The following is a 461,373-nucleotide window of genomic DNA, read 5'->3' on the forward strand; positions in this document are numbered from 1 at the left end:
TGTCTCTGTACGCGCTAACATCCTGCAGGCAGATATCGGTACTGCCCGCAAAGCGCGTGCTCTGACTCAGTTGGGCGCCGATAAACTATGGCAGCGTGTCGAGGCCGTGCGGCGTGATACTGACAGGTTAGTACAGAAACAAGGTTTTCTGAGTGCAGCTGAACGTGCAAGCTACGATCGTGAACTGGATGATGTGGCCGCAGTGCTCTGTAGATAAATTGCCGGCTTCTTGTCTGGGGGAACAGTACCAGGCAAAGTCATACGCGCGTTCAACAGCCAGGAGCCATTACAACAACAGGGCATAACAGCGGCCGGAAATGACGCTCCACCGGGCGCTCAGGATTCATGCGGCAGACCTTCCCTGTCAGCATTGTGTTGCCAGGGTTTCCTCCCGACACAGATCCTGTTCAGCATACAGATATACCTGAGGTCGCAAACAGGTATGCCTCCTGCTATACCTCACGCTGCCGGTGCATTTTTCGGGATCGGCAGATAGTGGCGTGATTTTGTTCTGCCCAGTAAATAAGCTGTTGCATCGGTACCAGAAAAGATCTTCCGAGGTTCGTCAGCGCATACTCAACGCGGGGAGGAATTTCTGCATATACTGTCCGGCTGATATAACCATCTGTTTCGAGACGTTTTAGCGTTCGGGAAAGCATTTGCCGTGAAATATCTTCAATTTCCCGATTCAGCTCATTAAACCGTATTGTACGTTCTGCCAGCGCTTCAAGAATAAGTAAACTCCACTGATCCCCTATCTGATCCAGCACATCGCGTATCGGACAGAGCTGCCCGTATTGAGTGATAATTTCATCATCGTTTTCTTTTCCCATTTTTGATATTGCCTCGTATTTGTCAGTCACTTTTCTGTGACCAGGTAAGAAAATTGTGACCTCTTGTTGAGGGCCAGAAAGCAAGGTAACCTGAATTTGTTTTACGGTCTATTTTTGTGACCTTTTTTATATCTCAACTCATTCCGAAGAGTTTTTGACAGGAGATCTCTAATGAAGAAACGTATTCAGGCCATGGTATTTATTACCGGTATGCTCATGGCCGATTCTGCCCTGACGGCTCAGACAGAAGCCGAACGTACAGATGAAGAAGCAAACCGCAGGCTGGTTATAGATTTTTATGATCGGTTTTTTAATCGTCATGAGACCAGAGAAGCAGCTAAAGTCGTGGCTGATAATTACCGTCAGCACAACCCGGAAGTACCGGACGGAAAAGCACCGTTCGTCGACTATTTCACCGGTTTTTTCAGGAGTAATCCGCAGTCGCATGCACGCATCATACGCAGTGCTGTCGATGGCGACCTGGTATGGTTGCAGGTTCATTCTGTCAATAACAATCATGATCGCGGTCAGGCTGTGCTTGACATTTTCCGGGTCAGTGAAGGAAAGATAGTGGAGCACTGGGATATTATTCAGAATGTACCGGAGCAGGCGGCCAACGATAATACAATGTTTTGATTATACGGCGGGTTGATTCAGCGCTTCCTCTTTTGATATATCTTCGGGCTTTTCTGACAAACCCGAAGATACACCGTGCCGCAACCACGTTATGTGTTAAACGATATACCGGGATTATGTTTACCGGCGTTGTTTTGTATTTGGCATAAACAGCGTAGCGAAGCCCAGCAGCGGCAGGAAAGCACACAGGCCATAAACCCACTCAATGCCGTATATATCTGCCATCTTGCCAAGACCGGCGGCGGCGAGCCCGCTGACGCCAAACATGGTGCCAAACATGATCCCGGCGACCATCCCTGCACGACCCGGAACAATTTCCTGAGCGTAAACCACCAGCGCAGAGAAAGCTGAAGAGAGGATCAGGCCGATAAAGATGGTGAACACAATTGTCCAGACCAGGCCAACGTGTGGCAGTAACAGTGAAAACGGGATAACGCCTAAAAACGAGATCCAGACCACCGCCTTACGACCGATGCGATCGCCTATCGGTCCGCCGGCAAACGTCCCGACCGCCACCGCCGCAAGAAACGCAAACAGGCAGAACTGCGCGTGCTCCAGCGGCATGCTGAAGCGGTGGACGAGATAAAACGTAAAATAGTTGCTCAGCGAAGCGATATAGGTAAATTTCGCGAACATCAGAACGCTGACCACGGCCAGCGCCTGAAAGACTTTTGCCCGGGAAAATGTCTGCAGCGGGGCGCTGCCGTGGCGCTTCATGTGCGCCTGACCGTGGCGGGCGGACCACTGGCTAAGCCGGGTCAGAATAACAATCGCGACCAGCGCGCACAGCATTAACCAGGCGACAGAGAGCTGGCCATGAGGAATAATCAGCAGCGCGGCCAGCAGAGGGCCAAACGCCGATCCTGCGTTTCCGCCAACCTGAAAAGCGGACTGCGCGGTACCAAACCGTCCTCCCGACGCCATACGGGCGATGCGCGAGGCTTCCGGATGAAAGACGGACGATCCAACGCCAATCAGCGCAGCGGCAACTAAAATGACTATAAAATTGCCGGCAACCGCGAGCAGCCCGATCCCCAGCAAGGTGACGCCCATGCCCGCAGGCAGCAGAAAGGGTCTGGGGTGTTTATCCGTATAAAGTCCGACCCAGGGCTGGAGCAGGGACGCCGTTATCTGATAGACGAGAGATATCAGGCCAATCTGCGCGTAGGTAAGCGTAAAGTTCGCTTTAAGCATGGGGTAAATCGAAGGCAGTACGGCCTGAATCATATCGTTACAGCCGTGCGCAAGCGCGGTAGCGCCTACGATACTGACAAGGAACCCCTGAGCGGGGCTGGCTGTTTCCGCGGCAGGGATCGCCGGAGAGTGTTCAGATTCTGTAGAGTGTGAAGCCATAGTCATGTCTCTTTGCGGGTGAAGGTAAGTCAGTTTTAATTATCTGTTCTTTGCTACAGTTCGCCGTATTAGCGGCATTTAACCAGTCAGGATGCCGTCAGACGGATAATCATAAATGCAGGGCTTTAATCTGAAATGCCAAACAATATAGATAAAAAGCCAGGACACGATGAGACAATCGGGTGGTCTGCGCTTGCCAAACGCTACCAGCGGGGAGATATCGCTCAGCCGCATTACCACGCTGAGGGACAGCTGCTGTATGCAACTCAGGGAGTGATGCTGGTTGAGACGGGCGATAAACACTGGGTAATTCCCCCGCAGCGGGCGCTCTGGCTCCCGGCGCTTCAGGAACATAGCTACAGCCTGCTTTCACATACCGAACTCCGCACGCTCTATTTCAGTCGCAGCCTTATTAATGCATGCAGCCGCTTTACCAAAAGTGACGCCGTCCACGTCATCACAGCGACGCCTCTGGTGAAAGAGCTGATAGCCGGACTGTTCAGCACCGGCTATCAGGCAGGCAGCCAGCGGGCAATGGCGCTGTTGTTAATGGAAATACTCAGTGAAGCAGAGCATCAAATGACCGGGCTGCCCATGCCGCAGGACGAGCGCCTGTCCCGGGTCGCCACCGAGCTGCTGGTAAACCAGCGCTGGGCAACGTCAATGAGCGACATGGCGGATCTGGCGACGATGTCAGAGCGCACCTTCTCCCGGCTTTTTATCCGTGATACCGGGTTTAGCTTCAGAAACTGGAAGCAGCGGGCGCGGATCTGCGTCTCGCTGGATCTGCTCTCAGCGGGTACGCCTGTTAAGCAGGTCGCTTATCAGCTTGAATTCTCCTGCCCGGCTGCATTTACGGCAGCATTTCGTTCAGTGCTGGGCGTCACTCCGCACAGTTTTTTGACCTGAACTTTGCGCAAGTCGGGTGCCAGCGCTTAGCCAGTTAGATCGCGGGCAGGAAACAGAAACCGGCCACGATACAGGTCTCGGTAGACTGGCATCCTGTCCTGCCCCCCTATCGTTAATTCATTGCTGCACTCCAGGCGTTGAAACCCAGAATAGCCGCTGCGTAGAGACTTATCGCAATAATACTTACGCAAGTCCCGTATGTGATAGGTTTTGCCGAATCACCAGTTCCCAGGTAGTGCGTCTCCAGCACAATAATATTTGCTGCGGGTGGCAGCAGGCAAAACAGATATAACGTTGCCGGATTATCAGCTATGAGTCTGAAGTTAAGTAATATTGCGAGGATAAACAGTAACGATATCAGCACGGCCATTACGATCGACCTGAGCAGAAAAGGCCTGACCTCCTGCAAAACATCGCTGAATGAGAACCTGATTTTCGACAGCCAGAGCCCGAGCACGGCCATACCCAGGAAACTCATCATAAATTTCGCTACGCTATAGAGGTCTGCTCCCCAGCGGTTAATGTCGTGACTGAAAGGGATCAGCGCAGCTCCAATAAATAGCGCCAGCACCGGAGGAGTCTGAACCAGTTGCAGAAGGTCAAACCGGTTCCCTGATAGCATCCCGGCCCCCACTGAATTTCCTATGATCGAGCTGCCGACGTAAGCAGCAATGATTATGGTAGCAGCATCATTACCAAACAGTGCGCTGGCAACAGGCAGCCCCAGCCACCCGATATTGAGGTAGCTGAAACAGAGACTTCTCACCGCATCGCGCATAATTCGCTGGCAAGTAATGAGCATAAACAGCATAGATACTGCTGCTGCAATGATAATGGTACTCATGCTATCAAAACGGGTAGATATATTAAAAATGATTACAACGGGGATAGCGACACGCGTCAGAATCCACGACGCCGCCGTTTTGAAATCCAGTGCAGTTTGACCTACAAGCCAGCCGGCAAACAAATAAACCAGGGGAAAGAAAATAGTCACAATGCTTCCTTTGCGTCTGCTGAGCTGAATTCTATAGCCCACTGTTTAGCCCAGGTCTCCGCACAGCGTGCGTTGAACCAAAAGGCATTGGTTGAAAATAAACTTCCTTTATTGAGCGGCCCGATGTTAAACAGGCCAGAGACCTTACGGTTGTTAACCCTGCAATGAAAAGTCAGTGGGTCAATATTAATGCCGCCGCAGGGATGTTCTTCAATTAACGACTGGCTAAGCAGGTCATTCAACAATGGCTGTGTTGTTTGACCAATATCAACCCTGCCTCCTGTTGCATCCCAAAAATGACGGAATGAAAGCGTTTCTGACCGGGTTTGTAATACATAACGGCTGTCAGTGTATTCCGGAGGAGCAAGCGCCTGATGAAACCTCACCATCCCATGAGCAGAAGCCTCGATCAGTTCACCAAACACCTCCTGAGGTACCGGATGCCGCCAGGCGGCCCACACCGCACCGTACATTTTCGTAAATCGCAGCTTTTGTTCGGATGTGAATGCGTTCCAGAGCTTGTGCATATACGGCCGTGTTGAAACCAGAACATCCTGCCAGGGCAGATCACCATTCTCCGCACGCGTAAGCAGCATGCGGAAATACTCGGTCTGCCGCTCCTCACGTAACAGCTTCATAGCAAGCCGGAATTCCCCTTTATCTCTGAGAAGGTGAAACTCTTTTCGGAGGAGGCGGGAGAATACGTTCAGCATGTCTTCACTTTCCGCAGTAGCAGACATGATATTACGCCAGGTCAGGTGAACGGGTGTATAGCGAGCACTGCTTGTCAGGCAGGTCGGAACATAACCGCTGCGCGAAAAGAGATGGATTTTTACCTGACTTTTGCCGAACGCATAGCGAAACGCATCAACAGCCGTGAGACCGCTACCGGCGATGATTAGCGGCGCAGCAGAAGACTGATCAAACTGCGTATAATGCGAAATAAAACCAGGCTTTCCGATGAACGCCGGAAAGGCGCTTTCAGATAATGCCCCCACGCACATCACAACGTTACGAGCAAAGAGTGAGTTGCCGCTGTCATCGCACAGGGAGAACAATTCGCCCTGTTTCCTGATGCTCACCACGCTGTGGTGGAATTCATCAATTTTCAGTATCCCGGTCTGCTTAACGTTACGGTAAGTCTGGCGGAGAAAATCTGAGTATCTGAGGCGCGATGGCCAGCGTTCACGGGAGTTAAAAGTGGAATGTAACCAGTGGCCAAATAGTTCCGGTTCAGTTGCGGTCACTGACATCAACCCCGGCGGGGTATTGACCTTATGCATGGCATCAGCATCACCAAAGGCTTTTCCTTTTGCAAAACTGGCAGCGGGGTTGAAAACGGCAATACGCGGCTGAGCCGTTCTGATGCTATAAATTTCATCCTGTAACTGGCTGAGTAAACATGTTCCTGTTGCCCCCAGCCCTACAACTGCAACGTCATACATGACTAATACGTCCGGTTAATCATTTGAATTGCTTATATAACAACAATCCCAGACTTAGGTAAATAAATATCAATTAATGTAAATTTATATGGATAGATAACTTAAGGTGTTGATATAAATAATAATAAAATCAAAACAGAAAGTATCAACTGTATTAATCTGCTATTTCGGAGTTTCGCATTGCGCCTTCATAGATAAACTTTAGTTCTTTGATGAGCGCTTTTGCACGACTTTACATCCAGTGATTCAACGTCATTCAGTGAGCTTTCATGATCAACATCACGCAATCAGAAGCGCCGCTAAACTGAAAAAGCAGTTTGAAGTCTTCGCTCTGGATCCTCTCAGTTAACTGAACCTTTATCCCATGCTATACCATCACAGTATACCGGCCAGAGCTGAAGATCTGGCTCGCCGGGGAGCCGGTATCAATAAGAGAGTAGTAGAGAATAATGACCGCTTTTTAATGAAAGCAGACCTTACTTTCAGCTGGTTCATTTTTTATCACTTCCCGTTTGCTGCAAAGTGAACCAGGGGCTTACCCACTGCCTTCGTGACCTTATTCACATTTTGCTTAAATAAATACCTTAACTGCCACCAGACGGCTGATAAAAGCACACTGAATGACCTGAAAGGTTATTTATTTGTTACATATATGTTATAAAAAGGTTAATGCAAATTGGTTTTTAGCCTTTTCAGAAACATAACCTATATGGAAAGCCGGATAAATTAACAATTAAATAACAAAAAATAGAGTTAATTTTAACATAAATGGATTTCGATCACATTTCGATCAGGGACGAGCGAAAAACGATATCCCCTTAAGTTAATCTCGGAACGTGGATGTAAAAGCGGTCGCCTCTCCCCCTTTGTCAGAACCTTATAAGAAAGGTAACAAAATGAAATTCAACCTCGCATTGGTCAGTGCATGTGTCGTTTCAGCCTGCATGTTATTTACAACACCTTCATTCGCCGCCAAACCTTATGATATCGCCGTCGTTGCCAAAGTTACGGGTATTCCCTGGTTTACCCGTATGGAAGTCGGCGTAAAAGAAGCAGCGCAGAAACTTGATGTCAACGCATACCAGGTGGGTGCTTCTACCCCAGACCCGGCCCAACAGGTCAAGGTCATTGAAGATTTGATCGCTAAAAAAGTCGACGCCATCATTGTGGTACCCAATGACGCTAAAGTACTGGAACTGGTGCTGAAAAAAGCCCGCGATCAGGGCATCGTGGTATTAACGCACGAATCGCCGGATCAGCAAATTGGTCAGTGGGATGTCGAAACCATCGACAGCCAGAAATATGCTCAGGCCAATATGGATGAGCTGGCAAAAGATATGGGCGGTAAAGGGGGTTACGCCATTTATGTCGGCTCTCTGACCGTGCCATTGCATAATGCGTGGGCCGATGCCGCAATTAAATATCAGAAAGAGAAGTATCCAGACATGCATGAAGTAACGTCACGTCTGCCGGTGGCCGAAAATATCGATAAGTCATACTCCACCACGCTGGATATAATGAAAACCTACCCTGACCTGAAGGGAATTATCGGTTTCGGCTCGCTCGGCCCGATCGGTGCCGGTCAGGCTATTCAGCAAAAACGCGCCAAAAATAAAATTGCGGTTGTCGGTATCGCTATGCCAGGCCAGGCGGCTCCTTACCTGATGCGCGGCGATATTAAGAAAGTTCTGCTGTGGGATCCGAAAGATGCCGGGTATGCCCTGGTGACAGTTGCCGATCAGCTGCTTCAGGGTAAAGACGTTACCAAAGATCTGAGCATCGAAAAATTAGGCAAAGCTGATGTAGATATGGATAAAAAAGTGATCCGCTTTAATAAAATTCTTGAAGTCACACCAGAGAATGCGAAATCACTGGGCTTCTGACAGGCCGTTTTAATCATTTTATTTTCCGGAGAAACATTATCTCCCGCGCCACACCAGGTAAATAGAAACAGATATGGCGTTGTATGCTGTGCTGTATCTGAATTTCTACTCAGATATTTATAACCTATATCCTGAATATCCCGGATTGGGTGAACACTAATCCAGGCAATCACATTCGTCAGTAACCTGGCGGAGTAAGTGCAGCCAAAGCCCAGCCCGAATATAACCGGTATGCTTAAGGACCTGTGATGGATATGCTCAACACGCCCCCTGCCCCTGCTGAAGCCTTTATCAGTCTTGAGAAGATCAGTAAAAAATTCCCCGGCGTATTAGCCCTGGATAATGTTAGCCTGACGCTTAATAAAGGCGAAGTACATTGTCTGGCCGGTCAGAATGGCTGTGGTAAAAGCACCATAATTAAAGTCATTTCCGGCGTCTATCAGCCGGAAAAAGGCGCGACGATTACGCTGGACGGAAAACTATTTCATACCCTGACGCCGCAGCTCTCTTCCTGGTACGGTATTCAGGTTATTTATCAGGATCTGTCCCTCTTCCCAAATCTGTCGGTAGCCGAAAATATCGCCATTAACCGTTATCTTCCGGGCGGTGATTTTTGGGTACATCGTGAGTCGATGCGCAATAAGGCTGTAGCGGCGATGCAACGCGTCGGCGTTTCTCTGGATCCGGATCGTAAAGTAGAAAAACTTTCGATCGCCGACCGTCAGTTAGTCGCAATATGCCGTGCAATCGCCGCTGATGCCACGCTGGTGATCATGGATGAACCGACGGCCTCACTGACCCGAACCGAGGTTAATGGCCTGCTGCGGGTAGTGAGCGAGCTGAAAGCCGCCGGTATCTGTGTGGTTTTTGTCAGCCACCGTCTGGATGAAGTAATGGAAGTGGCTGACCGCATCAGCGTAATGCGCGACGGCAAACTGGTCGGCACCTGGCCGGCGAGCGAACTCGACAGCAACGAGCTGGCGTTCCTGATGACCGGTCAGCGCTTTACCTACAGCCACCTGCCGCACCGGGCCCCTGCCGAAGTAACGCCGCTACTGGAGATCAGCCATCTGAGCCGCAAGAGTCAGTATCATGATATCTCGCTGTCGCTGCGCCAGGGCGAGATCGCATCGATTGTTGGTTTGCTCGGTTCAGGGCGTACGGAACTCTGTCTGAGTCTGTTTGGCATGAGTCAACCAGACAGCGGCGAGATCCGCATCAACGGTAATGCGGTGAAATTCCACTCTAACCGCGACGCTATCCGGCACGGTATTGCCTATGTGTCAGAAGACCGCCTGACGCAGGGGCTGATAATGGAGCAATCCATTTACGATAACACGCTGGTATCCATTTTCGACAAGCTGCACACCCGCGCAGGATTGATGGATCATCACAAAGCCGCTCTGGTGGTGAAAGGGCTGATCCGCGATCTGAACATTAAAGTTTCGGACAGCAGTTTACCCGTGAAGACGCTTTCCGGCGGTAATGCACAGCGTATCGCCATCGCCAAATGGGTGGCGACGCAGCCACGTATCCTGATCCTCGATTCGCCGACGGTTGGTGTGGATATTGCCAACAAAGAGGGAATTTACCGCATCGCACGCGATCTGGCGGAGTCCGGCATGGCAGTGCTGATGATTTGCGATGAGATCCCGGAAGCGTATTACAACAGCCATCGTGTGCTGGTAATGCGCAAAGGTGAACTGGTAGCGGAATTTGCGCCGCATCAGAGCAGCGAAGCGCAGATTGCGGAGGTGATTAATGGGTAATAAATCGCTCTCAAAACTGTTTTCACAGCACGAATTCTGGCTGGGATTACTGGTTCTGCTGTTGGTGATTGGTCTGAGCGTCCGCACCAGCGAATTTATGACGCTGGGTAACCTGACGGACGTCGCCACCAGCTACGCCATTCTCGGCATTCTGGCCTGCGGTCTGTTTGTGGTGCTGATCGCCGGAGGTATCGACATCTCCTTCCCGGCCGTAACCTCCATCGGCCAATACGTTATGGCGAGTTACATCATCCATCACGGTGGCAGCTTCCCACTGGCATTTGCTCTGTCGATGGGTACCGGTTTGCTACTTGGGCTGGTCAACGGTTTTCTGATTTACTGGCTGCGCGTGCCGGCCATCATCATCACCATCGCCACGCTGAACCTGTTCTACGGTTTGCTGGTGTATCTCACTAACGGCACTTGGCTGTACGGTTTCCCCGACTGGTTTATGAACGGCATTAACTGGTTTTCCTTTACCGCCGCCGACGGTTACGACTATGGCCTCACCCTGCCGCTTCTCAGCCTGCTGGGGGTGATCATCGCCACCGGGGTACTGATGAACCGGACCCGCGTGGGTCGCCAGATTTACGCAATGGGCAGCAATCGTGATGCCGCTTCGCGGCTTGGTCTGAATATTTTACGGCTGCATTTCTACGTCTACGGTTTTATGGGTTTGCTGGCGGGAATTGCTGCCGTGGTGCAGGCGCAAATCACTCAGTCAGTTGCGCCTAACTCCCTGCTCGGCTATGAGCTGACGGTCCTTGCCGCTGTAGTTTTAGGCGGTACCAGCATGACCGGCGGGCGGGGTTCGCTGACCGGCACCATACTGGGCGTGATGCTGCTGGCCTTCCTGCAGAATGGTTTGACCTTACTCAGCATTTCAGCTTACTGGCATCAGGTATTCAGCGGCGTAATCATTCTGGTCAGCATCAGCAGCACCGCGTGGAATGAAAAACACAAACTGGCAAAGGGAATCTGACATGACAACCATAAACCGACTCTTCCCCGGCGACCGCATCATCCGTTTGCAGTTACTGATTATCGTCGCCGTTGCCGTACTGTTTTCGTTCACGCTGGGCGGCAGCTTCTACAGCGTCGGCAATTTCCAGTCAATCGCTTCACAGTTACCGATTCTGGGCATGCTGGCGCTGGGGATGGGCATTACCATGCTTACCGGCGGTATCAACCTTTCGATTATTGCCGGTGCCAATGCCTGTTCGCTGGTGATGGCGGCCATTCTGGTGGCCCACCCTGACCAGCCGCACTATTTCGCACTGGCGATGCTCGCCGGACTGGCCGTAGCGGTGGTCATTGGCGTGCTCAATGGTGTACTGATCGCATATATCGGCGTTTCGCCGATTCTGGCGACGCTCGGTACTATGACACTTATCGCCGGGCTGAATATTCTGCTGACCAACGGCACAGTGCTTTCCGGTTTTCCGGCGGCCATTCAGTATCTCAGTAACGGTAGCCTGATGGGCATTCCGGTTGCGCTGCTGTTATTTCTGCTGGTAGCGCTGCTGCTGTGGGTCCTGCTGGAACATACCACGCTGGGTCGCAGCCTGTATCTGATGGGCTCCAATGAACAGGCTACGCGCTTTAGCGGTGTTAATACGCACAAAGTCACCATTGCAGTGTACGTGCTTTCGGCGCTGCTCGGATGGGGTGCAGCACTGCTGATGATGTCCAAATTTAACTCGGCAAAAGCGGGTTACGGCGATGCCTATTTACTGGTGACCATTCTGGCCTCTGTGCTCGGCGGAATTAATCCTGACGGCGGTTTTGGCCGGGTCCTCGGACTGGTGCTGGCGCTAATCGTTCTGCAAATGCTGGAGAGCGGCCTGAATCTGATGGGCGTCAGCAGTTACCTGACCATGGCGCTGTGGGGATGCGTTCTGATCCTGTTTATCGCTCTGCAAAACAGAAAATCATAAGCGAAAGCTTTCTAAAAAAAGGAAAGAACATGGCGAGTTATTTTATCGGCGTAGACGTAGGAACCGGCAGCGCCCGCGCAGGGGTTTTCGATATGAGTGGCCGTATGCTCGGTCAGGCCAGCCGTGGAATTACATTGTACCGCCCGAAAGCCGATTTTGTTGAGCAATCTTCCGACGAGATCTGGCAGGCCGTTTGTAACGCGGTAAGAGACGTAGTCAGTCAGGCGGATATTAACCCGATTCAGGTGAAAGGCATCGGTTTTGACGCGACCTGTTCGCTGGTGGTGCTGGATAAAGAGGGCAATCCCCTGACTGTCAGCCCATCAGGACGCAGTGAGCAAAATATTATTGTATGGATGGATCATCGCGCCATCACTCAGGCAGAACGCATCAATGCCACCGGCCATCGCGTACTGGAGTTTGTTGGCGGGATTATCTCGCCGGAGATGCAGACACCCAAACTGCTCTGGCTAAAACAGCACATGCCGACCACCTGGAGCAACGTCGGACATCTGTTCGACCTGCCTGATTTTCTTACCTGGCGCGCCACGCAGGACCCCACGCGCTCGTTATGTTCCACCGTCTGCAAATGGACATATATCGGTCACGAAGACCGCTGGGATCCCGGCTATTTTCGTCAGATCGGTCTGGACGATTTGCTGGAAAACAACGCATCAAAAATCGGCAGCGAAGTGAAAGCTATGGGTGAGCCGCTGGGGCATGGGCTGACACAGCGCGCTGCCGCAGAGATGGGACTGATAGCGGGTACCGCAGTCAGCGTCTCGATTATTGATGCTCACGCAGGCAGTCTTGGCATTCTTGGCGCCAGTGGTGTATCTGGCGAATCAGCGGATTTTGACAACCGCATCGCACTCATTGGCGGCACATCTACGGCGCATATGGCGATGTCGCGTAGCGCGCGCTATATCGGCGGCATCTGGGGGCCCTATTATTCGGCAATTCTGCCGGATTACTGGTTGAATGAAGGCGGACAATCCACTACCGGCGCGTTGATTGATCATGTGATTCAGTCGCACCCCTGCTATCAGGATCTGCTTAAACAGGGTAAAGACAGCGGTAAAAACATCTATGAGGTTCTCAACGGCATTCTGCGCAGCATGGCGGGCGAATCAGAGAATATTGCGTTTCTGACTAAAGACATTCATATGCTGCCCTATTTTCACGGCAATCGCTCACCGCGCGCCAACCCGACGCTGACTGGCACGCTGACGGGCCTGAAATTATCACGTACGCCGGAAGACATGGCGCTGCATTACCTCGCCACCATTCAGGCGCTGGCGCTCGGCACTCGCCACATTATTGAAACCATGAACCAGAATGGTTACTGCATTGATACTATGATGGCGTGTGGTGGCGGCATCAAAAACCCAATCTTTGTGCAGGAGCATTCCAATGCGACGGGCTGCGCGATGCTGTTGCCGGAAGAGAGTGAAGCGATGCTGCTTGGCAGCGCCATGATGGGCACCGTCGCGGCAGGCGCTTATGAATCGTTGCCAGAAGCGATGGCTGCCATGAGCCGAATTGGTAAGACCATCACGCCACAGACAAACAAAATCAAAGAGTATTACGATCGTAAGTATCGCGTCTTCCATGAGATGTATCATGACAGTATGAAATACCGGCATCTGATGCAGGGGGAAACGCAATGAATGCGGATGAAGAATTTGCCCTGGCGTGTCAGGGCTGGCAGACCTACAGTCAGGAGTTACTGGCGCTGCAGCGTCATCTCAATGCCGCGACCTGGCAGCAGCTGCTGATGCTGATCACCGGCTGCAAGGGAAAAATTGCCGTTACAGGCGTTGGCACCTCGGGCATCGCTGCCCGAAAAATCGCACACATGCTGGCATGCGTCGAGCAGCCGGCAGTGTATCTCAGCGCTACCGATGCGGCCCATGGCGACCTGGGCTTCATGCGCAGCAACGACCTGATGATCCTGATATCGCGAGGCGGCAACTCTGAAGAACTGACGCGCCTGCTGCCGACGCTTAAAACCAAAGGCGTGACGATTATTAGCGTGACGGAGAACCCGGACTCAGCCATTGCCCGCGCCGCCACGCTGGTGGTTAAAACACATATCCAGCGTGAAATTGACCCGCTTAATATGTTAGCCACTACCTCTATTGTGCTGGTGCTGGCGGTGTTTGATGCGCTGTGCGGCAACATTATGCTGCGTAACGGCTTCGATCAGAAGCGGCTGCTGAACGTTCATCCAGGTGGCAATGTTGGTAAAACGCTGCGCGAACAGGATGTGTGAACAGGAGGTTAATTGTTTTGTCTCATCTGGTCCGTCAGCCATACCCGCCAGCAGATATGCCGCGTGCGAGCGGTTATACCAACTATAAAACCGGGTAATAGCCCGGTTTGTCCCTTTTTCAGCAATCTCGCTTATAGGGTGTTACCGGCTGCGCTTTTTATCCGGAATAAACGGCCCAGCAGCGGCAGGAAAGCACACAGGCCATAAACCCACTCAATGCCGTATATATCTGCCATCTTGCCAGGACCGGCGGCGGCGAGCCCGCTGACGCCAGACATGAGCCCGGCGACCATCCCTGCACGACCCGGGACAATTTCCTAAGCGTAAACCACCAGCGCAGAGAAAACCGACGAGAGAATCAGGCCAATAAAGATGGTGAACACAATAGCCTGCAGATGAGTGTCAGCATGGGACTGCAGCCAGGCGGATATCAGGCGGCGACTTAACGAATAAGCGCCGCGCCTGCTTTTCATGACTGACACTCATCTACGCTTTTTTCCGCAACGCCATCAACGCAGGCTGCTGAAGCGCGCAACCTGTTTACTTACCGGCTTGTGACATCTGTTCGGCAGACTTCAGATGCTCTTCGACAACCGGCGTATGTGCGTCAGCCAATGCTTTAACATCGGGATCCTTAATCATTTTGGCGTCACTCTGCAGGGTCGACAGCACCATCTTGTGATCCTTCGTGCCCGCGTTAGTCATATACATCTTGTCAAATTCGGCACCGCTCTGTTTTTCCAGCTGAGCGGCCATCGTTTTGTGTTTTGCATCCGGCTCAGTCGGCAGCGTTACGCCTTTTTGCCCGGCGACCGTCTGAACTTTGGTCAGCGCAGCGCTGTGATCGTCTACCATTTTTTGCGCATACGCTTTCACTTCGCTGCTTTCCGCTTTCGTCAGCGCCATTTTGCCGGCAGCGACTTCATTGATATTGGCCTGCGCCATATCCTTCAGCGCTTTTTCATCGCTGGCGCTCAGTTTGCCGCCCGCTGCGCTCTGCCCTGCAGCACCATCCTGCACGGTGCTGGCTGGCGTCTGAGCATATACGCCAGCTGTGCTAAACATGGCGACAACTGCTGACAGAACCAGTACTCTTTTCAACGTTTTATTCTTATGCATATTATTCTCCAGAATATCGATGAGGTGGCTGACCTCTGGCTATTAACCGCAGGCAGCCTTACAGGGAAATCGGAAGTGCATTAGCCAGTATAGTCAGTGATAAAGAAAAGAGAGTTTTACCGCGCTAAATTCCGCAAGATCTATTGAGGAGAGGTCACAGCAAGCTCATTTAAAGCGAACCGTAAAAAACCAGCTCGCATTAAAAAATAAAATGATGATTTTTGAGATTGATCATAAAAACAGGCAGATTTAATATTAATGATGATCTCACTATTAATAATACCCGGCCTTTTCAGCCAGCACGCTTACTCATTCAGCAGGCTCAGGCAGCTGATAAGTCTATCATTACCGTTTTCACTCCATATCAATTTACTATCCAGCCCACTTGTGCAGGATAACGCCCTCTTCTCACCTGATTTTTTAACAGAAACTGAGACTATCTTTAAAATTTGATTTAATATATTTACAGCCGAAAATGGTCAGGTGTTTGGCTCTGGCCCCATGTTAATAAAACATATCCAGGACTTAATGCCCGCTTTTTCAGCATCGGACGTTGTTTACTGCATGCCAGATTATCTGGTGAAAAGCGAAACTTCAGGTTCACATCGTCACGTAAAAGGAGTGTTAAATGGAAATTGAGACTGCACGCCTCAGGCTGGAACCCTTTAATGACTCTCACTATGAGGGGCTCAGGGCGATGGATAATGATGCCAGCGTGATGCGTTATATCAACAAAGGGATAGTTAAAACACCGGAAGAGACCATGGAGAGTATCAGGCGTGTACAGGCGCGCTGGGATAAATATGGGTTTTCATGGTGGGCTATCAGGCAAAAGTGTTCCGGCGTTTTCGTTGGCGCAGCCTGTCTTCAGCACCTGGCAAACGTTGAAAATGCCCCCCTGGAGATTGGCTGGCGGCTTATTCCTGAACATAACGGTAAAGGCTATGCAACGGAAGCGGCTAAAGCGATCATCGATTTCGCGGTTAAACAGGTGGGTGCAACGTATTTAGTGGCTGTCGCCGATCCTGACAATATTCCCTCTCACAGAGTGATGCAGCGGTCTGGCATGACCTATAAAGCAGAAGAGCAGCATTACAATGAGATCTGCGTTGTTTATGAACTTCACGTGAGTAACCCTGGTTAGTTGTAATGAAGCGATGATACAAGATCCGCTTTGCGCCATGAGCGGACGCTCGTTCGATGAATGTAATCAGTACAACATCTTTGAGAAACAGACAGCTTCTTCTCTTCCTATGTATGGGCCATAATTATCAACACGAACATATCCTTTTCTCTCATAAAAGCTGACGGCCCGGTAGTTGATATGTCGGGTTTCCAGTTTCAGTTCTCGATATCCCATTTGTTTTGCAGACGCTTCGAGGAAAGTAAGTAATGCACTACCCACGCCAGGCTCACTTCGGTCTGAAAACATTCTTTTAAGCTCAACTATGTTTTGCGTTAATGGGCGGATTGCACCGCATCCAATCGCATCGCCATATGCATTTTTTGCCAATACCCACAATGCTTTGTCATTATTCATAGCTTCAACGGTGAAGTTGGTTTTGCCACTATCGCCAGTAATAGCTGCAAGCTCTGCAGACAGCAACTCGATTAACCGATAAGATTCTGAAGAAAATGGATCTGCTTTCTCTACTGATATCATGGCCATATCCTGCAAAGGGAGTTGAACCAGATTATAATACCCTGCTTGAAAAACCATCTTCCTGAGACAAGTGATGGAACAACAGTGATCGGTGGCTTCAATGGGGCAATGTCCATTTCGTTCTAAGCGGACATATCTGAACTGATTAATTGAACATACTAATACACGAACCTGAAACTTCACTAAGACATGCCTGAAAGGATGCTTCTTGTATGATGACGCAGCCAACTTAGTGATCAGGTCAAATTGTTAATGATTTCAATGATAGAAACCCCTGCTTCAGCTACGGCATTCAGATGTTTAAAAGGAGTTGCTATGAAGATAAGAATAGAGCTGTGCCCGCCGGACAAATGGGATTCCATGGTGGAAATTTTTACCGAGATGGAAGAGCACTATTAGGGTAAGGGTATCATTCAGGAATCACTGTTGAAGGATTACCTCCGCAATCGACTGTTCAGCCAGTTCTCCGGTACCCTGGTAATCAGGGCTCGCTACGACGCCCATATCGTTGGGATGGCGTGTTGCAGTATTCTCTACCCTTCTCCCCTGTATAGTGGCCAGCTGCATATCAAAGAGCTTTATGTCTCCCAGAAAGAGAGAGGTAAAGGCACCGGAAAATCCATAATGCGTTATATGGCGAAACTTGCTGTCAGACATGATTATCGTAGCCTCAGCTGGAATGCCGAAAAATCAAATGCCGGAGCAAACCGTTTTTATCAGTCTGTATGTGGCAGAATAAATGACAATATCGTGAATTATTCTCTTCGTGGTGACCCCCTGAGTAAACTGGCTTTCGACAGTCCGGCAGGGTGTGACGACTTCATCAGTTAAGCTCTTGCATTGATTGACTCGCCGAAAAGGAAGAAAGAAGCTGAAGAATGTTACTGACATGTCCGCTTTGTGCCAAAAGCGGACATTGGCAAGTCCGCACTGCATTATTTCGGGCGCACGGGTCAGTGCTTATCAAAAACATCGCACTGGTCAGTATCCGTCAGACATACAGGCATACCGAGTGCTTTTGACCCGGTTTCAAGAATCTAAAGGTGTTAAACCTTGCATCCAAAACCGACTGAGTTCAGTAGCAGAAATAGTGGATGCAGGCAGCAGTGGTTCAGGTTGTTCAGAAAAAATTTTCCTGGCGAATTGTCTTCCAACCAACTGTGCTGCAGATGTCTTGATATGTCTTAGTTGGTAAAAGCTTTGCAGAGCAATCTCCAGATTGTCGGTCTCCTTCAGTAAGCGAGTAAGATGCCACGCATCTTCCAGCGCCTGACATGCTCCCTGCCCGGATGTCGGCAAAGAAGCATGAGCCGCGTCTCCAATCATTAAGACATTGTCTTGATGCCAAAAAGGAAGAGGATCAATGTCATGCACGAAAATGCAATTAACTGATGCACGGTCATATGACAGCAGTACATTCTGCACAGGATCAGGCCAGTCCCGAAAACGCCGATGCAACTCATCGCACCAATGCGCCCGAAGATGTTCATTGTCAACGGGAGCCTTCCATGCTCCTGCCCAATAGCACCATCCATCATTCACCGGGACGATTCCAAAACGCTCACCTTGACCGCGATAGTCATCAATAGCATTGTTCAGCGTGCCCTCTCGTTGTCTTCCCACACCGATTACGTTCACAAAGCCATGATAATGAGGAGTGATTTTCTCCGCACACAATGCCTGGCGGACGACTGAATTCATGCGCCCGTCAGCTCCTACTACCAGATCAAACTCCTGGCTCAACTTCATTACGTCCGCTGCAGTGATTGAACAATTGAACGTGATTTCTTTTCCCAGACTTTCTAACGCACCGGCCAGTAAGCCCATCAGCTCACGCCGTAAAACTGTCACACTGGGAAAACCGCAAAGCGAGTTCACGGCTGAAATATCGAACTCAGTCTGGGGGAGGCCATGCCGATCAAACTGGCGCATCATGCATGGTGTACCACCTACTTGCATGACCTTTTTGTCCAGCCCCATCTTCTGCATGACGAACATGGCATTGGGCCACAACGTCACACCAGCTCCCATAGAAGACACGTTGCTGACACGCTCAAACAGGCTGACGTGATGGCCCTGCCTGGTTGCGAGGATAGCCAGTGCCATTCCAGCAACCCCGGCACCTACGATGGCAATTTTCTTAGTATTGGTCATCATTTCCTTCCTCTTACGAAATTTTAAGGAAATTGTAATGACCACCTAATTAGTGATAAATATGGAGTTATAGTTTTGTTAATCTCATTTTTTGGGATAATAAATGATAGAAAAAGTTGAAATACAGTGGCTGATCTGTTTTCAGGCTGTTTATGAAAAGTTGAGCTTTAAGCTCGCGGCAGAACAGCTTCAGCTGCCATCATCCAATGTCAGTCGACATGTCACTTTACTCGAACAACAACTTCATGTGCGGCTGCTGGAGCGTACAACGCGTAAGATAATTCCAACCGCAGCCGGTAAACTGCTTTATCAATCCATTACGCCGCTCACGCACGCTTTGGATCATGCGCTGGAAGAAGTATCGCTGGTTGGTGATTCGCTATCAGGCCACCTGAAGATCATTACGCCAGACCTTCCCTTCATGGCAGACATTCTCGCTGACTTCTGCATTCGGCATCCAAAGATACAGCTCAGTTGTGACACACAATTAGATCCAACAGAGGGGCTATTGGATGGATTTGATCTGGTATTACGCTTTGGACGTGGGCCACTGGAAGATTCTTGCTGGGTTGCCAGAGAAATTCTGCGCTGGCCGAGCTGTGTGGTTGCCGCCCCAGAACTTCTGGAACGTCACCCATCACCACATTCGGTTAATGAACTAGCCAAACTCCCCTGCATTACCAGTAGGTCGGTACTCCAGGGAATGCCCTGGCGATTTAAACAGAACCAGAGTGTCCAGGTTCAGTCCAGCTACAAGGTAAACAGTGGGCAGATGGCCAAGATTGCGGCATTGAAAGGACTTGGTTTCGCTATATTGCCTCTTCATGCCTGTGAGTCAGAAATTAACAACGGCTCCCTTGTTAAAATTAACTGTGATAGCGAACCAGAAGATCTGGTGCTCTACGCGCTCTACTCCGGCAGAAAATATTTACAAGTCAAAGTGAAGGCGTTTCTGGAATACCTGCAATCGGCTATCGCCTGTTTAGCTGTAAACAGTAAGGAAGAAGCATGATTGGCTAAGCAATGCAATATCCAGGGCCAGGTGATAAGAAATGCCGGCAAAACGTATTAATTCCGAAGTTTTTTTCGTATAGCTGCATAAAAACATCTCGATTTAAATGTGCCATCAGAACGTCCGCTTCTCGCTCACAGCGGACATCCAGCTCAGTCAGCCTGTCCGCTTTGTGCCAAAAGAGGACATAGTGTTCATCGGAAACAGACATGACTTGCCGGAACAATAAAAAACCGGATACGGCTGTCAGCTGTTATCCGGGTGGTTTGCTTAATATGGCGTTTTAAGGATTTTTCTTCAGGTACTGCGCCGTGGTGAGGTAATAATTACGTGCCGTTGCGTTGGCCTGCCTTTTTCCAAGCGCCGTCAGCGCCTCAGCTTTCAGCTTTCTGGCCTCAGTATTGCGCGGCTCTACAGCCAGAACGTAATCAGCCTGCTCGGCTGCCCACTGATAGTCCCCGGCGGTCAGCGATTTTTGCGCGCTGGTGAGCATGTTGTCCTTTCCTCCTGTCATTGCCAGCAGACGGGTCGCACGGTCTTTTTCAGTGAGCGGATACATATGCGTGGCATTACCGTCAAACCAGCCCGCCTGCTGTGCATAAATGCCGCGTACGGTAAAGGCCACGCTGCCATAATACTCCTGCAGATAAGGGTTTCGGGCGAGTTTATCGGGCAGCCTTACTGTCTGAACAAGTTCATCGGGAGTCATGCCCTTGGCAATACCGGACATAGTCTGGTCCCATACGCTCTTAATCCCATCCCGGTACGCTGTCAGCCCCTCTTTAACGGTTTTGGCACCGGTCACCGGCTGCATATGACCCGGAATGACATAATCCGCATTCAGCGCGAGCATTTTGTTGAGACTTTCAATCCACTTCTCTACCGGACGGGTAGGAAGACCGCGAAGAGGGGCTATATTGGGGAAGGTTTTGAGAAAGTCATCTCCGGCCAGCAGAACCTTCTTTTCAGGCAGCCAGACGGCAATGTTTTCATCAGACTCACCCGGAGTATGAATAAGCTCCATTTCCACACCTGCAATCGTCAGACTTTTCCTCTCTCCTTCAAAGGTCTGCGTGGGCGGCAGAAAACCTTCCCGCGTATGAGGAGTTGTCCGGCCATATTCCAGCTGCGTACCGGCGTTGATAAACTGCTCATCAGGCAGCGCAGTGCCAAACGCATCGCCTCCATCCCGTTTTCCCCGGCCCGTATCCGGCTTAGCGGTGACCAGCAGGCTGTGACTGATAATTTCCGGCGTGTCATTACCGGCAAATACAGATGCCCCGCCGGAGTGATCCGGATGATTATGCGTATAAATAATGGCGCGGACTGGACGGATAAGGTGATTGCCGAAAGCTTTCATAATGGCCCTGGCGTCCGCAGGATTAGCGGAAGTATCAACTATCACTGAGCCATCTTTTGCCTGTATCAGGGTGACATTTGAAGCAGAGTAACCCACGGCCACATACACACCCTGGGTTACTTCCACGACCCGTCTGCGAAAATCAGCGTTGTGTTCGCGAAGCACCTTTTCACCTGCGGTTTCTGCGTGCGCAAGTACGCCAGCCGGTGCCGTAACTGCTATCAGGGCTGAAACCATAAAGGCCGATTTTTTCAGAGCGCCCTTAAAATAGTGTCTCATTACTACCTCCGTAAGCCTGCAATCGGGTTCCCTTCTGACGCATTTTCAGAAGCGGGAGCGTCAGGCGTCGCCGTCACAGCTAAGCGCACCGGCAGCCCCGTAACCTTCAAGGTTAAGCATTTCACATGGGAAATGGTACAGTGTTGAATGACAGGCTTCCTATCAAAAATGAAAGAGATAAAATGGATTTGAATGCGGTCAGAATGTTTATCTGCGTGGTTCAGGCGGGCAGCCTGACGTCTGCTGCACAGCGCCTCGGTATGTCGCTGCCTACGCTGAGCAGGCGCATACGCGAGCTTGAGTCTCAGCTCAGCATACAGCTGTTAGAGCGGACAGCTACCGGCGTAAGGCTGACAGATGCGGGAAACCGGCTGTTTGAAGCTACTCAGCGCGGCGTGGAATCACTGCTGGAGGCTGAGCAGACGCTTATCAGCGAGCAGGCTCATCTGAAGGGACGTCTGCGGCTTTCACTGCCAACTACGTTTGTTCCCTGGTGGGGGCTGTTGTCAGAATTCCAGCGCAAATACCCTGATATTGAGCTGCACGTTACCTCAACCGAGCGAAGGCTGGACCTTACTGAAGATGGCATAGACGTGGCGCTGCGGGTCGGCGCTGTCGTACATGATAATATGGTGGCAAAGCGGATGTTGTCATATCGTCACTTACTGGTTGCCAGCCCTGACTTTGTCAGGCATTACGGCAGCCCCTCTCATCCGGCAGAACTGAGCAATTTTCCCTGCGCCGCCTGGTCAGCGCGGATTGATCAGCGGCCAGCCTGGAGTCTCGGAGAGGAAGTTGTGTTTCCGCGTACAGTTATGTCCGTTAATGATTACCGGCATCTGCTTGACTGCGCACTGGAAGGAAGTGTAATTACTGAGCTCCCGCCTTTCCTGGCTCAGGAAGCTATCAGGAATCAACGACTTATTCCGCTGTTGAGGGCGTGGCCCTTTCCTGATGTTGATATCAGCCTGATATATCCGGCACACCGGCATCCTTCTTCCCTGGTGCGTGCGTATCTTGCTTTCTGCTCTGAGCATTCCGCTCACATCACTGAAGCATGCAGCCTCTGAAATTGTGTAAAGGTAAACGTTCAAACTGCAGGATGCTGTTGCGAATCAGCAATCTCATATTGCGACATGCGATATGTCCGCTTCTCGCTCATCACGGACGTTGGCTCGCATGGTCGTGCGCTTTGTGTAACAAGCGAACGTTTAGGAATTAAGCTTCAGGCACTTTAAAAGGGATGCAAGCGACTCGACAGGACCAGCGTGGTTACTGTGTGAGCGGGTTTCATCCCAGGGCATTGCATCATCAGTGCAAAAGTCTCCTGCACATTCCATTTCAAGACTTTCATCAATTAAACCAACAGGAATCCAGACATAAGGTGAGTCTCGCAGAGTGTTAGGCACAGTTGAGCCACATACATTGCAAAAATCTGTACGGTACCCCGTTGGTTTAGACCAGGAAGCGATGCAGTCCTCCCCTTTAATCCAGCGGAACTCAATGTCTTTTACTAATGTGGCGAGATTGTGACCTACCCCACTCTGCTTTCTGCAAAGTGAGCAATGACAGCGATAAAACATTGCTGGTTTATAAGTGAGTTCAAATACAACTGTTCCACACAAACATGATCCATTCATTTCAACACCATTCCTGCAAGGCCTTTGATATTTTTGAAACATTACCATCTTTTCAGGACTGAATATGAGCGCTCATTTTGGCAATTCAATATCAACTATCAGTCGGGTAAATGTCCGCTTTTCGCTCAAAGCGGAGATGATTAAATCTGACATGCACCCATCAATGGCGAGCCATTGACACTGCATAGCCATGTACCCCATCGGCATCTTGAGGCTGTTTTTCATCGGATGACAAAGGTGCCGGAAATGCCCTTTCCGCCTGAGGATGGGTCCGGAACGTTTTGATCAGCGCAGCCAGTATCGTTTTTTAAGACACAGTCAGGTAAGGTCTGTTCGATCTCCGGGCCTTTTATGGACGCATCGTGATTCAGAAAGATTACTCAATCTCTTCAATTTCGTACTCTCTGGCGATCGCGCTGGTTTCTCTTCCCCAGACCGAAGCCCTGGTTCTTTTCTGATGGGCGTCAAAGGTAGCCTGGTTTGTAAATAGCTCTTCGACGGTCCATATCAGGGGGTCTGCTGTTTCAGTAACCTCAAATGATACGCATCCGGTTTCTTTCCTGGTCAGTTGCTTGTGTTCAGGAAGGTACTGGCGAACAAGATCCGCTTCTTCTGCACTTTTACACACTAAACGACCCGTCAGCTTAATCATTATCATCCCGTTATTTTCATGCGGTTTTATCGAGTATCCCAGCGATGAAGCTGCACCAAACCGTTGAGAAAAAGAAACCGGTCAGTATCAGCAGCGCCGCGCCGTGCTTGCCTGGTAGTCATCTCTGAGCCCTGATACGGTGGTTTGAGACTAATACGCAGGGAATCCCCTGCGGATAACCGTTATTCTGCGGCTTTAACTTCCGCGTATTTTTTATTTTCCGGGGGTAACCTGAATCAGATGGCATACATAACAGGCAGGAAAACCAGCGTAATAAGGGTTCCGGCAAAGGTTCCGCCAATCAGCGTGTAGGCCAGCGCTCCCCGGAAAACCGATGCAGCTGTTGTCTTAACAGGCGTGAAAGATTTTGTCAGGCCGTGCTGTGCCGTACCTGACAAATCAGGCTCTCAGTTAGCAGCAGAAAATGCAGGATAATTTTCAGGTGTAATAAGCTGGTAAGGCACCCAGTTAAGCGTCTCTGCCTTCTGCTTATTCAGCAATGCTTTTACCACCTGAACTGAACCGGTGGCCTGCCCTCTGGCATCCTGAAATATAGTCAGCGCCATTTTGCCGTTTTTGATGAACTGCTGACCATCAGGTGTTCCGTCAATGCCGGCAACAAGAATTTTTTCGTTCTTTGCCTGGTTCAGAGCCATGATGGCACCTATGGCCATTTCATCATTATTGGCGGCGATAGCGTCAATCGGACGCTGGTTCAGCAGCCAGCCTGAAACAACGTCTACGGCTTCATTGCGCTGCCATTTTGCCGTCTGCTTTTCAATGACTTTCATATCCTTATATTTGGCTATGACTGCTTCTGCGGCACGGGTCCGTTCGCGCGCTTCTTCATTTGACAGCGCCCCCATCAGAATAGCTACGTTACCTTTGTAATTCATTTTTTTAGCCAGGGCCTCCATCTGCATTTCGCCGCCCAGCGCCGAATCTGAACCCACATAGGCCATACCGGCAGGCAGTTTCACTTCAGGCTTACGGTTAACGAAGACCAGCGGAATACCGGCGCTTTTTGCCGCGTTTATCATCGGCAATACACCCTGGGTATCGACCGGATTCAGGATGATGGCGTCCACACCCTGATTGATAAAATCATCCACCTGCTGAATCTGCAGCGCCACATCCCCTTTTGCATCAACAAACTGTCCGTTGAGCTGGTTTGCTTTAAGCTCCTGCTGCATCCGGGTACGCAGGATAGAGACAAAATTAAGGTCAAAGTTAGCCAGCGCCACTCCCACGGTGAAAGTTTTGGCGTTCACGCTCACGCTGAGCGCCAGCGAAAACAGGCAAAGCAGAAAGTTTTTGATATTCATAATCTATTCCTGTAGGGATTAGGGTCGTTTTTTTAGGAAATAGTTACCGTCGGGTAACAGGCAAATACCCGACGGACAACGCTTACAACATAAAGTGGTCCCGGAACTGCTGAAGCGCCGTTGTGCTGTCACCGCTTGCCCAGCCCTCCAGCGCAACGGTTCCGTGATAATTCATCTCCTGCAGCGTGCGAGCGATGGCGCGATAGTTGATTTCACCTGTACCAGGCTGCTGACGACCCGGTACATCAGCCACCTGAATCTCGCCGATTGCCGGACCACAGCGCCGCAGCAGCGCGATCAGATTGCCTTCACCGATTTGTGCATGGTAGAGATCCAGATTCATTTTCAGCGCCGGGCTGCTGATCGCTTCCACCAGCGCCAGCGTATCGGCCGCAAGGGCAAACGGCGTGCCCGGATGGTCAACCGGTAAATTGAGGTTTTCGAGTGTGAATACCCGTCCGGCACGCTCACCGAGTTGCGCCACGCGCCGCAGCGTATCTGCGGCCTGCAGCCACATTGCGCCGCTCACTGTGGTTACAGGTTTAACCGGCAGACCTCGCTCATCAAGGCCGGTACCGTGCAGATTGAGTACCGGGCAGTTGAGCCGTTCAGCCACTGCCAGCGAGAGTTCAGCGCTCTGAAGCAGCTGCTGGATTTCTGCTTCATCAGTTAAATTACCGCTCAGATAGCCGGTCATTGAGGTAAAACGCGCGCCGGTCGCTGCCAGCGCCTCAATGTCCTTATTCGCCCATCCCCAGATTTCGACACCGAAACCGAGCTCGTGAATACGTTTTACGCGCTCAATAAATGACAGCTCAGGAAACACCATTTCAGCGCAGACGGAAAGCTGATAACCGGCCATCAGCGTTCTCCCAGCCTGACGGGCTGATTACGCTGAACCGACTCAATACAGGCCAGCGCAATCTCCAGCGCATTGCGTGCATCTTCACCGGTGGCACGGGGCGTCTCACCGCTGCGGATGCAGCGGGCAAACTCAGTCATTTCCGCAACGTATGCCTCCCGCAACAGGTCCGAGTCCAGACGCGATGTATCAACTTCAATACCACTGGCGGTGTAGCGTACGCAGTGATTGGCATTAATATGACCCGCCTGCAGCATGCCTTTACTGCCAAACACCTCACCGCGTACGTCATAGCCATACACCGCCTGAAAGTTAGCCTCAGCGATGGCAATAGCGCCATTATCGAAGCGAATCGTCACCACCGAGGTATCCAGCAGCCCCTTATCTTTGAAATCCGGACGCACCAGCGCATCAGCCAGCGCGTATACTTCAACTGGCTTTGCGCCGTGATTGAAATACAGCAGCGTGTCAAAGTCGTGAATAAGCGTTTCAAGGAAAATGGTCCATTGCGGGATCGGTGCCGGATCGTGCAGACCAGGATCACGCGTAACCGAGCGGCTGAGTTGAGTGGTGCCGTTCTCACCGTTTTTTACGGCTGCAATTGCCGCCGCAAACCCGGAGTCAAAGCGACGGTTGAAGCCCACCTGTAACACCACGCCTGCCTGCTTCGCCGCGGCAATCGCGCGGTCCGCCTCTTCCAGCGTAACGGCCATGGGTTTTTCACAAAAAACATGCTTACCGGCATTCGCCGCAGCAATCACCCATTCGGCATGAGTGCGTGCCGGCGCGGCGATAGCGATGGCATCAATCTCTGTATCCTGCAGAAGCGCATGCAGATCGCTGTACGCTTTGCTGACGCCCAGACGACTTGCCAGTTTTTCTGCGGCGCCCGGAAAGGGATCGGCAACGGCCGCAAGAGTGGCGCCGGGTACACGATACGCCAGGTTTTCAGCATGGAAGCTGCCCATGCGCCCTGCGCCAATTAACCCTACACGGACTGTTTGCTGGTTCATAAAGACTCCTTGTTATTTCGCTTTTGCCCACGCGGGCGAAGAAGGTTTTTGATCGTGTCGCTGCGCCTGTCCGGCGAAACGACGGGATTTGGAGAGCATCAGCGGCTCGATATGCTCAAGAGAAACACCCCGGGTTTCCGGTAAAAACCGGCGAACAAACCAGAACGCTACCAGGCATCCCACCGCGCACAACATCAGCGGGAAAGCGCCGTGGAAGTTATCCATCAGCACCCGACTGCGGTTCATCATGGGAAAGCTCTGGGTAACGATGAAATTTGCGAGATACATGGAGGCAAACGCAAAGCCCATCGCCACTGCACGGATACGGTTTGGAAAGATTTCAGAGATAAGCAGCCAGGCGCCGAGGCTCCATGACATGCCAAAAATAAGGATGAAAGCGACAAGACCCGCTATCGGCAGGAGCCCGCCCGCCTCAGTGATAAATGCCCAGGCTGTAAAGATCAGACAGAATGCACATCCGAGCGCTCCCCAGCGCAGCAGCGGCGTCCGTCCTGTGCGGTCAATGGTGCTCAGGCAAATCGCCACGCCTGCAAGAAGCGCCAGCCCAAGAAAAATACTCTGAAACAGGGAGGCCTGCGTACTTGCAGTAATATTTTGCAGCAGCGACGGTGCGTAATAGAGAAGGATGTTGATACCGGATATCTGTTGCAACACGGCAATGGCGCAACCAATCAACAGAATGTAGCGGACGCGTGCATCACGCAGGATGCTGCGCTGGCCGGGGGAGGCACTATCGTGCTGGCTGGCCGCCAGGATCTCCTGCAGCAGTCGTTCAGCATGCTGCGCATTTGACAGGCGGGTCAGCACCTCACGGGCGCGCTCTGTTTTGCCATTAAGCGCCAGCCAGCGCGGCGACTCCGGCATAAAGGGCACCAGCAGCAGGAACAGGGCGCAGGGTATTACGCCGGAGGCCAGCATCCAGCGCCAGCCTTCACTGACAATCCACTGATGCGGCATACCGCGCGCAATCAGGTAGTTAACGATATAGACCGCTACCTGTCCGCCAACCATCAGCATCTGCTGCAGGCCGAGCATGCGCCCGCGTAAATCTTTGGGTGATACCTCTGCAATGTATAAGGGCGTAATAGCCGACGCCATTCCTACCGCCAGACCGCCCAGCAGCCGCCAGACAACAAATCCGGTCAGAGAACTGGCCAGCGCTGAGCCTATTGCTGAGAACACGAAGAGGATGGCGGTCACGATTAGCGTGGATTTGCGCCCGATACGATCGGAAATAAAACCTACACCCCATGCACCAGCGATACACCCGATAATGACATTTGACACCGCCCAGCCGCTTTCCCACGGCGTTAATGCCAGATGCTCGGTCAGCGGATCGATCACGCCGGAGATTACCGAAGCGTCATAACCCAGAATCACACCGCTGAGCGAGGCAATGGAACAGATATACAAAATCAGGCGTAAATTATGTTTGCGCATAGCGGCTTAATTTCCTTCTGCAATCGGGATCATGACGTTGAATCTCCTGTTGCAAAGCCGATGCCAACAAAAACCCGCCTGATTTTGTGAGGATCCGCACAGCTATAGCTCACAAAGTGGAAACAAAATTTACATGTCAACTTAACATGTCAATAAAATGGACATTCCATTTAGCGAGGGGGATGTGCGTGAAACAGCAGCGGTTATTAAGAGATGAGAGCGATGCAATTTTCAGCCTGCCAGACAGAGCAGACGCTGATAGTTGGGACGCATTGTTATGGCAGAGCTGGCAACGTTTTATTCAGGGTGAACAACCGCCAGCGGTACGGCGTAGCATTCTGCAGTCATGGCAGCGTTCGCAACAGCGGGCTATCGATCCCTGCAGCTTTATCTATACTGCTCCGCCAGCGAGTGAGCTGAACGCCATTCTTGAACATAATGCCGAACTGATTCTGGTCGCGCGCAGTATTATGGAAAATCTGCTGGCTTATAATCCGGACGGCCATATCAACCTCACTGATGCGCAGGGCGTCACGCTGCATTATTGCGGCGCCGATCTGACCCCGGTTGGCAGCATTCTGCGCGAAGAGGTATTAGGAACTAACTGCACTGCGCGATGCCTGATCGAACAACGGCTGGTCTACGTACTGAGCGGAGAGAACTGGAAACTCGATCTGCGCAGACGCAGCCGACAGTGTGCGGCAGCACCAGTCCGCGATGCCGGCGGGCAACTGATCGGTGTGCTCACTCTCACCGCTACGCCAGATAACTTCAACGCGCATACGCTTGGTACAGTGCAGGCGGCAGCGGACGCTGTCGGGCAACAGCTGACGCTGCGCCGTCTGCTGGCAGAACAGCAGTCCATTCTGGAAACGCTGAATGAGGGGGTGATTGTCTGCGATAAGCAGGGCCATATTAAGACGCTTAACCGTTATGCACGCCAGATTTTCAGCGATCCTGACCCGCAGGATACGCCAATTGATGCTCTGCTAAAGCCGCAGGGTGGATCGCTGCTGACCATGCCTTTCTGTAATGACCGTGAACTGCAGTTTATGCCGGAAGGCGTTCCCCCCTTCTCCTGCCTGATTTCCCTGATGCCGGCACCGGATGGCGGACGCGTGTTATCTCTGCGTGAAAATCAGCGCATCCGCGCTATCACCCGCCGGATGATGGGCGTAAGTGCCAGTTACACCTTTGAGATGATCCGCGGGCACGCCCCTGGCCTGCAGCAGGCAATTCAGAAAGCGCGTACCAGCAGCCGCACTGACAGTACGGTGCTGCTCAGCGGTGAAAGCGGGACCGGCAAAGAGCTGTTTGCTCAGGCCATTCACAACGCCAGCCCGCGGCGGCAGGAGGCATTTATTGCTATCAACTGCGGCGCCCTGCCGCGCGATCTGGTACAGAGTGAACTGTTTGGTTACGCAGATGGCGCCTTTACAGGTTCACGTCGTGGTGGTTCTGCAGGCAAGTTTGAACTGGCGGACGGTGGCACTCTGTTTCTGGATGAGATCGGCGAGATGCCGCTTGAGGCACAAACCAGTCTGCTGCGCGTGCTGCAGGAGAACGAAGTTCAGCGTATCGGGGCGGCGCAGCCAGTAAAAGTCAACGTGCGGATTATTGCGGCAACACATTGCAATCTGCTCGAAGCCGCAGAGAAAGGCGCTTTCCGGCGCGATCTTTATTATCGCCTGAACGTGATCTCATTAAATATTCCACCGCTGCGTGAGCGTCGTGAAGACATTCCGGAACTCGTTAACGCATTCATTCGGGCACTGTGCGCGCGTCTGAAACGCACGCCTCCTGTGGTCATGCCTGACGCGATGACGAACCTGCAGTCCCGGGAGTGGCCAGGCAATGTGCGTGAGCTGGAAAATGTCGTCGAACGCCTGGTCAACTTATGTGAAGGTTTAGAGATTACCTGTGCAGATCTACCCGACTCGCTGCAGGAGATGACCGCCGCTTATGTGAGTGGGGAGGAGCTTTCCTCGCTACAGAATCTGGAACGCACGCACATTATTCAGGTGTTAGAAGAGCAGAAGGGAAACCTGCGTCAGTCTGCACAACAGCTCGGGATCTCCCGGACAGCGCTTTATAACAAGCTTAATGCGTGGCAGGTTGATTATCGCGCACTCAGAAAACGTCCTCACTGAGCGCAGCGAACGGGAAAATTTTCGTTTCCGTCAGGCCTGCAGGATGCATTGCAGGCCCTGAATTCATCTTTAATTGAAGCCCGGTTTTTAAATCACGCTAATCACAACTTTCCCGAATGCACCCTGTTCCAGATGTTCCAGTGCCTCCGGCAGCTGGTCGAATGAATAACTCTTATCGATAACCGGCTTTAAGTTAATCTCATCAACGGCCCTGACAAAATCCTCAAGGGCCCGACGATGCCCTACCCCAATGCCCTGCAGCGTCGGAGATTTCAGCAGAAGCAGAGCGCCGGATGCAGAAACATCGTGCGTGTCCATCATGCCAATCAGCGAGATACGACCGTGCGAAGCCACTGCGCGAACTGAATCGGCAACATTTCGCCCTCCGACCGTATCGATAACGTGATCTATTCCCCTTTCGTTGGTCAGGCGGTATACGGCCTCCACCCAGTCCTCTTTCTTCCGGTTAATGCCGTGATCCGCGCCCAGCCTGTTTGCGGCTGCAAGCTTCTCATCGCTGGATGAGGTGACAAACACCTGCGCCCCCATGGCTTTTGCAATCTGCAGTGCAAACAGCGATACGCCACCCGTCCCCTGAACCAGCACGCTTTCACCGGCGCGCAGGCCGCCACGTTCAACCAGGGCAACCCAGGCCGTCAGGCCTGCACAAACCAATGTGCTGGCTTCAGCATCAGTAAGCGTCCGGGGCGCGCGAACAAGCCACTCCTCATTCATGACCACATACTCAGCCATTACGCCCTGGAGAGCGTAGCCGAGCGAGTTGTATTCAGGGTTTTTAGCATTATTGACTGGGCGACCCTCGATCCACTCAGCATTGAAAGATGAAATAACTCGATCGCCTGCGCTGAAACGGGTAACACCTGCCCCCACTGCTTCAACCACACCCGCCATATCAGACCCTGGTGTGAGCGGCATCGTCATCTCATTACCCATTTTTCCTTCAATAATGGCGTTATCGCGGAAATTCAAAGAGAGGGCCTCTACACGGACCAGCACTTCATACGGGCCTGGCTGAGGAATATCTGTGTGCGTGAGCTTCAGGTTCTGACGCCCTGTTTTGTCCAGGCTCCAGCGTTTCATTAAGCGTTTCATTGCGACTCCTTTTGGGTTAGAACGATAGAGCATCATTCTTACATTGCCTGTGCATTGACAGTGGCGATAATATTTCCCTCTATTGATTCCTGTCAGGCGACAATATGAAAAGTGAAATGAGCGGCATTCCGGTTTTTGTGGCTGCTGCTGAATCAGCAAGTTTTTCTCAGGCTGCCGAAAAATTGCACCTCACGCGTTCGGCCGTAGCAAAAACCATCGGCCGGCTGGAGGGCAGGCTGGGCGTGACACTTTTCAGCCGCACTACCCGTCGTCAGACCCTGACGGATGAAGGCGCGCTCTACTATGAATTCTGCCGTCGGGCGCTGGATGAAATCAGAATGGCAGAGGAGATGCTGGAAGGCGGCAAACTGCAGGCAAGCGGTAAACTAAGAGTCTCCGTGCCGGTTTTGTTCGGACATTTTTGTGTGGCACCGCTTTTAGCCATGCTGGCAAAAGAGCATCCCGGGCTGGCACTGGAAATGTCTTTCAGCGATCGCCAGGTTGACCTGCCAGCAGAGGGTTTTGATATGGCTGTCAGGATTGGCATGCTGGATGACAGCAGTAGCCTGATAGCCCGCCAGCTGACCTCTCACGCCATGGTTTTATGTGCATCACCCGCATATTTACGTGAAGCGGGAGAACCTGCCTTACCGGAAGATCTGCAGCAGCATGCCGCGATTGCCTACCTCAGTGCAGGACGCATTCTTAAATGGCGTATAAAAAATAGTGATAAAGGGATTTATGAAATGACGCCATCCGCCCGGCTGATAATGGATGACATGCAGGGTATAAGAGATAGTGCCGTTGCAGGAGGAGGGATCGCCTGGCTGCCTGACTGGCTTGTGCGGGAGCAGCTTATCAATGGCAAGCTGGTACAGGTGTTAAAAAACTGCTCTTCTGAAAGACAGCCGGTCTATGCCGTATGGCCGCAAATGCCTTATCTTGCTCTTAAGGTCAGGCTGGCGGTAGATAAACTGGTGAGCGAACTGCCCGCTATGCTCTCTGGTGCTGAAGATCCGATCTGATGTTCGCTCACGCCGTCTGTATGGCTGGTTTTTGGCAGAAGCGGACGTTCATTTAGATATTAATCACAGCGCTATTACATGACCTGACCATAATACCAACGCTCTCCGGTGAACCATTCATCACGATCCTCACTCCCATAGTATTCGAGCGTAATACCCAATTCCTGCACATTAGCTGGAAGAGTGAGCCCCCACTCAGCAGCCAGGCTGCGCTCTTTAATCAAAGCGGAGGCACCATTTTCAGAACGGTCTTCAGTAATAAAGCTTTGGTAATAGGCTTCTGAACGATAGAGACAGATTTCGCTTGTAAACATATCCGGAAGGCATATAACCGCAGTAATCCGGGGGCTGTAGTTCATACCAGCAGTTGCCGTTATAAGATTTGAACAAGCACTAATCATGGCTTGCGCGCAATCTGCTTTAGTTTTAAGTGTGCTGTACTTTCCCTGAACAAGATTAATCTCTACCGGGATTTTGAAATTCCAGTAATGCTCATTTTCTGAAAACACGCTTCGTTGAGGGTTATGAAATGTATCAGCCCAACGTTTAAGAGCTTTCAAGCGGCGTGGAATATTTCTGACTTTGGTTCGATGATCTCTGTTAAGCCGTCTGCTCATGAGTATTTTAATTTTCACCCTTTCAAATGATTCAGGCTGTGTGCAGCTAATCGTTAAGCATTAATATAACTCATCTTTATCCAGTTGAAACGCCTTGTGGCCGTTTCTCGCTCATAGCGGACGTTGCTCCAGTATCAGTCCGCTTTGTACCAAAAGCGGACATTTTCTTTGAGTCTGAACGGGCAATGTTCTGCCAGTATCAAAACCGTTAAATAGTGTGTACTGCAAAGCGGTTCTCAGGCAATCCGGGGCTGACATCAGATTTAGCTTTTAGCAGTGCACCGTCATATTCAAACAGCGTAGTAAGTCCCACAGAAGCCGTGGTGCAATAGAGACGGGTAAACCCCTCACCCCCAAGTGTCGGGCAGGTGCTCTGGATTCCAGGTGAAGTCAGAATAGCGTAGGTGGTCCCATCCGGGTGGTATCGGACAACACGGTTCCCCCCATTCAGCATTCCGCAAATAGCCCATGGCATCCACGCAGGAACCATCAGGCGCACCATCACCTCCTGTTTCAGTGAACACTCGCTGATGATCGAGAGAAGGATAATCGCAGCACATTATACGGTTCTGCATGGAGTTGCAGTAATACATCGTTCCGCCGTCCGGGCTGAAACAGATACTGTTCGGGATGGCTACCTCTGGTAGAGGAAGCGTTTCAATGCTGAGCGTCACCGCGTTAAGCCTGTGAAATTTACCGATGACTTTCGCTGGAAAACCGTCATCCATTGTCCCGAAGACAAAATTACCGGCTCGGTCGCATCGCCCGTCTCCTGTACGCGTTCCCGACTCTCCCGGCGAGTCTGCTAACGGGATGAATTCACCGGTATCGATGTTACAAAAGGCCAGCCGGGAGGCCAGGGCCATCAGCAGGACGTTCTCTTTTTCAGTCAGTGCAAATGAACCAAGACGTTCAGGAAGTGCCTATCGCATGACGATACCTGTACCTTCTTCTAAAGCGAGCAACTCACTGCCTTCAATGTCAGTCCAGTAAAGCCTGCGTGTTCTTTCGCACCAGAGGGGACACTCGCCCAGCGAATTTCTGACATTGGCCGCTGATGAAAACATGTTATTTCTCCGGAAGAGATAAAATTATCATTCTGGCTGAACTGGAGGTCACGGACGCCTGCATTCGGGCATACGTCCGCAACCGGCAGTGTTGCCTTATTAATGCATAAAACGCTCAGTAAACCGATCGCCAAAAAGCATGATGGCGAGTCCAGTCAGCATGACCAGCATTCCTCCCAGCTTCGGCAACGAGACTGGCCGCCTGATCGCGCCCAGCAGGCCAAAATTGTCGATCACCTGTGAGGAAAGTAGCTGTCCGACAATTGCCAGACCGAGCAGGGCTGAAAAACCGATTTTGGGAGCGAGTACAACGTAGCTGAATAACGCACAGGCACCAATCAGTCCGCCCGCCAGACTCCATACAGGCTGCGAAGGAATAGCAGCAAGGGAGGTGAATAACCCTCCACGCAGCAGCGAGTAAATTCCAAGGCCGAACGCCCCGGCCGTAAAGGAAAACAACGCGGCGGTAACCGGATCCCCACCGAGCCCTTTTGCAAGCTGACTGTTCAACGTCGTCTGAAGAGTAATGCCCAGGCCCGCTGCAAAAGCTATTACGTAATAAATCGCGCTCATGCTGTTATTCCCTGTCAGTTTGCCTGGACCAGCGGCAGGAATTTTTCCGCAAAGATGTCTGGCTCATACCCTGCTGCCGTAAATAGCCGCTCGCGTGATTCATCAATGGCGGCGCGTAGGCGCTCACTGTCCACACCCAGCACTTTGCCGTTCTGCTTGACGATGCGCCCGCCGATCATCACGGTATCGATATTGCTGCGTTCAGTCGCATGCACCACCGTCCCGAATGCATTTCCGTTGGGATAAAGGTTAAGGTCAGCCGCGTTAATCAGAATCAAATCTGCCTGTTTGCCTGGTGCCAGGCTCCCGATTTTATCCTGCAGTCCGGCACAAACCGCGCCATCTAAAGTTGCCGACTTAAGCAGCTGCGCTGCCGGGATTGTTGTCAATGAATGCTCTGAATCACACCCGTGCTGCTTATGCATACCCATTACGCGCTGCAGATAAAACGCCACGCGCATTTCCATAAACATGTCGGTACTGTAAGATGTTTCGTTATCCACGCTCAGACCCGGTGTTATGCCATGACGCTGCGCGGCCTCAATAGCGAACATTCCGCTTTCAATGCCATAGTGCGAATCTGAGCGTGGACAGACGTTCACCCGGACACCCGCTTCCCGCAGAATTTCCCATCCCCGGTCAGGCAGCGCCGTGCAATGATTGAAAATATTGTCCGGACCCAGCAGCCCCTGCTGATGCAGCGACTCAAGTTCAGACCCCATCTCAGCCCCAAAGAACTCCGTGACAATCGGCAGCCCCAGCCTGCGGGCCTCGGCCCACAATTCCGGCTCCAGCTGCGCCATGACGGCGAGGGAGACCAGACTTTCAGGGTTGTTGGTGAAATACTTCTCCTGCAGGCGCTGCCAGTTTCCCGGCCAGTGCGCTCTATCCCATTCGCCTGCTACCGGCGCACCGGACGCATGAATAGCGCGAATACCGGCATCAAGCAGGGCCTCGACGGCGGCGTCTGAATGCGCTGCGGTACGGCTGTTGTGCGAATTATCAATCATGGTAGTGATACCCGCATCTATCGCGCCCAGCGCCGTCAGCAGGTTACCAACATAGATATCGGCAGGCCGGTAATATTTTGCGAACGAGAAATGCGTGGTATTGCTGTAGTCGTCCAGACAGGTGGCGTTGGGGTTGATGCGGCGCAGCTGACCTTCCCAGGCGTGACGATGAGAATCGACCATCCCTGGCATGGCAATCATGTTGTTGGCATCAATCACCTGCGCACCCGGCGCGTCAAGGTTTTGGCCTATAGCGGTGATCGTGGAGCCGCTGATGAGAATATCACCCCGTTCAATGTTACCGACGTTCTCGTCCATGCTCAGTATCGTCGCGCCACGAATCAGCGCAACCTTTGATTTAACATTCTGATTTTTAACAATATTTCTAATGTAACCGCTCATTGACTTGTCTCTTTCCTGATTAATGGAGAAACGATACGCCATGCTATTAACCTGAAAAAGATGCTTAAAACGTTTTCATAATTCATAATTCGCGAATAATCGGACTCACATTTATTACGGAACAGAACCATGGACAGGATTCAGGCTATGCAGGTTTTCATGCGGGTTGCTGAAGCCGGAAGTTTTGTGCGCGCGGCCGAAACACTGTCACTACCCTCATCCACCGTCACCAGCACAATTAAAAATCTTGAAAAATATCTGCAGGTTCGCCTGCTTAACCGGACGACAAGGCGGGTCAGCCTCACGCCTGAAGGCCTTCAGTATCTGGCGCAGTGCCGGGAGATCCTGTCGCTGATTGAACACACTGAGTCCAGCCTGACCGACTCCGTACGGCGCCCGCGGGGACGGCTGCGTGTTGATATGCCCGGGGGTATCGCCCATTTTATCGTTATGCCCCATTTGAAAGATTTTTACCGGCTCTATCCGGAAATCTATCTGATGATTGGGGTCAGCGACCGACAGGTCGATCTTGTTCAGGAAGGCGTGGACTGCGTTATCAGAACCGGTGAATTAACCGACTCCACGCTGGTTGCGCGTCCGCTTGGCCGGTTTCGCTGGGTGACCTGCGCCTCGCCGGACTATCTCAGGGAATACGGTATGCCTGAGACGCCGGAAGCGTTATCGCAGCACAGAGCGATCCATTATTTTTCCGGTTCCGGAAGACGCACTAATGAACTGCGCTTTACACAAGGCACGGAGGCATTCTCCGTTCAGGTCGGGGGAAATGCGGCCGTTAACGAAACGGGACTCTATATCAGATTGTGTCTGGAGGGCTTTGGGCTGGCGCAGCTTGCTGAAAATGTGATTTCGGCGGACCTGCAGCAAGGCAAACTGATTGAGGTCCTGGCGGACTGGCAGCCTCCTTCAGTGCCAGTGACGATGCTCTATCCGCATCAGCGTTTTCTCTCTCCTGTCGTGCGTGCTTTTGCTGACTGGGTCGCCGGGCTTTTTGATCATAGCGCGGCGGAAAATCGGTCTGCCCGGTAAAATATGCTCCGATAGCAGGAAGATGCCTCAGCATGATATTTAATAGCACCCACAGCAGAAGAACCTGCTGTCCCCCTGCTGTGGCAGAAATGTCAGCCCGACTGCTGCGCAGGTTCCAGGTGCGCATTTCGTCCGGCAGCCATTCCGGTGCAGGCACCTGCGACCGCGATTGCTGCGGTCATCAGTAGCGGTACCGTCCAGCCTCCGGACAGCTCCTGTACTTTACCCAGCAACAGTGGTCCCATTGCCGCCATCAGATAACCGACACTCTGTGCCATGCCTGACAGCGCGGCAGCATCACCGGCGTTTTTAGTACGTAGCCCGATGAAGGTCAGCCCCAGCATCATACTGGCGCCAGAGCCGAAGCCGAGAAGCGCCGCCCACAGCATCGCCAGATTCGGCAAATACAGGATGCCGATAAAGGACACCGCGGTTACCAGGCTGACGCCAGCAGCAGCTAATTTCTGATCGTTAAGACGGCGCAGCGTGGCGGCCAGAATCAGGCCGGGAATGGCGGTGGTCAGCTGGAGGATCCCGTGTACCTCACCAGCCTGAGCTGAGGAGAATCCACTGTCCGTAAGAATGGCTGGCAGCCAGCCGACCGCAACATAAAACGGCATCGCATTCAGGCCCATAAACAAAGTGACCTGCCAGGCCAGAGGCGAGCGCCAGACCGCAACGGTAGCCGCTTTTTTCTCCCCCACAGCTGGAAGCTGATGCGTTTCCTTCAACTGGGGCAACCATAAAAGCAGCGCCAGCAGAGGCGCAATCACCAGCATGGCTAACGCGATGTTCCAGCCCCAGCTCTGCGTCAGAGGAATAACAATGGCTGAACCAATAGCACCAGCCGCGCCCATGGTGATGGAATATGCCCCCGTCACGGAAGCCACGTTGCCGGAAAAATCGCGTTTTATTAGGCCAGGCAGAAGAACATTGCATAGGGCAATCCCGATACCTATCAATATGGTTCCGCCATAAAGCGCCCAGACACTGCCCGTGGAGCGAAGCAGAATGCCGGCTGAAATCACGGCGAGCGCACTAAAAAGGGTGCGTTCCAGACCATACTTCCTTGAGATGGAGGCGCTCAGGGGTGAAAAAGCGGCAAAAGCCAGTAAAGGTAGTGAATTAAGCAACCCAACGGCAGTAATACTTAGCCCAAAATCATGGCGAATTGACTCTAAAACGGGTGCAACAGCGGTAAAAGGAACACGCAGGTTAATGGCGATAAAGAGGATACCGGTCACAAGTATGACTGAAGACCACTTGTTCGTAGTGTGGGGCATAAACTGTGCTTTCTCTGAAAAAAAGAAAGACTTTAAAGTACACATGAGTTACAGAATACAGATAACCTGACAACATATAACTAAATCATGCCATCTCAAAAGAAACCGGTGACCTCGCCGGAAGAATTTACAGCCGATGCATTCAGTCAGGCTGCTATCGCCCTGCATGTATCTTCGTCTGGCGAGTATGCCGGGCAAAGTCCGCACGACCATCGTAAAGGCCAGCTTATTCTCTCGTGGCGCGGTGCAGTGAGCTGTGAGGTTGAAGATGCGCTGTGGCTTGTTCCACCGGGACATGCTGTCTGGGTACCGGGGGGAATCCCTCACAGCTGCCGGGTCACAAAGAATGCAGAGACCTGCTTTCTGTTTATTGAACCCGGCGCGGCAGCGATGCCGGAAACCTGCTGTACCCTGGCGATTAGTCCTCTGGTCCGCGAGCTTGTTCTGTATCTGGCAGAGCAGGAACATGCTTATTTACCTGACAGTAAAACCGCGAGGCTGGCAGCGGTGCTGCTTGAACATATACCGGACGTGCCGGTTAAAGCGCTCCATCTGCCGGTATCCGGCCATCCTAAAATCCGTGCTATGGCTGAGAGACTTTTTAAGGATCCTGATGACCGGAAGACGTTAAAAGATTGGGCTGCACACCTGGCAACCAGCGAGCGATCGCTGGCCAGGCTGATAAAAAAGGCTACAGGACTGAGCTTTGGTCGCTGGCGTCAGCAACTGCATTTAATGATTGCGCTTAGCCATCTGGCAGAAGGTCAGCCCGTGCAGCGCGTAGCCGGAACGCTGGGATACGATTCGGTCAGTGCATTTATTACGATGTTCAGGAAAGCGCTGGGTAAATCACCGACTCAATATTTTTCATCTCTAAACTAATGCAGAAAGACACCAACCGGAATTTTATAAACAACGCCAACGTCCGCTTCTCGCTCATAGCGGCCCTTCAACTCAGTCAGTTTGTCCGCTTAGTGCCAGAAGCGGACATTTTTTCTCTCAATCAGAAAGAAATGAGATGATCATCAATTTATAAAGTGCCAATTCTGCAGAAACGGGTTTTTACTATATTTTGTTTTATATATCATACGTTTTCAGAAGTGATTAATAATAAGAGTATAAACATGTGCAATGACTTACAGCGTGTGCTGATTATGGGAAATAGCGGTTCAGGCAAAAGTTGGCTTGCTGCACGTATCTCTGAATTCAAAACATTACCTGTTACAGATTTAGATACTCTTTACTGGGAACAAGATGGTTACGGGAGAGCCAGGGAAAAGACAGAAGTGATTAAAGATGTTCTTGCAATAGCAAATAAAGAACGCTGGATTATTGAGGGCGTATATGGCTGGATCGCTGATCAAGTCTCTTATTACGCTTCTCATGTCATATGGCTGACGCCTAAGCCAAGCGAATGTGTTGAAAACATTGAAGTCAGGGGGATAAGAAACAATGGATCTGTTGAAGATTATAAAGCCTTGCTGGAATGGGCTTCCTTGTATGAAATACGAACCGGGTCGAGTAGTTATGAGGGACATCTTTCTGTCTTTTCAAAAGTCAGTCCCGAGAACCAAATAAAGCTAGCTAGTCGCGAAGATATCAATCAGTTCCTCACTCAACTTTGATAATGCAGTTCATTAAACGTCCGCTTCTCGCTCATAGCGGACGTCATAAGCCTTTCTCTGTGATTCAGACCTGCCGCAGATTAAATGACGCTTAAGCATTACGGCTTTTAAGCGACGTGAAAGATACTTATCAGGCCTGCGGCCTTAAGCGGTCGCGTGTCCAGGCAGGCATCGCATTCATTTTGGGACTACAGTTACCGATGAGGTTGTCATTGACTCGTATCAGGAGGTGTATTCAGTGTTTGATCACGACGACGATCAGGAGAAACCTGTCATCGGAGAGGCAGCACTCAACCTTGCAATGGCGGGACAGGAAATCAACCAGCGAACCTTAACGGCGGAGCTGGATTTGATGGCTGATAACGCCACTAACGCGGTCAGGGCGGAGAAAATCAGAAAAGCCAGACACTGGCTTAATGGTTTTCCTCAAACTGATATGCGCGACAAGGCTGGGCTGCACTTAAAGATGAAAGCAGATCCGGACGACGACGGAAAACATCACTAACCGTTGCCCGGCCCCGGCCGGAAAACGACGAAGATAAGCCAACCTCATAACGGGCGCGTCCGACGCGTACCGGCCGGAGAAACTGTCAGGGATGACACCCGGTTGTTAACTCAGGCAACACCAGCCAGAACGGATAACAGATAAAAAATCTGCCCTGCCCCATTATAAACCTCCTGTTCTGTCAGGCCGGGGGAGGCGTTTAGTGATGATCGGAACGCGTGGCGAAGAAGACCACAGCGGCTCCGAGAGCAACAACCAGCGTATCTTCAATCAGGCCGCTTCGGGTCTGTCCGATTTTTGTTATCGCCTTTTTGCGTGCTGCAAGCGTGGCATAAGCCAGTGGCACCGCGGCAGAAATAGCCACCGCGGCCCCGGTTTTCTCTTCGCCACGAGGTGCCAGCGCGGCACCGGCAATCCCGGCACTGGCCACGCGCGCCGAAAGTCCCAGAAACACAGTGCGGTCCGGCGCTGACTTCATTTTGTCGCCATACAACTCCCCTGCCCCCATCGCTAACGCACCATATTTAAAGAGCGGCCGATCCAGCAGCAGCAGAGCGCCTGACGTATCGCGCTTCGCAAGGCGTGCCGCAGCAAGAGCCGCCATCGGCGTCATTGAACGGCAGCTGGCGACCACGCCAATCAGGGCAGAATAAACAAAACGCGTTATTTTCATTATTGATTTTCCCGATAGTGAGAGATCTATTTGCTCTTACGCTCCGCCGGGATATAAGGCGGGAACGCGCTAGTTAATAAGCACATTTACAGGAGCACATTATCTGAGTGCTGGGATCTATACTGCCAGCGGCATGCCTGCTGGAATAATCAGTATAGATGAGTGGCCGGAGCGTGCAGAAAGAAGAGAAGCGGGCGGGTGATATGGAAGCATTCAGGCATGTCAGCGTATTGCATGCCTGAATGCGGATATCGACTATCCGATCTGTCAGAACTGCCAGGAAACGCTGACGTTCATATTGCGTGGCTCACCATAGACGTAACTGTTCATATAGCTGTAGTAGTGGCGATCAAAGAGATTATCGAGGTTGGCCTGCACCGCAATCTGTTTATTCACCTGATAGCGCGCAAACAGCGAAGCCAGCGGATAGCTGCCCTGATACACCCGTACACTCTCACCGCTGGCGTTGGTCACATCCTTAAATACCCGATTCTGCCAGTTCACGCCGCCGCCAATGGTCAGGTCAGGAATAGCGGCCAGCTGATAACGGGTGAACAGCTTAAAGGAGGTCTGCGGCTGGTAACTGTTAAAGCGGCCACTTTTGTCACGCGCAACATAGCGGGTGGCACCAAATGTCAGTTGCAGATTATCAGTCACTGCACCATTCAGTTCAAACTCTGCGCCTTTACTCACGGCACCTTTAGCGGCGACATAAGCCTGCTCGCTGCCATTCAGGTAGACACCATCAAGCGCCTGACCGACATCATCCTCTTCAATACGGAATATCGCCACGGTGGCGGTGAGCAGGCCATCGTTCCAGGCAGATTTCAGCCCGGTTTCATAGCTTTTTCCGGTTACGGGTGACAGGTAGCCGCCTCGGGTATCACGATAGGTCTGCGGCAGGAAAATAGCGGTGTAACTGCCATAGGCGGACCAGGTATCGTTGATGTCATACACCAGCCCTGCATAAGGCGTGGTGTTGTTTTTAGTCACCTCTCCGCTGCTGCCGGTGGTGCTCCACTGGGTATAGCGCGCGCCAACAATCAGTGACAGCGGATCGGCCAGCGACAGACGTGCTGCGCTGTAAACGGATTTCTGCCGCACCGTGTCATTGGCGTTGCGATACCAGCCCTGCCACGCCGGCTCCGCTACATTACCGCTCCAGTGGTTATCAAAAATACCCATATCGGCTGCCGTGATCTCACGCGCTTCTGCATCGCTGAAACCATCCTGGCTATACGTTGCATTGTGCTGCCGGCTGTAACTGGCGCCCGCCATTAACAGATGCTGACGACCAGCCAGCTCAAACGGGCCGCTGGCGAAGCCATCGACAGAGTCCAGTTTACGCTTGCCGCGATCCATACTGCCGTAGCCGGTCGTACCCTCACCGCTCTCACGATCGGGATTGCCCATTACATAGAGCAGCTTATCGCTGAATGTGTTTTCGGCGTGCGTGCCGTTAATATGAACATTCCAGCCGTTATCAAAGTTATGTTCAATATCGGCAAAGACTTTACGGGAGTTAGTATTGTAGCGCGCCCAGCTGGCTGCTGAATTCAGGCTGCGATCGTAATGGGTGGTGGCATTATTACTGTAAAACATCGGCAAACCGCCCCAGGTTGGGTTGCCGGTATTGTTATCTTCGTAGTCATATCCCAGCGACACGGTGGTGCTCTCAGAGAGATCGGCATCAATGACGCCGTAGATAAACTTTTTGGTCTTCTGATAGCGATCCAGCCAGCTTTGCTGATCAGTGTAGCCACTTACAATGCGGCCACGCAGGCTGCCATCTGTGTTCAGCGGAGAAGAGAGATCGGCCACATAACGCTGCTTATCCCAGCTGCCATAGCTGGCACTCAGCGTTCCGGTAGCGATTTTGCTGTCGGCATGTTTGCGCACCATGTTGATTGAAGCAGCCGGGCTGCCCGCGCCGGTCATCAGGCCGGTTGCACCGCGCACGATCTCAATACGGTCATAAATAGCGGAGTCGGATGCCGCATCGCCATAATTCCATGCGTCGTTGACCAGAGCCGGAATACCATCAAACGTAAAGTTGCTGACTTTGAAGCCGCGCGAATAGTACTCAGAGCGTTCACTGTCGACAAGATTAGTGGATATGCCGGTAACGTTGGTTAATACATCATTAACCGACTGTAAATCCTGATCCTGCATCCGCTGCTGTGTCACCACGCTAAGAGACTGCGGTACATCGCGCGGTGTCAGCATCAGCTTAGTGCCCGCGCGGGTGGTCTGCACCGCATAGTTCTGGTTACTGAGTGCACTGTTATCGGCTGAATCAGTGCTGACGATCATCTCCTGCGTATCCTCCTCTGCCGCCCGGGCGGGAGTAAGAAGAGAATGCACGGTCAGTGCCAGTAATGAGATGCTGAAGAGGTTATTGAACCCTGATTCCCTGCTACAAAAAGCCATAAATTCTCTCTTAAACATTGGTATTAGGTTAAGCAGTGATGCGCAGTTTTTATATTTATCCGTTCAGCGCCAGGCAGGCAGAGGCCCGCCCCACCTGAGAAAGACAATGATAATCATTTGCTTTAGCAATTCTCTAAAAGATTCCATTACAAATGTAACTTTATGTAAAAATCATAAAATTCAGATAGATGGAGGGATAAAACCTGGAAATAGCTGTGATTTATGTTATGTCGATGCAGAGAAAGGCAGAGAGCAGAAGGTTATGAGCGGTGATTACAGGAAGAGTCACGGCACCATTCAGGCAGGCTATCCATAGCCTGCCGTTTGCATATAACAGACCCGCTGTTATTTATAGACGGTAGCGGTAGCTGACATCTTTGAACCCTCTTTTGCAGAGGTAATGACGTAATATTTACCGCCCAGTTCATCTGCCTTTTTAGAGAGGTCAGCTTTGGCATCTGAAGGTGCAGTCTGCTCTTTCATCGAGCTTATCTTGCCCACTTCCTGATACTGGCTGGCCTGTTCTTTAGTGATCTCCTGCGCGGCTAAAACGGAGCCAGAGGCGAGTGTTCCCAGAAACAGAGCAGCAGCGACCATTATTTTACGTTTCATACATTAGTCCTCGTGAAATAAAAAATAACCGGATATCCCTATAAACAGATAGTTCAGAATAAAAATAAAGCAACGTCATTTCAGGGGATTTTTTAATTATGCGGTCAGACAGCTTTTACCCGCAGCCGGCTGTCCGATCCGGTGATACAGGTGTGATGTCGACACTGTCACTTTCTACCTGAATACAACGGCCTGCCGGGCGATTTACGGTAGCTTGGGTGCTTCCTGCGAAGCAGGCCGCACGTTATAACCAGCGGCAGGCGGCGCCGCGCGTAAATATATTTACTGCCTTAAAACCACCCGCCTGTTTTATTATCTCAGGCAGCACTTCTACTTTTTTACGGCAGATCGCTGCATTGATATTTATTTCTGTATGACGGCCGTTGCCAGGACGATATTTATTTTTCCGGGCCGGGTAACGCTAGTGGAGCATTTCACTTTAAGGCGGCAATTGAGCGTTCATCACGAACGCTATATGCTGTTTAAACCGTTCACCCGTCGACCGAAAAGAGGTAGCTGAACGCGTCCGCTGCTCAGCAGCCTGGATTAAACTGAGTGAAGGTTTGCCTCAGGCGGATGCCTGCGATCAGAACAACCTGTTGCCTGAAGGAGAGATATGATGACCATAATGGATGCGCTGCTGGCATTCAGCTTTGCCGCGCTGTTACTGACACTGACGCCGGGCCTGGATACCGCGTTGGTATTGAGAACGGCAACGGTTGAGGGACGAAAACAGGCGGTTCACGCGGCGCTGGGTATCAGCACCGGCTGTCTGGTCTGGGGAGCCGCCGTGGCGTTCGGGCTGGGGGCGCTCATCGCAGTCTCAGAACTGGCTTACGACATTCTGAAATATTGTGGCGCGCTCTACCTGAGCTGGCTGGGCATTAACATGCTGCTGCGCCCGAGAAAGCAGCTGGCGCTGGCGGATAATACCGCTAAAAAAGGCTCAAACTGGTTTCTGAAAGGCGTGCTCGGAAACGCACTCAACCCTAAGATTGGCATTTTCTATGTCTCTTTTTTACCGCAGTTTATTCCGCAGGGTCACTCACCGGTACTCTGGACCTTTATTCTGGTCGGTATCCATATTGCGATTGGGACGAGCTGGTCGATGGCACTGATAAGCGCCACGCGCCCGCTGGCAACGATACTGCGAAAAGAGAAGGTTATTCGCTGGATGGATCGTACCACCGGCGCCATTTTTCTGGCCTTTGCGGCCCGTCTGGCCCTGAGCCGTCGCTGAACAGCACGGCTGCGGTAAACCTGCCGCTGCCGGCCTGAAACGCTGCTCAGGCCGGCAATGGCCGCCGCTTAAAACGACCAGCGAACGCCGGCATTGTAATGCCAGCCGTGCGCGCCGTTCCCGTCAACCTCTTTGCGATAATCAGTTTCGGCATAGAGTGAGACATCCCGGGTGAGCGTCGCGGTGCCGCCAAGGCCGACATCCCACATCTGACCAAACTTACCGCTGTCAAAACGCTGGCTGTCCGTGCCGTCAGCGGTGCCGGCCCGGATCTTCGCCGTTCCGCCCCAGCCGCGATAGTAGTTTGCGCGCAGATAAGGCGTGTACTGCCGCAGGCTCTCATCCTGCCACGTGCGGTCCAGCCGCGCCCCGAGCCGGCCAACGGTCTGCTCATAACGATCCCAGGAGATCCGCGTCTGGTCCCGATCGGTCAGGCTGTCCATGTCGAGACGCTGCCAGGTCAGCTGCGCCTGGGGTTCAATACGCCATCCCTGCGTCAGCTCAATGGCGTAGCCTGACTCCAGTGAAGCCGCCCAGCCGCTGCCTTCTGGCGAAGCCACCGCTTTTTGCCGCAGGATGTCAGTTTCACCACGATAGCGGTTCCATGACAGCGAGCTGTCAACATAGAGGCCGCTGCTATGCTGCCAGGTGCCATACAGCGCCACGCTGTCGCTGTCGAACGCGGTTGAGCTGTAGCCATCCACCGCGTGCGGACGAATACGCGTGTTGCCGCGCGTCCAGGCGATACCGCCGCGCAGGCTATCGTCTGCGCCATCCAGACGGATGACGTTACCGCCGAGCTGTACCGCGCTGTAGTCAAGATCAGCGTCGTAGCCGTAGTTACTCAGGCCAAGGTTGCTCTGATAGTGCAGGTTGGCTCCCAGGTAGCGCACAAACATCTCACCGCCCGCTGCATCGGGATCGCGCTGCTGGCGCAGCTCGCCCAGCCGCTTGTGCAGATCGTCGGTGATCGCCAGCGTATACAGTGCCAGGCCAACCGGCGCTGAGATATATGACGGGAGCTGCGGCGTTACCGCCCTGCGCAGGCCGGTTATGCCATTGCCTGGCTGCGGCTGACAAAGCTCGCCATCGGCGCAGACAAACGTGTTAGCCAGGCGGTAGTCGCGGAAATCATTACCGCTGCCGCTGAGCTGGCGCTCGCTGGCGGCGCTGCTGCCTGGGGAAAAACTATACAGGCTGTATTGCCACGGACCTGAAGCGACATACCCCCGCTTCAAAACAAAACTCTGCGGAGCAGCTCTGCCTGACACCTGCGCAAGCGAAACCCCCTCCGCCGGCCCGATAACTCCGTCAGCGTTGCGATCCAGCTGCGGCGCGCCGTGCAGAACATCATCAATCAGCGTCGTGCCGCTGACGTTACCGTTAACGCGCAATATATCGCTGCGGGTAGCCGCAGAGTTAAGCCGCAGCGTGCCGTTTGCCGAAGCCAGATCGCCGTTAAGCGTTAGCGAGTTACCGGCCTGGCTGCTGCCATTGGTCAAATCCAGCGTACCGGCGTTGTTCACCTGCAGCGAGGTGGCGCTACCGCCCTGCAGCAGCGGCTGAATACCCTCTCCCGCCAGCAGGGTCGAATCCGCGTCGATATTGATGGTGCTGTGCGCCAGCCGAAGGTTGTCCGTCAGCGTCCAGCGGGTGCCGGAAAAATTCAGCGTACTCCAGCCGGCGCCGATATTGGTGCCTTTTACCGGATCGTCACCGGCAAAAGATCCGCCGCGCGCCGTGATGTCGTGCAAATTGAGGGTGCTGCCCGCGCCGCCGGCCGTGGTGATGTGCCGGGTATTTTCCAGACTGATATTCTGTACGGTGGCGCGGTTATTTACGCCGCTGCCCATTGTCAGACTGCCCTTCAGCGTGCCGCCGGTGACAATCAGCGTATCCTCTCCGTTACCGGTATGCACATCGCCAGTTACCCTGCCGCCCAGCAGGACAACAACATCGCGGGCCGCGCCACCCGCCACCACCACAGTTTGCGGATTGGGTGCCGTCACGGTGCCTTCATTGATAAACACCGACGCACCGCCGCGCAAATCGATGATGGGTGCCACCAGGCTCTGTGACGTGATACTGCCCTGGTTAATCACCCGCCTGGCGGTGCGGGTCACTACGGCGGATCCGCCGTTAGCGGACTCAATGGTAATCGTTCCTGCGGTGACAACGTCTCCGGTTGTATTGGCTCGTATGGCGGTGCCCTTACCGGGCACCCTGATGGAATAGCCCTGCCCGATAAACAGATCGTTACGCGTTGCTGAACCATCTTCATTCGCAAACAGATAGCCGGTTCCGCCTTCGCCTGTGACAATCTGCGCACTCCCTTCGCCGTCAAAAGAGACGGCTGAACGGATACCGGCGCCGCGACCGGTTTCCAGCCGCACATTTTGCAGGGAAATAGCGGTAATTCCGGCACGGTTATTGATGACGCTGCCACGGCCATAAGCGCCCAGCGTGATATCGCTGGCCTGGAAAAACTGCGCGCCGTTTTCCAGCAGCACGCCGTCGGCGCGTCCGCTGGCGGTAATGGTGCTGTAGCCCTGACCATCACCCTGAACCGCCAGACCACCACTGTTGCCGACCCGCAGCGCGGCGATCCCGTCATCTACCTGCAGACGACTGCTCTCGCGCGGATAGTAGTAACCATAACCACTGCTGGCATCAATGCCGATGCCTGAAGCGATGCGCACGCTGCCAAAGTTAAGAAATGACGCGTTGTCATGCACGCGCGCCCGTACTCTCAGGGCCGGTTAAATTCACCACGCCCTGATACTGATTGAATATCGCTGAATAGTAACCCGCGTCGAAAGCGGCGATCTGCCGGCCGCGGCCGGTGATGTCAGAAGCGGCATAGACGGTTGCCTGATCGCCCGCCGCTATTACGCCGCTGGTATTGTTGCCGTTGAGTGCAATGGGGCTGGTGACAATCCCCTCACCCCGCTCATAGACGCGCAGCGCCGCAGCCCCTCTGCCGTTCACGTTATACCGGTCAGTGCGGTAGGCATAGGACGTACTGCCGGAGACCGACACGCCGGTCGTATCAGCCCCGCTCAGCGTTACCGTACCGGGCTCACGCGCATAGACATCGCCTCCGTTACTGGCCTGGTAAAGCGTTGAGCCGGCGGTACTGACGTCTGTGCTGCCTCCGCTGCTGAAAATAATACTGTCCGTGTCCGTCGCCTGATAGCCAACCTGGTTAGCATGATGAAACACCACGCGACTTGCTGCCCCGCTGTTGATAATGGCGTTCTTTTCAGCGCGGGCACCAACCACATTAGCCCCATACAGATTAATAATGCCGTTCTGGTTCAGCACCGCCTGCTCGCCGCTGGCGATCGCGCCCAGCGTTGTCTGCTGGCTACCCGATCCGCCATACACATTTAACACGCCGCGGGTGGTTATTTCTGTGGTCGGCAGGTTCTCACCGGGCGTAGTGAATCCCCCGGCGTATAAGCCGGTTCCCCCGCGCGTCACGCTGATATCGCCCTGGTTGATGACTTTCGCCCCCAGGCGCGCGAGGATCCCCACCGATCCTTCTCCCCCTGAGGTAATGCGACCGGTATTCACCAGCTGCGCCTGATTCAATGCCGCCAGCCCTACCTGTGCATCCGCCAGTCCGCTGATAGCGGCATGGCTGGTCAGCAGCGTACGGCTATCCGGCAGATAATCCGCGCTGATATTGCGGCCGCTCAGATCATATTTATACCCGTCAACCGTTGCGGCACTGGCACCTTTGCCCGTCAGGCGCAGCCGGGTAGCAGCACTGAGGGTGCCCTGTGCGCCGCCTTCAATCCGCAGGGCGCTGGCGCTGGCACCCACATTGAATGTTGCATCACGCGTCACAATATCGCTGCCCCTGCCGCTGCCCACGATGCCGGTGGCACCCGGCGCATTGAGCGAGAGCGTAGTACCGCTGGCGCTGAAGTCTGCGCCATCTGCAAAGCGAAATAGCGTACCGTCGGGGCTGGAGGTGGCGTAGCGGCCGCTGGCGGGCAGCCTGAGACGTGCGTCCGGACCACTGATGAAGAAACTGACCTGATTACGACCCTCCCCGGCGCGCGGCACCGCGCGGGCGGCCACCTCCACCCGGGCGTTTCCGTCTGCACGCACACCGATAGCCGCATCGCCCTGTAGATTGATCCGTCCGCCCAGCACGGCGCGCGCCTGACCGCCCTGTTCGCCGGTTACCCAGACGGCGGTATTCTGCGTGCCGCCGGGAAGGTCAGCATCACCTCTGACATTGATGGTGCCGGTGGACCAGGCGCTGGCGCGATGGTTCTGCGTGGCAAGAATACGCAGGCCGGTACTGTTATCACCGTTGAGATTGATTGTGCCTGCGTTGCCCACCCGCCCGTACTGCCCGGCATTCAGCACCAGCATGCCGATGTTTTCCAGCGGCTGAGGCTGTGCCCGTCCGTTGATATCGATAACGCCGTTATTCAGCGTCAGCGCAGAGGGTGCATTTTCCACGCGCATACCCACGGCACTCTGCACGCGGGAGCCGATGACAATACGGCCATTATTGATCGCGCTGCTGTTATGGCGTTGCTCAATAGCGCTGACGCCGCCGCTCAGCGTAACAGCGACATCCTGCGTTCTGTTCGTTTTGCGGTTTTGCGGCGAGCGCCCGATGGCGATGGTGCCTTGTGCCGTGTTAATAAAGTGCCCTGCAGCGCCTAACGTAACCCCTGCCGCTGAGCTGTTATTAACCACATCCGTGACGCCGACGTTGATGCTGCCGCGGTTAATTGCACTGCCCTGACCAATCCAGATCGCGCTGCTCTCCTGGCTTTCAGGCGCGTCGCCGGGGGCAAGATTAATCACGCCATTATTGGTAAAACGGCTGCCGCTTTTTACCGCAACGGCCTTACCGATATAGCCCAGCGTGCTGCGGTCGACGCCCGTGCCGCTGGCGTTATTCAGGAAGCCGGCGTTCAGCGTGCCATTGTTTATCCCGGTACTGCCTGAGAGAAGTGCCAGCGCCCTGCTCTCAGCAATCCCGCTGGCGGTAACGGCGAGCTTGCCATCAATGATAGCGGTCGCACCGTTGCTGGCCTGCATCGCCGTGCTGGCGTTGATAACCTCAAGCGCACGCCGTGCAGAAATTTTCACGCTGGCGTCACGACCATTCGCACTTAGCACCACCCGGTCGCCCGCCGGCAGCCTGACTTCATCGCGGCGGTTGCCGGCGCCGGTGCGATAAACCACGCGCCCTTCATTAAGCGAAAACGCTTTATTAAACGCGTTGCCATACTCTTCCTGCGTAATATTGTCATTCAGCAGCTGGTTAATTAACCAGTCATTATAATTTCTTAATTCCGCAAGGGAGGCTACCGTGAACGTGGTGACTCCGCCATCACGCGTGTTTACGCTGAAAGTCCCGGTATATCTCACCACGCTATCTCTGCTCAGCGTCAGTTGATTATTTGCGGGAGGTGCCTCAACGGCGGTGAACGTAATACGATTATTACTGTTCCAGTTCAGATGGCCGCGCTGTGCCGTGGTAAAAAGCTGGCTTTGTCTGGCCGCCATTGACCAGCGGTTTGTGTCCGAATCTGCAATTTTGTCAGGTCGCCCGATATTAATATTAAGCGTGCCGCGCGTAACTGTAGCGATGCGGGCATCTATATATTGCCGATCGTTTACAGCATAAAAGTCCTCTGCCTGCGTCTCTGTATTGATCTCTGGTAAATCTGTAAAGGCTAAGCTGTCATAAACGTGAAAGGATTTATAGCTGTTGTTCCCGGGATCGGGAATAACGATATTCAGATTTTGCTGCCCGACATTAATACGGGGTTGCCCCGTGAGCGTATCGGTAACGATCCGGCCCTCACGCTGTAGCTCACCCAGCGTGGTGCGGGTTACGCCACTCACGCCTGGCGTAAACTGCGGCAGCCCGGTCAGCGTCCGCACTGAACCATCACGCAAATACAATGCACCCGCTTTATAATCATTATTTTCAGGCGTATAGGGCTTTAATATCTCCGCCGATGCATTTAAAACCGGAAACATCATACCTTGTGCTGCAATAAGGGCCAGAAGTACAGGATTTAATTTAAACACGATATTTTCCTCAGCTGAGAAAAAAGCAAAACCTGAAAACAGAACACGGCTTTCAGGCATCGGCAGAGCGTATTTATTTTGGAAATGTCAGATAAAAGTAATCAATGTGCAGGCAATAACATCACGTTACTAATGCATTGTCCAGCCTGGCTTACGCTTCGTTAGCGCATAAATCAGAAATTAAGATAAAAGCCTTTCTCCTGGATTTATTTCAGCGGCGCTGAAAAATTCATTAACCATTTAGTTATTAAAAAGAATGAAAAGAATAAAAGTACCGTTTATTAACATAAAATATTAACGCGCCATTCAGAAAAATCACAGCCATACCGATTAGCCAAATGCGTAAACCAGTGAAAGCTGCGATCTGCTTTGTTGTGCGCATAACCTGTTTCAGCCACCAGGTCAGGGAGGAAGGAATCGCGATTTAATCCTGATGCCCGTCACAGATGCGAGGGCAGGCAGAAAAACTGGTAGGTGACGTCACGCCGGGCTTTTGCCTGGTACATGGCGGTGTCAGCCTGCTGAATCAGTAATTTAGCGGATAACGTCGCAGGGCGCGCCTGGCTGATGCCGATGGCGGCGCCGATGTTTACCGTCCTGCTGCTGATGCTGAAAGGGGCATTGAAGCTGGCAATCAGACGTTCAGCAAGTGCAGAGGCCTCCCGGCGATCGCGGCATCGGGCTGCCACTACAAACTCATCGCCGCCGAGTCGGGCAACCGACTCATCCGGCATCAGGCAGCTCTGCAGCCGCTCGCTTATCTGCAACAGCAGCGTATCACCTGCCGCATGGCCCATTGAATCGTTAACCGCTTTAAATCCGTTCAGATCGAGAAACAGCACCGTGACCAAATGCTGCTCCTGCTGCTGTGCGAGCAGGGCGTCAACCTGCTTAAAAAACCAGGAGCGGTTTGGCAGGCCGGTCAGCGCGTCGCGCATCGCCTGCTGCTCCAGCTGCAGCATTCTCTCTTTGTCACGGGTGATATCGCGCGATACCAGTACCGCACCGATGTTCTTTCCCGTGGAGGGATCGGTCACGCCGCAGGCTTTTGTGCCAAGCGTAATATAGTGGCCATTGCGATGACGTTTGTGCACTTCCACCACGTCCGGCTGTTCCCCCCCGGCGAAAATAGCACTCAACACCTCGGCTGCAGGCGCGCGATCGTCAGGATGCAGAAAGTCCGTCACCCGCTGGCCCAGCATCTCTTCAGCGGACCAGCCGATCATTTCGCTGTAGGAGGGTGAAATTGAGACATACCGCCCTTCGGCATCGCAGTGAGCGATAAGATCCGTGCTGTTTTCAATCAGCAAACGATATTCAGCGGACGTGCGCAGCGCCTCCTCCAGCGCCTTACGCTGTCCGGTGACATCCAGTACAAAACCGCTGTACTGCTGGTGTTGCGCTTCCGTCTGCTCGCCCGGCAATCCTGACACGATGACATGGCGCAGGGTGCCGTCCAAGCAGTTGATCGGCACCTCAATATGAAAAGGCTGTATGCGCTCCAGAGCCGCAGTCAGCAGCAGCGCAATTTTTGCATCCTCATCAGCCTGGGCGATGCTCAGCCACTCCCGTAGCGTGACGCCTTTGAGCGCAGGCATCAGGCCGGCAGGGCACTCCTGACTGGTGACACAGATCCCCAGGGCGTTGGTGGACCAAACGGCGGATAAGATAGGTTTGATCATTGTGCTCATGATAGCTGGACCTGGTTTATTCTGACGATACTCAAAGAGCATAAAACGTAGTGTGGCAGATATCCCGATTGCCTGGCTTGCTATCCTGCACGCGAGTAAGAGAACAATGAGAGTGAGAGGATCATTTTACGCCTGTCTGATTAGGCAAAACGTCGCTGTTCCTCTGATTCGATACAAAAACTGACGCAGCACAGAAGCGTTATCGGCTGACCCGCCTGCAATCTTTAATCGGTAAAGCGTTATTCCCCGCAGCGGACAGCGAAGGCCTCTTTTTACTGCAATCTGCTCCGTCCTGACCCTGTACAGATAGCACACAGAACGGGACAAAGAAAAAAACTGATGCAATCAACCATGCAATCAAGTTACGCCTTGATTATGGCTGTGATATACCTGTCTGCGTAACGTCCTGAGACAGGATTCAATATGATTACGCCGCTTTTTACGCGCTGGGCAGCCCTGCTTCAGCAGCCGACGCAACGTCCGGCCTATCTGCGCATCGCGGATTTTATTGCAGAGGGCATCAGTACAGGCGAATTGCCCTCACGCTACCGCCTGCCGCCGCTGCGTGAACTGGCTGAAACGCTGGGTCTGAATTACACCACGGTAACGCGCGGTTATGCGGAAGCGCGGCGCAGGGGCTTAATTGACTCCCGCCCCGGACTCGGCAGTTTTATTCGTGCGCGGGCATCAGCCTCTTCAGCGCTGCCTGCCAGCACTTATGAAATGACCATGAATGCGCCGACAGAGCCTGCCGGTGCCGCCGTTGAGGAAGCACTGCGCGCAGGAGCCGTCAACCTTTTTAACCAGACCGACATGCTGAGTCTGCTGCGCTATCAGGATTTTGGCGGCACGGCAGAGGATAAAGCGGCAGCGATGCGCTGGATCGGGCGCAAACTTCACGTAGAGAGCGAGGCTGATGTGCTGGTTTGTCCGGGCATTCACAGCGCTCTGATGGGCATCATGACGCTGCTGAAGCGCAGGAAAAGTGCGGTCTGTGTCAGCAGCCTGATTTACCCTGGCATGAAGGCGATTGCCAGTCACCTTGGCGTGCGGCTGCAGCCGGTGCTCTGTGACGTGCAGGGACCCGATCCGCTGGCATTTGAGGCGCTGTGTCGCAGCGGCGAGATCGGCGCATTTTATATCAACCCGACGCTGCAAAATCCGACCACGATAACGATCCCGGAAGCGCGCCGGCGGGCGCTGGCTGAGTGCTGCCAGCGCTATAACATTACGGTCATTGAAGATGATGCTTATGCGGCGCTCAGCGATGCGCCAGTGCCGGCGTTTGCCGCGCTGATACCGGAGCTGACCTGGTATCTTACCGGCCTCTCTAAGTGCTTTGGCCCCGGATTGCGGATTGCGTTTGTGAAGGGCCCGGACAGACAGATGACGCAGCTGCTTTCCGGCGTGCTGCGGGCGCTGACGGTGATGTCCAGCCCGCTCACTAATGCGCTGGCGCGGCAGTGGATCAATGACGGGACGGCAGAGCGCATGCTGATCGCTATCAGACAGGAGGCGGGCATCCGCCAGCAGATTGCAGCGGCCTGCCTGACCGGATACCCGTTTCAGGCTGACAGCGCAGGCTATCACCTCTGGCTGCCGCTGCCCGGTCTGGTCAACGCCAACGCCTCCGACATCGCGGCAAAGCTGCGTGAAAAAGGGATCAGCGCCGTCTCCGGCGCCGCGTTTTGCACCGGTAATCTTCCTGCTGACGCGCTGCGCATCTGCCTGGGCGGTTCTCAGTCGCGGCAGCAGTGTGAAGAGGGCCTGAAAATTCTGGCCGCCATGCTGGCCGATCCCATCCACTTTTCCGGTATGGCGATTTAGCAGCGTGACGCAAAAAACAGTCAGTAAAACGTTAACTCCATCATTATGGACAGATAAGGTTTAAAACATGAGTAATCAACTTAATGCGCTTCTGCAGCAGGAGCTGGACAGCATCAACCGCGCGGAAAAACGTAACGATCGACCCTATTTCGACGTGTCGTTTATCCGCCAGTATCCGGGCCTGTATGGCCTGATGTGTTTTCTGTTTGTGCTGACCATGGCACTTTTACTCTACTCCGACTCCTTCGGCACAATTGAATATGTCGTCTGCTGTGCCATTTTTGCTGTCTGTAATTTCTTTTTCTTTTTTCACGTGAATCCCTCTTACCGGGTAAAAGATATCGATAAAGGCGCATGGAAGAACTGCTATACCGGGGACTGGTACATGGAAGTTTACGTCCGCGAAGCGTTTATTCATGATCTGCTCAAGGGAGATGTACTCACCGAAAGCGAAAAAGCTACCCTGCAGGCGCAGTATGCCCGTAAAGGCCATCTTTATTTCGCCGATATTTACCGTCTGAGAACCCGGTAGTCGGCGAAACTGAAAACAGCCTGCTGGCAGGCTGCAGGCATCAGACCGGATTAATAGAGCGTCTCTTTCAGGCGACCGGGTAACGCCGCATCGTAGGCGCGGGCGTCAATATCCTGCGAAATACTGTTCAGTATGGAACCGGTGCTCGGCAGCGCCTCGCGCTTAATTTGCGTCGCCGGATCCCAGAGCCGGGAGCGAATGATGGCCCGGCTGCACTGAAAAAAGACGCTCTCAACGGTAATGATTAACACCGTTTTTGGCAGCTGATTATTCATCGCAAACCGGGCAAGCAAGGCGGGATCGACGCTGATGGTGGCGGTTCCGTTTACGCGCAGTGTTTCCCCGATACCCGGGATCAGAAACAGCAGCGCTACCCGATTATCATGCAAGATGTTGCGCAGGCTATCGATACGGTTATTGCCGCGTCTGTCCGGCAGCAAGAGCGTGCGCTCATCCTCGATATGCACAAAACCTGCCGGATCGCCTCTGGGTGAAACGTCCAGCCCATCCGGCCCGCTGGTGGCCAGCGCGACAAAAGGTGAAGCGGCGATAAAGGGACGATACGCCGGGTGAATATGATCGGTGACTTTGGTCAGCGACGGTTTCGCCACCGGGCCGTAGCACGCTTCAAGCGCGCTTAAATCGGTAATCGTATTGCTTCCATCCGCCATGCCGGATTCCTGTGTTTAACGGGCCTGCCGCTAACGTAAGGGATGCATTACGCCGGACGCAACGCGCGAATGACATATTGCTGCGCCGCCGCACAGTTTTTTCCGTTCCTGCGTATCAACATATTTTTTGCCTGATCGGGATAGCCGCAAAAACGTACGGCGCAGTTAAGAAAAATAAAAAAAAGGGCCGACGTCAGACGTCAGCCCTGATACAGCCTCAGGCGTATTACTGGCCCAGCAGTTCGCGGCGCACGATATCAGCGCCGGCGCTCAGCGCATCCAGCTTGCCGCGGGCAACCTGACGCGACAGCGGTGTCATACCGCAGTTGGTGCAGGGATAGAGCTTATCCGCATCGACAAACTGCAGCGCTTTACGCAGCGTCTCCGCTACCTGCTCCGGCGTTTCGACAGTGTTGGTCGCCACGTCAATGGCACCGACCATCACTTTTTTCCCGCGGATCAGTTCAATCAGCTCCATCGGCACGCGGGAGTTCTGACACTCCAGTGAGACGATATCGATGTTTGACTGCTGCAGGCGCGGGAAAATTTCTTCATACTGGCGCCACTCAGAACCCAGCGTTTTCTTCCAGTCAGTATTGGCTTTGATGCCGTAGCCATAGCAGATATGTACAGCGGTTTCGCACTGTAATCCCTCAATGGCACGCTCCAGCGCCGCAATACCCCAGTCATTAACCTCATCAAAGAAAACGTTGAAGGCAGGCTCGTCAAACTGGATGATATCCACGCCTGCAGCTTCCAGCTCTTTGGCTTCCTGATTGAGGATTTTGGCAAACTCCCAGGCGAGTTTTTCGCGACTCTTGTAGTGACCGTCATACAGAGTGTCGATCATTGTCATCGGGCCAGGCAGCGCCCATTTGATCGGCTGTGTGGTCAGCTGACGCAGGAATTTTGCATCATCAACAAATACAGGCCTGGTACGTGAAACTTCGCCTACCACCGACGGTACGCTCGCATCGTAGCGATTGCGGATCCGCACCGTTTCGCGCTTTTCAAAATCCACGCCGTTGAGATGCTCAATAAACGTCGTCACAAAATGCTGACGCGTCTGCTCACCATCGCTGACGATATCAATACCGGCCCGCAGCTGGTCGTCAAGGCAGAGACGCAGCGCATCGCGTTTGGCATCGGCCAGATCGTCACCCGCCGGTTTCCACGGGGACCATAATGTTTCCGGCTGCGCCAGCCATGAAGGTTTCGGTAAACTGCCAGACGTCGATGTCGGTAATAACTTTTTCACTATAGATAACCTTTTTCCATTAATCAGTGCGCAAACTCAGCAGACCATTGCTCCAGACGAGTCTGGTAAGGTTTGATAAAATGCTGTTCGGTAAATTTACCCTGCTCAACCGCCAGATGCGTACGCTCTTCACGGTCATAAACGATGCGTGTCAGTGAATAATCTTTATGTGACAGGCTCGGCTGATACTCCTGTCCGGCCGCTGAATTCGCGTTGTAGATCTCCGGACGATAAATTTTCTGAAACGTCTCCATCGTGCTGATGGTGCTGATAAGCTCCAGATCGCTGTAATCGCGCAGCAGATCGCCGGCAAAATAGAAAGCCAGCGGCGCAACGCTGCCCTGCGGCATAAAGTAGCGCGCCTGCAGGCCCATTTTGGCAAAGTAGTGATCGGTCAGCGAATCCGCGTCCTGCCGGTATTCAATCCCCAGCACCGGATGATGGTTACCGGTACGATAGTAGGTATTTTTACTGGAGACGCTCAGGCAGATAATCGGACGCTTGCTGAAACTGGCTTTATAAATATCTGAGCTGACGAAGCCTTTGAAGATCTTGCCGTGCAGATCACCGAAGTTTTTCGGCGTACTGAAACCAGCCTGGTTTTTGTTGTGCTCGGATAACACGACGCTGAAATCGTAATCGCGCACCCAGGAAGAGAAATTGTTCCCGACGACGCCTTCAAAGCGCTGCCCGCTTGTTTTATCAACGACGGTTGTCTTCAGGACTTCAATGACCGGAAACGGCTTTTCATTTCCCGCTGGATCGATATTCAGCTCAACAGAGATGATATCCAGCTCAACGGCATAACGGTCCGCTTTCGGGTTGTCCCAGTGCGCCAGCGAGTTAAAGCGGTTATCAATCATTTTCAGTGCGTTGCGCAGGTTTTCCTGACGCATTTCACCCCTTGCCAGATTAGCAAAGTTAGTCGTGATACGCGTGTTTGCAGAAGGATTATAGTTTTCGTCAAAACGAAGGCTTTTAATTGAAAAGGTAAATTCTTTGTTCATCGTAATTTCTCACCTCAATTTCTGATGTAAACCTGCTTCTCTGTCTGCCTGTACAACCGACGCTGAATGCTGATTTGATATAACCATTTCCTCAATGGGCTGACTCTTTTATGCCTTACTCCCCTGCTGAAAAAAAGTGATTAAATTTCACCGAACCTGAAGCTTTTTCATGTTGCAGCGGACAGACGCTTCATCAGGCGACTGGCTGAATTGAAATGAGGCAAAACATGAACCGGAAAGCGCATAAGCTTCTGTTTTTGATAGCATGATTTAACTGCTATGCACCTGACCAGAATGAATAAATCTCAACATCGATTTTTTCACCTACCTGAAAATATTTAAGGCACCAGCGCACAATGTCCGGTTAAAAGGGGATAGAGCGCCAGCGCTAAAGCTACAGATGTCAGAGATGAGCATTCTGCAGCGTTAGCGATCACAAATCCGCATCCGGGCCGCGCTTAATCTGTGAGCTGAACCGCAATCCCACTATCCTGCATACGACGCAGGCAGAGAGTCTGATAGTTTATTTTGTACAACAAGGTTGTATAGAGTGAAACATCAGTGATGTTATTCAATCTGAACTCTGCGAGGATACAATGACTCAATCTCTACTTAACCAGGCGCCTGTGACCGCGCTGGAGCGTGAAACGATGCGCCGGGTGATCTGGCGAATTCTGCCCTTCCTCGTCGTAAGCTATCTGGTCTCCATTATTGACCGCGGAAACATCGGCATGGCGGCTTTGCAGATGAACGAGGATTTAGGCCTGACAAAAGCGGCATTTGGCTTTGCCAGCAGCCTCTATTTTGTGGCCTATTTTCTGTTTGAGGTTCCAAGCAATCTCGCTATGCAGAAAGTAGGAGCACGGCTCTGGATCCCGCGCATTATGATCAGCTGGGGGATCGTAAGTATGTGCATGGCGCTGGTTGAAACCTCTGCCTCACTCTACGTGCTGCGTTTTTTGCTGGGTGCAGCAGAAGCGGGCTTTTTTCCCGGGGTAGTACTGTATCTGACCTGGTGGATCCCTTCCCGCTACCGTGCACGCATCATCGCCTCGTTCATGGTGGCGATCCCGCTGGCCAATTTTATCGGCTCCCCCCTGTCGGGACTGATCCTGACGCTGGATGGCTGGTTTGGCCTGCGCGGCTGGCACCTGCTGTTTATTATCGAAGGGCTGCCTGCTGTATTGCTGGGCATCGCGGCTTACTTTGTCCTGAGTAATCGCCCGCATGAGGCGCGCTGGCTGAACCACGAGCAGAAACAGTGGCTGGAAGAGACGCTGGAGAAAGAGCGCAGTGAACGCAAAAATATTGGCCACATCTCTACCTGGGAGCTGCTGAAACATCGTCAGATCTGGCTTTTTGCCCTGATCTATTCCGGCGCGTCGGCAGCCGGTACGACGCTCAGCGTCTGGTCACCGCAGCTACTGAAGTCTTTCCAGCTGGATAACCTCACGACCGGCCTGCTTAATGCCATTCCTTATGGCCTGGCTTCTGTTTTGATGATTGTCTGGGGCCGGAACTCCGATCGCACCGGCGAACGGCGCTGGCACACTGCGCTGACGTTATTCATGATTGCAGGCGGTATTGCCGCTGCCTTTATTAACCTCTCTCTGCCGGCGACCATTATTATTCTGAGTCTGATTCTGGCAGGCGCTTACTCAATGAAAGGTCCGTTCTGGGCGCTGGCGTCCGGGTGGATGAGTAGCTCTTCTGCAGCGGCCGGGCTGGCCGCGATTGGTGCTATCGCTAACCTGATTGGCGGCGGCCTGATGGTAAACGTTTACGGCATCATTAATCAGAAAACCGGCAGCCATACACTGGCGCTGCTGCCGCTTGCTGTACTCTGTCTGGCAGGAGGTATCGCTGTTGTGATCATGGGCAGAAAGATGGCACGCCACACAGAAAATAAAGCGCGCGCGACAACACACTAACAGTGGGCTTTACTGAGGGAGCCGGTGCTGCAGACCGGCGCCCTGTTATTCGCCAGCGGTTGTAATTACCTCGCCATAACGAGCGGTGCAAAACTGTGGTGAAGCCCCCAGCCGGACCGAAAGACGCGCCGCAGCATGATACATAGCGCTGGCTACGCCTTCGTTTCGGCGCGCTTCTGTGAGCCGCGATGAGGGGCCGGTCAGCGCCAGCGCGGCGACAAGCTTGTCGCTCACACCAAATACCGGCAGAGCATAGGCTGCGGTGTGCGGGTCGCGCGCACCGGAGGTATAAAGAGGCAGCAGTGGCTCTTCACTAAACAGGGGCTCGTTCAGTCCCCAGTAGCGTAAAACCTGACCAATAGCAGAGTGATCCAGCGGATAGGTTGTTCCCGGTAGCCGACTGTGGCGCAAACCCTCTGTGGCCTCCGCACGGAACAGACAGAGTCGCTGTCCGCCCTCAATGACATACCAGCTGGCGCTCTCACCCGTCTCCTGTGCCAGCTGATGCAATTCCGGCTGCACTACGCTTGCAAGATGGAATGACTGCTCATAAAGCTTTCCGAGATAAAGCAGGCGCGGTCCAAGTCCATAAGTCCCGTCGTCATGTCGCACAGCGTAGTGCATGCGTTCCAGTGAATTCATCAGGCGGTATACCGTGGTTTTATGGTAGCCCGATGCCTGCGCCAGCGCCGTCAGCGTCAGGCTGTTATCGCCCGGACGGAAACAGTCAAGCAGCGCCAGCGCCTTTTCAACCGCAATAACGCCTTCATTACCCATTGTTTTCTCCTTTTATGACGACTGCGAGTGTACCTGAATATTTGTGAGTCACCTCGTATTTACGTCACAAACTGCCGTCCGGCACTGGCTAATCTTCCGGCAAGCTCGCTATAGTAGTTTTATATTATACACTCTCATTTCACCTGGTAAAACAGCGAGGCCGTATGACTTCTCCGACACTTCCGATGATTAACCGCAATATCACCCGCGTATCTGATGAAGATACGCGTCAGGCCGCAGAGTATCAGGCGGCTATCCTTGCCGATGTTGCCGGCCGCCGCGGCACGTTGCATGGCAGAATTAAGCCGCTGGCGCCGGGTATGAGAGTTGCGGGGCCTGCAATTACCGTTGAGGTCAGACCGGGTGACAATCTGGCGATTCATGCTGCGCTGGCTATTGCACAGCCTGGTGACGTCATCGTTGTGGATGGCAAAGGTGATATCAGTTGCGCGCTGCTGGGAGAAATTATGGCCACGCAGGCCAGAGCCTCAGGTATTGCCGGTATCATCATTGATGGGGCTGTACGTGATGCCGATGCGCTTGCCAGCCAGCCTTACCCGATTTTTGCTGCCGGCCTCAATCCCTGCGGGCCCACAAAACTGCTTCCAGGCCGGGTTAACTATCCGGTCTCTATTGCAGGTGCGCAGGTGCAGGCCGGCGATCTGATTGTCGGCGATATCGATGGCGTGGTGGTGATTCCGCGAGAAAATGTAAAAAAAGTGATTGCGCTGGCGAAACAGAAACTGGCTGCCGAAACGCAGCGTATTGCAGCAATCGCGGCAGGCGATACGCGCGCGCCCTGGGTGGAGCAGGCGTTGCGCGAGGCGGGCATGCTTTCTGCAGAGGAAACGTTATGAGCAAAGCACACAATGTTGTTCTGATCACCGGCTGTGACCTGGCAGAGGAAGGCCTGCAGCTTCTGACCGGCTATCAAGTTGTTTTCGCCGGCAAACAGCCCACGGAGACGCAACTTATCGATCTCTGCCACCAGCATAATCCGGTCGCTATCCTGGTACGGTATGGGAAAATTACTGCAGCGATAATGGATGCTGCTCCGGCTTTACAGGTGATCTCAAAGCACGGCAGCGGGATTGATGTCATCGATCAAAAAGCAGCGGCGAACAGGAATATTAGCGTCTGCTCAGCGCCCGGTGCCAACGCTGCAGCGGTCGCAGAACATACGTGGGCGCTGCTGCTGGCCTGCGCTAAATCTGTTGTGCCTCTCAACGCACGTATGCACGCCGGGCACTGGGACAAATCTGTACATAAATCTTTTGAACTGGAAGGCCGTACGCTGGGTCTGGTCGGGCTGGGTGAAATCGGTCGCCGGGTGGCAAAAGCGGGCTACGCGTTTGGCATGCGCGTGCTGGCTTACGATCCTTACGCTACTTTCGTACCTGAAGGATGCGAGCAGGTAAATACGCTGGAAGCGCTTTATCAACAGGCTGACGTAGTATCTCTTCACTGCCCGCTGACTGAGGATAACCGCGCAATGATCGATGATGCTGCACTACGCTGTTTCAGACGCGGCGCCATTTTTATTAATACCGCGCGCGGCGGTCTGGTCGATGAGCCAGCGCTTGCCGCAGCGCTCGCTGACGGCAGACTGCGTGCCGCCGCGCTGGACAGCTTTTGCACAGAGCCGTTGACCGCGCCTCACTGCTGGCAGTCACTGCCGAACGTTATTCTTTCACCGCATATTGGCGGTGTCAGCGACGCCTCTTACATTAAAATGGGCACGGTCTCTGCTGCAAATATTGTCAGCGTGCTGAGTGAAACAAAACAGCGAACGCCGGCATAATGGCTTTTTAGCCCGCTCAGTCGGGCTATCTGTTCAACTATGCCGTTGAGTACCGCTGTGACTTACGGCGGTACTTAATGCAATCACTCCCTGCCTGCCGCCACGGCCCGCCATCGCCTGTATCTGCCGGAACCCGATCCTGCCGTCTGCGCGGCAGAGACGCTAAGGCGCCAGCCATCGCCCTCTCCAGCCCTGCTGCTGCTGCAGGAACTCGCAGCGCTGATGCGGCTCGCTACCGACATCAAGCGATTCAACACGCTCTATCATGACGCGTATCAGCGCAAAATTTTGCGGAGGTTCAGCGAACGAAACGGAGGCGTGTCCGCTGCGCCGCGTGTCCGGATCATCAAGGATGTCACCGGGTGAATCAGGCGAGTAAAATAGCTGCTGCGCAGCAGGCCGCAGCTTCTGCCAGACGGTACAACGCAGTTCGCGCTCATCCACGCAGACCGCCTCACCCTCAAGACGCAACTGGAAGCTGTTCTGCGCATCCCAGCCCAGCAGCGAAACTTGCGGATTATCTCTCATCTCCCGCACTTTGGCGCTGCGCACGTCAGTAGTAAACAGTAATGAAGCGGGTGTCAGGCTGAAATCGCGCAGCACTATGGTTCTGAGCTTAGGCTGCTCGTTCTCTGCCACGCTGGCCAGCTGCATCAGAGTAAAAGGTGAGCGCGCGCTCACCGCATGAGTCAGCTTTTGCCAGATTACCTGCAGATGCGCATCCAGTGAATGTGTCATAACGTCTCCTCGCTGCTGAACCGGTTAGCGTGAAACCTGCGCGTCTATCGCCTCTGAAACGGGTGTTTCTCCCGCCGTAAGTTCAATAATGACGCGGGATACGGCAGGCTGCTGAATCAGCGCCGCCAGAGTGGCTGCGACATCGGTGCGGGAAATCGTGCCATAGGCGATTGCCGGTCCGGCGCTGATTTTGCCGGTTGCCGGCTCATCTGTTAACGTGCCGGGACGCACGATAACCCAGTCAAGCGCGCTTGCGGCAAGAACAACGTCGGCCTGTTTTTTTACGCGCATATAGTTTTCGAAAGTGTCAGAAAGCTGCCTGCTGCGCCCCGCTTCCGGAAAGGCGGAGACCAGAATAAAGCGTTCAATACCGGCCTGTTGCGCGGCTGCAACAGACTTAGCCAGCCCGTCACCATCAACGGCATTAGTCATCGCCTCTCCGCCTTTCCCGCCGGCGCCAGCGGTAAAGACTACCACCCCGCATCCCTGCATCAGCCCGGTAAGCTGCTGTTCATTGAGGGCAACCAGGTCGCCTCTGACAGCCTGAATACCCTGCTGCTGCAGGCTGGCTTCCTGCTCAGCAGTACGGCACAACGCCCGTGCCGTCACGCCGGCACGGGTCAGCTGCTGACCCAGCTCACGACCAATCTTTCCGGCACCACCCACAATAAAGACATCTTTCATGCTGTTCCCCTGTCGCAAAGGCTGAAATATTTATCGCAATACGATGTAATTTAATCACTTAACTCTAGCGCAAATCTCCGGCGTTGACCGGCCCGGACGCAACCGGGATAATTTGGAAATAATCGCTTCAGAAGGGCTGAGAATGCCACCAGTAAAATCCTCTGCCGCAGCTCCCCGCGAACGCGGCAGGCCGCGCAATTTTGATATTGATGTTGCGCTTGATAGTGCGATGATAGTTTTCCGCCAGAAAGGATTTCACGCTGCCTCTATTGCCGATCTTGGTGTTGCCATGCAGCTTACTGCGGGGAGTATCTACAAAGCTTTCCAGGACAAGCGCTCACTTTTTCTGCGCGTGTTCGAGCGCTACATTGCCGTTCGCAATGCTGATTTGCGCGAACGTCTGAGCGCATTCCCTACGGGCCGCGAACGCGTTGCTGAGCTGCTCCAGTTCTATCTCGATTCCGCCAGCGAGATAGAGGGACGGCGCGGCTGTCTGGTGGTGGGCAGCACCGTGGAGCTGCAGACGCTTGATGAGGAGTTATCTCATCTGGTGCGTCAGGCCGTACTGCGCAACCGGGCTTTCCTCATGTCGCTGATTCAGCAGGGCCAAGCTGATGGCTCAATAGCAAGTCATCTTGATGCCGATACAACCGCCGGTTTACTGCTCTGTATTGCGTTTGGGATGCGCGTAGTGGGCAAAATTCAGGATGTGACTAATGGCGAAGAAACTATTAAGATGGCGCTGCGCCTGCTGGACTAACGCTGCTGCGCTATTAGGAAATACGCATTTCCTAATTCAGCTATTTTGCTGTCGTCGCGATTTTCAGTAACAGGCGTCCCTGACATATTACAAACATTAAGCAATTTTAAAAATGGATGGGGGTTATGTGCAGCAAGACGATTCAGAAGATGCGGAAGCGATGTACGCTTTACTGGGTGACGTAATTACACAGATTTTAAAACCGGGTGAAACACTTTCTTTGCAGGAAGTTATTGGCGCGTTATACCGCACAGGGTTACGAGCGGACAGCCCTGAAACGCAGCAGGCGTGCGAAAAAGTTATTCGGCTGCTGGCCAGGAAAATGAACTAATAGCGCTTCAGTGCCGATCCTTCCGCCTGTGAAATTAATAAGAGAGAATTATGTGCCAGAATCAATATCTTCCCGTAACGGATAAACTCAGTGCTGAAGAGCAGGCCAGAATATGGCAGTCTGCAGAATTTGAATTGCTGGGTGAAATGGTTAAAGAGATTTTATGTTCCGATAAAATCCTTAATCGCAAAGCGCTCTGTATCGCGCTACTTTCGCGGCTGGATCACTGTACAGACCCCAATGAAAAGACGCATTATGAGAATCTTTTTAATCTGCTTTTAGGGCGTACAGAAGCAGCCTGATAATATTCATTTACTTTATCTGTATCAGCTCGCTGCATACTCGTTTTCCTGCGGGCTATAGAGTGCGCCTCTGTGGTGTGTCCTCTCTTTAACCAAAGATATCTTAACAAACCTGTCCTTTTTTCTGCTGATGCGCCTGCCTTTATCTGCTTCTCAGGCATCAGACAGATAGCAAAATAGCCTCTCCGGCCTGGCTACACACCTCCTGCTGTTCACCGCATCAATTGCACAAAAAAATCATCAAGGTCAGACCACCACCGAAAATTATGGACTATGCTCCTCTTATAACGTGTCCAGAAAATAGGGAAATATGATGAAAAAAATGGTTGTTGCTGCCGCTGTCCTGACATCTCTTTTAGCCGTAACCGGCTGCTCGTCGAACCAGGCGATTAAAACGACTGATGGCCGCACCATTATTACCAGTGGTAAACCACAGGTAGATAGCGATACCGGGCTGGTATCGTATGAAAACGCGCAAACCGGCAAAACTGAGCAGATCAATCGTGATCAAATCACGAACATGAGTGAACTGAATAACTGATCCATCTATCAAGGAGAGTACAATGAAGAAAGTTATTTTACTTCCAGTGGCAGCAATCATTGCCCTGTCCGCCCTTACCGGCTGCACCCGTACCACCTATGCAATTCATACCAACGATGGTCGTACCATTGTCAGCGACGGTAAGCCGAAAGAAGCGGAATCAGGACTGCTGGGCTATGTTGATGCCAACGGCGTTAAACAGCAGATCAATAAAGCTGATGTGAAAGAAGTGTCTGAGATCCCACGCTCATAGTTTGTGTGACGTCAAAGATAAGCCCGCGCAGTTGCGCGGGCTTTTTTATTGCTATCAGGCCTGTTTTGGCTGGCCGTTTGATGCCGTTAAACCGCCATCAACCGGCAGGTTAGCGCCCGTGATATAGCGGGCATCGTCGCTGGCAATAAAAACAATCGCGCCCGCGATATCATCAGCTTCTCCCGCCCGGCGCAGCGGGATACGATCGTAAAAGCGTGCCAGCAGCTCCTCATCCTGTTTTGCGTTTTCCGTTAAATCGGTAAACGTAAATCCCGGACAGATAGCATTGACCCTGACGCCGTCTGAACCATAATCCATCGCCAGCGCGCGCGTGAAGTTGGTCACAGCGCCTTTGGCCGCGTTATAGACGCTCATCCCCCAGTCGCCGCCAAGTCCGGATACGGAAGAGATGTTGACAACGTTGCCTTTGGTTTTCAGCAGGGCTGGCATAAAGTAGTGCGTGCAGTAATAGACGCCATCCAGATCGGTGCCCATCAGCGTTTTCCAGTCATCAGGCGAGACCTCATGGATCTTGCCCTGAACAATACTGCCCGCATTGTTGACCAGTACATCCGCACGCCCGTAGTGCTGGTTGACCTTTTCACTAAGCTGTTTGACCTGCTCTGCATCTGAGACATCACAGGGAACGACAAGGTGTTTGCCGGCAGGCAGATCCTCTTTCACTTTCTGCAGCTTCTCTTCAGTTCTTCCCACCAGTACCACTGATGCCCCTTCAGCAGCAAAACGTTGTGCTGACGCAGCGCCGATACCTGAGCCTGCACCAGTAATAACGACAACTTTATCTGCAAACCGTGACATGATTTCTCCTTATCTGATGGAAATGACACTCCTAAGCCTGGCAAGCTCTCGCCAGTCATCAAGCGGAACGTAAGTTTTAGGATGACTCTCAACGGAGCACACGCCGGCAACAGACAACACTATTTGATTCTCATTTACAGAGCCGGAGCGGAATATGAACAGTCAGCAGGCACGCGCCACCCTGTTATTTTTTATTAATCATGCCAGTCACGCTTCTCTTAAGGCGCATATTCGTATTGGTTTGCAGCCGGTGGCGCACTTCAGGTATGAAAGCAAAACGTTCACGGTGCTGAGTCTGGTTGAAAATTCATCCGCAGAACAGGCGCTGCCTGATAAATAAGATTAAAAAGGGTGATATAAGCAGGTTAGTGAAAATATAAGTAAATTCTTAGAAAACGATTTCATTACAAACTAAAGTTATATTATTCATGGATTTAAATGATTAGCATGCTAACTATAAGTTTTATAAGTGTATTTTTTTACTAAGCGAGCCGGAAAAACTGACAAATTTCTCTATCCTTAAAGTGTTCAGTGAGAAATCCAACTAAGCACTGATCTGAGTAACTCCTACCTTGCCTCCTTGCGGAGGCATTTTTTTATCGCTTTCCCGGGCTATTGCTATCCGCTAACGTCTGGTCCGGTTATCCATTTCTGTAAACCGCTTATCACCTGCCTGAAGGGCTTACCGCCCTATTTTATGCTGGTCCGATGAGCAACACAGATTTTCATCGGGTTTACAGCTAAAACCGATTTTAAAGTGGTTTGTCATCTATAGTGTATGAGCCAGCCTTTTCTGGCAAACAACACACAGGATGCGTTTTCAGCGAGAGAAATCCTCTTCAACATTTTGTTAGCCCGCCCTGCGCGGGCTTTTTTTTTGCAGCCTTTCAGAAGAGTGAATCTGTGAAAGCCCGCAGGATTTTTATTGGCTAAAAAGCATTCGATCGAAAAATTCTGCTAGCTGATTTGGGAAATTTCAAAATATATCCGGCAAATTCTGCCGTTACGCCTACAGTAAGTGGTGAGGTTATCATGCAATCGTAAAGGAGGTTTGTTTGTCTATTCAACACGACGAGATAGGTCATGTCATTATCGGCGAAGCGGCACTCAGCCTTGCATTGAGCGAAAAAAAAATCAGCGTTCGTTCACTGATTAATGAGCTTGAATCAATGGCCAATGCGGGTGGCAGCGATGCCCGCCTTATTGAGATCTCAGAGGCCAGAAGCTGGCTGAAAAGTTTCGATAAACCCGAGCACGTTGTTCCGCACGTGCCCTATTTGCAGACACTGACAAGCCTGAACGACGAAAAGAACTGACGCCTATGGACGTAATCCGGCTCCGGCTGGAAGACGACGATAAAGATAACCTTATCGGTTACGCGCAAGCGTTTACCGGCCGGAGAAACTGTCATGGACGACACCTCCGCTCTGCTACCGCGCATCTGGACGAACGCGCAAGATATTATCTCCGGCTACACTTTTTCCTGCTATACCAGCTTATTACTCATTCAGATTGATGATCAAATCCACTCCGGTTTTCAGGGAGGTCTTTTGGAACGTACGACATCGGATAACCACATGCCAATCACTTTACCTGATACGCACTTTAATCAGATTCTGAGTCGTGAAGTGCCAAACCGGGATGATACCAGCGCTTTCCTTGCAGGCGAGACGCGCGTATTTACGCTGCCATGCTTTATTGTTCCATTTGGCTATGCGCTCTATGTCTGTCCTGAGGATAAACAATACCGGCTGGTTACAAAGGAACCGAGACCTGAAACGGTTTATGCAGTAAGGCTGGAAGAAACAGAGGATTTTACTTCGCCGTTACGCGCCTGCATTCAGATCATGGTCTGGCGCACGCGTCAGCCGCAGCATGAACAGGCAGTGCATGGCCTGGCACGTCGCTTTTTTTGTTATTTCCTGCGTACGCGTTCGATTATTGTTACCGATAGCGCTCAGACCAATGCGGCAAAAGTGATGTGGGAAAGTATGATTGCCTGGGCACTGCGCGATCGCGATCACTATGTCTATATATGGGACGGTACACGTAGCGACAGGCCGCTGATACCGGTTTCTGACTGGCACGCATTTTGTGAACACTGGATCACCTTTTGCTGGGGCAGCCAGCCTGATAGCCATCTGCTGCGCAGAGTGATCATCAGTACCCTACCCCTCGCTCCTGAAAATCCGGGGCAGTAACCTCTCCCCTTCTGCATGCGTAAAATTTACTCTGTTGATATAGAGCCACTAAGGCAGGCGCGTGCCATGCTTAACACATCAAGAGTGAAAGCAGAGCACGCCAGTCAGAGTTGCAGTTATCAGATTAAATGCAGACCCCGGGCCTGAGTAAACAGCGGGCAATTGTCCTGAAGCGTGGCTTTTGTTAACCGGGTTCAGGTTTGACCTTTGCGGTCTGACTGTGATCATTGGCTATCAGCGCGTTCTGCAGGCGGCGTGCAACGCCTGAAAAGCGCCAGCGTTAAATAACATTCAAATTTTTTAAGATTATTCTGTCTTTAACCGGTTTACACTGCGTGAACAGATGATGTTGCACGCTATCAGTACGTTACAAACCTGTATTTCAGAATCATCAAATTTTTTTTGCACCGGGGCTTAGCTGATTGTTTACAGCGTATTGTAGAAGTATTGCTGCTCATTACACTTTAAAATCATTACAAAACTATGATGAGGAGAGCGGAAGTGTTATTCCATGAAAAGGTAGTAGGTCACGTCATTATTGGCGAAGCGACACTCAATCTGGCACTGGGCGATCGGGATATCAGCGTTGAGGCTCTCATCGCAGAGCTGGGTCGCATGGCGGAGACAGAAGAGAACGATGAACGTCTGGCACAAATTGCCGATGCCAGAAGCTGGCTGAAAAATTTTGTACAGCCTGAGCGAATTCACCAGACTCAGACCGAGTGGCAGGCCCAGGCACAACGTCATGAGCAGGCAGCGTTATCGGCTAAACCGATCCGTTTTACCTCAGGTGATGATGAAGAGAGTTAGCAGAATGTCAGCGCAACCACGTTGTACACGTCTCAATGCAGAAGCTGTACAAAGAAGAAGTAAAATCTTCACTCAAAAAAATTTTGCTTAACTATCTGATATAAAAGAAAAATAACAGTGAAAATATCGCAGGCAGTAAATTAACGGCAGAAAAAGCTGTACAATTAAAAGTTAGTTGTATAACTTTACTCCTGTCAGTACAACTTACTTATATAAACGAGGCTAACTATGCGTCAGTATATGGTACAGCATCCATCATCCGCTGGTGACATCGCTAACTACTTTAACAAAGCTTCCACCCTGAGTCAGCAGGAAACGCTGGGACAGCTGGTAGTTGAAATTCTGACCTCAGGCAAAAACCTTAACCGTAAGGCGTTATGCACAAAACTGCTTGGTCGGCTTGAAGCAGCAACCAGCGCCGAAGAAGAGCAGCATTATCAGGCACTGATTGGACTGTTGTTTGATCGTTAATATTGCGTGAGCATCAGCTAGTGCATCTGACGGGCAAGCATAATTACAGCTTTGCGGCAGGCCTCACGAACATCCTGCCCTGTCGCTGTCTCACCCATGTGATGCAGTGCAGTAGTAATCTCGTGCAGAGTCAGATGCTGGTCCGGCTTAAGAAGGCGCGCCACAACCGTTCCAATAACGGCGTAGATATCTTCGGCGGCTGCGTCATTTTTCACATGACCTCCGTCCGTAGGTGGATAAGCATACAGTCTAACAGAAATTGTTCCCGGGAAACAATTTAGCGTCAGACCTCAGAAAAAGTTTGATTTAAATCAATTTTAATGCATTTTGCCGCGTGCAGGCCGCATATCAGATTCAGCCACAGTCGCTTTTTCAGACGCCTTTACCTGCATTTCACGTCTGACTTCATCGATAGCACGTAACCCGGCACGGATGCGGTGCTCATCGGTCTCTTTATCAAGACCAGCGCGCAGACGATCGAGTAAAGCGGTCCATGAAATCGCTGCATTAGCATCAAGTAAGTCAGTAACTGCCTCACCGATTAAAATTTCCGTCATCTTTTCTTCAAATTCTTTTTTCATGATGTGTCCGCCTGCAGGTTCGGGGGCGCAAAGTTTACCACAGAATTTTAGTGTGTAACCCTGTACCGCAGCGAGCCTGAGCGTTTCTCATAAATTTCACATGGTTGACGCATCAGCGCTGCCAGAAAACATCTTTTCTGGATGAAAAAAGAGCAGAACCGGAAAGAGTGTGACAAAAAAATAACCGACCGGCTTGTGATGTGCCGGTCGGTCAGACTGATATTGATACAGAAAGAGTCAGGGTTACATCGCCGCGCGATATTCCGGCCATGACACCGAAGTACCCTGCGGTGTGAAGAGCGAACCCTGAAAATCGATTACGCCTGCCGCCTCAAGCCACATCCACTCTTCCGGCTGTTCAATGCCAGAGGCGATGACGTTAATTTCGAGCGCTGAACAGCATTTGATAATAGCCTGCACGACAGCCTGCTTTGGACCACTGCGATGAACATCGCGAATAATCCCGGAAGCAATGCGCACGCGATCGGGCTGCACGTGAGTCAGCAGTGAAAGCCCGGCAGAGCCGTCCCCGAAGTTATCAATCGACAGGCTGATGCCAGCCTGTTTTAGCTGCTTAACCGCTTCGGTAAAATCATTCAGGCCCGGGATCACTTCCGTTTCGCTGACGCCCAGAATAATCTGTTCCGGCACCAGTCCGGCGTTTTTAATGGCGTCCGTGATGGTGGCAACCGCGTTCGGCACCGCAACCAGCGTCATAGGCAGAATAGTCAGATAGAGCGTCATGCCATCCGGGCAGGCTTTGCCCGCCTTCATCAGCGCCATGCGTACGGCGTTCAGATTAGCAATATACTTATCTTCACCTGCGCTCTCCGGACTATCGGAAATAGCCTCCAGTGCGGTGATCTCACGGCCAAGTGGATCCACAACCGGGCGGAAATGAATGCCGTGCTCTTCCTGAAGCGACCCCGTCATGTCGGGAATAAAATCCCATAGATCGGCAGGCAGCACTTCGAAATAGTTTTCTTTTTCCCGCGATTCAACAAACGTGCGCAGGAACTGCAGGCCCCGGTCATCATAGGTCAGCTGGAAGCGTGAAGTACCGCGATCCAGTACCGCCTGCAGTACGGTTGACTGATCATGTTCGCGCAGGTCAAACAGCTCCATTCCGGAATTACCGAAACGGCGATAAGGGGAGTAGTCACGCATAAGTTCAACCACATTATGATGACGACGGTCAGCACAGATGCGATTGTAGATCGTCAAAACACCCTCTTCAGGTCCCTCAAGGATCTGAAAGAAATGTGTACCGTTAAAAAGCAGAATACCGGTAACCTGGTGCGACGCATTCAGGAGGCTCGCTTTCTCAACCATACCCGGCAAAATTTTCACAGGCACATCCGCAGAGATGTGGCTACGGTAAATGATTGTGGTTAGCATAAATACTCCAGTTTACGTGAGTGTACCTGTCTACTGTATCAGCCGGCGGCAGCTACGTATAACCCTGTCTGAAATAATCTGGCTGAATTACTGTCAATATTAAAGCTACGTTTCCAGTAAAAACCAGCAAAAAGTGCATAAAATCGCCTTTTTTCAGAATCATACAGAAGCGCAGTAAATAAACGAAACGGGGTTGAATTGTAATCTGATGCAGGCGATTTTTTTGGCAAATTGTGTTGGTTCGCAACGATTCTCTGCCTTTTTACTGTACGAGCAGATGCGGGACGCGCCCGCATCGTCGAAAAGATTACGCCGTGTGGAAAACAGCCACCAGCTGACGCAGACGTGAGGCACGTTCTGCAAGATCGCCTGCTGAAGAGGCTGACTCTTCAACCAGCGCTGCGTTCTGCTGTGTCACCTGATCCATCTGGTTTACTGCGATATTAATTTGCGAAATCCCGCTGCTCTGCTCCTGAGAGGAGGCAGAGATATCGCGGATAAGCTGCGCTGTCTGCCCGATAGCGTCTACGCTCTGTTTCACTTTGTCACCGGCATTTCTGGCCATGACTATTCCCTCTTCAGCGTGGCTGACCGATTGCGCAATCAGCTCTTTAATCTCTTTGGCAGCAGAAGCGGAACGCTGCGCCAGCGAGCGCACTTCTGCTGCGACGACGGCAAAGCCTTTACCCGATTCCCCTGCCCTGGCTGCCTCTACTGCCGCATTGAGGGCCAGAATGTTTGTCTGGAAAGCAATACTGTCGATAACGCTGGTTATCTCTTCGATTTTCGCCGAGCTGCCCCGGATACGCCCCATAGTGTCCATCACTGACGACATCGCCTGTCCGCTAAGCGATGAAGCCTGCGTTGCCGCTTCTGCCATGGTCGTGGCGTGATGGGTATTTTCAGCATTCTGACTGATAATGGATGCCATCTGCTCCATGCTGGCGGCGGTCTCTGCCAGCGATGCGGCCTGCTCTTCAGTCCGGGCGGAGAGATTTTCATTGCCGTTTGCAATCTCTTCAGAGGATGAAGCGATCGTCAGCGCGCTCTCCTTAATATCTGAGACCAGCCCGGCAAGATGCTGCTGCATATACTGCAATGATTGCAGCAGCTGCCCCATTTCATTGCTGCCGGTGATGTTAACCGGACACGTCAGGTCGCCTGCTGCCACGCGACGGGCAGCATTAACAGCTTCTTCCACGGGACGCGTAATCGAGCGGGATATCATAACGGCAACCCAGACAGCCAGTAACGCCACCGCGAACAGTACGCCCAGCAGGCTATATTGCGCATGACGGCGCGCATCAATCTGCTGGCTCAGCATGACCGACAGCTGATCGGCACTCTGCTTTCCCAGTGTGGAAAATTGATTGATCGCCTCAGTGAATACCCGGACATATTCTGCCGGCGTGACGGTTTTAGTTTTGGATACAAAAACCGTATTGGCCAGCGCCAGTGCATCCTGCGCCTGCTGCACGGCGGTGGTATCCGCGCTGGCAAACAGCGCTTTTAACGCTGGTTCAATAGTAAAAACTTTATCCATATTATTGCTGAACTGCTCCAGCGCTACGCTGCCGTTTTGCAGCCGGAAGTCCATCTGGCTGAGCGTTGCCTCTGATGCGCCCGTGCCAGACGCAATCAGTGATGTACCGCTTGCTCTGATCTGCCCGAGGGTTTCTGTTAATAGCGGCAGCCGGTTGAAAATACTGACAATCAGCTGATAAGTATTTAAGTCGCTGTCCAGTGACAAGCCGTAAAAATCCAGGATGTCCTGATTGGCTATTAACAGTGTCTGGATCAGACTGGCGTGCTGGCTGAGACTCTCTTCCAGCGAAAGCTGTTTATTACCCAACTCTGCCTGCAGTTTTTTCCACTCGCCGTCAGCTTTATTTAAACGCGCCAGCGGTTGCGCAGCTTCCGCGTTATCGCCCAGTACAGCTACTACACCGCTATAGAGCGTATCGACCTCCTCTGCCAGCGCCACACGTGACGCACGCGCTGGATCGTCACCCGCAATAGCAATAGCGCTTTCTGCCCGATGGCGCTGTACCAGGTTAATCAGTGACAGCATCTTCTTTTCAACCGGTATGCCGGTAAGCTCAAGCTTTTTAGCATCAATGGCCTGGTTCCCGCTTTGAATAAACAGGCAGGTTGGAAATATAAACAGCCCGAGAGCAAATAAGCCCAGAAAAATAAATTTCGCTGGCAAATTAATCTTGTTAAGTATCTTTTTCATGCAATATTCCTGGTGAGCCTTAAGTGAGCAATTCTGAATAGAAATTATTCTTATTAAACGGTGCAATCTGTTCGTCCGTGAGAAAGCCACTCCGCACTCGGGCCTGTCAGTTATTACAGGCACGGTCAAAGTGAAAAAAATTATAGATTGATCAGGGTTATTTTACAGGAAGTGAATTGACGATATATTCTTGCGTAACCGCCAAAGCCAAATAGATAAAAATCATTTAATAACAATCACATACCAAAAAAAGCGTGCATGTAAAAAACACATCACTCCGTTATCTATCGGAAAAACTTATATCAGAATAAAACGTTAAAGTTTTAACCAGATTCGCCGATAAGCATATTATTTTTATAAAAAATCAAAGCTGGTAAATATCAGCCCTGACAAAGATGCTTGTCAGGGCCGGGAAAAATCAGACGCTTTAACCGTAAGCTTTCAGCAACGTTTCTGCAGCAAGTTTGCCTAACGCATTTGCAGCGTAAGGGCTGTCGCCCGTTATAACATTGCGATCGCGATGTACCGTGCCTTTAATATCTTCATTGATAATATGAAGACCCATTGCGCGCAGCTTCTCACCGAAGTACCAGGTAAGATGGCCTGGCATATACCCCATGTCCGGCGTCTGCTTATCAATGGCATCAGGGAAAGCGCAGATTTCATAGCCAGCCAGCGGATGACCGGACCCGGCCAGTGAAAGAAATGCCGCCGGGCCGTGACAGAGTGAGATCAGATAGCGGTCGTTTTCCAGCGTCCAGCGAAGCAATGTTGCCACCTCTTTACTCTCCGGTAAGCCGATCAGTGCGCCATGCCCGCCAGGAATAAACACCGCCGCGTAGTCGCTATGAGGAGAGAGGGACGCTAATACATCTGTCAGCCTGAGCGGAGAGCGGAAGGCTGACTGATAGCGCTGATAGAATTGTATTACCGTTTCATCCTGTCCGGGCATGGCCCAGTGTTCAAACTTTGCCATCTGACCAGAGAGCGTTGCAATGTCGATACCGAAGCCCGCCTGATGCAGGTGATACATCGGCAGCAGCGTTTCCACCGGATGATTGCCGGTTGAAAACAGCGTATCGTTATCCAGCGGCAGATAGCGTTCATCAGCACAAAGGACCAGAATTTTTTTGCTTCCGTCGCCGGGCGCCGGATAGTCAGCGTCCTTCAGATCGGATAGAGGAGTGGTAAACCGATCGAGCGAGTAATCGGAGGGGAAAAATGCGTCTGCCTCGGCACGATCGGCAACGGGTTTCCTGCTGAGTTCGTTCGTCATTTGTGCTTCCTCTGTAAGTAAATACAGAAAAAAGCGTAGGTGAAAAACCGGCCTGGCTCACTGAGCCAATTCTGAATGCCGCTGCGCCTGTTATGTCGCAGGTAACATCCGCGCACACAACTTATTGCCTCACAGCGGCAGACACTTCCTCAACTAATACCAGCGGACACCGCCTCACGCGGCAGGCCTGTGAGTAGGCCAGCGCGCAGACTGCGCACAGATCGCGTACGTCAGATTCATACTCATACTCCATATAGTACCGAAAGCGGCTGGTGTGAGTAGCAGTACGCCAGAAACGCTGCGGCTCCAGCAGTTCATCAAGTTGCCTGAAAGTCAGGGCTGACGGGTTGTGATACCCGACTCTAACGCGATAAGTTGTCATGCTCCGATTATTAAATGGCATACCGCTGTCTGCAACCGGACACCGGTTTTCATTTCAATAGATAAAATGTATCAGCCGCTACTTTTCCGGCTCGATCTCTTCAATTAACTCAGCATCCTGCTGACGAACGCTGCCTACCCGCGTGGTCACCGCATGCCAGCAGAATGCCTCTTCCGGCTCAGCAGCTTCATGAGCAATTTCCTGCGCGCGACGCGCAGAAGTGCTGCTGCTCAGCCATTCATGAACACCTTCTGCGGTCAGAACCAGCGGGCGGCGATCGTGGATATCGACCATGCCTTTATTACTGGCAGCGGTCACAATGACAAAGCCTTCATGCCCCTGGACATGATTAAACGGCGCCCTGCCGATGGCAGCAAAAAACAGCGGCGTCTTACGCTGGTGATAAATGAAAAACGGCTGTTTTCTCCCCTTCTCTCTTTTCCACTCGAACCAGCCATCAGCCGGCACTATCGCCCGGCCCTCTTCCCAGAGAGGCTTAAACATCCGGCCGCTTGCCGCGGTTTCGCTGCGGGCATTAATCAAAGGCTATTTATGCCACCACTCTGGCCCATATCCCCAGTAGACCGGATCCAGCTGCAGCGACTCTTCGCGCTCGCTGAGCAGTAATACCCGGGTACCAGGCGCAACGTTGTATCGCCCGATAGGCAACGGATCGTACTGGATTTCGTCCGGCGCAATACCCAGCGCCATAAAATAGTCATCTCTGCTGCTGTACTGCGCGAATCGTCCACACATATCGGCCTCCGGCTGTAAGCATAGGCCAGTTTGCCAGACCCGCGACGGCGATGGCGTTTGTGCCAGGTTACATTGACATCAATTTAATTTGATTCAATACTTGTGGCTGCCCGGACGCAGCGTGCGTTTTCCCTGCCGGCCAGCTCACTAAAATGGATTGTGAATGTGTACTGATATAAATGATCAAAGCGGTAAGCATGATGGTGCGCTTTCTGATGCGCCGGTTACCGTCGACCAGTTTCTCTGTTTTGCGCTCTACTCTGCATCGCTGGCGATGACCAAGCTCTATCAGTCCAGACTTAAACCGCTTGGGCTTACCTATCCTCAGTATCTGGTTTTACTGGCGCTGTGGGAAAAAGATGAGGTGACAGTATCGGAGGTTGGCGCGCGCGTGCGGCTGGACTCCGGCACGCTCAGCCAGTTACTGAAGAGACTTGAAGCGGCCGGTCTTATTGTGCGCAAACGTGATGCGGGTGGAGACGAACGCCGGGTACGCATTTTTCTGACGCATCAAGGGCTGCAGCTTAAAAGCAAAGCCGCCGGTGTGCCCGCCGATATGATATCGGTGATGGATACCCCCTATGAAGAGTTGCACGACCTTACCCTAAGGGTGACAGCCCTGCGGGAGAAGCTGCATCGGGCACTGCCCTGAGCGTAAATAAGACGCGTTCTGCTCAGGTATTAATCTGTGCAGAGTATGCAAGCGGCAGCCATGAATATCAGAGCAATATGCAGAGGGATAGAGCGTGAAACTCAGCGTTTTGGATAACAACAGTGCTATTCATGCCGTCATCGGACGCGCCGTTTCGTTTTTACGTAAATCCGGGCAGCCTTTGAGTACGGATAACATTCTGACGCGGCTGCGGCAGCAGGAAGGAGAGGCGCAGGATGGAATGAAAGCGATCTACGCGAGCGCTGCGCGCGCCCTGACAGCTAAAAAGCAATGAGCCATGACGGCGTGACACGTCTCAACGTTTAGTGCAAAGTCTGTTCATTTGATGCCACGTTGATCGCCGGGTGCTCTGCCCCCTGAATTTCCCGGATGGCAAAAAACAGTGAACGGGTTTTTGCTGCGCTCTTCTCTGCTGCCAGCATCTCCTGCAGTTTGCTGAGCAAAGCATCATAAGACACGGGCAACTCCTCATTGAACAGGGCCATGACCGCCTCGCCTATTACTATGTCTACCCATTCACTATCATCTGCTTTGTTCATATTTGCGGTCGCCGGGTCAGTTTACATCTGGAGAAAAGCCTTTCAATACCGCTAAAAAGATACTACAAAATTTATGTCCATTCAGAAACAATCCGTCAGTAACATCGGACCAGAGCCTTCCCCTCTCTCTAACCACATGAATAATAATACGTTAACCTGATACTTGAAATTTTTTACTGCATATATGAGAGGCTCGCTTCAGGGTAAAAAGTAAACAACTATCGGGCCTGATGTGCGTTTTACCGCTGCCTTAACGGCTGCGGCTCTGTTGCATTCGCTGCGGGCACCTTGTTTCTTACTTTATTGCGGGTAGTATATGTTTCATATACACAACATATAAGGCACAGCCATGGGCATTGTGAAAATTTCCGATCTGATGCACGAAAATCTGCGTATCGCCAGCGGCGCATTGAGCCGTTCAGTCAACGCACAGGCGGAGCACTGGATGAAAATGGGCATGCTGGCGGAACTCTATCCTGACAAAAACCACCAGGCGCTGGTCCGGCTGCTGATGCGCATAGAGCGCGACGGGGGCAGCGAGCTGGCCGCACTCTTAAACCATCCTCTCTTTCTGACTCAGGAGCAGGTATCGTGAATATTACGCTCCATAATGCCGCTGAAATTGAACAGGCGCGCGCCGCGGGTCAGGCCGCTGCTGCCGTACTGGCGATGATAGGACCTTATGTAAAGCCGGGTATCAGCACCGACGAACTGGATCGTCTCTGTCACGATTATATCGTTGATGTTTTAAACATCACGCCGGCGAATATTGGCTATCACGGCTATACCCGCACGGTCTGCACGTCAGTTAATCATGTAGTCTGCCACGGTATCCCCGGCCCGAAGCGACTGAAAGAGGGCGATATCATTAATATTGATGTCGCGGTCATCAAAGAGGGCTGGTATGGCGATACCAGTCGCATGTACTTTGTGGGCCAGCCTTCGGTTCGTGCCAGACGACTGGTGGATATCACATACGATGCCATGGTAGCGGGTATCAACGTGGTTAAACCCGGCGCCACGCTGGGCGACATCGGTGCAGCCATCCAGCGGGTAGCTGAAGGCGCAGGGTTCTCGGTTGTGCGCGAGTATTGCGGTCATGGCACCGGACGGATCTATCATGATGAACCACAGGTGCTTCATTATGGTACGCCCGGTAAAGGCCTGGCGCTGGAGCCCGGCATGATCTTCACTATTGAGCCCATGATCAACGCCGGGAAAGCAGCAACCAGCGTATTGAGTGATGGCTGGACGGTAGTGACCAAAGATCGCTCCCTCTCCGCGCAATGGGAGCATACCGTTGCCGTTACGGATAACGGCTTTGATCTTCTCACACCCTGGCCGGATGGCACCGGCAGCTACTCTCCGGTTTAGCGCGAAGTGACGCTCATTGCGTCAATCACCTCTGTCATCTGCTGAATCAGCATCTGCGCCGCGCGCGAAAGCTGCCGCGACGGCGCAGTGCATAATGCCAGCGTCAGGGGGCGCATAACGCTGTGCCGGAGCGGCACGAAGCTTAACTCACCCTGTTCAACCTCGGTCATCACATCCAGCAGGCTCAGCACACAAATACCGCTGTTCTGCGCCACCAGCGTGTGAATTAGCCGTATATCATTACAGCCGATGACATTTTCAGGCTGGAATCCCTGCCGGTGATAGAGCGCAGCGACGCGTTCATGAACAACCAGTGAGTCGCCCGGCAGAATATGCCGCTCGTGACTCAGTTCACTGAGCGAGACAGCGTCACGGGTGCTGAGCGAATGCCGGTTGTTCATCACCACGCCCATTTCCAGTTCGGCAAAAGCCAGTACATTAAGGCCGCTTTGCCCATCCGGGTCGAGGATCAGACCAAAATCGATTTCAGACTGCCGGATAAGCTGGCTGATGCGCTGGCTGTTATCAACGGTAAGCGTCAGATTCAGCCAGAGATGCGTCTGCGCCATTGCCGCTATCCGTTCAGCTATCCGACCCCGGGTCAGAGACTGCACCATTCCCAGAGTGACATTGCCGCGTTTTAGCCCCTGGATGTCATCGAACCGCTGACGCGTAACGCGAAATTCGCGCTGCCAGCGCGTGAGATCGCTGTAGAGCAGTTCCCCGGCGGTGGTCATACGCAGGCCCTCAGGGAGACGCTCAAACAGTGGCGTATTAAAGGCGGCCTCTGCCTGCAAAATTTGCCGGTTAATCGCGGAGGCCGACACGTGCAGCTTTTCTGCCGCTTTGCGCAGGCTGCCGCTGCGGGCGACTTCGGTAAAGTAGAGAGCGAAACGGGAAAATGGGCTCATTGTGCACCTGTACACTTTTTTGCAACAGCTGACTGTAATCTTAGCGATGGATCGTAACACAGAAGCGTAATAACAATGTCCTGACAAACATTATGTTTATCACGCTCTGTGAACTGATTATCAGGAGATAACTATGTCCGGTCCGACACCGCCCGCCCATTGCACTTTTGATCCCGAGGACTGGCTGCGCCTTGCGCGCCACTGGCATCCTGTTGCGCGCAGCGGCGATATCAGCAGCGCGCCGGTGAAGGCGACCCTGCTGGATGAGCAGCTGGTGCTCTACCGGATTAAGGGGGACGTTGTGGCCGCACGTGATATCTGTCCACATCGTGGCGTACCGCTGACGCTGGGTTTCCATGATGATGAGGGCATTATCTGTCCCTATCACGGCCTGCGTTTTGGGGAAAACGGCCGGTGTAACCGTATTCCGTCGAGTCCGGACCAGCCGGTGCCTGCCAAACTGCATCTGACCTCTTATGCCGTGGCGGAACGTTTTGGGCTGATCTGGGTTTGTCTGGCACCCGACAGTGAACAGCCTGCAAAACTGCCGACGATGCCGCACTGGGATGACAGCGGGTTTCAGCAAATCAACTGCCCTGGATTCGATGTCGCAGGTTTTGCCGGCCGGCAGGTAGAGGGCTTTCTGGACGTCGCGCATTTTGCCTGGGTGCATACGGATACCTTTGCCGATCCGGCTAACCAGCTGGTGCCGGCGTATAACCCGGTTGAAACCGACTACGGTTTTAGCGTGGACTACTGGAGTTCCGTCAGCAATTTTGCTGCCGGCAGCCCGCAGCAGGCGCCCGACGGCTTTGAGTGGCTGCGACGCTTTGAAATGCATCTGCCCTTTACGGCCACGCTGACCATTTTCTTCCCTGGCGACGCCCGCCTGACGATCATGAATGCGGCCTCTCCGGTTTCAGCCCGCCAGACGCGCATGTTTGCGCCTATCGCACGCAACTTTGATCTGCACATTCCTCCGGAAGAGGTGCACGCCTTTAACCTGCGCGTTTTTGAAGAGGATCGACTGATGGTGGAGACCCAGCGCCCTGAACGTCTGCCGCTGGATCTGACGCTGGAGGCGCATATTCCGGCCGATCGCAGTTCGGTGGCGTACCGGCGCGGACTGAAACGTATGGGCTTTGGTGAATTTTTTCTGGTGTAAGGGGCGGCAATGAACGAACTGATTAATGTGGTGACCGACGGCATCTGGCGTCAGGGTCGCCGTAACCTGAGCGTCAGGCTGATGGCAACAGACGGGCAATTGCTGCCCCCATGGCAGGCAGGTGCGCACATTGATGTGCATCTGCAGCCCGGAATGATCCGGCAATATTCACTGACCGGAGCGGAAAACAGACGAGACTGCTACGAAATTTGCGTGGCGCTGGAGGCTGAATCACGCGGGGGGTCGCGCTACATACATGAAACGCTGCGCCCGGGCATGCAGCTTGCTATTTCTCCACCACGTAACCTTTTCCCGCTGGTCACTGCCAGTAAAGTTATCCTGCTGGCCGCCGGCATCGGCATTACTCCGCTTTCTGCGATGGCGCAGGCGCTTGAAGCGGCGGGCCAGGCGTTTGAACTGCACTATTATCTCAGCAAGCGGGGCGATGAGGCGTTTGCAGCAATCCTGAGCCAGAATTTTGCACACGGCGTTTGTCACATCTGGTACAGCAGTGAGGGTGTCAGCGCCCGCACTCATCAGCCTGAGGGTATCGCTCGCTATCAGCCCGGCGCACATATCTATCTCTGTGGTCCGCTGCCTTTTATGTCCCATCTGCAGCTTCAGGCTGAAACCTGCGGCTGGCCTCCTGAAGCGATTCATACAGAAGCATTTAAAGCCGCTGCACCGCAGCAGGTAACTGAGCAAGGCGCAGCGTTCACCATAACCCTGGCGCGCTCGGGCAGAAGCTGGCTGGTTCCGCCGGATCGTTCCATTGCAGCCGTGCTGACTGAACAGGGTGTGGAGGTTGCGCTGTCGTGTGAAATGGGTATGTGCGGAGCCTGTCTGACGCCTGTTACTGAAGGCCAGCCGGACCATCGCGATACGGTTCAGTCTGACAAAGAAAAAGCGGCGCCCTCCCAGTGTATTGCCCTCTGCTGCTCCCGCAGCCATACCGCCAGCCTGACCATCGATCTCTGAACAGCAGGCTGCTGACCCGGCCAGCAGCCTGGCCTCTCCTGCCCCGATAAACACGCCTGCTATAACCCATCATTTTCTGACTACTGTTAGTCCTGGCTTATGTTCCGGTCCTCAATACTCTGCCACGAAAAAAATAAACGAAGCGCAAATGAATGCCTGCACTCTTTTATTGCATGGCGTAATGCTGCGCCCGGCTAATTGTCACAACTTTTCATTAAACCTTTTCAGGACGCAAAGAACGCTTTCCTTTATCAAAGTAAAATGCTAACTATTCACCTGCGTAAGATTAAGATAAAAGAATCGCTTAAAATCGATTCTTACTTAAACAAACGACCCGTCGTAAATTAAAAGTCAGGATAAATTCTGTCTTGAACATGGTAAAAACAGCGCTACATTTATTTTTGCCACAAGTCAGCATGAACAGAGAGGAAAAAATGCAGGATTCCAGCAATAACCCGGAAGAAGCTGAAAAAACCAAACCACGCCGCGGTGGTGCAGGTAACTTTGCTGCTAACAAAGAGCGCGCTGCCGAAGCAGGCCGCAAGGGCGGCCAGGTCAGTGGAGGCAACTTCAAAAACGATCCTGAACGGGCTATTGAAGCGGGCAGAAAAGGAGGAAAGATCAGCCGTCGTAAGTAAACTTATACAGAATCCGATATCTCTGCACTTCATTTAATTCCTAAGATAACACTCTCCTGACATCGTTTACGCTTCGCTTACGCGAAAGAATCGACCTGTCAGGAGAGTTATTTTTTCATTCGGAGAAGAATTTTCGATTAAAACTTGATCGATACCCTTTCCTTACCGCTTCGCTTTATTAACAAAACAAGCGCTCTATATTTTCTGGCTGATTTATAATTGGCTTTTTTATTAACCAGTAATATGACTGGATATATTTGTACAACGCACAACCCTTTGTACACTTTTATTAAAAATATAAATCCATATTACAACGCATTTAAAATAAGAAACGCCCTAACTCTATATTTATTAAAGAAAAAATTGCATTGATGATGCATCTTATCGTTGCCTGCGCAAATGGCAGGCATTTCGTCTGAGGAGGCAGCAATGAGGGATGACTGCAACCGCACGCAAAGTGCGACGCGTGCATCACCGCTGACTATAGTTAATGTTCAGCAATGATAAGGGGGCTTTATGGCGGGTGGCTGGTCGGAAGATGGCGCAGTCCAGAAACAGATTGATGCGACGGTTGATGATGCTATCGCCCGGGCGCGAAGTCATCTTAAGCAGGGTGACAGTGCACGTTTCTGCGATGAGTGTGGAGAACCCATACCCGAAGCGCGTCGCGCGGCACTGCCCGGCGTACGCTACTGTATCCAGTGTCAGTCTGAACTGGATAAGAAAGAAGCCAGCAGTAGCGGTTATAATCGCCGGGGCAGTAAAGATAGCCAGCTGCGTTAGCCTGGCGCGGAATCGTGTTAATCAGCTCCAGAGCAGAACGTCGTTACGCCCTGCCCGCTTTACCTGATAGAGGGCCTCATCCGCATGGCGCAGCCAGTCGCGCAGAGAATCGGCGCTGCTTGCCGGCGCGATACCGATGCTAACCGTGCAGTGAAAATCAGGCGCGGCAGGCAAAGCGACCTGCGCGATTTTTTCACGCAATCGCCTGGCGAGGGCCACCACGGTTTCATCACTGGCATGGTGAACAATAACGCTCAGCTCATCCCCTCCCAGACGCGCAGGTATATCCTGAATACCGACATAATTGCGCAGCAGAGCGGAAATTTCTGCCAGCAGAAAATCGCCGGCTTCATGCCCCCAGGTGTCATTGACGGCCTTGAAATGGTCCAGATCCAGCAGCAGCAGATAGCCGTTACTGTCACCGCGCCGCGTACTCAAAAACTCACTCTCCAGCCGTCGTTCAAAGAGCCGCCGATTAGGGATCTGCAGGCCCGGGTCCATCAGGGCTACGCGCTCCAGCTCGCGATTACGCTTGCGCAGCTGCCAGGTCAGGTTGTAGGAAGCGATACTCAGCGCCAGCATGTAACAGCTGGCGAGCGGCAGCGTCAGCCACACCGTCTGCGTCGTAAATGTACTCTCTAACCGTGCGCCATCGAGTATCCACACCGACAGGAAAGCCACTATGAACGCTTTAACGGCGGAGATGAGCAGCGTACTGCCTCCTGCCGCATAGCGATCTGAGGCCAGTACGGCCATGATAATCACAGAGGGCACCGGAGTAAGCGACATCAGCGCCACCCAGATCCCGCCAAAAGCGGCATCAAGCGTGAGGTTGTTACGTTCAGCGCTGGTCGGGTCTTCAGCGCGCAGTGCACGCTGACAGGCAAGCCACGGCCAGAAAAAGGCATTAACGAACAGCAAGCCGCTGTAAAACAGCTCACGCTGCATATCGAGCAGCACGGAAAGGATTGGGAAGAAACAGAGCACAGTACCGAGCTGACGCATAAAAAACATGCGCCGGACGAAACGTCTCGATCGTTTTTTCAGATGATCATCATCGGGGGTGTAATAGTTCATTCTAAGATAAATCTGATCAACAGGAACCGCAGTTTATCGGGAAAAAGGCGCAGACAGCGAATTATTTTGACGTCTTTACTTTAACGATTGAAGTTACCGTGCTTATGTAATTGTGCTGGTATACAACTGCTGTTTTTACTACCATCCTTTTAATGAAAAAATAATGTTATTTATCAAACAGATAAACCGGATAAATCTGACAGCCTGAAATAAAAACTGCATTATTCAGACTGCCAGTAAAGCCCGGCTTAAGAGATTATTTTATTTAGATGGCACTGTTTAACATGTCACCTGAAGAGTCTCTGTTGGCGATTTCAGGCTGAAATCGCTGCTAATCATAGACTTACCATTGAGTCGCTTGCATGTCGATGACAAAGCGATAGTGCACATCGCCGCGCAGCATACGCTCAAATGCCTGTTCTATGCCATCCCCGGTGATGGTTTCAATATCCGCCACAATATTATGCTGGCCGCAGAAATCGAGCATCTCCTGCGTTTCCTGTATGCTGCCGATTGAAGAGCCAGTAATGCTCAGCCTGCGGAAAACCATTGGCGTAATATCCGGCGAGGTATGTGGCCGATCCGGAATACCTACCAGTACCATACGTCCGTTGGTTTTCAGCGTAGCCAGGTAGGGATTAAGGTCATGCGGAGCTGCCACGCAGTTGATGATAATATCCAGCGAGCTCTGGCAGGCTGCCATCTCCTCCGCGTTGCGTGATACCACTACCCGACTGGCCCCCAGGCGCAGTGCATCGTCGCGCTTGGCGGCAGAGGTGGTAAACAGAGTGACCTCTGCCCCCATTGCGCTGGCCAGCTTAACCGCCATGTGTCCAAGCCCGCCCAGCCCAACCACGCCTACACGGTCGCCTGCTTTGACATTAAAATGGCGTAATGGCGACCAGACCGTAACCCCGGCGCAGAGAAGGGGTGCTACCCCGGCTGGTGGCAGATTTTGCGGAACGGCGACCACAAAGTGCTCATCGACGATGACGCTCTCAGCGTATCCTCCCCAGGTGGTGCCGCCGGTATACTTGTCGGTCCCATTATAGGTTGCGGTAAAACCCGCTTCACAATATTGCTCTTCATGCTGCTGACAGAAATGGCAGGTCCGGCAGGAATCCACCATCACGCCCACGCCAACCAGATCGCCCGGCCTGAATTTGCTGACTTCACTGCCCGCCTCCGTTACCCGGCCAACAATCTCATGTCCCGGTACCAGCGGGTAGCGGCTGACGCCCCATTCGTTACGCGCCATGTGCAGATCAGAATGGCAGACGCCACAATAGAGGATCTCAATTTTGACATCCTGATTTTGCAGCGGGCGCAGAACGACGCTATCAGACGTCAGGGGTGCGGTTGCATTATGTGCAACCAGTGCATTGATTTTCATGGTGCCTCCGGCAAAGATGGCTTAATAAGCTGAGAGGCGGCAGACTATAGTGAATGCGAAAAAAAATTAACAGTAGGCACCAAACGGTGACCTTATAAGGAGTCAGGCATGCCAGCCTGGGAAGAGGGTAAACTGGTCTTTTATGCGGACTCACCTCCGCGCAGACTGCTGGAGCTGTTCTCTGTTAAATGGAGCACAATGGTGCTGCATGCGCTTTATCACTGGCCAGATCACTGTGCCAGAACCGGCGAGCTGCAGCGCAGCCTGCAGGGCATATCGAAAAAAATGCTGTTTCAGACGCTAAAAGCGCTGGAACAGCGCGGCCTGGTTGAACGACGGGAATATGACGTTACGCCCGCTAAAGTTGATTACCGGCTCACCCCGCTGGGAATGACATTTGCCCGACCGGTGGAGGAGATGTACACGTGGGGGCTTGAGAACCAGGCCGCGCTGGATAGTATGGAGGCCAATCTGCACGCTGCCCGGCTTAAAGCTGAGTCAGAGGAGTAACAGAGCCGCCGCTGGCGGCTCTGTCAGATCAGACTTAGTTAAACGGCGTTTCCCGGGCCAGCAGGCGTGCAATGACGTTAAGTGCGCCCTCTTCATTGTTGTTCTGCGTACGATAGCGGGCGACTGCCGCAACCGACGGGGCTGCATTATCCATAGCAAAGCTGTAGCAGGCCTGTCGCAACATCTCAATATCATTTGCGCTGTCGCCAATTGCCAGCACTTCACAATCATCAATGCCCCATTTTTGCTGCAGCAGGGCAATGCCGTGCGCTTTATGACAGCCGGGAATAATCAGGTCGATAAAGCCGAATCCGCTGGAGACCGGATGCATAATGTTCTCAATTGCGCTCAGCTCATGATGCAATCTCGCCATCAGTGCCTCAACGCCTTCGTGCTCCAGATTCAGTGAGAACTTAAAGATGGTGTCGTCGATGCTGCTCAGATCGTCACGCTTTTCCAGCCGGCGATAGTGATTGCTGAGTTTATTCACCACATGTTCAGGCATAGAGGTGTGTACATAGGCGCTGTTACGACCGCAGACCACGACGCTGATGTCAGGCTCTTTCGCCAGAATAGTCAGGATCTGCTGTACCCGCTCAGGCGCCAGCTCTCCGCAAAACAGTTCCTCATTGCAGTCTGAGACCCAGGCACCGTTCTCAGCAACAAACGCGATCTCATCTTTAATATCAGGAAAATAGTGTTGCAGCTGATAGTACTGATTGCCGCTGGCAACAACAAAACGGATTCCTTTCTCTTTGAGCAGTGCGTACTGGCGGGCAAAACGCTGCTGATTATAGTGCTTGTTATCATCAAGGAAGGTGCCATCCATATCTACTGCAATCATCTTAACTGCCATTACTCTCTCCCGTATAGAATCTGCCGTCAGCCCGTCCGGCCTGTTATAGAGTATAAGCTTACTCGCGACGTGGATTAATGAGAATGTTAATAGTGACGATGTTCACTGCTTTCAGAGCTTTCTCGCTGGCAGACGCGAAGCACCTGCGCGGGTTACTGATTACAGTGAATAAGATGAGTCACCTAGTGGAAGACGACAGACGGAGAAAGGTGCCGGCGGCATAGTGAGGCCGCCGGGCTCGATCAGTTATTGTCAGGATAGCTCAGGGTAATAGCCTCATCTGGCAGATGCGTGAAGGTTTTAACCAGCTGATGATAATCGGCAACCGGATTCAGCGCGGCGAACTGCTGCGGATAGAGATCTTTCGCCAGGATTTCCATGCCGATGATATTCCACGGATGGTTATAGAAATGGTGATAGATACCATAAGCCCGGTTCTGCTTCACCGGTTCAATCTGTGCCACGCCGGTACGGTGCGTCAGGGTCTGGAAGGTTGCGGTAACCTCCTGCAGCTTAACGCCATAGCCAAACGGTAACACGTTGCTGTTAGGCCGTTTAGAACCGGTCATGATATAGACATCAGGCTTCATCGCGATGATTTTTTCCAGCGAAACAAAACCTGAGTTGCCCGGTAAAAGTGCAGAACCGATATTTTTGCCCCCTACCGCTTCGACCAGTCCGCCCCAGCCGTTATGGCTATGCGTAAAGCAGCAGTTATCGCTGTTACCGGCAATAGGCTCAATAAACACGGTGGGCTTTTTCTCAATGCCGCTGACTGCGTTCGTAATGGCCGACATTTTTTGCTGATAGAACGTCGTATAGTCCCGGGCCTGCTCTTCGCGATTAAGGATCTGCCCAAGCAGAGAGACGCTTTTAGCGGTGTTTTGCGCCGGATGCAGTTCATAGTCTACAAATACAACCGGGATGTGCAAATTCTCAAGCGTTTTGACCACACCAGACTGGATCAACGCCGGTTTTGCACGTAACTGCGCAATCATCACATCTGGTTGCTGCGCCAGCACGCTTTCAAGGTTGACCTGACCCTGATCGTTAAAGCCCATATCAACAATTTTTTCCGCCTGTGGCCAGCGTGCTTTCAGCATTTCCCAGGTTTGCGTATCCTGCTTTTTAGGCAGGTTATTCCAGGCTACAACGCGTTCGAAAGGATTATCACGATCGAGCAGCGCCAGCGTCAGTACATCACGCCCATCCTGCAAAATAATATGGCGAGGCTCTTTAGAAAACGTATGTTGCTGTCCATCCAGATCGGTAATGGTCAGTGGATAGGTGGTGGCTGACGCTGATAAAGCCACACCCAGGCTCAGCGCCACGCCGCAGATAACTTTCATTTGAACTCCCTTCGTTACTGAATAGTAATTATTATCATCTAATTTATCATAACGGGTAAAGCCGGAGCAGGCTCCGTGCGGGTGCGGTTGTAACGGAATGCGTCATTCTGCCGGGTAAAAACTCTCTTGTTACGCAAAACAGCCTGAAACAGTGGCGATTTCAGGCTGAAATTTTTAGCGTAACTCTATAAATGACAATCACTTAGGCGTGAAAATGAGGTGGCGAAAGCAAAAGAAAACCGCCCGCAGGCGTCATGGTTACTGCTCCAGATATTTAGCAAGCGTGCTGCTGATGACCTTATCCAGCTCGTCCTGAAGCTCTTTGGGCTGGCGATTAAATTCATAACTGAAGGTCCGCCCTTTGGATTTTTTCCGGGCAAAACGATCTTTGTCGGCAAAGTCCCAGAGTGACGTCGTCACGACTTTCTCTTTTCCCGACGTCTCAAGCAGTGCGTTACTGCCATTGCGCACCAGACGCAAAATGGCATTTTTCACTTCATCTTCAGCCAGGCTATCTTCAGAGGCAATCTCATCGATATCCGCGCTGATAGTCTCGACCAGCGTGGTTATGCTCTGTTGCTTCTCCTGAAGTCGTTCACACGCCTGCAGCAGCAGCTTATAGTCTGGATAGGCGAGTTCAGCATGGTTTGGAAACAGCATGATCAGTTCAGCCGGCACACTCGCCGCCTGTAAGGCGCGTGTCACTTTCGCCTGTGACAGTCCCTGTTGCTCAGCAATCTCTTTTTGCGACAGGCCACTCTGCTTTAGAGCCAGCAGGCGCAAACCTACTTCACGCAAATTATGCTCACGCGCAGTCTGAATATCCTGAGCCAGACGACGTGCTTCTTCAGCAGAGATATCCTCATCAGTCACCAGTATGCTCAGACCTGTTTTGCAGAACAGCGCAGCAGCGCGACGGCGGGATCCATCAAGTACTTCAATTCGCTCGCCGCGCTTTACCCCGATGGCGGGAAAAAACTGCTGCAGTTTAATCGTACGGATGATGTCACGCAGCGACTCTGGCGTCAGGCCAGACTGGTCACGACCATTGGTCTCCTGTACGACAAATGTCTTTGCCTCCACATCGCGCGCAGAGACGTGCTGAAGCGAGAACAACGCGCGTTTGCCGGTATTCAGCACAAACGTCTGCGTATGTTCCGCAGCAGTGTGTTCATTTTGCAGAGGTGACTGGCTGAAAGTACGGCCAATAGTAATGCGTTTTGCGCTCATCTTAACCTCAGTTCAAACGAATAAATTCAATACGGTCAAATACGGCTTTGGCAAAATCCTCCGCAGCCGATCGCGCATTTTTCAGTGCCTCACTGCTACCCACATAGGTAGAAGGGTTAGCTGAAATTACCGTATCAAACGACTCGCCGCAGCGCTCAAATCCGTCAAGCCGCGGCAGCGCAGCGTCCAGCATATCGCCACCGAAAATCTCTTTAGCCAGGCTGTGACACATCTTATGATCGGCTTTGTTGGAGAGTTTCGACATAAAGCCAATATTGCCCTGCAGCCGGCATTCAGCCCCTGACGCTTCAATAATCTCTACCAGCTCAGGCAGTCGGGTAAGGTACTTGAGCGTTGAATGGAAATCGACCTGCGCAGGCGGAACGGGCGTCATCAGCAAATCAGACGCAGCAATCGCATTTTTGAGAAACGCATCCAGATGCGGGCCGCTATCAATAAAAATGAAGTCATAATCTTTTTTGAGCTTTGCCACAACGTTTTCATACAGCACAGCGTGCACGTTCTGCCCTGGCAGATGTTCATGACAAAGCTCCTCCCAGCGTGAAGCGATAAACGCATCATCAATCGAGGCTGGCAGTACATCCACGCCCGGAATGATAGAGGGCACGATAAAGTCGCTTTTCAGCTCTTCGCCGCTGACATTCTGCAGCATCGCCTGAGCGGCAGTGGCTTCTACCAGACCCACTGAGCGTTCATGATTCAGAAACATGGTGGCCGAAGATTGCGGGTCCAGATCGATAACCAGAATACGTAAATCTTCAAACAGCAGATGCGGATGCGCCCGCAGCGCGTGTGCCAGCGAGACGGTTGAAACCGTTTTGGAGACGCCACCTTTCAGATTGCCCACGAAGAGGGTATAGGCTTCAGCGTGGCGATCGCGATATTTAGGTACGCCCCGGTGATGGTAGATATCGACAATGTTTTCAATCGACATCGCATACTTGGTGGAGCTGCCGGCGGCGCGTTTATCAAACACGTAGCCGTTTTCTTCCATCTCATTGACCGCATAATCAACGCTGGCGCGCGTCAGTTTTGGCAGTTTAGCCAGCGCGGCTTTCGCATAGACCTGATAAAACGTATTTTCTTTGAGTTCTTCTTTTTGTGCCTGAATCTGCTCGGTGAGACTCATCAGCATTCTTTCTGAGCGTTGAGCAACCTTCAGAATCTGCTTCTCATCATTAGCCATACCTGCTCCACACATGTAGGATTTATGACTTTATACTTAAATCCTGCACATAAGGCAATTACTTATCCTGTAAACCAGAATGCTTAATTATGCCTGCAGAGTGTATTGCCCGCAGCATTCACTGTAATCAGCAGCCGCTAAACGTTCACTGTAATCAGTAAACGTAAAGTTGCAGGCGCTCAGATATAAGTCGGAAGTCCAAAGATTCACTGTAATCAGTAAATGACTATGCTGTGTTCACTGCAATCAGTAAAAACTTTGCTGCAGGCTGCTGCAAAGACGCTGTATGAAGCATGCTCTGTCGCCTCAGCGAGCGGGTATCTCTCTGTACGTTCACTGTAGTCAGTAGTTAACTGTTAAAACCGAGGAGCGTCTCTCCGGCAGCATTCACTGTAATCAGCATTCTCCGGTGAATAAGCCCTCCCTGGCTGAAACGTTCACTGTAATCAGGAGAGCTACAGGGTGCGGTCGTTTAGCGTCACCGGCGCCTGGAACGTCTATACGCAGCACATTCACTGTAATCAGTAGCGGATGCCCGCTTTTACTGCAGCAGATCCGGCCATATTCACTGTAGTCAGTAATTTCCTGTTTTATCGCGGGTGGCGTTCACTGTAATCAGCAGACAGGCGCGGAGGCGGCCTGCGTCATAGCACTGGCCGTAAGAGCAGTTGCTTTCAGCTGTCATAACGCGATCTGATTATCTGCTGATTACAGTGAACAGTAGCGGCATACTGTTATTCAGTAATCTAAGCAGGGCAGGGGGTTATCAGGCATTCACTGTAATCAGTAAACACGGCCGAATTAAGCTGTATAAGTAAGTATATTAGTACTTACTATCAATATAGCCTGTATGAGAGAGATTGTGTGGCTGGTGGTTTCAGACCTGACAAACGAAGCTTACTGTTTACAGTGAACGCTACTGATTATAGTGAACAGCCGATTGCAGGAGAGTGTAAAGAGAGGCAGATGAGCGCTGCACGACTGATGCGGTACAGCGGCGTGAGAAGATGTTTTACTGATTACAGTGAATGTCATGATTAATCGTCAAATTCGATCTCATCCAGCACGTCGATGCTTTCCAGATTTCCGATACCATCAAGCTTGGGCGTCCTGCTGTGAATAATGAAAAACACTGAACGTCCGCGCTTAATCTCAGAGTAGTCGAGATAGCCTATCTCTTTCAGCTGCTCCATAGCACGCCGCACCACATGGTTCTGCGTGGTGGTTTTTGAGCCCAGATTGAGGCGCATACGCAGTCGCGCCAGCGAGATAGGGGCAGGATTAACAGGAAGGCTTTCCAGATAGGTATAAAGCGCCTGAGCAGACTCTTTACGTTTCAGGCGCGAAATGGCCCGCAGCTGAAGCAGAACCTTGTGATCAAAGTTATATAACTCAAACAGCTTGGGATCGGCCTGAATGCGCACCAGATCTTTTTCCCGATCGTAATAGGCAGATTGTACAAGGTGAGTATGATAAGCCTTGCCGTTACCTTCAAAAGAGAGCGTATTGGTTGCAATGCGCCGTAATGAGGCATCCAGGCGCCTGCGCAGGGCTGCAGAAGAGTTAGCTGACGGAATACCGCACATCTTAACGAAATCGACAAAAGGCAGCGTCACCGTGTCGCCTTTGGTTGGATAACGGGAGAAGGATTGAATAATCCCCGCCCAGGTTTTGAAATCGTTATCCATATCCAGTCTGGCACCGGTTATGGTGATCTTCTCATACCCTTCCGCTTTCACCAGCGAGAGGTTTTTCAGCTCTTTGGTCGCATCAGTGGAGGCCATAGCCCCTGATTTGCCACGAGCAGTGGATTTAAGGGTGGGAACAAACAATCCCAGACGCATCAGTGCCACAGGCTGGACGGTATTATTCTTGTTAGGATGGAGCTGAATAACTTCGCCACTGTTTTTTGTCACCGACAGAAAAGGTTCCAGTAACGCCTTGTTTTTACTCTCTTTGTCTGCCATGGCATGAGATCTTCATTTTGTGGATGAAAGGGATCGTTTTCTGACTACAGTGAACATTAGCACTGATTATAGTGAACATTCCACAGAGTATAGTGAATATAGTACTGATTACAGTGAATGGTTTACTGATTATAGTGAACACGAACACCCTTTGAGGCCTTGTGTGGTGCGGCCTGCGACGATCGGGGATCTCTTAGGATCTATCTTTGATCTCTTTATGATCTCTTATTGGGATCTGGTTTATGTATAAGTGGATAACTCAGGATCCCGCTGCAGACACTCTCTCTTAATTGCTTTCAATCAGAGAACAACTTGCTCAATATTATTCATTTTATATCAATAGTAATCGGGCGTATCGTGACAGGCCTGATCAACAGCAATGTACTGAGGAATTCTGATGACTGACCATGTGATTTCACGTAATCCTGCAACGGGTGCCATTCTCGCAACATATCCACTTCAGACCGCTGAGGAACTTGATCGCTCCCTTGCACAGAGCGCAGAAGCCGCTGAGCTGTGGCGTAATACAACGATTGAACAGCGTGTGAAGGTACTGCGCCAGCTGGGTGAACAGCTGCGTCAGCGTCAGGATGAACTGGCCATTATGGCAACACAGGAAATGGGTAAACCTGTTGCCCAGGCACGTGCAGAAGTCCTGAAATGCGCCAGCTTATGTGACTGGTATGCCGAACATGGCCCGGCCATGATTGCTGATAAACCGGCTCCGGTAGAGGGTCAGCAGGCGTGGCAGTCATTCAGACCACTGGGCGTCATACTGGCCGTGATGCCGTGGAATTTTCCTTACTGGCAGGTACTGCGTGGCGCTGTCAGCATGCTGCTTGCCGGTAATACCTATCTGTTAAAACATGCACCCAGCGTAATGGGATCGGCTTATCTTATGGCTGAACTCTTTGATGCAACAGAGCTGCCGCACGGTGCTTTTACCGTTATCAATACGGACAACGCCGGCGTTTCAGCAGCAATCAACGATCCGCGCGTTGCAGCCGTTGCAGTTACCGGAAGCGTACGCGCTGGTGCCGCTATTGCAGCACAGGCCGGTGCGGTACTTAAGAAAACAGTACTGGAGCTGGGCGGTGCCGATCCTTTCATCGTACTGGCCGACGCAGATCTTGACGCTGCTGTCGCTTCAGCCGTGGTGGGCCGTTATCAGAATACCGGACAGGTTTGCATGGCAGCCAAGCGTTTTATCATTGAAGAGAGTATCGCCGCCGAATTTGAAGCGCGTTTCAGTCAGGCCGTAGCCGCGCTGAAAATTGGCGATCCGCTTGATGAGCAGACCTTTATCGGTCCGATGGCACGCTACGATCTGCGTGATGAACTGGATACGCAGGTGCAGCAAACGCTCAAAGAGGGCGCGCGTCTGGTGCTGGGCGGTCATAAAATTGAGGGGGAAGGGAATTACTATGCCCCTACCATTCTGGCTGATGTGACGCCGGAGATGACAGCATTTCAGCAGGAAATATTTGGCCCGGTTGCGGCAATTACCACGGCGCGTGATGCAGAACACGCCCTTGCGCTGGCTAACAACAGCGATTTCGGTCTGAGTGCCACCGTCTGGAGCCGCGATGAGGCAATGACCGGCTGGCTGGCAGAGCGGCTGGAAACGGGAGCGGTGTTTATCAACGGCAACGGCGCATCCGATCCGCGCGTCGCAATTGGTGGCGTTAAAAAGAGCGGCTATGGCCGTGAGCTCTCCAGTTTTGGCGTACACGAGTTCTGCAATATCCAGACAGTATGGAAAAACCGTCGCTAACTGTCCTGAGGCGCGCAATACTGTGCGCCTCACGATTTTCAGGTAGCCAGCAACATGAAAAGTCCGGGCATTATCATCCTTGCAGCCGGGCAGGGAACACGTTTTCAGCAGGCGGGCGGAAAAGGCAATAAGCTGCTTGCCCTTTTGCCTGACAGTACCGGAACACCTCATCCTGTGCTCGGTATGACGCTGCATGCCGCACAACGCAGCGGCCTGCCGCTTCTGCTGGTAACGCGGCCTGAGTATACCGCAATACGGGCGCTGGCTGCCGCGCAGGCGATACCGGTGCTGTGTGTCAGCAGTGCAGGCAGCGGTGAGACGATTGCTGCTGCCGTCCGCGCTGTGCCGCACTGGTCTGGCTGGCTGATTCAGCCTGGCGATATGGCATGGGTTACTGCAGAAGATCATCAGCGTATCGCTGGCGCACTCTCCGAAGGGGCCTCCCAGGCCCGTTTTTGCTGGCAGGATAAACCCGGCCATCCGGTAGGCTTTACGGCAGAATATGGCCCGGCGCTTAGTGAGTTAAAAGGGGACAACGGCGCCCGCTCGCTGCTTGATCCTGCCCGCCTGCTGCGTTTGCAGGGACACGCTGGCGTGATCCGCGACGCCGATCTCCCCGTTACCGTCACGCCGCTCGCCTGCCGCAGGAAGTAGTGGCGCAGGGTGATAATTACCGCTACTCTCGCGCGGTCATATTTATGCGAACGGGTGACACACTACCCGGTTGACCGTCCCTGTTCAGAGTCATGGTACGCGGAGAGAGTGATGAGCGCAGTAGCCGATCCTTCAGTAATCCAGTCGCGGCGGGAAAGTGCCGCCATCTATCGAAAAATAACGTTAAAACTGATCCCGTTTCTCTGCCTGTGTTATCTGGCAGCCTACCTGGATCGCATTAATATTGGTTTTGCCAAGCTGCAGATGGCAAGCGACTTAGCGCTAAGCGAAACGGCGTTTGGTCTGGGTGCGGGTCTGTTTTTTGTGGGTTACATTCTGTTTGAAGTGCCAAGTAATTTGTTTCTGCAACGCACCGGCGCACGGATCTGGATCGCGCGGATCATGATCAGCTGGGGAGTGCTCTCGGCATTAACCCTGCTGGTCAAAACCCCCGGTCAGTTCTATACGATCCGCTTTTTACTGGGCGTGGCAGAAGCAGGGTTTCTGCCGGGCGTGCTCTTTTATCTGACCCGCTGGTTTCCCTCATGGCGACGCGGCCGCATTATTGCGCTGTTTATGCTGGGTCTGCCACTTTCCAGCATCATCGGCGGCCCTCTCTCTGGCTGGATCATGACGCACTTCGACAAACTGCACGGAATGCATGGCTGGCAGTGGCTGTTTCTGCTGGAGGGCCTGCCGAGTATTCTGCTGGGGCTGATGACGCTGCGACTGCTGCCGGATGGCCCGGCAGAGGCATCCTGGCTGAGCGTTCAGGAAAAACAGGTGATTGCTGATGAACTCCGCAGCGATGCGGGCGAAGCTGCTGAAGCGAAACACCGGCTGCGGGATGGTCTGCTTAATCTGCGGGTGATCATGCTGGGCGGGATCGATTTCTCCATACTGCTCAGCGCTTACGCAATGGGCTTCTGGTTACCCACGCTGCTGAAAAAAGCAGGCTCAACCGATCTCACCACGATTGGTTATCTTACGGCGATCCCGAGCCTGGCCGCCCTGGCTGGCATGCTGCTGATTGGCGCCAGCTCAGACAGGCTGCGCGAACGCCGCTGGCATATCATTGTCCCTTTTATCATCGGTGCAGCCGCAATGGCCTGCGCGCCCTTCTGGAGCAGTAATGTGGCTGTAACCGTGCTGCTGTTTTCCATTGCGCAGGCGATGATTATTGGTGCCGTGCCGGTGTTCTTCAGCCTGCCCGCAACCTTCCTGACCGGTACTGCCGCCGCCGCAGGTTTTGCGCTCGCCTGCTCAATTGCCAATATTGCAGGCCTGGTCAGTAATTCTGTTATGGGAATGGCGCTGGATATGACCGGCAGCAGCGACGGGGCGCTGTGGCTGTTTGCTGCCTGTTTATTGCTCAGCTGCCTGCTGGTGCTGGCACTGCCGGCAAAACTGGTCAATCGCTGATCGCCATAAAGCGCGCCTGTTGCGGGCGCGCTTTACTGATTACAGTGAACGTTGCGTACACGTCAGGCCAGATGCGTTTATTGAGACTCAGGCGATATCAGTTCTGCTCAGAGAGCTGTACCGCCATGGTATCGGCTTCCAGTGCTTCAAACACGTGAGGTTCATCAGCGGGATAGCAGATGTAATCGCCAGGATTCAGCTCTACCGGCGCATCGCTGGGTCCTACCCTGGCCCGCCCGCGGGCAATGATAACGTGCTCAACCGAACCAGGCGGATGCGGCTTTGAAGCGCGCGGCGCGCCTGGCTGACTGGTCACCAGATAGAGATCGCGTCGCCCGCCTGGCGGGCAGCTGGCGAGCAGAGCCGCCTGATAATCAGCCAGTTCAGCCGAAACAACCATCCCTTCACCTTTACGAATAACCTGCAGACGTTTTACCTCTGGCTCCAGCAGGCGGGCGAAAGGAATATTTAACGCGACACAGAGCGCCCAGAGGGTTTCGATACTGGGATTGCCGTTGCCCGCTTCCAGTTGTGAGAGCGTTGATTTTGCCACACCCGCACGGCGAGCCACTTCAGTCAGTGAAAGTCCGGCACGCTGCCGCTCGCGGATCAGCCCGGCGGCAATAGTATCAATCGGTGGTGTCACAGCAGCTCCTGTTCTTTTTATCGAACGATTGTTCATCTTGTAAAACAATTTCTGAACGTTCATTATACTGTCTTTACTGTTCGATATGAGATCAATATGTGATGCGTGCGGGGATTAACGTGCTTGATCGCGGCGTGATAAAAGCGATTGTTCTGGTTTGTCTGGCTGACGGCATTGTGGGCCTCTCCTATGGCTCGCTGGCCGCTGCACAGGGTTTTCCGCTCTGGGTGCCGATAGCGCTCTCTACGCTGGTGCTGGCGGGCGCTTCGGAGTTTCTGTTTATCGGCATTGTTGCCGGTGGCGGAAGCCCGCTCACTGCCGCCGCCGCCGGGCTGCTGGTCAATGCGCGCCATCTGCCGTTTGGCATCGCGGTAAAAGATCTGGTGGGGCAGGGAGGCCGCAGCCTGCTTGGCTGCCATATCATGAACGATGAAAGCGTGGTATTTGGTATCTCGCAACCGGAACTGCAGCAGCGTCGGGTTGCCTACTGGCTGTGCGGGCTCGGTATTTTTGCAATCTGGCCACTTACCGTTATCGGTGGCGCCATGATTGGTCGTTTTATCCCTGACGTTTCCGCCATCGGGCTGGATGCGGTTTTCCCGGCGATCCTGATTGCGCTGATTTTTCCGGCGCTGCGCAAGCGGCGGACACGCATTCCGGCGCTGGCCGGGACCGCACTCTCTGTCGCAGTCACGCCTTTTGTACCGGCAGGAATGCCGGTGCTGTTTTCCCTGCTGGGGTTGCTGAGCTGGCGGGAGCGTAAAGATGGACAATAGTCTGGTCATTGCCGGTATCGCGCTGCTGGCCGCCGGAACGTACGCTATCCGTTTTGCGGGATACCGCCTCGGCAGCCGGCTGCCGATGTCAGAAAAAACGCGCAATATGCTGTCAGATGCTGCCACGGTTCTGCTGCTGGCGGTGGCGGTAACAACCGCACTGTTTGAAGGAACGCACTTTGCCGGCATCGCACGGGTAGCAGGCGTTCTGTTTGCTGTTTTTCTGGCATGGCGACGGACGCCGTTGATTCTGGTTATCGTAGGAGCTGCAGCGATGACGGGATTACTGCGTTATCTGGGCGTGCCGTAACGACTTTATCTGGCTGGCAATATCCGCCTGTCACGGCTTTTGCTACCCTAACAGTATAAGGCGTCGCTCCCGGACCCCGTCAGAGAGCGACAGAGTAAGCCAGAGCAGGATTGAGGCAAAAATGGAAAAGCAGGAACGAACCGACAACCACGCAGATGAGATCGTCAACTGCGTGGTCTATCGTCATGGCGAGCGGGAAGAGCATGTCGATGTCGCAGAGATCAGCGATATCCTGAAAGAAGATAATTCGTTCGTCTGGCTCGGGTTATATCAGCCCGAACCCGCTTTTATGCAAAAGCTGCAGGAGGAGTTTGGGCTGCACGAGCTGGCGATAGAAGATGCTCTGCTGGCGCATCAGCGTCCTAAGATTGAGCAGTATGGCGAATCGGTATTTATCGTGGTTAAGACAGCGTATATGCATGAGCAGCAGCACATTACGTTTGGTGAAACGCACTTCTTTCTGGGAAAAAATTTCCTGATCACGGTACGCCACGGCTCGCGGGAAGGCTATGCGGCAATCCGGGAGAAAGCGGAAAAAAATCACGCCATGCTGTGCCAGGGACCAGGCTATGCACTCTACTGCATCCTCGATTTTATCGTGGACAACTACAGTAAAATCACGCAAACGCTCAGCGAGCGTATCGGTAATCTTGAAGATGGGATGTTCTCCACACGCTTCGATAACCATGCGCTGGAGCAGGTCTACCATCTGCGACGCCAGCTGCTGGCGCTGCGCAACGCCGCGATGCCGGTCGCTGAAATCTGTCCGCAGCTGGTTCGTTTCCATGAAGATATTATTCCAAAAAATCTGCGCGCCTATCTGCGCGATGTGCAGGATCACGCACATCACGTCATGATTGATGCAGAGGATATGCGTGAAACGCTGGCCAGTGCGATGCAGGTCAACCTCGCGCTGGTCTCTGTGCAGCAGAGTGAAGTGAATAAAAAGCTGGCGGGCTGGGGCGCCATTTTGATTGTGCCGACGATTGTATTCAGTATGTATGGCATGAACTTCTCCGACATGCCGGAGCTGCACAGCCATTTTGGTTATCCGGTGGCGCTGGGATCAACGCTGCTTATCTGCTGCATTATGTGGTGGCGGCTGAAGCGCGCGGGCTGGTTATAATGGCGCCCGCGCGTCAATGCCTGAAATTTCAGCCTGAAATCGCCAAAATTTTTATGGCTTAAAACGGGCTGGCAGTAGGGCGCAGCGTGATTTCACTGACGTCAACCTCGCCAGGCTGATCGATAGCCCAGCTGACCGCCTGCGCTATCGATTCCGGTTTAAGGGCGATAGCCCGAAAGCTGCGCATCGCCTCCCGGGCCACATCGTCAGTAATGCTGTCAGCCAGCTCAGATTCCACTACGCCTGGATTAATAACGGTAATGCGCAGAGCGGACGACTCCTGCCGTAATCCCTCAGAAATAGCGCGGACGGCAAATTTAGTGGCGCAGTAAACCGCCGCGGTGGGTGAGACCGTAAGCGCCCCGATTGACGCGATATTGATAATGTGACCCGCCTGCTGCTGCTGCATTGCGGGCAATACTGCAGCGATGCCATACAGCACGCCGCGCACATTAACATCGAGCATCTGGTCCCACTCTTCAACTTTCAGTGAAGCCATCGGAGAGAGCGGCATCACGCCCGCATTGTTAATCATCACATCGATCCGCCCATATTTTTCAATGGCCAGACGGGCTAATGCCTGTGCATCAGCGCGCTGCGTCACATCTGTCGTCAGATAATCTACCCGGGCACCCTGCTGCTGCAGCTCATCACACAACGATGCCAGACGTGTGGCCCGGCGTGCACCAAGGATCAGCCTGTGACCCTGCCTGGCCAGATAGCGGGCGATGGCTTCACCGATACCGCTGCTGGCGCCGGTCAAAATAATTACTTTCGCTTTTGTATCAGTCATCTTGTTTTCCTCGCGTGAAGTACCCTGCTATTGTTGAAAAATGCCGCAATCGTCAACAGACCTATTCACTGCGCATCTTTGCCTGATCCTCTCGCGGAGCGTGTCGCGCGCCGCGCTTTGCAACTAAGCAGGAATTCAACTATCCGGGAGAACCTGTGATGAATGATGTGCAACAGCAGATTTGCACTTTGCTTAACCAGCTGGCACGGCAGGAGGGGTATACAAAATCTCTGCTGGATAGCGTGTTATTTATGCGGGCTAATCAGCAGTGGGCGCGCACGCCGGTACTTTATGAGCCGGGCATTATCATTATCTGCCAGGGTGCCAAGCGTGCCTTTCTGGCGGATAATGTCTACCGGTATGACGCGCAACACTATCTGGTGTTGTCTGTGCCTCTGCCATTCTCAGCGGAGACTGAAGCGACGTCCGCTGAGCCGCTGCTGGGCCTGGCGATCCGTTTTGACGTTAACGTACTGGCGAAGCTCATCGCGCAGGTGCCGGCAAAGCCTGCAGGTGAAGAGAGGGCGACGGCCGCTATTATCTCCACGCCGCTGGATAGCGCACTGTTACAGAGTACGCTGGCACTGCTTCAGGTCTTACGGGATCCGCTTGAAGCGCGGATACTGGGTCCGGCCCGTGTGGAAGAGATCTGCTTTCGCATTCTGATGGGGCAGCAGGGTGCCGCTGTACGTGCCGCGCTGGCGTATCAGGGCCATTTTGGCCGCATTGCCCGGGCGCTACAGCAAATCCATGATAACTGGCAGCAGCCTATAAACGTTACGCAACTTGCCCGTGAGGCGGGCATGAGCGTGCCGCGTTTTCATCTGCATTTTAAAACCGTTACGCAGACTTCACCCATTCAGTATATTAAATCACTGCGCTTACATCGTGCACGACTGATGCTGATCCAGCAGAACCTGACCGCAGCCGGGGCAGCTGCGCGTACAGGCTACGAAAGTGATTCACAGTTCAGCCGCGAATTTAAACGCCTGTTTGGCCGCAGTCCGGCAGAGGAGGCGCGCATAATGAAGCGGGCATTTACGCTGCTGCCAGCCGAACCATACCACCTGTTTTAGCACCCTGCACGCGGGTAACGCCTGACTGAGCATTACCCCTGCCACAGAAAGAGGCCTGAACGTTTTTAAGCGAATCCCCCAGTTAAGCGTGGTATTGGCGGCTGCGTTATCCAGACTTGTGCCGATAGCGTTCCGGGAAGAGATATGAAAAGATCGCGCATCTTTAAGTGGAGCACCGCTGCCGCCTCAGGAACAGCGCATTGCGCTGCGCGCGACAGGCTTCCGGCAGCCGTGATGCAGGCTGTTGTCAGCCATGCTGCAGGCACTTTTTATCGTTCAGGCTGACCACGCTTTTTGCACTGCAGCCTCACGGCAACATATCGCCTCTGCTGCACGATACCGGAAGATCACCCCTGAGGCAGGCTACGAACTTTTCTGAAATAGAGGCTGGCAGCCATAATCTGCCTTCGCCAGTCAGTACCAGATTTTTCTGCAGATGCGCCCGGCGCTGTACCTGAACGGTCAGCGGGTGCTGATAAATCGCGCCAGATATGGTGCAGAGACAACGTTAATTTTCCCGGTGGCGGAGTAATGGAATGAGCGCGAAAGTGTGGTTAGTGGATGATGATTTGTCAGTAAGGGAGTCGCTGGGATTTCTGCTGAAAACCGTAGATTACGAGGTGGCTGACTTCGGCGATCTGGCGACGTTCGACGCCGTTGCCGGTGCAGAAGCGCTGCCGCTGCGCGGCTGTCTGCTGGTGGATGTGCGGCTGCCCGGCATCGACGGGCTTAACTGGCTGACCGAACAGCGCGCCCGTCATCCGCTGCTGCCGGTTATTCTGATGACCGCGTATGGCACGCTTGACGTCTGCCGCAGCACGTTCCAGGAGGGAGCGTTTGATATTTTTACCAAGCCGCTCGACATTGAATCGCTGCTTGCAACCCTGCATCGCGCGATGAATGAGAGCAAACAGCGTGCGGTGCAGCAGGGCTGATACGCTCTGTTATCTCGCTCAGCCCGTCGGTAACGTCTGTATTCCGCATAACGTTCTGCGCCAGATAAAGCGCCTCTGACAACTGTCAGAGGCGCTCCGGCTTCAGTTGGTTTTCTGCTGCTTAAATCCGGTGAGTACCTTTTTAGCACTCAGCAGAGAGAGCAGCGGAGCGGCTGCCATAACGGCAAAAAGCAGCCAGGCCGCAGAGGAGGCGCCAGCGATTCCCCCCGGCGCCGACAGGCCACCAGCGTTGGCGAGCATACCGGCGATGGCAGAACCCAGAGCGGTAGCAAACAGCTGAACCGTAGTGATGGAGGTGGCAGCTGCATCCTGATCGTCTGCGGGAGCCACCTGCAGGATGCGCGTCAGTAAATGGGGCCAGCCCAGCCCGATACCAAAGCCAATCAGCGCCAGTCCTGTCCCGATCAGTGTAAGTGTCTGCCCGCTGCTGCTGGCTGAGCGCGGCGTCACAATAGCCAGCAGCACCATGCCAGCCAGAACCAGCGCCGGTCCTGCAGTAATTGCGCGCTTAATGCCCCGCGTCTGCCAGCCGGAGCTCCAGATCTCCGATACCGTCCAGCCTGCGGCCATCAGCGCCGCCAGGTAGCCCGAGATCAGCGGCGTCTGTCCATGCAGGATTTGAAGAAAATAGGGCACGAAGGTTTCACTGGTCATACCGATAATGAGCAGTGCCATGGTGATATAGAGCGCCAGCAGCGGCGAGCTGAGGCGCAGCGCATTACGCGGCAGCAGGCGGGTTTCACTGATAAACTCCTGGCGGATTAACAGCAGCAGCAGAATAACCGCCGCAGATATCCCGGCGATATTCACGGCAATGTCAGAGGACATGCTCGCTGCGCTCACGGTCATAACGGCCGCAACCAGTAACAGCAGCTGCATCCAGGGGAGCTTTCCGGTGTGGGAGGCTTCTGTATTTTTGCGCGCAGGGAAAATCAGCCACACCAGCAGCATATAACTCAGCGTGACGGGGATCAGTATGCCAAACGCCATGCGCCAGGCGTCCATTTCGGCAAATATTCCCCCGGCAGCCGGGCCCAGAAGCGTCGCCACGCCCCACATGCCGGAGATCAGCGCCATCGCGCGCGGCCAGAGCTTTTCCTCAAAAACGGCATAGATCATGGCATAGCAGAGCGCGAACAGAAAACCACCGCCCAGCCCCTGTAGCGCCCGACCCGCCAGCATTACCGGCATAGCGGGCGCCAGTGCGCAGACCAGGCTGCCCGCGATAAAAAGCAGTGCCGCCACCAGATAGGCCTGTCGTGCGCCCGTCACCGCCAGCAGCCGCGCAGTCAGCGCTGAACCCAGTATGGAGGCGACGACAAACAGCGTTGTGTTCCATGCGTAGAGGTGCAGTCCGCCTATCTCCCTGATAACGGAGGGAAGCACCGTAGTGGCGATGTAAACATTAATGGCGTGCAGTGCAACGCCGCCTGAAAGTGCAATGGCAAAAAACAGGTTTTTGCCTCCCAGTAATTCACTCCAGCTTCCTTCCTGTCCTGACGACATATAAGCCTCCCGGCATGCGTTGCGTCATATGCCCCGTTGCTGAGCGCAGCGGGATCCATTACATTAATAAAACAAGACAACGCTTGGATTATTAAAGAGGGTAAAATATTTTGTCAAGCAATCGCTTGTTAAACTCGGAAGATAAAGCACAGGCAACACCAGAGCGCCTGCTTTATCTGCTGAAAACGCGCGGGCCGCTGCAGTCTGCTGAGGCGGGAGAAATGCTGGGCATGACGGCTGAAGCGGCACGCCAGCAACTCAGCAAACTTGCTTCATCAGGGCTGGTAGAGTCGTTCTCCCGCAGCAAAGGAGTAGGACGTCCGGGGCAGTTCTGGACGCTGACGCAGGCGGGCCACGGCCGGTTTCCGGATTCCCATGCGACGCTGACGGTGCAGCTGCTGGATACGGTACGGCATGCTTTTGGTGAACAGGCGATCGATCGCCTGATAGATTTGCGCGAACAGAGTAGCCGCGCCGCTTACCAGCGTGAGCTGCAGGATGCTGTCGATCTGCGGGAGCGGGTGGCGCGGCTGGCGGCACTGCGGTCGCTGGAGGGCTATATGGCAGAGTATGAGGAGCAGACCGACGGAACGCTCTTGCTGATTGAGAATCACTGTCCTATCTGCGCCGCTGCTACCGCCTGTCAGGGATTTTGCCGCGCTGAACTGATGCTGTTCAGCGAAGTGCTGGAGGCGAAAGTAGAGCGCGTTGAACATATTCTGCAGCAGGCACGACGCTGCGCCTACCGCATCACGCCATTCACAGAGCACGCGGCAGAGTAAGGCGCCTTTGATGCGCAGGAGCGGAGTGGCTCGCCGGAGGCGAGAGCCTGCTATCGGATCACAGGGATATCGGCCAGGCGAGTGGTATAACGGGGCGAGAGCATGTTGCGCTTCATCTGCCACGCCTGACTTCCTGTCGTCTGGCTGGCGAAACCGATTTTGCCTTTACCTGAACGGTTTATGGCGTCGAGAGCGGTCATCAGTGCATCCGCATTGGCACGCGGCTGCTGCTGGCTGAACATATCAAACTGCGTGCTGCCAGACTGCCAGAAGTCGCTCAGCGTCACGCCCGCTTTGGCATAGCGAAAACCGTCGCGCCAGATAGCGTTCAGCCCCTGGAGGGCAAAGGCAACGATGTCACGCGTGTCCGCCGTAGGATATTGCCAGCTGACGGGCGCGGTAGCTGAGTATCTGGGATCGTCGCCATAGCGGCCGGTCGTCACAGAGACGGTGATATGACGGCAGCGGGAGCCCTGCTGGCGCAGTTTTTCAGCAGCCCGGGTCGCATAGGCCATAACCGCCTGCTGCATTTCATCCAGCGTCGTGATGCGCTGCCCGAAAGAGCGTGAATTGACGATCTGCTGCTTTGGCGGCGGCGCATCCTCCAGTGCCAGACAGGATTCGCCGCGCAGCTCGCGTGCAATGCGCTCAACAATCACATCAAATTTTTTGCGGATCGTACTGGCCTTACTTTCTGCCAGATGCAGCCCAGTAGTGATCCCCATCTCTTCCAGACGCTGGGCAATTCGCCAGCCAATACCCCAGATATCGCCAATGCGCGTCAGCTGCAGCAATTTTTGCTGGCGCCGGGGATCGGAGAGATCGACCACGCCGTTTGTTTTCGTCCACTGCTTGGCCGCCTGATTCGCCAGTTTGGCCAGCGTTTTGGTCGGGCCAAAGCCCACGCCTATGGTCAGGCCGGTTTCCTGGCGAACGCGATCGCGCATCTGCTGACCAAAGCGCTCCAGCGGCATATAACTGCTGATGCCCGTGACATCAAGAAAGCTTTCATCGATAGAGTAGACTTCCTGCCCGGCAGCCATCTCATCGAGTATTGCCATCATCCGCGCCGACATATCGCCATAAAGCTCATAGTTAGAGCTGAAAACGTGTACTCCATTGTCACGAAAATAGCGCTCATGCTTAAACCAGGGGGCGGCCATCTTTATACCCATGCGCTTTGCTTCAGCAGAACGGGCAATCACGCAGCCATCATTATTTGATACCACGCAAACGGGTTTGCCGCGCAGATCGGGTCTGAAAATGGTTTCACAGGAGGCGTAAAAATTGTTGGCATCAGCAAGCGCAAACATAGCTATTCTCCAGCAGGTCCGGTGAAACCCTGGCCCGCGATATCATTGAGCGCATAAGCCACCACGCCCCACACCGGCAGCGGCTGATTCTCGTCGAGCAGAACGACAGCATTGGACGGCTCCAGCGACTGCAGCGCCGGAACGGGTTTCAGCAGCAACCTGCGCAGCACCAGCTCACCCTCATATTCCGCCACAATAATCTGACCGTGCCGTGGCGTCAGTGCCCGATCAACTGCCAGAACTGAGCCTTTAACAATACCCGCCTCCGGGCAGGCTGTATCACTGCGCATCAGGTAGGTGGACCAGGGCGACAGCGAGACGATATCACCCAGGTTCAGGCGCGCTTCGATAAAGTTTTGAGCCGGATTCTGAAATGCCATATGCCTGCTTTGGTGAGGATAAAAAGGGTGTGCGAGCGTCAGGCTATTATACCCGAATTGCTTAAAAAAAGCGCGGTTTACGCCGGGATCCTGCTCTGCCAGCGTGACAATGCTATGAGCGTAATTATCTCTCTTTCGACACGGTTTCCTGCAGCCAGCGGATAAAAGTTTCTGTTTTTGGCCAGCGTCTGTCTGCGCGGGTAGCGATGTAATACCGTTCGCTGCACCGCAGCGCCCGCCGGGGGAAAGGCGTTACCAGTTCGCCAGAGGCGATGCGCTGTTTTACCAGCGCCCTACGTCCCATCGCAACGCCGGCATGGTTTGTCGCTGCAGCAACCGCAAGCTCTGCCTGATCAAATTCGGCACGGCGCGCTGCCGTGATATCCACGTCAAAATGCGCTGCCCACAACAGCCACTCATTTTCTCCGGAATCGACACTCCACGCCTGACGATCGTGCAGCAGGCGACAGCTCCGAAGATTTTCCGGGCAGTCCGTCAGCCTGAATTGTGCAGCGTAGTGCGGGCTGCATACCGGAATAATATGTTCATCCATCAGCGGGTCGAGATGAAATCTGTCCGGCACGTCAGCATCAAAACAGATGGCCAGATCGGCACCCATTTTATGCAGGTCGACCGGTTCGTTTCCGGTATTAATGACGAGATCGATAGCGGGGTTTTGTTCCAGAAAAGAGGCTACCGCCGGTGCGAGCCAGGCGTGTGCAAACGACGGGCGACTGTAAACCGTAAGCCTACCGCTCGATCCCTGATTTCTGATGCCCTGAATTTCCCGGTTGAGGTAGTCGAGTGAGGTACTCATTGCATTGAAGATCCGCTCACCCTCTTCGGTCAGCAGCACCCTGCGGTGTAAACGGGTGAACAGAGAGATACCGAGTTCTCTTTCCAGCTGGCTGATACGGTGGCTGACAGCGCTGGGCGTGAGCGCCAGCGCCGCCGCCGCGCCGGCAAACGAGCCGTGGCGGGCAGCGGCTTCAAAAGTGAAAAGACGTCCCAGCTGGCTACCCTCTATTTCACGCATCTCAGAGAACACTTTTTTCATCCTTGTTGTTTAAGTTGCTGATTTGGTGGTTGGTTTATCAGACTGGCGTGTTGGTTGCAGATAAAGATTCACAACGCGTGCTCGCCTGTTGAGTTAGCTGAGCTCATGTTAAGTTGAAAAACCATCGTTTGTCACCGCGCAGCCGCGTGCCTATAAATAACGCTCTGTTTTATTTTGGTGCGTCGGGCTGAGTGAGAGTAACCATGACTGATTTAACTGAAAAACTCCGGTCTGTACCGGCGGTAAGCGACCTGATGGCGCTACGTGAAACCCTCTGGCTTAACGACCAGGTGACGACGGCAGAGAGGGGGCTTCTCCATACGGGACTGACGCGTGAAGAGGCTGAAGATGCCGAAGCCCGCCTGCGCCGTTTCGCTCCGCTGATCGCCGCCGCCTTCCCGGAAACGGCTGAAAGCGGCGGTATTATTGAGTCAGATATGGTGCCTCTACCCGCGATGCAAATGCGGCTGGAGCAGAGTGCGCCGCTGCCAGGCAGACTCTGGCTGAAAAAAGATAGTCATCTGCCCGTTTCAGGTTCCATCAAAGCGCGCGGCGGCATTTACGAAGTTCTCGCGCACGCAGAGAAGCTGGCGCTGGAGGCGGGGCTTATCACGCCAGCCGATGACTACAGCCAGCTGCTTTCTCCGGCGCACCGCCGGTTTTTCAGCCAGCACAAAATAGCGGTAGGTTCAACGGGTAACCTGGGCCTGTCGATTGGCATAATGAGTGCCCGTCTCGGGTTTCACGTTACCGTGCATATGTCGGCAGATGCGCGTCAGTGGAAGAAAGCGCTGCTGCGCAGGCACGGAGCACACGTGATTGAGTATGAGCAGGATTACGGCGTCGCCGTGGAGCAGGGCCGCAAAGCGGCGGAGTCCGATCCCGACTGCTTTTTTATTGATGATGAAAATTCACGCACGCTGTTTCTGGGCTATGCCGTTGCCGGCCTGCGCCTGCCAGAGCAGCTGAAGGAGAAAGGCATTACTGTGGATGCCTCCCATCCGCTTTTTTTGTATCTGCCCTGTGGCGTGGGTGGCGGCCCGGGAGGCGTCGCCTTTGGCCTGAAGCTGGCTTTTGGCGATAACGTCCACTGCTTTTTTGCGGAGCCAACCCATTCACCCTGTATGCTGCTGGGAATGAGCACCGGCCTGCACGATCGTATTGCGGTACAGGATATCGGTATCGACAATAAAACCGCTGCGGATGGACTGGCGGTGGGCCGCGCCTCCGGCTTTGTCGGCCGGGCGATGGCGCAGCTGATCGACGGCTGCTATACGCTCAGCGATCGCACCCTGTTTACGCTGCTTGCTATGCTGGATGAGACTGAAGGTATTCAGCTGGAACCTTCCGCGCTGGCGGGCATGCAGGGACCGCAGCGCATCGCGGCAAGCCCCGCTTATCTGGCACAGCAGGGTATCACTCCTCAGCAGCTGCAGCAGGCCACGCAGCTTGTCTGGGCGACCGGTGGCGGGATGGTGCCCGCCGATGAAATGCAGCGCTACCTCGCTAAAGCCAGGTGCTGATAAACGCATGCAGCAGGGCAGCCACGCGAGCTGCCCTGCCGCCATTACAACCCCAGCGCAGTCAGCCCCGGATGATCGTCCGGACGACGTCCCAGCGGCCAGAAAAATTTGCGTTCGCTCTCTTTGATAGGCATATCGTTGATACAGGCAAAACGGCGCTTCATCAGGCCATCGCCTTCAAACTCCCAGTTTTCATTGCCGTAAGAGCGGAACCAGTTACCTGAATCATCACGCCATTCATAGGCGTAACGGACGGCAATGCGGTTACCATCAAACGCCCAGAGCTCTTTGATAAGACGATACTCAAGCTCTTTTTTCCATTTACGGGCCAGAAACGCCTCCGCTTCTTCACGATTATGAGCAAACTCGGTGCGGTTGCGCCATTGTGTGTCCGCTGAGTAAGCCAGTGCGACTTTGGCCGCATCGCGGCTGTTCCAGCCATCTTCAGCCAGGCGTACCTTTTCGATGGCCGTTTCGCGGGTAAAAGGAGGAAGCGGCGGGCGTTGGTATGAATCAGACACGGTAAAACTCCTGTTAATTCAAATTTGATGAGTGCGCAGGCTTCAGGAAACCTGCTCCAGTAGCATTTTCGCAATATCCCGTGCATCGTCGGCCGCGCTCCCGCTCCCCATAACATAGGACGCGGTAATGGCGCCCTCAATCAGAATCAGCAGCTGTCTGGCCAGCGCCCCGGGATGCGCAACGTTCATCTCTTTGCTGAGCTCCAGGGTGTAATCCAGTAACTTCTGTTTATGGATTTTCGCTATCTGGCGAACGGTATCGTCAGGGTTGCCTGTCTCACCGGCGGTGTTGATAAATGCGCAGCCGCGGAAATCCTCTGACCCGAACCAGCTTTTGAGCGCGGTAAACATATTCAGAATGCGATCCTGCGGCGTATTGCCCTGATCGGACGCGCTTCTGAACCACGCCATCCACTGCTCATCGCGCACGCTCAGCGCGGCTGATGCCACCTCCTCCTTACTGGCGAAGTGATGATAAATACTCTTTCTGGCGACGCCTGAGGTTTTGACCAGAAGCTCCATGCCCATGGCGTGGATACCGTTCTGATAAATCAGCTGCTCAGCGCTCCTGAGAATTTTTTCCCGGGTACTGCCTGATGTTTTGTTCATGGCGTTAAGGTAGAACGATCGTTCTACCTCGTCAATGTTTTTTTAGCAGGAGGGTATTTTCAGAGCGCGAGGTAGTAATGCAATGCTGACTGAGCAGATCAAAAAGGGAGAGCCGTAAGCCGGTTCTCCCTGCAATGAATGGCTTATTGAAGCTGGCTGGAAAACGCTGCCTCAACCGGGAGGTAAGGCCTGCAAAATACGCTGCGCATCCTGTTTGCTCAGCGGATAATCGTAAAATGTCCGGTAAAATTTCTGAGTGGCGTCAATCAGATCGCGCGTTGCAAACAGCGCCGGATGCAGTTTTTTGGCAGCCCACTGGATTTGCAGTGCGACTTCAGTGCCGTAGCGATCCCAGGGAAAGACACCCGATGGGTTCTGCCACACCTGCTGCTGCTTCACGGCTTTTACGCTGGCGAACAGCGATTTGTAGTCAGAGTCAGCCAGGGGGCCCGCGCCGGCGCCGATAATAATTACATCCGGATCCCAGCGTATCACCTCCTCCGGCGAAACAGGGCGCATATTGCCATCCACTGAGACGGCGACATTCCGGCCACCCGCGAGCCTGATCCAGGTATCAATCAGGGTATTCCGGCCATCTACCTTCAGCGGATGCAGCGACTGAATATGCAGCACGCGCGGGCGTTCACTCTCCGCAAGCGCGGCCGTTTTGGCCTGAATAGCAGCAATTTGCGTATCCAGATAGCGATTATACGCCCGGGCACGCGTGGCCGCTGCCGGTGTGCCGACCACCTGAGCCGTGGTAGTAAGTGAGCGTTTCATCGAGTCAAAATCATCAAAATTCATTGCCAGTACGGAAATACCGGCCAGACGATAAGACTCTGCATCAGGATCGTTAGCGGGTACAAAAATCGCATCAACGTTGCGTGCCACCAGCGCTTCACTGTTAAAGGTTTTACCGTGCGCCTGAAGCGCCTGATTTAACGATGGCTGTACCTTAAACATCCACGGCCGGTCCGCCGGATGGTTTACGGTTGCCACAATCCGATCGCCGGCGCCCAGCGTCATAAGCAGAGAGTGGTGGGCAAACCAGGCATCGGCTATGTGCAGCACCGGCCGGCTCAATTCAATCTTATTCCCGCTGTCGTCAGTGACTGTCTGCGCCGACGCCAGAGCGCTCACGACCAGTAGCGGTAGTGCCCATTGCAGGCTTTTCATGAGTAAATATTCCTGTCAGAAGCTGAGTTACATGGAAACAAAGTAGCTTTCTTATCGGTTGCTGAAAGCGCGTTGCCTGGCAAAACATTAACGACCATCGCAGGTTGTTCATTTACGATATATACCGGCATAGCAGCGCAGTAACATTGCGTTTGTGAATTTTTATTTAACCATATCAATCACTTGAGAATGTGGTATTCAGAGAGCTGTCGAAAGGGCAAGCATCATTCCCTAGCGCTATATTGTTTAGTATATAACGAGCTATGTGAGTTAATCGACGTAAATCAAAATCTGTCCGGCGATATAGAATTATATCGACTGTGATTAAACCAGCGGTGCTTTCACAGTGTTAACGATAGCTTCAGGCGTGGATCGCATTGCCTAAACCAATACTCTAAAATGTGCCCTGAACCAAATATCTACGGAGAGAATTCAGGTGAAATCTTTTGATGAACTATTAATGGAAGCTATGGAGGCCGATACAGAGGGCTGGGGATTTGGCTGGCTGGACGGGAAAGCGACAGAGGAAAGGCCCTCCTGGGGTTACGCGAGGTTAATCGGAGAACGCTTAAGTCGGGTAACGTCAGCACTGGACATCGATACCGGTGGAGGAGAAGTATTGAATGAAGTTACCAGGTTTCCTGCATATATGGCCGCAACAGAAGCGTGGCCCCCAAACCTGGAAAAAGCCCGGCAGCACCTTTCACCCCGGGGGGTGAATATTGTTGATACTTCCGTTACCAAAAATCTTCCTTTTAGCGACCAATCTTTTGACCTGGTCACATCCAGGCATCCGGTAGCACCGGACTGGCCGGAAATATATCGGGTTCTAAAACCCGGAGGAAGCTATCTGGCACAGCATGTCGGGCCTGCATCTGCATTTGAATTGATCGAGTATTTTTTAGGACCACTTCCCAAAGAGAGAATGTACAGAGATCCTGGCAAAGAAAAAGAGGATGCTGAGAGGGCGGGTCTGAAGGTCGTGGACTTACGCACAGCACGCTGCCGGATGACGTTTTTTGATATCAGTGCCGTTGTCTGGATTTTGCGAAAATGCGTCTGGTGGGTCCCCGGCTTCTCCGTGGAGAAATACTCCAAAGAATTGCAGGCGATGGACCAGAAAATGCGCCTGGGTCAGCCATTTGTTGCGTATTCCACCCGACATTTGATCGAAGCAAAACGTTAATGCTGACCGCTTTGCGGTTGACGTCTGCTTTGTGCCAGGAGCAGATCAAATGCTTCAGGGTGTGTTCATGTCAGGCATTTTCTTCATTCTTTTTAACTGCTGCAGCATCCACCCGATGGCTTATGCGGGGTTCGTAGCCAGGATGCTATGTCTGATGTGGCAGAACTTCCCGGTCGCCCTCTTTTTGACGTCCGCCTCTCTCATAGCGGGCCCTGACTCTGCGTCACTCCGCTTTGTGCCAGGAGCGGACAGTTACAAAATCTCTGTAAGTTCAAATTCCTCAAAGACAAGCTCCATTTCTTCAGAATAAGTGCCTTCACGCTCAAAATAACGCTTATGCCCTTCATTCCAGTACTCTAGACTTAAATCACCTTCACCTTCCTTACTGGCGAGTTCACTCGTCACTTCATTGAAGCGGATAACCTGCATCCTGAGCGTTCTGATCACGCACATTGGCTGCCCGGCTCCGTTAAGAATGATATTATAACTTCCTACGCAGGGAGCTTCGCCTCGTTCATGTTCATGCTGAAAAGATGCTATCGAAGAGCATGTCGCTGTTTTACTGCCACTCAAAACCAGTTGTACGAGTTCATCAGCAAGTTCCGGGCTGTCGCCAAATTGCCATGCCAGTGCACCGGGGTAAATTTTTTTTAATTCTTCGAGCTTTGTCATTTTCAGCCTTTATTAATTTAATACGCTTAAAGAAGTTACCTATTTCCCTTCAAGTTACATGGTGACGATAAAAATTGTGCAAGCTTTTAGCCGAATCCTCTCAGGTAAGGACACAGTTTATATGAAGGTTATTGAAAGTGGCATTCGTGACGTAAAACAAGGCGAAAATGTGAAAGTCATCACGCCGGTAAACATCTATGAGTGTGAACTGGGCGATGATGTTTTTGTAGGGCCATTTGTAGAGATACAAAAGGGATGCGTTATAGGCGACAGAACCCGGGTACAGTCACACACGTTTATTTGTGAGAACGTTACCCTGGGTAAGGATTGTTTTATAGGTCATGGCGTAACCTTTGCTAACGACTTGTTTAAGAGTGGCGCTCCTGATGCTTCAGCAGAAAGCTGGATACATATCGTATTAGGTAACGCGGTAACCGTGGGGAGCGGGGCAACGATCTTAACCACGGACATTTGCAGTGGTGCGGTGATTGGTGCCGGTAGCGTGGTTACAAAGCCCGTGCTGGTAAAAGGCGTGTATGCGGGTAATCCCGCCAGACTTTTAAGAAAGCTCTAATCAGATACTCTGCAAGTTGCCAGCCTGAAATCCTGGCAATCTGAGACCGTTAAAGTCCGCTTTTCGCTCATAGCGGACTATAGGCCAACTACAGGGCTGTTTGCCATCAGATCCAGCCGGAATCCTCTGGCGACGCTTGTGACGTCTGGCGGAGCTTACTGATTCTGCCGGTTAGTGCATCAGGGTTGATGACCTGGCCCTNGACGCTTGTGACGTCTGGCGGAGCTTACTGATTCTGCCGGTTAGTGCATCAGGGTTGATGACCTGGCCCTGCCGGGGAGCCGGAAGGTACCATCAGGATGTTTATGTTTTTGACCATCAGAGGAAGAAAAGCGGAGGAGGAGCTGTCACACAGCAGCATTAAGTGAAGAAAGCAGACCGCGAGACAGCGCGTCGCAAAGAGGAAGCGCAAGCGAAGGGAAATAACCGGTACGTCAGTCGCATTTTTTCCGGGTAACACCGTAAAGGGCCAGACTTACGGGTGCAGTTAAAGTGTGAAATCGACATGCTCGCCGCCGGGCATATTGACACCGATAGTTAGCTTGCCGCCGAGCGCTTCAACATATCGTTTGAGCGTCGCGATTTTCAGATCCTCGCCGCGCCCTTCGATAGCCGCCACGGAAGGTTGCGCGATCCCCATAGCTTCTGCCTGCTGCTTCTGCGTTTTAGCCAGCGCCTCGCGAAGTTTATACAGTTGAGAATCAAGTCGCATTTCTGCAACTTTATCATTCACCTGAGTCAGTTCCTCGGGTGTCAAATCAGCCATTAGATCATCCAGCGTTTTCATTTTCCACTCCGTTTCAGTTGGTCCAGGTGTCGGTGATACTCGCTTTCAGCCGTTTCANGCCGCCGAGCGCTTCAACATATCGTTTGAGCGTCGCGATTTTCAGATCCTCGCCGCGCCCTTCGATAGCCGCCACGGAAGGTTGCGCGATCCCCATAGCTTCTGCCTGCTGCTTCTGCGTTTTAGCCAGCGCCTCGCGAAGTTTATACAGCTGAGAATCAAGTCGCATTTCTGCAACTTTATCATTCACCTGAGTCAGTTCCTCGGGTGTCAAATCAGCCATTAGATCATCCAGCGTTTTCATTTTCCACTCCGTTTCAGTTGGTCCAGGTGTCGGTGATACTCGCTTTCAGCCGTTTCAATCATGGTCTTGTAGAAACGCTTTTCATCAGCGCCTTCTTTGTTACCCGCGCAAAGGATGATGGCTTTGCGAAGAGGATCGAATACAAAGAATCCTCTTACAGGCCGGCCGTTGCTCTGTACTCTGAGCTCTNTACCCGCGCAAAGGATGATGGCTTTGCGAAGAGGATCGAATACAAAGAATCCTCTTACAGGCCGGCCGTTGCTCTGTACTCTGAGCTCTGAGCTCTTTCATGTTGGGGATTTTCGAGCCGTACAGCGTATCGACATGCGGCCGCCCGAGGTGTGGGCCTTCCTGCTTCAAAAGGTTCAGCGCGGCAATTATGTCTAACTGCATTGCTCTGTCCTGCTCTTTCAGCCATTCAGCGAACAAATCCGTGGTTTCAACAATCTACACAGGCCCACCTTTATAAATTACAATCTATATAGAATATATATTAGAGTCTATATTTTCAACGCTGTTCTGTATCTGTTTGGGCATGTGATGGTGGGCTTTACTGCTGGCGGATTCTGTTACAAATTCTGGACAGACCGGAGCCGCCTCGCTACTCGGGCCTTTAGTGTAAACCTGCAGCGTCATTACCGGCCCAGCCCTCAGCGGCTAAATCTTTCTATGGTCTGAACGCGCTGCTGCTGGCCCGCTACAGGGGTTGATCTAAAGTGTGCCATCTGGGCCGGCAAAACCGGAAAATTGCGAACCTTAGAATTTTGATGCTAATGTCCGCTTAGTGCCAGTAGCGGACGTTGGCTAACTAAGAAAGTAGCCGTGATGTGTTTTCATTAACCCTGGTTACGTTAGAATAGCCTTGTTAAAACGAGAGAACAGGAGTGAAGATGTTTGCTGATTTTGGTGTCGTGAATTTCTGGACCTACCTGCTTGGTGCGACGCTGATAGTCCTTGTGCCTGGTCCTGAAACCATGTTCGTGATTAAAACGAGCATTACCAGCGGCATCAAGCGAGGCTTCGCTGCAATATTTTCCATTCTCCTGAGCGACGTTATTCTGGTTCTGTTGGCATGGTGTGGACTTGCCGCGGTCATAAGCTCAACCCCGGCCTTATTTAACGCCATCAAATATGCAGGCGCTGCGTATCTTTTCTACCTCGGTGTCCAGACGATACGCGCTGTCTTTAAGCCAACTGTCGAAACGAGTGAGGAAAAAAAATCTTCAGCTGATGCAGGTGGGATCATTGGACGCGGAATGCTGGTTACGCTACTGAATCCAAAGACGCTGCTGTTCTATATCTCTTTCTTCGCCCAGTTCATCAATGTCCAGGCTGAACACTCCTGGATGGCATTTATCATTCTCGCCGCGGTGATGTTCGCAATTACTCTCGTTTATTTTGGCTTTCTTGTTTTCTGCGGCTCTTACCTGCTCAGCCGCCTAAAAGGCAACCGTAGGTTATCTGCCATCGGAAATGCGCTGGTAGGGATGTTCTTCATTGGATTTGCAGCAAGACTCGCAAGCGCAACTTCCTGACTGGATACCTAAACCGCCGTGAGGCGGTTTTTTTACGTTATTACTGGCATGGGACGTCCGCTTTTCGCTCAAAACGGATATCGGTCTGTTCTTTAGACCGCTATATGTCAAGCTTGACTCGATTAGCATTGATACGGAGCAAACCGCTGAACGATTGTGTGATGGGTTTGCAGAATACTTTTCCTACCAGGGCGCGCTCATCACGCATGTACTGTCTTTTTCATCGCATAGATACGGCGTAGACAGATTCATGATTGACGGCCAGAAAGTGGATGCCACCTATCTGCAGGGTGCCACGGTCCCACTGAACGTCACAGGGCTCGCCCTGTCGATTGGAAAAAGCCATAAGGGGCAGCGATTTAATATTCAGATCGGGGGCAATTGGCATAACGAAAGAACCATTCTGCATATTGCCTTCCTACTGGAGGCAATAAGTCCTGTAAAAGGCGCCATCCCTCGCTCTGAATACCTCGCCCCGCTTAGCATGCGGGGCGATGGACATAACCTTCGGTATACCGATCGGCTCTGATCGGCTGTTCATTCAGGGCAAACCGCCTTTTCCTGAGCGTGATTGATAGCCTGCTGTGTCAGTACAGCAGGCAGAGCATCCGTTTACAGTGCCATGCGCATGTCATGCCAGGCCATGCCGCCGTGATCCGAGGCAGAGGGAGCGATGTACGCATAACCAAACTTTTGATAGAACGGGATGTGGTGTGTTTTACACATGAGATGCAGGGTTTGCTTGCCCCTGTCCTGCATTGCGCGGATAAAGGCGCGCATCAATAGCCCGGCGTACCCGTTGCCCTGATAAGCCGGGTCGATCACAACAGACATGATCACCACATTAGGTGCCGCTGCATCATGGCCCACCAGCTCTTTGAACGCTTCATCAGACATCACTACATTCCAGGCGCACCCTGCATTGATAAAGCCGATAAGCTCGCCGTCCAGCTCTGCACAGAGAAAGCCTTCCGGATATTGCTGGATACGGGTAGCAATTTTATCCCGCGTGGCGGCTTCATCACCCTCATACGCTTCGCGTTCAATCGCATAACATCTGTCGAGATCCTGCGGCGAGACCGCACGGAAAATAAGTCTGTTCATGGGCTTCCTTGTTGGCTTTCTGGACGCCCTTACTGTACGCGATTAACATGATGCACATACTGCATTTTCTTCAGGACAACAATGAACCCTGTGCATCGCAAACTGCGTGGGCTGGATATGAACCTGCTGCTGGTCTTTGACGCCCTCTACCGGCATCGACGCGTCAACCTGGCGGCGGCTGAGCTGGCGCTGAGTTCATCCGCGTTAAGCCATGCCCTGTCGCGGCTCAGAGCGAGCCTTGAGGATGCGCTCTTTATTCGGGAGGGCAGCTTTATGCAGCCCACGGCCAGAGCACACGTTATGGCACCCGGCTTATCCGCCGCCCTGAATGCCCTGTCAGACACGCTCAGATCCGTGGACACGTTTTGCCCGGCCACCAGCACGCAGCGTTTTCGTTTTGCCGTGACGGATTATACCGCAGCTGTGTTTTTACCGGCGTTTATGACCCGACTCCAGCAGGCCGCGCCCAATATTTCTGTGCACATCCGCTATTCAGCCAACCCGGACTCTCTGGAAGAGCTGACATCAGGACACGTGGATTTTGCAATCGGGTTTCAGACACCTGAGACCAGACATCACAGTCAGCTGGGCGTGACGGAAGGCTTCAAAGACAGATATGTTGTGGCGGTGCATCGCGATCATCCGCGAATCAAAACAGAACTGACGCTGGCGCAGTTTTTAGCGGAGGGTCATGTGGTGGTCAATCCCTGGCATGCCCCGCTCGCCACCATCGATCAGGCACTGGCCGCCATGCATCTTCGCCGGCGCACCGTGGTTGAGCTCCCCAGCCTCTTGTCTGCCCCTGCCATTGTCGCTGGTTCAGACCTGATCGCCACGCTGCCTGAAAAGGCGCTGACCACCCTGTTCTCTTCGCCTGCGCTGGCATATTTTGACGTGCCGTTTGCGGTCTCACCCTATGTTCTGACTGCCTGCTTTCATAACAGCCATCCGGCCACGCCAGGCCACCGCTGGATGAGGGCATTTATCGCTGAAACAATGAGCGCACTCGCCCCTGTGAAGATGCAGTAATGCCATTAGTGCTATCAGCAGCATGAACCGCTCTGCCACGTTATGTGCAGTCCCGGATGTCCGTGCGCACACGTTCACTGTTTGCGCGGGCAGGCACCCTGCTTTCCGCCAGCCACAGAGATGGGGGTCGCTGGGCGTTGGCGGTTTGAAAGCTACCTCTTCCCGTCTGCAACTGGCCCGATAAGATGGCGTTTTTTTACCCGTTCAGATAAGCATGCAGGCAGGTTTCGCGCCCCTGGCACCCAGTCCCGCTATGGCGCCTGTTCTCAGCACGCGCCTTGTATCGCTTAGTAGCAGATCAGAGGGTCGGCGAGCTCCATATATGTGTCCTGGCGTTATGCCCGTCGCGCTGAGGGGTTATGAGTCTGCGCGGCGGCCCCGGCTCAATACTTATTTCCGCTTACCCTGCCCGGGGCCGCGAGGATACTTACATCAGCGGTTTGTCGAGTGTCACGATGAATATCTCACTGGCTGCGTCAGCAGGCGCCAGCGGCGCTACGCTGAGCGTCGTGTCGACCGGCTTATCGTTCACCGTAAGCACGCCTTGTGCACTGACGCGGTAATCCTTGCGCTTGATCCCTTTTACCGGGTTCTGCATCACCGTTTTCACACCAAAATCATTGTCATTGGTGACCGCCAGCGTTTTGCTGTCAATCAGCGCCAGCCCTTCTGCCTTCTCGTGCTGCCAGCCGAGTTGACGCAGATCCACTACCTGCGTTTTGGTGGCCAGCACAATGCCGCGCTGCGCAAGCTTTGCTGCATCATCGAACTCCGGATAATCACCTGTTTTGTCGAAGGCCGCCAGATCAGTTGCCTGTCTCAGATCCACGTTGTAGATAAGATTACGCAGGACGTCATGTTTATCACTGCCCTGCTCAATCAGCAGAAGGTGCTGATTGTCCAGCGCCACGATATCGCCGATTTTTGCGTCGCTGTTTTTACTGTACGCCTCGCTATCAATCGGATAGCCGTACATCGCCGTGCGTCCGGTTGCCGGATCGAAACTCACCAGTCGGATGAAACGGGCCTGCTTTTTGCTTTTACCGTTGATATCCAGCGTGCTCTGTACTGCGGCAATGATGCGGCCGTCGGGCATGCGGGTAACGCCTTCAAAGCCCCGGTTTGGCTGACGCCACTTCAGCACATTCGGCAGGCCGCCTGCGAGAGACGTTTCACCATTCAGAGCCTGCGGCCCGTGCATCGCCAGTATTTTGCCGTGCTGATCAACATGGATCAGAAACGGGCCATACTCATCGCACAGCCAGTATCCGCCTTTGCCATCCGGCGCGATGCCTTCTGTATCCAGCCCCCGGTTATCGCCCTGCAGCACAGTCAGTGTGTCGCTCAGTGCAACTTCGTTGGTTGACCCGATCACGCCCTTCTGCAGCGGCAGCCCGTTAATATTGCCGTCATCATCGTGCAGGGGCCGGGCATCGGTGGCGTCGGCTTTGCCGTTCTGCACCCGAATCGTCATCAGCATCGGGGCAAAATCCGGCGTGACAAAAATTTTCGACGCCTGCTTGCCCACATCTGGCGAATCCGCATTGGGTCCGCGATCGGTGAGGGTGACGAAGCGAAGCGTATCCCCTTCCCGGCCGGTAAAAAGCAGACCGGATCCAATTCCCACCGGCAGCCCTGCGGGAAAGGCGCTGGCGAACATCCCGCGATAGCTCACATGCGTGCCTTCAGGAAAGGTCACGCTATCGCGTTCCACTTGCGGCGGCGCTGCCTGCGTGGAGAAGGACAGAGCACACCCCATGAACAGCGCAAGACGGTTTTTTTTCATTTGATAATCATCCTGAGAGAGAGGCTGACACCCTAAGGGGTGTAAATGACAGAAAAATGATTATGAGGCACGGGTTTTGGCTTACGGGGTAAAGAGTGGCTAAGGGAAAGATCGTGACGTGCTCTGCGCTGACAACAATCCCGGCCAGTAAGGTGGCTGAGCGCATACTTTCTTTCCGGCACCGCTTAGCTGCTGAGCGGCGCATTGCGCCGCGCTTCTGACCTGTCGCAACGTGAAGCTGTACGCTCTTTGATCCCGGAGGGGCATTTCGTCAGGTCGTTTGCCGTTTAATCATATTCTGGATACCGGCACCACACCTTCCGCCATCGCCTCCGACGCGACGAACATCCTTTCTGCCGCCAGCCAGCGCTCAGGGTTGATGCAGGCACAGGTGGCCCTGAACCTCCAGCAGACAGTGGATCAGAGGCTTATGCATCAGGAAACCGGGACGCCCTGCTGTGCGTGATAACAGGCTGGCTTGTTCCGTACAGACTTTACTTCTTTCGCTCCATATAAAACACTGCCATCAGGCTTTCTTATTCGCCTGCATCGGGTTTTAACTGCACGTCAGACCGCTTTACGCCGGGAGCGAACGTCCCGGTTTCGCGAAAACATGAAGCCACTCGCTGTCAGGCCAGTGCGATCAGGTTGACCACAATGACACTTAATGCCAGACCGATCAGAATGATGCCTGAGACACGCTCCAGCCAGGGCAATATCTGCGAAAAGTATTTCAACAGGCGGGAGTTACCAATGAAGATAGCGACCAGTAAATCCCACAGCAGCACAATGCTAAACATCCAAACGCCATAGACGACCTTCAGACTTATCGCGGTCGTACCGCCAACAAGTGTGGCCAGACTGACATAAAACAGCGCGTTTTTTGGATTGAGAATCCCGGATAAAAATCCCATGCTGAACGCACGGCAGTGTGTCCATACGCCAGCAGACTCGGTATCTGAGCCTGGTTTTTTTACATTATATTCAGAAACAGAGTGTGCCCCCGCAAAGCGAATAAAAAGCACCCCTATATAGAGCAGATATGCACAACCCGTGAGCTGGAGAACCATGAAGCTGATGCTGTCAGGACGAAACAGCGTGATACCACTGAAGGCGGCAATAATGAACACCCCGTTCGCTATCGCTACTCCCAGACAGACATGTGCAGCATGACGCCAGCCGGCTCGGATGGAGGTACGCGCAACGAGAAAAAAATCCGGACCGGGTGACAGCAACGCCAGAAAATGCGCTGCCGCCACAAAAATAAATTGTTGCATCCAGGTATGACCCTCTTAAACGTTTTTAACAGGGTGCATTTCCCGGACGGGATTGTATTGAACAAAATTGCAGGGCTCAGCGTCGATAGCAGCCTGGCGTGACGCCGGTATGCGCTTTGAATACACGCAGGAAATGACTCTGATCAGCGAAACCCAGCCGGTAAGCAATATCGGCTATATCATGACCTGACTGCAGCCACCGCCGCGCCTGATTGATGCGCGCATTAAGCTGGTAGGCATGGGGTGTCATCCCGGTCTCAGCGCGAAATGCCCTGATGAACTGGAAACGACTCATGCCTGACAACGCTGCCAGCTCCGTTAAGGTCCACGCCGGCTTTTCGGTCTGCTGCATCGCTTCTATAACGTTTTTCAACGTCCGCTTTACCCCAGGCGAGATGACCGGAAAGGCGTCCGCCACACAGGTGTTATCGGTGCAGCCGGCGATAAACTCGATTAACGCCACCTGTTTATCTTCTGCACTGACCGTTGAAAACAGGGTGGTATTCAGTTCACAAAAGCGACGATACACGCCTTCATCAGCCGTCACCCGCACAGTATCGTTACCAATAAGACTGCCTGAAAACGTCTGCATGTCAGCAACCAAAGCCCTTAACCACGCGGCATCAATATGCAGCATCTGGTAGCTCCAGTGCTGATCGGGTAAAGGGTTACAGGAATGAACAGCGCCGGCTGGAATGAATACCATCATTCCCGGTTGCAGAGAGCAGGTATCTTCCGTTGCCCCTGTGAACACACTGCTGCCCGCATCAACTGCGCCCAGAGAAAAAGTCGGATGACTGTGTAGCCTGTAACAGGCGCGGCTGTGACAGGCACGACGGCTTTCTACAAAATGCATAGCCGGATCGCGCCAGAATTCTGCAAGGTTGCCGGTACCGCCGTTTTCATGTCTGTAGCTGGAATCACATGGGGGCAGAGTGAGCATACTGGTTCCGTCCTGATACCAATCATTAAGGTAATGCCTGCAACATAATGAGCCAGACACGATGCAATTGTTTTTGATACTACCTCAGGCAGGCCTTGATATACCTATTAATATGTTCGCTTTTCGCTCATGGCGGACATGGGCCTGTGCAACGTCCGCTTTGTGCCGGAAGCGGACACTGCTCATGCTATGTTAGTTTGCTGGGAGCAGGTCAAAGCTGCTATTTAGGAAGTGGGAAAATGTGTATTAAGTTAGCTGCTAACGGATACACACCTAACGAGCGTGTTGAAACCTTGAGTTCGTCAAGGGAGGCGCCTTCTTTAGGCATTCGTCCTCCCCATACAGTAACGCCCTCCGACAGATGAGGCGGCCGCTCTGAACTTTCTTCGGTAATCTCAATTGTTTCACCACTATTTAATGTAATTATTAAAGATGCAACATTCTGTGTTTCGGATGTTCCATTTTCTTTGTTAATAGTAAGTTTCATTAGCCTATCCTCCGTCATAATCATTCATGTGATTATCATACCAGGCGTTTTGTTACCTCTGACAATTATTGCAATATTGTCATGTCCGCTTTTCGCTCATAGCGGACTGTAAGCAGGTTGCTGTGACTACTTTTCCGTTTGCCATCAGACCCTAGCCGGCAGGCCCGGAACGCATCGCTAACCGGCGGAGCTTACCGGCTCTGCCGGTTAGCGCAGTAGGGCTCGACGACCCGGCAACACCGGGAAGCCGAAGGGGGCCATCAGGCTGTTCATGCCTTTGACCTTCAGGAAGGAGAAGACCGAGCAGCAGCACAGCAGCAGAACGGAGAGTAGCAGGAAGCGGAGAGAGAAGACGGTGAGACAGCTTCCCGGAAAGAGAAAGCGCAGGCGAAGGGAGATGACCGGTGCGTCAGCACCGGTTTTTCCCCGGCCCGCAGGGCCGCCCGCTTTTCAGCCGTGCCCAATGCAGGTAATAAGCCGGACGTGTTGCGCCCGGCTGAACAGGATCAGGCTTGATATGTCAGCAGCACGGGCAGCGCAAACCGGTCTGTCATTCCGCTGAAGGCGCTCATTTCACCTGCCAGAATGCTGATGTCGAGCATCACGCGCCACAGCGGTTCGCCGTGCCAATCCCACGGATCGATATGCCTGCATGACACAAATCGCTTCAGCCAGGTCAGAACCAGCAACCGCAGGTCGCTTTCATATATATCCCGGTCCTGCCACTGGGCGTACCAGCGCCCTGCCGTTTGCGGCGTATGAAACGCCAGTTCCAGCGCCGCCTGCGCCAGGCGATTCTGATAGCGTCTGCGCTTCTGCTCGCGCTAGCGAGCCTCCCGGTTGTTCGCCCTGCTGTGTCGCAGCGTGAGGCGTTTCTCCTGACGCTCAGTAAAACGGGCTGCAGTCAGGGGAAACAGCCGTGAGTCGGTATCCTGCGACAGTGGCGAGAGACAACGCTCTCCCCTGGAGGCGATCAGCATATCGAGTGCGGTCAGATAATCCCGCGCGGGTGGCGCGACACGATCACCAGGCGAGTATTCAGGCATAACCCGGCGCAGCTGGTCGGCCTTAATGGTACGCGTCCCGCAGTAATGGCGCATGAACGCGCTGGCGTAGGGGTGTGCGCCGCGTGCTGCCCTGCCCTGCAGGCGCTTTTCAACCTCGGCGACGGCCAGACTGACCGCAAGAGTATACGGGCAGGCGGGAACGAGCGATAAATGACGGGGGATCATGTTCATGGTTTTTCTCCTTGTCTTTAATGACCGCCCCGGAGGGCGGTCTGTCGCTGTCAGCCTTCGCTGCCCGTGTCGTCTGCGCTGTCATTTTCTGCTGCAGGCCGCAGAGGTTTCATCCACGCGGGCACCCAGCGGGAGTCCTTCATGACCTCTTCGGCAAACTCAGCCGCGTCGCCTTTCTTCATTTTCTCCGCGTCGCTGGCATTGCCCGTTTTGCCTGCCTCCGTCAGTGCCCCGGCAATCTGCTCTTTGCTGATGCGCTTAAAGAAACCTTCAGCGGTCGGCTGCCACCACTCCGCCAGGTCAAAGCCCAGCGCCGTTTCCAGCGTATCGAGATTGCTGGTCTGGCTGCGCCCATAGACGCGGCCCTGAAAGCAGCACACCGCCGTGGCGCTGCAGAATCCCTGCAGCTGCAGCACTTCGTCCGTGCTCCAGCCCATCAGCCAGCGGAAGTCTTGCGACCAGTTTTCAGGGAGCTTTGCCTCCCACTGCGCCTTTTGCGCCTGAAGAAACTGCCAGGCTTTTGTCTCCTCCTTCGCAACCGTTGCGGCTACCAGCGCCGTGCTTTTATCCGTGAGGCTGATTTTCATTGGGGTCCCTTCATAACTTTTATGGCTGAAGGTGCTGCGGCAAAGTGTCCAGGTGAGCATGGCAAGCGCAATTTCCGGCTCCGTGCTCAGCGCCGCCTGTACGGCCAGCGAACGCTCGCAGGACATCGAGCGGACCAGCGTCGCGGAGTAGTCTTCGGAAAGGGTCTGCAGATCGCCTTTGCTTTCGGGTTTTTCTTTTTTAGGCAGATCGGCCCGACGCTGAACCCCGCGCTGAATGAAGCAGCTGCCGCGCTCAAAGCAGATCATCGCTCCAACCTTATCCTTGTCCGCACCTGCCCAGCTGCGCTTCAGGCCCGTTTCTTCCAGGGCGGCGATCTGCTTTCTCAGCGTCACGTCCAGCGCGTCATCTTCTGAAAGCTTCAGCTGTGCCCGCAGCTCGCTCAACTCGGTGTCTTCTTCCGGCGTCAGCTCCGGGCAGCGCTCCGGCAGCAGGTGATACGTTTTTGTCACCTCGCTGCTCCAGCTCTGTAAACGGCTGTCCCTCCTGACCTCTGCCCAGGCAAACCCTTCCTCCTTTTGCACGGCTTCGGCAATCTGCTGCAGTTTCTGCAGCGTCAGCTGCTCGACCAGCACCGTGTCGATGTAGCCCTCGTCGTCGCTGCTGAACAGGTCAGCACGAATGGAGCCGCCCGCCGCGAGATAGGCATCTTTGCCAATGAAGGCGAACTTTGGAGAGTGGCTGATTGCCGTCTCAGTGGAGGTGATCAGCTTGCGAATGATTTCAGCGGAGGCATTGTAATACACCGAGGCCTGCTCCCATACTTCCAGCTGGCGTTCATGCGTGTCGGCCAGCGCCAGCGCCTGACACTGCTCAAGCGTGATGTTGTCGGCGGCCAGCTCGTCAAGGATGGCAGGAGCAAGGTCGATCAGCTTCATGCAGCGCTGAACGTGGCGCGAGCTGTAGCCCATCAGGTCACCAATTTGCGCCGGGGTTTTGCCCTCATCTGCCAGCGCCCGGAATCCGGCGATTTGCTCGGCTGGGTGCATATCCTCACGCTCGCCGTTTTCGACCATCGAGGCTGCGCGTGCCAGCTCTTCCGTCACGCGTTTGACAGGGATCAGCTGATCGGGCTGGTACACGTCTTGCGACAGCAACAGCTGCAGGGCGGTGAGACGGCGACCGCCGCAGGCTACGCCGAGCATCCCGTCAGCCATGTCATGCGCGATCAGGTTATGTAACAGCCCGACATTTTTGATAGTGCCAGCAAGCGACTCGATGCGCGACTGAACATAGACCTTACTGCGTACGTTGAGAGGGGAAACCGTCAGGCGCGAGAGTGGGATCATCTCGATGTCTACTTTTTCCAGCGCCTGCTTAACCGCCGCCGCTGACGCTTTGTCAGCTTTCGCTTTCGCCGGACGACGCGTGGTCCTTGCCTTTAAAGATGATGATTCTTTAGATTCTGAAGCCGTGGTGTTGACGTTCTGCTGTGACATGTTGTGTCTCCCGTGTGGTTTAAGTGATGTTTCTCTGAGTTCCTCGCCGTGAGGGCAGAACGGACGACCGGGCATCAGGCTGAACGCAGGGGGAAACGGCAAAGCCGCAGCCCGCAGGGACCGGGTGCAGCCGTTTAGCGCGCGACCCTTGCGTGAAGACGCCCGGGTGCCAAGTTTCCGCACGGCGAAGGGGCTCAGGGGAACAAAACACAACGCGGAAGGATGAACAGGGCACGGCCCCGGAACGGCACACCACGGTGCCGGGCCGGTCCTCAGCGGCCACGTCTTTATGTGGCCAGTGAGCGCGCCGGCGCCAGCCGGCTGCAGGGGTTGACCTGGCGGTTGCCATCAGACCCTAGCCGTCAGGCCCGGAACGCTTCGCGGTCCGGCGGAGCTTACCGGCTTTGCCGGTTAGCGCAGTAGGGCTCGACGACCCGGCAACGCCGGGGAGCCGGAGGGAGCCATAATGCTGTTGATACTAACACCCGCTGTCGGCAAGTTTTTTATGAAAATAAATGTGGTATTAAGTTGGAGCGCTGGGTGAGCCATCGATCACGACCACTTTTCTATGTTTGCAAAGTTCTATCCCCGTAATAGAGGGTAAATTCTATTACCAGGATCACATTTATGAACTCAGGTCGGTCATTAAGGAGGTTGTAAGTTGACCCTATACGAAACCCAATGTTAATTTCATTATCAGGCATTAAGCTTGTTACCGTTCGGCGGGCAAAACGTAAATGCAGTCACAGGGTACGCCCTGACTGTGCTTATGTTTTGCCCGTTTTTGTTTTTCGGAGTTGGCGATGATCATAAAACAGATACTTAATAACAATGTCGTCAGCGTTTCAGATCCCAATGGAGCTGAGTTTATCCTGACCGGACGTGGCCTTGGTTTCAACGCCAGCGCCGGTGATATGGTTGATGAAACAAAGGTCGAAAAGACGTTTCAGCTCAGTAACCATGCAGTATCCAGCCGGTTCAAAGTTCTTCTGAACGAAATTCCTGTTGATGTCATCCAGCTTACGGATGACATCATCAGCCAGGCGCAGCAGGCCCTGAGCCACACCCTTAGTGAAGCACTGTATGTTTCGCTTGCAGATCACCTGCATTTTGCGCTTCAGCGTCACCTTCAGGGTCAGGAACTCCATAACCCGCTGGAATGGGAAGTCCGCCATTTTTACAAAAAAGAGTATCTCATCGGTCGTCAGGCGCTGGCGCTAATCGCCTCGCGTACCGGGCAGCTGTTGCCAGATGCAGAGGCGTGCAGTATCGCGCTCCATATCGTTAATGCGGGCATGAATGCGCCGGATGGTCAGGTCATGGAGATGACCCGGCTGATTTTCCAGATTCAGAACATCGTTAAATACTGGTTCTCTATCAGCATTGATGAACAGAGCCTGAACTATCAGCGCTTTGTCACTCACCTGAAGTTTTTCGCGCAGCGCGTAATGCGAGGCGAGATCATTGATAACGATGACGCCGAACTTTTCAGCCAGATGCCTGAACGGTATGAAAAAACGCTCGGCTGTGTGGAGGCGATAAGCGAATTCGTGGCAAAAAACTACCGCCATAAAATGAGTAGTTCAGAGAAGTTATACCTGACGGTGCATATCGGCAACGTGGTAAGCCGTCAGAACCATTCCATTTAGGCTTGTTACTGTTAAATCAGGCAAACCCCAGAGGAAGCAAGGTGTCCGGTTAATTCCGGCAATTGTTTACGGGCTTTTATTGCCCAGATTCTGGAGAAAAATTCAGTGGATTTTAAACAAACAGCCCGCCAGATTATTCGGCATCTCGGTGGAGCCTCAAACATTAAGTCCGTCTTTCACTGCATTACCCGACTGCGTTTCAGTCTCGTGGACAATGATAAGGCAGACCGGCATGCCCTGGCTGACATTGATGGCGTAATGGGCGTCAATCTTTCAGGCGATCAGTTTCAGGTTATCATCGGCAACAAGGTCACGCAGGTGTTCAGGGCAATACAGGACGAGGTACCGGCGCTGTCTGCATCTGATAAGCCGGCCAGCGAAGATGCGGAGGTTAAAAAACGCCGCAACCCCGTGTCCCTCGTATTTGAAGTTATCTCAGGCATTTTTTCACCAATCATTCCGGCTATCGCCGGTGCAGGCATCCTGAAAGGTGTGCTGTCGCTGTTTGTCACGCTGGGCTGGGTCGCCGCGACAAATCAGACGTATCAGGTGATGGTGGCGATAAGCGATGCCGTATTTTACTTTATGCCTATGGTGCTGGCCTTCAGCGCGGGACTCAAGTTTGGGGCCAATCCTTATCTGTCCGTTGCGCTTGCCGCAACGATGTTTCATCCAACGCTGGCGACGCTTTTTCGTGCAGGCGAATCAATTTCATTTGCCGGACTGAGCATTTCGCCGGTTTCCTATGCAAACTCGGTTATTCCCATTGTGCTTTCCGTCTGGGTTCTGAGCCACGTAGAACGCTTCTTTAACCGCATTGTTCCGGCGGCGGTCAGGACGATGTTTTCTCCGCTGCTAAGCCTGATGATTGTGGCGCCGGTCATGCTCATCTTTATTGGGCCTGCCGGCATTTCTGTGGGCAATGTGCTCTCGGGCGGTATTATCTGGCTTGTTAATAACATGGGACCTTTCGCCGGCATTATCGTGGGAGGCACCCTGTCGCTGATGATTATTACCGGCATGCACTACGTGCTGGTCCCTATCATCATTAATAACATTACCCGCCTGGGTTACGATCCCATCAAGCCCATCATGTTTGCCGCTAACTTTGGCCAGGCGGGTGCGGCGTTCGGCGTATTCCTGCGATCCCGCAATAAGAAGACGAAGTCACTGGCGCTTTCCACCTCTTTTAGCGCGCTGATGGGCGTCACCGAGCCGGCCATGTATGGCATCAATATCCGGTTTAAAAAACCCTTCGCAGCCGCGTTAATCGGCGGAGCCGCCGGAGGCTGCCTGGCCATGACCATGGGAGCAAAAGCTTATGCTTATGCCCTTGCAGGGCTTTCCGGGCTCCCGTCCCTTGCCGGCGCCGGATTCGTCTGGGCGCTGGCCAGTATGGCTCTGGCCTTTGCGGTCGCGGCCGTGCTGACGGCGGTGATCGGTTTTGAAGAGAAACAGGATCAGTCAGCCTCAGACCGCACCCCGGTTGCACCCGCTCAGCCCGTATCGCCTGCTGTTCTTTCTGCTGGCACCGTTCCTGTTTCGCCAGACATCACGCTGCAGGCAGGCATCAGCCCTGTGAATGTTCATCCGTCTGAACAACTGTATGCACCCTGTTCGGGTCAGCTCATGCCACTCAGCGAGCTCAGCGATCCCGTGTTCGCGGACGAGGTATTTGGCAAAGGGATCGCTATCGTTCCTCAACGGGGAGAGCTGGTATCCCCGGTGAACGGGCGCATCGGTTCTGTTTTTGCAACCAGTCATGCCATTACGCTTGAAAGTGAGTCTGGCGCAGAGGTACTCATCCACATCGGTATTGACACGGTGAAGCTCAACGGGCGCTATTTCTCCCGACTTGTTGAGGACGGGCAGGAGGTTACCGTCGGCCAGCCTCTTATCAACTTTGATCTGGAGGCCCTGATTGCGGAGAAAGTGGACCCCAGCGTCATTGTCATTGTTACCAACACTGACAGTTATCGCGATATAGAACTGATTTCAAACGGACAGGTTGATACGCAAGATGCATTTTTAAAACTGACAACTACGGCTGCTTAAGGGGAAAAAATATGAGCTTTTCAAAGTCATTTCCGGAAAATTTTTTATGGGGTGGCGCCACCGCGGCTAACCAGCTGGAAGGCGCACATGACGTTGACGGCAAAGGCCTGTCTGCTTCAGATGTGTTTATCTTCGATAGCGAGGCGCCCAGGGAGCGCTGGCTCGATCAGTGGGCGGGTATGACGCATGCTCAGATTGCAGAGGCCCAGGACCCAAAAAGTACTAAATATTATCCCAAGCGTAAGGGAAACGATTTTTATCATCGCTATGAAGAAGATATTGCGATGTTTGCGGAGATGGGCTTTAAATGTTTTCGTATGTCGATCGCCTGGACTCGTATATTTCCACGCGGGGATGAAACAGTCCCAAACGAAGCCGGGTTGGCTTTTTATGACCGTGTGTTTGATACGCTCCGACACCATAACATTGAACCCGTGGTTTCACTGTCCCATTACGAGATGCCCCTGACTCTCGTGACGGAATATGGCGGCTGGCCAAATCGCCAGGTGATCGACTTTTACCTTCAGTTTGCCACGACCGTATTTCAACGGTACCGTCACAAAGTCAGATACTGGATGACATTTAACGAGATTAACTGCGTCAAACATCATCCTTACGTCAGCGTTGGTGTTATCGAAGAGGATCACCCTGATCTTGAACAGGCCAAATATCAGGGCGCTCACCATCAGTTTGTTGCCAGCGCGCTGGCGACAAAAGCCTGCCACGAGATTATTCCGGGATCCCAAGTCGGATGCATGATCAGCTACCAGATCCTGTATCCCCATACCTGTCATCCGGATGACCTGCAGGCCTGTGAAGAGGCTCAGCGTGTTTCCCTCTTTTTCAGCGACGTACAGGCCCGCGGTGCGTATCCGGCCTGGACTGACAGAATGTTCGCGGCAAAGGGCGTTAAGCTTAAAAAAGAACGTGGTGATGATGAAATCCTTCGACTGTATCCGGTGGACTTTGTTTCATTCAGCTACTATATGTCCAGCACTATTAGCGCTCACCCGGAAAAGCTGGAAGGGGTGCAGGGTAACCTGATTACTGGCGGGATACGTAACCCTTATCTTCCTGAAAGTGACTGGGGCTGGCAGATTGACCCAAAAGGTCTGCGTCTTGCGCTCAATCAGCTTTATGATCGCTATCAGAAACCGCTGTTCGTGGCGGAAAACGGGCTCGGCGCGCTTGATGTTCCGGATGCTGAGGGTGTTGTGCAGGATGATTACCGTATCGACTATCTACGTCTGCATATTGAGCAGATGCGGGAAGCGATCAGCGACGGTGTCAATCTGTTTGGTTATACCTGGTGGGGGCCCATCGATATGATAAGCGCCAGTACGTCGCAGATGTCCAAACGTTACGGTTTTATATACGTTGATCAGGACGATACGGGTAAAGGGACGCTTAAACGTTCGCGGAAGAAGAGCTTTAACTGGTATAAACAAGTTATCGCGTCTAACGGAAGTAACCTGGACTGATAACCTGATTCAGGAGCGCAGCGTACGGCGCTCCTGATGAAGCCGTTAAGTCCACCCTGAGAGGCTGACTACACACTCATCATTTGCCTTGTTCGTCTCACTGAATGAGCCACTATCCTGCCTGAATATCCATTTCATGCCCTGCATAATTTGATGTCCGTAAAAGCAGTGCTGGATTTATCTGCATGATACTGAACCAGTTTTGCCAGCTTCTCGCTTCAAAGCGGATAGTTCGCGGTTTTAGGCCCGCTCAGTGCCAGAGGCAGGCATTCAAAGACTTTATCATCGAATATCCCGGCCATGTATCGCATAAGCTTCTACAGTAATTTCTGTAGCCTGAAGGTGGCCTTGTATCTCAGGCATCCTCTCAGAAATGCCTGAGCAGTTCACCATCCTCACGATCATCAAGACGCTCATTACCGGCCAGAAGCGCAACACGCTGGCCTGCCCTGATCATCTTCGTGACAGGTCGCGCTATCATGACACCATTTACATTGCTGCATACGTCCGTCCGCTGTCCGTCACTGACAGAAACAATGTCAGCAATATGTTCCCCTCTGGTAACCGCGTCCCCGGGTTTCTTCCGCCAGGCCAGAATGCCGCTTACGGGAGCCAGAAGATGGCTTGCGCCTTCAAGGGGAAAAATTGTCACCCGCTCAGGCTTTTCAAAAGCTACAGGTTGCGCTGAAATAAGACCTTCACTTATCAGAAAGTCGATGATTGCCTGCGCATCCTGTTTCGCCAGTTCATCACTGACATCCGTCTGGCCGCGCAGCTCAACGGTAACGGAGAAAGGAATAGCCGCTGTTTCGAGCAGCTGCCTGTCGGAAAACCACTTCCATGCCCTAAAGATGGCTTCGTCAAACGGCTGTCCGCCAGCAAAATCCTCAACAAACACTACGCTTGCACCCAGTGCATGAGCAAGCTTGCGTGCGCGTTCGGTATGTAAGCGGTTGGTATAAAGGTGCAGAACAGCGTCAGTATCACAGTGAAGATCAAGCACCAGATCGTGCTTCAGGGCTTCGGACAGCAGCAGATGCTTCATCTGCCCCACCGTGTCCATTGGTTCAGTATCAGCCAGAGACTGCTGTATCAGCATGGCAGGATCGGTTTCGCCAGCAAGAAGTCGTTTTTCAAGAGCGAGACTGAGCTCAGGAAAGTTCCGGTTAAAGTTTTCGCCATTTGCCAGGTCGAAACGGCCTGCCCAGTAACCCAGCACGTTTTGCATCATACCAACCGGATTGGCAAGCGGAACAAGCGTAATTTTCCCCGTGATACTGCCCTGATTTTCATACTCTTTCAGCATGATGATCAGGTGTTGCATAACAAGAATGCCCGGGTGTTCATCTGCATGAAGTCCGGCCTGGATATAGGCGCTGTGCCCTTTGTCTGCCTCACCAAAAGAATAGCGGTCAAGAAAGAGGGGTTGTCCGCCTACCAGAGAGGGAAGTTCTGTACGTTTTGTTTTCATGCACTTTCCAGGCTGTTCAACAAAAAAGAAAACAGCGCGCCGGAACAAGCTGGCGCGCTCATACGCTATTTTCCGTAAATGTCGAAATCAAAATAGCGCGAGGCAATTTTCTGATAGGTGCCGTCTTTTAACATATCAGCGAGAGCTGTGTTAAAAGCGTCCTGCAAAGCTTTGTCTCCTTTTCGCAGTCCGATGCCGGTGCCAACTCCGAAAATTTCATTATCTTTTACTGCCGGTCCGGCAAATTCGTAGGATTTGCCCGCGTCCTGCTTCAGGAAACCATAGCTGCCTGCGGTTTCATCCTGAAACGCCGCGTCAAGGCGACCGGCTGTCAGATCAGAGTAAACCTGGTCCTGCGCCTGGTAGGCAACAACATTCACGCCCTTCGGCGACCAGTATCGGTTAGCGTAAACTTCCTGAATTGTGCCCTGCTGAACCCCCACGCTTTTACCCTGAAGAGACGCAAGTTCAGGCTGGATTTTACTGCCCTTCGGTGCAATCAGTCGCGCATTAGCGCTATAAAGTTTATCCGTAAAGTCTATCTCTTTGAGGCGCTTTGGCGTGATAGAGAGAGCAGCAATGATGGCATCAATTTTTCGGGCTTTCAGTGAAGGTATGAGTGCATCGAACTCGGTCTGCACAATCGTGCAGTTTGCCTTTATTCGTCTGCACAGCTCTTTTGCCAGATCAATGTCAAAACCCACCACTTCACCCTGAGCATTTTTGGATTCAAAGGGTGCATAGGCGGGTTCTGTACCCAGACGGATATTTTGAGGGACTTCAGCATGCAGGGTCTGCGTCACGCCCAGGGCCAGCAACACAGACAGTAAGATACCTCTGACTTTCATACACAGCTCCTAGTAATCAAGATGTTGTTCTAAAGCCTCGCCTGTATAGGGAGACGGAATGATCGTGCCGACAAAAAGAATTTTGTCGGCGGGCGTGTTTTACTGATTTTCCTCTGCCAGCTCGCGAATGAAGCGACTGACCAGGGTCAGACCCTGTTTCATAACTTCACTGTTATTGGCGAAGCCAATGCGCAGATATCCCTCCATATCCAGTGCTTCTCCCGGCGTAAACATGACCCCGTAACGCTCCAGCAGACGGACGCAAAATTCACGTGAGCTGAGCGGCAGATCGTATTTCAGCAGCGCCGTCGTGCCGGCGCGGGGTTTCACGTAACTTACCAGCGGTTCATTACTGACCCAGGCATCCAGCGTTTTCAGATTGTCACGTAGCATTTTCTGGTTGCGGGCCAGTATCTTGTCGCGGTTTTCCAGCGCCAGAGAGGCAAAGTAGTCATCCAGAATGCCCACGCTGACCGTGTTGTAATCCCGATGAATTTCAACTTCCTTCAGCAGTTCAACGGGACCCGCGATCCAGCCCAGACGCAGTCCGGCCAGAGAGTAGGCCTTAGACATGCTGGCCGTACTGATCCCTTTTTCATACAAATCCGCCATGGCCGCAGTATAACCGTCACCGTCCTGATCAGTGCCACGATAGACCTCATCACAGAGCAGCCAGGCACCTGCTGAACGCGCAACCTCTACAATGTCACGCATAAGCGCTTCGTCTATCAGCGCCCCGGTCGGATTGTTGGGATTGTTGATGGCAATGAGCTTCGTTTTATCGTCAATAAGGGATTTCAGCTCAGCCAGATCCGGCAGAAAGCCATTCTCTTCGCGGAGAGGTAAGATTTTTACATCAGCGCCATAACTCGCCGGAATGGAATAATGTTGCTGGTAAGTCGGCAGGACGGAAATTACCGTGTCGCCCGGTTCCACCAGCGTTTCATAAATCAGGGCATTGGCGCCGATTGCACCATGTGTAATGAGAATATTTTCTGACGACTGTTTGCTGTACTGCTCAGAAATGAGCTGACGCAGACGCTCTGAACCGGTGATATGCCCGTATGTCATTTTAATGTTCAGCATATCCTCCAGAACCTCCCGGGTTTTGCCTGTCATATCCAGCAACTGCTGCATGGTCAGGGATTCAACGCAGGTTTCGGCAAGATTATATTCGCAGCGGGTTTCCCACTCATTCATCCACTGCTCTACACCAAACGGTCTGATTTTCATCTTATTTATCCTGTTTTCTGAGATAAGACAGCACGCTGTCCGCGATGGCGACATCTTCCAGTCCCAGGCCCAGGGAGCGGAAAAACACATGTCGTTTGTAAAACGGCTTTACGGCGCCCCCGGTAACCAGTTCCGGTAAGTCTCCCCGGATATTTTCCGCGCTCCAGCTGGTTTCCCGGGCTGCAATCACCATTTCACCGGCATAAGCGGGCGTGGTTTGCCGGTAATCACAGTAAACGTCCATTTCCAGCAGCGCCTGAGGGGATATTTCGTGCGCGCCCGGTGCGTTCGTGCTGATGGATGTAATCAGGCAGGGTCGGGTTAACTGCTTCACATTGATGACAGGCGTTGCCGAAGAGGTGCACAGCATCAGAACATCCGTGTCTTTTGCCGCCTCTTCTGCGCTTCTGCAGACTCTCAGCAGCCGTTCTGGCAGTCCAGCCTCATGCGCAAATGATTCTGCTGTGTGAAAGCCGCTCCGGCTCCAGATCCGGATTTCTTTCCACTTACGCAGCGCCAGTGCATGGCGAATATGCGCCCGGGCAACAGGGCCTGTACCGATTACGGTCAGTATTTGCGCCTCCGCTGGGGCCAGCAGTTCAACAGCCAGAGCCGTCGTTGCCGCAGTGCGCTCTGTTGTCAGCAGGGAGGCATCACACAGCATTAACGGCATGCCGTCAGCGGTAGACATCAGCAGCGTCCACGCGGTAATTACCGGCTTTTGCTCCGTCACCAGGTAAGGCGAAATTTTCGCTCCGAGCAGCTGGCGGGACATGTCCACGCCGAAGTAGTTAATGAAATCCCCCTGGTTGTTGGGCAGCAACACGACCTTCTGTGCCGGCTGTACAGCCTGTCCGCGCGCCAGGCTGGTGAACACGCGGCGCATGGCCTCTCTTACGTCAATATGCTGGAGGATGTCCGCGGTCTGCTCCGCGGTAATAACGGGAATGGCGGTAGGATGCATAGGTATTCCTGTCGGGCCTGCAAAACAGCTGACATGTGATATAATGTGTACTGAAAAGTACATTATGAACAATTTGTTTACAAGATGATTTTATCAGACTGCTGCCCGAAGCCGATTAAGTGCCAGGAGGCAGGGTATGGTTTCGCCCTGCGGCCAGAGCCAGAACGCAACCCTTTAAAGCTGGCGATGCCGCCAGCTTCTGACATAACGTGATAAAGTACGGGCTTTGAAAATCAGGACAATACAAATCTGACTGAATGGCACTGCATGAGGATAAAAATGGTAAAGAAGCCCGTCCCGGAAAATGCACAACTGCGGCTGTTGAAGTCGGTTGCTGACGGTATTGCCGCGCTTTTCTTCCCCAGCGTGGAAGTCGTCATCCATGATGTTGAAGCCGGCACTGTAGCCTACATTGCTAACAACCTGTCAAAGCGCAAGCCAGGCGATGATGCCGGCCTGGACGATTTACAGCAGAATTCGCTGGCGCCGGTAACGGGTCCTTATGAAAAGCTCAACTGGGACGGAAAGAAAATGCGCTCCGTTACGATCGCAACGGGGGATGAAAAAACGCCAGGCTACCTGTTGTGCATCAACCTCAGTACAACGGTATTTGAAGAGGCCAGAAATGCCCTCGAAATGTTTCTTTCAGTCACGCGCCTTCAGCCACAACCAGAACAGCTTTTTCGGGATGACTGGCAGGAAAATATCAATACCTTTCTTCATGAATGGATACGGAGAGAAAATACCTCGCTCAGCGCGCTCACGCGAGAACAGAAAAAAAAGCTGGTTCAGAGTCTGCATCTGGAAGGCGCATTTCGCGCTAAAAATGCAGCCGATTATATTGCCGGCGTGCTGTCCCTGGGCCGCACGACTGTCTATAAATATCTTCGAGAATTCAAACAGTAATAACCACTAAAGACAGCAAATAATATTTATCCATCTTGCGATTTTTCCGGCCCATATGTAATTCTGACGCTTACTTGAATGTCCGCTTCTCGCTCTTAACTGACGTGCTCACTATTTCAATATTGATATTTTCCATTAAGAATGCGGCAGGTGAGATAAGAGCCTGCCGTACATAACAGCACCGGAACAAAATAACTGTGCTCCATCTGGGTAAATTCCATCACAAGGACGACTGCGGGAAGGGGCATCTGCATGGATGCCGCCAGAAATGCCGCGCCTCCAACAAGTGCAAAACTGGGGGCATTACCGCCAAGAAAAACAAGCTGCCATCCGGCACAAAGCAGAAGACTCAATAGCCCGCCGACCGCAAGGGCGGGTGTCAGCAGGCCGCCCTCCCCGCGCCGCCCCGCAGAACGGCCAGGATCACCAGAAGTTTCAGTCCCAGCAAAACAGCAGCGTGGCGATAATCAAGTTCATCACTGATGGCCATCTGCATCGGTCCCTTACCGTTACCCGGTAACTGAGGATAATAAAGACTCAGCACAGCGAGCACAGTAAAGGCAATCAGACAGATAACGGGCATCTGCCAGTTACTTTTGACCCCGGCGCGGGCTTTACCTGTGATAATCCGGAATTCCCATGCCGCAAGGCCCAGCAGCGGGCCCGCAATACAGGCTCAGAGTATAAGGGTGTGAGGAAGCGCAACGGACAGAAAATGATACTGCGATTCATTCCCTAGGCCGAGTGTGGCGATCCAGGCCGCGAGCGCAGAAGTGACGACGGCGGCGAATGCTTTTCCCAGCTAAAAGCGATCAGCAGAACTTCCAGACTAAACAAGGCTCCTGCCAGTGGCACATTATAGACAGCCGCCAGGCCAGCGCCTGCACCACTGGCAATCAGGATCCGGACCTCACCCTGGTTTAAACCCAACCGGCGCGCGCCCCCATTTTACGTGGGGCAACCTCACGTCCCAGTGGGGAGCCTAGCGCAACAGTCATGATCTGTAGCAGCGCATGAACGGTCGTGGTGCCCGGGGGCATTGCCCGGGAGGGCACAGAGACAGCGTCCTTGATCGAGACGCGAGGCTGACCATAACGACCCAGCAACCACCATCCGCAGCCCGCGATAACACCGCCAGTCACGATAGCTGCAATGCGTCGCACGAAGGAAGAATCACTGACGCCCTGAAGAAAAGAGACCGTACCGATAACATGCGACAGGCTGTAGCCAAACGCGTGGTGCTGCACAGCATATAAAATCAGCCCCAGCGCCATCCCTGCCAGACCTGCCGCTAGGCCTGTTGCAACAACAACAAACCTGATGAGGTAACTGACGTTTCATGCTAAATCTTTCATTTTTTCTGAATCCCTGAGTTTTCACATCGGTATAGTAACGAACGTCACCTCAATGATGTCTCACTGACGAGCCAGGCAGAGGCTATGGTAACCTCGACCTGCCCCAGGATTGGTACACCATCAGTCAGTAATGTCAGTTAGTTTTTCTTAATATTGTCCGTTTCACCAGTCCGTTAGAAATTCAGACATCAGAACTACATTATCGTCATCTTTTGACGTCTGCTTTTCGCTCCTAACGGACATCGGCCTGCGCACAGTTCGCTTTGTGCTGCATGCCCTCCCTCCTTAAATGAGTCGATGGTGATGCCAAAAAATATATTCAAAGTGGCAGCAATGCTGGCGGTTGTCGCTGTTCAGTAATCATAAAAAAGTTGTAATTTGCGTAGGTAACTTTTTTGAGCCATGCGTGGATATGATGACCAGTGGGTAATTTCGCATTGAACATGCTGGATGGATCAACATGGTAGGTTCAGGACGTGCGCAGCTGCAAAAAGTAGAAGGGTTGGAATCTGATAAAGCATGAGCGCTGGCATACAATGCTTTTGTTGCTAGCTCGTCCTGATCATTCCGGCCTTATCTATGATGGCGCTAATGGAGCTACCTTCGGGTAAGTTGGTTTTCTTGTGCAAAGATGGTCACAGCCTCGTCAACGTCATCACCCGGAGATTAGAACCACTCATCGCGATACTTCTTGAAGCATAGAAAGCACACCATGCCTGGTATTCCTTTTACTCTCTGAGGCGTACACTTTTGCTGATACCATGTTAACTATCATCCAGATTGCCGATATTGTTTGCCACTGGTAAAAGTGAGGCCATCGGCTTGCTACGTTTCAGACAGACGGATGTAGATCCCGATATGAAGCATGTTTTCATGAATGACACCGGGGAACTGTTTTTCTGCTACTCATCGCCTGAAGATATGCCTTCAACTGACTGGCAGATCATCGCGCGCTCAGGCTGACCTCTTGAGTCAAAAATTTTTCTAATCAAATGGTCTGACCACACAACTGTTTTGCTTACAGATTGTTGCCGAGGTGAACTATCACCACTGTATGAAAAAAGCGAAGCGGCAAATATTCTGAGCATAATTATTTTTTTTATTCAGAAATAATGATGGTGCAAGCCGACGCCACTACATGAAAAAAATTCACTCAGCAAACACCTGGTTTTTTTAAACAGGAGTTTTCCTAATGATTCCGGTTCTTTCTGATCAGTGATATAAACCGAAGCGGTAAAAATCATACACTTATAAATTGTGTACCATTAAAAGAGACATTTTGACCCCTTCAGGTTTAGTGTTGACAATTAATTTAGCCCCAAAAAAAGTGCTTTTTTAAATTTAATTAATGATGCTATTTTCAGTTAACGCAAATAAGTTAATGTGTTGATGGAGTTAAATAAACATCACATAGCTTTTGCGAAAGCTTTCACGCGTAAATTTACGCTGAAAGTTTCATATTCAACATGGAGGTTTTATGCACGCAGCAAGAGGATGAAGCATGTATAAGGCTATGAAATTTTATGTCAGCGACCATTTCCCGTCCGGGTTGCTTCTGCACCGCATAGATTGCCCGCAGCTGCCGTCCATTGAGGAGCGCACCTTTATCGGCAGCTGCTATACGCTGAATCAGGCGCTGACCGTAGCCGGAATACACTTTTCGGGTGTTAAGGTTTGTCCATTCTGTATTTCTAAGCCGGACGAAAAAGAAGGGCAAAATGAATATCTGGTGCTTAATACCCCGAAGAAACCTAAAAAACCTGCTGAAAAAAAGATATTCAGACCGGTGAAGCATCTGGATAACAGTTGACGGCAGGAACATTAATCATCCCGGAGCGCAGATATATTTTCCTTCAGTTTTTATATCTGCTTTAGATGACTGGTTTCATCAAGCCGCACACTCCCCTGTGAATTTGTGTGCGGCCTTTTTAGTTTTTCCGGAAATTAACTTTCCGGCCTGACAGCATACCGGGCAAACTCCACCAGCTCCTCATATTTCCAGCCGTTCGGAACGTCGACGTCGGGCGCTGATCCGTTCATTACGCTACCGTTCTCTCCCACCTTCGCGTCGGCTTTGTTCCGGCTTTTGCTGAATTCCGCCAGCGTGTTGCTGGCCTGCACTGCATCCATGACCTGTACCATGAGCACAATGAAATTGGTGCGCATCCATTTCACGGCTTTCTGTCTATATTGCCGTGTTTATGGAATCAAACTGCACCACGAAGTGCCGATCGTTTACCGGGATAAGCGCTGCCCTCCCGACTGGTGTGACTGTCAATATCCAGGCCGGAGCAATGCACCTTCAGAAACTGCAGAAATCCCTTGAGATTACCCTGCCCGCCGATGCCCATGCCGTCCCCCGGGATAAAAGCGCCCGACCTCCCTGTTTGCGCCAGGCAATATGAAAATAACAGGCACTGCGTCCGGCTGTGAGTTGCGAATGCGCATGCATAGTAGCCAGTCACCAACAGTGAAGTTCACTTTTTACGTATAGCAGACACCAGCCTGCCTTGAGTCCGTTTTGTGTCAGGATCGGACGTTTTCAACATCTGCACGCCCTAATTCGTGAAGTATAGCTTTACTGCCTAATCATAGAGATATCCAGGAATCATCAGGGTCATTTTTCAGGTCTCGGGCAGGTAAGATGCCGGAAACGGCCTTCAGGCCGCGCAGCCAGAAACTCTTATGTTAAATTGAGTGGGCTATGGCAATTTAAATCAATGACAGCATGGAGGCCGCAATGGAAAGATTTACGGTACGGCGCATCATCGAGAGCGATCTTGGCGACTTCAGAGAATTGAGGCTGGAGGCTTTACGGCTTCATCCTGACGCCTTTGGCGCATCCTACGACGAATGCAGCCATAAGCCTTTACAGTTCTTTGCCGAACAGCTGAGAGCCAGCCATGTTTTTGGTGGATACGATCACGATAATATCCTGCAGGGCATGATTGGCGTTAGCCGCAGCTCGCTCCCTAAACTGAGCCATGTTGCAAATATCTGGGGAATGTATGTTCGCTCCGGGATGAGAGGGAGTGGCCTGTCGTCTGGCCTCATGGAAGCAGCGCTGGAAGCCGCCAGTTCAGCTAAAACTGTGAAACTCTCAGTGGTTACCACTAACCGGTCTGCGTATGCGCTATATCGTACCTTCGGATTCACCGAGTGGGCAACAGATACCGCAGCACTATATGTAGACGGGATATTTTATGACGAGTTCCTCATGAGGAGAGACTCGGAGATCGGTACATAATAGTAGTTTTCTGTTAAATGTGAGTGCTAAGCAGACACAGAAGAGGAAGTGGCCGCATCATGGCTGCGGCCAGCAATTGATTACAGAGAGGATACGGCTTGCACATCGTGCTGGAAGACGTAAGGATCGGATCGCAGCTCAAATTGCTCATCGTCCGGATAGGTGACTGCAACCTGATATTGTTCGCCTGCAAATGCTTTTACGGCCTCAAGATTTTCCCAGTAAGTAGCCAGGAAGAAATGCTCCCATTCACCCTGTGTTTCTCTGCGTACATATGCCCTCAGATTTCCAGGTGTTCTTTCTGAATGCCTGACACCGGTTCTTTGCAGATGATTTGCAAAGCCCTCTGCATGCTTGAGCGGTACGCATCCGTGCCATGTTCTGACAATCATATGTCTCCCCTCATGTTGTAAAAGGATTTCAACCATAACCTGGGATCAAAGGAGGTGTGATTCGTGATCGGGTTATTCTGTTTAATGTGGTAAACCTTTCCTGTCGCCATGCTTTTGACGTCCGCTTCTCGCTCATAGCAGGCATTAATCCAGCTACGAGATTAGTCTGATCGTTGCTGAGAACCTGTCTGTTTAGCTATGGGCGCGTTGAGGTCTGGCAGAGCTAACTGGCTTTCCAGGTTAGCACAGTCCCTTTCAGCTGATACTCACCCTTGAGTCAGGGCCGTACATCGTCGGTGAGGGCAAATCCCTTGAAGACGTCCTGAACCGACAGAACTTACCGTTGCTGAAACAGCCCGTCATAGTATGACTAAACAAATGAACAGCTATTGCGTCAGGGTCTGGCAGGGTAAAAACTCAGCAACATATTTATGTGTTTCAACACGTTCTGCGCGTCCTGTCATCTGATCAATCTGGACGAACTCCATAGAACACAGGTTGCCCTTTTTGTTGAGCCGGTTACGCACTTCATACAGCGCATCTTTTTTAGGTTTGAACCAGCTTGTATTGAGAGTACAAATACCACCGTCGCTGGCAAATAGCGCTGACCGGATATCTATCCACCCTTCCGCCGGGAGAAGGCGTTCCTGATAATCCAGTGGCACATTCCCCGGTGCCGGCGTTGCTTTCCTGAAGCCCTTATCAACCACCCGGGCAGGATTGCGCTTTTCATTCTTCATATCGCGCAGGTAGCCCAGTTCAGATGAGTCTGTACACGATTTAATCTGATGCAGCGTGGTATAGTCAGTAAAACCGATCACGCGCAATTTCGCTGTCTCTCCGGTGGCATCCTGATAAAGAAGCACCCTACGCTCCTGTTTCTGAGCACAGCCCAACAGGAGGCTGCTGCATACACAACTGATTAAAATCCGTTTCACTGTCTTATCCTTGCTCATTTTATTAACATCCTATCAAACGGCTCTTTTAGGACGAATATCGGCTCAACTCACTTAGATGCACCTGAACTGATATCTATCATTATCCTGCTTAGATTACTGCAATTCTCATTCAAAAAAAAATACCTGATTTCTTTCAAGCCGACAAATCAAATGAGCAAGGTGTAAATTCCGTAATGTCAGTTGACCACACTATTCACCCTGAAATAATACCAAAGAGGAATTACAAGAATGACATCCATAAACCAATTTAATCAGCTCATCAGTATTGAGCTGCCGGTGTTGATTGCAAGCATAAAAAAGATATAATATTTCAGCTTCATTCTTGAAGGGTTTGATGTATTGACTAATGACTCAGGTTGAGGGGCTGCCCAGAGCCGGTCAAATATCGTTGAGCCCGTTGCACCTTTCACGGTTGACACACTAAAATTCTGTTGGATTAATTGCATTTCATATTAATATTTTAAAGGGAAATTAATGAAACACTTTCATATCGGCATAGTTATCAGCGTTTCCATGCTGCTCTCTGCGTGTGCCCCGGGTCCTATGGGTACGAAGCGATATCAGCCCTATTCTTCAGCAGATGCCGCAGTTATTTACACGCAGGTCAATGAAAAACATCAGGGGCTGGTTTATTTGCAGCGATACACTAAAGAAAGCGATTGCTACGAGAAAACCGAGACAATTTATATCAGCAATAATCTTCTGGACGGCGCATCGAATCGCTTGTTAGAAAGCCGAATCAAACCCAATGAATATTGGTCAATCTATGTTATAGATAACTCTCAGAGCATGCGGCGATACAGTAGTGTGGCATTTATTCCGGAAGCAGGTAAACGTTATGTAGGTGTTGATTCGCGAGGTGTTGTGGAAATACCGCAGGATCTGCCGGTGTCACAAAACGACGATCTGGATAAAATTTACGATAAGTACAAAGATCATCCGGCTAAACACTGGAATGTGCGTGAAGGGGTGTGTAAGTTCTGGTTTGCAAAAGTGATGGGTGCCTGACCCCGCCTTATCACAGTCATGACATTCATATTATGTACACGTGATGGCTCTTCAAGTGATTTGTTCAGGCGCAGATCAGCATTAACACATAAATGCCCGGTTGCACTGACCGGGTGCCCGTGAAAACACAATTGTCAGCATGCACAGCACGCAGCAGGAACAGTAGATAAATGTGAGACTGATGATATAAGAGCTAATCGCAGGCCAGTCCCGCGCGCAGATTAACATTGCTGCCTCTTCCTGCTTTTCCTGTACAGGTCAGAAAGTCTGATAAAGAACTTAAAATCTGGATTTACGAACAGTAAAGAAAAAACCTCGCGCATTAAATCTTTATAAGCGCATTCGTCACGCTTTTGTTACCTGCACTGACACTTTTTTGCCGGGAGTAGAGTGTTAGTGTCCGGATCCAGCTTGGCTCTTTATAGCTAACCGCCCGCTGGGTGCCTGCTTTTAAACGATTCAGAAATGCCTTGATTCGGCATTTTTCCACGGCATCGGGCTCAACTTTTACAAGCACTGTACAAATGTGCAATTTAGCCCGGCAATCCAGCCTGATTTTAGAAAGCACACTTGCTTCAACGCGCACAGGCATATGAAGCACCTGCCCCTGCACCCGTTTTAATTTCAGTTCTGGCGTTAGAGTCTGATTGGATCAGAGCAGCAGTGAAAACGTCAGGTCATCCATTGTCCGCTTTGTGTTAAAGCAATCATTACATAACACTAACGCTAACTGCTGTGGCATTAACAGAGTAATCTTACGTAGCAGCTTGCGATTACGGGTTACTCTTCGCTGAACAGTTTCCCACCGCGAGATTTGTTATCTCTGGGAGTCTCGTTCAGAGAAATGACAATGTACTCATCTTTCACGTCCAGGCTATTCTTAACTGCGATAAAAACTTCCTGCATGAGTTTTTCTTTTTGCTTTTTGTCACGTCCTGCCGCAAGATTAATAACGATTTCTGGCATATATTCTTCCTTAAAATGAGTTACATTTGGTTTGAAATATATCAGTTAAGCCTCAGCGAGCAATGCATATTCGCTCACCTGTTCCGGCTTTTCAATATCAATTTCCGCTGTACACTATAATGTTTAATTTCTTCGATATATTTTAGCGACGTTTGGCCGACTGATTCAGACCGTTGCGGTTCGCGCCCTTCACGTGCTGGCTGCAGGCCCTGTAGGGTTCCACAGTTTGATTCTGCTCCAGATATCTACTGCGGCAGGATGCCGCTGGCTGGAGGCTCTAGTGCAGGCCCGTACACCGCGAACGACAGGCAGTTCGCTGGCGTCGAGATGAGTCTGGTAAAGCCTGTGGATTCTTTCACACCTGAAGGGAACAAGCTCCCAGCGTATTGCGAATATCAGCTGAGATCGAAATCAAGTCATGTCATCTTGTCGAGAAAGGTCATTTTGCAATTTGAACAGATTTACCTACGTCTGTGCGTTGATAAACCTGGGTAAAGGCTCACTGCAGAAAACGTGCAGATAGCCGATCACTGAAAAGCATGATGGTAAGACCGTGCTGGGTTAATCACCAATGAAATATTTTCGCCTCTGAACCAGGGTAAAATGGTAAAAACCGCCATGTTATAAACCACGCCAACGTCTGCTTTACGTTTGATAGTGGGCATGGGTTGAGATGTGAGTCCGCTTCGTGTCAGAAGCGGAGATTGGTTGCAGATAAACGCTGCAGCAATACTTCGCCGGAAAGAATAGATCGGACCTGTCTGGTTTAGGTATTGAACAATATCTATCTGTTTTCGTTTTTTGCAAAACTGCTGTTTATACTTTTCAGCACTTCATTGATTCCTCTGCTTACAATCCGGTCCTCTCGCATAACGGCCCCAAGCGTCCGGTGAAGAGAGGGCGTCACCGAGAAAAGATCGAGCCCTGCTCTTTCCTCGATGCATGCAACGGACATTCGGGGAACAAGGCTGTAGCCAAGACCTGCCCGAACCATTCTTTTAATAGCCTCAATACTGCCAAGCTCCATAACCGGACAGGCAATATGTCCCGTCTCCCGAAACCACTGATCAATCAGGGTACGTGTCCCGCTTCCTGGTTCGAAGATAATCAGCGGCAGCGGCACCAAGGCGCCCGGAGTCCATATTTTCGTGCTCGGCTCTGATGCATCTTTTTCCATGATGACAACAAACTCTTCCGTACCCAGCGGGGTAATGCTCAGGTTTTTACCCGCGGCTGGCAGAGTTACCAGGCCAATATCTATACGGTTTTCCTCTACGCCCCGCACAATATCGGAAGTGTTACCTGTACGTACATCCACCTTCAGCAGAGGATGGGCCTGTCGCAGTTGCTGCAGTAAGGGAGGCAGCAGATGAATACAGGCCGTTGCGCCGGTGCCGACAGTAACAGTGCCGGTTATCTCATCGGAATACAGGCACACTGATTCAACTGCTGTACTGACCGCGGCGTCAATTTTCAGGCTGTGCTCAGCGAGGGTCTGTCCGGCAGAGGTGGGTCTTACTCCCCGGCTGGTTCGCTCAATAAGGCGGACCTGAAGCGCCTGTTCCAGTTGTTTTATCTGCAGGCTTACTGCCGGCTGCGACAGCCCCAGTGCTTCAGCTGCGCCGGAGAAACTGCCCCGGCTGATAACCAGTCTGAAAGTAGCCAGATGATCGAGATTCAGGTTTGCCATCCCAAAATTTTCCTTATGCTGCTGATAAGTCCTGCTGCCTGTCTGAAATGCTTCATTCGGGTTAGTCTCAGCTTCTGACGCAGAAGGAGACGTATCAATGGAAATAACCCAGGCAGATGAACGACATATTCCTGCCATCCAGAAGATTTATGCTTATCACGTATTGCATGGCACCGCCACTTTTGAAACCGAACCGCCAGATTCGACTGAAATGACAATCCGTCTGAAAAAGGTGCGGGCAGCAGGGCTGCCCTGGTTTGTGGCGGTTGAGGACGGCAAGGTCTGCGGATACTGCTACCTGTCACTCTACCGGGAACGGTGTGCCTACAGATTCACCCTGGAGGACTCTGTATATATTGCTCCCGACGCTCAGGGGCAAGGGATAGGGAAAAATTTGTTATTAAGTGCGATAGCATGGGCAGAGGCGCGTAATTTTCGCCAGCTCGTGGCCGTCGTTGGCAACAGCGAAAACACCGCCTCTCTTGCCCTGCATCGCGCGGCAGGCTTCAGCATTACAGGAACGCTCAAATCCGTGGGCTTCAAGCACGGACGCTGGCTTGATACGGTCATTATGCAGCGTACGCTTGGGCAGGGTGACAGCACACCTCCGGAGGGTACACGGTGACTGACGGGTATCTGACAGGCCGCACTGTTTTCTGCGTTGGCATGACGCAGTTTATCAACTGGGGTATCACATTCTATATGCCGGGAGTCTTCGGGGGAGCCATCATGCTGGATACAGGCTGGTCGCCGGTTGTGACATTCTCCGGGCTGACTATTGCCATGCTTGTGATGGGCCTTGTTTCGCCGCTTACGGGTGCCCTTATAGCCCGTACCGGCGGACGTACAATGATGATGGCGGGAACCTTCGCCATTATCATCGGTTGTTTTTTAATGGCTTTTACCCATTCAACAACGTCGTGGGTTGCCGTCTGGCTCCTGATGGGCGCTGGCATGCGACTAGCCCTGTATGATGCCGCATTTGCGCTACTTGTAGAAACCTCAGGCGCAGGGGCCCGTCGGGCAATTACCCTGGTCACACTGCTGGGTGGTCTCGCGTCAGTCGCGTTCTGGCCTGCTGGCGCTGCACTACTGCACTTCACTGACTGGCGGCATGCCATTATCGTTTACGGCTTTGCGGGCATTGTGAGCCTGCTTTTTCTGTCCACCATTCCGGCAGCGCATCAGCGTCAACCTCCCGTTGCCAGGCAGTCCGCTTTTCCAGCGATCGGACCAGCAGAAGACCGGAAAGCCTTCATCAGCGGCCTGTGGTACGCCACGCTCATTGCGCTGATAAGCTTTGTGTCCACCGGCGTGTCCACGCATTTTCCTCAGATACTGGCCGCTTATGGTATGCCCGCCGTGACGGGGATGTTGTGGGGCGTGGGACAGGTGAGCGCCAGACTGCTGGACGTGACTTCTGGCGCACCGACTTCAGCGATCCGTCTGAGCCTGATTACCGGCATTCTGCTGCCATTTTGCTTTCTGGCGGGCCTTGCAGGGAATATTACCCCTGTGGCTACAGCCATCTTTATTCTGAGTTACGGCGCTGTGAACGGACTGAGTACGGTGGTTAAGGCCGCCCTGCCTCTTGCGCTGTTTGATCCGCAGCAGTATGCCCGTCGAACAGGCGTACTGCTGCCGCCCGCTTTTTTCCTCGCAGCGCTCGCGCCGTCAGCTTACGCCATGCTGCTGGAGCGATATGGCGTACCCGGCACGCTGCTTTTATCAGCCATCCTTACCCTGTTCATCATGGCAATTTCCATAGTGATCGGGCGGCGCCACCCTACCCCTGCTGGACAGAACCGGAACAAGGGCATGCCAATCATTCCGGGGAACAACATTTAACGCTGACGATATTTTTTGTTCTGGAAACAGAGTTTAGGGAAGCTGCATGGATCCCAAGACCGCAGCAAATGCGTTTAGGTAAATGGGGCACCCGATCTGTCTCAGCATGTACCGGAAGCAGGTTAAGGCAGATCATGATGGTCTGCCTGCATCCTACAGTGCAGAAGCCGTACAGCAGCTATATGAAATCATCGACACATCTACTCTAAACGGTGCGCGCTGTCACGTTATCTATAACAGGGCGGCACCCAGTGCTGCCGTCATTAACATGGACGCCACGCAGATGGACGGCGGGACGTGCTACCGGACGCTGGCCGCACTTGAGCTTGAGCGTGTGAGCGACATACATACTCTGGTGCACATTAAGTCATTCTGAGCCGATCCGGACGGAGCGCTGTCAGGGGCTGGCTTTGTGAGACGGGTGACGAGGCGTGCTATCGGACGATGGGTTCTGGAAATGGAACACGTAAGCGGCATAAACACCCTGCTGCGCACCAAGACATTTTGGGCCGATCCAGATGGTGTGCAGTCAGGAGCTGGCTTTGTGGAACCGTGTTGTCTGGCAACGGCACTCTATGAGGCGATTACGACAAAGAAACATATAACGCTGGTGGGGTTATAAGCCAATGCATTATGCTCAAATCAGCCCGTGAGGCGCAGGTAATAAGGAGCCGCTTATGACCGTTATGCCCTTCTCATACAGTCCCGATACCATAGAACGCTGCTTTAAACGGATCGCCTCGCTGGAATCAGCCGGTGCGCCATGCCATATCATTTACGATGAAAAAACACGGCGTATTGCCCTGATGGAAGCCAGAACATCCAACATTGAAGGGTATTTGCGGCATAAGGTTATCGGAACGGTTCAGGTGGAGCGTGTAAGCCGCAAGGCTACGCGCTTACAGGTTACCTCATTCTGGACAGACCCCGCGCAGCCAGCGAGCCTGAAAGCAGCCTTTCGGACCGCACTGCAGGATGTTCAGGATTTTGAGCTGGTGTGGCGGTAAGACAGTAAAAAGCCTGCAGGGTCCGGGCTCATTAAACGTCAGGAGCAATACGTGATATCAGTTAAAGCAGCAGTGAAGATCGCTATGCTGGTGGTTTCAGGCACCCTCGCTGCAAGCTGCTCTGCGTTGCACCCTTCAGGCTGCCATAAGACAACAGCATTGGGCGGCTGTGGTTCCGGCACCTGGGATGACCAGGATGAATGGGGCGCGCAGGCACGGGCAATCAGGAACGTCATTAACGCTAATATTCCCGATCCGCAAAAGTGGAAAGGGAAGTATTGCCGGGTGCATCTGGAATTTAAGCAGGACGGCACGGTTACCCGCGTCAGAACCAGTGAAGGCAACAGCGCCTACTGCGAAGCGTTGAAATCAGCCGTTCGGAATGCCACTTTTCCTGCATTTAACAACCCGGCGGTATACCATGATTTTGAAAAGTCCCGCTTTGAGATGAAAGGCTAACTCTGTTCGGACATATTATTTTGAACGATTGTAGATAGCTGATGAATGACGGCCAGTGCGCGCAGATACTCTTTATCCCATAAAAGATAATCATCAATTGGCACCAGTTCAGGTAAAGGGTGCCATTTGTCCCGCCAGATATTATTCAGGCTTACGACATCAGGCAGAGAGGGAGCAACGCCGATAATCTTATCAGCTTCATGGATTGCAGATTGCAAAGCATTCTTGGTGATCGAATCGGTAAATTTCTCTCTGTTGGCGTATCACTTTTCGCGTAGCTCTGTGACAACTGCTGCGTAGTTTTCGAAGTCCCGATAGCAGTCCTTCTGTTCCGGTACGTTATTGGAATAGAGGTATCAACCAGGATAGCCATTATTCAGAAGGCTCCTGATGGCATCGGGCAATGTACTCCATATTCGGTGCCGCACCACCGAGCGAGACCAGTCTTTTAGCAGCGTGTACCCGAACAACGGTTTTCATGGCTTCATGGAAAATATCAGCGTTATCCATGTCGGGATCAGCCATTTCCAGCGCCAGCGTGTACAGCGCATCGTCAATAGTTACAGTAGCTCTCATGATTTCCTCCGTTCCTGATTCTATTATTGATGCAATTAAAATCAAAAATGCATCAATAATCAGAATCTTTGGCTGCACGCGCTACAATTGGTCAATAAAAATCGCTATAGAGCTTGTTGTGGATTTTTGCTAATCAATACTGCAAACAAATCATGCGCAACGTTCTGAGGCGGAAGCATTAACGGCTTCGCTAACAACCACTGTTGACGACTGGTAACATAGTCAATGAAGTCGGTCGTATGGCATGACCTGCGGCAGTGAGTGGTACAGCCGTAAGGGCTATTACAAGCAAAAGATTTTGCGCCCGTCTGGAAACCCGTGGGCTGAAGGCGGTTTTATGCAAAGCATGAAGCTACCAATTTCACTTAACACCCTTCTTGTCCTAACCTTACGGGCTCAGGAGCCATATCAGACAGTTCATATCAGTACTGCCGGTAATGCAGGCTTACCATGAACAGATGTTGCTGATACTGGCATAAATCATGTGTCGATTGGCATCACTGAACGCCTGCATAACGTTTTAAGCAAATTGCATCATGCCCATTCTATCGGGACACGGGCGCAAGCGGCTCAATGAGTCTTTTAAAACTTACTCAGCGGGACTGAGCTTCGCGCAGGCTAATGCAATGCGTCGCCCGGCTTCGGCTACAGTGGCATTATCTGTGGCAATTGATAACCGGAAATAAGGCGACAAGCCGTATGCACTGCCGCCAACGCCTGATACGCCATTCTCCAGCAGATAATCCAGCACGTCAGCTTCGTTTTCGATTTTCGCCCCACCGGGTCGGTAACGCCCAATCAATCCGGCACAGCGACAAAAGATAAAGAATCCGCCCTGCGGCACCTGCAATTCCAGCCCGTCAATATTCGCCAGAATAGTGGTTATCACATCACGCCGCTGCTGATAAGCCGCAATCTGTGGTGCAATAAAATCCAGTCCACCGTTCAGGGCTGCCAGCGCAGCGGCCTGACTCACTGAACTGGCACCGGAACTGATTTGCGACTGTACCACGATCATGGCGGTAATGAGCGCTTGGGGCCCGGCACCATAACCGATCCGCCAGCCAGTCATTGCATATGTTTTGGATACGCCACCCACAAGAAGACTGCGCCCCTGAAGATCAGCAGCCACATTGAGCAGGTTCTGATGTACACGGTCATCAAAGAGAATGTGCTCATAGAGGTCATCGAGCATGATCAGTATCTGTGGATGGTTGCGCAGCACAGCGGCCAGCGCCTGCAGTTCAGCAGCGGAATAAACCGCACCGCTTGGATTTCCTGGATGATTAAGCACCAGCCAGCGGGTACGCGGCGTAATACAGGTGGCCAGCTGCGCCGGCGTCAGTTTGTAGCCCTGTTCCAGATGACATTCGATAAACACCGGTGTGCCGCCGTTAAATCGCACGCTGTCCGGAAATGTTGGCCAGTAGGGAACCGGCACAATGACTTCATCGCCATCATTGAGCGTAGCGGCAAAAGCATTGAAAATGACCTGCTTGGCACCGTTAGCTACCATGATGTTGTCCACAGTGAATGACAGCCGGTTTTCCCGCTGTAGCTTCTGCTTCACTGCTTCACGCAGTGCTGGCGTACCCGGCGTCGGCGTATACTTAGTTTCACCCTCCGCAATCGCCCTGTATGCGGCTTGTTTAATGTGAGCTGGAGTATCAAAATCCGGCTCTCCGGTGGTGAGATCTAAAATATCCACCCCGGCCTTTTTCAGGTCATTGGTGCGCTGTTTTGCCGCCGCGTTGGCGGAAAGTGACACGCGCTGAACACGGTCTGACAAAGCAATCGTCATGGTCATATTCCAACACTCAAGTTAAAACCGGGAGACAAAGTCAGGCTCAGGCAGGCCGAGATTTTCACGCAGCGTGCTGAATTCATATTCTTCACGGAACAACCCGCGACGGCGCAACTCGGGGATCACCAGTTCAACAAACAGCGAAAGCTGTTCTGGCATCACAGCAGGCATGATGTTGAAACCGTCTGCGCCGCCCTCTTCAAGCCAGCGCTGTAAATCATCGGCGATGAGGTCTGCTGTCCCGATCAGTACGCGGTGCCCACGCGAACCCGCAGCAATCGCCGCCAGTTCACGCAGAGTCAGATTATCGCGATACGCCAGATCGGTGAGCAGTTTCACCCGACTCTGGTTACCTTCACCGGCAGGCACGTCCGGCACTGGGCCGTCGAGAGGAAACGCACTCAGATCCATATTAAAGCGGGTAGAGAGCTGGCGGATGCCGTTATCAATGTCCACCAGTGAATTCAGTTCACGCCAGGTTTCATGCGCTTCTTCCAGCGTGCGTCCCACAATGGGCATTACACCGGGCAAGATCAGCACGTGATCGGGATGACGTCCGGCCTCTTTCACTTGTTGTTTCTGCGCTCGATAAAACGTCTGAGCCTCTTCAAGCGTGGCGGCCGCCGTAAACACGACTTCGGCGGTGGCCGCAGCCAGTTTCTGGCCGTCAGCAGAAGACCCAGCCTCAATGATCACCGGGCGACCTTGCGGCGAACGCGTGATATTTAGCGGCCCCTGTACCTGAAAATAGTGGCCCTGATGATTAACCGGCTGAATTTTATCGTTCATGAAATACTGGCCGCTGCCACTGTCTGGCTGTACCGCGCCCTCCTGCCAGCCTTCCCACAGCTTAAACGTGACCTCAAGAAACTCATGCGCGACGGCATAGCGTTCGGCATGCGTAGGCATATCGTCACGGCTGAAATTGCGCGCAACGTCAGTAGAGAACGACGTTACCACGTTCCATGCCGCCCGGCCGCGGCTGATGTGATCGAGCGAAGAAAAGCTGCGAGCCAGATTAAACGGATCGCTGAATGTTGTTGATGCCGTGGCGGCAAGCCCGATGTGGCGCGTCTGGACAGCCAGCGCCGACAGTAAGGTCAGTGGTTCAAGCCGTGCCATGGTGGAAGGCAGCCTGTAGACGCTTGTCGCCAGGGCATCCCCCACGAAGAACATATCAAACTTGCCCTCTTCCGCTTTTTTAGCGATTTCTGCCAGCCAGTCGATGTCAGTCGGCGAACCCAGGTTTTCCGTTAAGCGCCAGCCGCTGACATGGTGTCCAAGCGGCTGCACAAACAGGCCAAGGCGTAATTGACGTTTAGCTTTTCCTGAAGATGAATCAGAACTCATGGCGTAATCCCTGAGAATAATCGTGAGCTTCGGTTTCCAACAGGGCTTTTTCGATATTTTCCGCCGCGAGTGAAAACGGTAAACGGGCGGCATTTTCAGCGGGAAATATCACTTCGCGGGCAATAGCCGCGATAAGCACTTTCCTGTCACCCTTCAGGTACGGCAGTGCCAGTGGCGCGTCATATTTACGCAGCAAAGACAGCAGCTGCAGCTCCGGCTGACCGTTACCACTTTCCATGATCGACTGCACAAGCAGCCCGAAACCGACTTTCTCACCATGCAGCCAGTCATGCAGTTCTGGCTGATGGGTGAAACGGTTATGAATGGCATGCGCCACGCCCGGCGCGGGAGTTTTATCACGCATGCTGTTAGCCATACCGGCCACCGCGATAGTGGCATCGATAACTTTCATCAATGCCGGTGTGACTTCATGGCGGACGTTATCCTGCAAGGCCTGAGCACCATATTGTTCAAAAACGTCAACCGCAAGTTTAGCCGCCTGAACCTTCAGGTTCAGCGCCAGACTGTCATCGCTTTTCTGCTGATACGGGCGAAATTCATACCATTTAGCCAGCGCATCCACGATGCCGGCTTTGAGATAACGCACATCGTTTTGCACAATCACATTCGGATCGACCAGCAGCATCAGTGGCATACGTGACAACGGCTGGCTGCGCACATGACCGCCGTACTCGTTATAAATAATGCTGACCGGCGACCAGGCGGCGCAGGTTGCGGCAACCGTGGGTAGCGTCACCAGCCCGACATTGTTCAGCAGGTTTGCCACGGCTTTAGCACAATCCAGTACCCGCCCGCCTCCAATACCGAGCACCAGCGTGGCATGTTGTTCCAGCGCGCTATTCAGATGAGTCCGTATAGCGGCATCGGTGCATTCCGTAGTGAGAAAATTGACCTGCCAGCGAATACCAGCTGCTTTCAGGCTGGTCTCAAGTTCTGGATTCACCGCCCGCCACGCTTTCGGACTGGTAATGATCGCGATATCAGAGGAATGAACGGCAAGCAGCTCACCGGCGCGCGAAAGCAGGCCGGGCTGATGATAATAAGTCTGCGGTGATTTTATGGCGAACACATCGATACCCTGTATTCCGTCTGGTTAAAAAAGAACGACCCGTGATTAAACAGGAATGTGATATGGCATATATTCAATCGTTATTAACGTCATATTATGAGGATTGAAAAAACACACAAAGCTTTATATGGGCATTCTTATTAACTTATTCTCCATAGCATATATGGATTTTTGCTATGGCTCATAAACTTCTTGCTTACTACGCTGAATAAAAGAAATGATAGTGTCAAACAGGTCTGATGTAAGGCGAGAAAATAAAAAAGGCCCCACTCCTGTACCTGACTTGCTGATTATTTAATGTATCTTTCATGGCAGTATTACATTCCTGTTAATTACACTTTTTATAAGACGAGCATAATATGTCTTCGCATCCAATAGATTTTCTTTTACCTGGTAACTATTTTGGCACACCAGGAATGCGGGACATCTGGTCAGAGTAAAATCGCCTGGCGCAGCAGACCAGGGTCGAAGTTGCGCTGGCACTGGCCGAAGGTGAACTGGGGGTGATTCCACATCAGGCCGCACTGCGCATTGCGGAGCTGGCCGATGCCAGCCAGCTGAATGTTGAGGACATTGCCGCCTCCGGCATGCGCATGAAGTACTTCCTGATGCCGGTGCTTATTGCCCTGCAACAGCGATGCGGCGACGCAGGGGAATACATTCATTACGGCGCAACCACGCAGGATATCATTGATACCGCCACTGTATTGCAGCTGGCACAAACGCTCAACGTGCTCGTGCGCGATACCATTGCCGTGGCAAATGAGCTAAAAGCGCTGGCGCGTGAGCATCGGTACACACTGATGGCGGGTCGCACGCATGGCATACAGGCGTTACCCAAGACGTTTGGCTTCAAAGTCGCCGTCTGGCTGGATGAGTTTATCCGTCATCCCGACCGTCTTACGCCTCTCAGGCCACGTCTGCTGCCCGGCAATATCAGCGGTGCGATCAGTACCTATGCTGCGCCTGGCGAAACGGGCCCGAAAGTGGAACGTCGCACGCTGGCGATGCTGAATTTCAGTACGCCTAATATTGGCTGGCAGGCAGCGCATGACCGCTTTACGGAATACGCCTTAGTGGCAATGTCGATCAGCGGCACGCCGGGTAAAATCGGCAATGCACTTTACAACCTGATGCGCACTGAAATTAATGAAGTCGGGGAGCCTTTCAGCAGCGGGAAAACCGGCTTAACCACCATGCCGCACAAACGCAATCCTGCCGCGCTCGAAGGCCTCGTCAGTCTGACACAGCCGCTGCTGCACAGCGCATCGCTGATTTATCAGTCTCTGTACGTGGAGCATGAACGCGATGCAATGAGCGGGCGCACCGAATGGATCGCCCTGCCGGAGATTTCGATTTATCGGTCTGCTCAGCTGCAAAATGCCCGGGCGATTTTCTCTGGTCTGACGGTAAACAGCGCCCGTATGCTTGCGAATCTGCACATGCAGAACGGCTTGCTGTTGTCTGAAAAAGTGATGTTTGAGGTGGGCAAAAAATTCGGAAAGCAAACCGCGCATCATCTGGTTTATGCATGCTCCATGCAGGCGGCTGAAAAATGTCTCGCTTTCAAATCTGGGCTGCTTGCACATCCGGTGCTGGCGACCTGTATCACTGAACAGGATCTTGATCACTGGCTCGATCCGGCCTATTACACCGGCTGCGCCGCACAAAAAGTTGATGACGTCATCCGCTTTGCTGAGCAGTCCGGTCATCTGATTTCAACTGAGGAATGCGAAGTATGACACACCATGTCAGGCGGCTGACCCTGGACGATAAACACGAGTATCTGACGCTAATGCTGGCCGCCTATGCGCCAATCAGGGCACTTGGGATTCAGTTTGATGCTGCCACCGCCGATCTGGCACGCGTGACACAGCACCTCGCCGATCATGCTGTATTTGCGCGCTTTGATGATCAGCGAATGGTGGCTTCCGTTACCTTGCGTTTTCCATGGGGCGCACTGCCTGGCCCCCTGGGGCTACCGCATATTGGCTGGTTTGGTACGCACCCGGCTTACGCGGGTCAGAACCTCGGCAAACAATTGCTGGGCTGGCTGGAAGACAACATTCTGGTCCGGGAACTGAAAGCGCCGGCTTATTCACTCGGCACGGCCACCAGCCATCCGTGGCTGCGCGATATGTATTTAAAACAGGGTTTTCAGCCTGTGTTTGAACGCGATCTTGGCAAAGGACATACCACCCTATACCTGAAAAAAATTCTCGACGAAGAAGGCCACACCCGCTGGCTGGAACGTTATCCCTCTACAGGAGTTTAGATGTCAGACGTTACGCAAAAGCATCAGCAACTGGCGACATTTATTCAGAATTTTCGCCACCACCTGCATCGCCATCCGGAGCTGTCCAACGAAGAGTTTAAGACCACTGCTTCTATCCGGGCGGCGCTGGAGAAGTATGAAATTCGCGTGCTGGATTTGCCGCTTAAAACAGGCCTGGTGGCAGAAATTGGCGGCATTCAGCCCGGAGAGATGGTGGTGCTGCGTGCGGATATTGATGCTCTGCCGATTGAAGAAAAATCTGGCGTGGAGTACACCTCGCAAAACCCTGGCGTCATGCACGCCTGCGGCCACGACTTTCATACTTCAGCAGCGCTTGGCGCAGCGATTTTGCTCAAAGCGCAGGAAGATACCCTGTCCGGTACGGTACGCATTCTCTTTCAGGCGGCTGAAGAAACCGGTCATGGTGCTTCGGCACTGATCGATACCGGCGCGCTTGATAAGGCTGCCGTCATTTTCGGCATTCACAACGATCCCTCTCTGCCGGTAGGTGTGCTCGGCAGCAAAGACGGCGCATTAACTGCAGGCGTGGATCGGTTCGCAATCGCTATCACAGGTACCGGCAGTCACGCTGCACGTCCACATGAGGGCAACGACCCGATTATTATCGCCGGCCAGGTGATTTCTGCGCTGCAGACCCTGATCGCCCGCAATGTTCCCTCTGCGCACAATGCGGTGGTTTCTGTCACACAGATTCACAGCGGGAGCACCTGGAACGTGATCCCGGAGTCTGCCTGGCTGGAAGGCACCGTCCGCACGTTTAATCATGACACGCGAGATCTGATTGAACGCCGTTTGCGACAGATTTTAGCGGGCATTGCGGCGGCCTTTGATACCGCTATCAGCCTGGACTGGCAGCCAGGCCCGCCGTCAGTGGTCAACACAGCGAAATGGGTGGATTTCGCGCTGGCGCTCGGTAAAGACTCTGGCTTCGATGCCCGCCGCGTGGAGGCCAGCCCGATAGGAGAAGACTTTGCGTTTTATCAGCAAAAATTGCCTGGAGCATTCATTATGATTGGATCCGGAGGCCCTCATGCTCTGCATCATCCACAGTTTCGCGTGGATGATCGTGCCCTGTTTCCGACAGCGCATTATCTGTCGCAGCTGGCGGTACAAGCGCTACGCACGCTCAGTGCTGAAACAACGATCAGAGATAAAATTGCATGACACTAACGCAATCGCTGGCGAGACTTATCGTCAGTTCGGCCCCCTGCCCCCTGGCTCATGAAGCAGCCCGTGAAGGGTTACTGGATTTTCTGGCAGTAACCCTGCCCGTTTTACGCAGCACCCTTCCTGATGAAGGACTGACGATTTTGCATCAGGTTTACCGCACTGACGATCCTCCGACCCGCGCGTTACTGCTGGGGTATGCCGGCCATGCGCTGGATTTTGACGATTTCCATCCCGACTTTCGTGGCCACCCCAGCGTGGTGATTTTGCCTGCACTTCTGGCGCTGGCCTCACAAAACGCCGATATCGATGGTGCACACTTTCTTGAAGCGTATGCGATAGGCGTGGAAATGTCCGGACGCCTCGGACTGGCCATGGGGTCTCAGCACTACATCCTGGGTTTTCATAATACCGCCACGCTCGGTACGATTGCCGCCGCGGCTGCCTGCGCGCGGCTGATGAAAAGCACTGAACAACAAACGGCCGTGGCGCTGGGTATAGCGGCGACGCAATCTGCAGGTTTGCGGACGCAATTTGGCAGTGATGTTAAACCGCTGCACGCGGGTCTGGCAGCACAGAGCGCCGTCATTGCCACCCAGCTATCGCTGGCAGGCTTTCACGGCCAGCCAGACAACGTGCTGGAGAGCTTTTTGCTGGCGTATGGTGCCGGTCAGCAGCAGCCAGAAAAGCTGACTGCAGACTGGGGAGTGCCCTGGCGGATTATCTCCCCAGGCCTTGAGCTCAAACCCTATCCTACCTGCGGAGGCACGCATAGTGCCGCCGATGCCGCACGGGCACTTCGTGAGGCGTGGCTGCAAAAGGGCAACAGCCCGGACACACTGATAGCGGCCATTAAGTGCATTGAAGTTTCTTTTCCTCCGGGGGGGGACACTGCAGCGTCGGTGCGAAAACCCGGAACCGGCGTAGAAGCCAGGTTCAGTCTGGAATACGTCATTGCAGCGTGTTTACTGCGCGGGGAACTGCGCCTGGAGGATTTCACACCGGCGCCGGTGGTCGCACATATTGCAGCGCTGGCAGAAAAAGTGGCGCGTTGCCCGGACCGCTCTGCACCGCCGGACGAGCTGAATCCGGCCGCGCGTTTTCATCAGGTCACGGTGATTTTGCATGATGGCAGCGTGCTGCAACAGCGCTTCACCCGCCAGCAAAGTCTGGCCATTCCGTTTGATTTACCGGCGAAACTGCGCGTCTGTTTGCCCGATATTACAGACGCAAATCGGGCAGAGATGGTGAGGCTGAGCAGGCTGGAAAACCACGGCAGTCTGCCGCGGTTGGTTGATATGCTCTTTGCAAAGCACCTTCACGCAGCGTCGTTACAGAACCGTTGACAGAAAATGGCGAACACGGACGTTCTCCGTCTCATCGAGTACATATTTTGCTGGTCCCGACACCACAATTTTACCCTCCTCCATAAAGACGACGTTATCTGCCACTTCCCGGGCAAAGCCGATTTCATGTGTAACAATCACCATGGTAATGCCTGAATGCGCCAGCTTTTTGATCACCTGCAACACTTCACCCACCAGTTCAGGATCAAGTGCGGAAGTGGGTTCATCAAACAACATCACCTCGGGATCCATGGCCAGCGCACGGGCAATGGCTACACGCTGCTGCTGCCCGCCGGAGAGCTGCTGCGGCCAGTCATCTTCGCGACTGGCTAACCCCACCTGCCGCAGCAACGCGCGGGCTTTACTGAGTACGTGCTCACGGTTTTGCTTCTTTACCCGCAAAGGCGCATCGGTAATGTTTTGCAAAACTGTGCGGTGCGGAAACAAATTGAATTGCTGAAATACCATGCCAGTGCGACTCCGCTGCGCGGCGATTCTGCGGCTGCTCAGTTCATACAACGCCTGCCCTTTCTGCTGGTAACCGACCAGTTCACCACCAATACGGATCGTGCCGCCATCCAGTTTCTCTAAATGGTTGATACAGCGCAGCAAGGTAGATTTGCCTGAACCGGAAGGCCCGAGGATCACAGTCACCGATCCGGCCGGAATATCGAGGCTGATGTCATCCAGAACGGTATTACCGGAGAAACGTTTGGTGACTTTGCGAAATGCAATGGCTTCACCCATGTCTGGTTTCTCCTGCACTGATAGTGGGGGTGTTTACCGCGCAGGATGCAGACGCTTTCCAGGCCTTTCGTTTTACCTTGCGGTAGCTGCTGCGGCTGAAGTGTCGTTCTACGTAATACTGAATCACAGAAAGCAGTGAGGTCAGCAGCAGGTACCATAAGGTGGCAACCAGCAGCAGTGGGATCACTTCATAGGTGCGCTGATAGATAATCTGTGCAGAGAACAGCACATCCTGTAGCGAAATCACTGAAACAACCGCAGTGGTTTTCAGCTGACCGATTACTTCATTCCCGGCCGGAGGCAGAATAGCGCGCATGGCCTGCGGCAAAATGGTGTAGAGAAATATGTGTGCCGGCCGGTAACCCAGAGCGCGTGCAGCCTCGACTTGCCCGGTGCCAACGCTCTGAATACCAGCGCGGATAATCTCTGCGGCATAAGCAGACTGGTGCATAACCAACGCAATGACAGCCGCGCTGAACGGACTGATCAGGGAATTTGCGGAGGCACGCCAGATCTCACCAAACCAAGGCAGCGTAATCGAAATATTCGGGTAAAGCGCAGCAATGTTATACCAGAGAAATAACTGAACTAGCATCGGCACACCCCGGAAAAACCAGGTATATCCCCAGCTCACAGCGACCAGTACCGGGTTAGATGACAGGCGCATCAGTGCCAGAACCGTACCGCATGCAAAGCCAGCAATCACGGAAATGGCGGTGAGTTGCAACGTCATGAGTACGCCCTGAATGATTGACGGACCGGTAAAGTTTTCACCGATCACCGCCCATTCAAAACGCGGGTTACTGATCATGGAATTGCCCATAGCCAGCAATATCAGCAGTACTATCAGCGCGCTTATCCAGCGCCCGATATATTTTTTACTGATGATTCGCAGTTCTTCTGGCTGCTGCGCGTTGGTTTCACTGCTCATCCGAAGATCTCTTCATTACGTTTTGATTCTTTGACTGCACCAAAACCGATAGACCACTTATCGAGAATTTTCTGGTAAGTGCCGTCTTTGATCAGTGAGTTCAGGGAGGCCTGAACGGCCTCTTCCAGCGCCGACTGTTTAGGGAACGCCACTGACACAGGCGCATCATTAACATGAATGGTGCCGGTCAGCGTAAGCGGTTTAACCTGACTGACCTGATACGTCAGACCTTCATACGGGCCGAAAAACATCGGTACGCGGCCGCTCACCACGGCCTGCACGCCTGAAGGACGATCGGGGAAGACGGCAATCCTGATCGGCGGTTTACCCGCATCACTGCAACCCTTACTGGCTGCTTCAAGACGCCCAATCTGCGTGGTGCCTGCGCCGGCACCGATTTCCTGCCCGCATACAGCATCAAAAGAAGTGAATGGCGCAATATTGGCGTCCTTACGCGAGATGACCCCTAAGCGCGACGCATCGTAGTAACTGACAAAATCGACCTGCTCGAGACGCTTTTTAGTAGCATTAATATTGGACAGCGCGACGTCATAACGGCCGGATTTTAATCCCGGAATAATGTTGTCGAAACCGCCGGTATCCTGCCAGCGCACCGCCACACCGAGCCTTGCTGCAACGGCATTCATGACATCAATCTCACGCCCGGCAAGGGTTTTGTTGTCTTCCTGAAAAAACGTGGTTGGGGGCGTATTCGGATTGGTGCCTGCAACGATATATCCGCGTCTGGCGATATCTGGCGGAAGCTTACTTTTCAGGGTCTTATCAGCCGTGATTTGAAAGGTGGTGGAGGACGGAACACTTTCCTCCGCAGCCCATGCAGAAGAAAGGTTACCGGCAATCAGCAACGGAAGCAGTAATTTAGATAACGTCATAAAAAGCCTTTTCCTGGTTAAAACCTGCGAATATCACAAAAGAGATCAGTTAAAAGAGACAAGGTCACCAGAGAGGGTTTTATCGTAGATAATTCAACTCCTGCCCTGTCTTATGTCTGATTCTGTGGGCAGAGACCTTTTACTGACAAATGAGAATAAGAGATAAAGATTGCGGAAAAACGGGAAAGTCACGCGCTGACTTGTTGGCATTTTTAATCCAACAGACTCTGTGGGACAAATTGCTTTTACTGAAAAAGACTACCGCTTACGTGTTTCCTGATAGCACGGCCTATTTCGGGGTAAAACACACGTTAAAATCTTCCATTGGCATTTTTTTACACTGCACTTACCGATCACGCTCTGTTGCTTTGTGGCTAAACAACACGGCAAAATTCCGTAGAGTTTCACCTGCTCTATTATTGCAATGCTGAACACAGGGCATTGTGATTTGTAATTAGTAGGGCTCAGAAATTTGATACGTGCTGTGACTGGGGTTCTGCTACGGATACTTCCGAAGTAATTACCAGAGGCAGCATGCGGGCTACCTTCCGGATGATCCAGAGCAACTAGCTAGCAAAAGATAAAAACTGATAACGCTCCTCTATCTGGTTATGAAAAAATACCGCTTAAATTTCAGGATAACAGAGGGATATGTATGTCGGCCTTTCATGACTGGCTACTTGAGATCGCAAGCGGCAATTACTTTGTGTACGTAAAACGCCTTTCTGCCAATGACACTGGCGCAACAGGAGGGCATCAGGTAGGCCTTTATATTCCTTCCAGTATCGTTGAAACGCTGTTTCCTTCTATCAACCATGCGCGCGAGCTCAATCCCTCCGTCTTTCTCACAGCACATGTCTCCTCACATGACTGCCCGGACAGCATTGCGCGGGCGATTTATTATAACAATCGCCATTTTGGTAAAACCCGAAACGAGAAAAGGATCACCCGTTGGGGAAGAGGCAGCCCCCTTCAGGATCCTGAAAATACCGGTGCCCTGACACTTCTGGCCTTCAGACTTAATGAGCAGGGCATTGATAGTCCGGATGTGGACATCTGGGTTTGTGCGAACCCGGATGAAGAAGACCTCATTGAAAGTACCATCGGTGAAGTCATCCCTGGCACGCTGATATCCGGGCCAGCCGGGCGAATTCTTGGCGGTCTGTCTCTGCAGCAAACGCCTGTTAATCGCAAGTATACTATTCCAGAGCCCTGGCAGCAGCGCTTTCCTACTGGCAATGAAATTATTGAATATGCCGCTGGCCATTATGCGAAGCACTCTGTTGATCCGGATGAGCAGCTGATAGATCGCCGGCGTGTCGAATACGATATCTTTCTGCTAGTGGAGGAACTCCACGTTCTGGATATCATCCGCAAGGGATTTGGTTCTGTGGATGAATTCATTGCACTGGCCAACTCTGTCAGTAATCGCCGTAAAGCCCGGGCCGGAAAATCACTGGAACTGCACCTTGAGCATCTCTTTATTGAGCACGGTCTGCGGCACTTTGCCACACAAGCCGTCACTGAGGGTAATAAAAAACCTGATTTCCTGTTTCCGTCCGCAGAGGCTTACCACGATGCTGAGTTTCCTGCAGAAAATCTGCGTATGCTGGCAGTAAAAACCACCTGTAAAGATCGATGGCGTCAGATACTTAATGAAGCCAACAGGATCACGCCAGTGCACCTGTTTACGCTGCAGGAAGGCGTATCACTGGCACAGTACAGGGAAATGCAGGCGGAAGGCGTCAGGCTGGTTGTACCGGCGTCATTACACAAAAAATATCCGGAAGCAGTAAGGGCAGAACTAATGACGCTGGGTGCGTTTATAGCCGAACTAACAGGGCTTTATGCAAACCTGTCGTAAATAATTTCCCGGCATACTATGCCGGGAGATAAGCTCAGATCTTTGTTGCCTTATCATCATCGGCAGATACGGCCTTCAGAATATAAGGTTCAAGCAGTCTGGCAACCGCTTCAAACACCGGCACGACGACAGAGTTACCAAACTGCCGGTAAGACTGTGTATCCGACACAGGGATGCGAAAAGGCTTGCCATCAGGCTTCTCAAAGCCCATAAGACGCGCGCACTCACGTGGCGTCAGCCTGCGTGGTCGACGAGTCTGGTTTACTTCATCTACAAAGTCTGTTTCACCCACAGCCATATCCCAGCCACGGTCTATCAGAATTTCAGATCCGTCTTTGTGATAGCGGGCAGAAAGCGTACGGGCAACGCTTTCCCTGTTTTCAGGATTAACGAGGCCAAAACCAAAACCGTTCCCTTTAGCCGCGTGCTTTTTTGCGTAGTTGTAAAGATACTCCCAGAGCTTGGGTGTCAGGATATATTTACTGTCAACCACAGGCTCCAGCAGCTCGCCAAAGGACGGGCGCTGTTCCGGGTAAAAACGACTAACATCGCGCAGAGTAAAGCCCTGATGGATATTCAGATCGCGACGGAAACCCACCAGCACGATACGTTCACGGTGCTGAGGCAGGAAATGCTTACCATCGATGACTTTAGGGTCGCTTTTACCCATATCGGCGGCATCTGCGACTTCATAACCCAGCTCGTCCAGGGTCTCCATTATGACTTTAAAGGTTTTACCCTTGTCATGGCTCTTCAGGTTTTTGACGTTTTCCAGCACAAAGACAGCCGGCTTTTTGGCGCGAATAATGCGTGCTACATCAAAGAAGAGCGTGCCCTGTGCTTCACATTCAAACCCGTGCGCCCGGCCGAGTGAATTTTTCTTACTCACGCCAGCCAGGCTGAATGGCTGACACGGGAAACCGGCCAGAAGGACATCGTGATCCGGCACGTGCTCATCAATAAAAGCATAGGCCTCAGTTTCTGGCACGTCCGGTTTGTCACTGAGTGTCACTTCACGGATATCAAGATTAAACGTGTGCGCCTGCTCATCATTGAACCAGTTCGCTTTATAGGTGCGCACCGCCTCTTTGTTCCATTCACTGGTAAACACGCACTGACCGCCGATGGCCTCAAAACCTTTTCGGATACCACCAATACCGGCAAACAGATCAACGAACCGAAAGGCGTAGTCCGGATGATGCGCAGGCGCTTCTGGCAGCATTTTTCGCAGAAGTGCTTCTTCAGTGGTTGTCAGGGACTTAGGCGGGCATTTACCATTGATCCAGCGATTGAGCGTCTCGCGACTCCACTCATTTTTACCCACTTTTCTGAGCAGCTCAGCCACGTATTTCTGGTCATATATTTCCAGAACCTGACGGATGAGCTTTGTATCATTTTCCTGACGCAGTTGTTCTTCTACTGCTGCTTTCTCAAGCAGGTCCTGTGCCAGCAACTCAAATTCAGACATAATGCCTCCATAGGGTCTTATGGGTGAAACTCTATCACTCATATGACCCAGAGGGAAAGAAATAATCTGGATATTTAAACAGTGTAATCAGGAACGGCTGCTTAACCCTCAACAGCCTGATCTTGAAAAAAGACTTTCATAAAAGTAGTAAAAACACTAAACACAAAGCTCCAGCAACCCTGTCCAAATGGGTAAGTGATGTCCATTGTTTCTTAATCGCTACTTAACGCATTGACTTTGATTGTTACCCTTCTGTGTTTAGAACGAATCCGTGTCTGACCTGTTTGTATCGCCAGCGAGAGGGTTTTACCTCTGCCTGTCCTGCGTGTAAATCTCCCGGTTGCGATCCTCCTTTATGGGTGCCTTTTCGAGTACTGCTGTTTGCAGAGGGTGTACTGAAGACTGTCAGCCTGGAATGAAATCGTCCTGCTCTGCAGAAGAACAAATGCGGTGGTGCTGATATTGTGGCAGGCAGGTTTACAGCAGAGCACTGGACAGCCAAAGCAGTCAGGCAATCAGCAACAGGGGCGGGCAGATGCAACGTTCAAAAAAATGTTACTTAACCTTGTACTTTACATGGGTTATTATTGTTCTGTGGAATATCCTCTGACACTTCCATTCCCTGTTATCTGCTATTGACTCTTTAGCCTCTGTTCCCAGAGGCTTTTTTTGTACTAAACATACACTGTTTGGCTGCCAGGCATTGCACTCAGGTCTTGCTGGTGACTCCTCACCTCTGACAAACCTTCGCGCTTGCATCGGGTAACAGGCAGGCAGTGTGACTGCCAGATGTAGAATTTACACACATAACTCCCGGCCATCGTGCATCAGTCGCATCGGCTGAGCTTACATTACATGCTGATGGGTATAATAAGATAAGGATGCGGCTACACCCACCCTTTCGCTTAAAAGCTATACCTGAACTCAGATTACAGTTATTGCGCCACCTGCCAGTTGCCCGGCTAATGTGGTTAACAGGAGCCAGTATGCCGGTAACAGTGGATCGGCTCCTGATCTGTCGAAACCTGTTACATTCGTCTTGCGTCTTGGCCAAAACGACAGATTAAGACGATCGCGACCAAAAGGAATGTTTATGACATGGCAGCATCTGCGAATTGCCAGACCCGTCAGCACACTCAGCAAAAGCTGTGAGATGTACTGCAAGGGACTGGGATTAAAGAAATTGGGCGAGTTTACGGATCACGAGGGATTCAGCGGATGCATGCTGGGACAGAGCGGGTCGTCATGGCATCTGGAGTTTACATTGTGTCATGACCATCCGGTGTTGCCCTCACCTTCTGAGGAAGATCTTCTGGTGTTATACGTCCCTGAAAACGAGCGCTGGCACGCCCTCTGTAACGATATGGATAACGCGGGCTTTATCCGCGTTACCTCCTGTAACCCCTACTGGGATCACAATGGCGTGACGTTCAGGGACAGAGATGGGTACCGGGTTGTGATTCAGAACAGTCACTGGAGCCCGGGCGGCGTTCAGCCCGAAGCAGAGACGGCTTAACATGTGAAAACCCAAGAGGGGCAGCGGTAATAAGCTGGAGTCTCTCCTTCAACCATCTGGTATTGACAGGGCATGGAGTGAGCTGGCGTTGCCGTCAATCCTGACCGGCCCTGTGTATGCAGGCTTACCACAAATGCGTCGTGCGCCACTTCTTCCCTGCGCCAGATAGCGAACCGCTATGCGCAAGGTTTCGACTAACACTGAAGCATCGTCATGTGGCCTCTGTAAAAACTCGCGTTTGATGTCGTCTCCTGGTTTTTCTGCTCTGCGGGCAGGCTGACCGGTTGCATGCTCAAGTGACGCCTAATGCGATGACACAAAGATCGTGGTTTGTTGCTCAGGCGGAACGGTGAAGTGGCGCTGCATGCGTTTACTCTCAGCCGCCGGCGGCAGACCAAAGAGACGTTTAAACTCGCGAGTAAACTGCGAGGGGCTTTCATATCCCACCGCGTAGCCTGCTTCGGCAGCAGTCACGTGCTGGCGCACCATGAGCATGCGGGCCTGATGCAGACGGACCAGTTTGACATACTGCATCGGCGGCATCCTGATAACGGCCTTGAAATGAAGATGAAACGTCAGGACACTCATGTCCGCTTTGCCTGCCAGCTGCGTCAGCGTTAACGGCTCTGCATAAGCGCGGTGAATATGCCTGACCACGTTGCCAATTTTGCTGAACTGTCCTTGCAGAGCCAGCGCGGCACGCATCACGGTGCCCTGTTCACCCGTCAGCACACGAAAGTACAGTTCACGCAGCCGGGCATGTCCGAGTATAGCGGTCTCAAGTGGGCTGTTCAGAGCGTGAAGTAACCCCAGTACAGCCTGCCTGACCGACGCATCTATCTGGCTCGACATCATACTCTGTGGCGCGGCGGGCGGCGAAAATGCCTTATGCTGGTCGATCTGCAGGATGAGTTCCGCTGCAAGCTGAAAATCCAGATGGATGTAAATTGCCAGCAAGGGATGCGTGGCGGACACATCAGTCTCCATGGTAAACGGCACAGGAACTGAAACCGCCAGGTAGTGCTGTTCATCATATAAGTAGGTCTGCTGACCAAAATAACCGCGTTTGCTTCCCTGAAGCACAATAACGATACCCGGATCATAGAGCACAGGGGTTCGGGCAAGGGGCCGATCGGCACGCAGGATCCGTACGCCGGGCAACGCCGTGAGGTTATACCCTTCCTGCGGGGCCAGGGTCTTAATCAGGTCAAGCATGCCGGACATCACTGCACCTCATAAAATCAGGCAAGGAAACGAGAAGACAGGGTCTAAAAATACGCCCGTGACGAGAATACCATGCCCTCTCAACAGTTCACGGGAGTTCATGTTATGTCATCAAAAACATTTCTGATCACAGGCGTCAGCAGCGGCTTTGGTCGTGCACTGGCACGGGAGGCCCTCCGGGCCGGGCACCGGGTTATCGGCACCGTACGCAGCCGCGAAGCATGTCAGGCATTTGAAGCACTGGATGAACAGCGTGCCACAGGTCGCCTGCTTGAAGTCACCGACGCTGAGCGTATTCACGAGGTTGTCAGAGAAGTTGAGACAACGGTAGGTCAGATTGATGTGCTGGTGAACAATGCCGGTTACGGTCATGAAGGCATTCTGGAGGAGTCATCCCTTGCCGAATTGCGTCATCAGTTTGACGTCAATGTGTTTGGCGCAGTAGCCATGATCAAAGCGGTCCTGCCGGGCATGCGCCAGCGTCGTCACGGGCATATTATCAATATAACCTCAATGGGTGGATTGATTACCCTTCCCGGTATTAGCTACTACTGCGGCAGCAAGTTTGCGCTTGAGGGCATCTCAGAGGCGCTGGGCAAAGAGCTTGCGCCTTTCGGCATACATGTGACCGCTGTGGCACCGGGTTCCTTCCGCACTGACTGGGCAGGGCGTTCAATGGTTCGTAGCACCCGTACCATTGCGGACTATGACGCGCTGTTCGGACCCATTCGGGAGGCTCGGGCGGAGAAAAGCGGAAAGCAACCCGGCGACCCGGTCAAAGCGGCAGCGGCCATACTGACGCTGATTGAGAGCCCGAACCCGCCTGCACATTTGTTATTAGGCAGTGATGCCCTGGCGCTGGTGCGACAGAAACTTGTCGCACTGAATCAGGAAATCAGTCAGTGGGAGGATCTGACGCGTTCAACCGATGACCGCACGGACACTGACGATGGGAGCAGGATGCAGTAAAGAGCGGGACCCTATGGCAGTCATGGCGTAAAGAGAGGCGTAACGCATCTTTTTATTATGTGCTGCAGCGGTGTAAACAGAGTATGCACGTACACTCCCTTTTCAAATACAGGCCGCTTTAGGGCATACAGCAAAGCAAGTTTTGCCCGTGATCAGGGCCAGACATAACAAAAAATTCATTTTATCCATATAATTTTTGGGTGTTATTATCACTGCGTGGTTTACCTCTGTAACATGTAATTCCAGTCTGAACTCCTTTGCCTCTGCCTGTAGAGGCTTTTTTTTGCCTTAAGCCATGCAGGACAAGCGATGCCTTGAGGAAATATTGCATCAACGTTCTGCCGGACACGGTTACTTGGAGGTATCAACAAATCACGTGTACAGCCAGCCCGAAATCCTGTGGATAGACAGCACGGAGTCGTATGCTGAAAAACGCTCACTCATCTGGTTACTTATCGATCAATTCTGTGCGCTGCGATAAAAAAACAGTATGTATAGTGCTGCCTGCCAGCCCCTGATGCACGTTAGATATTCCACCAGATCAAGTTTTCACTGTGCTGACCACAACGGATAGTCGCCTGGTCTCCGCATCAGCAGGGTTTTTGCCTCAGATTTTGCAGCCAGTAGCAGTCACAGTGCGTTAAACCGTAGTCGTGTAGGTTGCATCAGACGCATCAGCCAGACACCCCGGTCTGGCCGATTCCATTAACGCGAGCACTCAGGTAACCAGGTGAGGAGCTCACCTGCAGATCAGAGCCTTGTAATAAAGACCAAACCAGCTGCCGGCACTGGCCCTGCAATGTCGTTTGAACCAGGTGTATGACATGAAAATCATTACGCCGGGCGTATCAGCACTGACATGTATAGGATCCTGAAAAATCACTGTGCACGGGCTGTCTGTAAAAAACGTATCGTCACATCAGAAGAGGGATCTTGACTGCGGTATGTAAGGTCAATGACAACACGTCTTTTCTTAAGGCTCATGCAGTCAGCGCCTGCGTAATTCTGTCATCATACAAGCTAAACAGTCACTCACCGCGTTTATCCCTGTTTTCCACCAGCTCGATCCCATAATAAGATCCCTATAGAGATCCTCTAAGATCCCAAAGAGATCCCCGATCCTCTGCAGGCCGCGTCAGCTCTGCCCTGAAAGGGTGTCGCCATTGACTGTGGTATGCAACATCATGACTGAGGTATGTACTGCCATTAACTGTGGCATGCAAGTACCTTGACTACGGTATGGGTTTACCTTGACTACGGTATGCAGGTAGACTCACTGTCTGTGAACAATTGCTGGCAGGCAAAATGGCAAAGAAATCCAGTCCGTTACCGCTAAATCTCGAAGAAACCAACAAGTCCACGGGCGAGATCGTTTCACTGGATATCAACAAATCCAGCACGGTGCAGCCAGTCCCGCTGATGCGCCTGGGTCTCTTTGTTCCCACGTTGAAATCAACGAGTCGCAGCAAAACCAACCGTAAAAGCGTCACCGATGCCACCGAAGAACTGGTGCAGTTGTCTATCGCGAAAAGTGAGGGATACAACGACGTCAAAATCACCGGCTCGCGTCTGGACATGGATACCGATTTCAAAGTCTGGCTGGGTATTGTGCGTTCCATGGCTGAACACGGCGTAAAAAACAGCGCGCTTAAACTCACCTTTGTTGAGTTCATGAAAATGTGCGGGTTCGATAGCCGGCGCTCTAACCAGAAAATGCGCGATCGCATCAGCAATTCCCTGTTCAAACTGGCGTCTGTTACGTTGAAATTTCAGAACGAGACCAAGGGCTGGGTGACGCATCTGGTGAAGTCCGCCTCTTATGATGTGGTGGAGAACCTTGTCGAGATTGAGGCAGAGCCGAAGCTGTTTGAACTCTACGACATGGACAGGCGCGTGCTGCTGCGGCTAAAAGCCATCGATGCCCTGCCCCGCAAAGAGTCCGCTCAGGCACTCTACACGTTTATTGAAAGTTTGCCGCAAAACCCTGCCCCTATCTCCATGAAGCGGCTACGGGATCGGCTGAATCTGACCTCCAGCGTCTATACCCAGAATCACACGGTCAGAAAAGCCATGGAGCAGCTCAAAGAAATTGGCTATCTGGATTACACCGAGATCAAACGCGGTAATGCAGTCTATTTTGTGGTTCACCACCGCAACCCTAAACTTATTCAGCGCGCCAGATTGTCAAAGCGCGACGAAGAAGCGTTAACAGATACGCCAGCGCCCAGCGCAACGGATGAGAATTATGATGAGGTGATTAAAGCGCTGAAAACAGCCGGTATTGATCCAGTCAAACTGGCTGAAGCCCTCGCAAAATCAAAGACCTGACATCAGCTTTCACTAAAACTTGACTGCGGTATGCAATATTGACTGCGGTATGCATAGACCCCAGTGTCAGCCAGACCTGCCCTGAACGATTTATCCCTCTCCGCGTTTCTTTACTGCGGTATGCAGCGGGTATCAGTGAGGCTACTATCTTGACTGCGGTATGCGGATAACGGCAAAACGCTCCTGTATATTGACTGCGGTATGCATATTACGTTAACTGTACCCTGCACCTTGACTGCGGTATGTAACGGTTACGTACCGCAGTCAAGATGCAGACATACTCTGATGCTGTGCTCTATCGTATTATGCAGCCCTGCCTGATGGGGCCTTTTAATTGGAGCGGGTCTTAGCGCAATATTCGCCTGCGCCGCAGCAGGCCACCTGTCAGTACGCTTGTCGGTATCAACCAGCTGAATTTTCTTTTTTACTCACTGCATTTTAAGGAACAGGACACTACGTAGCCGTTTCCGGGATCATGCAGGGAAGGTTCGCGCTGTGTGCTGAAAAGCAATCGCCTGCCCTGCCTGAATGTTCAAACAGATCAACACTCTCTGAAGAGCGCATGACAGAAACGGCCTTATCAGGCATTGATCGCACACCCACAGATTTTACAGGCGGAAGAACTGCTTAATGGCACGAGTAAGTAGTGCCACGGCTTCATTCTTACCGGCGGTGTCGCTGCGTAACAGCAGAATGTGGTGGTCAGAAATGGCAGGCAGACCATCGAGGATCTGCATGCGCTCAGTGACCTTTGCCCGATCGATAACGCTCACGGCCAGACCGGCTTCCACGCAGGCATGAACCGCCTGACTGGAATGGCTCTCCAGGATAATGCGCGCGTCCCGTCCATCTGCCTCAAGTGCCGTGGTCATGGCTTTGCGATACACGCAGGGCGTATCGTAAACGGCGAGCGGCAGTGGATTGCACACAGTCAGATCGGCGTTAACCGGACCTGCCCAGACAGGGGTGGTGGTCATCAGTAGCAGGGCATCCGGAATGACCGCTTCATGCGGTTGTACCACCACCGCCATATCCAGCTTGCCGCGCGCCACCTCTTCTTTAAGCATGTCGCTGGTGCCCATTTTCAGCGCCAGTACCACGTTTGGCCAGGCGGCTGAAAACACGGGCAGAATCTCTCTGATGATCCGGGCGGCGTATTCGTCAGGCACGCCCAGCGTAAGTCGGCCGGCAAGACGGGTGCCCTGCAGCTCGGCCAGTGCTCTGTCGTGCGCGCGTAATAACTCAGCCGTTGAGGCCAGCAGGCGTTTGCCGAGCGTCGTGAGGGCCACAGACTGGTTATCGCGGTGCAGTAACCGGCCGCCCGCCACCGCTTCAAGCCGTTGAATGTGCGTGCTGACCGCGGCGGGACTTTTATAAAGGTGTTCTGCTGCCGCGCTGAATTTGCCGGTTCTTACCACAGCGTGGAACGTGCGTAACAGCTCAATGGGAAGCGTATCGGGCATGATTTCGTTTTCCTGAATCATTGCTGCAGGTTATTTTGATTTACCAGATTACACCTGCCGGTTAGCCTTTGGAAATGTGCTCAGGCGTCTCACCGGGAAAAATCATGCGTGCTCACTGGCTTTATGTTCTTCCGCTGCCGCTGCTTGAAGCGGGGTTACTGGTCTCCTGGAGTTCAGGTTTTGTCGGTGCCCGCTTCGCGATTGACTATGCGCCCGCGCTGCTGGTGGTGTTCTGGCGCTTCGCCGTGCTGACGCTGTTGCTGCTGCCTTTTGTCTGTAAAACACTGGTAAACACGCCGTTTGATACCTTACTTATCCAGGCCGGGATTGGCCTGCTGGCCATGGCAGGCTATATGGCCGGTGTGATACTGGGTATCGCGCTGGGCGTACCCGCCGGGCTCGCAGCCCTGTTCGCGGATCTGCTGCCGGTGGGAATGGCGTTGCTCTCAGCGCTGTTTCTGGACGGGCGTATTGCCTGCAGGGTCTGGCTGGGGCTGATTGTGGGATTAGCGGGCATGCTGTGGGTCATGCACAGCGTGCTGAGCCTGGGCAAGGCTCCCCTGTGGGCCTATGGGTTGCCTGTGGCTGGCATGCTCTCGCTTGCCGTGGCCACCCTGTGGCAGAAGCGCATCCCGGCTAAGCACGCCATGCCGCTGCTGCCCGGCCTCTGGGTACAGTGCTGCGTGGCCAGCGTAGTGTTTGCGATTGCCGGCAGCAGCCAGGGCAGTCTGGCTCCCCTGCCCTCGGCAGGTTTCATGCTGAGCGTGTTGTGGACGGCAACTCTGCCAACCTTTGGAGGATATGGCCTTTACTGGCTCTGCCTGCGCCGCAGCTCTGCCACACGCGTGGCTGCAGTGCTCTATCTGAGTCCGCCGCTGACGATGCTCTGGGCCTGGGCGATGTTTAACGAGCCGCTCTCTTGGCACCTGGCTGCGGGCATGGCTGTTTCCTTAGTAGGTATCTGGTTGGTGACGCGCGCGGAAACGCATACCCTGCAACATAAAACAGAGAGTACTTAACTGAATTAAATGTCTGCTAACGCCCTTTCACCGCGGGCAGAGCCTGCTAACGTCTCATGCATCTTGAAACGGACATTGAGCGAGCCGATTTATCTGTCATTTATCTGTTCAAAAACCAAACGAGTTTGTCTGATGCCTCAGCAACAGGTTAGCAAAACAGGACTCAAAACCGGGATGTTGAAAAGGTGAAATTGCTGCTGTTAAAACAGATAAAAACTGGCAGGCAATGCTGATACGCAAGAGGCAAAAACAGCTGTGCGGGCGTGGATGCACAGGCAGGCAGTATACAGCATACGATACCTCGTCGTTGCAGAGCTGGTGCCCCCTGATACAGGTTTTATGTCTGCATGCTTTCTGCTTGTGCACTTTTCGGCACGCTTTGACGGGTTTTGCAGTCAACAGACAGGCACAGACACCATGGTGTCTGCTGTTAGCCTGCGGGGCAGCCCTGCCCCGCACAGAAACTTCACAGCCCACCCAGCCCATGTTCGGCCAGCGACGTGGTGGTGTGACCGGCCACAATAATGTGATCGATCACCCGGATGTCCACCAGCGCCAGCGCCTGTGTGAGGCGAAGCGTGATGTCAATATCCGCGCGCGACGGCTCAGGCGTAAAGGAGGGATGGTTGTGACTCAGTATTACCGCCGCGGCATTGTGCAGCAGCGCCTGACGGGCCACCTCGCGGGGGGAGACCTCTGTTGAGGCCAGCGTGCCGCGAAACATCTCTTCGCATGCCAGCAGCTGATGCTGATTATTCAGAAAAGCCACCATAAACACCTCGCGCTCATACCCGGCAAGCTTATGACGAAAATAGGCCGCGGACGCCGCAGAGGAGGTGAATTTGGTCCCCGAGGGATAACGGTAATCAATGGCCAGCGCCGCTTCTGCCAGCACCTGGCTGTCGGTTGCCATAACATAGTTTCCCTGCGGGTCACGCGCGTAGAGCCGGCTGAAAAAGCGGGCACGAGAGGTGTTTTCGCAAGATGATTCTTCAGATTCCCGAGCCGGGGTGTTGAGGTGTTGCTGTGACATGTTATGTCTCCTGCTGTGCATATGATGTTTCTCCGAGTTCCGTCGCCGTGCGACAGAAACCGGCACGCAGGTACGCACCAGCAAGGGAAACGGCAAGGCCGCAGCCCAACGGGACCGGGCGCAGACGTTTAGCGTGCGGCCCTTGCGCAGTGCGGCCCGCGTGGCAGGTTTGTGCACGGCGAAAGGAGTCGGAGAATCAGCGCGGGAGATGAACAGGGCACTACCCCGGACGGAGGCTTCCACCGTCCGTCCTCAGCGGCGGCGCACGCGCCGCCAGTGCAGGCGCCGGCACTGGCCGGCTGCAGGATTAATATTGAAAGTGAAAATGAGTGATAGCGATGCAACCAGAGTCTTGCTAAGCCAGGCATGTTTGCGGAAAAACGACGCCCGGGCAACCGGGTCACCCCTTAGTCCTTGTGCCAGTTGGCTTTTCGATATGGTCTGTAGGATGAAAGAGGTAATACTATTGCAGGAGTGTCATGTCTGATTCTTATTCCTGGCGGAGACCCGCATGAGACCGATCTGCTTATGCCAGAACAATCTAGCCTGTGACGCCCGGCATCTGTGCTGCTTATGCCATTTAGCGTATGAAGCTGCTGTTCAGCAAACCGGGGTGACATTACCAATGCCGGCCGTCTGTTTAACAGCGCACTGACAGAACCTTCTCTGCCGTCGGATGGATGGTATGCCTCTGCATTGGTAACCGGTATACGTTTTAACCTTGCGACAACCGTAGCGATCGGTCTGCGGCTGCGCTTTCTGGCAAAACCACGCGTACGCGTCTTGAAGTGCGCATCGACCACTGAACAAGGCCGCAAACGTAAAATAGCTTGTGCTCACGGCCTGAAAAGCCGCAAGCCTCTGGCCATAGTCTGTTTAAACTGATCACATTCTGTATGCTCAGGTGCGGTGCACCGGGCAATATGCCTGAGGCCCCTGCTTAGCAGCTGCAACCGCTGGATAGTGCAGTCTATGTGATGGGCCTGTTGCTCAAGACGTGTAGGATCAATGGCCGTGCGGCCATCTTTATTTAACATCGTCGCAATCTCATTGAGCGTAAATCCCGCCACCTGCCCCATCGCGATAAGATCAAGTGTGCGGAGCACGCTTTCAGCGTACTGTCTTCTCAGACCACGGCGACCAATTGGACGAATTAATCCTATCTTTTCATAAAACCGCAACGTTGAGGCTGGCACACCGGCCCGCTTCGCTACGTCTCCTATATCCAGTTCTTTCATGGTTGACTTGAACCTGAGATGAAGTTGCACACTGCACAGCAGCTTACCATCTTTGATCAATGAGGCTCTGACAAATGAATTTAGAGATCGTCGCTCAGGCGACCGTAGCAGGTATCGGTGCAACGCTTACGATGGACATCTGGTCGCTGTGCCAGCGGTACCTGTTCAAGGTGCCGCCGCTGCAGTATGCGCTGGTGGGCCGCTTGTTTTTAGGGTTATTACGGGGAAAAGTCAGACACAACACCATTTTGACAACCCCTCCAATACAAGGAGAAGGACTTGCCGGCTGGGTCATTCATTATCTCACGGGCATCGCGTTTGCCTGCATACCCGTTGTACTGACAGGGACGAGCTGGTATCACGAGCCTGAAGTATTCACGGCGGTGTTTACCGCTTTCCTGACGCTGCTTGCACCGTTTATGATTCTTCAACCTGCGTTGGGTTTTGGCATCGCGGCAGCACGCACCCCGCATCCCTGGCGGGCGCGCCTCTTTAGTGCCTTGTCGCATCTGGCGTATGGGTGCGGGCTTTACATCACGGCGCTCGCGTGGGTTCACTGTGCGCACTTAAGTTAAATGGAAAACGCGGGTGTGTTGCAGACCTCACCGCAGATCGAAGCATCGGTCAGCGGTATATTTTCAAAGGGCTACTTGCAGGCTCTCTAAAAGACAGGCCAGCGAGTCTACCGGGCCTGCGTGCTGCTGGTCTGAACGGGTCTTATCCCAGGGCATGGCATCGTCGAGGCAGAAGTCGCCTGCACATGTCATGGCTATCTTTTCGTTCAGCAAGCCTACCGGGATCCAGATATAAGGCATATCGCGCAGAAGGTTCGGTACGGTTGAGCCGCATACTGTACAAAAGTCAGTGCGGTAGCCCGTGGGCCTGGACCAGGAGGCAATAGAGGTTGCCCCTTTCACCCAGCGAAACGCATGGCTGTTCACGATGGTCGCGAGATTGTAACCTGTGCCGCTCTGTTTTCGGCAAAGCGAGCAATGACAACGATAAAAACGTGCAGGGTTAGCGGTGAGTTCAAATTCGACTGTGCCACACAGGCAGGATCCATTCATTTATTATTCTTTCACTGCTGATTGAAGAGCTACACATAATCATCTCTCGGGCATCCAGACAAGCTTTCGATGAGTTCAGTTCACGAGACTTACGCTGACTGCTATTGATTATTCGCTTACGGCCAACCGCTTTATATCACAAGCGGACGTGTATCTGCGGAGTTCATGCTGAACATAGAGACTTAGGCACAAAGACAGACCCCATGCAGAACAGGGCTGCTGCAAAAAATGCTTACCCTGTATCAAACGCCCCTATCCTCTTTTTATCGGGATTGCCGGTATGCAATTTAACCTCGTACACCCGGCTACAACGCTTGTCTCTGTACACTCTCCTGCCCGCGATCGGCCCCCTGTATCTGCATTCCTCCTGCATCTGTTTTTTTGTGATAAAAAAAGCGGAGAATTGATCCTGCCCTTGAAGTAGGTAGACTGGTCTACCTACTCTCATTTCAACAGGGCTAAACATGACAGCGTTATCTGCAGACTCTGAAACCGCCTATGACAAACTGCTCGGTGCAGCGCGCGTGCTTTTTTACAACCATGGCATCAACGGCACGGGCATTGACGCCATTGTGAAAAGAGCCGGCGTGGCGAAAAAAAGCCTCTACAACAATTTTGCCTCTAAAGATGAACTGGTAGCGGCTTATCTCAGGGTACGCCATGACGAGTGGCTCTCGTTGTACGAAAACAGGCTGAACGACACCACAACGCCCCGGGAGCGGGTAATGGCAGTATTTGCGGCTTATGAAGATCATGCTGAATATGCTTATGAAAACGGTTTTCGCGGCTGCGGCCTGCTGAATGCGGCGGCAGAGTTGCCCGCCGGGGCACCGGGACGACAGGCTGTGCGCAAGCATAAAGAAGAAGTGGAAGCGATACTGTGTGCGCACCTGACAGAACTCCTGCACGGAGAAGCTGAACGCGCACGCGACATGGCACGGCATTTTGCCTTTCTGCTGGAAGGCAGCATGTCGCGGGCCGGGCTTGAAGGGAACAGTGGCTGTGTAACGCAGGCCGGTAACATGGCCAGACGGATGATGGAGGGATACTGATGCGTTCTGAACAACGCCCTGCCGGCATAGCGGGTGTGCTTATCGCTGCGGTTCTCTGGGGAACCACTGGCACAGCGGCAACCTATGCCCCGGACCTGAGCCCGCTGGCCGTGGGCGCGGTAGCCATGGGCGTGGGGGGATTGCTGCAGGGGCTTATCGCGGCCACAATGATTCTCCGTCAGCGCGTTCTGATTCGTCAGAACCGGCACTTTCTGATTACCGGCGCCGTGGCCGTGGCCATTTACCCGCTCGCGTTTTATGCTTCCATGCACTCTGCCGGCGTGACGGTGGGTACGGTGATTTCCATCGGCTCTGCACCCATTCTGTCCGCCCTGATCGAATACCGCCTTGATGGAATTCGTCTGACGCGGCAGTGGATGTGGGGCGCTGCCGTGGGTGTCACAGGCATGGGATTACTCTGTCTTGCCGAAAGCAATGGAAGCAGTACCGCTCATCCCCATGCCCTGACCGGTATCGTTCTGGGCCTGCTGGCCGGCTTTACTTATGCTTTTTACTCGTGGTCAGCACGGCGACTCATGCAGGCCGGCATAACCTCCCGTGCCGCGATGGGCGTGACCTTTGGTGCTGGCGGTCTGTTGCTTATGCCTGTGTTCCTGATAACAGGCGCCCCCCTTCTGACGGCCTGGAACAACGCTGCGGTGGGTCTGTATATGGCACTGGTGCCGATGTTTCTGGGCTACCTCTGCTATGGCTACGGGCTGGCGCGCATTCCGGCCAGTATGGCCACCACCCTCACGCTTCTGGAGCCGGTTGTTGCTGCGCTGCTGGCCGTTCTGCTTGTCGGTGAAAGGCTCCCGCCTTGGGGATGGGCAGGCGTGGGCCTGATTGTTGCATGTCTGGGTATCATCACGGTGCCAACTGAAAAGCGCACGTTCAGCCTGCGCCGGCAACGCAAGGCGACGTGCGAGATTGCCGACAGGAGAAAACCCTGACAGCACACTTTTTCTTGTCGGCTTGCGGTGCAGGCGTGGGCTGCAAAGCGTGAAATGTTATCGCCTGCCTGGCGATCATCTAACCCCCCCAGGCGAGCCTGAGATGATTATTGGTCAGACGCAATCCCTTTAGGTTTCGCTTGCGAGAGAGTCTGGATACCCGCGTTCTGAGAATACGCCCGGTTATCCTTGTCACCCATTCGGGAGAATGAAACCGGTCAAGACATTGCGCTGCCAATCTGGATTGAAAATAATTCAGATCGGCAGCGCAACGTCTGTAGATTTTCAGGCGGCAGGCCGCACTGAGCGCTTCACCGGATGCTGTTCTGTGACGCAGCAGCCGCTACGTGCCCGGATCTACCCTTTCAACTGCCGGGCGAGATAAACAGCACGTAATTCAGGAAACAGATTTACCAGGCGTGGATAAAGGCATGTGAATTTTCCACGCGCGTCATAACTTTCCTGCGCTTGGTAACCCAGAGGGCACTTAAAACGTCAGTGTAGCAATACTGCGAAGCCCGAAAACTTAGGGGAGTGTTAATCCTTTTTTTTGCCCCTAGCCAGTCGTTAGTGAATCTCTCCATGTCACAAGCCCTGCCCCAAAAACTTGCGAGAAACAGTTTAAGAAATGCAGGCACTTTTGAATGAGGCGTATACGTTTCAAAAAAGGAGTACTGAATTGTTTCTAAGTACCTAGAGGCAGGCGCTTCACAGAACACTCTGCAGCGGCAAGTGATGTCATGCCTTTTCATTGACCCCATTAAAGTACCGACGCCTTAATAAAGCTTTTCTGCATACCAGACCATTCAAAAAAAGAATGGAATATGACTCTGCCTCACCATGCCGGAATAATACGGATCCGGCCGGATACGCTAATCTCCCGCCCTGCGTAGACTCTTTTTTGATTTTTGCAAAGTTTATTTTTTCCTCCCCCTGTTGAAAACCACGCCCTCTCCGATAACCCCTGTTATGCACCTACGTATCAAAAAAATAACCAGCCTGTCCGTCTGACTGCGCGTCTGTATCACGCCCGGTTTCTGTTGGATGTTGCCGGTTTGTGTCATCAGTCAACGTGAACGGAAGCTTGTGATGAACAACATCATACCCGCGATTAATTCAATGCATGCAGCGCCTCATCAGAGTGAGGCTGGTGCTATTTATCCCTTCATCTTACCGCCAGAACAGCCTGCCATAGCAGGTCCGGCGGGGATCCGGTACGACTTCAACGACGGCGTACGGGTACTTTTGCCAGAAGGAAGCTGGCGCGTGATGATACTGGATGATGATTCCGACAATATTCTCTTCAGCTGTGAAACGGGCGCGGGCTGGGTGACCTCTGCGAAAAAATATTATGTTCGTTTCCGCATTAAAGTCTGGCGCAGTGCTGAGATACAGCCCGTGCTGGATGAAACGCTGTCACTGACCGGGCGCGACGTCCTGATCTCGTTTCCCAGTGGCACACTGGGCGACCTGCTGGGCTGGTTTCATTACGCTGAACGCTTTCGTCAGCTGCATCAGTGCCGGCTGGAGTGCGTAATGGCGCAAAACCTTATTGATCTGCTCAAAACGCAATATCCGGACATCTGCTTTTCAGCACCGGATACTGCCTCGCCTCGCCTGCCCTATGCCACCTACCGCATCGGGCTCTTCTTTGGCGGCAATACAACGCATCAGCCACTCGACTTCCGCCAGACCGGCTTTCATCGTATCGCAGGGCATATTCTGGGCGTCGACCCGCGGGAAGAGGCACCGCGCCTGAATCTCAGCGCCCCCCGCACGATTTCTGAGCCCTATGTGTGCATTGCGGTGCAGTCCACCTGTCAGGCCAAGTTCTGGAACAACGGACATGGCTGGGCCGAGGTCGTGACACACCTTAAAAATCAGGGATACCGGGTGCTCTGCATAGATCGCGAAGCGCGTACCGGGCAGGGATTTGTCTGGAATCACATCCCCTACGGCGCTGAAGACTATACCGGCAATCTGCCCCTTCAGCAGCGTGTTGACCTGCTTCGGCATGCCAGCTTTTTCATTGGTCTTGCCAGCGGTCTGTCCTGGCTTGCCTGGGCGTCACGCATTCCTGTGGTGCTGATCAGCGGCTTCAGCTTGCCTGGCGCCGAATTCTTTACCCCCTGGCGGGTGTCCAGCAGTCACGGCTGTCGCGGATGCTGGGACAGCACGCACGATACGTTTGATCATCAGGATTTTTTCTGGTGCCCCCGCCATAAGGGCACCGACAGACAGTTTGAGTGCACACGTCTTATCACAGGAAAACAGGTCTGCGGTGTGATTGACCGATTACATGCGCAGTTACAGCACGCCTGAACCCCTTTACCGCAGGGCGAGGATCCGCCCGTAAAAATTAAGAGAGAAACGGAAATGAATAAAGCATACAGAATTGTCTGGAGCGCGGCACGTCAGGCATGGATTGTGGCGTCTGAACAGGCAGGAAGTGGCGGGCGTCCGTCGTTAGCTGTTAAGCGGTCAGCGTGCGCCATGGTCATGCTGACAGGCCTGGTCTCACTGTCAGCGCAGGCTCAGGATTATGTGGGTACCACTGTCTCCGGGCCAGGGGTGTCGCAAACGCTGGTATTTGGAGACACCTCAGACAATGTGCTCTTATCCAACAATGCCCAGCAGTATGTCAGCAGTGGCGCGATAGCCACCCGAACACAGGCCACAAGCGGCGCGGATCAGACTATCTATGACGGGGGGTATGCGTCATTTACCACGGTCAGCGGGGAGAAAACGTTTCAGTATGTTCAAAGCGGCGGAAAGGCTGCCGGCACCGTTGTTAATAGTCAGGGCCGGCAGTATGTTTATGCCGGCGGCACTATAACTAATACGACATTAAATGAGGGCGGCAGTCTGATACTGACGCCAAAAACCTCTGCATCGGGCATCGTTATTATGTCGCGCGCGCGGGCAGACATTTTTGGCGCTTCCGCTGAAAATGTGATGCTCAATACCAGCGGATATCTGAGTGCAGAGGGTGGTGCCGTAGTGACCGGTATTACCCAGCAGGCAGGCGGTACACTCAGCGGCGACACCAGTGCGACGCTGTCTGGTATAAACCGCCTGGGTGAGTTTGCCATCAGCCATGGTGTAGCCCAAAACCTGGTGCTGGAAGGTAACAGCGTGTTTTCTGTGTTGTCCGCCAACAGCCTGAATAATACAACCCTGGGTTCAGGTGCCCGCACATTGGTATTGGAGGGTGGTACGGCGCATGCCACCCGCATAGCAGAGAATGCCCAGCAGATTGTTTATGCTGGCGGCCAGACAGACGGCACGCTTATAACCAGCGGTGGCCTCCAGACCATCAACGCCGGTGGCGTCGGCGCCTTTTCAACGCTCGACGGTGGGCAGGAGAAAGTTGAAGGCCTTGCAATCGGCACCTCAGTTAATCAGAACGGGACTCAGACCGTAAACGCCGGGGGTCTGGCTGCTAACACCATTCTCAACACCACGGGCATTCAGGATGTCTACGGTAAAGCTACGTCTGCGCTCGTGAATGTCGGTGCAACGCAATACGTGCAAAGCGGCGGGCAAGCCGATGCGACCACTGTGGCTGGCGGGGTGCAGTTTGTTTCTGCAGGCGGTACGGCAACACAATCTGTTATCAATGCAGGTGGTCAGCTCAATACTTACGGCAATGTCATCTCCGCTACACTTAACAGCGATGCGCAAGCCTTTATATTCAGCGGCGCAGCATCAGACTCAACCATTATCAACTCGGGTGGGTCAGAACACGTGCTTTCAGGCGGACTGAGCACGGCAGCTACTCTCAATAAAAACGGTTACCAGACCGTGGATTTCAATGGCAGAGTCGTTTCAGCCACTGTTGCAGGAGGAATGCAGCAGGTGTGGGGATCGGCGTCAGACACCACGTTACTGTCTGGTGGGGTCCAGTACGTCAATGACGGCGGCATCGCTAAAAATACCCTTATCACCAGTAATACTGCCCAGGGTGTAGGCGGCCTGGCCAGCCTCACCACGATTGAGGCACAGGGTGCGCAGTATGTGTACAGCGGAGGGCGCGCAAAGGGTACCACGGTGAAAAACAGCGGGCTCATGAACGTACAGAGCGGCGGAATGGCATCCGGCACCCTGATACAGTCCGGCGGCACGCTGTATGCCGATCAGGGTTCAATCATCACTGATGTTTTACTGGATACCGGTGCGTCGCTAAAAACCACAACAGGCGCCACACTTTCCGGTACTAACACACTGGGTGCTTTTGCGGTGAGTGCGGGTAAAGCCAGTAATGTACTGCTGGAAAACAATGGCTACCTTAATGTGGAAACGGGCGGATCATCCCTGAAAACCGTGCTGAACCGGGGAGGCTGGGAATCGGTTGGCGGACTGGCAACCGGGACAACGGTGAACAGCAGTGGTACCCAGTCTGTCCGTCAGGGCGGCATCGCCAAAAATACGCTCGTTAATTCAGGCGGCGGGCAGTATGTCGAAGGTACTGCCATCAACACCACCGTGAACGCAGGCGGTCAGCTCTGGGTCTTTGACGGCGGCACGGCCTCTCACGCACTTATCAAGCGGGATGCGCTTTTAACCGTCACCAGTGGCGGCACTGCAACGGATACCGTTGTCAGTGAAGGCGGTTTGCTGAATATTGCAGATGGCGGCGTATTGACGCTGGCAAACAATACGTTTGTGAACGATGGTATGACGACCTACGACACCAGCACCCGCGCCTCACTGAAAACCAACATTACCGGCAGCGGGCAACTCACAAAAAATGGCATAGGCACTCTCACGCTGGGTGGCCATTTTAGCCAGTCACAGGTGAATCTTAATAATGGCGCCCTGGTGATGGACGGGTTGCAGGCCAGCACCACCATCATTGCAAAATCCGGTACCACACTGTCCCTGGTCAATAACACCTCGCTCACCGGTATCATTGATCCCACAGATGTGAACATCGATAAAAGCAGTACGTGGACCATCACCGGGGATTCTCTCGTGGACGCGCTGACACATGCAGGTACGATTGTGTTCGCCCCATCTTCAGGCGCTTTTATTCCGCATACTCTGACGGCTGCAAGTCTCTCAGGCAAAGACGGCACCATTACGCTTAATACCCTGGCCGGCAACAGCCAGTCACTCACTGACAAACTGATCATCGATGGCGGCAAGGCAACAGGCCGCACCAATCTTCGGATCCTGAACCGGGGCGGACTTGGCGCGTTGACCACCGGCAACGGCATTGGGGTCGTGCAGGCAGTGAATGGCGCAACCACTGAGACAGGAGCGTTTCGCCTGAGTCAGCCTCTGGTTGCTGGCGCTTATAACTACACGCTTTACCGCAATGTCGATGAAAGCTGGTATCTGACGTCGCAGCAAATCCCGGCATCAGCTACCGATACCGGTATTAAACCCGGCACAACGCCTGGTGTCTCTCCGGTGACTACACCTGCCACGGTGAACTATCGCGATGGAATGTGGAGCTATGCAGCCCTGCCCTCACTTTCGCTTGACTACGATCGTCTGATGGCGGGCTCAGCTGACACGCGCTTCCACTATGCTGCTGACAGCCGCGTATGGGGACGTATCGAAGCAGGCCATCTGCATCATCCTGACAGCGGGCGCCTCACAGACAATAGCGTGCCGGAGAGCAGCAGCGCCTACAGTTTTGCGCAGCTCGGCGGTGACCTCTGGCAGCGTGAGGGCGCGAATGCTGACTGGAAAGCCGGTATGTACGGCGGAGTAGGCCTGATGCGCAGTGATGTCTGGCGTGACGGTGGCACACACGCGGCGGGCACCGACCGTGATACGGTCTATTCCGTCGGGACCTATCTGTCAGGCCATACGCAGAGTGGGTTACGTCTCGACGGTGTGTTACAGGCAAGTCATCACAGCCTCTCTGTCGCCTCAAACGACAGCACGCGACTTTCCACACACGGCACAGGCTGGCTTGCCTCTGCAGAAGTGGGGCAGGCATTTGCCCTCACGGATAAGTTCGCGCTAGAGCCCCAGGTGCAGTATACCGTGCAGGGTCTGAACCTGAAGGATGGGGAAGACAATGCGGCAGCGGTCAGCTGGTCAGACAGCCGTCGTCAGGCGGTTCGGGCAGGGGTGAAACTCAGCACACCACTGGATACAAAGCAGACCATAGCCTGGTGGGTGACGCCCTCTGTCATGCAGACGTTTAACGGCCACAGCGAAGTCTCAGCAGCGGTGCCGGGTGTAACCGGGTCCGAAGCGTCGTTCCGAAACACGCTGTCAGGCACTGGTGTGGGCATTAATGGCGGGGTAGATGCGCAGATCCGTCAGAACGTTACGCTGGGCGTGCAGACCGGATGGTCTGACTCGCTGCACGGCAGCGAGTCAGGTGGCTATTACGGCACAGTGAAACTGGGCGTGTCATTTCGGTAAGTCTGTACACAGTGGCTAGCTAATGACCTGCCAGCGTAGCAAACACGCTTGCATATTGGCATCCGGAAGCATCTTGCTTCCGGATGTTTATGCGTCAAGGGGGCTTGAGCAGCCATAAGATATAAATGTAACTTACGCGCGCCCATTCTTTAAATTTTCAGCTGGCACAGAAGAGAGTGGCTTGCTGTTTTCCCAACGATACTGACTCCTGCCTGACACAGCGCTAGATACTTACCTGTTATTTGTATTCCGGTCAGGCAATCCCTGCCAATATAAACCGTCAGCGCCTTCGCTTTACTTTCATTTGCAAAGACACAACAAAATCCGCGCAATTTTTAGCTATCACTCTTTTATTTAATCAAACTATAAAATAGGAATATATTTTTCATTTTTATTGCTGGAGATGCGGTTTTAGCATCAAAATTTATGAACAACTTATGTCGTGCGCGAAGCATTAATCAATACCTCGCGGTAACTAATGGTGTGGCAGACTGTTCTTTTGACCTAAATGCCAAAATCAAAGTTAATAAATTTGGAAAAAATAGTTTTAAATCAATATCTTATGGAATAAAAAGATTTCTGAAGTAAGCTCTTTCTTTTTTNTTATGACTAAATTTAGCTTTTGAAATCTTTCTTTCGAGATTTTTCGGTAAATGGTATCGTTCCCATCCAGCGGATTCAAAGAAGTTTCCGGATGTAACTACATACTTAACTCTAAAAAATCCTTAAGCGAATAATTATTCATATTATTTGAATTATCTCACTCACAGCGAAAGGCGCTCTCATGTACACAGCAAAGAAATATTATATCAGCGATCACTATCCACACGGCGTGTTATTACATTGTAGTAACTGCCCGCACTTACCAGCAATTGAGCAACGGACGTTTATTGGCAGTTGCTATACGGTGAATCAGGCGCGTACCGTTGCCAGTATGCATTTCTCAGGTGTCAGCGAATGTCCATTCTGTCTTGATGCCGCCCTGCCCTCCGTGCAAAAGGCACCGCGTACAAGTAAAGCCAGAACGGTAGTTCTGACACCGCCTAAAAGGCCTGAGCGAAAAGTACCGGAAAAAAAATACCAGCCCGTTAAACATTTAAGCACATGGCGATAATAAGATTGATTATCATTCAACTAAAGAGACAGGTAATTTCAGTAGAGTGAGAATAGAAACATGCATGCTTTTAGTTATCTTCGCCTGAAGCGAACGTTATTACGGGCAACTTAGCGTCCCCTTATAATGTTAATAAGCGATAGCACGACTGCAGAAGATCGAATGCCTAACGTTTTGTTCCTTTTTAATCCTGCAGATGTCAATTACAGACACCGAGCCCGGTCACCATCGGGCTGGATGTCTGAAAACGCCTGCAGTGGTCAACCAGAGAGTAAAGGTTTAATTCTCATGCCAGACCTGACAACCACTTAAGCACTGCCACTGTCTGCACCTGACTGAAAATGTTCACACGACAAGGCATTCCGCTTCAGGGGCACATATTGCGTAATATATGTCTTCCGCTAAGTTGATGCTTTAACACAGCCAGAATGTGTCCGGCGATGAGAAGCGCAAGCGTCATGCATGCAAGAACGTGCACCTTGTTAAAAAACGTAATGATGCTCGCATTATGCAGGGGTTGCGGCACGTGAAACATATGGAAGACATCGATAGCATGATTCATCATCAGCACGCCTGTTATCAGCACTACACTGATATTTGCATACAAAGCCAGATGTCCAAGATGCGCAATTTGCTGTTCTCGGCGGGTTAACAGACTTTCTGCCGGGCTGCCATGTTTAAAGAGGTACCATACCCGTAGTATAAAAAACGGGATAAATACTGTTGTCAGCGAAACGTTAAAAAAACCTACCCACTCTTTAACAGGCAGCGCGGGATGAAAAAATGCCACATAAAATCCGCTCAGGGTTGACCAGATTATAATGATGGCTGAGAGCCAATGTAAAATGATTTGCTGTGTGCTGTATTTCATTTTGAAAATCCGTTTTGAATTTAAAGCTCACAAACTGCTACAGGTGCGCACGCGCCCCGTACAAGCCTGCGAGAAATAGAAGTAAATAAATGTACAGTTAAGAATATGCTGTAAGCATGAACAATATGGATAAGTGGTTCGGGCTTAGCGGCAAAATCATATCCAGACACTTTTTAAATAACAGTAAGGAAATTCCTGATTATCAGCGCCTATCTGGAAACTCGCCAAAGGGCTTATTTTCAATGGTATAAATAAGCAGCATTCATTTAAACAATGAATACAAAATATTCAGCTACCTCGGAAATTGGTGGTCTGTTCTTTTGTTGAGATTTCGCCTGTTTCACACCTTGTCAGACTTTACATCATGTCTTTAGGCTTTATCTCTGGATATCAAAACGTTAAGCGCTCGGAAATGTCCGTTTGGTGGAAGGCCACCCTAAATTGAGTGCTGGTTAAAAGGCTTAATAAAAGCTATCTGCCGGAGTTAGCAACACTTTCAGATTAACCCGGTTTGTATATTCATCACTGTTTCGATGAGCTGATGCGATTGATCGATCGCCTGACTGAGATCAGGCCCGCTGACCTGATGATTGAGTGAGGGCAACAGATTTCTCAGGGTTATAACTCAACATTCTGGGGGCTTAGATTAGGTGCATAAAATAGTGTCTGTAAAGGGCTGATACGGTATAGCTTAATCTCTGAAAACCCGCGCTTGCGGGTTTTCAGGCTTAATCAGGCAAAACTGAACAGAATGAGGTTGGCAGGAAAATATCCTTGATAACGTTTCAAAGCCTGCCGAACAGCGTGACTATGCATCAATCACTTCTCGCGCCTGGCGCCTCGCATCAAACGTTGCAGTTTCCGCTCCATCTATAATCACCCTTCCGCATGTCAGGCAGTGACTTCCTCTTACGGCGAGCACAACATTTTCGAGATCATTTATATCCATGCATACATCACGTGTACCGTTTGACTGCTCCCCGCCCTAAAGGGCGGGGATTCCCACGTCAACGCAACCTACCTAAGCCGCATTACGCGGCTTTAGGGTTTACAGTCGCTCCGTGGGCTAACGCGGTCAGCCCGACCGCTTTTATATTCTTCGCGGCGTTTACGTCACGATCATGATTAGCCTCGCACTCAGGGCAGATCCACGAACGAACGTTAAGCGCCATCTTTGGCATGGTATAGCCGCAACCGCTACAGCGTTTTGAGGACGGGAAAAACTGGTCAAGGGCGACCACGGATCGCCCCGACCATTCGCCCTTATATTCAAGCTGGCGCACGAATTCACCCCAGCTTGCGTCTGCTATCGCTTTGGATAGCTTCGGGTTGCGGATCATATTCTTCACTTTCAGGGATTCGACACAAACAACCTGGTTTTCGTTAATGAGTTTGCGGGATAGCTTGTGCAGGTTATCCAGGCGGCAATCAGCAATTTTCGCGTGAATGCGGGCGACTTTGGCGCGGGCTCTGGCGCGGTTCTTTGAGCCTTTTTGTTTCCTGCTCAAACGGCGCTGTAGCAGGGCTAATCGCTTCGCATATTTAGCGGTATGGCGGGGATTGCCGGTTTTGAACCCGGTATCGGTGACGAACAAATCTTTTAAACCAACATCAATGCCGACCGTGGACGCGGTGACCGGCAGTGATACAGGTTCAAACTCGCAGAGGCACGAAACAAAGTAGCGCCCCGCTGAATCTTTGGACACGGTGACGGTAGACGGCACGGACGGCAAAGGGCGACTCCAGCGCACGTCTAAAGGCGCTTTGCTCTTTGCCATGTACAACTTGCCGTCGCGGTATTCAAACGCGGCATCCGTCAGCGTAGCGGCCTGTTTATGGCGCTTGCTTTTGAATGTCGGATACTTTGCCCGACCTGCAAAGAAGTTAGAAAAGGCGGCTTGTTGGTGGCGCAGGGCTTGCTGTAGTGGCACGCTGGAAACGTCATTGAGCCAGGCAAAATCTGGCTCTTTTTTCAGTGCGGTTAGTCGTGCGCTGGCTTGTGTATAGCCGATCTTCTCTTGCCGTTCGTAATAAGCATCGGTGCGCCAGCGCAGGATGCTGTTATAGACAAAACGCACACAACCGAACGTTTGAGCCAATAACTCAACCTGATCGGGTGTTGGATAGAATCTGTATTTATATGCGCGTTTCATGCTTTACATATTACGGCGCATTATGTAAGAAGGTCACGGAATGTTACGCAGTTACCGCGCTTATATCCCCGCCCGATTGGGCGAGGTCTTACGCGCAAATTGATAAAAACGACTCTTATTGGCATCCTGGGCATCGCATAACTCTCTCCCTAAGTAATGTCTATATAACAACAATAGCTAAGGATGTTAAGTGTGTGTAACTGATTTCTTTATTTTGCATGCCGAAACAGCATACCGTTGCTTTAAACAAACAGCATTGAAGACGCGATGACGTCATATCCTAAGATACCTTCAAATTGAGTTTAGCTGCAGATAAATCAGGTTCATCGCAAGCATAAGCAAGCTCTCTCCTTTGCCTCACGGCTAAATAAACAGGGAGTATCTGCCTTTTTCAGGTCCAAAGCTGACTTTTACTCATGATAAAATCGCCTTAAAATGTAAGAGGCAAATAATGAAATTTGACAAGCAGGATTTTTTAATCAGATTTGCAGGCAAACCTAACCGGTTGTACCACCTTTCCTTTCTGGCTTATGCAGCAGTCATTTTGTGTGGGACAGCAATGCTGGCGCTGTCAGGCCACAACAACGTAGTGTCAAAGCCATATGTATATGTGGTTTTTTTCACGGCCCTGATGCTGACATGGTTTATTGAAAAATCGTTTCGTACACAGCCGCTGGAAAAACATGTCACTGCGTTCAGGCTGGGCCTGTTTCTGTTGCTCAACGCGCTTTTTGTCATGCTGGCAGGGGGACTTGAACTGGTTGTGCTGGATCATGCCATCCTTGTTTCATCTCTGTTGTTTGTGCCGTCCATGATAATGATAATTACAGCATGTAATCATTTTATTACCTATATCAACGTGAGCTACAAGTCTGCCGTAGACTTGTCCCTGAATGATGAGCTGACAGGCCTGCCTAATCGTCGTTACCTGAATCTTATTTTCCGGGAGCTTGAAAACAAAGCCGGCACCGTGTGTGCACTGGATATCGATCACTTCAAACGCATTAACGACACCTTTGGTCATGAGACCGGCGATAAGGTCCTGACCACACTTGGACTAATCCTTAATAACTTCATCAGCAACGATGTATTCATTGCACGGTCAGGCGGCGAAGAATTCTGTCTTGTCCTCTCCGACAGGATTGATGCAGAAGTCACTATCAGAGCCATCAAGGCAGCGCTGACGGTGCCCTATAATCAGGATATCAGTATTACGATCAGCGCAGGCGTGGCCCGTAAGCGCAGAAGCGAGCCTTGCAGTGAGGCGCTGATTGCGGCAGACGATGCTCTGTACCGGGCTAAACGGGCAGGCAGAGACTGCGTAGTCACAGCTCGTTAATGCGGCTCATCCATTCGATGCCTGGGGCGCGGGCAGCACTCTCTGGCGTATGATATTTGCACATTGACATCTGCCTCTGCGCGCGAAGTCGTTGCTGTATGTTATTATTGAATTGTGAATGCGAGGCGGCAACGTGGCCAATACCAGGGCAAGCGTGAAGGCCGCCTCGCAGACCCGTGTCATGTTTGCGCTCAGTAAAGGTCACCTGATTTGTGCGTCGTGCTGAAATTGCCGCTCTTTGTTCAGCAAGAACGGCAGTGCCGGTGTAACAGGAGAGCTGGCTCACAAAACCCCTTACGCATTTCAGCGTCATGCTTATCTCCTCTCCCGCCAGAATGTGAACCCGATCATCGCAGATGCGCCAGATTCAGCGCACTGAGCAGCCAGGCTTTGAACGTATCCCGGGCAAAATGCGTTTGCTGGTGCTGAGGAAATACCAGGTAATGTCCAATGTAGTGAATTTCACTGGTGGTGCTGATGAGCGGGCACACCAGTTTACCGCTGGCAATCTCTCGCTCGGCCAGCAGTGTGGATTCCAGCACAACACCCAGCCCGTCCACGGCCGCCGCGATAGCCATAAAACTGCGATCAAAACGCAGCCCATAATGCCGGGGCGGCGTCAGATCGTTTGCCTGAAACCAGCCTTTCCACTGATAGAGCTGCACATCGCACTGGATCAGCGGCAACGCATACAAATCATCAGGTGTTTTCAACTGCGCGGCCAGCGCCGGTGAGCAAAGTGGCGTAAGTTCTTCTACTGCAAGTGGAATTTTTGCATAGGGTGACGGACGGGGCTCACCATAGACAATATCGAGATCATATGTGTCCTGCTCAAAGCGGGCGTAATCAGTGCTGGCTGAAAGCCGCAAATCAATATGCGGATGCGCCTGAATAAAGCTACCGAGTCTGGGCAGCAACCACTGATGCGCAAAGCTGGGTGCAGTGTGCACCCGTAGCGGCCGGCTCTCATCGGCAGTGATCAGCGACAGACCCTGCTGCATTTCATGAAACCCGCGCTGAACATGTTCAAGCAGTAGGGCCCCCTCTTTTGTCAGCGTGATCTCACGCGTACTGCGCACAAACAACCGGATGTTGAGCAGCATTTCCAGCTTGCGAATGGCATGGCTCACGGCGCTGGGTGACAGTTCCAGCTCTGTAGCAGCAAGACTAAACGCACCGGTCCGACCTGCCGCTTCAAACGCACGCAGCAAATTCAGAGGCGCTTTTCGCAATAGCGACATTCATGAATCCTTTTCACCTGCAGGTGTAAAAATTGATTTTGTCAGGCCTGCTGCCTGCGGCATAACCTCATGACCTCAGACAGAATTCCCGTGCTCGCTGGCCATGTGCGAAAACCCTTACCTCATTACCGGTGTAGCACAGGATGAAAACAGTGCATGCATACGTTAACACGCCGTCGGCCCGTCAGCGATTATCTGCGTCGGCCTGACTACTACAACCAGTAAGGAGAGTACATGAGCACACTGGCTGAATCTGACATAACGCTGGATGACGTTCGCCGTCAACTGGCCCGGCACGCCTGGCGTATCCGCCGCTTTGCGCTGAGGATGGGAGAAGTTCAGGGACAGGGTTATATCGGCCAGGCGCTGGGTCTGGCAGATGTTCTGGCCGTGGCCTGGTGTCATGCGTTACACATCGATCCGGCAAATCCTGAGTGGGAGGGACGCGATCGGTTTTTGCTCTCGCATGGCCATTACGCCATAGCCCTTTATGCCGCACTCATCGAAGCTGGCGTGATCCCGGAAGCCGAACTCGACACATATGGGGCTGATGACAGCCGGTTACCGATGTCCGGTATGGCTACCTATACACCAGGCATGGAGATGTCCGGCGGATCGCTGGGCCAGGGACTGAGCATCGGTGTGGGGATGGCACTGGCATTGCGTCATAAAGGCAGCAATGCCTTTGTCTATAACTCTATGTCTGACGGCGAACTTGATGAGGGCGCAACCTGGGAGGCCGCCCTGTCCGCCGCTCATCACCAGCTCAGTAATCTGATTGTGCTCGTGGATATTAATCAGCAGCAGGCAGATGGTCCGTCGCAAAAAGTGATGGGGTTCGAGCCGCTGGCAGATAAATGGCAGGCCTTTGGCTGGCATGTTCAGCGCATAAACGGCAACGATATTGCGGACGTTAAATCGGCATTTGATCGCGCGCGTGCGCTCAGGATGCCTGTACCGCGCGTGATTCTGCTGGATACGCTGATGGGCAAAGGCGTGTCGTTTCTTGAGACGCGTGAAAAAAATCATTTTATTCGGGTGGAAGCCCATGAATGGCAACAGGCTATTGCTGAGCTCGATCAGGCCTGGGAGGCATACCAATGAGCGTTGTAGAGAAAAAGCCCCGTTTAACAACCTCCGCCATGATTGCATCAATTGCCGCAGAAGGACAAAGAACTGTCACGGCTCCGTTCGGGCACGCGCTGGTGAAAGCTGCCAGGGCGCGTCCTGAAATTGTAGGGATGACAGCCGATCTCTCCAGATACACGGATCTGCATATTTTTGCTGAGGCGTATCCTGAGCGCCATTTCCAGATGGGCATGGCCGAACAGTTGCTGATGGGTGCCGCAGGTGGCATGGCCAAAGAAGGCATGATCCCGTTTGCCACAACCTATGCAGTTTTTGCCACGCGTCGTGCTTATGACTTTATTCATCAGGTCATCGCAGAAGAGCACCTGAACGTGAAAATCTGTGCCGCTCTGCCCGGCCTCACCACCGGCTATGGACCCAGTCATCAGGCCACAGAGGATATTGCGCTGATGCGCGGCATTCCCGGCCTGACCATCATTGACCCGTGTGATGCGCTGGATACGGAACAGGCAGTGGCGGCCGCCGCAGCGCATCAGGGGCCGGTATACATGCGCCTGTTGCGCGGAAAAGTGCCGCTGGTACTGGACGAGTATGACTATACGTTCACGCTGGGCAAAGCCCATTTGCTGCAGGATGGCCGCGACGTGCTGTTTATCTCCAGCGGCATCATGACTATGCGCGCGCTGGAAACGGCTAAAGCGCTGGCCCAGGACAATATTCACGCAGGCGTACTGCATGTGCCCACGATCAAGCCACTGGATACCGATACCCTTATCGCCCAGTGCCGTCGGCAGGGGCGGCTGGTTGTGATCATGGAGAATCACAGCGTTGTCGGGGGACTGGGGGAAGCAATCGCGTTGGCCCTGATCCACGCGCAGGTGATGCCGCAGTTTCGGCACATTGGCCTGCCTGATGCTTTTCTGGCAGCGGGCGCCCTGCCCACCCTGCATGACCGTTATGGCATTTCCGTCTCCGCCATCGTAAACACGGTAAAAACCTGGCTTAAGTAAGGAGCACGTCATGAGCATTATTTTTGTGGGTGTAGGCGCCATTGGATTACCTATGGCACTCCAGATTAAATCAGCCGGGCATGAGGTACTGGGAGTGGATGTGGCTGACGCCTCCCGCGAACGAGCCCGCAGACAAGGTATAGAGACAGTCGCGCATTATTCGCAGGCCGCGCGTGCAGAGACGGTAATTGTCATGGTGGCCACCCCGCAGCAGCTGGCCGCATTACTTGAAGAGGCGTTACCCACGGTTTCAGGCCAGCACTGGATCATTATGTCTACGGTGGGACCGGATGCACTTTCAGCGGCGGCGTGTCGGTTGCAGCAGGCAGGTGCCTGTGTCATTGATGCGCCCGTGACCGGCGGAACCGCGCGCGCATGTACAGGCGAGCTGGTGATTTTTGCAGCCGGTGCCGCTGCGGCGATAGGCCACGTTACCCCTGTGCTCGAGACAATGGGCACGGTAAAAATCGTGGGCAGCGAGCCGGGTGAAGGTCAGGGTATCAAAGTCATCAATCAGCATTTATGTGCCGTGCATATTGTGGCTGCGGCTGAGGCATTGCAACTCGCGCGCGCACTTAAGCTGGATCCGGCTAAGGTGCTGTCGCTGGTGGAAGGCGGCGCGGCCGGATCCTGGATGCTGTCCGACAGAGGACCCCGGATGCTCCAGGATACAGGGGTATCCATCTCCAGTGCCATTAATATTTTTGTCAAAGACAGCGGCCTTGTGGCGGAGGCCGCCCATACCTGTGGGGCGGCAGTACCGCTTCTTCAGGTCGCTCATGCCCGTTATCAGGCAGCGGCGCAGGCAGGTCTGGGGCAATGCGATGACAGTCGGGTTATTGAGACCTGGGCGCAATGATTCAGCGTCTGCGCTCAGCATAAAAACGGAGGTGAGGTATGAATACGCATATGGCATCTGCAAAACCGGACAGCAACCCGGTTAAAGTCTCGATTGCATCCATGATTGGATCAGCGGTAGAAAGCTACGATTTTTTTATCTACGGTACAGCCGCTGCAGCCTGGTTTGGTAAGATTTTTTTTCATACAGATAAACCCATCATTGGCATCATGGCAGCCTTTGCCACACTGGCGGTGGGATTTCTGATGCGCCCGGTGGGCGGGTATCTTGCCGGACATTTTGGTGACCGGTATGGCCGGAAAACCGTTTTGTTCTGGTCTCTGCTGGCGATGGGGCTCGCCACAGTACTGATTGGCGCTCTGCCCACCTATGAACAGGCCGGAATCCTGGCGCCTGTGTTACTCATTCTGTTACGTATGATTCAGGGCATCGGTTTTGGGGCAGAATGGGGAGGCGCGGTGCTGATGGCCTTTGAACATGCGCCAGCGAAAAGACGCGGTTTTTATGGGGCCGTGCCGCAGTTAGGTATTCCTCTGGGCCTGCTGCTGGCAAATGGCGCGTTCCTTTTGTCTGGTGCGCTGTTTGACGGCGACTGGGTCTGGCGTATGCCTTTTCTGATCTCGTTTGTCATGGTTGCGATAGGCATCTTTATTCGTATGAGTGTGGCGGAATCGCCTGCGTTTGAAAAAGCCAAGGCAGAAAAACAGATCGTCCGGCAGCCAGCGCTTGAAGTGATACGCCGCGACTGGCGCACTATCATGAAAATTGTGGGACTCAGGCTGGCAGAAACCGGCGGTTATTATATCACCACGAGTTTTATGCTCTCGTATGTGGTTCTCGCGGAAATAACGGATACGCGCCATATTTTGTGGGGCACGCTGGTAGGCTCTGCGCTGGGGCTGGGCAGCCACCTGTTTTACGGTGCGCTGAGTGACAGGATTGGCCGCCGGCAAGTGTTCCTGATTGGCGCATTGTTTACCATAGCTTTTGGCATTCCGATGTTTATGCTGATTAATACCGGTGCCGTTATCCTGGTGATTGTGGCGATCTCTCTTTCTCTGTTATTCAGTCATGACCCAATCTTTGCTGTGGAAGCAAGCTGGTTTTCAGAGCAATTTCCGCCTCATCTGCGTTCATCCGGCATCTCACTGGGGTACAACGCGGCATCCGTGGTGGCAGGTTTGTTGCCTTTCATTGCAACCGGGGTATACAGCATGGTGGGATGGGCAGGACCCGCAGTGATTTTTTCCCTGCTGGGTGTTTTATCAACGTGGTGTGCGCTGAAAACGCCAGAAACCGCACCGGTAAAATGTCATGAACATTTACCTCCGTCACACAAAGCCCTTAATACTCCCCACGATAAACAACCTGCTTCGTTCTGAACACAAGAGCAACAGGAGACGGCATCATAATAGCCGGAACAAATTTAAGCGCCTTGACTGGCGCTTTACTTTTTCATCAAATTTTTGGGCTGTATTCAAAACAGGCTGCTAATTTATTAGCACTGTGCACACCTTCTGCCTCGGTGGGTAAAGCCGACCTATGCTTTTGAATTTTTATCAAAATAGTTAGCTAACTGAGATTACAAAAAAAGCGTGCAGACTTTAGATCAGCCACAGTGTAAAAACTTTCCTGAGCAATCGAGTGTTAAGCACCGGAATCTGTAGATATCTTCGCACAAGGCTAACAGGTTGCGCTTTGTAAGTCATCATCCTATTGTTTTAGCTAAAAAAACTATAGCAATCAGGCTCCAGATGAACAACGAAAAGGCGGTAACAGCCGTCCATGTCAATGGACGAATAAGTTCATCGTTCACTTTATCTTTACATATAATTTTCATTTTCCTTTCCTCTTAAATTCTACCCTGCCTTATTTTAAATTTATTGTGTCAAATTCTTAGTCATCAATAAATAAGATTGGGGCGAGACATTTGTAGTCATTTGACTACAGAACTTTCTTGGTTAAAAAGGAATGATCATTGATCTTATATTTTAAAATTACATGACATTTTATGTAGTCTTTTGACGACAAAAATAATAACTTTGCCGATTTCAAATTGCGGATTATTATTTGTGTGTTTTTTTTGAACAGGTGAATTATGGCTGCATTTATTGTTGTTGATGATCATCCATTGGCTCGTATTGCCCTGCGTCTCTTACTGGAGCAAGCCGGTCATACTGTCGTCGCTGAGACAGACAGAGGTGAAGATGCAACGCATCTTGTACGCAGGTTTGCCGCAGAGGCGCTGGTCATGGATATTGATTTACCCGGTATCGATGGAATTCAGGCTATTGCATCTTTACGTGCTGAAGATATTCATATTCCGGTTATCGTGGTAAGCGGTAAGAATACGGAGCACTACGCGGCACAAAGCCTGAAAGCAGGCGCAAATGGATTTGTGAGCAAACAAAATCATCTCTCGGATTTCACCGGCGCCGTGTCTGCAGTGTTTTCAGGCTATGGGTATTTTCCACTGCACACACATCAGGCTTGTCTTAGCCAGGGACCAGACCCCGATACAGCGCGGCTAAATACGTTATCGCGGCGTGAATTTGAGGTGTTACGCTATTTCAGCAAAGGGATCGATATCAGTGGGATTGCATCGTGCATGCAAGTCAGCAATAAAACGGTCAGTACCTATAAGACCCGACTGATGCACAAGCTGAATCTGGAAAATCATCGGGATTTACTGGATTTTGCCCGGCGTCATGCGCTGGACTGATGGTGCTCTGACGGGTACCGTGTGCGGTATAGTATTGCTGTAGTGCGCCCTGGGTCGCGGCTATGTTTGCCCGCTGCCTCTGCCTGAATCCCACAAACGATACCTTCCCTGCCTCACTCGCTGGACGTCTTTAACTCAGAGACGAATGGTTTCCGGATGGCTGTCCTGTTTTATCAGTAATGATTTTTACAGGATTGTTTGGCATTGCAATACAGAGCTTTCATACAAATTGCTGAAATATTATCCGATTTAATCCCTTCTGATTGTAAGGTTAACTACCTCCATGCAGACAGGAGGAGTCATGTTTACGTTAACGGTTATAGACAGCGACAAGTGGATTGCCGCCGGCATCGCAAACTATTTCAATGCACGTCACATTCAGACCACGCTGCTTTCAGAAGGCCAGCCTCAGGATATTTTAACCATTGCTGCACGTTCAGATGTGGTTATCAGTGAAGTCTGTGCATGTGGACTGGATATGCAAGCCCTGACAGAGGTACTGATTGAACTCAGGCGCATATCGCCTCTGACACGTCTCGTTATTCTCACAGACAGTGAGGAAGCGGCGTTGCTGGGCTATCTGCAATGCGTTTTACCCGGCGTGCCTATCCTTTCAAAACGCAGTGATATGACGACATTAACGACGCATGTGTTTGGTGCTGAATGCCTTAGTCCCGTACACACTCGCATTGATAAGGAGCTTCGCGTAAGCGGCGCGCTTACGCGTCGGGAATTTGAATTACTCAGATTGCTGGCCACTCATCGCAGCCTGACTGATATCAGCACAGTGTTGAAACTGAGTATTAAAACCATCAGTCATCATCGAAAAAGCATTATGCGTAAACTTAACTGTCGCACGTGGATAGAACTGCCTCGGCAGCTGGAACGTTTAGGCTATCGCAAAACACGGGCCTGACTGCCCTGACCTGTTGGCAGTGGTATTGACTGCAGAGTTGCAGTCAGCCTTTTCTGCTCGGGGAGGTGTGATTCCCGTACTCCCCGTTTTTTTGCAAAAACGCACAGAATTTTAAAATGGAATGTCATCATCAAATGAAGATGGCTGAACGTTTTCAGTAAAAGGCGTTTCTACCCTTTCTGAAGAGTGTGAAGTGTGTGAGGGCTGATCGATATCGCCACTGGTGTCCCGCTTGTTAAGCATGTGCAAAGTGCCGGTGCTGTTTACAACGATCTCAGTTGTGTATTTATCCTGACCATTTTGATCCTGCCATTTTCTTGTACGTAACTGGCCTTCGATGTAAATAAAAGATCCCTTGCGCAAATACTGACCCGCAATTTCTCCGACTTTGCCGAACAGTACAATGCGGTGCCACTCAGTGGTTTCTTTGTGTTCACCTGTGGTTTTATCACGCCATGTGTCAGACGTTGCCAGGGTCAGGTTTGTGACGGCGTTACCGGCAGGCGTGTAACGTACCTCTGGATCATGTCCGAGATGTCCAATCAGTATGACTTTGTTAATGCCTCTGGAAGCCATTCGATATCCTCCGCGGTTTGATTACTGCTCTGTATTTAAATGAAAAATATTAAGGATTTATGAATACAGGCAATGCTTTTTTCAGCGACAGAGGGGACTATTTTGAAGCACTATGAGATCAAACAATTCATGCGTTTGTCTTTTAAGTGGTTCAGGTCAGTAATGTGAAACCGAAATGTTTTATTAAGCCTTCAGGATGAGATCTCTCTGCTATGGATACAGGAGAATTGCTACAGATAACGCCTGCGGGCGTTGCAAATTTTTTGTAGCGCCCGCAGGCGTTGAGCAAGCCGCAGGCGCGGTAGAACACGATAAAGAGCGTAAAGCGTTAAGTTATTCACAAATCCACAGGACAGATCCAATAGATCTTCCATACAGATCCTTATAGTTCCTAAAAGATCCCGGTAGGCTCAAAGCCGCGTCATCTCTGGGCTGAGCCCCGATCGTGATGTGCGCTGGCGGGAAGTTGATGTGTGCTGGCAGGAAAAAGATGTGTGCTGGCGGGCTGGCAATGTGTGCTGGTGGGAGCTATTGTGTGTGCTGGTGGGATTGGTTTATTTTTAATCCACAACAGGCACTGCTGAAGGATAAACTGAGATAACCTTATGAAGGATAAAACATTTATAGCCGATGCGCTCTATAGCGACATGGTCAGTAAAGGAAAACAACTCACTGTTAATTCCAACAACACAGTTCAGCCAGTTGCTTTGATGCGCTTAGGGGTTTTCGTTCCCAAACCGACCAAATCTCAGGGTGAGAACAACGTTGTGGATGCCTCTGAATTGTTTTCACAGCTGGAGATCGCCAAAGCCGAAGGTTATGACAATATCAACATCTCCGGACCCAGGCTGGATATGGATTGTGACTTCAAAGTCTGGATAGGCGTTATCTATGCATTCAGTAAATATGGCCTTAATTCCAATAAGATAGAGCTCAAATTTACTGAATTTGCCAAAGGTTGCGGATTCACTTCTAAACGCATTGACGCGCGCCTGCGGGGCTCAATCCATGAGTCACTGGGGAAATTACGTAATAAATCCGTGTCATTCAAACGGGGTGCAGACGTACGCGGTAGTTATCAAACAGGGCTGCTCAAAACCGGCTATTTTGACGCGGATAAAGATATCGTCAGGCTGGAAGCTGATGAAAAGCTGTGGGAATTATTCCAGCTGGATTATCGGGTTCTGCTGCAACATCATGCCATCAGGGCACTGCCTAAAAAGGAAGCTGCGCAGGCCATTTACACGTTTATCGAAAGCCTGCCTGCCAACCCTGTTCCTGTTGCGTTTGCGCGCCTTCGTGAGCGGCTTTCCCTTACCAGTTCGGTGAGTGAACAGAACCGGACGATCAAAAAAGCGCTGGATCAGTTGCAGAAAATTGGCTACCTGGAGTTTTCTCTGGTAAGGAAAGAACGGGAAAATCACCTTATTATTCATAAACGTAATCCAAAACTTAAGCCTTTGGATTTATGAAAATGTGTGCTGGGAGGATACGATCGTGCTGTATGTGCGCTGGCGGGTACGTTGCTTCCAGAGGGCCTGCAATATTCAATTTGCCTGTCGCGCCTGCTGGATTATTAAACGTAGTTTACCCGCCAGCGCACATTCAGGGAGCCGCTGCAGGTTCCCTCCTCCTCTCTTTATAATCCTGCTGCTCATTAAACCTGCCAGCGCACACCCACATACACTTATCGCGCACCAATCCCGCCAGCACACATTTATTAGATCGTTTTATCCCGTCAGCACACATCGATGAGATCTGCTTTTCCCGCCAGCACACATCGATCCAAATTTTTGCTTTCCCTCCAGCACACATCAGTACAACTCAAATCTTGCTGCTGATTAACTCGGGTAAAGATAATTCCATGTTTTCATGACGCTTTTATGAAAGCGGTGCGTAAAACGGGATATTGAAGCCCGATATCTGTATACATCATGCAGGGGGCCCAGATAGCTATAGAGCGCAACTGGATCACAAATAGTGTTCTGATCATGTGAAGATCATTGAAGTCTGGCAGGGCTGGTCTTTTGGTTTTGGCGATTTTGTAGCACCAGATGTTTGCCTGCCTGTCTACTGCTGTTGAAAATGGCCATCCGAAAGTCAAAGGCTGTGCTGCATGTCGCTATGGTATTCCTCAAGCGTGATGTAAAGCGCATGCGTGTTGAAAATCCTTACAGTTAAATGAGCTGGAAGCTCTGATAGGTTTTTAATCGCTCTGTAAGCTGATTTAACGCGCTTTAGGACCTTTTAAGCTGTAGGTATCCATTTTGATGAAAAGTCTCTCAAAGTACTCTGTACGCGGCTTAAAGCGCGACCACAGTATGCAGACTCTTTTTCTGCACATAGAGGCAACAGAAGAACAATTTATATTTGTGACCCGCTCCTTTGCTTGTGTTTACTTTTCAACGCATCACACTCAAAAAGACAAACAGCTGTGTCATGGTTTTATCCAGGTACCCATAAATATTGACTGGCTGCCATCCGGGTATTGTATGCAGAGCGGCCCCCCCTTTGACTCACTACTGAATCTTCCCGTCAGCGCACATCCCTAAACAGGTGCGGTTGACCTTTATAACAGCAGAGACAAACGCAGGACTTCATTGTGGACGTAATTGCTGAATGCCACACACAACAGGCTGGTGAAGCGCAGGCTATTGCTCTGATGATTTGCGACAACACAGAAAAATATGATCAGGCATGTTTTCATCAGCTGCCTGGGGGGACTGGAAAAGCAATCTGAACTGCGGGTACTTTAACAATAAAGCATTCTATTAACAGGCATCGGGCATCCTGACGAATTGACCATCACTGGCGTTCTGGTTGAGGAGATTTACGGGTGATATTGCTCATCAAAAATACGATAGTACATATTTTCATCAGGCATTCCGAAGCCAGTGATGCATTCAGACCTTAAGCCTGTTGCTGGCTCGTGCTCAACTTATGGTCAAGATGACAAACAGTCTCTTCTGCCCTTTCCTGCATTCATGTCTGATTACGCATCAATGTATCTGTTCTTCAGCTGTTCCGGTTTATCTGCCATGTTATACCCACCTCCTCGCAGCAAAGGTGAACGGCAAGCACGTGCTGGTGAAGATGCAGGAAATAACTTCTCTCCTGAATGAACGATGCACCAGAGCACCTCAGCAAAGAGACGCGTTGCTTTTTTAAAAACCAGCAAAGCAACAAAAAACACGCTGAACGTCAGTGCGCTGACATTGAAAAGACCAATATTAAGCTGCTAACAGCCTTTCTTTGCAAACCTGTTGTCAAAAGGCAGCTTGTTTTAATCCTTACGCGTTCACCAACTGGTCATGCGCATGCTTTGCCAGCGTGTATTGTTACAGCAGAACCGCAGTTTCCCGGGCAGCACAGGTGCATTTACAGTCCCGTAAAGTATCCGTTATTTCTGTCCCTTTATAAGCGTTGACTAATACCCGATACACCCAGTTGTCTTTTGAGAGTTCTGTACAGGAAGGGCATACAGATGGCCGAGCCTGAAGCCGCTTAAACCTGTTTTTGAGGCAGTGTAACTGCCCTGTGTTGCTGACCTGAATAGGTGCTATTTTGCACATGAGCGATGAACAGCACAGATGTGTCTTGAAGACACAATCCGCTGAGCAATGCGATTGCGCTCAGCGCCCCGCGCAAGCCCTGGTTTCGCCTACTTAGGGTTTTTGCAAATCAGGCGCAGGGAAGCGTTCAACGTAAGTTCGCATAATGAGAACAGTTTATTGGGTCCGGGTTAATGCATGAAACGTCAACCTATGCACGTCAGGCACTGGCACGTGAGCGCGGTTATGTTGAGTAGACGGTGACTCTGTCTTCATGGCTGATATCCAGTGTGGCATTTGCCGCCTCAGTAAACGCGCCTGGCTCATCATGCCCTGCCGGGCACACCTGTTTCAGGCGTTATGCCTTATAGCGGTCTCGATGTTCTTGCTTAAGCGTTAGCGCTGTCAGCATGAAAACCGGGAATTTCAGGTTGAAATAAATGACATTTGACGAGAAAAAAACAATAAGTTAAAAACAAAAACGCATGGGAACCTTCTCAAGGTTTTCTCCTTTAAAATGGCATAGCTGCGTTCAGGATTTGCAACCGCACACGCCTTTGTCAAACCATCAGAGCTGGGTATCCGGAGATAGCTGTGCGGGTCTGAAGGCAATGCGGTGTGGGCTGTGGTGTATTTGGCAGATGCACCTGCAGATGGGGGCAGCACAGTTGGCTGTACCTCGCTTCGTTCTGATGGGGTCGCACGGCCTGCAGTAACAATAGATGAGAATGATGTGGGAATTTCAGGTTGAAATAATGTGGGTTATCAGTGTTATTTCAGCAGGTTAGACTTGAAAAAGTCCGGGGAAATTCATTCTGTCACCTCAGATGAAATGACAGAATGAATTATGTGAGAGGTAATTCAGTGGGATGCCTCAGCGGCCATTTTTTCCATCACAGCCTGAACAGCTGCATCAAGTTCTGCCTGCCATGCCGCAGGAAGGCGGGAAAATTCATAGGTCACAAGGCGTTTTTCTGCATCTGTTTTTTTGCGCGCAAATTGCTTTTTATCAGCAAAACCTGCGAGTTTCTCAACAGTGATTTTTTTAGCAGATTTCGCTGCGACGGCAGCCATACTTTCATGGCGAACGGCAGTGAGTATGCGGGTTTTAAGCGCACTTTCATCGATGCTTTCAGACCCACCTGTGGGGATCTTTTCACGCACCTGAGCGGCCAGCGCCTCAGGTGTCATGCCCTTAAGATGGGCTTTTTCTGCACTCTCCAGTAATGTCTGATAATCGCTGATAGACAAATCAGCCATCGCCGGGAAAAGCGCAATCAGGGCATCCGGCACCTCGGCTGCCTGAAAAGCCCGGGTGACTTTTGCCGGCGACAGACCTTCAGCGGCGGCGATATCAGCACGCGTCATGTCTGCAGGGTACATGGTCTTTAAACGCATTCCGAGCTCACGCAGTGTGTGCTCACGGGCAGTCTGAATATCGATAGCCAGTTGGCGGGCATCAGCCAGTGTCAGCGCATCTCGCGTGATAAGCACCTCAAATGGCATCCCGCTGTAAAGGCACGCGGCGCGTCGCCGTGATCCGTCCAAGACTTCAATGCGTCCCTCTACTTCCCGGCCAATCGCAGGAAAGAACTGCTGTAATTTGATGGTTCGCGAAATGTCGCTCACAGACTCAGGCGTAAGGAATGCCTGATCCCGACCGTTGATCGCCGGATCAACATAGGTGTGTGCTTCAATATCATCGTGCAGAATTTTAGTAAGAGTGAAACGCGCTTCTGCACCCGATTTCAGGACAAAAATGCGGGCGTTTTCTGTTTCGCTCAGCATGCGGGAAAAGCTGGAATTGCCGAGCGTACGGCCCATTTTTTTCATTTCTTTCACGGCTTGCTGCTCCTGATAAATTCGATTCGCTTAAACACAGCCTGTGTAAAACGCTCGGCTTCGCGCTTAGCATTTTTCAGTGCTTCCGTACTGCCAGGATAGGATTGCGGATCGGCACTGACAATGGTGTCAAAGGTTTCGCCACACCGCTCAAAACCATCAAGGCGTGGGAGTGCCGCATCCAGAATGTAAGAGGTAAAGACATCACGTGCCAGACCGTGCGTCATCTCGTGATCCCGCTTGGAGGTCATTTTGGACATAAAGCCAATGTTTCCTTTAATACGCGGATTGATTCCCTCCTCCTCCAGCTGCTCAAGCATTTCAGGCAAACGCGTAAGATATTTCAGTGTGGAATGAAAATCGACCTGTGCCGGAGGGGTAGGCGTCAGCAGAAGATCGCTTGCCGCAATGGCATTCAGCATAAATGCATCCAGATGCGGTCCGGTGTCGACAAAGATAAAGTCGTAATCATCCCCGACCCGATCAATGATATTACGTCGCAGGACTTCTGAGGGCAGCACACCCGGGAGGTGTTCACGGACCAGATCGTTCCACTGGCTTGCCACAAAGCCGTCATCGATTGAGGCTGGAATGATATCCACACCCGGAATAATGGTTGGCTGAATGATGTGCTGGTGTAGCTGTTCTGCATCCAGATCGTTGAGCATTGCCTGCGCTGCTGTTTCCATAATGGACCCGATACTGTTGGCATGATTGAGAAACATTGTGCTGGATGCCTGCGGATCGAGATCAATGACCAGGTTGCGCAGATCGTATTGCAGCAAATCAGGATGCACGCGCAGCCCGTGAGCCAGTGTCACCGTGCTGACAGTTTTAGAGACGCCACCTTTGAGATTCACAACGAAGATTACAAAGGGCCCTTCGCCTTTGTGAATATCGCGGTACTTAGGCACATCACGATGCGCATAAATGTCTACCACGTCCTGCACGGTCAGTGCATAGGGGCGAGTGTTACCGGCTTCTTTGCGGTTAAACACATGGCCACGGGCTTCCATTTCATCAATGGCTTGCTCGACCGCGCGTCGACTGAGTTTTGGAAGGTTTGCTACGGAGTTGCGGGTAAACGTCTGGTAATACTGATCGAGTCCAAATTCGTGGCGCTTATCAATGATGTCATCGCTCATGCTGCGCAACATGGCATTGGCTCTGCGCGCCGTTTCGTCCACACCACCATAATTACTTTTCATTACTCCGCTCCGTTGGCAAATTTTGTACCAGTGTACGTGCTGAAATGTTATGTGCAACATTTTTTGCAATTCAGAAAAATATTGTACATGGCAAGAAAAGTCTGAACGCATTGTAAATGCGCATTAAGCCGTCACTGCCAGCCCTCCACTGTGAAGCGCTTTGCTTTGCGCATAGTGAAAAATTTACCCTTAAAATTTTTCCTTTAAGTAATTGAATATTATACATTTTATGTAATTATTTCAGGTTGAAATTCCCAGCCCAAAAGGTTTCTTTCATGCAGTAAACGCAGACACTGTCGGCGAAAAGTTATTGCAGCAGGTAACCACAGGAAGAAAACAGACCGCAACCAGAACTGACGCAGGCAGGATTTACGGTGTTGAAGTCTCTGATACTTTCCTGTTCTTTAGACTGGTTTCTTAGTGCGAACTATTACCCCTACCGAAAAGTTAACGCTTTGTACATGATGCACGCTCGCACAGCGCGCGACAGACAGGCTTTATAAAAGTATTCGTAGAAGGCCCTGATGACCCTATGGCAGAAAGAGTGCCAGGTAAAGCGGTTTGGTTAACCCTGTATACAGCCGTACGCATTAATTAACCGTTTCCTGAACGTGCCTGGACTGTGGCTTGCAACGGGATACACCTTAGGATCGGTATTGCTGTCTCACCTTCAACAGGCCAAACCGCAGTCGTATTGCTTTAAGCGTAATGTAACCAGGGTCAGCACATCTCCTTTTCAAAGCTCTGCCTGTGAGGTTGCCGTCTGGAGTTAATTAAAATATTTCGTGCTAATGTATGACATGGATGTGCCGACACGCTGTATCAGCTTCTGTACCTGACATAAGCACAGCTTTATGGAAATTTCTTATAAGCCTCTGACCTTAACGAGCGGTACGCCAGTATCCGATGCTTCAGAGGCACGGCTTACCGTAGAACACCTGTCTGAGCGCAACATAGGATTTGTATCAGAACACGGCGCCTTCCTGATAAACAACCTGAAATCAAACCAAAGCCGCATCAAGCAGTTTCAGGACTCACAGACTTCTCGATTGAATACGTTTAGCCCGTCGGTTTTACTGTTATTCGTGATGGTTGCATCCATTTCTTTGCCTGCCCCGTATCCGCACTGGCCCACAAATCAACATTGAGCCCCATGTCAGCCATAACCTGAGCCGGTTTACTACGGTATATTGGTCATGACGCATCCGTGTATTGCGGTCAGTGCTTATCAACCGGTGCGAAGCGTTTGCACTGCATCCGGCATCAACATCACACTCATCAGTGACATCATAAATATCCACCTTCACTGGTATAGCTGGCAGAAAGGCTCAGATGTGCATAATACAGCGCAGCCATATCCAGCATGTCCGCACACGATGCCAGCAAGCGGCGCGAGAATAATGGAGCACGCCAGTACATGTCCTAGGCAGCTTCTTTTATCAAAGAGATTACGGATTCCCCTGCTGGTCCGCGCAGCCGTCTGATTGTGACGCTTGCTTCCTGAGCCAGAGAGCAGGCCTGCCCGGTAAGCGTTTCGAAAGGTAGCCAGCCGATGGCGCCACGCTGTCTGCAGCAGAGAACTTTAACGTCAAAGTGCCTGGCAAAATCGGCTTGTCTTATAAATCTGCTGAGCGGCGCGTTGCTGCGCTGCTTTTGTCCTGTTTACCGGGCATGTATGCGCCATCGCGCAATGCTATTAACGACAGTGCGCCTCTGCGCAGGTGGTCGGTGTAGGTATGTTAGGTGGCAAAGATACAGGCGTATTTAGTGGCCTGCAGGTTGTGCCGGTTCAGAGATTAGGCAGCAACTGAATGAGCAGAACATCAAGCATGCTGGTGTCTCTTTTTAAACACATAAGGGGGAAAGCACATTACAGGCATGCCTGAAGATGTGTGCTGACTGATAACACACTGTGTCTGAGCATGACTACCTTATGGCCATGACGGTAAAAGCTCCTGACGCGTCAGTAGTCACCCGCAAAATGTCCCGATGTAACTAACATAACGGCGATGCAGTCTGACGTTTTAAGGACACAATCGTCTTTATATTCTGAAGAGCGTTTTCATTTGTCTGGTCTTTAGCATACCGGGGTGTCTGACTGAGTCTGATCGATTTGGCGTGTTACCCGGCAGCACACATGTCTCGATGTAAACACAATGCAGGACATTTGCCAGACCAGGGTTATGCAAAGCTGGATATGATCACGATTATCACATAAAACCAGTGACTGAGGGGGACACGTTGATATGGCCTGAAAGGCCGCTCTTATCAGGGTAAGTTCAGCGGTCAGTACACATTATCGGTTGTAGTATCAGNAAAAAGTACCCATGCATATTCATGCCTAACACTATGTTTTTATTGTCATTTTAGTGATTATTTCACATTGAAATTCCCGAGCCTGCAAAGCGTGCTGACTGAAAACAGTTATGGCCACGCTATATGCGGCCCGGACAGGACGTTTCTGTAATGTTATCTGACCCCATTAAGGTTGAGGTATTTTAGCTCGTGAAAATAATTGAAGTGTTGCCGGTCAGCCGCATCCCAGGGCGTTAACACACCCGCATGTCTTGGCACTAATATAAACAGTCAGCGATATCTGGTACCCCTGCCGACATCATACCGAAGCCGTTAAAAGGATGTTTCCTCACAATGCAGGTACAGCGAAGGCGTGTCAGATGTTCATCGGTTGTGCGCACATTTGAGTACAGGGCAGGGACACGTTATTTTCCCACTCCTCCATGTGTTTTTAATGAAACGTTGCTTAAAAAACGTTATCCAGAACGCTCTGCCTGCTTCCGGACATCCGGTTGTATTACTGTCAGTACAGAGACGAACGCAAAAGCTTAATACAAGCATACACATGTTCCTGAACCTTCCATATCAGCGTTCAACTTTTGACTGACTGCGATCGGCCCGTAACATCTTTAGCCAGCCCAGGTATTATAGCGCATCAATAACCCAAGCATGCTGCCCGATAGGGCAATGTTGCCCATGCGTATGTCAGACGTTGGTTTCGGCGTGCTTTCAATAAAGAGTCTGTAATTGTGTTGTCTATGTCAGAACGCAGTGCTCAGTCGCAATAAACGCGTATTCAGCCCTGCCAATCCGACGCTGCGACTGGTTGTGTCATGGCATTTGCGGTCATTGTGGCTGCAAGAATGTTCTGCCTGAGCAGCTAGTACAGCTCGTGCTTAAACCGGCTCTGAAAGGCTCCCAGCCCGGTAAACTAAATACACCGCAAACACTTTTTCTACGCACGATCACTGTACGTTAATAAAGCGGAAATCACCGTTGGTCAGGCAGCAATGTCCGAAAATGCGCGCGAATTACATCTCATAACGGGCAGGCTAAACGACATCGCGTGATAGCAATGATGCGTGCGGACAAAAACGCCTGATGACGCGTGGCAGAGAGTTAAGTAATGCAGTCTGTGTTCTCTTACTGTGCAGCTTGCCTGTTGAGAAGATAAACGAGCCTGTATAGCCTGTCAGAGCTGCTGTAAGTAGGGCAGCACACTGGGCGCTGAGCTTACTGCCAGAAATTACGGCTTTGAGACTTAACATCGAAGAACTGAAGCCAGGAAAGGATTACTTGCTGAACAGCATGCCAAGCAATTCACGAAGATGAGCGGCCTCGATTGGATCCTCTACACAGTCGAGTTTTCCAATGAGTTTCAGACACACTGAGGTGCGTGTCAGCCGACGATCCTGACGCAAAATGTCGACTGTGATTCTGCCCAGTAATTCAATCTGAGAAGGATGGGTGACCTTGCTGAAGTAGCTTGTCATTCCGATGGCAGATTCGTTAGGGGGTGAGCCCTGACACATATTATTACCTGAAGGTGTGAGTGAAGTTGTGCGCAAAGTAAACGATGTCAGAAGGTCTGTACAGCGCTCTTTTCGTCATGTTGTGTAAGTTACCAATGGTACGAATAAAACTGAAGATATTTCATAAAGATAAATGATTTTTTATTTCCGCATAAGAGTGAATTTTTCATCTGAGGCTTTTATCTCAGGCCAGATTGCATATCTTTTATCTGATGCAACGTTGTAAACATACTTTGTACAAGTTAGTCAGATTAACGATGAAAATGCTAATTCTGGTTTAGTTATAAGTCCTTGAAATACCAAATTAAGCATTTTTTGCAAAAAAAACAATATGTACATACAAATAATCGCTGTACAAGTTTTCTCAAGTTGTATAACTTTACGCTCATGCAGTAGTGCTTACATTATACACAATCAGAACAGACAATCAGAGGTTCACCATGCGTCAGAACATCGCGAACTATCCATCATCTGCACAGGATATTGCTCAGTACTTTAACAATATCTCAGCGCCCAGCCAGCAGGAAACGCTGGGCCAGGTTGTGGTGGAGATTCTACGTTCAGGTAAAAACCTAAACCGCAAAGCGATTTGCAGCAAATTATTGCGCCGCCTTGAAACTGCCACCAGCCAGCAGGAAGAGCGCCATTATCAGGTACTTATTGGACTGCTGTTTGACCGCTAAGTTCACTTATTAATGTGCCTGTGCTTGTTAAATGCGTTTCAGGATGGTCTGGACAGGCCATCAGATATCCTTGCCGGAGCAGGCGCACACCGTGAAGAAGCGATTATGCAACGAAATAATTTAGAACGGCTCACAGACATTGTTATTGGCGAGGCGGTTACAGTATTGCTAAATAATGCCGATCGCATTAATGCAAACGCGCTGGTGACCAGTCTCAAACGTATGGCTGTTACAGAATCCAATCCGGAACGACTGGCCGCCATAAAAAGCGCGCTGAAGGAAATTCAGCAGGAATTTCCGCGGACGCGCGATGATGCCTCAGCACTGGGCTCGGATGCCGGCATAGTGGCCATGAAAAAGAGTCATTAAGCAAGGAGTAGTTTCCGCCCACGCGGAAAGTGGCATGAAGCCCGCAGGATGCGGTCATCTCAGGATGGCCGTTTTTATTTCAGGTGTTTAGCCTGGCAACTCAGCCGCCTGATGCGGATTAAACGGAATCAATATGCAGCAGCAGAACACTCAGCAAACCTCTACCCTTGAAGCTGACATCATCCATCATTTTCGGCAGGCCGGCGATGCGCTCTCTGCTGAAACAGCAGTTCTGGATGCTGTCATTCGCGATATCGTGATTCATGGCAAACGTGTCACCAGCAAAACCATTATTCTGTATCTGATTGCTGAGCTGGAAAGCACAACAGATGTTGTTCATCTTGATGTGCTTCGCAATGCGCTGGAAATCGTGGTTGGCCGTACCCCTGATGATGAAGGTTTTTAACACATAACCGCTCAGTTCTGCTGTGCAGTCTGCACAGCAGAACGGGCCGCTGTGGTTTCAAACCCATCTTGAGAGGCCCATACAGAGCAACTCACCGCCGCAATCAATGTTATCGCTATCCACACTTTCATCATGTCCTCCGTCTGGTTCTGTGTTAACTGGGTAGACAAATAAGCCTGGCACGAATTTGCTGATCTGCAACAATAACAGCGGGATACAGGACGATTCTGAACGGTCAGACAGTAAACCGGATTGGCTAATCCGCTTTGCTGCATGACGAAGAAATCAACACATCGTCATCGGTCTTTTCGGCTAACGCCAGGCGTAAGCGCATTTCATTTCTGATGTGCTCAATGGCCTGCGTGCTGGCCTGCAGACGGTGCGGGTCAGCAGTGGTGTTAACTTTGATGTGCAGTTTATCCAGCAGCGCATGCCATGTCACAGTTTCGCGCGCTTCAAGCAGTTCCGTTACGGCTTCGCCAAGCACTGCTTCCATTAGTTTTTCGTCAAAAGAGCTCTTCATCACGCTATCCGGCCACAAATTTATAAAACTCCATCACAACTGTCGTGTCTGTATGGGGAAATTGCAGGCTTACCGGCTCGATTATTCAGGAGACTGTCATCCCCATCACCCTGTCCGTATCGGGAGCGAACCGTCTGTCAGTCCTGCTCTGTTTTTTCCTCATTGAGCCGATAGAGGTAGATATCATTGCGCTCCCGGTATTTAGCCGGATAAATCATGGCGCCGTTGCCATCACTGATATAGTGCATGCCAATGGGTTCAATAATGGCAAACGGCTCCGCCAGCGCAGCGCGATAACGCAGGATTTCACGCGCCATTTCTACCGCTTCAGGTGAATTGTTATCAGGGTGGCCTGCTATATATTGCAGGCGTTCGTCGCTAAGCATCATGCTCTCCTCGTTCTTTCTGACGCTTTACGGCCTTACCTACGTCCGAATCTGTTGCCATCATAGCCAAGAGCAAGACGGAAACCAAAGCCTGTATGCTTTTGTTTGCTTCACCTTTTTCAGAGACGCAACGCGTGGATAAGGTTCTGAGGAAAGCAGGGGGGCTGATGCCCGGATTTTAGGTGCAGAAATGCAGTCCGTGACAGGGAATTCAGAAACCTGCGCAGATCTCACGCGGCCTGATTCGGCAAGAATATGATAAGCGCCCTGATAACAGTTTATAGTGCAGACAGGGTTGAAAGAAAATGAACAGCGTCAGGGGAACATACCGCCGTCTGCATTATGCAGGAGTCACTGGCGAATCAGAGGGATATGAGGTGGTTTTAAAAAAGCTGATAAAAAACAAGGCATCAGGTTTGTGAGTCGTGCAGGAACAGTCTGCCGGCCGCAGCGTTACCACCGCGGCCGGCACATCACTTACGCGCTCTGCCACTCAGCTTCGACATCTGATTTGGATTTAGACAGAATGACTTTGTTGTCATCCACCTCTTTTACCCAGCTAAATGGAATGATGTGATGCTGACCACCTGCTTCCGGATCGCTTTTTGCCAGTTTGATCTTATCTTCGCCTTCAAAGTGATCAACGATACCGACGTGCTCACCGTTAACGTCAACAACCTGTGCGTGATCCAGGATTTCTGATTTGTTTACCATATTGCCTCCGTTCTGTTGATGTAAATGCAGCAGTTGTGCTGTCAGACTGCTTAAGTCTGGTCATAAATCTGCAGATTTCCAGTTATTTACAGAATGAAATATTTAAGGGGCTTTCAGGTACAACCTGCTGACGTTGTCTATGATTTGCTGTAGTCGCTGACTGACTTGCACACCAAGGCGGTCTGGGTATTTATCTCCATTACAGGAAACAACAGCATGCAGATATCACTGGAAGGGCAGGTGGCATTGGTCACGGGCGCAAGTTCAGGACTGGGTCATGCCTGTGCGGAAGCACTTGCCGCCGCAGGTGCGGCCGTTGTGATCAACTACAACAGCCAGCGGGAGCCGGCTGACGCGCTGGCCACGGCTATTCAGGCGCGGGGCGGTCGCGCCATTGCCGTGGAAGGCGACGTGTCTGATGAAAAAGCCGTAGACGCGCTGTTTGCAGAAGCACTCAACGCCTTTGGGCGTCTGGATATTCTGGTGGCTAACTCAGGGTTGCAGCGCGATGCGCCGGTGGGTGAAATGACGCTTGAAGAGTGGAACAAAGTGATTCAGGTCAATCTCACCGGTCAGTTTCTGTGTGCGCGTGCCGCACTGCGTCAGTTTCGCAAACAGGCGGCCCGTCCTGAAATCAGCCGGGCGGCGGGAAAAATTATTCACATGAGTTCCGTGCATCAGCTGATCCCCTGGGCGGGTCATGTTAACTATGCTGCATCCAAAGGCGGGGTAGACTTGCTGATGCGCAGTCTGGCACAGGAAGTGGGTGAGGAGCGTATCCGGATCAATTCTGTGGCGCCCGGTGCCATCAGAACGCCGATCAATGAAGAGGCGACGGAAGGGGATGCAGAGAAAAAGCTTCTGGAGCTGATCCCCTATGGCCGGGTAGGGGACCCGGAAGATGTGGGTAATGCAGTGGTGTGGCTGGCAAGCGATCTCTCTGACTACGTGCACGGCACGACGCTATTTATTGATGGCGGAATGAGCCTCTATCCGGGGTTCCGCGATAACGGCTGAGCCTGTTCATCAGGTATAATCGTTATCCCAAAATGTGGCCACTTCTGATCTAAGGAGTGGCACTATCAGGCCGATATAACTAACTCTCCCTTACAACCGGAAGTTAGTTATGTCGCTGAAAAAGTCCTCCCTGATTGTGTTCCTCACTATGCTGATGCTGTTCCTCGCCAGCGTTATCCTTAGCAGCTGGCTGCTGGTGCGCAGTAATGCGTCGTTAAACGCCGTTAATAAAGAAATCCGCGTGGTGCTTTCAGTGATTGATCCTATCAACCACAGCCGTACATTACGCGTGCGGGTAATGGAGTATATGGAAGCCGTCGGGGACAACGATACGGCGGTGGCGTCGCTCGACAGTGTTAAAGCCGTGGCGGTTAAAGCCGATGCGGCGTTTCAGGCATACATGGACGCCCCCCGTCTGCCCGGAGAAGCAATGAATGCTGATGCCTATAAGCAGGCCTATCTGGCCTACAGAGATAACGGTATCACTCCCCTGATTGCCGCAGCGGAAGCGCGCGATCAGGCGCGCTTCAAAGCGCAGATCCCGGTGGTGGTGGGCCTCGACAGGCAGTATGAAAAAGTGCTGGATAAGGTGCTGGCTCAGCACGAAGCGTACGCGCATCAGCTCAATGAAGATGCGCAGAGCCATTTCACCTCAGGCCTGCTGCTGCTTATTCTCTTTGGTGCGCTGTTTGTGGGTGTGATCATCGTGATTTCACTGCTGATGCACCGCTTTGTCTTGGCGCCGCTTAATGCGGCGACGCATCACTGTGACCTGATCGCCGCAGGCGAGCTTGATCGCGTTGTGCCGGCAACCGCCGCATCGCGCAGTGAAATCCAGAGCCTGATGCGATCGCTGGAGTCCATGCGCGGCGCGTTAACCACCATTATTCGTCAGGTGCGCGACTCAGCACACACGGTGTCAACGGCGTCCAGTGAAATCGCGGCCGGCAATATCGATTTGGCATCGCGAACCGAACAGCAGGCAGCAGCGCTGACAGAAACGGCGGCCAGCATGGAAGAGCTGGGCGCCACGGTTAAGCAAAATACCGATAACGTGTTTGAAGCCTGTCGCCTGACCGGGGAGGCCGTGAAGAATGCAGAAACCGGTGAAACCGTATCGCGCGACGTCATTATCTCTATGGATCTCATCAACGCCAGTTCAAGGAAAATTGAAGAGATCATCTCGGTGATTAATGGCATTGCCTTCCAGACCAATATTCTTGCGCTCAATGCTGCTGTGGAAGCGGCCCGGGCAGGTGAGCAGGGCAGAGGATTTGCGGTCGTGGCAGGTGAGGTGCGCAATCTCGCACAGCGCAGTGCGCTCGCAGCCAAAGAGATTGAAACCCTGATTGCGGAGTCTGTGTCGATTATTCACACCGGTTCAGAGCAGGTCAGCCGCACCGGTGAGGCGATGAGCGCCATCATTTCATCAGTAAGCCGCATCAATCTGCTGATGGAACATATCTCCACCGCATCCGGCGAACAGAGCCGCGGTATTGAACAGATTGAAAAAGCGGTCACGGAAATGGACGCCGTGACGCAGCAGAACTCGGCACTGGTTCAGGAGTCTGCCGCGGCGTCCGCCTCGCTGGAAGAGCAGGTGCAGTACCTGACCCGTTCGGTCTCCACCTTCCGCCTTGCCTGACACCGCCCGTCTGACCAGGCTATCTTCCGGGCAGCCATTGTGCTGCCCGGGCATCTGCCCGGAACCGTGTGATTTCCAGTTACTCTGTGCACGCGTTTTGATCGAAATCAACTTTTCTCCACACCTCAGTTTTTAAAATTCCCTGACCTTTTTGAACCCGGCCTGCAGAAAAATGTAAATTTTTCTCATGCATTGCCGATATGTCACTTGCCACCTTAGTGCATCATCGGGCGCAGCCTGATGATGCGGGTGTGCTGCGGGCAAGCGTGCGCCGCAGTTTTTCTCAGGGAGCAGTAAATAATGAAGCGTAACCCCCTTCTGGCGGCCGTTGTGGCCTCCTGTCTTGTGTTATCCGGCTGCAGCGCCATGACCACCGCCATTAAAAAGCGCAACCTTGACGTCAAAACCCAGATGAGTCAGACCGTCTGGCTTGAGCCGTCCAGTGAGAAAACCGTGTATCTGCAGGTGCGTAATACCTCAGACAAAGACATGAGCGATCTTCAGACGCTGCTGGCGCGGGATCTGCAGGCTAAAGGGTACACTGTGACCTCATCTCCGGATGCGGCGTACTACTGGATTCAGGCAAACGTGCTGAAAGCGGAAAAAATGGATCTGCGTCAGGCTCAGGGTTTCCTGTCCACAGGTTATGAGGGCGCAGTGGCCGGTGCCGCACTGGGCGCGGGTATCACCGCCTATAACAGTAATTCCGGTGGCGCGATGTTAGGCGTGGGCCTGGCGGCCGGACTGGCAGGCATGGCAGCGGATGCGCTGGTGGAAGATGTGAACTACACCATGGTGACCGATCTGCAGATTTCTGAGCGCAGCAAAAAAGCCGTGACCACCGATCACATTGCTGCCCTGCGCCAGGGCACCTCAGGCATCAAGCTGCAGACCAGCAGTGAAGAGGGTAACCGCATGAAGTACCAGACGCGTGTGGTGTCAAACGCCAACAAGGTCAACCTCAAGTTTGAAGAGGCTAAACCTGTTCTGGAAGCCCAGCTGGCAAAATCTGTCGCAGGCATCATGTAAGTATGCTGCCGCTGGCCGCCTGAACGCCAGCGGCTTCACCCTGACCGGCGCTTGCCGGTGCCTTAACTGTCCTGCATGACGATCCTCTCTGCAAGGGCCTGCAGAGTGGGGCCGATGATATCGGGCTGTTCGCCCAGATCCAGCGGCGCATTCCCGGGTCGGGTAAGCAGGGCACCTTTCCAGCCACACCCCATGGCACCAATAATATCCCAGGTATGGGTTGCAATGATTCTGAGCCGGGCGGGCTCCTGCTTAAGCTGATCGGCCACGCAGCGGTAGGCTGCCGCAGCCGGTTTAAAGCTCCTGCTGGCCTCCACGGAAAACTGCTGCTCAAAATAACGGTCCAGTCCTGATTGGGCCAGCACGCGTTTTCCTGCTTCACTGGAGGAGTTGGTGAACGTCACCATCCGGAAACCTGCTTCGGAGAGCATGTCCAGCGCGGGCTGTGCATCAGCATGCGGCGGCAGGGTAGCCATAAGGCGTTTAAAGGTATCAATCTGTGCGGCAGTCAGCGTCAGGTGGTGTATTCTGGCGACCATGTTCAGCACGGCAACCGCAAGCTCGCCAAACGGCACATAGCGATGGCTCAGCGTAAGCGTCTGTGAGTAGAGGATCTGTTCGGCAAACCACTGGCGCATTACCTGCGCATGACCAAACGTCTCCTGAAAAAAAGGGGCCAGCGAGGTTAAATCCAGCAGGGTTTCGTTAACATCAAATACCAGTACGGTATTGCGCGGGGTCACATTGGCCTCCTGAAGCACGCATTCCGGTGCAGATACAAAACAGGGGCTGGCGTTATTCACGCGCAGCCCCCAGAGCGGGTTTATTCAATGACCCATACGCTGACGCTGCCGCCGTTACAGGTAAAGGTGGCTTCACCCTGCTCATTGGTGGTCAGGGTTTCTTCACGGTTGCCCAGGAAGTCACGCCAGGTTTTGTTGGCGTAATGTTCGCCCAGCGAAAGGGTTTTCTCTCCGTTATCGCCGTTGGACATCACCACCACACAGCCCGGCTGCTCCTCTGTGCCGCTGCGGCTGAAGGCGATGCAGTTGGGATGATCAAAATAGAGGGTCTGTACGCCGTGCGCAAAGCGCTGGCGCGCGATCATGAGCTGATCGAGTTTATCTATGACCGGCATATCGACCTTGTGCATCTCGCCATCGCTGCCGGTATCTTCATACGACGCGCCGTACAGATCAGGGTAGAACACACACGGCACGCCGTTTTCACGCAACAGGATCAGGGCATACGCCAGCGGCTTGAACCAGGCTTCCACCGGCGCTTCCAGTGACTGCAGCGGTTGCGTGTCGTGGTTAGCCACAATGGTCACCGCATGGAACGGATCGGCTTCCACCAGCGTACCGGAAAAGATCTGACGCATGTCATAGCTGCTGCCCTGTTTCGAGGCCTCATGGAATTTCATGTGCAGGGGCGCGTCAAACAGCATGGTTTTGCCTTCGACCTGATGGATGTACTGCTGCAGCTTGTCGAGCTCAAAGGACCAGTATTCCGCCACGATAAACAGCGGCTGCTCTGAAACCTCCTGCACGTGCTCGATCCACTCTTTATAGAACCAGGCCGGGATGTGCTTCACGGCATCCAGACGAAACCCGTCGCACCCGGTGGTTTCCATGACCCAGCGCGCCCAGTATTTGATCTCTTCGGTGGCAGAGCGGTTGCGAAAATCGATGTTTGAGCCCATAAGATAATCAAAATTACCGAGCTCGTTATCCACCTGGTCGTTCCAGCCTTCACCGGTGTAGTCGTTGACTATCTTGAACACGCCGTCTTCATCGGGATTCTCGATATGATCCACACCGCTGAAGCATTTGTAATCCCAGACAAACTCCGAATATTTTCCGGCACGCACCGGAAAGGTGTAGCGCGTCCAGGCCTCGCACTCTACCACCTCTTCATGGATCTGCGAGCGATCCTGCTCATCCACCCGGTTAACGAGAATACGCTCTTTCTCATCCGCCCCCATTTTGTGGTTGACCACCACGTCCAGCAGTACCGCAATCTGCTGCTGCTTGAGCGCATCGATGGCCGCGTGCAGCTGGGCTTTGTCGCCATACTTGGTGGCAACCGTGCCTTTCTGGTCAAACTCACCCAGGTCAAAAAGATCATAACTGTCATAGCCCACTGAACTGCCGCCGGCGGCACCTTTATACGCAGGGGGCAGCCAGATCATGTTGATGCCAGATTCACTCATGTGTGCCGCGCGCTCTGCCAGTTCCGGCCAGAGTTTGCCACCTTCCGGGTAATACCAGTGAAATGCCTGTAGCAGGGTTGGATTTTTCATTGTCGGGCTCCGTTTATGGTCAACAGAATTATGGAGCGGGAATAGAAAAACGTGCGAATATCTAGCGGCCACCGCACGATTTGCTGCGCGGATCTAATCAGGGCCTGCGTGGTGCATTTGTCTTAAAAACAGCTCTGCCGGTTTGTGCCGCGGCTTTTAGCGGTATGCTGGCAGACCTGCTGCCTGCCTTTAAACCCGGAGCACTCATGCTACGACCGATTGTATCCTCTCTTCTTTTACTTGCTGCGTCAGGGACAGCACTGCCTGCCAGCGCAGAGACATCCGCCAGCGAGCAGACGCCGCGCATTGCAGGCTACGGCGCTGTTTTCGCCACGCCGGATGCGGCTTTTCAGCCTGACAGCACCCGGCGTTATAAGCTGGTGTTCAAAGTCAGTGACGCTGCCAGTCACCCCTCAGAGCTTAATCCCGCGCTGAATGAAGTGGCCCGCGTCATCAATCTCTATGCCCGGGCGGGCGTGCCTGCCAGTCAGGTGGAGGCCGTGGTAGCGGTGAACGGCGGCGCGACACAGGCCCTGCTGGATGAGCCGCATTACCGGAAATTGTTCAACACCGCCAACCCGAACCTGGGTCTGATCAGGGCGCTGGATGCCGCCGGGGTAAAAGTCACGCTGTGCAGTCAGGCCCTGGCCTGGCATCACTACGATCCCAGCTGGGTGGCAAGCCCCGTCATTCGTACGCCGTCGGCGCTGACGACCCTGACCACGCTGCAAAATCAGGGCTATGCCTTGCTGGATACACAGGGAGCGGCGCGCTGAGCATCTGAAGCAGCAGCGACAGCGCAATGCGGCACGCGAAAAGGCAATCAGTGTTCTGATATGGAGATAACGACATGCGTGAAGTCATAAGAAAAACCTACCCCAGGCTCGGTGAGGTTACCGCGCCTTACGTTCACGCCGTAAAGCATGGCGAAATGCTTTATATCTCAGGGCTGACAGCGTTTGGCACCCCGGCGCAGCATCAGGGTATCGCCATGCAGGCTGAAGAGATATTCCGGCAAATCCGGTACATTGCGCGCGCTGAAGGCACCGATCTTTCCGCGCTGATTAAAGTCACTATCTTCGTTACCTCTTTCAACGAAATTAGCGCATTGCGCACCGTGCTTTATCAGCACTACGGCGATCACCTACCCGCCAGTTCGCTGGTGGAGGTCAGTCGCCTGTTCTCACCGGATCTCCTCGTTGAGATCGAGGCCATTATCGGCCTGTAAACCCGCAGCCTGTGGGACGTCTGACTGACAGTTGTCTTTGCTTTTGTGCCTTCTTGCCTGAAGCTGATGCTTGCTCACTCTGCACTTGCGTTAACCGTGAGAATATTTCTTAAAGGCGGACTGATTTTACCAGATGGTCATAACATGACGATTATGCTCTGCTGGAGCATAAGATCAGGCTGGATGCGCAAGGCTGATGGCTGTGTGGACGTCTCTGCGGTGCGATGCACTACCCTGGGTAGCGTTATCAGGCAACGACTAAACGTCCTCACCGCCTGTGTTGCTTAGCTAAAACCTGAGGCGCTTTTACAGGTGCATACGGCTGTCCGAGAGTCACTTATCTCATTGAGGATACTTTCTGTCTCATTCTGAGCAATGGTCAGGCTGCTGAGATTGCCTTGTTGGGTTTTCATCATCGTCCTTTGAGTATGACAAAAGTGAAAGAAGCCAGACGCTGCCCGTATCAGCCTGCGATACCCCATGCCCTGAATCCTGTTATAACAGCCGCATAGAGGCTTATCGCCACTATGCTGATGCAGGTTCCACAGGTGATGGCTTTTGCCGAGGTGCCCGTACCGAGGTAGTGCGTCTCCAGCACGATGATATTGGCGGCAGGGGGCAGAAGGCAAAACAGATACAGGGTCGCTGGATTGTCTGTGATCAACTGAAAACTGAATGTACTGGCAAGCGCCAGTAGCAGTGAGCACACAATGGCCATCGCACCCGCTTTGAGCAGAAATGGCCTGAACGCCTGCAAGAGATCGCCAGGCGACAGCGTGATTTTTGACAGCCAGATCCCCAGTATGGCCATGCCCAGAAAGCTCATCATGAATTTTGAAACGGTGTAAAGCCCAGATCCCCAATGGCTGACGTCCTGACTGACAGGAATAAGCACTGCGCCGGCAATGAGTGCCAGGACCGGCGGCGTCTGCAGCAGTTTCAGTAAATTGAACCGGCTGCCTGATAGCATACCGGCCCCCACTGAATTTCCCACAATAGAACTGCCAACATACGCGGCAATGATAATGGCAGAGGCATCATTCCCAAACAGTGCACCTGCAACGGGCAATCCCAGCCACCCGATGTTGAGGTAGCTGAAGCAGAGGCTTTTCACAGGATCGCGCATCAGCCGCTGACAGACCATCATCACTACCAGCATACAGAGCGCGGTAGTGATAATGATGGGGCTCATGCTGTTAAAACGTGTGGAGATATTAAAAACAATGACAACGGGAATCGCGATACGCGTCAGCACCCACGACGCCCCGGTTTTGAAGTCGAGTGCAGTTTTGCCAGCCAGCCAGCCTGCAAACAGGTAAATCAGGGGGAAAAAGATGCTCACAATGTTTCCTTTGTATTCGCTGAACTGCTTGTCCTGATAAGCGTATGGCTTGTTCAGTACACCTCGGTGCGATCCCATAGCGCTGAGTGTGTTATCGTTTGCCGCACCGCACCGTAGTGAACGTGCAGGGGCTTCGCTGGTGCTCCATTCGGAAACAGAGAGTCAGGGGCGTAACAGGACTGGCCTGGGCTCGCGATGTAACCTGAGCAGTCCGCTGGCATACAAAGCACACAGGCCAAAGCAGATCTGCTATGCAGGTTCAGCGAGATAACACCTCAATCAGCTCAAACTCTTCTGCTACCAGTTCCATGCGCTCATCAAATATGCCGGTACACGCAAAAAAGCGCTGATGCTCCCGGCGCCAGTACGCGAGACTTAAATCGCCTTCGCCTTCTTTGCGCGCAAAGTCTGCCGTGACATCGCAGAAGCGCATTAATGTCAGGCATACAATGCGGATCACGCAGGTGGGTTGATTCTGCCCATCGAGAACAATGCAGTAACGGCCCGGCGCGGGGGCGTCAGCATCCTGTTCAAAGGCTGCAAGCGAGCCGCAGGTTGCTGTTTTCTTACCCTGGGCAATCAGTGCAGCCAGCGTATCGGCAAGGGCCGGTGAGTCGCCAAATGCCCAGTTTAATGCGCGCGGGTATTTTGCCTGCAGGGTAGCCAGATCGGTCATGTTTACGCCTCCTGAATATTTAGGTGTTGAGGCGCTGCATCAAAGCGATCGCCGCGTGGAGTCGGGTGTGATATCGCCAGAAATTCGGTGGCAACGTCGCTGTCATTACGCGCCTGATGCATCCTGTCCGGGGCAATCTCAATGCCTTGCCGCGCGCTGAGGGTAACCTCCTGGTCTTCCAGCGCCATGGTCAGTGTCCCCTCCAGAACAAAAAAGAACTGACGGGAAAGGGCGTGATAATGACGCACTTCAGCTGTGCCCGCGGGCATTTTTTCATGGATGATCATTAAATCCGGCCGGTTCAGCAGATACCAGCCATCGCAGTGATCCCCCCAGGTGTAGTGCTCAGCATTCTCGGTTGAAATCACTCATGCCTCCTCGTCCTGTGAGTCTGTTAATCAGGCACGTATCCGTGCCAGGTTCTGACAGTCAGAGCTGTTTTGCGTGATCGCGCAAAAACACCGACAGCACATCCTTAGGCGGCGTGACGCCGCTTGCTGATAACAGTCCGCCCACCGCACCACGATGGTAGGTACCGTGAAACAGCATGTGATGGAGCATCTCTTCAGCCTGCATTTCACCAGGTCCGCCGTCTACAAACCGAAAATGAAGGGTTTCCGCCAGGTCGGCTTCGGTCAGGGTGGCCACGTGTGCCAGATACCAGCGGGTGGTCGCGGACATCGCACGCATCAAGGTTTCAATCGCGGGCGTATCCGGGGTGTTCAGGGCGGTAAACCCATGCGGCTGACCAGTGAGGTTGGCTTTGAAAATGGTATCCACGACGAATACATGATTCATGAGGCGCACGGCCAGATGACGTTGCTCTGCAAACTTTCCGGCGTCGATGCGGGCAATCGCCTGCAGGGTCAGCTCATCTATCCATAATTTGTAACGTAAAAGGGTCGTCAGCGAACGGCTCATGATTTCATCCTGAAATGGGCAGAGCCCCATCATAGCAGCAAAAAAAACCGCCAGCGGATAAAAAAAAAGAGGAGCCAGGCTCCTCTTCTGTCATGTCATACGTTAACGCACAATGTGCAGGAAGTGCAGGTGCTTCTCGTACTGGTCGAGAATATCGTTGATGATCTGCTCCTGATTCCAGCCCATCACGTCATAGTCCTGGCCTCCTTCCTTGAGATAAACCACCGCGCGGTAGTATTTCTGCTCCTCCGCTTTGTCGCTGCCTGACATGCCTGCCAGAGCGAAGGCAGGCTGCAGGTAAGGGCGCGCACGAACTTCATAAACAAAGTTCAGCTCCTGACCCAGATCGACCTCGAACCGTACCCGGTCGTCTTCATCACCTCGGGTGTGCGACAGCGTATTTTGCTTCGCCAGCTCCTGCTCCACCATCTCCATCGCCGGGTAAATCACCTCGGTCATGAAACGTTTAACCTGGGAGCGCTTGGGAAAGTAGGCAATGTTACGCAGACGACGCTGCCACGGAATGGGGTTGCGGGCCGCCGTGGGTGCAATGGTGGCAATCTGCTTGCTGTCCCGTTTCCAGGCATCAATGCGCAGTGCCTTGAGCAATCCGTACATCGACATCAGCAGAATAATGGCGAAGGGCAGCGCACTGGCAATCGTCACCACCTGCAGCGCTTTCATCCCGCCGGCCAGTAGCAGCGTGATTGCCACCACACCCATCAGACCAGACCAGAAAATGCGCTGCCAGACCGGCGTCTGATCGGTGCCGCCAGACGCCAGCGTATCCACCACCATGGCCCCTGAATCCGCAGACGTCACAAAAAACACCACAACCATTGCCACCGCAATGCAGGACAGCACAAAGCTGAAGGGAAAATGCTCCAGGAAGTTGAACAGCGCCAGCGTCTGATCGCTCATCACCGTCTGCGCCAGATCGGTGGCGCCCTGCTGCATGATCATCCAGATTGCGCTGTTGCCAAAGAAGGTCATCCAGAGCAGCGTAAAGCCTGCCGGCACGAACAGCACGCCGGTGACAAATTCACGGATGGTGCGACCGCGTGAAACGCGGGCGATAAACATCCCCACAAACGGCGACCAGGCCAGCCACCAGCCCCAGTAAAACAGCGTCCAGCCCCCGAGCCACTTGCTTGACTTTGGCTCATAGGCGTAGAGGTTAAAGGTTTTGGTAACCAGCTCAGAGAGGTAGCCCCCGGTGTTCTCCACAAAGGATTTCAGCAGCAGCACCGTGGGTCCCAGGGTACCCACCAGAATCAAGAGCAGCACGGCCAGCCCAAGGTTAATTTCTGAGAGAATGCGAATGCCTTTATCCAGACCAGAGACCACGGAAAGGGTAGCCAGAGCAGTGATCACCACAATCAGGATCACCTGCATGGTGGCGCTCACGGGCAGGCCGAAAAGATGATTAAGACCGGCATTCACCTGCAGCACACCATACCCCAGGGAGGTCGCTACCCCCAGCACGGTGCCTATCACCGCAAAAATGTCCACGGCATGCCCCATCCAGCCATAGATGCGATCGCCGATGATAGGGTAGAGCGCAGAGCGCAGCGTTAACGGCAGTCCGTGCCGATAGCTAAAGAACGCCAGAATCAGCGCCACAATGGCATAAATCGACCAGGCGTGCAGACCCCAGTGAAAGAAGGTTATGCGCAAGGCTTCCCGCGCGGCGTCGACGGTTTCGGGTTCACCCGATGGCGGTGCCATGTAGTGCATCACCGGCTCAGCCACGCCAAAGAACATCAGGCCGATGCCCATGCCGGCAGAGAACAGCATGGCAAACCAGGAGTGGTAGCTGAAATCAGGTTCGGCGTGATCAGGACCGAGCTTGATATCGCCGTAGCGTGAGACCCCCAGATAGACGACGGTCAGCAAAATCAGGGCAACGGCCAGAATGTAAAACCAGCTGGCATTGGCGAACAGCGACGTCTGAAGGGCGGTGAGTTGTGTATCGGCCTGTTCAGGAAAGAGGGCCGCGAAGGCCACCAGGATGAAAATCAGCGCCGCAGAGGTAAAAAACACCGGGGGATTGATGTGGCTTCTTTTTTTCGGGAGGTCCGTTTCTGATGTTGGCATAGGTATCCTGCATATCGTGAATGAAGACCAAATGTAACAATCAGTATGGAAGAGTAAAAGCGATGCGCCAGCATGTGATTAAATTTTAAGCAATTTGTGTGGCGTTTTACACAAGTTTACCCGTCTGTGAGTCGCGCTAGCGCTGTCTTGTCCGCTTCTGAAGTCAATGCCTGTCTTGCACGTTCTGCCGCCTGACTGGCATGACGCTTTGCTTCAGTGGCATAGCGATGTGGCGCTATCAGGGCCAGCGCATGAAAGGCTTTTTGCAGGCGGATCTGCACTTCAATCAGACCGGCACCGTCACGCCCAATGGCGGTAAAGACATCATCAAACATATCGCTGACCTGCACAGGCTGAATAAAGAGACGTGGCCAGATGACCGGGCCTGATTGAGCAGGAACAGGTTCACCGAACAGCCTGACCGCACGGCCGATGATATCGATAGCTGTACCCGGATCGTTGACAGCGGGTGAAAGCGCGCGTGAGGCAATTTCTGAGAGCACACAGAGGCCAAAACGGGGATCCTGCTCATACGAGCGCTGTTCACCCACGGTAAAAGCACTTTGCAGATGGCCCTGCTCGTCTTCGGGAATCGGCTGCGTGCACCAGAGCAGCGGTGCGCCAGGATGCACAAAGCTGCCGGGCTGAGCTGCCAGATAGAGAGAAGCATGCTGTTGTTCAGCCCAGTCACTGAGCCGTTGCAAATCGATATGCTGCAGATAACCAATCGTCTCTGGCAGGAGCGGATGGGATTCTGCTGCTGCGGGCAGCTTACCCTGCCAGGCCGAGCCACCCATGCACGGATTCTGTAATCGTTCCGTCAGCGCCGCGCGGGTGGCCTGCTCCACACGCTGAGACGTTTCACCCAGGCTGCCAAAATTAGCGAGATGCTGGATCCAGCGCAGCAGGGTGATCACAATCATGGCGATCACCAGCAGCGTCACAAAGAACAGCACCACCCGTCCCTGTGTGCCGTAGGCGCCCATACCCAGTGCGATGATCCCCACCAGGCTGAAGAGAAACGAGCCAATAAACGTTGCGAGCACATTCTGCGTGGTACGATCTTCCATCAGCAGGCTGGTGGCCCGCGGCGTCACGCTGCTGCTCGCAGAGTTATAGGCAGTCACCATGATGTTCAGTGAAAACGTCGTCACGGCCAGCATACTGGAAGCCAGGATAGCCAGAATTTCGTCCACCGCTTCACTGCCGATCAGACCGGATACGGAGGCAGGAATAAACGGTTTGACCGCGATAGCCACCAGCGCGGTGATCACAGCCAGTACGGCAAACAGTGAGCTGCGAAACCAGAGCTGTTTGGTCAGCTGGCGTAACACCCATTGCGTTTTTGACATGGTCTTCCCTGTCATCAAAGTGGTTAACTGCGGCTCAGCAGCAGGCGCACGCCGGCCAGTGCAAAACACGCGGCCAGCACGGCATCAAGCGTGCGCTGAACGCGCTGGTAAAGGGCCACCATCACGGGCGTGGAGAACAGCAGCGCATAGCCGCCAAACACCCCCACACAAATGGCGGCACAGCCGCCGATCACGTCAGGCAGCACGCTGGCATCCGCACCGGGTGTCAGCGTAACGGACATGATAGAGACCCAGGTAAGGATAGCCTTGGGATTTAATATGTGCATGAGCACGCCCTGCCGGAACAGCTTGCCGTAGTGCACCACAGGCTGCGAAGCGGGGTCCACGCGCGGTGCCGGGCGCAGCGCTGATTTCCCGGCTTTCCACGCCAGCCAGAGCAGATAGAGTTCGCCTGCGATTTTTAGCACGATCAGCAGCTCTGCAAACGTGGCCATAAACGACAGAATGCCTCCGGCGGCCAGCAGGGCCCAGGTCATGGAGCTCACAATGACGCCGCCGGCCAGCGCCAGCGCAGCCCGCCGGCCGCTGCGCATTGCTGTCCCCATAATAGCCATGTTGCTGGGGCCAGGACTGGCGGTGGCTACAAAGTAGGTAATAAACACTAACAACAGTTCGCTGATGTGAGGCATTCAGTGGTCATCCTTGTGTGAGTCAGGCGACGTGAGATGCTGAGCGGCTGCGACAGTGGCCTGACGGCGCATCTCAATGAATGACGCCATCTGGGTGGTGGCCTGCGCTACCAGTTCAGCCGGTGCGGTGCGCGGCGTGCCACTGCTAAAGGGAGGTTGAGGATCGTATTCCATCTGCAGCTGAATCATCTGCGCCACTGCCTCACCCTGCAGGTCAGCCACGACCCTCAGTGCAAAATCAATGCCCGAGGTCACCCCTGCGCCGGTGATGCGGTTTCGGTCACGCACCACGCGCGCGCTAACCGGCTCCGCGCCCAGCAGTGCCAGCTGATCCAGCGACCCCCAGTGGGAGGTGGCCCTGTAGCCGTTGAGCAGACCCGCCGCGCCCAGCACCAGCGAGCCGGTGCAAACCGAGGTCACGAGTGAGGCCTGCGCGCTTTTTTCAAGAATAAACGCCAGTACCGCGCTGTCCGTCATCAGGGCAATCTGCCCCGGACCGCCCGGCACGCAGATCACATCCAGCGGTGGACAGGTGTCAAAGGTGGTGGTGGGCAACATCGCTAATCCCCGGTCTGAGATCACCGGCTCAGGCGTTTTCCAGATGAGATGCACCCGGGTATCTGGCGCACGGGCAAACACCTCAAAGGGGCCGGTAAGATCCAGCTGAGTGACGCCCGGAAACAGCAGTAATCCTACAGAAAGTGCAGACTCGCGCATGACAGTGTCCTTTCAGGTGTGCGATAAAACACCTTAGCGAATTTGCATACCGCGTGTATAGCGCTCCGGCAGCCCATAAGAGGAAAATCACACGAGATGAAAACCATTGGCATTCTGGGCGGCATGTCGGCCGCCTCCACCCAGACTTACTACCGGCAGCTGTGTGCCCTGACGCAGGCGCAGCTGGGCGGGCTGCACTCGCCGGAGCTGCTGATCCGCTCACTGGATTTCGCGCGCATCGAAGCGCTGCAGGCCGCAGGGCAGTGGGCGGCAGCGGGTGACATCCTCAACGCCGAGGCGCATGCGCTGGAGCGCGGTGGCGCCGCCTGTATTGTGCTCGCCACCAACACCATGCACAAGCTGGCAGAGCCGATGATGCAGGGCATCACGATCCCGCTGCTGCATATCGCAGATGCCACGGCTGCGCGCATAGTCTCGGCGGGCCTGCGCACACCGGGTCTGATTGCCACCGCGTTTACCATGGAGCAGACCTTCTATCGCGCAAGGCTTGAGGCCGCCGGCCTGCAGCCGCTGACGCCGGCGACGGCCGATCGCGCCCTGGTGCATCAGATCATCTATGGCGAACTGTGCAAAGACATCACCACGCCAGCCAGCCGCGCGGCCTTTGAGCAGGTTGCTGCACGGCTGGTGGCGCAGGGAGCCGACTCGCTGATTCTGGGCTGTACCGAGGTCGGCATGCTGCTCAATCAGGGCAATGTCTCTGTGCCGGTGTTTGACACCACGCTGATTCACTGTGAAGCCGCGCTGGCCTTTGCGTTAACGCCTTAAGCCGGGCTGCAGCACCAGCTGGATAAACGCGAGGATATCCGCCAGCGCCTGCTGATGTTTGTCGGCGGACGGGCTGATGCTCAGGCGCTCAGCATACCCATTGAGCATGGCGCTGAGCTGGCGGGTCGCCTGCGCCACATCCGTGGTGCGAAAATGTTGCAACGCCACGCCCCGCTGGATGATTCCGCCAATCAGCGCACACCAGCTCGCCATGTTCTCTTCTGCGAGCGCGGCATAGGCGGGGTTGTTTGCGGCCATCTGCCAGAGCGAGTCGTAGAGCTTCCATGAGGCGTCTGCCGCCTCGGGCAGGTAGATGTCAGCCAGCCGGCAGAGCTGCTGCTCGGGTGTCAGCCCCTCAATCTCCTGCGTAAACTGCGTGATTTCCTGCGTCATAAAGCGCTCGACCGCGGCCAGCGACAGCGCCTGCCAGTTGCTGAAGTAGTGATAGATATGACTGCGCGAGAGACCAAGCTGTTCTGTGACTTCGCGGGTCGTAACCGCAGCAATGCCTTTTTCAATAAACAGCGCCACCGCCGTGTCCAGAATACGGTGCGTTAACTCATCATTTTTTTTCTTCATCGGGGGCGTTTTGCAATCCGGGAATCTCTGCGGCACAGGGTAGCAGAAATCACCGGAACTGCCGCGTTTAACCATTGGTGTGACCGATATCAGCGATTACTGAAGTTTACGCAGGCTTCGCCGATAACCCGGGGCCATCTCAGCAGCGCACAGTCTGCCGGGAAGGTAGCTTACAGATGAGTTCTGATTGCGAACGGACCCTGCTTTTAGCCCTCTTTGACACCACCAGGATGCGCAGTGTATTGCGCGATAGCTTAAATGCAGGAAATAAAAATATGTCTTTAAAGACGATGTTCACGCGTGCTCGTTTCAACTCACACGCACAGCCCTCCGACGGCCGCTATGATTGCCAGCGTCTGCCTGCCGCACCCGGCGACATCGGTCTCTCCGCGCGTGCGTGCGGGATCCTGCTGACCTTTGTGCCGCCGGAAGCCGATTTTCATCGCGTCAGCCAGGCCTGGCAGCGCTTTAATTCTGCGTCACGCACGGTGATCACGCTCTCCTCCAACGGGGCGCTCAGCGCCAGTGGTGCGCAGAGCACCTACTGTGACGGAAACGGACAGGAAGGCAGCTGGCTCTGGCTGCCTGATACGCTGGTGGCGGAACATGAGACCCACGTGATCGACCTGCACCTGCAGGATACACACAGCGTTACCGCGCGCATCCGCGCCATTCAGCGGGATCTGGCGGCACTGCCCCTGCGTATGCCGCTGTCTGCCGATCGCACCTTTGCCATGATCTACTGCGACGGGTTGTCAGCCTCTGAAGGCTTTTTTATGCAGGCCTGGTATGACAGCGGCCGCTTTCCGTGTCTGGCCATTGGCGGCTCAGCGGGTGGTCGCGTAGCCTTTGACGGCACCTGGATTGGGGCGGGCGGACAGGTGCTGCAGGGCAAAGCCGTGGTGGTGTTCTGCCGTATGGCGGCCGGAAAATCGTTTGCACCGTTTAAAAGCCAGAATTTCACGCCGCTGGATAAAAGCTGGCTGATTGCAGAAGCGGACCCTATGACGCGCACTGTAACCTCGGTCTTTACGGCGCAGGGCCAGCAGCAGCCCTTTACGGCAGCACTCGCTGAGCAGCTGGACTGCAGTGAGTCGCAGCTGAGCACACGTCTGCAGGGGCTCACGTTTGCAGTGAAAGTAGGTGAGGCCTTTTTCATCCGCTCTGTGGCCAAAATCGAGGCCGGACGCGTGCACTTTTTTTGCGATCTGGAGTTCGGTGACCGGCTCTATCTTATGCAGGAGCGGGACTTCAAAGCGGCCACGCTGCAGGACTGGGCGACCTTTACCGCCCGCTACGGTAAACCGGCTGCCGTGATGATGAACGACTGCATTCTGCGTCGTCAGGGTAACCTGGGTGCCCTGAAGCAGGCGCATTTCTTTAAAGGCATTCCGGCGGCGGGCTTCTCAAGCTTTGGTGAGATTCTGGGCGTGCCCATCAACCAGACACTCTCCGCGCTGGTGTTTTTTAACCGCGACGTCAAAGCCATGACACAGTTTCCCGTTGAGTATGCGGGCTATGCGGCGCACTATGCGCAGCGCGCACTGCGCCGGTGGGAGGCGCTTAATGCCATTCAGACGCGGGTGCTGGAGCGAGTGGTGAGCTATCAGCAGGAGCTTGCGCCCATTGTGCAGGCGCTGCCCGCGCTGGAAGCGGCGACGCAGAGTCAGGGCGAGACGCTGAGCCTGGCCGAGAGCAGTATTCGCGCCATCAGCGCGCTGGCAAGCGACAGCCAGCAGGCGCAGAGCCAGCTGGGGGAGGGGCTTGACGATCTGGAGCGGATTTCTGACGGCATCAACGTGATCACGCACGGCATCAGTAACATCGCCTTTCAGACCAATATTCTGGCGCTGAACGCGGCGGTGGAAGCGGCACGTGCCGGCGAAGCGGGACGCGGTTTTGCGGTGGTGGCCGGCGAAGTCCGGCGGCTGGCGCACTCTTCTAAGGATCAGGCTGAAGCCACGGCCAGCAACATCAGCGATGCGGTCAGCACGATTTCGCGCATCCGCACGGTGGCAAGCCACACGGTGCAGACCGCCAGTGACATGGCCGATCGCAGTCTGCATGCGGCGGATGCCATCGCCGCCATGAGCCAGCAGACGCGCAGCGAACGGGCCGATATCTCGCAGCAGCTGCAGAGTCTGCGTACGCTTACCGCAGGCATGGATGCCATGCAGGCAGCCGTTGATGAGCTCAAGGTTCTGCAAACCCTTTCCTCTGATCGGTAACGATCGTCACCCGGGCGCAGCACGCTGCAGCGCCCGTATCATTACTTCGCAATAAAACAACTGGCGGCTCTCCCTGAGGCAGTGAGCGGCCCGTCTTTCTCAAGCATATTGAAACTCAGCGTGGTAGTGATAAGACATGTTGCACTGTGGAAAACAGGAAATCACGGTCAAAATCCGTGTTACTGATTCAACTTAACATTATCAATATTAACGCTACGTTTATTTATCGATTTTTAATTCCATCCTTTACTTTGCATATTCTTGCGATAATCGTAAGTAAATTTTTCACCATAAGAGGAAGAGAATTGAATTTTAAAGTTGAAACGTTCATTTTGTAGGAGTTGCTCTTTTAAAGATAATATGGCTTGGTTCAAGCCGCAGAGCCCTTTAGCATTCTCATTAGCTTCAATAAAAAAACTCTCCTTATCTTTTATGAGGAAATCATTTTGCCTTGGTGTCGCGTATAGGAAACATCTAGCATCAAGGCCAAGCATATTCACTGCAGAGTAAAAATCACCAAAATTCGATTTTCCAACAGGTTTGCCATCGATAGTTACTAAGGTTTTATGAACAATTGCATTTCCTAACCCCCCATTGTAAAAATAAATTCCATTTCTTTTTGTTTTACTTCTTCCATCAATGGAATAATAAGCAGTGATTTGCGGCCTAAGTGAGGTTTTATAAAACTCTCGCTGAAGCCATAACTGAGAGCATGTGACTAAACATGCAAAAGTAGCAACAATTGTAGCCGCATTTCTTTTGAAAAAACCGAGCATTATTCTATGTCCCTCAGCTATTATTCGATGAATAGGTAGGGTCAAGGAATTTTGCTGTTGAATCAATCATCATTGAAGAGCAAAGAGTTCTAAATGCTAAATAGCCTACTATTGAAAACATTACAGGCGAGGCTATATTGACAATAAGTTCCATGATGAAATCTATAATTCCTCCGTTTTTAATTATAGAGGAGGAGGTTGAGTCATATATGGTGATAAAGTAAGCATAGGATATATCACTAAGTATTTTTGTCAATAAGTACATGGCAGGAATGACTATGAGAAAGCCTATTTTTTTTGCTCTTCTTCTCCAGCCCTTCTTCCATGCGTCAGTAACAATAACACGGATTTCGCCATCTTCATCCCATAATTCCAGGGCGTTAATGTATCTTTGAACAGACAGGTAGTTTAAAATTGCTTTTTGAGGTAGCGGGTGTTTTATTAACATTTTAATGTCAGTGTAGTCCGTTCCTTTGGCTCCATAAATAGCCGAAAAAAGATACTCAATAACTAATTTGCTACTATTGGTTTTTGAAATTTCCTTGTTAAAATCTAAAACCAAAGAGCTTTTATCTTTGTTTTTATTATGTCTATAAACTAAGAAACTAATGATCCATGTAAGAACTGAAATTAATGCGGTGGTCATTATGCTAAGTGCCATTCGTGAGGTTTGTTTAATAACTGCCTACCTTACTTTATTTTGTACCACGTTGCTATCACCACTTGCCTGCAGACTACAGCACACAAAGTTGTGCTTTCTAAACGACTGTTCAGCTTATAACTGTTTTTTAAATAAATTTGTCAGTCCTGCTAGCATCATTTCCATTATCAGCGCTGCAGGCAGTGGCAATACGGCTTAGTACAAAGTGAATGGCTACGGCAGACACATCCTGTAAGGAACTTATAACGCGGATTTAACAAAACGTTTGGCATGTTGATAAACAAATGTGGACTCATAAGCTGCGCCTTTTAGCCCGGAACCACGGGTAAACCCAAGCCACGCACTATCGAGATCGAAGCCACCCTTAGAAACATCGGTATCAATAGCATAAGGATTTTCACACGGATTATCGTCACCATCGCGACTTGAATCGTCGCTAAAAGTTATTGCTGCAGTACTGATGGTGACTACCAGTTACCGGCACTCAAAGCGTCCCTACCAGGGATTTAGCGAGCGTGCCAGACCAGGTATGTTTACCGGTAGCGACCACAACCGCCAGTGCGCATCCGCTGGTAACATTAGTGCCCATCAGACAGATAGTGTTCAGTTCCAGCAGGTCAGCTTTCCGCTCTGGCGGCGGGGTGTGGTCATGCAGTTTAGGCCGTCCGTCTGCCACTACATCGGCTTTTTCCACCGGCAGGGACTCCCGGCTGAGAATCGACTGGCTCACAAAAAGGTCGCGCGCTTCCAGTAAGCGGAAATCGGCTGGCACCAGATCACCGGCTGACAGAACAATCACATCCCCTGGCACAAGTTCTTCCACGGGCAGCAGCGTCTGAACCGGGGAGACATTGTCTGATGCCCTGCGCAGCACGGTAGTGGTTATGCCTACCATGGATTTCAGCGACTGGGCCGCTCTGTTGGTACGAAACTCCTGCCAGAAGCGCAGCACACCACTCAGCGTGATCATGGTCATGATAATCACCACGCCGGTTACATCGATATCCTCGCCTTGCCGCTGCGGAAGCCACACATCCGTCACCGCGCTTACCGCCGCCAGCGCCATCAGGACATAGATGAAGGGATTATTGAATGCCTGAACAAACTGGACCAGCGCTGGCGGCGCTTTTTCATGTGCGACTTCATTAAGGCCATGCTCTTTAAGCCGTTTACCGGTTTCTTCTGTCGTCAGGCCCTGTCGGCTGCTCTTTACATGGAGCAGCGCCTGCTCGGGGTTGAGAAAAGCCGCGTGCTCAACGGCAAGCGGTGCGGCTGAATGATCCGAAGCTGACTGCGTCCGGTGTGATTTCCGGAAGAGGGTTTGCATATCAGTCATGATGTTTCTCCGTATTCGGGACAATATTAACCCTGCACCTGATTTCAGTGCATCGCGCTTATTTAATAAGTGAAGGTATTAAATTAAGGGAATATCCATGTTGCCCTCCTGGTGCGTTTTTTAATTCACCGCGAACCCGTTAACCGTTTTTGGGACTCCAGCGCACAGCAGAAATATTCTCGTGTCCCCCAATTCGGGACATAATACAATCCAGTGTTTTTCGGGGATCGGTATTGCTGATAAGCTCAGCGCGAATTTCCTGGTATCCTTTTTCCTCTGCGGAAACGGACTCCAGTCCCTGGAGCGTCAGCGTCATCTCTGCGGCAAGAGTCAATAAAAGCCGGCGAATGGCATTTTCATCCGTATCATGGCAGGTGACTTTAAGGACATACCGTTTTTCGTCTTCTGTCGCGCCCGGAAACTGATTAATACGCTGTGCGGCTTCACGCAGCAGAATATTGGCGCACAGAATAATCAGCGTGGCAGCGGCGGCATGCCAGAAGTTGCCCACGCCGCACAGCACACCTATCCCCGCAGAACACCAGAGGGTGGCAGCGGTATTCAGGCCCCGGATATTCATGCCTTCACGCATGATAACGCCGGCACCGAGAAAGCCGATCCCTGAAACAATCTGCGCTGCAATGCGGCCTGGCGAGTCCGGTGAGGCGGACACAGAGCTCAGGATGAACACAGCAGCCCCGGTTGCCACCAGCGCATTGGTACGCAGGCCCGCCATACGCTGCCGCCACTGCCGTTCTGCACCAATAAGCGCACCTAACATCATGGCGGCAAGCAGATGTGAAATATAAGGGAACATCATTTAAGTTCCTCCCTGTCCAGAAAGAATGAAACTGTGCCTGAAAAGCACACCACAGGTGTTGCCGGTTACGGCAACGTCAGTGGTAAAAGGAAGGAGGAAAAAGGGCGCTTTGAAAAATAAACATGACAACTGGCCTCACATTGCTGTGAATATATCTACAGGGAGGCAATCATCAGATATAAGAGGATTGCTGCCCGCCATGGTGGCAAGCAGCACAGAAAAAAGCGTGTCAGCTTGCCTGAAAAAATGATTTAGGGTGACTGTCCAACGTATTTCTCCTGTTTTTATGTTGCGTAAATTATAGCTGTCGCTTGATAAGAGTAAAGGCCAAATATACAGAATCAAGAAAATTTAACGTATTTTTATTAGCCTGCTAATAGCTAATTCACTACTGATTTACTGAATGCCAAAGGTCATCGCTTAATTAATTTCAGGCTATTTCGTAAAAACTTTTATTGGCTTCACGCTGGCTACCTCTGGAGGCGACCAGGCCTGTTGGCGCGCAGAGTCTTCCGGAAGCAAAAACGTGTCGGATGCCACCCACTGGCAACCGTCGCCCGCTCCCGCCTCAGAGAAACGTCAGGCGTCGTGTCAGGAGAGCGTTGCAAGGCTGGCTGTACTCATGAACGTCTTTAACTCATAGCGATTTCTGCTGTTTGTTGGGGTTCTGGCCAGGACAGGATGAGGTGCAGAGAAGCCGGTTTGCCGGACGGTGTTCTCTGTCTGCGTGCCGCGTTTCAGGTGGATGCGGGACCATTGGGGGGTCATGAGCACTCAGTCGGGTTCTGATGCGCCCTGTCCTGAGAGACAGATAGGCCATTGACTTTGAGCGGTTGCTCAAATAAGCTCACACCCGGTTTGAGCAATCGCTCAAAAAATAATGTTAAGATACGATGACTATTCTGAACACACAACACACTCAGCAGGCGCCTGCAGGTGCGGCTGCCACGCTGAAAAGGCTGGGACGGCGTCACAGCAAAAAACTCATTCTTACACTCGGGCTTGTGATTGCTGAAAACGGGCTCTATTTGCTTTATCCTTTTTTAGCGGGCTTTGCGGTGAACGCCATACTGGCAGGCAATGCCTTACATGCCGTGCTCTATGCGGTGATGGTATTTGCGATGTGGCTGATAGGGGCAGCGCGACGCAGTGTTGATACGCGTACGTTTGCGCGCATTTATGCTGAAATGGCCGTGCCCGTGATCCTGGCTCAGCGTCAGGAAAATAACCGTGCTTCCATGGTGGCGGCGCGCGTGACCTTGTCGCGAGAGTTTGTGGACTTTTTTGAGAAGCACCTGCCGGTGCTGATTACCTCTGTTGCCTCGATTGTGGGGGCGGCGAGCATGCTGCTGATCATTGAGTTCTGGTCAGGGATAGCGTGTCTGGGCATTTTAGTGTTTTTTGCGCTGTTTTTTAAACGATTCACGCGCCGAAACGAGCAGCTCTTCTTGCGCCTGAATAACCGGCTGGAAAAAGAGGTGGACATGGTGAGTGATGCTCCCGCCTCACCGCTGGTGCGGCACTACAGCGTGCTGGCACGTCTGCGCATCTGCCTCTCGGATCGGGAAGCGTTGGGGTATCTCGCCATTGGCAGCGTGGCGGCGTTGCTGTTTGGCAGCACCATTCTGGTCATGAGTCTGCGGGGGCACGTTGAGGCGGGTCATGTTTATTCTGTGATGACCTACATGTGGATGTTTGCCATGAGCCTTGACGACGCGCCTCAGCTGCTGGAAAAATATTCCCAGCTCAAAGACATCGGGCGCCGGGTTAACAGCGCACAGGTTTAGCCGGACACCAGTCCGGTGATAAAGAGACGCCGGAGGGAACAATGTGGCTCAACACGATACTGACGCGCCTGACCCCTGGGGCCCGTTCCGTGCAACGAAGGGGCCGGTCAGTTAACCGGGGGCCGCTTATCAGCCTGGCCTTCAGGCCAGTCTGTAAAGTCAATGCCTTCAGAACAGACGACACGCCCTGAACGCAGCGCCGCATCCGCAGCGCTACTGCTCGTTGATCAGACTCAGCAGGTGCAGCACGCTCCGGCTCGGATGACTGCGCCGCCAGGCAAAGGCGATATCCGTAAACAGCGTGTTGTTTTCGATTTCACAAAACCGCAGTTGCGGATGACCAATACAGCACAGCGAGGCGGGGACCAGCGCAATGCCGCAGCCGGCGGCAACCATGCCGAGTGAGGCCGCTATCTGCGGAGCCTGCTGAAAGCGCGCGGCAGACAAGCCGGCTCGCAGGCAGGTACTGACAATCAGCTCATACAGGCTGGGGGCGACCTCGCGCGGAAACATAATCAGCGCGTCATCGGCCAGCTGCGCCAGCGCCAGCGTACCCGCACCACTCAGCGCATGCCCCACAGGCAGGGCTATCATCATGCGTTCGGTTTCGATCACCCGCAGATTAAAGGCTTTGCTGCTCTCACACGGCAGCCGGATAAACGCAGCATCAAGCTGCCCGTCACGCAAATCCTGCATCAGCAGCGCCATGTTCTCTTCACGCGTAATGAGCTCCATCGCCGGGTAGCGCGTGGTAAAGCGCTCAAGCAGCGTAAACACGGATGCGCCAAAAGCCACTGAACTGGCAAACCCCAGTGACATCTGGCCGCTCATGCCGCGCGCCACGCCGCGGGCTTTCTCCAGTGCGTGATCGGCCAGCTGCACGATCTGCATGGCGTCCGGTAAAAAGGCGCTGCCCGCGTCGGTGAGCTCCACGCCCCGCGTCAGACGCCGGAGTAACGGGGTGCCTATCTCATGCTCCAGGCGCTGGATCTGCTGACTCAGCGGCGGCTGCGAGATGCCCAGCATTTCGGCGGCACGGGTAAAGTGCAGCGTCTCCGCAACGGCAACAAAATAACGTAGATGGCGCAGTTCCATATCAAAAACGTCTCAAAGTTGGCAGCTTTCGCTATTGGATTCTGTGAGCACGCTGGCTCATCCTGATATTAACACGGCTTAACTATCAGTTTGTGAGGCAGGAAATGTATGATTTTGTATCCGGTTGTTCGTGCGAGGAACAACTCACCGACACCGTCCGTAAACTGGCTACGCATTCAGCAGAAAAGGTTATCTATCAGACCTCACTGATGAGCGCGCTGCTGCACGGCGTGTACGACGGCGCCACCACCGTCGCCGCGCTCTTGGAGCGGGGCGATTTTGGACTGGGCACGTTCAATCAGCTCGATGGCGAACTGGTGGCGTTGGATCGTGAAGTTTATCAGCTCCGTGCCGACGGCAGCGCCCGTCCGGCCCATCCGGAACAGCAGTCTCCTTTCGCGGTCATGACCTTCTTCACCCCTGAATATGAGCACCACTTCAGTGAGACCGCCAGCCGGGAAGCGGTGCATCGCGTGATCGACAGCGTCATCACCTCTGATAACCACTTCTGCGCACTGCGCATCAGCGGCGAGTTTACCGCCGTGCAGACCCGCACCGTGCCCTGTCAGTGCCGGCCCTATCGCTCAATGCCCGAAGTCCTGGGCAACCAGCCTGTGTTTGCGTTTCATCAGCAGGCTGGCGAGCTCATTGGCTTTCGCACGCCACAGTATATGCAGGGCATCAACGTGGCGGGTTACCACGAGCATTTTATCACCCGCGATCGTCAGGGGGGTGGTCACATCCTCGACTACGAACTGGCCAGGGGCACGCTGACGTTCGGTGCCATCAGCAAGCTCGTGATCGACTTACCGCAGGATCGCGACTTCCTGCAGGCCAATTTAAATCCCGACAACCTGGATGAAGCTATCCGCTCCGTTGAGAGTTAATGACAGAGGTAGAGATGAAAGAGCTGAAAACCCACACAACCTGGCGCAGCGGGGCCGATCTGGTCGTGGCGCAACTGGAAGCCCAGGGCGTCAACCATGTGTTTGGCATTCCCGGCGCGAAAATCGATAAGGTGTTTGATTCGCTGGTGGACTCACGCATTGAACTGATCCCCGTGCGACACGAAGCAAATGCCGCGTTCATGGCCGCAGCGGTGGGCCGGCTCACCGGCAACGCCGGCGTCGCGCTGGTGACCTCCGGGCCTGGCTGTTCTAACCTGGTGACCGGCATGGCCACCGCCACCAGTGAGGGGGATCCGGTGGTGGCCATTGGCGGGGCGGTAAAACGCTCGGACAGTGCAAAGCAGGTGCATCAGAGCATGGACACGGTATCGATGTTCCGTCCGGTCACCAAGTTTGCGGTGGAGGTCACCGACGGGGCCGCGCTGGCCGAGTGCGTGTCGAATGCGTTTCGTCATGCTGAGAACGGGCGTGGAGGCGGGGCATTTCTTAGTCTGCCACAGGACATCGTCGATCAGCCGGTGACCGGCAGCTTGCTGCAGCATAAAGGCCGCGTCACGCTGGGCGCCGCGCCGGATGCGCTGGTGGAGGCGGTAAGCCGTGAAATCGCCCGCGCCAAAAATCCGGTGATTTTGCTGGGGCTGATGGCCAGTCAGCCGGAAAACAGCGCGGCCATTCATGCGCTGTTAAGCAAGAGTCATATTCCCGTGACCAGCACCTATCAGGCAGCCGGCGCCGTGCGTCAGGAGCATTTCTCCCGCTTTGCCGGGCGTATCGGATTGTTTAATAACCAGGCAGGGGATCGTCTGCTGCAGCAGGCCGATTTGATCATCACCATCGGCTACAGCCCGGTAGAGTATGAACCGGCCATGTGGAACAGCGGCAATGCGATACTGGTGCATATTGATGTGCTGCCGGCAGAGACCGATAACCGCTACCTGCCCGATGCCGAACTGGTCGGAGACATTGCGCAAACGGTACGCAAAATTGCCGAACGCGTGACCACGCCGTTGCAGCTCAGCCCCGCGGCTTCCGCTATTCTTGACGATCGGCAGCATCAGCGTCAGCTGCTGGCACTACAGGGCGCGAGCCTTGATCAGTTTGCCCTGCATCCGCTGCGGATTGTGCGCGCCATGCAGGACATCATCAACAGTGACGTCAGCCTCACGGTGGACATGGGCAGCTTTCATATCTGGATTGCCCGCTATCTCTACAGCTTCCGTGCCCGCCAAATCATGATTTCCAATGGACAGCAGACCATGGGGGTCGCCCTGCCGTGGGCGATCGGTGCCTGGCTGGTGGATCCCTCCCGCAAAGTGGTCTCTGTCTCAGGAGACGGCGGCTTTCTGCAGTCCAGCATGGAGCTGGAGACCGCAGTGCGGCTCAAAGCCAACATTCTGCACATTATCTGGGTGGATAACGCCTACAACATGGTGGCGATTCAGGAAGAGAAAAAGTACCAGCGCGTCTCGGGCGTGAATTTTGGTCCGGTGGACTTTAAAGCTTACGCCGAAGCCTTTGGCGCCGCGGGCTTTTCGGTGAACAGTGCTGCCGAGCTTGAACCCACACTGCGCCGCGCTATGGATGTGGAGGGCCCGGCGGTGGTGGCCGTGCCTGTTGACTACAGCGATAACCCGCTGCTGATGGGGCAATTGCACCTCAGTCAGCTGCTTTAATCACCTATAAAAGGATAACGCGATGAAAACCCGAGTGGCATTGGTGACCGGAGCCGGTCAGGGCATTGGCGCGGCGATTGCGCGGCGCCTGGCGCAGGACGGCTTTGCAGTGGCGGTCAGCGATTACAACGCGCAGACCGCGCAGCAGGTCGCTGACCAGATTGTCTCCGCCGGTGGTAATGCGATTGCGCTGCAGGCTGATGTGGCACAGCGCGAGCAGGTGTTTGGTGCGGTTGAAGAGGCACGCCAGAGGCTGGGCGGATTTGATGTGATTGTGAATAACGCCGGGGTGGCGCCTTCCACGCCGATTGCGGAGATCACCGAAGAGGTTGTGGACAAAGTCTATAACATCAACGTGAAAGGTGTAATCTGGGGCATTCAGGCCGCTGTGCAGGCGTTTGCGGCAGAGGGGCATGGGGGCAAGATTATCAATGCCTGCTCGCAGGCGGGGCACACCGGTAACCCGGAGCTCGCTGTCTACAGCTCCAGCAAATTTGCCGTGCGCGGGCTGACCCAAACTGCGGCACGCGATCTGGCCGCCGCCGGGATCACGGTTAATGCATTCTGTCCGGGCATTGTGAAAACGCCGATGTGGGAAGCGATTGATCGGCAGATTTCTGCCGCAGCAGGTCAGCCGGAGGGCTATGGCACACAGGAGTTTGCAAAACGCATCACACTGGGACGGCTCTCTGAGCCAGAGGATGTGGCGGCCTGCGTAGCCTTTCTGGCCGGTCCGGATTCTGACTACATGACCGGGCAGTCACTGCTCATCGATGGCGGGATGGTTTTCAATTAATCGCCCGCGTCCAGAGCCCGTGATGCAGCCATCACGGGCTCTGGAGCCTGATAACCGGACTCAGCGGCACAGCTCGCGCAGTTTCCACAACAGCCATGTATCCAGATCGGCATCCGTCATCGGGCGGGCATAGAAAAAGCCCTGGGCCTGATCGCAGCCATATTCCGTCAGCGTATGCACGGTTTCTGCATTCTCAACACCCTCAGCCAGCACCACATAATCAAGCTCTTTAAGCATGCTGATAATGCTGCGCGCAATAATACGCGACGCCATATCTGAAGAGAGATCGCTGATAAGAGAGCGATCAAGTTTGATCACATCCAGCGGCATGCGTCGCAGATAGCTGATGTTACTGTACCCGGTGCCAAAGTCATCCAGCGCAATATTAAATCCCCGCTGCTTCAGCCGCACCAGGCCTGCCATGGCCAGCGGACTTTCGATGATGCGTTCGGTCTCCAGGCACTCAATGCCCAGCAGCGAGGTGGGTAACCGATGCTGCTGCATCTGCTCTTCAAGCAGGGCCGCAAAGCTCTCGCGGGCAAAATCATTAAGGCTGACGTTCACCGTAATGGGCAGCTGTATACAGTGCGCGCGCAGGCGCGCCAGGCGTCCGATGGCGCGATCAATCACCCAGCGGGTCATGGCTTCGAGCAGCTCCGTCTGTTCTGCCAGCGGCACAAAGGCCACAGGCGAGAGTTCGCCATACACCGGATGACGCCAGCGGATCAGCGCTTCCAGACCAATGGGCGCGCCGGTTTGCAGACACATTTTAGGCTGATAAACCAGATAGAGTCCGCCCTCAGTACGCAGGGCCGCCGCAAATTCCTGCATCAGCGTGTCATCACGCGTGTCATACACTTTGGAGGACATGCTGTAGGTCACCGACGGCACGCCCCGGCCGATAGCGTCATGCAAGGCGCTGACGGCCCGGCGCAGGATGTCATGGGCCGTAAAAGCATCTGCAGTGAAATCCGCCTGGCCTGTGTGCGTGGTCAGCGCCACAGTCAGACTGTCATCCAGATCGGCCGTGATCCCCTCCATCCGGCCGGCAATCCACTCTGCGCTCAGGCGGCTGGTATGGCGGGTGAGCAGGGCAAAACGCCCCGTCGCCACGGTGTAGAGCAGCTCTCCCAGCGCCGGACGCAGGCGCAACGGCAACAGGGTGGCCACGTCTTTCAGCAGGCCCTCGACCGGGCCCATACCCATTGAACGCGCCAGTTCGTAGGCGCGCGGCATATCAATGCAATCAATTAACACCAGGCGCCGCGGCGTGACGTCACCGGACGCGGCGAGATATTGCAGATCGCGAAGCAGACGCTGCCGGTTAGGCAGGCCCGTCACCGGATCGGTTAAGCCGGAGGCGTGCCAGGCTTCCAGAAACGACATCACCAGCCGGGCCAGCAGCGTCAGGGTATCCAGCTGCTCTGCGTTAAAGGGATGGGGCTTGCTGTCTGTCACACAGAGCGTGCCCAGAATCAGCCCCTCCCGGTTTTTCAGCGGCACCCCAGCGTAAAACCGGATAAAAGGCTCACCTGTGACAAACCGGTGTGTGACAAAACGCGCATCCAGCCAGGTGTCCGGCACCACCATGGCCGCGTCATCATCCACCACGTAACGGCAGAGCGAGTCTTCACGCGTGGTCTGTTTGAGTGAAAAGTTGCATGCCGCCCGGATGTACTGTTCGTGATCGTCCAGGACAGAAATAAAGCAGCCCGGCATGCCCAGTACCTGGCTTGCCAGCCGGACAAATTTGTTCAGCACGTCATCGCGGCATTCATCGGCTTCACGCAGCGCGTCCAGCGCGCGATGACGCCGGTGATCGTCCGTGAGGTCAGTCAGCATAACGCCTCCCGGACAGGCTCATCAGGAGGACGGGTACGCGAAAAAAAGTCAGGAAGGGCGTGTTCATCAGGCCGCTCCTCTGGCCGTTAACAGCCGTTCAAATTCGTCAGGACTCAGGGGCTGGCTCAGCGCATGACCCTGCAGAATGTCACACTGCGCCTCATTGACCAGCGCACGCTGCGCGGGACTCTCTATACCTTCTGCCAGCACACGGAGATCAAGGCTCCGGCCCAGTGCCGCAAGCGCGCTGAACATCATGCGAATCCGGCTGCTCTCTGCCAGCTGCGCCGTCAGGGATTTATCGATTTTCAGGCCCGCGATGAAGTCATATTGCAGCAGGTTTACGGCACCCAGCGTGCGCCCGTAGTGATCGATGATAAAGCGGGCACCGGTTCTTCTGAGGGCGTGAAAACGTGCCGGCACCTCCTGAACCAGTGAGGTAAACAGGGACTCGTCCACTTCAAAATGCACAAAACTGGCGTCATTTTGCGTTAATTCGCCCAGCAGCCGGTCCAGCCGGATATCATCAAGCTGACGCGGGAAGAGATTGATACTGACATGTAAGCCGGGATAGCACCGGCGCCACTGGCTGACCTGATGCAGCGCACTGCGCAGCACCCACTCACCCAGCGTAATCGACAACGAACTTTTCATCAGCATGCCCATAAACGCATCGGGCAAGAGCAGACCGCGTACCGGATGCTGCCACCGCAACAGTGCTTCACAGCCAATAAGGTCATCGCTTTGTGCACAATATTGTGGCTGATAGAACAGCACAAACTGTTGCTGGCGCACGGCGACTTCCAGCTCTCGCTCCAGGCGACGGCGCTGCTGCTCCGCCTCCCGAAACACCGGTAAAAACTGCACGCTGCAGCCTTTACCCGCAGCTTTGGCCTGATAAAGGGCCAGATCGGCGGCCGACATAATGGCAGAGGCATCCCGTGCATGTTGCGGATACGCGGCGATCCCCACGCTTGCCCCCACGGTGACCGGCGAATCCTGATAGTTAAACGGTCGCTGTATAGCTGCGATCAGCGCCTCTGCAGTCAGCGTTGCCGCCTGACCGCTCTCTGGCAGCAGAACCACAAACTCATCCCCTCCCGGGCGGGCGGCAAGGATGGCATGCCGGCACACTGTGCGGATCTGTTCGGCGACGTGGCACAGCAGCGCATCCCCTGCGGCGTGGCCCAGCATGTCGTTGACCTCTTTGAATCCGTCCAGATCAGCCATCAGCAAGGTAAAAGGCACCGCAGCCTGCGTAAGCTGCGTGAGCTGATCCATGAATGCGCTGCGGCTGGCGAGCCGGGTCAGCATGTCCAGCGAGGCGAGCTCACACAAACGGGCCTCACTGGCATGCCGGTCAGTGACATCGCGGACAATCATGCCGACCAGCCGCTCCTGCTCCTCCTGCCAGCCTGAAAACGAGACTTCCGCCGGAAACTCCTGGCCGTTGCGTCGCAGTGCCCAGATCTGCATACGTCGCGGCGGTGACGTCACCGCCTGCTCAGCCATCATGCGCGCCAGCTCCTGACGATAATCGGTCTGAGAACGCTCAGAGACCAGGTTTGCCACGTATTCCCCCATCATCTCCTGCGCGCTATAGCCAAAAAGCCGCGTGGCAGCGGGGTTCCAGAAAATCACGCCCTGCTTGATATCAGTACAGATGATGGCATCAGAGGAGGTTGACGAAATGGCCTCCAGCCGCTGCTGGCTGCTGTGCCGTAACAGCTCCAGCCGGTGTACTTCCATGCGATCCATGACAAGCGAGGCAATCGCGGTAAGGTGCTGATGGTCAACGGCGGTGAGTGCGGGTCTGGGCTGGCTATCCACCAGGCACACCGTGCCAATACGATGTTGCTCAGGCGTAATGAGCGGAATACCTGCATAAAACCGGATGTGCGGATACCCCAGTACCAGCGGATTTTGATTAAAGCGTTTGTCCAGCAGGGTGTCTGTGACACACAGGATGTCGTCCTGCTCAAGCGTGTGATGACAAAACGCAACGTTGCGGGAAGATTCGCAAATGGTCAGGCCGTAGCGCGATTTGAAAAACTGCTTTTCGCTGTCGATAAGCGAAATAAAGGCCATGGGCACCCGGAACAGCCGGGCAGCCAGCATGGTCAGACGATCCAGCGCCTCTGAAGAGGACGTGTTCATGAGTTGATATTGTTCAAGCGCCTTAAGGCGAGCGGCTTCATTATGCTGTGCGGGCTGCATGCCAAATCCCCCTGTAAACAAATACTGTGGCCGGCGTGACACAGCAAAATTGGGGACACGATCAGTCAGACAGGGTCGCTGTCGCCGGAAGAAAGGTCCTGCAAGTAAGCTCTGGCGCGTAAGCCAGAGTGTGGGTTTCTGTGTCTGTTGTTAACAGAACAGGGTCACAGCGTGACAGCAGGAGAAGAGTGTGGTCTGGCCTGCCACCCGATTATCGGCATGTCAGACCAGAACTTCAGGCAGGTTTTATTCTTAACGGTAAGTAACTGTGTCTTATAGCGGACAGCTCAGATCACCCTCTTCACAGTGCAGTAACCCCTGGAGCTCTTTGGTACGCTGCTCGGTTTTTTGCTGCAGACATTGCGATACCAGCATGGGATGGATAGAGCCACCGCGGCTGCTGGAGGTGGTGAAATCGCAATCCGCATCGCGAAATCCGATCCAGCGCCGCTGGGCCGCTTGCAGTAACGCTTTCTGCTCGCTGTCAGTGCGCCTGAGCACCTGCTGATAGGTTTGATTGAGGGCCGCATCCGCCGTTTTGTAGGCCGTAGCTGCGCATTGGTTCATCTCAGTCTGCGTCATGGCATTATCACACGCTGCGGCAAAAGCACCCGCAGCAGGCAACATCATCAGCAGGACCACTATCCGTTTTTTCATGCTCTTCTCCTGTTCCGTGTTTCAGCGTACGCGTTTACCCTGTACGCCTGCAGCCATTACGAGGGCGGGAAATGCCCATCCATGAAGTTCACCATGGCGCCATCATGCGCATCCACATGACGAATATAGCGCATCAACGTCTCGGGTTTCTTCCAGGTTCCTTCCTGCATGATTTGGGCAGTACTGTATTTCTGGGCGGCCATATCGATAGCGGCGCCAACGCGCGTGCTGTGCCCGGACCAGCCGCGGTAGCGTTTTTTATTGGTGAGCGCATCTTTTCCCGGACCGGCTTCTTGCCAGGCGCGGACAAAAATGTCTTCCAGCGCGCGCGTGGACAGGGGCTTACTGGTGGCGGGAACAGCGCGATTAGTCCGATGCACGGGCCCGAAAATATAGGCATCCGGCTCATGGATCAGGCCCGAGCGCGTAAGCCAGGCAGTGAGGCGTTCAGAGGAGAGCTCCCCCAGTGCCTTGATCAGGCCGCCGGTCATCACAATGGTCTTTGTCCAGCCCACATCCAGCACGATGCGCCCGTCTGCTGCACGCGTGATATCCCGCACGCGCAGCCGGCTGACTTCACTGACGCGCAGCAAAGTGGCATAGGCCACATGCAAAAACGCCAAATCACGCACCTGCTGCAGCCGCTCGGAGGCACGCCAGCACGTGTCGAGTTTCAGTAAATCCGTAATACGAAACGGCACGGCCTGCCCGGCGCGCTCTCCCTGAATCACAGCAGTGCGGTTGATTTTTTTAATCGCGCGGAACACCTGCGGCGCGCTGTTAGGCGGCACCAGCCCGGCATTGCGATGCAGCATGGAAATCAGCGCGGCGTGAGTGGCAATGGTCGAGGAGGCCTTGCCGCTGGCCTGCAGCCAGAGCAGGTAATCGCGCAGGCAGGCCGGCGCCATGGGTAAAAACGTGCGCCCGTGTTCACTGGCCCAGCGGTGGCAAATGCGCATAACGCTCAGCAACTGACGCCAGGTATTCTCCGAGAACGCCTCTTTATCACTGACAAATTCTTTAAGGCGCTGGGTGATGTCATCACTGGCAGAGACCACCAGGCCTGATGAAGATAAGAGTTCACTCATAAATGCTGTTACGCCCAGGTGCCGGCAATGCGACACAGAAAGATCGGATTAGCGGGATAGCCGGCATCTTACCGTGATGTACTGAAAAATTACAGGTTCATATAAAGGGTTGCGCGTTGAGGCTATCCCACGCTGATAACTCGCACCGGCAGAAAAACGGTTATGAATTCGGCCTGGTCTTGCATAAGAAACAGTACAACAACGCCTGAGTCCGCCTGCGATATTTTATGCCTTGAGGTGTCAGGGAAACAGGTAGCGATAGTGAAAAGGCGTCGGTCCTGAGCATTTGAGAGAAGCCCTGCAGGAACCGTCGTGACGCACGAAAAACAGGGTAAGCACGGTCGCGGACTAAAGCATGTGAATGGGGCAAGCGAAAAGAGCTGCAGCCATGCTGACATAAAAGCAAAAAACCCGTCGATTTGGGCATCATGGAGAGGCCTGACGGGTATGTCAGGAGAGTATACCCTTTGCAGCTTGACTATCAATCCCCATTGTTCACTGCAATTCACGCGGTCAGCGTTTATGGACAGACAAACTAAGTAAACGCGTACGAAGGCACCTCAATATGGGGTTGCCCGATGAAACGCGCCTGCGCGTGGGTTTAGGAATAAATGTATATCCGGGCATACGTGTTGCTATGACAAAACAATCAGCCGGAAATGCTAAATCCCTCAATGTCTGCGCTGCACGCGTTCAGGTCCCGCTTCGGGTTCCTTGGAAAACACAGAAATAATCAAAGCAACAAGCAGTGTCGTGAAACCATCTTCGAATAGTTTTGTGTCTGCAATTCACGCTCTTTCATATCCTCTTCTCAGGAGCAGCAACATAGTGCAATTTCTAGTCTGTCAATGTCGAATCAAACGTATTGCTCCACGTATTGAGAACAAGGCCACTTTGACTGTTTCCCAGTATGCTTTCCGGAAGAGTTGCTCAGAATGCCTGCTGAACAAACTGTTATGCACTAGTCGTCATGAGTACAAAGTTGCTTAATTCGTGCAATCACCTCATTTCTGTACTTTTGATGTCCGTGCATAGCCCTTGGATGGGCTATTCTGAAACAAATAGTATTATTTACTTTAAACTCCCATAGCTTTCCCGGAATGACGGAGGAAGTCTTACTGCCGCCTAGCTCAGTAAGCAACTTTTTTATGATGTAATCTGTTCTCCGGGCTCCAGATGCAAAGATGATAAAATCAGGCTCAAGGTGTTTGATTTGTACCTTGATTAGCTTCAGCGAAGCTGATATGACTTCCTGCACTTCATTTTGAGGGCGATTGAGAGGGGTCAGTCCGTCGTAATCCCATGCCAGTAGATTGGCATACACAATTGCCTGAGGAGGAATATTCAGCTCCCGAGCCAGCCGAAAATGATACTGCGTGAAGCGGCTCCTTGATTTGAGGTTCATGGTACCATCATTTTGTACCGGAAGATGTTTCCTGTAACGTTCTACAGCTTCTTCAACTACCTGCCCGATGGTGACGTCAGGTATCAGTCCCAGCACCCGTGATATCGTATTCTTACCATTCAGCGTGTTCCAGCCAGCGGTTTCACGTCCAACCAACATGATTTTCACAGGCGAAAGCCAGTATTCTTTAAAGGGAAGAGTTAAAAAAACACCTGAATATTTATCCTCATTCAGGTTAAATGATTGAACGTTGACATCCTTTAATATTTTTTGATAAGCATCCAGCAACTTCTCCACTCTTTATTTCCTTCCTTTAAAAAACGCCTTCAAAGATATAGTGTTTTTTTAATTTTAGGCTGATAAATGAGGAACATTAGGAAATTGTTCTTTCGGTTCACTCATGCATCCATCAAATCTCCGCGGCAAACAGAAAAATGGCTTTTGACAGATGTCTGTAGTGCACTACATTCTATCATCTTTTTTACTGATAAGCGCTGCACGTAATCAAACTAAATGCTTTATGAAGAAATCCCCAAACGGATGCCAAGCCTGCGCAAATGGGTGAAGCTAATAAGCAGAGAGCAGGTGAAAACTGCTAGATAAGCATGTCACTAATGTTAGGGTTTGCAAACCGAATTGCGTGTATGAAGTTGGTAAAATGTGCAAAAGAGTACCGAGAAGGCTGGAAAGCTGCTCGACCATCCGCTGAAGTATGACCTCTAAGGCCACAAGTTTGAAAAACCGATGTAAGCTTATAAGCTCAGCAATAGACTTGATGCCCGACGATGAACAAGCATGCTTGGGAATATTGAGATTTATATAAATAGAGTTGCCGAAGGTTTTACAGCAAACGATGCTCAGGCTCAGGATGAGTGGATAAAAATTGCTTTTGAGGGGCATCATTATTGTTAAGGCAAACACTGAAAACCTCCTGAATTCTCAGGGTTATGATAAGGCTGTTAATCCTAATCTGTTTCCATTACTATTTAAAGCTGCCGAGTAGTTAGTGACGGAATGAATAAGGTTATCTGTATCGTGGAAAACATTGTTTAGATCCTGCACATTATATTGATTAAGCCATGAGTAAACAGTTGCCAGCGTTGGAGGCGTCACACATTGTTATGGTGATGAGATCATCATTGTAAAGTATGCTCCGCGTCAGGTCGTTAAGAGTAAGATACTCATCGCGGTACAACCGGACCGACGCATTGTGGCCTCTGCACCGGTAAGCATAGTGGAGTGAAATGTTGTTTGCGCTGAAAGTCAGAGCGCTGGATTTATCGGCAACTGCGAGATTTCAGCAAACAACAATCACATCTTGTCATGTGGCAGTAGGTCAGCAGAGAGCCATTACGACCTTAGCACACAGTATCAATTTTTTTTGTTTACGAAGAAATTAATCTATAAAAACAGCATGCAATAATTAAATTATCAAAAAATGGCATGCCAGACATTATTTTTATAAGGGGGTTTAATTGTATTCTGAAGCATTTTCTGCGGAATTTATCGAACAGCTGAATGGCATCTCGATTAAAGATGTTGTTGAGTTAAATTTTTTTGAACTGGGAGGCTCTGGGTATCTTGAAAACCCAACAACGGATTTGTTGGCTTTGTTTATGGGATCCCAGAAAATGGTACCACCATGGTTGCTCAAAGCGTTACTAAGTTGCCTGGATAATTCAATTGATGTTGATGAAATTGATTTCACGTCGCTGGAGTTAACGCGAGAAGCTCGGACCGAGGATGGAAAATATCTTGACATTCTCATCAGGCATGACGATTTTATTATAGGTATTGAGCATAAGGTTTTGGCTGGTACATATAATCCTTTCCCAAGCTATGTAAGTCTTATTGATAGTTATGGCGACAACAATCAAAAGATATTTCGTTGTATTTTAAAGCCTGACAGTAACTGTGCCAAAGGTGTGGAAGGTTGGCAACTTGTCAATTATTCATCGTTGATCGAAGTTGCCATTCAACGTCTGGGGTTAGAAATGATGAAACAAGAGCTTAGTAAATGGCTAGTTTTTTATCAGGAGTTTTTAAATCATCTCGAAAAGTTAAGTAAGGCTGGTATGGATAATATAGCTGATAAAAATATAGAATTTACTGCCGCGAATTTCTCGGCTTTAATTAAGTCTGTCCAATTGCTGGAAATCTACCAAAATGCTATTGCTGAGGAAGCTAAATCGATTATGTCGGAAGTGCTGCCTGATACAAATATAGCAACAAGTATCAATAACTGGAAGGGGCACTATAAGGCGATTCATCTGATGCCTGGATGCTGGGGGCAAGGTAAAACAGGCATTACCTTGGTTTATCGCCCTTCAGAGGATGGAGGAGGTGAAGCTGATTTCTACGTTGATGGATGGATACATTTGGATGACATTCCCAAAATTGTTATGCTAAAAGAAGAAGTCCGAGCTGCATTAAGTGCTGGAAATTTTATTCCAACAGCTAGTCCAGAAGACTACGAAGTATCAATTACAGGAAAGGGACAAGTGCTTACACTGAGTTTTTGGGGAGTTACGAGAAGTAAAAAAGATGCCTTGATACTTTTCAAAGACATGATTGAGTGGATGGACGAAAAAATAATAACTTATAGTAATGGCATCCAGTGATAGAGTCCTTTTTATATTTTTAGTGACAAGGCCGTGGATATAAAATCGTGTGGACATATTTTGAAATAAAAGGGAGGATTTGGAATGATTTATCAGTGCGATGCTTGCAATAGAACAACGTTTGAGATTGCTTGTCCTTGGTGTTGCGTGGTTTCACCTGTAAAAAGGAGTGCATGGGGGTCAGGCTCATCGACTACACAAGAAGTCGATATACAACATATGACACCATTAAATCCATCATTTTATCCGGAGTTTCAATACCGTTCAAAAGGTGTGCTGAAGGATCTCTTTGGGAAAAAGAAAGAGCAAACGCAGCTTAATCAATTACTTGAAAATGTTCTCGAAAAATATTCCAGCTTAAAAGACCCATATTTTACCAACTTCATTTATACCTCCAGGTTCTCAAACAATAACAAACCGAAATCAGGTTTGTCATCAGAGAATGGTACATACTCAGAATTACAACTTTTTTGTGAGGTATTAGTCAGGAAAGGGTTCCATGAGCTAGAGGAATTGCCTGAGTTATTGAATAAATTACTCCTTACTACATCATTTAACGCTCTATATTATGGTTTCGCTAAGGAACTAAAAAGGCATATCAAATCTACATTTACTGAGTCATTAAAGTCGTGGATTGAGGAGGCGGGAACCACGTTTCGGGCAGATATTTCATTGTTCCTGTTCTATGTGTGGAGCAATAAAATAGAGTTCTCATCAGTGAGTTTCAACGAGAAAGCGGAAAATAATCCTAGTGTACCTTTAGTTTCATTCAATGAAATTGAAAAGTACTTGGCTGTTTGCGAGCATATTTACTTTGATATTCTGGTTAATAGATTAGCTACACGGCTCGAGTATTTCAACCCTAGTAAGTTTGTAACGATGTATTTAGTCGATGCAATGAATGGTTTTCAGTTCGAAGATTTCCTTGTGAATATATTCCAAACTATGGGTTATGACGTCAAAGAAACCAAAAGGACGCAAGATCAGGGTGCAGATCTTTTCGTCACTCGATTTGGTAAGGATATGGTTATTCAGGCAAAAAACTATTCTGGTTCTGTTGGTAACTCGGCGGTGCAGCAGGTGATCTCTGCTAAAACGTTCTATGGTTGTGAAGAGGCAATGGTTGTGACTAATTCTTATTTCACGCGCTCCGCAAAAGAGTTAGCGGAATCAGCCATGGTACGACTGATCGACAGAGACGAACTGCAAAATTATCTGGATGATTATAATCAAAAGATAATCGAAGATTTCCAGTCAAACTCGTAACTTTGCAGTTGTATGCATCGGAAGAACAGTTAGGCCTCAACAAAAAGGGGCTTATCTGTGCAAAATTTGTGCTTCGCGTTATTCATATTTATCTATTTATTACAAATTGCAGTAAAGAAACAATACAACCACAGCAAAGTTTCGCAATCTACAGCAATTAGATTTTTTAAATCTTTGAAAATTCGACATAAAGTATGAGCAGGTTTTAATTTAACTCAGCGATCGCTGCATTATTAAATGCCCGAACATGTGCAGGCGATAAGCAGGGCAGATCATCTGCATAATGCTTTTGAAAACGAAGGGTTATATTCGCAGAGCACGTTGCTGACCTTCATCTATACTCACAGCGTTGGATACGCAATGTGGCCGGATAGGTCTCTGGCTGTTGCGCTATCTTTTTGGCAGGCTTTTTGCGCAATTCCGCGTGCCTGCGTGCTTTTATGACGTCTTTCAACAGGGGATCTCCTGCTATGTTGCATTCTCAATCATCAAGGCTGGGCAGCACATTGCTGCTGCTTGCAGCCGTTATCGGCTTTGGCGTAGCGCTCTATGCGTGGCTGACGCCATTGACTGGCGTAACTGGCACCATTGGTGCCTTAGGTGTGGCAATTGCCAGCGTGGTACTGGCGCTACTGACCTTTATGGTCCGTGGCACTGCAGGGCGGGGTGTTCGGGTGTTCTGGATTATCCTGACGCTTGCTGTGTTATTTGGCATCGGTTTTTCCGCTGCGTTACTGCATCAGTACATTATCACCGCTGCCATGGTCGTCGGGCTCATTGGCCTTATCGCGCTGTGTAAAAACCCACGGCATCATGCCAATCGCGTCAGAGTCTGAGGAGCCAACTGTGCAAAACAAACATCACTCACCGCTGATCAAAGTCAGCCTGACGGCGCTGGCCATGCTTGTCAGCGCGTCTTCAGTGCATGCTGAAGATAAAGCCACCGAGGCGTCTATGGGCGCGCGGCAAAAGCTCAATGTGGACGCTGCCGACCAGCAGGATGCCGGCACCACAAAAACCACCAATGAGGCTTCAACGGGCAAGCATGAGGGACAGCCTGTTGCGTCCGCCGCGCATCCGGGCACGCCGCTGGTGCCCACCAGTGCAACGTGGGATAGTTTTCATGGTCAGCTCAATGCACAGAAATACAGCCCGCTTAAGCAAATCACCACAGAAAACGTCAGCAAGCTTAAAAAAGTCTGGGAATTCCACACGGGTGATGTGTCAGATGGCAAGGGCGATACACCAGCTACCGTCTGGTCAGCCACACCTATCTTTGCCAATAACACCATTTATGTCGGCACGCCCTTTGACCGTCTGATTGCGCTTGATCCGGGTACGGGCAAAGAGAAGTGGCATTACGACACCAAATCACCGCGTAAAGCGCTGACGCAGCCGGTACTGAAAAACCGCGGCGTGTCATACTGGCAGGCTAAAAATCCGGTAGCAGGCGAAGCGTGTCAGAAGATTGTCTATATGGGCACCGTTGACGCTAAGCTCTGGGCGCTGGATGCCGACTCCGGCAAACCGTGCGAAAACTTCGCCAATAAAGGCGTGTTAGATATCGATCAGTGGAATACCGTTAACGCGAAGTATCCGCTCTCTATTCTGCAGCCGCCTACGGTTGTGGGCGATCATTTAATGATTGGCTGGGCAGGTAAAGACTGGGCATATGCGGAAGCCCCTCCGGGCACGGTCTTTACCGTAAACGCCCAGACCGGCAAGCTGGAGTGGACCTTTGAAGCGATTCCAGAAAACGTTCGCGCCCGCACCGGTACTGCCAACGTCTGGACGCACATGTCAGCCGATGAGGCCAACGGTCTGGTCTATCTGCCTGTTTCATCTCCATCGCCTAACTACTGGGGCGGCAACCGCACGGAGTCTATTCCGCTGGGTACCTCAACGACCGCGCTGGATATCAAAACCGGTAAAGTGGTCTGGTCACGTCAGTGGGTACATCATGACGTCTGGGATTACGACATCAACTCGGCGCCTACGCTGATGGACATTACCGTGGACGGCAAGCAGATCCCGGCACTGGTTCAGGCGACCAAACAGGGCTTCCTGTTTGTGGTCAATCGCCTGACCGGCGAAGATGTCTGGCCAATCGAAGAGCGCCCGGTGCCGCAGGGCGATGGTTCAGTACAGGGTGAAAAACTGGCACCTACGCAGCCTTTCCCGACCAAACCGGCTCCGTTGCTGGATCAGTCGAAAAAGCCGGCTATCTGGAAACTGGCGGATATCGTAGGTGCGGGCCAGTGTTCACGTCTGTGGGACAAGCTGAGCTACGATGGCATGTATTCGCCGCCTACAACCAAAGGCGAAGGTGTGCTGACCTATCCTGACAGTGCCGGTGGCGTACAGTGGGGCGGTGTAGCCTTCGATCCGCAAAAGCAGATCGCTATCGTGAACACCTCGCACATTGTGCAGTATATAAAGCTCTACAGCCGCGAAGACTATGAAAAAGCGGATAACGGGTCGGGCAATGAAAGCGGTTTTGCACCTCAGGAAGGCGCACCGTATGGTCTGCGTCTGATGGTCGCAAACAACTGGCTGGGCATGCCATGCTGGCAGCCGCCGTTTGGCGAAATCGTGGCTATTGATATGCACACCGGTGATGTGAAGTGGCGCCGTCCGGTAGGGGCATCACAGCAGTACGGCTTCTTTATGCCGGAAAGCTGGGGCTCGCCTACCATTGGTGGCCCGGCTATCACGGCAGGTGGTGTGATCTTTATCGGTGCCTCAATGGATGCCAAGGTTCGTGCTTATTCCGTGGACAGCGGCGAAGAGCTGTGGTCCGATCAGGTCGAGGCACCGGCTGTGGCGAACCCGTCTGTGTATGAATACAAAGGCCGTCAGTATGTGGCGTTTGTGGCAGGGGGCAATACCATCCTGAAAGATCAGGTGGGTGATCAGGTGGTGGTTTACGCCCTGCCTGAATAAGACGTTCTCAGCAACCGTCCGGAAAAGCGGGGCCTCAGTGCCCCGCTTTTTTCAGTTCTGGCCTGCCTTTCGCATCGGCATGCTGTCTACCAGCGAAAGCAGGGCCTCTGCACTGACCGGCCGGGTCTGTCGCAGCTTCATGCCACCGTCTTTGCCCACCAGCACAATTTCAAATCCAGCAGGATTGAGCTCTTTACGCAGTACACCGTTATCCGCAGGGCGGGTATCACTTAGCACCACCATGTCACGCTCACGCAGCGCCTGCTGATGCTGTTGCAGCAGCGTAAGCTGCCGGACATAATCGGCATCCTGCGCAGAGGGCGCAAAAATCACCACCGGTCGCTGTTTCCAGCGGTAACCGTCAAGCGAGGTGCTTGACGGCGACAGTGTCTGGAACAGGTCAGCATTATCCGCCTGCGCCAGACTGCTCATTGAGAGCGCCAGCAGCGCGCCTGCGACCGTAAAATTGCATCGTGCCGTTCTCATTCCCGTCTCCTCTGTTCACCACCAGTGATAAGGATAGGTTGTCACGACGCGGCAGACGCTGTTCTGACCCTTCTTTACATCCGGATTACGAAACCGGTTCGCTGACACGATTGCGCCCGCTGCGTTTAGCCTGATAGAGCGCGCGGTCAGCCTGCTGTTTGAGCGTGTCTGCTTCACTCATGTCGCCCTGCGACACCAGCGCATAATACCCGGCGCTTATCGTGACCACGCCTTCTGGCAGCTCGCTGCTCTCATGAGCAATGCCCCGTTCCCGAACCGCTCTAACCGCCTGATCCGCGACGATGCGCGCCTCTGAGAAGTCGGTGTTGGGTAAAATGATCGCAAACTCCTCGCCGCCGTAGCGGGCCACGACATCTCCGTGATAATGCACCACACTTTTCAGCACCTGCGCCACATCCTGAAGACACTCATCGCCTGCGACATGTCCGTAGGTGTCATTGAAGCGTTTGAAATCGTCGATATCAATCATAATGAGCGCCACCGGATCGCCGGTTTTATGTGATTTTATCAACGCCATCTCTAACAGCGCATCAAACTGCCGGCGGTTGGCCAGGCCGGTAAGGCCATCAACAAGCGCCAGCGACTGCAGCGTGCGATTGATGCTGGTAAGCTCATCCCGCACAAAGGTGAGCTCAATCTGATTACGCACGTTGGTGCCAACCTGACGCAGCACCAGAAAGCCCATGCCGGCAATCGCCAGCAACAGCGTCAGGTTAAGTAACAGATTGATCAGGTTGCTGGTTATCCAGTTTTTACGGATATCTGCGATATCATAGCCGGCGGTCACAATCAGCGGATAGCGTTCCAGTCGCGCATAGCCATAAACGCGCACCACGCCATCCAGCGACGATCGCCAGGTAGCATTGCCGCTGGAGGCGGCTTTGAGTTGGGTTTTAAACAGGGGGCTTGCAGACAGCATTCGGCCGATATACGCATCTGAAAACGGGCGGATATATAACGCCGACGCATCGGCGAGGATCAGGCCCAGCGTATCTTTACTGCCCAGAGCATAGTAGCTGTAGTACTGGCGAAAGTAATCCACGCGCACGGTGGCCAGAGCAACCCCGGCAAAATTGCCTTTGGCATCATTGAGGCGTACCGAGACCGGGATCACCAGATCTCCCGTGGAGCGGCTGCGGACGACACGGCTTATCAGCAGGTTGGTGTCGTTATGGTTGCGGTGCCACTGAAAGTAGGCGCGATCGGCATTACTGGCGTTTGTAGGAACAAAATTGCCTGAGGAGGCGATCCAGTGGCCGTCAGTATCATACACAAACAGCCCGTGAAGCTGCGGCAGTTTGCTCTGCTGCTCTTTGAGCTGGTGCAAAAACGCAGGCGTGGCCGCATAGTCGTTGCCACGCTGACGAAGCTGCCTGACGGCATCCGCCAGTGTGATTTCAACCTGCAGAAAAGAGTCTTCGGCATGTTTGGAAAGCGACACCGAGAGGTTACGCGCATCGTCTTTCTTTTCGCTGATGATCTGCTGCCAGGAGTTCCACAGCGACCAGGCGTTGATCGCCACCACAAACAGGCTGATCAGTACCAGAAACACCATCATGCTTTTGCCAAGCGAGGTGCTGAACAGCGACGACCGTGACGGGCGCTGAGAGTGAGTTCGCATAAAGTCCTATTCTGTGCGGGGAGTGTGAGGAAAGTGTGAACATCATACCTCAAGCACCTCAGGTTCAGAAGCTGTCAGGTCTCAGCAAGGCGTGTGCCTCATGAAAAACACGCCTGCTGCTGTGCCAGGCGGGCATCGGCTCTCACCACCGCCTGAACAGGGACCAGACCTTATGCGTTGCTCAGGGCTTTTTGGGACGCTTACCCAGATTTTCTTCTACGAGCCATTCAATCACCTGGCTGCGGTTAAGATTATGCCGGTTAGCGTAAAGCTGTATTTTGCGCAGCACTGAGAGTCGCAGCGACAGCGACACCGACTTTTTGGCTTCTTTGTCCAGCACAACCGCGCTCTGCGTTTGCTGTCCGGCGGCTGTACTGTCACGCAGATCAAGGCTGTCACGCATCATTTTGATGATTTTAGGCGTCAGGGTGCCGGCGCTGGTCATCTGATAATGACCCGCTGATTTACTGAACCGGATCTCGGCGTGATACGCGAAACGAATATCGCGTAGATCACGCACAAACGTTGGCTCAGAGCAGGCCATCTCCTGCAGCAGTACCTCTTTTTTGACCGGCTTGCCCGTACTTAATAAGACCACCAGCCGATATTGTCTGTACTGCTTTGCGCTCAGGGACATAACTCACCGTTTGGGTTAAAAAATCAGCTCACTGATGCGGAGCACAAATATCCGTTATAGGCGCTGGCAATGCCGCACCAGGCCGCCTGCTCCAGCACCGTTGCCGCCCAGTTACGATGCGTGGCAGGTTCGCACATTGCCCCCTGTGACTTGAATACGGCCTGCTCTGAATTCATGATTCGCAGCGCGTCTTCATAGTCATCGGGTGACACCATCAGCCCGCGCTGGATGATCTCCAGCTGGGCCGGGTGGATGGCGGTTTTGCCCACCAGCCCGTGTGCCATATCCAGCGCCAGCTCGCGTTCCAGCAGGGCTTCGTCTTCAATACGCTCGCAGACGGGTGCGGTCAGGGCAAACCCGCGCGAGGCAAACGCGGCCACCAGCATCTTCACCACATAGCCCAGCGGCCCCTCATAAAGCGTGAACTGGCGCGAGCGCCGCAGCCCCAGGACCGACATCAGATCGTTGCCGCCTATTCGCAGCGCAAGAATGCGCTCACGGCAGGGATGCTGTTCAAGCAGCCGGGCCAGCTGATGCATGGCGTCATTCTCAAACACCTCGCGCGTTTCAAGCGTGGGCATGAGGTACAGCGACGTGGGTGCCATGACCTTCCACCAGGACGATACGTTACTCTGGTTAAACTTAGGTAAAACAAACCCGTCGATGCCTGTCAGGGGATAGCGCGCGATCAGCGCTGCCGCCATCGCCTCGTCACGCGGGCGTATAAACACCAGAGGGGGAGTGTGGGTAGGCGTCTGCAGCTGAAGCTGCCGGAGCAGAATGCTGAGGTTATCCAGCGCGCGATTCACATCCTGTGCGCTCACTGCATCCTCCAGGCAAATCACCAGCGAGCGAAGCGCCGGGAGTTTACCGTGTAAAATCACCTCAGCCAGATCGCTGCGGGTGGCGGGCATATAGAGCGTGGCGCCCAGCATCCAGGGGGAAAGCGGCATGGTCATCTCAGGATACCTTTTTAATGATGGTCACCGCACGATACTGCCCCAGCCGGTCGCCCATCTCGTGAACATGAACGGCTTTTTGTTCTGCGAGATGCAGGAGCAGGGCCACGTCGGGATCGGATTTACTGCGCACCAGCACATGATCGGGCACGCGGCGCAGCACAGCCCGCGTGGCCTCGGCGATGCCGGGCTTGATGCGGTTGAGGTTAAGAACCTGGTATCTCGCGGCCAGCTGATTCACCACCGCCTGGCTGATGGCCTGCTGATTGCGGGCCTGGGTCGCCCAGGGCTGCGCCGCCGGAATGCTGCCCGCGTCAAGCTGTCGCCTGTGCGCATCTACCGTATCCACCATGCGCTGGCTGCAGTCATAGGCCAGCAGATGATCGCACAGCACACACCCATGATACCCCACGTCGCGCCAGACAGAGCGGGACACCATACCTGAGACCGGAGCACCCATAATCCCAAATGGGATAAGCCAGTCATCGTCTGACGCCGCAAGCCAGGCGCAGCCTGCCGGATCAGCCAGTACTGCCAGGCGGGGCAGCGGCGGATAGCCGGGTCTGTCGCGCAGGCTCTCAATGAGTTGGCCGGTGATGGCGCCTTTTCCGGTCCAGCCATCCACAAACACAATGCCCTGCGTGCCATGCATTGACTCAATCAGGCTCAGGGCCGCTTCATCAATGCCCCGATCGCGTATGATGCTGATGCCGTAATGGTGCGACTCAACATTCATGTCCCGCAGGGCACGCTGCAGCATGACGCCGGGCGGCACGCCGGCACGCACAAGGCTCACTAAAATAATCGGCTGCCCGTCTGCCTGCGCACTCAGGCCTTTTGCCAGAGCGATGACATCGTGCGCCAGACGCGCCGCGCCCAGCGCCAGCGCCTGATCAAAAATATCAAGGTGGGCCGCTGAAGGCGCCGGTTCCTGGCTTAGCATCTCAGAGTAATGCTTCTCACCCGACTGGATCAGACGCTCTTTTTCATCAACCGGCGTCATTTCAAGCTGCATCGGGCTCAGCAAAAACTGCACATCTCCGGGCAGGTAAGTGCCATGCAATGGCAACAGGTCAGGGGGCATCATGCAAGCGCCTCTTTAAAAATGTGTGTACGAATGGCGTCGGTGAACTGGCTCCGGGCGGGCATACCAAACCAGTCGCAGTGCTGCATAAAGCTGAAATCGCTGAGGCTGTCACCCAGTCCCATGACCGGGAACGGACCACGCGTGTCGCGCAGGTGCGCAAGCAGCCACGTCACGGCATGTCCTTTCTGAATGCAGTGCGGGATCCAGGCAATATTGTTGCCGTTGGCATGGATATAGAAATCACGGGTATCCAGCTGCTGCAGCATGATGTCGTTAAAGGCATAGAGCTCCTGAATCTGCGTGCTGTCACGGTGTTTCATGACAAAGTAAACCGGCACGCCGTCATATTCGTAGTTCATGCGACACCAGGCGTTAAGGCCGGCACGCTCCAGCGCATCGCTCAGCGTCTGACGATAGCTCACCAGCTGCGCCTCCATCGCCGAAAGCGCGCTGACGATGTGATCCTGCCAGTGGCGATTCACCGAGCCATCCGGCGACGCAATCACCGCGCCGTGCGTCATGACTTTCCAGGACCGAAACGGCAGCGCCACGCGGGCGGTCTCCTCTGTGCCGCGCGCGGTGACCGGGATTAGCTCTGCGCTCTCCAGCAGCCAGGCCACCAGCATGGACTGTTCCTGTGACATAAAGCTGCGCGGCTCAAGCGCGCGGTCATATGCCCCGATCTCAACCGGCGTCTGCAGGGGCTCCGTGAGCATTTTTCGTTTCGTCTGGAAAAGGGTGTCATCCAGATCGCACAGTACAACAGGCTTATTCATAACCGATCACCTCAACACGGGGCGCCGTCTGGCGCAGTCCCGCCAGCAACGCCGGGCAGACAGACGTCACTGGCGTTTCAACACAGACAATCACGCGATCAACGTCCTGCTGCGCAACGTTATAGACAAAATTCGGAATACCCAGACCGTAGTTATCACTAAAGGCCAGCGACGACGCGATCGCCAGCCCTTCTGAAATCGGGGAGCGGGTCAGAGAGCCAAACCGTACCTCTGCACCCTGCTGCTCTAAGCGTTCGGCCAGCAGGAAAGGCGGCCAGATGAATTCGCCGGATCCCAGCACCAGAATGCGCTCGCCGGCTTCCACCGTCAGGTCACCGGCAAAGCCACAGTCGCTGCTATCCATACCTAAGCGGCCCCAGTCCTGCCGGGCACACAGCGCCACTTCGCCCTGCGCGGTGACGTTCACCGCGGGCATCACCGGGACAGGGGCATCCGGGCGCGGTGTCCAGTGCCACTGACCGGCCACCAGGGAAAGCGACGTCACCGGCAGCGGGCAGTGGCGCTGAACGGCTTCGCCACTCCAGTCGGTGAGTGTGACGGTAATCACGCGAGAAAGGCTCTGCAGGCCGGCGTCGCGAAGCGCCTGTAGCAGATTCAGAAAGGTTTTGCCGGTGGTGGCCTCGTCATCCACCAGGATCAGCGTACGGGCATTCAGCGCACGGTGGCGCAGCGCGGCGTCGGCGGGCATATAGATGAGATGGTCAGTGGCGTGACTGTGATCTTCTTTGAACTCACACAACAGTTCGCCCTGCACCGGATGTCGGGTGCTGGTCAGGAACACCGGCTCGGCAATAGACTCACGGGCGGCGCGAAATACGCCGGCCGCGAGGCCGACGGCGGTCTCGGCCATCCCGATAAACAGCACCGGCCCCGGAAGGTCGCGCGGGATTTTAGCTGCAAGTGTCTCATAGCTTTCGCGCATCACCGCCGGACTCACCGGAATGTGGCGGCCCAGCACTTTGCTCACAAACAAAAAGGCCCGCTTGGGGTTTTTGCGTGCGGCGATATCAAACAGGGTATCAAGCGGAAGCGGGCTCTGCGTTTCCACACGAAGCGTGCCGCCGGGTAGCTCGCGCTCATAGATCTGTGCAGGCATCATGCGTCTTCTCCGGCTGAGCAGACGTCAAACGCAACAGGTGTGCAGTGCGGCAGGGGCTGGACACTGTTAGTCGGGATGACCTCGGCCGGGATAAAGGCATCACGCTGCGCAAGCGCATCGCTCACCGACATCAGCCCAAGCTGGCGCAGCGCAAAGATACCGGGCAGATTGAGGCCGCTGAAGGCGGTATAACCGATTCCGCCAGAAGGGCGAAGGTTGGCTTCCAGCAGCACCGGGTTACCCTCTGCATCATTGCGGGTCTGCACATTGATCAGGCCATCGGCCTGAAGCGCCTCAGCGCAGGCCACGGCCAGGCGCCAGGCCGGCGTCTCCTGCTCAAACACCTGGACCGCGCCCTCTTTGCGTCGGACCACCGCGGCAATGACCTGACCGTTTTCAACCACCATATCCACCGATCGCTCGGGACCGGCAAGCCAGGGCATCACAATCTGCAGCGGCAGGGCGTCGCCAGCCTGCTGCGCCCGCCGCAGACTCTCAATCACCACATCTGGCTGGATCTGCCGGCTGTCAGGGTTGTTAAAAAAGCTCAGGACGTGTGCCTCGCGCTTAAGCACCCAGAAGCCCAGCCCGTAGATCCCGTGCACCGGTTTAATACAGGGGCGCTGGCCCTGTGCTTCAATGTGCGCGACCGCGGCAGCCACCTCTTCCGGCAGACGCACCTCAATGGACGGCACCGCAGCCAGGCCGCGTGCACGCATCTCTTCACTGAAACGGGTTTTGTTGTCTGCCAGTGCAAAGGTATCGCGCTCGCGGGCACCGGTCACCAGCGTAACGCCCAGGGCCTCAATCGCTGCACGTTGCTGTTCGAGTGCCTCGCCGCGTTTGCCGGCATGAATAACCCGCACCGAATGACGCGCGCAGACGCTGCTGATAAAGGCCGGCAGCAGGCTGTCGTCGCCGGGTTCCTGATATGCAATGTCCGCTTCGGCCAGAATTTCAGGACGCGATGCGCGGTGTGAGGCGATCAGCAAAAAGTCATGACCGCCTTCACGTCGTGCCTGAGCGACCAGCGCCAGAATATCTTTTTGTGAAGACACGCCTTCCATAAACCAGATGGCATCCGGCTGACTCATGATGTTGTTCCTTTTTTTTCGCGGACGAAGACCGGGTGGGCTCTGGTGTCGACACAGAGCAATCAGGTAATCATATTATGATTGGTAGGCGTAATAAAGCATCAGATTTTAATTACAGACAAATGACATAGAGCATAAACAAAAGAGAAATCCATAAATCTTTTAAAAACATTACAATGAAGTGTAAAAGTAATCATATGATGATTGTTTTCTTGCCTGAAAAGAAACTCATGTTATGATTGCTATGCTTTTTAATTGATCGGTGTTTTAACGGCAGCAGTAAACCACTCATTAAGGAGATATGATGGTCTCGTTAACCAAGAATCAAACCATTTCGCTGGCCAAGTCCAGCAACGCCATTTCCCGGATTCAGTTTGGTCTCGGCTGGGATCCTGCCAAAAAGAAAGGACTCTTTGGCAAGCTTCTGGGCGGAGGTGACAGCATTGACCTGGATGCCAGCTGTGTACTGCTTGATGCGCATGGCGCGGTGGTCGACACCGTGTGGTTCCGTCAGCTTCGCTCAAACGATGGCTCCATTGTGCACAGCGGGGATAACCGCACAGGCGAAGGCGACGGCGATGACGAGGTCATCAATGCCGATCTCTCTCGTCTGCCTGCCAGCATCGAAAGTCTGGTTCTGACCGTAAACAGCTTTACCGGACAGACGTTTAACGATGTGGCGAATGCGTTTTGCCGCGTCGTTGACCAGCAGGGCAAAGAGCTCGCAAAATTCACGCTGACCGAGCAGGGCTCACACACGGCAGTGGTGATCGCCTCACTGCGCCGCAGCAACGGTGAGTGGAACTTTACGGCGCACGGCAACGCCTCGCGTGCCCGGACCATTCAGGACATGATCCCCGACATTCAGGCGGTACTCTACTGATGAACCTGACGCCAGGGGGCAATGCCCCCGTACCCAATCAATCGCTGGTGGTGCGCATCCTCTCTGGCGTACCGGTCGATATCTCTGCCTTTCGTCTCTATGAAAGTGGCAAAGTGCGCGGTGATACCGACATGGTGTTTTACGGTCAGCGCGAGAACGATGACAGCACGGTGCGCCTCTCGGCCTCCGGCAATGAAACAATGTTCACCGTTAGTCTGGCAAAGCTCAGAAGCGATGTGCAGAAGATTGCCTTCACGGCCAGCTGTGATGCCGGCAAGACGATTGCCTCACTGGGACGCCTGAGCATTCAGGTAGACGCGGCCGGATCGACTCTGGTGCAGTGCGAGGTGGAAACCGCCGGACGCAGTGAGGCCGCGCTGATTTTAGGTGAGCTCTATCGGCGCAACGGCGAGTGGAAGTTCCGCTTTGTTTCGCAGGGGTTCAACGGCGGGCTGCAGCCTCTGGCAGAACACTTCGGCATTGACGTGGCGGAGAGCGCATCGCCTGCCCCTGCTGCCACACCGGCACCCGCCGCTGCACCGGCACCCGCACCGCAGCCTGTGGTGAATCTGAGCAAAGTGAGCCTGACCAAAGAGAAGCCCTCAATCAGCCTCACGAAAAAAGATGACTATGGCCAGATTCGCGTGAACCTGAACTGGAATCAGCGTGCGACCGGCAACAGCGGCGGCGGCTTTCTGAAAGGCATTTTCAACAACAACAAAGGCATCGATCTTGATCTGGCCGCCTATGTTGAGCTCAGAGATGGCCATCGCACCATTGTGCAGGCGCTGGGCAATAAGTTTGGCAGCTTTGGCCGCGAACCCTTTGTGGAGCTCAAAGGGGATGACCGCACCGGTGCCGTGAGTGATGGCGAGTGGATCCACATCAACGGCAGCGAGTGGAAGCAGATCAAAGAAGTGCTGATTTTTACTTTCATCTATGAGGGCGTGCCGAGCTGGGAGAACACGGACGGCAACGTCACCATCCAGGTGCCGGGGCAGCCGCCGGTGGAAACGGCGCTGACCGAAGGCAATAACCGGCAGAACATGTGCGCGATTGCCCGTTTAATCAACGAAAACGGTGCGATTCGCGTGGAACGTATCAACCGCTATTTCAGCGGTCATCAGGAACTCGATCAGGCGTTTGGCTGGGGTTTTAACTGGCGCGCCGGTTCCAAGTAAACAGGAGCAACCATGAGCTTTTTCAACTCACTCAAAGACAAATTTAACGCCGGCCGCGATGAGCTGACCAAACAGGTAGGGCGCTATAAAAATCGCGCCTTTCTGGAAGGCACCGTGGCGGTCTGCGCCCGCATTGCGGTTGCAAGCGACGGTGTGAGCACCGAGGAAAAGCAGAAAATGATGGGCTTTCTGCGTGCCTCACCCGAGCTCAGTATCTTTGATACCACCGAAGTGATTCAGTTTTTTGAAAAACTGGTGACCTCCTACTCCTTCGACATGGAAGTGGGCAAAGGGGAAACCATGAAATATATCCTGGCCTTAAAGAACAAACCTGAGCAGGCGCAGCTGGCTGTGCGGGTCGGCATTGCTGTGGCCAAAAGTGACGGCGATTTTGATGCCACCGAACAGGCGAACGCGCGTGAAATTATCCAGGCGCTGGGCTTTCAGCCGGCTGAATTTGGCCTGTAATCGTTAATTATTCCTCTGGAGTGAACACATGGAATCGACCCACATCGGGTTCCCGATCGAAACAGTCGCGGTATTTTTACTGCTCTCTGTCGGGGCTATTTTTATTGATTTGTTCATGCACCGGCATGACAAACCTATTTCGCTCAAAAGTGCGGCCGCCTGGTCGGTGTTCTGGATCCTGATGGCGCTGGCCTTTGCCGGCTTCCTGTATGTGCATCACGGCGCGGAGGTGGCGAGCCTGTTTGTGACCGGTTATGCCCTGGAGAAAGTGCTCTCGGTTGACAACCTGTTTGTCATGATGGCGATCTTCTCGTGGTTTGCGATTCCCAACAACTACCGCCACCGCGTGCTCTACTGGGGTATCATCGGCGCCATCGTGTTCCGTGGCATCTTTGTTGCCATCGGGACCGGCCTGCTGGCGCTGGGGCCCTGGGTGGAAGTGGTGTTTGCGCTGATTGTTGGCTGGACCGCGGTCATGATGCTGAAAAGCGGTGATGACGACGATGAAATTGAAGACTACTCACAGCACTTTGCCTACCGCATGGTGAAACGTTTTTACCCTATCTGGCCAAAACTCAAAGGCAGCGCCTTTGTGCTGAGTCAGAAAGAGGTAGACGCAGAGCTCGCGAAACCCGAGAACGCCGACGTCCAGGTGGGGCGGGTCAGCAAAGCGGCGCGTTATGCTACCCCGATGCTGCTCTGTTTAGCTGTGGTTGAGCTGTCTGATGTGATGTTTGCGTTCGACTCCGTGCCGGCCGTGATCGCGGTCAGTCGTGAGCCGCTGATTGTGTACAGCGCCATGATGTTCGCTATCCTTGGTCTGCGTACACTCTACTTCGTGCTGGAAGGTCTGAAGCAGTATCTGGTGCACCTGGAGAAAGCGGTGATTGTGCTGCTGTTCTTTATCGCCTTTAAACTGGGCCTGAACGCCACCGATCACTTCTTCCACCACGGCTACGCCATTGGTGCAACCACCAGCCTCTATGTGGTACTGGGCGTGCTGGCACTGGGGATCATCGCGAGCCTGCTGTTCCCGGGTAAAAAAGAAGAGCAGGCAGAGTAAGTCAGGGCGCGGCCTCGCCGCGCTGTTGAATACCGCATACACCGTATGCAAGACGTGAGGAAAATAACATGGCAGTGACTCTCTCTAAAGGCGGCAACGTCTCTCTGGCAAAAGTCGATCCTTCACTGAAAAACGTGAAGATCGGTCTGGGCTGGGACACCCGCTCCACAGATGGTCAGGATTTTGACCTCGATGCCTCCGCTTTTCTGCTCACCGATGCAGGCAAAGTGCGTGGCGATCACGACTTCATTTTCTACAACAACCTGAAATCAGCCGACGGGTCTGTGACGCACACCGGTGACAACCGCACCGGTGAAGGCGAGGGCGATGACGAATCGCTGATCGTTGAACTGGATCGCGTGCCGCAGGACGTCACCAAGATTGTGTTTGTGGTCACGATCCACGACGCGGCCATCCGTCGTCAGTCGTTTGGTCAGGTTGCCAACGCCTTTATCCGCCTGGTCAATAATGACAGCAACGTGGAAGCAGCGCGTTACGATCTCTCGGAAGATGCGAGCACCGAAACCGCGATGCTGTTTGGTGAACTTTACCGCCACGCCGGCGAGTGGAAATTCCGCGCGGTGGGACAGGGCTATGCCGGTGGCCTGGCCTCGGTCTGTGCGCAGTACGGTATTAACGCATCCTGATTCGGCTGCAGCGGTTATGCAGCTACTTTCTGCCCGGTCTGGCCGGGCATCAGCCTAAAGTAAAGAGGATTTCACCATGGCAGTTAATCTGACAAAAGGCGGTAACGTAAACCTGTCCAAAGAAGCTCCCACCATGACCAAAGCCATTGCGGGTCTGGGCTGGGACTCACGCGTTACCGACGGTCAGGCATTTGACCTGGACGCCTCCGTGTTCCTGGTCGGTGCAGACGGTAAAGTGCTGTCCGACCAGCACTTCGTGTTCTTCAATAATGCCACCAGCCCGGATGGCTCGGTAGCACACCAGGGCGATAACCGCACCGGTGAGGGCGAGGGCGATGATGAGCAGGTCAAAATCTCGCTGGGCACCGTGCCGGCTGACGTGCAGAAAGCCGTGTTTGCCGTAACCATTTACGATGCAGAAGCCCGCAAGCAGAACTTTGGCATGGTTTCTAATGCCTACATCCGCATTGTAAACGAAGACAACAACAGCGAAATCGCCCGCTACGATCTGTCAGAAGATGCCAGCACGGAAACGGCGATGATTTTCGGTGAGCTCTATCGTCACAACGGCGAGTGGAAATTCAAAGCCGTGGGCCAGGGCTTTGCCGGTGGCCTGAAAGCGCTGGCCGCTCAGCACGGCGTGTCGGTGTAACATCGGATACCAGAAAAGCCTCTTCCCCGCGAAGGGGCTTTTTTTTGTCTGTTAACCACCCACAGGGAATGAACCATGGAACTGATGACCGGACAAAACATTGCCCTTGATAACGCCTGCCCGGAACTCTGCCTGACCTGGAAAACCCCGCCAGGATTCAGGAGTGACGTTGACGCGTCAGCGTTTTTGCTCGGCGCAGATGAAAGGGTGCTTGATGATGCGTCGATGATTTTTTTTAACCAGCCGCATAACGAAAACCGCAGTGTTGTCATGCACAGTCAGGACGGAGAGGCGCGTTTTCAGGTTCAGCTTTCTGCACTCTCCGCCGCCGTCACACGCATCGCGTTCACGCTGGTTATCGATGGCAGCGATACAGTCAGTGGTTTGCAGCAGCTGACTCTGCAGTGTGGTGATTATCGCTATGATATTGTACCGGGTGAACGGCGCGAGAAGGCCCTGATTGTCTGTCACCTCTATCGTCACCACGGACAGTGGAAGCTGCGTGCGGTCGGACAGGGATTTGAGGGAGGGCTTCATCCGCTGGCGCTGCATTTTGGCGTGGAAGTGGCAGAACCGGCCCCCGCCCCCCTGGTCAGCCTGGAGAAGAAGCTTGAAAAAATGCCGCAACTGGTCAGCCTGGCAAAACCCATCCGCGTCAGTCTGGAGAAACATCGGCTCTCAGCAGTAAAAGCGCAGGTTGCCTTTGTGCTGGATGCGTCAGGATCCATGACGGGCCAGTTCAAGCGCGGAAACGTGCAGAGGGTCCTGGAGCGGGTAGCGGCACTGGCCGTGCAGTTTGACGACGACGGGCGTATGCCGGTCTGGGCATTTGGTGAGCGATTCCGGCAATACGACGATGTGTCGATGGATAACCTTGAGGGCTACATCGATCGCATTCGCAACGACGGAAAACGCACCCTGTGGGAAATCCTGCCGGGTCTGGGCGGCACAAACAATGAGCCACCGGTACTGGAGGCAATTAACAACGTCTACCGCGACGCCACGTTGCCGGTGTATGTGGTCTTCATTACCGATGGCGGCATCAGCAAAACCCGGCTGATAAAAGAGAGGCTCAGGGAGTCGGCCACACTGCCAATTTTTTATAAATTTTTAGGGCTGGGCGGCAACAACTATGGTGTGCTGGAGCGCCTGGATACATTCACCGATCGTCTGGTCGACAACACGCACTTCTTTTCCATTGATGATTACGAACGGATCAGTGATGAGCAGCTTTACGATCAGCTGCTGGTGGAGTTTCGCGACTGGATTGATGTGGCGACAGACAAACGTATTGTGCGTCGCGCGTAATCACCACATTTTCTCACCGTTGCGCTTTAACAGCAAAAAGCGACCTGTTTTATGCAAATCAATGTCAATTCGGTATCAATTGCCGTTTGCCAGGCGCACAATAGACGTTCGTCGGCAGCGTTCTGTGCTGCCGACCTACACCCGATATCGGGGGACCTTATGAACGTATATTCGACCGACGCTATTTGCGGCCTGACCGGCATTTTGCCTGTCACCCTGCGTAACTGGCAGCGCGCAGGACTGATTACCCGACCTGATCAACATGGGAATTACACGTCTGGTCAGCTTACACGCATCTATTGTGTGCTGGACCTGACGGCGACCGGCAGTACGCTGCGCGAAATTTACGCTTTTCTGCATGGCAGCTCTCCGCTGCCGCATGATTGCTGGCAATGCCGGCAGGAAGAGATGACTGACCAGTTGTTTGACAGCTCAGACAGGGCGCTGCAAAAGCGTCTGCAACAGATGGGCAGTGACTACAGCGGTGATGATTTCGTGAATGCTTATCTCAAGCCGCTGAATCTGCTGCTGCGCAACGATCACAGTGCCGGTGCCAATGCGCGCCAGACGCGCTTTCATGACGCCGTGGTGTTTCATGCACGCAGCGTGATGCGCGCCTCTGTGCGGCGTAAGACGGTACCGGTTTTTCTTGAGGCGGTGAGTGTCGGTGACGCAACCGAAATCTGGTTTGAAGCCATTCGCCTGACCGGGCAGGGCTGCCGGGTAGAGGTATCCGAGAACGTGACCGGGCTACCGGCCACCGCAGTGTATCGGCATGACCACCATATGATGTGGTGCGGTGCCGGGATTTCGCCGCTGATGCAGTGGAACTTTCGCGAAAAATTGCGCAACGATAAACCCGTGATGCTAAGCGGCCCTGACCGTACAGTGCTGACGGCAGCGTAACAGTATTTACAGCCCGGCTGGCTGCCGGGTTGTTCCCCTCAGGCGGAGTTCAGCCGCCCTCCCAATACTCTGCCTGTCACCTCCCTGCATTCCCAAAATCTGGCATCACCCGCACACTTTTGCAAAATAGTAACCTGTACCTTTCTAACTCCCTCTGTTTATGCATAATAATAAATTCAAGCTAAACCGATTTAGCTCGCGATCAGGAGAAGTGAAATGACCAAACGGGTATGGTGTCTGGGCGATGCAGTGGTGGATCTGCTGCCGGAGTGTGATAACCGATTAATTCAGTGTCCCGGTGGTGCGCCTGCTAATGTGGCAGTGGGTATTGCCAGGCTTCAGGGCAACAGCGGCTTTATTGGTAAAGTAGGCGGCGATCCCTTTGGCACCTTCCTGATGGATACCCTTAAGGCCGAGCGGGTGAATACCGAGTTTATGCAGCCAGACGATGCACAGCGCACGTCGGTTGTCGTGGTGGCGCTGGACGCTGACGGCGAGCGGAACTTTACCTTTATGGTGCGCCCTTCAGCGGATCTGTTTATTGAAACGCACGAGCTGCCAGCCTTTCAGGCAGGCGAATGGCTGCACTGCTGTTCGATTGCGCTGCTCAGAGATCCCTCGCGGAACACCACGCTGACGGCGATGCAGCAACTGCATGAAGCGGGCGGCTTTGTGAGTTTTGACCCCAACATCCGGCACGATTTATGGGCGGATGAAGCAGAACTGCGCGACGCGCTTGCCCGTGCGCTGGCGCTGGCTGACGTGGTCAAACTTTCAGAAGAAGAGCTGACCTTTATCTGTAACACCCATGATATTGCGGCAGGTATGCAGCAGCTGGCTGAGCACTATGCGATTAAGCTTGTCCTGGTAACGCAGGGCCGGCAGGGCGTGCAGGCATGGTCCCGTGGCACACTGCAGCACTATCCGGCGCGCCCGGTGGTGAGTGTGGATACCACCGGGGCGGGAGACGCGTTTGTTGCCGGACTGCTGTGGCATTTAGCCGGGCAGGGTTTACCGCAGGATGATGCGCAGCTCAGAGCGTGTCTGGAGCGTGCGCAGATTTGCGGCGGACTGGCGACCACGGCGAAAGGCGCCATGACCGCGCTGCCTTATCTTGATCAGCTGCAGCAGCAGCTTGCCTGATTAAAGGGGTTTGAAGGCCACTCGCATCGTGCCGTGAGCAGGAATTGAAGATGACAGCGCGGAAAGAGTTACAGAGCGGATGTCACATCGAAACCCCTTCCCGTTAACGGCACCATTCCGTGAGCAGACTGGTCTCATTATTAAGCACCAGCCAGCACACGGTAATTTATCCTCATTGAGCTGAAACGATTAAACCAAATGGCAGCATTTCAGCTTAATGTCTCTCTCTGCACGCCCGGATACGCCGTTTTAACCGCTTGAAATGTGATCCAACCCAGATTTACAAAGATTACTGGCGGGATAACTGACTGAAGTGAAGCATCTCACGGTTTCATTTTCCTCATGTTTGTACGCTTAGCTGACATTAGCTAAATCAATTCAGCAAAGGATGCATCATGATGAAAGTAGCATTACTGGCCGGTGCGGTCATGGCAGGGATCAGTGTTCAGGCAGCAGCACAGACATGGGTGCTGACGGATGCTGAAGCGGGAACCGACAAAGGGAACTGGCAGATTAACAGCAAAGCGCTGAAGCTGGGCGGCCAGCCGTTCAGCATTGAACAGAAAGTCCTGCATGGCGGTAAACAGGAAGGCTCAAAAGTCATCACGATCACCAGTCCGGACGGCCTCACCATCGCGCTCAGTCCGACGCGCGGAATGGATTTACTGCACGTACACGGGCACGGCGTACGTCTGGGCTGGGACTCGCCGGTGGATGAGGTGGTCAACCCGGCCTACATCAACCTGGAGAGCCGCAACGGCCTGGGCTGGCTGGACGGGTTTAATGAGATGATGGTGCGCTGCGGCTATGAATGGACCGGGCATCCGGTTACTGAAGATGGCCGCATCTATACGCTGCACGGTAAAGCGGGCAACACACCTGCTTCGCAGGTTGAGGTCACCGTGGATGACAAGGCCCCGCATGAAATCCGCATTCGCGGGCTCATCAAAGAGCACACCTTCAAAAAATCGAACCTCGCTACCTGGACCGAGCTGCGCTACGTACCGGGTTCAGATGCCTTCACACTGCATGATGTGTTAACCAACCACGGCGATTATCCGCAGGATTATCAGATTATCTATCACAGCAACTTCGGCACGCCGATTCTGGAGAAAGATGCGCGTTTTATCGCACCGCTGAAGTCCGTTTCGCCGTTCAATGACTATGCGCAGAAAGGGCTGGATAGCTGGAATGTCTACGGTGCGCCCACTAAAGATTTTGATGAGATGGTGTTCAACCTGGTGCCAAAAGCGGACAGCAACGGGAAAACGCTGGCGGCCGTGGTGAACAGCAAAGGCGACAAAGGTGCATCCATTGAGTTTGATACCCGCCAGCTGCCGGTGCTGACCATGTGGAAAAACACCGACACGCTGAAGCAAGGGTATGTCACTGGCATTGAGCCAGGCACCAGCTATGCCTATCCGGTGACCATTGAAAAAGAGCAGGGCCGGGTAAAGCAGCTGCAGCCGGGCCAGAGCACCACGTTTGAGCTGACCTACACGCTGCTGAAAGATGCTGATGCCGTTAGCAAAACAGAACAGCGTATCCAGCAGCTTCAGGGCGATGACAAGGTCACGGTTGACCAGCAGCCCGTTGCCAAAGAGTAAGCTTTCGGGCAGAGCATGGCTCTGCCCTTTTTCCCGCATTTCCCGCATTTCCCGCCCCATCACCGCTCGTGTCACACCCCCTTTGCTACGCCCAAACGCGCAATTTTGCGAGAGACTTCACATCACTTAAAACGGTTTAGCAAAATCAGTTGCGCGCCGTGATAAAGCTCGTCAGGATTTAACGACTAAACCGGTTTAGCAAAAACAATATCTGATAATGGCTACCTCTCAGGGACGCAACATAATGAAAATAAGCACCCTCGCGCTTGCCCTTAGCGCAACGTTGAGTTCGGGGTCGGTCTGGGCCGCCACGGACATGAGCAGTATCGAAGCACGTCTTGCGGCAATGGAAAAACGGCTGGCAGCCGCAGAGCAGCGCGCCAGTGTGGCAGAACATCGCGCAGACGCGGCGGAAAAACAGGCGCAGCAGCTTGCCGCGACACAACAGCAGAACCAGACGGCGCTCGCCCGGGTGGAAGCGCGCACGGCGAAAGCCCTACCCGCAGAACCTGCAGCCTCCACCCCACCTGCAGCATCCGCTGCGGCGGGCAGCGCCACTGAGGGATTCGAATTCCATGGTTACGCCCGTTCCGGCCTGCTGATGAACAGCTCCGCGGCTAAAACGCAGGGCGGCCCCACGGTCACGCCGGCGGGGGAAACCGGTGGGCATGTTGGCCGGCTGGGCAATGAGCCGGACACCTATGTAGAGCTCAATCTTGAGCACAAACAGACGCTCGCCAGCGGGGCCACTACCCGCTTTAAAGCAATGCTGGCAGACGGTCAGCGCACCTATAACGACTGGACGGCAGCCAGCAGTGACCTCAACCTGCGTCAGGCGTTTGTGGAGCTGGGCCAGTTGCCAACGTTCACCGGCGCGTTTAAAGACGCCACCGTCTGGGCGGGAAAACGCTTTGATCGGGACAATTTTGATATTCACTGGATCGACTCAGACGTGGTGTTTCTGGCGGGTACCGGGGCCGGTATTTATGACATGACGTGGGGCGAGGGGGTGCGCAGCAACCTCTCGGTGTATGGCCGCACGTTCGGGGATATCGAAAACAACGAGAACACTGCGCAGAACTACATTCTTTCACTGAATAATTTTGCTGGCCCGCTGCAGCTCATGGTCAGTGGCATGCGCGCGAAAGACAACGATCAGCGCACCGATATCGAGGGTAACCGCGTGAAAAGCGATGCAGCCAATGACGGCGTGCATGCGTTAGTGGGGCTGCATAACGACAGTTTCTATGGCCTGCGCGAAGGATCGGCAAAAACGGCACTGCTTTACGGTCACGGCCTGGGCGCGGAGGTGAAAACCCTGGGATCGGACGGCGCGCTCTTACCTGAGGCAGACACCTGGCGTCTGGCGAGCTACGGCATTACGCCGCTGGGCGGCGGCTGGCACATTGCGCCGGCGCTGCTGGCACAAAGCAGTAAAGATCGCTACGTCAAAGGCGACAGCTATAAGTGGGCCACCGCAAACCTGCGCCTGATCCAGGAGTTCACGCAGAATTTTGAGATGCAGTATGAAGGCTCCTACCAGTACATGGATTTGCGCCCTGAAGGCTACAACAGCCGCAACGCCGTGAGCGGCAACTTCTACAAGCTCACCGTGGCACCGACGCTGAAAGCCAGCGACGTGGGTGACTTCCTGAAGCGCCCTGAAATCCGCCTGTTTGCCAGCTGGATGGACTGGGATCACCGCCTTGATAACTATGCCAGCGATGATGCCTTTGGCAGCAGCGGCTTTAAAGCCGGCGGCGAATGGAACTTTGGTGTGCAGATGGAAACCTGGTTCTGATGACGTGGCCCCTGCGGGGGCTTTTTCCCGAGAGATAACAGAAAAAAGAGGTAATCATGGACGTTGTACAGATTTCCCGCGCGTTGCTGCCGCTGCTGGGTGGCTGGGAAAATATCGCCAGTGCGGCGCACTGCGCCACGCGCCTGCGCCTGGTGCTGGTGGATGATGCCAGGGCAGACACCACGGCCATTGGCAAACTTGATGGCGTAAAAGGCTGCTTCCGCAACGCCGGCCAGCTGCAGGTCATTTTTGGTACCGGCGTGGTGAATAAGGTGTATGCAGCCTTTATTCGCGAAGCCGGCATCAGCGAAACCAGTAAGTCAGAGGCGGCGGATATTGCTGCCCGCAAGCTCAACCCTTTCCAGCGGATTGCGCGTCTGCTGTCGAATATCTTTGTCCCCATTATTCCGGCGATCGTGGCCTCCGGCCTGCTGATGGGGCTGCTTGGCATGGTGAAAACCTACGGCTGGGTCAACCCGGAAAACGCGCTCTATATCATGCTGGATATGTGCAGTTCGGCGGCATTTATTATTCTGCCTGTCCTGATCGGTTTTACCGCTGCCCGCGAGTTTGGTGGCAACCCGTTTCTCGGTGCAACGCTTGGCGGCATACTCACGCACCCGGCGCTGACCAACGCCTGGGGCGTAGCGGCAGGCTTCCATACCATGAACTTTTTTGGTATCGAAGTGGCGATGATTGGCTATCAGGGCACGGTATTTCCGGTGCTCTTAGCGGTATGGTTTATGAGTGTGCTGGAAAAACAGCTGCGTCGCGTGATCCCCGATGCCCTGGATCTGATCCTGACGCCATTTCTCACAGTGATTATTGCCGGCTTTGTGGCACTGCTGGTGATTGGTCCGGCGGGCCGTGCGCTGGGTGACGGCATCTCACTGGTGCTCAGTACGCTGATTGCTCACGCGGGCTGGCTGGCAGGTTTGCTGTTTGGCGGTCTTTACTCTGTCATTGTGATCACCGGCGTGCACCACAGCTTTCACGCGATTGAAGCGGGTCTGCTGGGTAACCCCGCTATTGGCGTGAATTTCCTGCTGCCTGTCTGGGCCATGGCCAACGTCGCACAGGGTGGCGCGTGTCTGGCGGTGTGGCTGAAAACCAAAGACATCAAAGTCAAAGCGATCGCGCTGCCGTCGGGCTTCTCGGCACTGCTGGGCATCACCGAGGCGGCCATTTTTGGTATTAACCTGCGCTTTATGAAACCCTTTATCGCCGGCCTGGTGGGGGGTGCACTGGGTGGCGCCTGGGTGGTGTCGGTGCATGTTTATATGACGGCCGTGGGCCTCACCGGTATTCCCGGGATGGCGATTGTGCAGGCCAGCTCACTGGTGAATTATGCTGTTGGTATGGTGATTGCGTTCAGCGCCGCCTTTATCCTCTCGTATCTTCTGAAATACAAAACGGACGCTGAGTAATGGCCACTGACACCTTATTATCCGCTATCCTGCAGGCAGTGATGCGCGGTCAGCCGCGTGCGCTCAGCGATGCACACTATCCGGGCTGGCATCTGGCGCCGGTGACAGGCCTGCTGAACGATCCCAACGGTTTTATTCATTTCAACGGGCGCTACCACCTGTTTTATCAGTGGAACGCACTGGGCTGCCAGCATCAGCACAAGTGCTGGGGACACTGGAGCTCAGCGGATTTACTGCAGTGGCAGCATGAACCCCTTGCGCTGATGCCGGATGAGGCCTATGACCGCAGCGGCTGTTACTCCGGCAGCGCGGTCGATAACAACGGTGTGCTGACGCTGATTTACACCGGCAACGTGAAGTTTGAGGACGGGGGCCGCACGGCCTGGCAGTGCCTGGCGGTGCAGAACGAGGCGGGCGGCTTTGACAAACTGGGGCCGGTGGTTGCGCTGCCTGACGGCTACACCGGACACGTCCGCGATCCCAAAGTCTGGCGGCACGGTGAGCACTGGTACATGGTGCTGGGCGCACAGGATACCGCGCTGCAGGGCAAGGTGCTGCTGCTGCGATCAGAGGATTTACAGGCGTGGCAGCATCTGGGTGAACTCGCCGGTAGCGGTCTCAACGGCCTGGGGGCGGCGGGCTACATGTGGGAGTGTCCGGATCTCTTCACGCTGGGAGACAGCACGTTTCTGATCTGCTGTCCGCAGGGAATCGCCCCTGAAGCACAGCGTTTCCTGAATGCGCACCCCAGTGCGTGGCTGGCCGGGGATCTGGATTATGACACTGCGCGCTTTACCCACGGCGGCTTTCACGAGCTGGACGCAGGCTTTGAGTTTTATGCGCCGCAAACCACGCTGACCGATGACGGCCGTCGCCTGCTGGTGGGCTGGATGGGGGTGCCGGATGGCGAAGAGATGCATCAGCCCACCATCGCACACGGCTGGATCCACCAGATGACCTGCGTACGTGAACTGGGCACGCACAACGGAAAACTCTATCAGCGGCCGGTTGCGGAGCTGCAGGCGCTGCGAGATAAGGAGCAGCGCTTTCAGGGGCGAGCCGCGGACGCACCGGCTATGCCCGCCCGGCGGCTGGAGCTTGAGCTCGCGGGCACCGGCGGGATCACGGTGGATTTTGCCCATACGCTGCGCCTGGAGTGGTGCGATGACGGGCTGCGCCTGGCTCGCCGCAGTCTGGTCAGCGGTGAGTGGCACTATCGTTACTGGCAGGGCGCGGTGACGCAGCTGCAGATCCTGTGTGACCACTCCAGCGTGGAAATTTTCATCAACCACGGGGAAGGTGTGATGAGCAGCCGCTATTTTCCGGTACATCCGGCCGCGATAACCCTGATCGGGGACACAGAAGTCGCGGTGCGCTACTGGTCGCTGCGGCGCTGCGTGGTAGAATAAGTCATTGTTTCCCTAACCGATGCCAAGACGTGAGAAAAACCAAACGCGTAACCATCACTGACATCGCTGCGCTGGCGGGGGTCTCCAAAGCCACCGCCAGCCTTGTGCTTAATGGCCGGGGCAAAGAGCTGCGTGTGGCCAAAGAGACGCGGGAGCGGGTTTTGTCCCTCGCACGCGAGCATCATTATCAGGCCAGTATCCATGCGCGCCTGCTGCGCGACAATCGCAGCCATACGCTGGGACTGGTGGTGCCGGAAATCACCAACCACGGCTTTGCGGTGTTCTCGGATGCGCTGGAGAACCTCTGCCGTGAAGCCGGGCTGCAGCTGCTGATCTCCTGCACAGACGAGAATGCCGGTCAGGAGCGCGTGGTGGTGGATAATCTGGTGGCCCGTCAGGTCGACGGACTGATTGTGGCCTCCAGCATGTCCGGCGACAGCGACTATGTGAAGCTCAGCGAACAGCTGCCGGTGGTGCTGTTTGACCGCTATATGGATGAGACGCAGCTGCCGCTGGTGATCACCGATGCCATCACGCCCACTGCCGAGCTGGTTGAAAAACTGGCGCGTGCGAACCCGGATGAAATCTATTTTTTAGGCGGGCAGGCACGTCTTTCGCCCACGCGCGACAGGCTGGCAGGCTTTCTGCAGGGCCTGGAGCAGGCCGGTGTCACGCCAAAACCGGAGTGGATCATTCACGGCAACTACCATCCCAGCAGCGGCTATGAGATGTTTGCCGCGCTCTGCGCCCGGCTTGGCCGGCCACCAAAAGCCCTGTTCATCGCCGCCTGCGGGCTGATGGAAGGGGTGCTGCGCTACATGAGCCAGCATCATCTGCTGAAAAGCGATATCCGCATCGCCAGTTTTGACGATCACTACCTCTATGACTCTCTGTCTGTGGCCATCGATACCGTTGAGCAGGATGTACCGCGCCTGGCGCAGGAGTGCTTTACGCTGCTGACCGCCCTGATTGCAGAGCAAGAACCCGCCTCCAACCGCAAGGTGCTGCCCGCCACGCTCAGGCTGCGCCATGGACAGCCCCACTAGCTCAGCCGTAACCAGCAAAATCTCTGCTAAGCAGGTGTGTTGCCCCCATCGGTCCGGGTCCTGACGTGCTCCGTCAGCCCGGCGCATGTCACGCGCCCTCACGCAAAACGTGCAAATGTGTTTCTCTTTGGGGCGGTATTAACTCCGGTCCATGAAGATAAAGAGCATGATGCAGATCACAAAGTTTCTGTTTATGCAGGCAGTTAACGATGAAAACACCCTAAAAGCAGAGTTGAAGCACCTCACAAAACACAAACCCCGTAAAAGCCTGCGTCAGGCATCGTCAGCACAGAGCTGCAATGTTAAATATCTGTAAGCAAAAGTTTTCTTTCTCCCGGTAGTGTCATTAATGCGCAAAATGCATCAGTCCATGAGTTTATTGCGCTTATTAACCCGATTTTTCTGATCCAGTCTGCGTAAACAGGCGCAACGATAAGCGCCCATGACAAACCGGAGACACTATGCATTCCTCTACCTCACCCATGACCACCCGGGCACGCGTCGGCGCAATACTGCGCGTGACGTCCGGTAATTTTCTGGAGCAGTTCGATTTCTTCTTGTTTGGCTTCTATGCCACCTACATTGCCCATACTTTTTTCCCGGCCAGCAGTGAGTTTGCGTCACTGATGATGACCTTTGCAGTATTCGGGGCAGGCTTTCTGATGCGTCCCATCGGGGCCATTGTGCTGGGGGCCTACATTGATAAAGTGGGTCGTCGAAAGGGGCTGATTGTCACGCTCTCGATCATGGCGGCCGGCACCTTCCTGATTGTGCTGATCCCCTCTTATGCCAGCATTGGCCTCTGGGCCCCGTTACTGGTGCTGACCGGGCGTCTGCTGCAGGGGTTTTCAGCGGGGGCAGAGCTGGGCGGTGTGTCAGTGTATCTGGCTGAGATCGCGACCCCGGGCCGTAAAGGCTTCTATACCAGCTGGCAGTCAGGCAGCCAGCAGGTTGCCATCATGGTCGCTGCGGCCATGGGCTTTGCGCTGAATGCCGCGCTGGAACCGGGTGAGATAAGCAGCTGGGGATGGCGTATTCCGTTTCTGTTTGGCTGCCTGATTGTGCCGTTTATCTTTATTTTGCGCCGCAAGCTGGAAGAGACACAGGAATTCACCGCGCGCCGTAAACACCTGGAGATGGGCGAGGTCTTTAAAACGCTGTTGCGTAACTGGCCGGTGGTGATGGCGGGCATGCTGATGGTCGCGATGACCACCACGGCGTTCTACCTCATTACCGTGTACGCGCCGACGTTTGGCAAAAAAGTGCTGATGCTGAGTGCTTCTGACAGCCTGCTGGTGACGCTGCTGGTAGCCATTTCAAACTTTCTCTGGTTGCCGGTAGGCGGGGCGCTCTCAGACCGCTTTGGCCGTAAACCGGTGCTGTTGACCATGACCCTGCTGGCGCTGGCCACCGCGTATCCGGCGCTCTCCATGCTTGCTGCAGCGCCCAGTTTTTCCATGATGCTGAGCGTGCTGCTGTGGCTCTCGTTTCTCTATGGCCTCTATAACGGTGCCATGATCCCGGCGCTCACTGAAATCATGCCGGCAGAAGTCCGCGTGGCGGGTTTCTCACTGGCCTACAGCCTGGCCACCGCAGTTTTTGGCGGCTTTACGCCGGTGATTTCCACCGCGCTGATTGAGTACACCGGAGATAAAGCGTCACCGGGCTACTGGATGAGCTTTGCCGCTGTCTGTGCGCTGCTGGCCACCCTCTATCTCTACCGTCGTCGCGCATTGACCCTGCAAACGGCCCGCTAACAAGGAACGACATGATGCGTAAATCGTTATCCACCCTTTCAGTACTGCTGCTTGGCGCGCTCAGCGCCGGGGCTCAGGCAGAAGAGGTTACTGTGATGATCTCCGGCGGCTTTAAAGCCGCGCTGGAAAAACTCGCACCCGATTATGAAAAGCAGAGCGGTAATCATCTGGTGGTGATCCCGGGCCCTTCCATGGGGAAAACGCCGCAGGCGATTCCGAACCGGCTGGCACGTGGCGAACAGGCCGATGTGGTCATCATGGTCGGTGATGCGCTGACGCATCTGCAGCAGGACAAGCGCATCGCCACGGGCACGCGTACTGAACTGGCTGACTCACCCATCGGCATCGTGGTGAAAAAAGGGGACGCGCTGCCTGCCATCGGCACCGATGCTGAGCTGCGTAGAACGCTGCTGCAGGCAAAATCAGTGGCCTATTCTGACAGCGCAAGCGGCCGGTATGTGAGCCATGAACTGTTTAAAAAGCTCGGCATCGATCAGGAGATGCAGACCAAAGCGCAGATGGTGGAGCGCATTCCGGTGGCCTCACAGGTCGCACAGGGACGCTACGCGCTTGGGTTTCAGCAGGTCAGTGAGCTCCTGCCGGTACCGGGTGTGAGTTTTGTTGGCGAGCTGCCGGCAAACGTGCAGTACATCACCCGCTTTGCCGGTGCGGTCACGGTGAATGCGCACCATCCGGATGAAGGAAAAGCCCTGTTGCGTTTTCTGGCCTCGCCGCAGGCCCAGAAAACCGTGACGGCAACCGGTATGCATACGGTGCCGGCCACGGCTAAGCAGGGTGATACGGTTCAGTAATGAGCTTTTCCAGCTCGGCTGCAATGTAAGACTGAATACGGCCACGGCGGCGAATCAGACCCACGGAACGGGTCACCACCGGATCCGTCAGCGGCAGCGACGTCAGTAATGAGTGACCGGAGGCCGGCAGCGACATCGCCGGCACAGCGGCAATACCAATGCCGGCTTCCACCATACCCAGAAGCGTCGTAACGTGGCGCGTTTCACAGATACTGGGGCGGGCGGGGGTGAGATCTGCCAGAGCCTGATCCAGTAGGGATCGGTTGCCTGAAACCTTATCGAGTCCGATATAGTCCTGCTGGAAGTACTCCTCCCAGCTCAGCGATGACTTGCGCGTCAGAGGATGGTCGTGACGACAGGCTGCCACATACACATCCTCTTCCAGCGGCACAAACTCAATGGACGGCGGCAGGCTTTTGGCAAAACAGATCCCGAAATCTGCCTGGCCACTGCTCACGGCTTCAATGACGTTACCCACGCTGCTGTCGATGATTTTTACGCGCACGCGTGGATAGCGCGCCCGGAAGCGCCGAATTACTTCCGGCAAAAAGTAGTACGCGCCGGAGGGCACGGTGGCGACCGTGACCAGCCCCGTTCGCTCCTGACTTGCCTGATTCACATCTGCCAGCACCGCCTCAACATTCGCTAACAGCTGCTCGGAGCGCTCAGCAAAGCTCTGACCCCACAAGGTGAGCGTGACCCGGCGCGTGGTGCGATCAAAGAGCCGGGTACCCAGTGCGGCTTCGAGCTTTTCAATACGGCGACTCAGCGCAGACTGAGATAAACAGATGGACTCGGCCGCCAGGCGGAAATTGCCATACTCCACCAGCGCGCGAAACGCATAGAGATCATTGAGGTCAAAGTTCACGGGCATAAAGCATCCTCAGAGCACAACAGATTAGCCGGGCATAAACCGGTCAGAGCTGAACAGCAGGCAAACAGCAAATGTCACATTCCCTCAGCCCATTAAATGGAGGGCACACCTTACTGGTTTATGCCTGATAACCTGCAGCGTTTAACGAATTATGTGATTCAGATCCCATTCCCAAAATCACTCCTATACTCATACCTTTCTTTACACAGCAGCACGCTGTGTTTGCCATCAAAACAGGGATGCATCTATGCAAAACTCATCAACAGAGTCGCCGGACGACGGCGGCCCGCTTAATTTTACTGTTCAGCAACGTCTGTTCTTTGTGGTGCTGGTGGCCACCATGGGGGCTCTCGCCTATGGCTATGACACGGGAATTATTTCAGGTGCTCTGCCTTATATGACGCTGCCAGCGTCACAAGGTGGCCTTAACCTTACGCCCTTTACTGAGGGGCTGGTGACTTCCTCGCTGACCTTTGGTTCCGCCGTAGGCGCCTTCCTGAGTGGCTATGTCTCCGATCGCTTTGGGCGCCGCATTACGCTGCGCAGTCTGGCCCTGCTGTTTGTGGCAGGTGCCTTTGGGACCACGGTTGCACCCAATATTGAGATCATGGTGGTGATGCGCTTTATCCTGGGCATTGCTGTGGGAGGCGGGTCCTCTACGGTGCCAGTGTTTATCGCCGAAATTGCCGGCCCTAAACGCCGCGCGCCGCTGGTCAGCCGTAATGAGCTCATGATTGTCTCGGGTCAGCTCATGGCGTATATCGTCAGTGCGGCGATGAGCCTGCTGCTGCACGATCCGAAAATGTGGCGTTACATGCTTGCGTTGGCCATGGTGCCAGGCGTACTGCTCTTTATCGGCACCTTCTTTGTACCGGCTTCACCGCACTGGATGGTGGCAGAGGGACGCTTCAGTGAAGCCATGCGGATTATGCGCAAGCTGCGCGAAAACCCGCGTGAAATCCGGGCGGAAATGAAGGAGATGCGCGAGAATGCCCGCGCAGCGCGTCAGGGGCCAGCGGCGCGTGAGCTGCTAAAAGAGAAGTGGATTGTGCGCCTGCTGCTGCTGGGCTGCGGCATGGGCATCGTGCTGCAGTTCACCGGCGTCAATGCGTTTATGTACTACACGCCAATCATTCTGAAAAGCACCGGACTGGGCACCAGCGCGTCGATTGCCGCAACCATTGGGAATGGCGTGGTTTCTGTGCTGGCAACGTTTGCGGGCATCAAGGCGATCAGTCATTTTGGTCGCCGCAAGATGCTCATGACCGGTCTGTGCATCGTGATTGCCATGCAACTGGCGCTGGGCGCGGTGCTGGTGTTCATGCCAAACAGCCTGACCCAGAGCCTGCTGGCGCTGGCATGCATCCTGGTGTTTCTGTTCTTTATGCAGATGTGCATCTCACCGGTTTACTGGTTGCTGATGTCAGAACTGTTCCCGATGAAAGTGCGTGGCTTGTTAACGGGCTCGGCGGTGGCGTTTCAGTGGATCTGTAATGCCATTGTGGCCTTTGCGTTCCCGCCGCTGCTGTCACTGGTAGGCAATAACGCGTTCTTTATCTTTGCTGTCATTAACGCAGGCTCACTGATTTTCGTGGCCCTGAAGCTGCCAGAAACACGGGGCAAATCGCTGGAGCAAATCGAAACCCACATGCGCGAGCGCTTTGGCGACAGCAAGCAGGAAGTGGCTTCTGCCTCCTGAAAAACAGCGCGCAGGCACACATAAACCGCTATGCGGGGTAAGCGAAGAGTCAGGCAAGAGATTGCCTGACTCTTTGACATTTTACAGGGAAAGGACCGTTTCAGAATTTTTGTCAGGACACATGGAGAGCCGTAGCGCTCTTGATCCGTCGAACAGGCTGATACCGTGCTGCAGGGCACCGAAGGACGCCTCTCAGAAGAGGCAATTATCTGTGGAGATCCTTTTTCACGCCTCTCTGCGGTAGGTCGCTGGTATAAGGGCAAGAGGTACAGAGAGTGTTACAACTCTCTGTCTGGGCTGACAGGCTTGGCGGGGCGAGGCATCAGTCTGTGCTGATTAATCCGCATCGGCAGCCTGCCAGCCGGCGCTGTGTTTCAGCGCGTCATCTCATCCGGCCGCCAGTCCGCTTTTGATTTTTTCCAGCCCCTGCACGGCACATGCCTGATCCAGATGCCCTCCCGGCGCGCCACCGACACCCACTGCGCCAATCACCTGCTCACCGGATTTAACAGGTACACCGCCTGCCAGCAGCAAAAAGCCGGGAATATCACGCATATTCGCCGCTTCAGGGTTACTTTGTGCACCTTTCATGACGTTTTCAGTAGGGTTTTTAGTGGTCAGTGAGGTAAAGGCTTTCATGCGGCTGGCCTCAAGAGTATGCGGGCCCGCATTATCCATGCGCTTCATCACCAGCGGCGTGCCGGAGCGGTCTACCACCGTGACCGACACATTGTAGTTGTCTTTCGCGCAGGCCTGAATAACGCTTTGCGCCAGTTCATCAGCAAGGTCAAGCGAGAGAGTTTTCTGGCTCAGAATGCCCGTTGCTGCATTTGCAGCCGAAATCATGCTGCCCAGCAGCACAATGCTTAATACTGTTTGTTTCATGATGATGCCTCAGTGTTATGTATAAAAATCTATTTATGAATACAGGAAGACACGCAGCGGCAGGGCGGGGATCTACCATGCCGGACGTTTATCCGGTGCCAGCGGCAGTGCGCTGGCTTCTCTGTAGGGCGGGCAGATATGAGAGGGCGGCAATGCAACGTGATTATTCTGCTGCTGCTGAGCGCGCCGCTTTGGCTGCACGACGGCAACGCTCCGAGCAGTACTGCACGTCGTCCCAGTTTTTTTCCCACTTTTTCCGCCACGTCATGGGTCTGTGACAGAATTTACAGAAGCGTACGGGTAATGCCTGTTTGTTTCCTTTAAATCCGGTCATAGCGGGCCTGCGCATCAATCAAATCGCAAGTGTAGTCCAGCCCGCGTCACGCTGCGGTTTCGTGACGTCCAGAAAAGGCCAGTGCGTGTACACGCCTCGCACCAGACTCTGTCAGATCGTCAGCGAAGCCAGAGCCGTCGGGCAATGACCCGGTCAACGGCTACCGGGCCACCTCCCTGCACAAGCAAAAACAAACACATCAGGATATAGCCTGATTCAGGCAAGTAGAGCAGCCAGCTATACCAGGTAAGGAGATTGAGATTTTCAGGGATCTGATGAATGCCCACTGTACAGAGCGCCACCAGACTAATAATCATCAGTACACCGCTGCTCAGACGTGTCATAAAACCCATTGCAAGCAAAAGACCAAAGACCATCTCACAGGCGGCCACAAACGGCGCCATGAATCCCGGAAAAAAAATACCGGCATCCGTCAGGGTGTCCAGCATGAGTTGCTGATTAGCCGGAACAAACACTTTATTGAATCCGGACGCAAAGAAAAAAAGTCCGACAGCTATTCTCGCTACAGTTAACGGCAGGGAACATTTCTCTCCCGATGCAGATAACAACAGTTTCATCACGTTCATTGTTAACCTCATGAGGTTATAAGGTTATCAGCTGCGATACAGCAGCCACACCAGACTCATCAGCATCCAGATCGCGCAACCTGCGCTTAAAATCGCAATCCAGGTCATGGCTTTTAACTCGTCTGTTGAGGATTTTGATTTCAGATTAGAGAGATGATTCATCGTTTTCCTTTTCCATTAAGCAGGCATGAACAGGCAACCCGCCTTGCATGGAAAAGAGTCTACGTTAATACACCCGCACAATTAAATCAGAGCACATTACCGTATTTGTAAGAAAAGGATTACATGGCACAGGGAATATCTGGCGTGTTTGTGATGACCCTGAAATACCACAGGTGTATTTAACCCACGGGTATAACGCTTATTGTCATCCATTTCCCGGAATGTGTAGTCCTTTACTTACAGCTGGGTTACATTCAGAGGTCGAGTCTTATTGTGCCTGGTCCGGTAATCGCGCATAGTAATTTCAGATCCACTCGCCTGCATACAGGAAGGATTTATGGCTAACATATTGATAATTGACGATCACCCTGTTGCCCGTCTTGCGGTAAAGATGCTGCTTGAAAAAGAAGGCTATCAGATTATTGGCGAAGCTGATGAAGGTTATGAAGCCCTGCGTTTAATCAGAGAACTTCAGCCTGATATGATTATAGTGGATCTCGACATTCCAGGGCTCAATGGCATTGAGGTCATTCAAAAATTACGAACGGGTGGGTTTAGCGGCGGCATACTTGTGCTGACTGCGCGTGATGATGAGCATTATCTCAACCGGTGTAAGCAATCAGGTGCCGACGGGTTTATTGGCAAAAAAAATAATCTGGAAGAGCTGGGAGATGCAGTACGAACCGTATTACGCGGATACAGCTATTTTCCGATTGCACGTCGCGATGCACTGCATAGCAAACTGCCTGCTGATGAACAAACAGCATTGCAGTACTTATCTAATCGGGAGCTTCAGGTACTGCAATATTTAGCACGCGGCCAAAAAATACTGGATATTGCTCAAAAAATGCATATCAGTAATAAAACAGTCAGCACCTACAAAACCCGTATTATGACCAAGCTAAAGCTCAACACTACCCTGGACATTGTCGATTTTGCGCGACGAAACAATCTGGACTGAACCTTGAGATATTTTATTTTTTTCCTCTTTTTTCTGTTCTCTGCGTTTACTTCTCAGGCCGCAGACTCATTGTCTGCCCAGCCTCTGCAGTTGCTCAGTCGTGAGAGTTTTAATCCTCGCTACTTTCATCTCAGCGATGAAGACTGGCGCTGGTTAGGAAAAAAACGGCTGGTCAAAGTGGCTGTCTGGCAGCCCCAGATCCCCCCCCTCAGTATATTTACGCCGGATGGTAAGTATGAGGGCATGACAGCAGATTACCTGATGCTTGTGGCGAGCTATTTAGGTCTGCAGGTTGAGGTCAGGGATTATGGCAGCCGTGATGAAGCGCTTAAAGCGCTGAGTCAGCAGGAAGTAGACATGATGATTGATGTCTCCGGCAAAGAGCCGCCTTATAAAAGTGAGCTTATCTACTCTCATCGTTTCATTAACGATCACCCTGTTCTGGTGCATGCCAAAACCAGTTCATCAGGCGAGTTTCAGTATCGACCCGGTATGCATCTGGCAATAGCACGCTGGTATGTGGACGATGCCTGGATAAATGACAATTTCCCGGGCGTCAAAATCACGCATTATGAAAATGATGAACAGGCCCTGGCCTCAGTGGCCTTCCATAAAAACGATTTTTTTGTAGGTAATCTGGTCACGACCTCTTACTTGCTGGATCGTAACTACTCTAACTATCTCGAGTTTCAGGCTGTCTACCCGGCGCGGGATACCGGAAGCCGCTTTCTGGTACGACAGGGTGAAGAAGCACTGCTCAAAACGGTCAACAGCGCGCTGGCGGCTATTCCGCTCAGCCAGGCTCAGGTCATTATGCAGCAATGGAGCGAGGGGGCTGATTTGTGGCGCCTGCGTAAAAATGTGGCCTTCACCAGCCGGGAGCGTCGCTGGATTGAGCGACATCCGGTTGTGAACGTCTCCGTTAACGCATTTTATGCCCCGTTTACGATGACCGATGCACGGGGAGATTTTTATGGCGTGACAGCCGATGTGCTGGCGCTGATCAGCCAACGCACCGGGATCCATTTCAAACCGCTGCCAGCTAAATCACTCGACGCCATGCAGCAGCAAGTGGATCAGGGAGAGGCACTTTTCATCGGTGCATCGATCCAGAGCGATGAGCGCAATGAAGCGATGCTCTATACACGACCTTACTTTAACTCACCTTTTGTCACCGTAAGGCGTCCGGGTGACCCCGCAAAAGCGGGCAATGAGACTAACCTGCGTATCGCGTTGGTAAAGGGAAATCCCCTTGCTGAAAAGCTGCTGGCAGAGTATCCGGGGGCTAAGCTTGTTGAAACCGCTAATGCAAGCGTGGCAATGCAAAATGTTGTGGAAGGGAAAGCCGATATTGCAGTGCATACGCTGTTCGGTGCCAGCTATATGATTAACCGTTATTTTCAAAACAAGCTTGAGATTACCGGTACGATTGATGCCCCTGATGGCGCCCTTGGATTTGCTGTCTCGCGCAACCAGCCCGAACTGCTGGGCATTCTGAATAAAGCGCTGGAGAACATCTCACCTTCTGACATCAGCGACATCATCAAAAAATGGCAAATCCGTCCGGATGTGCGTCTTAACACCTGGGAACTCTATCGTAAGCAATTCTGGCTGGTTACCGGTATTGCAGCGGTGATTGTCCTGATTTCGCTGATCTGGATTTTCTATATGCGTCGTGAAATTCTGGCACGTCAAAAAGCCCAGACCGGACTTGCCGCTCAGTTAAAGTTTAATGAGGCTCTGATCAATACCCTGCCGTTGCCGGTATACGTCACCGATCTCCAGGGCAATCTGCAGCTTTACAATCAGTCGTTAAATAACTTTTTTACGGGGCCGGATCACGCGTTATCAGACAAAACCTCAGGCAAAGAGAATCACCCTCTGCATGCCTTATGGCACACCGTCACCGGACGAATCAGCCAGTCAGGTGATGTATCACAACCCCTGGCGAGTCAGGAGCGCATCTTTGACGGTGAACGCTATCGCAGCGTTCTGCACTATGCAGTGACCTACACCGATGCTAACGCGCAGCCTCAGGGCTTTATCTGTACCTGGCTTGATATGACAGATCAGGAAGAGCTGTATGCTGCGCTTTCCGAAGCGCGTGAGCGGGCTGAGCAGGCAAACCGGGCTAAAAGTACGTTCCTTGCCACCATGAGTCATGAGATCAGAACGCCGGTGAGCGCCATTATTGGCTTGCTGGAGCTTGCGGTAAAAACCACACAGTCCGAAGCAGACAAAGAAGATACGATTCGGGTTGCCTGGGAGTCAGCCAGAACATTAATGGGTCTGATTGGCGACATTCTGGATATGGCTCGTATTGAGTCGGGCCGGCTTGAACTCGCCCCCGAATGGGTCAGAACCAATGCGCTGCTTCCCCCGATTGTCAGGGTATTTGAAGGGCTTGCGCGGCAAAAGAGTCTGCGTCTGAGAAGCTCGCTGCCCGCCACATTACCTTATGAAATATTTGTGGATCCGCTGCGTTTCCGTCAGGTGCTCTCTAATCTGGTCAGCAACGCCATTAAATTTACCGAGCAGGGCACCATTGAGGTGGATCTCTATATTTCTTATGGCAAATCTGATGAGGATGCCCGGCTGCGCGTGAGTGTGGAAGACACCGGCCGGGGCATGACCGAAGAAGAGCAGGCGGACATTTTTGACCCCTGGGTGCAGGCGCGTGCCGGACGCGCGCAGAGCGGTTCCGGACTGGGCCTGGCTATCTGTGCCCAGCTGGTGAATATGATGGGCGGTGAGATCATGCTGCGCAGCCGGGCTGGCCACGGTACAAAAGTCACCTTTGAGATCCCCGCGACCTTTCATATGGAGCGTCAGACGCCTGAGGCTATGACCTCAGAGGAGATCACGGCTTCAGGCCGGACACTTTCTATACTTGCGGTAGACGATCATCCTGCCAACCGCATGCTGCTGCGCCACCAGCTTGCACATCTCGGGCATATTGTAACCGAAGCCAAAGATGGTGAAGAAGCCTGGGCAAAATGGCAGGGCGGGGAGTTTGACGTCGTGATAACCGATTGCAGTATGCCGGGTATGGATGGGCTTGCGCTCACGCGCCTTATCAGAACGCATCAGCGTAAGCCACTGACGATCCTTGGACTGACTGCAAACGCCTGGCCTGAAGAGCGTAACCGATGCCTGGACGCCGGTATGGATGACTGTCTCTTCAAGCCGCTGCAGCTGCCACAGCTTCAGGCCATCCTGGAAAAAGCGGCTGAGCAGGCAGAAAACGCCGTACAGGCTAAACCGGCTGTGCCGGAAGCCTCTGCTCCTGCGATACAGAACGCTGACGTGCCTGAGCCACTGGAAAACCTGCTTAATTTCAGCGATCTTGAGGTGCTGACAAACGGTAATGCAGCCATGCGTTATGAGCTACTCACGGTCACGCTTGCCAGCAATATTGATGATCTCCGCATGGCAGAGGATCTGTATGAGCTTGAAGACTGGCCGGAGATGGCCAGTTGTATTCACCGCATATCGGGGGCAGCACAGATCATAGGTGCACGCCGGGCAGAGATGAGCTGCCGGGCACTGGAGAAAGCCTGCCTGGAGCCTGTTCCTGACACCACGGCGCTTGCAGCGCTCTGGCATGACGCCTTACAGGAGATTGCGATGCTGAATTCCAGTCTGGACTACTGGCTTAAGGAAAATAAAGTGTGAGCGACAGGGCTGAAGCACGGCTTCAGCCCTGTCTGCTAGTGCGCCGGATAACCCATGCTTCGGGTTAACGCCAGAAAGTCGCAAAGGGTGGCACAGCCTGCTTTACGATAGATCGACCGTTTATAGTGGCTCACGGTTTTCAGGTTAAGTGCGGTGATGATGCCTATGGTTTTTTGCGAATAGCCTTTTGAAAGCAGATTCAGCAGTTCAATTTCGCGATGTGTCAGAACATATGAGGCGGCATGATGCTGCGGAAGGGTTTTGCATTCAGGGCGTGAACGCGCTGATATCAGTGCCGACAGGCTTTTTTGCTCTAAAAAGAGTTCTGGCGACAGAATCTGCACGCCCGGGTAATAGCGCCTCAGGGTCTCGCTGATCACGCGCTCTTTTTTGTGCAGGATCACCGTAATGTGAATATCGGCACACACTGCCATACCTGCCCGTATACCACTGAGTGTATCCTGCAGATTAATCCCGGTGTGAGACAGATCGATAATGAGTATTTTTGAACGCAGGCGAGAGAGAAGCGTGGCGCGACGGTAAATGTCCTGCTTTTTCAGAATACTGATGCCCTCAGCATTGAGCTGATGGCGCACGCCTTCTATAAACCAGATATTTTCAGATAAAACAGTAAGCATATGTTCCGCCTAAAACCGCCACTGTAATCGGTCTTATTGCCTCATAATATAAGACAGCGCCGCTGCTTTTGTAGTGCAATTCCTACACGTCACTTTGGCTTTACAAAAATATGAAGCACGGTTTAATATATCCGGAATATTGCTTCATCAAGCCGGTTAATGGAGAATATTTCTTCCTGAAGAAGAGACATTAACTGCCTGATACAGCGATAACGGTTTATCCACATTTATCCCTCTGATTGCATTATTCTTAATTTTTGCTCTCCCCCGTGTGCATTTCTGCTATCAGAAACGGACTACACACCAGGTTGCTAATGCCTACAGTATCTCTGGTTCTGCTCTGAGTGCTCTCCATCACACTTCACGTCACACTGTATATCAGGCAACCGGCAGGAAACTATTCATCAGGTTTTTTATCAGGCTGATGAATATGCCCGGCTGTGATGCCTGAAATAACTGACGAGTTTAGTCAGCAATATAAACGCGGAGAACATCATGAAGCGCACTATCCTGGCAATGACAACTGTAGCCTCTTTATTTTCCGGAGCGGCTTTTGCAGTGGACGGCACAATTAACTTCACCGGAAAAATTACCGATGACACCTGCGATATCGATGCAGGATCAGCCACTCAAAATATCAATATGGGCACAATTGGCAGTGACGCCTTTCAGGGGCCGGGCACCATTGCGGGTGCAACGGGCTTCAAAATTGTCATGACGAATTGCCCGGCATCCCATTCAGCGGTATCAGTGAAATTTGATGGCGCACCCGATAACGGGAATCCGGATATTCTGGCGCTGAGCAGTTCACCAACCAACGCTTCAGGTGTCGGTATCCAGTTACGGGACTATGACCGTACGCCCATTTCGCTGAATACCGATTCCAAACCGGTGCCGGTTACAGGCGGCACTGCCACGATGAACTTCAGCGCAGCCTATATCGCGACAGCGGCGACCGTTACAGCGGGTGATGCTGATTCCACCGTGAACTTCACCGTGAATTACAACTGATGACGATTGCCATGCTGCGCTGGCGCTGCGGCGCAGCATCTTCTTTATGCTTTTTCACGAGAACACCATGAAAATACTCAACATTGCTCTGTTTAGTCTTGTTGCATCAGTTTTGTCCGCACCGGCTTTTGCCGGTGTGCAGATTGGCGGAACCCGGGTTGTCTACAATGAAAAAGATAAAGAAGCGTCAGTACAGCTTCGTAATCCTGACGACCGTGCTTTTCTTGTTCAGTCATGGACAGAGTCGGAAGCCGGCTCACCCGACAAATCCTTTGCCGTCACGCCCCCGCTGTTCCGGCTTGATGCCCGACAGAATAATGCGCTACGTATTCTTTTTCGTGGAGCTGCTCTGCCTGCCGATCGTGAATCACTCTACTGGCTGAACGTGAAGGCCATTCCGTCTACACCGCGCGAGCACACCCGGAATCAGCTGCAGCTCTCAGTTAAAACCCGCATCAAACTCATTTACCGGCCTGCGAGCCTGCAGGGTACCTCGCCGGCTGAATTTGCCGGGTCACTGAAATGGCATAACGCGGGCAGTCGCGTCACGGTTCAGAACGATACGCCTTATTACATGAATTTTTCCTCTGTGACCCTGAATGGTGTTGCCCTGAACGGGGTGACGTATGTGGCACCCAAATCTTCTCAGTCATTTGACAAAGGTCCCGCCAAAGGCGGTGGCAGCCTTGAGTGGAAAGTCTTTAACGATTTTGGCGTAGCCGGTCAGACGTTCAGCAGTCAGCTTCCGTAACAGGTGAAACCCCGTATGAAAACGCATTGCGGCCAGCCGGCCAGGCCTCTGACGCGCGGTCCTGTCATACTGTTGATGTTCATGACGCCTTATGTTTTTGAGGCGCGGGCTGCCGATTATTTTAATCCAGCCATGCTTGAGCGCCTGAGCGAAGCCGATGCCACCCCGGATCTGGCGCAATTTGAATCAGGAGGGCAGGCAGAAGGGCGTTACCGCGTCGATGTGTATGTCAATGGCGATTTTGCCGAGGCCACCGAGATAGCGTTCAGCCAGCAACTGATTGAAGGGCAGTCTGTGCTGCAGCCCTGCCTGAGTGTCACACAACTGGCTTCTCTGGGTGTCCGTTCTGACGTACTGGATAAAGCCACTGTCAGCCCTGCGGGATGTGTGGTGTTCAGCAGTCTCCCAGAGGCCACTGCCCGGCTTGATTTCAGTGCGCAGGTGTTACACCTGAGTTTTCCCCAGATAGCGATGACCCGCACCGCGCGCGGCTATGTCTCATCCGAAAAATGGGATGATGGTCTGACTGCTGCGATTCTTGATTACAGTCTTACATCGGGCCACAGCGTGGCGCGCAGGGCCGGGGCGGCAGAGGAATCTTCCCGGTATGCCAGCCTGCGTCCTGGCCTTAACGTCGGTGCCTGGCGTCTGCGTAATTATTCTACCTATGTTGATAGCGCAGGGAGTACGGACAAATGGGAAAGTGCTTATACCTATGCACAGCGCGGCATTCCTTCGCTGAAAGGGCAGCTTGTCCTGGGGGACACGCTGTCGCCCGGAGATGTATTCGACAGCGTGGCGATACGGGGTGCACTGCTGGCTTCAGATGAGGAAATGCTGCCGGAAAGCCTGCGCGGTTACGCGCCGGCTGTACGCGGAATTGCGCGCGGTGACAATGCGGAAGTCACGATCCGCCAGGGGGGGTATGTGATTTATCAGGCGTTTGTACCAGCCGGCCCTTTTGAAATCACCGATCTTTATCCCACGGGCGGCAACGGCGATCTGAACGTCACTGTCCGGGAAGCTGACGGCAGCGAACAAAGCCAGATTGTGCCTTTTGCCTCGCTTCCTGTCCTGCAACGTGCGGGCAACCTTCGCTACGCGTTCAGCGCGGGTGCCTACCGTGACTATCAGGGGCACGTCTCTCATGACAATTTTATGCAGGGCTCGCTGATTTATGGGCTGCCGGCGGGTGTCACGGCGTATGGCGGCGTGCAGATAGCAAAAGGGTATCAGGCGCTGTCGCTGGGGGGCGGGAAAAATCTGGGTGATTATGGCGCAATGTCTGCGGATATCACGCACGCCGATGCCCGGTTAACGAACGACCAGCGCCGTACCGGACAGTCTGCGCGTGTGCGATACAGCAAAAACATTGCCGGGTCAGGAACCCAAATCGCGGTGGCAGGTTACCGGTACTCCACGTTCGATTTCTTGACGCTGGGGGATGCATTTGACGGGCGTAACAGCCGGGATATGTTGACCGACGCGCGGCGTCGGCAGCGTGCTGAGCTTACGTTGACTCAGAGTCTGGGTGAGGCAGGCGGCTATCTTTCCGCTACGGCGGTGCGTCAGAATTACTGGGGTAATAATCGTCAAACAGAATCCTGGTCTGCAGGTTATACCAATAGCATAAAAGGGGTGGGGTTCAGCGTGAACTATGCCTATAACCGCGACATTGCCGGCGCCCGACATGCCCAATCCGATCGTCTCGTTTCCATGTCGCTGAGCGTGCCGCTTTCGCGTTTCTTCGGACAAACTTACGCCGGTTACAACTTCAGCAGCGGTCAAAAAGGCGGCACCAGTCAGAATGCTTCACTCAGCGGTTCGGCGCTTCAGGACAACCGCCTTAACTGGTCGGTCTCTCAGGGATACGGGAGCCGCGGGCAGGGAGCTACGGGCTCTACCCGTGCCAGCTATAAAGGCACCTACGGTGAAGTGAATGCCGCCTACAGCTACACCGCAGCCAGTCATAACCTGAACTACGGTGCCCAGGGCACGCTGCTGCTTCATGAAAATGGCCTGACGGCGGGGCAAAGCGGCGGTGAAACGTTCGCACTGGTGAAAATGCCCGGCGCGGCCGGTGTGCCCATCAATAATCAGCCCGGCGTGAAGACCGATTATCGTGGTTATGCGCTGGTGCCCTTTACCAGCCCTTATCGCAACAATGAAATCGCGGTCAGTACCGAGAACCTGCCAAAAGATGTGGATGTGGCGGTGACCAGCCAGAACGTGGTCCCCACCCGTGGCGCAGTGGTGCGCGCGACCTATCGCGCGCGCGTGGGTCAGCGCGCACTGATCTCTCTGCGCAGAGCAGACGGCAGGCCGGTGCCATTTGGTGCCACAGTCAGCTACGGCGAAGCGGGGCAGGAAGGTGCCATTGTCGGCGATCAGGGTGAAGTCTACCTCAGCGGTCTGGCGTCTTCAGGCAAGCTTACTGCCCGGTGGGGGCATGGCGCTGACAAGCAGTGTATTGCTGACTATACGCTCCCTGGTGAAAAAACTGCCCTGATGAGTCTGGCAGCACGCTGCCGTTAATCAATAAGGAACTGAACATGACAATCCGATACAACCTGCTGACAGCGTGTGCCGTTATAGCACTGTCTGGTGTGAGCGTTGAAGCATTTGCACTGACTAACTGCCATTTTCTGAATGGAAACTCAGCAGGTACAGAGTCTGTAAGCTTTGGCAATATCATCGTCCAGCGTGATGCACCGGTAGGCACCGTGCTGGGTTCTGTAAACCTCTGGCAGCGTTATCTGAGCCGGGGAAATATCGCTGACTGTCCCCGCAATGCAGGCTACATGGCCTCACTCGATGTCGGCGCTGAGTTTGGCCGTGTGACCTACGGGGGGCAGGAGCTGTTTGAAACAGGCGTCCCGGGAGTGGCTGTACGTGTCCGGGCAATCAACACTAACCGTATGCCACGATACAGCGGCACCTGGTGCACGCTGGCGGCCACGACCATTCGCTTCTGTGCGCAGTCATCATGGGGCAATGGAGCGAACGTCATTGAACTCGTTAAGATCGGAAAAACAGAGAGCGGCCAGATCCAGGCCGGTGAAATCCTGATACGGGGTATCAATAACGGCGAGGGTCGTGTTTTTACTACTAACCTGCTCCCCTCCACGCTCACCACGGTGGCCTGCGCGGTTAAAAACCCCAGTATCCAGGTGACCATGAACCCGGCTAATGAGACGGATTTCAGAAAGTCAGGGGGAACGGCGGGTAAAACTGACTTTCGGATTGATTTAGACTGCGATGCTTCGACCAACGTTAATGTGACGCTGGATCCGGGAGCTGCCGGTGCACAAGACGCCGCACGCGGTATCCTGAAACTTGACGCTTCCGCCAGTCAGAGTGCCTCAGGTGTCGGACTCCAGATTTTGTCTAACGGCGCGCCGGTGGCATTAGGCACAATGATGCGCGCGGGAACCACCACCACCGACGGACTCTATTCTATCCCTCTTCAGGCGCAATACATTCAGACCGGCCCTGCCATCACACCCGGAGAGGCGAATGCCAGCGCCACGTTTACCATGACGTATCAGTAAAACCGGCATGCTGCCGCGTCTGTGCTGAAAGGGCGAGGTGGTTATGGCGCAAGCCTGCGCTTCTTCTTACTGTTTCCCGGTACCGGAAGAGGGAACTTATTCAGCTGTTTTCAACGCGGCATCGCACTTCAATCGAAGAAAGCGACGTGCGTTTTAGCGATGAGTGCACCAGGCTGAGCGATTATTTTCAGAACGCGCGGTGTCAGGGCAGCTTCGGGCAAACCCGGCAGCGGCTGAAACAGCGGCCAGGCATAGGCTGAAGCTGGCGCAGACCCATCAGTGCATGTGTGCCAGTTCTCCCGGGCACTGTGCGGACGTGACGCATATGCTTCATTACTCCCCGGGCCCGCTGTTAACCCGCCTGCGCCACTTTTATCTATTCCGGAGAAGAATACCTTTCGTTTCTCAAGGTGGCATTATGCCTTCTGGCTACTGTTCAGCCGCTCAGTAAGGCACACGATGTCGCAAGGCGAGAACAGGCCATGCTGTTTTTCTGGTGCCAGCACTTCTTACAATACAGTGTCAGTTTCAGCTGTCCGGTTAGTAAATTCCGGTTTCACTGTTCAACAAAACGCGTGGCCTGAACGATAGCGTGATGATTTACATCACAGGGCAGGGAAGTCATGACCATATATACCTTAAACGCTGATCGCTATTAAGGTGAATGAGCACGCATGCTGACGTGACGACAGGGTTATTCCCAAAAGAATAAAAATCAAACCATCTGCTTACTGAAATGTATATTGCTGACTCTCTGATCCCGCAGGTGATCTTGAAAGAGGGATTCAGTCTGCTCTTTGTTGGTTGATGACCTGTAAAACAGATACCGGCCCGACGCCGAAAGGCAATGATTTTAGCACTTTTCATTATGCAAACCCTTGCCGAATACAGGTATTAAATCTGCTTTAACCGACTGATATTTATCATTTCACACATTCTTCCTGCTGTTTCACTTGAGATGCATTTCTGCGCCTTTCAAAATCTCCAGCGTTCCGGGCGTGCGGTGTAATTTACTCAAGGTGATGAGTGAGCGCAGGCCTTTTTGTATACCGATTTTTGTAGTCAAGATGAATACCAGTAGTGCGCTGACATAAGCCATTTTGGCCTGTGCTGTCGCTGCTTATCCTTTCTACAACGGCACAACTCACTTGTGATGGAAAAATGAAAAAACAATTTAGCCTGGGGTTTTGCGCAATTTCTGTTGCACTGGCACTTAATGTATCCTCTGTATTTGCAGGAAAGGTGTCCGGGCCCGGAGCATCACGCACGGTTGCTCCGGGAGAAGCAGCTGAAGAATGGCTGGTTGAAAATGCGGCCACGCTTATTTTACTCAGCGGCAGCCAGGTGGTGTCTACGCCCTATGGAAGTGATTTCTTACCAGGCGTGACAGCGAAATCAGAAAGTCTGGTTGAGGCTACGGGAACAGAAATCACGGCGGTGGGTCGCGGTCTGCTTTTGATGGACGCCACGCTCACTATGACGGGAAGCCAGGTTACGGCCGCTGATTCTGGCATGACAGGGCGGACAGCTGACTATGTCTCAGGTGTGGCGATGAACATGTTCAGCGGTGAAGCTGCCATCAGTCAGTCAGTTCTGCAGGGTGAGCGACACGCTATCGCAGTGTCCGGTGATATCGGATTAAACACAGATACCGCCACGATTGATGTTGCATCTTCGCAGCTTGTTTCTGACAAGGGCAGCGCCATTCTGGTAGGCAACTACCGCGAAACCGGTCAGCCAGGAATGGCGCCACCTCCTGTGGCGGATATCGTACTGCGTGATGGCACAACAGTACGCGCAGGCAACGGTCATCTTCTCGAGGTACGCGATAATGCCACCGCCCATCTTACCGTAAGTCACAGTGACATCACGGGCAATATCCTCTCTGGTCCCGACGCGACGACGGATGTCAGCCTGATGAATGACGCCATGCTGCGCGGCAGCATGCAGGGTGTGGATACTGTGACCATCGCTGACAGCGCGACCTGGCAGGTTACCGGTGACTCGGTGGTAGACAGCCTGACAAATGCCGGCACGGTGGCCTTCAGCGACGACACAGTTGGTCGAACGCTGACTGTGACGGGCAATTACACCGGTAACGACGGCCTGATGGTATTTAACGGTCGCCTGAACGGCGATGACTCGCTGGTGGACAAACTTGTCATTCAGGGTGATACCGCGGGCAACACGCATGTCCGGGTCAACAACCTGGGTGGCCGCGGCGTCAAGACCCTGAACGGCATTGAGCTTATCACAGTCGGTGGACGTTCAGCGGGGGAGTTTACGCAGGCGGGCCGGATCGTGGCCGGTGCCTATGATTATCATCTGGCACGCGGCAAGGGTGCGAACGCCGGTAACTGGTATCTCAGCAGTGAACGCAGTGATGGCACCACACCGCCGCCGGATGGCGGTACGACTCCGCCACCAGATGGCGGCACCACCCCTCCAGCAGATGGAAAAAACCCGGATAGCCTGGTGCTGCGTCCTGAGGGTGGTGCTTATGCAGCAAACCTCGCGGCCGCTCAGAGGCTTTTTGATGTGCGGCTGGCAGATCGCCAGGCTGGAACGGATTATACCGATGCTGCTACGGGTGAGCGTCGTTACACCAGCCTGTGGATGAAAAACACCGGTATGCATAACCGGGCAGATGACACCAGCGGCCAGCTCCATACCCGCAGCAACAGCTATGCACTAATGCTGGGCGGCGATGTCGCAACGGGGATCACGCCGGATGGCGGAAGCTGGCGCGCTGGTCTGATGGCAGGTTACGGCCATAACCGCAGCACGACACATTCAGATCTGACCGGCTACGGCGCCAAAGGCACCGTAACCGGCTACACCACGGGCGTGTACGGCACCTGGTATCAGCAGGGGCCGGATCAGGAAGGGCTCTATGTGGATACGCTGCTGCAATACAGCTGGTTTGATAATCGCGTAAGCGGCGATGATGTGGCTGCTGAAAAATATAAATCAGGTGGTCTGCAGGTGTCAGCAGAAGCTGGCTGGGTAGCCCAGGTTGCACCGGGCTGGTTCGTGCAGCCTAATGCACGCCTCGGCTGGTCAGGCGTAAAAGCCGATACCCACACAGAAGCCAGTGGCACGCGCGTCAAACAACGTGATGGTCACAACGTGCACACACGTGCAGGTGTAAGAGGGTTTGCGACGTTTGCGAATACCACGATCAAGCCGTTTGCAGAAGTGAATTGGGTACACAACACCCAACACGCTGCGGTGACAATGGATGATGTGACGGTGGGTCAGGCAGGCAGCCGCAACGTGGCAGAAGTTGCTGCGGGCGTGCAGGGTAGTATCACACCGGCTCTGAAGGTGACGGCAGGCGTGATCCAGCAAACAGGTACGCACAGCTACAGCAATACAGCAGGTACACTGGGCGTTCGCTGGACATTCTAAGCAAATAAAGTATCCCGACAAGAAGCCCCCCAGGGGCTTCTTTTTTTTGCCGCATCCGATAGCAGTTATGGGCCATCAGGAAGGGAAGAGTGCGGTCCGGCGTGATCGTCGCACTTTACGCCGGGCCTGCCCGGTAAGCCACTCAGCAAGCTGCCTCCGGGGGTACGAAACAGCGTTGTATGATTGGTGTGCCCTTTGATCAGCACCGGCGAGATCCAGCGTTCGATTTCGGCATCACTGAGTTTATCACCAGATATACGTGACACACCGGACGTTTCAGTTTCTAAAAGACGATTTTCCAGCCGGGCCACAAATGTGAAACTGCGATCTGACAACACTTCCCGTGTTTGTATCCCTGAGTCGTTGATGAATTTTGTTCGTCCATAAAACAGTCCGTGGCCTTTTTCGCCGCCGTAGCTGAGCCACCACTGCCCGCGTGTGATAACTGTTTGCCTGGCCTCTTCGCGGACGTTCAGGGTTCTGATATGACAGGTACGGGAGGACAGGCCTAATTCTTCAACAGGATAAAAATATGCCACGACAGGCAGCAGGAGGCTGCAGCTGATGACAAGCGATTTAATAACCATGATCGCCTCGTACAATGACCATTGATACGCAATGAGAATCGGCGTGGTCCATGGGAGCCTCACAGATAAAGGCTGAGGTAAACTCAGACAAATCAGTCTTGTTAAGATAAATATGCCGATACGCTGCCGGGGCATAGCCCCCTTTTTGGGCAGCTGTTTCAACAGCACCTGCTTCACCGGCGGGCGATTCATAACCCGATTGCACATAAACAGAGGAGCCGGCAGGGGTCGTGTTCTGCAGCCTGTAAGTCACTGCGTCAAACACGGATGTATACCTGAACCAGACAATGGTGACGCTGACGATCAGCGAAATCACGCCGCACATAATCAGCAGGCGGTATCCTGACCACGTAGCTTGTCTGGTGTTTACAGGTTCAGCCTTTTCGTTGACGGGGACGGGGGGAAGAGTGGTTTCACCCTCATATTCCGTCACGACGCCTGGCGTCAGAGAATATCCCTGACGTGGTTGAGTGGTGAGAACATCCGCCGAGGCGCCAACAGATACCAGCGCCCGACGAACCTGCGTAATGACCTGCCGGACAGAGGCATCAGACACCATAATGCCCCGGGTTCCCCAGCAGGCTTCAAAAATCTGCGTTTTATTAACAATGTTACCCTGATGCGTCAGTAACAATTTCAGGCAAGCTGTTGCCGCTTCCCCTAATGCTGCTTTTTTTNAGATAACCTCAGCCCGCGTAGGACTGAACAGAATCTGCCCGACGCCTGTTTCTGTAGTCATACTGCTTCCTGTTTATCAATCACAAAGCGATTCCGATGCTGACCTGTGTCGTTATTCAGGCGTGGTTCACGGCTCACAGATAGCCTGGCAGACATTCTGTATAAAGTGCTGCTGTTTACGCATGTTTAGCTCCGTGGCCAACTATATGATTGATAGCTGATTAAGTCACAAACTTTGTGGCTTTGCTCTTGTGCGTGTTTATTCACGCTCTGATTTAGAGGCACATTGCGTAATGTTTAAAGCCTGACGCACCGGGAGCATGCGAATTTCAGTTCGTGATGCTCTGCCGGGGCCGCGTTTGTGGCATACCGGCTCCCGCACGTGTTGGGGATCGCTCGCTGACAGACTCACCTTTGTCGTTATCATGACGCTAAAAGCGCGCACGATGACATTGATGTCTCAGCGGATGGCCCGATAAGTGTAAGAAAAGATAGGGCGAGCACGGAATCAGGTGCCCAAAGATCTCCTGGTCGGGGCAGACGATAGCGTTCCGGCAAAAGCCAGTGTAACGGTAATTCCGGTACAAAAACCGCGACTCAGGCGCGTCATACTCTGAAGCAGGTTGTCACAGCAAGTCATGGACCTTGCTACACAACGATTCCTGATTGATAAGGCAGCAGGTCTCCTTATCAGAACGCTGACACCAGCCCTGTCGGGCAGGGGGCAGCATCGGAGTCGCTAGTTATCCTGCTGATGCAGCATACATGCGTGCGCTCTGCGTTTTTGGATGCGGGTCTTCGCCTGCGCGAAACGATGCAGGGAATAATGGCAGGCACCGACATCAGGCGCATCGCGAGATCTCGACGCTGGCGTGCAAAATAATTGCCTGAGTGATTGCCCCATACCGCCTGATTAAACGGGCGGACCAGCTGCGGGTTCACAGTTAACCACTGGCCGCTCAGGCAAACCACCCAGCAGATTTCCGCTACGGGTACGAAACAGCACGACCGGAGTGGTGTAGCCCTTAACTAACATCGGTGAGACAAAATGTCCGATCTCCTCATCACTGAACCGGTCACCCGAGAGGCGCGATACAGACTGAATTTCTGTTTCAAAGAGGCCATTTTGCTTGTGGGTGATGAACCTGAAACTTCTGTTGATCACCATGTTCCGCTGGGGTTCGCCCTGGCGATCATAAAAGCGAATACGTCCGTAAAAGAGGCCATGGCCGTTTCCGGCGGAGGCGCGTATCCACCATTGTCCATGCGTCATGATGGTGCGATCTGCTTCCTCCCGGACATGCAGCGTTCGGATATGGCAGTCTGTGTATGACGTGACAAAATATGATTTAGCTATCCCTGTGACCAGCGGGGCAGCTGCGCAGAGCAGTAACAGATATTTAATAGCCATGATCGCCTCTGTTGATAAGAAGTGCGGTACAGCGGGACACAGGGCTATCGAGCGGTGCTGCACAGAGAAAGGCAGAGCTGTTCTCGCTGAGATCGGTGTGGTTGAGATACACATAGGTATGGGTTTCAGGCGACAATCCTGCTTTTATAGCGGCCGCTAAAACCTGATCTGCCTCATCCTGCGCTGGCAGGTAAGGCTGCTGCACAAACAGCTTAATCCCTTCAGGCCCCGGATAACTGACATAATTCAGAGGCGTCATCGCGTCTGAAAAGGGACCATACCAAAGCACGGTACAAAGCATAAGCGAAGCGAATAGCGCGCATAACAGAACATAGTGGACTGGCACACGGTGCCTGCCTGGTTTTTGCCCTGAAGCGTGATCTGCAGTGGTCGGCACAGCAGAATGAAAAGCGGACATTTTTACTGTACTGGCCTGCAGCATATAGCCCTGACGGGGAACTGTTATGATTATATTTTCCGGCATACCGATTTTCTGAAAACTCCTGCGCAACTGCGTGATCAATTGCCGCACAGAGGCATCGGACACGATTAACCCTTTGCTTTGCCAGCATACAGATAAAATCTCCTCTTTTGTTACAACATGCTTTTCATGCTCAGATAACAATGCGAGACAGCGTGCCGCTGTCTCGCTCAGCACAGTCCGGCCACGAGAGGTGGAAATGCTGTTATCTGCACGATTAAAGTTAACGTATTCCGTATCTGACATGGATTACTCTTTTTACAACAACAGGTTTGCTCTGAAGGTCGATGGACAGTGTAAAACTGTTTTTCAGGTGGGTTCAGAGAATTATCCGAAGACTGTATTTAACGAGCCTTCTCTCTGGGCTCTTTTCAGGCAGAGATCTTTTGTGAAATTTCATTTCACATCTGCTTTTTAGCCTTGATTTTAATGCTTTTTATCTTGATATCTCGATTTCACGTGAAATGAAGAGCCGACGCATTTACAGAAATAAATGAGCACGTAAAGTTTCCACAAACTCTGTGGGGGCACTTATGCAAATCATTACAGCCAATACCTATCTTGCTGGCGGATTCGCCAGTCTGTGTGAGACGCTGGATAACAACATGCACCTGAAGCTCCGGCGTTTGTCCGTTATTGATGTCACCCGGCTTGAGGCATTGCCATTTCTGGCGATTGACGTCCAGCGTAATAGTAAGATGCACATCACCGGACAGGATCCGGTACTTTTACTGACCAGCGTGCCTGAACTGTTAGGCGAAAAACGACTGAACCAGGCAGTGGTTCCGCTCTCACTGCCGGTTGAAGTGCTTAAAAAGAGGTTGATTTCTGCTGTGAGCCCGGGCGTCAATCTCATGACACTTATGCACAGACTGAAACTCTGTTTTGGCTATGAACCACTTACAGTACGTGAAGTAGAAGTCGCTGATTTGCTGGCATCCGGACTGTGCATGAAGCAGATAGCGTACAATCTCAGAATTTCCCCGAAAACTGCGTACGGGCATGGGCTATCCTTGCGTGACAAAGCTCGTCTCACTGGTTTAACGCGCCTTTCTCATTCTGTTTCCAGTTATGCAGACCATCGCAAAAGCCGGGTGCTGCATCCTGTTTCCACAGAAAAATGGAGCCAGCGTTAAGCATCAGTCCTGTACGCGGCGAGTCACCCCATAAGGGGTTCGCCGCAGGTGAATACTGGTACTGAGGAAATAAAGGGCAGGGCGCAACAGGAATATATTGTCTCCGGGATGGGCTGTCACGGAAATCATCCTGAAGCCACTCTTCTGTTAGCTTGAGCTCCTGCAGGCAGGAAATGGCAGGAATTAGAGACAGTAAAGCGGTGGTGTTAAGCGCGTTGGCCATCCGACTGAATAAAGCAGGTCAGCCTCAACCAGAGGGAGCAAAGGGACAGTGTTTCAAAGGGTGGAGAGTTGCACCGGGGGTGATAACAGACGTCTTCAGGCCTCAGGACTTTCAGGATACAGACTCACTATATCATCACATGACTATTTCAGCGCTGCTGACACTGCGCTGGTTGTCTGAGTAACTGATCAGGCAATCAGCCATAGTCGCGGGCGATATTTACCGTGGCTTCTTAATAAATACACTGTTCCGGCCAAATCCGTAACGGCTTAAGAGTATGACGCCCTGGTCAGGCGCTGACTTATTGATCGGCAGCAGAAAAGCTTTACGGGTTTCGTCTGTGCTGAAGTGAAACAGGGATAACCGGGTTCAGGCAAACTGAGATGTCCATTTCTCTGCACATTGACATATGCCACCGGAAGCATAATTACTTTTTGTGTATAGATGCCAGAAAATCATTGATCTGCTTTCTGTTGCGCAGGTAAACAACGGGTATTTCGCTACCATACTCCTTACGAAGTTTCTCTATAGTTGGTCTGTCTTGCGTATCAAAACGCCATACATATCGAAGGAAGTTAAAGAATTCATGGTTAATTTTCTCTGAGCAGCCTGCAGGCAAATCAGGTCTTTTTTGGTTACGAAAAGATCTGATGAGAACTCTGAAAAGGCAAACAATTCTGGGCGTGTTTAGCCATACTACTAGGTCTGCTCTGGGCAGACGCAAATCAAATGTCCTGGGGGCATAATTTCCCTCACTGATCCATGATGAGGCAAGGACAGACTCCGAGACTTTCTCGCGAAATTCCAGCGGGTCTGGCTTTATCCAGCCGGGTTGCCAGAACAATTGATCGAGATGGCTGACAGGGTAATTCAGTATTTCTCCCAGTATTCGGGAAAGCGTGGATTTACCACTTCCTGCATTGCCTAGTATTATTATTCTTTCAGGGCACACACTCACTCCATAAGCTAACGCTGCTTAAGACACGCTTTTACTGATAACGTATTGTATTTCAATATCAGTTAGCCACCAAATATCCCCTCATTGCGCAATATTTTGATAAATACGTATTTCAGGCAACACATCCTTATTAAGCACATGCTACTACTTTGGGCAGATTTTTCTTTAACGGGCGGTGATATGCCGGAGATCCCGGCATCGCATTTGCCCTGTATCAGCTTAGCTGCGGTGATGACGTGGTCTGGACGCTTGTGGTTAACGATTGTACTCTGGTCAACTTCAGATAGCGGATTGTGGGCAGAGAAGGGAAGCACCGCGCCGGGATTCCTGAGTTCAGCGCGACGGTCCGGGTAGGTTCAGGCACACGGATGTTTACCCATTGTGCGGCGTTATCTTCAGGCAGCAACGGTATTCTTTGTAGAAAACTTCCAGCGCTTTCGAAACCCTGCATTGACCGCGTCAGGCGTGCTGGAGGCATGCAGTCTGCGTTTCCTGACCCGCGGTGTGCTCTGCGCGGCTCCTGGCAAAGCGGGTCTTGGTGCCAATACCGGTAATAGTCAGCTCGTTTATCGTGTGTCCGGGCTGTGCCTGATCGTCGCCGTTAGCTGCCTTTTTGTTGTTGATGCGGCACGCTGTAAAACGCCAGCGACTTTTCATGGTTTTCAGTATAGCCGCGTGCGGCGTCTGAACAGGTGAATATGAATCCGGAGCGAATGCAATGAAACAGCATGAGGCGCTGATTACGTTATTCATGTAAACCAGCAGCATATCAGCCGGTGCGCTCGTTAAACCATCGATGCTCGCAGCCGACACGCTGTATCAGCTCATCGACGTACGCGCGACGGCAGTGAAGTTGCTCTAAGACACAAAGCCTGCGCGGCACCCAGAACCCTGATAAGCTTGCGTACAGTCTCTTAAACAACGTTATGCAGTGCAGCCAGCTTGCCGCAGGCCAGAATCTGCGTGAAACTCACGAATGATCTGCATAACGCCTGTCGAAATTACTGAAACGTTCGGCGGCGGAATGCGTTATCTGCCATTGGTCGACACCCTCTGAACAACGTTAAGCCAAAAACTGCGTACCGGAAACCGCAATCAGGCTCCCGTGCAGGCAGCCTGAAGCGATCACACAGACTTATCGCAACATGCTCAGGCTGCCATTGTTTCTAAAATTAAGGTTCGCATAATGCTATTTATGTTAAATTTAATGGCTGTTGATATACTCAAATTGCTATTCTTTCCCGCTTAGCGTTCGGCATGCTTAAATTATTAAAATTAGTTTGCGAATTGCCTTGAGCGTCATATCACGTTGTTGCCAGTTTGCTAGCATTGGCAATGTATGGTGCCATTGCCTCGCCCGCTACTACGCCGTCGTTATTCGCACTTTAGTCTCCCAGTGCGTCCGCAACGGCGGTAGCGACTCCCGCCAGTGCCACATAATTCTGCCACTGCCTGATAGGAAGAATCGCTCTGGACGCGCGCATTAAACTCTTCTTTCGAAAGATTTGCGTAATCAGGGTGCTTTTTATGTAAACAGTCTTAGGTTCCTTTTACGGCCACATTCAGTTTGTAAGTTTTTCTGAGTAAATTTTATCCAAAAGAATTACAATTTGACCAGGGAAATATCATTCTGTAAATTATTGCTGACTCCATGAATAATAGACAGACACCCGTCAACTTCTAGCACGCTGAAACCGCAATTTCCACAATCAAAATATATACCTACACATCCTTCCTCGATTTCACTTATCCTGTACTCATAAATATTTGATATCTTTTTCCCGATATAACTGGTTAATTCTTCAGCTTCTTGTACTGGGTATGCGAATTCATCATAAATTTCATTTATATCTAAAAGAGATGGTTCACAACGCTCTCGTGAAAATTTCGATACACCTTCGTCAATAGACAATGATATCCAGCCAGACGACGTTTTGAAAAACAGTACAATAATTTGGCAAATCAATTCATTCTCTATGAGAAATGAACGGAATCTGAAATTATCGAAGGTTTCATTGGTTAACATGGTTACCTCTGTCAAAATTTTGAAGACTTTTCCGGAATTAACGTATCAAAGTCATATGTTCTATTAGGTAACACTCTAAAGCGGTGCTGACACAGATGATCTGCACCAGTACCATCCTCGTTGTGATATTTCTTCCCAGCCAGTTTAACTTCAGACTGCCCTTTACGTTGGGGCTAAGCTCAAAGAGTCAGGCAGTGAATTAACGCTTTTCTTTATCAGACAGAGGCCAGGATCACGAACCTCTGCCCGACCGCCCTATTTTTTATCCTGTGACCAGGTCGCGCTGCGGATATCGACCTTTACTCGTCTGCACTCCAGTAAGAGAGTGGCAGATACAGCGATTCTGTATAATCATTAATAACGATTGATGCTGGCTGAACATGCTCATTCTCAACAACGACCTGATCGCCATCAAGTACTATACTAAACATTCCCTAGCCCTATCATGGATTGATTTGCTATCAAAATTTATATTTTAGTGGTTTAAATGCAAACTTCATTAAGTCCCTCTCCATGGCACCGTTACACCGATGAACGTATGCGTGCAACAACGACACGTCACTGGAACATCTTCAGCTGTTATCTGCGGATTGACCTGTTGCAGTAATCCCCTCTCATCAACAAACAAACCTGGATAAAAGCTAAAATCCTCACAGCATACGATATCTCGCTGCTGATGCTCATGCTGAGCAACCATCCAGAAAATTGGATCCGATTGATCTAGACGTTTTACGGCTTCGCTAAAGACCCTATCCCAACGCTGTCCAATTTTACTCAGCAGAAAATGGAACAACGGCGAATAATCGCGGCCACGATGCTGCTTACCATGCATCGATGCCCGCAGAGGTAAATCTTCATCGGATGTTCTCTTTTTGTTTCTTTCCCAGCGATAATCTCCGCCGGGGTTATTCGAGTGATGACGCGTCGTTGTGTTTTTGCTGCGGTAAAGCTTGCGGGATTTGTTCACTTTCTTAACATGCACAATCTAAAATCCTTACTTGGTATTTTATGACAAGCCACCAAATTCAGTATCACGATAAGGGTTGCCATGAGCAATTGATTCTGATTTGTGTTCAATTAAGTCTGCTTCATAGCTATGTTAATTGCATTGATTTCATCATCAGCGGATGGCAGGCCACTTAGATTGAGGCCACCTTCAGTGACGGATATGTAGCCACAACACAGGTGTATATTACTCCGGACGAAAAATACCCGGAAACAGCGCCACCGTCGGCAGGGTCTGCCTGTCAGACTCTTCCGGGTCGGGGACTGACCCCTACACCTGTGAAACAGTAATATCGCAACCACAATCCATGTTTTTAAACCCGATGACAAAAGCTGCCGGGTAGTACGTTCATCATGCAAATGTCGTATTTTGTAGCTTCTTTTCCACTAGACCACCTCGTCAGGTTTAAGACCGAAGATTTTCTACAATGTTGGATTACGGTAGAACGCTGCAGCTTGAAACAGCGCGATGTCTGCAGGATCAATGCAAGTGCGTAAAGAAGCTGGTGCAACAGATGATTTATGAGCAGGTTGAGTTTTGGACATTAAGCAAATTTTCTAAAGAAGATGGAGAGATGGGTAATATTAACGAACGATTAGCTAAAATTTTGAAGTAAGCCTGTGATTATCAATTTCTATTTTCTGCACCTCAAACTCAAATTTTTTCCTGAAATGTTCTCTTTTGCCTTCGCCAAGATGTTTAACTTTATCCCTTTGATTGAGATTTACGCGCTCAGTCATACTATTAAAAAAAAGTATGAGGCCGTTGACAGCTAACCCAAGCCTTATGCCGCGCAGATCCAGGATTTTTCCCAGCTACCAAGACTGATTCTTTGCCAAAAATCAACTCTTGTTAAGCAGAGAATGCTGACTAAAATACTCAGCATATAGTTATCAAACAAACAGACATGACTATATGTAGTAGTTCAAAGAACAAAGCGATAAAGCTTGATAAGGAGGATGCATAAAAAAAGCTGGAAAGCACGCCAATGCTCCCAGCCTTTATCACACTGAAAATTTGCAGTAGTAAGATGTGTCGTTACCGAACTACCTTACCTATGATTTGACAAGATTATTGTGAGGTAGTTTGAGTTCCCTGTAAAGCCAGTTGAAGGAATTACTATGAGACTCAAAACAGTCTTGATTGACCCAAATGGCAAACCTCAACCCTATCTGATCCCTATGATTTGGGTTACGAAAGTGGCTCTCAATGCGCTTTTCCGCCATTTATTATCACGTTGGATTCCATAGCATTTAAGGGGCAACTGCCCCTTTTTCTCCTGAATTTTGCTCGATAAAATTTTTGTAGAGGATAAAAATAGTAGACTGAGCGGCTAAATTATGTTCATTGAGGGTGTATCGCCATACTTAGGTATGTAGTCTATAAAAAATTCTTTCTCAAGCAAAGCTGGGGTGGTGCTCACCTACATGAACACTTGCAGATATACATACGGAAAATTTCCTGAAATCGCATATTGTTCCAGTATCGCTTTTCTGTCTCATGTTTAAGCTGAAGGTAGTCTTTGCTAAAAGAACTAGCCATGTCACCTGAAGGGTGAGAAAACAACTTTGCCATGTCGATGTAAAGAATGCCGTCAGGATCATTATCCAGCACTCTTGGAACAGTTACTGCCTACCAACCGCATCATAGCTACTAAGAATGTAAACGCCACCAGAGATTAGATAAAAAGGATTAACTGTAGAAATGAACTGTTCACCAGAGAGGAGGAGATCGGAAAGGTGCTGACTGAAACTGTAGCTCTGCCGTTGGTATCATCTGCTGCATTACTGCTGAATTTACGCGCCAGCCTGATACCCCTTAAGGACAAGGGCATTGAACTAAATTTTAATCAGCTGAAGCGATTAGTGTGTTCTTTAATCATAGGATTCAAAATCCTTTTCCTTGCAACGTCCGGCTTGTATAAACTGACATCATTGATAACCCTTCTAGCCAGCTGCTAAACGTTTTAAGTAAACGTCAGCGAAACAGAAAACAAAAACCAAAACAAACAAGTTTTTTTGGGAATAACTGGAACTTTTATGCTCGCTTTTGGTGTTTCTGTCATGGCATTTTCCAATTGTTTTCTCCTTATAATTTTAAGATAAATCTTTTTTTATTTTTTACTGAAGTTTACAATCACACTGCCGATACAAATTTCAAGTTTTGGAACTGTCCTTCTTAGTGATATCAGATTACAGCAAAAAGCTGTATCAGTACGTTTGATTGATTTTCTTTGCGAATTCAATTCTGATTGATACTGGTAATGGATAGCCTGACTCATAACTACGTAAATCAATAACAGCAAAAGTGTCGATGGACAGGACACAGCTTTTGCTCTGCTCCATTTGACCATTTAAGGATAAAACAATGGTGATGAATTTCAAACGCAGCTCATCCTGCCTTCTGATTTCGCTAACTCTTCTGCTTAGTGGTTGTGCAAACACCGGGAGTTCACTTCTGTCTGGCACCAAGCCTGATCCACGACTGACCAGCGGCGAACAATCCAGCCTTTTCAGTAGCTCAGCGGCCCAGGGCTGTGGTCTTGGTGCACTTGGAGGCGCCGGTATTGGCGCTCTGGCCGGTGCGCTGGCGGGAGACAGTAAAAAAGCCCTGGTCGGAGCGGCTGTGGGTGGCGCTGCAGGATGTGCGGCAGGTCTGGCGGCGAACTACTATCTGGACAGCCTGAAAAAAGATTACGCTACCACCGCCGAACGCCTGCAAGCGATGGACAAAGATATTAATAAAAATACTGCAGATGTAGCCAAAACCACAGATGCTATGAAAGCAGTAATTAGCGATAACCGTGCCACATTGACCAAAATTAGCCTGCAAAAAGATAAAGCCGGATTTGATAAGTCCAGTGCCAAAAAAGAGTTGGCACAGGTCGATGCCAACATAGGCGTGATGAAAAATAAACTCAAAGTGATGAATGAGGAAAGTGCGGCTTATCAGGTGGCGTTGAAGGGGCAAAGTGCTACTACAAAAGCTGATGCCGCTAAGCTGAAAGAGTTGAATACCAAATATCAGACATTAAACACGCAGATTGCTGCACTTGAATCAGAAACGAACGGTCTCTACAGCCAGCGCCAGGCTATTACACTAGGTTGATAATACAGGGCTGGTATTATTTCCAGCCCTGTTTATTTTTCTATCGATTTCAGTATTTCCGCAATATTCTCAATTCATGGACGCCCTAATGAGAAAATTTCTACTGCTCGCACCACTAATCCTGGCCGGATGTGCCACCTCTCCTCAAGAGTGCGATTTACACGCCCAGAATCCCAGCTTTATTACCAAATTGAGTTGCACCACGTCGGGTGGATATAGACAAAAGGTTGATGATCAAGAGCGTCAGGTATTGCAGAGCCAGCGCGAGAATAAAATTGCCCAGCAAAACCTTACTGACACGCACATCAGAGTGCAGGCCTCCAGCCAGAAACTTGCAGACGAGCAAGCCCGCTTTAAGGCAGCTCAATCTGATTTGGCGCAAACGCTGAAAAAACTCAAATCTGGCAAAGTCATTAACCAACAGCGCCAGCAGGAAATTAAGCGTCTTGAACAGCTACGGCAAGAGTCACAACAGGCTACTAGCGCCAGTGAAGTCGCTGTGATGGAAAAGAAAATTGCAGAGGCTAAAGATCGCATCGCAGTGCTTGAGCAGGCAAATGCGCTTTAATGCATCACCGTTCAGGTGGCGGAATTCAATGTACGCTGAAGTCCTCATAATCGCCTACTGCTAATAACAACAATGAATCTGAGCTATGCAACGATTAATACGATCAGCGCCGATTGATGATTTAACCCTCGCCACATACGAGGAAACTGTTGCGATCATCCACTGCCATCTTCCGCCTGCTCTCGCGCTGCTGTATGCCACAGCACGCTGCAGTGCTGAAGGTAACCTTGAGTGGTGGACAGCGAGACAAGGTCTTGCCACGCCGCTATCAGCACTGAGCGATTCTGAACAAATCTTGATTCAGCACAAGCGCCAGCAGTATCAAAATACGATTTCAGGATTGATAGATCAGCTTTCAGCTCGAGGAGAGACCAAACCCGCTCAGGCATTGCATGCACTGCTGACGTACTCTCACTCTCTTGACTGTTATGGCGTTGGTGGCGAGCCGGTATTAATCAACTGGTCTATTCCGGTACAGGAAACCTCAGTCCCCATTATCGCCGCACCTAAGAGACATCGATGGCTGCCATGGTTACTACTGCTGCTGCTCTTTCTGCTGCTGGCGTTCGCAGCATGTTGGTTTCTTTACCCTGGCCGCCCAGAAACTGTTCTCCCGGAACAGAGCAAACTGCCTGTTGCGGCTGAAACTGCGACGAAAAATACGCGCTTAACGTCGGAAAACCCCAGCATCAACCTCACAAAGCGCAAAGACTTTGGCCGTATCAAAGTCAATCTGATGTGGCAGCAAGGTCAAAACAAGCAGCCTGTCGATCTGGATGTCGCCGCCTTCATTCGCCTGAAAAATGGTCAGGCTACCGGAGTGGAAGCACTCAGCAAATATCTTGGCCACTATGAAAAAGCCCCGTTTATGTTACTGCAAAAAGATCTGCGCAACGGTGACAATCAGGATGGTGAATGGCTGTTCATTAATGGCAGCGAGTGGCAGGAAATTGATAACGTACTGATTTATAGCTTTATATATGGCGGTGCGAAAAACTGGAAGGGACTGGATGCCAGCATCACGCTACAGGTTCCCGGTCAGATGCCAATCACCACCACTTTAGTTGATGTCGGTGAACGCAATGATGTTGCGGCAATCGCACGGTTAACAAACGTTGATGGAAATATTCATGTTGAACGGCTTAATAGTTTCTTCCCCGATCGGGAGTCACTGGCCAAGCACTATGGCTGGAACTTCGAGTGGACGCCAGGCGCTAGCAAAAACTAACCCAATATATGTGACTGGCGCTGATTAATCGCCAAAAGGTTTAACAATGCGAAATTCGATTCAGGGACCACTTTTACGTACCGGCAACAACTCTTCGTTTAAAGCGCTGGGTGAAACGGGTTATCCCGTGTTTAAGATGGCCTTTCAACTGCGTGAAGCAATTTACCGTCTGGATGCGGGTCGCGATTTGGCCCGCCACCTTGCCATTCCGCAAAATGATTTAGGGGGCGATCGCACAGACTGGTACAGCAGTTTTGCCGGCGATGTGATCCCATGGAGTGGTGCAACAGAGAGTGAGCGGACAACAGCGCGCCAGCAATTTACCGAATTTCAGATGGCGGTGCAGGCATTGAGCGAGCAGATGCTGAATGCCGACAATGGCAGTTCCGGCGGCGATCGGCGGGTATTTGCCCAGCTCTTAAAATCGGTTACGCACTTTCCCGGTAATGAGTTTCTTTATCTGGTGAACGGTGTGCTGGTGATCACCTTCTGGGGCTTTGTCCATCCCGAGCATGAACAGCGCAATCCCATGCACTGGCTGCAGCCCGGCTCCGTAGCGTCACAAATGCCTGTCACTCCTGTCGTGCCACCTGTAGCGCAACCGCTCTCATCACCCACACGCTCTACCGCAACCCACACCGTAGAGGCCGTAACGCATTCCCGCAGATGGAGTTGGCGCTGGTTACTCGGATTGCTGGTCGCCCTGCTCTCCCTCGCCCTTATACTGGGCTTGTTACGTAGTTGTGCTCCGTCATTTTCATTCCCCGGACTGTCCACGCTATCCGGTGATCAGCGCCACAGCCAACCGGTGAGCGATGCCGCCAGCAGCCAGAGCCTGGAAGCCCAATCCGTTATCCGCACCGGCGACAATCCTTCTGTTGGTTCTGATGTCATTAGTGGTGACCGTCATGCGCCTGTTGCGGCACCTTCCGGAGCCGATCCATTGCTGAGTGGTGCAGGTGCGCAGGCGCTCTCTGCTCCACTGGATAATGAGAGAGAGGTGTCAGCGCCTCTTAACGACGCTCCCGTTATGGAGGCTGAAGCAACGCCAGCGCCACCTGCCATTCCAGAGACACAAGCCAGTGAACCGTTAAGCCCGAAGGTTGCATCCGGTACCGTACCGCCAATCCGTCCCTCCCAGGGCGAGCCGCTGACGCTTCCCGCCACTCTTCCTGATGGTCCGGCGCAGTTTCTTAACGGACAGTGGCAGGTTAACGGAGGGATTCAGGACAAGCACAGCGGGCGTCCGTTGCAGCTTCAATACAATTTCAAGCAAGGCAAAGGCACGGTCAGCGTGCGTCAGTCGAATGGCGTTGTCTGTACCGGCCCAGCCGAAGGCAGTGTGCGCGAGGGCGCACTGAACATTGCCAATCCCAAACAGATGACTTGCAGCGATCAATCCAACTTTATTGGCCCAACCATAACCTGCAGATCGCCTGCTTCCGGTCACGCCGACTGTGCCGGTAACAATGATGGGGATAAAACCTTTCCCATTCGTATGCTGCAACCCCATTCATAAACAGGGACGAAGAGATTATGTTGCCTGAAATTGTTTCTTATGATCGTCAGATCACGCTGGTTGGAGATTCCGGAATCCAGTTTATGGATTTTGGCTTAACGCTAAAACGCCAGCCAGCGGGTGAGTTTGTTAAGCTCGCTAATGGCGTCCTCACGCGCCTGCTTTACAATGAGACGCGTGATTATCACTTCTACCAGCCAACGCCCGATAAAGTCGAAAAGGCCAAAAGCCAGTACGATATTCCTGTTGAGCAGAGCCTGAAACTGCTGGATAGCGTCTGGTTGCCGCTGCCCCTGTTTCGCTTCAGCTTGCCCAACATTTATCAGGAAGGCCCGCTAAACTGGGCACGTTTTCGCCTTGTAAAATTGTCTGAGCCTGATATGGATGGCCACAGTCACCGTATGACGCTGGCGATCGATACCCGCATCATGGCAAAACAGCAGTCAGCCGCTGACCTGAGCCCTAACCATGAGGATGTCAATGCGGGCGCCACTTTTGCCGTAGCCACCGCCACTTACGCACTCAACTGGTATCTGACACAGGATTGGGTCAAAGAGTGGCTTATTGACGTCTTTAAAGAGGCCACAAAGGGCCGTGATATTGACGAGCGTGAGGATGAAATCGCCCAGCAATATCCGCTTGCACACTACCTCAATCTTTTGTCGCTGATGGCAGAACCGCTTGAAGGTCTGCAAACCCAGACAGAAGCGTTTATTACGCTGCCGCAGTTTAAGGTTATTGCAAATCGGGAAGTGAATGCGCTTAAACCGATTCCAGTGGATTTAATTCTGGATGTGGGCAACTCGCGCACCTGCGGAATCTTGATTGAGGACCACGGACAATCAGGCTCCGGTTTAATGCACAATTATGTGCTTAAATTGCGCGATCTTAGCGCGCCTGAACATGTTTATGTCGATCCTTTCGAGAGCAAAGTTGAATTTGCTCAGGCCTTTTTTGGCAAAGATCTCTACTCAGTACGCAGTGGCCGTCATGATGCTTTCCAGTGGCCTACCATTGCCCGCATTGGCGGTGAAGCCAGTCGTCTGGCCTCACGACGCCGTGGCAGCGAAGGCTCGACCGGGTTATCCAGCCCTAAACGCTATCTGTGGGATGAGAAGTTTTACGGTCAGGGTTGGCGTTTTAATGGTGGCTATGTGCAGGATACAAATCCGCTTGCCACGGCCGCACCCTTTGCCAACTTAATCAATGAAAAAGGCGATGCTCTGCATACCATCGAAGATGAGATGGATCGCATCCCGGTCTTTACGCCACGCTATTCACGCAGCTCACTGATGACCTTTATGTTAGCGGAGGTGCTAACGCAGGCCATAAGCCAGATCAATAGCCCTGAGCAGCGTATCCGCGAAGGACATGCCGGCCTTCCCCGCCAACTGCGACACATCATTCTGACCGTTCCACCGGGGCTGCCGATGGCTGAACGCTGCATTCTTGATGAGAGAATGCGTCAGGCCGTAGGTTTGGTATGGAAATCGCTGCGCTGGCATTCGGGGGAGAACGATCCTTATGTCGATGAGCAAGAGGACTCCAGCAAAGGCAATATTAAAATTCCTCTCCCTAAAATCCGCGTCGAATGGGATGAGGCGTCCTGTGCGCAACTGGTTTATCTCTACACCGAGATCAACCAAAATTTCGCCGGTCATCCTGAGGTGTTTTTTGATACGTTAGGCCGGCCCGACCGGCAGGATCGCGAGACGCTGACCATTGCATCGCTGGATATCGGCGGTGGCACAACCGACCTGGTGATTACCGATTATCGTCTGGATCGTAACGGCGTATCTGGCGGCGGCGCTAACGTGCATATCATTCCCCTTCAGCGCTTTCGTGACAGCTTTAAGATTGCCGGCGATGATATTTTGCTGGATGTCATTCAGTCCTACGTACTTCCCGCTTTCGAGTTATCGCTGCGTGAAGCCGGAGTGCGGTCGGTTGATACGCTGATGTCTCAACTTTGCGGCTCTCAAAATATCAGCGCCGCTGAAGCGGTGTTGCGTCAGCAGCTGAGTTTGCAACTGTTTGTTCCTTTAGCGCTGCACATCCTTACCCGTTATGAACAATATGATCTGCAGAATGAGCAGACTCATCTACTGATCAATCAGCGCGCCGGTGAGATACTGCCAGCCGGCAGTCTGACTGATGAAGTGGAGAACTTTGTGCGCCGCGAAGTACAAAAAGCGGGCGGCCCGGCTGACTTCAAATTGGCTGACGTTGCACTTCATCTCCCCTTGACCAGGTTGCATAACGATGTGTGCTCAGGTCAGTTCAACATCGATAAAGTTCTCACCGCCATGTGTGAGGTGCTTGCCTGTTACCATTGCGACCTGCTGCTGCTGACTGGCCGTCCATCACGACTGCCAGGTATACAGGCGATTGTTCGCCGCAACCTGCCTTTGCCGCCCGGGCGCATTCTGGCCTTGCATGGTTATCAAACAGGAACCTGGTATCCATTCCATAAAAATGGACATATTCACGATCCTAAGAGCACCGCATCAGTTGGTGCGATGCTGTCGCAACTCTGTGCCAATCACAGCATCCCAAATTTCCATTTCCGTATCTCAGCGTTGAAACCTTACTCAACCATTCGTCACATCGGCATCATCGATATGGATAGCCTGATCCATGATGGTGACGTGATTTATCGTCATATCAAGTCTGAAGATGGGCAGATTACCTTGCCGGTGATCATGAGTGATGACGGCGAGCCGACAACAGCGAGCATCGTTATGCGTGGCGACATGCGCTTAGGTTATCGCCAGCTTGATGCCGAACGTTGGTCTGCTTCACCTTTATATACGCTGAGGTTTAGTGAGTCGGGACGGGAAAAGTTCTCTAAAGCACGCTCAATGGACAATGGCTCGCCCTATCTCAAAGTCAGACTGACTATCGATAAAGGCAAGGCAGCGCGAAAACTTGGATTGATCAGCGATCGCCTGACTATCGCCGAAGTGAGCAGCAACACAGATAAATCCTTTAGCAAGAACGACGTAGAGCTGGAGCTCAATACTCTGCCTGATACAGGACTTATTGACAGCCGGCACTGGCTCGATAGCGGGAGTGTGAAGAAATAATGAACAATGAACAAAATACCCTGCAACAGGGATGGGCAGCGATAGCACAGGGCTGCCAGGATGCACTGGGCTGGGTAAGCAATGTGCGCACCGCTTCCCGCCGCCTCGATACCGAGGCAGATACACTCAATCTGAGTTTATTGCGCACCCGCAATCTGTCGAACAGCCTGGCACAGGTCTCTGGCATGCCGATGACCGTGGGCTTCTTCGGCATTTCACAGGCGGGGAAATCCTATCTCATCTCGGCATTAGCGGCGGGAAGTAATGGCGAACTGGAAGCACGCTACGGCACACGCATGGTGGATTTCATTAAAGAGGTTAATCCGGTAGGTGGCGGTAAAGAGGCAACCGGTCTGGTCACGCGGTTTACCCGGCATGTACCTGAATCACCGCAGGGTTATCCTGTTCCTTTACGCCTGTTCAGTGAAATTGACCTTGCCAAGATTCTGGCTAACACCTGGTTTAATGACTTCAACCATGAACACCTGAATTACCAGCTTGATGAGGCCCACATTGAAGAACGCCTGCGTCCTTTTCTGCAACGCGCGGGCCAGGGTAATGGTCATAATGGCGTGAGCAGTGAGGATGTCGTCGCCCTGTGGGATTACCTCAATGCATCCTTTAAAAAATCAGTGGAAAAACTGGAGCATGCATGGTGGCCGCAGGTGCTGAAAATCGCACCCGCGCTGAATCCTCACGAGCGAGCAGACCTCTTTTCGCTGCTATGGGGAGAGCAACCGGAATTCACCGAGACCTATCGCTCACTGGCCCAGGTGCTGACAAAACTTAATCACGCCAAAATGGTGTTTGCCCCACTGGATACGCTTACCGATCACAGCAACGGCAGCATCATGAACGTTGATAGCCTGAATCGTCTGGGTTCCAGTCAGGATCGCCAGGTGGAAATACGGTTCTGGAAAGAGAATCAGCAAACCGGCAGCGCCCACTTGTCACAAGCGGAGCTGGCGGCACTGACCGCGGAGCTTATCTTTCCTCTGGCCGAAGTTGTTCCGGACAGCATGATGGAGCAGGTCGATCTGCTCGACTTCCCCGGCTATCGTGGTCGCCTTAAACTGCTGGCGTTAAAAGATGCCGCGCAGGCGGGTCAGAACCCGGTATCTCAACTTCTGTTACGCGGCAAAGTCGCCTATCTGTTTGAGCGCTATACCGACAATCAGGAGATGAATGCGCTGGTGGTCTGCGCCAGCTCGGTCAAACAGAGTGACGTTTCCGATGTGGGGCCAGTGCTCAACCGCTGGGTGGAGAAAACTCAGGGCAAAAGCGCAGAAGAGCGTGGCAGAAGTAAAGCTGGACTGTTCTGGGCTATCACCATGTGTGATTTGCGTATCAACGATAGCCTCAAGAAAACGGAATCGCAATTGAATGAAGCGTGGGAAGGCATGATGCACATGACGCTTCTTGAACGCTTTGCTCAGTATGACTGGCTAAAAGAATGGTCGCCGGGTAAACCGTTTGATAACTGTTTTCTGGTACGTAAGCCGGGAATAGACATGCCGTTCCTGAAGCTTGACGCGGTTTCCGGGCAGGAGGGTATGAGAGAGGTAGCCATTACCGAACATTATCGTGACGTAATCGATACCATGGGCCGCAGCTTTGTTTCGCGTCAGAACGTTCAACATCACGTTGCCGCGCCCAGTGAGACCTGGCAGGCAATGCTTAAACTCAATGATGGTGGGATTTCCCGCCTTACCGGCGCGCTGCATGGCGTGGCCCATCTGACGTTCAAACTCGAACGTTTGCGTGAGCAGCTGAAGCAGTGCCGCATTGAAATTGCTGAGAAGCGTCTGGGTCGCTGGTATCACCATGACGGAGACGGGCAATTGGGTAAAAAACAAGCCATTGCCAAGGCGTTATGGCAAGGTTTATCCGCCAGTCCGCAAAGCCTGGGTGAACTGATTGCGTCGCTAGACTTGCCTGCCACTGAGCTTCATAACATCTATGTGAGCATTCGTGAACATGATGAAGAGGCGCAGGCAGATGCACAGCCCCGTACGCAAAATGTCTTCGCGTCCAATCCGTTTGGCAGCAATCCTTTCGGCAGTGATCCGTTCGGCGATCCGTCGGCAGATGAGCAGCCTGCTGTATCTGAACCGGTACCAGAACGTGCAGGTCGGGGTGACGAATTTGCCCACCAGGTCTTTAAAGCCTGGATAGCGCACCTGCGAGAATTGCCGCAACAACGCATGTTTTGGCAACAGCTGAGCATCAACCACGAAACCATCGATCTGTTGTGCGAGGAGTTAATCACCGCCGCTACGCGCCTCGATCTTGAAGGGATAATTAAACGTGCGCTGGCAGGCCAGAAGCAGCCAGGCACGCATCGTGAGCAGCTCGTGGCTCGCCAGACGTTGCGCGACTTTATTGCATGGTTTGGCTACCTCGCGTTACCAGAAAATCTGGTTCCCAATAGCTACGTTGGCGAGAAGAATAAGGTCTTTGCCCGCCAGGTTTCTCTTGCCAGTGATGAATTGCCGCGACTGGCGTCCGTGGCTCCCCAGCCCGGCGTTGCTTATATGGGCGACTGGCTCTCGGCATTAATGACACTGACTTTAGAGAATGCGGGCCACAGCGCCACGCGCGATATCTCACTGGAACAGAACCGACAACTTGGTCACATCATTGATCATATAAAACAAGAGAATTTGTCATGTTAGCTAAAATTTTTCCCTGCCAGCCCGCAGAGCCAGGATTTGCACAACTGATGGTGCGCCTGCGCGGCGAAGATGCGTTGTTGTCAGAGTTGAACTTTACGCTGTGCAACAATGAACAATATTATTTGCAGCCTGAAGGCAACTGGAGCCCTGCGCCGCATACCTTCACTATATCGGGTGGCTATCCATTCAATAAAGGCAGCGGTTTTCGTATTGGTCCTGATTTACTCGATCCTCTGCTGGCGAGCGCCAGCCAGGTTCAGATTCAGGTGCAGTTATCTTCCGGTGAAATCCGTAATACCACGCTCCAGTTAGTGCGCGATGAGCTTTTCTCGTCGGGTGCGCGTGGACAAACCGCTGACTATGGCGGCAGCAGCGTGCTGGATACGCCTGCTCACGCAGCTGATGTGCCTGCAGTCAACAGCCAAGAGACGCGCCAGACAGAGCCTGAACCAGCGCCTGCTGACATACCACCGCCCGCCCGGCAAAAAAAATCTCTGCTGCCGATCATCGTTGCTGTGTTGCTGCTTCTGCTGATTACGGCGGGTGCGCTCTGGTGGTTTATGGGACGTGATAACACGAAGCCGCCAGCACAAGAAGCTCAGCCGGAAGCGCCAATGGCAAAAGCGAAGCAACCTGCATCCAGCACCTGTTCGCCTGCTGATATGGCAAGCCAGAGCGAGCTTGAATTTGTGCAAAACTGCGTGAAACAGCAACTGGACAATGACAAGCTACTGGCTGTGATTCAGGCAGCGAAAGAGGCAAAGCAGTGTGGTGTAGCGCAGCGTCTGTACGCTAATCGTGCACAGAGTGGCGATGCCAAAATCGCCCTCGCTTATGCCGGCGAATATGATCCTGAGAATCACCACACAGGCGGGTGTTTTAATACGCCTGATGCAGATACTGCCATTTACTGGTATGAAACCGTGCTGCAAACCGATCCGCAAAATCAAAAGGCAAAAGAACGCCTTGAGGAGCTGAAAAAATGATGGCAAAGCACGCTCTGCGTTTCGCCTTGCCCTTATGTGGACTGCTTCTCAGCGCTCCGGCACTGGCCGCAGAGGCAAATAAACCGCTGTTGCAGGAAGGTAAGAAAACGCTGTTTCAACGTGTATTAACCACACCCGGCTGTAAACTGAGCAGCACAGCGGGAGATGATAAAGGTGCGCTGCAACCTGCATTTAGCAGCTTCTACGTTTACCAGAAAGCGAATATCAAGGGACAGGATTGGGTCGAAGTCGGCCCAGATAGCTACGGCAAAACCCTTGGCTGGCTACCGCAGTCATGCACTGTTGACTGGAAAATGCAGTTAACCCTGGCCTTTACGAATCCAGCCAATCGTGACCGGCTAGTGTTCTTCAAAGACAAGAAAACCCTGGACGATATTCTCTCTGCGCCCGATCCCGTTTCGGTTGTGGCGCCGCTGCGTGCGCATCTGAAACGTGACGGTCATGCAGAAGGTGTGCTCGCGCAGGAGCCGGAATACTTTGTTGATGTGCAGAAACAGTTTTATCTGCTGCCGATCCTCAGCGGAGAGGAGGTGATGACGGAGAGTGGGTTCTATACCCGTTTACTTAACGTTGCCTCCGTCAGCAAGGCTGACTCCGACACGAAACCGGGCGAGGATGTTAATCAGCTTAAAGGCTTTAATGCTTCTGTGGTTTTTGTCATCGACTCGACCATCTCAATGGGGCCTTATATCGATCGCACCAAAGAGGCGGTCAACAAAATCTATGACAGGATCAAGCAGGAACACCTGCAGGACCAGGTAAAGTTTGGTCTGGTCTCCTTTCGCTCAAATACCAAAGCCGTACCTGGCCTTGAATTTACCTCTAAGATCTTCGCCGATCCTAATCAGGTGAAAGATGGCGATGATTTTCTGAAAAAAGTCGCGGGTCTGAAAGAGGCCAACGTATCCAGCTCGCTTTACGACGAGGATGCTTACTCTGGCGTGCTTTCAGCTATAGATAACATCGACTGGAGCCCCTTTGGCGCGCGTTATATTGTTTTGATTACTGACGCGGGTGCGATTGAGAGCACCAACAAACTGTCAGCAACAGGGCTTGATGCGAAACAACTGCGACTTGAAGCGGGCAATAAAGGCATTGCGATCTACACGCTTCATCTGAAAACCCCGTCAGGCAAAGATGACCATGTGAAAGCAGAAGGTCAGTACCGCGATCTCTCCAACTTCGACAGTATCCAATCTAACCTCTATCAATCTGTTGATGCAGGCGATTTGAAAACGTTTGGCCAACAGGTTGATACCCTGGCAGGTGCCATTACAGAACAGGTGAAAGCCGCTTATATGGGCGATCCCGCTATTGGCAGCGCGCTCTACGCCAAAGATGCGGGCAAAAAGTCGAGTTCTGAGGATAAGTTGCTAGAAGATACGGCTCTTATTGGTCATGCCATGCAGCTCGCCTGGCTGGGTAAAAAGAACAATACACAGGCACCGCTGGTGTTCAAGGCATGGATCAGCGATCGCGATCTCATCAAGCAGAATTTACCCACCACGGATGTTCGCGTCCTGCTGACCAAAGGTCAGTTGAGCGACTTGAGTGATGTCGTGAGTCAGATTCTGCAGGCGGCGAACGAAGGTATGATCTCGCCTGAAAAAATGTTTGAGCGGCTGCGCTCCGTGGCGGCCACCATGGGCGCCGATCCTAACCAGCTCAAGCAGCAGGAGAATAGCAAAATTAATGATCTTGGCGTACTGGGAGAATATCTTGCTGATCTACCCTACCGCAGCGACGTGCTGAACCTTGATGAAGAGACATGGAAAAGCTGGGACGGCTTGTCGCAGGAGAAATTCATTCGCACGCTCTCGACCAAACTGCGCTATTACCAGAAATATAATGCTGATGTTGACCGCTGGGTAGAGCTTGCTAAAGGCAGTGATCCGCGCGATCGCGTCTATCCGGTACCACTGGAAATGATGCCCTGATGTTACACATTAATAACTTGTGTGTAATGCGTGGCCAGGGGGGCGACGCGCATGCTGTTTATCTGCCACAGCTCAGTCTGCAGCCCGGGCAGGTGGTTGCGGTGACCGGTGAGAGCGGCTGTGGCAAAAGCACCCTGCTTGAAGCCATTGGTTTACTGCTGCGTCCGGCCAGCGTCGGGCGCTTCACCTTACAGGGTGAAACGTCACTGGATGTCGCTTCCCTGATCACCCACAATCAGCAAGCAAAACTGGCCGACATCCGTGCACGCCAGCTTGGATTTGTACTGCAAAGTGGCGGCCTGCTTCCTTTTCTCAGCGTGCAGGACAATATTAAACTGCCTTGCCGGTTGCTCGGCAAGGTGCAGGATGAGGCCATGCTGGAAAGAGTGATTGATACGCTTAAACTTGGCCCGCTGCTCAGCAAATATCCAGCGCAGTTGTCGTTTGGTGAACGGCAGCGAACCGCTTTTGCCCGCGCCGTTCTGCATCGTCCCTCGCTGGTGCTCGCCGATGAGCCGACCGCTGCACTTGACCCTCATAATGCGCAGCAACTTTTCAGCCTTTTTATCGATCTTGTGGCTCAGGAGGGCATGATGGCGCTGGTTGTCTGTCACGACTGGCCACTGTTGCAGCGATTCAATTTGCCCTGCTTAGTTGCCCAGGCTATTTCCGGTGAAGCGGGCCTCTCTGCAGCACCTAATCATAGGGGAAGCTGCTTTGTTATGTAACCGTGTCTTACTGCTGGTGCGCCTGGCATTTAAGGATCTCTGGCACGATCGCATTATCTCATTTTGTATTGCTTCGTCGCTGGTTGCGGTGATTGCACCGCTGTTGCTGCTGTTCGGTTTGCGATTTGGCATTGTCAGCCAGTTACAGGATGAGCTTGCTAATGATCCGCGCAATCTTGAAATCAGGATGTTAAGCAGCGGTAGTTACGATCCGGACTGGATTGAACACCTGCGTCAGCGCCCTGACACAGGTTTTGCGATTGGACAGACGCGCTCACTTAATACCCTGGCCGATCTGCAGGCCGATAGCACCCATTTCATTGAAAATGCCGAAGTGATTCCGACTGACGCAGGCGATCCGCTGCTAGGTAACCTCAGAGTTCAGCAGGAAAATGAGGTGGTGTTAACGCAGGAAGCCGCGCGCAAACTGGCGGTCAAAGCGGGTGATACCATCAGGCTGCGGGTCAGCCGTCAACGGGATGGACGTCAGGAGTGGGGACGCAAGAGCTTACTAGTCAGCGGCATTTTACCCGCGACTTATTTCAACCGGGCAGCGATCTTTACCCGACCTTCTCTGCTGTTGATGCTGGAACATTACCGGGATGGCTACGCAACCCCGGCGCTGGGTGTGAGCAGCGGCCAGGCAATGAGTGAGAAAGCCCCACGCTTTGCCCGGGCTCGATTATATGCCCGCAGCATCGATCACGTTGCCAGCCTTGAGCGCGATCTGCGTGCCCAGCGCATCGAAACCTCAAGCCGGCTGGCCGATATTGAAAATGTAAAAAGCATCAATCGGGTGCTGGGACTTATCTTCAACATCATTGCTGTTACCGCCCTGATTGGCTGCATTGCTTCTCTCATCGGCTCGTTTATCGCCAACGTAGATCGCAAACGCAAACATATTGCTGTGCTGCGTCTTCTGGGGTTCACCGGACCTGCTGTCGCAGGCTATGTCATGGTGCAGGGGTGCTTGCTGAGTCTGATTGCCTTTGGTGGCGGCTACAGCATTTATCTTGTCGCCAGCCAGCTCTTTAACCGCGCGCTGGCCGGTGGCCAGGCGACTAATCAGATGCTGTGCAAAATAACCCTGACCCACAGTCTGTTGGCGCTACTGATTACCGTCGTTGTGGCGCTGCTGGTGGCCAGCATTGGTGCCTGGCGCGCTATTAATATTGAACCTGCGCAAAGTCTGCGTGAAGTTTGAGCCTGGCTACCTTATTTAATCGGAGATTGTTCGTGACTTTAACGCCTTCCTCACTGCCATACTGGTTAGCTCTCGGGCTGTGTGCCAGTGTCTCTTCTACGCTGGCGGCACCCTGGGCTGATACCAACTGGAATCCTAAACCTGATGGCGAAGATATCGTTCTGCCTATGCCCTGCGAAGGCTCAATGGTATTTCGGCGGATTGAAATACCCGTGGCTGGGCCACTTGATGATCTGCCGATTACGCTAGGCCAGGATAATGGGGATTGGGGTGTGATTGAACATAGCTATCCCGCTTTTATTGCCGGCAGTTTCACGGAGAAAAAAGCGAAGGGACGCTATTACCTGATGGCAAAATATGAACTGACCAGCTTGCAGTATCAGGCTTTGACAGAAGGTACATGCCCTACTCCTTCGCGTAAACTCAGTTTGCCGGTGACAGGCATAAGCTGGTTTGATGCGGTGAGTGCTGCTGACAAATATAATCGGTGGTTACGCAACAATGCCATGGATAAATTGCCGCAGGAAGATGGTAAAGCAGGCTTTCTACGTCTGCCCACTGAGGTTGAGTGGGAGTTTGCTGCACGTGGCGGTTTGAGGGTGAATAGTGCCGAATTTCGCGATCAGCATTACCCGATGGACGATATGAAAAACTATGAATGGTTTTCAGGTGCTCAATCTTCCAATGGCAGAGTTCAGGTGATCGGCCTATTGCAACCTAATCCGCTTGGGTTGCATGACATGCTGGGTAATGTGTCAGAAATGATGTTCAACCCGTTCTATCTCAATAAGCTTAACCGATTGCATGGCCAGGCCGGTGGCTTTGTCGTACGGGGCGGCAACTTCCTTTCCGGCCCGTCAGAAATTCGCAGTGCGACGCGTAAAGAAGTGAACTATTACGATCAGTCAACGCCTTCGGTCAGCAAAACCACCGGTTTTCGTCTCGTGCTGGTGGCGCCAACCATCACCTCAACCGATAAAGTCAAACTGCTCGAAAAAAACTGGGAATCTCTTGGGGCGGAAAACCAGGCCAACGTACAGAAGGATGCAGAAGCTAAAGACACGGCCAAAGCACTGGGCAGCCTGGCCTCTGGCGTTGACGACGTGGATCTGAAGCAGAAATTAAAGAATCTGGAGAATCAGCTGCGCGCCAGTAATCAGAAGCAACAGGAAGAGCGTGACCAGTCGATGCGCGCCAGCCTGAATTTAGGTTCATTTCTGTGTACCAAGTTGCAGGATGATGGCCGCTTTCTTGAGTTCTTAAACCATAACTATGAACTGCTGTGTAAGAACAAAGACGCCAGCGACGCTAACTGTGCGATTCGTAAAGCCAAGCTGGGTGAACAGTCTGACAGATTGCAGCAGCTGACAGGATATTACGCCAGTAGTCTGGTTGATGCGGCTACCCTTTACGGTAAAGAGGGTCTGAAACATGAAGTTACTGTGTTTGATCAAATGCTGACGCTCAACAAGCGGCTATCAGGACTGAAGCCTTTCCTTGCTGTACACTGGCAGAATCAGCAAAAATATCTGGAAAATGGTAAAATTGATACCGCGGGCTGGCTTGAAAGCTGCAAACAGATCAACGTGGCCAATACGCCCAAAGCTATTGCTCAGGGGAAGTAAAAGACCTTAAAACGTCGCTGAGATCTTACTGATAGCAGAGTGGTGGCGCATACTCCTGCCTGAATTGCGGACGCAATTCAGGCACATCCTTGAAGAGAAAAATCGACAGCAGAGCTCCAGACCCACTTATCCACAGAAAATGAGGATAGCCTGTGTACGATCATGTATAAAAAACACACAAAATTTCTGGCTAGCCTTATATTCAGATCTTGCTGAAACTTTCATTGCAGGCTAGCCTTAAAACGTCATTCCATATGCAGACTTACATTAACGCTCATCTTCACGCCAGTCAGATTGCTGCGTAGTGATGACGCTGAAGTGCCCCACTACATCCCGGACAGCTATCAAATCTTCCCGGTTATGTCATTACCTGCCAGCATCGTGATGCTGCCGCCGCTAACGATTTCAGTACCCTGCTGCCGCACGGTTTCGTTAATGATCGTATCAGCTTGATGCATACAATTGTAATTTGCGTTAAATAAAAAATTCGTCAATTACAAATGAACAAATGAGGTCTGGAGCTGGGCTTCAATTTTTTAGCGTTCAAATTTTCATGTATTCGTCAAGTCCTGCCTGCCGCCAGTCATTAATGAAATTCAAACCAATGACTACAGACTGTTGTTACTTTAAGCTCAACCCTTAATGCTTAGTATCAGACATCCTTCATGCAGAAATTACTATAGGAGCTTGCAAACATGGCTTTTTTACTCGAAAACTCTGTTATGAGGTTAAAATCATTTAGCCTACCTATTACTTTTCCAAAAGCTCACGAACACAATGTTGCATCGCATGCTCGTTTTTAATAGAGATAGCGGACAGCTTTCGCGCCTGAACCGGTACAATCGGAGAATCGTCTATATTGAAAAGCCATACCTTGATTTTGCCATACTCCTGCTGATTGATAGCCAGACTAATTTCATCATAGCACCATGGGCTTTGTGCATATTGACGGCTCCAAAGAATTGCACAAATTTCGCTGCGAAGAATGGCTTGTTCAATGGATGCTGTTATCATCTGGTCTGGCTTAATCTCATCATCACCAATCAAAACCTCAATACCCTCTTTTACTAGCGCTGTACGTAGGGTTTTCGCCATTGCGAAATCCTGGCGGGCAAAACTAACGAAAACCGTTTTAGGCCGCTCTGTGAGTCGGGTCGGCTGCACTCGATCCATAATGAGCCGATTAGCGATCTCTATTGTATGTTCAACGCCATCAACGTCGCACAAAATACTGGCGTCGAATCCTGGATTAAGTCGAGACCAATCCCGGCGCTCGTAAGAGCGCTTCGCTGCTCCACCAAGGAATGCGAATGGAATGATCGGAAGACCTTTTGCCTCAGCTAAATGCAAAAGTGTGCTCGCCGTTTGTGAAAACTTTCCTCCCAGTGCAACAACTAAATCAGCTTTCTCAAGCGCCTGAATCTGGGCTAAAAACCATGATTGGAACCATGCATCGTCCTCATTTATCTCTGGACCGGGATAGTTCCAATCTTGGATAACAAGGCCAGGCCGGCCAAGCGTTTGACGTAGAAGGCTTCGCTTTTCCTCAACCGATGAATGAGTGGGACTATGGAACTGAATTACTCCACCACAATTGGTGTCTGCATAACCCATTGCTGCGTAATAGTCGATCGAATCAGGAAATGGACTACATATCAGAAGCTGTGCTTTTGCTTTGGCTAAAACACTGCCAAGAGTTAAAGACACCTTATGTAAACGAGGGAGTTCAGCATCAACATCAGCGGTTTCACCCGTGCGACCACCTATGACGAACACAGATTTCACTCGAGAATCAAGCCTAACATCTGCAGAAGTTAATGACGCGACATGTGTCGTTTCTGTATCCGAACCGAATAGCCCAGCGCGGAGAGCTTGAATAAAAAAAGAAACAGCGTTTCTAGCAGATAAATCTCGAAAAAAACTTTTAGCGATTTCTTCAATTTTTTCTTTTCTTGCGTCCGCGTAGTCAGATATGCCGCGGATAGCAATTGTTCGAGGAGTATGAGTGCGAATAATCGCTGCATCATGTACACCAGCCGACTCCATTTCTAAGGCCGCAACCTTACGATCGTGTTCACGGAGGATCCAATCAACAAATCCTTTGCTCTTGCCTACTGCCGGGCCACTAGCCAGCTTGCGATCATCACCGGCAAAAAGCTTACAAACTCCTCGTAGTTTCAGGGATTTGTTAATAAGATCAAGCTGTACATTTTGCGAAATAAGCTCAGCTCGAGCAATCTCCGTGTCTTTCTGCCACTGCTTGTAATACCCGCCGCTGGTATGTGCGAACGACTGAAACCTGTTGAGTAGTCTCAACGAGCTTTGAAATTGGTTACCTGAAGTAGTGAAGCTCCAGTTGTTACTTTCCCCATTGGTTGCAGAATTTGCCATGTACTCATTAACAGCATCCGGTATAAATACATCTCCTGGTTCCATGTCGTTTGCAAGTGATCCTGCTAAGCCCAGTACTACAATGTTAGCAGGATTTAACGTCTCAATAAGCGCTGAAGTAAGGCTAGCTGAACGGGTATTGCCCATTTTTCCAGCCGCGAATACTCCCACTTTAAAGTTTCTATTAAGAGCAGGAGATTCAATATTGCCGATGAAACCAGTTAGAGCAATGTGTTCCATCTCTTGTAATTTAAAATCGGGTCCTAGAGTCTCTAGGATGACATCAAACTCCTCGCTTAGAGCAACGTAGAGTAGTATATCGATACCATTATCCATATTTTATACCTTTCATAATATTATTGTAAGTAGTTTAACACTCTGTTCTCTACAAACGTATAAGTTAACAAAATGCACCCGTCAATTATCAATCTATAGAATAAGATTTTTTTCGGATCAAGCCATGATCGACTGAAGTTGTTGAAGGTGATATTCGATATTGGCTACTTGTTAACTAAATAAGGTATAAAAGACATGACCAAGCTGATGTTTCCTATAAGAAAAAAAGATATACGAAAGCAACGACCAAAACTCCATGGAGTTGTTAATCCTGAATTCAAATTGCTATCCAGATCATCACTTTGAAATATTTTAGGGTGCTCACTTGAAAACTTCCCTTCAAAGAAAATCAGTGCTTTTTCAGAACGCTTTATTAATGTAGAAACCCTCTGGTCTAGTTTAAAAAATATAAAAGAGACTAGCGCCATAAATATTGCAATGGAAGATGTTAGGAAATTGTATTTAATCCCTTGCTGAAGTCCAACTCCTATACCTGCCGAGGCCAGTCCTACAATTGCTAAGTAAAAGTTGAAAACTATCATTCTTTGTTGCGTATGAATTTCAAAGTACTTCCAGTAATGCTCGAAAGAATTGTCAGACATTTGAATCCCCTTTATCTAATTGGAAAGTAATCATTACTTATTAATAAATCAAAAAAAGATGCGCTCGTATATGCTGCGTATTCTTGCCAACAATCTAATTTTTCAGAATCTGCGAAATCAGAAACAGATTTTACAACTAGCCCTATAGGTGATGGATTTCTTGAATGATCAGATGCTGTCATCACAGCATAAGCTTCCATATCTACACCCAAGACATCACGATTCTGCTTAATGATATCAACCATAGCATTGTCTGCTGCAATCACTTGAGCTCCGGAAGCTAATGGGCCCACATGAACGTTAAGCCTTCCTTGAGGAAAATTTCCTGCCCAACCTTGAACTATTTGTGTTGCAAAGCTTGGAAGAGCTCCAATTTCCATCGCTAGTTGAGATATACGGTGTTCTATTGATGCTTGATGGGGTGAGGCTTGAAAGACTTTCGACCCGTCTTGTTCTTGTGCTAATTTTCCGCTCCCCCAATCCCAGAGAGGGTCTCCAACTATAATATCGCCTATATTAACTTTATCCTTCACCCCAGCACAAATCCCTAACATTACTATGACTTTCGGTTTAAATCTTTCAATCATTTTCATTGCTAGTGATGCAGAGGCAGGCATTCCTTTTCTTCTTGCTGAAGCAGCAACTAAGTTGAAAGTACGAGAAGACAATTTTTTTGTGCCAAATGAGTAGCCGGTTGGGTCATCACTAAATCTTTTACTCTTCCAATCATAGGGTAACTTCAATACTGCATCTAATTCTGGAGGGCCCAATGCTGTAATGATGGCAATATCTACTTCAGGATTAATATTTTTAAATTTTTTAGACTTATGGGAGGCCAGCTTGAATCGGCCTTCCATAAATATTTTCCATTCCACAGATGAAGTTGAAAACTTACAAATACTGACGCCTCTCATACTGGCTTCTTGATAGTATTCTTCTAAAGAATCCTCTTTTTCTGTAATAAAAAATATATCAGAAGGTATTTTGGAGAACGAGTCAAGCATTATCATGTCAAACAACTCCATGCCACCTAGCCTGTTAGGCTGAGAACCAATATTTACCGGAAGGTTGATATCGAGTAACATCAAATCATATTGGTTATCTCTTATTTTTAATCGGGCATCGCGAGAAGTAGTCGAATGTTCAATTTCAACATTTGGATCTAGCTGTTGTAAAAAAACAGATATTGATTGTGTTTTTGAGTATTCATCATCTACTATGAGGACCCTAATCATCGTTGCCAGTCTCTTCCATGATTTGACTTTTCAAAGAACTACGCCATCCACTTTCCGATAAGCTATAATAAGTTAAACCACGAAATATTGGACTATATTGCTCTGTTAATTTCATTTCGAGTTGTTTTAAGGAAAGTCTATTAGGTTCATCACCATGCTTATCGAACATAGTCACTACAATAGTAGGTATGTTGATTTTCCTTAGTTTCATTTGAGCCAATAGGTCAGAACCTGCATAGCCTTCTGGTTTACCCCCACCAGGTTCAGACATAGAAGCATCGTAATTTGGCATGCTCATATCTAGTAGCATTAATGAGTAAACTGATTTACCAGTTATTACAGCTTTTAAACCACTACTAAAAGAACGTGCTGTATCAACTGAAGCATCCTTGAACTCTGTATTAAGAAATTCGATCAATGTAGTTAGTTTATCTTCGTCATCTTCGACAATCAAAAATTTACGCATCTGACGACTCCACTATGAATTTTATTGAAACTTTAAACCTCGTAACACCCTCAAACCCAAAGATTAACTCAGGGGAATTATATTGTGGGGAATTTATTGTTGACCAGATTTTATGAAAACCACTCCCCTTTTCTTTTTGCACTTTAACCCTAGTGTCCATTTTCTTAATTTCGCTTTCAATAACGGTTATTTTATCTATAGTTTCTTTAGTGCACTTAGATTCTTCAATATTATTTATTAGTTCAATTTCAAAGGTGTTGTTTATGTAAGATAAAGATGCATCCAATTCTAAATCATTAATAGGAAGCCCTGCATGTTCAATTGCATTTTCAAGTGATGCGCAATATACATCAACCATCCCATCTAAAGTTCGTCCCGGCATTGTATTGTCGAAGCTAATTTTTGAAATCTTAAGTCCAGACCAATTATCCGCACCAGAAATAGAACTGGAAACCATGTTTTTAGCAATTAATAATGGGAAATCCAAAGCGTAATCAGGTCTATCATAAACCTCACTTCTTTTAAACCATGTTGCAACATTTGATATTTGATGCTGAATGCTGGTTCTAGCCCTTGCAATATGATTATGAAGCTCTCCCATTTTATGATGATAACCTAGCAACCCTAATGATTCTGTTAATTTATCAAAAACATTCAAAATCTCAAATTTGATATCACCTAAGATAACTTGTTTAACTATCAATAAATTTCTATCGGTTTTTTCCCATAATAAATCTATGCATGAATCAATAAAGTCGTCAATATTGTTGTGCCTTTTCATTTTACTCTGTGAATAAAGCCTTTCAAAAGAGGTCGCTCTGTATTCGAATAATCCATGCGCATTACCTTGAATATTAATCCCATCCTCTCTTATTGAAACTTGAATAAGCTGATCCCTGACGTATGAAATTATATTGTCGATTCTTTTTCCAAAAGTAGCCAAAAGCATTAGAACGTTATTTTTTTCTATTTCATTTAACTCAGAAAGCCTGTCAATCCAATATAAATTTGGTGAATATTCATCAGAACCCTCTGTTTTTTCCGTTACTAAATATTCATCACTAATTGGTTTACGGATTGCATTACTAAACTTTCCATGTCTTACCCTAGTGCTTAGATAGGTATTTAAGCCATGTTCCCCCATCAAAAATTCGTTTGTAATCTCTGAAAACATAGCGCTGAACTGAGTGTCTTCTTTTGCTGTAGCATTAAAATGTGACATTAACAGTGTTATTGAGGAATTATGAGTGTCCATTCTACCTAAGGCATCGCCTAAAACTTCAATAAACTCCGACTCACTATTCCCCTCTGTAGGTAATGTGTTCTTATATTTAGAGTATACATCAACCAATCTTGATTTGAGTCTTTTCTTAATTGCTGTGACGTCTACATATACTCGGCTTTGATCCACTAGTTTGGTTGCTTTCGCAAGCTCGGATTTTTTTACTAAATCTCTAATTTCAAGCTGGTATTCGCTAGAGTTTTTAGGATCTATTTCAACCAATGCTTTACAAACTTGAATCCTTGCTTCTTCTATTTCTCTTGTCCCATTATAAATTATTGTTTGACCCATTATTTCCGGTCGCCATACTACCTTAAAATAAATTTTTATGTACTCTATGTTTAAGTCTTTCTTCAAAAGAAGATCATTTGGTGTAGCTATATTATTGCTTAAGTTGAATGTTTCAAACGCATATCTCAAATGAGATAGTTTATCATTGTTATTATAGTTTGTATAAAGCGCAAAGATTATAGGCAAGCAAATTGTGTCTGGCCATACGTCAGGATCATCTAGGAGATTTATAATTTCTTCAAATGGAAGTGCTGTGGGTGTTGAGGAATATTTCAAATAAGTTTCGGTTAAGTGTTCAAGTGCAGATAAAATATCACCTGACTGCATATAACACATTACAATAGCAACATGACATTTTAGTGACTCAGCATAGCCTGTAAAATTTAAAGCCTCATTAAAATATGCTAATGAACTTGTATAATTTTTATTCTTTAAATGAAAGTCCCCCATGTATCTCAAATATCTTTCATGACTTATTTCATCAATTAGATCCATTGAGCAATCTTCACCATTAATAGTAATTTCAAAAATTTTCTTAGTTATTGGATATCTGTTTTTAAAAATACTGTTTAGCAACTCTGCTACTTTATCTTTCTTGGTCAACAACAAAAGTGAAAATGGACTAATTGTTGATGTTCTGGAGTAGAGTTCTCTTCTAAAGTTATTTGGGTTGATAAAATTCCCTACAGATAATTCTGATAATACATGCAATCTTAAGACCGTCGACCATGTATGATTTTTAAATCTATCATCTAATGAATATAAATCTAATGCAGCTGCGTAAGAGTTTGAATCTAATTTCAAAACTTTTCTAAAACTGTTGGAAATGTCTTTAAGAATTCCACTTAGATTAATTTCTAAACTAGTGTGGCTTTCTGCTTTTAGTGACAATATAAGGAGGTTGATATCAGTTTTGTTATTTGAATTTTTGAAATATTCTTCAGCAAGTTCTACAGTTTTATCATACTGACCTTTAGTATAGCATTCTATTAAAGCCTCTCGATCTATATTTTCATCCACTTCAATTTCAATTTCATAGCTTAATAATATCGGAGTTAGCCTTGGATCTTTGGTAGCTTTATATAAGAAATTAAGTGGTCTTCTCAGCAAAGATTTAAGCTTATTTAATGTTTCTTCATTACCAACTGACCAACGAAAAATGGAAACTAATGACTCATAAAGATCAATTATGCTAGATTTATACTCAATGAACAAAATAGCTTGTATTTGCTCTATACTAAGATTATTAATATCAAAAACCTTAGCTTTAATATATTCATGAACTATTTTCAAATCTTGGTGCTTTAGTATGCGTGATAACTCACCTTGCAAGTGTCCCGGTATTGATGTCCCCTCAACTCTTTTACCAATAAAGTGAATGAGACATTCTGTCAGAAAGCTTAATTTTTCACTATTTCTGAGATTCGAAATTAAATGTTGCTTACTATCAGTTCCATCCCAATGTTGAGAAAGTGAAAGTTTATTTTCTATAAGCCAAACTGATTGACCAAATTTTTCTTCAACTAAGTCTAGGGATTCTTGATACTTTTCTCGGTTATCATCTAGGATTGAGGTTTCAATGTCTTTACTTAAATTAATGAACTCCCTTAATTCGGTGTTAAATAGCAAGCATAAAGAAATCGCCCATACAATTTCATTTGCTAGTGTTCCCATTTTTAGAATGTGAGTTATATCATACAAGTCATCTAAACTTTTCGGGAAGAAATTCTTGTTAATTTTTGATGCATCCTTTTTAGTTATGCAATCATGAAAGTAATCAAGAAGTATATTTGGTGGGGTTTCAGTTTTTATTGAATCTAACGTTTGAAGATTACTGTTACTTATTATTAATTTCGATCTTGTTTTTTTTACTAATGATTGATATTTCTTGTTCTTTAAATTATTTTTTTTCATGATTTTTTATTTCATTGGATTTAATGAACCTAATAAATATTACATCATGGTATATAAAATATCATAATGCTACCGCCCTCAGGATAACCTGAAGAGTGTTACGCTTTTGAAATCGAGAATGATAATTATGCTATCATAAACTTAGGAGTTTTCAGATAGAAAATCTATGTCGAGCAGGTGATTATATTAGGTTATCAAAAAACCTTACCATTTCATATGAAGCTTCGGAACAGGTGCTTAGAGTATCTTCTTAATGTTTTAACATTGTCAAACGTTTAAACTTATAAATTCATATAATTGGCGTTATATGAAGTTATTAATCAGCAAAATCTTGGCCATTTGCTCATAAAGCAGGCAGCGCTACGCAAATTCTGCAAGGGTGATACCCAGATACGCTTACAGATTTCACGTAGCGACGCCTCACAATCTGAGAGAAAAAACGGTCGATCATTATACGTAATTGATAGTGTCGGCAGATTCCCGGACAGGAAACGTTACTGTCGATTTGCAGAAACAAACGTTCAGGCATCTTGTAGCTAAGTAACCTTCCCTGAATACTGCAGTTTTACTGTGACAGTGTCACGAAAGTCAGCCGGGGATGTTACGCTGGGCGCACAAGCAGGATGGCACTTACGAAGAAGTGCATGGTAGCATGCACTCAGGGAAGAAACTCCCAGAGTGCATGAGTAAGGTGTTATTTTGGTGCCTGCCCTAACGGGTCTTCAGGATCCAGAAGTTCGATACTGCGAGGTGTACCGTTAACCAGTATTTTAAGGAAATGCCGGCGCTTCCACTTACCTGGTTCATACTGATGCTCTTTGAAAAAGTACGGACCGCGGACAAGCAGGTCTTTGTTGTCGTTGTAGCCAAAACCTACCTGCTTATTACCTGTCCAGTGTTGCTCAAACGCCACAATCGGTGCAGCGTCAAGGCGTGCACTCTCCTCAGCATCACAGACTGTATAGCTCTTACGGAAAATAAAGCACTGTCCGGACGTGTAGCGGTCGCGACCATTGGTTTCCACTAATGCGATGGAATAACCGGTGTAATCAGGGATTTTCACATACAGTTTAGTATGACCGCCTGAACCCTCAACATGCACCTTCAGAACAGGGCTGGAGCCCTCACTGTACCAGCTGGCAATCGTATCTGCTTTATCGCGCGCCTGCAGATAGATATGTGCCACCCCTTCTGGCGTTCTGCCAGTGTAATCGGTTTGTGTCTCACTCTGTGAGAGATACTGCGCTGTACCGAGCACGCGAACGTGTATCTGTGAGGCGGCATCAGAAAAATTGAACTCGCCGATATAAAACCATTTGGGCTTATCGGTGCGATTATCCATGTGATGTTGAGACGTCATGAAGTCGTAATTAAGCGACCCCTGAATCACTGCGCCTAGGTCAGAAATCTCCATGACGCCCCGATCGCCTTCAGCCAGCAGAGACCAGGGCTCAATGCCTTCCTTGCTGAAATCAAAGCCGGCACTATCACGATGTACGCTTTTCTGGATGATCATCGTACGGCAATAGCCCATTTTCATGGGATGAGTAGTCGATTCAATCACCAGCCCTTCGATGGTCCACTGCCCGTTGGTCAGGTCGCCAGCAAACTCAGAGTGCTCAATCCAGCCGTTGCGGATAAAGGACTGTGTACAGCGTGGTAAATCCAGCACCGGCTTTTTGGTGCCGCGCTGCAGGTTGAAGTTAGAGAGTTCAATCGCCGTGCTGTGGTCCCAGGCACCCCGCTCCCGATCTGACCAGCGCGCATAGACAATACTGTCCTGACATCCGCGTGAGTAGAACTGATCGATTTTGCAGTCCAGCGTGTCGATTAAATCCAGTGCTCGTCCACCCAGATAGCGAAACTCCATACTGGAGACACGAAGGAACTGGCCACCGATAATGGTGTTGGCATAAAAGCCAACCTTGTTAAATGCAGTACCGCCATCTTCGCCAGTTTCTGAACTTTTCCCTTTTACAACAAAGCCGGAAATCTCAGCTTAGCGGGCATTTACTTTGAAAAAGTGCAGGCCACGTGGCTTGGTATCCCAGTTAAAGAGCAGTGTGGTTGTCGGAAAGTAACCGAAGTTAACTGTGGCGCCGCTGACTTTGAATCGGTTGATTTCTTTATCAGAGATGTCGAATGTCGACATGCTGAACGTACCTGCAATGAATTTTATACCCGCTGATGGCAGCACGCGCTGCGACCAGGCAAACATGCGCTTCACGGCCTCAATACAGTCAGTTTCACCATCAGCAACAGCGCCAAAATCCACTACGGTTACGCTGTTATAATCCAGTACAACCCGTTTCCATCGTTTACCTTTTTCAGTGACAAATGTCATTCCGCCATCATCAACAGAACGGGTGTCTGTGGGATCATAAATGAACACGCCGCCACCCATCCGGGTATTCGCAGTGTATTCAAGCACAGAAGCGATAGCTCCGGGCGTTGGTGGTTCAGCTTGTCGAAGGGCAGCAATGTTAGGAAGCTGCATAATGGTGCCAGGTGAAGATGCAGCTGCCGCTAATACTCCAGAGGGATCGGTCATGGTGGCATTCTCCAATTGATAAAGAAATCAGAAGAAGAGATGAGTATAAGTTGCTGAATAAATTATGTTTATACCAGGCCAGCAATATTCCATTCGATTGGCACCACAGTTTCAGTATGGCTATCGCAACCGGCTGAAAAATCAGCAAAGCGAACCGGCCAGGTAAATACTTTACAGATTAACCTGACCAGACATTTGTATATAGATGGATCTTACTTAGCTTTTTTTCAGGAAAAACTTTCTGAATGAACCGAATTAAAAAAAGCATAAAGGTAAAGAATTTGAAGGTTTTAAATCAGTGAAGAGACGATGCTGTCATGATTGTTTTAAAAAGCAGGTGTTCAGTTTTATTCCCAAATGGTACGTCTCGCCTGGCACCCTGTCAGGTTGCTGTAAGTCATTTTGCTCATGAGCATCAGGTTGTGTTACCGGCCACGTTGTTGTAATGGCCGGGCATCAAAATCGAGGTTCTGTAAAATTACCGGTAAGTTACCGTCAACGTACCTGTCTGATGTTGAGAATCCAGCCACGATAGAGTCATGGTGGAAACAAGTGGGTTAGTTTTCTCAACAACATTACTTCTGCCAGCATGACTCAAAGGATAAACAGAAGATGCCGTACCACACTTTAGCGTTACACTGTCACTTAAAGAGCTGGCAGAGCAGCTTTCCTGAATAATCGCACCACTAAATTTGATGCTTCCTCCGGAAGTGTTAGCAGCAAAACTGGCTGTTGCAGGGGCTATACAGACCAGTAAAACAAAGGGCAGCAGGCAAGATCGCATGTAAAACTCCTTATGAGGGTTACATGTTTTATCGGCCTGCTGTTACACAACTTTAATGGTATTAACCACCATGCTTTGATCCCGCACGTGCCCTTTTCACCTTTCGATCATCTGATTGTCACACGTAGATCCAATCAATGACATACATCTCATAGCAGTCAGCATGCTTTATGATAACCACTTTACGTGTTGCGTCTGAACCCTCTTGAATGACTGATCTGGGAAATTGAACTGTTGCCTGGGTAACCTTTTTAACAGGTAGTTCGTTGTCACAGAATGAAGCTCGTGCTGCCAGCAACGGCTTTTAAATAGCAAAATAGATTGTTGTAACTATATTAATCGAGCGTCTTGTAGTTGTGACGCCCATCATTTTTCATATGACCTGTCACGAATGATTTCGCGATCAATACAAGGCAAGTGCTCACCTGAATGGTTACGATGCGCGATTTTTTCTATTGCAGCCTGATCACGTTTGTTATCACGTATGGCGAACGACATTTTAGAACCCACAGTAACCATAGCCTGCCTGGCTTTATGCTCTTCTGCCTGTCTCTTTAGCTCTGCCTGGTGGTGCAGTTTCTCTGAAAAAATAAGGTGCTCAGGTTTGGTTTTCTCTGCGCGCGGTACCGGTTGCGGCTCGCCTCCCAATATTCGCTTTATGTTCCAGGGTTGCCCTGTGCCACTGAGCCGGAGGAGCACGCCGGTCATCGGGTTTTCGCGGGCAACCTTCTCTGCCTCCGCCCACGAATCTGCTATCACAGCGCACCCATCCCGGCTGCGCTGAAAGCCGGCAAAACTTCCACTCTCGTTGCCTGCGCGGCGCAGGGTGCCGCCCGCTGAATACTGGCCTGCTGTTTGCCGGATGTCGCTGATTACCGCACCAGCAGCTTTACCGTTTACATCGAACAGCGGCAGAGCCACCTGAGGCACTGGATAACGGGCAAAGCCGCCAATAATACGCCCCATGAACTCCCCTTTTATCCCGGCATCACTTAGTATCCGCCGGCCCAGGCCGTTATCTGCAGCGGGCGTTGCCCGCTTATACAGGGTCACACCTGTCTGAATATGCCTGTCGGCATCGGCTTCCAGCACATCGTGTGCGCTCAGCCGGTCGGCAGCGCGCGCCATGCGCTGTGACCATGCTTCGCGATCGTCGGTATAGACCTGCGCATGCTCTTTGGCGCGAGAAAGTTGTACGTAACTGTTCTCCTGTGAAGCAAGACTGCCGCGGCGCCCCGTCACACCCTGCAGTGAGATACTGAAGCGCTCACTGGCGCCCTGACTGCCGTGCGTAGTGACTGCATAGGCAAGATCGATACGCCTGTCATACAGATCATGTACTGGATCCAGAACCCGGGTCGCGTCACCTGAACACAGATGCAAGCGGCTTTGTGCATCAACCCGCTCCAGTGTCCAGGTGCTGTTAGCCACATACCCTCGCTCCGTGTCTGTGGCAGCAAAGCGCAGCCGGTCGCCCTGGCTGACTACAATCGTTTTGTTTTCCCAGATGGAGATATCCTTTGCGCTGTTCTCTCTCACAGACAGCAGCCGCACCTCTCCATTTACTCCTTCCAGCGTAACGATACCCTGAGAGAGGTGTGTATCCCGGATAAGCCAGAACGCATCATCCATAAACGCCTGCCGGCCAGTATACTGTGTCCAGGTTTCCGGGATGCGCAGGGCAGTCTGCTGGGTATTAACACGCGATAATGCACTGATGTGGTACTCCTCCAGCCCCGTATCACCTGCCGCGTGGCGCAGATCATGAATTTTGGCGTTGACCACATCCCGGTCTTGATTCGTCTGCGTGATCACGAGCGTGTGGTGCTGCGCCTCAGGCGTACGCCCCGCATAGTCCAGGGCCATAGCATCAGTGACATCCAGGGGTACCTTTCGCTGTGTCAGCGACGCTGCAGTTTCAGAAGGTCCCTTTGCAGGGAACTCAACTACCGAGGCCGCAGGCACCCATGCATCCGGGCGACGCGGCACCTGATCCGGCGTTATCTGCTCTGCCTGATCAAGCGCACGCCGGTACGCGCCTTCAATCATGCTGTAAATAACCGGCTTAAGCGCTGACGTCTGACGAACGATGTCTTTCATCACCGCAATGTCCACCGCGCTGCGACGCTGCTGCATCGTAAAAGGAATGCCGGGCTCGGGCGATTTGAGCTGAGCACTGTCGCCGCTCATCACCGCCCGACCGCCGCCGGCAGCAATAATGCGATAGAGCTCCGCCATATCCCGATTACCTGTCATGGAACTTTCATCCACCAGAAAAAGGCGGCCTGCGTACCGGTTCCCGTCCCCGCCCTGGCCCCGCTGACGTTCATCTGCCAGAAAGGACGCCAGCGTTTGCGCCTTTACGCCTGCGGCCTGCATCTCATGCACGGCACGGTGGGTAGGGCCAAGTCCAATGACCTCTGGCCGGGTTGCCTCAGGCAATGTATTCAGCGCATTGAGCACGGCCCGCATCTGCGTGGTTTTGCCCACACCAGCATAGCCCTGTATAGCGATAAAGCGGTCCGGGCTTTGGAGAATAAGCGCCGACGCTGCCCGCTGTCCTAGGGTTAGCCCCGCCATTACCTTTTCGGGTACCCTGTCCATCAGTGGCCTTACCGCTCCTTTTCCCTCAGCAATATGACGAACGATACTGCGCTCCATCTCATAACTGCTTCGCCGGACCATCATGCTGATCCCGGCACCAGGTGCCACGTCGAGGTATAGAAGTTCACCTGTCCTTACCTGCCGCTGTATTTCCTGCCGTAAAGCATCAGGTGAAACACCGTCAGCAGCGCTCCAGGCGGCTTCCAGCAGCTGAATCGATGAAAATGTGATGCCGGACCGGTGTGCGCTTTCCGCCACTGCAGCCCCCTGTCTGACTGCTGACTGTACCGGTGTGTTCAGTGTCTTTTGCCTGGCTTTGATGGCGAGCTGAGGATCGGCAACGCCGGCGTGCTGACCGACCTCAGCCAGCGGTGTGCAGGGCTGAAGAGACTCCCGCAGCAGGCTTCGCGCCCGTGCCTCTTCGAGCGCGGTGTAGAGCGAAACCGATTTACCGCTGCGCGTTAGCTGGTTCATGCCTTCACAAGAAAGACTGGCACGCGAAGCCATCGCCAGTACATGCGCTGTCGCGCTGACGCTGCTGCCCGGCGCATGCACATAATCGTGACCGAGTTTCAGCGCCTGTGAGGCATCAAGCGTGATTGTCTTCTCACCCGCACGTACTGTCAGCGTCTCTTTAGTTACGGCCACTACCTGTACCTGATCGCCTCCGGTAAGCTGTCCACGCGCCTCCCGGGCTGTCACCTTGAGCCTGTCTCCTGGTGCAACCGACAGGAATTCTTTTCTGTAAAGGTTCCAGCTGGCGTCAATCTCTCTGATTTTCAGGGTTTGTCGTGCACCCTCTGCATGGTCGAGTGTCAGGGTATGAGTCTGTTCACCTACGCGCCTAACAACCCATCGCGTCATGCGCTTTGCCTCTGCGCCCCACTGCTCCATAACCATGCCCTCACGGTAGTTATCACGCAGGCAACGCGTTTTAGCGGTAAGCCATACTGGCGTGAGCGCCTCAAGCGTATGTGCTTCGCCAAGCAGGCCACGATCGGTCATCGCGCCGCGAATGGCTGCGGTCAGCGCCTTTTGCTCGCGAGGACCACTGATCTGCGCAGTGATTTCTTCGCCTGCCTCAGTACGTCTGACATATTCTTCTGCCAGGCGAGCGAAGCGTGCTCGTTTATCGGGTTCACAGATAAGGCTTATCTGCGCCTGCGAGCCATCTTTCATCCGGTAACGTGACATGCCCGCGTCTTTGAGTATGTCCAGAGCACAGCCAGTACCCTGACGCCGGCCGGTATTCATAAAAATCACCTGCATGGACTGACGTTGTGCGGTATTAAGAAGCGTCAGGGTCTGGCTTAAAGACAAACTTTCTGCCTGCTCAACAATCACCGTGGATTGCTCCGGCATCGCGTTCTGCTGTGTCAGCAAGTCTCTCCCGGACAATACAGCGACCTCACCCATCCCCTTTTCGCTGAGCCATTTCTCGCTGCGTCGGTCGGCAGCCAGAACTGTGACGGGTCGTCCCATATCCTGTGCCATGGCTGCGACCTCCCTTAATCGTGACAACGTCACATCAGCCCCTCCTCTACATTCGACAATGGCAAGTCGCGGCCGGTCCTGACGCATAACAGTGACCGCATCACTCCATGGCTGGGTGTAGCGTATTGCCTCTTTCTCTCTAATGGCGGCAGGGCCTTCCTGCCCTATGTCCTGCACAAGACTTCTTGCGCTGAGTTCATTGAGCAAATGGATACCTGAGGTGAACACGCCTTTTTCCTTATCCAGCGGTATCAGCTGATCCTGTTTGATTGCCTCCTCAATACCTGTTCGCACTGCATCAAATATGCCTGGTGCAGCCTCAAGCTGAGTTGCTGATTTGGCAAGCAGATCGGAGTAAGTAAAACGAACCGCGTTATCGCTCAGAACAGAGATAGCCCTGTTCACTGCTTCACGTGCTGCCGCGCAAAATGCAGGGGCTGGAATAGCGGGTTTGTCTTTCTCTTCCTGCGCGCGCATGTCGGCTGCCTGACGATACGCGCGTGGACTGAAGCCTGCCTCTTTGAGCCGCAGGGTCCAGTCAGCCAGCAACGTAAGCGGATCAACAGCCGCTTTCGCACGTCGGGTGTCCAGGGCGGCGACCGCGCGCGACTTTGGCGATGCCTCCGGTCCGACTGCTTTCTCAATAGCCTGCCGGCGCTGTGCAAAAGGGTCCACGGGCACATCCGTCATTTCCCAGAGTCCATTGCGGCCGGCATGACGCGTGGTATAGCCCAGCGCTTCAACCTCCTGCCTGAGCGTTCTGAGATAGATATTGCCTAGCGCAAGCTGATTTGCCAGCACGGCCTCGGAGAAACCGCTGCGGGTGTGCCTGTCAGAGGCAAGCGCGCGCCATCCCTGCTCTGTACGAGTGGCATTGGCTATCACCGCATGTGAGTGCAGCTGCGGATCAAGATCGCGGGAGGTATCATGGGTGAACACGGCTGCCATAAAGTTGCCGGTACGTTTGATGCTGGTCATGCCATTATGTGTAACGCGCGCGCAGGCCAGCGTTTCCGCTTCGCGCAAGGCTGCTGACACAGCCGTATCGTGAGCAGTAAGAAGCCGGCGATCGCCCGCCACCAGAGCCATCACTGACACACTTTTAGGTGCAGAGAATGTCAGGTCGTAGCCGGGCCGGTGCGTTTCACGCCCTCCTGAGACACGCGAGAGTGAGCTGCCATCCGGAAGCTGGCCATGCAAAATACGTGTGAGTTGCGCATTATCCACCGGACCTGTGAGGCATAGTGCCTGTGCACCTTTTCCTTCCCAGCGCGTTTTGAGGCTGCCCAGCACGTAATAATTGTCTTTGCCACTGTAATAGTCTGCGCCGGTGGTCGCGGATTTCACCAAGCTGAAGCTCATCACAGTGAATACTCTCCCATGTCGTCGCGCTCACTGCGTGCATGATTGATATTCATCTCTTCTCGCCGCACGGCACTGCGCGTCTCCTGTATCTGACAGTGCTCTTTAAAAGCCTGCATGTCCGTAATCTCACCGTCAGTGCCTACGCCCGGTATCGGTTTTGCAACCTCTTGCTGGCATTCACTGTAATCAGCTATGTCTGATGACAACAGCGGCTCTCCTCCTGTTTGCTGCGCGTTTGTTTCTGTAGTGAACAAGCCAGCCCATGAAGAGGCCTCACGCTCACGACGCAGCAGCTCCCTCTCAATGACCTCGTCCAGACTCTCGCGCACCTCACGCGGAATGAATTCTGCGGCGACCACCGGGCGGGAGACGTGCGGCAGCGACATGCGCACCACCGGATAATCGCCGGGAAGCGTCACAAAACAGCTCAGGTCAGGCAGCTTCTGCACCTCGGTGTAGCTCACCACGCTCACGCGGCGTTCATCCTTGCCGAAGCTCACGCCGTCGCGCACCTCATCGTTACCAAAGCTGGTCTGCTCGCTGAACGCTTTTTTCACCGTCTCACCGAGCTCCTCCTCCACGAACTTCGCCACCGCCGCGCTGGGCGAGCGGAAAAAGAATTTCGTGTTAAGCAGGTCAAACATGCCTTCGGCCGCTTTGGGTCCGTAAATTTCCTCAAGTTGCGGATAGCTTTGAAAGCCCAGCCCAAAGCAGCCGCCAAACTTGCGGGCTTCCGCCATGATCTCCGGCAGGCCAGGCAGCTTGTGCAGAGACTTGAGTTCGTCGTACCAGAACCACACCCGGCGATCGCGATTCTCGCCCATGGCAAGCAGACTGTTGGCGGCGATGGCCAGCCACATCGAGATAACCGGCTTGAGCGATTCATGATGCCGCTGGTCGGAGGTAATAAAGAGCCAGCCGTTTTTGCCGCCGTCTTTTACACCCTGCATCCATTCGCGGATGGTGAACGGCGGACGGCCGCTCTGTTCAATGCCCTGCAGATAGCGGATGGCTTTAACATAGTTGGTCAGCACACTACGAATCGAGATGGCAGTTTTTTCGATCTTTCCCTCCACCAGCACCGAAGCAGGTGTGCCAGCGAGTACCTTGCGCAGCTGGTCCAGGTTAATCGAGAGCAGGGTGCGCAGCAGGCGGTTGTAGCTCCGGTCGGGCGCGTCGCGCAGCTTTTCCGTGCCCTCAGCAAAGATGGTGCGGGCCGAGCCCTGCCAGAACGGGTCTTCCGAGGCCCCCATAGGGATGAGCGTGCTCGCCACCGTCTCCAGGTCCGACAGGCGCGGACACTCTGCCCACAGGTCCCAGTTGGCGCAGCGCGCGTCGTAGGGGTTCAGCACGTGGTCAATGGCGGGGTCGTAAAATTCGCGGATAAAGGTGCAGCCCTTGTCGTAGATAATCACGAGGTCCCCGCGATCGCGGCACTGCTCCAGAAAGCGGCGGATAAGCTGGGACTTACCGGTGCCCACCGAGCCGTGCATGGCGAAGTTCTGGATTTCACTGTTCTTCACGATGGGCAGGTCGCCCACAGTGATGACGGACGCCGTGCCACGCCGGCGCATCAGCCGGGCCACCTCTTTGGGGTTTTCGCAGAGTACGCGCCCGCCGGTGATTTCGTCCTGGCTCTGCAGCCGCCCCTGCCTGCCGAGATACCAGTAAAAGGCGCCGGCCAGCAGAAACACGCACACGAGTGCGATGACGAAGCACACCACAAGCTCCTGCGCGAGCAGCCGCCCGCAGTAGGTGGTATAGGGGTCAGACAGCACCTGCGCGGCCGGAAAGCGCAGCGTCTCTCCGTAGTAGCGCACGCTGTAAACGGTCTGTCTGACCATGTGCTTTGAGAGCGGATGAAACGAATAGACCCACCAGTAGAGCAGACCGTTCTGAATGTTCTGCAGGCCCACGCGCAGCCAGAGCGTGCCGCCGGTAATAAGGGCGAGCAGGATAAACAGGTAATAGGTCAGAATGCTGTTGATCTGCAGGAACATACGCCAGCGCATAAACGTGACCTGACCGCCCTGCGTGACGTCACGGGCTTTTAAACTCATGTCTTTTTCCTCGGGCTGTAAAAAGCCGCACGCAGCACGCGCGGCATTAAATCCGGTTAAAGTTTATTTTCCTTCCAGAGGTCATAGAGCTTGTTCAGGGCGGAGAGCTCAAAGCGGGCCATATCTATATTGAACATTGTTACAGCCAAAAAAAGAGTACCCAGCAATCCCATTGCAGATACATATGGTCTTATCTCAGGCGTCATCAAGACATATAAACCAATGCATATGTAGCCGCACATCCACAAGGCCGCATAAACCCTGACTTTGAAGACTACAAGTTTTATTATTACTGATTGATTTCTTATAGCTTTTGGAAGCGAAAGGTAGCGAGACCTGAAATTGAGACTTGCCAGTGATACGAGCAATGTTATGAAAGCAGTGAAATATATTGAGAAAAAGTCACTGATGCCCACTTGCCCAGAATCGGTACTAACTTCTATCGAAAATAAAACCTGCAAGACAGGAGGGACTACCAAAAAACACAGAACAGGAGAAATAACCTGCCACATGCCGGGAATAACGAAGTCGTGTTCCCGGAGTATTTCCCTGATTTTGTTAATGTCTTCATCGATCATTCTTTTGGTGAACATGCTTTTTCCTCAATAAAAGACTTCTGCCCGGTCATTACTTGACCTTCTGCCCGGTCTCTTCTTTTTTCTGCCGAAAGCTTCCGTCAGCCATATTAAACGCCGCCTCCAGACCGGAACGGTCCTCCTTAATGAGGCTTCGTCTGCTGCCGATTGTCTGACCGGTATCTGTTATCTGCTGCCGGCTTTCTTCTATCAGCGCCTCTGCACGCGCAGCCGTATCCGACCTGACGCCTGTACCCTCCCTGCGCGCCGCGATATCGGCTCCGCCCTTCTCATACAGGCTTTCACGCGGGTCCGCCTCGCCCTGCACGTCCGGCATTCCCTGCCGCAGGCTTTCGCGGTGGCTTGCGAAGTCGCCCTCCACGCGCGCCCGCAGCCGCTCCTCCATGAACTGCCCGGCCAGCGCCTCGCGCTCCTCCCGCGCCCCGACGTCCGCCGTGCTGGTCAGAACCCGGTCCGCGCGGTCCGGCGCGTGCTGCTGCACCCACGCCACGAACTCCTGCGTGTAGTTACCCTGCATGCCCGCGGTGGTGCTCTCCGAAGCCGAGGCCATCTCGCTGTACTCGTGGCTGCGCGTGCGGCTGGACGTGTACTGCTGATACTGGCTGTCCGCCCGGCTGAACGTGGCGCCGATCTGGTCGAGCAGCGAGCTGCCGGCGGTGTCGGAGCGCTGGGCCGACTCATCGGCACGGTGCGTGACGAGCTTATCCAGCCCCTGCCGGAAGTCCCGGGCGTCCTGGGCGTTCCGGTCAGCCGAGACATCCTGCCCGCTCGTGCTGATGTCGTTCAGGCTATCCGACTTTCCTTTGTCAAAACTTCGATCAACAGAACCATGTCCTTCTGCTTTCAGGCTCGCTCCTATAAATGCTTCGCCAACTTTTCCCCAGAGGGTCTTAGATGAATCAAGACCGCCTCTTACGCTTCCGCCAAAACCTTTCCTGAAATTATCTCCCATCGAATGCAGCTGGCTGACCGCCTCGCTCTCGCTGACGTTGTTGCGCCGCGCGAAGCTCTGCACCGCGGAGAGCACCTGCCCGGCCGCCTGGCTCGCCGTGGTGCTTTCAGACCGGCCGCCGCTCTCCGTCACCCCGGCCGTGTGCCCGGCCTGCGACGCAAACTGCTTCAGCAGGCTGTAGCCGGTGTTCACGCTCTGGTTGTAGCCCTGCAGGGCGCTCTGCGCATGCACGTCGCTCTCTCGCGCCAGCCGCTGCGCCGTACTGCTCTGCGCCCGGCTGAAGCTGATGTCCGTGGCAAGCTTCGATATCGCCGGCTGCACGTTGATGACAGACCCGCCGTCGCCGGTCACCGTGCGCAGCGCCCCGCTGCCAGTCTGGTTCGTCATCTGACCTGATGCATAGCTGCTGTTTGTATCCCACTTAAACCCCTGCACGTTGTCGGTCTGCAGGTTGTTAAACGCCCAGGTCCCGTCCACCGCCTGCGCCCCCGACTGCGCCGCGGAGCTCTGCAGCGCCGAGCCGAGGTAGCTGCCGGCCTGCGACATCACCCGGTGCAGCCCGAACACGATGCCGCCCGCCATAAAGGGAATGGAGAGCGCCAGCCAGCCCGCGGTGGTGGCGATGTCCGAGTACTGCTGCTGCACCACCGAGATATTGGCGAGCGTGACCGGGGTGTTCCCAGTCTTTACGCTCAGGTAGAAGTTCATGGCGTTGTTCAGGATGGCAAACAGCAGCGGCCAGCACTGCAGGTAGGCGATGGAAAACACGTAGCCCTTAATGACCTCCAGCGTAAGCACGCTGATAAGCGCCATTATCATCACCAGCGGGAACATGCCCAGCAGCACGCCCATCAGCACCGACTGCATCACCGGCAGCGTTTTGGTGGCGATGTCCGCCGCCGTGGCCTGGCTCATGCGCAGCCGGGAGTAGGAGGTCTCCGATGCGAGGTTCAGCAGGCTCGCGGTGTCGCCGTTGCGCGCCGCGTAAGCGGGAATGCCCTTGCGCAGGGCGCTTATCGTGACGTTGCGCTTCATGATGTCGCTCGCGCTCTGGCCCGCGCCGTAGAAGTACTGGTAGCTGTCGCCCATCATCTCGCCGAACAGCACCGCGGCGTCGGGCCGGGTGCCGAACAGCTCCCGCACGTAGTGCGTCCAGGTCTGGCCGCCCGCGCTGGTATCGGTGGTCATTACGGTCTGCAGCTCCTGCGCCGCCCACTGGCAGATACGGAAGGTGCCGGTGCGGTCGAACACCCCGCGCAGCGGGCTGGGCTTCGAGAAAATCAGCGCGTAGGGGTCGGAGGTGTTCATGAGGTCGTACATCGTGTACTTGTGGTTCAGCATGATGTCGCCGATAACGCAGTTCTGCACGTAGTCGGAGAACAGGCCGCTCATGGCCGGGTTAGACGAGAAAAAATCGGCGCTGCGCCCCATCAGCTCCGCCCCGAACAGCATGCCCGTGCGGCTGTAGGTCAGGGCGTCCGGCTGGTGAAACACCGTCTCGTAGCCCTGCACCAGCGCGTGGCCCACGGAGGTTATCAGGCTGAAGGGCAGCGACAGGCCCACCGGCACGTTGTCCACCTGATAGACGTGCAGGGGGTCGGAGAGGTCGACGATCTGCACCGGGCGCTTCACCCCGACGAGCACGCCGGTGACCAGCACCATGGCCGCGGCCCAGCGCACGAAGGTCAGGATATCCTTGCCGCGCACCCAGACCATGGCCGCCGCGACTACCGAGAGCGTGGTCGCCATACTGACAACGGAGCGCCAGTCGTTCATCTGAAAAAAGGTGGCGACCGCGTTCAGCGAGTCGCGAAACCAGCCGCCGCCCGTGATGGTGTATATCGTGTCCACGTTTCACTCCCCAGTTCCCGGTGCCCGGCCGGACCTGATATGACCTGATACGCTCCGGCCTCCCGCAGCGTCACCGCGGCGGGACGACCTCAGCGCGTAAACCGGTAGTTTTCCTGATAGCGGGTCAGCAGGTTGCTGGAGACCTGCTGGCGCATGTAGCTCATCTGCCGATCCACGACCTGCAGGGTGTCCTGCTGCACCTGCACCTGCGACTGCAGCCGCGCGAGACTCTGCCCTGCCAGGCTCAAGCTCTCCTGCAGCGCCTCCATCGCCGGCTGCGGGTAGTTGCTGCCCGCCATCGCCACCCGCGTCTGCTGCATCATCTCGCTCACGTACTGCATCAGGATGTCGTAGCTGATGTAGTCCGCGACCTGCCAGAGCAGGGAGTTCGCCACGCCCAGCGACTGCGGGTCGGAGAGATACTTCAGCACCGGCACCCGGGTGGAGGAGATAAAGCCCTTCTCCTTGTCGTTCAGCGGGTCGTCCGCGGCGGCCTTGTTCTGGATGCTGCCCAGCAGGGCGCGCACCTGCCCGTTGAGCGAGCTGCCCGCGCTGATGCTCACGTCCGTGAGCACGGGGTTCAGGCACTTGTCGGCGGAGTCGCAGTGGTAAATTTTCGCCCGCCCGCCGTTCATCATGGCGCGCAGCACGTCCTCGTTGGTGGTGAGCGGGGCGAGCGGCATCACGTTGCCGTTGTCCGTGAAGACAATCGTGCCGGTCAGGCTCATGGCGAACTCCTTCAGCTCGCGGTTGCCGTCAAACAGCCGGTTTTTGCCGAGCGAGTCCCAGATGAGGTTTTTGTTCTTCAGCACCTGGTCCTTTTCGCTGTCGTCCGCCCGGTCGGTGACGCTGTCGTACTCCCCGCCCACTGTGCAGCCTTGCCGGGATGCGGCCCAGTCGGCGAAGATGTTCTTCTCGCCCGCGATGTCCTGACAGACCTTCTGCTGGGAGACCTGCGTGCGCGGCCAGAGGCCGCCCACGATGCCCTGCGCCGCCTGACAGGAGGACATGTTGGCGCTGTTGAGGTCGGAGGCCATCTTCTGCAGAAAGTCCTTGGCCTGCTTGAGCTCCGGCACGGTGGTCTGCAGCGCCAGGTCAAAGAAGTAGCCCGCGGCGTTGCCCATGATCTGCTTGACGTAGCGCTGGAAGTTTTCCCCGTTGATAAACGAGAAAGAGCCGAGGTAGGCGTCAATGCCGCCGCAGCCGGCGTTGAGGTCCGGCAGCGCCAGGGAGATCAGCTGGATCTGCTTTACCTGCGTGCGCATGTAGAGCGAGCCCCCGCTGGCGTAGCCCGCGGCCTGCCCCTGCCACGCGTGCGGCGTGCTGACGTTGCCCTCAAAACCGAGCTTGCTGAAAAAGCCGTTCAGGTCGCTGCCGACGTCCGCCCCGGCAGGCACCGCGGCCAGCAGCACGAGGGCTGCAATCGTCCGTTTTATGCGCATCACCGCAGCCCCCCGCGCAGGGCCACGTGAAACACTTCGTCCAGCCGGCTCATGAGGAGCGTCTGGTTACCCTGCAACAGCGGAAAGGCGGTCAGGGTATGCACGTTCACCAGAAACGAGGTCGGGGTGGCAACCGGAATGCCGGGCCCGAAGAAGCGGGTCATCACCTCGGGCGTGGGCGTCAGCGGGTCCGGAAACGCCCGGTCCCCCTGCCCGTCCAGCGAGTAGGCCAGCACGCCGATGCCCGCCGCGTTCGCCATCTGCTTCACCAGCGGATCGTAGCGGTGGCAGAACGCGCAGGTCGAGCTCATGAATATCACCACCTTCCAGTTGTTCAGATCCACGCGCGCCCCGCCGGAGATCGCGTGCCAGCGCGGCGCGGGCGCGGCGGCCGGCGCAGGAGCAGGAGCAGGAGCAAGAGCAGGAGCAGGAGCAGGAGCAGACGCTGCCGGCACACCGGTCACGCCCGCCGGGGTTTTACCGGCCTCCAGTGCCGCAATGTCCTCCCGCGTGGAGGACGCGGCCGGTCCGGCCGTCGTACACAGCGCCAGGACCAGCAGGATCAGGGCCCGCGCCGCGTTACAGCTATCAGATATCATCTTCCGTTCCTCAGAAATTGGGTTTGAAGTCGGTGGCGACGTACAGAAAGCGCCGCGCCAAATCGTCCTGCGAGATGAAGCCGAAGGCCAGCGGCTTCGCCGTGCCCTCGCGCGGATCCACGAGCACCAGCGCGGGAAAGTGCGTGACGCCCAGCCGCTCCGCCTGCCCCTGATTCATCCGGGTCTCCGGCAGGGTGGCGCTGGCCTTTCCATCCACCGTAACCGGGATGAACGACACCCCGTGCTCGCGGCTGAAGCCCTTCACCACCTCCGCCAGCTGCGCGTCCGCCGCCTCCCCGCCGCGGTAGAACAGAAACACCCCGTACTGCTCCGCCAGCGACGCGATCGCCTTCCGCTCGCGCCGGCGGTCGTCCGACTGCTGCAGGCGGGCGGTGCCGTTGTAGTGGCTGTGCTGCAGGTTGTAGTCGAGCTCGGGGTGCACCAGCATGGCCTTCTGCGCCACCATGCTGAATTCGCCCGCTCGGGCGGTCCAGAAGTCCTGCAGGCGCTTGAAGCGCGCAAAGTTCTCCACCGTGGGCGTCATGATGGCCGCGGCCAGGGCGGCCTTCGTCTCCTGCTGCAGCGCCGCCATGCGCGCCTCCGGAGACATCTTCGGGGGTGCCGCGGGCGCCTCTTCCTCCGGCGGCTCGGGCTCGTGATACCAGTGCCAGCCCGCCTCGTCGGAAGGATTGCGCAGCACGTCCGCGGCCGGCGCGCTCAGCGGAAGCACGACAAGCAGGACAAGCAGGCGTTTCATTTCGCTCCCTTTCGCGGCTGTTGTTGCTGCTGCTGTTGCTGCTGCTGCTGCTGCGCGATGATTTCCTTCGCCCGCTCCAGCAGGGCGCCGTCCTCCGGAATTTCGGCGCCGTTTTCCAGGTCCTCGTAGAAGTTCGTGAAGTCCAGCCGGCTGAAGTCGATGCGCTGCAGCTCATCAATGGTTATTCCCCGGCAGTCCGGCGACTTCGCGTCGCCGAAGCCCACGCCAAGCTGCCACTGCCGCCCCTGCTGCTGCACGATCTGCGCAAGCTTGGAGTCAAACAGGCAGAAGCTACGCTTTTTCTGCAGGCAGACCCCGAGCACCCGCCGGTCGCAGTACTCTCCGACCTCCACAGTGAGCTTCCGCTCGCGCGCCTCGCCCAGCGCCTTCTCCTCCGAGCTGCAGTGCGCGAGCCCCGCGTCGCTGCCCCATCCGCCGCCCGCGCAGCAGTTGTTAAAGCCCGCCGCCGCCTTGCGGCAGCTCTGCGCCTCGCCCGTGAAGGCCCGCACGTTCGCGTCGTTCAGCGCCGCGACGTCCTCGCCCGCCGCGGCCACGGCCGCCAGCTGGGAAATCGCGTGCTGGAAGCTGTGGCTTTTGCCGGCCTCCGCCTGCGCGCAGGAGCCGTCCGCGCAGAAGAACTCGCCCCCGCAGAGCATGCCCTCTGACTCCGTCTTTGTTTCGCAGGTGTAGGTCACGTTCTCGTGCAGGCACACGCCCTCGTCGCTGAAGGCGCAGGCGCGGGTGGCGATCGTGCAGGCCGGGTTCTGCTCGTACTCCCCGCAGGTGCCGGCGTCCGCCTCCTGCGTGCGGTAGGTGTCGGTGTACTCCCAGCAGTCGCTGTGCACCGGGTACGTCACGCCGTCCACCACGACCTCGCGCGTGCCGCCCGGCACGCTGCAGGCGCTGCCGATGAGCGTGACGCCGGGCTCCTGCGCGAGCGTGCACGGCTCGCTCCAGACCACCTCCGGCACCCAGCGGCGCGTTTTGACCGCGAGCGTGAGCGTCAGGGTAAAGGCGTAGCGCATCTTGGTATCCGGCCACAGGGACGCCGCCCACTGGCCGCTGCCGTACTTTTTATTGGTGAGGCTCACGGTCAGGCTGGCGTTCTCCCCGAACTGCTGCCCCGCGGGCAGAAAGGCGGTTCCGCTCGCCTCCTGCATCACCGCCTGGCCGCCCATGGCGTTCACGACCAGCACGTATGCGTCCCCGCCGTAGGCCAGCCCCTTGTTCCAGGAGTAGGCCATCGACGCGCTGACGACCTGCCCCGCCGGTACCGGCGCGCTGGCGCTGTAGGTGTCGCCCGCGAGCGCGAAGCGGAGGCTCTGCCCGCTGATGGTCACGATTTCCTGCTTCGTGGCCTCTTTCCAGTGCCCCGTGATGGAGGCGGTGCGTTTGCACGTCCGGGTGGCGTTCACGTCGCGCTCGCAGACGTGGCTGCTGATGACGGTCTGATCTTTTTTTACCGGCTCGCACCCCTCAAAGCTGCCGTCGGTGACCTGCCCGGCGTTGTCCTGCGCGTCAAAGCCCGCCGACACGAAGGGGGCCTCCGGCAGGATGGGCTCCCGGGGGTTGCTGAGCTCGGACTCGGTGATGGTCCGCCCCGCCTCGGTCTCCTGCAGGGCGCGGTTGCCGTCATCGTCCATGTTGTTGGAGGGGTCCGTGACCCCGCCATAGCGCGAGGCCTCCGGGGGGCTTGCCGTAAAGCCCGGAATGGAGGCCGCCGGATCCATGTCCCGCACTGCCGAGGCGCCCTGCTCCCTGATGCTCTGCGCGTAGCCGGTGCCGGCGGTGAAGTCCTCGTTCGCGCCCGCCGCCGCGCAGAGCAGCAGGGCCCAGCACAGGTGCTTAGCGTTCATCGCGCGCCTCCGCCTCCGCCAGCAGCGCCCGGGCGACGGGCGCGCACTCGCCCGCTTCAGCCACCTTTGCCAGCATCTCCGCGGGCGGCAGGCTGCCGGCGATGCGGTCGTGCTTCGCGCCGCAGACCACGACCAGCGCCGGCACCGCCGTCACGCCGTAGCGCCGGAACGCCACCGGATCGACGTTCAGGCCGCCCTGCCCGTTCTTTTTCACCAGCTCAAAGGTGAGCCCGGCGGTTTTGCGCAGGTCGTTGTCCACGAATCCCCGCAGGGTCACCGGGATACCGAAGCGCGCCGCGCCACCGATCACGGCCCTGACGCCCGCCTCGCCCATGGAAAACGACGCGAAGTAGAGGGCCCGGGGCGCCGGCTTTGCCTCCCCGCCCGTCAGCTGCCGCTTTGCCCGCAGCCCGCTGATAAAGTCCCGGCCGTCCGGGCTCAGCCGGCTGAAGGGGTTCAGGACCGCACCAGGCGCCGGCCCTGCGGCGGCCGGTATCCGGTTCTCTCCGGCCAGATCCCAGGCAAACGCTTCGCCCGCCCGTCCGGCTGCGACCCCGTCGTCGCTCTGCCCGGCGGCGGAGCAGGCCAGCAGCGCCGCCGCGCACGTCAGTACACGTTTCATCTCTTTCCTCCTCAGAACACGCAGTTGCGCTTGCGCCACATCAGGTAGCCGAAGTTCTTACGGCTATTCGGGGTGTTGTGCCCCGCCTCCCAGCGCGTGACCGTGCGCCCCACCGGGTGGCAGGCCGCGACGTCGGGGTGCAGGTTCACCATCTGATAGCGCCAGCGCCCCTTGGGCAGGATCGGGGAGGGATATTCAAAGCAGACGTCCGAGTCCTTTCCGCTGCTGTTCATGACTAGGCCCTGCCGATGCAGCTTGAAGGCCATCCGCTCGGAGAGCAGCACCGAACTCTGCAGCGGACTGAACTCGTTCGAGGTCCAGCCGGTCAGCGGGTACATGGAGCCCTGCGCGCCCGCGCACCAGAACAGCGCGTCAATGGGCCGCCCGGCGGCCGCCGCGATCGCGTCCGCGGCGCAGGCGCCCTGCGCGACGGTGTTGCCGAACAGCATCGCCTCGGGGGTCAGGATCAGGGAGAGGCTGCTGTCGTTCCACAGCGGGTCAAGCTCGGAGAGGTAGCCGATGTCGAGGTCCCCCTCCTGCCGGCAGGCCAGCGAGGTGATGATGTTGATCCAGTACATCAGCGGGTACTTGTACCAGTGGATGTGATAGAACGCCCCCGCCGAGGGCTTGTCGCTCTGCCCGGCGGTGCCCGTGCCGGTGCGCGACCCGGCGTCGAGGTGAATGCCGCCCAGGTTAACTAGGCAGTACGGTGACCTTGTCACGTCCGTCATGGCAATCGGCTCCCAGAAGCCGATAGCCAGCCCTATCCGGTAGCCGATGCCCATGGGGCAGATCTGTATGGGGCTGGACGGGTTGTCGGTGTCCGGCGCGTCGCCCATGGACACCGAGGCGCTCCCGAGCGAGATCGGGAAGAGGCACTCCCAGCACACGTCGGTGATGGGGTTCACGAAGTGACCTTGGCACTCGAGGCTGCCGCCGGTGTCCTCCGCGCGGGCCGGACATATAAAAAGAAGAAGCAGGAAGGCAAGCGTCGCGGTGCGTCTGTACGTGGTCATCACGGCAGCTCTTCCTCCGCGTACTCGTCCACCTGCAGGCGCAGCCCGTCTGGGGCGGCGGCGACCCGCGCCGGCACCGCGGTAAGGCCGAAGCGCCGGGTCAGCGCGCCCTGCTGGTCAAAGTAGACCCGCGCGTCCAGGGCGTCCCCGGCCTCGCGCACGCTGCCCTTAACGAGAATGATTTTCGACGCGGCGCCCGCCGCCGCCTGCCGCTTCACCCAGGCCACCTGCTGGGGATCGTCCCCGTCGATAAACCAGAGCGTCTGCGTGAACGGCAGGCTCTCCAGCGGGTTTACCCGGTCGCCCCGCCGGGCAATCACCGCCCCGTCCGGGGTCACGATGTCCTCCGGGACCGTGAAGGTCGGGTCCGCGAAGTGCGTGCGGTGCGCACCCGCCCGCCCGAGGCCCGCCACCGGGTCCGGTCGCAGCGCGCGGGCCGCGATCCCGTCGCGTAGCGCCGCCTGGTGCCGGGCCAGCTCGCCGCTTTTCTCCATCTCCGCGAGCCGCCCGCGCAGGGTGTCCAGCAGGTCGGGCTCCGCGACGGGGTACACGTCGCCCCACGTCCCGAGGTCCGCGGCGCGCGCGCAGGCGCAGAGCAGCAGCACCGGCAGGGCCGGGCGCAGGCACCTCATTTCCCGCCCTCCCGCATCCGGGTTGCGATGTCGCGCTGGATCTCCGGCGTCACGTCTTCCGCCCCCGCCACCACCGCCGGGGCCACCAGGATAAGCCCGTGATGCCCGGCCTGCCATGCGGCGAGGCTCTTGCTCACCGCCTCGCTGAAGCGGGCAGACAGGGCCGAGGCCGCCTCCGGGCTCAGCGTCTGCTTCGCGCTCTGGTCCATAAAGGCGTCCAGCGTGCCCTTCATGTCAAAGGTCACCACCCGTGGCGCCCGCCAGTCCGTGATGAACAGCGTCAAGGCCGCGTTAAGCGCGAGCAGGCAGCCCGCGGTCAGCGCCACCGGCACCAGGCACCGGTTTCGCCGCCGGCTGCGCGGGCGCTTTTTCTTCTCCGTACCGTCAGGCGCCCCATCCTGCGCAGGCTGCATACGCCGTACTGCGCCGGCAGGATTTTTTTCCACAGTATCTGTACTCATTCTTTTATCTCCCACGCCTCAAGCTCCCGCATCTCGTCCGGAAAGTTGCGCTGCGCCAGCGCCCACACCGCGTCGTGAATGTCCTCGCCCGCCGCCCGCCGGTCCCGGATGAACTCAAAGTCCGTACCACGCGAGCTGAACATCGCCCGGCTCAGCGGATCTACGAACAGGCGGTGGCAGGAGGAGGTGTCGTTGATGCGCAGCATAAAGGAGCTGAACCACTGATCTTTGGCGTCGCCGAAGCGGGCGATGATGTCGCGCTGCGCGGGCGTGAACTGGTCCGGCCGCTTCTGGTTGTACTGCCGGAACTCGGCGGTATCCTGCTTGAGGATGACCTTGAAGGCGGAGTTGCCCCACGCCGCCTTTGCCGCGGGGCTGGCGTCGTCGGCGTCAAAGTCCTTGATGTTCTGGCTGATGGTGATGAACGACCCCAGGTGGCGGCGCACCGTGCGGTAGCCGGTCTCAATAAACGCGCCCACCTTCTCGTTGCGGAAGTTGAGCAGCTTCCAGCCCTCGTCGATGGTGCAGCACTTCTTCTGGGTGCGCGGGCTGCGGTACATCCGGTCCTCAATATAGATGATGAGCGAGAACATCACCGCCGCGAGCAGCGCCGGCTTGTCCTGCAGGCCGCCGAGTTCCAGCACCACCATGCGCGCGTCCGCCGTGAGCGACGGCTCGTCGCTGTTGAAGTACTCCCCGTAAATGCCCTGCGTGCAGTACTTGCCGAGCAGCTTCACGATTTCATCCATCCGTCCGTAGATGCGCTCGGACTGCCCGGCGCGCGCCGCCCGGCTGGCGGTGGTCAGATAATCTACCACGTCGTCGATGCGCGCCCGGTTCTGCTTCTGCGCCCAGGCGGCCTGCACCGCCTCCAGCAGCAGGTCCTCGTGCACCTCGTCCAGCGTGCCGTTAGGGCTCGCCAGCACCGCCAGCTGGTCCCGGATGCGCTCTCCGGACTCGCCGATGTCGGTGATATTGGCAAAGGGATTGAACTTCAGGGTGCGGCCGTCCAGGTAGACACCGCCCATGTTCTCGCAGAATGACTTGTATCCGTCGCCCATGTCGAACACCCACACGATGCCGCCCGCGTCCAGCACGCTGCGCAGGATGGGCTGCACCAGCCCGGTTTTACCCGCCCCTGAGGTGCCCGTCACCGCCATGTTGTAGTTAGTGTTACCCATGCCGGAGCCGTAGACGTCGAGAAACGCCAGCTGGTTACGATAGGAAGGCGCGAGAAGGCCGCCGGCGCACAGGCGGTTGTCGGCGATAACCGGCAGCAGATTTACCACCTGCGTGCTCTCCGCCCGGCAGGTGGCGCCCGTGGTGCGCAGGTCCTCCCAGAGCCCCTCCGCCGCCATAAACGGAAACATCGCCATCCAGTTGCGCATCTGCATGTATTTTGGCGCGTAGAGCGTGAGCCCGTTCTTTTTGAAGGTGTTCACGATCTGCTGCTCGCACACCAGGGCAGCCTCCGCCGTGTCCTCGCAGAACGCCGTGACGTTGAAGTAGTAGCGCACGAGACAGGTCCGGTTGCTGTTGAGCCGCTCGCGGACCTCGCCCCACTCGGCGGCCTTGCGCGCCACGCCCGGAAACAGCTTGGCGTAGGGCGTGTTCGCCTTTTTGTCGGCGTCCATGTACTTCGCGGTGGCCTCGCGCTGCGAGCTGACCTGCTCCTCTGCCACCATAATGAAGGTCATTACGAAGGGGGCAGAGATGATGAGGTCCGGGTTGAGCAGGTTGCTGATGTTGTCCCCGCCCTGCCAGAGCATGAATATGTCCGGATTGTGCTCAAGCTGAAAGTTCATGACGCGCGCCCGCGACGGCACCCCGCCCGCCCGGCTCAGCTCCAGGCGGATGTCGTCCGGCGTGACCCGGAAGTCCAGGCTCCGGTCCACGCACTGCGTGTTGAGCTGCTCCCACTCGTCGGCGCGCCCAGGCTCTTTATACAGCTGCGCCGGGCGGTGGTTCACTATCTCTCGCACCACGGCCGTAAACGCCTCCCGGTCTGCCACCTCCGTGCAGAGTTTTGCCGAATCCAGCGTGGCCCGGACGACCTTGAGCAGGTGTGAGAGCGCAGTAAGCTGCCCGCGCCGGTCGCGCTTTGTCTTTTCGGCGTAAGCGATAAAAAGCCGGTAATTGCGCAGGGTCACAGGCAGCCCGGTGGGGCTGTTGAACTGCGTCTGAGCGGCGCGCTGGTAATAGGCTCGAGTGATGCGGTTGAATCTCTCCGCCTCCTTGCCGCGCCAGCGAAAGTTCCGCAGGCCGTCGTCAATCATGTCTCCCACGACCTTGCCGGACATCAGATGGAAGCTTACTGGCATGCCGCGCGGCACCTTGCTCCGGATAAAGTCCTCCAGCACCTGCACGATGTGCTCGTTGGCGCCGATAAGCGGCTGCGCCTCGAGCAGAAATCCCACGGTGCGGTGGTTGATAAACATGCCGGTTTCTTTGTCGTAGTCCCGGTAGGGCAGCAGGCTGCTTATCTGGGGAAAGCGCATCTCGCCCAGAATCCTGTTGGCCGAGGCCGCCCCGTCGGGCGTGCGCAGGACGGAAACCAGCTGCCGGATGGTATCTGCAATGCTCATGACGTGCTCACTCTGCCTGTGCCGGCAGGTGCCAGCGTGAAGGGGTCGCCACGAAGGAAACGCGGCCGGGCTGGTGCAGTACGTCGGCGTCGTCCACGTACGGGGCTATCCAGACGCTTGCCGTCACGGCGGAGCTGCGCACGGCGGGCACGTTACCGCAGGCCGCGCAGGGCTCAGGAACCTGTGCGCTGACGGGTATCACGGCGCGCGGCACGGGCCGCAGCAGAGGGGTGCCCGCAGAAGCCGCAGTTTTGATTACGGCCCCGGATCCCTGAGCCTGCGTACTGTCTGCAGGCTCCGCGGCTTTGACCAGGGTAACCGCGCGGCCCTTTATCGCCTCCGTGGACCCGGCTGGCGCGGCTGGCGCCGCCGGCCGGTCAGCCAGGCGAGGCAGCGCGCCCGCACCCGGCTTTACCGGTGCGGCCAGCTCCCGGGCCCGGTCGTTGGCGGCCTCCATGGTCATGCAGGTGTCGCCCGCGGTGGCATTACACTGAAAGTCGCTCTGCGCGCCAGCACAGCCCGCCAGCACCACTGCGGCGGCAAGCGTCAGGGCGGGCCTGAGTGTTGCGTTTTGAATACTCATATCAGATCCCTCACTTATCCGGCATTCCACCCGGATGAACGATGTCCCCGAGCTTCAGGTTGCTTACGTCCTGCAGCGCGCCACTGCCGCGGGCCTGCAGGTTATCCGGCCCGTCCTGCCCGCCTTTCGCTGCCTGCTTTGCCTGCTTCCCGGCATGCTTCGCCTCCTCAAGCGTCTGCAGCTGAAAGCCGTCGTTAAAGACCACCGTGACCGGGTTGCCGGCACCGATGGGAATGATTTCGTGATACTGCTCGGCGCGCTTGATGTAGTACTCCGAGAGCGTCTGCGCGGCCTTGCTCGCGCCGCCGCCGATGCCCGCGCCTACAACGTCCTGCGCGCCCATGCTGGCGGTGGCTCCGATGCCCACCGACGGCGTGGACGCCTTTTCAATGCCCTTGCCGATGCCGTCAAGAAAGCCCGAGGCGCCCGCCAGGCCAAGGATTTTGCCGTTGCGCATCACTACCGTGCCCTTGATGCCATTCTTTCCCATAAAGCTCACGTGGCCCTTTATCTTCATGTCCACGTCGCCCTCCGGCAGGCTGCAGCTGATGCTGCGCGTCCGCACCTCGGCGCGCTCGCTTGAGACGTCGCCGTAGGCCTCGGCCGTAATAAAGCAGTTACGCAGGTCGGCGGTTTTGTCGTTAGGCATGTTCACAACGCCCGTAAGCCGGAACTGCATGGGAACGGTATTCTGGCTGCCGGTCACCGCCGCGTTGGCGTCGGCGCCTTCAACAACCAGGGCGTTCGCAAAACTGCCGGAAAAGATATAGGGCAGCGCAGGCCCGGTTTTCTGCTCATAGCTGAAGGCGGTGTGGTCCATACCGGCTGGCGCAGGCGTGTAGACGGTCTGCTGTGAGGGCGCCTGCCCCATCCCGGGATAAAAGGCCACCGGCGGAGGCACGGCTCCGGACGGGGCCGTACCCGGGCGGGGTTCGCCGGGCGGCGCGCCGGCGGGCGCGGCCCCTGCATCCGGAAACGCCGCCGCACCGTAACTCATGCCGTCAACCTGCGACTGCAGCCGGGTCTTGTCCTCCTCCAGCGCCTTAATACGTGCCTGGTCATCCTGCCGGTTTTTGTCCAGTAGCCTCAGCTCCCGGCGCAGGCTCTCCATCTCCTTCATAACCTGCTGGTTGCCGAGCTGGCTCTGCACGATGGCGTTCTGCTGCACCTTGTTATCAAAGGTGCGATCCACTACGCCGGTCAGGTCCGGGGGCGGCTCTTTAGGCACGGCGGCCTGTGCTGTCTTCTCAGAAGGGAGCGAGGAGAGCCAGAGCCCGCCGCCGCCCACCACCACCACGGCCGCGGTCAACCCCGCGGCAAGCAGCATCTGCCGACGCTTTGCCGCCGTGTTGACGTTAGTCATCGCGGTTCTCCCTCGCCTGCGTGACATACACGTGCGTGCTGCCGCCGCCTGCAAGGCTCCGCCCGGGCGTGGCGAACATCACGGCCCGCACATCCCCGGCGCTGAACTGCGGCTCGCGCAACGGCACGACTGCACGTCCCGGGTTGGTCAGTCGCCAGCGCGTCACCCGCAGATGCCCGCCCTCCCACGCGCCGTCAGGCACGGCCCGCAGCGCGGCGGGCAGGCGCGGAGGCGCATCATCCGGGCGCACCGCCACGGTCGCCCAGCCAGGGGGCAGCGCGCCCTGCAGCAGGGTTTTATTCACCCCGGCCAGCAGCGCTTCATAGGGCTGCGCCCGCTCCCACGCACGCGCAGCCGGGCGGAGCAGGGGCTTCTGCGGGGCCAACAGGTAGCTGCGGCCCGGTACCGCAGAGGGGTGCGCGCTGAGCGAGAAGGTCTGCCCGCCTTCGGTGGTCAGAAACAGCGTGAAGGGCTTGTCCTGCACAGTTGAGATGAATGCCCCGCCCGTGGGCGTGTTGCGCGTTTCCGTGAGCCTGCCTGGCCCGCTGGTGACGCCAGTGATGCGGTCGCCCGGCACCTCGAAATAGTTAGGGTTTGTGCTGCTGATGCGCACGTCTGCCTGGCCGCCCGCGGGCACGTCAAGCGTGAGCGGCGTAAGAGCTGCCCGGCCCGGAAGCGCAGCTGCAAGCAGGCACCAGAGCACCGGAAGGTTATTGTTCATCCTGTACCTCGATAAATCGCGTAAGCCAAGTATGCCCGTCGCGGTGCTCGTACTGCATGGCGTAGTGCCTGAGCTCCCGCGTGGGCTTGCCGCTGCCTATCCAGGTGGTGAGCTGCCCGCGGATATCTATCTGCGCGGCGTGCGGATAAACCCGGATAGCGGTGGGGATAAAGTTGGAGTCCACGTCGTTGCGGACAATTTGCTCCGCCTCACCCGCCAGCTTTACCTTCATCTCCGGCTGCGCACCCGGCCTGAACAGCGAGAGCAGGAGCTGATGCTGCTCGTGAATGGTTCCCGGCGAAACGTTCAGGCGCATCGCCAGGGCCGCCACAGCGTACATTTCCAGATAAGCCGGGCTGGCTGCATTATCAGAAACTGCAAAGGGTGCGTTGTAGCCCATTGGGGTTACTATCATTTTCTGCTCATAAGCAAGTCGCCGGTTATCAAGGATCAGCAGGATCACTGCAATCAGGGCGAGCAGGAAAAAACCGCCCAGAATCGCGTAGCCTGCCGCGATAAGCCGGGTGCGCGAGGCGTGTGCTGAGTACGTCACAGACGGCTCCTTATTTAATCCACTGCCGGAAGCTTGAGTCCGGGATCATCCTGAACACCGTGCCGGCCCGCAGGCCAGGCAGGTACCAGTACATGACGTTGTAAAGCCACATGCTGCCCCGGCCCCGCTTCGCGGAGCGGATGGCGAACCACACCGCGCACGCGGCCATCAGGCCGAAGAGCTGCCGGTGCGTCCAGAATCCCCATGCAAGCACGGGGATAACGGGAATGAGTTCGTCCAGGGGCAGGCCCAGCACGCGCAGCTGCTCGGACAGTGTTTTGGGAAAGCGGTATCGCTCTGTGTTGTCCGGCTCCATGCTGCGCCCCGTCAGCTCGCCAGGCTGAAGCCAACGGTGGTGAACACCACGACCACGGCCACACCGAACAGCAGCATGATGTTTTTGGTGCGGATATAGCCGATCACGCCAAAAATGACCTCGCCAAGCACAATCCAGACCGCGATGGAGGAGTTGGCGCCAAAGGTGTCGTCAACGGTCTGCTTGCCGCCTGCCAGAAGATCATCCGCGCCCGCCGTGCCGGTCGCCGCTATGAGCACCAGCAGGGGGGCCAGAGCGTATCGTGCCGCCCGCGCAAGCGCTGATCGGTTCATCAGCGTCATGCCCTTGTTTGCCAGCGCCGCTTTTACTTTCTGAGGCGTGCGGAGGCCCGCACCATTAACTGGAAAGTTCATGGAGTTTCCTTCATATAATTTATTTAACTTTGGTGAATAAATTCATAGAGTGACGATCTATTTCCATGGATATTCAATTTTTTCTGCGAATATAATGCTCTTTGTATCCCCCTTGCTCTCGTTCTTCAAGAAAATCAGGCGTTAAAAATTGCTCATACCTTTTGATATGATCAACAATTCTCATTTCAGCCTCGACCACTCCTTAGCACTAAAAATATCAAAAGGTGAAGACCATACAAGTTCATGCTGGCCGAGCTTATATCTTGGAGAGTGACTGGCATAAAGATTGACTAAGTGGTATTGCTGCCAGACCCAACAGCACTCAGTAGAGCCACCTTGTGTAGTAAAAGGAAAAATCCTTAAAGAAGCCAATATACGATGGCTATTAAAAGGAGAAATCAGTGAAAAAATGCAGGTTCTTTCTCGGCGATCGCTGATGACCTGTCTTTCGACATAATGTAGTTGAGAGAAATGCCTGCCAATGGGTGAGGTGAACTTTTCAATATACTTGGCTGCCATTACCTGGGAGATATCAATTCCCATCCACCCGCAAAATCCGGCATCTATGTACATGACTCTTTTATCCGAAGAACGTATGCATTTACCAATTCGCTCAAATTGATAAAACTCTGCAACAGTTCGCTCTGGATACCTTTGCGGATCCTTAGTGACTTTACTGCGAGTCAAATGTACGGTTTCAGCCATAACAGTCTCTCATTTACATCGCTTGCTTAGTTTCGCATAACAGTACCTACTACAATGCGAAGCGCTCAATCATGAAAACCTGTAAAGTTAGGATAGGAATTTATTTCATACAGATGATTAAATACATAGGATGATTCTTGTGGGTAAGGGTTGCATCTAAATGAGCTAGGCAACCGCTTAATGGTCTTTCCCTTCATCATCGTTAAAGAAACGCTTAATAACTTCCTGCGTTGATCTTTCCGTATCAGACTTCACTTTTAAAATATCGAACGCCTCATTTCTATTAAGGTCTGGCAACAACTTCAAAGCCGCAATGATTTTTGCCGTCTGAATTCGCGCTGCAATCGCGTTCTCCAAAAGAGTACGGTTGAAATCAGTTTGGTTGAAGATATCATCTTTGTTTTCTTGCCTGTATTGATAAACTCTGAGCCCAAGCTCAATAAGCATTGCTGTTATACTCGACACGTTAGCTTCTTTAACTGAGGCACCTTCATTCAAACGAGCCTCAACAATGTTATTGATATGCTTTATGGATGTTTCGCTAAGAAAGGCCTGTACTCTTGGCATTATTTAACTCCAATTTATGTTTCACTAAATAAACATAGAATACGCACTTACTATAAATTATGCATGGTCTATTAACGAAAAAACATGTCGCTAAACTGTGACTCCTTCAGGCATTATCAAATTGAACTGATAGAGTATACTCTAGAGCACACTCTATCTAAATACATGATATGATTGCAGATACCATACAAACAATCTAGAGCAATCTATTTAGAGTGTCTTTGATGTCCCTTACATTAAAAAATGCATAGACTGTCAGGTAACTCCATGAGATAAAAGACATAAGCTGCAAGTAATTTACTTGCGTGATGTGTGATGTCAGGATCCTTAAGGCAGGGCTATCCTTCAAAAACTAGATCAGACATATTGAATTATACGCTCACTCAGTGATAATAAGAAAAATTGGCACGCACTCATCTGGCTTTGGAGGATGTTTTGTTTCGCAACATTGTTCTACCTTTGATGGCGCTGATGGCATCGGTTTGCAAGGCTGATTGTTTTGACAAGGCAGGGCACGATTACAGCCTGGATCCAGACTTGCTGCGCGCAATTGCCTGGACTGAGTCACAATATCGTATAGCGGCGATTGGAAATAATCCAGGATCGGGTTATGGAATGGGCCTTATGCAGATTGACTCACAGAATATTGCACACCTTAAGCAATTTGGTATCACGCCGCAATTGCTTCTTTCCGATCCTTGTATGAATATTTACACCGGGGCCTACTTTCTGGCAATTGCATTCAAGCGATGGGGCGCAACGTGGCGTGCAGTGGGAGCGTATAATGCCGGCTTTTCTCCTGCTCCAAAACAAGAGTACAGGCGAAAACTGTATGCTGGAAAGGTCTTTGAGGCTTATAATAGCATACGCCAAAAAGCGTCATATTTTAAAACCAGTCAATAAGCAAACACTATTATTAACAAACATAATAATTTAAAATAATTATTTTTTTGAGCCTACCTGCTTAAAAGACAGGTCCATTTCAATGATACCCTGCTGGTAACAAAGTTTATCTTTCGCACAATGCAAATAAACAGTCACATCTATGTGGAGGGTGTCGCCACTCATTACTCTTGTAGAACATCATTTAATCAAAAAAATATGAAACCCCAAGAGAAAAAAATAAAAAATTTCATATTACAGTTCGCGCACTATGCTTTTTTGCAAACATGCGCACTTTGTATCTCTAAAAAGATTTTGTTGTTTTTAAGCCACAAGAACACATCGGGGCCATACTGGCCCCGATATTATATTAGATAATTTTTACGTTAAAGATAGCTCGCCAGTCACTGTATTCCACCCATTCACTGAGCGGTTCCAGCCGGACAAGATTTTCTGCCAGCCCGTTCATGATGAGGATTCGCTCTACAGCCTGAAACCAGCTCTCCTCTTCTGCGACAGGAAACCACAAGTTGCAGTTAATTCCGCTCAGCAGCGCATGATTACAGAAATGGATTCCCTTGCCCTGAGATGTTGCGCAAGTGGTGACCACGACAGCGTTACGACTCAGACCTTTTTCCTCTGCTTTCATTTCTCATCTTCCTCCATGAATTTTCGCACCAGGCACATAAACTGTGGCCATAACCGGAATAACATTGCCGGTACATGCACTCGCCCTTTTTGCTTAAAGCATTTTACAAACTCTGCCGCCTGTGCGACGATTTGAGGGTCAGTTTTCATTATGTTTATCCGATATAGCTGACTAACTGACAGGGCCGCCAGCGTCTACTGGTGGCCGTAATGAAGGCAGACCTGGTCTGCCTTTTTTGCGCCTGCTACATTCTGTTCTAACGTGCGTGATTTACTGGCGACATGCACGCCGCTATCTCAGCGAGGTACTGTACCTTTGTCTCTATGGCCTCTGCCTGCAGCGCCTGAAACGAGGGAAGCACCCCCGGCAACCGATCCGGCGTTATCGCCCTGCTCAACGTGTCTATATCACGCACCATGGCGTATACCCGCAGTGATGTAATGGCGCCCATCACGTCGAGCCGCCCAATCTTGTCCAGCGCTATCGCAGGCGCCTCTATCTCTGCATCCACGTCCGCAGGCGCAAGGCCCAAACGCGCCAGCGCGCGGTAAAACAACATCTCGCCTTCGCTCTGCGCAAGATCAGTCAGCGCGGCAATCTTACGAGTGAAATAAATGGCCTCCGGGGTGTTCTCCCATGTTTTGGGAGAGTCTGAAGCGGCGGTGTTGACGTTTTGTGTGTGCATGCTGGTTCTCCTGTTGAGTTGGTTGTCATGTTTCGGTCGAATCCTCGCGGCATAGGGCTGAGAAGCGCTGGCAGACAGCAGATACAGGGGCGCCGCAGGCGTTCACTTCACCCTTGTATCTGATGGATGACGGTGCTTTGATTTGCCCGCCGCGTGGAGCAGACCGGAATACAACGCCGCACTGGAGGTGAGCAGGCACACACCCGACCGCAACGCGGTCGACTGCAGAGGCCACGCTTTTGTGGCCGGTCAGCGCGCCGGCATCAGCCGGCTGCAGGGGGGGCTCTTTCCCATTAAAACCAGGAAGAAAGCCCGATCTGGCTTGTGGCTGTCAACCCGGCAAGCTCAGCGTGTTACCGCAAGTGGCATGAAAGTTTTCTGGGGTACAAGAACGTTCAATCAATGCCCTGCGCCGCGGCGGCCCGGACAGTACAAATGAAGTGTTTAAGAAAGCAGAGAGAAAAGACCTTAAGTGCGATTCCTGAAAAGATGATGCATAAAAAAATGCCCTGCCTGAGCGATACGTCACACTCGCTTTCATAGCACGGGCTTTGAATATCCAATGTGGATTAGTGATGTAGCTTGCGGACAGAGAATTAATGGGTGCCTGATCCCGCGTTCAGCAACAGTTCTGACACTCATATCAGGTGTTGATTTCTGCACCCTTTAACGTATCGGTACCGGAGATAAACCAGCGTTGAAAGCACGCCAGGTCAGGAGTGCTTTATACGGACGCTGGGTCATTATCCACCTCAAGCCAGTCATGTACGAACAGAAGAAGTTTAAGATTTTTCTCCAGCTTTCCCTGCACGTGTTTTAAGCCTTAACGCTGAACGCCACGCAGAACGCACGAACAGGGAAAATCCTGAACGGTATAGATAACTCATAAAATCAGCAGAAACGTATTCTGCATGAGTTTGTAGATCGGTTTTGACTCTCTTCTGCCGCAGAAAGGTTGTTGATCCGGTTTTAGCTTGGCGCCTTATAGCCAACCGGACGCGTGGTATCGGCTCTCGACCGATTCAGAAATGCCTTGATACGGCATTTTTCTGCAGCATCCGGCTTAACTTTCACAGGAACGGTACAGATGTGAAACCTGTCCCGGCTATCCAGCCTGATTTCGAACAGCGTGCGTGCTTCACCGGGCACAGGCAGATAAAGCACCCGCTCTTGTATCAGTTTCAACTTCAGTTCCGGCGTCAGATAGCCTGATTGCATCAGGGAAGCGGCGAAAGCATCAAGTAATCCATTGCCCGTCAATGTCGGTTCAGCCATAACTGTTCCTCTCTAATCGCCTGCATGTTGACGCGTTCATCGGCATACCCTTGGGTACGCCGATACTACGAAGATAGCGCACAAATCCTCGCTTTATCGACCATCACTATTATTTTAGATTTCAGCAGGTTTTAATGCGTTCAGGATCATACGCCGGACAATTTTTCTAAAAAACTTCCTGCGTCTCTCTGCACGCCTGCCTGTCAGCGTTAACAGTCTGCCTGGAAACAGTACCGGACAGCGTGACCTCTCAGACCAGTAAGGGTGCACATTACGTATTTGCGTACTTATCGTCAGAGACATAGCAGCATGCCTCATGCTGGCAAGTATGACTGGTTGCCATCCTGATGCGGGTGCCTGAAATTGCGAAAACCACCAGCCAGTTAGTCTGCGGCAAGCGGGATTAAAGCTGTTCTGATTTACACTGATAAAGCACGGCCATTGCGTCGCGCAGGTTTGCGGGTGGATCTGGCTGCTCCTCCAGAGTAATGAGTTCCTGAATCGTCAATCCAAGTTCGTGCGCGGCTTCTTCTGGTGCTATGCCGCGATATAAGCGCCAGGCCGCGTGCAGGCTACAGTTGCGGTCATGAGAGAGTGACACCACTTCATCCGGTATCAATGTGTCGTCATCAGACCCGGACGTATAGGGCACTGGCTCAAACGCCTCATCAATCTCTGTTTCAGCCATGAGCTTTTCAAACAGAGCAATAGGAATGACAGCACTGATGCGGTTGCCGTCCTCATCAGTGAGATAGTGAATACCTAGAATCATGGCGATACTCCTTTATAGGCCTGACGGGTGGCGATTAGCGCCTGGATAAACCAGGCCGATCAAACTCAATGTAGAAGCATGCCTGTTGTCTGTCGAGGCCCCACCAGCAACTCCTGGCGTACTGCAAAGTCGTTACACCTTAGGGTAGTTTTGCAGAGGGATACGCCTTAAACAGTTTTCAAACACCAGCGATACATAAATGCGCCAGCGGCCACATTCACATTCACATTCACATTCAGACGTTGAGCACAGACACCAGTTAAAGCAATTTGCATCGGCAGCCTTAGGTAGCTGGCAGGTATGATCGCCACGGGTTTAAGAGATACCTGAATCATTTAAGACGGCTCAAAAAGAGATGCCCGTGAGCGGCCAGCGTTTTGCAGAAGAGTTTAAATCAAAGACGTCATACAGGTTGTTGATCGTAGCCACTCTGTTTCCAGCGTTGCAACACGTTTTGATATCCCCACTCATAGCTTTTACGCCTGAGTAAAGAAGTACGGTCCGGATTCATCCACTAAGAATGAACCGTCAGATACTCAGACAGAGATGTGCCATCTTCAAAAAGAGCTGAAGCAGGTTACCAATGGACGGAACATAAAACGCCGCAGCGTACCTCGCAAAGCTGTCCGACTGAGATACGCCTTTACCCGTAGCATCTGTTGCTCCCCTGCTCTGACGGGGGCTGGATGTTCATCACAGTGACTTTTACGCCTAGCCTCTGCAGCCGCATTCACAACGCTATCAGGTAGATCTGAGACTGACATGACACATTAAACCGTTCTGGCTTGAATCTCGATGCGTGGAAGGTTATCGCAAGCTCCGTCTGAATCTCCAGACAGCAGGCAACAATGTGAGATCAACAGAGTCAGATGAGTGATAAACGTGCCGGTATAAAAGCATACCAGAGCTCACGGGCACGTAAAAGTGAGGTCAGTATCATGTCGCCTAACAGTTCTCAGCGACAGTTCAATCCGGAAAGGTTGGATAACGGAGATCACCTGCATCAGGCTCCATGAAGGCTGGCTGCATCTTGGCGTGGTTGTTGATCTGTTCTCACGCAACATTATTGGCGGGTCAATGCAATCCCGGATATTAAAGGACATCGTGCTGTATGCCTTATCAATGGCTGTATGACGGCACACTCCTCAAACACAGCTACTTGTGCATTCGGCTCAAGGCAGTCAGTATACAAACCATGAGTGGCAATCGTTTAAGATCACTCGGCCTGAAGGGCAGCATGAGTCATCACGATAATTGTCACGATAAGGCAGTTGGCGAAAGCTTTTACCCGTTGCTGATATGCGAACAGGTAAAGGAAAAGATAACAGAACACGGTAAGAAGCCCGCAGCGATGGCGTTTCATTGCTTGCCCACGGGCACGAAATGAAGGGTGTGCAAATAACTGAGCTGGAAATAAAATGCGTGGGACAGAATGTCGTCCCACTACCGCACAGGATCCGGGTTTATGCTTTCTCATTGAACAGCATCAACCGGTCTTTGACCCCAGCTTTTGTAAAGACCCTCTGAACACAGGTAGAGAAACCCGCTACAGCAGGCCAGCTATGCAGCATTATTTTTGCGCCATTCATCTACCATCTCTTTCGAGACTTCTTTCTTATAACAAACAGGCGCATAGCCGCCCTGCTTACTCCACGCGCTTCTTCTGCCACAGCTACTGCCGTTGCGTGCTGAGTTAAAAGGACAGGCACAAACTCCCGGGTATGATGCTATAGAATCTTCGATGATGAGTTGACGAATTTGATCATCGGACTGACGTGTAGATTTAGCCTCAGACACGTTAAGCCAGAATAAACTCATGGCCATAACCAGTGAAACAGCAACAGTACGTATATCCATAACACCCTCCTGATGATAAGAGAGTTAACTTAATCCATCACTGCATCCTTCAATCGCGCGAAAAGAACAAGAATTGCTCTTATTTTGAACAGCCAATGTTGACTCAGGGCTTGGAGCGCTTAGCCGTAAGGCCCAAACCTTGAGGATTTCAGCAGAACTCATGGGAACAGCTGGTTAGGGCACTGATGGTGACGACTCGGCTGCGCCTGAAAGGTTATAAGAGTTTCAATGCCAACGTCCGCTTTGTGCCAGAAGCGGACATTGAGATATGTTAATTTATGAGAAGCAGGTCAACGTATTTACTGTTAAACTAAGCCTTAGAAAAAAGAATATACCATTTCTTTTCGCTTATGCTTGTTTATTTTATTTAACCACATTTCCCGGCGCAAGCTCTATCAAGCGATTATCAAGCCAGATTGCAAGAAAAGAGCCTTCTGATGTGTTAAGCGTGGTATACGATAGGATATGCTTCTCATCACGTATCTGAGATAATAGTATTTCTTTCAACTCCAATTTAGAACCACCTTTTCCCCCAGCGAATTTAAATCTCAGAAACTTACGACCATCATTACTCTCGATAAATACACTTTCAGGTTCAACCAAGCTTGAATCACTTTTAACCTTCAATTCATTCCCGTCTTTAGAGATAATAAAGCTGGCATAAATGGTTTTGAGCTGTCCTATATTAAGAAAAGCACCACGAGCAGTGTTCTCATCCCACATTTTTCGCAATCTACTCTGATTTTCCCTCTGTTGAATTTCACTCTGACTCCTAACCAGAGCTAAATCTGTAGGACGATCTACATGGCTGACTATACTTGGGTCTTTGGCACCAAACAGCTTGTCAAGAAGCCCACGTGAATCATGCTTACCTCTGAGTAGAGGGTCATGGCCTAATTGCCAATGATTATTTTGTATCAACCCCATCATGTACAGAAAATTCTCAGTAAGTACGATATAGAGATCGCCTATCCCGTCCGCATAGGCTCCACCAACATCAGAATGTGCTCCAGGCAATTTAATGACATTTATTCTTTGGGGTAATAGCTCGCTGGTTGGAAGGTAATTTGATGAATAAGTTGGCTTTGTGTTTTCAACGGTTGGAGTAAAAAGCAGGTTTCGAGTTTCGTCTTCTGCTATAAAATGCACGAGATAATCAAGCGAAGTTGGAATACTCAGATCAAGCGTGTCTTTTTGGCCAGTTGCTACAGTATCATACAAAATGGCATAAAAGTGCGGCTTTAGCGTTTCATCTTGTGGGAATTTTTTTCCCCATCCAGAATCGATTTGGTTCATAAATTCACGGGCCGTTGCGGCGCCCCGACTAAATCCCGTAACAAAAATACGGATTTCTGAGTGAGGGTCTTGATTATACCATTTCTCAGCCTGAGCATAGAATTCTTTTGCGGCACAACTAGCTATTCCCATACTGCTAGTCCCTGTCGCTGCATCAAACTCGCTAATATCCCTACCCTGCATACCGGCGCCACGATAGTAGATGGCGCCTGTAGTTCTGGCTATTCTGGCGACGAGTGTCTCTCTCTCATCTAATGGAATTCTGAGCCGGTCATTCATCGTGCCGTCAAAAGCAACTTTATAAATATGTATTCTTTTTCCAGGCTCTGCTGCAGTGATTAGTGGAACCTGCATGGCCACAGCTGACGCTTTTTCTACGGACTCTCTATTTGAAGGTTTGGCGGGTACTATTTTACTTTGGGAAAAAAAACTGCTGCAGCTTACAAGGCCCATTAAGACTAATAAGATTGTAACGATTCTCAAGTAACGATTCGAAAAAAACATATTATCTCCATATCTAAATTGATGTGTTTAACTTATTATGGTTCAAGCCTGCACCGCTGTAACTCATGCGAATATGTTAAATATTTTTTCCAGATGGTATTTCCTTTACAAAAAGATTATTTATAAAATGAGATGGCTGATTTACTTATATTAAGAAAAATATCCTTGATGTTATTTTCAGACAGTATAGGCAGGAGTGATTATATCAGCGCTATGCCATAATCCTGTCCCTGATATTGTTGTCTGGTAGCAAAACTTCGGATTTGACTGATTTCATCAGCAATGAAAACCAGACAAACAATAGACTAACTCAGCCTGATGAAACGCTTGATAGTGAGCAGCAATTTGGCTACCTATGACCTGACATTGCTCCACGTCTGTTTTTGGCCACAGCACGGCTTGACGAAGTACCAGGCAATCATCCTCTGTCACTTCCATTATGTTCAAATTCACACCTCGAGTATGATAGCTTGCAGTTTCCGCTAAGAATTGTTATCGACCTGATCCCGGTTGATTATTATACACCAATGTTAGTCCTATATCCCTGCAGTTATGATAAATGCGAACTTCCGCTTCTCGCTCATAGCGGACGTTGCCCTACGTGCAAGTCCGCCTTGTGTCAGTAGTGGGCTTAACTGTTTTAAAAATGTACAGGCAGGGTCTTTACTCTTCAATCGGGTATACACACCCGGATACGATGGCCGTCAGGATCGAGCGCAACGAACGTTCTGCCAAAAACAGCCTGTCTGAGCGCCTGTTCTATCAGCACCCCCCTGTCTGACCACTGCTGATAAAGCATCTCAACAGCCTGAACATCTTTAACCATAAAGCTCAGCTCAGAGCGGTTACCTTCACCGCAGGATACAAAGTCACGTGCCTTTGTTGACCATAGCCCAACGTTCAGGCCGTTATTGAAGGAAAAAGCCACCCATGTCGGAAGCCTCACGTCTGGTTCTGTATTGAACAGCTTCTGGTAAAATTCGCCGCTGGCAATCGGGTTTTCAACATAAAGAATAATTAGGTTAGGTATCATGAGTCTCTCGCATCTGAAAGAATGAGACTTCACTATTGCAGGGAGCATTGACAGAACATGTCAGCATCAGGACCGACGCGTGCAGAGCGCCTACTTAACCTTCTGCAGATTTTGTCTCAGCATCGCTATCCAGTTAGCGGACACTGGCTTGCTCATGAACTTTCCGTCAGCCTTCGCACGCTTTACCGTGATATTTCCGCACTGCGTGCTCAGGGGGCAGACATTCAGGGAGAAGCCGGTACAGGATTTATCCTTTCCAGAAACCATCATCTGCCGCCGGTAATGTTTACCCCCGAGCAGCTTGATGCACTGGCGCTGGGTTTGCGCTGGGTAACCGCATATGGTGATGCGGGTATAGCAAAAGCGGCTTCTGAGGTAGCGGGTAAACTCCGGCAAGTTCTGTCCCCGCAGCTGAAGATGCTGTTTGACGACTCGACGTTACTGGTTGGAAAGATTCAGGCTACTCATCATAATCCTGAGAGCTTGAACACCCTTCGAATCGCCATCAGGCGGAGGCAGAAAATCCGGACAGGTTATACAGACATGATGGGTAATGTGAGTGAAAGAACGATTTGGCCTTTCGCTTTAGGTTATTTCTCAGGAGATATTGTGCTTGCGGCATGGTGTGAAAAACGTAATGCCTTCCGCCATTTCGACGTAACGCGATTCACATTTCTTCAGCTTATGCGGGAAGGATACCCTCATTCCCGACATCGCTTACTCCGCATGTGGCGCAGTGCGGGTCTGGATAACATAATTCCTGGACGTAGCTGAACTCAACGTCAATGTCCGAAAATATTCAGTCTGACCCATATCTATTAACCTGTCCGCTTTGTACCCATTGCAGTCGTTGGCTCATATTGATCAATGAGCGCAGATCAATCTATACGCTAATTGTTTTGCTTTTAAGTTCTGAACTCTGGTGCCGATAGTGAAATTAAGTACTTTTGTCCTAAGGAAGCAATATTGTGAAAGATTTTTCAAAATACTCGAAAGCGTTAGGGATGGCTAAGTTTTATGTTTATGCATTTTATGACACTGAAGATGCTTCTAAAAAGCCGTTTTATATAGGAAAAGGCAAGCAAGAACGCTGTCTTGATCATATTAAGTATAATGATGACTCTCCGAAATCAGAACGAATTAATCATCTGTTAAAAACAGGAAATCTGGGTATCGACATACTACGCCATGGCATGGATGAGACAACCGCGAAGCTTGTTGAAGCAACATGTATTGATCTCTTAGGTGTTGGAGAGCTGACCAACAAAGTACGGGGAAGCAGCTCCCTTATGGGGCGAATCACGCTGGATGAGCTCAACCATCTCCTTCTTAAGCAAGAGACAGACATCGCACCTGAACATGCAGGGCTCGCTTTTTTGCTAAACAGCACCTACAAGTCTGGTATGAGTGCACTTGCATTATATGAAGCTACACGTGGCGTCTGGGCAAAAGTTCCAAAAGATGAAAATCTGCGATTTGCATATGCTACTTACGGCGGTTTGGTGATGGAAGTTTACGAGATCCATGGCTGGATAAAGGCTGGCTCTCAGCAGTACTTTACCCGAGACCTGCTCATCTCTCCCGAAACCAACCGTTCAGAATTTATTGGGCGAATTGCTTCACCAGAAGTCAGAGAATTATACGTAGGCAAGCTAATCAAAAAATCGCGCAGTCATGGCAGTCCTTTCGTAAAAGTAGGGCTGGCACAATAAACTGACCTGCTCTCTGTTAACTAATATACCTAAATGCTAATCATGTTGTTGAGACTATGAATGTCTGCTCCTCGCTCATAGCGGACGATAAGCAGGTTGCTGAGGAGAGCATTGCTGTTGCCATCAGACACTAGCCGTCAGGTCCTAATCTTGGAGGGTTTAGACGGATCTTACCGACGCAGCAGATGAGCGCAGTGGGCTGACGACCTGGCAGTGCTTGAGAGCCGAAGGGGCCATCAGGCTGTTCACGCTTTTGAACATCAGAGTCAGGAAACCGGAAAATCAGCTGCGCAACAGACAGCGGCAGGAAGCAGAGAGAAGGCTGTGAGACAATATTCCATAAAGAGAAAGCGCAGGCGAAGGGAGAGAGGCGGTGCGTCAGCACCGTCTTTTCCCGGCCCGCGAGGCTACCCGATTGTAAGGCGAGGTCAATTACAGGGCAGATATAGCATGCGTTCACAAAAAAGCCCCTTTCGGGGCTGGCTGGCTCAGCGCTATTTAACGTGGATCAAAAAGATCAACCACCAGGGACAGTATCTCATCCATTACCTGTGGCTCAACCGTGGCGGCATAGCTTGCTCTCCGTGCTGTCAGATTGAGTGAGCGCAACGGGTAACACAGCGCCACGCCAGTCACTTTTCCTGTATCTGTGCTATTGCCGTCCAGGTACACAGTCACGCCCTGTGAGCGTGACGCGCCGCCGCCGCTTGCTACGGGTACTCAAACTGCCATTCCGGCGCCGCAACCAGCTCGCGTTGAGAGATAATCAGGTAGTAATGCGGCCCTTTAAATAAGCGCCCTTCCACCGGATGGCCATTAACGTGCCAGATTTCCCCTTTCTGCGGTACTCTCCCTGAACCCATCAGATAAGTTCCCTGCCCTGCGGCACATCGTTCAGGCCGTCAGCGGTTTCTTCGTTGTAACCCTGAATTTCCTGCTGATCGATACCGGCCAGCAGTTGCGCCACGGTGCGACGACCACGCGGCACACGCGCAACCGGCACAATGTGCACTGATTCGCCTTCTGCGGTTACGTCCAGCTCGATGCCAACCGTCCAGCCTGCTCTTGCCGCGATGTCGCCTGGAATAGTCAGCACGACGGCCCCGCCCTGCTGACGAAGTCTTGTTGATGCCATACGCCCTCCAGTGTGNCGCCTGGAATAGTCAGCACGACGGCCCCGCCCTGCTGACGAAGTCTTGTTGATGCCATACGCCCTCCAGTGTGTGACTTAGTAACACACTTGACCACAGAGTGACACTAAGTCACACCCAGAAGCTGTTTTTTAATCACGTTTGCATTCCAGTTCATGAGCAGAAAGCGGGCGACCTGCGGCCCACACCACAGTAATTCAGGCCACAGCCGTACAGATAACGCGCTTTTCATCAAGTATCAGGGCGCTTTCAAGCTGGTTAAGCTTACCGATCAGCGGATCCTTGCCGTTTTCACTCCACGTCTGCCAGGACAGGCATTTCAGCACTGCCAGCGAATCAACCTAAAGTCCGTTTCTCGCTCATAGCGGGCCTCTGCTCAGTTAGCTTGTCCGCTTTGCGTCAGAAGGGGAACCTGGCTGGGAATCCACACTTTAATGTTGTCCTGCTTTTCAACTTATGAATTTGCTGTTCATCACTTACATGTCGATGGTTTCGCTCACGCACAGGCATACTTCGGTGCCGACCGAAGCAACATGCCTTTGTCATCATTAAACTGTCCGTAAATCAACAACGGAGCGAACCATGATTGCAGTACTTTTTGAGGCAGATGCCCTGCCAGAGGCTCAGGAAAGATATCTTCAGCTTGCTTCGGAGCTGAAGCCTCTCTTATCCGACACGCCCGGCTTTATTTCAATTGAGCGCTTCCAGAGCCTAACTACGCCCGGAAAGATTCTTTCTTTGTCGTGGTGGGAAGATGAGGAGTCTGTAGCTGGATGGAAGCAAAATGTCATGCATCAGGCCGCGCAGAAAGAAGGCAGGCAGTCGATTTTTTCATTCTACAGAATACGGGTAGCCAGCGTATTCCGCGACTACTTTTCTGATAAGGGAACACATCAGCATGTATGACATTCACGTTCTTCTCAAAAACAGCCCGGGCTCTCTTGGTTCACTGGGTAGCATACTGGGTGAAAATGGAGTGGGACTTGAAGGCGGTGGCGTATTTACAGGACCTGAAGGCGGGCACGCACATTTCCTGGTTGAAGATGGCTATAAAGCACACAAGGTATTGACTGAAGCCGGTTTTAACGTGTGCAACGTATGTCGTCCTCTGGTCAGAAAGTTACCTCAGGAACGGCCTGGAGAGCTGGGAGAAATAGCTGACACACTTGCCCGGAACGGCATCAATATTCTGGTACAGTACAGCGATCACGGTAACCGGCTCATTCTCATTACGGATGATGATGCACGGGCAGCCGGAGTCACCCAAAAATGGGCCATACCTTCTGAATGAACCTCGTTAAAACAAAGCGCGACAGTGAGCCCGATGATGTGCTTGAAACATCAATGGCAATGGTGGCTTCTGCGCTGTCTGACCCGTCAAGGGTAAGTATTCTGTGCGCCCTGATGGACGGGCGCGCATGGACAGCGACCGAACTTAGCGTAGTGGCTGGCATCGCAGCATCAACCACCAGCGGGCATCTGAACAGACTTCTCAGCAACGGTCTGGTCATTTGCCTCACGCAGGGGCGTCACCGCTATTACAGCCTTGCGGGCCATCATATCGCCGGACTGCTGGAAAACCTGATGGGCGTTTCCATGGGTACTTCCAAAGCTCCCGTTTCCAGTACGCCGGTCTATCTGCGTTACGCGCGCACCTGCTATGACCATCTGGCAGGCGAGCTTGCTGTGAATATTTATGAATATATGCTGAAGGAAAAATGGCTTGAAGCAGATGGCTCGGAACTGACATCAGCCGGCAAAATGCAGTTTGAGAAGATGGGCGTTTTGCTTAACTCCCGTACACGACGCAAGCCCTGTTGCGGCTGTCTGGACTGGAGTGAAAGACGTTTCCATCTCGGCGGTGACGCTGGCTCAGCCCTGTTTACACGTTTCCTGCAAAAAGAATGGGTAACGCGTACACAGGGGTACCGTGAAGTGAACGTAACCGATTCAGGTCGGGTTGCGATATATCGGCTGTTTAAACTGAAGATCACCTGATTTCAGGTCATATACCCTTCAAATTGAGCGGGTGATCCAATGCGTTAAAACCGTAGCTACGGCCTGAAAGGAGAACAAAAATGCTCACATTAAATATGAGTGGTATACGGACTACAAAATAAAGGAATAGCTATGAAAATCGAGATTTGCGGGGATTCGACTATTCCTGAATTGGCGACACTCTTTGTCGGTATGGAATCCTTTACTTCGGGAATGAGGTTGCCAGCTATGACAACATGCTTTCTTATCTGGCTAACAAAGTTTTCTCCTCCAGTTCAGGCGTGACAGTCCCGGGCGCATGGAAAGATGGAACACTCATCGGATTGGCCACGTTCACGCTGATGTACCCTACCCTAAAATGCTCAGGGCAGGCATACATGAAAGATCTCTTCACATCAGCAGCAGTGAGAGGTCTTGGGAGTCGGTCAATCACTCATGCGATTTATTGCAGCTTTTGCAGTTGAACATGGCTGCACACGTTTAAACTGGACTGCTGAAACACCCCCCCCCNCCCCCCCCCGAAAGCGGCCGAATTTTACCTGCCTCTCGGCGCTTATCTTGTTGAAGAAAAACAGTCCTTCCGGCTGGATAATCAGCGTTTAGCTGCGTTTGCTGTGCAGGACGTACACGCCTGAAGCCCCATTCCGGCTGCGCAGCAGCGCTGAGTGGTCGGCATGTTAAGTTCAAAATGGCAGAACGTCCCTGTCATTATTACGTCCGCCTATAGCGCCGTTGCAACGCAAAGGGCTGCTCCGCATCACAAGCGGACATTGTCTGAGCTTCTGACCGTATAAAGAGCGCATCAAGGCTGTTTGCGTTCCGCATCATCTGGCATCACCGCTGACATTACCTGGCGATCTGCACCATACGCCACGGCTTTCATGGCCTGCAGCGCGCTCAGACGCATTTTTAACGCGGCTTCAATATTGTCATAGGCTGTACTGCCCAGCGGCAGACGTAAGGGGGGGCTGGCAGCATCAGCCGCGGTAATCATCGCTGTCACGCATCTTTCCGCATCGCCTTTGATCGCAAACTCACCAGACATCAATGCCGACCGCAGTTCGCCCGCCGGCGTATTGTGATAAGCCGGCAGGGCATCAGCCATATCCAGTCCCGTGCCGAACTGCGTTGCCGTCGGTCCCGGCTCAACCAGCAAAAAGTCAATGCCGAACGCCGCGACTTCTTGCCGGACCGCTTCGACAAAACCTTCAATTCCCCATTTAGTCGCGTGATATAAACTGAAGTTGGGATAAGCAATCTGGCCGCCTTCTGACGAAACCTGCACGACACGACCGCCGCCCTGCTGTCGCAAAAACGGAATCGCCGCGCGGATAAGCTGAATCGAACCCGTAAGGTTGGTGGCAATCTGTCGCTCAATTTGCGTATCGCTCAATTCTTCGGCTGCGCCAAACAGGCCGTACGCCGCGTTGCTTACCACGATATCAATCCGCCCCGCCTGAGCGAACGCAGCTTCAACGGCGGGTTTTATCGTCGCAGACCTACTGAGATCAAGCATCATCACCTGCAAATGTTCGCCGTAGGTTGCTGCGAGGTCATCCAAAGCAGTTCTGTTTCGAACACTTGCGACTACCCGATCACCTCGCGCCAGTAGCTTTTCGCACATCAGGCGACCCAGGCCGCTGGATGCGCCGGTTATTAGCCAGGTTTTCATTATGGTCATCTCCGTTTAATACGTCGGGTAACATCATAGACCGGATTATTGGTGGCATAATCTCCACAAACAAGAATGAGGCGGTGGGAAATATTCAACAATGAAGCGACCTTCCTGGAATGAACTGCAGGCTGTAAACGTCATCGCCGGACAGCGCAGCTTTAGTCGTGCTGCTGAAGTGCTCGGACTTAAACGTTCAACGCTTAGCCATATGATTAAAGGGCTGGAGGCAACACTTGGCGTGCAGTTGTTCCATCGCACAACACGTAGCGTTGCGCTGACCGAAGCGGGTGAAATGCTGATTGCGCGTCTGACCCCCTTGCTGGCGGACATGGATGAACTACTGAATGACGTCACCGCCAGCGCTCAGCAGCCTTACGGCACGCTGCGCATCAGCGCCAGTGATGCGGCAATCAGCCTTCTTCTGGAAACGGTATTGCCGGCATTTATCCAGCAAAATCCCGGAATTGAGATTGATTTCGTCGCACAGGGACAGCTGGTGGACATCGTCGCGCAGGGGTTTGATGCGGGCATCCGGCTGATTGAGGATGTCCCTAAAGATATGGTTGCAGTTCCGCTGAGTGGCCCTCTGCGCTTTGTTACCGTAGCATCGCCCGGATACCTGACGGGGCGTCCGAAAATCCGGCATCCGCAGGACATGATGCAACATGCATGTCTGCGCCAGCGTCTGCCGAGCGGAAAACGTTATCACTGGGAATATAAGCAGCATGAGCAAGAATTTGCGCTGGATGTGCCGGGCAGCCTTACCCTGGACAACAGCGCGTTGATGGTGGAGGCAGCTGTCGCAGGATTAGGTGTAGCCTATGTGCCGGAGCCCTACGCCCGGCAGAGCCTCGACACCAAGAGGCTGATCAGATTACTGGAAGACTGGACGATCGCGTCGCAAGGCCTCGCACTCTACTTTCCGCGAAATCGCCATATGCCTGTTGCGCTGCGGCTGTTCGTCGACACCGTAAAAGCCGTGACGTCTGCCTTGAACTCACCCTATTGATTCTGCCAACGGGCAATACGGATTGAACAAACCAGTGAGGTTCAGGCCTTACGTCTGCTTTTCGCTCTTAGCGGACTATAGGCCAACTACAGAGCTGTTTGCCATCAGACCCAGCCGGAATCCTCTGGCGACGCTTGTGACGTCTGGCGGAGCTTACTGATTCTGCCGGTTAGTGCATCAGGGTTGATGACCTGGCCCTNGACGCTTGTGACGTCTGGCGGAGCTTACTGATTCTGCCGGTTAGTGCATCAGGGTTGATGACCTGGCCCTGCCGGGGAGCCGGAAGGTATCCTCAGGATGTTTATGCTTTTGACCATCAGAGGAAGAAAAGCGGAGGAGGAGCTGTCACACAGCAGCATTAAGTGAAGAAAGCAGACCGTGAGACAGCGCGTCGCAAAGAGGAAGCGCAAGCGAAGGGAAATAACCGGTACGTCAGTCACATTTTTCCGGGTAACACCGTAAACGGCCAGACTTACGGGTGCAGTTAAAGTGTGAAATCGACATGCTCGCCGCCGGGCATATTGACACCGATAGTTAGCTGGCCGCCGAGCGCTTCAACATATCGTTTGAGCGTCGCGATTTTCAGATCCTCGCCGCGCCCTTCGATAGCCGCCACGGAAGGTTGCGCGATCCCCATAGCTTCTGCCTGCTGCTTCTGCGTTTTAGCCAGCGCCTCGCGAAGTTTATACANTGAGCGTCGCGATTTTCAGATCCTCGCCGCGCCCTTCGATAGCCGCCACGGAAGGTTGCGCGATCCCCATAGCTTCTGCCTGCTGCTTCTGCGTTTTAGCCAGCGCCTCGCGAAGTTTATACAGTTGAGAATCAAGTCGCATTTCTGCAACTTTATCATTCACCTGAGTCAGTTCCTCGGGTGTCAAATCAGCCATTAGATCATCCAGCGTTTTCATTTTCCACTCCGTTTCAGTTGGTCCAGGTGTCGGTGATACTCGCTTTCAGCCGTTTTAATCATGGTCTTGTAGAAACGCTTTTCATCAGCGCCTTCTTTGTTACCCGCGCAAAGGATGATGGCTTTGCGAAGAGGATCGAATACAAAGAATCCTCTTACAGGCCGGCCGTTGCTCTGTACTCTGAGCTCTTTCATATTGGGGATTTTCGAGCCGTACCGCGTATCGACATGCGGCCGCCCGAGGAGTGGACCTTCCTGCTTCAGAAGGTTCAGCGCGGCAATTATGTCTAACTGCATTGCTCTGTCCTGCTCTTTCAGCCAACAAATCCGTGGTTTCAACAATCCACACAGGCCCACCTTTATAAATTACAATCTATATAGCATATATATTAGAGTCTATATTTTCAACGCTGTTCTGTATCTGTTTGGGCATGTGATGGTGGGCTTTACTGCTGGCGGGTTCTGTTACAAATTCTGGACAGACCGAAGCCGCCTCGCTACTCGGGCCTTTAGTGTAAACCTGCAGCGTCATTACCGGCCCAGCCCTCGGCGGCTAAATCTTTCTATGGTCTGAACGCGCTGCTGCTGGCTCGCTACAGGGGTTGATCTAAAGTGCGCCATCTGGGCCGGCAAAACCGGAAAATTGGGAGCCTTAGAGTTTTGATGCTAATGTCCGCTTAGTGCCAGAAGTTAATATTTACCGCAGAGCAGTAAACAGCGCAAACTGCCTGCATAAAAATAATCGACCAGACGCTAATAAAAACTCTCCTGCGTGTAGAGCATAAAGGAAACTTTGCCACTGGTATATTCCTCAGGTGTTTCACCACGTTTATCTCAAGAGTCAGTATTTTCATCAGGGTTCCTGCTGAGGTAATTCCCTCAAAACATGTATTTCTCAGGATAGGCGGGCAGGCTAATTTGGCAACGTCTTTATCGCTGAACGTAGACCTTCAGACAGGAAATCACCATGACGCAGAAAAAACGCTTTGCCCTGATTGGCTGTGGTTTTATCGGACAGGTACATGCTGCAAATCTCGTGGCTCATCCGGAGGTTGAGCTTGCGATGCTGGCCGACATTGACACGGATCGGGCCGCCGCACTGGCCGGGCAGATGAAATGCACGGCGGGCGAAGTCAGCGCCGCCATTAACAGTGACAATATAGATGCCGTGCTGATTGCCAGCGCAACGCCGTCACACGCTGAACTGCTTGAAGCGGCTGCGCGGGCAGGTAAGGCCGTCTATTGTGAAAAGCCGATCGATTTGTCGCTGGCAAGAGCGATCCGCGTTGCTGAAAACGTGCTGCCTCTGAAGACAAACATTACGATAGGTTTCAATCGCCGTTTTGACATCAGCCACCAGCAGTTAAAGCGTCAGCTGGAACAGGGTGCTGTCGGACGTCCTGAGTTAATTCAGATGGTCTGCCGTGCGTCAGAGCTTCCACCGCTCAGCTATCTCAGATCTTCCGGCGGTCAGATGCGTGACCAGGCAATTCATTTTTTCGACCTGCTGCGCTGGCTGACGGCCGACGACGTTATTTCAGTAGGTGCAATGGGTGCAGCGCTGGCCATGCCGGCTATCAGCGAGTTTGACGATGTGGATACGTCGGTGCTGATTATGCAGATGCAGCAGGGATCGTTTGCGCAGCTCGATAATACGCGTCGCACGGGCTACGGTTATGACGAAAGGATCAGCGTTATGGGTGCAAAAGGACTGGCAGAGTCAGGTTCTCAGAGCCCGCCGGGTATGACGCTTTTTCAGGGAAAGGCGATTATCAGGCAGGGACTTTATGCGGACTGGTTCAGTCGGGTGCAGGGTACTTATTATCAGCATCTTGACGCTTTTGTGCGCTCTCTTAATGGGGAAGCGGTGGCTGATTTACCCGGACTGCTGGATGGGATCCAGGCGCAGGCGATCGCAGAAGCCGCGACGAAATCCCTGGCAACCGGGATGTTCTGCCCGGTCGATAACGTATTCTGACAACGCTCCGGGGCCAGTTCCTTGAGGATTTGGCCCCGGAGGCTACGGATATTCAGATCCTTCTTTCACAGATATTAGCGCTCTTCGTTAAAAACGATACCCAGCTGCTTCCTCACCGTATCCATCGCGGTCAGAGTCATAAGTACGGCGGACAAAGGGCGAACAGGGGAGTCGTTTAATCCCTGTCCCACGCACCATGCAAAATGCCGGATCTCATGACAGAGCTGCGTGTAGCGGTTGGCGGGTTCTTCCCAGCACAGCGTATGGCCGCCCTGGCTTGAGGTCAGGACAAAACCGCCGGGCGCATAAAACTGTCCCGCCAGAACCAGAGTGGCATCGCGGCCGGCAATCACCGCACTTCCAGGCGTATTACTGAACAGAGTTGTGTTCAGTACCGAATGCATGCCGCGGGCATGTTCGAACAACATAGAAGCCTGTCCGTTAACATTTCCTTCTGCTGGCTGTCCGCTGGACTGGATGCGGACAGGCGCACCTGCCACCATCACGCTCAGCGAAACCAGATAGCTGCCCAGATCCAGCATCGGACCGCCGGCCAGATCGGCATTGAAGATGCGGTGATCCTGCGTAAAAAACTCACCGTGATCGGCAGTCAGGGTATGAAGATCACCCATAATGCCGTCGGTTAAAAGCTGCCGCAGCACATCATATTTTGGTGCGAAATCACACCACATGCCCTCCATACACAGCAGGCCTTTTTGACGGGCGCGCGTCTGCAGGGCTTCTGCTTCCCTGGCATTCAGCGCCAGAGGTTTTTCAATCAGCACATGTTTGCCCGCATTCAGTGCTTTCATGCCATCCGGATAGTGATGGTTATGCGGGGTGGCGATGTAGATGGCATCCAGATCATTCATTGCCAGCATTTCATCAGCACTGCTGAAGGCTGCCGGAATGGCCCAGCGATCGGCGAATGTTTGTGCTTTGGCTCTGTTTCTTGCTGCTACAGCAACCAGCTGCTGTCCGGTGTGCTCCTTCAGCGCGCGGGCAAAGTGTTCAGCGATCCAGCCTGGGCCAATAATGCCCCAGCGCAATACGGGTATCGACTTTTCAGAGGGCAGCCGCGGAGCGGGCAGGGAAGAGGGAAACATAGTGATTCCTTTTTAAGTATGGTCCTGGCGGTTGCCTGCTACAGCAACCCACTGACGGGAGATGATAGATTGCTCGATAGCGGTCAGAACCTGCTGATTCTGCAGGCCAAATGCAAAGTTCGGATAACAGTCGCCGTCGCCGCAGATCCCCTGCACCAGGTCATGAACCTCAATCACTTTGACATCAAAATAGCCGAGCCCGCCGCCGCCAAAATCGAATCCGAAAAAGCCTGAATAGGCCGGGATCTGGCTGCCGGCATAGAGAGTCTTGAAGCCCCTGTCATGTTTATCATCGCTGAAGCGATAAACCTGCAGCTCATTGAAACGTTCGCCGTCCATATAAAGGGTGCCCTCTGTACCGGAGATTTCCCAGAACACCCCAAAAATGCGACCGGCAGCGAGGCGTGAAGCTTCAATCACGCCGCTGGCCCCGCTTTCAAAGCTGACGAGACACTGAACCTGGTCGTCGTTTTCAACCTCTCGCCATTCTGCCTGGTCATCAATCCGGCTGGCGTAACCGGCGTCTACCTGCGGAACCGGACGCTGCCGCAGCCAGGTCTGTGCGCTGGCCGTTACCTCGCTGATCTCACCCATGAGAAACTGCGCGACGGAAAGGGTGTGGGCCCCCAGATCGCCCAGTGAACCGCTGCCGCCCAGCTTTTTAGAGCAGCGCCAGGACCAGGGCAGTTCCGGGTCATTATAAAAACCCTGATCAAAGGTGCCTCGAAAGCGGATTGGCGTGCCGATATCGCCGCGCTCGATAATCTGTTTCGCCAGCAGCGCCGCGGGCGTTTTGATATTATTGAAGGCCACCATCGTTTTGACGCCTGCCTGCTCTGCTGCAAGAGTCATCTGCAGCGCCTCTTCAGTGCTGACGGCCAGTGGTTTTTCGCAGTAAACGTGCTTACCTGCCGCAATTGCGGCCAGCGCCATCTCATAGTGCAGATGATTGGGGGAGGTGATATCGACCACGTCAACCTGCGGATCGTTAATCAGATTGTGCCAGTCTCCGTATGCCTTATCAGCCCCAAAGCGCACGGCATTAGCATCAGCTAAAGCCTGGTTTTGATCGGCCAGTGCATAGAGATGAGGGCGCTTTGGCAGGCCGGGATAGATCATTGCCGCACGGCGGTAAGCATCAGCATGCGCCTGCCCCATGAAGCCCGAGCCGATTAAACCAATGTTGAGTCTGTCTTTCATTGAGCAATTTCCTCTGTTGAGAGGGACTGTGAAAAAGTGCTTTTTACCCAGTGAAACGCCCGGGAAACGGCAGCAAACGGCTCTTCTTTTTGCGGATCCTGTTCGGCCTCTACTATCAGCCAGCCCTGATAATCTGAACGCGCAATAAAATCAGTCAGCGGAGAGTAATCAATGCATCCCTCGCCCGGCACCGTGAAGAGTCCCGCGCGTACTGCATCATTGAAGCTGAGGTCGTTTTTCCGGACGCGATGTAGCACCTCAGCGCGGACATCCTTCAGGTGGATATGCACGATACGATGGCCAAACCGTTCTGTTATCTGAGCCAGGTCAACACCTGCGGCAAAAGCGTGCCCGGAATCAAGAACAAGACCAACGCTGTCAGTGGTTTTTGTCAGAAACTCATCCAGTTCATGATGCTGTTCAACCAGCATCATCAGATGATGATGGTAGGCCAGTTTCAGGCCAAATCTGTCCATCAGAACATTGGCAAACTCGCTGACTTTGCGGGCATATTCATCAGTATCCAGGCAGCACAGAGCCGGAGAAAGAGAAAGAGGCTCGTCCAGCGGATAGCTGCCAGGCATACAGCCGCATTCGCCGTAAACCATAACGTCTGCTCCTGATGCTTTGAGAAGCCCGGCGTGTGATTCTACGGCCGCGATTTCATCAGCAACGCTGCGCTCGGCGAGGAAGCCGCTGTGCCAGCCCGAAGCGAGCTCAAGCCCCGCCTCATGCAGTAGCGGGGCTAACTCCGTGTGGGTTCGGGGAAATTTTCTGCCCAGCTCAATCCCCTGATAACCGGCAGAGGCAGCCTGTGTCAGGCAGGTTTCAAGTGAAATAGCGTCGCCCAGATCGGGCAGAACATCGTTGGTCCAGCTTAACGGGCTTACACCTAATCGAATACGAGAACTCATCAGGACACACCTCCTTACAGGTCAGTCTGTGAGCACTATAAGGAAGGCGTAAGCAAAACCGATATCGGTTCAATGAGGTAAAACCCTCAACTGAAGAAAATAGTGAATCTCTCTGTTTCAGCGTGTGATTGCCAGAATTAACTTTATAAATAACCCATCCTGCGGATTAATTTTCAGACTGACAGACCCGGCACATCAAGCACTCCAGAGATGACAGGCGATGCACAAGAATTGTTCGGAAGCTGGCCGCAATAACGGTTAATGCCGCGCGCATGGTCCGGAATATGCCTTTCAGTGACTGTGATCCATCAACTCCAGCGTCTGTCCATCGGGGCTTTGTAGATATACTACTCTGGTTCCCTGCATGGGGCCTGATAAGATTGTCTGCGGTTTACCGGGTGTCTTCCAGCCATACTCCGAAACTCTCCGCAAAAGCGTATCAAGGTCATCAACTATAAATGCAAGGTGAGCATAGCCAGGGATATAGGGTGCTGAAGGTTCTTCTGGCTGTTTGATGTTATCGTATTGCAGTAATTCAATTTTGAAACCGGCCAGTTCAAGCAACGCCATTCGTACATCAGCGCCCCTTGCGCCTGTCACTTCATCAATGATCGGCCCGGACATTTTCCCCTGGCGTAACAACTCCCCGCCGAGAATCTGAGTCCAGAAGAACAGGGACTCTTCAATGTTTCTGACTGAAAAACCGACGTGATCCGCTCTTTTTATCATGAAAGTACCTGCTGAATTTTAATAATAAGGACCAAACTATCTGAAATCTCACTTTGGGACTTCACGGCAAAAGCGGACATCATCTGGCAGACTGCTTTTCGTGTACAGTCATGATAAAAACTAGGGGATCTTCCTCCCGGTTTTCATAAAAATGAGGAACATCTGTTCTGGCAGTCGCCGAACAACCGGCTCTTAAAAGATATTGATGGTCCTGTACCCCAAGCGTGAGTGAACCCGCCTGAACATAAAAAAGTTCAAGCGTTCCTGCTGTATGGCCGGAGGAGTCAAACCTTTCACCCGGTTGCATTTCCCACATCCAGAGTTCTGTCATATCAGGGCCGCCAGATCCAGCGAGCAATTTTGCGCTGCCGCCTTTTTCTCCTTTCCACAGTTCCGGTATTTCATCTGATGAAATCAGGCGGACTGCCGGTTTTGAGCTGACATCCACAAAGTCAGCCACTGAAACGCCCATCGCGGCAGACAGCCGGCATAGCAGGGCGATACTGGGATTGGCTCTGCATCCCTCTATCTCAACCAGCGTTCCCTTGCTCACACCGGCCCGGCGGGAGAGTTCATCAAGAGACATTTTTTTTTGCTGACGATACACCTTAATCCGCTGAGATACGGCTCCATTAACGGTATCGGCGATAGCATTAGCGTCGGTCAGTAAATTGACTTTTTCGGTCATCGGTCATTATCATGATGTAAATTGGTCATTAAAGGATTATCCCGTGTTAAAAGTATCTCCGTCAATTGCTCCCGATATTTATCGTATTGCACCTGGATTTCGGGCATTGAGTATCGTCGTGCAAGCCGCACCGGTGATAAATCCTGATGCAGGAGAAGCTGCGCTACAGGATGCATGTAGAGCAGTTCTGGCGGGTCAGCCAGAATGGGCGGAATCTCATCTGGCCGCCTGGGGGGAAGTTTTCCAGAAATTTGGCGCTAAGCCCAAGCGTACGCCGTGTTCAGCTGATGCCTTGCGTAAGCGCGTATTGCGCGACGGTACAATGCCGGCGCTCGACCCCATTGTTGATCTCTATAATGCTGTCAGTCTTCGTTATGCTGTGCCGGTGGGTGGCGAAAATATCTCTGCCTATCAGGGAGCACCATGCCTGACTGTGGCAAAAGGAACAGAACCTTTTGATACGCTTAAAGAAGGCGAGACCACCATTGAATATCCTTCGCAGGGTGAGGTGATATGGTGTGATGAGGTCGGTGTGACCTGCCGACGCTGGAACTGGCGCCAGGGGATCAGAACTCGCCTGGGTGTCGAAGCACAGCAGATGTGGTTCATCCTTGAGAGTCTTCCCCAGATGCCGCTGGTGATGCTTCACGAAGCCGGGAAGATGCTGACAGACGGCCTGGAAAAAATGATGCCCGGTGTAGAGTTCGAGGCCTCTCTCATCCAGGAAGTACATCAGTAACACCCTTCAGGAGAGGCATGTATGTTTACCGGCCTGACGGCGTTTTCATTAACCCCGTCTACCGCCAGCAACGTGGATGAAAAGAGGGCAGGCGCCTCCTTTTTCCACATGTCTGTATCGGTTTGCATTTATGATAATTCCGGCACTACCCATTTCACCTTTACGGATAAACTACACGCTTGCCTCTCATGCCGCAGACCAGTCAGAGGCAACGCTCTGCCTGAATGACAAACTTTACGATAAACGTATAAAGCACGCTTCTCGCTCATAGCGGACGCTAAGCAGGCTGCTGAGGCTAACTTTGCCGTTGCCATCAGACCCTGGCCGGCAGGCCCGGAACGCTTCGCGATCCGGCGGAGCTTACCGGCACAGCCGGTTAGCGGAGTGGGGCTGACGACCCGGCAGCGCCATCAGGCTGTTAATGCCGTTGACCTTCAGAGAGCAGAAGTCGGAGAATCAGCTGCAGCACAGAAAAAGGACTAACAGTAGCAGTAAGCAGAGAGAGAAGACCGTAAGGCAGCGTCCCGGAGAGAAAAAGCGCAGCCGAAGGGAGAGAGATGGTGCGTCAGCACCGTCTTTTCCCGGCCCGCAGGGCCGCCCGCTTTTCAGGCGGGCAGGTATAATATGCGTTCATAAAAAAGCCCCTTCCGGGGCTGGCTAGCTCAGCGATATTTAACGTGGATCAATAAGATCAACCACCAGGGACAGTATCTCATCCATTACATGTGGCTCAACCGTGGCGGCATAGCTTGCCCTCCGCGCTGTCAGATCGAGTGAGCGCAACTGGTAACACAATGCCACGCCAGTCACTTTCCCTGTATCCGTGCTATTGCCATCCAGGTACACAGTTACGCCCTGCGAGCGTGACGCGCCGCCGCCGCTTGTCACTGGGACACAAACTGCCGTTCCCAGCGCCGCAACCAGCACGCGCTGCGAGATAACCAGATAGTAATGCGGCCCTTTAAATTCGCGCCCTTCCACCGGATCGCCATTAACGTGCCAGATTTCTCCTTTCTGCGGTACTCTCCTTGAAACCATCAGATAAGTTCCCTGCCCTGCGGCACATCGTTCAGGCCGTCAGCGGTTTCTTCGTTGTAATCCTGAATTTCCTGCTGATCGATACCGGCCAGCAGTTGCGCCACGGTGCGACGACCGCGCGGCACACGCGCAACCGGCACAATGTTCACTGATTCGCCCTCTGCGGTTACGTCCAGCTCAATGCCAACCGTCCAGCCCGCTCTTGCCGCGATGTCGCCTGGAATAGTCAGCACGACGGCCCCGCCCTGCTGACGAAGTCTTGTTGATGCCATACGCCCTCCAGTGTGNCGCCTGGAATAGTCAGCACGACGGCCCCGCCCTGCTGACGAAGTCTTGTTGATGCCATACGCCCTCCAGTGTGTGACTTAGTAACACACACTTTACCACAGAGTGATACTAAATCACACCTCGCAGCTGTTTTTTTAATCATTTTTTCGTTCGCAATTTAGACTTTCATAAAGGGCGATCTGCTGCCTGTACCACAGTAATTCAGGCCACAGCCAGACAGATAACGCCCTTTTCATCAAGTATCGGGCGCTTTCAAGCTGGTTAGGCTTACCGCTCAGCGGATCATTGCCGTTTTCACTCCACGTCTGCCAGGCCAGGCATTTCAACACTGCCAGCGTGGCGCTGACGCCTGTGGCTTCGGCCGACATTTCGGCGCTGAAGCGTCTGAACAGGATCTGAAAATGTTTTTTGCCCTTGAACCCCGGAACGGCACACCACGGTGTGCCGGGCCGGACCTCAGCGGCCACGTCTTTTTGTGGCCAGTGAATGCGCGGGCGAAAGCCCGCTCCAGGGATTGACCTGGCCGTCAGCCATCAGACCCTGGCCGGCAGGCCCGAACTCAGGAGGGATTCGACGGAGCTTACCGGCACAGCCGGTTAGCGGAGTGGGGCTGACAACCCGGCAGCGCCGGGGAGCCGGAGGGAGCTATCAGCTTTTTGATACTGACGTCCGCTTTTCGCTCATAGCGGACACTGGCCGATAGATCGGATTGTTCTATACGTTAAGCGTAGTGTCTTCAGCCGCCCTGCGGGCGGCTACAGTTAATACTCATTTCCCGATAACGTTCCAGTCGGCCGCAGTGGATAGCGTAACAAACGGGCCAGCCAGCGTGACATTATGATGGCTGACGATCTCTTTAGCTGACAGGCAGCAGTTATCCATTGTTGTATGCGCATTTGAAATCAGCACTGTCCTGAATCCGCGTTCCGACGCTGCACGGCAGGTCGTGTCCACACAAAATTCTGTTTTCATCCCGGCGATAACCAGTTCCCTGATACCTCGCTGGCTGAGCTGATGCTGCAGGTCCGTATTCTGAAAACAGCTGGGATGCTTTTTAATAAACACGACATCACGCTCGGCGTGCACGTTCATTTCAGGTATAAGCCGGGTTAACGGCCCCTGCTCTGAGAAAGGGGAGTCATCAGGTCCGGTATGGCGCGCAAAAAAGATGGGTACCTGAGCCCGCCTGGCTTTTTCAATCAGCAGACAGATATTCGAGAGTACAGACGCCGCGGAATAGGGGAAAACCGGCCCGCGAAAAAGCCCGTGCTGCATATCGATAATTAAAAGCGCATTTTCAGAAATCATAATATATCTCCATTCGGTAAGTTATGAACGGAGAGATCGTTTCCCCGTCCGGTCTGGCGGGGAGTCAGAGTCTGTTTTGTCAGGTGCCAGTCACAGATGCGCTCACGCCGCCGAAGGTGCCGGTGGTTGTGACGGTGGTTGTTGACTGAACTGACTTAATCATCGCCTGGTTTTCGCTTATAAGTTGGTGACAGTAAGAGGAAACATAATAACTTAAAAAAGCTTTTTTCTGGTTTCAACACCATAACTCACCTGTTACAACAGATATGTCCGTTGACTGATATCGTTTTTTTCCTGTGAAATCCAGGCCAGATAATGCACGGTAATATGACTTCCGTTTTTCACATAAGGCCACCTGATAATGTCTGATATAGCATCACTGCGTAAAAGGCGGGCTTTGCGTCAGAAGCAGACAGCGCGATCTGCAATGGTGCATCAGGATATTCGCTGTATGTTTGCTGGCAGGCGGATATATACTCTCGTTTTTGGATGGTGCTGACATGCCTCACATAACCCTGCATATTCTGAATGCTCAGAAAAAACTCACCGCTCACCGTGAATGGCTTCAGGCCAGCCTGACCGCTACCTATGAAAAAGCTCAGCGGCTGATGCCGGTTCCTTCGCTGGATGTGGTGGTTAAAGCCGGAAAGTTTGTGATCCCTGAAAAAGGGCATACGGGTTTTTGTCCTGAGCCAGGCGTTATCTATTTAACGGTCGATCCTGAAAACCCGGCATTCTGTAAAAATGAAGCGCACTCGCTTGAGCGAATGTTTGCTCATGAACTGCACCATGCGGCCAGATGGGCAGGGCCCGGATATGGCTCAACGTTAGGGGAAGCTATCGTTTCTGAAGGGCTTGCCGGACACTTTTCTCTCGAGCTTTTAGGCGGGAAACCTGAACTCTGGGAAAGCCTCAACTCAGATATTATGCAATCCTTTGCCCGGCAACTGCATGACAGCTGGCATCGCACCGATTACGATCACAATGCCTGGTTTTACGGAACCGGCGATTTACCAAAGTGGCTGGGATACACCGCAGGCTTTGAGCTGATTTCCAGATATCTGGCAGCCTCTCCGCATCTGAAAGCTTCAGCGCTGGCAGATATTAGCGTTGAGGAGTTAAGGATGTACATTTAAAAAATATCCGTGTCCTGTTTATTCAGAACGTCCGCTTTGCAGGGAAAAACGGACGTTCTGGTTTTGACAATAAAAAAGGTAATGCGGCTGAAGTATAAGCCGGTTATTACTCACAAAAATTCAATAAATTTAACCCAAAATTTCAATAAGGTTGCTATCAGGATCCCTGATGATAGCTTCATAATAACCATCACCTGTGAGGCGAGCCGGACTCACTAAAATTCCATTTTCAGATGCTTTAATAACCATTTCATCCACCCGATGGCGGGAGCCAACGTCGATAGCAACATGAGCCCAGCCGGTAAGCTCTGTACCGTGTTGTCCCTCTGCTATACCCTTCAGGTTCATTAGCTCAATAGTGGGTCCTTCACTTAAGCTGATAAAATAAGAAGAAAAACCGGGCCGGTTTTTGCTGATATATAACTCATTAGGCGTTCCGCCAAAATAGTCTCGCCAGAATATTTTTTGTGCTTCAATATCTCCCGTCCATAAAGCTAAATGTGAAATTTTCATTTATTCGCTCCTGGGGAATTTTTCCGGCTAAGGTTGAGTGTGAATGATATTGCACTAACAAACAGCATTAAAGCTGTAATCACTGAGAAAGCCAGCGCAAGAGAACTAAAATGAGCGACAAAACCGATGATAGCAGGCCCACTTAATACGCCCATATAACCCATCGTCGTTATTGCCGGAACAGCTACGGATTGAGGCATAACGCTCTGCTGACCCACGGCCGAAAACATCACCGGGACAATATTTGCACACCCTGCGCCGATTAGAATATAGCCAAATAGCGACAGGTACCATGATGGTATGAACGTAATCAGAGCCAGCCCAATAGCCGCAGTCAGCGATCCGCCTACAACGACAGCTAATTGACCAAGATATTTTACCACCCGATCCCCTGTGAGCCGGACCGCTGTCATAGCAATAGCAAAGCAGGTATATCCAAGCCCACCCAATGATTCAGGCATGTCTCTTACCTGTGTCAGATAGATTGCGCTCCAGTCAAGAACAGTGCCTTCAGTCAGGAACACTAATAAACAGACCATTCCCAGCGTCAGAACAACGCCGTGAGGTACAGCAAATGCCGGTCCTTCTTTAGGGTTAGCAAAAGTCAGCAAACCCGGATAGCTCAGTAAAGCTAAAACAATCACAATGAGTACGATGAAGAGGGTAGCAGTAACAACACTAAGATCCGCAGACAGAAGCAAGGTCATCAAACCTGCACCAGCAATACCGCCAAAACTGTACATGCCGTGAAAACCGGACATCAGCGGAGCAGGCGCCTCTTTTTCCACCAGGATCGCCTGAATATTCATGGCGCAGTCTGTCACGCCCAGGCCTGTGCCAAAAAACAGCAGCACAACGCCCAGAAGCAACGGATTGTTAATCATAGCCAGCAGAGGTGTGCTGACAATAACTAATGCGATAGCCGCCACAATAACGCTGCGACAACCAAAGCGGCTGGTCAGTAAGCCTGTTACTGGCATGGCAATCAAAGCACCCAACCCAAGACACAACAGCAAAGAGCCTAGCGTCGCTTCATTTACACCGGTATTAATACGTGCATAGGGCACCAGAACAGCCCATGTCGCTGTAATGAACCCGGCAATGAAAAAAGTTAGCCGGGTAGCCCGGCTGGGAGAGATTCGGTATAACTTTTGATTCATTATGTTCCTCATTGTGAAATCTGATGGTGTCAGATACATGGCATGCTGCCGGCAGGACATACATTGACAATGTATAGCGTCTGCACGATCATGCTCAATGTGGCTCTTTATTGAGAATTACAGAGGTGATTATTGCTCGATTATGCAGCTTTTCCCGATCGGCGACAAGACTTTATCAGGCAAATATTGCGCGATAACGGAAGAGTCGTGTGTGCTGAACTCGCCCGGGAAATCGGGGTTTCAGAGCATACTATCCGGCGTGATCTTCATGAATTAAGTAAAGAAGGGGTTTGCAAAAAGGTTTATGGGGGAGCGGTGCTGCTGCTCCCTGATGCAGGAAGCCTCTCCCTGCGAAAAGAGCAACACCTGTCAAGAAAAGACTTAATCGCGCAGAAATGTGCAAGTCTGATTGTTGAGGGCAGCTGTATTTTTATCGATGCAGGCAGTACTAATCTGGCAATAACTAAGTTTATACCTATAGAGTTAGCCATAACGATAGTTACGAATGCACCTGATGTCGCAGCAGCGCTATTAAAGCACCCTAATGCAGAAGTCATTATGCTGGGCGGGCGTATTCAAAAAGTAAGCGGCGGTTGTGCAGGAAATACGGCAATAGCGCAATTGAAAAACATCATGTTCGACCAGGCCTTTATCGGCGGGTGTGCAATGAGCGCGGAAGCCGGATTGACTGGTTTTGAGTATGAAGATTGCGAATTTAAAAAAGCAGCAATAGCCCGGAGTGAGCAGATTATCGTCGGACTGACAGCAGAAAAGATACCTGGCGTTGCAAGATTTTTAGTTGCCAGCTGTGAGGAGATAGATATTTTGGTTATTGAGGGGGAAAGCGCTGAAGCGACCGGTATAAACCTCCTGTCGGAACATATGAAAATTTTATCTGTCTGATTTTAGTATATTTATTCTGCGTGCTATAAGAACCGACAAAGGTGATGTCTGAGTATACAAAGTCAGCAATCCGCCAGGCCCAGGTCATTAGTCGTTGTTTCTGACAAATATATGACCACAAGCCGATGCTTAAATTAATGCCTGAAGGGTTGCCATGAACACAATAAGTCTGCAAAACAGATATCACGCTGTAAATAACAATACTGCGGCAGTGTGGGCGGAAAATGCAGGTATCGGGAAGGTCAGGAAGGAAAACTACTACGATCCGACCCGGCTCGCGCTGGCAACGGGCATACGGCCCTCTGTGACCTCAGATATTTCACGTCTTATTACGCAATTAACTCAGCTCACCGCAGGTGACCGGCTTGCCGATACATTGCCCGCCTGTGGTTTGCATTTTACTTTCTTACCTCTGACTCTGCCGCTCTATCACGCAGATGAGCCACTGCCAGCGAAAGTGGATCAGTTAATGGCTATCTGGCGTGAATTTGCAGCGGAAAAAGTGGTGATTACGCATCTGCGGCTGGTCGCGTTACCCGATCAGCTTTTGCTGGCGGGGATCCCGGCACATCCTGCGCTGGCGCTGCGCGAGCAGTTCTGTGCAAAGGTGCTCGATTCTCAGTGGAAAAATGAACTCCTGATGCGCCATGCCGGCAGAGCGCTGCCGGCTCCTTTCTGGCACAGCACGCTGCTGCGCTACGGGGCGGCGTTTTTACCTGAACCTGTGCGCGCGTTTTTCTTTAAGCATCAGGCCGCCACGTTCGGCGCTGTAGCCGGGGAACTGACGCTGGTGAAAACTAACTACAACTGGACAGAGTGCTATCCCTTAAAATAGTCCAGGGCGAAAAGAGAAGAGGTTGCTATGAAATTGCCGGGAATGCCGGAAAATGAAGCTGTGCGGCTGAAGTCGCTCCACAAACTTGGCCTGCTGGATACGCAGGACGATGAGCGCTTTGAACGACTGACTCGCATTTCCCGCCGGCTGTTCCAGGTACCGATAGCGCTGATCAACCTTATCGATCGCGATCGTCAGTGGACGCTGGCGTGTCAGGGGATTAACGGTCGCGAGATGAAACGCGACATCTCTCTGTGTGCGCATGCCATTATGCTGGATGAGCCGCTGATTATCACAGACGCGCGCGAAGATGCGCGGTTTTATGATAATCCGCTGGTTACCGGCACGCCATTTATCCGTTTTTATGTGGGGTATCCGGTGCGGCTGCCCGATGGTGCCGTTGCCGGTACTTTGTGTCTGGCCAACAGCGAACCGCGCCGTTTTACCGGTGACGACATTGCCGCGATGAAAGATGTGGCGGCAATTGTCGAAGATGAATTTCAGGTCACGCAGATCGCGATGGTAGACAGCCTGACGGATATTCCCAACCGGCGCGGGTTTTATGCGATGGGAGAAAAGCGGTTTCAGCGACTGCAGCAGCAGGATCACGACTTTGCCATTCTCTATTTTGACCTCGACAAATTTAAGCCTATCAATGACCTGTGGGGGCATGCAGAAGGCGACAACGTGCTGAAAATCTTCGCTGCACTACTTTATCAGCAGCTCGGACCGGATGACATTGTAGGCCGTCTCGGCGGCGATGAGTTCGCTGTATTGCTGGCCCGGCAAAGCGATGCCAAAGCTTACCTGTGCCGGCTGCATGAGGCGCTGTCAGCGTGGAATCAGCAGGCGGCTAAACCCTACAATATCAACTACTCCTTCGGCATGATTGCCAGTGAGGCAGGCAGATATGCCTCGCTCGCGGAAATGATCGGCGAGAGCGACAGCGTGATGTATGCCGAAAAGCGTCGCAAAAGGCCGCGATAAACACGCGGCCAGTTGTGCCGGATCTCAATGGCCGTGCACGGTTAGCGCCACCAGCCGGATAACCACCGGACGTACAAGCAGAATGCAGACAAAGGCAGCTGGCATCGCCACCTGATAGGCATTCATCACATTTGTCATATAATGCGGGCCTGGACCAGACTCTGCCAGCGTAATAACCAGGCTCATCAGAAACGCCATAATGGTCGCCATGTACAGAGAAAATATATAAGGGGTAACCCGATGTGGCAGCCGTAAGCGCACGCCAGCTGACGCAATGGCTTTAATCATAAGATCTCTCCTGACCGGTAAGTTTAGAAACAGCGGCTACCTTACGGGTCTGTGCCGGACAAAAACAGCACAGCTGTGCTTTAATCATTGCTAAGTAATATTTACGAAAAGAGCGGGCCGCTGATGGATATGCTGGGGTTGATCGACAATTTTGTTCGCGTAGTGGAAAACGGCACTATTGCCGCTGCTGCCCGCGCCAGAGGAATGAGTGCTGCAGCCGTAAGCCAGAGCCTTGCCCGGCTCGAAACGCACCTCGGCGTGCGCCTGCTTTCGCGCACCACGCGCAGTATGGTTCTGACGGAAAGCGGTCAGCGTTATTACGCCAAAGTCCGCCATATTCCGGTTGATATTGCGCTTGCTGCGCAGGCTGCCGCTGTGGAAATCGGACCGCAGGGCCCGCTGCGCATCGCCACCACCGCGGCGTTTGGCCGCTACGTGGTTGCCCCGCTTATGCCGGCTTTTAATGAGATGTTCCCTGGAATCGACATAGAACTGATCGCTACCGATCGTGATGTCGATCACCGGCTGGAAAACATCGACGTCAGCCTGCGCATCGAGGCGCAGCTGAACGATCGGCTGGTGGCGCGAAAAATTGCATCCCTGCCGTTTATTTTCTGTGCGGCGCCCGCTTATCTCTCCCGTGCAGGTACTCCGCAACGCATTGATGAGCTGAGCGAGCACGCCTGTCTGGTGTTTCGTTATCCGACAGATGGCCGATTTCTTCCCTGGAGTTTTAGCGCAGACGGGGAGATGGTTACCGCCCGGCTGAATCCCCGTTTTATCAGTGACGATATCGATATTATTGCCAGAATTGCCATCAGCGGTGGCGGAATCGCACGGCTGGCAAGCTTTGTCGCCCGGCCGCTGATCGCCAGCGGCCAGCTAATCCCGCTGTTTACTGACGACAAACAGACGATTCAGTCGCTGCCGATGATCATTTACGCCTGTGTCAGTGAGCGTTCCGCCCTGAGCGCAAAAGTCAGGGCGTTTATTGATTACATTGCGGCGGCGGTTGCCACAGATGAAAAAATGTTATCCGCGCCGCTCCGGGGTGATTAGCGCGGAGCGCGCAGCCGCAGCAGAAACAGGCTGCTGACGAGCATCACTGCTGCTGCCATCAGCACCATCTTCTGCAGGCCGATAAGCTCAGCCAGGTGCCCTCCCGCCAGCGCACCGCTGCCGATGGCGGCGTTAAATATCGCGACATAGAGCGCAGAAGCGGGCTGCGCGGCCGTACCGGCGCTGCGCAACAGCCAGGTCTGCAGCCCGACGAATATCACCGCGATCCCGGTGCTCCAGAGTGCCAGCAGCAGCACGGTCAGGCCGTGCGGCAACGCGGCGATGCTGAGTGCGCCCAGCGCCAGCGCGCTTAACAGCAGCGCTGAAAGAATCAGGCTCCTGAGATGCCGATCGATTAGCTTTCCGGCGATGATATTGCCCGCTACGCTGGCGATGCCAGCCACCAGCAGCAGAGCGGAAACCGCAGCAGGGGCAATACCCTGTTTTGACGTCAGCAGCGGATCGATATAGGTGAACGCGGCAAAGTGCGCGGTGATGATGGCCGCCGTTGCGCCAAACAGCGTCAGTAGCGTGCGATGACGAAAAATAGCCAGATAGTCGTTCAGTTTTAAGGGGGCAGGCGGCGTCAGAGCCGGAAGCGTGCGCCAGAGAACCACGGCGGCGGCCAGTGCAAGCAGCGCAATGGCACTGAACGCGCTGCGCCAGCCGGCAGCAGCAGCCATAAAACTGGCAAGCGGCACGCCCAGCACGCTGGCGGCTGAGACGCCGCCAAATATCACTGATGTCGCCAGTCCCAGCCTGCTGGCCGGTACCAGCCGGGCGGCAACGGTGCCAATCAGCGCCCAGAATACGCCATGGGCCAGCGCACCGGTAATGCGGGCGCTCATTAGCGCGGGCAGAGCGTAAGCACGCATCGCCATCAGACAGGAAGCCGCCAGAATCACCATTAATCCCACCAGCAGCGCCTTGCGCGGCGTACGTGCCGGCAGCATGCCGGAGCAGAGTGCAGCCAGCGCAGCGACCCAGCCATAGGCGGTAACGATCAGTCCGGTAGTGGCAGCAGGCTGGTGCAGATCGTTTGCCAAGGCATTCAGCATCCCTACCGGCGCCAGCTCGCTGGTGACGATAGTAAAAGCGCTGAGGCCGAGCGCGGCAATAGCAATCCAGTTACGTGCCGGCACAGCGTGCGGAGCAATAACGGTGTCATTCATGGTGCAATCTCCTTATGTTCAGATTCCGGAATTCTTATCCGGTTTAACTTCCCGGGGATGCGCAGTATCATCTGATCGAAAGCGGGAAAACAGTGCGGAGAATGGAAGGCTATTTTCCATAAATGGAAACTATGAAAAGTGAATTTTACTGGGATGACATCAGGATCTTTCTGGCAATCGCCCGCGCCGGAACGCTGAGCGGCGCTGCCAGTGCGCTGGAAACCGGCATCGCGACCGTCTCCAGAAAGCTGGACCGGCTTGAGCAGTCGCTGGGGCTGCCGCTGTTCAGCCGGCATCAGAGCGGATACCGGCTGACGGATGATGGCGAAGCGCTGCTGGAGCGGGCGGAGGCGCTGGAAGAGGCGGGGCGGGCGGTGACGGAAAAAGCGCAGCTGCAGGGAGCGGTGGCCGGACTGGTACGGCTGGCAACGTCGGATAATCTGGCCACCCATTTCATTCTGCCATCACTGCCTTCTCTGCTGCAGACGCATCCGGCGCTTCGGCTGGAGGTGCTGAGCGGGGTGCAGTCGGTCAATCTGCATCGCAGAGAGGCCGATCTGGCGATTCGTCTGGTTCGCCCTGAGGCGGGCAATCTGACTATCAGACGGCTGGGAACCCTGGGATTCGGCCTGTATACGGCCCCGTCATTACTGCACGCTTCAGCACCGTTTACCCTTAATGAAGCGCCCTGTATCGGCTGGTCTGAATCACACCAGCATCTGCCCGCCGCCCGCTGGATCAGGCGCGTGCTGCGCGGCAGGCCCTGCCGGCTGGAAGCCAACACGCTGACCGCGCAGGTTGCGGCGGTGACGGCCGGACTGGGCGTTGGCGTGTTGCCGCACTTTATGGCCAGAGCCAGCGGTTTGCATTGCCTGCAGCGTGACAGCAGTGCCGATCAGCCGCTGTGGCTGGTAATGCACGCCGATCTGGCAACCTCCGGTCGGGTACGCGCGGTGGCCGATCATCTTATCGGGCTCTTCAGCGAATGCCGGGAGCAGCTTGAACGCTGAGCAACGTGCAGCGCGCGTCGGTAAGCGCAGCAATGTTCTACACTCCGGTAACGCGCAAAGTAACAGGAGAAAAGATGACGAACTCAAAAAACAGCGAAATCGTGCATGAACTGGTGTCCGAGAGCGGCACCGCATGGAACGGTCAGGCTTACGACTGCTATCCGTCAGGCAAACCACAGATTTCCGTTATGCGCATGTCGCTGCCGCCCCACAGTGAACTGCCGTGGCATACGCATCCCATGCCCAACACGGCTTACGTGCTGTCCGGCCAGCTGATTATTGAAGATAAAGAGAGCGGCAGGCGTCAGCATTTCAATGCCGGTGAAGCGCTGAATGAGACGGTTAACAGTGCGCATCGCGGCTATACCGCTGAGCAGGCGACCGAGCTGATTATTTTTTATGCCGGGGCAGAGGGGCAGTCGCTCTCCGAGTCGCTGCCGGGTGAAGAGCCGGAGTTTTAGCATAAATTCGGGTGGAGAGTGACCGGAGGCGTAACAGCGCCGCACTGCACCCGGTTCGCTTTAACCCTTAATGCTTTTTGCGCCCCGCAGCGTTTTTGATCGGGCTGGTTGCCTGGTTGCTCGCCTAAATCATCACGGCGCCTCTGCTAAACTTGCCGGGTCGCAACTAAAAAACAGAGGACTGGAATGAAAATCAAAAGCTATGCCGCGATGAAAGCGGGCGAAGCACTGGTGCCGCACGAATATGAAGCTGGTCCGCTGAGCGCGGAAGAGGTGATGGTCGAAGTGGACTACTGTGGCGTCTGCCACTCCGATCTCTCTATGATCGACAATGAGTGGGGTATCTCCTCTTTCCCGGTCATTGCCGGGCATGAAGTTATCGGCCGCATCAGCGAGCTGGGCGACGCAGCGCAAAACAAAGGGCTGAAAGTGGGCCAGCGCGTGGGCATCGGCTGGACGGCGAAAAGCTGTCAGCACTGCGATGCCTGTATTAACGGCGAGCAGGTAAACTGCGAAAAAGGCTCTGTCCCGACCATTATGAACAAAGGCGGCTTCGCCAGCCATCTGCGTGCGGACTGGCAGTGGGTGATCCCGCTACCGGAATCGATTGATATCACGTCAGCCGGCCCGCTGCTCTGCGGTGGTATTACCGTGTTCAAACCGCTGCTGATGCACAACATCAACGTTAACAGCCGCGTCGGCGTTATCGGGATTGGCGGCCTGGGCCATATGGCCATCAAACTGCTGCGCGCTATGGGTGCAGAGGTGACCGCGTTTAGTTCTAACGCCAGCAAAACTGAGTCTGTTAAAGCGATGGGCGCCGATCGCGTGGTCAACAGCCGCGATCCAAAAGCGCTGAAAGCGCTGGCAGGTCAGTTTGACCTGATTATCAGTACGGTTGCGGTCGATCTCGACTGGCAGCCCTATTTCCAAGCGCTGGCCCCGCACGGTAAGTTCCATACCGTCGGCGCAGTAATGAAGCCGTTCCCGGTTCCGGCATTTACCCTGATCATGGGCGATCGCGCGGTAACCGGCTCCTCTACCGGCTCGCCGGGTCAGCTGCGTACGCTGATGCGTCTCGCCGCGCGTACCGATATCGCGCCGCAGGTAGAAGAGTTCCCGATGTCAAAAATCAACGATGCGCTGGAGCATGTGCGCGCCGGTAAAGCGAACTACCGCGTCGTGCTGAAAGCTGATTTCTGATGCTGAGATGAAAAGAGGTGGCTGAGCCACCTCTTTTTTTACCCTTTGTTTGCTGAATCGTCCTGCTCGCCGAGGAAGAAGTACCAGAGCGGAATCGACATCAGTCCGGTAAATACCAGCGTGTAGAGCGTAATCATAAAGCCCTGCGTCAGATACATGGTCAGCGACCAGTGACTGAACGGAATACCATATTGATCGATCACGCCACCGATAATCGCATTACTCATTACCGTGCCGACAATCAGCGCCAGAATGAACAGGCCGCGCAGAAAATAGCGCATCTCTTTGCGTTTGACCGTAAAGCGGGCGCGAATAATGCCCAGCGGTGACTGTTGTGCAGCAAGAATCTCCGCTTCCGTCATTGGCGTACGCTGCTGCCTGCGCCAGCGCAGATAATCGATGGCTAAGAACAGCAACAGGCTGACACCCATCACCGGCAGCGCATACCCCAGCGCTACGGCCAGCAGCAGGCACAGCAGGCGCGCCGTGAGCGGCAGCGCCAGCCAGCTTGCCGTCAGCGTCTCAAGCGGGCTGGCGGCAGCCGAGGCGGGACGGCGCAGCCACCACATGCGGTAGCCCAGCACAATCATAGTGCAGAGGCCGAGACCAAAGAGAGCCAGCAGCAGCTGATTGGGCAGACCAAACAGCACGCCCATATGAGCATCCACGCCCCAGCGGGTCAGTTTTGCCACCAGCGGAAAGCGGGCAAATTCAGCGCGGTCTACAATCGCGAAACTGTGTGGATCTACCGACACCGCATCCACCTGAGTGGGCCAGCGGCGATCGATTTCCGTAACGGTCCAGGCGCTGCCGCTGTTTTTTGGCTGGCGCAGCTCCACTTTCGCTGCATCAATCCCGTTCGCGCGCGCGGCATTCAGCGCCTGATCCCAGTCAGCATCGGGCATATTGGCGGGCGCCGGTTTCATCATCGGCATGCCGGGTTTGCGCATCGCCGCCATATCGGTCACTGACATACTGTGATGATCGGCGTGCGGATCGGCGGGGGCGACCTCTGCATCCGGATCGAGTACCGTCCTGACCTGTGGCGTCAGCCAGTTCAGCTCACTGCGCATTTTATCGATGTTCGCGCCTGCCCACTGTGACCAGGTGAGGCCGGTCGCAGAGAAGAACAGCAAACCGAGCAGCAGCACCAGTCCCAGGGTGGCGTGCCAGTGGCGGCTGAAAGCTAACCCGCTGCGTGCCGGTTTAAGCCGGCGCTTCGGCCGGGTTGCCAGCCACAGCACCACGCCACCCAGCGCGGCGACCCAGAGCCAGCTTGCCGCCAGCTCGCTGTAGTTGCGTCCGGCATCGCCCAGCAGCAGGCTGCTGTGCAGCAAATCGAGCGTGGTGCGCAGCGGCAGTATGCCGCTCGTCCCGTAGATCGGCATATCTCCCTTTATCTGCAGGGTATAGGGATCGATAAACAGCGCGCGCGAGGTCGAGGCGCCCAGCGCCGGATCGCTGAACTGCACGCGGGTGGTCTCCTCTGCACCCGGTGCCGGTCGCACCGCGTAAATATGCGCATCTGCGCCAGCTCTGGCCCGCGCTGCACCGATTTGAGCCGACAGCGGCTGCGGTTCGCCAGCGGGTGTTACCGTCAGCGCATCGTGATAGACCAGCTGTTCGAGCTGAGGCGTGAGCACATAGAGCGTGCCGCTCAGCGCAGCAATAAAGATAAACGGCGCAACGAACAGGCCGATATAAAAATGCAGGCGGCGAAGCAGATTGAGCACCGCGCCGCGCGGTGCTGCAGAATTAACAGCAGACAAAAGCGTCTTCCTTCTGAAAGTAAACAACCGGGGCGACGGGCAGCATGCTGCGCCCGCGCCACGTTAAAGCGGATTCAGTTAAGAAGCAGGGAAGGCGGTCCGCGCGGACGGGGAATGGCCACCCGCCTGCGCACTACGGGCGCCGCGCGCCGCGGCAGCGGTGGCGCACGGGAGTGAAGCAGCATCAGCCAGATAAAGGGAATAAACACCCAAATCATCAGCGGCACATGCACCAGCAGATCGCAGTAGCCGCAGGCAAGCTCGCCGTCGTCCGCGTCATGATGCATCATGCCCGGCATGGCGTGCTCCATCATCTGATGATGATCCATCTCCATCATGGCCGGGGCAGGCTGCAAAACGCGCTGCTGCTCAATCAGGCTTTTTGACACCACCGGCGCAACAAACAGCAGCAGCACCGCCAGAATGGCGAGGCAGGCAGTGAGGCGCTGGCGAAGTGCAGGTAAAACCGTCATAACAGATAGCAGGTCACGTCAGAGAAGAGGCGGAATTGTAACGCGATTGCCGCTGCCGCGTTAAACAAACGCCGCCGGAGAGGGAAATAATTCGCATTTTTTGAAAAAGCTCACCCCGGACACAGTTTTTGTTAACCTTAATGCAACCTGATGAGAACAGTGCAGAAACAACAAAGCGGAGCGAAGATGAAAATAGTCATGCTGGATGGTGATACGCTGCCCGAACGGCCGGTGCAGCCAGAATGGTGCAGTGCATGGGTCTGGCGCGGACAGACCGCACCCGCGGAGATTGTGTCTGCCCTGCAGGGGGCGACGATAGCCATGACAAATAAAGTCCCGCTGCGCGCCGAAACGCTGCGGCAGCTGCCTGAACTGCGCTATATCTGCGTCACGGCTACCGGCTATGACTGTATCGACCTTGACGCCTGCCGGGCGCAGGGCATTGTGGTCAGCAACGTACCCGGCTACTCTACCCGCAGCGTGGCGGAGGGGGTAATCGCTGCGCTGTTTGCGCTGCGGCGACACCTGGTAGATTACGCCATCAGCAGCCGCGACGCGTGGCCCGCTTCGCCGCATTTCTGTATTCATCGCGAGCCGCTGCAGGATATTCAGGGTGCGGTGATGGGCGTGGTCGGCAAAGGCGATATTGGCAGCGCAGCCGGTGAGATGGCGCAGGCGCTGGGCATGACGGTGCTTTATGCTGAACGGCCGGGGGCGGCAGCCATCCGCGCGGGCTATACCGCCTTTGATGAGGTACTGGCGCGCAGCGACGTACTGACGCTGCACTGCCCGCTGACGCCGCAGACGCAGCAGATGATCAACCGGCAAACGCTGGCCGCGATGAAACCGGGCGCGTTACTGATCAACACCGCGCGCGGCGGACTGATTGAGGAGGAGGATCTGGCGGCCGCGCTGCGTCAGGGAACCCTCGGCGGCGCGGCGCTGGACGTGCTGAGCAGTGAGCCGCCACCCGCTACGCATCCGCTGCTGCAACCCGGCCTGCCCCGGCTGCTGCTGACGCCGCATATCGCCTGGGCAACCCAACAGGGCGTGGCGAATCTGCTGCGCGGCATTGAAGCCAACCTGGAGGCGTTTGCGCAGGATAAACCGCGCAATCAGGTGAGCTAAGGATCAGAACACCGAGCGGCCCAGCCGGTCGCTCAGCTTCTCCAGCAGCGCGGTGCCGGCCAGTGAATTGCCTGAGCGATCCAGCGCCGGAGACCAGACGGCAATGCTCATCTCTCCCGGGATCACCGCAATAATCCCGCCGCCCACGCCGGATTTAGCCGGCATGCCTACCCGCCAGGCAAATTCGCCGGCGCCATCATACATGCCGCTGGTCATCATCAGCGCGTTCACCTGACGCGCCTGGCGCGGCGAGATCACCGCCCGGCGGTTATCCTGTGTGCGTCCCTGGTTGGCCAGATAGAGAAATGTACGCGCCAGCTCGTTGCAGCTCATGGCCAGCGAACAGTAGTGAAAATAGGTCTCCATCACCTTGCTGACATCGTTATTAAAATTGCCAAACGATTTCATCAGCCAGGCAATGGCAGCGTTACGGGCAGAGTGCTCATACTCAGAGCGCGCGACGCCGCGGTCATACAGAATATCCTCCTGCTGCGCCAGGCCACGGACAAATTCCAGCATGCGCTGGCGCGGAGCCGTCAGGCGGCTCTCCAGCAAATCGCACATCACTAGCGCGCCGGCGTTAATAAAGGGGTTACGCGGTTTACCCTGCTCCAGCTCCAGCTGAACCAGCGAATTAAACGCCTGTCCGGAGGGCTCTTTACCCACGCGCTGCCAGATTTCAGCGTCTTCATACAGCGTCAGGGCCACCGTCAGCGACAGCACCTTAGAGATGGATTGCACCGAAAAGCGCGTAGCGGCATCACCCGCCTGATAGCACTCGCCGGACGGGGTACAGATCGCGATCCCCAGCTGGTCAGGCTCCACGTCCGCCAGCGCCGGAATATAATCCGCCACCTTTCCCTGCCGCGTCAGCGGCCGGACTTCGCTGATAATCTCTTCAAGCAATGCGTTACTGAGTTCTGACACATCCCGCTCCGATAGTAATGAATCTGGCCACAAGGGCGATGGCCAGGATGATGGTGATTTGCAGGCGCCGCGTCAATCCGCCAGCCGCAATTCTGTGACACATTCTGTCGCGCGCGGTGCCGGCGCGGTTGCGCACTGTATATGATTTAACCGCAGCGTAAAATTCTGTTGCGAATGACCAGGTTACGGGCTGCCCGCTTTTGACTATGCTGGAACGGTGCAGGGCGCCGGGACGCTGCACATGGATTTCTGATTAGGAGAAACTGATGCCTGTTACACCTTCTGACGCTGAAGAGGCTATGCGTCGCCCTGGCCGGTTTATGCGGCTGCAAACGCTGCTGCGCCGGGACACCACGCCGGTAAAGCTGCTGCTGCTGGCGGCTCTGGTCGGCACCCTGACCGGCCTGGTGGGGGTGGCATTTAACCGGGCGGTCAACCTGATGCTGCAGCTGCGTATCGATACGCTCGCTGCACAGCATAGCGGTTTCATGACCGGAGCAATCTCTGCCTTTGCCGCCTCTGCCATCATGGGGGGCGTGGGCTATTTTCTGGTGCGCCGCTTTGCGCCTGAGGCGGGAGGCTCGGGTATTCCGGAAATTGAAGGTGCGCTGGAAGAGCTGCGTCCGGTGCGCTGGTGGCGCGTATTACCGGTAAAATTTTTTGGCGGCATGGGCGCACTCGGTTCCGGGATGGTGCTGGGCCGTGAAGGACCGACGGTGCAGCTGGGCGGGAATATCGGCGGCATGTGCAGCGATCTGTTTCGCCTGCGCAGCGCTGAATCGCGCCACACGCTGCTCGCAACCGGTGCGGCAGCCGGTCTTGCAGCGGCCTTCAACGCACCGCTGGCGGGAATTCTATTTATTATTGAAGAGATGCGTCCGCAGTTTCGCTACAGTCTGGTTTCAATCAAAGCGGTATTTGTTGGCGTCATCATGGCCAGCATCGTCTACCGGCTCTGCGAGGGTAACAGCGCTATCATCGATATCGGCCAGCTCAGAGATGCGCCGACTGATACGTTATGGCTCTATCTGCTGCTGGGGATTGTGTTTGGCGCTGTCGGCGTCGCGTTTAACCGGCTGATCTTCACTATGCAGGATCGCTTTCAGCGTCTGCATCGCGGGCGTACCGCGGCGTGGGTACTGTGGGGTAGCGTGCTGGCCGGACTCTGCGGTTTACTGGGTATGCTGCTGCCGCAGGCGGCCGGTGGTGGGATAACGCTGATCCCGGCATTCTCTGGCGGCGAATATAGCGCGCTTATGCTGTTCGGACTTTTTATTCTGCGCACGCTGGTGACGCTCTGCTGCTTTGCCTCCGGCGCACCGGGCGGCATTTTTGCGCCCATGCTGACGCTGGGCACGCTGCTGGGCACCTGTTTTGGTCAGATCGCTATAGCCTGGTTTCCGGCGTGGCATCTGGAAGCGGGCACCTTTGCGGTTGCCGGTATGGGCGCGCTGTTTGCTGCGTCGGTTCGCGCACCGCTGACGGGGATTGTGCTGGTGCTGGAGATGACCAGCAATTATCAGCTGATTCTGCCGATGATCATCACCTGTCTGGGCGCTCCGCTGGCGGCACAATTTTTTGGCGGCAAGCCGCTCTATTCATCACTGCTGGCGCGCACGCTGGCGAAAACCCCGCTGAAAGAACCGCTGTCCCGCCATGCCAGCTGACCTGCCTGTGGCAGAGATAAGCGTGACCCTCACGCTTATTTCACCTATGCTGACTTGCGGCATCCTGTATCGCAGTCCACCTTTACTCTTTGACCTTTTAATATGGACGCACCATGCTCTGGTTATGGAACACGCTTATTTTGCTGGCAACCGTTGCACTGATGGAAGCGGTGGCGGCGCTCTCGCACAAATATATTATGCACGGCTGGGGATGGGGCTGGCATCTCTCTCATCATGAACCGCATACCAGCAGGTTTGAACTGAACGACCTTTACGCCGTTGTGTTTGCCGTGCTCTCAGTCGGGCTGATTTATTATGGCGTGCAGGGCATGTGGCCACTGCAGTGGATCGGCGCCGGGATGACCACCTACGGCGCACTCTATTTTATGGTGCATGACGGGCTGGTGCATCAGCGCTGGCCGTTTCGCTATATTCCGCGCAAAGGCTATCTGAAGCGGTTATATATGGCGCACCGGATGCACCATGCGGTGCGCGGGCGTGAAGGATGCGTCTCGTTTGGTTTTCTCTATGCGCCGCCGCTGCATAAGCTGCAGGCTACGCTGCGTGAACGTCACGGCCGCAAACCTAACGCGGCCGCTGCCACAGACCAACAGGACGCGGCTGCGGACGCGCCACGCGAGAAGTAAGCGCAATCCCCGCGCCTTTGAGCAGCAGCGCCAGCTTCTCCCCTTTGCTGGTGCGCTGCCGGGCATCCCAGGCCCGCATACCTGCATCCTGCACTTTTACCCCGATTTCGCGATACACCCCGTGGGCCGTCGCGATAGCCCATGCCGAGCGCAACGGCAAATCGGGCAGCCCGCTGCGGGCCGAATGGTAGTAAGGCTCTGCCGCTGCTACCAGGCGTGCAGCCAGCGGCGCTATCGCCGCACGGTAGTGCGGATCGGCCAGCTGACTGGCACGTAACCCGGTTTCCGTCAGCCAGCTTTGCGGCAGATAGCAGCGCCCGTTTTGCGCATCTTCAACAATATCACGTGCAATATTCGTCAGCTGAAACGCCAGGCCGAGATCGCAGGCGTGATCGAGTACGTTCTCATCGCGTACGCCCATTACGCGTGCCATCATCAGACCCACGACGCCCGCCACGTGATAGCAGTAACGCAGCGTGTCATCAAACGTGATGTAGCGCTCTTCACGCGCGTCCATAGCGAACCCTTCCAGATGATCAAACGCCAGCTGGGGCGGAAGTTCATGCGTCAGCGCCACTTCCTGAAACGCACGAAAGGCGAGTTCATCCATATGCGCGCCGCTGTATGCGCGGCGGGTCTCAATCTGCAGATGCTGCATGCGCGTTTGCGCATCTGTCACCTGATGTTGCGTGCCACCTTCGCCCAGCGTCTGGCCATCAATTACATCATCACAGTGACGGCACCAGGCATAGAGCATCAGCGTACTGCGGCGCGTAGCCGGATCAAAAAGCTTTGCTGCGGTAGCGAAGCTTTTCGAGCCCACTGCCATAGTCTGCGTGACCTGCTCAATCAGGGGAGGCTGGTTCATCCGGCAAGATCCTCGACCATCAGCTGCGCGGTAGCTTTAGCTGAACCGACGACACCTGGCACGCCCGCGCCGGGATGGGTACCTGCACCGACCAGATAGAGGTTGCTGATATCAGCGTCGCGGTTATGCGGCCGGAACCAGGCGCTTTGGGTAAGAATTGGCTCCAGCGAAAACGCGGAGCCCTGATGTGCGTGCAGCGTGTCGCGGAAATCTTCCGGCGTGAACATACGCTGTGTCACTATCTGATCGCGCAGGCCTGGCATGTAGTGCTCCTCAAGATAAGCAAAAATACGGTCGCGGAAACGCGGCCCTTCCTGCTGCCAGTCGATTGCGGCAGTGCCAAGGTGCGGAACCGGCGCCAGCACATAAAAGCTGCCGCAGCCTGCCGGTGCCAGCGACGGATCGGTGGTGCAGGGCGCATGCAGGTAGAGCGAGAAATCGTCCGCCAGCTGATTGCTGTTAAATATTTCATTGATCAGCTCGCGATAACGCGGGCCGAAACAGACCGTATGGTGCGCCAGCTGAGCGTGCGGCTGATTAAGGCCAAAATAGAGCACAAACAGCGAATTACTCATTCGCTTCCGCTTCAGCGTGGCGGCGCGCTTACGGGCGAGCGCATGGTGCTGCAGCAGCCGGTCATAGGTATGCACCACATCAGCATTGGAGGCCACGGCAGCAGCGTCAAAGCGACGTCCATCTTTTAGCTGCACGCCGCTGATGCGATTACCCTGCGTTTCCAGCTGGCTCACCTCGGCATTAAGCAGCAGCTCGCCGCCCAGGTCGCAAAACAGCCGCGCCATGCCGTCGACCAGCGCGCCGGTCCCGCCTCGCGGAAACCAGACGCCCCATTCCCGTTCCAGCGCATGAATCAAAGTGTAGATAGAGGATGTTGCAAATGGATTACCGCCCACCAGTAAAGAGTGGAACGAAAAGGCCTGGCGCAGATGATCGTCCTGAATAAATTTTGCCACCATATCGTATACGCTGCGCCACGCCTGCAGGCGGCCCAGCTGCGGACCGGCGCGTAGCATATCGCGGAAATTCAGGAATGGCACCGTACCGAGTTTGAGATACCCCTCTTTAAATACCGCCTGTGAATAGGCAAGAAACCGGCGATAGCCTTCAACATCCTGCGGATTAAACGCGGCAATCTGCTGCTCCAGCAGGGTCTGATTATTGTCATAATCAAGCACCTTGCCATCTTCCCAGCAGAGACGATAAAAGGGCGTCACCGGCATCAGCTCAACGTAGTCGCTGAGTTTTTTTCCCGCCAGCGTAAAAAGCGCTTCAATGGCGCTGGGATCGGTGATCACCGTCGGACCGGCATCAAAGGTAAAGCCCTCATCCTGCCATACGTAGGCGCGTCCGCCGGGTTTATCACGCTGCTCCAGCAGCGTGGTCGGAATACCCGCCGCCTGCAGACGAATAGCCAGAGCAAGGCCGCCAAAGCCCGCGCCAATCACATAAGTACGTTTCATTCTTTCTTCCCTGGTAGCGAAGGAGTCATCAACAGTGCGCGCAGCGCTTCTCCCACCGGCACCGGTGGTTTGCCGCATAATATGCGTGCTTTATCCCTGAGAAAAAGCTCTCCGGCGTAAAAGCGACTGATAAGACCGGCATCAAGCCGGTAAAAACGTTGCATAACCTGCCAGCGTTTTTCCGGTCGTCCGGCGAGGAACAGCATACGATTGAGCAGGCGGAAAAAATGCTGCTCGCGCCACTGGCGCCGGGCAAAGCGTTCGATACGCTGGCTAAGCTTTTCTGCATCACAGGGCAGGGCAGACGCGATCTCATCCGCCAGCGCAACGGCAGAGGGCAGCGAATAGCCCGTGGTCGCATGAAACAGTCCGGCGCGCAGTCCGCTGCAGGGCTGACCCTGCTGCTGCTGCCAGAAGCGTTCAATATCGCCATCAAGCGTGATCGGCAGGGATCCCTGTTCTTCACGTAACAGGCGGCTCAGCTGCCAGCCCTGCTGCTCTGCATAGTGCAGGATGTTTTGTCGCGCCTGTTCGCTATCGAGCGTAGCGTGATTGATATAGTGGGTATCTTCAATCAGCAGACGTTCAGCGCTGAGCGGCAGGGTATACACAAAGCGATAGCCGCTATGCTGATCGACCGTGGCATCCATCAGAACCGGCTGTTGCAGACCGTGCGGACGTGCCAGATGCCACTCCTGACCGACAAACGACTGATAACCCAGCCGCAGGTGCGGCGTAGGCTGCAGGCCGCGTCCGTCAATCACGGCGCGGGCGTGCAGCACGTCGCCGTTCTCCAGCGTTACGCTTTGCGGTGTTACGCTGCGCACGGGCGCTGCGGTACGTAATCTGTCTCCCAGCGTTTCACGCAGATGGCGGGCAAAGTCCTGTGAGGCGACGGAACAGTACTCCCCGCGCAGATTACGCCGCAGCGCCGGAAAGCGGACCTGATAGCCCGGCCAGCGCGCGGAAAGCAGCGGCTCCAGCCAGGCGAACTGTGCGTCACTGACATCGTCGCGGTGAAACGACCAGGTGTGATTGCCTGCCGGCTGAGCGGCACCCTCCAGCAACAGAATGTCAGGGGCCGGCTGCAGCTGCATCAGCCGCAGGGCGATCAGCCCGTTTGCCAGCCCGGCCCCCACCAGAATAAGATCGGCATGCGTTTCTGACATCAGGTCGCCTCCGCCAGCACAATTTGTTGCCGGCACAGCGCCTGTTCAGCGATATCCGCCGCGCGCTGACAGCCGCCGGCGCGCTGCAGCTGCGCCTGAATCGCCGACATGCGCAGACGGTAGTGAGAATCGGACAGCAGCAATTGCAAATGCGTCTCCAGCTGATGAGTGCGGCTGAACCGTGAGGCGCGACGCCCCACGCCATGCCATTCAATACGCGATGCCACACCGGGCTGGTCAAACGCAATGGGCAGCGCCAGCATTGGAATGCCCTGCGCCAGCGCTTCCAGCGCGCTATTCAGTCCGGCGTGCGTAATAAATACCTGAGCATGCTGCAGAGCAGCGTGCTGGTCGAGGAAATCGGTCACCCAGGCCGCCCCGGCCAGCTCCAGCTTGCGTACCTGATGCCCGGTCAGTCCGCCACAGTGGGCAACAACCAGCGATAACCCAAGATTGCAGCAGGCGCGCGCCAGGCGCAGAAACAGCCGAAAGCGGCGTCCCTGAAGCGTACCCAGCGAAGCGTAGACCACCGGCTGACGCAGCGCGGGCCACGGCGGCGGCAGATGAGTAGTGATACTCTGCTGACGCAGCGGCCCTACGGCGTGATAGCAGGCGGGAAGCTGATGGCGCGGAAAATCAAATGCCGGCACCAGCTGGCTGATTTGGGCCAGCGATGAGAGGCAATCCTGCAGGCCTGAACGTGGCGATAAACCAAACGCGCGCGCATGATAAGCGATAACGTGGCGATGACGGCGCATGATGCGGTCATACATGCGGCTGCTGGCCGCAAAACGCTTCAGCGCCTTCTCATCCTGACCATAGCGAAACGACATCACCGCCAGCGGAATGCCCGCTTCGCGATTAACCGGCAGCGCACAGGCAACGGAAATAAACGGCAGGCCCAGCGCCTCCGCCACCAGCCCGCCCGCGGCTTCCATCTGATCGGCAATCACGCCATCTACCTGCAGTTTTTTCAATACCGCCGGTAATTCACGACATAGCATATCGGTGGTTTCAGCCATATCGTTGATTACGCGAAACAGGGAAAGGCCGCCTGGTGCGGCCAGCCGCTGCAGAGCCGCCGCCAGAGATCCGGCCGGATGAGTTTGTTCACCCACCGGAGAAAAGGCGATGCGCTCATCCGTCAGCAGCGTACGTGCGTCGGCCTGCTGGATAAAGGTAATGCGATGCCCGCGGCTGATAAGGGTCTGTGCCAGTGACTGCAGCGCGTGAAAATGGCTATAGAGTGGCGGCGCAATAACGGCAAAATGCCCCATAAATGATCCGCGTTAGTTGAACATTGCCAGCTGCTGATTAAACAGGGCATGCATATATTGACGGGTTGCAACGCCGCGATGACAGACGCATGCAAGATGTTCATCAGCGCTGCGCAGATGCTCACGCAAACGGCGCTCCGCACCGTCAGCCCCCAGCATCTGAACCAGCGTCGATTTGCCCTGATCTTTATGAATATCTTTTCCGGTATGTTTACAGCCATCAGCAAGATCGTCCAGGAGCTGAAAAGCCTGGCCCAGATCCTGTGCAAAGTAGCTAAGTTTCTGACGCATTACCGGCGCAGCATCGGTCACAATGGCTGCCATCTGCAGCGCAGCGCGAAAGAGTACGCTGGTTTTAAGTTCGTTAGTCATGGCAATCGCTTCCGGGCTGCGGCTCTGACTACCTTCATGCAGATCCTGAAACTGTCCCTGAACCAGCCCCTGCAAGCCTACCGCTGCAGAGAGTTCAGCAATGGCATCTGTTTTATGCTGGGGGAGCAAATCCGGCGCGAGCGCAATGACTTCATACGCGCGGCTGAGCAGCGCGACTGCTGCCAGGATAGCCACGTTTTCGCCAAACTCGCGATGCACAGTGGGACGACCGCGTCGCATCAGCGCATCGTCCATACAGGGGATATCATCCAGGATCAGCGAGGCCGCATGCACCATCTCAACCGCGCAGGCGAGATCGAGAATGCCACGCTTTGTCAGGTCATAGCCCATGTCACGCGCCGCCAGCAACAGCAGCAACGGACGTATGCGCTTACCGCTCGGCAGCGTGCCAGCGCGCATAGCGGCCCGCACGCGATCGGAGGGCTGTCCGGCTGGCAGCAGCAGCTCAAGATTCTCCTGCAGAGCATGGCAAAGCTGGCGAAGATCGTTTTCCTGATTTGCTGCAATTTCGGCATGGGCGGTCATAGCGGCTATCCATGGTTAATAAACGTGGCGCTTTTTTTATTAACCGTAGACTGCGCAGGGAAAGAATGCCAGTGATGACGACTCGTTAAGTCTCAGAAACCAATTATTTATATTAATTTACCGTCCCGGCTGGCTGGTCTTGCATCAGGCCGGGCAGATCGGAAGACATTGCTGTCAGCAGTTTCAGAAACAGCAGCGCGCAGAGCAGGAAAGAGAAGCAGGAAAGGTTATTTTTTGACCTGAAAAAACGAACTTGCCGATCGCGATCAAATTTCAGCCATCAGCATTGCAGGAAGATACCTGTAGTCAGAAAATAACCGGAGGCAGCAATGAGCAAATCACTAATGCGTTTATCGGATATGGCGCGCTATCTGGGCGTCTCTCCCGCCGTGCTGATTCGCGCTATCTGTAATCGTGGCACGCTGGAGAAAGTGCCGCTCCCCTCTGCAATTGATGAAGAGCTACCACTCTCCAGCCGGTGCTGGTCACCGCAGGAGGTCAGGCAGTTTCGCCATCAGCTACAGCGTCAGCGGCACAAGTAAGCAGGCAGAGCTTATGTCTGTTCATCGGCTCTGCTGTATCAGGCGGCGACGCCTGCAGGATGAGAGGCCAGGTGACCCGCCCACAGGCTGGCAATCCATTTCACACCTTTCGCGGTAAAGCGGGCCTGTGAGAAAGCGTGCTGATTTTCACCCGTACCGGTGCGGAAAGAGAAATAGCCCGCCTGCACGTGATGTTTCTGTGGCGCCAGCGTATTTTTCTCCCGGTACATAATATTGCGTTCAAGCAGGAACTGCCGGAAGTCAGTCTCTTTGACCTTCAGCATTTTACAGAGCTGACGAAATCCCAGCGCCTCATTGACCTCAGTAAAACGGTCAAAAAACTCCGCTTTTGGTGCAGAGAGTGCCAGCTGCTGCTCTGCGCGCCGCCGCTGTTCAAATTGCTCCGCCCAGGCACGGGCTGCTTCGGCCGGATCCGTGAAGTCCGGCAGCTGAGCGATCTTTTCTTTCTCCTGCCAGCGATCGAGCAGATCGGCGGTAAAGCCGGGCGAAAGTCGGGCTACGGCGAGTAACGAGTCGCGTTTATTGAGCAGAAACTCCTGACGGCTCTCACCTTCATGCTCGTAAAGACTGACCGTAACAGGCTGGGAAAGGCGCTGTGCGGTTTCCAGGCTTTTAATCAGGCGCTTCACTTCGCCGTGCGTGATGCCAGTCAGTCTGGCAAGGTCACGGCTGCTCATCAGCAGAGACGCGGTTTGAGCAGCAAGAATTTCCGTTGAGATCATCATTCGTATCACCTCTTAAAACGTCATTCAGTCATCAAGACTGCTGGATAAGTATACAACTTACTGTGGTTATATCCAGTGTTTTTTTTAATCAATTCGGTAGTTTTTCTGCTGCTGTGCGCCACGTTCCGGCGCAGCTGCAATCCGGTTACACAATGCGGGCAGAACTGCCGATGCGCTTGCCTAATCAGCAATTGATGCCAGGCTCAGGCAATTCGCCTTCAATAATGTCAGGCACCTGCTGCTCTTATTAATGAGGAGTTAAGAATGAAAGCGTTAACATATCATGGCCCGCACAAAGTACGCGTTGAAACGGTTCCCGATCCGGTATTGCAGGAAGCGGATGATATTATTCTGCGTGTTACCGCAACCGCTATTTGCGGTTCTGATTTGCATTTATATCGCGGCAAAATCCCGAAAACTGAACATGGCGATATATTTGGTCATGAATTTATGGGTGAAGTGGTGGAAGCAGGCAGCGCCGTAACCAATGTGGCGATTGGCGATCGCGTGGTGGTGCCGTTTGTGGTCGCCTGCGGCGACTGCTTCTTCTGCCATCTGCATCAGTATGCTGCCTGTGAAACCACAAATCCGGGCCGCGGTGCGATACTCAATAAAAAAAATATCACGCCGCCCGCTGCCCTGTTTGGGTTCAGTCATCTATATGGCGGAATACCTGGCGGACAGGCAGAATATGTTCGCGTGCCGAAAGCGAATACCGGCCCGTTTAAAGTGCCGCTGGCGCTGCCGGATGACAAAGTGCTTTTCCTGTCAGATATCCTCCCGACCGCCTGGCAGGCGGTACAGAACGCCGGGCTGGATAAGGGCTCAAGCGTTGCGATTTTTGGTGCCGGCCCGGTAGGTCTGCTTAGCGCCGCCTGTGCAAGGCTGATGGGTGCTGAAGATATTTTTATGATTGATCATAACGCCTATCGTCTGGAGTTTGCCCGTCAGCGCTATGGCGTTACGCCGATAAATTTTGATGAGATTGACGACCCTGCAGCCTGGATCATTGACCATACCAAAGGGAATCGCGGCGTCGATGCCGTGATTGATGCAGTCGGCTTTGAAGCCAAAGGCAGCCTGACCGAAACCGTCCTCAGCAATCTGAAACTTGAAGGCAGCAGCGGCAAAGCGCTGCGTCAGTGTATTGCGGCCGTGCGTCGCGGCGGGGTGGTCAGCGTGCCGGGCGTCTATGCCGGTTTTATCCATGGCTTCCTGTTTGGCGATGCGTTCGACAAAGGGCTGACCTTTAAAATGGGACAAACGCACGTGCACGCCTATCTGCCACGTCTGCTGTCGCTGATTGAACAGGGATTGTTAACGCCGGAAGAGATCGTTACGCATCATATGCCGCTGGATGCGGCGGCAGAGGGGTATGAGATCTTTGATAAACGCAAAGAGGATTGCCGCAAAATTATTCTGGTGCCGGGAATGAGATCGGCTACTGCTGAAGCCTGACGCTATGCAGGCTGCCACGTGGCAGCCTGCATAACAGAAATTCAGCGTACGCTGCCTTCGTCACGGTCGCTGAGTTCAGAAAGCGACACTTCAACAAACGGCATGTTATCCAGCCTGTCACCGTAATCCTCACTGACGTCAGGCAGGCTGGTGAACTGACCATCAACAAACAGAAAACTCAGGTGCCGTTCAACCTCTTCCAGCAGCTCATCCACCTCTTTGGCGGTTTCACCCTGAGCATCTTTACCATCCAGTTTCCAGCGAAAATGATTACCCACGATTTCTGCGCTGCCAATATCAACCACTTTGGCATCGATATTTTCTAATAGCAGACGCTGGCGGGCAAAATAAAGCAGATAGGGCATCCGATCGCGATTAATTTCAGACATACATTACTCCTGAATAATATTTCAGTGCAGGAAATAGTTGCGTACAGCATATACCGACCAGTAAACCGCGTTCAGGCCCAGCCAGGCCCAGCAGCCCCAGTAGGCAACCGGTTCACGCCGGGTACGCAATTTAGGCAGAAATGCCAGCAAATAACCCGCCGCCGCAATAAGCGCAACGAAATAAAGAAATTTCATGCTTTCTCCTGATTATTTATCATCAGGTAAGCATAGTCAGATTAACGCATTTGTGGAGCGCCGCGCCGGATATCCGGCAATGAGTTTTTCCAGTGCCGCTGCGCTTGTTTCGTCTGCCGGTACGTAAACCAGCAGGCGGTCGCCATTACGTGAAGCGGACCACCAGTTATTCTGACGCAGCGTAAACTCCCCGGTTTCCGCCCGCCAGAAGCGCTTAACACGATTCTCCACTTTTCCCAGCTCGTAACGCTGCCAGGTTTGTGCAAATTCATCAGAACTGTTAATCAGGCGGGTCAGAAAGCTCTCCCAGTGCGGATCGCCAAGGTGTTCGCCCATCTGGCCGCGGAACATGGCCACCATCTGCGGCATGACCTCATCCCAGTCGCGCATCATGCCGCGCCAGCCAGGATGATTAAACGCCAGCCAGATACAGTTGCGATCCTCAGCCTCTACGCTTGCCAGATCAATACCCATTAGCGCACACCACGCAGCGTTGTAGCCAATGATGTCAAAACGCGGTGTCTCAATAATGGCCGGCAGCTGAATGGCATCCAGCATCTGCTGATTATGCTCAGCGAGTTTGCAGCAGGCGGCAACCTGGGGGGCGGGCAGTTTATGCCCGGCGAGCGAGAAAAGATGCTGCGTTTCAACGTCATTACACTGCAGTGCTGAAGCGATCGCCGTCAGCGTTTTCAGCGACGCTTTAATATCGCGGCCCTGTTCCAGCCAGGTGTACCAGGTGACGCCGACATCAGCCAGCTGGGCGACCTCTTCGCGGCGCAGGCCCGGCGTGCGCCGCTGGCGCATACGCGGCAGACCCAGCCTGACCGGGTCGAGGTTTTCCCGTCGGGAACGCAAAAAGGCTCCCAGCAGTTTACGATTCGTATGAACCTCTTTTTCAGCAAAGTTTACAGCGGGTTGCATTGCCATCAGCGCTACCTCTCCGGCCAGACGGGTGGTTTTAATACCATGATAATCAAAAACTGGTACCCGGTTATTTTTCAGCAGATGCTATGCCGCTCTGAACAGGAAAACAAGGTGAAACTGATGCACACTCCGCAACTTCGTCAGGCGGGTCTGATGGTACTGCTGGCCGGGCTGTTACTGCCTATGATCGACTTCTCTATCGTTAACGTTGCGCTGGATGCAATGGCACATAGCCTGCAGGCAACGCCCACCGAGCTGGCGCTGATTGTTGCTGTTTATGGTATCACTTTTGCCGTTTGCCTCGCGATGGGGGGACGGCTGGGAGATAACTATGGACGGCGCCGGGTTTTTATCAGCGGCGTCGCGATCTTTGCCCTGGCTTCGCTGCTGTGCGGTATGGCAAGCGGAGCCGGGATGCTGATGTTTGCCCGCGCGCTGCAGGGGGTGGGTGCGGCACTTATCGTGCCGCAGATCCTGGCAACGCTGCATATTACGCTGCAGGGCAGGGAGCATGCGCGGGCGATTGGTCTCTATGGCGGAATGGGCGGGCTGGCGTTTGTGATTGGTCAGGTGCTGGGCGGCTTTCTTATCAAAGCCGATCCGGGTGGATATGGCTGGCGCAGCGTGTTTCTGATTAACCTGCCGATCTGTCTGGGTGTACTGATGGCTGCGCGCCGCTTTATACCGGAAACCCGTAATACAACCCGCGTACCGGTTGATATCAGCAGTGCGCTGCTGCTGGGCGGATCTACGGGCGCGCTGATGCTGAGCCTGGCGCTGGGACCAGTGCTGAACTGGCGCTGGCCGTGCGTGCTGTTACTGCTGCTGGCGCCGCTGTTTTTGCTGCAGCTGCGGCGGGTCTCTGTGCGTGCTGAAGCGGCAGGCCGTTTACCGCTGCTGCCCCCGTCACTGCTGCGTTTGCCCGGCGTGCGTTTCAGTCTGACGCTTGCCGTTATTTTTTTCTCCTGCTGGAGCGGGTTTATGTTTGTCATGGCTCTGACGCTGCAGTCCGGGCTTGGCTTCAGCGCCCTTGACTCCGGTAACGCTTTCATAGCGCTGGGGGTAGCCTATTTTATCGGTGCTATGCGTTCGACCGCGCTGGTCACGCGCTTCGGCACGCGCGCAATGCTGCTGGCGGGCTGTGCTATTCAGATCACCGGCCTGCTGGCGCTGATGGCAACCCTGCAGCTCCGGTGGCCGCAGGCGGGTATTCTTGCGCTGGCGCCAGCCACGGCACTCATTGGATTTGGTCAGTCTTTTATCGTCAGTACCTTCTACCGTATTGGCATGCGCGATATTCCGCCTCATCAGGCGGGCGCCGGCAGCGCCATGTTGTCGACCGTGCAGCAGTCGGCGATGGGGCTGGGACCGATGCTGCTGGGCGGCGTGTTCAGCCATTTCAGCCAGACCGGCTCCTGGCTGAGTGCCATCAGCGGTACGCTGGGGACTGAACTGCTCTCCATGCTGGTACTGGTGGCGATCGCCTTATTGCAGCATGACAACGCGGCAACCACACCCGCAGAGGGATAACGTTCACGGTGACGGCGGCGTTTCCGGCAGACGCTGGCCGCTCTGCGCATCGAACAGATGGATTTTTTCCATGCGCAGCGCAATCGTCAGCGGATCGCCGCTGCCGGCTGCGTGACGACCGGATACCTGCATATGCAGCGTGTGCCCGTGCCACGTCAGGTGCAGCAGCGTGGATTCTCCGGTGATCTCCGTAACGGCGACCTGAGCCAGGCTGCCCTGTGTCGCCGGTATCAAATCGTGGGGGCGGATGCCAATCATCAGCGCGGCCCCGTCCTGTGCCGCTTGCTGCCAGCGTGGCGGAAGCGGCTGCCAGAGATCTTCACATTCGATGCCGGGTACGCCATCCCGCGTCACCAGACGTGCCGGCAGCAGATTCATCGGAGGCGAGCCGATAAAGCGGGCGACAAACAGATCCGCAGGACAATCGTAAATGCTGAGCGGGGCGCCCTGCTGAACGATCTGACCTTCGCGCATCACCACAATCTGATCGGCCAGCGTCATCGCCTCGACCTGATCGTGCGTGACATAAATCATGGTGGTTTTAAAACGCTGGTGCAGTGCTTTGATTTCCGCCCGCAGCTCCATGCGCAGCTGAGCATCAAGGTTAGAAAGCGGTTCATCAAACAGGAAAACCTGAGGATTTCGCACCATCGCCCGGCCCATCGCCACGCGCTGACGCTGGCCGCCGGAGAGGGCGCGCGGGTAGCGCTGCAGCAATTTATCGATACCGAGAATAGCGGCCACGCGCGCAATCTTACTCTGCTGCTCCGCGCGGCCCACCTTTTTAACCTGCATATGAAAGGCGAGGTTTTCAGCCACGGTAAGGTGCGGATAGAGCGCGTAGCTCTGAAACACCATTGCCATGTCGCGATCGGCCGGATCGCGATCGCCAATCGGTATATCGTTCATCAGAATGGTTCCCTCTGACAAACTATCCAGCCCGGCCAGCAGCCTTAGCAGCGTGGACTTACCGCAGCCGGACGGGCCGACCAGTACGGTAAAACTGCCATCGGGAATGCTGAGACTAAGCGGATGCAATACCGTCTGTTTGCCGTAGCGTCTGGCGACGCTGACGAGCTCAATACTGGCCATAAATTACCTCTCCTCTGCAGAAAATGGCAGCTGTTGCCAGCCGGGATAGCGGCGCGGCTGCGTGCTGATCGCCTGTGATGCCACGGCAATGCCCCACTGCAGCGCGCGGCTCAGCGGCTGCTGATGTAACAGCGCGGTGAGAAAGCCGGCGTTGAAACTGTCACCGGCTCCTATGGTATCCACGACGGTGACGGGAGTGGCAGGCTGTTCCAGCCACTGCGCACCCTGCCAGCAGACGGCACCTGCACTACCGCGCTTCACCACGCAGCCGCCACGTCCGCTCAGGGTTTCCGCCAGTTGCCGTGCGCTCTCCGGCAGCGTTGCCGCCGCGCCGAGGCCCAGCGTCTCTGCTTCATTCAGTAACAGCCAGTCGCAGAACGGCAGCCACTGCGCAACCTGCTGCCGCACTGCCGTGCTCCAGCCCTGCGGAGGCCAGCCGGTATCTACGGCGATCGTAAAGCCGCGCTGGCGCAGCGCCTGCAGCAGCGCGGCATAGTGCGTAGTGAGTGCCAGACAGAGAAAAGTGCCGCACAGCAGGACAATATCTCCCGGCGAGGCACGCAGCGGGATTTGATCCAGTACGTCATCCACGCTGAGTTGCGCCACGTGACCAAAATTGCTCAGAAACGAGCGCTCGTGATCGCTGTGCGTAATGCCAACGGTGACAGAGGTTTCGCAGGCGTAGCGTCTCCAGTGCGCCGCACTGTGGGGAAAGTAGCCCGCCAGCCAGGCGCTGAGGCCATCATTCCCCTGATTAGCGACAGCGCGATGGCGGACCTGCATCGCTTCCAGCGCCAGCGCACAGTTACCCGCTGAGCCGCCCGGACGCAGTTCACTCTGAGGGAGCATGACTTCAGTGCCGCGCTGTGGCCAGCTATCCAGTGTACCCATGATTAAATCGGCGTTAACGTTGCCAGCGACGTAGAGCGTTGCGTTATAGTCAGTTGTCATCCTTTACTCCCGCCGCTGGCCAGACCGCTCACCAGCGTTTTCTGCAGCCAGACAGCAATTAACAGAGGGGGAACCGAAGCCAGAATGCCAACCGCAGCAATCAGCCCATCATCGGTTGCGCGTCCGGCAGTAAAGCCGGCAATGGTCACCGGCAGCGTTTGCGCCGTAATATTGCTGGTGAACAGCAGAGCATAGAAAAATTCATCCCACGCCAGCAGCCAGCCAAACAGCGCTGCGGCGCCCAGAACCGGTTTTGCCAGCGGCAGCGTGATGCGCAGCAGCACCTGCCACACCCGCAGGCCATCAAGCCGCGCTGCCTGTTCGATATCACGCGGCAGGGTGTCAAACTGGTTTTTGAGCATCCAGGTCAGAAACGGCAGGATCAGCGAACAGTAAACGATAATCAGACCCGGGCGGGTGTTCAGCAGATCCAGCTGCTGCAGCAGAAAGTAGAGCGGCAGGACAAAGGCCACCGGCGGCACCATATAGATGGCCAGTGACGCAAACAGCCAGCCGTCGCGTCCGGGGTAGCGCGAAAAGCTGAAAGCGGCCGGGATCGCCAGCAGCAGACAGACCAGCGTTCCGCCCGTGGCTACCAGCAGACTGTTACCCAGCGCATGCAGAAACAGGGGTCCCGGTTCACCCGGGGCCAGTGACAAAAGCCGGCCGTAGCGGCTGAAATCCCACTGGCGCGGTATCCACTCCAGCGGCACGCGCGTCAGGTCGCTGGTGGCGCTGACGCTCATCAGAAACAGCCAGCCCATCGGGGCCAGAACCGACAACGCCACGGCGGCTGCCGCCACATATTTAGCCACAGATATCATCTTACGCTTCATGCGCACTCCCCCGGCGACGCTGCCGCCACAGCAGCAGCATATAGAGCGCGATCAGCACGGCGCACAGCAGCGTCATCAGGATGGCATAGGCCGCCCCGCTGCCGGCGCGCAGATAACTGAACGACTCCTGATAGACGTAGAAACTGAGCGTTTTGGTGCTATCCACCGGCCCGCCCCGGGTCATGACATAGATGATGTCGAATATTTTGAACGCATCGATAGTGCGCAGTACCAGCGCCACGCTGAGCGCCCCGACAATGGCCGGAAAGGTAATGGCGCGAAACCGTCGCCAGGCTGAGGCGCCGTCCAGGCGCGCTGCCTCGAAAAGATCGTCCGGAATCGACTGCAGCGCGGCCAGCACCAGCAGCGTGACCAGCGGATAGTTCTTCCACACATCAGCAAACATCACGGCGTTAAGCGCTGAGTCGGGTGAACCCAGCCAGCTGCGATAGCCATCCAGGATACCGAGCTGTGTCAGCAGCGCGTTCACGCTGCCGTAGTCCGGATTAAAATTAAGCCGCCACATCATCGCGTTAACAATCGTCGGCAGCGCCCACGGCAGGATCACCAGCACGCGCAGCACGTTGCGGCCGGTAAACCGCTGATTAAGCAGCAGCGCCACCAGCACGCCAATGACACCCTCGAAAGCAACCGACACCAGCGTAAAATAGAGCGTGCGCCACAGCGAAAGCCGGAAATCGGGATCGCTTAAGGCGTACAGGTAGTTCTCCACGCCGATCCAGCCGGGCGCATCGCCGCTGCCTATCAGGGCTGCGTCGGTAAAACTCAGCCAGATGGTCCGCATCAGCGGCCAGGCGGTAAGCAGCAGCATGACCAGCAGCATGGGGGCCAGCAGCACCCACGCCTGCCGTCGCTCACGTTGACGCAAACTCAGCATGCCCGCTCCTTAGCGCAGCCGCGCGGCGCTTTTATCGAGCGCCTGGATGGCGGCTTCCGGGGTCGCGCCGCCGGTCAGCACCTGCTGCAGCTGCTGCTGCAGCGTGCTGGAGAGACGCGAATAGTCCGCGGTTTCAGGACGTGATAGCATTACGCTCAGCGACGTATCCGCTGCTTTAATCAGGCTCTCCTGATATTTCATCACCGCCGCATCCTGATAAGAGCTTTTCCAGATAGGCAGGCTCAGACGAGCATAGTTGTTCTGCACCGGCTGAGAGGTCATGTACCGGATATACTGCCACGCCTGATCGGCATGGGTGCTGCCGCTGGCGATACCGAGCCCCATTGAGCCGTTGACCGCGCCCGCTTTGCCTGGCGCATCGCCGGGTGCAGGCATAATGCCAACCTGACCTGCAACTTTACTCTGTTTTACATCGTTGGCCATGTTGTACATGTAGGTCCAGTTCAGCGCGAACGCGGCGTCGCCGTTGGAGAACGCTTTGCGCACATCTTCTTCCAGATACTCACGTGAGGCGGGGTTAGTCAGTCCGTCATCAAGCGAGCTTTTCATCAGTTTGACCGCCTGCAGGGAAGCGGGGTTGGAGAAATTAAGCTTGCCGTTTTGATAGAACTGCCCGCCAAAGCCGGAGACCAGCGTGGTGTAGTCACACACCAGCGCTTCCGCCTGCGACCAGCTCCACACCAGCGGATAATTCACGATCTTTTTCTCTTTAATAATGCGCGCGTCATCCATTACCTGCTGCCAGGTTTGCGGCAGGTCGCGGATGCCCGCTTTCTCCAGCATCGCTTTGTTGTAGTACAGATATTTGGTATCCAGAATCCACGGCATACCGAGCGTTTTACCGTTGAACACCACGGTTTTAAGCGCGCCGGGGAAAATCTGCGCCTTATCTTCGGCACTGATACGGCTGCTGACATCCTGCAGCAGGTTAAACTTTGTGAATTCTGCCGGCCAGATCGCATCAAACAGCACCACGTCGTAGCCATTTCCGCCTGCACCCCGTGCCGCGATAATCTTGTCGTGCAGCGCTTCATACGGCACAAACTCAAGGTTGACTTTTACATCCGGATTCGCTTTTTCAAACGCCTGCGTCATAGCGCGAATGTCGCTCTCGCTATAGGCTGCCTGAGTCATAAACAGCGCGTTGAGTGAGGTGGCCGCCGACGCGCTGGCAGCGCTGGCGAGCAGAAACAGTGCCAAACAACCGTGAACCGATTTTTTCATGATATGTCCGCCTGAAAGCTGTGAGAGATTAATTAAATCAATTTGATTGATTTAATAACGTGCGCAAAAGTGTGCGTCAGTTGCCATGCCACAGAAAGGTAAGCAAGCGATGTGCCAGAAACGATCTGCTGCGGGTCCTGCTTCTACTTTGCACGTTTTCCCGCCGCTGTCAGGTAAACAGGTTGTAAACTGTGCCAGCGATCATAGATATTGTTGCGGTGGCAGAGCGGCCAGGCGCGAAAAGGAAACAGCACGATGAGAACATCAGGGACTAACCTTGAACACGCGCGGGCGCATAACCGGCGCGTGATCATTGAGGCCATTCGCCTGCACGGTGAACTGACACGGGCTGAGCTGGCGCGGCTCACGGCCCTGACCGCGCAAACGGTATCTAATATCGTCGCTGAACTTGAACAGGCGGAATTGCTGATAAGCCACGGACCGCGACGTCAGGGACGTGGACAGCCCGCTATTCCCGTCACGCTGAATCCGGCCAGTGCGTTCTCAATCGGTATTCATCTTGATCACCAGACGCTGCTGATGGTGCTGGTGGATTTAACCGGCGAGATCCATTTTCGCCGTCTCATTTTGGTGCAAAAACCGGAGCCTGCTGCCACGCTGGCGCGCATCGCCTCGGTACTGAACGAGATTAAGTCGCAGCCGGGTATCCGCTGGCACAAGGTACTGGGTATCGGCGTTGTGATGCCCGGGCCCTTTGGCGTTGAGGGGCTCTCTTCGCTGGGGCCGACCACGCTGCACGGCTGGGAGGATGTCGATATTGCAGGCGAGCTGGCGGCACTCAGTCAGCTGCCGGTGACGCTGGAAAATGATGCCACGGTAGCGGCAATTGGCGAACGTTTTCACGGCGTGGCGCGTCATCTTAATTCGTTTATCTATCTCTACATTGGTACCGGGCTGGGTGCAGGCATCATTGTGGATGGTCACGTCTGCAGCGGTGATGCACATAACGCCGGTGAAATCGGCCATATGGTGGTGGATCCCGGCGGACGCGACTGCTACTGCGGCAATCAGGGATGTCTGGAGCGTTACGTCTCGCTGCAGGCAGCCTATGAGTTCTGCGGGCTTGATCCCATGACCGCGCTGCCGGACGATCTGCTGGCGGTGCCGGCAGAGCTGTTTGACGCGTGGATTACCACTGCGCTGACGCCGCTGCGCCAGGCCATTAATATGCTGGAGTGCATCTTTGACGCGGAGAGCGTAATCATTGGCGGTATGATGCCCGCCGCTCTGCTGGAGAAGATCGTTGCGCGCCTGCCGCCGCTTTACCAGTCTGTGCGCGGGCGCTACCTGACCGCCACGCGCATACGTACCGGAATGAGCGGCAGTGATACCGCCGCGCTGGGTGCGGCAGCGCTGCCGCTGTTTGATGAGTTTAATCCGCAGTTTCAGGTATTAATGAAATGAGCATGCCGATGCGCCAGGCTGGCGCCGGTAATCCTGCGCGGCGTCTGCATACGCTTTAGCCGTTTATTGCGCCAGTGCGAAAAAATCTGTGCGGCCCGTTTCCTGCCGGCGTTATTTTATTTACATTGCCAGCAACTTTTTGCTGACCCAGCGGACTCTGCAATGACTACTCCTGCCTTACCGGTAATCTGCCTCGATCTCGGCGGTTCATTTATTAAACTTGGCGTGATGACGCAGGCTGAACAGATCCAGCTGCTCGATCAGCAGCCGATGCCCGCCCGCTCCTGGGACACGTTTTGCACTGCCGTCAGCGATACAATCGCCAGACATCAGGCTCATTTCAGCGCGCACTCCCCGGTCGCGGTTTCCACCGCCGGGATTGTAGCGCCGCTGAGCGGCGAAATGTTTGCCAGTAACATACCCGCCTTTCACGGGCGTCATATGGCGCAGGAGCTTGGCGCATATTTGCAGCGTCCGGTCACGGTCCATAACGATGCTGACTGTTTTGCCGTTGCGGAGGCGCTGGCCGGGGCAGGGCAGGGGCATAAAGTGGTGCTGGGCGCTATCCTCGGTTCAGGCGTGGGTGGCGGACTGGTTGCAGATGGCCGGCTGATCACCGGTCAAAATGGCTTAACCGGTGAGTGGGGACATGGCCCGATCACGCTGCGCGAAGTTGACATCGCAGGCAAAACGGTTGCCATACCGCGTCAGCCGTGCCCGTGCGGTCAGAGCGGCTGTCTTGATACCTATGGCGGAGCGCGCGGTCTGGAAACCCTGCACCGCGTGCTGCATGATGAAACGCTCAGCAGCAAAGCGATCGTTTCACGCTGGCAGGCAGAGGAAAACCTGGCGCAGCAGACGCTGGAGGCGTGGCTCCAGCTGGTGAGTGAACCGCTGGCCTACACCGTTAACATCACCGGAGCGAGCTGCGTCGCCGTCGGCGGCGGGCTCGCCTCCGTTGTTCCGCTGATAGCTGCCCTTAACGAAGCGGTGCAGCAGCGGGTGCTGCACCGTACCCCGCAGCCGCTGGTGATCCCCGGCCGCCATGCTCATCAGGGTGGCATGCTGGGTGCGGCGCTGCTGGCGCTGGCTCACTGAGCCGCCAGTTTTTGCTGTAAAAACGCAATAAACTGCCGGTGGATCTCGCTGCGCTGGCGATGCTGCGGATAGAGTGCATTAAGGTGCAGCGAGGCGGGCTGCCACGCATCCAGCACGCGTATTAACGCGCCGCTGGCCAGCGCCGGCGCCACAATAAATTCCGGCAGCAGGATCAGCCCCAGCCCGGCAATCGCCGCATCGCGCAGCATTTCACCATTATTGCTGACCATCGGCCCCTGGACTGCAACAACGCTGCGCTGCCCGTCCCTGAACAGCTCCCAGCCCTGCTGACTTTCGCGGCCGTAGCGCAGGCAGCGGTGCTGCGACAGCTCCGAAGGCGTCTCCGGCGCTCCGGCGCCCTGAATATAGGCGGGGCTGCCGCAGATCACCCGCCGGAATTCGCCCAGCCTGCGTGCGATCAGGCTGGAGTCGGACAGGGTGCCGATACGAATAGCCATATCAAACCCTTCCCCCACCATATCAACATGGCGATCGGCCAGCTCAACCTGAAACTGCAGGCCGGGATGCAGCGTGAGGAATTCAGCAATGTAGGGGGAGAGATGCGTAATGCCAAACGACATCGGCACGCTCAGGCGGAAGTTGCCCTGCAGAGCCTGATGACGGCCGGACACTGCCAGTTCCGCTTCCTGTACATCATCCAGTATGCGCTGTGCGTGATGCGCAAACAGCAGGCCATTTTCTGTCACCGAAAGCTTGCGGGTATTCCGGTTGAGCAGGCGGGTGCCCAGCGCCGCCTCCAGTGCCGCCATACGGCGGCTGACATACTGCTTTGAAAGCATCAGCTGTTCAGCGGCTGCACTGAAATTGCCCGCATGGATAACAGCAACGTAAATACGAAGATCGTCTATCTGCATAGTGTCCACTAAATCGTGACAGTGATTGTCATTTCAGTACATTGTTGAGCAAATAAGTTTACGTATACTGAATCACATCAGGAAGCAAAATCGTTTCCCTTACTTATTCAGGAGCAGATCATGATTGAACAACGCCTTTCAAATCAGCGCGGTACCGGCGATCACGGCTGGCTGTATTCACGCCACACTTTTTCCTTTGCAGGCTACCGCGATCCACAGCAGGTGGGCTTCTCTGATCTGCTGGTGATTAACGACGACCAGGTTGCACCCGGTCGCGGCTTTGGTGCCCATCCGCACAACAATATGGAGATCATCTCCTATGTGCTGGAAGGTGCTCTGGAGCACAAAGACTCAATGGGTACCGGTTCTGTTATCGTGCCGGGTGATGTGCAGCTGATGAGCGCTGGCAGCGGCGTGACGCACAGCGAGTTTAATCACTCGAAAAGCGACAACGTGCATTTTCTGCAGATCTGGATTGTGCCGGCAGAGCGCAATACCGCGCCAGGCTATCAGCAGGTTTCCGTGGCGGAACAGGATAAGCGCGGCAATCTGCGTCTGATTGTCTCTCCGCAGGGCGAGTCCGGTTCGCTGCAGGTGCGACAGGATATGCGCATTTATGCCGGCCTGTTCAGCGGTGATGAGCAGCAGACGCTGACGCTGGCAGCCGATCGCTACGCCTATATTCACGTTGCGCGCGGCAGTGTTGAGGTTAATGGCGTGCGCTTCAGCGCGGGCGACGGCGCGCGGGTGCGTAATGAAACGGCGCTGACTTTTGCGAAGGGTAACGATGCCGAGGTGCTGGTGTTTGATCTGCGTCCGCTTGAAGTGAATCATCCTCAGCGTTAATAGCCAAAAAGGGTAGCGTGCTGCGGCGCGCTACCCTTTATTCATGACTCTTCTCCATTATTTCTTCACCATTGGCTGTTTTATCAGCGCTTAATTCGGAGCCCGGACAGGGCCAGGCTTAAATAAGAATTTTTACCTTTCTTAAATTTCTGCAGCACTTTAAATTCTCATCCTGAGACCCATGCTGCCTGCCGGCAAAGGGCGATCAAATAACTAACAACATTAACCTGATTGCATTCCATTATTAAATGGTAATGAGGATTTTGATGACTTTAAAACGCAGCTTTAATATTGCCGCCGTACTGGTGCTGGCTTTGTCTGTTACCGCATGCAGCGGCATGTCTCATCGTGGTAAAAATACCGCAATTGGTGCTGGTGTCGGCGCCCTGGGCGGTGCTGTGCTGACCGGCGGCAGTACCTTCGGTACGCTGGGCGGGGCGGCTATTGGCGGACTGATTGGTCATGAAGCGAGCCGCTAAACAGTAAAGTTAACAGGACGCGCGCGATTCCATGATGGCGCGTCCTGTTAATAAATACGCTTGTTTCTGTATTAAGCGTCGCGATTACACAACGACACGGAATTAATACATCATCAGCTTTAATCAATATTAAGCTGATGGATAGCCAGCACGGCCCGTGCGGCTTCTTTTCCTTTCTTAATAAAATGTTCGGTATAAAATGATTCCAGTTCATTGACCGGCTGAAAATTATGTGGCGTCAGTGAAACAGAAAACACCGGTACGTTGGTACTGAGCTGCACGCTCATCAAACCGTCAACCACTGCCTGCGCAACAAAATCGTGACGGTAAATTCCGCCATCCACCACCAGCGCGGCGCAGACGATAGCGTCAAAACGACCGGTCTCAGCCAGGCGCTTTGCCAGCAGCGGCATCTCAAAAGCACCGGGCACATCATAGGTTTTCAGCACGCTGTCTGCGCCCTGCTCGTTGAATTCACTGACAAATCCTGCCAGCGCATTGTTCACAATATCTTTATGCCAGCCAGCCTTGATAAAGGCGATTTTAATCTGTTCCATAAGTCTTCCGTCATTTGCCAAAGTAGAGTAGGCGGATAATCATCCGTAAATTTTCATCATTTTCATTAACATGAGTGTGTATAACATAGCCTGATTGCGCGATCCACTTCGTTGCGATGCAGGTTTTTCATGTCACCTCCGGGCCGAAATCACACTCCGGACATAGGGTAAAAACGAAAACTATTTTGAGTCGTTGCTAAGCTCTCAAAGCTGCTCAGGAACATCCGGTATTAAACGCTTTTCACCCATTAGCCCGTTAGCGATATCAATGGCAATTTTCACCCCCTGTTTAACTTTGTTCGATGCAAATTTTCCGATCCCGAATATTCGTCCATTGCATAGAGAAAACATCGGTTATCCCCCAAGAGTAACTCGATCAAGGGCTTAACTAAAATCTGACCTCTTGACCACTTTTATCAGGTAGGTGATAATATGACCTCATAACCACAATTAGTGAGGTTAGTATGAAAGTCCTGAATGTAGCCGAATCGAAAGCTCGTTACTCTCAGGTTTTGAGCTCAGCAAGTAGCGGTGAAAGTTTCATCATTGCTAACCACGGCGATCCGATAGCCATGATCGTTCCTTATAAATCAGCGCCTCTGTTAAACCGTGTTGGCTTTCTGGATCACAAAAAGTATGCCATTCCTGAGAATTTCAACGATTTCATGTCAGATGAAATTCAGTCGATGTTTGAAGGTGGCAATGACTAGTCCTGTAAGAACGCGGAACATCTTTAATCGCTATCTTCTTGATACTCACTATCTTATCTGGGCTTGCGCAGACTCTAAGCGTCTTCCGCAAGCCTGTTTCGATCTGATTGTTGATCCCTTAAATGAGCTCTATTTTTCCGCCGCATCTATTCATGAAATCGCCATAAAATTCGCATTAGGGAAACCTCATTTTACGGTTGATCCAGAGGAGATTTTGCGCGGCTTGCTCGCAAACGGTTATAACGAACTTCCCATTTCATCACATCACACCGTAAGTCTTAAACGTTTGCCTCGTGATATGCACGGCGATCCGTTTGACCGGCTGATCGTTGCTCAGGCGAACATGGAGGCGCTGACCTTAATCACGGATGATGAAAAAATTATTCGGTATTGTTCAGATTACATTCCGATGAAAACGTTCTGATAAAAACACCCCCGTCCCGAGCGGGTTTTTTTATGGTCTAAATTCATGCCTGAAACACTGACCGGGATCGAGTGGGGCGGCGTGCCTGGTCGCACCTTCGGCAAGGTTCATTACCGCAGCATTACCCGCACACAGGAAGCAGCCAAAGCCCTCGCTGCGACGAATTAAGGCTTTGAGTCTTTCATGATCCCAGACGTAAACGTGGCATTACATTCTCTGCTTTTCCTGGAAAATATATTAATTTAATGCGATCTCATTTCTGGTCTCAGACGCCGATAAGCCAGAAAACCGCGTTCAGAACGGCTTCTAAATTATTGTTTATAAGTAAGGAGAAGCCTTAAACAGCCGTTTTTTGCAGTGCAAAATTTAAGCCTTCGAAGAGAGCCTTAAAAGGCTCTCCTTGACGGCGTGATGCGGCTTGAATAAAACTAAAGATGTCGGGGGAGTCTCGCCACAGAGACTGAGAGGCTGATAGCGCAACCGCGCGGTTCAGCGACCCTTTGAACCTGACCCAGTTGATACTGGCGTAGGAAGACTGAGGGCGCCAGACCGGTGCCGTCCGGAATGCTGCCGCAAACGGCTGCATCTCCTTATCTCCCTTCCTGTATCCGCGGGTCTCAGTCAACACTGAGAGGCCGATGTGACCCTGTTTTTTTATCCGGAAAACCGACAATGAGCCGCTGGAGCGTCTTAGGCGCAGGCGTCAGCGGGCTATGCGTGGCAACCCTGCTGGCGGAACGCGGTGAATCTGTTGAAGTGATCGATGACGCGCAGCGTCCGCCCGCATCCTGGTATGCCGGTGGCATGCTGGCGCCCTGGTGTGAAGCAGAAAGCGCGCCCGCTGAAGTAATTTCACTGGGTCAGCATGCCGCGCGCTGGTGGCAGCAGCGCGTAAGCTGCGTTGAGCATCAGGGCACGCTGGTGCTGGCTCCGCCACGCGACAGTCAGGAGCTGAACCGTTTTGCGCGCCTGACTCACGCGCATCAGTGGGTCAATCCGGCAGAAGCAGAGCCGGCGCTGGAAGATCGCTTCGCACGGGGGCTGCTGTTTGCGGGCGAAGCCCATCTCGATCCCCGGCTGGCGCTCACTGAGCTGCGCCAGAAGCTGGAGGCGCACGGAGCAACGTTCCATCACTCTGCGCCTTCCGGCCAGATCATCGATTGTCGTGGCATTCATGCCCGCGACGCGCTGCCCTCGTTGCGGGCCGTGCGCGGTGAAATGATCATCTTAAAGAGTCAGGATCTGCACTTTTCGCGGCCGATTCGTCTGCTGCATCCGCGTTTTCCCTGCTATCTGGTTCCGCGGCGTAACGGCTGCTTTATGCTGGGTGCCACCATGATCGAGAGCGACGATGACAGCGCGATCAGCGCCCGCGCCATGATGGAGTTGCTGAGCGCCGCCTGGGCGATACATCCGGCGCTGGCTGAAGCGCGCATTATTGAGAGCGCCAGCGGTCTGCGGCCCGCCTGGCCGGATAACCTGCCCGAAATTCGTTATGAAAACGGTATTTATTATCTTAACGGCATGTATCGCCACGGCTTCCTGCTGGCGCCGATGCTGGCAGAGCAGCTGATGCAACAACTGATTCAGGAGACCCCTTATGCAAATCCAGCTTAACGGACAGATCGTCGAAACCCAGGCGCAGACAGTGAGCGAACTGCTGCAGGAGCAGCAAATCGACGCCAGCTGCGTGGCGACAGCGTTGAATGGCAACTTCGTGCCCAGAAGCGCTTACTCCCGTCAGCCGCTTGCAGCAGGCTGCCAGCTGGAAGTCCTGTCACCGATGCAGGGAGGGTAACGCATGTTTTATGACTTTACGGGCGCATCGCGCTTTCTGCTGGGTACTGCAGGGTATCCGTCACCGGCCATTCTGCAGCAGGCGATAGCGGCGGCGGGCAGTGAAATTATTACCGTAAGCCTGCGGCGTGAGGGCAGTGCGGGTGCCGCGTTTCGCCAGCTGCTGGCCAGCCTTAACGTTCGCGTACTGCCCAATACCGCAGGTTGCCACACGGTGAAAGAGGCGGTAACCACGGCGCATATGGCGCGCGAGCTGTTTAATACTGCCTGGATCAAACTTGAGGTGATTGGGCATGCTGATACGCTGCAGCCCGATCCGTTTGCGCTGGTGGAAGCCGCACGCATCCTGTGTGCTGAGGGATTTAGCGTGTTTCCCTATACCACGGAAGATCTGATTGTTGGCGAGAAACTGCTGGCTGCCGGCTGCGAGTTACTGATGCCCTGGGGCGCACCGATTGGCTCAGGGCAGGGCCTGCGTAATATTGACGGATTGCGCGCCATGCGGGCGTGGTTTCCGGATACGCCGCTGATTATCGATGCCGGGATCGGTGCACCCTCCCAGGCGGCGCAGGCGATGGAGCTGGGCTTTGACGGCATTTTGCTTAACACTGCCGTCGCGAAAGCGGGCGATCCTATCCGCATGGCAGCGGCGTTCAGCCAGGCCATTACTGCGGGGCGCAGCGCCTGTGAGGCAGGGCTGATGGAAAAGCGCGATATGGCGATGGCGTCAACGCCGGTATTTGGTCTGGCCACACTAAGCTGAGGAGAACAGGATGGAACGCTATCAGCGACAGATGATACTGCCGGAAATCGGTGAATCAGGGCAGCGTAAGCTGGCGCAGGCGCGCGTGCTGGTAGCCGGCGCGGGCGGTCTGAGCGCGACGCTTCTGCCGCAGCTGGTGGGGGCCGGCGTGGGGACGCTGCGTATTTATGATGCCGATGAAGTGGCGTTGCATAATCTGCATCGCCAGACGCTCTTTACGCAGCAGGATGTCGGGCACTCAAAAGTGCTCAGCGCGCGTCAGGCGCTGACGCAGCGTAATCCTGAGGTCAATATCGAAACCTGCGCACAGGCGCTGACGGCCAGCAACATCGCGCAGGCTATGGCTGACTGTTCGCTGGTCATCGACGCGGCCGACAATTTTGCCGTGACCTGGCAGCTTTCAGACGCCTGCTATGCGACCGGCACACCGTTTATCAGCGCTTCAGTGCTGGGCCGGCAGGGCTATGCGGGCGGATTTTGCGGAGGTGCGCCCAGCTACCGGGCGCTTTTTCCCCGGCTGCCGCGTACGGCTGCCAGCTGCAACACGGCAGGAGTGATGGGGCCGGCTGTGGCCGCGCTTGGCGCCATACAGGCGCAGATGGCGCTTACGGTACTGCTTGATCTGCAGCCATCTCCGCTGGGATTACTGGTTAACTGCGATTTTGTGAACTGGCACTTTCGCGCGTTTCGCTTTGATGAAGCGCAGGAGCCTGTCGTGCCGGGCGTGCCCTTTATCGACTGCTCGCTGCTTACCACGGCAGATTGTATTGTTGAGCTACGCAGCCGGGATGAAGCGCCCCATAGCGTGGCAAGCCAGGCTGAGCGTATTTTACCGGCAGATCTGGCGGCCTGGCAGCCACCCGCTGGCCGGCGCATCGTGCTGGTTTGTGCCAGCGGTATACGCGCCGCACAGGCGGCCAGCGAGCTGGCGGAGCGGGGCTATACGGACCTGGCGATTCTGGCGGCCAGCAGCGGTTAGCCGGCGGCAAGTTTTTCGGAAAATACTGGAATCCTGTGACTGTTATCACATGAGAAGCCACGCTAAACTAAACGCTTCTCATTTTGCTAAGGGATGATCGTCACAATGCTTTCACGTTTTACACTGGCTTCTTTAGCCGCTGCCTTACTGCTTACCGGCTGCGCCCGTCATCACGCTGATGAGATTGCCAGCACCGCGCCGGCAGAGGTGAGTGCTGCCGCACCGATTGAGAACAGCAACACCGACACGCCCTTTGCCAGCGGACCTACGGTGATCAACGTTTCACACCTGGTTACGCGCACGGATGATGGATCGGCTGTGTATGTCACCGTTGACGGCCAGGAAGCGGGCATGCTGAAAAAAGGTGAGAATAAAGAGATCCGCGTTGCGGCAGGCAAGCATGAAATTGGCGGCTATGTACAGACGCTGTTTGGTTTTGGCAAAGTCACCATCCCGGGCGTTGATATCACCACGGATGCGGCTAAGCCGAAACATGTGGTTTATTCAGTGACCCGCCAGCGTCCGCAGTTCAGTGAAAGCAGCACGCCTCCCGATAACTCCTGAGAAAGTGCGGTGCTGCAGCACCGCTCCCTCCCGCGATATTCATGTGCCTGTCTGACATCAGCTCAGCAGCGCATGAATAACATCGATGACATTGATTACCACAATAAACAGCACAATGTGCGTGAGCAGGTTGCGCGATCGGGGTCTGGAATAAGACATTATCTATCCTGAATAGTTAGCCTGACAAATATGTGCTGTTGCTTACTATTACTGATTCAGAATAAGAATACCATGCCAGACCATCTTAAACCGGAGGCGGATAAGGGTTACGCGTCAGGAAAAGCTGACCGGCTCTGGTTTGGCAGCCTGGAGGCGACAGAGAATAGAGAGGAATCCGAACGGGATTATCCGTGGTACTGGCGCTGATAAGCGGGATATTACCGGTTAACCGGTGTCTCAGTCATTAATCTTTGCCCGGCAGCGACACGCTGTTTTGCAGATGCTGACGTAAGTGATGGTGCAGGGCGCGAATCGCTGGCGAGAATTGCCTGCGGTGCGGACAGATCAGATGCAGCGGCGTCGCCTCCCCTTTCACCTCAGGCAGAATCAACTCCAGCCTCCCCTGATGTACATCCTCAGCCACGTCCAGCCAGGACTTATAGGCGATACCCATTCCTGCCAGCGCCCAGCGGCGTGCGACTTCCGCGTCATCACACAGAAGGCGACTTTTTACCGTGATAAGCTGCGCGCCCTCCGCCTGCGGAAAACTCCATTTATCATACACGTGGCCTCCCATCATAAACGGCAGACAGTGATGGCGGGTGAGATCGGTCAGCGCGGCAGGCCGGCCATGTTCAATGAGATAATCGGGTGATGCGACCAGTACCCGCCGGTTATTTTCAGCCAGCGGCAGCGCAACGTAGCTGCTCTCCTCTAATTTGCCGTAGCGAATAGCGATATCTACCGGATCGCGGAAGACGTTACTGACCTGATCGGAGAGTGAAAGGCGCAGCTGCAATCCGGTATGCTGACGGCAGAAACGGGTCAGTAAGGGCAGCAGGATATGCCGCCCGATATCAGATGGCATCGCAATTTTCAGTTCACCGCGCAGTTCGTCGTCATGACGCTGCAGACTCTCTGCACCTGCCTGCATCAGCGCCAGCATCTCCTGTGCAAAAGGCAGATAGCGCTCACCCTCGGCGGTCAGCCGCAGACTGCGCGTTGAGCGTGCAAACAGGCGGCGATCGAGATCGCGCTCCAGCCGCTGAATCGCCGCGCTGACCTGACCCGGCAGCAGGTTTGCTTCGCGCGCGGCACGGGAGAAGCTGCCCAGCGCAGCTGAGCGGACAAACAGCGTAATATCTTCGAGACGAACCATGACGTTTTTACCTGGCAAACCGGATTTTCACTCTACGAGTGAAAGTCTTCCCCTGCAACGTCGATTTTTCCATGCGCCATTGCCCGCTATGCTTGATGGGTACTCAGAAAATCTGTCAATTACCATGGAGATAAGGCATGAAAGCCATTGTTTATAGTCAGAACGGCTTACCCATTTCGGATGAAAATGCGCTGTATGACGCTGACGTTGCCAAACCTCAGCCGGGCGCCCGCGATCTGCTGGTCAAAATCAATGCCATTGCGGTGAATCCGGTCGACACCAAAGTACGTAAAGGCGCCGCCACTGAGCAGCCGCGCATTCTGGGCTGGGATGCCGTCGGTGTGGTAGAGGCGGTGGGTGAAGCGGTTACGCTGTTCAGCCCGGGCGATGAGGTGTTTTATGCCGGCGATATCAGCCGGGCCGGCAGCTACGCAGAGTATGGTCTGGTGGATGAGCGCATCGCCGGCCACAAACCGCGCTCCCTGAGCGACGCCGATGCGGCTGCGCTGCCGCTGACGTCACTTACCGCGTGGGAGCTGCTGTTTGACCGTCTTGAGGTGCAGGCGGATGAGAACGCAGCGCTGCTGATTGTGGGCGCGGGCGGGGGAGTCGGCTCTATTCTCACCCAGCTGGCACGCAAACTCACCGGGCTGACAATTATCGGTACGGCATCACGCCCTGAGACTGAAGAGTGGGTGCACCAGCAGGGTGCGCATCACGTTATCAATCATCACCAGCCGCTGGCGGAGCAGCTGCGTGCGCTCGGCATTGACACGGTGAAGTATGTTGCGTCGCTGACCCATACCGACAGCTACTATACGCAGCTGATTGAGGTGCTGGCGCCGCAGGGTAAGCTGGCGCTGATTGACGATCCGGAGACGCTGGATGCCATGCCGCTCAAGCGTAAAGCGATTTCATTACACTGGGAGCTGATGTTTACGCGCTCGCTGTTTGAAACGCCGGATATGCAGCGCCAGCATGAGATTCTGCAGCGTATCAGCCAGCTGATTGATGATGGCACCCTGCAGACTACCGCCGGGGAGCATCTCGGCAGCATCAATGCGGCTAACCTGCGCAAAGCGCATGCGCTGATCGAGAGCGGACGCGCGCGCGGCAAGCTGGTGCTTAGCGGTTTCTGATAACGTGATTCACCCGGCACGGAGCGGCCGCTTCGTGCCTGTTTTCGGTCAGGAAAACGTCACCCGCCGACTTAAGCTAATCTGATGGCCGTCGTAATTTTCGCTAACCCCCTAACTATTATAAGAATTTGCTCTGCAAATCGCGGCTGCCGCTCTGGCTGAATGCTGCGGGTCATGATATGACTGCTCTCTCTGCTTTCAGCCTTCCGGAGAGAATTATGTATAAGCGAATTTCACTGGCTCTGCTGCTCTCGTACTGCGCTATTCAGTCAGCCGCGGCGCAACAGACGCTGCGTTTTGGCGTCGATCCCACCTTTCCGCCCTTTGAATCTAAAGCCAGCGATGGCTCGCTGCAGGGGTTTGACATCGATCTCGGCAACGCCATTTGTGCCCAGGCCAAAGTGAGCTGCAAATGGGTTCAGATTGGTTTTGATGGCGCTATTCCGGCGCTGCAGGCGAAGAAGTTTGACGCGATTTTATCAGCCATGTCGATGACGGAGAAACGACGCGAGCAGGTTGCATTCAGCGATATGCTTTATGTCACCCCCAGCGCGCTCATCACCCTGGCTGACAGCGCCCTGACTGATGACATCGCCACGCTGCGCGGTAAAAACATCGGCGTAGCGCAGGGGACTATTCAGGAAACCTACGCGCAGACTTACTGGGCACCGAAAGGCGTCAGCGTGGTCTCCTATCCCAACCAGATGGAGATTTATCCCGATCTCGTTGCCGGGCGCCTTGATGGCACGCTGGCGAATGCGGTGTCTGCCGATCAGGGCTTCCTGAATACCGCAGAAGGAAAGAAATATGTGAATAAAGTGACCCTGACCGATAAAGCCGTATTAGGTAACGGCGTAGGAATCGGGCTGCGCAAAGATGATGTCGCAAATCTTAAGCTGATTAATGCGGCCCTGGCAGAACTGCACCGCAACGGTACCTACGATCGTCTGGCGCAGAAGTATTTCAAATATAAAGTTTACCCCTGATCGGGCTCTGTGGATCCGTTATCTGCCAGCAGGAGAATTATGCATAACCTGACCGATTATCGCGCGCAACGTGCCCGGTTTCTTGCTGCCGTTGAGCATAAAAAAGGGGTGCTGCACACCTGGCAACATCCGTTATGCGGTCCGGCCGGTGAAGCACTGTTTACCGATCTTGCCGTGATTGGCAACCCGCACGCCTCGCGCGTCATGCTGATTATCTCCGGCACGCACGGCGTGGAGGGGTATTACGGGTCGGATAATCAGATTGCGTGGCTGAACAGTCTCGATGCGGCCCGCTTACCGGCAGAGTGTGCCGTGATGCTGATTCATCTGCTGAACCCGTGGGGAGCGGCGCATCTGCGGCGCGTCAATGAAGAGAATATCGACCTGAACCGCAATTTTATCCCGTTTAGCGCGCCGCTGCCGGATAACGCTGACTATGCACGCTATCACGCCTTTTATCACGGCGAGCGGGCAGAGGCGGATCGGCTGCTGGCTGCCGCGCTGCAGCGCGACGGCTGGCCGGCGATCAAGCGGGTGGTGGAGGCCGGACAGTATCAGCACGCTGATGGCCTGTTTTATGGCGGAGAGCACGCCAGCTGGTCGCAGCAGACGCTGCAGAAGATTGTAACCGGCCATCTGCTGCGGGCAGAACAGATCCTGAGTTTTGATCTGCATACCGGCGCAGGCGCATGGGGACACCCGATGCTGCTGGGCATTGCGCAGAAGCGGGTTCCTGTGCACGCCTGGGGACGCGAGCTGTATGGCGAATGGCTGACGCTGATCGGCACCGGCAGCGGGCAGGAGAGCGCCACCGGCGTCACGGCAACGGCCACCGGTTACGTCTCGCAGTTTCTGCTGGACCAGCTGCCGGACGGCGCCATCCTGCCGCTGGTGGTGGAGTGTGGCACTTACGCGGGTGAGGAGATGCACCGGCGGGTGCGGGACGATCACTGGCTGCATTTAGAGGGCGATGTGCAGAGTGCGGCCGGGCAGGCTCTCAAACAGCAGCTGGTTGAGGGGTTCTGGCCACAGGACCGCGACTGGCGCGAGCTGACGGCATTCCGCACACAGCAAATTTTCCGGCGCGGCTGGCAGGCGCTGCTGTCACAGCCGGCCATAAAACGTCATGCGGGCGGTCTCTGACAGCGCAATTCCCGGCTGCGTATTGTAAGCGAGCACCGCCAGCATGCGGGTGATAGCACCTTCGGTCGGCGTCACGCGATGAAGCGAATTGCGTCCGCGAAACAGCACCAGATCGCCCGCCTCAATCGCCAGCGCATCCGGCGTGCGGGCTTCATTGAGCACTGCGGCGACGCCCTCGTAGTTCATCTCGCCCGCGTCAGCATTGCGCAGATCGCGCACGTACTGGAATATGCCGCCCGCCTGCGGCTTCTGCAGCAGCAGGGTAATGGCAAAGGAGGAGTTGTCGAAATGCCAGCCCAGCTCCTGACCCTGCGCGGCATAGTGCAGGTTGATTGACGAGAGCGGATCGGCATAAGAATAGAGGGCGCTCTCGTTCAGCACGTCGCAGAGAAACTGCTTAAACAGCGTGTCGTTATAAAGCTGACGCAGCGGTGAGTCGTGAGCGATCGCCTCATCGGTAATACAGCCTTTGGTGCTGATAACATCGCGGTTACGGGGATGGTCTGCGCTTAGGGTCTCGTCGGTTTTCAGCAGATAGACGTTATGTTTGCTGCGGGTGTGCCAGGCAAGATGGCGCTGCGCGTTTCCTTCTGTAATGATGGCCTGCAGCGCTGCCGGCTGCAGAAACTGCCGCAGCACCAGGGCGCCGTGTTGTTCCAGCTGCGCACGACACTGCGCGCGCCAGTCAGCGTCCGCCAGCGGATGCAGGTCAAAACGTATTAATCCAGACATAGTGCGGTTCCCGATAGCAACAGTGTACTGAAACTCTACGTTGCTGCGGCGGGAATGCGTAACGATAAATCATTACTGCCCTGCTAAGGAAACGTTAATGTCCGTCAGTGCTTCGCGTCTGCCAAAAATCAGCCTTATTCTCGCGTTCAAAGCTGCTGCAGAGCTGGGCAGTCTTGCAAAAGCAGCCGCGCACCTGGCGCTGACGCCGGCGGCAATCAGCCAGCAGATCCGCCAGCTGGAGACGCTGCTGGGTCACGCTCTGTTTGTGCGCACGCAAAACGGAGTCATGCTGACAGAGAGCGGCCGGGCCTATCTGCGCTATGTCTCAGAAGCGTTTGATATTTTGCGGATGGGGCAGCTCAGTCTGCGCCAGGCGGCCAGCCGGCCCACGCTGACCCTGTACGCACTGCCGGCGCTGGCGTCAAAGTGGCTGATGCCGCAGCTAAACCACTGGCGCGCGTCCTGTCCCGCGAGCGACCTCTGCCTGCATGGCACCCATGCGCAGGTCGATTTCAGCGCCACGCCGGCTGATTTCGCCATCGTATTCGGAGACGATCGCTATCCGCAGCTGGAGAAACAGCGGCTGTTTCATGACGAGGTGCTGCCGGTAGCCAGCCCGGCGCTGCTGCAGCGCTTCCCGGGCGAGCGGCTATTTAACCAGGCGCCGCTGATCCATCTTGACTGGGGCAATGAGGGACGTTTCCTGCCGGACTGGCAAAGCTGGCTGCAGGCGCGCGGCTATGGCGAGCCCGCGCCGCAGCCCGCTTTCACTTTTAACCTCACGTCGCTGGCGATAGATGCTGCGGTTGCGGGTGCCGGGCTGCTGCTGGGCCAGCGGCGTCTTATTACCGCTGAGCTGGCGCGGGGCGATTTGATTATCGCAGACAGCTTTAGCCTGCCGCTCAGTAAGCCCTACTATCTCGCCTGGCCGCAGCGTACGCTGCAGCAGCCCGACGCCCGGGCGCTGATAGAGTGGCTCACTGCGCTTGCTGCCGCCTGATTTTACCCGCACGCTGTAGCCAGATAATCTGCACCGCTGCCGGAAGGGACCAGACTATGTCAGAAAATAAAGATTGGGTTGAGCTGCGACGCGACCAGGAGACCGGCATTGAGAGTATCAATGCCCACTTCAGCGGTCACGCTTACGACGCACACGATCACGATGAGCTGCTGGTCGGGGTAACCCGGCAGGGACTGCAGCGCTTCAACTGCCGCCGCGCGCTGCATACCAGTACCCCCGGCCGCGTCATCCTCATTGAACCGGGCGCGGTGCACGATGGCCACGCGCCGGAGGCTGAGGGTTTTACCTATGTCATGCTTTACCTGCCGCAGCCGTGGGTGGCTGACATGATGCAGCAGCGCGGGCAGGGGGATATTGCCCGGATCGGCGGCGCATTCCGGCATACGCTGACCGACGACGTGCAGCTTGCCCGCGCCACTGAAGAGGCGTGGTATGCCATTCATCAGCGCGAAGGGCGTCTGGCGCGCGATCAGACGCTGGAGCAGTTGATCACACTTCTGTCGCGGCATCTTGAGCGGCGTCCGGAGCGGCCTGAAACGGCGGCACAGCGTCAGATGCTGCTGCTGCGCGACTATCTGCATGATTTTATGGCGCAGGATATCGGACTCGACGAGCTTTCACGCCTGGCCGGGCTGGATCGCTTTCGCCTGACGCGCCAGTTCCGGCAGGCGTTTGGTCAGACGCCGCACGCTTACCTGGTACGCCTGCGGCTGCGCGCGGCGCGCGCGCTGCTGGCGCAGGGCGTGGCGCCGGTTGAGGTCGCTGCCCGGACCGGTTTTGCCGATCAAAGTCATCTTGGCCGCTGGTTCCGGCGCGCCTGGCATATGACGCCGGCGGCCTATCAGCGGGCGTGCACAAACGTTCTATACGGCGCACCGCCGCATCAGGAATGATAGCGTTTTCCTTCTGAAAGAGAGCGTTAAGCCATGTCTGACACTAAAATTGCCCTGATCGTACGCGATGATTTAGCCACCTGGCAGCGTCTGAACGTGGTGGCGTTTATCGCCACCGGCCTCGCCGCCGGGGCACCGGAGATGCTGGGGGAACCCTACATCGACGCGCAGGGACGTCACTATGGCCGGATCGCCGGACAGCCGATGCGGGTATTTTCCGGCAATCTCGCTGGCCTGCAGCGCGCACATCGCCAGGGGCTGGAGCGTGAACTGACGCTGATACCCTACGTAGAAGCGATGTTTTCTACCGGCAACGACGCGGCCAACCGCGAGGTGTTTCTGGCAGAAAACGCGCAGGAGATGAACCTGGTTGGCCTGGCGCTGTTTGGCCCGAAAAAAGCGGTCGACAAAGCGATCAAAGGGCTGGCGCTGCATGAGTAGTCAGCCCGGCTGACGCAACGTCATCCGCCACGCACCGAGCCGCGCCAGATCACCTCTGCCTGATAAAGACGCGACGCGGGCGGCTCTCCATCCGCACCGGAGGCGTCGTGCTCGCCCGATTCCGTGGCGCTAAGCCAGGCCACGGCGTCACGTGCAAACTGCTCTACCGGCTGTGCAAAGGTTGTCAGGTTATAGGACGCCCAGCCCGCCTGCGCAATGTTGTCATAGCCGAACAGGCAGAGATCGTCCGGCACCTGCAGCCGGAAGCGGTGACGCGCTTCATCCATTACGCCGCAGGCGATAAGGTCGGTTACGCAGAATATCGCATCAGGCCGCTGCGCGCGCGTCAGTAGCCGGTGTGCCAGAATCTGTCCGCTCTCATAAGAGGTTGTCCCAAACCTTTCAACGGTGACGTGCAGACCAGCGGCATCCGCAACGGCCAGAAACGCCGCTTCGCGCTTCTGCAGGCTGGGCGTACCGGCCAGAGAGTTAGCAAAGGCAAGATGGCGGCAGCCCGCGCGCTGAAAGGCCATAACGGCGGTTTCAGCAGCGCTTTGCGCATCCAGATGAATGCTGAGCGAGCCTGGCAAGGTTTCATCGCGGTTAATCAGAATGATGCGCTGCCCGTGCCGGTAGCACTGGGCGGTGATGGCACGGTCCGGCATGCCTGACAGGATGATCGACGCGTCGGCGCGGAAGTTGATCGCCTGCAGCAGCGCGGCCGACACGCTGCTGTCAGAGCGATCGGTATTGATCACCATCGCGACCTTACCCGCCTCCTGCAAAAATTGTGTCAGCCAGCGCACCAGCGTCGCGCGGTAGGGCGTGGCGATCTCTGAGACGATCAGGCAGACAATACCGCTGCGGTTACGCACCAGGCCGCGTGCCAGATGATTCACGTGATACCCCAGCTCTTCTGCGGCTTTCATCACTCTGGCCCGCGTAGCAGCAGAGACGCTGGCACCCGGCGTAAAAGCACGCGAAACGGCCGACCGCGAAACACCGGCCCGCGCTGCCACATCCTGCGCGCTGACGCCCGCTTTATCGTTTTGCATTAGTACGTCCTCAACTCCCGTCGCATAACTGAGTCTGCCGCAAATTGCAAAGCTGTGCAAATTATCCATGAGCATAAATGTTGCATTTTTGTGACACGGGCAGTCAATTGCAGAGCGCAGCGTTTGACAGCCTATTTTCTGTCCGTTACTAATTTGCACACACGTGCAAATAATAATTAATGCGCACCCTCTGCCCGACAGGAGACTACTATGCGAACCCTATCCCTTGCCGTTGCTCTCACTCTCTCAGCGGCTGGCCTGCCGCTAACCGCCTCAGCCGCGGGCAATCTCAATATGATCTGTTCAGCGGATGTGGTGGTGTGCGAACAGATGACGCGTATCTTCAGCCAGAGCCATCCTGACATCAAAGTGAGCATGGTGCGGCTGTCAGCTGGTGAAGCCTACGCCCGTCTGCGCAGTGAAGCGCGTAATCCGCGTACCGATATCTGGTGGGCCGGCACCGGCGATCCCCATATGCAGGCGGCGGCGGAAGGACTGACGCAGGTCTACAAATCACCGCTGCTCGATCAGCAGCAGCCGTGGGCGCAGAAACAGGCGGAAAATGCGGGTTACCGCACCGTGGGGATCTATGCGGGTGCGCTGGGCTGGGGATACAACACGAAACTGCTGGCAGAGAAAAAACTGAAAGAACCCACCTGCTGGGCCGACCTGCTTGACCCGGCCTTTAAGGGCGAAATTCAGATCGCCAATCCCAACTCCTCCGGTACCGCTTACAACACGCTGGCCACGCTGGTACAGATCATGGGCGAGGATAAAGCCTTCGATTACCTGAAAAAGCTCAATGCCAATATTTCACAATATACCAAGTCGGGTTCGGCACCGGTGAAAGCCGCAGCGCGCGGTGAAGCGACGGTCGGCATTGTGTTTATGCACGATGCCGTCGCCATGCAGGTTGATGGCTTCCCGATAAAAACCGTTGCGCCGTGTGAAGGCACCGGCTACGAAATCGGCTCGATGTCAATTGTGAAAGGCGCACGCAATCTGGCGAATGCCAAAGTCTGGTATGACTGGGCGCTCAGCGCAGAGGCGCAGTCGCATATGAAAGAGGCGAAGTCATTCCAGCTGCCCTCTAACCGCAAAGCGGAAATCTCAGAATATGCGCCGCGTTTTGAAAATATCAAACTGATCGATTACGACTTCAAAACCTATGGCGATACGGCCAAACGTAAAGCGCTGCTCGGCCGCTGGGATAAAGAGATCGGCTCTGGTGCGCAGTAAATCCACGTCTGCAGACAGATATTCCGGGCTGGTGCAGATCGTGCCAGTCCGCTCCCTCCCGTTCGAGGTGTTATATGAATGCACATAATCGCCGTCTGACAGGCGCACTGCTATCGGGGGTTGTAGCGCTGACGCTGCTGCCCTGGTACAGCCTGGAAGCGGGTTTTTTTGATACCGGCTGGATCCTGTCGCTCTGGCGTGATGAGGCCAGCGCGCCGGCGCTGTGGCAGCTTGCTGCACATCCGTGGCTGTGGGGGGCGCTGACGCTCTGGCTGTTGTGCGGTGTCAGTGGCCTGCTGCCGGTCAGGCAGCGCAGCGCGCTGCTGCTGCTTTTCAGCGCGCTGGGCGTACTGTTTCTGATTATTGAAGGTCACGCCATTGGCTACAGCGGCTGGAGCTGGCTGTGGCTGGAGAATCAGTTTGGCACGCTGGAACAGGGGCAGCCTGCAATGGGCGCAGGCGCAATTTTACTGCTGACCACCTTCTTGCTGCTTTTCGCCTTTGCGCTGGCCGAGCGCGGCGTGCTGAGAGGGGATGCGTTTGTTGTGGCGGCGCTGGTGCTGATCACCGCGCTGGTCAGCGTATTTGTGCTCTACCCGGTGCTGAGTATGTTTGTGGTCTCCGTGCAGGACGTTGACGGCAGCTTTCAGCCCGATGGGCTGTTAGCTAATCTGCAGGACCCCTCAATCTGGAGCCTCTCCTGTCTGGCGGGCGGCAGCTGCGGGACAGCCTGGCGCACGCTCTGGCTGGCGCTGATGACGGCGACCGGCTCCACGCTGCTGGGTCTCGCGTTTGCCCTCGCCGCCACGCGCACGCCGCTGCCCTGTAAAAAAGCGCTGCGCATGCTGACCATTCTGCCCATTATCACGCCACCGTTTGTTATCGGACTGGCGCTGATCCTGCTGTTTGGCCGTTCGGGGGTGGTAACAGAACATCTGGCCGCGCTGTTTGGCATAGAACCCGGGCGCTGGCTCTATGGCCTGACCGGGATCTGGATCGCGCAGGTGCTCTCTTTTACACCCATCGCTTTTCTGGTGCTGATTGGCGTAGCCGAGGGCGTCAGCCCCTCGCTGGAAGAGGCGTCGCAGACGCTGCGTGCCGATCGCTGGCGCACTTTCAGCCGCGTTTCTCTGCCGCTGATGGCGCCGGGCCTGGCAAACGCTTTTCTGATCAGCTTCATCGAAAGCATGGCCGATTTTGGCAACCCGATGGTGCTGGGTGGCAGCCACGGCGTGCTCTCGACAGAAATTTTCTTCTCGGTAGTAGGCGCCCAGAACGATCCGAGCCGGGCGGCGGTGCTGGCGATGATCCTGCTCTGCTTCACGCTGGCGGCCTTTGTGCTGCAGCGCCTGTGGCTGGGCGGCAAAAACTTTGCCACCGTGACCGGCAAAGGGGATGGTGGCCAGCACAGCCAGCTGCCGCGGCTGCTGCGCGGCGGCGTCTATGGGCTGGTGATCCCGTGGGGCCTCTTTACCCTGGTGGTCTACGGCATGATTCTGGTCGGAGGCTTTGTGCAGTCGTGGGGCCTGAACAGTGCGCTGACGGTTGAGCACTACGTGCGCGCTTTCCGCGTGAGCATCAGCGACGGACACCTGCTGTGGAGCGGGGTGGCGTGGAACTCCTTCTGGACCACGCTGGAGATAGCGCTGATCGCCGCGCCGCTCACCGCAATTGTCGGGCTGCTGACCGCCTGGCTGATTGTGCGCCAGAAGTTCGCCGGACGGCAGACGTTTGAGTTTCTGCTGATGCTGAGCTTTGCCATTCCCGGTACGGTTATCGGCGTGAGCTATGTTATGGCTTATAACCTGCCGCCGCTGGAGATCACCGGGACGGCGATGATCCTGATCGCCTGCTTTGTCTTCCGTAATATGCCGGTAGGCGTGCGCGGCGGCATTGCCGCCATGAGCCAGCTTGATAAAAGCCTGGATGAAGCGTCGCTGACGCTGGGCGCCAGCAGTTTCCGCACGCTGCGCAAAGTGGTACTGCCGCTGCTGAAACCGGCGATCAGCGCCGCGCTGGTCTACGCCTTTGTACGCGCGATTACCTCCATCAGCGCCGTGATTTTCCTCGTCAGCGCGCAGTACAACATGGCGACGTCCTACATCGTTGGCCTGGTAGAGAATGGAGAGTATGGCGTGGCTATCGCGTACTCCACCGTACTGATCTTTGTCATGCTGCTGATTATCGGCCTGTTCCAGTGGCTGGTGGGTGAGCGCCGGCTGCGCCGCGTGGCGCGCCCGGTGGATGTCGCCGCTCCACCCGTTGCTCCATCCTTAACGCAGGAGAGTGCTGTATGAGTGCCATCAAAGCAGGTTCCGTTGTATTTGAACACGTCACTAAGCGTTTTGCCGGGTTTAACGCGCTGCCGGATCTCTCGCTCAGCGTGGAGCCGGGTACGCTGGTGACGCTGCTGGGTCCTTCCGGCTGCGGTAAAACCACGACGCTGCGCCTGCTCGCCGGGCTGGAACATCCTACCTCCGGACGGATACTGATTGGCGGTAAAGATGTCACCCATCTGCCCGCTAACGAACGCGATGTGGCGATGGTCTTCCAAAGCTACGCGCTGTTTCCCCACATGAGCGCGCTGGAAAATATCATGTACGGGCTGCAGTCGTCCGGGATGGTGAAGCGTGAGGCGCAGGATCGCGCGCGTGAAGGCCTGAAGCTGGTAGGACTGGAGAGTCAGGGGCAGCGCCTGCCATCAGAATTGTCAGGCGGCCAGCAGCAGCGCATTGCGGTGGCGCGCGCGCTGGTGCTGGAGCCGCAGGTGCTGTTGCTGGATGAGCCGCTTTCTAACCTGGATGAACGGCTGCGCCGCCGGGTACGGACCGATATCCGCGATTTACAGCAGCGGCTTGGTTTTACGGCAGTGTATGTCACGCACGATCAGGAGGAGGCGCTGGCGGTATCCGACAAAATCATCGTCATGAAAGAGGGGGATATCGCTCAGCAGGGCGCGCCGGAAACGCTTTACCGCAATCCGGCCTCAGAGTTTATTGCCGATTTTATGGGAGAGGCGAATATCCTGCCGTGCGAAGTTGAACAGGTCACAGCGAGTGAGGCGCTGATCCGGCTGGGAAATCAGCGCTATCGCGTGCCGGATAACGGCGTACGCGCCGGCACCGCCCGTCTCTCCGTGCGCCCGCAGTTTATTACGCTCAGCGCTCACCGCGCCGGCGCGCTGACGGGAGAGATCACGCACTGCACCTGGCTGGGCGACCATATTGAATATGAAGTGACCACTGAGCTGGGCGCCTTGTTTATCGTCGATGCGCAGATGGAGCAGCAGCTGCCGCTGGCTGCACGGGTCGGCGTCGATTTCAAACCACAGGGGCTGGCTCTGATTGCCGGCTGACAAGAGGATGCGTCATGAGTGAGACATTAAGCAGTGCGCTACAGGCGCGACGGGAGCTGGCTGAACAGGTTGCGCGGGCGGGGGGTGAAAAGGCTCTGGCCTGGTTCCGGCAGCGCGATTCGCTGGTGGTGGAAACGAAGTACGATCTGCAGGATGTGGTCTCCCGCGCCGATCGTGAAGTGGAGCAGCTGATAGCAGAGCAGATCCGCCTCCGGTTTCCGCAGGATGGTTTTCTGGGAGAGGAGTATGGGCTGCAGCCGGGTTCGTCAGGTTATACCTGGGTGGTTGATCCTATCGATGGCACCAGCCCGTTTCTGAACGGCATGCCTAACTGGTGCGTGTCGGTGGCCGTACTGCATGAGGGAATACCGGTGGTTGGCATTATTTATGCGCCGGTTTATGAAGAGTGTTATGCCGCCTCCCTCGGCGCTGGCGCCACGCTGAATGGCACAACACTGCAGGTTGATCCCGCACGCACTTTGCAGAATCACGTTACGGGTTTTGGTGCAAACAGCCACGTCAGCCCGGAAGAGGTGGGCAGGCTGCTCGCGTCGCTGCTGGCGGCGGGCGGCAACTTTATCCGTATTGGCTCAGGCGCGCTGATGCTGGCCTGGGTCGCTGCAGGACGGGTAGTAGGCTATTTTGAACCCTATATGCACGCCTGGGACTGTCTGGCGGGATATTGCCTTGTGAAAGAGGCGGGAGGCTGGTATCACCCGTTTAATACCGAGGGCGATCGCCTGCTGAAAGGCGCGCAGGTGCTGGCAGTGGCGCCAGGCGCTGAAGCAGAGCTCAGACAGATTGCCGGGGTGTAACTACTATAAGCGGATGCACATTACTGCATCCGTTTTTAGCGCAACCAGAATTCTGGTATGCCAGCATACGGCATCGGTAAATATCCGTTTCATCAGGCTATTTCTCATTAATAAAAATAAAATAAGAAAATAGAGCGTAAAGGCGTGAAATAGCGCTTAAAAAACTCCGTAATTAGAATTGTATAAATTTGTCATCGCAAATCTTCGTTTTATTCTGGTTTAATATAGGTGCTATAAAAATGATTTCTCTTACACGAAAAGGAGAATGTCATGATTAAAATTGATTATAACAGCTATCGTTCTGTAAAAGGCTTTAACCGCCGCGTACGCTTTCTTATTATGCACTACACTGCATTAAATTTTAACGGCTCAGTAAATGCGCTAACGGGCGCATCCGTCAGCGCCCACTATCTGGTGCCCGATTTTACAGACAAAACATATATTGACGCCGGATTTACCGATGAACGTGTATTTAACCTGGTGGATGAGCACGAGCGCGCATGGCATGCCGGCGTCAGCACGTGGGCCGGACGAACAAATATTAATGACTCATCCATCGGCATAGAAATTGTTAATGAGGCTAAAAGTAGCAGTGAGGGATTTATTTTCCCTCCTTATCCCGACAGTCAGGTCGAAGCGATAATTTCCCTGGCATATAATATTCTGCAGCGCTATCCCGATATTACACCTACGCAGGTAGTAGGGCACAGCGATATTGCTCCGGGCCGTAAAAGCGATCCGGGCGCAAGCTTTCCGTGGCAGCGATTATATGAAGCGGGCATAGGTGCCTGGTATGATGAAAGTACGAAACAGATGTATATGGAACGTTTTGCTGCCGCGCTGCCGGATAAAAATGAAATCATCAGCAAATTTAAAATATATGGCTATAACACGCAGGAGGCTGCGTCCGCTCACGGCTATCGCGTGCTGGTCAGGGCGTTTCAGCTGCATTTTCGTCAGCAGGATTATGCGGGCGTAATGGATGCAGAAACGGCGGCAATCCTCTATGCGCTGGCAGATAAATATTTTGCTGGTTAACAGGCGCTGCTCTGCCGCACAGCAAGCGGCAGAGCACGCTTCAGGATATGACAAACTCCTGATACCCGGAGTAGATCACATACACCGCGAAATAGCAGAAAATCAGCGCTGAGGCGAGATAGGAGAGCCTCAGCAGCTTCTCACCCAGCATTTTGCCGCCCAGCGCGCCGGTCAGACAAATCACACCGCTCCAGAGTAAACCTGCAATAAAAAAGCCGCTCAGGAATTCTGCTTTGGCACCTGCTCCCTGATTACCCATACGCGCAATCAGCGCGCCGCCCACGCTGGCAAACCAGAGAATGGCGCCAGGCGATGACATCGCCAGTATCACTCCGCGGCGGAATTCCCGTGACAGCGGCTGGCGGGGGACGGTTTCGGCTGCCGGCATGGCAACAGACTTTATCAGCGCGGCGTAAAGCATACGCCCGGCAAACACGATCAGTAGCAGGCCACCGCCAATCCATAACGCCCAGCGCACAGGCGCAAATTGCAGCACCATAGCCATACCCGCCAGCGCCAGCAGGGCATAGATCAAATCACCGATGCAGGTCCCGACACCCAGCCAGAAACCCTGCAGAAAACCGCGCTGCATCGCCAGGGTCAGCATGGCGATATTGGCAAGACCAATATCGAGGCATAAGGAGAGGCTAAGCAAAAATCCATTTGAAAACGGCAACATGGCTCCGTCCCGGGCAGTAAAAAAGCTATTAAATCATCTCTGGCAGGCAGTGTTAATCGCAGAATCAGATTGTTGACTAACTCCTATAGACGGCTTGCAGAATCGTTGCCAGATTGCCCGTTTCCTGACTACGCTGTATCACACCTCTGGTCTGCAGGATAAACATAACGATGTCTATATCTTTCAAATCCGCTGCGTCCGGCGCATTGACGCCGCTTTCCGTAGCACTGTCACTGGCTCTTTTTACTTTTGGGGGAAACGCAATGGCACAAAATAGCGAAGATCAAATTGCCCTGGTGGGCACCTGGACCAGCGTGCCTGATGCACCGGCTGCTGAAAAACCGGCGCAGCCAAGCGAAGGGCTCTACCGGCTGAAGCTAAACCGCGACGGCACGCTTACCCCGCTGGATGTGGTAAAGATGAAGAGTCCGTCATGGCTGGTGAAATCTGCCGACGGGCGCTTTCTGTATACCACCAACGAAGAGAAGGCGGGCAGCGTAACCGCACTGTCGGTTGCGGCTGATGGCACCGTAAAAGTGATTAACACCATTGCCAGCCACGGCGATGAGCCAACACACGCTACGCTCAGCCCCGATGGTCGCTATCTGCTGGTCGCTAACTATTCTGGTGATAAAGGCGGTGCGGGCATTGCCGTACTGCCGGTAAATCAGGATGGATCGCTGGGTGCGCCGGTGCAGCACTTTCCGTTTGCTGAAGGCAGCGGCGTCGTGGACGAGCGTCAGGAGAGCGGACATGCTCATTCAGTCACGTTTACGCCGGATGGAAAGATGCTTTATGCCGCTGACCTGGGGGGTGACAAGCTTTATGCTTATCGCTACGACGCGCATTCAGCCACGCCGCTGCAGCCGGATCCGGCACGCGACATGACCTTTTCACCCGGTGCCGGGCCGCGCCATATGGTATTTTCAGCCGATGGTCACTACGCCTGGGTCATTGCAGAAATGGCAGCGGTGGTCGAAACCTGGCGGTTTACGGGAGAAAAACCGGAACGCATCGCGAGTACGGACATAGCCCCCGATAACGCCACGGCGGATCAGAGAAGCGGCGGCGCAATCATGCTCAGTCCGCAGGGCAAATTCCTGATTGTGTCCAACCGCGGTTCGCACAACCATCTGCTGGTATTCCGGATTGGGCGCGACGGCAAGCCGGAGGCGCCCGTGCGCTACCCGGCAGGCGGCATTGAGCCGCGGGCGTTAGCTTTCGACGCCACCGGCCGCTATCTGTATGTAACCAATGTCTTCACTAACGCCATTTCGCTGTTTTCTTTCGACGAAGAGAGCGGCAAGCTGGAGGCGAAAGGGAAGGCGGCAGAAATTGCCACGCCAACTGATATCAAATTTGTAACCACAGAACGTCCCTGAGCGGCTAACGGATAGGCAACTGTTCAAGCGCCGTCAGCAGCGCATCAACTTTCGGTAACAGCTGCTTGCGGCGCGGCCAGATCAGTGACAGCGCAAAACCGTCTGGCTGCTGCTGCGGCAGGATAATTTCCAGCTCGCCACGCTGCAGCGGCCCGGCGATGAGCCAGGAGGGCATCTGTGCCACGCCTAATCCGGCACAGACTGCCTGCACCTGTGCATCCACATCGCCCAGCGCCATACGGTGCGGGACATTACGCCAGTAAGCATGTCCCTCTGCGGTAGTCAGCAGCCAGGGCTTGGTGGTGCCATCAACCCGTTCATACATTACCGCCGGATGCAGCAGCAGCTCATTTTCCGTTGCGGGATAGCCGTGACGTGCCAGATAGTCCGGCGCTGCGCAAAATACCATGCGTTCACGCCCGAGATGACGGCAGCCCAGCGACGCGGGCAGATCCGGCGAGCCGCCAATGCGCACGGCCAGATCGATTCCCTCCTCAAACAGATCGATAAAGCGATCGGAAAACGTCAGGCTCAGCTCCACTTCCGCGTGCTGCTGGCAAAAAGCGATCAGCAGCGGCATCACCGCCAGCCGGCCGTAGGTGCTGGGCAGAGCCAGTCGCAGGCGCCCTGACGGGATCGTTCGCTGCGCGGCCAGTACCGATTCCGCTTCGGCCAGCTCCTCCATAACGCGCAGGCAGGTCTGATAGTAGGCGCTGCCGGCATCGGTCAGCTTCAGACTGCGCGTGGTGCGCTCCAGCAGGCGTGAGCCGAGACGTGTCTCCAGCCGGGTAACGCTTTTACTGATCGCTGAACCGGTCAGATGCAGCCGCTGCGCCGCCGCAGCAAAGCTGCCGCATTCCACGCTGGCAACAAAAGGAACAATATCTTTCAGGCGGTGATCGTGCATCTATTCATGAACTCAATTCAGAAATGAAGTGAATTTTTACCAGAGATAAGAACTGATTTCTCTATTAGGCTAAATATTATTAAACCGACGGGAGGATAATGATGAAAAAACAGGCACTCATTGTAGGGATCAGCGGTGTTATCGGGCGTGCGCTGGCAGAACAGCTGCAGAAAGAGGGCTGGGACGTTACCGGCTTGTCGCGCGGACGTGGTGCAGTACCGGATGGCTGCCGTAGTCTGACTGCTGACCTCACCGACAGCGACGCGGTACGCGATGCGCTGGCGCAGGAAAAACCCGATGCGCTGTTTTTCAGCGTCTGGGCACGTCAGGAAAATGAGAAAGAGAACATTCGCGTTAATGGCGGCATGGTGCGTAACGTCATTGAGGCGCTGGGCGAACGGCTGCAGGGTGCTCACGTGGCGCTGGTCACCGGCCTTAAGCACTATCTGGGGCCTTTTGAAGCCTATGGTAAAGGAGCCGTGCCGGTTACGCCGTTCCGCGAAGAGCAGGGCCGCCAGCCGGTGGATAACTTCTATTATGCTCAGGAGGATGAGCTGTTTGCCGGTGCCGAAAAATATGATTATCGCTGGAGCGTGCACCGTCCGCACACCATCGTCGGCTTTGCGCTCGGCAATGCGATGAATATGGGCCAGACGCTGGCCGTCTATGCCACCCTGTGCCGTGAAAAAGGCTGGCCGTTTATCTTCCCCGGCTCGCCTGAGCAGTGGAATGGCCTGGTCGATGTGACGGATGCTGGTTTGCTGGCTGAGCAGCTGGCCTGGGCAGCTACAGCAGAAGGCGCGGCGAATCAGGACTTCAACGCAGTCAACGGCGACGTTTTCCGCTGGAACTGGATGTGGCCGCAGCTGGCAGCCTATTTTGGTATCGAAGCTGCAGAGTTGCCGGCTCAGACGCTGCCGCTGGAAGAGAGAATGCAGGAGGCGGCTGAAATCTGGCGGGAGATCGCCGCACGCTATCAGTTACGTGAGGCGGACATCAGTAAGCTGGCGTCGTGGTGGCATACCGATGCCGATCTCGGCCGCCCGATGGAAGTGTTTACAGATATGAGCAAAAGCCGTAAAGCAGGTTTTACCGGCTATCGTTCGTCCGTTGACTCTTTCATCCAACTGTTCGATCGCCTCAAAGCGGAAAATATTATTCCGCGCTGATGCGCTCAGGGTCTGCCGCCGCCTCTGGTGAGCGGCAGACGTTATGCATAAACGCTGTTTTTTACCGCACTGTTTTTATTTTGTAAAACCAACGTACCTGGTCTGTTTTCAGCCTGTGAAGTTACGCGCAAAACGCACAAATGCCTTAAGCCAGCGCCAGATTAATGCGGTTCGTTTATTTTTTTTTAGTACCAGATCCTTACAATAACCCGCTGATACATTTCACCAGGTTATTGCGTTATGACAACACTTCTGAAAAACAACAATAGTGACACACAGCAACTTTTGGCCGTCATCGAACATGCCGTCAGCGATCCGGTTCCGCTGGTTCAGTCTCTGCCTGAGAATTTCTGGCAGCAAATTGAGTCGCTGGCTGTCGCCGCTGCGGAAGAGTAGCAATCGGGTTCCGGCTGGCTATCTGAGTTAACCGGGACACTCTCTTTATCACTTTCTCAGACTGGCTGAAATTTTTCTTTTCCCTCCTCCTCTTTTCTCAAACACCCGCTAAAATTAGCTCGTTCAGCTCGTGCGACCCACGGCACCGGTCAAAATTGCTGTTTATCCTGTTTTTATGCGTATAAACATGATGTTACCTTTGTGTAAATTAAGGTAAATAACAGGGAGAGAGTGAGGATTTTTCCGCTGCGGGTTCAACTGTGCTGCTTTTTTACGGTATAAATCTTTCACCAATAAGCCGGGCGAAATGACAACCCATGACTATCACCGCAAGCCGTACTCTTCTTACCACTCTGCTGCTGTTTACGCTGGCTGGATGCGCGAAAAAACATCATGAAGCGCCTCCGCCTGACAGCGCTGAAGTGAATTTCTCTGGTGATAAACAGCCCGATTTAATCCCGGTTATTGCTGCACTGCACGATCAGATGCACTCCTGGCAGGGCACAAAATATCAGTGGGGCGGCACGCAGCTCTCCGGCGTGGACTGCTCAGGCTTTGTCTGGCGCACGCTGAAAGACCGCTTTAATATTCCGATGGAGCGCGTGACGACACGCGAACTCATCGCCATGGGCAAGCCGGTTGATCAGGCCCATCTGCAGCCGGGCGATCTGGTCTTTTTCCGCATCAGGCATGAGCTGCACGTCGGATTCTATGATACAGACCGCCAGTTCCTGCATGCGTCAGTGAGTCAGGGTGTGATGCGTTCATCCCTCAACAATCCTTACTGGAAGTCTGTCTATCTCCAGGCGCGGCGACTACCTCGCGAGCAGGGTTCGCAAATCAGCTTCAACTATAAAAATAAAGTCTGAAGGCTGCCTGCTTCTCTGATCCAGGAATAACAGCCGCACCTCTCTCTGCCTGCTGAGAAAAACCGCCTGATGGCGGTTTTTTTACGCCTCATTTTTATTCAAAAAAAATGAACAAAAACGGCAAAATGCTTAGCTTTTAAACTCTCCTCAAAGCCTTTATTCTCTCTTCATCGCAACAGAGGCAGCGCTGATAGCGTTTCCGGAGTGATTCTCCAGCTGCTTTCTTAAGTGAAATAAACTGCGTGACTTAGTGATAAAATTAGTTATCAAGATCACAGTAACAGCATTAATTATCAATAATTGTATAGTTCACAGAGTTACTATATTTCTCATCAAAGGCGTGCGGCCTTTAAAACAGATATTAAGGAAAAGATTATGAAAACCATGAAAGCTCTCTCAATCGCTGCTGTAACCGCTCTGACCCTGGTATCAGGCGCAAGCTTTGCACAGAGCATCTCTGTGACCTCCGGTACGCTGGATGGAGCAGAAGCGAAAATCGCCGCTCAGGCGCAGGAGCAGGGCGCACAGTATAAAATTACTGAAGCCAACACAAACAACCGTGTGCATATGACCGCCGAACTCTACAAATAATCTGGCGTGAATAGGCATTAAGGCCGCCTCCGGGCGGCTTTGCTGTTTTTGTGGTTAAAAAATAACCAATCAATAGCGGCGTATCTGCCATGCGGCCTGCAGAAGGTTATCCACAGGTTTGCGCCTGCTCTTTTCACGCGAAATGTGGATAAACCAGGGGACATGCTCGATCCTCTTTGTCAGTCCAGGCGCACTCATCACTACGTCACGCTGAACTGTTTTATCCGCCTCTTTTTAATTATTTTCTATTCCCTGACTGCAGAACGCATAGCAATGACACGCTTCAACGCGAATTTTAACCTTTAGTAACTTATTTCTGGTTACACATTATTGCAGCGCATCTCAGGGCAATTAATTCGATATTCCGGAATTTCATTACTATATTCAGCATGAATGCAATCTGCATTTATTTTCGGGGATAAGAATATGCGTAAAATAGCGTTTGCTTTATTAACTGCCGGCGTGCTGTTATCAGCGACTGCTCAGGTTCAGGCTAAAGGCTGTCTGAAAGGGGCTGCGGTAGGCGGTGTGGCAGGGCATCTTAAGCATCACGGCGTAGCCGGTGCGGCAGCGGGATGTGCAGTAGGTCACCACATGGCGAATAAAAAAGAGAAAGAAGCGAATAAAAATACCCAGTAATACTTAGTGGGCAGGGCGCTATTTAGCCCTGCCTGAGAGCGCTCAGTGCTTCTCTTTATTTCCCTGCGTCCACGGATTAAATCCGGAATCAGCCCGGTCTTTCTCCGGCTGTTCAGTTAACATCTCCCGATAGAGTGCTTCAACTTCTGTACGCGCCCAGGGTGTACGTCGCAAAAATTTAAGGCTCGACTTTATACTGGGATCGCTTTTAAAGCAGTTGATATTGATCTGTTTTGCCAGTTCTGCCCAGCCATAACGCTCCACCAGCGCAGTCACTATCATTTCCAGCGTTACGCCGTGCAGAGGGTCATTTGAATGCATATCAGGTTGCGTCTCACAGGGCAAAAAGGGGCGCCAAGGTTACCGTAAACATACGGTAACCGCAAACCACCCCCGTGGTGAAATGTGCTGGTCAGGATTGATCGACCCAGATGAGTTTATCGTTGGCAAAGCCCAGCTCTCTGGCGAGATTAACGTAGTCACGTTTAACCTGCTCCGGGATCTGCGGCTGGCGCGACAGTATCCACAAGTAGCTGCGATTCGGGCCGCTGACCAGCGCATACTGATAATCTTCATCCAGCGCGATAACGTTGTAGCCGCCGTAAAAAGGCCCGAAGAACGAAACCTTCAGCGCCGCTACGTCAGAACGTCCGGTGAAATAGGCCTTACCCTCGCTTTCACTCCAGGTTTTCTTTTCCGGATCGTAACCGCGATTGATAACAACCAGTCCGCCATCGCTGCGCTTTTTATACGTGGCGGTCACGTGATCTTTACCACGCTCAAAGCGATGATCGAGACGCGCAATTTCATACCACTTACCCAGATAGCGCTGTGCATCAAAACCGGTAACCGGCTTAACACCTTTAGGCGGGGTAGGCGATTTGCAGGCCACCAGCGTCAGTGAAAGCGCGGTGACAGCAACCAGAGGCCAAATCTTCATTGTCACTCCTTACACAACATCGTAAAAATCCCATGCAGAGTATAG

414 protein-coding genes, 11 pseudogenes and 1 riboswitch (1 of these 426 cut by a window edge) are annotated in these 461,373 nt (G+C 53.4%); of the genes and pseudogenes, 201 read left to right on the forward strand and 224 right to left on the reverse strand.

The genetic code is table 11. The annotated features are described in order from the left end of the window. A protein-coding gene (locus F3I15_RS04165; protein ID WP_223810664.1) for a hypothetical protein crosses the window boundary here: on the forward strand, positions 1-217 show its end. It extends 245 nt beyond the left edge of the window; only the last 217 of its 462 coding nucleotides appear in the window; its start codon lies beyond the left edge, outside the window; it ends in the stop codon at positions 215-217. Between the two features lie 235 nt (positions 218-452). Here the strand turns inward: F3I15_RS04165 and F3I15_RS04170 are convergent, their stop codons facing one another. Then, complete coding sequence (locus F3I15_RS04170; RefSeq protein ID WP_150017180.1) at positions 453-833, reverse strand: helix-turn-helix domain-containing protein; 381 nt, start codon at positions 831-833, stop codon at positions 453-455. Positions 834-1,043: 210 nt separating this feature from the next. Here F3I15_RS04170 and F3I15_RS04175 point away from each other — a divergent pair, with 210 nt between their 5' ends. Continuing rightward, on the forward strand, positions 1,044-1,469 hold the full coding sequence (locus F3I15_RS04175) for an ester cyclase (protein WP_223810693.1): 426 nt from the start codon (positions 1,044-1,046) through the stop codon (positions 1,467-1,469). A 120-nt stretch (positions 1,470-1,589) separates the two neighbouring features. Here the strand turns inward: F3I15_RS04175 and F3I15_RS04180 are convergent, their stop codons facing one another. Then, positions 1,590-2,822, reverse strand: coding sequence for an MFS transporter (locus F3I15_RS04180; RefSeq protein ID WP_150016676.1), 1,233 nt, complete (start codon positions 2,820-2,822; stop codon positions 1,590-1,592). Between the two features lie 135 nt (positions 2,823-2,957). Between F3I15_RS04180 and F3I15_RS04185 the strand changes: the two genes are divergently transcribed. Continuing rightward, complete coding sequence (locus F3I15_RS04185; RefSeq protein WP_150016677.1) at positions 2,958-3,731, forward strand: helix-turn-helix transcriptional regulator; 774 nt, start codon at positions 2,958-2,960, stop codon at positions 3,729-3,731. A 112-nt stretch (positions 3,732-3,843) separates the two neighbouring features. Here the strand turns inward: F3I15_RS04185 and F3I15_RS04190 are convergent, their stop codons facing one another. Further along, positions 3,844-4,725: a permease gene (locus F3I15_RS04190; protein WP_150016678.1), complete on the reverse strand. Its 882-nt coding sequence runs from the start codon at positions 4,723-4,725 to the stop codon at positions 3,844-3,846. Then, positions 4,722-6,170: an FAD/NAD(P)-binding protein gene (locus tag F3I15_RS04195; RefSeq protein ID WP_150016679.1), complete on the reverse strand. Its 1,449-nt coding sequence runs from the start codon at positions 6,168-6,170 to the stop codon at positions 4,722-4,724. The genes F3I15_RS04190 and F3I15_RS04195 overlap by 4 nt, the downstream gene beginning before the upstream one ends. 896 nt (positions 6,171-7,066) lie before the next feature. Here F3I15_RS04195 and F3I15_RS04200 point away from each other — a divergent pair. The 6 genes from F3I15_RS04200 (at position 7,067) to F3I15_RS04225 (ending at position 14,034) form a co-directional block, all read left to right on the forward strand. After that, a complete protein-coding gene (locus F3I15_RS04200) occupies positions 7,067-8,053 on the forward strand; it encodes an autoinducer 2 ABC transporter substrate-binding protein (RefSeq protein WP_150016680.1) in 987 nt (328 codons plus the stop codon). 248 nt (positions 8,054-8,301) lie between these two features. After that, positions 8,302-9,822 carry a sugar ABC transporter ATP-binding protein gene (locus F3I15_RS04205; protein WP_150016681.1) on the forward strand — a complete coding sequence of 507 codons (1,521 nt, stop codon included), beginning with the start codon at positions 8,302-8,304 and terminating at the stop codon, positions 9,820-9,822. Further along, positions 9,815-10,804, forward strand: a complete 990-nt coding sequence (locus F3I15_RS04210) for an ABC transporter permease (protein ID WP_150016682.1) — start codon at positions 9,815-9,817, stop codon at positions 10,802-10,804. The genes F3I15_RS04205 and F3I15_RS04210 overlap by 8 nt, the downstream gene beginning before the upstream one ends. A 1-nt stretch (position 10,805) precedes the next feature. After that, positions 10,806-11,759, forward strand: a complete 954-nt coding sequence (locus tag F3I15_RS04215) for an ABC transporter permease (RefSeq protein ID WP_150016683.1) — start codon at positions 10,806-10,808, stop codon at positions 11,757-11,759. Positions 11,760-11,788: 29 nt separating this feature from the next. After that, entirely contained in the window at positions 11,789-13,429 is a 1,641-nt protein-coding gene (locus F3I15_RS04220; protein ID WP_150016684.1) for an FGGY-family carbohydrate kinase, read from the forward strand. Further along, positions 13,426-14,034 (forward strand): SIS domain-containing protein, encoded by a 609-nt coding sequence (locus tag F3I15_RS04225; RefSeq protein WP_094110833.1) that lies wholly within the window; start codon positions 13,426-13,428, stop codon positions 14,032-14,034. The genes F3I15_RS04220 and F3I15_RS04225 overlap by 4 nt, the downstream gene beginning before the upstream one ends. A 317-nt stretch (positions 14,035-14,351) precedes the next feature. Here the strand turns inward: F3I15_RS04225 and F3I15_RS18275 are convergent, their stop codons facing one another. Then, positions 14,352-14,507, reverse strand: a complete 156-nt coding sequence (locus F3I15_RS18275) for a hypothetical protein (RefSeq protein WP_223810665.1) — start codon at positions 14,505-14,507, stop codon at positions 14,352-14,354. 67 nt (positions 14,508-14,574) lie between these two features. Continuing rightward, positions 14,575-15,153 (reverse strand): DUF4142 domain-containing protein, encoded by a 579-nt coding sequence (locus F3I15_RS04235; protein WP_150016685.1) that lies wholly within the window; start codon positions 15,151-15,153, stop codon positions 14,575-14,577. 628 nt (positions 15,154-15,781) lie between these two features. On the opposite strand from F3I15_RS04235, the gene F3I15_RS04240 reads away from it, so the two are divergent. Beyond that, positions 15,782-16,297, forward strand: coding sequence for a GNAT family N-acetyltransferase (locus F3I15_RS04240; protein ID WP_150016686.1), 516 nt, complete (start codon positions 15,782-15,784; stop codon positions 16,295-16,297). A 66-nt stretch (positions 16,298-16,363) separates the two neighbouring features. Here the strand turns inward: F3I15_RS04240 and F3I15_RS04245 are convergent, their stop codons facing one another. Next, positions 16,364-16,816 carry a GNAT family N-acetyltransferase gene (locus tag F3I15_RS04245; protein ID WP_150016687.1) on the reverse strand — a complete coding sequence of 151 codons (453 nt, stop codon included), beginning with the start codon at positions 16,814-16,816 and terminating at the stop codon, positions 16,364-16,366. 408 nt (positions 16,817-17,224) lie between these two features. On the opposite strand from F3I15_RS04245, the gene F3I15_RS04250 reads away from it, so the two are divergent. Then, positions 17,225-17,647: a GNAT family N-acetyltransferase gene (locus F3I15_RS04250; protein WP_223810694.1), complete on the forward strand. Its 423-nt coding sequence runs from the start codon at positions 17,225-17,227 to the stop codon at positions 17,645-17,647. A 198-nt stretch (positions 17,648-17,845) separates the two neighbouring features. On the opposite strand, the gene F3I15_RS04255 is transcribed toward F3I15_RS04250, so the two are convergent. Continuing rightward, positions 17,846-18,973 carry an FAD-dependent monooxygenase gene (locus F3I15_RS04255; protein ID WP_223810666.1) on the reverse strand — a complete coding sequence of 376 codons (1,128 nt, stop codon included), beginning with the start codon at positions 18,971-18,973 and terminating at the stop codon, positions 17,846-17,848. Between the two features lie 100 nt (positions 18,974-19,073). Between F3I15_RS04255 and F3I15_RS04260 the strand changes: the two genes are divergently transcribed. After that, positions 19,074-19,982 (forward strand): LysR family transcriptional regulator, encoded by a 909-nt coding sequence (locus F3I15_RS04260; protein ID WP_190314909.1) that lies wholly within the window; start codon positions 19,074-19,076, stop codon positions 19,980-19,982. Positions 19,983-20,265: 283 nt separating this feature from the next. Here the strand turns inward: F3I15_RS04260 and F3I15_RS04265 are convergent, their stop codons facing one another. Next, the gene (locus F3I15_RS04265; RefSeq protein ID WP_150016688.1) at positions 20,266-21,621 is read right to left on the reverse strand and encodes an alkyl/aryl-sulfatase; all 1,356 of its coding nucleotides are present in this window, start codon (positions 21,619-21,621) and stop codon (positions 20,266-20,268) included. A gap of 182 nt (positions 21,622-21,803) precedes the next feature. Between F3I15_RS04265 and F3I15_RS04270 the strand changes: the two genes are divergently transcribed. Next, positions 21,804-22,691 (forward strand): LysR family transcriptional regulator, encoded by an 888-nt coding sequence (locus F3I15_RS04270; protein WP_150016689.1) that lies wholly within the window; start codon positions 21,804-21,806, stop codon positions 22,689-22,691. A 141-nt stretch (positions 22,692-22,832) separates the two neighbouring features. Here the strand turns inward: F3I15_RS04270 and F3I15_RS04275 are convergent, their stop codons facing one another. From F3I15_RS04275 to F3I15_RS04300, 6 genes are all read right to left on the reverse strand, one after another. Continuing rightward, on the reverse strand, positions 22,833-23,261 hold the full coding sequence (locus F3I15_RS04275) for a GFA family protein (RefSeq protein WP_150017183.1): 429 nt from the start codon (positions 23,259-23,261) through the stop codon (positions 22,833-22,835). A 376-nt stretch (positions 23,262-23,637) separates the two neighbouring features. Next, on the reverse strand, positions 23,638-23,913 hold the full coding sequence (locus tag F3I15_RS04280) for a putative quinol monooxygenase (RefSeq protein WP_150016690.1): 276 nt from the start codon (positions 23,911-23,913) through the stop codon (positions 23,638-23,640). A 407-nt stretch (positions 23,914-24,320) separates the two neighbouring features. After that, on the reverse strand, positions 24,321-25,238 hold the full coding sequence (locus tag F3I15_RS04285) for a substrate-binding domain-containing protein (protein ID WP_150016691.1): 918 nt from the start codon (positions 25,236-25,238) through the stop codon (positions 24,321-24,323). A gap of 82 nt (positions 25,239-25,320) precedes the next feature. Continuing rightward, complete coding sequence (locus F3I15_RS04290) at positions 25,321-26,100, reverse strand: TIM barrel protein (protein WP_150016692.1); 780 nt, start codon at positions 26,098-26,100, stop codon at positions 25,321-25,323. Beyond that, a complete protein-coding gene (locus F3I15_RS04295; RefSeq protein WP_150016693.1) occupies positions 26,100-27,113 on the reverse strand; it encodes a Gfo/Idh/MocA family oxidoreductase in 1,014 nt (337 codons plus the stop codon). The genes F3I15_RS04290 and F3I15_RS04295 overlap by 1 nt, the downstream gene beginning before the upstream one ends. A gap of 12 nt (positions 27,114-27,125) precedes the next feature. Next, positions 27,126-28,574, reverse strand: a complete 1,449-nt coding sequence (locus F3I15_RS04300; RefSeq protein WP_150016694.1) for a sugar porter family MFS transporter — start codon at positions 28,572-28,574, stop codon at positions 27,126-27,128. 188 nt (positions 28,575-28,762) lie between these two features. On the opposite strand from F3I15_RS04300, the gene F3I15_RS04305 reads away from it, so the two are divergent. Then, entirely contained in the window at positions 28,763-30,724 is a 1,962-nt protein-coding gene (locus F3I15_RS04305; RefSeq protein ID WP_370513327.1) for a sigma-54-dependent Fis family transcriptional regulator, read from the forward strand. A gap of 87 nt (positions 30,725-30,811) precedes the next feature. Here F3I15_RS04305 and F3I15_RS04310 read toward each other — a convergent pair whose 3' ends face one another. Further along, positions 30,812-31,837 carry an NAD(P)-dependent alcohol dehydrogenase gene (locus tag F3I15_RS04310; RefSeq protein ID WP_150017184.1) on the reverse strand — a complete coding sequence of 342 codons (1,026 nt, stop codon included), beginning with the start codon at positions 31,835-31,837 and terminating at the stop codon, positions 30,812-30,814. Positions 31,838-31,941: 104 nt separating this feature from the next. Here F3I15_RS04310 and F3I15_RS04315 point away from each other — a divergent pair, with 104 nt between their 5' ends. Then, positions 31,942-32,862, forward strand: coding sequence for a LysR family transcriptional regulator (locus tag F3I15_RS04315; protein WP_150016696.1), 921 nt, complete (start codon positions 31,942-31,944; stop codon positions 32,860-32,862). Positions 32,863-32,936: 74 nt separating this feature from the next. Here F3I15_RS04315 and F3I15_RS04320 read toward each other — a convergent pair whose 3' ends face one another. The 4 genes and pseudogenes from F3I15_RS04320 to F3I15_RS04335 form a co-directional block, all read right to left on the reverse strand. After that, on the reverse strand, positions 32,937-33,497 hold the full coding sequence (locus F3I15_RS04320; RefSeq protein ID WP_223810667.1) for a DUF3916 domain-containing protein: 561 nt from the start codon (positions 33,495-33,497) through the stop codon (positions 32,937-32,939). Between the two features lie 190 nt (positions 33,498-33,687). Next, positions 33,688-34,546, reverse strand: a pseudogene (locus tag F3I15_RS04325) (SMP-30/gluconolactonase/LRE family protein). Between the two features lie 99 nt (positions 34,547-34,645). Further along, a complete protein-coding gene (locus F3I15_RS04330) occupies positions 34,646-35,119 on the reverse strand; it encodes a DMT family transporter (protein ID WP_150016697.1) in 474 nt (157 codons plus the stop codon). A gap of 14 nt (positions 35,120-35,133) precedes the next feature. Continuing rightward, entirely contained in the window at positions 35,134-36,531 is a 1,398-nt protein-coding gene (locus F3I15_RS04335) for an amidohydrolase family protein (RefSeq protein ID WP_150016698.1), read from the reverse strand. 129 nt (positions 36,532-36,660) lie between these two features. Here F3I15_RS04335 and F3I15_RS04340 point away from each other — a divergent pair, with 129 nt between their 5' ends. Continuing rightward, positions 36,661-37,578 carry a LysR family transcriptional regulator gene (locus F3I15_RS04340; protein WP_150016699.1) on the forward strand — a complete coding sequence of 306 codons (918 nt, stop codon included), beginning with the start codon at positions 36,661-36,663 and terminating at the stop codon, positions 37,576-37,578. 92 nt (positions 37,579-37,670) lie between these two features. Here F3I15_RS04340 and F3I15_RS04345 read toward each other — a convergent pair whose 3' ends face one another. Beyond that, positions 37,671-38,861, reverse strand: coding sequence for an MFS transporter (locus F3I15_RS04345; RefSeq protein WP_150016700.1), 1,191 nt, complete (start codon positions 38,859-38,861; stop codon positions 37,671-37,673). A gap of 87 nt (positions 38,862-38,948) precedes the next feature. On the opposite strand from F3I15_RS04345, the gene F3I15_RS04350 reads away from it, so the two are divergent. From F3I15_RS04350 to F3I15_RS04360, 3 genes are all read left to right on the forward strand, one after another. After that, entirely contained in the window at positions 38,949-39,743 is a 795-nt protein-coding gene (locus F3I15_RS04350) for a helix-turn-helix domain-containing protein (protein WP_150016701.1), read from the forward strand. Positions 39,744-39,985: 242 nt separating this feature from the next. Further along, complete coding sequence (locus F3I15_RS04355; RefSeq protein ID WP_150016702.1) at positions 39,986-40,486, forward strand: adenylate kinase; 501 nt, start codon at positions 39,986-39,988, stop codon at positions 40,484-40,486. A 238-nt stretch (positions 40,487-40,724) separates the two neighbouring features. Continuing rightward, positions 40,725-40,991, forward strand: coding sequence for a hypothetical protein (locus F3I15_RS04360; protein WP_150016703.1), 267 nt, complete (start codon positions 40,725-40,727; stop codon positions 40,989-40,991). A 199-nt stretch (positions 40,992-41,190) separates the two neighbouring features. On the opposite strand, the gene F3I15_RS04365 is transcribed toward F3I15_RS04360, so the two are convergent. From F3I15_RS04365 to F3I15_RS04375, 3 genes are all read right to left on the reverse strand, one after another. Beyond that, the gene (locus F3I15_RS04365) at positions 41,191-41,664 is read right to left on the reverse strand and encodes a hypothetical protein (protein WP_150016704.1); all 474 of its coding nucleotides are present in this window, start codon (positions 41,662-41,664) and stop codon (positions 41,191-41,193) included. 267 nt (positions 41,665-41,931) lie between these two features. Then, positions 41,932-44,094 carry a ferric-rhodotorulic acid/ferric-coprogen receptor FhuE gene (gene fhuE, locus F3I15_RS04370; protein ID WP_150016705.1) on the reverse strand — a complete coding sequence of 721 codons (2,163 nt, stop codon included), beginning with the start codon at positions 44,092-44,094 and terminating at the stop codon, positions 41,932-41,934. 345 nt (positions 44,095-44,439) lie between these two features. Continuing rightward, on the reverse strand, positions 44,440-44,706 hold the full coding sequence (locus F3I15_RS04375) for a YdgH/BhsA/McbA-like domain containing protein (RefSeq protein ID WP_071668142.1): 267 nt from the start codon (positions 44,704-44,706) through the stop codon (positions 44,440-44,442). Positions 44,707-45,325: 619 nt separating this feature from the next. On the opposite strand from F3I15_RS04375, the gene F3I15_RS04380 reads away from it, so the two are divergent. After that, positions 45,326-45,946, forward strand: coding sequence for a LysE family translocator (locus F3I15_RS04380; RefSeq protein WP_150017186.1), 621 nt, complete (start codon positions 45,326-45,328; stop codon positions 45,944-45,946). Positions 45,947-46,014: 68 nt separating this feature from the next. Here the strand turns inward: F3I15_RS04380 and F3I15_RS18280 are convergent, their stop codons facing one another. The 3 genes from F3I15_RS18280 to F3I15_RS04390 form a co-directional block, all read right to left on the reverse strand. Further along, the gene (locus tag F3I15_RS18280) at positions 46,015-48,681 is read right to left on the reverse strand and encodes an autotransporter outer membrane beta-barrel domain-containing protein (RefSeq protein ID WP_223810669.1); all 2,667 of its coding nucleotides are present in this window, start codon (positions 48,679-48,681) and stop codon (positions 46,015-46,017) included. Continuing rightward, the gene (locus F3I15_RS18285) at positions 48,674-51,883 is read right to left on the reverse strand and encodes a hypothetical protein (RefSeq protein ID WP_223810670.1); all 3,210 of its coding nucleotides are present in this window, start codon (positions 51,881-51,883) and stop codon (positions 48,674-48,676) included. Before F3I15_RS18285 ends, F3I15_RS18280 begins: the two co-directional genes overlap by 8 nt. 575 nt (positions 51,884-52,458) lie before the next feature. After that, on the reverse strand, positions 52,459-53,709 hold the full coding sequence (locus tag F3I15_RS04390) for a sensor domain-containing diguanylate cyclase (protein ID WP_150016706.1): 1,251 nt from the start codon (positions 53,707-53,709) through the stop codon (positions 52,459-52,461). A gap of 423 nt (positions 53,710-54,132) precedes the next feature. Between F3I15_RS04390 and F3I15_RS04395 the strand changes: the two genes are divergently transcribed. Both F3I15_RS04395 and F3I15_RS04400 read left to right on the forward strand, forming a co-directional pair. Then, complete coding sequence (locus tag F3I15_RS04395) at positions 54,133-55,536, forward strand: PLP-dependent aminotransferase family protein (RefSeq protein ID WP_150016707.1); 1,404 nt, start codon at positions 54,133-54,135, stop codon at positions 55,534-55,536. A gap of 67 nt (positions 55,537-55,603) precedes the next feature. Beyond that, a complete protein-coding gene (locus F3I15_RS04400; RefSeq protein ID WP_150016708.1) occupies positions 55,604-56,068 on the forward strand; it encodes a YlaC family protein in 465 nt (154 codons plus the stop codon). A gap of 50 nt (positions 56,069-56,118) precedes the next feature. On the opposite strand, the gene F3I15_RS04405 is transcribed toward F3I15_RS04400, so the two are convergent. From F3I15_RS04405 to F3I15_RS04415, 3 genes are all read right to left on the reverse strand, one after another. Further along, positions 56,119-56,739 (reverse strand): pyridoxamine 5'-phosphate oxidase family protein, encoded by a 621-nt coding sequence (locus tag F3I15_RS04405; RefSeq protein WP_150016709.1) that lies wholly within the window; start codon positions 56,737-56,739, stop codon positions 56,119-56,121. Positions 56,740-56,965: 226 nt separating this feature from the next. Further along, the gene (locus tag F3I15_RS04410) at positions 56,966-57,997 is read right to left on the reverse strand and encodes a methionine synthase (protein WP_150016710.1); all 1,032 of its coding nucleotides are present in this window, start codon (positions 57,995-57,997) and stop codon (positions 56,966-56,968) included. Positions 57,998-58,020: 23 nt separating this feature from the next. Continuing rightward, the gene (locus F3I15_RS04415) at positions 58,021-59,004 is read right to left on the reverse strand and encodes a DUF1852 domain-containing protein (protein WP_150016711.1); all 984 of its coding nucleotides are present in this window, start codon (positions 59,002-59,004) and stop codon (positions 58,021-58,023) included. 596 nt (positions 59,005-59,600) lie between these two features. On the opposite strand from F3I15_RS04415, the gene F3I15_RS04420 reads away from it, so the two are divergent. Continuing rightward, positions 59,601-60,935 (forward strand): MFS transporter, encoded by a 1,335-nt coding sequence (locus tag F3I15_RS04420; RefSeq protein ID WP_150016712.1) that lies wholly within the window; start codon positions 59,601-59,603, stop codon positions 60,933-60,935. 45 nt (positions 60,936-60,980) lie between these two features. On the opposite strand, the gene F3I15_RS04425 is transcribed toward F3I15_RS04420, so the two are convergent. Continuing rightward, a complete protein-coding gene (locus F3I15_RS04425; protein ID WP_150016713.1) occupies positions 60,981-61,712 on the reverse strand; it encodes an IclR family transcriptional regulator in 732 nt (243 codons plus the stop codon). 164 nt (positions 61,713-61,876) lie between these two features. Here F3I15_RS04425 and F3I15_RS04430 point away from each other — a divergent pair, with 164 nt between their 5' ends. Then, a complete protein-coding gene (locus F3I15_RS04430) occupies positions 61,877-62,569 on the forward strand; it encodes an RraA family protein (protein ID WP_150016714.1) in 693 nt (230 codons plus the stop codon). Continuing rightward, positions 62,566-63,513 carry a hydroxyacid dehydrogenase gene (locus F3I15_RS04435; protein ID WP_150016715.1) on the forward strand — a complete coding sequence of 316 codons (948 nt, stop codon included), beginning with the start codon at positions 62,566-62,568 and terminating at the stop codon, positions 63,511-63,513. The genes F3I15_RS04430 and F3I15_RS04435 overlap by 4 nt, the downstream gene beginning before the upstream one ends. A gap of 162 nt (positions 63,514-63,675) precedes the next feature. On the opposite strand, the gene F3I15_RS04440 is transcribed toward F3I15_RS04435, so the two are convergent. Beyond that, positions 63,676-64,251: a pyridoxamine 5'-phosphate oxidase family protein gene (locus F3I15_RS04440; protein ID WP_150016716.1), complete on the reverse strand. Its 576-nt coding sequence runs from the start codon at positions 64,249-64,251 to the stop codon at positions 63,676-63,678. A gap of 24 nt (positions 64,252-64,275) precedes the next feature. Next, on the reverse strand, positions 64,276-64,935 hold the full coding sequence (locus F3I15_RS04445; RefSeq protein WP_150016717.1) for an NAD(P)H-binding protein: 660 nt from the start codon (positions 64,933-64,935) through the stop codon (positions 64,276-64,278). A gap of 142 nt (positions 64,936-65,077) precedes the next feature. On the opposite strand from F3I15_RS04445, the gene F3I15_RS04450 reads away from it, so the two are divergent. The 5 genes from F3I15_RS04450 (at position 65,078) to F3I15_RS04470 (ending at position 67,122) form a co-directional block, all read left to right on the forward strand. Next, entirely contained in the window at positions 65,078-65,695 is a 618-nt protein-coding gene (locus F3I15_RS04450) for a TetR/AcrR family transcriptional regulator (RefSeq protein WP_150016718.1), read from the forward strand. A gap of 127 nt (positions 65,696-65,822) precedes the next feature. Further along, entirely contained in the window at positions 65,823-66,026 is a 204-nt protein-coding gene (locus F3I15_RS04455; RefSeq protein WP_150016719.1) for a hypothetical protein, read from the forward strand. A 50-nt stretch (positions 66,027-66,076) separates the two neighbouring features. Further along, the gene (locus F3I15_RS04460) at positions 66,077-66,328 is read left to right on the forward strand and encodes a biofilm development regulator YmgB/AriR family protein (protein ID WP_150016720.1); all 252 of its coding nucleotides are present in this window, start codon (positions 66,077-66,079) and stop codon (positions 66,326-66,328) included. A gap of 313 nt (positions 66,329-66,641) precedes the next feature. Then, positions 66,642-66,869 (forward strand): YgdI/YgdR family lipoprotein, encoded by a 228-nt coding sequence (locus F3I15_RS04465; RefSeq protein ID WP_175540442.1) that lies wholly within the window; start codon positions 66,642-66,644, stop codon positions 66,867-66,869. A 22-nt stretch (positions 66,870-66,891) separates the two neighbouring features. Further along, the gene (locus F3I15_RS04470) at positions 66,892-67,122 is read left to right on the forward strand and encodes a YgdI/YgdR family lipoprotein (RefSeq protein WP_040113814.1); all 231 of its coding nucleotides are present in this window, start codon (positions 66,892-66,894) and stop codon (positions 67,120-67,122) included. A 54-nt stretch (positions 67,123-67,176) separates the two neighbouring features. Here F3I15_RS04470 and F3I15_RS04475 read toward each other — a convergent pair whose 3' ends face one another. Next, positions 67,177-67,941: an SDR family NAD(P)-dependent oxidoreductase gene (locus F3I15_RS04475; protein ID WP_150016721.1), complete on the reverse strand. Its 765-nt coding sequence runs from the start codon at positions 67,939-67,941 to the stop codon at positions 67,177-67,179. A gap of 154 nt (positions 67,942-68,095) precedes the next feature. On the opposite strand from F3I15_RS04475, the gene F3I15_RS04480 reads away from it, so the two are divergent. The 5 genes from F3I15_RS04480 (at position 68,096) to ycgZ (F3I15_RS04500) (ending at position 71,423) form a co-directional block, all read left to right on the forward strand. After that, complete coding sequence (locus F3I15_RS04480) at positions 68,096-68,281, forward strand: hypothetical protein (protein WP_150016722.1); 186 nt, start codon at positions 68,096-68,098, stop codon at positions 68,279-68,281. A 715-nt stretch (positions 68,282-68,996) separates the two neighbouring features. Next, positions 68,997-69,257 (forward strand): hypothetical protein, encoded by a 261-nt coding sequence (locus F3I15_RS04485; protein WP_071668134.1) that lies wholly within the window; start codon positions 68,997-68,999, stop codon positions 69,255-69,257. 261 nt (positions 69,258-69,518) lie between these two features. Next, positions 69,519-70,142, forward strand: a complete 624-nt coding sequence (locus F3I15_RS04490) for a hypothetical protein (RefSeq protein ID WP_150016723.1) — start codon at positions 69,519-69,521, stop codon at positions 70,140-70,142. A gap of 501 nt (positions 70,143-70,643) precedes the next feature. Then, on the forward strand, positions 70,644-70,952 hold the full coding sequence (locus F3I15_RS04495; protein WP_190314911.1) for a hypothetical protein: 309 nt from the start codon (positions 70,644-70,646) through the stop codon (positions 70,950-70,952). A 228-nt stretch (positions 70,953-71,180) separates the two neighbouring features. Next, positions 71,181-71,423: a regulatory protein YcgZ gene (gene ycgZ, locus F3I15_RS04500; RefSeq protein ID WP_370513328.1), complete on the forward strand. Its 243-nt coding sequence runs from the start codon at positions 71,181-71,183 to the stop codon at positions 71,421-71,423. 17 nt (positions 71,424-71,440) lie between these two features. On the opposite strand, the gene F3I15_RS04505 is transcribed toward ycgZ (F3I15_RS04500), so the two are convergent. The 7 genes and pseudogenes from F3I15_RS04505 to F3I15_RS04535 all read right to left on the reverse strand — a co-directional run bounded on the left by F3I15_RS04505 (position 71,441) and on the right by F3I15_RS04535 (position 78,052). Beyond that, complete coding sequence (locus tag F3I15_RS04505; RefSeq protein ID WP_150016724.1) at positions 71,441-71,638, reverse strand: hypothetical protein; 198 nt, start codon at positions 71,636-71,638, stop codon at positions 71,441-71,443. 102 nt (positions 71,639-71,740) lie between these two features. Continuing rightward, entirely contained in the window at positions 71,741-72,004 is a 264-nt protein-coding gene (locus F3I15_RS04510; RefSeq protein WP_150016725.1) for a hypothetical protein, read from the reverse strand. A 243-nt stretch (positions 72,005-72,247) separates the two neighbouring features. Continuing rightward, positions 72,248-73,402, reverse strand: coding sequence for a diguanylate phosphodiesterase (locus tag F3I15_RS04515; protein WP_150016726.1), 1,155 nt, complete (start codon positions 73,400-73,402; stop codon positions 72,248-72,250). Positions 73,403-73,709: 307 nt separating this feature from the next. Then, positions 73,710-75,638 (reverse strand): methyl-accepting chemotaxis protein, encoded by a 1,929-nt coding sequence (locus tag F3I15_RS04520; protein WP_150016727.1) that lies wholly within the window; start codon positions 75,636-75,638, stop codon positions 73,710-73,712. A 427-nt stretch (positions 75,639-76,065) separates the two neighbouring features. Then, positions 76,066-76,914 carry a glyoxalase III HchA gene (gene hchA, locus F3I15_RS04525; RefSeq protein WP_150016728.1) on the reverse strand — a complete coding sequence of 283 codons (849 nt, stop codon included), beginning with the start codon at positions 76,912-76,914 and terminating at the stop codon, positions 76,066-76,068. Positions 76,915-77,035: 121 nt separating this feature from the next. Continuing rightward, a complete protein-coding gene (locus F3I15_RS18290; RefSeq protein WP_150016729.1) occupies positions 77,036-77,296 on the reverse strand; it encodes a hypothetical protein in 261 nt (86 codons plus the stop codon). Between the two features lie 78 nt (positions 77,297-77,374). After that, positions 77,375-78,052 (reverse strand): annotated as a pseudogene (locus tag F3I15_RS04535) (SOS response-associated peptidase family protein). A 163-nt stretch (positions 78,053-78,215) separates the two neighbouring features. Between F3I15_RS04535 and F3I15_RS04540 the strand changes: the two are divergent. Continuing rightward, positions 78,216-78,704 carry a MarR family winged helix-turn-helix transcriptional regulator gene (locus tag F3I15_RS04540; protein ID WP_150016730.1) on the forward strand — a complete coding sequence of 163 codons (489 nt, stop codon included), beginning with the start codon at positions 78,216-78,218 and terminating at the stop codon, positions 78,702-78,704. A gap of 94 nt (positions 78,705-78,798) precedes the next feature. After that, complete coding sequence (locus tag F3I15_RS04545) at positions 78,799-78,999, forward strand: hypothetical protein (protein WP_150016731.1); 201 nt, start codon at positions 78,799-78,801, stop codon at positions 78,997-78,999. A 28-nt stretch (positions 79,000-79,027) separates the two neighbouring features. Here F3I15_RS04545 and F3I15_RS04550 read toward each other — a convergent pair whose 3' ends face one another. Next, positions 79,028-79,264, reverse strand: coding sequence for a hypothetical protein (locus tag F3I15_RS04550; RefSeq protein WP_104085747.1), 237 nt, complete (start codon positions 79,262-79,264; stop codon positions 79,028-79,030). Positions 79,265-79,613: 349 nt separating this feature from the next. On the opposite strand from F3I15_RS04550, the gene F3I15_RS04555 reads away from it, so the two are divergent. Together F3I15_RS04555 and map are read left to right on the forward strand one after the other, a co-directional pair. Further along, positions 79,614-79,859 (forward strand): ParD-like family protein, encoded by a 246-nt coding sequence (locus F3I15_RS04555; RefSeq protein ID WP_150016732.1) that lies wholly within the window; start codon positions 79,614-79,616, stop codon positions 79,857-79,859. Beyond that, positions 79,856-80,638, forward strand: coding sequence for a type I methionyl aminopeptidase (map, locus tag F3I15_RS04560; RefSeq protein WP_370513329.1), 783 nt, complete (start codon positions 79,856-79,858; stop codon positions 80,636-80,638). Before F3I15_RS04555 ends, map begins: the two co-directional genes overlap by 4 nt. Here the strand turns inward: map and F3I15_RS04565 are convergent. After that, positions 80,635-81,549: a LysR family transcriptional regulator gene (locus F3I15_RS04565; RefSeq protein WP_150016734.1), complete on the reverse strand. Its 915-nt coding sequence runs from the start codon at positions 81,547-81,549 to the stop codon at positions 80,635-80,637. The genes map and F3I15_RS04565 overlap by 4 nt on opposite strands. A 133-nt stretch (positions 81,550-81,682) precedes the next feature. Between F3I15_RS04565 and hpxD the strand changes: the two genes are divergently transcribed. The 4 genes from hpxD (at position 81,683) to F3I15_RS04585 (ending at position 85,113) form a co-directional block, all read left to right on the forward strand. Then, positions 81,683-82,714: a molybdenum cofactor-independent xanthine hydroxylase subunit HpxD gene (hpxD, locus tag F3I15_RS04570; protein WP_190314913.1), complete on the forward strand. Its 1,032-nt coding sequence runs from the start codon at positions 81,683-81,685 to the stop codon at positions 82,712-82,714. 9 nt (positions 82,715-82,723) lie between these two features. After that, positions 82,724-83,692 (forward strand): PDR/VanB family oxidoreductase, encoded by a 969-nt coding sequence (locus F3I15_RS04575; protein WP_150016736.1) that lies wholly within the window; start codon positions 82,724-82,726, stop codon positions 83,690-83,692. A gap of 434 nt (positions 83,693-84,126) precedes the next feature. Beyond that, positions 84,127-84,330 carry a general stress protein gene (locus F3I15_RS04580; RefSeq protein ID WP_150017188.1) on the forward strand — a complete coding sequence of 68 codons (204 nt, stop codon included), beginning with the start codon at positions 84,127-84,129 and terminating at the stop codon, positions 84,328-84,330. A 516-nt stretch (positions 84,331-84,846) separates the two neighbouring features. Next, the gene (locus F3I15_RS04585) at positions 84,847-85,113 is read left to right on the forward strand and encodes a DksA/TraR family C4-type zinc finger protein (protein WP_040113772.1); all 267 of its coding nucleotides are present in this window, start codon (positions 84,847-84,849) and stop codon (positions 85,111-85,113) included. A gap of 21 nt (positions 85,114-85,134) precedes the next feature. On the opposite strand, the gene F3I15_RS04590 is transcribed toward F3I15_RS04585, so the two are convergent. Next, on the reverse strand, positions 85,135-86,190 hold the full coding sequence (locus tag F3I15_RS04590; protein WP_150016737.1) for a diguanylate cyclase: 1,056 nt from the start codon (positions 86,188-86,190) through the stop codon (positions 85,135-85,137). Between the two features lie 343 nt (positions 86,191-86,533). Then, positions 86,534-87,583 carry an NAD(P)-dependent alcohol dehydrogenase gene (locus F3I15_RS04595; RefSeq protein ID WP_150016738.1) on the reverse strand — a complete coding sequence of 350 codons (1,050 nt, stop codon included), beginning with the start codon at positions 87,581-87,583 and terminating at the stop codon, positions 86,534-86,536. A gap of 108 nt (positions 87,584-87,691) precedes the next feature. On the opposite strand from F3I15_RS04595, the gene F3I15_RS04600 reads away from it, so the two are divergent. Then, the gene (locus F3I15_RS04600; RefSeq protein WP_150016739.1) at positions 87,692-88,093 is read left to right on the forward strand and encodes a helix-turn-helix domain-containing protein; all 402 of its coding nucleotides are present in this window, start codon (positions 87,692-87,694) and stop codon (positions 88,091-88,093) included. Positions 88,094-88,127: 34 nt separating this feature from the next. Here F3I15_RS04600 and F3I15_RS04605 read toward each other — a convergent pair whose 3' ends face one another. The 5 genes from F3I15_RS04605 to F3I15_RS04625 all read right to left on the reverse strand — a co-directional run bounded on the left by F3I15_RS04605 (position 88,128) and on the right by F3I15_RS04625 (position 94,702). Then, the gene (locus F3I15_RS04605; RefSeq protein WP_150016740.1) at positions 88,128-88,949 is read right to left on the reverse strand and encodes a Cof-type HAD-IIB family hydrolase; all 822 of its coding nucleotides are present in this window, start codon (positions 88,947-88,949) and stop codon (positions 88,128-88,130) included. A 242-nt stretch (positions 88,950-89,191) separates the two neighbouring features. Then, complete coding sequence (locus F3I15_RS04610) at positions 89,192-90,298, reverse strand: ABC transporter substrate-binding protein (RefSeq protein ID WP_150016741.1); 1,107 nt, start codon at positions 90,296-90,298, stop codon at positions 89,192-89,194. 258 nt (positions 90,299-90,556) lie between these two features. After that, positions 90,557-91,528, reverse strand: coding sequence for a ParB family protein (locus F3I15_RS04615; protein ID WP_150016742.1), 972 nt, complete (start codon positions 91,526-91,528; stop codon positions 90,557-90,559). A gap of 7 nt (positions 91,529-91,535) precedes the next feature. Then, the gene (locus F3I15_RS04620; RefSeq protein ID WP_071668117.1) at positions 91,536-92,735 is read right to left on the reverse strand and encodes an AAA family ATPase; all 1,200 of its coding nucleotides are present in this window, start codon (positions 92,733-92,735) and stop codon (positions 91,536-91,538) included. Between the two features lie 1,037 nt (positions 92,736-93,772). Further along, complete coding sequence (locus tag F3I15_RS04625; RefSeq protein ID WP_150016743.1) at positions 93,773-94,702, reverse strand: RepB family plasmid replication initiator protein; 930 nt, start codon at positions 94,700-94,702, stop codon at positions 93,773-93,775. Between the two features lie 397 nt (positions 94,703-95,099). Between F3I15_RS04625 and F3I15_RS04630 the strand changes: the two genes are divergently transcribed. From F3I15_RS04630 to F3I15_RS04640, 3 genes are all read left to right on the forward strand, one after another. Then, positions 95,100-96,476, forward strand: coding sequence for an aldehyde dehydrogenase family protein (locus F3I15_RS04630; protein ID WP_150016744.1), 1,377 nt, complete (start codon positions 95,100-95,102; stop codon positions 96,474-96,476). Between the two features lie 54 nt (positions 96,477-96,530). Next, a complete protein-coding gene (locus tag F3I15_RS04635; protein ID WP_150016745.1) occupies positions 96,531-97,130 on the forward strand; it encodes an NTP transferase domain-containing protein in 600 nt (199 codons plus the stop codon). A gap of 111 nt (positions 97,131-97,241) precedes the next feature. Next, positions 97,242-98,552 (forward strand): MFS transporter, encoded by a 1,311-nt coding sequence (locus F3I15_RS04640; protein WP_150016746.1) that lies wholly within the window; start codon positions 97,242-97,244, stop codon positions 98,550-98,552. Between the two features lie 97 nt (positions 98,553-98,649). Here F3I15_RS04640 and F3I15_RS04645 read toward each other — a convergent pair whose 3' ends face one another. Beyond that, complete coding sequence (locus F3I15_RS04645) at positions 98,650-99,198, reverse strand: helix-turn-helix domain-containing protein (protein ID WP_150016747.1); 549 nt, start codon at positions 99,196-99,198, stop codon at positions 98,650-98,652. A gap of 101 nt (positions 99,199-99,299) precedes the next feature. On the opposite strand from F3I15_RS04645, the gene F3I15_RS04650 reads away from it, so the two are divergent. The 3 genes from F3I15_RS04650 to corA all read left to right on the forward strand — a co-directional run bounded on the left by F3I15_RS04650 (position 99,300) and on the right by corA (position 101,410). Further along, positions 99,300-99,974 (forward strand): AzlC family ABC transporter permease, encoded by a 675-nt coding sequence (locus F3I15_RS04650; protein ID WP_150016748.1) that lies wholly within the window; start codon positions 99,300-99,302, stop codon positions 99,972-99,974. Further along, the gene (locus F3I15_RS04655; protein ID WP_150016749.1) at positions 99,964-100,284 is read left to right on the forward strand and encodes an AzlD domain-containing protein; all 321 of its coding nucleotides are present in this window, start codon (positions 99,964-99,966) and stop codon (positions 100,282-100,284) included. The genes F3I15_RS04650 and F3I15_RS04655 overlap by 11 nt, the downstream gene beginning before the upstream one ends. 121 nt (positions 100,285-100,405) lie before the next feature. Further along, the gene (gene corA / locus F3I15_RS04660) at positions 100,406-101,410 is read left to right on the forward strand and encodes a magnesium/cobalt transporter CorA (RefSeq protein WP_150016750.1); all 1,005 of its coding nucleotides are present in this window, start codon (positions 100,406-100,408) and stop codon (positions 101,408-101,410) included. Between the two features lie 58 nt (positions 101,411-101,468). Here the strand turns inward: corA and F3I15_RS04665 are convergent, their stop codons facing one another. Beyond that, the gene (locus F3I15_RS04665) at positions 101,469-102,203 is read right to left on the reverse strand and encodes an SDR family oxidoreductase (protein ID WP_150016751.1); all 735 of its coding nucleotides are present in this window, start codon (positions 102,201-102,203) and stop codon (positions 101,469-101,471) included. Between the two features lie 158 nt (positions 102,204-102,361). On the opposite strand from F3I15_RS04665, the gene F3I15_RS04670 reads away from it, so the two are divergent. Both F3I15_RS04670 and F3I15_RS04675 read left to right on the forward strand, forming a co-directional pair. Then, entirely contained in the window at positions 102,362-103,279 is a 918-nt protein-coding gene (locus F3I15_RS04670) for an AraC family transcriptional regulator (protein ID WP_190314915.1), read from the forward strand. A gap of 536 nt (positions 103,280-103,815) precedes the next feature. After that, positions 103,816-104,214, forward strand: a complete 399-nt coding sequence (locus F3I15_RS04675; RefSeq protein WP_150016753.1) for a response regulator transcription factor — start codon at positions 103,816-103,818, stop codon at positions 104,212-104,214. Positions 104,215-104,316: 102 nt separating this feature from the next. Here F3I15_RS04675 and F3I15_RS04680 read toward each other — a convergent pair whose 3' ends face one another. Beyond that, the gene (locus tag F3I15_RS04680) at positions 104,317-105,741 is read right to left on the reverse strand and encodes an MFS transporter (RefSeq protein ID WP_150016754.1); all 1,425 of its coding nucleotides are present in this window, start codon (positions 105,739-105,741) and stop codon (positions 104,317-104,319) included. A gap of 125 nt (positions 105,742-105,866) precedes the next feature. Here F3I15_RS04680 and F3I15_RS04685 point away from each other — a divergent pair, with 125 nt between their 5' ends. Further along, complete coding sequence (locus F3I15_RS04685; protein ID WP_370513330.1) at positions 105,867-106,523, forward strand: helix-turn-helix transcriptional regulator; 657 nt, start codon at positions 105,867-105,869, stop codon at positions 106,521-106,523. Positions 106,524-106,573: 50 nt separating this feature from the next. Here the strand turns inward: F3I15_RS04685 and umuC are convergent, their stop codons facing one another. From umuC to dsdC, 3 genes are all read right to left on the reverse strand, one after another. Continuing rightward, positions 106,574-107,836 carry a translesion error-prone DNA polymerase V subunit UmuC gene (gene umuC, locus F3I15_RS04690; protein WP_150016756.1) on the reverse strand — a complete coding sequence of 421 codons (1,263 nt, stop codon included), beginning with the start codon at positions 107,834-107,836 and terminating at the stop codon, positions 106,574-106,576. Between the two features lie 2 nt (positions 107,837-107,838). Then, on the reverse strand, positions 107,839-108,216 hold the full coding sequence (locus F3I15_RS04695; protein WP_150016757.1) for a S24 family peptidase: 378 nt from the start codon (positions 108,214-108,216) through the stop codon (positions 107,839-107,841). 124 nt (positions 108,217-108,340) lie between these two features. Then, the gene (dsdC, locus tag F3I15_RS04700; RefSeq protein ID WP_150016758.1) at positions 108,341-109,273 is read right to left on the reverse strand and encodes a DNA-binding transcriptional regulator DsdC; all 933 of its coding nucleotides are present in this window, start codon (positions 109,271-109,273) and stop codon (positions 108,341-108,343) included. A gap of 203 nt (positions 109,274-109,476) precedes the next feature. Between dsdC and F3I15_RS04705 the strand changes: the two genes are divergently transcribed. Next, positions 109,477-110,796, forward strand: coding sequence for a D-serine ammonia-lyase (locus F3I15_RS04705; protein ID WP_150016759.1), 1,320 nt, complete (start codon positions 109,477-109,479; stop codon positions 110,794-110,796). Positions 110,797-110,840: 44 nt separating this feature from the next. Here the strand turns inward: F3I15_RS04705 and F3I15_RS04710 are convergent, their stop codons facing one another. The 3 genes from F3I15_RS04710 to F3I15_RS04720 form a co-directional block, all read right to left on the reverse strand. Further along, entirely contained in the window at positions 110,841-111,317 is a 477-nt protein-coding gene (locus F3I15_RS04710; protein ID WP_040113716.1) for a DUF1348 family protein, read from the reverse strand. 42 nt (positions 111,318-111,359) lie between these two features. Then, positions 111,360-111,926: a TetR/AcrR family transcriptional regulator gene (locus tag F3I15_RS04715; protein ID WP_150016760.1), complete on the reverse strand. Its 567-nt coding sequence runs from the start codon at positions 111,924-111,926 to the stop codon at positions 111,360-111,362. A gap of 171 nt (positions 111,927-112,097) precedes the next feature. Continuing rightward, complete coding sequence (locus F3I15_RS04720) at positions 112,098-113,102, reverse strand: ABC transporter substrate-binding protein (RefSeq protein ID WP_150016761.1); 1,005 nt, start codon at positions 113,100-113,102, stop codon at positions 112,098-112,100. Between the two features lie 436 nt (positions 113,103-113,538). Between F3I15_RS04720 and F3I15_RS04725 the strand changes: the two genes are divergently transcribed. Next, the gene (locus F3I15_RS04725) at positions 113,539-114,288 is read left to right on the forward strand and encodes a class I SAM-dependent methyltransferase (protein ID WP_150016762.1); all 750 of its coding nucleotides are present in this window, start codon (positions 113,539-113,541) and stop codon (positions 114,286-114,288) included. 252 nt (positions 114,289-114,540) lie between these two features. On the opposite strand, the gene F3I15_RS04730 is transcribed toward F3I15_RS04725, so the two are convergent. After that, positions 114,541-114,960, reverse strand: a complete 420-nt coding sequence (locus F3I15_RS04730) for an ASCH domain-containing protein (RefSeq protein WP_150016763.1) — start codon at positions 114,958-114,960, stop codon at positions 114,541-114,543. A 121-nt stretch (positions 114,961-115,081) separates the two neighbouring features. Between F3I15_RS04730 and F3I15_RS04735 the strand changes: the two genes are divergently transcribed. Further along, positions 115,082-115,534, forward strand: coding sequence for an acyltransferase (locus tag F3I15_RS04735; RefSeq protein ID WP_150016764.1), 453 nt, complete (start codon positions 115,082-115,084; stop codon positions 115,532-115,534). A 487-nt stretch (positions 115,535-116,021) separates the two neighbouring features. Here F3I15_RS04735 and F3I15_RS04740 read toward each other — a convergent pair whose 3' ends face one another. The 3 genes and pseudogenes from F3I15_RS04740 to F3I15_RS18445 all read right to left on the reverse strand — a co-directional run bounded on the left by F3I15_RS04740 (position 116,022) and on the right by F3I15_RS18445 (position 117,015). Next, on the reverse strand, positions 116,022-116,321 hold the full coding sequence (locus F3I15_RS04740) for an XRE family transcriptional regulator (RefSeq protein WP_150016765.1): 300 nt from the start codon (positions 116,319-116,321) through the stop codon (positions 116,022-116,024). Positions 116,322-116,334: 13 nt separating this feature from the next. Next, on the reverse strand, positions 116,335-116,622 hold the full coding sequence (locus tag F3I15_RS04745; RefSeq protein ID WP_150016766.1) for an XRE family transcriptional regulator: 288 nt from the start codon (positions 116,620-116,622) through the stop codon (positions 116,335-116,337). Further along, positions 116,619-117,015 (reverse strand): annotated as a pseudogene (locus F3I15_RS18445) (type II toxin-antitoxin system RelE/ParE family toxin). The gene F3I15_RS04745 and the pseudogene F3I15_RS18445 overlap by 4 nt, the downstream one beginning before the upstream one ends. Before the next feature lie 497 nt (positions 117,016-117,512). On the opposite strand from F3I15_RS18445, the gene leuE reads away from it, so the two are divergent. Beyond that, the gene (gene leuE / locus F3I15_RS04755) at positions 117,513-118,157 is read left to right on the forward strand and encodes a leucine efflux protein LeuE (RefSeq protein WP_150016767.1); all 645 of its coding nucleotides are present in this window, start codon (positions 117,513-117,515) and stop codon (positions 118,155-118,157) included. A gap of 612 nt (positions 118,158-118,769) precedes the next feature. Here the strand turns inward: leuE and F3I15_RS04765 are convergent. Further along, positions 118,770-119,261, reverse strand: coding sequence for a GNAT family N-acetyltransferase (locus F3I15_RS04765; RefSeq protein ID WP_150016768.1), 492 nt, complete (start codon positions 119,259-119,261; stop codon positions 118,770-118,772). An 81-nt stretch (positions 119,262-119,342) separates the two neighbouring features. Here F3I15_RS04765 and F3I15_RS04770 point away from each other — a divergent pair, with 81 nt between their 5' ends. After that, a complete protein-coding gene (locus F3I15_RS04770) occupies positions 119,343-120,290 on the forward strand; it encodes a LysR substrate-binding domain-containing protein (RefSeq protein WP_150016769.1) in 948 nt (315 codons plus the stop codon). 427 nt (positions 120,291-120,717) lie between these two features. Here F3I15_RS04770 and F3I15_RS04775 read toward each other — a convergent pair whose 3' ends face one another. From F3I15_RS04775 to F3I15_RS04805, 6 genes and pseudogenes are all read right to left on the reverse strand, one after another. After that, complete coding sequence (locus tag F3I15_RS04775; RefSeq protein ID WP_150016770.1) at positions 120,718-122,076, reverse strand: esterase-like activity of phytase family protein; 1,359 nt, start codon at positions 122,074-122,076, stop codon at positions 120,718-120,720. Positions 122,077-122,705: 629 nt separating this feature from the next. Further along, entirely contained in the window at positions 122,706-123,353 is a 648-nt protein-coding gene (locus tag F3I15_RS04780) for a LysE family translocator (RefSeq protein ID WP_150016771.1), read from the reverse strand. A gap of 76 nt (positions 123,354-123,429) precedes the next feature. Further along, positions 123,430-124,209, reverse strand: a complete 780-nt coding sequence (locus F3I15_RS04785) for an AraC family transcriptional regulator (protein WP_223810672.1) — start codon at positions 124,207-124,209, stop codon at positions 123,430-123,432. A gap of 307 nt (positions 124,210-124,516) precedes the next feature. Next, positions 124,517-124,783, reverse strand: a complete 267-nt coding sequence (locus tag F3I15_RS04790) for a hypothetical protein (protein ID WP_150016772.1) — start codon at positions 124,781-124,783, stop codon at positions 124,517-124,519. A gap of 506 nt (positions 124,784-125,289) precedes the next feature. Continuing rightward, positions 125,290-126,021, reverse strand: a pseudogene (locus F3I15_RS18295) (plasmid SOS inhibition protein A). Between the two features lie 50 nt (positions 126,022-126,071). After that, positions 126,072-128,066, reverse strand: coding sequence for a ParB/RepB/Spo0J family partition protein (locus F3I15_RS04805; protein WP_190314917.1), 1,995 nt, complete (start codon positions 128,064-128,066; stop codon positions 126,072-126,074). Between the two features lie 803 nt (positions 128,067-128,869). Here F3I15_RS04805 and licT point away from each other — a divergent pair. From licT to F3I15_RS04820, 3 genes are all read left to right on the forward strand, one after another. After that, positions 128,870-129,715 carry a BglG family transcription antiterminator LicT gene (licT, locus tag F3I15_RS04810; RefSeq protein ID WP_150016776.1) on the forward strand — a complete coding sequence of 282 codons (846 nt, stop codon included), beginning with the start codon at positions 128,870-128,872 and terminating at the stop codon, positions 129,713-129,715. Between the two features lie 105 nt (positions 129,716-129,820). Continuing rightward, positions 129,821-131,770, forward strand: a complete 1,950-nt coding sequence (locus F3I15_RS04815) for a beta-glucoside-specific PTS transporter subunit IIABC (RefSeq protein ID WP_150016777.1) — start codon at positions 129,821-129,823, stop codon at positions 131,768-131,770. An 11-nt stretch (positions 131,771-131,781) separates the two neighbouring features. Next, on the forward strand, positions 131,782-133,251 hold the full coding sequence (locus F3I15_RS04820) for a glycoside hydrolase family 1 protein (RefSeq protein ID WP_150016778.1): 1,470 nt from the start codon (positions 131,782-131,784) through the stop codon (positions 133,249-133,251). A 367-nt stretch (positions 133,252-133,618) separates the two neighbouring features. On the opposite strand, the gene F3I15_RS04825 is transcribed toward F3I15_RS04820, so the two are convergent. The 4 genes from F3I15_RS04825 to F3I15_RS04840 form a co-directional block, all read right to left on the reverse strand. Beyond that, entirely contained in the window at positions 133,619-134,722 is a 1,104-nt protein-coding gene (locus F3I15_RS04825) for a succinylglutamate desuccinylase/aspartoacylase family protein (RefSeq protein ID WP_150016779.1), read from the reverse strand. 65 nt (positions 134,723-134,787) lie between these two features. Continuing rightward, positions 134,788-135,570 (reverse strand): lysine/arginine/ornithine ABC transporter substrate-binding protein, encoded by a 783-nt coding sequence (locus tag F3I15_RS04830; RefSeq protein WP_150016780.1) that lies wholly within the window; start codon positions 135,568-135,570, stop codon positions 134,788-134,790. A 99-nt stretch (positions 135,571-135,669) separates the two neighbouring features. Next, positions 135,670-136,803 (reverse strand): aminotransferase, encoded by a 1,134-nt coding sequence (locus F3I15_RS04835; protein ID WP_150016781.1) that lies wholly within the window; start codon positions 136,801-136,803, stop codon positions 135,670-135,672. Position 136,804: 1 nt separating this feature from the next. Continuing rightward, positions 136,805-137,767, reverse strand: a complete 963-nt coding sequence (locus tag F3I15_RS04840) for an ornithine cyclodeaminase family protein (RefSeq protein WP_150016782.1) — start codon at positions 137,765-137,767, stop codon at positions 136,805-136,807. Between the two features lie 279 nt (positions 137,768-138,046). On the opposite strand from F3I15_RS04840, the gene F3I15_RS04845 reads away from it, so the two are divergent. After that, positions 138,047-138,673, forward strand: a complete 627-nt coding sequence (locus tag F3I15_RS04845) for a transcriptional regulator (protein WP_150016783.1) — start codon at positions 138,047-138,049, stop codon at positions 138,671-138,673. A gap of 116 nt (positions 138,674-138,789) precedes the next feature. On the opposite strand, the pseudogene F3I15_RS04850 reads toward F3I15_RS04845, so the two are convergent. Next, positions 138,790-139,995: pseudogene (locus F3I15_RS04850) on the reverse strand (chloride channel protein). Positions 139,996-141,529: 1,534 nt separating this feature from the next. Between F3I15_RS04850 and F3I15_RS04855 the strand changes: the two are divergent. Continuing rightward, the gene (locus F3I15_RS04855) at positions 141,530-141,838 is read left to right on the forward strand and encodes a hypothetical protein (RefSeq protein WP_071669311.1); all 309 of its coding nucleotides are present in this window, start codon (positions 141,530-141,532) and stop codon (positions 141,836-141,838) included. A 134-nt stretch (positions 141,839-141,972) separates the two neighbouring features. On the opposite strand, the gene F3I15_RS04860 is transcribed toward F3I15_RS04855, so the two are convergent. Next, a complete protein-coding gene (locus F3I15_RS04860; protein ID WP_150016784.1) occupies positions 141,973-142,194 on the reverse strand; it encodes a hypothetical protein in 222 nt (73 codons plus the stop codon). A gap of 574 nt (positions 142,195-142,768) precedes the next feature. Here F3I15_RS04860 and F3I15_RS04865 point away from each other — a divergent pair. Further along, on the forward strand, positions 142,769-143,275 hold the full coding sequence (locus F3I15_RS04865; protein WP_190314920.1) for a GNAT family N-acetyltransferase: 507 nt from the start codon (positions 142,769-142,771) through the stop codon (positions 143,273-143,275). Between the two features lie 80 nt (positions 143,276-143,355). Here the strand turns inward: F3I15_RS04865 and F3I15_RS04870 are convergent, their stop codons facing one another. Next, positions 143,356-143,667, reverse strand: coding sequence for an antibiotic biosynthesis monooxygenase (locus F3I15_RS04870; RefSeq protein ID WP_150016786.1), 312 nt, complete (start codon positions 143,665-143,667; stop codon positions 143,356-143,358). Between the two features lie 386 nt (positions 143,668-144,053). After that, the gene (locus F3I15_RS04875; RefSeq protein WP_150016787.1) at positions 144,054-144,623 is read right to left on the reverse strand and encodes a hypothetical protein; all 570 of its coding nucleotides are present in this window, start codon (positions 144,621-144,623) and stop codon (positions 144,054-144,056) included. A gap of 477 nt (positions 144,624-145,100) precedes the next feature. On the opposite strand from F3I15_RS04875, the gene F3I15_RS04880 reads away from it, so the two are divergent. After that, the gene (locus F3I15_RS04880) at positions 145,101-145,634 is read left to right on the forward strand and encodes a hypothetical protein (RefSeq protein WP_150016788.1); all 534 of its coding nucleotides are present in this window, start codon (positions 145,101-145,103) and stop codon (positions 145,632-145,634) included. 322 nt (positions 145,635-145,956) lie between these two features. On the opposite strand, the gene F3I15_RS04885 is transcribed toward F3I15_RS04880, so the two are convergent. The 3 genes from F3I15_RS04885 to F3I15_RS04895 form a co-directional block, all read right to left on the reverse strand. Beyond that, positions 145,957-146,226 (reverse strand): hypothetical protein, encoded by a 270-nt coding sequence (locus F3I15_RS04885; protein WP_150016789.1) that lies wholly within the window; start codon positions 146,224-146,226, stop codon positions 145,957-145,959. Between the two features lie 188 nt (positions 146,227-146,414). Continuing rightward, the gene (locus F3I15_RS04890; RefSeq protein ID WP_150016790.1) at positions 146,415-146,600 is read right to left on the reverse strand and encodes a tautomerase family protein; all 186 of its coding nucleotides are present in this window, start codon (positions 146,598-146,600) and stop codon (positions 146,415-146,417) included. 784 nt (positions 146,601-147,384) lie between these two features. Continuing rightward, positions 147,385-148,290 (reverse strand): LysR family transcriptional regulator, encoded by a 906-nt coding sequence (locus F3I15_RS04895; RefSeq protein WP_150016791.1) that lies wholly within the window; start codon positions 148,288-148,290, stop codon positions 147,385-147,387. A gap of 97 nt (positions 148,291-148,387) precedes the next feature. Between F3I15_RS04895 and F3I15_RS04900 the strand changes: the two genes are divergently transcribed. From F3I15_RS04900 to F3I15_RS04915, 4 genes are all read left to right on the forward strand, one after another. Further along, positions 148,388-148,915 (forward strand): GNAT family N-acetyltransferase, encoded by a 528-nt coding sequence (locus F3I15_RS04900; protein ID WP_150016792.1) that lies wholly within the window; start codon positions 148,388-148,390, stop codon positions 148,913-148,915. Then, positions 148,912-150,138 carry an MFS transporter gene (locus F3I15_RS04905; protein WP_150016793.1) on the forward strand — a complete coding sequence of 409 codons (1,227 nt, stop codon included), beginning with the start codon at positions 148,912-148,914 and terminating at the stop codon, positions 150,136-150,138. The genes F3I15_RS04900 and F3I15_RS04905 overlap by 4 nt, the downstream gene beginning before the upstream one ends. 677 nt (positions 150,139-150,815) lie before the next feature. Next, on the forward strand, positions 150,816-151,145 hold the full coding sequence (locus tag F3I15_RS04910; protein WP_150016794.1) for a hypothetical protein: 330 nt from the start codon (positions 150,816-150,818) through the stop codon (positions 151,143-151,145). A gap of 84 nt (positions 151,146-151,229) precedes the next feature. After that, on the forward strand, positions 151,230-151,604 hold the full coding sequence (locus F3I15_RS04915) for a cell envelope integrity protein TolA (protein WP_150016795.1): 375 nt from the start codon (positions 151,230-151,232) through the stop codon (positions 151,602-151,604). Here the strand turns inward: F3I15_RS04915 and F3I15_RS04920 are convergent. From F3I15_RS04920 to F3I15_RS04940, 5 genes are all read right to left on the reverse strand, one after another. Then, positions 151,601-151,822 (reverse strand): hypothetical protein, encoded by a 222-nt coding sequence (locus F3I15_RS04920; protein ID WP_150016796.1) that lies wholly within the window; start codon positions 151,820-151,822, stop codon positions 151,601-151,603. The two genes, F3I15_RS04915 and F3I15_RS04920, sit on opposite strands and share 4 nt — an antisense overlap. A gap of 154 nt (positions 151,823-151,976) precedes the next feature. Beyond that, positions 151,977-152,180 carry a type II toxin-antitoxin system VapB family antitoxin gene (locus F3I15_RS04925; RefSeq protein ID WP_150016797.1) on the reverse strand — a complete coding sequence of 68 codons (204 nt, stop codon included), beginning with the start codon at positions 152,178-152,180 and terminating at the stop codon, positions 151,977-151,979. Between the two features lie 589 nt (positions 152,181-152,769). Next, the gene (locus F3I15_RS04930) at positions 152,770-153,981 is read right to left on the reverse strand and encodes an aminotransferase class I/II-fold pyridoxal phosphate-dependent enzyme (protein WP_150017190.1); all 1,212 of its coding nucleotides are present in this window, start codon (positions 153,979-153,981) and stop codon (positions 152,770-152,772) included. 21 nt (positions 153,982-154,002) lie between these two features. Then, complete coding sequence (locus tag F3I15_RS04935) at positions 154,003-155,334, reverse strand: LLM class flavin-dependent oxidoreductase (protein WP_150016798.1); 1,332 nt, start codon at positions 155,332-155,334, stop codon at positions 154,003-154,005. Beyond that, positions 155,324-156,424 carry an iron-containing alcohol dehydrogenase family protein gene (locus tag F3I15_RS04940; RefSeq protein WP_150016799.1) on the reverse strand — a complete coding sequence of 367 codons (1,101 nt, stop codon included), beginning with the start codon at positions 156,422-156,424 and terminating at the stop codon, positions 155,324-155,326. The genes F3I15_RS04935 and F3I15_RS04940 overlap by 11 nt, the downstream gene beginning before the upstream one ends. A 359-nt stretch (positions 156,425-156,783) precedes the next feature. Here F3I15_RS04940 and F3I15_RS04945 point away from each other — a divergent pair. The 4 genes and pseudogenes from F3I15_RS04945 to F3I15_RS04960 all read left to right on the forward strand — a co-directional run bounded on the left by F3I15_RS04945 (position 156,784) and on the right by F3I15_RS04960 (position 161,233). Then, positions 156,784-158,166 (forward strand): annotated as a pseudogene (locus tag F3I15_RS04945) (adenylosuccinate lyase family protein). Then, positions 158,163-158,699 (forward strand): GNAT family N-acetyltransferase, encoded by a 537-nt coding sequence (locus F3I15_RS04950; protein WP_150016800.1) that lies wholly within the window; start codon positions 158,163-158,165, stop codon positions 158,697-158,699. Before F3I15_RS04945 ends, F3I15_RS04950 begins: the two are co-directional and overlap by 4 nt. Further along, positions 158,700-159,884: an amidohydrolase gene (locus F3I15_RS04955; RefSeq protein ID WP_150016801.1), complete on the forward strand. Its 1,185-nt coding sequence runs from the start codon at positions 158,700-158,702 to the stop codon at positions 159,882-159,884. Continuing rightward, positions 159,881-161,233: an MmgE/PrpD family protein gene (locus F3I15_RS04960; RefSeq protein ID WP_150016802.1), complete on the forward strand. Its 1,353-nt coding sequence runs from the start codon at positions 159,881-159,883 to the stop codon at positions 161,231-161,233. The genes F3I15_RS04955 and F3I15_RS04960 overlap by 4 nt, the downstream gene beginning before the upstream one ends. Here F3I15_RS04960 and F3I15_RS04965 read toward each other — a convergent pair. Genes F3I15_RS04965 through F3I15_RS04975 form a run of 3 tightly spaced genes read right to left on the reverse strand, consistent with a single transcriptional unit; the run spans position 161,219 to position 163,804 of the window. Then, the gene (locus F3I15_RS04965; RefSeq protein WP_150016803.1) at positions 161,219-161,980 is read right to left on the reverse strand and encodes an amino acid ABC transporter ATP-binding protein; all 762 of its coding nucleotides are present in this window, start codon (positions 161,978-161,980) and stop codon (positions 161,219-161,221) included. The two genes, F3I15_RS04960 and F3I15_RS04965, sit on opposite strands and share 15 nt — an antisense overlap. After that, positions 161,973-162,911, reverse strand: coding sequence for an amino acid ABC transporter permease (locus F3I15_RS04970; RefSeq protein WP_150016804.1), 939 nt, complete (start codon positions 162,909-162,911; stop codon positions 161,973-161,975). The genes F3I15_RS04965 and F3I15_RS04970 overlap by 8 nt, the downstream gene beginning before the upstream one ends. Beyond that, complete coding sequence (locus tag F3I15_RS04975; protein ID WP_150016805.1) at positions 162,908-163,804, reverse strand: ABC transporter substrate-binding protein; 897 nt, start codon at positions 163,802-163,804, stop codon at positions 162,908-162,910. The genes F3I15_RS04970 and F3I15_RS04975 overlap by 4 nt, the downstream gene beginning before the upstream one ends. 655 nt (positions 163,805-164,459) lie before the next feature. Here F3I15_RS04975 and F3I15_RS04980 point away from each other — a divergent pair. Further along, complete coding sequence (locus tag F3I15_RS04980) at positions 164,460-165,668, forward strand: type II restriction endonuclease (protein WP_304621814.1); 1,209 nt, start codon at positions 164,460-164,462, stop codon at positions 165,666-165,668. Positions 165,669-165,702: 34 nt separating this feature from the next. Here F3I15_RS04980 and F3I15_RS04985 read toward each other — a convergent pair whose 3' ends face one another. Further along, entirely contained in the window at positions 165,703-167,136 is a 1,434-nt protein-coding gene (locus F3I15_RS04985; RefSeq protein ID WP_150017191.1) for a DNA cytosine methyltransferase, read from the reverse strand. A 1,093-nt stretch (positions 167,137-168,229) separates the two neighbouring features. Here F3I15_RS04985 and F3I15_RS04990 point away from each other — a divergent pair. Further along, positions 168,230-168,652 (forward strand): VOC family protein, encoded by a 423-nt coding sequence (locus F3I15_RS04990; protein ID WP_150016807.1) that lies wholly within the window; start codon positions 168,230-168,232, stop codon positions 168,650-168,652. A gap of 303 nt (positions 168,653-168,955) precedes the next feature. Here F3I15_RS04990 and F3I15_RS04995 read toward each other — a convergent pair whose 3' ends face one another. Continuing rightward, positions 168,956-169,876, reverse strand: a complete 921-nt coding sequence (locus F3I15_RS04995) for an AraC family transcriptional regulator (RefSeq protein WP_150016808.1) — start codon at positions 169,874-169,876, stop codon at positions 168,956-168,958. Positions 169,877-169,981: 105 nt separating this feature from the next. Between F3I15_RS04995 and F3I15_RS05000 the strand changes: the two genes are divergently transcribed. Next, a complete protein-coding gene (locus F3I15_RS05000; RefSeq protein WP_223810674.1) occupies positions 169,982-170,845 on the forward strand; it encodes an oxidoreductase in 864 nt (287 codons plus the stop codon). A gap of 1,305 nt (positions 170,846-172,150) precedes the next feature. After that, a pseudogene (locus tag F3I15_RS05005) lies at positions 172,151-173,017 on the forward strand (RepB family plasmid replication initiator protein); the annotation flags it as partial. A 764-nt stretch (positions 173,018-173,781) separates the two neighbouring features. On the opposite strand, the gene F3I15_RS05010 reads toward F3I15_RS05005, so the two are convergent. Further along, entirely contained in the window at positions 173,782-174,636 is an 855-nt protein-coding gene (locus F3I15_RS05010; protein ID WP_150016811.1) for a LysR family transcriptional regulator, read from the reverse strand. Between the two features lie 104 nt (positions 174,637-174,740). Between F3I15_RS05010 and F3I15_RS05015 the strand changes: the two genes are divergently transcribed. Then, positions 174,741-175,655, forward strand: coding sequence for a DMT family transporter (locus F3I15_RS05015; RefSeq protein WP_223810675.1), 915 nt, complete (start codon positions 174,741-174,743; stop codon positions 175,653-175,655). Between the two features lie 466 nt (positions 175,656-176,121). Here the strand turns inward: F3I15_RS05015 and F3I15_RS05020 are convergent, their stop codons facing one another. Then, positions 176,122-176,688: a RadC family protein gene (locus F3I15_RS05020; protein ID WP_150016812.1), complete on the reverse strand. Its 567-nt coding sequence runs from the start codon at positions 176,686-176,688 to the stop codon at positions 176,122-176,124. A gap of 836 nt (positions 176,689-177,524) precedes the next feature. Beyond that, the gene (locus F3I15_RS05025; RefSeq protein ID WP_150016813.1) at positions 177,525-177,926 is read right to left on the reverse strand and encodes a helix-turn-helix domain-containing protein; all 402 of its coding nucleotides are present in this window, start codon (positions 177,924-177,926) and stop codon (positions 177,525-177,527) included. 74 nt (positions 177,927-178,000) lie between these two features. On the opposite strand from F3I15_RS05025, the gene F3I15_RS05030 reads away from it, so the two are divergent. Next, on the forward strand, positions 178,001-178,501 hold the full coding sequence (locus tag F3I15_RS05030) for a DUF2938 family protein (RefSeq protein WP_150016814.1): 501 nt from the start codon (positions 178,001-178,003) through the stop codon (positions 178,499-178,501). 63 nt (positions 178,502-178,564) lie between these two features. On the opposite strand, the gene F3I15_RS05035 is transcribed toward F3I15_RS05030, so the two are convergent. Then, a complete protein-coding gene (locus F3I15_RS05035) occupies positions 178,565-178,993 on the reverse strand; it encodes a GFA family protein (RefSeq protein WP_150016815.1) in 429 nt (142 codons plus the stop codon). A gap of 464 nt (positions 178,994-179,457) precedes the next feature. Between F3I15_RS05035 and F3I15_RS05040 the strand changes: the two genes are divergently transcribed. From F3I15_RS05040 to F3I15_RS05055, 4 genes are all read left to right on the forward strand, one after another. After that, on the forward strand, positions 179,458-180,045 hold the full coding sequence (locus F3I15_RS05040; protein WP_150016816.1) for a TetR/AcrR family transcriptional regulator: 588 nt from the start codon (positions 179,458-179,460) through the stop codon (positions 180,043-180,045). Next, the gene (locus F3I15_RS05045) at positions 180,042-180,998 is read left to right on the forward strand and encodes a DMT family transporter (RefSeq protein WP_370513335.1); all 957 of its coding nucleotides are present in this window, start codon (positions 180,042-180,044) and stop codon (positions 180,996-180,998) included. The genes F3I15_RS05040 and F3I15_RS05045 overlap by 4 nt, the downstream gene beginning before the upstream one ends. 1,119 nt (positions 180,999-182,117) lie before the next feature. Continuing rightward, positions 182,118-183,320 (forward strand): autotransporter strand-loop-strand O-heptosyltransferase, encoded by a 1,203-nt coding sequence (locus tag F3I15_RS05050; RefSeq protein WP_150017193.1) that lies wholly within the window; start codon positions 182,118-182,120, stop codon positions 183,318-183,320. A 54-nt stretch (positions 183,321-183,374) separates the two neighbouring features. Then, entirely contained in the window at positions 183,375-187,385 is a 4,011-nt protein-coding gene (locus F3I15_RS05055; protein ID WP_150016818.1) for an AIDA repeat-containing protein, read from the forward strand. 1,481 nt (positions 187,386-188,866) lie between these two features. Here F3I15_RS05055 and F3I15_RS05065 read toward each other — a convergent pair. Next, complete coding sequence (locus F3I15_RS05065) at positions 188,867-189,370, reverse strand: cytochrome b (RefSeq protein WP_071669356.1); 504 nt, start codon at positions 189,368-189,370, stop codon at positions 188,867-188,869. 1,031 nt (positions 189,371-190,401) lie between these two features. After that, entirely contained in the window at positions 190,402-191,523 is a 1,122-nt protein-coding gene (locus F3I15_RS05070; protein WP_150016819.1) for an RNA-guided endonuclease TnpB family protein, read from the reverse strand. Between the two features lie 451 nt (positions 191,524-191,974). Here F3I15_RS05070 and F3I15_RS05075 point away from each other — a divergent pair, with 451 nt between their 5' ends. Next, positions 191,975-192,862, forward strand: coding sequence for a GGDEF domain-containing protein (locus F3I15_RS05075; protein WP_223810676.1), 888 nt, complete (start codon positions 191,975-191,977; stop codon positions 192,860-192,862). Positions 192,863-193,209: 347 nt separating this feature from the next. On the opposite strand, the gene F3I15_RS05080 is transcribed toward F3I15_RS05075, so the two are convergent. Then, positions 193,210-194,103, reverse strand: coding sequence for a LysR substrate-binding domain-containing protein (locus F3I15_RS05080; RefSeq protein ID WP_150016820.1), 894 nt, complete (start codon positions 194,101-194,103; stop codon positions 193,210-193,212). 234 nt (positions 194,104-194,337) lie between these two features. Between F3I15_RS05080 and F3I15_RS05085 the strand changes: the two genes are divergently transcribed. The 6 genes from F3I15_RS05085 (at position 194,338) to F3I15_RS05110 (ending at position 200,699) form a co-directional block, all read left to right on the forward strand. Continuing rightward, a complete protein-coding gene (locus F3I15_RS05085; RefSeq protein WP_150016821.1) occupies positions 194,338-195,207 on the forward strand; it encodes a transketolase in 870 nt (289 codons plus the stop codon). Further along, positions 195,204-196,202 carry a transketolase family protein gene (locus F3I15_RS05090; protein WP_150016822.1) on the forward strand — a complete coding sequence of 333 codons (999 nt, stop codon included), beginning with the start codon at positions 195,204-195,206 and terminating at the stop codon, positions 196,200-196,202. Before F3I15_RS05085 ends, F3I15_RS05090 begins: the two co-directional genes overlap by 4 nt. Before the next feature lie 10 nt (positions 196,203-196,212). Beyond that, positions 196,213-197,061: an NAD(P)-dependent oxidoreductase gene (locus F3I15_RS05095; protein WP_150016823.1), complete on the forward strand. Its 849-nt coding sequence runs from the start codon at positions 196,213-196,215 to the stop codon at positions 197,059-197,061. 38 nt (positions 197,062-197,099) lie between these two features. After that, positions 197,100-198,443, forward strand: coding sequence for an MFS transporter (locus tag F3I15_RS05100; RefSeq protein ID WP_150016824.1), 1,344 nt, complete (start codon positions 197,100-197,102; stop codon positions 198,441-198,443). A gap of 716 nt (positions 198,444-199,159) precedes the next feature. Then, positions 199,160-199,783: a response regulator gene (locus F3I15_RS05105; protein ID WP_150016825.1), complete on the forward strand. Its 624-nt coding sequence runs from the start codon at positions 199,160-199,162 to the stop codon at positions 199,781-199,783. A gap of 301 nt (positions 199,784-200,084) precedes the next feature. Then, positions 200,085-200,699 (forward strand): LuxR C-terminal-related transcriptional regulator, encoded by a 615-nt coding sequence (locus tag F3I15_RS05110; RefSeq protein WP_190314922.1) that lies wholly within the window; start codon positions 200,085-200,087, stop codon positions 200,697-200,699. A gap of 111 nt (positions 200,700-200,810) precedes the next feature. Here the strand turns inward: F3I15_RS05110 and ssb are convergent, their stop codons facing one another. Further along, positions 200,811-201,275, reverse strand: coding sequence for a single-stranded DNA-binding protein (gene ssb, locus F3I15_RS05115; RefSeq protein WP_150016827.1), 465 nt, complete (start codon positions 201,273-201,275; stop codon positions 200,811-200,813). A gap of 605 nt (positions 201,276-201,880) precedes the next feature. Here ssb and F3I15_RS05120 point away from each other — a divergent pair. Continuing rightward, positions 201,881-202,747 (forward strand): RepB family plasmid replication initiator protein, encoded by an 867-nt coding sequence (locus F3I15_RS05120; RefSeq protein WP_071669366.1) that lies wholly within the window; start codon positions 201,881-201,883, stop codon positions 202,745-202,747. A gap of 1,130 nt (positions 202,748-203,877) precedes the next feature. Then, the gene (locus tag F3I15_RS18170) at positions 203,878-204,015 is read left to right on the forward strand and encodes a hypothetical protein (protein ID WP_190314924.1); all 138 of its coding nucleotides are present in this window, start codon (positions 203,878-203,880) and stop codon (positions 204,013-204,015) included. Between the two features lie 1,672 nt (positions 204,016-205,687). Here F3I15_RS18170 and F3I15_RS05125 read toward each other — a convergent pair. After that, positions 205,688-206,659 carry a ParB/RepB/Spo0J family partition protein gene (locus F3I15_RS05125; RefSeq protein WP_150017195.1) on the reverse strand — a complete coding sequence of 324 codons (972 nt, stop codon included), beginning with the start codon at positions 206,657-206,659 and terminating at the stop codon, positions 205,688-205,690. Positions 206,660-206,664: 5 nt separating this feature from the next. After that, positions 206,665-207,876: an AAA family ATPase gene (locus F3I15_RS05130; RefSeq protein WP_071669367.1), complete on the reverse strand. Its 1,212-nt coding sequence runs from the start codon at positions 207,874-207,876 to the stop codon at positions 206,665-206,667. A 4,267-nt stretch (positions 207,877-212,143) separates the two neighbouring features. Here F3I15_RS05130 and ycgZ (F3I15_RS05140) point away from each other — a divergent pair. The 3 genes from ycgZ (F3I15_RS05140) (at position 212,144) to F3I15_RS05150 (ending at position 213,161) form a co-directional block, all read left to right on the forward strand. Next, positions 212,144-212,386: a regulatory protein YcgZ gene (ycgZ, locus tag F3I15_RS05140; RefSeq protein WP_150016829.1), complete on the forward strand. Its 243-nt coding sequence runs from the start codon at positions 212,144-212,146 to the stop codon at positions 212,384-212,386. 24 nt (positions 212,387-212,410) lie between these two features. Continuing rightward, positions 212,411-212,755: a hypothetical protein gene (locus tag F3I15_RS05145; protein ID WP_150016830.1), complete on the forward strand. Its 345-nt coding sequence runs from the start codon at positions 212,411-212,413 to the stop codon at positions 212,753-212,755. A gap of 133 nt (positions 212,756-212,888) precedes the next feature. Further along, positions 212,889-213,161, forward strand: coding sequence for a biofilm/acid-resistance regulator YmgB/AriR (locus F3I15_RS05150; protein ID WP_150016831.1), 273 nt, complete (start codon positions 212,889-212,891; stop codon positions 213,159-213,161). A 256-nt stretch (positions 213,162-213,417) separates the two neighbouring features. On the opposite strand, the gene F3I15_RS05155 is transcribed toward F3I15_RS05150, so the two are convergent. The 3 genes from F3I15_RS05155 to F3I15_RS05165 form a co-directional block, all read right to left on the reverse strand. Next, entirely contained in the window at positions 213,418-213,684 is a 267-nt protein-coding gene (locus F3I15_RS05155; RefSeq protein ID WP_150016832.1) for a hypothetical protein, read from the reverse strand. 137 nt (positions 213,685-213,821) lie between these two features. After that, positions 213,822-214,073 (reverse strand): hypothetical protein, encoded by a 252-nt coding sequence (locus F3I15_RS05160; protein ID WP_223810677.1) that lies wholly within the window; start codon positions 214,071-214,073, stop codon positions 213,822-213,824. A gap of 474 nt (positions 214,074-214,547) precedes the next feature. Further along, positions 214,548-214,784: a DUF2171 domain-containing protein gene (locus F3I15_RS05165; protein ID WP_071669373.1), complete on the reverse strand. Its 237-nt coding sequence runs from the start codon at positions 214,782-214,784 to the stop codon at positions 214,548-214,550. Positions 214,785-215,000: 216 nt separating this feature from the next. Here F3I15_RS05165 and F3I15_RS05170 point away from each other — a divergent pair, with 216 nt between their 5' ends. The 3 genes from F3I15_RS05170 (at position 215,001) to traT (ending at position 218,475) form a co-directional block, all read left to right on the forward strand. Then, on the forward strand, positions 215,001-215,801 hold the full coding sequence (locus tag F3I15_RS05170) for an SDR family oxidoreductase (protein ID WP_150016833.1): 801 nt from the start codon (positions 215,001-215,003) through the stop codon (positions 215,799-215,801). 109 nt (positions 215,802-215,910) lie between these two features. Further along, the gene (locus F3I15_RS05175) at positions 215,911-217,446 is read left to right on the forward strand and encodes a methyl-accepting chemotaxis protein (protein WP_150016834.1); all 1,536 of its coding nucleotides are present in this window, start codon (positions 215,911-215,913) and stop codon (positions 217,444-217,446) included. Positions 217,447-217,746: 300 nt separating this feature from the next. Beyond that, positions 217,747-218,475: a complement resistance protein TraT gene (gene traT, locus F3I15_RS05180; protein WP_150016835.1), complete on the forward strand. Its 729-nt coding sequence runs from the start codon at positions 217,747-217,749 to the stop codon at positions 218,473-218,475. A 62-nt stretch (positions 218,476-218,537) separates the two neighbouring features. Here the strand turns inward: traT and F3I15_RS05185 are convergent, their stop codons facing one another. Together F3I15_RS05185 and amyA are read right to left on the reverse strand one after the other, a co-directional pair. Beyond that, positions 218,538-219,218, reverse strand: coding sequence for a haloacid dehalogenase type II (locus tag F3I15_RS05185; RefSeq protein WP_150016836.1), 681 nt, complete (start codon positions 219,216-219,218; stop codon positions 218,538-218,540). 80 nt (positions 219,219-219,298) lie between these two features. Next, a complete protein-coding gene (gene amyA, locus F3I15_RS05190; protein WP_150016837.1) occupies positions 219,299-220,777 on the reverse strand; it encodes an alpha-amylase in 1,479 nt (492 codons plus the stop codon). Positions 220,778-220,983: 206 nt separating this feature from the next. On the opposite strand from amyA, the gene F3I15_RS05195 reads away from it, so the two are divergent. Together F3I15_RS05195 and F3I15_RS05200 are read left to right on the forward strand one after the other, a co-directional pair. Beyond that, entirely contained in the window at positions 220,984-221,553 is a 570-nt protein-coding gene (locus tag F3I15_RS05195; RefSeq protein ID WP_190314926.1) for a DsrE family protein, read from the forward strand. 74 nt (positions 221,554-221,627) lie between these two features. After that, positions 221,628-222,005 carry a RidA family protein gene (locus tag F3I15_RS05200; RefSeq protein WP_150016839.1) on the forward strand — a complete coding sequence of 126 codons (378 nt, stop codon included), beginning with the start codon at positions 221,628-221,630 and terminating at the stop codon, positions 222,003-222,005. A gap of 463 nt (positions 222,006-222,468) precedes the next feature. On the opposite strand, the gene F3I15_RS05205 is transcribed toward F3I15_RS05200, so the two are convergent. From F3I15_RS05205 to F3I15_RS05240, 8 genes are all read right to left on the reverse strand, one after another. After that, a complete protein-coding gene (locus tag F3I15_RS05205) occupies positions 222,469-223,260 on the reverse strand; it encodes a permease (RefSeq protein WP_223810678.1) in 792 nt (263 codons plus the stop codon). A gap of 346 nt (positions 223,261-223,606) precedes the next feature. After that, positions 223,607-224,023: an ASCH domain-containing protein gene (locus F3I15_RS05210; RefSeq protein ID WP_150016841.1), complete on the reverse strand. Its 417-nt coding sequence runs from the start codon at positions 224,021-224,023 to the stop codon at positions 223,607-223,609. A 2-nt stretch (positions 224,024-224,025) separates the two neighbouring features. Next, on the reverse strand, positions 224,026-224,391 hold the full coding sequence (locus F3I15_RS05215) for a cupin domain-containing protein (RefSeq protein WP_150016842.1): 366 nt from the start codon (positions 224,389-224,391) through the stop codon (positions 224,026-224,028). A 61-nt stretch (positions 224,392-224,452) separates the two neighbouring features. Then, positions 224,453-224,944: a DinB family protein gene (locus F3I15_RS05220; protein ID WP_370513331.1), complete on the reverse strand. Its 492-nt coding sequence runs from the start codon at positions 224,942-224,944 to the stop codon at positions 224,453-224,455. Between the two features lie 102 nt (positions 224,945-225,046). Continuing rightward, the gene (betT, locus tag F3I15_RS05225) at positions 225,047-227,041 is read right to left on the reverse strand and encodes a choline BCCT transporter BetT (protein ID WP_150016843.1); all 1,995 of its coding nucleotides are present in this window, start codon (positions 227,039-227,041) and stop codon (positions 225,047-225,049) included. A 116-nt stretch (positions 227,042-227,157) separates the two neighbouring features. Beyond that, positions 227,158-228,393, reverse strand: coding sequence for a DUF2254 domain-containing protein (locus F3I15_RS05230; RefSeq protein ID WP_150016844.1), 1,236 nt, complete (start codon positions 228,391-228,393; stop codon positions 227,158-227,160). 23 nt (positions 228,394-228,416) lie between these two features. After that, on the reverse strand, positions 228,417-229,043 hold the full coding sequence (locus tag F3I15_RS05235; RefSeq protein ID WP_150016845.1) for a LysE family translocator: 627 nt from the start codon (positions 229,041-229,043) through the stop codon (positions 228,417-228,419). Next, a complete protein-coding gene (locus tag F3I15_RS05240; protein WP_150016846.1) occupies positions 229,044-229,760 on the reverse strand; it encodes a DJ-1/PfpI family protein in 717 nt (238 codons plus the stop codon). A 96-nt stretch (positions 229,761-229,856) separates the two neighbouring features. On the opposite strand from F3I15_RS05240, the gene F3I15_RS05245 reads away from it, so the two are divergent. Beyond that, a complete protein-coding gene (locus F3I15_RS05245; protein WP_150016847.1) occupies positions 229,857-230,549 on the forward strand; it encodes an aspartate/glutamate racemase family protein in 693 nt (230 codons plus the stop codon). Here F3I15_RS05245 and F3I15_RS05250 read toward each other — a convergent pair. Then, a complete protein-coding gene (locus tag F3I15_RS05250; RefSeq protein WP_150016849.1) occupies positions 230,538-231,128 on the reverse strand; it encodes a TetR/AcrR family transcriptional regulator in 591 nt (196 codons plus the stop codon). The genes F3I15_RS05245 and F3I15_RS05250 overlap by 12 nt on opposite strands. 275 nt (positions 231,129-231,403) lie before the next feature. On the opposite strand from F3I15_RS05250, the gene F3I15_RS05255 reads away from it, so the two are divergent. Beyond that, on the forward strand, positions 231,404-233,356 hold the full coding sequence (locus F3I15_RS05255) for a methyl-accepting chemotaxis protein (protein ID WP_150016850.1): 1,953 nt from the start codon (positions 231,404-231,406) through the stop codon (positions 233,354-233,356). Positions 233,357-233,589: 233 nt separating this feature from the next. Here the strand turns inward: F3I15_RS05255 and F3I15_RS05260 are convergent, their stop codons facing one another. From F3I15_RS05260 to F3I15_RS05275, 4 genes and pseudogenes are all read right to left on the reverse strand, one after another. Further along, the gene (locus F3I15_RS05260; protein ID WP_139239699.1) at positions 233,590-234,132 is read right to left on the reverse strand and encodes a hypothetical protein; all 543 of its coding nucleotides are present in this window, start codon (positions 234,130-234,132) and stop codon (positions 233,590-233,592) included. Positions 234,133-234,145: 13 nt separating this feature from the next. Next, positions 234,146-234,778 carry a hypothetical protein gene (locus F3I15_RS05265; protein WP_139239700.1) on the reverse strand — a complete coding sequence of 211 codons (633 nt, stop codon included), beginning with the start codon at positions 234,776-234,778 and terminating at the stop codon, positions 234,146-234,148. A 505-nt stretch (positions 234,779-235,283) separates the two neighbouring features. Further along, positions 235,284-236,129, reverse strand: a pseudogene (locus F3I15_RS05270) (cation-transporting P-type ATPase); the annotation flags it as partial. A gap of 139 nt (positions 236,130-236,268) precedes the next feature. Next, positions 236,269-236,949, reverse strand: coding sequence for an MgtC family protein (locus tag F3I15_RS05275; protein ID WP_150016854.1), 681 nt, complete (start codon positions 236,947-236,949; stop codon positions 236,269-236,271). Positions 236,950-237,842: 893 nt separating this feature from the next. Between F3I15_RS05275 and F3I15_RS05280 the strand changes: the two genes are divergently transcribed. Next, positions 237,843-238,736 (forward strand): ABC transporter six-transmembrane domain-containing protein, encoded by an 894-nt coding sequence (locus F3I15_RS05280; RefSeq protein ID WP_150016855.1) that lies wholly within the window; start codon positions 237,843-237,845, stop codon positions 238,734-238,736. A gap of 213 nt (positions 238,737-238,949) precedes the next feature. On the opposite strand, the gene F3I15_RS05285 is transcribed toward F3I15_RS05280, so the two are convergent. Then, a complete protein-coding gene (locus F3I15_RS05285) occupies positions 238,950-239,831 on the reverse strand; it encodes a LysR family transcriptional regulator (protein ID WP_071669395.1) in 882 nt (293 codons plus the stop codon). 104 nt (positions 239,832-239,935) lie between these two features. Between F3I15_RS05285 and budA the strand changes: the two genes are divergently transcribed. Genes budA through F3I15_RS05300 form a run of 3 tightly spaced genes read left to right on the forward strand, consistent with a single transcriptional unit; the run spans position 239,936 to position 243,208 of the window. Next, entirely contained in the window at positions 239,936-240,718 is a 783-nt protein-coding gene (gene budA, locus F3I15_RS05290) for an acetolactate decarboxylase (RefSeq protein ID WP_150016857.1), read from the forward strand. A gap of 14 nt (positions 240,719-240,732) precedes the next feature. Beyond that, positions 240,733-242,412: an acetolactate synthase AlsS gene (alsS, locus tag F3I15_RS05295; RefSeq protein WP_150016858.1), complete on the forward strand. Its 1,680-nt coding sequence runs from the start codon at positions 240,733-240,735 to the stop codon at positions 242,410-242,412. A 22-nt stretch (positions 242,413-242,434) separates the two neighbouring features. Next, complete coding sequence (locus tag F3I15_RS05300; RefSeq protein WP_150016860.1) at positions 242,435-243,208, forward strand: (S)-acetoin forming diacetyl reductase; 774 nt, start codon at positions 242,435-242,437, stop codon at positions 243,206-243,208. A 60-nt stretch (positions 243,209-243,268) separates the two neighbouring features. On the opposite strand, the gene F3I15_RS05305 is transcribed toward F3I15_RS05300, so the two are convergent. The 5 genes from F3I15_RS05305 to F3I15_RS05325 all read right to left on the reverse strand — a co-directional run bounded on the left by F3I15_RS05305 (position 243,269) and on the right by F3I15_RS05325 (position 250,714). Next, positions 243,269-245,050 carry a sensor domain-containing phosphodiesterase gene (locus F3I15_RS05305; RefSeq protein WP_150016861.1) on the reverse strand — a complete coding sequence of 594 codons (1,782 nt, stop codon included), beginning with the start codon at positions 245,048-245,050 and terminating at the stop codon, positions 243,269-243,271. A 66-nt stretch (positions 245,051-245,116) separates the two neighbouring features. After that, positions 245,117-246,784 carry a putative bifunctional diguanylate cyclase/phosphodiesterase gene (locus F3I15_RS05310; protein WP_370513336.1) on the reverse strand — a complete coding sequence of 556 codons (1,668 nt, stop codon included), beginning with the start codon at positions 246,782-246,784 and terminating at the stop codon, positions 245,117-245,119. A gap of 756 nt (positions 246,785-247,540) precedes the next feature. After that, the gene (locus tag F3I15_RS05315) at positions 247,541-247,924 is read right to left on the reverse strand and encodes a lysozyme inhibitor LprI family protein (protein ID WP_150016862.1); all 384 of its coding nucleotides are present in this window, start codon (positions 247,922-247,924) and stop codon (positions 247,541-247,543) included. Between the two features lie 56 nt (positions 247,925-247,980). Then, a complete protein-coding gene (locus F3I15_RS05320) occupies positions 247,981-249,012 on the reverse strand; it encodes a tyrosine-type recombinase/integrase (RefSeq protein ID WP_150016864.1) in 1,032 nt (343 codons plus the stop codon). Positions 249,013-249,973: 961 nt separating this feature from the next. Continuing rightward, complete coding sequence (locus F3I15_RS05325; RefSeq protein WP_150016866.1) at positions 249,974-250,714, reverse strand: hypothetical protein; 741 nt, start codon at positions 250,712-250,714, stop codon at positions 249,974-249,976. A gap of 1,178 nt (positions 250,715-251,892) precedes the next feature. Here F3I15_RS05325 and F3I15_RS05330 point away from each other — a divergent pair. From F3I15_RS05330 to F3I15_RS05345, 4 genes are all read left to right on the forward strand, one after another. Beyond that, positions 251,893-253,038, forward strand: coding sequence for a PD-(D/E)XK nuclease family protein (locus F3I15_RS05330; RefSeq protein ID WP_150016868.1), 1,146 nt, complete (start codon positions 251,893-251,895; stop codon positions 253,036-253,038). Positions 253,039-253,257: 219 nt separating this feature from the next. Then, positions 253,258-254,304 carry a restriction endonuclease gene (locus F3I15_RS05335; RefSeq protein ID WP_370513337.1) on the forward strand — a complete coding sequence of 349 codons (1,047 nt, stop codon included), beginning with the start codon at positions 253,258-253,260 and terminating at the stop codon, positions 254,302-254,304. A gap of 470 nt (positions 254,305-254,774) precedes the next feature. Then, entirely contained in the window at positions 254,775-255,140 is a 366-nt protein-coding gene (locus F3I15_RS05340) for a hypothetical protein (RefSeq protein WP_150016872.1), read from the forward strand. Between the two features lie 64 nt (positions 255,141-255,204). Then, positions 255,205-257,247, forward strand: coding sequence for a pyrroloquinoline quinone-dependent dehydrogenase (locus tag F3I15_RS05345; protein ID WP_370513338.1), 2,043 nt, complete (start codon positions 255,205-255,207; stop codon positions 257,245-257,247). Between the two features lie 51 nt (positions 257,248-257,298). Here the strand turns inward: F3I15_RS05345 and F3I15_RS05350 are convergent, their stop codons facing one another. From F3I15_RS05350 to F3I15_RS05385, 8 genes are all read right to left on the reverse strand, one after another. Further along, entirely contained in the window at positions 257,299-257,733 is a 435-nt protein-coding gene (locus F3I15_RS05350) for a DUF4174 domain-containing protein (RefSeq protein ID WP_150016876.1), read from the reverse strand. Between the two features lie 85 nt (positions 257,734-257,818). Further along, a complete protein-coding gene (locus F3I15_RS05355) occupies positions 257,819-259,375 on the reverse strand; it encodes a sensor domain-containing diguanylate cyclase (protein WP_223810679.1) in 1,557 nt (518 codons plus the stop codon). A gap of 181 nt (positions 259,376-259,556) precedes the next feature. Further along, positions 259,557-260,012, reverse strand: coding sequence for a tellurium resistance protein TerW (locus tag F3I15_RS05360; RefSeq protein WP_150016878.1), 456 nt, complete (start codon positions 260,010-260,012; stop codon positions 259,557-259,559). 23 nt (positions 260,013-260,035) lie between these two features. Continuing rightward, positions 260,036-260,971 carry an HpcH/HpaI aldolase/citrate lyase family protein gene (locus F3I15_RS05365; protein WP_150016880.1) on the reverse strand — a complete coding sequence of 312 codons (936 nt, stop codon included), beginning with the start codon at positions 260,969-260,971 and terminating at the stop codon, positions 260,036-260,038. A gap of 1 nt (position 260,972) precedes the next feature. Next, entirely contained in the window at positions 260,973-262,055 is a 1,083-nt protein-coding gene (locus F3I15_RS05370) for a cysteine protease StiP family protein (RefSeq protein WP_071669536.1), read from the reverse strand. After that, complete coding sequence (locus tag F3I15_RS05375) at positions 262,055-262,834, reverse strand: hypothetical protein (protein WP_071669410.1); 780 nt, start codon at positions 262,832-262,834, stop codon at positions 262,055-262,057. The genes F3I15_RS05370 and F3I15_RS05375 overlap by 1 nt, the downstream gene beginning before the upstream one ends. Beyond that, positions 262,827-263,954 carry a phosphoribosyltransferase domain-containing protein gene (locus tag F3I15_RS05380; protein ID WP_150016882.1) on the reverse strand — a complete coding sequence of 376 codons (1,128 nt, stop codon included), beginning with the start codon at positions 263,952-263,954 and terminating at the stop codon, positions 262,827-262,829. Before F3I15_RS05380 ends, F3I15_RS05375 begins: the two co-directional genes overlap by 8 nt. Next, the gene (locus F3I15_RS05385; protein WP_150016884.1) at positions 263,951-265,048 is read right to left on the reverse strand and encodes an ATP-grasp domain-containing protein; all 1,098 of its coding nucleotides are present in this window, start codon (positions 265,046-265,048) and stop codon (positions 263,951-263,953) included. The genes F3I15_RS05380 and F3I15_RS05385 overlap by 4 nt, the downstream gene beginning before the upstream one ends. Positions 265,049-265,352: 304 nt before the next feature. Here F3I15_RS05385 and F3I15_RS05390 point away from each other — a divergent pair, with 304 nt between their 5' ends. The 16 genes from F3I15_RS05390 to F3I15_RS05465 all read left to right on the forward strand — a co-directional run bounded on the left by F3I15_RS05390 (position 265,353) and on the right by F3I15_RS05465 (position 283,158). Next, positions 265,353-265,931 (forward strand): TerD family protein, encoded by a 579-nt coding sequence (locus F3I15_RS05390; RefSeq protein ID WP_071669413.1) that lies wholly within the window; start codon positions 265,353-265,355, stop codon positions 265,929-265,931. Further along, positions 265,931-267,112, forward strand: coding sequence for a TerD family protein (locus F3I15_RS05395; RefSeq protein WP_150016886.1), 1,182 nt, complete (start codon positions 265,931-265,933; stop codon positions 267,110-267,112). The genes F3I15_RS05390 and F3I15_RS05395 overlap by 1 nt, the downstream gene beginning before the upstream one ends. 12 nt (positions 267,113-267,124) lie before the next feature. Continuing rightward, a complete protein-coding gene (locus F3I15_RS05400; RefSeq protein WP_150016888.1) occupies positions 267,125-267,580 on the forward strand; it encodes a tellurite resistance TerB family protein in 456 nt (151 codons plus the stop codon). A 28-nt stretch (positions 267,581-267,608) separates the two neighbouring features. Next, the gene (locus F3I15_RS05405; RefSeq protein ID WP_150016890.1) at positions 267,609-268,643 is read left to right on the forward strand and encodes a TerC/Alx family metal homeostasis membrane protein; all 1,035 of its coding nucleotides are present in this window, start codon (positions 267,609-267,611) and stop codon (positions 268,641-268,643) included. Between the two features lie 68 nt (positions 268,644-268,711). Next, positions 268,712-269,290: a TerD family protein gene (locus tag F3I15_RS05410; protein ID WP_150016892.1), complete on the forward strand. Its 579-nt coding sequence runs from the start codon at positions 268,712-268,714 to the stop codon at positions 269,288-269,290. A 76-nt stretch (positions 269,291-269,366) separates the two neighbouring features. Beyond that, positions 269,367-269,942: a TerD family protein gene (locus F3I15_RS05415; RefSeq protein ID WP_150016894.1), complete on the forward strand. Its 576-nt coding sequence runs from the start codon at positions 269,367-269,369 to the stop codon at positions 269,940-269,942. A gap of 75 nt (positions 269,943-270,017) precedes the next feature. Continuing rightward, complete coding sequence (locus F3I15_RS05420) at positions 270,018-271,250, forward strand: VWA domain-containing protein (protein ID WP_150016896.1); 1,233 nt, start codon at positions 270,018-270,020, stop codon at positions 271,248-271,250. Between the two features lie 51 nt (positions 271,251-271,301). After that, positions 271,302-272,156, forward strand: a complete 855-nt coding sequence (locus F3I15_RS05425) for a MerR family transcriptional regulator (RefSeq protein WP_223810680.1) — start codon at positions 271,302-271,304, stop codon at positions 272,154-272,156. 216 nt (positions 272,157-272,372) lie between these two features. Further along, entirely contained in the window at positions 272,373-273,299 is a 927-nt protein-coding gene (locus F3I15_RS05430; RefSeq protein ID WP_150016898.1) for an aminoimidazole riboside kinase, read from the forward strand. Between the two features lie 398 nt (positions 273,300-273,697). Beyond that, on the forward strand, positions 273,698-274,906 hold the full coding sequence (locus tag F3I15_RS05435) for an aldose 1-epimerase family protein (RefSeq protein WP_150017201.1): 1,209 nt from the start codon (positions 273,698-273,700) through the stop codon (positions 274,904-274,906). 244 nt (positions 274,907-275,150) lie between these two features. Next, a complete protein-coding gene (locus tag F3I15_RS05440; RefSeq protein ID WP_150016900.1) occupies positions 275,151-276,707 on the forward strand; it encodes a carbohydrate porin in 1,557 nt (518 codons plus the stop codon). A 56-nt stretch (positions 276,708-276,763) separates the two neighbouring features. Then, complete coding sequence (locus tag F3I15_RS05445) at positions 276,764-278,134, forward strand: sucrose-specific PTS transporter subunit IIBC (RefSeq protein ID WP_150016902.1); 1,371 nt, start codon at positions 276,764-276,766, stop codon at positions 278,132-278,134. Further along, complete coding sequence (locus F3I15_RS05450) at positions 278,134-279,543, forward strand: sucrose-6-phosphate hydrolase (RefSeq protein WP_150016904.1); 1,410 nt, start codon at positions 278,134-278,136, stop codon at positions 279,541-279,543. The genes F3I15_RS05445 and F3I15_RS05450 overlap by 1 nt, the downstream gene beginning before the upstream one ends. A gap of 29 nt (positions 279,544-279,572) precedes the next feature. Beyond that, the gene (locus F3I15_RS05455) at positions 279,573-280,589 is read left to right on the forward strand and encodes a substrate-binding domain-containing protein (protein ID WP_150016906.1); all 1,017 of its coding nucleotides are present in this window, start codon (positions 279,573-279,575) and stop codon (positions 280,587-280,589) included. A 461-nt stretch (positions 280,590-281,050) separates the two neighbouring features. Continuing rightward, positions 281,051-282,346: an MFS transporter gene (locus F3I15_RS05460; protein ID WP_150016908.1), complete on the forward strand. Its 1,296-nt coding sequence runs from the start codon at positions 281,051-281,053 to the stop codon at positions 282,344-282,346. A gap of 11 nt (positions 282,347-282,357) precedes the next feature. Continuing rightward, complete coding sequence (locus F3I15_RS05465) at positions 282,358-283,158, forward strand: substrate-binding domain-containing protein (protein WP_190314928.1); 801 nt, start codon at positions 282,358-282,360, stop codon at positions 283,156-283,158. On the opposite strand, the gene F3I15_RS05470 is transcribed toward F3I15_RS05465, so the two are convergent. Then, positions 283,133-284,032 (reverse strand): LysR family transcriptional regulator, encoded by a 900-nt coding sequence (locus F3I15_RS05470; RefSeq protein ID WP_150016910.1) that lies wholly within the window; start codon positions 284,030-284,032, stop codon positions 283,133-283,135. The two genes, F3I15_RS05465 and F3I15_RS05470, sit on opposite strands and share 26 nt — an antisense overlap. A gap of 247 nt (positions 284,033-284,279) precedes the next feature. Here F3I15_RS05470 and F3I15_RS05475 point away from each other — a divergent pair, with 247 nt between their 5' ends. Beyond that, positions 284,280-285,731 (forward strand): sugar porter family MFS transporter, encoded by a 1,452-nt coding sequence (locus F3I15_RS05475; protein WP_150016912.1) that lies wholly within the window; start codon positions 284,280-284,282, stop codon positions 285,729-285,731. Between the two features lie 387 nt (positions 285,732-286,118). Here F3I15_RS05475 and F3I15_RS05480 read toward each other — a convergent pair whose 3' ends face one another. The 3 genes from F3I15_RS05480 to F3I15_RS05490 form a co-directional block, all read right to left on the reverse strand. Beyond that, a complete protein-coding gene (locus tag F3I15_RS05480; protein ID WP_150016914.1) occupies positions 286,119-286,616 on the reverse strand; it encodes a heme-binding protein in 498 nt (165 codons plus the stop codon). A gap of 163 nt (positions 286,617-286,779) precedes the next feature. Continuing rightward, complete coding sequence (locus tag F3I15_RS05485; RefSeq protein WP_370513332.1) at positions 286,780-286,965, reverse strand: DUF2256 domain-containing protein; 186 nt, start codon at positions 286,963-286,965, stop codon at positions 286,780-286,782. Between the two features lie 104 nt (positions 286,966-287,069). Continuing rightward, positions 287,070-287,537: a DoxX family protein gene (locus F3I15_RS05490; protein ID WP_150016918.1), complete on the reverse strand. Its 468-nt coding sequence runs from the start codon at positions 287,535-287,537 to the stop codon at positions 287,070-287,072. A gap of 499 nt (positions 287,538-288,036) precedes the next feature. On the opposite strand from F3I15_RS05490, the gene F3I15_RS05495 reads away from it, so the two are divergent. Further along, positions 288,037-288,660, forward strand: coding sequence for a response regulator (locus F3I15_RS05495; protein WP_150016920.1), 624 nt, complete (start codon positions 288,037-288,039; stop codon positions 288,658-288,660). 69 nt (positions 288,661-288,729) lie between these two features. Then, a complete protein-coding gene (locus F3I15_RS05500) occupies positions 288,730-292,335 on the forward strand; it encodes a transporter substrate-binding domain-containing protein (protein WP_190314929.1) in 3,606 nt (1,201 codons plus the stop codon). A gap of 35 nt (positions 292,336-292,370) precedes the next feature. On the opposite strand, the gene F3I15_RS05505 is transcribed toward F3I15_RS05500, so the two are convergent. Next, the gene (locus F3I15_RS05505) at positions 292,371-292,973 is read right to left on the reverse strand and encodes a helix-turn-helix transcriptional regulator (protein WP_150016924.1); all 603 of its coding nucleotides are present in this window, start codon (positions 292,971-292,973) and stop codon (positions 292,371-292,373) included. Positions 292,974-293,468: 495 nt separating this feature from the next. On the opposite strand from F3I15_RS05505, the gene F3I15_RS05510 reads away from it, so the two are divergent. From F3I15_RS05510 to F3I15_RS05530, 5 genes are all read left to right on the forward strand, one after another. After that, the gene (locus tag F3I15_RS05510; RefSeq protein WP_150016926.1) at positions 293,469-293,984 is read left to right on the forward strand and encodes a fimbrial protein; all 516 of its coding nucleotides are present in this window, start codon (positions 293,469-293,471) and stop codon (positions 293,982-293,984) included. A gap of 67 nt (positions 293,985-294,051) precedes the next feature. Beyond that, entirely contained in the window at positions 294,052-294,735 is a 684-nt protein-coding gene (locus tag F3I15_RS05515; protein WP_150016928.1) for a molecular chaperone, read from the forward strand. A gap of 81 nt (positions 294,736-294,816) precedes the next feature. Further along, a complete protein-coding gene (locus F3I15_RS05520) occupies positions 294,817-297,270 on the forward strand; it encodes a fimbria/pilus outer membrane usher protein (RefSeq protein ID WP_223810681.1) in 2,454 nt (817 codons plus the stop codon). Between the two features lie 17 nt (positions 297,271-297,287). Further along, positions 297,288-298,286 (forward strand): fimbrial protein, encoded by a 999-nt coding sequence (locus F3I15_RS05525; protein WP_150016932.1) that lies wholly within the window; start codon positions 297,288-297,290, stop codon positions 298,284-298,286. A 1,242-nt stretch (positions 298,287-299,528) separates the two neighbouring features. Then, on the forward strand, positions 299,529-301,697 hold the full coding sequence (locus F3I15_RS05530; RefSeq protein WP_190314932.1) for an autotransporter outer membrane beta-barrel domain-containing protein: 2,169 nt from the start codon (positions 299,529-299,531) through the stop codon (positions 301,695-301,697). Positions 301,698-301,762: 65 nt separating this feature from the next. Here the strand turns inward: F3I15_RS05530 and F3I15_RS05535 are convergent, their stop codons facing one another. The 4 genes from F3I15_RS05535 to F3I15_RS05550 form a co-directional block, all read right to left on the reverse strand. After that, a complete protein-coding gene (locus F3I15_RS05535) occupies positions 301,763-302,284 on the reverse strand; it encodes a hypothetical protein (RefSeq protein ID WP_150016936.1) in 522 nt (173 codons plus the stop codon). Then, the gene (locus tag F3I15_RS05540; RefSeq protein ID WP_150016938.1) at positions 302,274-303,023 is read right to left on the reverse strand and encodes a winged helix-turn-helix domain-containing protein; all 750 of its coding nucleotides are present in this window, start codon (positions 303,021-303,023) and stop codon (positions 302,274-302,276) included. The genes F3I15_RS05535 and F3I15_RS05540 overlap by 11 nt, the downstream gene beginning before the upstream one ends. A gap of 852 nt (positions 303,024-303,875) precedes the next feature. Next, positions 303,876-304,373, reverse strand: coding sequence for a hypothetical protein (locus F3I15_RS05545; RefSeq protein WP_150016940.1), 498 nt, complete (start codon positions 304,371-304,373; stop codon positions 303,876-303,878). Further along, complete coding sequence (locus F3I15_RS05550; RefSeq protein ID WP_150016942.1) at positions 304,363-305,100, reverse strand: winged helix-turn-helix domain-containing protein; 738 nt, start codon at positions 305,098-305,100, stop codon at positions 304,363-304,365. The genes F3I15_RS05545 and F3I15_RS05550 overlap by 11 nt, the downstream gene beginning before the upstream one ends. Before the next feature lie 287 nt (positions 305,101-305,387). Here F3I15_RS05550 and F3I15_RS05555 point away from each other — a divergent pair, with 287 nt between their 5' ends. Next, a complete protein-coding gene (locus F3I15_RS05555; RefSeq protein ID WP_150016944.1) occupies positions 305,388-305,990 on the forward strand; it encodes a LuxR C-terminal-related transcriptional regulator in 603 nt (200 codons plus the stop codon). Between the two features lie 650 nt (positions 305,991-306,640). On the opposite strand, the gene F3I15_RS05560 is transcribed toward F3I15_RS05555, so the two are convergent. Continuing rightward, positions 306,641-307,165 carry an AAA family ATPase gene (locus F3I15_RS05560; RefSeq protein WP_150016946.1) on the reverse strand — a complete coding sequence of 175 codons (525 nt, stop codon included), beginning with the start codon at positions 307,163-307,165 and terminating at the stop codon, positions 306,641-306,643. Between the two features lie 387 nt (positions 307,166-307,552). On the opposite strand from F3I15_RS05560, the gene F3I15_RS05565 reads away from it, so the two are divergent. Further along, positions 307,553-307,867 carry a hypothetical protein gene (locus tag F3I15_RS05565; RefSeq protein ID WP_150016948.1) on the forward strand — a complete coding sequence of 105 codons (315 nt, stop codon included), beginning with the start codon at positions 307,553-307,555 and terminating at the stop codon, positions 307,865-307,867. Between the two features lie 907 nt (positions 307,868-308,774). Here F3I15_RS05565 and F3I15_RS05570 read toward each other — a convergent pair. Both F3I15_RS05570 and F3I15_RS05575 read right to left on the reverse strand, forming a co-directional pair. After that, entirely contained in the window at positions 308,775-309,197 is a 423-nt protein-coding gene (locus F3I15_RS05570; protein WP_150016950.1) for a hypothetical protein, read from the reverse strand. Positions 309,198-309,696: 499 nt separating this feature from the next. After that, on the reverse strand, positions 309,697-310,179 hold the full coding sequence (locus tag F3I15_RS05575) for a hypothetical protein (RefSeq protein ID WP_150016952.1): 483 nt from the start codon (positions 310,177-310,179) through the stop codon (positions 309,697-309,699). A gap of 140 nt (positions 310,180-310,319) precedes the next feature. Here F3I15_RS05575 and F3I15_RS05580 point away from each other — a divergent pair. The 12 genes and pseudogenes from F3I15_RS05580 to F3I15_RS05635 form a co-directional block, all read left to right on the forward strand. After that, a pseudogene (locus tag F3I15_RS05580) lies at positions 310,320-310,493 on the forward strand (PhoPQ-regulated protein); the annotation flags it as partial. A 2,077-nt stretch (positions 310,494-312,570) separates the two neighbouring features. Then, positions 312,571-313,311, forward strand: a complete 741-nt coding sequence (locus tag F3I15_RS05585) for a hypothetical protein (protein ID WP_190314934.1) — start codon at positions 312,571-312,573, stop codon at positions 313,309-313,311. An 88-nt stretch (positions 313,312-313,399) separates the two neighbouring features. Further along, the gene (locus tag F3I15_RS05590) at positions 313,400-313,879 is read left to right on the forward strand and encodes a hypothetical protein (protein ID WP_150016954.1); all 480 of its coding nucleotides are present in this window, start codon (positions 313,400-313,402) and stop codon (positions 313,877-313,879) included. 85 nt (positions 313,880-313,964) lie between these two features. Next, positions 313,965-315,107 (forward strand): tellurite resistance domain protein, encoded by a 1,143-nt coding sequence (locus F3I15_RS05595; RefSeq protein ID WP_150016956.1) that lies wholly within the window; start codon positions 313,965-313,967, stop codon positions 315,105-315,107. Between the two features lie 46 nt (positions 315,108-315,153). Continuing rightward, entirely contained in the window at positions 315,154-316,626 is a 1,473-nt protein-coding gene (locus F3I15_RS05600; RefSeq protein WP_150016958.1) for an SrfA family protein, read from the forward strand. Between the two features lie 17 nt (positions 316,627-316,643). Next, positions 316,644-319,712, forward strand: coding sequence for a virulence factor SrfB (locus F3I15_RS05605; RefSeq protein WP_150016960.1), 3,069 nt, complete (start codon positions 316,644-316,646; stop codon positions 319,710-319,712). Next, entirely contained in the window at positions 319,712-322,387 is a 2,676-nt protein-coding gene (locus F3I15_RS05610; RefSeq protein WP_150016962.1) for a virulence factor SrfC family protein, read from the forward strand. Before F3I15_RS05605 ends, F3I15_RS05610 begins: the two co-directional genes overlap by 1 nt. A gap of 47 nt (positions 322,388-322,434) precedes the next feature. After that, positions 322,435-323,373, forward strand: a complete 939-nt coding sequence (locus tag F3I15_RS05615; RefSeq protein WP_223810682.1) for a hypothetical protein — start codon at positions 322,435-322,437, stop codon at positions 323,371-323,373. Further along, positions 323,370-325,331, forward strand: a complete 1,962-nt coding sequence (locus F3I15_RS05620) for a vWA domain-containing protein (RefSeq protein ID WP_150016966.1) — start codon at positions 323,370-323,372, stop codon at positions 325,329-325,331. The genes F3I15_RS05615 and F3I15_RS05620 overlap by 4 nt, the downstream gene beginning before the upstream one ends. Beyond that, the gene (locus F3I15_RS05625) at positions 325,331-326,059 is read left to right on the forward strand and encodes an ABC transporter ATP-binding protein (protein WP_150016968.1); all 729 of its coding nucleotides are present in this window, start codon (positions 325,331-325,333) and stop codon (positions 326,057-326,059) included. Before F3I15_RS05620 ends, F3I15_RS05625 begins: the two co-directional genes overlap by 1 nt. After that, positions 326,049-327,263 (forward strand): ABC transporter permease, encoded by a 1,215-nt coding sequence (locus F3I15_RS05630; protein ID WP_150016970.1) that lies wholly within the window; start codon positions 326,049-326,051, stop codon positions 327,261-327,263. Before F3I15_RS05625 ends, F3I15_RS05630 begins: the two co-directional genes overlap by 11 nt. A 32-nt stretch (positions 327,264-327,295) precedes the next feature. Further along, positions 327,296-328,888, forward strand: a complete 1,593-nt coding sequence (locus F3I15_RS05635) for an SUMF1/EgtB/PvdO family nonheme iron enzyme (protein ID WP_150016972.1) — start codon at positions 327,296-327,298, stop codon at positions 328,886-328,888. Positions 328,889-329,638: 750 nt separating this feature from the next. On the opposite strand, the gene F3I15_RS05640 is transcribed toward F3I15_RS05635, so the two are convergent. From F3I15_RS05640 to traM, 28 genes are all read right to left on the reverse strand, one after another. Then, the gene (locus F3I15_RS05640; RefSeq protein WP_150016974.1) at positions 329,639-331,615 is read right to left on the reverse strand and encodes a TIR domain-containing protein; all 1,977 of its coding nucleotides are present in this window, start codon (positions 331,613-331,615) and stop codon (positions 329,639-329,641) included. 164 nt (positions 331,616-331,779) lie between these two features. After that, the gene (locus F3I15_RS05645) at positions 331,780-332,217 is read right to left on the reverse strand and encodes a hypothetical protein (protein ID WP_150016976.1); all 438 of its coding nucleotides are present in this window, start codon (positions 332,215-332,217) and stop codon (positions 331,780-331,782) included. A gap of 11 nt (positions 332,218-332,228) precedes the next feature. After that, positions 332,229-333,452, reverse strand: coding sequence for a response regulator (locus F3I15_RS05650; protein ID WP_150016978.1), 1,224 nt, complete (start codon positions 333,450-333,452; stop codon positions 332,229-332,231). Further along, positions 333,445-333,918, reverse strand: coding sequence for a response regulator (locus tag F3I15_RS05655; protein ID WP_150016980.1), 474 nt, complete (start codon positions 333,916-333,918; stop codon positions 333,445-333,447). The genes F3I15_RS05650 and F3I15_RS05655 overlap by 8 nt, the downstream gene beginning before the upstream one ends. After that, positions 333,911-337,405 (reverse strand): hypothetical protein, encoded by a 3,495-nt coding sequence (locus F3I15_RS05660; protein WP_150016982.1) that lies wholly within the window; start codon positions 337,403-337,405, stop codon positions 333,911-333,913. Before F3I15_RS05660 ends, F3I15_RS05655 begins: the two co-directional genes overlap by 8 nt. Positions 337,406-338,099: 694 nt before the next feature. Further along, positions 338,100-339,275, reverse strand: coding sequence for a hypothetical protein (locus F3I15_RS18310; protein WP_223810683.1), 1,176 nt, complete (start codon positions 339,273-339,275; stop codon positions 338,100-338,102). A gap of 129 nt (positions 339,276-339,404) precedes the next feature. After that, entirely contained in the window at positions 339,405-339,956 is a 552-nt protein-coding gene (locus F3I15_RS18315; RefSeq protein WP_223810684.1) for a hypothetical protein, read from the reverse strand. Positions 339,957-341,106: 1,150 nt separating this feature from the next. Next, positions 341,107-346,200 (reverse strand): conjugative transfer relaxase/helicase TraI, encoded by a 5,094-nt coding sequence (traI, locus tag F3I15_RS05670; RefSeq protein WP_150016984.1) that lies wholly within the window; start codon positions 346,198-346,200, stop codon positions 341,107-341,109. Continuing rightward, positions 346,200-348,263: a type IV conjugative transfer system coupling protein TraD gene (gene traD, locus F3I15_RS05675; protein WP_150016986.1), complete on the reverse strand. Its 2,064-nt coding sequence runs from the start codon at positions 348,261-348,263 to the stop codon at positions 346,200-346,202. Before traD ends, traI begins: the two co-directional genes overlap by 1 nt. A 56-nt stretch (positions 348,264-348,319) precedes the next feature. Further along, on the reverse strand, positions 348,320-348,856 hold the full coding sequence (locus tag F3I15_RS05680; RefSeq protein ID WP_150016988.1) for a hypothetical protein: 537 nt from the start codon (positions 348,854-348,856) through the stop codon (positions 348,320-348,322). 34 nt (positions 348,857-348,890) lie between these two features. Next, the gene (traG, locus tag F3I15_RS05685; RefSeq protein WP_150016990.1) at positions 348,891-351,662 is read right to left on the reverse strand and encodes a conjugal transfer mating-pair stabilization protein TraG; all 2,772 of its coding nucleotides are present in this window, start codon (positions 351,660-351,662) and stop codon (positions 348,891-348,893) included. Positions 351,663-351,751: 89 nt separating this feature from the next. Beyond that, complete coding sequence (gene traH / locus F3I15_RS05690) at positions 351,752-353,104, reverse strand: conjugal transfer pilus assembly protein TraH (RefSeq protein WP_150017204.1); 1,353 nt, start codon at positions 353,102-353,104, stop codon at positions 351,752-351,754. Further along, positions 353,104-353,703: a type-F conjugative transfer system pilin assembly thiol-disulfide isomerase TrbB gene (gene trbB, locus F3I15_RS05695; protein ID WP_150016992.1), complete on the reverse strand. Its 600-nt coding sequence runs from the start codon at positions 353,701-353,703 to the stop codon at positions 353,104-353,106. Before trbB ends, traH begins: the two co-directional genes overlap by 1 nt. Before the next feature lie 10 nt (positions 353,704-353,713). Beyond that, positions 353,714-354,460, reverse strand: coding sequence for a type-F conjugative transfer system pilin assembly protein TraF (gene traF / locus F3I15_RS05700; RefSeq protein ID WP_150016994.1), 747 nt, complete (start codon positions 354,458-354,460; stop codon positions 353,714-353,716). Next, complete coding sequence (traN, locus tag F3I15_RS05705; protein WP_150016996.1) at positions 354,457-356,316, reverse strand: type-F conjugative transfer system mating-pair stabilization protein TraN; 1,860 nt, start codon at positions 356,314-356,316, stop codon at positions 354,457-354,459. Before traN ends, traF begins: the two co-directional genes overlap by 4 nt. Then, the gene (gene trbC / locus F3I15_RS05710) at positions 356,306-356,938 is read right to left on the reverse strand and encodes a type-F conjugative transfer system pilin assembly protein TrbC (RefSeq protein WP_150016997.1); all 633 of its coding nucleotides are present in this window, start codon (positions 356,936-356,938) and stop codon (positions 356,306-356,308) included. Before trbC ends, traN begins: the two co-directional genes overlap by 11 nt. 11 nt (positions 356,939-356,949) lie before the next feature. Further along, entirely contained in the window at positions 356,950-357,954 is a 1,005-nt protein-coding gene (gene traU / locus F3I15_RS05715) for a conjugal transfer pilus assembly protein TraU (protein WP_150017205.1), read from the reverse strand. Then, on the reverse strand, positions 357,954-358,586 hold the full coding sequence (gene traW / locus F3I15_RS05720; RefSeq protein WP_150016998.1) for a type-F conjugative transfer system protein TraW: 633 nt from the start codon (positions 358,584-358,586) through the stop codon (positions 357,954-357,956). The genes traU and traW overlap by 1 nt, the downstream gene beginning before the upstream one ends. Next, the gene (gene trbI, locus F3I15_RS05725; protein WP_223810685.1) at positions 358,583-359,047 is read right to left on the reverse strand and encodes a type-F conjugative transfer system protein TrbI; all 465 of its coding nucleotides are present in this window, start codon (positions 359,045-359,047) and stop codon (positions 358,583-358,585) included. Before trbI ends, traW begins: the two co-directional genes overlap by 4 nt. Further along, the gene (gene traC, locus F3I15_RS05730) at positions 359,044-361,632 is read right to left on the reverse strand and encodes a type IV secretion system protein TraC (protein ID WP_150016999.1); all 2,589 of its coding nucleotides are present in this window, start codon (positions 361,630-361,632) and stop codon (positions 359,044-359,046) included. The genes trbI and traC overlap by 4 nt, the downstream gene beginning before the upstream one ends. 7 nt (positions 361,633-361,639) lie before the next feature. After that, positions 361,640-362,215 carry a type IV conjugative transfer system lipoprotein TraV gene (gene traV, locus F3I15_RS05735; protein WP_150017000.1) on the reverse strand — a complete coding sequence of 192 codons (576 nt, stop codon included), beginning with the start codon at positions 362,213-362,215 and terminating at the stop codon, positions 361,640-361,642. Between the two features lie 10 nt (positions 362,216-362,225). Next, complete coding sequence (gene traB / locus F3I15_RS05740) at positions 362,226-363,578, reverse strand: F-type conjugal transfer pilus assembly protein TraB (protein WP_150017001.1); 1,353 nt, start codon at positions 363,576-363,578, stop codon at positions 362,226-362,228. Beyond that, positions 363,571-364,299 carry a type-F conjugative transfer system secretin TraK gene (gene traK / locus F3I15_RS05745; protein WP_150017002.1) on the reverse strand — a complete coding sequence of 243 codons (729 nt, stop codon included), beginning with the start codon at positions 364,297-364,299 and terminating at the stop codon, positions 363,571-363,573. The genes traB and traK overlap by 8 nt, the downstream gene beginning before the upstream one ends. Beyond that, complete coding sequence (gene traE / locus F3I15_RS05750) at positions 364,289-364,852, reverse strand: type IV conjugative transfer system protein TraE (RefSeq protein ID WP_150017003.1); 564 nt, start codon at positions 364,850-364,852, stop codon at positions 364,289-364,291. The genes traK and traE overlap by 11 nt, the downstream gene beginning before the upstream one ends. Before the next feature lie 10 nt (positions 364,853-364,862). Then, complete coding sequence (gene traL / locus F3I15_RS05755) at positions 364,863-365,168, reverse strand: type IV conjugative transfer system protein TraL (protein ID WP_071669503.1); 306 nt, start codon at positions 365,166-365,168, stop codon at positions 364,863-364,865. A gap of 11 nt (positions 365,169-365,179) precedes the next feature. Further along, on the reverse strand, positions 365,180-365,542 hold the full coding sequence (traA, locus tag F3I15_RS05760; protein WP_150017004.1) for a type IV conjugative transfer system pilin TraA: 363 nt from the start codon (positions 365,540-365,542) through the stop codon (positions 365,180-365,182). Positions 365,543-365,722: 180 nt separating this feature from the next. Beyond that, positions 365,723-366,247, reverse strand: a complete 525-nt coding sequence (locus tag F3I15_RS05765) for a hypothetical protein (protein WP_150017005.1) — start codon at positions 366,245-366,247, stop codon at positions 365,723-365,725. A gap of 177 nt (positions 366,248-366,424) precedes the next feature. Further along, positions 366,425-366,814, reverse strand: a complete 390-nt coding sequence (traM, locus tag F3I15_RS05770; RefSeq protein WP_150017006.1) for a conjugal transfer relaxosome DNA-binding protein TraM — start codon at positions 366,812-366,814, stop codon at positions 366,425-366,427. A gap of 435 nt (positions 366,815-367,249) precedes the next feature. Here traM and F3I15_RS05775 point away from each other — a divergent pair, with 435 nt between their 5' ends. Beyond that, positions 367,250-367,717, forward strand: a complete 468-nt coding sequence (locus F3I15_RS05775; RefSeq protein ID WP_150017007.1) for a transglycosylase SLT domain-containing protein — start codon at positions 367,250-367,252, stop codon at positions 367,715-367,717. Between the two features lie 349 nt (positions 367,718-368,066). Here F3I15_RS05775 and F3I15_RS05780 read toward each other — a convergent pair whose 3' ends face one another. The 4 genes from F3I15_RS05780 to F3I15_RS05800 all read right to left on the reverse strand — a co-directional run bounded on the left by F3I15_RS05780 (position 368,067) and on the right by F3I15_RS05800 (position 371,077). After that, positions 368,067-368,345: a hypothetical protein gene (locus tag F3I15_RS05780; RefSeq protein WP_150017008.1), complete on the reverse strand. Its 279-nt coding sequence runs from the start codon at positions 368,343-368,345 to the stop codon at positions 368,067-368,069. Positions 368,346-368,601: 256 nt separating this feature from the next. Then, on the reverse strand, positions 368,602-369,030 hold the full coding sequence (locus F3I15_RS05790; RefSeq protein ID WP_150017010.1) for a hypothetical protein: 429 nt from the start codon (positions 369,028-369,030) through the stop codon (positions 368,602-368,604). A 969-nt stretch (positions 369,031-369,999) separates the two neighbouring features. Further along, entirely contained in the window at positions 370,000-370,305 is a 306-nt protein-coding gene (locus F3I15_RS05795; protein WP_150017011.1) for a hypothetical protein, read from the reverse strand. A 403-nt stretch (positions 370,306-370,708) separates the two neighbouring features. Further along, positions 370,709-371,077, reverse strand: a complete 369-nt coding sequence (locus F3I15_RS05800) for a transcriptional regulator (RefSeq protein ID WP_150017012.1) — start codon at positions 371,075-371,077, stop codon at positions 370,709-370,711. 355 nt (positions 371,078-371,432) lie between these two features. Here F3I15_RS05800 and F3I15_RS18320 point away from each other — a divergent pair. After that, positions 371,433-372,401: pseudogene (locus F3I15_RS18320) on the forward strand (IS3 family transposase); the annotation flags it as partial. A 236-nt stretch (positions 372,402-372,637) separates the two neighbouring features. On the opposite strand, the gene F3I15_RS05805 reads toward F3I15_RS18320, so the two are convergent. From F3I15_RS05805 to F3I15_RS05815, 3 genes are all read right to left on the reverse strand, one after another. Continuing rightward, complete coding sequence (locus tag F3I15_RS05805) at positions 372,638-372,934, reverse strand: hypothetical protein (protein WP_071669512.1); 297 nt, start codon at positions 372,932-372,934, stop codon at positions 372,638-372,640. 363 nt (positions 372,935-373,297) lie between these two features. Next, entirely contained in the window at positions 373,298-374,734 is a 1,437-nt protein-coding gene (locus F3I15_RS05810) for a DUF2235 domain-containing protein (protein ID WP_150017013.1), read from the reverse strand. 670 nt (positions 374,735-375,404) lie between these two features. After that, positions 375,405-375,767 carry a VOC family protein gene (locus F3I15_RS05815; RefSeq protein ID WP_223810686.1) on the reverse strand — a complete coding sequence of 121 codons (363 nt, stop codon included), beginning with the start codon at positions 375,765-375,767 and terminating at the stop codon, positions 375,405-375,407. Between the two features lie 57 nt (positions 375,768-375,824). Between F3I15_RS05815 and F3I15_RS05820 the strand changes: the two genes are divergently transcribed. Both F3I15_RS05820 and F3I15_RS05825 read left to right on the forward strand, forming a co-directional pair. Continuing rightward, positions 375,825-376,541, forward strand: coding sequence for a YafY family protein (locus F3I15_RS05820; protein ID WP_150017015.1), 717 nt, complete (start codon positions 375,825-375,827; stop codon positions 376,539-376,541). A gap of 194 nt (positions 376,542-376,735) precedes the next feature. Beyond that, the gene (locus F3I15_RS05825) at positions 376,736-377,479 is read left to right on the forward strand and encodes a hypothetical protein (RefSeq protein WP_150017016.1); all 744 of its coding nucleotides are present in this window, start codon (positions 376,736-376,738) and stop codon (positions 377,477-377,479) included. A gap of 710 nt (positions 377,480-378,189) precedes the next feature. Here F3I15_RS05825 and F3I15_RS18325 read toward each other — a convergent pair. Both F3I15_RS18325 and F3I15_RS05835 read right to left on the reverse strand, forming a co-directional pair. Further along, positions 378,190-378,342 carry a hypothetical protein gene (locus F3I15_RS18325; protein ID WP_223810687.1) on the reverse strand — a complete coding sequence of 51 codons (153 nt, stop codon included), beginning with the start codon at positions 378,340-378,342 and terminating at the stop codon, positions 378,190-378,192. After that, entirely contained in the window at positions 378,342-378,614 is a 273-nt protein-coding gene (locus F3I15_RS05835; RefSeq protein ID WP_150017017.1) for an antitoxin, read from the reverse strand. Before F3I15_RS05835 ends, F3I15_RS18325 begins: the two co-directional genes overlap by 1 nt. A gap of 598 nt (positions 378,615-379,212) precedes the next feature. Here F3I15_RS05835 and F3I15_RS05840 point away from each other — a divergent pair. From F3I15_RS05840 to F3I15_RS18330, 4 genes are all read left to right on the forward strand, one after another. Then, positions 379,213-379,536: an antibiotic biosynthesis monooxygenase gene (locus F3I15_RS05840; RefSeq protein WP_150017018.1), complete on the forward strand. Its 324-nt coding sequence runs from the start codon at positions 379,213-379,215 to the stop codon at positions 379,534-379,536. Next, positions 379,529-379,921, forward strand: a complete 393-nt coding sequence (locus tag F3I15_RS05845) for an amino acid-binding protein (protein WP_150017019.1) — start codon at positions 379,529-379,531, stop codon at positions 379,919-379,921. The genes F3I15_RS05840 and F3I15_RS05845 overlap by 8 nt, the downstream gene beginning before the upstream one ends. Next, positions 379,918-380,628 carry a helix-turn-helix transcriptional regulator gene (locus F3I15_RS05850; RefSeq protein WP_150017020.1) on the forward strand — a complete coding sequence of 237 codons (711 nt, stop codon included), beginning with the start codon at positions 379,918-379,920 and terminating at the stop codon, positions 380,626-380,628. Before F3I15_RS05845 ends, F3I15_RS05850 begins: the two co-directional genes overlap by 4 nt. Before the next feature lie 132 nt (positions 380,629-380,760). Beyond that, the gene (locus F3I15_RS18330) at positions 380,761-380,913 is read left to right on the forward strand and encodes a hypothetical protein (protein WP_223810688.1); all 153 of its coding nucleotides are present in this window, start codon (positions 380,761-380,763) and stop codon (positions 380,911-380,913) included. A gap of 517 nt (positions 380,914-381,430) precedes the next feature. Here F3I15_RS18330 and F3I15_RS05860 read toward each other — a convergent pair. After that, the gene (locus F3I15_RS05860; RefSeq protein WP_150017021.1) at positions 381,431-382,300 is read right to left on the reverse strand and encodes an SDR family oxidoreductase; all 870 of its coding nucleotides are present in this window, start codon (positions 382,298-382,300) and stop codon (positions 381,431-381,433) included. Positions 382,301-382,400: 100 nt separating this feature from the next. On the opposite strand from F3I15_RS05860, the gene F3I15_RS05865 reads away from it, so the two are divergent. Continuing rightward, entirely contained in the window at positions 382,401-383,312 is a 912-nt protein-coding gene (locus tag F3I15_RS05865; RefSeq protein ID WP_150017022.1) for a LysR family transcriptional regulator, read from the forward strand. Between the two features lie 484 nt (positions 383,313-383,796). Here the strand turns inward: F3I15_RS05865 and F3I15_RS05870 are convergent. Further along, positions 383,797-383,994: pseudogene (locus F3I15_RS05870) on the reverse strand (transcriptional regulator); the annotation flags it as partial. Between the two features lie 222 nt (positions 383,995-384,216). After that, positions 384,217-384,516 (reverse strand): type II toxin-antitoxin system RelE/ParE family toxin, encoded by a 300-nt coding sequence (locus F3I15_RS05880; protein WP_150017023.1) that lies wholly within the window; start codon positions 384,514-384,516, stop codon positions 384,217-384,219. A gap of 670 nt (positions 384,517-385,186) precedes the next feature. Here F3I15_RS05880 and F3I15_RS05885 point away from each other — a divergent pair. Beyond that, positions 385,187-386,197, forward strand: coding sequence for a Gfo/Idh/MocA family oxidoreductase (locus tag F3I15_RS05885; RefSeq protein WP_150017024.1), 1,011 nt, complete (start codon positions 385,187-385,189; stop codon positions 386,195-386,197). Between the two features lie 74 nt (positions 386,198-386,271). On the opposite strand, the gene F3I15_RS05890 is transcribed toward F3I15_RS05885, so the two are convergent. The 5 genes from F3I15_RS05890 to F3I15_RS05910 all read right to left on the reverse strand — a co-directional run bounded on the left by F3I15_RS05890 (position 386,272) and on the right by F3I15_RS05910 (position 390,834). Beyond that, positions 386,272-387,303, reverse strand: a complete 1,032-nt coding sequence (locus F3I15_RS05890) for a Gfo/Idh/MocA family protein (RefSeq protein WP_150017025.1) — start codon at positions 387,301-387,303, stop codon at positions 386,272-386,274. 12 nt (positions 387,304-387,315) lie between these two features. Then, complete coding sequence (locus F3I15_RS05895; RefSeq protein ID WP_150017026.1) at positions 387,316-388,503, reverse strand: Gfo/Idh/MocA family protein; 1,188 nt, start codon at positions 388,501-388,503, stop codon at positions 387,316-387,318. Continuing rightward, the gene (iolE, locus tag F3I15_RS05900) at positions 388,500-389,420 is read right to left on the reverse strand and encodes a myo-inosose-2 dehydratase (RefSeq protein ID WP_150017027.1); all 921 of its coding nucleotides are present in this window, start codon (positions 389,418-389,420) and stop codon (positions 388,500-388,502) included. Before iolE ends, F3I15_RS05895 begins: the two co-directional genes overlap by 4 nt. A 288-nt stretch (positions 389,421-389,708) precedes the next feature. Continuing rightward, positions 389,709-390,146 carry a VOC family protein gene (locus tag F3I15_RS05905; RefSeq protein WP_150017028.1) on the reverse strand — a complete coding sequence of 146 codons (438 nt, stop codon included), beginning with the start codon at positions 390,144-390,146 and terminating at the stop codon, positions 389,709-389,711. 79 nt (positions 390,147-390,225) lie between these two features. Continuing rightward, entirely contained in the window at positions 390,226-390,834 is a 609-nt protein-coding gene (locus F3I15_RS05910; protein ID WP_150017029.1) for a cupin domain-containing protein, read from the reverse strand. Between the two features lie 43 nt (positions 390,835-390,877). Here F3I15_RS05910 and F3I15_RS05915 point away from each other — a divergent pair, with 43 nt between their 5' ends. Then, complete coding sequence (locus F3I15_RS05915) at positions 390,878-391,573, forward strand: B3/4 domain-containing protein (RefSeq protein WP_150017030.1); 696 nt, start codon at positions 390,878-390,880, stop codon at positions 391,571-391,573. A gap of 672 nt (positions 391,574-392,245) precedes the next feature. On the opposite strand, the gene F3I15_RS05925 is transcribed toward F3I15_RS05915, so the two are convergent. The 4 genes from F3I15_RS05925 to F3I15_RS05940 form a co-directional block, all read right to left on the reverse strand. Further along, the gene (locus F3I15_RS05925) at positions 392,246-392,611 is read right to left on the reverse strand and encodes a type II toxin-antitoxin system PemK/MazF family toxin (protein ID WP_150017031.1); all 366 of its coding nucleotides are present in this window, start codon (positions 392,609-392,611) and stop codon (positions 392,246-392,248) included. Then, entirely contained in the window at positions 392,611-392,883 is a 273-nt protein-coding gene (locus F3I15_RS05930; protein WP_150017032.1) for an antitoxin, read from the reverse strand. Before F3I15_RS05930 ends, F3I15_RS05925 begins: the two co-directional genes overlap by 1 nt. Before the next feature lie 150 nt (positions 392,884-393,033). After that, positions 393,034-393,366 carry a hypothetical protein gene (locus F3I15_RS05935; protein WP_150017033.1) on the reverse strand — a complete coding sequence of 111 codons (333 nt, stop codon included), beginning with the start codon at positions 393,364-393,366 and terminating at the stop codon, positions 393,034-393,036. Between the two features lie 301 nt (positions 393,367-393,667). Then, the gene (locus F3I15_RS05940) at positions 393,668-394,210 is read right to left on the reverse strand and encodes a cysteine hydrolase family protein (protein ID WP_150017034.1); all 543 of its coding nucleotides are present in this window, start codon (positions 394,208-394,210) and stop codon (positions 393,668-393,670) included. A gap of 452 nt (positions 394,211-394,662) precedes the next feature. On the opposite strand from F3I15_RS05940, the gene F3I15_RS05945 reads away from it, so the two are divergent. Further along, complete coding sequence (locus F3I15_RS05945; protein WP_223810690.1) at positions 394,663-395,343, forward strand: DUF2268 domain-containing protein; 681 nt, start codon at positions 394,663-394,665, stop codon at positions 395,341-395,343. Between the two features lie 129 nt (positions 395,344-395,472). Here F3I15_RS05945 and F3I15_RS05950 read toward each other — a convergent pair whose 3' ends face one another. Beyond that, a complete protein-coding gene (locus tag F3I15_RS05950) occupies positions 395,473-395,856 on the reverse strand; it encodes a VOC family protein (protein WP_150017035.1) in 384 nt (127 codons plus the stop codon). Then, on the reverse strand, positions 395,853-397,016 hold the full coding sequence (locus F3I15_RS05955) for an MFS transporter (RefSeq protein WP_150017036.1): 1,164 nt from the start codon (positions 397,014-397,016) through the stop codon (positions 395,853-395,855). The genes F3I15_RS05950 and F3I15_RS05955 overlap by 4 nt, the downstream gene beginning before the upstream one ends. 132 nt (positions 397,017-397,148) lie before the next feature. On the opposite strand from F3I15_RS05955, the gene F3I15_RS05960 reads away from it, so the two are divergent. From F3I15_RS05960 to F3I15_RS05970, 3 genes are all read left to right on the forward strand, one after another. Next, the gene (locus F3I15_RS05960; RefSeq protein ID WP_150017037.1) at positions 397,149-397,919 is read left to right on the forward strand and encodes a DeoR/GlpR family DNA-binding transcription regulator; all 771 of its coding nucleotides are present in this window, start codon (positions 397,149-397,151) and stop codon (positions 397,917-397,919) included. A gap of 154 nt (positions 397,920-398,073) precedes the next feature. Further along, positions 398,074-398,754: a hypothetical protein gene (locus F3I15_RS05965; protein WP_150017038.1), complete on the forward strand. Its 681-nt coding sequence runs from the start codon at positions 398,074-398,076 to the stop codon at positions 398,752-398,754. 27 nt (positions 398,755-398,781) lie between these two features. Continuing rightward, positions 398,782-399,741, forward strand: coding sequence for a sensor domain-containing diguanylate cyclase (locus tag F3I15_RS05970; RefSeq protein ID WP_150017039.1), 960 nt, complete (start codon positions 398,782-398,784; stop codon positions 399,739-399,741). Positions 399,742-399,765: 24 nt separating this feature from the next. On the opposite strand, the gene F3I15_RS05975 is transcribed toward F3I15_RS05970, so the two are convergent. Further along, on the reverse strand, positions 399,766-400,029 hold the full coding sequence (locus F3I15_RS05975) for a DUF2798 domain-containing protein (protein WP_040113687.1): 264 nt from the start codon (positions 400,027-400,029) through the stop codon (positions 399,766-399,768). A gap of 123 nt (positions 400,030-400,152) precedes the next feature. Between F3I15_RS05975 and F3I15_RS05980 the strand changes: the two genes are divergently transcribed. Then, positions 400,153-401,088, forward strand: coding sequence for a LysR family transcriptional regulator (locus F3I15_RS05980; protein WP_150017208.1), 936 nt, complete (start codon positions 400,153-400,155; stop codon positions 401,086-401,088). On the opposite strand, the gene F3I15_RS05985 is transcribed toward F3I15_RS05980, so the two are convergent. Further along, positions 401,085-402,260, reverse strand: a complete 1,176-nt coding sequence (locus tag F3I15_RS05985) for an MFS transporter (protein ID WP_150017040.1) — start codon at positions 402,258-402,260, stop codon at positions 401,085-401,087. The two genes, F3I15_RS05980 and F3I15_RS05985, sit on opposite strands and share 4 nt — an antisense overlap. Positions 402,261-402,391: 131 nt before the next feature. Between F3I15_RS05985 and F3I15_RS05990 the strand changes: the two genes are divergently transcribed. The 3 genes from F3I15_RS05990 to F3I15_RS06000 all read left to right on the forward strand — a co-directional run bounded on the left by F3I15_RS05990 (position 402,392) and on the right by F3I15_RS06000 (position 404,934). Then, the gene (locus F3I15_RS05990; RefSeq protein ID WP_150017041.1) at positions 402,392-403,270 is read left to right on the forward strand and encodes a LysR family transcriptional regulator; all 879 of its coding nucleotides are present in this window, start codon (positions 402,392-402,394) and stop codon (positions 403,268-403,270) included. Positions 403,271-403,344: 74 nt separating this feature from the next. Further along, positions 403,345-403,731, forward strand: coding sequence for a cupin domain-containing protein (locus F3I15_RS05995; protein ID WP_150017042.1), 387 nt, complete (start codon positions 403,345-403,347; stop codon positions 403,729-403,731). Positions 403,732-403,917: 186 nt separating this feature from the next. Further along, positions 403,918-404,934 (forward strand): NAD(P)-dependent alcohol dehydrogenase, encoded by a 1,017-nt coding sequence (locus F3I15_RS06000; RefSeq protein WP_150017043.1) that lies wholly within the window; start codon positions 403,918-403,920, stop codon positions 404,932-404,934. 38 nt (positions 404,935-404,972) lie between these two features. Here F3I15_RS06000 and F3I15_RS06005 read toward each other — a convergent pair whose 3' ends face one another. Continuing rightward, positions 404,973-406,703, reverse strand: a complete 1,731-nt coding sequence (locus tag F3I15_RS06005) for a DUF2534 family protein (RefSeq protein ID WP_150017044.1) — start codon at positions 406,701-406,703, stop codon at positions 404,973-404,975. 74 nt (positions 406,704-406,777) lie between these two features. Beyond that, positions 406,778-407,176, reverse strand: coding sequence for a DUF2946 domain-containing protein (locus F3I15_RS06010; protein ID WP_150017045.1), 399 nt, complete (start codon positions 407,174-407,176; stop codon positions 406,778-406,780). A gap of 186 nt (positions 407,177-407,362) precedes the next feature. Here F3I15_RS06010 and F3I15_RS06015 point away from each other — a divergent pair, with 186 nt between their 5' ends. Then, entirely contained in the window at positions 407,363-408,304 is a 942-nt protein-coding gene (locus F3I15_RS06015) for a D-2-hydroxyacid dehydrogenase (RefSeq protein WP_150017046.1), read from the forward strand. A 3-nt stretch (positions 408,305-408,307) separates the two neighbouring features. Here F3I15_RS06015 and glsB read toward each other — a convergent pair whose 3' ends face one another. Continuing rightward, entirely contained in the window at positions 408,308-409,231 is a 924-nt protein-coding gene (gene glsB, locus F3I15_RS06020; protein WP_150017047.1) for a glutaminase B, read from the reverse strand. A 266-nt stretch (positions 409,232-409,497) separates the two neighbouring features. Here glsB and clcA point away from each other — a divergent pair, with 266 nt between their 5' ends. Together clcA and F3I15_RS06030 are read left to right on the forward strand one after the other, a co-directional pair. After that, positions 409,498-410,898, forward strand: coding sequence for a H(+)/Cl(-) exchange transporter ClcA (gene clcA, locus F3I15_RS06025; protein WP_150017048.1), 1,401 nt, complete (start codon positions 409,498-409,500; stop codon positions 410,896-410,898). A gap of 113 nt (positions 410,899-411,011) precedes the next feature. Beyond that, complete coding sequence (locus tag F3I15_RS06030; protein WP_065647494.1) at positions 411,012-411,545, forward strand: sterol desaturase family protein; 534 nt, start codon at positions 411,012-411,014, stop codon at positions 411,543-411,545. Here F3I15_RS06030 and crtB read toward each other — a convergent pair. The 5 genes from crtB to F3I15_RS06055 are packed head-to-tail and all read right to left on the reverse strand — an operon-like array spanning position 411,484 to position 417,255. Continuing rightward, positions 411,484-412,413, reverse strand: a complete 930-nt coding sequence (gene crtB / locus F3I15_RS06035; protein ID WP_150017049.1) for a 15-cis-phytoene synthase CrtB — start codon at positions 412,411-412,413, stop codon at positions 411,484-411,486. The two genes, F3I15_RS06030 and crtB, sit on opposite strands and share 62 nt — an antisense overlap. Continuing rightward, a complete protein-coding gene (locus F3I15_RS06040; protein ID WP_150017050.1) occupies positions 412,410-413,891 on the reverse strand; it encodes a phytoene desaturase in 1,482 nt (493 codons plus the stop codon). Before F3I15_RS06040 ends, crtB begins: the two co-directional genes overlap by 4 nt. Beyond that, on the reverse strand, positions 413,888-415,060 hold the full coding sequence (crtY, locus tag F3I15_RS06045; RefSeq protein WP_150017051.1) for a lycopene beta-cyclase CrtY: 1,173 nt from the start codon (positions 415,058-415,060) through the stop codon (positions 413,888-413,890). Before crtY ends, F3I15_RS06040 begins: the two co-directional genes overlap by 4 nt. Further along, a complete protein-coding gene (locus tag F3I15_RS06050) occupies positions 415,060-416,337 on the reverse strand; it encodes a glycosyltransferase (protein ID WP_150017052.1) in 1,278 nt (425 codons plus the stop codon). The genes crtY and F3I15_RS06050 overlap by 1 nt, the downstream gene beginning before the upstream one ends. Positions 416,338-416,349: 12 nt before the next feature. Then, entirely contained in the window at positions 416,350-417,255 is a 906-nt protein-coding gene (locus F3I15_RS06055) for a polyprenyl synthetase family protein (RefSeq protein ID WP_150017053.1), read from the reverse strand. 329 nt (positions 417,256-417,584) lie between these two features. On the opposite strand from F3I15_RS06055, the gene F3I15_RS06060 reads away from it, so the two are divergent. Then, positions 417,585-417,797, forward strand: a complete 213-nt coding sequence (locus F3I15_RS06060; RefSeq protein ID WP_150017054.1) for a hypothetical protein — start codon at positions 417,585-417,587, stop codon at positions 417,795-417,797. A 38-nt stretch (positions 417,798-417,835) separates the two neighbouring features. On the opposite strand, the gene F3I15_RS06065 is transcribed toward F3I15_RS06060, so the two are convergent. Further along, positions 417,836-418,543: a phage antirepressor KilAC domain-containing protein gene (locus F3I15_RS06065; protein WP_150017055.1), complete on the reverse strand. Its 708-nt coding sequence runs from the start codon at positions 418,541-418,543 to the stop codon at positions 417,836-417,838. 264 nt (positions 418,544-418,807) lie between these two features. Here F3I15_RS06065 and F3I15_RS06070 point away from each other — a divergent pair, with 264 nt between their 5' ends. Beyond that, complete coding sequence (locus F3I15_RS06070) at positions 418,808-420,001, forward strand: zinc-dependent alcohol dehydrogenase (protein ID WP_150017056.1); 1,194 nt, start codon at positions 418,808-418,810, stop codon at positions 419,999-420,001. 41 nt (positions 420,002-420,042) lie between these two features. On the opposite strand, the gene F3I15_RS06075 is transcribed toward F3I15_RS06070, so the two are convergent. Genes F3I15_RS06075 through F3I15_RS06080 form a run of 3 tightly spaced genes read right to left on the reverse strand, consistent with a single transcriptional unit; the run spans position 420,043 to position 421,515 of the window. Further along, positions 420,043-420,390: a hypothetical protein gene (locus F3I15_RS06075; protein WP_071668401.1), complete on the reverse strand. Its 348-nt coding sequence runs from the start codon at positions 420,388-420,390 to the stop codon at positions 420,043-420,045. Positions 420,391-420,411: 21 nt separating this feature from the next. Next, positions 420,412-420,585, reverse strand: a complete 174-nt coding sequence (locus F3I15_RS18175; protein ID WP_190314939.1) for a hypothetical protein — start codon at positions 420,583-420,585, stop codon at positions 420,412-420,414. A 36-nt stretch (positions 420,586-420,621) separates the two neighbouring features. Next, complete coding sequence (locus F3I15_RS06080; RefSeq protein WP_370513333.1) at positions 420,622-421,515, reverse strand: helix-turn-helix transcriptional regulator; 894 nt, start codon at positions 421,513-421,515, stop codon at positions 420,622-420,624. Between the two features lie 117 nt (positions 421,516-421,632). Here F3I15_RS06080 and F3I15_RS06085 point away from each other — a divergent pair, with 117 nt between their 5' ends. Further along, complete coding sequence (locus F3I15_RS06085; RefSeq protein ID WP_150017210.1) at positions 421,633-423,042, forward strand: MFS transporter; 1,410 nt, start codon at positions 421,633-421,635, stop codon at positions 423,040-423,042. Between the two features lie 3 nt (positions 423,043-423,045). On the opposite strand, the gene F3I15_RS06090 is transcribed toward F3I15_RS06085, so the two are convergent. The 5 genes from F3I15_RS06090 to F3I15_RS06110 are packed head-to-tail and all read right to left on the reverse strand — an operon-like array spanning position 423,046 to position 428,064. Continuing rightward, a complete protein-coding gene (locus F3I15_RS06090; protein WP_150017057.1) occupies positions 423,046-424,134 on the reverse strand; it encodes an ABC transporter ATP-binding protein in 1,089 nt (362 codons plus the stop codon). Positions 424,135-424,137: 3 nt separating this feature from the next. Continuing rightward, complete coding sequence (locus F3I15_RS06095; protein WP_150017058.1) at positions 424,138-425,085, reverse strand: carbohydrate kinase family protein; 948 nt, start codon at positions 425,083-425,085, stop codon at positions 424,138-424,140. Next, entirely contained in the window at positions 425,082-425,921 is an 840-nt protein-coding gene (locus F3I15_RS06100; protein ID WP_150017059.1) for a carbohydrate ABC transporter permease, read from the reverse strand. Before F3I15_RS06100 ends, F3I15_RS06095 begins: the two co-directional genes overlap by 4 nt. Next, entirely contained in the window at positions 425,911-426,819 is a 909-nt protein-coding gene (locus F3I15_RS06105; protein ID WP_113655311.1) for a carbohydrate ABC transporter permease, read from the reverse strand. The genes F3I15_RS06100 and F3I15_RS06105 overlap by 11 nt, the downstream gene beginning before the upstream one ends. Before the next feature lie 9 nt (positions 426,820-426,828). Next, complete coding sequence (locus F3I15_RS06110; protein ID WP_150017060.1) at positions 426,829-428,064, reverse strand: extracellular solute-binding protein; 1,236 nt, start codon at positions 428,062-428,064, stop codon at positions 426,829-426,831. A gap of 255 nt (positions 428,065-428,319) precedes the next feature. Between F3I15_RS06110 and F3I15_RS06115 the strand changes: the two genes are divergently transcribed. Next, positions 428,320-429,489, forward strand: coding sequence for an ROK family transcriptional regulator (locus tag F3I15_RS06115; RefSeq protein ID WP_150017061.1), 1,170 nt, complete (start codon positions 428,320-428,322; stop codon positions 429,487-429,489). 162 nt (positions 429,490-429,651) lie between these two features. Then, positions 429,652-430,587, forward strand: a complete 936-nt coding sequence (locus F3I15_RS06120) for an ROK family protein (RefSeq protein ID WP_150017062.1) — start codon at positions 429,652-429,654, stop codon at positions 430,585-430,587. Here F3I15_RS06120 and F3I15_RS06125 read toward each other — a convergent pair. Continuing rightward, the gene (locus tag F3I15_RS06125; protein WP_150017063.1) at positions 430,581-431,462 is read right to left on the reverse strand and encodes a LysR family transcriptional regulator; all 882 of its coding nucleotides are present in this window, start codon (positions 431,460-431,462) and stop codon (positions 430,581-430,583) included. The genes F3I15_RS06120 and F3I15_RS06125 overlap by 7 nt on opposite strands. A 120-nt stretch (positions 431,463-431,582) precedes the next feature. Between F3I15_RS06125 and F3I15_RS06130 the strand changes: the two genes are divergently transcribed. Then, positions 431,583-432,308, forward strand: a complete 726-nt coding sequence (locus F3I15_RS06130; RefSeq protein WP_150017064.1) for a pirin family protein — start codon at positions 431,583-431,585, stop codon at positions 432,306-432,308. 266 nt (positions 432,309-432,574) lie between these two features. Continuing rightward, a complete protein-coding gene (locus F3I15_RS06135; protein ID WP_040113630.1) occupies positions 432,575-432,787 on the forward strand; it encodes a glycine zipper 2TM domain-containing protein in 213 nt (70 codons plus the stop codon). A gap of 119 nt (positions 432,788-432,906) precedes the next feature. On the opposite strand, the gene F3I15_RS06140 is transcribed toward F3I15_RS06135, so the two are convergent. After that, positions 432,907-433,344 (reverse strand): 6,7-dimethyl-8-ribityllumazine synthase, encoded by a 438-nt coding sequence (locus F3I15_RS06140; RefSeq protein ID WP_150017065.1) that lies wholly within the window; start codon positions 433,342-433,344, stop codon positions 432,907-432,909. Positions 433,345-433,808: 464 nt separating this feature from the next. On the opposite strand from F3I15_RS06140, the gene F3I15_RS06145 reads away from it, so the two are divergent. The 7 genes from F3I15_RS06145 (at position 433,809) to F3I15_RS06175 (ending at position 438,581) form a co-directional block, all read left to right on the forward strand. Continuing rightward, positions 433,809-434,054: a type II toxin-antitoxin system Phd/YefM family antitoxin gene (locus F3I15_RS06145; protein ID WP_150017066.1), complete on the forward strand. Its 246-nt coding sequence runs from the start codon at positions 433,809-433,811 to the stop codon at positions 434,052-434,054. Beyond that, positions 434,047-434,478: a type II toxin-antitoxin system VapC family toxin gene (locus tag F3I15_RS06150; RefSeq protein WP_052246551.1), complete on the forward strand. Its 432-nt coding sequence runs from the start codon at positions 434,047-434,049 to the stop codon at positions 434,476-434,478. The genes F3I15_RS06145 and F3I15_RS06150 overlap by 8 nt, the downstream gene beginning before the upstream one ends. A gap of 429 nt (positions 434,479-434,907) precedes the next feature. After that, positions 434,908-435,028: riboswitch (TPP riboswitch) on the forward strand. Between the two features lie 122 nt (positions 435,029-435,150). After that, a complete protein-coding gene (locus F3I15_RS06155; RefSeq protein WP_150017067.1) occupies positions 435,151-436,095 on the forward strand; it encodes an FAD-dependent oxidoreductase in 945 nt (314 codons plus the stop codon). Next, positions 436,079-436,276: a sulfur carrier protein ThiS gene (gene thiS / locus F3I15_RS06160; RefSeq protein WP_040113622.1), complete on the forward strand. Its 198-nt coding sequence runs from the start codon at positions 436,079-436,081 to the stop codon at positions 436,274-436,276. Before F3I15_RS06155 ends, thiS begins: the two co-directional genes overlap by 17 nt. 3 nt (positions 436,277-436,279) lie before the next feature. Next, positions 436,280-437,038, forward strand: a complete 759-nt coding sequence (locus tag F3I15_RS06165) for a thiazole synthase (protein ID WP_150017068.1) — start codon at positions 436,280-436,282, stop codon at positions 437,036-437,038. Positions 437,039-437,048: 10 nt separating this feature from the next. Continuing rightward, a complete protein-coding gene (locus F3I15_RS06170) occupies positions 437,049-438,017 on the forward strand; it encodes a HesA/MoeB/ThiF family protein (RefSeq protein ID WP_150017069.1) in 969 nt (322 codons plus the stop codon). Positions 438,018-438,122: 105 nt separating this feature from the next. Then, positions 438,123-438,581: a hypothetical protein gene (locus F3I15_RS06175; protein ID WP_150017070.1), complete on the forward strand. Its 459-nt coding sequence runs from the start codon at positions 438,123-438,125 to the stop codon at positions 438,579-438,581. A gap of 403 nt (positions 438,582-438,984) precedes the next feature. Here F3I15_RS06175 and F3I15_RS06180 read toward each other — a convergent pair whose 3' ends face one another. Continuing rightward, complete coding sequence (locus F3I15_RS06180) at positions 438,985-439,899, reverse strand: LysR family transcriptional regulator (protein WP_150017071.1); 915 nt, start codon at positions 439,897-439,899, stop codon at positions 438,985-438,987. Positions 439,900-440,036: 137 nt separating this feature from the next. Here F3I15_RS06180 and F3I15_RS06185 point away from each other — a divergent pair, with 137 nt between their 5' ends. The 3 genes from F3I15_RS06185 (at position 440,037) to F3I15_RS06195 (ending at position 443,167) form a co-directional block, all read left to right on the forward strand. Beyond that, on the forward strand, positions 440,037-441,038 hold the full coding sequence (locus F3I15_RS06185) for a zinc-binding alcohol dehydrogenase family protein (protein WP_150017072.1): 1,002 nt from the start codon (positions 440,037-440,039) through the stop codon (positions 441,036-441,038). Between the two features lie 218 nt (positions 441,039-441,256). After that, positions 441,257-442,024, forward strand: coding sequence for a transporter substrate-binding domain-containing protein (locus F3I15_RS06190; protein WP_150017073.1), 768 nt, complete (start codon positions 441,257-441,259; stop codon positions 442,022-442,024). A 39-nt stretch (positions 442,025-442,063) separates the two neighbouring features. After that, the gene (locus F3I15_RS06195) at positions 442,064-443,167 is read left to right on the forward strand and encodes a DUF2817 domain-containing protein (protein WP_150017074.1); all 1,104 of its coding nucleotides are present in this window, start codon (positions 442,064-442,066) and stop codon (positions 443,165-443,167) included. Here F3I15_RS06195 and F3I15_RS06200 read toward each other — a convergent pair. After that, complete coding sequence (locus F3I15_RS06200) at positions 443,129-443,899, reverse strand: 2OG-Fe(II) oxygenase family protein (protein ID WP_150017075.1); 771 nt, start codon at positions 443,897-443,899, stop codon at positions 443,129-443,131. The two genes, F3I15_RS06195 and F3I15_RS06200, sit on opposite strands and share 39 nt — an antisense overlap. 97 nt (positions 443,900-443,996) lie before the next feature. Here F3I15_RS06200 and F3I15_RS06205 point away from each other — a divergent pair, with 97 nt between their 5' ends. Genes F3I15_RS06205 through F3I15_RS06215 form a run of 3 tightly spaced genes read left to right on the forward strand, consistent with a single transcriptional unit; the run spans position 443,997 to position 446,254 of the window. After that, a complete protein-coding gene (locus tag F3I15_RS06205) occupies positions 443,997-444,899 on the forward strand; it encodes a LysR substrate-binding domain-containing protein (protein WP_150017076.1) in 903 nt (300 codons plus the stop codon). 56 nt (positions 444,900-444,955) lie between these two features. Continuing rightward, the gene (locus tag F3I15_RS06210; RefSeq protein ID WP_150017077.1) at positions 444,956-445,813 is read left to right on the forward strand and encodes an AraC family transcriptional regulator; all 858 of its coding nucleotides are present in this window, start codon (positions 444,956-444,958) and stop codon (positions 445,811-445,813) included. A 33-nt stretch (positions 445,814-445,846) separates the two neighbouring features. Further along, positions 445,847-446,254 (forward strand): DUF2000 domain-containing protein, encoded by a 408-nt coding sequence (locus F3I15_RS06215; RefSeq protein ID WP_040113600.1) that lies wholly within the window; start codon positions 445,847-445,849, stop codon positions 446,252-446,254. Between the two features lie 20 nt (positions 446,255-446,274). On the opposite strand, the gene F3I15_RS06220 is transcribed toward F3I15_RS06215, so the two are convergent. After that, positions 446,275-447,309 (reverse strand): LacI family DNA-binding transcriptional regulator, encoded by a 1,035-nt coding sequence (locus F3I15_RS06220; RefSeq protein ID WP_150017078.1) that lies wholly within the window; start codon positions 447,307-447,309, stop codon positions 446,275-446,277. Between the two features lie 210 nt (positions 447,310-447,519). Here F3I15_RS06220 and F3I15_RS06225 point away from each other — a divergent pair, with 210 nt between their 5' ends. The 5 genes from F3I15_RS06225 (at position 447,520) to F3I15_RS06245 (ending at position 453,756) form a co-directional block, all read left to right on the forward strand. Beyond that, positions 447,520-448,548: an ABC transporter substrate-binding protein gene (locus tag F3I15_RS06225; protein ID WP_150017079.1), complete on the forward strand. Its 1,029-nt coding sequence runs from the start codon at positions 447,520-447,522 to the stop codon at positions 448,546-448,548. 74 nt (positions 448,549-448,622) lie between these two features. Further along, positions 448,623-450,845 carry an iron ABC transporter permease gene (locus F3I15_RS06230; protein ID WP_150017080.1) on the forward strand — a complete coding sequence of 741 codons (2,223 nt, stop codon included), beginning with the start codon at positions 448,623-448,625 and terminating at the stop codon, positions 450,843-450,845. Continuing rightward, positions 450,842-451,903, forward strand: coding sequence for an ABC transporter ATP-binding protein (locus F3I15_RS06235; RefSeq protein ID WP_150017081.1), 1,062 nt, complete (start codon positions 450,842-450,844; stop codon positions 451,901-451,903). Before F3I15_RS06230 ends, F3I15_RS06235 begins: the two co-directional genes overlap by 4 nt. A gap of 14 nt (positions 451,904-451,917) precedes the next feature. Beyond that, on the forward strand, positions 451,918-452,718 hold the full coding sequence (locus tag F3I15_RS06240) for an inositol monophosphatase family protein (protein ID WP_150017082.1): 801 nt from the start codon (positions 451,918-451,920) through the stop codon (positions 452,716-452,718). 270 nt (positions 452,719-452,988) lie between these two features. After that, entirely contained in the window at positions 452,989-453,756 is a 768-nt protein-coding gene (locus F3I15_RS06245) for an N-acetylmuramoyl-L-alanine amidase (RefSeq protein ID WP_150017083.1), read from the forward strand. A gap of 40 nt (positions 453,757-453,796) precedes the next feature. On the opposite strand, the gene F3I15_RS06250 is transcribed toward F3I15_RS06245, so the two are convergent. Continuing rightward, the gene (locus F3I15_RS06250) at positions 453,797-454,435 is read right to left on the reverse strand and encodes a LysE family translocator (protein WP_150017084.1); all 639 of its coding nucleotides are present in this window, start codon (positions 454,433-454,435) and stop codon (positions 453,797-453,799) included. 263 nt (positions 454,436-454,698) lie between these two features. Here F3I15_RS06250 and F3I15_RS06255 point away from each other — a divergent pair, with 263 nt between their 5' ends. Further along, entirely contained in the window at positions 454,699-455,817 is a 1,119-nt protein-coding gene (locus tag F3I15_RS06255; RefSeq protein ID WP_150017085.1) for a lactonase family protein, read from the forward strand. A 4-nt stretch (positions 455,818-455,821) separates the two neighbouring features. Here the strand turns inward: F3I15_RS06255 and F3I15_RS06260 are convergent, their stop codons facing one another. Next, the gene (locus F3I15_RS06260; RefSeq protein ID WP_113655319.1) at positions 455,822-456,724 is read right to left on the reverse strand and encodes a LysR family transcriptional regulator; all 903 of its coding nucleotides are present in this window, start codon (positions 456,722-456,724) and stop codon (positions 455,822-455,824) included. A 101-nt stretch (positions 456,725-456,825) separates the two neighbouring features. Between F3I15_RS06260 and F3I15_RS06265 the strand changes: the two genes are divergently transcribed. The 5 genes from F3I15_RS06265 to F3I15_RS06280 all read left to right on the forward strand — a co-directional run bounded on the left by F3I15_RS06265 (position 456,826) and on the right by F3I15_RS06280 (position 460,388). Further along, positions 456,826-457,893, forward strand: coding sequence for an SDR family oxidoreductase (locus F3I15_RS06265; protein WP_150017211.1), 1,068 nt, complete (start codon positions 456,826-456,828; stop codon positions 457,891-457,893). Positions 457,894-458,133: 240 nt separating this feature from the next. Beyond that, positions 458,134-458,289: a hypothetical protein gene (locus tag F3I15_RS18180; RefSeq protein WP_158249873.1), complete on the forward strand. Its 156-nt coding sequence runs from the start codon at positions 458,134-458,136 to the stop codon at positions 458,287-458,289. Positions 458,290-458,606: 317 nt separating this feature from the next. Next, positions 458,607-459,158 carry a C40 family peptidase gene (locus F3I15_RS06270; protein WP_150017086.1) on the forward strand — a complete coding sequence of 184 codons (552 nt, stop codon included), beginning with the start codon at positions 458,607-458,609 and terminating at the stop codon, positions 459,156-459,158. A 375-nt stretch (positions 459,159-459,533) separates the two neighbouring features. Beyond that, positions 459,534-459,749 (forward strand): YdgH/BhsA/McbA-like domain containing protein, encoded by a 216-nt coding sequence (locus F3I15_RS06275; protein WP_040113576.1) that lies wholly within the window; start codon positions 459,534-459,536, stop codon positions 459,747-459,749. Positions 459,750-460,175: 426 nt separating this feature from the next. Then, the gene (locus tag F3I15_RS06280; protein ID WP_040113892.1) at positions 460,176-460,388 is read left to right on the forward strand and encodes a hypothetical protein; all 213 of its coding nucleotides are present in this window, start codon (positions 460,176-460,178) and stop codon (positions 460,386-460,388) included. Between the two features lie 42 nt (positions 460,389-460,430). Here the strand turns inward: F3I15_RS06280 and F3I15_RS06285 are convergent, their stop codons facing one another. Both F3I15_RS06285 and blc read right to left on the reverse strand, forming a co-directional pair. Then, on the reverse strand, positions 460,431-460,709 hold the full coding sequence (locus F3I15_RS06285; RefSeq protein WP_150017087.1) for a VF530 family DNA-binding protein: 279 nt from the start codon (positions 460,707-460,709) through the stop codon (positions 460,431-460,433). Positions 460,710-460,800: 91 nt separating this feature from the next. Beyond that, complete coding sequence (gene blc, locus F3I15_RS06290) at positions 460,801-461,328, reverse strand: outer membrane lipoprotein Blc (RefSeq protein WP_150017088.1); 528 nt, start codon at positions 461,326-461,328, stop codon at positions 460,801-460,803. Positions 461,329-461,373: the final 45 nt, after the last annotated feature.

This window comes from Pantoea sp. M_9, from assembly GCF_008631385.1.
Taxonomy (GTDB): Bacteria; Pseudomonadota; Gammaproteobacteria; order Enterobacterales; family Enterobacteriaceae; genus Pantoea; species Pantoea eucrina.

Excerpts from the sequence above, each read along its gene's own strand:
- F3I15_RS04170 (WP_150017180.1), bottom strand. The coding sequence starts at position 833 with ATGGGAAAAGAAAACGATGATGAAATTATCACTCAATACGGGCAGCTC.
- F3I15_RS04175 (WP_223810693.1), top strand. The coding sequence starts at position 1,044 with ATGCTCATGGCCGATTCTGCCCTGACGGCTCAGACAGAAGCCGAACGT.
- F3I15_RS04180 (WP_150016676.1), bottom strand. The coding sequence starts at position 2,822 with ATGGCTTCACACTCTACAGAATCTGAACACTCTCCGGCGATCCCTGCC.
- F3I15_RS04185 (WP_150016677.1), top strand. The coding sequence starts at position 2,958 with ATGCCAAACAATATAGATAAAAAGCCAGGACACGATGAGACAATCGGG.
- F3I15_RS04195 (WP_150016679.1), bottom strand. The coding sequence starts at position 6,170 with ATGTATGACGTTGCAGTTGTAGGGCTGGGGGCAACAGGAACATGTTTA.
- F3I15_RS04200 (WP_150016680.1), top strand. The coding sequence starts at position 7,067 with ATGAAATTCAACCTCGCATTGGTCAGTGCATGTGTCGTTTCAGCCTGC.
- F3I15_RS04205 (WP_150016681.1), top strand. The coding sequence starts at position 8,302 with ATGGATATGCTCAACACGCCCCCTGCCCCTGCTGAAGCCTTTATCAGT.
- F3I15_RS04210 (WP_150016682.1), top strand. The coding sequence starts at position 9,815 with ATGGGTAATAAATCGCTCTCAAAACTGTTTTCACAGCACGAATTCTGG.
- F3I15_RS04215 (WP_150016683.1), top strand. The coding sequence starts at position 10,806 with ATGACAACCATAAACCGACTCTTCCCCGGCGACCGCATCATCCGTTTG.
- F3I15_RS04220 (WP_150016684.1), top strand. The coding sequence starts at position 11,789 with ATGGCGAGTTATTTTATCGGCGTAGACGTAGGAACCGGCAGCGCCCGC.
- F3I15_RS04225 (WP_094110833.1), top strand. The coding sequence starts at position 13,426 with ATGAATGCGGATGAAGAATTTGCCCTGGCGTGTCAGGGCTGGCAGACC.
- F3I15_RS18275 (WP_223810665.1), bottom strand. The coding sequence starts at position 14,507 with ATGAAAAGCAGGCGCGGCGCTTATTCGTTAAGTCGCCGCCTGATATCC.
- F3I15_RS04235 (WP_150016685.1), bottom strand. The coding sequence starts at position 15,153 with ATGCATAAGAATAAAACGTTGAAAAGAGTACTGGTTCTGTCAGCAGTT.
- F3I15_RS04240 (WP_150016686.1), top strand. The coding sequence starts at position 15,782 with ATGGAAATTGAGACTGCACGCCTCAGGCTGGAACCCTTTAATGACTCT.
- F3I15_RS04245 (WP_150016687.1), bottom strand. The coding sequence starts at position 16,816 with ATGATATCAGTAGAGAAAGCAGATCCATTTTCTTCAGAATCTTATCGG.
- F3I15_RS04255 (WP_223810666.1), bottom strand. The coding sequence starts at position 18,973 with ATGATGACCAATACTAAGAAAATTGCCATCGTAGGTGCCGGGGTTGCT.
- F3I15_RS04260 (WP_190314909.1), top strand. The coding sequence starts at position 19,074 with ATGATAGAAAAAGTTGAAATACAGTGGCTGATCTGTTTTCAGGCTGTT.
- F3I15_RS04265 (WP_150016688.1), bottom strand. The coding sequence starts at position 21,621 with ATGAGACACTATTTTAAGGGCGCTCTGAAAAAATCGGCCTTTATGGTT.
- F3I15_RS04270 (WP_150016689.1), top strand. The coding sequence starts at position 21,804 with ATGGATTTGAATGCGGTCAGAATGTTTATCTGCGTGGTTCAGGCGGGC.
- F3I15_RS04275 (WP_150017183.1), bottom strand. The coding sequence starts at position 23,261 with ATGAATGGATCATGTTTGTGTGGAACAGTTGTATTTGAACTCACTTAT.
- F3I15_RS04280 (WP_150016690.1), bottom strand. The coding sequence starts at position 23,913 with ATGATTAAGCTGACGGGTCGTTTAGTGTGTAAAAGTGCAGAAGAAGCG.
- F3I15_RS04285 (WP_150016691.1), bottom strand. The coding sequence starts at position 25,238 with ATGAATATCAAAAACTTTCTGCTTTGCCTGTTTTCGCTGGCGCTCAGC.
- F3I15_RS04290 (WP_150016692.1), bottom strand. The coding sequence starts at position 26,100 with ATGGCCGGTTATCAGCTTTCCGTCTGCGCTGAAATGGTGTTTCCTGAG.
- F3I15_RS04295 (WP_150016693.1), bottom strand. The coding sequence starts at position 27,113 with ATGAACCAGCAAACAGTCCGTGTAGGGTTAATTGGCGCAGGGCGCATG.
- F3I15_RS04300 (WP_150016694.1), bottom strand. The coding sequence starts at position 28,574 with ATGCGCAAACATAATTTACGCCTGATTTTGTATATCTGTTCCATTGCC.
- F3I15_RS04310 (WP_150017184.1), bottom strand. The coding sequence starts at position 31,837 with ATGAAACGCTTAATGAAACGCTGGAGCCTGGACAAAACAGGGCGTCAG.
- F3I15_RS04315 (WP_150016696.1), top strand. The coding sequence starts at position 31,942 with ATGAAAAGTGAAATGAGCGGCATTCCGGTTTTTGTGGCTGCTGCTGAA.
- F3I15_RS04330 (WP_150016697.1), bottom strand. The coding sequence starts at position 35,119 with ATGAGCGCGATTTATTACGTAATAGCTTTTGCAGCGGGCCTGGGCATT.
- F3I15_RS04335 (WP_150016698.1), bottom strand. The coding sequence starts at position 36,531 with ATGAGCGGTTACATTAGAAATATTGTTAAAAATCAGAATGTTAAATCA.
- F3I15_RS04340 (WP_150016699.1), top strand. The coding sequence starts at position 36,661 with ATGGACAGGATTCAGGCTATGCAGGTTTTCATGCGGGTTGCTGAAGCC.
- F3I15_RS04345 (WP_150016700.1), bottom strand. The coding sequence starts at position 38,861 with ATGCCCCACACTACGAACAAGTGGTCTTCAGTCATACTTGTGACCGGT.
- F3I15_RS04350 (WP_150016701.1), top strand. The coding sequence starts at position 38,949 with ATGCCATCTCAAAAGAAACCGGTGACCTCGCCGGAAGAATTTACAGCC.
- F3I15_RS04355 (WP_150016702.1), top strand. The coding sequence starts at position 39,986 with ATGTGCAATGACTTACAGCGTGTGCTGATTATGGGAAATAGCGGTTCA.
- F3I15_RS04365 (WP_150016704.1), bottom strand. The coding sequence starts at position 41,664 with ATGAAAATAACGCGTTTTGTTTATTCTGCCCTGATTGGCGTGGTCGCC.
- fhuE (WP_150016705.1), bottom strand. The coding sequence starts at position 44,094 with ATGGCTTTTTGTAGCAGGGAATCAGGGTTCAATAACCTCTTCAGCATC.
- F3I15_RS04375 (WP_071668142.1), bottom strand. The coding sequence starts at position 44,706 with ATGAAACGTAAAATAATGGTCGCTGCTGCTCTGTTTCTGGGAACACTC.
- F3I15_RS04380 (WP_150017186.1), top strand. The coding sequence starts at position 45,326 with ATGACCATAATGGATGCGCTGCTGGCATTCAGCTTTGCCGCGCTGTTA.
- F3I15_RS04390 (WP_150016706.1), bottom strand. The coding sequence starts at position 53,709 with ATGAGCACAATGATCAAACCTATCTTATCCGCCGTTTGGTCCACCAAC.
- F3I15_RS04395 (WP_150016707.1), top strand. The coding sequence starts at position 54,133 with ATGATTACGCCGCTTTTTACGCGCTGGGCAGCCCTGCTTCAGCAGCCG.
- F3I15_RS04400 (WP_150016708.1), top strand. The coding sequence starts at position 55,604 with ATGAGTAATCAACTTAATGCGCTTCTGCAGCAGGAGCTGGACAGCATC.
- F3I15_RS04405 (WP_150016709.1), bottom strand. The coding sequence starts at position 56,739 with ATGGCGGATGGAAGCAATACGATTACCGATTTAAGCGCGCTTGAAGCG.
- F3I15_RS04415 (WP_150016711.1), bottom strand. The coding sequence starts at position 59,004 with ATGAACAAAGAATTTACCTTTTCAATTAAAAGCCTTCGTTTTGACGAA.
- F3I15_RS04420 (WP_150016712.1), top strand. The coding sequence starts at position 59,601 with ATGACTCAATCTCTACTTAACCAGGCGCCTGTGACCGCGCTGGAGCGT.
- F3I15_RS04425 (WP_150016713.1), bottom strand. The coding sequence starts at position 61,712 with ATGGGTAATGAAGGCGTTATTGCGGTTGAAAAGGCGCTGGCGCTGCTT.
- F3I15_RS04430 (WP_150016714.1), top strand. The coding sequence starts at position 61,877 with ATGACTTCTCCGACACTTCCGATGATTAACCGCAATATCACCCGCGTA.
- F3I15_RS04435 (WP_150016715.1), top strand. The coding sequence starts at position 62,566 with ATGAGCAAAGCACACAATGTTGTTCTGATCACCGGCTGTGACCTGGCA.
- F3I15_RS04440 (WP_150016716.1), bottom strand. The coding sequence starts at position 64,251 with ATGACACATTCACTGGATGCGCATCTGCAGGTAATCTGGCAAAAGCTG.
- F3I15_RS04445 (WP_150016717.1), bottom strand. The coding sequence starts at position 64,935 with ATGAAAGATGTCTTTATTGTGGGTGGTGCCGGAAAGATTGGTCGTGAG.
- F3I15_RS04450 (WP_150016718.1), top strand. The coding sequence starts at position 65,078 with ATGCCACCAGTAAAATCCTCTGCCGCAGCTCCCCGCGAACGCGGCAGG.
- F3I15_RS04460 (WP_150016720.1), top strand. The coding sequence starts at position 66,077 with ATGTGCCAGAATCAATATCTTCCCGTAACGGATAAACTCAGTGCTGAA.
- F3I15_RS04465 (WP_175540442.1), top strand. The coding sequence starts at position 66,642 with ATGAAAAAAATGGTTGTTGCTGCCGCTGTCCTGACATCTCTTTTAGCC.
- F3I15_RS04470 (WP_040113814.1), top strand. The coding sequence starts at position 66,892 with ATGAAGAAAGTTATTTTACTTCCAGTGGCAGCAATCATTGCCCTGTCC.
- F3I15_RS04475 (WP_150016721.1), bottom strand. The coding sequence starts at position 67,941 with ATGTCACGGTTTGCAGATAAAGTTGTCGTTATTACTGGTGCAGGCTCA.
- F3I15_RS04480 (WP_150016722.1), top strand. The coding sequence starts at position 68,096 with ATGAACAGTCAGCAGGCACGCGCCACCCTGTTATTTTTTATTAATCAT.
- F3I15_RS04490 (WP_150016723.1), top strand. The coding sequence starts at position 69,519 with ATGCCAATCACTTTACCTGATACGCACTTTAATCAGATTCTGAGTCGT.
- ycgZ (WP_370513328.1), top strand. The coding sequence starts at position 71,181 with ATGCGTCAGTATATGGTACAGCATCCATCATCCGCTGGTGACATCGCT.
- F3I15_RS04510 (WP_150016725.1), bottom strand. The coding sequence starts at position 72,004 with ATGAAAAAAGAATTTGAAGAAAAGATGACGGAAATTTTAATCGGTGAG.
- F3I15_RS04515 (WP_150016726.1), bottom strand. The coding sequence starts at position 73,402 with ATGCTAACCACAATCATTTACCGTAGCCACATCTCTGCGGATGTGCCT.
- F3I15_RS04520 (WP_150016727.1), bottom strand. The coding sequence starts at position 75,638 with ATGAAAAAGATACTTAACAAGATTAATTTGCCAGCGAAATTTATTTTT.
- hchA (WP_150016728.1), bottom strand. The coding sequence starts at position 76,914 with ATGACGAACGAACTCAGCAGGAAACCCGTTGCCGATCGTGCCGAGGCA.
- F3I15_RS18290 (WP_150016729.1), bottom strand. The coding sequence starts at position 77,296 with ATGACAACTTATCGCGTTAGAGTCGGGTATCACAACCCGTCAGCCCTG.
- F3I15_RS04540 (WP_150016730.1), top strand. The coding sequence starts at position 78,216 with ATGTGTACTGATATAAATGATCAAAGCGGTAAGCATGATGGTGCGCTT.
- F3I15_RS04550 (WP_104085747.1), bottom strand. The coding sequence starts at position 79,264 with ATGAACAAAGCAGATGATAGTGAATGGGTAGACATAGTAATAGGCGAG.
- F3I15_RS04555 (WP_150016732.1), top strand. The coding sequence starts at position 79,614 with ATGGGCATTGTGAAAATTTCCGATCTGATGCACGAAAATCTGCGTATC.
- F3I15_RS04565 (WP_150016734.1), bottom strand. The coding sequence starts at position 81,549 with ATGAGCCCATTTTCCCGTTTCGCTCTCTACTTTACCGAAGTCGCCCGC.
- hpxD (WP_190314913.1), top strand. The coding sequence starts at position 81,683 with ATGTCCGGTCCGACACCGCCCGCCCATTGCACTTTTGATCCCGAGGAC.
- F3I15_RS04575 (WP_150016736.1), top strand. The coding sequence starts at position 82,724 with ATGAACGAACTGATTAATGTGGTGACCGACGGCATCTGGCGTCAGGGT.
- F3I15_RS04580 (WP_150017188.1), top strand. The coding sequence starts at position 84,127 with ATGCAGGATTCCAGCAATAACCCGGAAGAAGCTGAAAAAACCAAACCA.
- F3I15_RS04585 (WP_040113772.1), top strand. The coding sequence starts at position 84,847 with ATGGCGGGTGGCTGGTCGGAAGATGGCGCAGTCCAGAAACAGATTGAT.
- F3I15_RS04590 (WP_150016737.1), bottom strand. The coding sequence starts at position 86,190 with ATGAACTATTACACCCCCGATGATGATCATCTGAAAAAACGATCGAGA.
- F3I15_RS04595 (WP_150016738.1), bottom strand. The coding sequence starts at position 87,583 with ATGAAAATCAATGCACTGGTTGCACATAATGCAACCGCACCCCTGACG.
- F3I15_RS04600 (WP_150016739.1), top strand. The coding sequence starts at position 87,692 with ATGCCAGCCTGGGAAGAGGGTAAACTGGTCTTTTATGCGGACTCACCT.
- F3I15_RS04605 (WP_150016740.1), bottom strand. The coding sequence starts at position 88,949 with ATGGCAGTTAAGATGATTGCAGTAGATATGGATGGCACCTTCCTTGAT.
- F3I15_RS04610 (WP_150016741.1), bottom strand. The coding sequence starts at position 90,298 with ATGAAAGTTATCTGCGGCGTGGCGCTGAGCCTGGGTGTGGCTTTATCA.
- F3I15_RS04615 (WP_150016742.1), bottom strand. The coding sequence starts at position 91,528 with ATGAGCGCAAAACGCATTACTATTGGCCGTACTTTCAGCCAGTCACCT.
- F3I15_RS04620 (WP_071668117.1), bottom strand. The coding sequence starts at position 92,735 with ATGGCTAATGATGAGAAGCAGATTCTGAAGGTTGCTCAACGCTCAGAA.
- F3I15_RS04625 (WP_150016743.1), bottom strand. The coding sequence starts at position 94,702 with ATGGCAGACAAAGAGAGTAAAAACAAGGCGTTACTGGAACCTTTTCTG.
- F3I15_RS04630 (WP_150016744.1), top strand. The coding sequence starts at position 95,100 with ATGACTGACCATGTGATTTCACGTAATCCTGCAACGGGTGCCATTCTC.
- F3I15_RS04635 (WP_150016745.1), top strand. The coding sequence starts at position 96,531 with ATGAAAAGTCCGGGCATTATCATCCTTGCAGCCGGGCAGGGAACACGT.
- F3I15_RS04640 (WP_150016746.1), top strand. The coding sequence starts at position 97,242 with ATGAGCGCAGTAGCCGATCCTTCAGTAATCCAGTCGCGGCGGGAAAGT.
- F3I15_RS04650 (WP_150016748.1), top strand. The coding sequence starts at position 99,300 with ATGCGTGCGGGGATTAACGTGCTTGATCGCGGCGTGATAAAAGCGATT.
- F3I15_RS04655 (WP_150016749.1), top strand. The coding sequence starts at position 99,964 with ATGGACAATAGTCTGGTCATTGCCGGTATCGCGCTGCTGGCCGCCGGA.
- corA (WP_150016750.1), top strand. The coding sequence starts at position 100,406 with ATGGAAAAGCAGGAACGAACCGACAACCACGCAGATGAGATCGTCAAC.
- F3I15_RS04665 (WP_150016751.1), bottom strand. The coding sequence starts at position 102,203 with ATGACTGATACAAAAGCGAAAGTAATTATTTTGACCGGCGCCAGCAGC.
- F3I15_RS04670 (WP_190314915.1), top strand. The coding sequence starts at position 102,362 with ATGAATGATGTGCAACAGCAGATTTGCACTTTGCTTAACCAGCTGGCA.
- F3I15_RS04675 (WP_150016753.1), top strand. The coding sequence starts at position 103,816 with ATGAGCGCGAAAGTGTGGTTAGTGGATGATGATTTGTCAGTAAGGGAG.
- F3I15_RS04680 (WP_150016754.1), bottom strand. The coding sequence starts at position 105,741 with ATGTCGTCAGGACAGGAAGGAAGCTGGAGTGAATTACTGGGAGGCAAA.
- umuC (WP_150016756.1), bottom strand. The coding sequence starts at position 107,836 with ATGTTTGCGCTTGCTGATGCCAACAATTTTTACGCCTCCTGTGAAACC.
- F3I15_RS04695 (WP_150016757.1), bottom strand. The coding sequence starts at position 108,216 with ATGGCATTTCAGAATCCGGCTCAAAACTTTATCGAAGCGCGCCTGAAC.
- dsdC (WP_150016758.1), bottom strand. The coding sequence starts at position 109,273 with ATGAAAAAAGTGTTCTCTGAGATGCGTGAAATAGAGGGTAGCCAGCTG.
- F3I15_RS04705 (WP_150016759.1), top strand. The coding sequence starts at position 109,477 with ATGACTGATTTAACTGAAAAACTCCGGTCTGTACCGGCGGTAAGCGAC.
- F3I15_RS04715 (WP_150016760.1), bottom strand. The coding sequence starts at position 111,926 with ATGAACAAAACATCAGGCAGTACCCGGGAAAAAATTCTCAGGAGCGCT.
- F3I15_RS04720 (WP_150016761.1), bottom strand. The coding sequence starts at position 113,102 with ATGAAAAGCCTGCAATGGGCACTACCGCTACTGGTCGTGAGCGCTCTG.
- F3I15_RS04730 (WP_150016763.1), bottom strand. The coding sequence starts at position 114,960 with ATGACAAAGCTCGAAGAATTAAAAAAAATTTACCCCGGTGCACTGGCA.
- F3I15_RS04735 (WP_150016764.1), top strand. The coding sequence starts at position 115,082 with ATGAAGGTTATTGAAAGTGGCATTCGTGACGTAAAACAAGGCGAAAAT.
- F3I15_RS04740 (WP_150016765.1), bottom strand. The coding sequence starts at position 116,321 with ATGAAAACGCTGGATGATCTAATGGCTGATTTGACACCCGAGGAACTG.
- leuE (WP_150016767.1), top strand. The coding sequence starts at position 117,513 with ATGTTTGCTGATTTTGGTGTCGTGAATTTCTGGACCTACCTGCTTGGT.
- F3I15_RS04765 (WP_150016768.1), bottom strand. The coding sequence starts at position 119,261 with ATGAACAGACTTATTTTCCGTGCGGTCTCGCCGCAGGATCTCGACAGA.
- F3I15_RS04770 (WP_150016769.1), top strand. The coding sequence starts at position 119,343 with ATGAACCCTGTGCATCGCAAACTGCGTGGGCTGGATATGAACCTGCTG.
- F3I15_RS04775 (WP_150016770.1), bottom strand. The coding sequence starts at position 122,076 with ATGAAAAAAAACCGTCTTGCGCTGTTCATGGGGTGTGCTCTGTCCTTC.
- F3I15_RS04780 (WP_150016771.1), bottom strand. The coding sequence starts at position 123,353 with ATGCAACAATTTATTTTTGTGGCGGCAGCGCATTTTCTGGCGTTGCTG.
- F3I15_RS04785 (WP_223810672.1), bottom strand. The coding sequence starts at position 124,209 with ATGCATTTTGTAGAAAGCCGTCGTGCCTGTCACAGCCGCGCCTGTTAC.
- F3I15_RS04790 (WP_150016772.1), bottom strand. The coding sequence starts at position 124,783 with ATGAAACTTACTATTAACAAAGAAAATGGAACATCCGAAACACAGAAT.
- F3I15_RS04805 (WP_190314917.1), bottom strand. The coding sequence starts at position 128,066 with ATGTCACAGCAGAACGTCAACACCACGGCTTCAGAATCTAAAGAATCA.
- licT (WP_150016776.1), top strand. The coding sequence starts at position 128,870 with ATGATCATAAAACAGATACTTAATAACAATGTCGTCAGCGTTTCAGAT.
- F3I15_RS04820 (WP_150016778.1), top strand. The coding sequence starts at position 131,782 with ATGAGCTTTTCAAAGTCATTTCCGGAAAATTTTTTATGGGGTGGCGCC.
- F3I15_RS04825 (WP_150016779.1), bottom strand. The coding sequence starts at position 134,722 with ATGAAAACAAAACGTACAGAACTTCCCTCTCTGGTAGGCGGACAACCC.
- F3I15_RS04830 (WP_150016780.1), bottom strand. The coding sequence starts at position 135,570 with ATGAAAGTCAGAGGTATCTTACTGTCTGTGTTGCTGGCCCTGGGCGTG.
- F3I15_RS04835 (WP_150016781.1), bottom strand. The coding sequence starts at position 136,803 with ATGAAAATCAGACCGTTTGGTGTAGAGCAGTGGATGAATGAGTGGGAA.
- F3I15_RS04840 (WP_150016782.1), bottom strand. The coding sequence starts at position 137,767 with ATGCATCCTACCGCCATTCCCGTTATTACCGCGGAGCAGACCGCGGAC.
- F3I15_RS04845 (WP_150016783.1), top strand. The coding sequence starts at position 138,047 with ATGGTAAAGAAGCCCGTCCCGGAAAATGCACAACTGCGGCTGTTGAAG.
- F3I15_RS04855 (WP_071669311.1), top strand. The coding sequence starts at position 141,530 with ATGTATAAGGCTATGAAATTTTATGTCAGCGACCATTTCCCGTCCGGG.
- F3I15_RS04860 (WP_150016784.1), bottom strand. The coding sequence starts at position 142,194 with ATGCGCACCAATTTCATTGTGCTCATGGTACAGGTCATGGATGCAGTG.
- F3I15_RS04865 (WP_190314920.1), top strand. The coding sequence starts at position 142,769 with ATGGAAAGATTTACGGTACGGCGCATCATCGAGAGCGATCTTGGCGAC.
- F3I15_RS04870 (WP_150016786.1), bottom strand. The coding sequence starts at position 143,667 with ATGATTGTCAGAACATGGCACGGATGCGTACCGCTCAAGCATGCAGAG.
- F3I15_RS04875 (WP_150016787.1), bottom strand. The coding sequence starts at position 144,623 with ATGAGCAAGGATAAGACAGTGAAACGGATTTTAATCAGTTGTGTATGC.
- F3I15_RS04880 (WP_150016788.1), top strand. The coding sequence starts at position 145,101 with ATGAAACACTTTCATATCGGCATAGTTATCAGCGTTTCCATGCTGCTC.
- F3I15_RS04885 (WP_150016789.1), bottom strand. The coding sequence starts at position 146,226 with ATGCCTGTGCGCGTTGAAGCAAGTGTGCTTTCTAAAATCAGGCTGGAT.
- F3I15_RS04890 (WP_150016790.1), bottom strand. The coding sequence starts at position 146,600 with ATGCCAGAAATCGTTATTAATCTTGCGGCAGGACGTGACAAAAAGCAA.
- F3I15_RS04895 (WP_150016791.1), bottom strand. The coding sequence starts at position 148,290 with ATGGCAAACCTGAATCTCGATCATCTGGCTACTTTCAGACTGGTTATC.
- F3I15_RS04900 (WP_150016792.1), top strand. The coding sequence starts at position 148,388 with ATGGAAATAACCCAGGCAGATGAACGACATATTCCTGCCATCCAGAAG.
- F3I15_RS04910 (WP_150016794.1), top strand. The coding sequence starts at position 150,816 with ATGACCGTTATGCCCTTCTCATACAGTCCCGATACCATAGAACGCTGC.
- F3I15_RS04915 (WP_150016795.1), top strand. The coding sequence starts at position 151,230 with ATGCTGGTGGTTTCAGGCACCCTCGCTGCAAGCTGCTCTGCGTTGCAC.
- F3I15_RS04925 (WP_150016797.1), bottom strand. The coding sequence starts at position 152,180 with ATGAGAGCTACTGTAACTATTGACGATGCGCTGTACACGCTGGCGCTG.
- F3I15_RS04930 (WP_150017190.1), bottom strand. The coding sequence starts at position 153,981 with ATGACGATTGCTTTGTCAGACCGTGTTCAGCGCGTGTCACTTTCCGCC.
- F3I15_RS04935 (WP_150016798.1), bottom strand. The coding sequence starts at position 155,334 with ATGAGTTCTGATTCATCTTCAGGAAAAGCTAAACGTCAATTACGCCTT.
- F3I15_RS04950 (WP_150016800.1), top strand. The coding sequence starts at position 158,163 with ATGACACACCATGTCAGGCGGCTGACCCTGGACGATAAACACGAGTAT.
- F3I15_RS04955 (WP_150016801.1), top strand. The coding sequence starts at position 158,700 with ATGTCAGACGTTACGCAAAAGCATCAGCAACTGGCGACATTTATTCAG.
- F3I15_RS04960 (WP_150016802.1), top strand. The coding sequence starts at position 159,881 with ATGACACTAACGCAATCGCTGGCGAGACTTATCGTCAGTTCGGCCCCC.
- F3I15_RS04965 (WP_150016803.1), bottom strand. The coding sequence starts at position 161,980 with ATGGGTGAAGCCATTGCATTTCGCAAAGTCACCAAACGTTTCTCCGGT.
- F3I15_RS04970 (WP_150016804.1), bottom strand. The coding sequence starts at position 162,911 with ATGAGCAGTGAAACCAACGCGCAGCAGCCAGAAGAACTGCGAATCATC.
- F3I15_RS04975 (WP_150016805.1), bottom strand. The coding sequence starts at position 163,804 with ATGACGTTATCTAAATTACTGCTTCCGTTGCTGATTGCCGGTAACCTT.
- F3I15_RS04980 (WP_304621814.1), top strand. The coding sequence starts at position 164,460 with ATGTCGGCCTTTCATGACTGGCTACTTGAGATCGCAAGCGGCAATTAC.
- F3I15_RS04985 (WP_150017191.1), bottom strand. The coding sequence starts at position 167,136 with ATGTCTGAATTTGAGTTGCTGGCACAGGACCTGCTTGAGAAAGCAGCA.
- F3I15_RS04990 (WP_150016807.1), top strand. The coding sequence starts at position 168,230 with ATGACATGGCAGCATCTGCGAATTGCCAGACCCGTCAGCACACTCAGC.
- F3I15_RS04995 (WP_150016808.1), bottom strand. The coding sequence starts at position 169,876 with ATGTCCGGCATGCTTGACCTGATTAAGACCCTGGCCCCGCAGGAAGGG.
- F3I15_RS05000 (WP_223810674.1), top strand. The coding sequence starts at position 169,982 with ATGTCATCAAAAACATTTCTGATCACAGGCGTCAGCAGCGGCTTTGGT.
- F3I15_RS05010 (WP_150016811.1), bottom strand. The coding sequence starts at position 174,636 with ATGCCCGATACGCTTCCCATTGAGCTGTTACGCACGTTCCACGCTGTG.
- F3I15_RS05015 (WP_223810675.1), top strand. The coding sequence starts at position 174,741 with ATGCGTGCTCACTGGCTTTATGTTCTTCCGCTGCCGCTGCTTGAAGCG.
- F3I15_RS05020 (WP_150016812.1), bottom strand. The coding sequence starts at position 176,688 with ATGTCACAGCAACACCTCAACACCCCGGCTCGGGAATCTGAAGAATCA.
- F3I15_RS05025 (WP_150016813.1), bottom strand. The coding sequence starts at position 177,926 with ATGAAAGAACTGGATATAGGAGACGTAGCGAAGCGGGCCGGTGTGCCA.
- F3I15_RS05030 (WP_150016814.1), top strand. The coding sequence starts at position 178,001 with ATGAATTTAGAGATCGTCGCTCAGGCGACCGTAGCAGGTATCGGTGCA.
- F3I15_RS05035 (WP_150016815.1), bottom strand. The coding sequence starts at position 178,993 with ATGAATGGATCCTGCCTGTGTGGCACAGTCGAATTTGAACTCACCGCT.
- F3I15_RS05040 (WP_150016816.1), top strand. The coding sequence starts at position 179,458 with ATGACAGCGTTATCTGCAGACTCTGAAACCGCCTATGACAAACTGCTC.
- F3I15_RS05050 (WP_150017193.1), top strand. The coding sequence starts at position 182,118 with ATGCATGCAGCGCCTCATCAGAGTGAGGCTGGTGCTATTTATCCCTTC.
- F3I15_RS05055 (WP_150016818.1), top strand. The coding sequence starts at position 183,375 with ATGAATAAAGCATACAGAATTGTCTGGAGCGCGGCACGTCAGGCATGG.
- F3I15_RS05065 (WP_071669356.1), bottom strand. The coding sequence starts at position 189,370 with ATGAAATACAGCACACAGCAAATCATTTTACATTGGCTCTCAGCCATC.
- F3I15_RS05070 (WP_150016819.1), bottom strand. The coding sequence starts at position 191,523 with ATGAAACGCGCATATAAATACAGATTCTATCCAACACCCGATCAGGTT.
- F3I15_RS05075 (WP_223810676.1), top strand. The coding sequence starts at position 191,975 with ATGAAATTTGACAAGCAGGATTTTTTAATCAGATTTGCAGGCAAACCT.
- F3I15_RS05080 (WP_150016820.1), bottom strand. The coding sequence starts at position 194,103 with ATGTCGCTATTGCGAAAAGCGCCTCTGAATTTGCTGCGTGCGTTTGAA.
- F3I15_RS05085 (WP_150016821.1), top strand. The coding sequence starts at position 194,338 with ATGAGCACACTGGCTGAATCTGACATAACGCTGGATGACGTTCGCCGT.
- F3I15_RS05090 (WP_150016822.1), top strand. The coding sequence starts at position 195,204 with ATGAGCGTTGTAGAGAAAAAGCCCCGTTTAACAACCTCCGCCATGATT.
- F3I15_RS05095 (WP_150016823.1), top strand. The coding sequence starts at position 196,213 with ATGAGCATTATTTTTGTGGGTGTAGGCGCCATTGGATTACCTATGGCA.
- F3I15_RS05100 (WP_150016824.1), top strand. The coding sequence starts at position 197,100 with ATGAATACGCATATGGCATCTGCAAAACCGGACAGCAACCCGGTTAAA.
- F3I15_RS05105 (WP_150016825.1), top strand. The coding sequence starts at position 199,160 with ATGGCTGCATTTATTGTTGTTGATGATCATCCATTGGCTCGTATTGCC.
- F3I15_RS05110 (WP_190314922.1), top strand. The coding sequence starts at position 200,085 with ATGTTTACGTTAACGGTTATAGACAGCGACAAGTGGATTGCCGCCGGC.
- ssb (WP_150016827.1), bottom strand. The coding sequence starts at position 201,275 with ATGGCTTCCAGAGGCATTAACAAAGTCATACTGATTGGACATCTCGGA.
- F3I15_RS05120 (WP_071669366.1), top strand. The coding sequence starts at position 201,881 with ATGAAGGATAAAACATTTATAGCCGATGCGCTCTATAGCGACATGGTC.
- F3I15_RS05125 (WP_150017195.1), bottom strand. The coding sequence starts at position 206,659 with ATGAAAAAAATGGGCCGTACGCTCGGCAATTCCAGCTTTTCCCGCATG.
- F3I15_RS05130 (WP_071669367.1), bottom strand. The coding sequence starts at position 207,876 with ATGAAAAGTAATTATGGTGGTGTGGACGAAACGGCGCGCAGAGCCAAT.
- ycgZ (WP_150016829.1), top strand. The coding sequence starts at position 212,144 with ATGCGTCAGAACATCGCGAACTATCCATCATCTGCACAGGATATTGCT.
- F3I15_RS05150 (WP_150016831.1), top strand. The coding sequence starts at position 212,889 with ATGCAGCAGCAGAACACTCAGCAAACCTCTACCCTTGAAGCTGACATC.
- F3I15_RS05155 (WP_150016832.1), bottom strand. The coding sequence starts at position 213,684 with ATGAAGAGCTCTTTTGACGAAAAACTAATGGAAGCAGTGCTTGGCGAA.
- F3I15_RS05160 (WP_223810677.1), bottom strand. The coding sequence starts at position 214,073 with ATGATGCTTAGCGACGAACGCCTGCAATATATAGCAGGCCACCCTGAT.
- F3I15_RS05165 (WP_071669373.1), bottom strand. The coding sequence starts at position 214,784 with ATGGTAAACAAATCAGAAATCCTGGATCACGCACAGGTTGTTGACGTT.
- F3I15_RS05170 (WP_150016833.1), top strand. The coding sequence starts at position 215,001 with ATGCAGATATCACTGGAAGGGCAGGTGGCATTGGTCACGGGCGCAAGT.
- F3I15_RS05175 (WP_150016834.1), top strand. The coding sequence starts at position 215,911 with ATGTCGCTGAAAAAGTCCTCCCTGATTGTGTTCCTCACTATGCTGATG.
- traT (WP_150016835.1), top strand. The coding sequence starts at position 217,747 with ATGAAGCGTAACCCCCTTCTGGCGGCCGTTGTGGCCTCCTGTCTTGTG.
- amyA (WP_150016837.1), bottom strand. The coding sequence starts at position 220,777 with ATGAAAAATCCAACCCTGCTACAGGCATTTCACTGGTATTACCCGGAA.
- F3I15_RS05195 (WP_190314926.1), top strand. The coding sequence starts at position 220,984 with ATGCTACGACCGATTGTATCCTCTCTTCTTTTACTTGCTGCGTCAGGG.
- F3I15_RS05200 (WP_150016839.1), top strand. The coding sequence starts at position 221,628 with ATGCGTGAAGTCATAAGAAAAACCTACCCCAGGCTCGGTGAGGTTACC.
- F3I15_RS05210 (WP_150016841.1), bottom strand. The coding sequence starts at position 224,023 with ATGACCGATCTGGCTACCCTGCAGGCAAAATACCCGCGCGCATTAAAC.
- F3I15_RS05220 (WP_370513331.1), bottom strand. The coding sequence starts at position 224,944 with ATGAGCCGTTCGCTGACGACCCTTTTACGTTACAAATTATGGATAGAT.
- betT (WP_150016843.1), bottom strand. The coding sequence starts at position 227,041 with ATGCCAACATCAGAAACGGACCTCCCGAAAAAAAGAAGCCACATCAAT.
- F3I15_RS05230 (WP_150016844.1), bottom strand. The coding sequence starts at position 228,393 with ATGTCAAAAACGCAATGGGTGTTACGCCAGCTGACCAAACAGCTCTGG.
- F3I15_RS05235 (WP_150016845.1), bottom strand. The coding sequence starts at position 229,043 with ATGCCTCACATCAGCGAACTGTTGTTAGTGTTTATTACCTACTTTGTA.
- F3I15_RS05240 (WP_150016846.1), bottom strand. The coding sequence starts at position 229,760 with ATGCGCGAGTCTGCACTTTCTGTAGGATTACTGCTGTTTCCGGGCGTC.
- F3I15_RS05245 (WP_150016847.1), top strand. The coding sequence starts at position 229,857 with ATGAAAACCATTGGCATTCTGGGCGGCATGTCGGCCGCCTCCACCCAG.
- F3I15_RS05250 (WP_150016849.1), bottom strand. The coding sequence starts at position 231,128 with ATGAAGAAAAAAAATGATGAGTTAACGCACCGTATTCTGGACACGGCG.
- F3I15_RS05255 (WP_150016850.1), top strand. The coding sequence starts at position 231,404 with ATGTCTTTAAAGACGATGTTCACGCGTGCTCGTTTCAACTCACACGCA.
- F3I15_RS05260 (WP_139239699.1), bottom strand. The coding sequence starts at position 234,132 with ATGCTCGGTTTTTTCAAAAGAAATGCGGCTACAATTGTTGCTACTTTT.
- F3I15_RS05265 (WP_139239700.1), bottom strand. The coding sequence starts at position 234,778 with ATGACCACCGCATTAATTTCAGTTCTTACATGGATCATTAGTTTCTTA.
- F3I15_RS05275 (WP_150016854.1), bottom strand. The coding sequence starts at position 236,949 with ATGATGTTCCCTTATATTTCACATCTGCTTGCCGCCATGATGTTAGGT.
- F3I15_RS05280 (WP_150016855.1), top strand. The coding sequence starts at position 237,843 with ATGACTATTCTGAACACACAACACACTCAGCAGGCGCCTGCAGGTGCG.
- F3I15_RS05285 (WP_071669395.1), bottom strand. The coding sequence starts at position 239,831 with ATGGAACTGCGCCATCTACGTTATTTTGTTGCCGTTGCGGAGACGCTG.
- budA (WP_150016857.1), top strand. The coding sequence starts at position 239,936 with ATGTATGATTTTGTATCCGGTTGTTCGTGCGAGGAACAACTCACCGAC.
- alsS (WP_150016858.1), top strand. The coding sequence starts at position 240,733 with ATGAAAGAGCTGAAAACCCACACAACCTGGCGCAGCGGGGCCGATCTG.
- F3I15_RS05300 (WP_150016860.1), top strand. The coding sequence starts at position 242,435 with ATGAAAACCCGAGTGGCATTGGTGACCGGAGCCGGTCAGGGCATTGGC.
- F3I15_RS05305 (WP_150016861.1), bottom strand. The coding sequence starts at position 245,050 with ATGCTGACTGACCTCACGGACGATCACCGGCGTCATCGCGCGCTGGAC.
- F3I15_RS05315 (WP_150016862.1), bottom strand. The coding sequence starts at position 247,924 with ATGAAAAAACGGATAGTGGTCCTGCTGATGATGTTGCCTGCTGCGGGT.
- F3I15_RS05320 (WP_150016864.1), bottom strand. The coding sequence starts at position 249,012 with ATGAGTGAACTCTTATCTTCATCAGGCCTGGTGGTCTCTGCCAGTGAT.
- F3I15_RS05335 (WP_370513337.1), top strand. The coding sequence starts at position 253,258 with ATGACACCATTAAATCCATCATTTTATCCGGAGTTTCAATACCGTTCA.
- F3I15_RS05340 (WP_150016872.1), top strand. The coding sequence starts at position 254,775 with ATGTTGCATTCTCAATCATCAAGGCTGGGCAGCACATTGCTGCTGCTT.
- F3I15_RS05345 (WP_370513338.1), top strand. The coding sequence starts at position 255,205 with ATGCTTGTCAGCGCGTCTTCAGTGCATGCTGAAGATAAAGCCACCGAG.
- F3I15_RS05350 (WP_150016876.1), bottom strand. The coding sequence starts at position 257,733 with ATGAGAACGGCACGATGCAATTTTACGGTCGCAGGCGCGCTGCTGGCG.
- F3I15_RS05355 (WP_223810679.1), bottom strand. The coding sequence starts at position 259,375 with ATGCGAACTCACTCTCAGCGCCCGTCACGGTCGTCGCTGTTCAGCACC.
- F3I15_RS05360 (WP_150016878.1), bottom strand. The coding sequence starts at position 260,012 with ATGTCCCTGAGCGCAAAGCAGTACAGACAATATCGGCTGGTGGTCTTA.
- F3I15_RS05365 (WP_150016880.1), bottom strand. The coding sequence starts at position 260,971 with ATGACCATGCCGCTTTCCCCCTGGATGCTGGGCGCCACGCTCTATATG.
- F3I15_RS05370 (WP_071669536.1), bottom strand. The coding sequence starts at position 262,055 with ATGCCCCCTGACCTGTTGCCATTGCATGGCACTTACCTGCCCGGAGAT.
- F3I15_RS05375 (WP_071669410.1), bottom strand. The coding sequence starts at position 262,834 with ATGAATAAGCCTGTTGTACTGTGCGATCTGGATGACACCCTTTTCCAG.
- F3I15_RS05380 (WP_150016882.1), bottom strand. The coding sequence starts at position 263,954 with ATGATGCCTGCACAGATCTATGAGCGCGAGCTACCCGGCGGCACGCTT.
- F3I15_RS05385 (WP_150016884.1), bottom strand. The coding sequence starts at position 265,048 with ATGAGTCAGCCGGATGCCATCTGGTTTATGGAAGGCGTGTCTTCACAA.
- F3I15_RS05390 (WP_071669413.1), top strand. The coding sequence starts at position 265,353 with ATGGTCTCGTTAACCAAGAATCAAACCATTTCGCTGGCCAAGTCCAGC.
- F3I15_RS05395 (WP_150016886.1), top strand. The coding sequence starts at position 265,931 with ATGAACCTGACGCCAGGGGGCAATGCCCCCGTACCCAATCAATCGCTG.
- F3I15_RS05400 (WP_150016888.1), top strand. The coding sequence starts at position 267,125 with ATGAGCTTTTTCAACTCACTCAAAGACAAATTTAACGCCGGCCGCGAT.
- F3I15_RS05405 (WP_150016890.1), top strand. The coding sequence starts at position 267,609 with ATGGAATCGACCCACATCGGGTTCCCGATCGAAACAGTCGCGGTATTT.
- F3I15_RS05410 (WP_150016892.1), top strand. The coding sequence starts at position 268,712 with ATGGCAGTGACTCTCTCTAAAGGCGGCAACGTCTCTCTGGCAAAAGTC.
- F3I15_RS05415 (WP_150016894.1), top strand. The coding sequence starts at position 269,367 with ATGGCAGTTAATCTGACAAAAGGCGGTAACGTAAACCTGTCCAAAGAA.
- F3I15_RS05420 (WP_150016896.1), top strand. The coding sequence starts at position 270,018 with ATGGAACTGATGACCGGACAAAACATTGCCCTTGATAACGCCTGCCCG.
- F3I15_RS05425 (WP_223810680.1), top strand. The coding sequence starts at position 271,302 with ATGCAAATCAATGTCAATTCGGTATCAATTGCCGTTTGCCAGGCGCAC.
- F3I15_RS05430 (WP_150016898.1), top strand. The coding sequence starts at position 272,373 with ATGACCAAACGGGTATGGTGTCTGGGCGATGCAGTGGTGGATCTGCTG.
- F3I15_RS05435 (WP_150017201.1), top strand. The coding sequence starts at position 273,698 with ATGAAAGTAGCATTACTGGCCGGTGCGGTCATGGCAGGGATCAGTGTT.
- F3I15_RS05440 (WP_150016900.1), top strand. The coding sequence starts at position 275,151 with ATGAAAATAAGCACCCTCGCGCTTGCCCTTAGCGCAACGTTGAGTTCG.
- F3I15_RS05445 (WP_150016902.1), top strand. The coding sequence starts at position 276,764 with ATGGACGTTGTACAGATTTCCCGCGCGTTGCTGCCGCTGCTGGGTGGC.
- F3I15_RS05450 (WP_150016904.1), top strand. The coding sequence starts at position 278,134 with ATGGCCACTGACACCTTATTATCCGCTATCCTGCAGGCAGTGATGCGC.
- F3I15_RS05460 (WP_150016908.1), top strand. The coding sequence starts at position 281,051 with ATGCATTCCTCTACCTCACCCATGACCACCCGGGCACGCGTCGGCGCA.
- F3I15_RS05465 (WP_190314928.1), top strand. The coding sequence starts at position 282,358 with ATGATGCGTAAATCGTTATCCACCCTTTCAGTACTGCTGCTTGGCGCG.
- F3I15_RS05470 (WP_150016910.1), bottom strand. The coding sequence starts at position 284,032 with ATGCCCGTGAACTTTGACCTCAATGATCTCTATGCGTTTCGCGCGCTG.
- F3I15_RS05475 (WP_150016912.1), top strand. The coding sequence starts at position 284,280 with ATGCAAAACTCATCAACAGAGTCGCCGGACGACGGCGGCCCGCTTAAT.
- F3I15_RS05480 (WP_150016914.1), bottom strand. The coding sequence starts at position 286,616 with ATGAAACAAACAGTATTAAGCATTGTGCTGCTGGGCAGCATGATTTCG.
- F3I15_RS05485 (WP_370513332.1), bottom strand. The coding sequence starts at position 286,965 with ATGCGCAGGCCCGCTATGACCGGATTTAAAGGAAACAAACAGGCATTA.
- F3I15_RS05490 (WP_150016918.1), bottom strand. The coding sequence starts at position 287,537 with ATGAACGTGATGAAACTGTTGTTATCTGCATCGGGAGAGAAATGTTCC.
- F3I15_RS05495 (WP_150016920.1), top strand. The coding sequence starts at position 288,037 with ATGGCTAACATATTGATAATTGACGATCACCCTGTTGCCCGTCTTGCG.
- F3I15_RS05505 (WP_150016924.1), bottom strand. The coding sequence starts at position 292,973 with ATGCTTACTGTTTTATCTGAAAATATCTGGTTTATAGAAGGCGTGCGC.
- F3I15_RS05510 (WP_150016926.1), top strand. The coding sequence starts at position 293,469 with ATGAAGCGCACTATCCTGGCAATGACAACTGTAGCCTCTTTATTTTCC.
- F3I15_RS05515 (WP_150016928.1), top strand. The coding sequence starts at position 294,052 with ATGAAAATACTCAACATTGCTCTGTTTAGTCTTGTTGCATCAGTTTTG.
- F3I15_RS05520 (WP_223810681.1), top strand. The coding sequence starts at position 294,817 with ATGACGCCTTATGTTTTTGAGGCGCGGGCTGCCGATTATTTTAATCCA.
- F3I15_RS05525 (WP_150016932.1), top strand. The coding sequence starts at position 297,288 with ATGACAATCCGATACAACCTGCTGACAGCGTGTGCCGTTATAGCACTG.
- F3I15_RS05535 (WP_150016936.1), bottom strand. The coding sequence starts at position 302,284 with ATGGTTATTAAATCGCTTGTCATCAGCTGCAGCCTCCTGCTGCCTGTC.
- F3I15_RS05545 (WP_150016940.1), bottom strand. The coding sequence starts at position 304,373 with ATGGCTATTAAATATCTGTTACTGCTCTGCGCAGCTGCCCCGCTGGTC.
- F3I15_RS05550 (WP_150016942.1), bottom strand. The coding sequence starts at position 305,100 with ATGTCAGATACGGAATACGTTAACTTTAATCGTGCAGATAACAGCATT.
- F3I15_RS05555 (WP_150016944.1), top strand. The coding sequence starts at position 305,388 with ATGCAAATCATTACAGCCAATACCTATCTTGCTGGCGGATTCGCCAGT.
- F3I15_RS05570 (WP_150016950.1), bottom strand. The coding sequence starts at position 309,197 with ATGTTAACCAATGAAACCTTCGATAATTTCAGATTCCGTTCATTTCTC.
- F3I15_RS05585 (WP_190314934.1), top strand. The coding sequence starts at position 312,571 with ATGGTGATGAATTTCAAACGCAGCTCATCCTGCCTTCTGATTTCGCTA.
- F3I15_RS05590 (WP_150016954.1), top strand. The coding sequence starts at position 313,400 with ATGAGAAAATTTCTACTGCTCGCACCACTAATCCTGGCCGGATGTGCC.
- F3I15_RS05595 (WP_150016956.1), top strand. The coding sequence starts at position 313,965 with ATGCAACGATTAATACGATCAGCGCCGATTGATGATTTAACCCTCGCC.
- F3I15_RS05600 (WP_150016958.1), top strand. The coding sequence starts at position 315,154 with ATGCGAAATTCGATTCAGGGACCACTTTTACGTACCGGCAACAACTCT.
- F3I15_RS05605 (WP_150016960.1), top strand. The coding sequence starts at position 316,644 with ATGTTGCCTGAAATTGTTTCTTATGATCGTCAGATCACGCTGGTTGGA.
- F3I15_RS05610 (WP_150016962.1), top strand. The coding sequence starts at position 319,712 with ATGAACAATGAACAAAATACCCTGCAACAGGGATGGGCAGCGATAGCA.
- F3I15_RS05615 (WP_223810682.1), top strand. The coding sequence starts at position 322,435 with ATGGTGCGCCTGCGCGGCGAAGATGCGTTGTTGTCAGAGTTGAACTTT.
- F3I15_RS05620 (WP_150016966.1), top strand. The coding sequence starts at position 323,370 with ATGATGGCAAAGCACGCTCTGCGTTTCGCCTTGCCCTTATGTGGACTG.
- F3I15_RS05625 (WP_150016968.1), top strand. The coding sequence starts at position 325,331 with ATGTTACACATTAATAACTTGTGTGTAATGCGTGGCCAGGGGGGCGAC.
- F3I15_RS05640 (WP_150016974.1), bottom strand. The coding sequence starts at position 331,615 with ATGGATAATGGTATCGATATACTACTCTACGTTGCTCTAAGCGAGGAG.
- F3I15_RS05645 (WP_150016976.1), bottom strand. The coding sequence starts at position 332,217 with ATGTCTGACAATTCTTTCGAGCATTACTGGAAGTACTTTGAAATTCAT.
- F3I15_RS05650 (WP_150016978.1), bottom strand. The coding sequence starts at position 333,452 with ATGATTAGGGTCCTCATAGTAGATGATGAATACTCAAAAACACAATCA.
- F3I15_RS05655 (WP_150016980.1), bottom strand. The coding sequence starts at position 333,918 with ATGCGTAAATTTTTGATTGTCGAAGATGACGAAGATAAACTAACTACA.
- F3I15_RS05660 (WP_150016982.1), bottom strand. The coding sequence starts at position 337,405 with ATGAAAAAAAATAATTTAAAGAACAAGAAATATCAATCATTAGTAAAA.
- F3I15_RS18310 (WP_223810683.1), bottom strand. The coding sequence starts at position 339,275 with ATGGAGTTTCGCTATCTGGGTGGACGAGCACTGGATTTAATCGACACG.
- F3I15_RS18315 (WP_223810684.1), bottom strand. The coding sequence starts at position 339,956 with ATGACCGATCCCTCTGGAGTATTAGCGGCAGCTGCATCTTCACCTGGC.
- traI (WP_150016984.1), bottom strand. The coding sequence starts at position 346,200 with ATGAGCTTCAGCTTGGTGAAATCCGCGACCACCGGCGCAGACTATTAC.
- traD (WP_150016986.1), bottom strand. The coding sequence starts at position 348,263 with ATGAGTTTAAAAGCCCGTGACGTCACGCAGGGCGGTCAGGTCACGTTT.
- F3I15_RS05680 (WP_150016988.1), bottom strand. The coding sequence starts at position 348,856 with ATGTTCACCAAAAGAATGATCGATGAAGACATTAACAAAATCAGGGAA.
- traH (WP_150017204.1), bottom strand. The coding sequence starts at position 353,104 with ATGCGCATAAAACGGACGATTGCAGCCCTCGTGCTGCTGGCCGCGGTG.
- trbB (WP_150016992.1), bottom strand. The coding sequence starts at position 353,703 with ATGATATCTGATAGCTGTAACGCGGCGCGGGCCCTGATCCTGCTGGTC.
- traF (WP_150016994.1), bottom strand. The coding sequence starts at position 354,460 with ATGAAACGCCTGCTTGTCCTGCTTGTCGTGCTTCCGCTGAGCGCGCCG.
- traN (WP_150016996.1), bottom strand. The coding sequence starts at position 356,316 with ATGAACGCTAAGCACCTGTGCTGGGCCCTGCTGCTCTGCGCGGCGGCG.
- trbC (WP_150016997.1), bottom strand. The coding sequence starts at position 356,938 with ATGAAACGTGTACTGACGTGCGCGGCGGCGCTGCTGGCCTGCTCCGCC.
- traU (WP_150017205.1), bottom strand. The coding sequence starts at position 357,954 with ATGACCACGTACAGACGCACCGCGACGCTTGCCTTCCTGCTTCTTCTT.
- traW (WP_150016998.1), bottom strand. The coding sequence starts at position 358,586 with ATGAGGTGCCTGCGCCCGGCCCTGCCGGTGCTGCTGCTCTGCGCCTGC.
- trbI (WP_223810685.1), bottom strand. The coding sequence starts at position 359,047 with ATGAGTACAGATACTGTGGAAAAAAATCCTGCCGGCGCAGTACGGCGT.
- traC (WP_150016999.1), bottom strand. The coding sequence starts at position 361,632 with ATGAGCATTGCAGATACCATCCGGCAGCTGGTTTCCGTCCTGCGCACG.
- traV (WP_150017000.1), bottom strand. The coding sequence starts at position 362,215 with ATGAGTATTCAAAACGCAACACTCAGGCCCGCCCTGACGCTTGCCGCC.
- traB (WP_150017001.1), bottom strand. The coding sequence starts at position 363,578 with ATGACTAACGTCAACACGGCGGCAAAGCGTCGGCAGATGCTGCTTGCC.
- traK (WP_150017002.1), bottom strand. The coding sequence starts at position 364,299 with ATGAACAATAACCTTCCGGTGCTCTGGTGCCTGCTTGCAGCTGCGCTT.
- traL (WP_071669503.1), bottom strand. The coding sequence starts at position 365,168 with ATGGAGCCGGACAACACAGAGCGATACCGCTTTCCCAAAACACTGTCC.
- traA (WP_150017004.1), bottom strand. The coding sequence starts at position 365,542 with ATGAACTTTCCAGTTAATGGTGCGGGCCTCCGCACGCCTCAGAAAGTA.
- F3I15_RS05765 (WP_150017005.1), bottom strand. The coding sequence starts at position 366,247 with ATGGCTGAAACCGTACATTTGACTCGCAGTAAAGTCACTAAGGATCCG.
- traM (WP_150017006.1), bottom strand. The coding sequence starts at position 366,814 with ATGCCAAGAGTACAGGCCTTTCTTAGCGAAACATCCATAAAGCATATC.
- F3I15_RS05780 (WP_150017008.1), bottom strand. The coding sequence starts at position 368,345 with ATGAAAGCAGAGGAAAAAGGTCTGAGTCGTAACGCTGTCGTGGTCACC.
- F3I15_RS05790 (WP_150017010.1), bottom strand. The coding sequence starts at position 369,030 with ATGCACACACAAAACGTCAACACCGCCGCTTCAGACTCTCCCAAAACA.
- F3I15_RS05795 (WP_150017011.1), bottom strand. The coding sequence starts at position 370,305 with ATGGCTGAACCGACATTGACGGGCAATGGATTACTTGATGCTTTCGCC.
- F3I15_RS05800 (WP_150017012.1), bottom strand. The coding sequence starts at position 371,077 with ATGATTCTAGGTATTCACTATCTCACTGATGAGGACGGCAACCGCATC.
- F3I15_RS05805 (WP_071669512.1), bottom strand. The coding sequence starts at position 372,934 with ATGGATATACGTACTGTTGCTGTTTCACTGGTTATGGCCATGAGTTTA.
- F3I15_RS05810 (WP_150017013.1), bottom strand. The coding sequence starts at position 374,734 with ATGTTTTTTTCGAATCGTTACTTGAGAATCGTTACAATCTTATTAGTC.
- F3I15_RS05815 (WP_223810686.1), bottom strand. The coding sequence starts at position 375,767 with ATGATACCTAACCTAATTATTCTTTATGTTGAAAACCCGATTGCCAGC.
- F3I15_RS05820 (WP_150017015.1), top strand. The coding sequence starts at position 375,825 with ATGTCAGCATCAGGACCGACGCGTGCAGAGCGCCTACTTAACCTTCTG.
- F3I15_RS18325 (WP_223810687.1), bottom strand. The coding sequence starts at position 378,342 with ATGGGTTCAGGGAGAGTACCGCAGAAAGGGGAAATCTGGCACGTTAAT.
- F3I15_RS05835 (WP_150017017.1), bottom strand. The coding sequence starts at position 378,614 with ATGGCATCAACAAGACTTCGTCAGCAGGGCGGGGCCGTCGTGCTGACT.
- F3I15_RS05840 (WP_150017018.1), top strand. The coding sequence starts at position 379,213 with ATGATTGCAGTACTTTTTGAGGCAGATGCCCTGCCAGAGGCTCAGGAA.
- F3I15_RS05845 (WP_150017019.1), top strand. The coding sequence starts at position 379,529 with ATGTATGACATTCACGTTCTTCTCAAAAACAGCCCGGGCTCTCTTGGT.
- F3I15_RS05850 (WP_150017020.1), top strand. The coding sequence starts at position 379,918 with ATGAACCTCGTTAAAACAAAGCGCGACAGTGAGCCCGATGATGTGCTT.
- F3I15_RS18330 (WP_223810688.1), top strand. The coding sequence starts at position 380,761 with ATGAAAATCGAGATTTGCGGGGATTCGACTATTCCTGAATTGGCGACA.
- F3I15_RS05860 (WP_150017021.1), bottom strand. The coding sequence starts at position 382,300 with ATGAAAACCTGGCTAATAACCGGCGCATCCAGCGGCCTGGGTCGCCTG.
- F3I15_RS05865 (WP_150017022.1), top strand. The coding sequence starts at position 382,401 with ATGAAGCGACCTTCCTGGAATGAACTGCAGGCTGTAAACGTCATCGCC.
- F3I15_RS05880 (WP_150017023.1), bottom strand. The coding sequence starts at position 384,516 with ATGCAGTTAGACATAATTGCCGCGCTGAACCTTCTGAAGCAGGAAGGT.
- F3I15_RS05885 (WP_150017024.1), top strand. The coding sequence starts at position 385,187 with ATGACGCAGAAAAAACGCTTTGCCCTGATTGGCTGTGGTTTTATCGGA.
- F3I15_RS05890 (WP_150017025.1), bottom strand. The coding sequence starts at position 387,303 with ATGTTTCCCTCTTCCCTGCCCGCTCCGCGGCTGCCCTCTGAAAAGTCG.
- F3I15_RS05895 (WP_150017026.1), bottom strand. The coding sequence starts at position 388,503 with ATGAAAGACAGACTCAACATTGGTTTAATCGGCTCGGGCTTCATGGGG.
- F3I15_RS05905 (WP_150017028.1), bottom strand. The coding sequence starts at position 390,146 with ATGATAAAAAGAGCGGATCACGTCGGTTTTTCAGTCAGAAACATTGAA.
- F3I15_RS05910 (WP_150017029.1), bottom strand. The coding sequence starts at position 390,834 with ATGACCGAAAAAGTCAATTTACTGACCGACGCTAATGCTATCGCCGAT.
- F3I15_RS05925 (WP_150017031.1), bottom strand. The coding sequence starts at position 392,611 with ATGGTTTCAAGGAGAGTACCGCAGAAAGGAGAAATCTGGCACGTTAAT.
- F3I15_RS05930 (WP_150017032.1), bottom strand. The coding sequence starts at position 392,883 with ATGGCATCAACAAGACTTCGTCAGCAGGGCGGGGCCGTCGTGCTGACT.
- F3I15_RS05950 (WP_150017035.1), bottom strand. The coding sequence starts at position 395,856 with ATGAAAATTTCACATTTAGCTTTATGGACGGGAGATATTGAAGCACAA.
- F3I15_RS05955 (WP_150017036.1), bottom strand. The coding sequence starts at position 397,016 with ATGAATCAAAAGTTATACCGAATCTCTCCCAGCCGGGCTACCCGGCTA.
- F3I15_RS05965 (WP_150017038.1), top strand. The coding sequence starts at position 398,074 with ATGAACACAATAAGTCTGCAAAACAGATATCACGCTGTAAATAACAAT.
- F3I15_RS05970 (WP_150017039.1), top strand. The coding sequence starts at position 398,782 with ATGAAATTGCCGGGAATGCCGGAAAATGAAGCTGTGCGGCTGAAGTCG.
- F3I15_RS05975 (WP_040113687.1), bottom strand. The coding sequence starts at position 400,029 with ATGATTAAAGCCATTGCGTCAGCTGGCGTGCGCTTACGGCTGCCACAT.
- F3I15_RS05980 (WP_150017208.1), top strand. The coding sequence starts at position 400,153 with ATGGATATGCTGGGGTTGATCGACAATTTTGTTCGCGTAGTGGAAAAC.
- F3I15_RS05985 (WP_150017040.1), bottom strand. The coding sequence starts at position 402,260 with ATGAATGACACCGTTATTGCTCCGCACGCTGTGCCGGCACGTAACTGG.
- F3I15_RS05990 (WP_150017041.1), top strand. The coding sequence starts at position 402,392 with ATGAAAAGTGAATTTTACTGGGATGACATCAGGATCTTTCTGGCAATC.
- F3I15_RS05995 (WP_150017042.1), top strand. The coding sequence starts at position 403,345 with ATGACGAACTCAAAAAACAGCGAAATCGTGCATGAACTGGTGTCCGAG.
- F3I15_RS06000 (WP_150017043.1), top strand. The coding sequence starts at position 403,918 with ATGAAAATCAAAAGCTATGCCGCGATGAAAGCGGGCGAAGCACTGGTG.
- F3I15_RS06010 (WP_150017045.1), bottom strand. The coding sequence starts at position 407,176 with ATGACGGTTTTACCTGCACTTCGCCAGCGCCTCACTGCCTGCCTCGCC.
- F3I15_RS06015 (WP_150017046.1), top strand. The coding sequence starts at position 407,363 with ATGAAAATAGTCATGCTGGATGGTGATACGCTGCCCGAACGGCCGGTG.
- clcA (WP_150017048.1), top strand. The coding sequence starts at position 409,498 with ATGCCTGTTACACCTTCTGACGCTGAAGAGGCTATGCGTCGCCCTGGC.
- F3I15_RS06030 (WP_065647494.1), top strand. The coding sequence starts at position 411,012 with ATGCTCTGGTTATGGAACACGCTTATTTTGCTGGCAACCGTTGCACTG.
- crtB (WP_150017049.1), bottom strand. The coding sequence starts at position 412,413 with ATGAACCAGCCTCCCCTGATTGAGCAGGTCACGCAGACTATGGCAGTG.
- F3I15_RS06040 (WP_150017050.1), bottom strand. The coding sequence starts at position 413,891 with ATGAAACGTACTTATGTGATTGGCGCGGGCTTTGGCGGCCTTGCTCTG.
- crtY (WP_150017051.1), bottom strand. The coding sequence starts at position 415,060 with ATGTCAGAAACGCATGCCGATCTTATTCTGGTGGGGGCCGGGCTGGCA.
- F3I15_RS06050 (WP_150017052.1), bottom strand. The coding sequence starts at position 416,337 with ATGGGGCATTTTGCCGTTATTGCGCCGCCACTCTATAGCCATTTTCAC.
- F3I15_RS06055 (WP_150017053.1), bottom strand. The coding sequence starts at position 417,255 with ATGACCGCCCATGCCGAAATTGCAGCAAATCAGGAAAACGATCTTCGC.
- F3I15_RS06060 (WP_150017054.1), top strand. The coding sequence starts at position 417,585 with ATGAGCAAATCACTAATGCGTTTATCGGATATGGCGCGCTATCTGGGC.
- F3I15_RS06065 (WP_150017055.1), bottom strand. The coding sequence starts at position 418,543 with ATGATGATCTCAACGGAAATTCTTGCTGCTCAAACCGCGTCTCTGCTG.
- F3I15_RS06070 (WP_150017056.1), top strand. The coding sequence starts at position 418,808 with ATGAAAGCGTTAACATATCATGGCCCGCACAAAGTACGCGTTGAAACG.
- F3I15_RS06075 (WP_071668401.1), bottom strand. The coding sequence starts at position 420,390 with ATGTCTGAAATTAATCGCGATCGGATGCCCTATCTGCTTTATTTTGCC.
- F3I15_RS18175 (WP_190314939.1), bottom strand. The coding sequence starts at position 420,585 with ATGAAATTTCTTTATTTCGTTGCGCTTATTGCGGCGGCGGGTTATTTG.
- F3I15_RS06080 (WP_370513333.1), bottom strand. The coding sequence starts at position 421,515 with ATGGCAATGCAACCCGCTGTAAACTTTGCTGAAAAAGAGGTTCATACG.
- F3I15_RS06085 (WP_150017210.1), top strand. The coding sequence starts at position 421,633 with ATGCACACTCCGCAACTTCGTCAGGCGGGTCTGATGGTACTGCTGGCC.
- F3I15_RS06090 (WP_150017057.1), bottom strand. The coding sequence starts at position 424,134 with ATGGCCAGTATTGAGCTCGTCAGCGTCGCCAGACGCTACGGCAAACAG.
- F3I15_RS06095 (WP_150017058.1), bottom strand. The coding sequence starts at position 425,085 with ATGACAACTGACTATAACGCAACGCTCTACGTCGCTGGCAACGTTAAC.
- F3I15_RS06100 (WP_150017059.1), bottom strand. The coding sequence starts at position 425,921 with ATGAAGCGTAAGATGATATCTGTGGCTAAATATGTGGCGGCAGCCGCC.
- F3I15_RS06105 (WP_113655311.1), bottom strand. The coding sequence starts at position 426,819 with ATGCTGAGTTTGCGTCAACGTGAGCGACGGCAGGCGTGGGTGCTGCTG.
- F3I15_RS06110 (WP_150017060.1), bottom strand. The coding sequence starts at position 428,064 with ATGAAAAAATCGGTTCACGGTTGTTTGGCACTGTTTCTGCTCGCCAGC.
- F3I15_RS06115 (WP_150017061.1), top strand. The coding sequence starts at position 428,320 with ATGAGAACATCAGGGACTAACCTTGAACACGCGCGGGCGCATAACCGG.
- F3I15_RS06120 (WP_150017062.1), top strand. The coding sequence starts at position 429,652 with ATGACTACTCCTGCCTTACCGGTAATCTGCCTCGATCTCGGCGGTTCA.
- F3I15_RS06125 (WP_150017063.1), bottom strand. The coding sequence starts at position 431,462 with ATGCAGATAGACGATCTTCGTATTTACGTTGCTGTTATCCATGCGGGC.
- F3I15_RS06130 (WP_150017064.1), top strand. The coding sequence starts at position 431,583 with ATGATTGAACAACGCCTTTCAAATCAGCGCGGTACCGGCGATCACGGC.
- F3I15_RS06135 (WP_040113630.1), top strand. The coding sequence starts at position 432,575 with ATGACTTTAAAACGCAGCTTTAATATTGCCGCCGTACTGGTGCTGGCT.
- F3I15_RS06140 (WP_150017065.1), bottom strand. The coding sequence starts at position 433,344 with ATGGAACAGATTAAAATCGCCTTTATCAAGGCTGGCTGGCATAAAGAT.
- F3I15_RS06145 (WP_150017066.1), top strand. The coding sequence starts at position 433,809 with ATGAAAGTCCTGAATGTAGCCGAATCGAAAGCTCGTTACTCTCAGGTT.
- F3I15_RS06150 (WP_052246551.1), top strand. The coding sequence starts at position 434,047 with ATGACTAGTCCTGTAAGAACGCGGAACATCTTTAATCGCTATCTTCTT.
- F3I15_RS06155 (WP_150017067.1), top strand. The coding sequence starts at position 435,151 with ATGAGCCGCTGGAGCGTCTTAGGCGCAGGCGTCAGCGGGCTATGCGTG.
- thiS (WP_040113622.1), top strand. The coding sequence starts at position 436,079 with ATGCAAATCCAGCTTAACGGACAGATCGTCGAAACCCAGGCGCAGACA.
- F3I15_RS06165 (WP_150017068.1), top strand. The coding sequence starts at position 436,280 with ATGTTTTATGACTTTACGGGCGCATCGCGCTTTCTGCTGGGTACTGCA.
- F3I15_RS06170 (WP_150017069.1), top strand. The coding sequence starts at position 437,049 with ATGGAACGCTATCAGCGACAGATGATACTGCCGGAAATCGGTGAATCA.
- F3I15_RS06175 (WP_150017070.1), top strand. The coding sequence starts at position 438,123 with ATGCTTTCACGTTTTACACTGGCTTCTTTAGCCGCTGCCTTACTGCTT.
- F3I15_RS06180 (WP_150017071.1), bottom strand. The coding sequence starts at position 439,899 with ATGGTTCGTCTCGAAGATATTACGCTGTTTGTCCGCTCAGCTGCGCTG.
- F3I15_RS06185 (WP_150017072.1), top strand. The coding sequence starts at position 440,037 with ATGAAAGCCATTGTTTATAGTCAGAACGGCTTACCCATTTCGGATGAA.
- F3I15_RS06190 (WP_150017073.1), top strand. The coding sequence starts at position 441,257 with ATGTATAAGCGAATTTCACTGGCTCTGCTGCTCTCGTACTGCGCTATT.
- F3I15_RS06195 (WP_150017074.1), top strand. The coding sequence starts at position 442,064 with ATGCATAACCTGACCGATTATCGCGCGCAACGTGCCCGGTTTCTTGCT.
- F3I15_RS06200 (WP_150017075.1), bottom strand. The coding sequence starts at position 443,899 with ATGTCTGGATTAATACGTTTTGACCTGCATCCGCTGGCGGACGCTGAC.
- F3I15_RS06205 (WP_150017076.1), top strand. The coding sequence starts at position 443,997 with ATGTCCGTCAGTGCTTCGCGTCTGCCAAAAATCAGCCTTATTCTCGCG.
- F3I15_RS06210 (WP_150017077.1), top strand. The coding sequence starts at position 444,956 with ATGTCAGAAAATAAAGATTGGGTTGAGCTGCGACGCGACCAGGAGACC.
- F3I15_RS06215 (WP_040113600.1), top strand. The coding sequence starts at position 445,847 with ATGTCTGACACTAAAATTGCCCTGATCGTACGCGATGATTTAGCCACC.
- F3I15_RS06220 (WP_150017078.1), bottom strand. The coding sequence starts at position 447,309 with ATGCAAAACGATAAAGCGGGCGTCAGCGCGCAGGATGTGGCAGCGCGG.
- F3I15_RS06225 (WP_150017079.1), top strand. The coding sequence starts at position 447,520 with ATGCGAACCCTATCCCTTGCCGTTGCTCTCACTCTCTCAGCGGCTGGC.
- F3I15_RS06230 (WP_150017080.1), top strand. The coding sequence starts at position 448,623 with ATGAATGCACATAATCGCCGTCTGACAGGCGCACTGCTATCGGGGGTT.
- F3I15_RS06235 (WP_150017081.1), top strand. The coding sequence starts at position 450,842 with ATGAGTGCCATCAAAGCAGGTTCCGTTGTATTTGAACACGTCACTAAG.
- F3I15_RS06240 (WP_150017082.1), top strand. The coding sequence starts at position 451,918 with ATGAGTGAGACATTAAGCAGTGCGCTACAGGCGCGACGGGAGCTGGCT.
- F3I15_RS06245 (WP_150017083.1), top strand. The coding sequence starts at position 452,989 with ATGATTAAAATTGATTATAACAGCTATCGTTCTGTAAAAGGCTTTAAC.
- F3I15_RS06250 (WP_150017084.1), bottom strand. The coding sequence starts at position 454,435 with ATGTTGCCGTTTTCAAATGGATTTTTGCTTAGCCTCTCCTTATGCCTC.
- F3I15_RS06255 (WP_150017085.1), top strand. The coding sequence starts at position 454,699 with ATGGCACAAAATAGCGAAGATCAAATTGCCCTGGTGGGCACCTGGACC.
- F3I15_RS06260 (WP_113655319.1), bottom strand. The coding sequence starts at position 456,724 with ATGCACGATCACCGCCTGAAAGATATTGTTCCTTTTGTTGCCAGCGTG.
- F3I15_RS06265 (WP_150017211.1), top strand. The coding sequence starts at position 456,826 with ATGAAAAAACAGGCACTCATTGTAGGGATCAGCGGTGTTATCGGGCGT.
- F3I15_RS18180 (WP_158249873.1), top strand. The coding sequence starts at position 458,134 with ATGACAACACTTCTGAAAAACAACAATAGTGACACACAGCAACTTTTG.
- F3I15_RS06270 (WP_150017086.1), top strand. The coding sequence starts at position 458,607 with ATGACTATCACCGCAAGCCGTACTCTTCTTACCACTCTGCTGCTGTTT.
- F3I15_RS06275 (WP_040113576.1), top strand. The coding sequence starts at position 459,534 with ATGAAAACCATGAAAGCTCTCTCAATCGCTGCTGTAACCGCTCTGACC.
- F3I15_RS06280 (WP_040113892.1), top strand. The coding sequence starts at position 460,176 with ATGCGTAAAATAGCGTTTGCTTTATTAACTGCCGGCGTGCTGTTATCA.
- F3I15_RS06285 (WP_150017087.1), bottom strand. The coding sequence starts at position 460,709 with ATGCATTCAAATGACCCTCTGCACGGCGTAACGCTGGAAATGATAGTG.
- blc (WP_150017088.1), bottom strand. The coding sequence starts at position 461,328 with ATGAAGATTTGGCCTCTGGTTGCTGTCACCGCGCTTTCACTGACGCTG.